At 59.4% G+C, this 461,373-nt stretch carries 398 protein-coding genes, 5 tRNA genes, 10 pseudogenes and 1 riboswitch (1 of these 414 only partly in view); of the genes and pseudogenes, 212 read left to right on the forward strand and 201 right to left on the reverse strand.

Annotation, left to right across the window (positions count from 1 at the left end):
- Window positions 1-412: 412 nt before the first annotated feature.
- A tRNA-Arg gene (locus tag J2X66_RS16745) sits at window positions 413-489 on the reverse strand.
- A gap of 348 nt (window positions 490-837) precedes the next feature.
- On the opposite strand from J2X66_RS16745, the gene gabD reads away from it, so the two are divergent.
- The 3 genes from gabD to J2X66_RS16760 all read left to right on the forward strand — a co-directional run bounded on the left by gabD (window position 838) and on the right by J2X66_RS16760 (window position 5,097).
- The gene (gabD, locus tag J2X66_RS16750; RefSeq protein WP_310266245.1) at window positions 838-2,280 is read left to right on the forward strand and encodes an NADP-dependent succinate-semialdehyde dehydrogenase; all 1,443 of its coding nucleotides are present in this window, start codon (window positions 838-840) and stop codon (window positions 2,278-2,280) included.
- Window positions 2,281-2,463: 183 nt separating this feature from the next.
- A complete protein-coding gene (gabT, locus tag J2X66_RS16755) occupies window positions 2,464-3,741 on the forward strand; it encodes a 4-aminobutyrate--2-oxoglutarate transaminase (RefSeq protein WP_033058568.1) in 1,278 nt (425 codons plus the stop codon).
- Window positions 3,742-3,882: 141 nt separating this feature from the next.
- A complete protein-coding gene (locus tag J2X66_RS16760; protein WP_310266251.1) occupies window positions 3,883-5,097 on the forward strand; it encodes a response regulator in 1,215 nt (404 codons plus the stop codon).
- 32 nt (window positions 5,098-5,129) lie between these two features.
- Here the strand turns inward: J2X66_RS16760 and J2X66_RS16765 are convergent, their stop codons facing one another.
- Together J2X66_RS16765 and desA are read right to left on the reverse strand one after the other, a co-directional pair.
- Window positions 5,130-6,119 (reverse strand): sensor domain-containing diguanylate cyclase, encoded by a 990-nt coding sequence (locus tag J2X66_RS16765; RefSeq protein ID WP_310266253.1) that lies wholly within the window; start codon window positions 6,117-6,119, stop codon window positions 5,130-5,132.
- Window positions 6,120-6,269: 150 nt separating this feature from the next.
- Window positions 6,270-7,454 carry a delta-9 fatty acid desaturase DesA gene (desA, locus tag J2X66_RS16770; protein ID WP_027922276.1) on the reverse strand — a complete coding sequence of 395 codons (1,185 nt, stop codon included), beginning with the start codon at window positions 7,452-7,454 and terminating at the stop codon, window positions 6,270-6,272.
- A gap of 146 nt (window positions 7,455-7,600) precedes the next feature.
- On the opposite strand from desA, the gene dibA reads away from it, so the two are divergent.
- From dibA to J2X66_RS16800, 6 genes are all read left to right on the forward strand, one after another.
- Entirely contained in the window at window positions 7,601-9,520 is a 1,920-nt protein-coding gene (gene dibA / locus J2X66_RS16775; RefSeq protein ID WP_310266256.1) for a phosphodiesterase DibA, read from the forward strand.
- Window positions 9,521-9,688: 168 nt separating this feature from the next.
- A complete protein-coding gene (gene oscA / locus J2X66_RS16780) occupies window positions 9,689-9,871 on the forward strand; it encodes a sulfur starvation response protein OscA (RefSeq protein WP_007941032.1) in 183 nt (60 codons plus the stop codon).
- A 68-nt stretch (window positions 9,872-9,939) separates the two neighbouring features.
- Window positions 9,940-10,953 carry a sulfate ABC transporter substrate-binding protein gene (locus J2X66_RS16785; protein WP_310266284.1) on the forward strand — a complete coding sequence of 338 codons (1,014 nt, stop codon included), beginning with the start codon at window positions 9,940-9,942 and terminating at the stop codon, window positions 10,951-10,953.
- Window positions 10,954-11,022: 69 nt separating this feature from the next.
- Window positions 11,023-11,841 (forward strand): sulfate ABC transporter permease subunit CysT, encoded by an 819-nt coding sequence (gene cysT / locus J2X66_RS16790; RefSeq protein ID WP_027922272.1) that lies wholly within the window; start codon window positions 11,023-11,025, stop codon window positions 11,839-11,841.
- 13 nt (window positions 11,842-11,854) lie between these two features.
- A complete protein-coding gene (cysW, locus tag J2X66_RS16795) occupies window positions 11,855-12,727 on the forward strand; it encodes a sulfate ABC transporter permease subunit CysW (RefSeq protein ID WP_046031356.1) in 873 nt (290 codons plus the stop codon).
- 3 nt (window positions 12,728-12,730) lie between these two features.
- The gene (locus J2X66_RS16800; RefSeq protein ID WP_310266291.1) at window positions 12,731-13,699 is read left to right on the forward strand and encodes a sulfate ABC transporter ATP-binding protein; all 969 of its coding nucleotides are present in this window, start codon (window positions 12,731-12,733) and stop codon (window positions 13,697-13,699) included.
- Between the two features lie 125 nt (window positions 13,700-13,824).
- Here the strand turns inward: J2X66_RS16800 and J2X66_RS16805 are convergent, their stop codons facing one another.
- Window positions 13,825-14,343, reverse strand: a complete 519-nt coding sequence (locus J2X66_RS16805) for an Mpo1-like protein (RefSeq protein WP_310266293.1) — start codon at window positions 14,341-14,343, stop codon at window positions 13,825-13,827.
- Window positions 14,344-14,427: 84 nt separating this feature from the next.
- Here J2X66_RS16805 and J2X66_RS16810 point away from each other — a divergent pair, with 84 nt between their 5' ends.
- On the forward strand, window positions 14,428-15,114 hold the full coding sequence (locus J2X66_RS16810; RefSeq protein WP_027922268.1) for a Crp/Fnr family transcriptional regulator: 687 nt from the start codon (window positions 14,428-14,430) through the stop codon (window positions 15,112-15,114).
- 70 nt (window positions 15,115-15,184) lie between these two features.
- Window positions 15,185-15,550, forward strand: coding sequence for a response regulator (locus tag J2X66_RS16815; RefSeq protein WP_123436353.1), 366 nt, complete (start codon window positions 15,185-15,187; stop codon window positions 15,548-15,550).
- An 83-nt stretch (window positions 15,551-15,633) separates the two neighbouring features.
- Here J2X66_RS16815 and J2X66_RS16820 read toward each other — a convergent pair whose 3' ends face one another.
- Window positions 15,634-16,638: an AraC family transcriptional regulator gene (locus J2X66_RS16820; RefSeq protein WP_310266294.1), complete on the reverse strand. Its 1,005-nt coding sequence runs from the start codon at window positions 16,636-16,638 to the stop codon at window positions 15,634-15,636.
- A 100-nt stretch (window positions 16,639-16,738) separates the two neighbouring features.
- Between J2X66_RS16820 and J2X66_RS16825 the strand changes: the two genes are divergently transcribed.
- The 8 genes and pseudogenes from J2X66_RS16825 (at window position 16,739) to J2X66_RS16860 (ending at window position 26,764) form a co-directional block, all read left to right on the forward strand.
- Window positions 16,739-17,812, forward strand: coding sequence for a fatty acid desaturase (locus tag J2X66_RS16825; RefSeq protein ID WP_310266296.1), 1,074 nt, complete (start codon window positions 16,739-16,741; stop codon window positions 17,810-17,812).
- Between the two features lie 398 nt (window positions 17,813-18,210).
- Window positions 18,211-18,792, forward strand: a complete 582-nt coding sequence (locus J2X66_RS16830; RefSeq protein ID WP_310266297.1) for an alpha/beta hydrolase — start codon at window positions 18,211-18,213, stop codon at window positions 18,790-18,792.
- 74 nt (window positions 18,793-18,866) lie between these two features.
- Window positions 18,867-19,811, forward strand: coding sequence for a sigma 54-interacting transcriptional regulator (locus J2X66_RS16835; RefSeq protein WP_310266298.1), 945 nt, complete (start codon window positions 18,867-18,869; stop codon window positions 19,809-19,811).
- A 146-nt stretch (window positions 19,812-19,957) separates the two neighbouring features.
- Complete coding sequence (locus tag J2X66_RS16840) at window positions 19,958-20,740, forward strand: MetQ/NlpA family ABC transporter substrate-binding protein (protein WP_027922262.1); 783 nt, start codon at window positions 19,958-19,960, stop codon at window positions 20,738-20,740.
- A gap of 443 nt (window positions 20,741-21,183) precedes the next feature.
- Window positions 21,184-21,377 (forward strand): annotated as a pseudogene (locus J2X66_RS16845) (glutamine ABC transporter substrate-binding protein); the annotation flags it as partial.
- Between the two features lie 175 nt (window positions 21,378-21,552).
- Entirely contained in the window at window positions 21,553-22,656 is a 1,104-nt protein-coding gene (locus J2X66_RS16850) for an efflux RND transporter periplasmic adaptor subunit (RefSeq protein WP_310266301.1), read from the forward strand.
- Window positions 22,653-23,717 (forward strand): efflux RND transporter periplasmic adaptor subunit, encoded by a 1,065-nt coding sequence (locus tag J2X66_RS16855; protein WP_310266304.1) that lies wholly within the window; start codon window positions 22,653-22,655, stop codon window positions 23,715-23,717. The genes J2X66_RS16850 and J2X66_RS16855 overlap by 4 nt, the downstream gene beginning before the upstream one ends.
- A complete protein-coding gene (locus J2X66_RS16860; RefSeq protein ID WP_310266306.1) occupies window positions 23,714-26,764 on the forward strand; it encodes an efflux RND transporter permease subunit in 3,051 nt (1,016 codons plus the stop codon). Before J2X66_RS16855 ends, J2X66_RS16860 begins: the two co-directional genes overlap by 4 nt.
- Window positions 26,765-26,811: 47 nt before the next feature.
- Here the strand turns inward: J2X66_RS16860 and J2X66_RS16865 are convergent, their stop codons facing one another.
- The 12 genes from J2X66_RS16865 to J2X66_RS16920 form a co-directional block, all read right to left on the reverse strand.
- Entirely contained in the window at window positions 26,812-27,441 is a 630-nt protein-coding gene (locus J2X66_RS16865) for a class I SAM-dependent methyltransferase (RefSeq protein ID WP_310266310.1), read from the reverse strand.
- Window positions 27,442-27,510: 69 nt separating this feature from the next.
- Window positions 27,511-28,155 carry a methionine ABC transporter permease gene (locus tag J2X66_RS16870; protein WP_027922257.1) on the reverse strand — a complete coding sequence of 215 codons (645 nt, stop codon included), beginning with the start codon at window positions 28,153-28,155 and terminating at the stop codon, window positions 27,511-27,513.
- Window positions 28,145-29,266 (reverse strand): ATP-binding cassette domain-containing protein, encoded by a 1,122-nt coding sequence (locus tag J2X66_RS16875; protein ID WP_310266314.1) that lies wholly within the window; start codon window positions 29,264-29,266, stop codon window positions 28,145-28,147. Before J2X66_RS16875 ends, J2X66_RS16870 begins: the two co-directional genes overlap by 11 nt.
- 2 nt (window positions 29,267-29,268) lie before the next feature.
- Window positions 29,269-30,078, reverse strand: a complete 810-nt coding sequence (locus J2X66_RS16880; RefSeq protein ID WP_310266317.1) for a MetQ/NlpA family ABC transporter substrate-binding protein — start codon at window positions 30,076-30,078, stop codon at window positions 29,269-29,271.
- A gap of 78 nt (window positions 30,079-30,156) precedes the next feature.
- Entirely contained in the window at window positions 30,157-31,515 is a 1,359-nt protein-coding gene (locus tag J2X66_RS16885; protein ID WP_310266320.1) for an LLM class flavin-dependent oxidoreductase, read from the reverse strand.
- Window positions 31,515-32,708 (reverse strand): SfnB family sulfur acquisition oxidoreductase, encoded by a 1,194-nt coding sequence (locus J2X66_RS16890; RefSeq protein WP_310266325.1) that lies wholly within the window; start codon window positions 32,706-32,708, stop codon window positions 31,515-31,517. Before J2X66_RS16890 ends, J2X66_RS16885 begins: the two co-directional genes overlap by 1 nt.
- Before the next feature lie 40 nt (window positions 32,709-32,748).
- Window positions 32,749-33,990, reverse strand: a complete 1,242-nt coding sequence (locus J2X66_RS16895) for an SfnB family sulfur acquisition oxidoreductase (RefSeq protein WP_310266328.1) — start codon at window positions 33,988-33,990, stop codon at window positions 32,749-32,751.
- Between the two features lie 292 nt (window positions 33,991-34,282).
- Window positions 34,283-35,047 carry a hypothetical protein gene (locus tag J2X66_RS16900; RefSeq protein ID WP_310266331.1) on the reverse strand — a complete coding sequence of 255 codons (765 nt, stop codon included), beginning with the start codon at window positions 35,045-35,047 and terminating at the stop codon, window positions 34,283-34,285.
- A 492-nt stretch (window positions 35,048-35,539) separates the two neighbouring features.
- On the reverse strand, window positions 35,540-36,292 hold the full coding sequence (gene tcyN, locus J2X66_RS16905) for an L-cystine ABC transporter ATP-binding protein TcyN (protein ID WP_310266334.1): 753 nt from the start codon (window positions 36,290-36,292) through the stop codon (window positions 35,540-35,542).
- Window positions 36,293-36,296: 4 nt separating this feature from the next.
- Entirely contained in the window at window positions 36,297-36,962 is a 666-nt protein-coding gene (gene tcyL / locus J2X66_RS16910; RefSeq protein ID WP_032833441.1) for a cystine ABC transporter permease, read from the reverse strand.
- Window positions 36,962-37,762 carry a cystine ABC transporter substrate-binding protein gene (gene tcyJ, locus J2X66_RS16915; protein WP_027922248.1) on the reverse strand — a complete coding sequence of 267 codons (801 nt, stop codon included), beginning with the start codon at window positions 37,760-37,762 and terminating at the stop codon, window positions 36,962-36,964. The genes tcyL and tcyJ overlap by 1 nt, the downstream gene beginning before the upstream one ends.
- A 230-nt stretch (window positions 37,763-37,992) precedes the next feature.
- Window positions 37,993-38,985 (reverse strand): D-cysteine desulfhydrase, encoded by a 993-nt coding sequence (locus J2X66_RS16920; protein ID WP_310266338.1) that lies wholly within the window; start codon window positions 38,983-38,985, stop codon window positions 37,993-37,995.
- Between the two features lie 190 nt (window positions 38,986-39,175).
- Between J2X66_RS16920 and epsC the strand changes: the two genes are divergently transcribed.
- Window positions 39,176-40,102 carry a serine O-acetyltransferase EpsC gene (gene epsC / locus J2X66_RS16925; protein ID WP_027922246.1) on the forward strand — a complete coding sequence of 309 codons (927 nt, stop codon included), beginning with the start codon at window positions 39,176-39,178 and terminating at the stop codon, window positions 40,100-40,102.
- A gap of 426 nt (window positions 40,103-40,528) precedes the next feature.
- The gene (betT, locus tag J2X66_RS16930) at window positions 40,529-42,484 is read left to right on the forward strand and encodes a choline transporter BetT (RefSeq protein WP_177327593.1); all 1,956 of its coding nucleotides are present in this window, start codon (window positions 40,529-40,531) and stop codon (window positions 42,482-42,484) included.
- A gap of 16 nt (window positions 42,485-42,500) precedes the next feature.
- Here the strand turns inward: betT and J2X66_RS16935 are convergent, their stop codons facing one another.
- Window positions 42,501-42,761 (reverse strand): hypothetical protein, encoded by a 261-nt coding sequence (locus J2X66_RS16935; protein WP_310266343.1) that lies wholly within the window; start codon window positions 42,759-42,761, stop codon window positions 42,501-42,503.
- A gap of 41 nt (window positions 42,762-42,802) precedes the next feature.
- Complete coding sequence (locus tag J2X66_RS16940) at window positions 42,803-43,537, reverse strand: SDR family oxidoreductase (protein ID WP_310266345.1); 735 nt, start codon at window positions 43,535-43,537, stop codon at window positions 42,803-42,805.
- A 122-nt stretch (window positions 43,538-43,659) separates the two neighbouring features.
- On the opposite strand from J2X66_RS16940, the gene J2X66_RS16945 reads away from it, so the two are divergent.
- On the forward strand, window positions 43,660-44,550 hold the full coding sequence (locus J2X66_RS16945; RefSeq protein WP_310266348.1) for a LysR family transcriptional regulator: 891 nt from the start codon (window positions 43,660-43,662) through the stop codon (window positions 44,548-44,550).
- Between the two features lie 140 nt (window positions 44,551-44,690).
- Window positions 44,691-45,728 (forward strand): L-glyceraldehyde 3-phosphate reductase, encoded by a 1,038-nt coding sequence (gene mgrA / locus J2X66_RS16950; RefSeq protein ID WP_310266351.1) that lies wholly within the window; start codon window positions 44,691-44,693, stop codon window positions 45,726-45,728.
- A gap of 90 nt (window positions 45,729-45,818) precedes the next feature.
- Here the strand turns inward: mgrA and tauD are convergent, their stop codons facing one another.
- The 7 genes from tauD to J2X66_RS16985 form a co-directional block, all read right to left on the reverse strand.
- Entirely contained in the window at window positions 45,819-46,661 is an 843-nt protein-coding gene (gene tauD, locus J2X66_RS16955; RefSeq protein WP_310266353.1) for a taurine dioxygenase, read from the reverse strand.
- Window positions 46,662-46,718: 57 nt separating this feature from the next.
- Window positions 46,719-47,552, reverse strand: coding sequence for a taurine ABC transporter permease TauC (tauC, locus tag J2X66_RS16960; RefSeq protein ID WP_310266355.1), 834 nt, complete (start codon window positions 47,550-47,552; stop codon window positions 46,719-46,721).
- Window positions 47,549-48,343, reverse strand: coding sequence for a taurine ABC transporter ATP-binding subunit (gene tauB / locus J2X66_RS16965; protein WP_310266357.1), 795 nt, complete (start codon window positions 48,341-48,343; stop codon window positions 47,549-47,551). Before tauB ends, tauC begins: the two co-directional genes overlap by 4 nt.
- 16 nt (window positions 48,344-48,359) lie before the next feature.
- A complete protein-coding gene (gene tauA, locus J2X66_RS16970; protein ID WP_310266359.1) occupies window positions 48,360-49,337 on the reverse strand; it encodes a taurine ABC transporter substrate-binding protein in 978 nt (325 codons plus the stop codon).
- 216 nt (window positions 49,338-49,553) lie between these two features.
- Entirely contained in the window at window positions 49,554-51,137 is a 1,584-nt protein-coding gene (gshA, locus tag J2X66_RS16975) for a glutamate--cysteine ligase (protein WP_310266362.1), read from the reverse strand.
- A gap of 208 nt (window positions 51,138-51,345) precedes the next feature.
- On the reverse strand, window positions 51,346-51,729 hold the full coding sequence (locus J2X66_RS16980; RefSeq protein WP_104451219.1) for a PaaI family thioesterase: 384 nt from the start codon (window positions 51,727-51,729) through the stop codon (window positions 51,346-51,348).
- Window positions 51,729-54,053 (reverse strand): Tex family protein, encoded by a 2,325-nt coding sequence (locus J2X66_RS16985; RefSeq protein WP_310266365.1) that lies wholly within the window; start codon window positions 54,051-54,053, stop codon window positions 51,729-51,731. Before J2X66_RS16985 ends, J2X66_RS16980 begins: the two co-directional genes overlap by 1 nt.
- 258 nt (window positions 54,054-54,311) lie before the next feature.
- On the opposite strand from J2X66_RS16985, the gene J2X66_RS16990 reads away from it, so the two are divergent.
- The 3 genes from J2X66_RS16990 (at window position 54,312) to J2X66_RS17000 (ending at window position 56,583) form a co-directional block, all read left to right on the forward strand.
- Entirely contained in the window at window positions 54,312-54,440 is a 129-nt protein-coding gene (locus tag J2X66_RS16990) for a hypothetical protein (protein WP_256218301.1), read from the forward strand.
- Window positions 54,415-55,155 carry a two-component system response regulator OmpR gene (ompR, locus tag J2X66_RS16995; protein ID WP_027922237.1) on the forward strand — a complete coding sequence of 247 codons (741 nt, stop codon included), beginning with the start codon at window positions 54,415-54,417 and terminating at the stop codon, window positions 55,153-55,155. Before J2X66_RS16990 ends, ompR begins: the two co-directional genes overlap by 26 nt.
- Before the next feature lie 114 nt (window positions 55,156-55,269).
- Entirely contained in the window at window positions 55,270-56,583 is a 1,314-nt protein-coding gene (locus J2X66_RS17000) for an ATP-binding protein (protein WP_027922236.1), read from the forward strand.
- Window positions 56,584-56,690: 107 nt separating this feature from the next.
- Here the strand turns inward: J2X66_RS17000 and rimK are convergent, their stop codons facing one another.
- Both rimK and J2X66_RS17010 read right to left on the reverse strand, forming a co-directional pair.
- Window positions 56,691-57,596 carry a 30S ribosomal protein S6--L-glutamate ligase gene (gene rimK / locus J2X66_RS17005; RefSeq protein WP_007949201.1) on the reverse strand — a complete coding sequence of 302 codons (906 nt, stop codon included), beginning with the start codon at window positions 57,594-57,596 and terminating at the stop codon, window positions 56,691-56,693.
- Complete coding sequence (locus tag J2X66_RS17010; RefSeq protein WP_172825959.1) at window positions 57,593-58,054, reverse strand: ATP-dependent zinc protease; 462 nt, start codon at window positions 58,052-58,054, stop codon at window positions 57,593-57,595. The genes rimK and J2X66_RS17010 overlap by 4 nt, the downstream gene beginning before the upstream one ends.
- A gap of 234 nt (window positions 58,055-58,288) precedes the next feature.
- Here J2X66_RS17010 and J2X66_RS17015 point away from each other — a divergent pair, with 234 nt between their 5' ends.
- Window positions 58,289-58,696, forward strand: a complete 408-nt coding sequence (locus J2X66_RS17015) for an RNA-binding S4 domain-containing protein (RefSeq protein ID WP_027922234.1) — start codon at window positions 58,289-58,291, stop codon at window positions 58,694-58,696.
- Window positions 58,697-58,813: 117 nt separating this feature from the next.
- Here J2X66_RS17015 and J2X66_RS17020 read toward each other — a convergent pair.
- A pseudogene (locus J2X66_RS17020) lies at window positions 58,814-59,020 on the reverse strand (phosphoesterase); the annotation flags it as partial.
- Window positions 59,021-59,096: 76 nt separating this feature from the next.
- On the opposite strand from J2X66_RS17020, the gene hslO reads away from it, so the two are divergent.
- Window positions 59,097-59,999 carry an Hsp33 family molecular chaperone HslO gene (hslO, locus tag J2X66_RS17025; protein ID WP_027922233.1) on the forward strand — a complete coding sequence of 301 codons (903 nt, stop codon included), beginning with the start codon at window positions 59,097-59,099 and terminating at the stop codon, window positions 59,997-59,999.
- Between the two features lie 180 nt (window positions 60,000-60,179).
- Window positions 60,180-61,721, forward strand: coding sequence for a phosphoenolpyruvate carboxykinase (locus J2X66_RS17030; RefSeq protein WP_027922232.1), 1,542 nt, complete (start codon window positions 60,180-60,182; stop codon window positions 61,719-61,721).
- Window positions 61,722-61,779: 58 nt separating this feature from the next.
- Here the strand turns inward: J2X66_RS17030 and J2X66_RS17035 are convergent, their stop codons facing one another.
- The 4 genes and pseudogenes from J2X66_RS17035 to J2X66_RS17050 form a co-directional block, all read right to left on the reverse strand.
- Window positions 61,780-62,634: an EamA family transporter gene (locus J2X66_RS17035; RefSeq protein ID WP_310267172.1), complete on the reverse strand. Its 855-nt coding sequence runs from the start codon at window positions 62,632-62,634 to the stop codon at window positions 61,780-61,782.
- A 43-nt stretch (window positions 62,635-62,677) separates the two neighbouring features.
- Window positions 62,678-63,031, reverse strand: coding sequence for a DUF1493 family protein (locus J2X66_RS17040; RefSeq protein WP_310266379.1), 354 nt, complete (start codon window positions 63,029-63,031; stop codon window positions 62,678-62,680).
- Window positions 63,032-63,264: 233 nt separating this feature from the next.
- Window positions 63,265-63,563, reverse strand: a pseudogene (locus J2X66_RS17045) (hypothetical protein).
- Between the two features lie 248 nt (window positions 63,564-63,811).
- Entirely contained in the window at window positions 63,812-64,087 is a 276-nt protein-coding gene (locus J2X66_RS17050) for a hypothetical protein (protein ID WP_310266382.1), read from the reverse strand.
- A 729-nt stretch (window positions 64,088-64,816) separates the two neighbouring features.
- On the opposite strand from J2X66_RS17050, the gene J2X66_RS17055 reads away from it, so the two are divergent.
- From J2X66_RS17055 to J2X66_RS17065, 3 genes are all read left to right on the forward strand, one after another.
- Window positions 64,817-66,751, forward strand: a complete 1,935-nt coding sequence (locus J2X66_RS17055; protein WP_310266383.1) for an ATP-dependent DNA helicase RecQ — start codon at window positions 64,817-64,819, stop codon at window positions 66,749-66,751.
- A gap of 135 nt (window positions 66,752-66,886) precedes the next feature.
- Window positions 66,887-68,113 carry a 3-hydroxyacyl-CoA dehydrogenase NAD-binding domain-containing protein gene (locus J2X66_RS17060; protein WP_310266385.1) on the forward strand — a complete coding sequence of 409 codons (1,227 nt, stop codon included), beginning with the start codon at window positions 66,887-66,889 and terminating at the stop codon, window positions 68,111-68,113.
- 30 nt (window positions 68,114-68,143) lie between these two features.
- The gene (locus J2X66_RS17065) at window positions 68,144-68,563 is read left to right on the forward strand and encodes a thioesterase family protein (protein ID WP_059181821.1); all 420 of its coding nucleotides are present in this window, start codon (window positions 68,144-68,146) and stop codon (window positions 68,561-68,563) included.
- A gap of 70 nt (window positions 68,564-68,633) precedes the next feature.
- On the opposite strand, the gene J2X66_RS17070 is transcribed toward J2X66_RS17065, so the two are convergent.
- From J2X66_RS17070 to J2X66_RS17085, 4 genes are all read right to left on the reverse strand, one after another.
- Window positions 68,634-69,122: a glycine zipper domain-containing protein gene (locus J2X66_RS17070; RefSeq protein ID WP_027922222.1), complete on the reverse strand. Its 489-nt coding sequence runs from the start codon at window positions 69,120-69,122 to the stop codon at window positions 68,634-68,636.
- 256 nt (window positions 69,123-69,378) lie between these two features.
- The gene (locus tag J2X66_RS17075) at window positions 69,379-71,727 is read right to left on the reverse strand and encodes an FdhF/YdeP family oxidoreductase (RefSeq protein WP_310266387.1); all 2,349 of its coding nucleotides are present in this window, start codon (window positions 71,725-71,727) and stop codon (window positions 69,379-69,381) included.
- Window positions 71,724-72,563, reverse strand: a complete 840-nt coding sequence (fdhD, locus tag J2X66_RS17080) for a formate dehydrogenase accessory sulfurtransferase FdhD (RefSeq protein ID WP_027922220.1) — start codon at window positions 72,561-72,563, stop codon at window positions 71,724-71,726. Before fdhD ends, J2X66_RS17075 begins: the two co-directional genes overlap by 4 nt.
- Before the next feature lie 92 nt (window positions 72,564-72,655).
- Window positions 72,656-73,543 carry a LysR family transcriptional regulator gene (locus J2X66_RS17085; protein WP_027922219.1) on the reverse strand — a complete coding sequence of 296 codons (888 nt, stop codon included), beginning with the start codon at window positions 73,541-73,543 and terminating at the stop codon, window positions 72,656-72,658.
- Window positions 73,544-73,680: 137 nt separating this feature from the next.
- Here J2X66_RS17085 and lysM point away from each other — a divergent pair, with 137 nt between their 5' ends.
- Entirely contained in the window at window positions 73,681-74,121 is a 441-nt protein-coding gene (lysM, locus tag J2X66_RS17090) for a peptidoglycan-binding protein LysM (protein ID WP_310266390.1), read from the forward strand.
- A 100-nt stretch (window positions 74,122-74,221) separates the two neighbouring features.
- Here lysM and yrfG read toward each other — a convergent pair whose 3' ends face one another.
- Window positions 74,222-74,884 (reverse strand): GMP/IMP nucleotidase, encoded by a 663-nt coding sequence (yrfG, locus tag J2X66_RS17095; RefSeq protein WP_310266393.1) that lies wholly within the window; start codon window positions 74,882-74,884, stop codon window positions 74,222-74,224.
- A 90-nt stretch (window positions 74,885-74,974) separates the two neighbouring features.
- On the opposite strand from yrfG, the gene nudE reads away from it, so the two are divergent.
- Both nudE and cysQ read left to right on the forward strand, forming a co-directional pair.
- Complete coding sequence (gene nudE, locus J2X66_RS17100) at window positions 74,975-75,541, forward strand: ADP compounds hydrolase NudE (RefSeq protein ID WP_310266396.1); 567 nt, start codon at window positions 74,975-74,977, stop codon at window positions 75,539-75,541.
- Window positions 75,538-76,371 (forward strand): 3'(2'),5'-bisphosphate nucleotidase CysQ, encoded by an 834-nt coding sequence (gene cysQ / locus J2X66_RS17105; protein ID WP_310266399.1) that lies wholly within the window; start codon window positions 75,538-75,540, stop codon window positions 76,369-76,371. The genes nudE and cysQ overlap by 4 nt, the downstream gene beginning before the upstream one ends.
- Before the next feature lie 59 nt (window positions 76,372-76,430).
- Here cysQ and J2X66_RS17110 read toward each other — a convergent pair whose 3' ends face one another.
- The 4 genes from J2X66_RS17110 to rfbC form a co-directional block, all read right to left on the reverse strand.
- Complete coding sequence (locus tag J2X66_RS17110; protein ID WP_310266402.1) at window positions 76,431-76,886, reverse strand: thioesterase domain-containing protein; 456 nt, start codon at window positions 76,884-76,886, stop codon at window positions 76,431-76,433.
- 40 nt (window positions 76,887-76,926) lie between these two features.
- On the reverse strand, window positions 76,927-78,318 hold the full coding sequence (locus J2X66_RS17115) for a sigma-54 dependent transcriptional regulator (RefSeq protein ID WP_310266404.1): 1,392 nt from the start codon (window positions 78,316-78,318) through the stop codon (window positions 76,927-76,929).
- Entirely contained in the window at window positions 78,315-80,123 is a 1,809-nt protein-coding gene (locus J2X66_RS17120; RefSeq protein WP_310266407.1) for an ATP-binding protein, read from the reverse strand. Before J2X66_RS17120 ends, J2X66_RS17115 begins: the two co-directional genes overlap by 4 nt.
- 103 nt (window positions 80,124-80,226) lie before the next feature.
- Entirely contained in the window at window positions 80,227-80,772 is a 546-nt protein-coding gene (gene rfbC / locus J2X66_RS17125) for a dTDP-4-dehydrorhamnose 3,5-epimerase (RefSeq protein ID WP_310266412.1), read from the reverse strand.
- Between the two features lie 196 nt (window positions 80,773-80,968).
- Between rfbC and J2X66_RS17130 the strand changes: the two genes are divergently transcribed.
- The 10 genes from J2X66_RS17130 (at window position 80,969) to J2X66_RS17175 (ending at window position 91,325) form a co-directional block, all read left to right on the forward strand.
- Window positions 80,969-83,881 carry an aminotransferase gene (locus J2X66_RS17130; RefSeq protein WP_310266415.1) on the forward strand — a complete coding sequence of 971 codons (2,913 nt, stop codon included), beginning with the start codon at window positions 80,969-80,971 and terminating at the stop codon, window positions 83,879-83,881.
- A gap of 211 nt (window positions 83,882-84,092) precedes the next feature.
- On the forward strand, window positions 84,093-84,971 hold the full coding sequence (gene aguB / locus J2X66_RS17135) for an N-carbamoylputrescine amidase (RefSeq protein ID WP_310266418.1): 879 nt from the start codon (window positions 84,093-84,095) through the stop codon (window positions 84,969-84,971).
- Window positions 84,972-84,976: 5 nt separating this feature from the next.
- Window positions 84,977-86,083 carry an agmatine deiminase gene (gene aguA / locus J2X66_RS17140; protein ID WP_310266419.1) on the forward strand — a complete coding sequence of 369 codons (1,107 nt, stop codon included), beginning with the start codon at window positions 84,977-84,979 and terminating at the stop codon, window positions 86,081-86,083.
- Window positions 86,084-86,328: 245 nt separating this feature from the next.
- The gene (locus tag J2X66_RS17145; protein ID WP_027922207.1) at window positions 86,329-86,541 is read left to right on the forward strand and encodes a hypothetical protein; all 213 of its coding nucleotides are present in this window, start codon (window positions 86,329-86,331) and stop codon (window positions 86,539-86,541) included.
- Between the two features lie 200 nt (window positions 86,542-86,741).
- Complete coding sequence (locus J2X66_RS17150) at window positions 86,742-87,356, forward strand: DsbA family protein (protein ID WP_310266423.1); 615 nt, start codon at window positions 86,742-86,744, stop codon at window positions 87,354-87,356.
- Window positions 87,357-87,586: 230 nt separating this feature from the next.
- Window positions 87,587-88,873 carry an OprD family porin gene (locus tag J2X66_RS17155; RefSeq protein ID WP_310266425.1) on the forward strand — a complete coding sequence of 429 codons (1,287 nt, stop codon included), beginning with the start codon at window positions 87,587-87,589 and terminating at the stop codon, window positions 88,871-88,873.
- Window positions 88,874-89,103: 230 nt separating this feature from the next.
- Entirely contained in the window at window positions 89,104-89,853 is a 750-nt protein-coding gene (locus tag J2X66_RS17160; RefSeq protein ID WP_310266427.1) for a 2OG-Fe dioxygenase family protein, read from the forward strand.
- Between the two features lie 46 nt (window positions 89,854-89,899).
- The gene (locus J2X66_RS17165) at window positions 89,900-90,313 is read left to right on the forward strand and encodes a GNAT family N-acetyltransferase (protein WP_172825958.1); all 414 of its coding nucleotides are present in this window, start codon (window positions 89,900-89,902) and stop codon (window positions 90,311-90,313) included.
- Window positions 90,310-91,029 (forward strand): AzlC family ABC transporter permease, encoded by a 720-nt coding sequence (locus J2X66_RS17170; protein ID WP_310266429.1) that lies wholly within the window; start codon window positions 90,310-90,312, stop codon window positions 91,027-91,029. Before J2X66_RS17165 ends, J2X66_RS17170 begins: the two co-directional genes overlap by 4 nt.
- Window positions 91,008-91,325 (forward strand): AzlD domain-containing protein, encoded by a 318-nt coding sequence (locus tag J2X66_RS17175; protein WP_081743912.1) that lies wholly within the window; start codon window positions 91,008-91,010, stop codon window positions 91,323-91,325. Before J2X66_RS17170 ends, J2X66_RS17175 begins: the two co-directional genes overlap by 22 nt.
- Here the strand turns inward: J2X66_RS17175 and J2X66_RS17180 are convergent.
- Window positions 91,242-92,168: a LysR family transcriptional regulator gene (locus J2X66_RS17180; protein WP_059181813.1), complete on the reverse strand. Its 927-nt coding sequence runs from the start codon at window positions 92,166-92,168 to the stop codon at window positions 91,242-91,244. The two genes, J2X66_RS17175 and J2X66_RS17180, sit on opposite strands and share 84 nt — an antisense overlap.
- Window positions 92,169-92,688: 520 nt before the next feature.
- Between J2X66_RS17180 and J2X66_RS17185 the strand changes: the two genes are divergently transcribed.
- The gene (locus tag J2X66_RS17185) at window positions 92,689-94,302 is read left to right on the forward strand and encodes a Fic family protein (RefSeq protein ID WP_310266434.1); all 1,614 of its coding nucleotides are present in this window, start codon (window positions 92,689-92,691) and stop codon (window positions 94,300-94,302) included.
- 50 nt (window positions 94,303-94,352) lie between these two features.
- Here the strand turns inward: J2X66_RS17185 and J2X66_RS17190 are convergent, their stop codons facing one another.
- Window positions 94,353-94,646, reverse strand: coding sequence for a DUF3077 domain-containing protein (locus J2X66_RS17190; protein ID WP_310266436.1), 294 nt, complete (start codon window positions 94,644-94,646; stop codon window positions 94,353-94,355).
- A 572-nt stretch (window positions 94,647-95,218) separates the two neighbouring features.
- On the opposite strand from J2X66_RS17190, the pseudogene J2X66_RS17195 reads away from it, so the two are divergent.
- From J2X66_RS17195 to J2X66_RS17215, 5 genes and pseudogenes are all read left to right on the forward strand, one after another.
- Window positions 95,219-95,535 (forward strand): annotated as a pseudogene (locus J2X66_RS17195) (transcriptional regulator).
- A complete protein-coding gene (locus J2X66_RS17200; protein ID WP_170219121.1) occupies window positions 95,525-95,809 on the forward strand; it encodes a DNA-binding transcriptional regulator in 285 nt (94 codons plus the stop codon). The pseudogene J2X66_RS17195 and the gene J2X66_RS17200 overlap by 11 nt, the downstream one beginning before the upstream one ends.
- 314 nt (window positions 95,810-96,123) lie before the next feature.
- Window positions 96,124-96,345 carry a 4-oxalocrotonate tautomerase family protein gene (locus J2X66_RS17205; RefSeq protein ID WP_027922199.1) on the forward strand — a complete coding sequence of 74 codons (222 nt, stop codon included), beginning with the start codon at window positions 96,124-96,126 and terminating at the stop codon, window positions 96,343-96,345.
- Entirely contained in the window at window positions 96,342-96,998 is a 657-nt protein-coding gene (locus J2X66_RS17210) for a DsbA family oxidoreductase (protein WP_310266441.1), read from the forward strand. The genes J2X66_RS17205 and J2X66_RS17210 overlap by 4 nt, the downstream gene beginning before the upstream one ends.
- A gap of 44 nt (window positions 96,999-97,042) precedes the next feature.
- Entirely contained in the window at window positions 97,043-97,753 is a 711-nt protein-coding gene (locus tag J2X66_RS17215; protein WP_027922197.1) for an SDR family NAD(P)-dependent oxidoreductase, read from the forward strand.
- A gap of 108 nt (window positions 97,754-97,861) precedes the next feature.
- On the opposite strand, the gene J2X66_RS17220 is transcribed toward J2X66_RS17215, so the two are convergent.
- Window positions 97,862-98,074 (reverse strand): hypothetical protein, encoded by a 213-nt coding sequence (locus tag J2X66_RS17220; RefSeq protein ID WP_310266443.1) that lies wholly within the window; start codon window positions 98,072-98,074, stop codon window positions 97,862-97,864.
- 646 nt (window positions 98,075-98,720) lie between these two features.
- On the opposite strand from J2X66_RS17220, the gene J2X66_RS17225 reads away from it, so the two are divergent.
- From J2X66_RS17225 to J2X66_RS17240, 4 genes are read left to right on the forward strand one after another with little or no spacing between them, the layout of a single operon-like run.
- Window positions 98,721-99,788, forward strand: coding sequence for an MBL fold metallo-hydrolase (locus tag J2X66_RS17225; protein WP_310266445.1), 1,068 nt, complete (start codon window positions 98,721-98,723; stop codon window positions 99,786-99,788).
- Window positions 99,785-101,113, forward strand: a complete 1,329-nt coding sequence (locus J2X66_RS17230) for an ABC-three component system protein (protein WP_310266448.1) — start codon at window positions 99,785-99,787, stop codon at window positions 101,111-101,113. Before J2X66_RS17225 ends, J2X66_RS17230 begins: the two co-directional genes overlap by 4 nt.
- A 19-nt stretch (window positions 101,114-101,132) precedes the next feature.
- Window positions 101,133-101,651: an ABC-three component system middle component 1 gene (locus J2X66_RS17235; protein ID WP_310266450.1), complete on the forward strand. Its 519-nt coding sequence runs from the start codon at window positions 101,133-101,135 to the stop codon at window positions 101,649-101,651.
- Entirely contained in the window at window positions 101,641-104,778 is a 3,138-nt protein-coding gene (locus tag J2X66_RS17240; RefSeq protein ID WP_310266453.1) for an AAA family ATPase, read from the forward strand. The genes J2X66_RS17235 and J2X66_RS17240 overlap by 11 nt, the downstream gene beginning before the upstream one ends.
- Before the next feature lie 109 nt (window positions 104,779-104,887).
- Here J2X66_RS17240 and J2X66_RS17245 read toward each other — a convergent pair whose 3' ends face one another.
- Together J2X66_RS17245 and J2X66_RS17250 are read right to left on the reverse strand one after the other, a co-directional pair.
- Complete coding sequence (locus J2X66_RS17245) at window positions 104,888-105,217, reverse strand: hypothetical protein (RefSeq protein ID WP_310266456.1); 330 nt, start codon at window positions 105,215-105,217, stop codon at window positions 104,888-104,890.
- Window positions 105,214-106,191, reverse strand: a complete 978-nt coding sequence (locus tag J2X66_RS17250; RefSeq protein WP_310266458.1) for an integrase domain-containing protein — start codon at window positions 106,189-106,191, stop codon at window positions 105,214-105,216. Before J2X66_RS17250 ends, J2X66_RS17245 begins: the two co-directional genes overlap by 4 nt.
- Before the next feature lie 1,127 nt (window positions 106,192-107,318).
- Here J2X66_RS17250 and J2X66_RS17255 point away from each other — a divergent pair.
- The 3 genes from J2X66_RS17255 to J2X66_RS17265 are packed head-to-tail and all read left to right on the forward strand — an operon-like array spanning window position 107,319 to window position 109,757.
- Window positions 107,319-108,797 (forward strand): GNAT family N-acetyltransferase, encoded by a 1,479-nt coding sequence (locus J2X66_RS17255; protein ID WP_310266461.1) that lies wholly within the window; start codon window positions 107,319-107,321, stop codon window positions 108,795-108,797.
- Entirely contained in the window at window positions 108,757-109,224 is a 468-nt protein-coding gene (locus J2X66_RS17260) for an ASCH domain-containing protein (RefSeq protein WP_046034616.1), read from the forward strand. Before J2X66_RS17255 ends, J2X66_RS17260 begins: the two co-directional genes overlap by 41 nt.
- Window positions 109,221-109,757, forward strand: a complete 537-nt coding sequence (locus J2X66_RS17265) for an ATP-binding protein (RefSeq protein ID WP_052251615.1) — start codon at window positions 109,221-109,223, stop codon at window positions 109,755-109,757. The genes J2X66_RS17260 and J2X66_RS17265 overlap by 4 nt, the downstream gene beginning before the upstream one ends.
- 199 nt (window positions 109,758-109,956) lie before the next feature.
- Here the strand turns inward: J2X66_RS17265 and J2X66_RS17270 are convergent, their stop codons facing one another.
- From J2X66_RS17270 to J2X66_RS17305, 8 genes are all read right to left on the reverse strand, one after another.
- Window positions 109,957-111,279: an integrase arm-type DNA-binding domain-containing protein gene (locus J2X66_RS17270; RefSeq protein WP_310266465.1), complete on the reverse strand. Its 1,323-nt coding sequence runs from the start codon at window positions 111,277-111,279 to the stop codon at window positions 109,957-109,959.
- A gap of 171 nt (window positions 111,280-111,450) precedes the next feature.
- Window positions 111,451-111,526 (reverse strand) — tRNA-Thr (locus tag J2X66_RS17275).
- 77 nt (window positions 111,527-111,603) lie between these two features.
- On the reverse strand, window positions 111,604-112,428 hold the full coding sequence (locus tag J2X66_RS17280; protein WP_310266467.1) for an FkbM family methyltransferase: 825 nt from the start codon (window positions 112,426-112,428) through the stop codon (window positions 111,604-111,606).
- 343 nt (window positions 112,429-112,771) lie between these two features.
- Window positions 112,772-114,004 carry a methyltransferase gene (locus J2X66_RS17285; protein WP_310266470.1) on the reverse strand — a complete coding sequence of 411 codons (1,233 nt, stop codon included), beginning with the start codon at window positions 114,002-114,004 and terminating at the stop codon, window positions 112,772-112,774.
- Entirely contained in the window at window positions 113,985-114,674 is a 690-nt protein-coding gene (locus J2X66_RS17290; protein WP_123435418.1) for an ABC transporter permease, read from the reverse strand. Before J2X66_RS17290 ends, J2X66_RS17285 begins: the two co-directional genes overlap by 20 nt.
- Window positions 114,671-115,366, reverse strand: coding sequence for an ABC transporter permease (locus tag J2X66_RS17295; RefSeq protein ID WP_027922191.1), 696 nt, complete (start codon window positions 115,364-115,366; stop codon window positions 114,671-114,673). Before J2X66_RS17295 ends, J2X66_RS17290 begins: the two co-directional genes overlap by 4 nt.
- A gap of 78 nt (window positions 115,367-115,444) precedes the next feature.
- On the reverse strand, window positions 115,445-116,191 hold the full coding sequence (locus tag J2X66_RS17300) for an ABC transporter substrate-binding protein (RefSeq protein WP_140668107.1): 747 nt from the start codon (window positions 116,189-116,191) through the stop codon (window positions 115,445-115,447).
- 13 nt (window positions 116,192-116,204) lie between these two features.
- The gene (locus J2X66_RS17305; RefSeq protein ID WP_027922189.1) at window positions 116,205-116,978 is read right to left on the reverse strand and encodes an ABC transporter ATP-binding protein; all 774 of its coding nucleotides are present in this window, start codon (window positions 116,976-116,978) and stop codon (window positions 116,205-116,207) included.
- 552 nt (window positions 116,979-117,530) lie between these two features.
- On the opposite strand from J2X66_RS17305, the gene gabP reads away from it, so the two are divergent.
- The gene (gene gabP / locus J2X66_RS17310; protein WP_310266476.1) at window positions 117,531-118,922 is read left to right on the forward strand and encodes a GABA permease; all 1,392 of its coding nucleotides are present in this window, start codon (window positions 117,531-117,533) and stop codon (window positions 118,920-118,922) included.
- Between the two features lie 380 nt (window positions 118,923-119,302).
- The gene (locus J2X66_RS17315; RefSeq protein WP_027922187.1) at window positions 119,303-119,629 is read left to right on the forward strand and encodes a hypothetical protein; all 327 of its coding nucleotides are present in this window, start codon (window positions 119,303-119,305) and stop codon (window positions 119,627-119,629) included.
- Window positions 119,630-119,708: 79 nt separating this feature from the next.
- On the opposite strand, the gene J2X66_RS17320 is transcribed toward J2X66_RS17315, so the two are convergent.
- The 4 genes and pseudogenes from J2X66_RS17320 to J2X66_RS17335 all read right to left on the reverse strand — a co-directional run.
- Window positions 119,709-120,161 (reverse strand): hypothetical protein, encoded by a 453-nt coding sequence (locus J2X66_RS17320; protein WP_310266478.1) that lies wholly within the window; start codon window positions 120,159-120,161, stop codon window positions 119,709-119,711.
- 6 nt (window positions 120,162-120,167) lie between these two features.
- A complete protein-coding gene (locus J2X66_RS17325; protein ID WP_310266481.1) occupies window positions 120,168-120,584 on the reverse strand; it encodes a hypothetical protein in 417 nt (138 codons plus the stop codon).
- A gap of 31 nt (window positions 120,585-120,615) precedes the next feature.
- Entirely contained in the window at window positions 120,616-121,590 is a 975-nt protein-coding gene (locus tag J2X66_RS17330; protein ID WP_310266483.1) for an alpha/beta fold hydrolase, read from the reverse strand.
- A 91-nt stretch (window positions 121,591-121,681) separates the two neighbouring features.
- Window positions 121,682-121,843: pseudogene (locus tag J2X66_RS17335) on the reverse strand (DUF1016 domain-containing protein); the annotation flags it as partial.
- Between the two features lie 262 nt (window positions 121,844-122,105).
- Here J2X66_RS17335 and J2X66_RS17340 point away from each other — a divergent pair.
- Window positions 122,106-122,570: a carboxypeptidase regulatory-like domain-containing protein gene (locus tag J2X66_RS17340; RefSeq protein ID WP_310266485.1), complete on the forward strand. Its 465-nt coding sequence runs from the start codon at window positions 122,106-122,108 to the stop codon at window positions 122,568-122,570.
- Between the two features lie 141 nt (window positions 122,571-122,711).
- Here the strand turns inward: J2X66_RS17340 and J2X66_RS17345 are convergent, their stop codons facing one another.
- Both J2X66_RS17345 and J2X66_RS17350 read right to left on the reverse strand, forming a co-directional pair.
- Complete coding sequence (locus tag J2X66_RS17345; RefSeq protein WP_027922180.1) at window positions 122,712-123,173, reverse strand: DUF4234 domain-containing protein; 462 nt, start codon at window positions 123,171-123,173, stop codon at window positions 122,712-122,714.
- A gap of 343 nt (window positions 123,174-123,516) precedes the next feature.
- The gene (locus tag J2X66_RS17350) at window positions 123,517-123,972 is read right to left on the reverse strand and encodes an Hsp20 family protein (protein ID WP_310266488.1); all 456 of its coding nucleotides are present in this window, start codon (window positions 123,970-123,972) and stop codon (window positions 123,517-123,519) included.
- 298 nt (window positions 123,973-124,270) lie between these two features.
- On the opposite strand from J2X66_RS17350, the pseudogene J2X66_RS17355 reads away from it, so the two are divergent.
- Both J2X66_RS17355 and J2X66_RS17360 read left to right on the forward strand, forming a co-directional pair.
- A pseudogene (locus tag J2X66_RS17355) lies at window positions 124,271-124,636 on the forward strand (DUF1214 domain-containing protein); the annotation flags it as partial.
- Window positions 124,637-125,022: 386 nt separating this feature from the next.
- A complete protein-coding gene (locus tag J2X66_RS17360) occupies window positions 125,023-126,498 on the forward strand; it encodes a DUF1254 domain-containing protein (protein WP_310266490.1) in 1,476 nt (491 codons plus the stop codon).
- A gap of 202 nt (window positions 126,499-126,700) precedes the next feature.
- Here J2X66_RS17360 and J2X66_RS17365 read toward each other — a convergent pair whose 3' ends face one another.
- The 6 genes from J2X66_RS17365 to J2X66_RS17390 form a co-directional block, all read right to left on the reverse strand.
- Entirely contained in the window at window positions 126,701-126,967 is a 267-nt protein-coding gene (locus J2X66_RS17365) for an Arm DNA-binding domain-containing protein (RefSeq protein WP_405046786.1), read from the reverse strand.
- 172 nt (window positions 126,968-127,139) lie between these two features.
- Window positions 127,140-127,215 (reverse strand) — tRNA-Phe (locus tag J2X66_RS17370).
- Between the two features lie 103 nt (window positions 127,216-127,318).
- Entirely contained in the window at window positions 127,319-127,591 is a 273-nt protein-coding gene (locus J2X66_RS17375) for an oxidative damage protection protein (protein WP_010464608.1), read from the reverse strand.
- On the reverse strand, window positions 127,588-128,655 hold the full coding sequence (gene mutY / locus J2X66_RS17380) for an A/G-specific adenine glycosylase (protein WP_310266492.1): 1,068 nt from the start codon (window positions 128,653-128,655) through the stop codon (window positions 127,588-127,590). Before mutY ends, J2X66_RS17375 begins: the two co-directional genes overlap by 4 nt.
- Complete coding sequence (locus tag J2X66_RS17385) at window positions 128,652-130,877, reverse strand: AsmA family protein (protein ID WP_310266494.1); 2,226 nt, start codon at window positions 130,875-130,877, stop codon at window positions 128,652-128,654. The genes mutY and J2X66_RS17385 overlap by 4 nt, the downstream gene beginning before the upstream one ends.
- A 79-nt stretch (window positions 130,878-130,956) precedes the next feature.
- Complete coding sequence (locus tag J2X66_RS17390; protein WP_310266497.1) at window positions 130,957-131,361, reverse strand: acetyl-CoA sensor PanZ family protein; 405 nt, start codon at window positions 131,359-131,361, stop codon at window positions 130,957-130,959.
- Window positions 131,362-131,583: 222 nt separating this feature from the next.
- Between J2X66_RS17390 and J2X66_RS17395 the strand changes: the two genes are divergently transcribed.
- The 6 genes from J2X66_RS17395 to hisF all read left to right on the forward strand — a co-directional run bounded on the left by J2X66_RS17395 (window position 131,584) and on the right by hisF (window position 136,569).
- Window positions 131,584-133,248, forward strand: coding sequence for an OFA family MFS transporter (locus J2X66_RS17395; protein WP_310266500.1), 1,665 nt, complete (start codon window positions 131,584-131,586; stop codon window positions 133,246-133,248).
- 271 nt (window positions 133,249-133,519) lie between these two features.
- Window positions 133,520-134,113, forward strand: a complete 594-nt coding sequence (gene hisB / locus J2X66_RS17400; RefSeq protein WP_003218037.1) for an imidazoleglycerol-phosphate dehydratase HisB — start codon at window positions 133,520-133,522, stop codon at window positions 134,111-134,113.
- Window positions 134,113-134,751 carry an imidazole glycerol phosphate synthase subunit HisH gene (hisH, locus tag J2X66_RS17405; RefSeq protein ID WP_310266503.1) on the forward strand — a complete coding sequence of 213 codons (639 nt, stop codon included), beginning with the start codon at window positions 134,113-134,115 and terminating at the stop codon, window positions 134,749-134,751. Before hisB ends, hisH begins: the two co-directional genes overlap by 1 nt.
- Entirely contained in the window at window positions 134,752-135,009 is a 258-nt protein-coding gene (locus tag J2X66_RS17410) for a DUF2164 domain-containing protein (RefSeq protein ID WP_050682512.1), read from the forward strand.
- Between the two features lie 42 nt (window positions 135,010-135,051).
- Window positions 135,052-135,789, forward strand: coding sequence for a 1-(5-phosphoribosyl)-5-[(5-phosphoribosylamino)methylideneamino]imidazole-4-carboxamide isomerase (gene hisA, locus J2X66_RS17415; protein WP_010464588.1), 738 nt, complete (start codon window positions 135,052-135,054; stop codon window positions 135,787-135,789).
- 9 nt (window positions 135,790-135,798) lie between these two features.
- Window positions 135,799-136,569: an imidazole glycerol phosphate synthase subunit HisF gene (hisF, locus tag J2X66_RS17420; RefSeq protein WP_007897430.1), complete on the forward strand. Its 771-nt coding sequence runs from the start codon at window positions 135,799-135,801 to the stop codon at window positions 136,567-136,569.
- A gap of 29 nt (window positions 136,570-136,598) precedes the next feature.
- Here hisF and J2X66_RS17425 read toward each other — a convergent pair whose 3' ends face one another.
- Entirely contained in the window at window positions 136,599-138,128 is a 1,530-nt protein-coding gene (locus tag J2X66_RS17425) for a serine protease (RefSeq protein ID WP_310266508.1), read from the reverse strand.
- Between the two features lie 212 nt (window positions 138,129-138,340).
- On the opposite strand from J2X66_RS17425, the gene J2X66_RS17430 reads away from it, so the two are divergent.
- Window positions 138,341-139,096, forward strand: a complete 756-nt coding sequence (locus J2X66_RS17430) for an ABC transporter substrate-binding protein (protein ID WP_310266510.1) — start codon at window positions 138,341-138,343, stop codon at window positions 139,094-139,096.
- 39 nt (window positions 139,097-139,135) lie between these two features.
- On the opposite strand, the gene J2X66_RS17435 is transcribed toward J2X66_RS17430, so the two are convergent.
- The 4 genes from J2X66_RS17435 to gpmI all read right to left on the reverse strand — a co-directional run bounded on the left by J2X66_RS17435 (window position 139,136) and on the right by gpmI (window position 144,278).
- Window positions 139,136-139,912 (reverse strand): divergent polysaccharide deacetylase family protein, encoded by a 777-nt coding sequence (locus J2X66_RS17435; RefSeq protein ID WP_310266512.1) that lies wholly within the window; start codon window positions 139,910-139,912, stop codon window positions 139,136-139,138.
- Window position 139,913: 1 nt separating this feature from the next.
- The gene (locus J2X66_RS17440) at window positions 139,914-141,233 is read right to left on the reverse strand and encodes a S41 family peptidase (RefSeq protein ID WP_310266514.1); all 1,320 of its coding nucleotides are present in this window, start codon (window positions 141,231-141,233) and stop codon (window positions 139,914-139,916) included.
- 32 nt (window positions 141,234-141,265) lie between these two features.
- Complete coding sequence (locus tag J2X66_RS17445; protein ID WP_310266516.1) at window positions 141,266-142,564, reverse strand: murein hydrolase activator EnvC; 1,299 nt, start codon at window positions 142,562-142,564, stop codon at window positions 141,266-141,268.
- A gap of 184 nt (window positions 142,565-142,748) precedes the next feature.
- Window positions 142,749-144,278, reverse strand: coding sequence for a 2,3-bisphosphoglycerate-independent phosphoglycerate mutase (gpmI, locus tag J2X66_RS17450; protein ID WP_310266518.1), 1,530 nt, complete (start codon window positions 144,276-144,278; stop codon window positions 142,749-142,751).
- Window positions 144,279-144,431: 153 nt separating this feature from the next.
- Here gpmI and J2X66_RS17455 point away from each other — a divergent pair, with 153 nt between their 5' ends.
- From J2X66_RS17455 to secB, 3 genes are read left to right on the forward strand one after another with little or no spacing between them, the layout of a single operon-like run.
- Entirely contained in the window at window positions 144,432-144,845 is a 414-nt protein-coding gene (locus J2X66_RS17455) for a rhodanese-like domain-containing protein (protein ID WP_223518838.1), read from the forward strand.
- A 1-nt stretch (window position 144,846) separates the two neighbouring features.
- The gene (grxC, locus tag J2X66_RS17460) at window positions 144,847-145,101 is read left to right on the forward strand and encodes a glutaredoxin 3 (RefSeq protein WP_008149430.1); all 255 of its coding nucleotides are present in this window, start codon (window positions 144,847-144,849) and stop codon (window positions 145,099-145,101) included.
- Between the two features lie 41 nt (window positions 145,102-145,142).
- A complete protein-coding gene (gene secB / locus J2X66_RS17465) occupies window positions 145,143-145,628 on the forward strand; it encodes a protein-export chaperone SecB (protein ID WP_150702707.1) in 486 nt (161 codons plus the stop codon).
- Between the two features lie 111 nt (window positions 145,629-145,739).
- Here the strand turns inward: secB and J2X66_RS17470 are convergent, their stop codons facing one another.
- Window positions 145,740-146,195, reverse strand: coding sequence for a tRNA (cytidine(34)-2'-O)-methyltransferase (locus J2X66_RS17470; protein ID WP_133837827.1), 456 nt, complete (start codon window positions 146,193-146,195; stop codon window positions 145,740-145,742).
- Between J2X66_RS17470 and J2X66_RS17475 the strand changes: the two genes are divergently transcribed.
- Window positions 146,194-146,634 (forward strand): hypothetical protein, encoded by a 441-nt coding sequence (locus J2X66_RS17475; RefSeq protein ID WP_310266522.1) that lies wholly within the window; start codon window positions 146,194-146,196, stop codon window positions 146,632-146,634. The genes J2X66_RS17470 and J2X66_RS17475 overlap by 2 nt on opposite strands.
- 468 nt (window positions 146,635-147,102) lie before the next feature.
- Here the strand turns inward: J2X66_RS17475 and ntrC are convergent, their stop codons facing one another.
- The 6 genes from ntrC to glnA all read right to left on the reverse strand — a co-directional run bounded on the left by ntrC (window position 147,103) and on the right by glnA (window position 153,014).
- Entirely contained in the window at window positions 147,103-148,539 is a 1,437-nt protein-coding gene (gene ntrC / locus J2X66_RS17480) for a nitrogen regulation protein NR(I) (RefSeq protein ID WP_027922162.1), read from the reverse strand.
- On the reverse strand, window positions 148,536-149,621 hold the full coding sequence (glnL, locus tag J2X66_RS17485; RefSeq protein WP_008024908.1) for a nitrogen regulation protein NR(II): 1,086 nt from the start codon (window positions 149,619-149,621) through the stop codon (window positions 148,536-148,538). The genes ntrC and glnL overlap by 4 nt, the downstream gene beginning before the upstream one ends.
- A gap of 230 nt (window positions 149,622-149,851) precedes the next feature.
- Complete coding sequence (locus J2X66_RS17490; protein ID WP_310266526.1) at window positions 149,852-150,472, reverse strand: DUF4124 domain-containing protein; 621 nt, start codon at window positions 150,470-150,472, stop codon at window positions 149,852-149,854.
- Window positions 150,469-150,978 (reverse strand): DUF4124 domain-containing protein, encoded by a 510-nt coding sequence (locus tag J2X66_RS17495; protein ID WP_310266529.1) that lies wholly within the window; start codon window positions 150,976-150,978, stop codon window positions 150,469-150,471. The genes J2X66_RS17490 and J2X66_RS17495 overlap by 4 nt, the downstream gene beginning before the upstream one ends.
- A 26-nt stretch (window positions 150,979-151,004) precedes the next feature.
- The gene (locus J2X66_RS17500) at window positions 151,005-151,427 is read right to left on the reverse strand and encodes a cupin domain-containing protein (protein WP_310266531.1); all 423 of its coding nucleotides are present in this window, start codon (window positions 151,425-151,427) and stop codon (window positions 151,005-151,007) included.
- Between the two features lie 180 nt (window positions 151,428-151,607).
- Window positions 151,608-153,014 carry a glutamate--ammonia ligase gene (glnA, locus tag J2X66_RS17505; protein WP_027922158.1) on the reverse strand — a complete coding sequence of 469 codons (1,407 nt, stop codon included), beginning with the start codon at window positions 153,012-153,014 and terminating at the stop codon, window positions 151,608-151,610.
- Between the two features lie 330 nt (window positions 153,015-153,344).
- Here glnA and thiI point away from each other — a divergent pair, with 330 nt between their 5' ends.
- Window positions 153,345-154,799 (forward strand): tRNA uracil 4-sulfurtransferase ThiI, encoded by a 1,455-nt coding sequence (thiI, locus tag J2X66_RS17510; RefSeq protein WP_310266533.1) that lies wholly within the window; start codon window positions 153,345-153,347, stop codon window positions 154,797-154,799.
- A 139-nt stretch (window positions 154,800-154,938) separates the two neighbouring features.
- Entirely contained in the window at window positions 154,939-156,759 is a 1,821-nt protein-coding gene (typA, locus tag J2X66_RS17515; RefSeq protein ID WP_310266535.1) for a translational GTPase TypA, read from the forward strand.
- A 98-nt stretch (window positions 156,760-156,857) separates the two neighbouring features.
- Here the strand turns inward: typA and J2X66_RS17520 are convergent, their stop codons facing one another.
- Complete coding sequence (locus J2X66_RS17520; protein WP_310266537.1) at window positions 156,858-157,385, reverse strand: hypothetical protein; 528 nt, start codon at window positions 157,383-157,385, stop codon at window positions 156,858-156,860.
- Between the two features lie 244 nt (window positions 157,386-157,629).
- Window positions 157,630-158,070, reverse strand: a complete 441-nt coding sequence (locus tag J2X66_RS17525) for a YkgJ family cysteine cluster protein (protein ID WP_123435589.1) — start codon at window positions 158,068-158,070, stop codon at window positions 157,630-157,632.
- 260 nt (window positions 158,071-158,330) lie between these two features.
- On the opposite strand from J2X66_RS17525, the gene J2X66_RS17530 reads away from it, so the two are divergent.
- The 5 genes from J2X66_RS17530 to J2X66_RS17550 all read left to right on the forward strand — a co-directional run bounded on the left by J2X66_RS17530 (window position 158,331) and on the right by J2X66_RS17550 (window position 167,733).
- Window positions 158,331-160,781, forward strand: coding sequence for a glycogen/starch/alpha-glucan phosphorylase (locus tag J2X66_RS17530; RefSeq protein WP_310266539.1), 2,451 nt, complete (start codon window positions 158,331-158,333; stop codon window positions 160,779-160,781).
- A 197-nt stretch (window positions 160,782-160,978) separates the two neighbouring features.
- Window positions 160,979-164,557 (forward strand): DUF2339 domain-containing protein, encoded by a 3,579-nt coding sequence (locus J2X66_RS17535; RefSeq protein ID WP_310266541.1) that lies wholly within the window; start codon window positions 160,979-160,981, stop codon window positions 164,555-164,557.
- Complete coding sequence (locus J2X66_RS17540) at window positions 164,554-165,927, forward strand: DUF3999 domain-containing protein (RefSeq protein WP_310266544.1); 1,374 nt, start codon at window positions 164,554-164,556, stop codon at window positions 165,925-165,927. Before J2X66_RS17535 ends, J2X66_RS17540 begins: the two co-directional genes overlap by 4 nt.
- 189 nt (window positions 165,928-166,116) lie before the next feature.
- Window positions 166,117-167,127: a class 1 fructose-bisphosphatase gene (locus tag J2X66_RS17545; RefSeq protein WP_310266546.1), complete on the forward strand. Its 1,011-nt coding sequence runs from the start codon at window positions 166,117-166,119 to the stop codon at window positions 167,125-167,127.
- Window positions 167,128-167,130: 3 nt separating this feature from the next.
- Window positions 167,131-167,733, forward strand: a complete 603-nt coding sequence (locus tag J2X66_RS17550) for a DUF924 family protein (protein WP_310266548.1) — start codon at window positions 167,131-167,133, stop codon at window positions 167,731-167,733.
- A 113-nt stretch (window positions 167,734-167,846) separates the two neighbouring features.
- Here the strand turns inward: J2X66_RS17550 and J2X66_RS30250 are convergent, their stop codons facing one another.
- Window positions 167,847-168,611 (reverse strand): methyl-accepting chemotaxis protein, encoded by a 765-nt coding sequence (locus tag J2X66_RS30250; RefSeq protein ID WP_370694726.1) that lies wholly within the window; start codon window positions 168,609-168,611, stop codon window positions 167,847-167,849.
- 93 nt (window positions 168,612-168,704) lie between these two features.
- Window positions 168,705-169,739, reverse strand: a pseudogene (locus tag J2X66_RS30255) (cache domain-containing protein); the annotation flags it as partial.
- 282 nt (window positions 169,740-170,021) lie between these two features.
- Here J2X66_RS30255 and J2X66_RS17560 point away from each other — a divergent pair.
- Complete coding sequence (locus J2X66_RS17560; protein ID WP_027922147.1) at window positions 170,022-170,276, forward strand: hypothetical protein; 255 nt, start codon at window positions 170,022-170,024, stop codon at window positions 170,274-170,276.
- 31 nt (window positions 170,277-170,307) lie between these two features.
- Entirely contained in the window at window positions 170,308-170,877 is a 570-nt protein-coding gene (locus tag J2X66_RS17565) for a lipocalin family protein (RefSeq protein WP_027922146.1), read from the forward strand.
- Window positions 170,878-170,934: 57 nt separating this feature from the next.
- Here J2X66_RS17565 and J2X66_RS17570 read toward each other — a convergent pair whose 3' ends face one another.
- Window positions 170,935-172,299, reverse strand: coding sequence for a formimidoylglutamate deiminase (locus J2X66_RS17570; RefSeq protein WP_310266551.1), 1,365 nt, complete (start codon window positions 172,297-172,299; stop codon window positions 170,935-170,937).
- Between the two features lie 146 nt (window positions 172,300-172,445).
- On the opposite strand from J2X66_RS17570, the gene hutC reads away from it, so the two are divergent.
- The 12 genes from hutC (at window position 172,446) to hutG (ending at window position 186,906) form a co-directional block, all read left to right on the forward strand.
- Entirely contained in the window at window positions 172,446-173,156 is a 711-nt protein-coding gene (gene hutC / locus J2X66_RS17575) for a histidine utilization repressor (RefSeq protein WP_172825957.1), read from the forward strand.
- Window positions 173,157-173,166: 10 nt separating this feature from the next.
- Window positions 173,167-173,733 carry a HutD family protein gene (locus tag J2X66_RS17580; protein WP_310266552.1) on the forward strand — a complete coding sequence of 189 codons (567 nt, stop codon included), beginning with the start codon at window positions 173,167-173,169 and terminating at the stop codon, window positions 173,731-173,733.
- A gap of 400 nt (window positions 173,734-174,133) precedes the next feature.
- Window positions 174,134-175,822 carry a urocanate hydratase gene (gene hutU, locus J2X66_RS17585; protein ID WP_310266554.1) on the forward strand — a complete coding sequence of 563 codons (1,689 nt, stop codon included), beginning with the start codon at window positions 174,134-174,136 and terminating at the stop codon, window positions 175,820-175,822.
- A gap of 55 nt (window positions 175,823-175,877) precedes the next feature.
- The gene (locus tag J2X66_RS17590) at window positions 175,878-177,347 is read left to right on the forward strand and encodes a cytosine permease (RefSeq protein ID WP_310266556.1); all 1,470 of its coding nucleotides are present in this window, start codon (window positions 175,878-175,880) and stop codon (window positions 177,345-177,347) included.
- 69 nt (window positions 177,348-177,416) lie between these two features.
- On the forward strand, window positions 177,417-178,385 hold the full coding sequence (locus J2X66_RS17595; RefSeq protein ID WP_310266558.1) for an ABC transporter substrate-binding protein: 969 nt from the start codon (window positions 177,417-177,419) through the stop codon (window positions 178,383-178,385).
- A gap of 70 nt (window positions 178,386-178,455) precedes the next feature.
- Window positions 178,456-179,307 (forward strand): proline/glycine betaine ABC transporter permease, encoded by an 852-nt coding sequence (locus J2X66_RS17600; RefSeq protein WP_027922139.1) that lies wholly within the window; start codon window positions 178,456-178,458, stop codon window positions 179,305-179,307.
- Entirely contained in the window at window positions 179,304-180,134 is an 831-nt protein-coding gene (locus J2X66_RS17605; protein ID WP_007948989.1) for a glycine betaine/L-proline ABC transporter ATP-binding protein, read from the forward strand. The genes J2X66_RS17600 and J2X66_RS17605 overlap by 4 nt, the downstream gene beginning before the upstream one ends.
- Window positions 180,135-180,211: 77 nt before the next feature.
- Complete coding sequence (hutH, locus tag J2X66_RS17610; protein ID WP_310266561.1) at window positions 180,212-181,735, forward strand: histidine ammonia-lyase; 1,524 nt, start codon at window positions 180,212-180,214, stop codon at window positions 181,733-181,735.
- A gap of 115 nt (window positions 181,736-181,850) precedes the next feature.
- Window positions 181,851-183,383, forward strand: a complete 1,533-nt coding sequence (hutH, locus tag J2X66_RS17615) for a histidine ammonia-lyase (protein ID WP_310266564.1) — start codon at window positions 181,851-181,853, stop codon at window positions 183,381-183,383.
- Window positions 183,384-183,462: 79 nt separating this feature from the next.
- The gene (locus tag J2X66_RS17620; protein ID WP_129439215.1) at window positions 183,463-184,872 is read left to right on the forward strand and encodes an amino acid permease; all 1,410 of its coding nucleotides are present in this window, start codon (window positions 183,463-183,465) and stop codon (window positions 184,870-184,872) included.
- 17 nt (window positions 184,873-184,889) lie between these two features.
- Complete coding sequence (gene hutI, locus J2X66_RS17625; protein WP_310266567.1) at window positions 184,890-186,095, forward strand: imidazolonepropionase; 1,206 nt, start codon at window positions 184,890-184,892, stop codon at window positions 186,093-186,095.
- Window positions 186,096-186,105: 10 nt separating this feature from the next.
- The gene (hutG, locus tag J2X66_RS17630) at window positions 186,106-186,906 is read left to right on the forward strand and encodes an N-formylglutamate deformylase (RefSeq protein WP_310266569.1); all 801 of its coding nucleotides are present in this window, start codon (window positions 186,106-186,108) and stop codon (window positions 186,904-186,906) included.
- Between the two features lie 91 nt (window positions 186,907-186,997).
- Here hutG and J2X66_RS17635 read toward each other — a convergent pair whose 3' ends face one another.
- Window positions 186,998-187,537, reverse strand: coding sequence for a hypothetical protein (locus J2X66_RS17635; RefSeq protein ID WP_310266572.1), 540 nt, complete (start codon window positions 187,535-187,537; stop codon window positions 186,998-187,000).
- Between the two features lie 325 nt (window positions 187,538-187,862).
- Here J2X66_RS17635 and J2X66_RS17640 point away from each other — a divergent pair, with 325 nt between their 5' ends.
- From J2X66_RS17640 to J2X66_RS17680, 9 genes are all read left to right on the forward strand, one after another.
- Window positions 187,863-188,810 (forward strand): choline ABC transporter substrate-binding protein, encoded by a 948-nt coding sequence (locus tag J2X66_RS17640; protein WP_310266575.1) that lies wholly within the window; start codon window positions 187,863-187,865, stop codon window positions 188,808-188,810.
- A 147-nt stretch (window positions 188,811-188,957) separates the two neighbouring features.
- Window positions 188,958-189,875 (forward strand): alpha/beta hydrolase, encoded by a 918-nt coding sequence (locus tag J2X66_RS17645; RefSeq protein WP_310266578.1) that lies wholly within the window; start codon window positions 188,958-188,960, stop codon window positions 189,873-189,875.
- A gap of 105 nt (window positions 189,876-189,980) precedes the next feature.
- Complete coding sequence (gene pip / locus J2X66_RS17650; protein WP_027922130.1) at window positions 189,981-190,952, forward strand: prolyl aminopeptidase; 972 nt, start codon at window positions 189,981-189,983, stop codon at window positions 190,950-190,952.
- Window positions 190,949-191,386 carry a D-aminoacyl-tRNA deacylase gene (gene dtd / locus J2X66_RS17655; protein ID WP_310266580.1) on the forward strand — a complete coding sequence of 146 codons (438 nt, stop codon included), beginning with the start codon at window positions 190,949-190,951 and terminating at the stop codon, window positions 191,384-191,386. Before pip ends, dtd begins: the two co-directional genes overlap by 4 nt.
- Window positions 191,387-191,707: 321 nt before the next feature.
- Window positions 191,708-193,522, forward strand: a complete 1,815-nt coding sequence (locus tag J2X66_RS17660) for a glucan biosynthesis protein (RefSeq protein ID WP_310267177.1) — start codon at window positions 191,708-191,710, stop codon at window positions 193,520-193,522.
- Entirely contained in the window at window positions 193,515-196,085 is a 2,571-nt protein-coding gene (gene mdoH, locus J2X66_RS17665; protein ID WP_310266583.1) for a glucans biosynthesis glucosyltransferase MdoH, read from the forward strand. Before J2X66_RS17660 ends, mdoH begins: the two co-directional genes overlap by 8 nt.
- Window positions 196,086-196,287: 202 nt before the next feature.
- Complete coding sequence (locus J2X66_RS17670) at window positions 196,288-197,085, forward strand: transporter substrate-binding domain-containing protein (RefSeq protein ID WP_310266586.1); 798 nt, start codon at window positions 196,288-196,290, stop codon at window positions 197,083-197,085.
- 56 nt (window positions 197,086-197,141) lie between these two features.
- Window positions 197,142-198,101 carry an amino acid ABC transporter permease gene (locus tag J2X66_RS17675; protein ID WP_310266587.1) on the forward strand — a complete coding sequence of 320 codons (960 nt, stop codon included), beginning with the start codon at window positions 197,142-197,144 and terminating at the stop codon, window positions 198,099-198,101.
- On the forward strand, window positions 198,094-198,828 hold the full coding sequence (locus J2X66_RS17680; RefSeq protein WP_310266589.1) for an amino acid ABC transporter ATP-binding protein: 735 nt from the start codon (window positions 198,094-198,096) through the stop codon (window positions 198,826-198,828). The genes J2X66_RS17675 and J2X66_RS17680 overlap by 8 nt, the downstream gene beginning before the upstream one ends.
- Before the next feature lie 46 nt (window positions 198,829-198,874).
- On the opposite strand, the gene J2X66_RS30260 is transcribed toward J2X66_RS17680, so the two are convergent.
- From J2X66_RS30260 to ubiE, 11 genes and pseudogenes are all read right to left on the reverse strand, one after another.
- Window positions 198,875-199,747 (reverse strand): methyl-accepting chemotaxis protein, encoded by an 873-nt coding sequence (locus J2X66_RS30260; protein WP_405046788.1) that lies wholly within the window; start codon window positions 199,745-199,747, stop codon window positions 198,875-198,877.
- A pseudogene (locus J2X66_RS30265) lies at window positions 199,733-200,791 on the reverse strand (methyl-accepting chemotaxis protein); the annotation flags it as partial. The gene J2X66_RS30260 and the pseudogene J2X66_RS30265, both read right to left, overlap by 15 nt.
- Window positions 200,792-200,931: 140 nt before the next feature.
- On the reverse strand, window positions 200,932-201,639 hold the full coding sequence (locus J2X66_RS17690; protein ID WP_310266593.1) for a 16S rRNA (uracil(1498)-N(3))-methyltransferase: 708 nt from the start codon (window positions 201,637-201,639) through the stop codon (window positions 200,932-200,934).
- Entirely contained in the window at window positions 201,636-202,430 is a 795-nt protein-coding gene (gene tatC, locus J2X66_RS17695; RefSeq protein ID WP_027922121.1) for a twin-arginine translocase subunit TatC, read from the reverse strand. The genes J2X66_RS17690 and tatC overlap by 4 nt, the downstream gene beginning before the upstream one ends.
- On the reverse strand, window positions 202,427-202,876 hold the full coding sequence (tatB, locus tag J2X66_RS17700) for a Sec-independent protein translocase protein TatB (protein ID WP_310266598.1): 450 nt from the start codon (window positions 202,874-202,876) through the stop codon (window positions 202,427-202,429). Before tatB ends, tatC begins: the two co-directional genes overlap by 4 nt.
- Window positions 202,877-202,886: 10 nt before the next feature.
- Complete coding sequence (locus J2X66_RS17705) at window positions 202,887-203,165, reverse strand: twin-arginine translocase TatA/TatE family subunit (protein ID WP_010464483.1); 279 nt, start codon at window positions 203,163-203,165, stop codon at window positions 202,887-202,889.
- 25 nt (window positions 203,166-203,190) lie between these two features.
- Window positions 203,191-203,523, reverse strand: a complete 333-nt coding sequence (locus J2X66_RS17710; protein ID WP_027922119.1) for a phosphoribosyl-ATP diphosphatase — start codon at window positions 203,521-203,523, stop codon at window positions 203,191-203,193.
- A complete protein-coding gene (gene hisI / locus J2X66_RS17715; protein WP_007989281.1) occupies window positions 203,516-203,917 on the reverse strand; it encodes a phosphoribosyl-AMP cyclohydrolase in 402 nt (133 codons plus the stop codon). Before hisI ends, J2X66_RS17710 begins: the two co-directional genes overlap by 8 nt.
- Before the next feature lie 80 nt (window positions 203,918-203,997).
- Window positions 203,998-205,602, reverse strand: a complete 1,605-nt coding sequence (gene ubiB / locus J2X66_RS17720) for a ubiquinone biosynthesis regulatory protein kinase UbiB (protein ID WP_027922118.1) — start codon at window positions 205,600-205,602, stop codon at window positions 203,998-204,000.
- Window positions 205,599-206,222: an SCP2 domain-containing protein gene (locus J2X66_RS17725; protein WP_310266602.1), complete on the reverse strand. Its 624-nt coding sequence runs from the start codon at window positions 206,220-206,222 to the stop codon at window positions 205,599-205,601. Before J2X66_RS17725 ends, ubiB begins: the two co-directional genes overlap by 4 nt.
- Window positions 206,222-206,992: a bifunctional demethylmenaquinone methyltransferase/2-methoxy-6-polyprenyl-1,4-benzoquinol methylase UbiE gene (gene ubiE / locus J2X66_RS17730; RefSeq protein ID WP_007948968.1), complete on the reverse strand. Its 771-nt coding sequence runs from the start codon at window positions 206,990-206,992 to the stop codon at window positions 206,222-206,224. Before ubiE ends, J2X66_RS17725 begins: the two co-directional genes overlap by 1 nt.
- Before the next feature lie 155 nt (window positions 206,993-207,147).
- On the opposite strand from ubiE, the gene J2X66_RS17735 reads away from it, so the two are divergent.
- The 3 genes from J2X66_RS17735 to J2X66_RS17745 all read left to right on the forward strand — a co-directional run bounded on the left by J2X66_RS17735 (window position 207,148) and on the right by J2X66_RS17745 (window position 208,984).
- Window positions 207,148-207,423: a polyhydroxyalkanoic acid system family protein gene (locus J2X66_RS17735; RefSeq protein WP_310266603.1), complete on the forward strand. Its 276-nt coding sequence runs from the start codon at window positions 207,148-207,150 to the stop codon at window positions 207,421-207,423.
- Between the two features lie 243 nt (window positions 207,424-207,666).
- Window positions 207,667-208,089: a phasin family protein gene (locus J2X66_RS17740; RefSeq protein ID WP_027922115.1), complete on the forward strand. Its 423-nt coding sequence runs from the start codon at window positions 207,667-207,669 to the stop codon at window positions 208,087-208,089.
- A gap of 10 nt (window positions 208,090-208,099) precedes the next feature.
- Complete coding sequence (locus J2X66_RS17745; protein WP_310266606.1) at window positions 208,100-208,984, forward strand: phasin family protein; 885 nt, start codon at window positions 208,100-208,102, stop codon at window positions 208,982-208,984.
- A gap of 88 nt (window positions 208,985-209,072) precedes the next feature.
- On the opposite strand, the gene J2X66_RS17750 is transcribed toward J2X66_RS17745, so the two are convergent.
- From J2X66_RS17750 to argS, 9 genes are all read right to left on the reverse strand, one after another.
- Entirely contained in the window at window positions 209,073-209,693 is a 621-nt protein-coding gene (locus tag J2X66_RS17750; RefSeq protein ID WP_310266608.1) for a TetR/AcrR family transcriptional regulator, read from the reverse strand.
- A 60-nt stretch (window positions 209,694-209,753) separates the two neighbouring features.
- Window positions 209,754-211,436, reverse strand: a complete 1,683-nt coding sequence (phaC, locus tag J2X66_RS17755) for a class II poly(R)-hydroxyalkanoic acid synthase (protein WP_310266610.1) — start codon at window positions 211,434-211,436, stop codon at window positions 209,754-209,756.
- A gap of 110 nt (window positions 211,437-211,546) precedes the next feature.
- Window positions 211,547-212,401, reverse strand: coding sequence for a poly(3-hydroxyalkanoate) depolymerase (gene phaZ, locus J2X66_RS17760; protein ID WP_027922111.1), 855 nt, complete (start codon window positions 212,399-212,401; stop codon window positions 211,547-211,549).
- A gap of 147 nt (window positions 212,402-212,548) precedes the next feature.
- On the reverse strand, window positions 212,549-214,228 hold the full coding sequence (phaC, locus tag J2X66_RS17765; protein WP_027922110.1) for a class II poly(R)-hydroxyalkanoic acid synthase: 1,680 nt from the start codon (window positions 214,226-214,228) through the stop codon (window positions 212,549-212,551).
- A gap of 257 nt (window positions 214,229-214,485) precedes the next feature.
- On the reverse strand, window positions 214,486-214,857 hold the full coding sequence (locus tag J2X66_RS17770; protein ID WP_027922109.1) for a gamma-butyrobetaine hydroxylase-like domain-containing protein: 372 nt from the start codon (window positions 214,855-214,857) through the stop codon (window positions 214,486-214,488).
- Between the two features lie 79 nt (window positions 214,858-214,936).
- Entirely contained in the window at window positions 214,937-216,277 is a 1,341-nt protein-coding gene (gene hslU, locus J2X66_RS17775; protein WP_310266614.1) for an ATP-dependent protease ATPase subunit HslU, read from the reverse strand.
- A 55-nt stretch (window positions 216,278-216,332) separates the two neighbouring features.
- On the reverse strand, window positions 216,333-216,863 hold the full coding sequence (hslV, locus tag J2X66_RS17780; RefSeq protein WP_007899242.1) for an ATP-dependent protease subunit HslV: 531 nt from the start codon (window positions 216,861-216,863) through the stop codon (window positions 216,333-216,335).
- Window positions 216,864-217,012: 149 nt separating this feature from the next.
- Window positions 217,013-217,720, reverse strand: coding sequence for an SPOR domain-containing protein (locus J2X66_RS17785; RefSeq protein WP_027922107.1), 708 nt, complete (start codon window positions 217,718-217,720; stop codon window positions 217,013-217,015).
- 1 nt (window position 217,721) lies between these two features.
- Entirely contained in the window at window positions 217,722-219,458 is a 1,737-nt protein-coding gene (gene argS / locus J2X66_RS17790; RefSeq protein WP_310266618.1) for an arginine--tRNA ligase, read from the reverse strand.
- On the opposite strand from argS, the gene J2X66_RS17795 reads away from it, so the two are divergent.
- Window positions 219,457-219,579 carry a hypothetical protein gene (locus J2X66_RS17795; RefSeq protein ID WP_310266620.1) on the forward strand — a complete coding sequence of 41 codons (123 nt, stop codon included), beginning with the start codon at window positions 219,457-219,459 and terminating at the stop codon, window positions 219,577-219,579. The two genes, argS and J2X66_RS17795, sit on opposite strands and share 2 nt — an antisense overlap.
- A gap of 60 nt (window positions 219,580-219,639) precedes the next feature.
- Here J2X66_RS17795 and J2X66_RS17800 read toward each other — a convergent pair whose 3' ends face one another.
- A complete protein-coding gene (locus tag J2X66_RS17800) occupies window positions 219,640-221,859 on the reverse strand; it encodes a primosomal protein N' (protein ID WP_310266622.1) in 2,220 nt (739 codons plus the stop codon).
- A gap of 203 nt (window positions 221,860-222,062) precedes the next feature.
- Here J2X66_RS17800 and rpmE point away from each other — a divergent pair, with 203 nt between their 5' ends.
- From rpmE to J2X66_RS17815, 3 genes are all read left to right on the forward strand, one after another.
- Window positions 222,063-222,293 (forward strand): 50S ribosomal protein L31, encoded by a 231-nt coding sequence (rpmE, locus tag J2X66_RS17805; RefSeq protein WP_008080648.1) that lies wholly within the window; start codon window positions 222,063-222,065, stop codon window positions 222,291-222,293.
- 14 nt (window positions 222,294-222,307) lie between these two features.
- Window positions 222,308-223,108 (forward strand): thermonuclease family protein, encoded by an 801-nt coding sequence (locus J2X66_RS17810; protein ID WP_310266625.1) that lies wholly within the window; start codon window positions 222,308-222,310, stop codon window positions 223,106-223,108.
- Between the two features lie 182 nt (window positions 223,109-223,290).
- Window positions 223,291-224,559, forward strand: coding sequence for a malic enzyme-like NAD(P)-binding protein (locus J2X66_RS17815; RefSeq protein WP_310266628.1), 1,269 nt, complete (start codon window positions 223,291-223,293; stop codon window positions 224,557-224,559).
- A gap of 239 nt (window positions 224,560-224,798) precedes the next feature.
- Here J2X66_RS17815 and J2X66_RS17820 read toward each other — a convergent pair whose 3' ends face one another.
- A complete protein-coding gene (locus tag J2X66_RS17820) occupies window positions 224,799-227,240 on the reverse strand; it encodes a penicillin-binding protein 1A (protein WP_405046789.1) in 2,442 nt (813 codons plus the stop codon).
- A 219-nt stretch (window positions 227,241-227,459) separates the two neighbouring features.
- Here J2X66_RS17820 and J2X66_RS17825 point away from each other — a divergent pair, with 219 nt between their 5' ends.
- The 11 genes from J2X66_RS17825 to hemE all read left to right on the forward strand — a co-directional run bounded on the left by J2X66_RS17825 (window position 227,460) and on the right by hemE (window position 243,232).
- Window positions 227,460-228,524: a pilus assembly protein PilM gene (locus J2X66_RS17825; protein WP_310266632.1), complete on the forward strand. Its 1,065-nt coding sequence runs from the start codon at window positions 227,460-227,462 to the stop codon at window positions 228,522-228,524.
- Window positions 228,524-229,090 (forward strand): PilN domain-containing protein, encoded by a 567-nt coding sequence (locus J2X66_RS17830; RefSeq protein WP_027922099.1) that lies wholly within the window; start codon window positions 228,524-228,526, stop codon window positions 229,088-229,090. The genes J2X66_RS17825 and J2X66_RS17830 overlap by 1 nt, the downstream gene beginning before the upstream one ends.
- Window positions 229,087-229,704: a type 4a pilus biogenesis protein PilO gene (pilO, locus tag J2X66_RS17835; RefSeq protein WP_310266636.1), complete on the forward strand. Its 618-nt coding sequence runs from the start codon at window positions 229,087-229,089 to the stop codon at window positions 229,702-229,704. The genes J2X66_RS17830 and pilO overlap by 4 nt, the downstream gene beginning before the upstream one ends.
- Window positions 229,701-230,228 carry a pilus assembly protein PilP gene (locus tag J2X66_RS17840; RefSeq protein WP_310266639.1) on the forward strand — a complete coding sequence of 176 codons (528 nt, stop codon included), beginning with the start codon at window positions 229,701-229,703 and terminating at the stop codon, window positions 230,226-230,228. The genes pilO and J2X66_RS17840 overlap by 4 nt, the downstream gene beginning before the upstream one ends.
- A 13-nt stretch (window positions 230,229-230,241) precedes the next feature.
- A complete protein-coding gene (gene pilQ, locus J2X66_RS17845) occupies window positions 230,242-232,308 on the forward strand; it encodes a type IV pilus secretin PilQ (RefSeq protein WP_310266641.1) in 2,067 nt (688 codons plus the stop codon).
- Between the two features lie 4 nt (window positions 232,309-232,312).
- Window positions 232,313-232,831: a shikimate kinase AroK gene (aroK, locus tag J2X66_RS17850; RefSeq protein WP_027922095.1), complete on the forward strand. Its 519-nt coding sequence runs from the start codon at window positions 232,313-232,315 to the stop codon at window positions 232,829-232,831.
- A gap of 150 nt (window positions 232,832-232,981) precedes the next feature.
- Window positions 232,982-234,082: a 3-dehydroquinate synthase gene (gene aroB, locus J2X66_RS17855; RefSeq protein WP_310266643.1), complete on the forward strand. Its 1,101-nt coding sequence runs from the start codon at window positions 232,982-232,984 to the stop codon at window positions 234,080-234,082.
- Window positions 234,083-234,092: 10 nt separating this feature from the next.
- Complete coding sequence (locus tag J2X66_RS17860) at window positions 234,093-235,685, forward strand: AAA family ATPase (protein WP_310266645.1); 1,593 nt, start codon at window positions 234,093-234,095, stop codon at window positions 235,683-235,685.
- A gap of 349 nt (window positions 235,686-236,034) precedes the next feature.
- Window positions 236,035-240,480 (forward strand): glutamate synthase large subunit, encoded by a 4,446-nt coding sequence (gene gltB / locus J2X66_RS17865; RefSeq protein ID WP_310266647.1) that lies wholly within the window; start codon window positions 236,035-236,037, stop codon window positions 240,478-240,480.
- Window positions 240,481-240,513: 33 nt separating this feature from the next.
- A complete protein-coding gene (locus J2X66_RS17870) occupies window positions 240,514-241,932 on the forward strand; it encodes an FAD-dependent oxidoreductase (RefSeq protein ID WP_123435507.1) in 1,419 nt (472 codons plus the stop codon).
- Between the two features lie 232 nt (window positions 241,933-242,164).
- Window positions 242,165-243,232, forward strand: coding sequence for a uroporphyrinogen decarboxylase (gene hemE, locus J2X66_RS17875; protein WP_310266650.1), 1,068 nt, complete (start codon window positions 242,165-242,167; stop codon window positions 243,230-243,232).
- 82 nt (window positions 243,233-243,314) lie between these two features.
- Here the strand turns inward: hemE and J2X66_RS17880 are convergent, their stop codons facing one another.
- Window positions 243,315-244,589, reverse strand: coding sequence for an MFS transporter (locus J2X66_RS17880; protein WP_310266653.1), 1,275 nt, complete (start codon window positions 244,587-244,589; stop codon window positions 243,315-243,317).
- Between the two features lie 119 nt (window positions 244,590-244,708).
- Here J2X66_RS17880 and J2X66_RS17885 point away from each other — a divergent pair, with 119 nt between their 5' ends.
- The gene (locus tag J2X66_RS17885) at window positions 244,709-245,608 is read left to right on the forward strand and encodes a LysR substrate-binding domain-containing protein (RefSeq protein ID WP_310266655.1); all 900 of its coding nucleotides are present in this window, start codon (window positions 244,709-244,711) and stop codon (window positions 245,606-245,608) included.
- A gap of 26 nt (window positions 245,609-245,634) precedes the next feature.
- Here J2X66_RS17885 and J2X66_RS17890 read toward each other — a convergent pair whose 3' ends face one another.
- From J2X66_RS17890 to J2X66_RS17990, 21 genes are read right to left on the reverse strand one after another with little or no spacing between them, the layout of a single operon-like run.
- Window positions 245,635-246,039 carry a hypothetical protein gene (locus J2X66_RS17890; protein WP_310266658.1) on the reverse strand — a complete coding sequence of 135 codons (405 nt, stop codon included), beginning with the start codon at window positions 246,037-246,039 and terminating at the stop codon, window positions 245,635-245,637.
- Window positions 246,008-246,166: a hypothetical protein gene (locus tag J2X66_RS17895; RefSeq protein WP_310266660.1), complete on the reverse strand. Its 159-nt coding sequence runs from the start codon at window positions 246,164-246,166 to the stop codon at window positions 246,008-246,010. Before J2X66_RS17895 ends, J2X66_RS17890 begins: the two co-directional genes overlap by 32 nt.
- Before the next feature lie 25 nt (window positions 246,167-246,191).
- A complete protein-coding gene (locus J2X66_RS17900; protein WP_310266662.1) occupies window positions 246,192-247,418 on the reverse strand; it encodes a beta-ketoacyl-ACP synthase in 1,227 nt (408 codons plus the stop codon).
- Complete coding sequence (gene fabG / locus J2X66_RS17905) at window positions 247,418-248,146, reverse strand: 3-oxoacyl-ACP reductase FabG (protein ID WP_027922085.1); 729 nt, start codon at window positions 248,144-248,146, stop codon at window positions 247,418-247,420. Before fabG ends, J2X66_RS17900 begins: the two co-directional genes overlap by 1 nt.
- On the reverse strand, window positions 248,143-248,604 hold the full coding sequence (locus J2X66_RS17910) for a hotdog family protein (protein WP_027922084.1): 462 nt from the start codon (window positions 248,602-248,604) through the stop codon (window positions 248,143-248,145). Before J2X66_RS17910 ends, fabG begins: the two co-directional genes overlap by 4 nt.
- Window positions 248,601-249,797 carry a beta-ketoacyl-[acyl-carrier-protein] synthase family protein gene (locus tag J2X66_RS17915; protein ID WP_059181769.1) on the reverse strand — a complete coding sequence of 399 codons (1,197 nt, stop codon included), beginning with the start codon at window positions 249,795-249,797 and terminating at the stop codon, window positions 248,601-248,603. The genes J2X66_RS17910 and J2X66_RS17915 overlap by 4 nt, the downstream gene beginning before the upstream one ends.
- The gene (locus J2X66_RS17920; RefSeq protein ID WP_310266667.1) at window positions 249,794-250,276 is read right to left on the reverse strand and encodes a hypothetical protein; all 483 of its coding nucleotides are present in this window, start codon (window positions 250,274-250,276) and stop codon (window positions 249,794-249,796) included. The genes J2X66_RS17915 and J2X66_RS17920 overlap by 4 nt, the downstream gene beginning before the upstream one ends.
- A gap of 49 nt (window positions 250,277-250,325) precedes the next feature.
- Window positions 250,326-251,573 carry an NAD(P)/FAD-dependent oxidoreductase gene (locus tag J2X66_RS17925; protein WP_310266668.1) on the reverse strand — a complete coding sequence of 416 codons (1,248 nt, stop codon included), beginning with the start codon at window positions 251,571-251,573 and terminating at the stop codon, window positions 250,326-250,328.
- Window positions 251,560-252,720 (reverse strand): sodium:proton antiporter, encoded by a 1,161-nt coding sequence (locus J2X66_RS17930; RefSeq protein ID WP_310266670.1) that lies wholly within the window; start codon window positions 252,718-252,720, stop codon window positions 251,560-251,562. Before J2X66_RS17930 ends, J2X66_RS17925 begins: the two co-directional genes overlap by 14 nt.
- Window positions 252,717-255,059: an MMPL family transporter gene (locus J2X66_RS17935; protein WP_310266672.1), complete on the reverse strand. Its 2,343-nt coding sequence runs from the start codon at window positions 255,057-255,059 to the stop codon at window positions 252,717-252,719. Before J2X66_RS17935 ends, J2X66_RS17930 begins: the two co-directional genes overlap by 4 nt.
- Window positions 255,043-255,645 carry an outer membrane lipoprotein carrier protein LolA gene (locus tag J2X66_RS17940; protein ID WP_310266675.1) on the reverse strand — a complete coding sequence of 201 codons (603 nt, stop codon included), beginning with the start codon at window positions 255,643-255,645 and terminating at the stop codon, window positions 255,043-255,045. The genes J2X66_RS17935 and J2X66_RS17940 overlap by 17 nt, the downstream gene beginning before the upstream one ends.
- A complete protein-coding gene (locus J2X66_RS17945) occupies window positions 255,642-256,067 on the reverse strand; it encodes a thioesterase family protein (protein ID WP_027922077.1) in 426 nt (141 codons plus the stop codon). Before J2X66_RS17945 ends, J2X66_RS17940 begins: the two co-directional genes overlap by 4 nt.
- A complete protein-coding gene (locus tag J2X66_RS17950) occupies window positions 256,060-257,604 on the reverse strand; it encodes an aromatic amino acid ammonia-lyase (RefSeq protein WP_310266680.1) in 1,545 nt (514 codons plus the stop codon). Before J2X66_RS17950 ends, J2X66_RS17945 begins: the two co-directional genes overlap by 8 nt.
- Window positions 257,585-258,532, reverse strand: a complete 948-nt coding sequence (locus J2X66_RS17955) for a glycosyl transferase (RefSeq protein ID WP_310266682.1) — start codon at window positions 258,530-258,532, stop codon at window positions 257,585-257,587. Before J2X66_RS17955 ends, J2X66_RS17950 begins: the two co-directional genes overlap by 20 nt.
- Window positions 258,529-259,263: a glycosyltransferase family 2 protein gene (locus J2X66_RS17960; protein WP_310266685.1), complete on the reverse strand. Its 735-nt coding sequence runs from the start codon at window positions 259,261-259,263 to the stop codon at window positions 258,529-258,531. The genes J2X66_RS17955 and J2X66_RS17960 overlap by 4 nt, the downstream gene beginning before the upstream one ends.
- A 41-nt stretch (window positions 259,264-259,304) precedes the next feature.
- Window positions 259,305-260,987 (reverse strand): AMP-binding protein, encoded by a 1,683-nt coding sequence (locus J2X66_RS17965; protein WP_310266687.1) that lies wholly within the window; start codon window positions 260,985-260,987, stop codon window positions 259,305-259,307.
- Window positions 260,984-261,529, reverse strand: a complete 546-nt coding sequence (locus J2X66_RS17970; protein WP_310266689.1) for a hypothetical protein — start codon at window positions 261,527-261,529, stop codon at window positions 260,984-260,986. Before J2X66_RS17970 ends, J2X66_RS17965 begins: the two co-directional genes overlap by 4 nt.
- The gene (locus J2X66_RS17975; protein WP_007947135.1) at window positions 261,526-261,780 is read right to left on the reverse strand and encodes an acyl carrier protein; all 255 of its coding nucleotides are present in this window, start codon (window positions 261,778-261,780) and stop codon (window positions 261,526-261,528) included. Before J2X66_RS17975 ends, J2X66_RS17970 begins: the two co-directional genes overlap by 4 nt.
- A gap of 9 nt (window positions 261,781-261,789) precedes the next feature.
- The gene (locus J2X66_RS17980) at window positions 261,790-262,050 is read right to left on the reverse strand and encodes a phosphopantetheine-binding protein (RefSeq protein WP_027922071.1); all 261 of its coding nucleotides are present in this window, start codon (window positions 262,048-262,050) and stop codon (window positions 261,790-261,792) included.
- A complete protein-coding gene (locus tag J2X66_RS17985) occupies window positions 262,031-262,840 on the reverse strand; it encodes a 1-acyl-sn-glycerol-3-phosphate acyltransferase (protein ID WP_027922070.1) in 810 nt (269 codons plus the stop codon). Before J2X66_RS17985 ends, J2X66_RS17980 begins: the two co-directional genes overlap by 20 nt.
- Complete coding sequence (locus tag J2X66_RS17990) at window positions 262,816-263,541, reverse strand: beta-ketoacyl synthase chain length factor (protein WP_310266695.1); 726 nt, start codon at window positions 263,539-263,541, stop codon at window positions 262,816-262,818. Before J2X66_RS17990 ends, J2X66_RS17985 begins: the two co-directional genes overlap by 25 nt.
- A gap of 354 nt (window positions 263,542-263,895) precedes the next feature.
- Between J2X66_RS17990 and J2X66_RS17995 the strand changes: the two genes are divergently transcribed.
- Window positions 263,896-264,666 carry a ParA family protein gene (locus J2X66_RS17995; RefSeq protein WP_310266697.1) on the forward strand — a complete coding sequence of 257 codons (771 nt, stop codon included), beginning with the start codon at window positions 263,896-263,898 and terminating at the stop codon, window positions 264,664-264,666.
- 131 nt (window positions 264,667-264,797) lie between these two features.
- On the opposite strand, the gene trxC is transcribed toward J2X66_RS17995, so the two are convergent.
- From trxC to J2X66_RS30275, 6 genes and pseudogenes are all read right to left on the reverse strand, one after another.
- Window positions 264,798-265,232 carry a thioredoxin TrxC gene (gene trxC, locus J2X66_RS18000; RefSeq protein WP_310266699.1) on the reverse strand — a complete coding sequence of 145 codons (435 nt, stop codon included), beginning with the start codon at window positions 265,230-265,232 and terminating at the stop codon, window positions 264,798-264,800.
- Window positions 265,233-265,354: 122 nt separating this feature from the next.
- Window positions 265,355-266,818, reverse strand: coding sequence for a protein adenylyltransferase SelO (selO, locus tag J2X66_RS18005; protein WP_310266701.1), 1,464 nt, complete (start codon window positions 266,816-266,818; stop codon window positions 265,355-265,357).
- A 48-nt stretch (window positions 266,819-266,866) separates the two neighbouring features.
- On the reverse strand, window positions 266,867-270,217 hold the full coding sequence (gene mscK, locus J2X66_RS18010; RefSeq protein ID WP_310266702.1) for a mechanosensitive channel MscK: 3,351 nt from the start codon (window positions 270,215-270,217) through the stop codon (window positions 266,867-266,869).
- Between the two features lie 34 nt (window positions 270,218-270,251).
- Window positions 270,252-271,994: a potassium/proton antiporter gene (locus J2X66_RS18015; protein ID WP_123435543.1), complete on the reverse strand. Its 1,743-nt coding sequence runs from the start codon at window positions 271,992-271,994 to the stop codon at window positions 270,252-270,254.
- 178 nt (window positions 271,995-272,172) lie between these two features.
- Window positions 272,173-273,045: a methyl-accepting chemotaxis protein gene (locus J2X66_RS30270; protein ID WP_404942955.1), complete on the reverse strand. Its 873-nt coding sequence runs from the start codon at window positions 273,043-273,045 to the stop codon at window positions 272,173-272,175.
- Window positions 273,028-273,864 (reverse strand): annotated as a pseudogene (locus tag J2X66_RS30275) (MCP four helix bundle domain-containing protein); the annotation flags it as partial. The pseudogene J2X66_RS30275 and the gene J2X66_RS30270, both read right to left, overlap by 18 nt.
- A 210-nt stretch (window positions 273,865-274,074) precedes the next feature.
- On the opposite strand from J2X66_RS30275, the gene J2X66_RS18025 reads away from it, so the two are divergent.
- From J2X66_RS18025 to J2X66_RS30285, 4 genes and pseudogenes are all read left to right on the forward strand, one after another.
- Window positions 274,075-274,305, forward strand: coding sequence for a hypothetical protein (locus J2X66_RS18025; RefSeq protein ID WP_027922060.1), 231 nt, complete (start codon window positions 274,075-274,077; stop codon window positions 274,303-274,305).
- The gene (locus tag J2X66_RS18030; protein ID WP_310266709.1) at window positions 274,302-274,604 is read left to right on the forward strand and encodes a cell division protein ZapA; all 303 of its coding nucleotides are present in this window, start codon (window positions 274,302-274,304) and stop codon (window positions 274,602-274,604) included. Before J2X66_RS18025 ends, J2X66_RS18030 begins: the two co-directional genes overlap by 4 nt.
- A 146-nt stretch (window positions 274,605-274,750) precedes the next feature.
- Window positions 274,751-275,779, forward strand: a pseudogene (locus J2X66_RS30280) (cache domain-containing protein); the annotation flags it as partial.
- A gap of 132 nt (window positions 275,780-275,911) precedes the next feature.
- Complete coding sequence (locus J2X66_RS30285; protein ID WP_405046790.1) at window positions 275,912-276,643, forward strand: methyl-accepting chemotaxis protein; 732 nt, start codon at window positions 275,912-275,914, stop codon at window positions 276,641-276,643.
- Between the two features lie 120 nt (window positions 276,644-276,763).
- Here J2X66_RS30285 and J2X66_RS18040 read toward each other — a convergent pair whose 3' ends face one another.
- Together J2X66_RS18040 and putA are read right to left on the reverse strand one after the other, a co-directional pair.
- Window positions 276,764-278,566 (reverse strand): acyl-CoA dehydrogenase, encoded by a 1,803-nt coding sequence (locus J2X66_RS18040; protein WP_310266714.1) that lies wholly within the window; start codon window positions 278,564-278,566, stop codon window positions 276,764-276,766.
- Between the two features lie 167 nt (window positions 278,567-278,733).
- Window positions 278,734-282,684 (reverse strand): trifunctional transcriptional regulator/proline dehydrogenase/L-glutamate gamma-semialdehyde dehydrogenase, encoded by a 3,951-nt coding sequence (putA, locus tag J2X66_RS18045; RefSeq protein WP_310266716.1) that lies wholly within the window; start codon window positions 282,682-282,684, stop codon window positions 278,734-278,736.
- A gap of 463 nt (window positions 282,685-283,147) precedes the next feature.
- Between putA and putP the strand changes: the two genes are divergently transcribed.
- From putP to J2X66_RS18075, 6 genes are all read left to right on the forward strand, one after another.
- Complete coding sequence (putP, locus tag J2X66_RS18050; protein ID WP_310266718.1) at window positions 283,148-284,632, forward strand: sodium/proline symporter PutP; 1,485 nt, start codon at window positions 283,148-283,150, stop codon at window positions 284,630-284,632.
- Window positions 284,633-284,908: 276 nt separating this feature from the next.
- Window positions 284,909-286,927: a type VI secretion system tip protein VgrG gene (locus J2X66_RS18055; RefSeq protein ID WP_310266720.1), complete on the forward strand. Its 2,019-nt coding sequence runs from the start codon at window positions 284,909-284,911 to the stop codon at window positions 286,925-286,927.
- On the forward strand, window positions 286,917-287,654 hold the full coding sequence (locus J2X66_RS18060) for a DUF4123 domain-containing protein (RefSeq protein WP_310267179.1): 738 nt from the start codon (window positions 286,917-286,919) through the stop codon (window positions 287,652-287,654). The genes J2X66_RS18055 and J2X66_RS18060 overlap by 11 nt, the downstream gene beginning before the upstream one ends.
- Window positions 287,654-292,468, forward strand: coding sequence for an RHS repeat-associated core domain-containing protein (locus J2X66_RS18065; protein ID WP_310266722.1), 4,815 nt, complete (start codon window positions 287,654-287,656; stop codon window positions 292,466-292,468). The genes J2X66_RS18060 and J2X66_RS18065 overlap by 1 nt, the downstream gene beginning before the upstream one ends.
- Window positions 292,468-292,884 (forward strand): hypothetical protein, encoded by a 417-nt coding sequence (locus J2X66_RS18070; protein WP_310266724.1) that lies wholly within the window; start codon window positions 292,468-292,470, stop codon window positions 292,882-292,884. Before J2X66_RS18065 ends, J2X66_RS18070 begins: the two co-directional genes overlap by 1 nt.
- Before the next feature lie 444 nt (window positions 292,885-293,328).
- Window positions 293,329-293,646, forward strand: a complete 318-nt coding sequence (locus tag J2X66_RS18075) for a hypothetical protein (RefSeq protein WP_310266726.1) — start codon at window positions 293,329-293,331, stop codon at window positions 293,644-293,646.
- A gap of 67 nt (window positions 293,647-293,713) precedes the next feature.
- On the opposite strand, the gene J2X66_RS18080 is transcribed toward J2X66_RS18075, so the two are convergent.
- From J2X66_RS18080 to J2X66_RS18090, 3 genes are read right to left on the reverse strand one after another with little or no spacing between them, the layout of a single operon-like run.
- Window positions 293,714-294,130: a T6SS amidase immunity protein Tai4 family protein gene (locus J2X66_RS18080; protein WP_310266728.1), complete on the reverse strand. Its 417-nt coding sequence runs from the start codon at window positions 294,128-294,130 to the stop codon at window positions 293,714-293,716.
- On the reverse strand, window positions 294,127-294,699 hold the full coding sequence (locus J2X66_RS18085) for a type VI secretion system amidase effector protein Tae4 (RefSeq protein WP_310266730.1): 573 nt from the start codon (window positions 294,697-294,699) through the stop codon (window positions 294,127-294,129). Before J2X66_RS18085 ends, J2X66_RS18080 begins: the two co-directional genes overlap by 4 nt.
- Entirely contained in the window at window positions 294,699-295,283 is a 585-nt protein-coding gene (locus J2X66_RS18090; protein ID WP_010464316.1) for a PAAR domain-containing protein, read from the reverse strand. The genes J2X66_RS18085 and J2X66_RS18090 overlap by 1 nt, the downstream gene beginning before the upstream one ends.
- Before the next feature lie 251 nt (window positions 295,284-295,534).
- Between J2X66_RS18090 and J2X66_RS18095 the strand changes: the two genes are divergently transcribed.
- Window positions 295,535-296,374 (forward strand): 23S rRNA (adenine(2030)-N(6))-methyltransferase RlmJ, encoded by an 840-nt coding sequence (locus J2X66_RS18095; RefSeq protein WP_027922048.1) that lies wholly within the window; start codon window positions 295,535-295,537, stop codon window positions 296,372-296,374.
- Window positions 296,375-296,508: 134 nt separating this feature from the next.
- On the opposite strand, the gene msrA is transcribed toward J2X66_RS18095, so the two are convergent.
- The 5 genes from msrA to aceE all read right to left on the reverse strand — a co-directional run bounded on the left by msrA (window position 296,509) and on the right by aceE (window position 306,419).
- On the reverse strand, window positions 296,509-297,156 hold the full coding sequence (gene msrA, locus J2X66_RS18100) for a peptide-methionine (S)-S-oxide reductase MsrA (protein ID WP_310266734.1): 648 nt from the start codon (window positions 297,154-297,156) through the stop codon (window positions 296,509-296,511).
- Between the two features lie 92 nt (window positions 297,157-297,248).
- Window positions 297,249-299,942, reverse strand: coding sequence for an EAL domain-containing protein (locus tag J2X66_RS18105; protein WP_310266736.1), 2,694 nt, complete (start codon window positions 299,940-299,942; stop codon window positions 297,249-297,251).
- Between the two features lie 192 nt (window positions 299,943-300,134).
- Window positions 300,135-301,529 carry an alkaline phosphatase D family protein gene (locus J2X66_RS18110; RefSeq protein WP_310266738.1) on the reverse strand — a complete coding sequence of 465 codons (1,395 nt, stop codon included), beginning with the start codon at window positions 301,527-301,529 and terminating at the stop codon, window positions 300,135-300,137.
- A gap of 271 nt (window positions 301,530-301,800) precedes the next feature.
- Window positions 301,801-303,762: a dihydrolipoyllysine-residue acetyltransferase gene (aceF, locus tag J2X66_RS18115; protein ID WP_310266740.1), complete on the reverse strand. Its 1,962-nt coding sequence runs from the start codon at window positions 303,760-303,762 to the stop codon at window positions 301,801-301,803.
- An 11-nt stretch (window positions 303,763-303,773) separates the two neighbouring features.
- Window positions 303,774-306,419, reverse strand: coding sequence for a pyruvate dehydrogenase (acetyl-transferring), homodimeric type (gene aceE, locus J2X66_RS18120; protein ID WP_310266741.1), 2,646 nt, complete (start codon window positions 306,417-306,419; stop codon window positions 303,774-303,776).
- 383 nt (window positions 306,420-306,802) lie between these two features.
- Here aceE and glnE point away from each other — a divergent pair, with 383 nt between their 5' ends.
- The 15 genes from glnE (at window position 306,803) to J2X66_RS18195 (ending at window position 324,806) form a co-directional block, all read left to right on the forward strand.
- Window positions 306,803-309,742 carry a bifunctional [glutamate--ammonia ligase]-adenylyl-L-tyrosine phosphorylase/[glutamate--ammonia-ligase] adenylyltransferase gene (gene glnE, locus J2X66_RS18125; protein WP_310266743.1) on the forward strand — a complete coding sequence of 980 codons (2,940 nt, stop codon included), beginning with the start codon at window positions 306,803-306,805 and terminating at the stop codon, window positions 309,740-309,742.
- Between the two features lie 128 nt (window positions 309,743-309,870).
- Window positions 309,871-310,905, forward strand: a complete 1,035-nt coding sequence (waaF, locus tag J2X66_RS18130; RefSeq protein ID WP_310266746.1) for a lipopolysaccharide heptosyltransferase II — start codon at window positions 309,871-309,873, stop codon at window positions 310,903-310,905.
- A 1-nt stretch (window position 310,906) separates the two neighbouring features.
- Window positions 310,907-311,968 (forward strand): lipopolysaccharide heptosyltransferase I, encoded by a 1,062-nt coding sequence (waaC, locus tag J2X66_RS18135; RefSeq protein WP_310266748.1) that lies wholly within the window; start codon window positions 310,907-310,909, stop codon window positions 311,966-311,968.
- On the forward strand, window positions 311,968-313,089 hold the full coding sequence (locus J2X66_RS18140; protein ID WP_310266750.1) for a glycosyltransferase family 4 protein: 1,122 nt from the start codon (window positions 311,968-311,970) through the stop codon (window positions 313,087-313,089). Before waaC ends, J2X66_RS18140 begins: the two co-directional genes overlap by 1 nt.
- Window positions 313,089-313,895 carry a lipopolysaccharide core heptose(I) kinase RfaP gene (gene rfaP, locus J2X66_RS18145; protein WP_310266753.1) on the forward strand — a complete coding sequence of 269 codons (807 nt, stop codon included), beginning with the start codon at window positions 313,089-313,091 and terminating at the stop codon, window positions 313,893-313,895. Before J2X66_RS18140 ends, rfaP begins: the two co-directional genes overlap by 1 nt.
- The gene (locus tag J2X66_RS18150) at window positions 313,895-314,629 is read left to right on the forward strand and encodes a lipopolysaccharide kinase InaA family protein (RefSeq protein ID WP_027922037.1); all 735 of its coding nucleotides are present in this window, start codon (window positions 313,895-313,897) and stop codon (window positions 314,627-314,629) included. The genes rfaP and J2X66_RS18150 overlap by 1 nt, the downstream gene beginning before the upstream one ends.
- The gene (locus J2X66_RS18155; RefSeq protein ID WP_310266757.1) at window positions 314,626-315,378 is read left to right on the forward strand and encodes a lipopolysaccharide kinase InaA family protein; all 753 of its coding nucleotides are present in this window, start codon (window positions 314,626-314,628) and stop codon (window positions 315,376-315,378) included. The genes J2X66_RS18150 and J2X66_RS18155 overlap by 4 nt, the downstream gene beginning before the upstream one ends.
- On the forward strand, window positions 315,378-316,829 hold the full coding sequence (locus J2X66_RS18160) for a lipopolysaccharide kinase InaA family protein (RefSeq protein WP_310266759.1): 1,452 nt from the start codon (window positions 315,378-315,380) through the stop codon (window positions 316,827-316,829). Before J2X66_RS18155 ends, J2X66_RS18160 begins: the two co-directional genes overlap by 1 nt.
- A 226-nt stretch (window positions 316,830-317,055) precedes the next feature.
- A complete protein-coding gene (locus J2X66_RS18165; protein WP_310266762.1) occupies window positions 317,056-317,391 on the forward strand; it encodes a YceK/YidQ family lipoprotein in 336 nt (111 codons plus the stop codon).
- 164 nt (window positions 317,392-317,555) lie between these two features.
- A complete protein-coding gene (locus J2X66_RS18170; protein ID WP_310266764.1) occupies window positions 317,556-319,313 on the forward strand; it encodes a carbamoyltransferase in 1,758 nt (585 codons plus the stop codon).
- Window positions 319,297-320,427 carry a glycosyltransferase gene (locus J2X66_RS18175; protein WP_310266767.1) on the forward strand — a complete coding sequence of 377 codons (1,131 nt, stop codon included), beginning with the start codon at window positions 319,297-319,299 and terminating at the stop codon, window positions 320,425-320,427. Before J2X66_RS18170 ends, J2X66_RS18175 begins: the two co-directional genes overlap by 17 nt.
- On the forward strand, window positions 320,427-321,323 hold the full coding sequence (locus J2X66_RS18180) for an antimicrobial resistance protein Mig-14 (RefSeq protein ID WP_310266769.1): 897 nt from the start codon (window positions 320,427-320,429) through the stop codon (window positions 321,321-321,323). Before J2X66_RS18175 ends, J2X66_RS18180 begins: the two co-directional genes overlap by 1 nt.
- Before the next feature lie 8 nt (window positions 321,324-321,331).
- Window positions 321,332-322,774, forward strand: coding sequence for a PIG-L family deacetylase (locus J2X66_RS18185; RefSeq protein WP_310266771.1), 1,443 nt, complete (start codon window positions 321,332-321,334; stop codon window positions 322,772-322,774).
- Window positions 322,771-323,925, forward strand: coding sequence for a glycosyltransferase family 4 protein (locus tag J2X66_RS18190; protein WP_310266773.1), 1,155 nt, complete (start codon window positions 322,771-322,773; stop codon window positions 323,923-323,925). Before J2X66_RS18185 ends, J2X66_RS18190 begins: the two co-directional genes overlap by 4 nt.
- Window positions 323,922-324,806 carry a glycosyltransferase gene (locus J2X66_RS18195; RefSeq protein WP_310266775.1) on the forward strand — a complete coding sequence of 295 codons (885 nt, stop codon included), beginning with the start codon at window positions 323,922-323,924 and terminating at the stop codon, window positions 324,804-324,806. Before J2X66_RS18190 ends, J2X66_RS18195 begins: the two co-directional genes overlap by 4 nt.
- A gap of 61 nt (window positions 324,807-324,867) precedes the next feature.
- On the opposite strand, the gene J2X66_RS18200 is transcribed toward J2X66_RS18195, so the two are convergent.
- The gene (locus tag J2X66_RS18200) at window positions 324,868-326,085 is read right to left on the reverse strand and encodes an acyltransferase (RefSeq protein WP_310266777.1); all 1,218 of its coding nucleotides are present in this window, start codon (window positions 326,083-326,085) and stop codon (window positions 324,868-324,870) included.
- Complete coding sequence (locus J2X66_RS18205) at window positions 326,085-327,947, reverse strand: O-antigen ligase family protein (protein WP_310266780.1); 1,863 nt, start codon at window positions 327,945-327,947, stop codon at window positions 326,085-326,087. Before J2X66_RS18205 ends, J2X66_RS18200 begins: the two co-directional genes overlap by 1 nt.
- A gap of 156 nt (window positions 327,948-328,103) precedes the next feature.
- On the opposite strand from J2X66_RS18205, the gene msbA reads away from it, so the two are divergent.
- The gene (gene msbA, locus J2X66_RS18210; RefSeq protein ID WP_310266783.1) at window positions 328,104-329,906 is read left to right on the forward strand and encodes a lipid A export permease/ATP-binding protein MsbA; all 1,803 of its coding nucleotides are present in this window, start codon (window positions 328,104-328,106) and stop codon (window positions 329,904-329,906) included.
- Window positions 329,907-330,110: 204 nt separating this feature from the next.
- On the forward strand, window positions 330,111-331,532 hold the full coding sequence (hldE, locus tag J2X66_RS18215; RefSeq protein WP_310266786.1) for a bifunctional D-glycero-beta-D-manno-heptose-7-phosphate kinase/D-glycero-beta-D-manno-heptose 1-phosphate adenylyltransferase HldE: 1,422 nt from the start codon (window positions 330,111-330,113) through the stop codon (window positions 331,530-331,532).
- Window positions 331,533-331,609: 77 nt separating this feature from the next.
- Here hldE and J2X66_RS18220 read toward each other — a convergent pair whose 3' ends face one another.
- The 4 genes from J2X66_RS18220 to J2X66_RS18235 form a co-directional block, all read right to left on the reverse strand.
- Window positions 331,610-332,575 carry a metal ABC transporter ATPase gene (locus J2X66_RS18220; protein WP_310266789.1) on the reverse strand — a complete coding sequence of 322 codons (966 nt, stop codon included), beginning with the start codon at window positions 332,573-332,575 and terminating at the stop codon, window positions 331,610-331,612.
- 32 nt (window positions 332,576-332,607) lie between these two features.
- Window positions 332,608-333,420, reverse strand: coding sequence for an aldo/keto reductase (locus J2X66_RS18225; protein WP_310266791.1), 813 nt, complete (start codon window positions 333,418-333,420; stop codon window positions 332,608-332,610).
- A complete protein-coding gene (locus J2X66_RS18230; protein ID WP_310266793.1) occupies window positions 333,417-334,592 on the reverse strand; it encodes an FAD-dependent oxidoreductase in 1,176 nt (391 codons plus the stop codon). Before J2X66_RS18230 ends, J2X66_RS18225 begins: the two co-directional genes overlap by 4 nt.
- Before the next feature lie 199 nt (window positions 334,593-334,791).
- Window positions 334,792-335,124 (reverse strand): multidrug efflux SMR transporter, encoded by a 333-nt coding sequence (locus J2X66_RS18235; protein ID WP_015093202.1) that lies wholly within the window; start codon window positions 335,122-335,124, stop codon window positions 334,792-334,794.
- Between the two features lie 103 nt (window positions 335,125-335,227).
- Here J2X66_RS18235 and J2X66_RS18240 point away from each other — a divergent pair, with 103 nt between their 5' ends.
- Window positions 335,228-336,124, forward strand: coding sequence for a LysR family transcriptional regulator (locus tag J2X66_RS18240; RefSeq protein ID WP_310266795.1), 897 nt, complete (start codon window positions 335,228-335,230; stop codon window positions 336,122-336,124).
- An 11-nt stretch (window positions 336,125-336,135) separates the two neighbouring features.
- On the forward strand, window positions 336,136-337,413 hold the full coding sequence (waaA, locus tag J2X66_RS18245; RefSeq protein WP_310266797.1) for a lipid IV(A) 3-deoxy-D-manno-octulosonic acid transferase: 1,278 nt from the start codon (window positions 336,136-336,138) through the stop codon (window positions 337,411-337,413).
- Between the two features lie 36 nt (window positions 337,414-337,449).
- Here waaA and J2X66_RS18250 read toward each other — a convergent pair whose 3' ends face one another.
- Window positions 337,450-338,892: a TolC family outer membrane protein gene (locus tag J2X66_RS18250; RefSeq protein WP_310266799.1), complete on the reverse strand. Its 1,443-nt coding sequence runs from the start codon at window positions 338,890-338,892 to the stop codon at window positions 337,450-337,452.
- 191 nt (window positions 338,893-339,083) lie between these two features.
- Window positions 339,084-339,189: riboswitch (TPP riboswitch) on the forward strand.
- Between the two features lie 168 nt (window positions 339,190-339,357).
- Here J2X66_RS18250 and thiC point away from each other — a divergent pair.
- Window positions 339,358-341,247 carry a phosphomethylpyrimidine synthase ThiC gene (gene thiC, locus J2X66_RS18255; protein ID WP_007946989.1) on the forward strand — a complete coding sequence of 630 codons (1,890 nt, stop codon included), beginning with the start codon at window positions 339,358-339,360 and terminating at the stop codon, window positions 341,245-341,247.
- 152 nt (window positions 341,248-341,399) lie between these two features.
- Complete coding sequence (gene cytX / locus J2X66_RS18260; protein WP_027922014.1) at window positions 341,400-342,692, forward strand: putative hydroxymethylpyrimidine transporter CytX; 1,293 nt, start codon at window positions 341,400-341,402, stop codon at window positions 342,690-342,692.
- On the opposite strand, the gene J2X66_RS18265 is transcribed toward cytX, so the two are convergent.
- Window positions 342,661-343,407, reverse strand: coding sequence for an RsiV family protein (locus J2X66_RS18265; protein WP_310266802.1), 747 nt, complete (start codon window positions 343,405-343,407; stop codon window positions 342,661-342,663). The two genes, cytX and J2X66_RS18265, sit on opposite strands and share 32 nt — an antisense overlap.
- A 228-nt stretch (window positions 343,408-343,635) precedes the next feature.
- Between J2X66_RS18265 and J2X66_RS18270 the strand changes: the two genes are divergently transcribed.
- The 9 genes from J2X66_RS18270 (at window position 343,636) to J2X66_RS18310 (ending at window position 353,038) form a co-directional block, all read left to right on the forward strand.
- On the forward strand, window positions 343,636-344,253 hold the full coding sequence (locus J2X66_RS18270) for an NUDIX domain-containing protein (RefSeq protein WP_027922012.1): 618 nt from the start codon (window positions 343,636-343,638) through the stop codon (window positions 344,251-344,253).
- Window positions 344,244-344,696, forward strand: a complete 453-nt coding sequence (locus J2X66_RS18275; protein WP_027922011.1) for a DUF1249 domain-containing protein — start codon at window positions 344,244-344,246, stop codon at window positions 344,694-344,696. The genes J2X66_RS18270 and J2X66_RS18275 overlap by 10 nt, the downstream gene beginning before the upstream one ends.
- A gap of 99 nt (window positions 344,697-344,795) precedes the next feature.
- Window positions 344,796-345,611 carry a 3',5'-cyclic-AMP phosphodiesterase gene (gene cpdA, locus J2X66_RS18280; RefSeq protein ID WP_310266804.1) on the forward strand — a complete coding sequence of 272 codons (816 nt, stop codon included), beginning with the start codon at window positions 344,796-344,798 and terminating at the stop codon, window positions 345,609-345,611.
- Between the two features lie 184 nt (window positions 345,612-345,795).
- Complete coding sequence (locus J2X66_RS18285; RefSeq protein ID WP_059181734.1) at window positions 345,796-346,404, forward strand: YqiA/YcfP family alpha/beta fold hydrolase; 609 nt, start codon at window positions 345,796-345,798, stop codon at window positions 346,402-346,404.
- A 54-nt stretch (window positions 346,405-346,458) separates the two neighbouring features.
- The gene (gene parE / locus J2X66_RS18290; protein ID WP_059181733.1) at window positions 346,459-348,363 is read left to right on the forward strand and encodes a DNA topoisomerase IV subunit B; all 1,905 of its coding nucleotides are present in this window, start codon (window positions 346,459-346,461) and stop codon (window positions 348,361-348,363) included.
- Entirely contained in the window at window positions 348,363-349,352 is a 990-nt protein-coding gene (locus J2X66_RS18295; protein ID WP_310266810.1) for an esterase-like activity of phytase family protein, read from the forward strand. Before parE ends, J2X66_RS18295 begins: the two co-directional genes overlap by 1 nt.
- Window positions 349,349-349,873: a TIGR02281 family clan AA aspartic protease gene (locus J2X66_RS18300; protein WP_310266813.1), complete on the forward strand. Its 525-nt coding sequence runs from the start codon at window positions 349,349-349,351 to the stop codon at window positions 349,871-349,873. The genes J2X66_RS18295 and J2X66_RS18300 overlap by 4 nt, the downstream gene beginning before the upstream one ends.
- Window positions 349,874-349,880: 7 nt before the next feature.
- Window positions 349,881-352,148, forward strand: coding sequence for a DNA topoisomerase IV subunit A (parC, locus tag J2X66_RS18305; RefSeq protein WP_027922005.1), 2,268 nt, complete (start codon window positions 349,881-349,883; stop codon window positions 352,146-352,148).
- Between the two features lie 176 nt (window positions 352,149-352,324).
- A complete protein-coding gene (locus J2X66_RS18310; RefSeq protein ID WP_310266815.1) occupies window positions 352,325-353,038 on the forward strand; it encodes an ABC-type transport auxiliary lipoprotein family protein in 714 nt (237 codons plus the stop codon).
- Between the two features lie 241 nt (window positions 353,039-353,279).
- Here the strand turns inward: J2X66_RS18310 and J2X66_RS18315 are convergent, their stop codons facing one another.
- A complete protein-coding gene (locus J2X66_RS18315; protein ID WP_310266817.1) occupies window positions 353,280-354,809 on the reverse strand; it encodes an AhpA/YtjB family protein in 1,530 nt (509 codons plus the stop codon).
- A 135-nt stretch (window positions 354,810-354,944) separates the two neighbouring features.
- On the opposite strand from J2X66_RS18315, the gene serB reads away from it, so the two are divergent.
- Window positions 354,945-356,159, forward strand: a complete 1,215-nt coding sequence (gene serB / locus J2X66_RS18320) for a phosphoserine phosphatase SerB (protein ID WP_027922002.1) — start codon at window positions 354,945-354,947, stop codon at window positions 356,157-356,159.
- A gap of 48 nt (window positions 356,160-356,207) precedes the next feature.
- On the opposite strand, the gene J2X66_RS18325 is transcribed toward serB, so the two are convergent.
- The 4 genes from J2X66_RS18325 to J2X66_RS18340 form a co-directional block, all read right to left on the reverse strand.
- On the reverse strand, window positions 356,208-357,965 hold the full coding sequence (locus J2X66_RS18325) for a molecular chaperone (protein ID WP_310266820.1): 1,758 nt from the start codon (window positions 357,963-357,965) through the stop codon (window positions 356,208-356,210).
- A gap of 142 nt (window positions 357,966-358,107) precedes the next feature.
- Window positions 358,108-358,968, reverse strand: coding sequence for an archaetidylserine decarboxylase (asd, locus tag J2X66_RS18330; protein ID WP_310266821.1), 861 nt, complete (start codon window positions 358,966-358,968; stop codon window positions 358,108-358,110).
- Window positions 358,969-358,984: 16 nt separating this feature from the next.
- Window positions 358,985-359,800: a rhodanese-like domain-containing protein gene (locus J2X66_RS18335; RefSeq protein WP_310266824.1), complete on the reverse strand. Its 816-nt coding sequence runs from the start codon at window positions 359,798-359,800 to the stop codon at window positions 358,985-358,987.
- 42 nt (window positions 359,801-359,842) lie between these two features.
- Window positions 359,843-361,381 carry an HDOD domain-containing protein gene (locus tag J2X66_RS18340; RefSeq protein ID WP_310266826.1) on the reverse strand — a complete coding sequence of 513 codons (1,539 nt, stop codon included), beginning with the start codon at window positions 361,379-361,381 and terminating at the stop codon, window positions 359,843-359,845.
- A 166-nt stretch (window positions 361,382-361,547) separates the two neighbouring features.
- On the opposite strand from J2X66_RS18340, the gene motA reads away from it, so the two are divergent.
- The gene (gene motA, locus J2X66_RS18345; RefSeq protein ID WP_027921997.1) at window positions 361,548-362,399 is read left to right on the forward strand and encodes a flagellar motor stator protein MotA; all 852 of its coding nucleotides are present in this window, start codon (window positions 361,548-361,550) and stop codon (window positions 362,397-362,399) included.
- Between the two features lie 3 nt (window positions 362,400-362,402).
- On the forward strand, window positions 362,403-363,446 hold the full coding sequence (gene motB / locus J2X66_RS18350) for a flagellar motor protein MotB (RefSeq protein ID WP_310266828.1): 1,044 nt from the start codon (window positions 362,403-362,405) through the stop codon (window positions 363,444-363,446).
- 42 nt (window positions 363,447-363,488) lie between these two features.
- Here the strand turns inward: motB and J2X66_RS18355 are convergent, their stop codons facing one another.
- From J2X66_RS18355 to rsgA, 4 genes are all read right to left on the reverse strand, one after another.
- On the reverse strand, window positions 363,489-363,974 hold the full coding sequence (locus J2X66_RS18355) for a toll/interleukin-1 receptor domain-containing protein (RefSeq protein WP_310266831.1): 486 nt from the start codon (window positions 363,972-363,974) through the stop codon (window positions 363,489-363,491).
- Window positions 363,974-364,933 carry a caspase family protein gene (locus J2X66_RS18360; protein WP_310266832.1) on the reverse strand — a complete coding sequence of 320 codons (960 nt, stop codon included), beginning with the start codon at window positions 364,931-364,933 and terminating at the stop codon, window positions 363,974-363,976. Before J2X66_RS18360 ends, J2X66_RS18355 begins: the two co-directional genes overlap by 1 nt.
- A gap of 2 nt (window positions 364,934-364,935) precedes the next feature.
- Window positions 364,936-365,343 carry a TIR domain-containing protein gene (locus tag J2X66_RS18365; protein WP_310266834.1) on the reverse strand — a complete coding sequence of 136 codons (408 nt, stop codon included), beginning with the start codon at window positions 365,341-365,343 and terminating at the stop codon, window positions 364,936-364,938.
- Window positions 365,344-365,555: 212 nt separating this feature from the next.
- On the reverse strand, window positions 365,556-366,587 hold the full coding sequence (gene rsgA, locus J2X66_RS18370; RefSeq protein WP_027921992.1) for a small ribosomal subunit biogenesis GTPase RsgA: 1,032 nt from the start codon (window positions 366,585-366,587) through the stop codon (window positions 365,556-365,558).
- 107 nt (window positions 366,588-366,694) lie between these two features.
- On the opposite strand from rsgA, the gene orn reads away from it, so the two are divergent.
- Window positions 366,695-367,237, forward strand: a complete 543-nt coding sequence (gene orn / locus J2X66_RS18375) for an oligoribonuclease (RefSeq protein ID WP_310266839.1) — start codon at window positions 366,695-366,697, stop codon at window positions 367,235-367,237.
- A 130-nt stretch (window positions 367,238-367,367) separates the two neighbouring features.
- Window positions 367,368-367,979: a trimeric intracellular cation channel family protein gene (locus J2X66_RS18380; RefSeq protein ID WP_027921991.1), complete on the forward strand. Its 612-nt coding sequence runs from the start codon at window positions 367,368-367,370 to the stop codon at window positions 367,977-367,979.
- A 6-nt stretch (window positions 367,980-367,985) separates the two neighbouring features.
- Here the strand turns inward: J2X66_RS18380 and queG are convergent, their stop codons facing one another.
- Window positions 367,986-369,050, reverse strand: a complete 1,065-nt coding sequence (gene queG / locus J2X66_RS18385) for a tRNA epoxyqueuosine(34) reductase QueG (protein WP_027921990.1) — start codon at window positions 369,048-369,050, stop codon at window positions 367,986-367,988.
- 63 nt (window positions 369,051-369,113) lie between these two features.
- Here queG and J2X66_RS18390 point away from each other — a divergent pair, with 63 nt between their 5' ends.
- From J2X66_RS18390 to J2X66_RS18445, 12 genes are all read left to right on the forward strand, one after another.
- Window positions 369,114-370,613 carry an NAD(P)H-hydrate dehydratase gene (locus J2X66_RS18390; RefSeq protein ID WP_310266842.1) on the forward strand — a complete coding sequence of 500 codons (1,500 nt, stop codon included), beginning with the start codon at window positions 369,114-369,116 and terminating at the stop codon, window positions 370,611-370,613.
- Window positions 370,601-371,071 carry a tRNA (adenosine(37)-N6)-threonylcarbamoyltransferase complex ATPase subunit type 1 TsaE gene (gene tsaE / locus J2X66_RS18395; protein WP_310266844.1) on the forward strand — a complete coding sequence of 157 codons (471 nt, stop codon included), beginning with the start codon at window positions 370,601-370,603 and terminating at the stop codon, window positions 371,069-371,071. Before J2X66_RS18390 ends, tsaE begins: the two co-directional genes overlap by 13 nt.
- A gap of 30 nt (window positions 371,072-371,101) precedes the next feature.
- On the forward strand, window positions 371,102-372,514 hold the full coding sequence (locus J2X66_RS18400; protein WP_405046791.1) for an N-acetylmuramoyl-L-alanine amidase: 1,413 nt from the start codon (window positions 371,102-371,104) through the stop codon (window positions 372,512-372,514).
- Entirely contained in the window at window positions 372,511-374,421 is a 1,911-nt protein-coding gene (gene mutL / locus J2X66_RS18405) for a DNA mismatch repair endonuclease MutL (RefSeq protein ID WP_405046787.1), read from the forward strand. The genes J2X66_RS18400 and mutL overlap by 4 nt, the downstream gene beginning before the upstream one ends.
- Window positions 374,421-375,392, forward strand: coding sequence for a tRNA (adenosine(37)-N6)-dimethylallyltransferase MiaA (miaA, locus tag J2X66_RS18410; protein WP_027921985.1), 972 nt, complete (start codon window positions 374,421-374,423; stop codon window positions 375,390-375,392). The genes mutL and miaA overlap by 1 nt, the downstream gene beginning before the upstream one ends.
- A gap of 93 nt (window positions 375,393-375,485) precedes the next feature.
- Entirely contained in the window at window positions 375,486-375,746 is a 261-nt protein-coding gene (hfq, locus tag J2X66_RS18415) for an RNA chaperone Hfq (protein ID WP_007902656.1), read from the forward strand.
- Window positions 375,747-375,758: 12 nt separating this feature from the next.
- On the forward strand, window positions 375,759-377,060 hold the full coding sequence (gene hflX / locus J2X66_RS18420; protein ID WP_027921984.1) for a ribosome rescue GTPase HflX: 1,302 nt from the start codon (window positions 375,759-375,761) through the stop codon (window positions 377,058-377,060).
- 96 nt (window positions 377,061-377,156) lie between these two features.
- Window positions 377,157-378,329: an FtsH protease activity modulator HflK gene (hflK, locus tag J2X66_RS18425; protein ID WP_027921983.1), complete on the forward strand. Its 1,173-nt coding sequence runs from the start codon at window positions 377,157-377,159 to the stop codon at window positions 378,327-378,329.
- Window positions 378,329-379,198 (forward strand): protease modulator HflC, encoded by an 870-nt coding sequence (gene hflC / locus J2X66_RS18430; RefSeq protein WP_027921982.1) that lies wholly within the window; start codon window positions 378,329-378,331, stop codon window positions 379,196-379,198. Before hflK ends, hflC begins: the two co-directional genes overlap by 1 nt.
- Window positions 379,199-379,497: 299 nt before the next feature.
- Window positions 379,498-380,685 (forward strand): ATP phosphoribosyltransferase regulatory subunit, encoded by a 1,188-nt coding sequence (locus J2X66_RS18435; protein WP_310266854.1) that lies wholly within the window; start codon window positions 379,498-379,500, stop codon window positions 380,683-380,685.
- 54 nt (window positions 380,686-380,739) lie between these two features.
- Window positions 380,740-382,029: an adenylosuccinate synthase gene (locus tag J2X66_RS18440; RefSeq protein ID WP_027921980.1), complete on the forward strand. Its 1,290-nt coding sequence runs from the start codon at window positions 380,740-380,742 to the stop codon at window positions 382,027-382,029.
- A 150-nt stretch (window positions 382,030-382,179) separates the two neighbouring features.
- Window positions 382,180-384,114: a methyl-accepting chemotaxis protein gene (locus J2X66_RS18445; RefSeq protein ID WP_310266858.1), complete on the forward strand. Its 1,935-nt coding sequence runs from the start codon at window positions 382,180-382,182 to the stop codon at window positions 384,112-384,114.
- 117 nt (window positions 384,115-384,231) lie between these two features.
- On the opposite strand, the gene J2X66_RS18450 is transcribed toward J2X66_RS18445, so the two are convergent.
- The 4 genes from J2X66_RS18450 to J2X66_RS18465 form a co-directional block, all read right to left on the reverse strand.
- Window positions 384,232-385,797, reverse strand: a complete 1,566-nt coding sequence (locus tag J2X66_RS18450; RefSeq protein ID WP_310266860.1) for an iron ABC transporter permease — start codon at window positions 385,795-385,797, stop codon at window positions 384,232-384,234.
- Window positions 385,797-386,807, reverse strand: a complete 1,011-nt coding sequence (locus tag J2X66_RS18455; RefSeq protein ID WP_310266861.1) for an extracellular solute-binding protein — start codon at window positions 386,805-386,807, stop codon at window positions 385,797-385,799. Before J2X66_RS18455 ends, J2X66_RS18450 begins: the two co-directional genes overlap by 1 nt.
- Window positions 386,808-387,052: 245 nt before the next feature.
- Window positions 387,053-387,139 (reverse strand) — tRNA-Leu (locus tag J2X66_RS18460).
- Window positions 387,140-387,306: 167 nt separating this feature from the next.
- Window positions 387,307-387,393, reverse strand: a tRNA-Leu gene (locus J2X66_RS18465).
- Between the two features lie 226 nt (window positions 387,394-387,619).
- On the opposite strand from J2X66_RS18465, the gene rnr reads away from it, so the two are divergent.
- From rnr to J2X66_RS18520, 11 genes are all read left to right on the forward strand, one after another.
- Window positions 387,620-390,250, forward strand: coding sequence for a ribonuclease R (rnr, locus tag J2X66_RS18470; RefSeq protein WP_310266862.1), 2,631 nt, complete (start codon window positions 387,620-387,622; stop codon window positions 390,248-390,250).
- Complete coding sequence (rlmB, locus tag J2X66_RS18475; RefSeq protein WP_310266863.1) at window positions 390,247-391,014, forward strand: 23S rRNA (guanosine(2251)-2'-O)-methyltransferase RlmB; 768 nt, start codon at window positions 390,247-390,249, stop codon at window positions 391,012-391,014. The genes rnr and rlmB overlap by 4 nt, the downstream gene beginning before the upstream one ends.
- A gap of 314 nt (window positions 391,015-391,328) precedes the next feature.
- A complete protein-coding gene (rpsF, locus tag J2X66_RS18480; protein ID WP_003217491.1) occupies window positions 391,329-391,751 on the forward strand; it encodes a 30S ribosomal protein S6 in 423 nt (140 codons plus the stop codon).
- Window positions 391,752-391,779: 28 nt separating this feature from the next.
- Window positions 391,780-392,010: a 30S ribosomal protein S18 gene (rpsR, locus tag J2X66_RS18485; RefSeq protein ID WP_002551829.1), complete on the forward strand. Its 231-nt coding sequence runs from the start codon at window positions 391,780-391,782 to the stop codon at window positions 392,008-392,010.
- Window positions 392,011-392,046: 36 nt separating this feature from the next.
- The gene (locus J2X66_RS18490; RefSeq protein ID WP_310266864.1) at window positions 392,047-392,940 is read left to right on the forward strand and encodes a hypothetical protein; all 894 of its coding nucleotides are present in this window, start codon (window positions 392,047-392,049) and stop codon (window positions 392,938-392,940) included.
- 19 nt (window positions 392,941-392,959) lie between these two features.
- A complete protein-coding gene (gene rplI, locus J2X66_RS18495) occupies window positions 392,960-393,406 on the forward strand; it encodes a 50S ribosomal protein L9 (RefSeq protein WP_003197251.1) in 447 nt (148 codons plus the stop codon).
- A 122-nt stretch (window positions 393,407-393,528) separates the two neighbouring features.
- Window positions 393,529-394,923, forward strand: a complete 1,395-nt coding sequence (dnaB, locus tag J2X66_RS18500) for a replicative DNA helicase (protein ID WP_007947521.1) — start codon at window positions 393,529-393,531, stop codon at window positions 394,921-394,923.
- Between the two features lie 118 nt (window positions 394,924-395,041).
- Entirely contained in the window at window positions 395,042-397,345 is a 2,304-nt protein-coding gene (locus tag J2X66_RS18505) for a YgiQ family radical SAM protein (RefSeq protein WP_310266865.1), read from the forward strand.
- A gap of 237 nt (window positions 397,346-397,582) precedes the next feature.
- Window positions 397,583-400,858, forward strand: a complete 3,276-nt coding sequence (locus tag J2X66_RS18510) for a transglutaminase family protein (protein WP_310266866.1) — start codon at window positions 397,583-397,585, stop codon at window positions 400,856-400,858.
- An 88-nt stretch (window positions 400,859-400,946) separates the two neighbouring features.
- Window positions 400,947-403,433: a circularly permuted type 2 ATP-grasp protein gene (locus tag J2X66_RS18515; RefSeq protein ID WP_310266867.1), complete on the forward strand. Its 2,487-nt coding sequence runs from the start codon at window positions 400,947-400,949 to the stop codon at window positions 403,431-403,433.
- Window positions 403,433-404,323: a transglutaminase family protein gene (locus tag J2X66_RS18520; RefSeq protein ID WP_310266869.1), complete on the forward strand. Its 891-nt coding sequence runs from the start codon at window positions 403,433-403,435 to the stop codon at window positions 404,321-404,323. Before J2X66_RS18515 ends, J2X66_RS18520 begins: the two co-directional genes overlap by 1 nt.
- A 137-nt stretch (window positions 404,324-404,460) precedes the next feature.
- Here J2X66_RS18520 and J2X66_RS18525 read toward each other — a convergent pair whose 3' ends face one another.
- Window positions 404,461-404,649 carry a hypothetical protein gene (locus tag J2X66_RS18525; protein ID WP_007947526.1) on the reverse strand — a complete coding sequence of 63 codons (189 nt, stop codon included), beginning with the start codon at window positions 404,647-404,649 and terminating at the stop codon, window positions 404,461-404,463.
- Between the two features lie 68 nt (window positions 404,650-404,717).
- On the reverse strand, window positions 404,718-405,305 hold the full coding sequence (locus J2X66_RS18530) for a TIGR00730 family Rossman fold protein (protein ID WP_310266872.1): 588 nt from the start codon (window positions 405,303-405,305) through the stop codon (window positions 404,718-404,720).
- Window positions 405,306-405,649: 344 nt separating this feature from the next.
- On the opposite strand from J2X66_RS18530, the gene azu reads away from it, so the two are divergent.
- Window positions 405,650-406,096, forward strand: a complete 447-nt coding sequence (gene azu, locus J2X66_RS18535) for an azurin (protein WP_310266874.1) — start codon at window positions 405,650-405,652, stop codon at window positions 406,094-406,096.
- Between the two features lie 102 nt (window positions 406,097-406,198).
- Here the strand turns inward: azu and nadE are convergent, their stop codons facing one another.
- The 3 genes from nadE to J2X66_RS18550 all read right to left on the reverse strand — a co-directional run bounded on the left by nadE (window position 406,199) and on the right by J2X66_RS18550 (window position 409,298).
- Window positions 406,199-407,026 carry an ammonia-dependent NAD(+) synthetase gene (nadE, locus tag J2X66_RS18540; RefSeq protein ID WP_310266876.1) on the reverse strand — a complete coding sequence of 276 codons (828 nt, stop codon included), beginning with the start codon at window positions 407,024-407,026 and terminating at the stop codon, window positions 406,199-406,201.
- 4 nt (window positions 407,027-407,030) lie between these two features.
- On the reverse strand, window positions 407,031-408,257 hold the full coding sequence (pncB, locus tag J2X66_RS18545) for a nicotinate phosphoribosyltransferase (RefSeq protein ID WP_027921966.1): 1,227 nt from the start codon (window positions 408,255-408,257) through the stop codon (window positions 407,031-407,033).
- Between the two features lie 129 nt (window positions 408,258-408,386).
- Window positions 408,387-409,298, reverse strand: coding sequence for a LysR family transcriptional regulator (locus J2X66_RS18550; RefSeq protein WP_027921965.1), 912 nt, complete (start codon window positions 409,296-409,298; stop codon window positions 408,387-408,389).
- 175 nt (window positions 409,299-409,473) lie between these two features.
- Here J2X66_RS18550 and J2X66_RS18555 point away from each other — a divergent pair, with 175 nt between their 5' ends.
- The 8 genes from J2X66_RS18555 to J2X66_RS18590 all read left to right on the forward strand — a co-directional run bounded on the left by J2X66_RS18555 (window position 409,474) and on the right by J2X66_RS18590 (window position 419,319).
- Entirely contained in the window at window positions 409,474-410,964 is a 1,491-nt protein-coding gene (locus J2X66_RS18555; protein WP_027921964.1) for an aldehyde dehydrogenase family protein, read from the forward strand.
- A gap of 90 nt (window positions 410,965-411,054) precedes the next feature.
- Window positions 411,055-412,338: an FAD-binding oxidoreductase gene (locus tag J2X66_RS18560; RefSeq protein WP_310266882.1), complete on the forward strand. Its 1,284-nt coding sequence runs from the start codon at window positions 411,055-411,057 to the stop codon at window positions 412,336-412,338.
- Between the two features lie 364 nt (window positions 412,339-412,702).
- Window positions 412,703-413,836 (forward strand): branched-chain amino acid ABC transporter substrate-binding protein, encoded by a 1,134-nt coding sequence (locus J2X66_RS18565; RefSeq protein WP_310266885.1) that lies wholly within the window; start codon window positions 412,703-412,705, stop codon window positions 413,834-413,836.
- Between the two features lie 170 nt (window positions 413,837-414,006).
- On the forward strand, window positions 414,007-414,921 hold the full coding sequence (locus J2X66_RS18570) for an ABC transporter permease subunit (RefSeq protein ID WP_027921961.1): 915 nt from the start codon (window positions 414,007-414,009) through the stop codon (window positions 414,919-414,921).
- Window positions 414,922-414,924: 3 nt separating this feature from the next.
- Window positions 414,925-416,208, forward strand: coding sequence for a high-affinity branched-chain amino acid ABC transporter permease LivM (gene livM, locus J2X66_RS18575; RefSeq protein WP_310266890.1), 1,284 nt, complete (start codon window positions 414,925-414,927; stop codon window positions 416,206-416,208).
- Window positions 416,205-417,080, forward strand: a complete 876-nt coding sequence (locus J2X66_RS18580) for an ATP-binding cassette domain-containing protein (RefSeq protein WP_310266893.1) — start codon at window positions 416,205-416,207, stop codon at window positions 417,078-417,080. Before livM ends, J2X66_RS18580 begins: the two co-directional genes overlap by 4 nt.
- Window positions 417,077-417,793 (forward strand): ABC transporter ATP-binding protein, encoded by a 717-nt coding sequence (locus J2X66_RS18585; RefSeq protein ID WP_027921958.1) that lies wholly within the window; start codon window positions 417,077-417,079, stop codon window positions 417,791-417,793. Before J2X66_RS18580 ends, J2X66_RS18585 begins: the two co-directional genes overlap by 4 nt.
- 758 nt (window positions 417,794-418,551) lie before the next feature.
- Complete coding sequence (locus J2X66_RS18590; protein WP_027921957.1) at window positions 418,552-419,319, forward strand: SDR family oxidoreductase; 768 nt, start codon at window positions 418,552-418,554, stop codon at window positions 419,317-419,319.
- Window positions 419,320-419,345: 26 nt separating this feature from the next.
- Here J2X66_RS18590 and J2X66_RS18595 read toward each other — a convergent pair whose 3' ends face one another.
- The 7 genes from J2X66_RS18595 to J2X66_RS18625 form a co-directional block, all read right to left on the reverse strand.
- Entirely contained in the window at window positions 419,346-420,473 is a 1,128-nt protein-coding gene (locus J2X66_RS18595; protein WP_310266895.1) for an AGE family epimerase/isomerase, read from the reverse strand.
- 159 nt (window positions 420,474-420,632) lie between these two features.
- On the reverse strand, window positions 420,633-421,205 hold the full coding sequence (locus J2X66_RS18600; RefSeq protein WP_310266897.1) for a HupE/UreJ family protein: 573 nt from the start codon (window positions 421,203-421,205) through the stop codon (window positions 420,633-420,635).
- Window positions 421,206-421,234: 29 nt separating this feature from the next.
- Window positions 421,235-421,849, reverse strand: coding sequence for an urease accessory protein UreG (ureG, locus tag J2X66_RS18605; RefSeq protein WP_007947546.1), 615 nt, complete (start codon window positions 421,847-421,849; stop codon window positions 421,235-421,237).
- 23 nt (window positions 421,850-421,872) lie between these two features.
- Window positions 421,873-422,547: an urease accessory protein UreF gene (locus tag J2X66_RS18610; RefSeq protein WP_310266900.1), complete on the reverse strand. Its 675-nt coding sequence runs from the start codon at window positions 422,545-422,547 to the stop codon at window positions 421,873-421,875.
- Window positions 422,544-423,044, reverse strand: coding sequence for an urease accessory protein UreE (gene ureE / locus J2X66_RS18615; protein ID WP_310266903.1), 501 nt, complete (start codon window positions 423,042-423,044; stop codon window positions 422,544-422,546). Before ureE ends, J2X66_RS18610 begins: the two co-directional genes overlap by 4 nt.
- Before the next feature lie 254 nt (window positions 423,045-423,298).
- Window positions 423,299-423,931 (reverse strand): TetR family transcriptional regulator, encoded by a 633-nt coding sequence (locus J2X66_RS18620; RefSeq protein ID WP_027921952.1) that lies wholly within the window; start codon window positions 423,929-423,931, stop codon window positions 423,299-423,301.
- Window positions 423,932-424,089: 158 nt separating this feature from the next.
- A complete protein-coding gene (locus J2X66_RS18625) occupies window positions 424,090-424,560 on the reverse strand; it encodes a hypothetical protein (RefSeq protein WP_310266908.1) in 471 nt (156 codons plus the stop codon).
- A 389-nt stretch (window positions 424,561-424,949) separates the two neighbouring features.
- On the opposite strand from J2X66_RS18625, the gene J2X66_RS18630 reads away from it, so the two are divergent.
- Window positions 424,950-427,025 (forward strand): AsmA family protein, encoded by a 2,076-nt coding sequence (locus J2X66_RS18630; RefSeq protein WP_310266911.1) that lies wholly within the window; start codon window positions 424,950-424,952, stop codon window positions 427,023-427,025.
- A 108-nt stretch (window positions 427,026-427,133) separates the two neighbouring features.
- On the opposite strand, the gene J2X66_RS18635 is transcribed toward J2X66_RS18630, so the two are convergent.
- Together J2X66_RS18635 and J2X66_RS18640 are read right to left on the reverse strand one after the other, a co-directional pair.
- A complete protein-coding gene (locus J2X66_RS18635; protein ID WP_310266913.1) occupies window positions 427,134-427,664 on the reverse strand; it encodes a ferritin-like domain-containing protein in 531 nt (176 codons plus the stop codon).
- Window positions 427,665-427,778: 114 nt separating this feature from the next.
- On the reverse strand, window positions 427,779-428,681 hold the full coding sequence (locus tag J2X66_RS18640) for a LysR substrate-binding domain-containing protein (RefSeq protein WP_310266916.1): 903 nt from the start codon (window positions 428,679-428,681) through the stop codon (window positions 427,779-427,781).
- Between the two features lie 120 nt (window positions 428,682-428,801).
- On the opposite strand from J2X66_RS18640, the gene J2X66_RS18645 reads away from it, so the two are divergent.
- The 3 genes from J2X66_RS18645 to J2X66_RS18655 all read left to right on the forward strand — a co-directional run bounded on the left by J2X66_RS18645 (window position 428,802) and on the right by J2X66_RS18655 (window position 430,756).
- Window positions 428,802-429,440, forward strand: coding sequence for an NAD(P)H-dependent oxidoreductase (locus tag J2X66_RS18645; protein ID WP_310266918.1), 639 nt, complete (start codon window positions 428,802-428,804; stop codon window positions 429,438-429,440).
- Window positions 429,441-429,746 (forward strand): multidrug efflux SMR transporter, encoded by a 306-nt coding sequence (locus J2X66_RS18650; protein WP_007947555.1) that lies wholly within the window; start codon window positions 429,441-429,443, stop codon window positions 429,744-429,746.
- Between the two features lie 119 nt (window positions 429,747-429,865).
- Window positions 429,866-430,756 (forward strand): triacylglycerol lipase, encoded by an 891-nt coding sequence (locus tag J2X66_RS18655; RefSeq protein ID WP_310266921.1) that lies wholly within the window; start codon window positions 429,866-429,868, stop codon window positions 430,754-430,756.
- Between the two features lie 33 nt (window positions 430,757-430,789).
- Here the strand turns inward: J2X66_RS18655 and J2X66_RS18660 are convergent, their stop codons facing one another.
- A complete protein-coding gene (locus J2X66_RS18660) occupies window positions 430,790-431,677 on the reverse strand; it encodes a DMT family transporter (protein WP_310266923.1) in 888 nt (295 codons plus the stop codon).
- Between the two features lie 97 nt (window positions 431,678-431,774).
- On the opposite strand from J2X66_RS18660, the gene J2X66_RS18665 reads away from it, so the two are divergent.
- From J2X66_RS18665 to J2X66_RS18675, 3 genes are all read left to right on the forward strand, one after another.
- Window positions 431,775-432,569 carry a helix-turn-helix transcriptional regulator gene (locus J2X66_RS18665; RefSeq protein ID WP_310266926.1) on the forward strand — a complete coding sequence of 265 codons (795 nt, stop codon included), beginning with the start codon at window positions 431,775-431,777 and terminating at the stop codon, window positions 432,567-432,569.
- A 64-nt stretch (window positions 432,570-432,633) separates the two neighbouring features.
- Window positions 432,634-433,071 carry a PsiF family protein gene (locus J2X66_RS18670; protein WP_310266928.1) on the forward strand — a complete coding sequence of 146 codons (438 nt, stop codon included), beginning with the start codon at window positions 432,634-432,636 and terminating at the stop codon, window positions 433,069-433,071.
- 251 nt (window positions 433,072-433,322) lie between these two features.
- Window positions 433,323-434,336 (forward strand): AI-2E family transporter, encoded by a 1,014-nt coding sequence (locus tag J2X66_RS18675; protein WP_027921942.1) that lies wholly within the window; start codon window positions 433,323-433,325, stop codon window positions 434,334-434,336.
- 56 nt (window positions 434,337-434,392) lie between these two features.
- Here the strand turns inward: J2X66_RS18675 and J2X66_RS18680 are convergent, their stop codons facing one another.
- On the reverse strand, window positions 434,393-435,667 hold the full coding sequence (locus J2X66_RS18680; protein ID WP_310266930.1) for an Hsp70 family protein: 1,275 nt from the start codon (window positions 435,665-435,667) through the stop codon (window positions 434,393-434,395).
- Between the two features lie 293 nt (window positions 435,668-435,960).
- Between J2X66_RS18680 and J2X66_RS18685 the strand changes: the two genes are divergently transcribed.
- A complete protein-coding gene (locus J2X66_RS18685) occupies window positions 435,961-436,908 on the forward strand; it encodes a DnaJ C-terminal domain-containing protein (protein WP_027921940.1) in 948 nt (315 codons plus the stop codon).
- Window positions 436,909-436,931: 23 nt separating this feature from the next.
- The gene (locus tag J2X66_RS18690; protein WP_310266934.1) at window positions 436,932-437,237 is read left to right on the forward strand and encodes a chaperone modulator CbpM; all 306 of its coding nucleotides are present in this window, start codon (window positions 436,932-436,934) and stop codon (window positions 437,235-437,237) included.
- 67 nt (window positions 437,238-437,304) lie between these two features.
- Here the strand turns inward: J2X66_RS18690 and J2X66_RS18695 are convergent, their stop codons facing one another.
- A complete protein-coding gene (locus J2X66_RS18695; protein WP_310266937.1) occupies window positions 437,305-438,432 on the reverse strand; it encodes a HAMP domain-containing sensor histidine kinase in 1,128 nt (375 codons plus the stop codon).
- A 237-nt stretch (window positions 438,433-438,669) separates the two neighbouring features.
- On the opposite strand from J2X66_RS18695, the gene J2X66_RS18700 reads away from it, so the two are divergent.
- On the forward strand, window positions 438,670-443,955 hold the full coding sequence (locus J2X66_RS18700; RefSeq protein WP_310266940.1) for an NEL-type E3 ubiquitin ligase domain-containing protein: 5,286 nt from the start codon (window positions 438,670-438,672) through the stop codon (window positions 443,953-443,955).
- A 62-nt stretch (window positions 443,956-444,017) separates the two neighbouring features.
- Here the strand turns inward: J2X66_RS18700 and ureC are convergent, their stop codons facing one another.
- The 17 genes from ureC to J2X66_RS18785 form a co-directional block, all read right to left on the reverse strand.
- Complete coding sequence (ureC, locus tag J2X66_RS18705; RefSeq protein ID WP_310266942.1) at window positions 444,018-445,718, reverse strand: urease subunit alpha; 1,701 nt, start codon at window positions 445,716-445,718, stop codon at window positions 444,018-444,020.
- Between the two features lie 132 nt (window positions 445,719-445,850).
- A complete protein-coding gene (locus J2X66_RS18710) occupies window positions 445,851-446,159 on the reverse strand; it encodes an urease subunit beta (protein ID WP_310266944.1) in 309 nt (102 codons plus the stop codon).
- Window positions 446,159-446,692 (reverse strand): GNAT family N-acetyltransferase, encoded by a 534-nt coding sequence (locus J2X66_RS18715; RefSeq protein ID WP_310266946.1) that lies wholly within the window; start codon window positions 446,690-446,692, stop codon window positions 446,159-446,161. The genes J2X66_RS18710 and J2X66_RS18715 overlap by 1 nt, the downstream gene beginning before the upstream one ends.
- A gap of 6 nt (window positions 446,693-446,698) precedes the next feature.
- On the reverse strand, window positions 446,699-447,232 hold the full coding sequence (locus J2X66_RS18720) for an N-acetyltransferase family protein (protein ID WP_310266948.1): 534 nt from the start codon (window positions 447,230-447,232) through the stop codon (window positions 446,699-446,701).
- Window positions 447,233-447,241: 9 nt separating this feature from the next.
- Window positions 447,242-447,544 (reverse strand): urease subunit gamma, encoded by a 303-nt coding sequence (locus tag J2X66_RS18725; protein ID WP_007945249.1) that lies wholly within the window; start codon window positions 447,542-447,544, stop codon window positions 447,242-447,244.
- 69 nt (window positions 447,545-447,613) lie between these two features.
- Entirely contained in the window at window positions 447,614-448,453 is an 840-nt protein-coding gene (locus tag J2X66_RS18730) for an urease accessory protein UreD (RefSeq protein ID WP_310266953.1), read from the reverse strand.
- A gap of 29 nt (window positions 448,454-448,482) precedes the next feature.
- Window positions 448,483-449,181, reverse strand: a complete 699-nt coding sequence (urtE, locus tag J2X66_RS18735; protein WP_310266957.1) for an urea ABC transporter ATP-binding subunit UrtE — start codon at window positions 449,179-449,181, stop codon at window positions 448,483-448,485.
- Window positions 449,182-449,209: 28 nt separating this feature from the next.
- Window positions 449,210-450,079, reverse strand: coding sequence for an urea ABC transporter ATP-binding protein UrtD (gene urtD / locus J2X66_RS18740; RefSeq protein WP_310266960.1), 870 nt, complete (start codon window positions 450,077-450,079; stop codon window positions 449,210-449,212).
- The gene (urtC, locus tag J2X66_RS18745; protein WP_310266963.1) at window positions 450,076-451,155 is read right to left on the reverse strand and encodes an urea ABC transporter permease subunit UrtC; all 1,080 of its coding nucleotides are present in this window, start codon (window positions 451,153-451,155) and stop codon (window positions 450,076-450,078) included. Before urtC ends, urtD begins: the two co-directional genes overlap by 4 nt.
- Complete coding sequence (gene urtB, locus J2X66_RS18750; protein ID WP_310266966.1) at window positions 451,155-452,657, reverse strand: urea ABC transporter permease subunit UrtB; 1,503 nt, start codon at window positions 452,655-452,657, stop codon at window positions 451,155-451,157. The genes urtC and urtB overlap by 1 nt, the downstream gene beginning before the upstream one ends.
- Before the next feature lie 143 nt (window positions 452,658-452,800).
- Window positions 452,801-454,066: an urea ABC transporter substrate-binding protein gene (urtA, locus tag J2X66_RS18755; protein ID WP_310266969.1), complete on the reverse strand. Its 1,266-nt coding sequence runs from the start codon at window positions 454,064-454,066 to the stop codon at window positions 452,801-452,803.
- 298 nt (window positions 454,067-454,364) lie between these two features.
- Window positions 454,365-454,736 carry a DUF6124 family protein gene (locus J2X66_RS18760; protein ID WP_310266972.1) on the reverse strand — a complete coding sequence of 124 codons (372 nt, stop codon included), beginning with the start codon at window positions 454,734-454,736 and terminating at the stop codon, window positions 454,365-454,367.
- Between the two features lie 415 nt (window positions 454,737-455,151).
- Window positions 455,152-456,162 carry an iron ABC transporter permease gene (locus tag J2X66_RS18765; protein WP_310266974.1) on the reverse strand — a complete coding sequence of 337 codons (1,011 nt, stop codon included), beginning with the start codon at window positions 456,160-456,162 and terminating at the stop codon, window positions 455,152-455,154.
- Window positions 456,159-457,106 carry an ABC transporter substrate-binding protein gene (locus tag J2X66_RS18770; RefSeq protein ID WP_310266977.1) on the reverse strand — a complete coding sequence of 316 codons (948 nt, stop codon included), beginning with the start codon at window positions 457,104-457,106 and terminating at the stop codon, window positions 456,159-456,161. The genes J2X66_RS18765 and J2X66_RS18770 overlap by 4 nt, the downstream gene beginning before the upstream one ends.
- On the reverse strand, window positions 457,103-457,891 hold the full coding sequence (locus J2X66_RS18775; RefSeq protein WP_310266979.1) for an ABC transporter ATP-binding protein: 789 nt from the start codon (window positions 457,889-457,891) through the stop codon (window positions 457,103-457,105). Before J2X66_RS18775 ends, J2X66_RS18770 begins: the two co-directional genes overlap by 4 nt.
- A 168-nt stretch (window positions 457,892-458,059) precedes the next feature.
- Window positions 458,060-459,442, reverse strand: a complete 1,383-nt coding sequence (locus J2X66_RS18780; protein ID WP_310266982.1) for a PepSY domain-containing protein — start codon at window positions 459,440-459,442, stop codon at window positions 458,060-458,062.
- A gap of 128 nt (window positions 459,443-459,570) precedes the next feature.
- Window positions 459,571-461,373 carry the 3' portion of a TonB-dependent copper receptor gene (locus J2X66_RS18785; RefSeq protein ID WP_310266985.1) on the reverse strand. Its footprint extends 315 nt past the window's final position, so 1,803 of the gene's 2,118 nt are visible here — the last part of the coding sequence; its start codon lies off the right edge, out of view — the gene reads right to left on this strand; the stop codon is at window positions 459,571-459,573.

Below are 461,373 nucleotides of genomic sequence, written 5' to 3' on the forward strand. Positions count from 1 at the left end.
ATGGTAGTGTGGGGTTTCCCCATGTGAGAGTAGGTCATCGTCAAGATTAAATTCCGAAACCCCTATCTGCGTATGCAGGTAGGGGTTTTGTTTTGCCCGCAGGAAAGTTCATACCGTAGTGCTCTATTTCAATTGGGGTGTGAGCCTCATGCTTTAAAGGGAGGTTCTGATGGCGAGCCGCCTGTTCAAGGCTCTGACCATGGCTTCCAAGCCGCGTGGCAGCCCCTGAGACTCGATTCAGGGCTCGCGTGGCGACACACTGCCCCTGACGCTCTCGCAAGCCTCAGATAGCGAGCGGATGCGCAGCCCCTCAGTTCACGCCAAAAACAACGTCATTGTCCGAAGTTGAAAAATCGTCACCCACAAAAAAGCCCCAGACCCTAAGGTCTGAGGCTTTTTCATTTGCAGCGTATGGTGCACCAGGCGGGATTCGAACCCACGACCCCTGCCTTCGGAGGGCAGTACTCTATCCAGCTGAGCTACTGGTGCAAGCGGGCGCCATGATACTCATATGTGCTGCGTGCGTCCATGCTGCTGAATCGCCTGTGTTTTTTGAAAGCGTAACCTGCGTTTGCTACGTTGATCAGAAAAATTAGGCAAATGCGGCGTTTTCGTTCTTTTTTTCGAACAGGCTATTGTCCTTTACCCCCTTTGATCCTAGGATTCGTTTGAGATTTCAAACGCTCTTGTCTGGGTGCTGAACCGCACGGTATCAATCAGTGCGCTATTTATGTGCTTCAGCCCAGTGAATGATTTCCCTGACGGCAGCCTATAGGGCGCCTTTCTACAATCATAATTCGCTCCGCGCTTGCCGCGGTGCTGTTAAGGAAAGCCGACATGCAGCTTAAAGACACCCAGTTGTTCCGCCAGCAAGCCTTTATCGATGGCGCTTGGGTCGACGCGGACAATGGTCAGACGATCAAGGTCAATAACCCGGCAACGGGCGGAATTCTGGGCACCGTGCCGAAAATGGGTGCAGCCGAAACCCGTCGTGCGATCGAAGCCGCTGACAAAGCGCTGCCGGCCTGGCGTGCACTGACCGCCAAGGACCGCGCGAACAAGCTGCGTCGTTGGTTCGAACTGATTATCGAGAACCAGGATGATCTGGCTCGCCTGATGACCCTTGAGCAGGGCAAGCCATTGGCCGAAGCCAAGGGCGAAATAGTTTACGCCGCTTCCTTCATTGAATGGTTCGCTGAAGAAGCCAAGCGCGTCTACGGTGACGTGATTCCGGGCCACCAGCCAGACAAGCGTCTGATCGTGATCAAGCAGCCAATCGGCGTGACCGCTGCAATCACCCCGTGGAACTTCCCGGCCGCGATGATCACCCGTAAAGCCGGCCCGGCACTGGCCGCCGGTTGCACCATGGTGCTCAAGCCTGCTTCGCAAACTCCGTTTTCCGCATTCGCTCTGGCTGAACTGGCCCAGCGTGCCGGCATTCCTGCCGGTGTGTTCAGCGTTGTTTCCGGTAGCGCCGGCGACATCGGCAGCGAGCTGACCAGCAACCCGATCGTTCGCAAACTGTCCTTCACCGGCTCGACCGAAATCGGCCGCCAGCTAATGGCTGAATGCGCCAAGGACATCAAGAAAGTGTCCCTGGAACTGGGCGGCAACGCGCCGTTCATCGTGTTCGACGACGCGGACCTGGATAAGGCCGTCGAAGGCGCGATCATTTCCAAGTACCGCAACAACGGCCAGACCTGCGTCTGCGCCAACCGTCTGTACATTCAGGATTCGGTCTACGACGCGTTCGCCGAGAAGCTGAAAGTGGCCGTGGCCAAACTCAAGATCGGTAACGGTCTGGATGACGGCACCACCACTGGCCCGCTGATCGACGGAAAAGCCGTGGCCAAGGTTCAAGAGCACATTGCTGACGCGATCAGCAAAGGCGCAACCGTTCTGGCCGGTGGCAAGGTCATGGAAGGCAACTTCTTCGAGCCGACCATCCTGACCAACGTGCCGAAAAACGCAGCCGTGGCCAAGGAAGAAACCTTCGGTCCATTGGCGCCATTGTTCCGCTTCAAAGACGAAGCCGACGTGATCGCGATGTCCAACGACACCGAGTTCGGTCTGGCCTCGTACTTCTATGCTCGCGACCTGGGTCGTGTGTTCCGTGTGGCTGAAGCCCTGGAATACGGCATGGTCGGCGTCAACACCGGGTTGATCTCCAACGAAGTCGCGCCGTTCGGCGGCATCAAGGCGTCGGGCCTGGGCCGTGAAGGCTCCAAGTACGGCATCGAAGATTACCTGGAAATCAAATACCTCTGCCTGGGCATCTAAGCCCGGCAGGGCATTGCTTCAAACGCAAAGGGCACGAGAGCGCTGTCCCTTTGCGTGCTTCGAACGGAATATTCTCTGTGGTCGGGAAAGCTGTGGCAGTCGATCATCGCATGCTGCCGTAGTTGCCTCCCCGCCGCATTTTCCTTGAACCACGCCGCCCGATGAGCGGTGAATGAGGACTTTATGAGCAAGACTAACGCATCCCTGATGAAACGCCGCGAAGCCGCTGTACCACGCGGTGTTGGCCAGATTCACCCGATCTTCGCCGAGTCCGCGAAGAACGCCACCGTGACCGACGTTGAAGGTCGCGAGTTCATCGACTTCGCCGGCGGTATCGCCGTGCTGAACACCGGCCACGTGCACCCGAAAATCATCGCCGCCGTGACCGAGCAGCTGAACAAGCTGACCCACACCTGCTTCCAGGTACTGGCTTACGAACCGTACGTAGAAGTGTGCGAAAAAATCAACGCCAAGGTGCCGGGTGATTTCGCCAAGAAAACCCTGCTGGTGACCACCGGCTCCGAAGCCGTGGAAAACTCCATCAAGATCGCCCGTGCCGCCACTGGCCGTGCCGGCGTGATCGCGTTCACCGGCGCTTACCACGGCCGCACCATGATGACCCTGGGCCTGACCGGTAAAGTCGTGCCTTACTCGGCCGGCATGGGCCTGATGCCAGGCGGCATCTTCCGCGCGCTGTACCCGAACGAACTGCACGGTGTGAGCATCGACGATTCGATCGCCAGCATCGAACGCATCTTCAAGAACGACGCCGAGCCGCGTGACATCGCTGCAATCATCATCGAGCCGGTTCAGGGTGAAGGCGGTTTCTACGTCGCGCCTAAAGAGTTCATGAAGCGTCTGCGCGCGCTGTGCGACCAGCACGGCATCCTGCTGATCGCTGACGAAGTACAAACCGGCGCTGGTCGTACCGGCACTTTCTTCGCCATGGAACAGATGGGCGTTGCTGCCGACCTGACCACCTTCGCCAAATCCATCGCTGGCGGCTTCCCGTTGGCCGGTGTGTGCGGCAAGGCCGAATACATGGACGCCATTGCTCCAGGCGGCCTGGGCGGCACTTACGCCGGTAGCCCGATTGCTTGCGCCGCGGCCCTGGCCGTGATGGAAGTGTTCGAAGAAGAGCACCTGCTGGACCGCTGCAAAGCTGTCGGCGAGCGTCTGGTCACTGGCCTGAAAGCCATTCAGGCCAAGTACCCGGTGATCGGCGAAGTCCGTGCCCTGGGCGCGATGATCGCGGTCGAGCTGTTCGTTGATGGCGACAGCCACAAGCCGAACGCTCCAGCGGTAGCCGCTGTTGTGGCCAAGGCTCGCGACAAGGGTCTGATCCTGCTGTCCTGCGGCACTTACGGCAACGTTCTGCGCGTCCTGGTACCGCTGACTTCGCCGGACGAACAACTGGACAAAGGTCTGGCAATCATCGAAGAGTGCTTCTCCGAGCTGTGATCACCCAGTGTGTGACCTGATCCACAAAAAACCCGCTTCGGCGGGTTTTTTTACGCCTCTTGAAACACATTCAGGTCATTTGATTTGTCTCGAGTCGCCAGTGTTGACTATGGTTCTTAGCATTGCGAGGGAGCGTGCTGCATGACTGTCGTTGATTTACCCGCTGCACCGAGGGTTTTGATTGCCGAGGCCGACCCGTGGTCTCGAGACTTGCTCAAGCAGGTGTTGTTGAAAGTGCGCTGCGATGCGCGGGTGGATCTGTGCGCCGATGGCCAACAGGCAATCGACCGGCTGGCGGAAATTCCCTACGACCTGGCAATCGTTGACTGGGAGTTGCCCGGTGTCGATGGCTTGAATGTCTTGCGTAACGTGCGTCAGCGTCGGGGCAATCCACCGCTGCCGTTCATTCTGATGAGTCGCCGAAACGACAGTGGCAGCGTACACGAGGCTTTGCCTTTGGCGCCCACGGCGTACCTGACCAAACCCCTGAACATGGAAAACCTGACCCAACGTCTGCAGGAGTTGTTGCTGAACGCCGGTGAAGAGGTTTCCTGCGAGGTGCCAAAGTTGGCGCCCGGCATGACGCTAGCGGTGTATCTGGAGCGTCGTCGAGAGCTGGCAGACGGTGCGCCGTTGATGACTGACGTACAGAACGCAGTCCAGCGCAGCCTCAATCCCGGTGGACTCGATCTGAAGCGGATGGAAGATGAAATTCGCACTGATCCGCAGATTACCGCTGTGCTGATCGCCGCCGCGAACAGTGCGGCGCATCACCTTGGTGATCCTGTGCAGACCCTGTCCCAAGCGTTGCACCGTTTGGGCGCCGGGCAAAGCATGAATCTCATTCTGGGGTTGGCCCTCAAGCGCAGTGCCCGGCTCGACGATCCGCTACTGGCGGACTATGCCGAGCGTAACTGGGAGTTGTCGCTGCACACCGCCGAGTACGCCCGCACGCTGTCCCGCTTGCTGGATCTGGAACAAGAGCGCTGTTACTGCGCAGGCATGCTGCATCGTCTGGGTGACCTGGCTCTGCTGCGATGTTTGCAAGAGTGGAAGCAGGGCGGAGGTGATCTGGACGAGTGGGAGGACATCGGTGATGCGCTGGCCGAGTTCGGCGCGGCCTACGGCTCGGCGCTGCGCACGCGCTGGCGTCTGCCGCTGGAGCTGCGAGAGCTGATTGCGGCGGTCTATCAGCTCGGTGGCGGGGTTTATTCACGCGAAGCGCTGGTGATGAACATGGCGGCGCAATTGGCGCGCCTGACCGAACATGAGGGCGTGGAAGAATTGGCGAAAAGCCGAACAGCGCGGTTGCTCAAGATTGGGTTGCCGGAACTGATGCGATTACGCAAAAAGTAATCGATACACAATCCCTGGGGGCGTTCGGCGGATTAACCGGAGATGATCCGGTTCTTGCCCTGCCGCTTGGCTTGATACATCGCCGTATCCGCCCTGGCAAACAGGCTGTCGAGGCTTTCGTCCTCGTCGGTGAGGCTGGTCAAACCCTGGCTGACAGTAATGCCAAACGTCTGGTCGTCATGGCTAAAGCTCAATTGTTGAATCTGCCGTTGCAATCTTTCCGCCACTTGCAGGGCCATGTCCGGCGCACAGCCAGGAAACACCGCCGCAAACTCTTCACCACCGATTCGCCCGAACACATCGCCTCGGCGAAGCGCCGCGCGACCGCTCTCTGCGATCTGTTGCAGCACTACGTCACCTTGTGGATGACCGTACGTGTCGTTGATCCCTTTGAAATCATCGATGTCCAGCAGCAGGAACGCCAGCGGTGTGCCTTGTTTGCGTGCCTGCGCAAACTCCTTTTGCGCGCATTCGAAGAAGTGCCGTCGATTGCTGCTTTGAGTCAGCACGTCAGTGGTGGCCAGGCGTTGCAGTTCGGCTTCCATCCGCTTCTTTTCGGTGATGTCTTCGGCAATGCCGACGATGATCACGGGTTGGCCGGGTTCCGCCTGACGATTGATGAAGCATTTGTCGCTGAGCCAACGCACCTGCCCATCGGCATCGATGATGCGGTATTCGCGGTCTTCAACCGCACCTTTGACCAACACGTCGGCCAGGCTGCGCTCTGCATAGTCCAGGTCGTCGGGGTAAATGCTGTCGCGCCATTCGTTGTAGTCGGACAGCAAACTGCCGGCGGAGCGGCCGAAAATTCGCTCATAGGCCGGGCTGACATAAAGCACCTGCCGGGTTTCCCAGTTGAATGCCCACAACACTGCGTTGACACTCACCAGCAGCGAACTGAACAGCTGTTCGCGTTCGCTCAGGCGCGCCACTTCACTTTGGGCATGCATCAGCGCCATCAGGGTTTGAGCTGTGTCGGGCGATTGCGCAAAGGATGAGTCGTGCAGGTTTTTTGGGACCATAGGGACAAATCTCAAAGGGCGTGCGCTGTTCTGGACTCGAAAGCGGCGACAACGAAACCCGCCAGGGGTGGCGAAGTGTCTTTGAGATAGGGGATTTGGAGCTTAGTTCCGAAGGGTGCGCCCGCTGGCGGGGCGCACCGATCAACGGCATCAGACAGCGGCAGGGCGCAGGGAGTAGGTCTTCAACTGGTCGGCGAAGTCACGCAGGGATTGAATCCCGCTGGCCTCAGCTTCATGCACCCAATCCTTGATGGCGGCGAGCATGTCGTGACCATTTGAGCTGGTCTTGACCCAGATCTGCTGCAAGGCCAAGCGTTTTTCGTAAATTACCTTCAGCGCCTGGCTGTGTTCGAGCATGGTCTGGATGCGAACGTGGTGTTTTTCGTCCAGCAAGCTGGTTTCCCGCGAAAGCAGGCGCTTGGCGCGATGGAATTGATGGCGGACCGAGTGATCGACCTTTTCAAGCTCTTGCTTGACCAGAGGCGCGATCACCAATTTTCGGTACTGGGCCATGATCTGGAAGCGGTTGTTGAGGATCGCCATGGCGGTGTCCATGTCCAGGCTGCCTTTGCCTTCAACCCGGTGCGCGATGGGAGCGACCCGCTGGACCTTGGCTAGACGGAAGAAACTGAAGACCTGGATCCAGGCCCAACCGAGGTCGAACTCCCACTTCTTCACCGACAATTTTGCCGAGTTAGGGTAGGTGTGATGGTTGTTATGCAGTTCTTCACCGCCGATCAGGATGCCCCAAGGCACCAGATTGGTGGCGGCATCGCGGCATTCGAAGTTGCGGTAGCCGATGGCATGGCCAAGGCCATTGACCACGCCGGCGGCCCACACCGGGATCCACATCATCTGGATGGCCCAGATGGTGATGCCGATGGTGCCGAACAGCAGCAGGTCGATGACACCCATGATCGCCACACCCAACAGCGGGAATCGGCTGTAGAGATTACGTTCGATCCAGTCTTCGGGGCAGTTCTTGCCGTAGATGCGCAGGGTCTCCGGGTTTTCCGCTTCGGCGCGGTACAACTCGGCACCTTTGCGCAAAACGGTGGAAAGACCTTTGACGACCGGGCTGTGCGGGTCATCGACGGTTTCGCATTTGGCGTGATGCTTGCGGTGGATAGCGGTCCACTCGCGTGTGTTCTGCGCTGTGGTCAACCACAGCCAGAAGCGGAAGAAATGTTTCAGGCCGGCATTGAGCTCAAGCGAGCGATGGGCTGAATAACGATGGAGATAGACTGTGACGCCAACGATCGTGACGTGGGTCATCAGCAGGGTGACTGCCACCAGTGACCAGGGCGACAAGCCGAGTAAACCTTCGTACCACATAGGCTGTAGGGCCCTCGATAAAGAAAAAACAGCCGTTGCATTATCACTAAGCCCACGGATAAAACCAGTCGCCCTTTCAGATAAGAGTGGCTGAATGTGTCCTTGACCTATAATTCCAACCTTTCTGTAGGGACATGGACGCTCTAATGTCTGCCACCTATCGCGACGCCTTGCGGGCAGCGCTGCTTTACCTGTTGCTTTCAGTCGCCTGGATGGCCGTCAGCGGCTATATATTGAACAGTTTCTTCGATAGCTCTGCCGAGCTATTGCGATGGCAACTGATCAACGGTTATTTCTGGGTGGTGCTCAGTACCGGTTTGATCTTCCTTGCCCGGGCCCGACTGTTTAAATGCCTGGGGATCGGCGCCAGGCTGCGCGAGCGGCATGCCGACCGTGAGCGTTTGCGCCAGGCCGCCGCCGTGTTCGATTGCACCCGTGAGGGCGTGTTGGTCACCGATAGCAACGGGCTGATTGTCCATGTGAACCGGGCCTTCATGGCGATCACCGGTTATCAGTGCGATGAGGTGCTGGGCCAGCAACCCAGCCTGTTCAAATCCGGCCATCATCCGCCGGCGTTCTACCAGTCGATGTTCGCGACACTCAACAGCACTGGTGAGTGGAGTGGGGAGATCTGGAATCGCCGTAAAAGCGGTGAAATCTACCCGCAATGGCAAACCATCCGCATCATCCATGACGATCAGGGCCTGCGTAGCCACTACGTGGCGGTGTTTTCCGATATTAGTGCGATCAAAAATTCCGAGCACGAACTCAAGCATCTGGCTCACCACGATCCGCTGACCGATCTGCCCAATCGACTGTTATTCACCGATCGTGTCGAACAGGCGCTGACATCGGCGCAAATCCATAAACGGGGCTGCGCGTTGCTGATGATCGACCTGGATCACTTCAAGATGATTAACGACAGCCTCGGACATACCGTCGGTGATCAACTGCTTAAGGCGGTGGCCGAGCATTTGAATGCCATGTTCGGCCCAGGCATGACCCTGGCGCGTCTGGGTGGTGACGAATTTGCGGTGCTCGCCGAAAGCTGTCCGCAAGTGGCACAAGCCGCGGTGCTGGCTCAGCGAATCATCGATGGCCTGCGGGAGCCGTTCCACATTGAGGGGCATCGACTGTTTATCAATGCCAGTGTCGGCATCAGTCAGTTTCCGAGTGATGCCTTGAGTGCCGAGCAAATGTTGCGCAACGCCGATTCGGCCTTGTTCAAGGCCAAGAGCGCGGGCCGGGATGGCTACGCGCTCTATACCGAAGAGTTGACCGCCCACGCGCAGCAGCGGGTGGAAATTGCCTTTGAACTGCGCCGCGCCCTCCAGCAGCAGGAGTTGCGCGTCTATTACCAACCCGTGCATGACCTCAAAACCAGTCGCCTGATCGGCGTCGAAGCACTGGTGCGTTGGGCGCATCCGCAGCGCGGGCTGGTGTCGCCGGCAGAGTTCATCCCCATTGCCGAGCGTACCGGGCTGATTGCCGAGATTGATGCCTGGGTTATGCAGCAGGCCTGTCAGCAAATGTGCCAGTGGCGAGCGGCGGGTGTGGGGTTGGCGTTTGTGGCGGTAAATGTCTCATCGCGACTGTTTGCCCGGCGCGAGCTGTATCAGCAGGTGGCTCAGGTGCTTGATGCGACGGGGCTTGATCCGGCGCATCTGGAGCTGGAAGTGACCGAAAGTGCAGTGATGGATGATCCGGAGGTAGCGCTGGAGCAGATGCATCGCTTGCGAGAGTTGGGCGTGCGGCTGGCCATCGACGATTTCGGCACGGGTTATTCGTCGCTGCTGCGGCTCAAGCGATTGCCAGTGCAGAAACTCAAGATCGACCAAGGCTTCATCGCCGGGTTGCCATGTGATGAAGACGACGCGGCGATTGTGCGAGTGATCATTGCCTTGGCGCAGAGCATGGGCATGCAAGTGCATGCCGAGGGTATCGAGCAGGTCGAGCAGGCCGGATTCCTGCTCGAGCATGAATGCGATCTGGGGCAAGGCTACTGGTTTGGGCGACCGGTGCCGGCAGAGCAACTGGATTGGATGTGTGCGCCCATTATTCGCTAAGCCCGCGTTCGATCGTTCCCACGTGCTGTGTGGGAACGATCAGTCTTTAAGTTATATAAACATTCTTAAATAGTCTTTTTAAGAATATCTACTCCTCACTACTATTGGTCTCACGCCGCAAGCAGTGCCGCCACTGCCAGGCAACCTCTCAGTTGAAGGAGCAGCATCATGAGCGCATCCCTACGCAGTGTTGATGGCCAAGACGAAGCAACCATTTTGCGTGAGATCCAGAGCGCATTGCGCGATCTGCGCTTTGGGGCTGTGGAGATCACTGTGCATAACGCCCAGGTCGTCCAGATCGAACGCAAAGAAAAATTCCGTTTGCAGAACCCGGGCAACAAACCGAGCTAAGCAACCGGCAATCCGCTTCCCGTCTCCATAAAAAAGCCAACACAAACAGAATTCCAGGAGCTTTCACCATGTCGTCGATTCGTCATTTCGCTTTGGCCGCCCTGGCCAGCGCCCTTTTTGCGGGATCCGCGGTTGCCAAGGATTACGAGCTGCTCAATGTGTCGTACGACCCGACGCGTGAGCTGTACCAGGATTACAACGCCGAGTTCATCAAGTACTGGCAGGCGGATCACGCCGGCGACACTGTAAAAATCCAGCAATCCCATGGTGGTTCGGGCAAGCAGGGCCGCGCGGTGATCGACGGTCTGCGTGCCGACGTCGTGACCCTGGCCCTGGCGGGTGACATCGACGAAATCGCCAAACTCGGCAAGACCCTTCCGATTGACTGGCAGAAGCGTCTGCCAGAAGCGAGCACGCCGTACACTTCGACCATTGTGTTCCTGGTGCGCAAGGGCAACCCGAAAGGCATCAAGGACTGGGGCGATCTGGTCAAGAACGACGTCTCTGTCATCACCCCGAACCCGAAAACCTCCGGCGGCGCCCGCTGGAATTTCCTCGCGGCCTGGGCCTATGGCCTGAAAGCCAACGGCGGTGACGAAACCAAGGCCAAGGACTACATCCAGACCCTGTTCAAACACGTGCCTGTGCTGGACACCGGCGCTCGCGGTTCGACCATTACCTTCGTCAACAACGGTCAGGGCGATGTGTTGCTGGCCTGGGAAAACGAAGCGTTCCTGGCGCTGAAAGAAGACGGCGGCGCCGACAAGTTTGAAATCGTCGTGCCTTCGCTGTCGATCCTCGCCGAGCCTCCGGTGGCCGTGGTCGACAAGAACGCCGAGAAAAAGGGCAACGAGCAGATCGCCGAAGCGTACCTCAAGCACCTGTACAGCCCGGCAGGTCAGGAAATTGCCGCGAAAAACTTCTATCGTCCACGTGACAAGGACGTGGCTGCCAAGTACGCCAAGCAGTTCCCGACCCTGGACCTGGTGACCATCGACAAAGACTTCGGCGGCTGGAAAACCGCGCAACCGAAGTTCTTCAATGACGGCGGCGTGTTCGACCAGATTTATCAGGCGCAGTAGTCTTAAATAGCCATCAACGAGCCCCGATTTAACCGTCGGGGCTTTGCGCGTTCTCAACCAAGGACTTTTATGTCGCGTCGTATCTCCCCCGTCATACCCGGCTTCGGGCTGACGCTGGGCTACACCTTGGTGTACCTCAGCCTGATTGTGCTCATTCCACTGGCGGCGATGTTCGTCCATGCCGCCCAACTCACCTGGGATCAGTTCTGGGCAATTATCTCGGCGCCACGGGTGCTGGCGGCGTTGAAGCTGAGCTTCGGCACCGCGCTCTATGCGGCGATCATCAACGGCGTGATCGGCACGCTGCTCGCCTGGGTACTGGTGCGCTATACCTTCCCCGGTCGCAAAGTCATCGACGCAATGATCGACTTGCCCTTCGCGTTGCCGACTGCGGTAGCCGGTATAGCGCTGACGGCGTTGTACACCCCCACCGGTTTGGTCGGTCAGTTTGCAGCGGACCTGGGTTTCAAGATCGCGTACACCCCCCTCGGCATCACCCTTGCCCTCACTTTTGTGACACTTCCATTCGTAGTACGTACCGTACAGCCAGTATTGGCTGATATTCCGCGCGAAGTGGAAGAAGCGGCGGCGTGTCTCGGGGCAAAACCGTTACAGGTTTTCCGTTACATTCTGGTGCCCGCATTGCTCCCGGCGTGGCTGACGGGGTTCGCTTTGGCCTTTGCCCGCGGGGTCGGCGAGTACGGGTCGGTGATTTTCATCGCCGGCAACATGCCAATGAAAACCGAGATCCTGCCGCTGCTGATCATGGTCAAGCTCGACCAGTACGATTACACCGGCGCCACGTCCATTGGTGTACTGATGCTGGTGGTTTCCTTCGTCCTGTTGCTGCTGATCAACTTGCTGCAACGTCGCATCGAAACCCCATAAGGAGGCGCGAACCATGTCCCAATCGTCTATTGCGGCCGCCTCTTCGGCCAACGCTGCGCGCCGTGGCAGTGCCACTTCGCGAAGAATCCTGATCGGCCTTGGCTGGCTGATTTTTGCGCTGTTTCTACTGTTGCCGCTGTTCATCGTGGTGTCCCAGGGCCTGAAGCTTGGCCTCGGTGCTTTCTTTACCGCGATCTTCGAACCGGATGCACTGTCGGCGCTGAAACTCACGGTGATCGCCGTGCTGATTTCGGTGCCGTTGAACCTGGTGTTCGGCGTCAGCGCCGCGTGGTGCGTGAGCAAGTACTCGTTCCGCGGCAAGAGCATGCTGGTCACGCTGATCGACCTGCCGTTCTCGGTGTCGCCGGTGATCGCCGGTCTGGTCTACGTGCTGATGTTCGGTGCCCAGGGCCTGTTCGGACCTTGGCTGCAGGATCACGACATCCAGATCGTCTTCGCCTTGCCGGGCATCGTGCTGGCGACGATTTTCGTCACGGTGCCGTTCGTGGCGCGTGAGCTGATCCCGCTGATGCAGGAACAGGGCACTCAAGAGGAAGAGGCCGCGCGCCTGCTGGGCGCCAATGGCTGGCAGATGTTCTGGCACGTCACCGTTCCCAATATCAAATGGGGCCTGATCTACGGCGTGGTGCTGTGTACGGCGCGGGCCATGGGTGAGTTCGGTGCGGTGTCGGTGGTTTCCGGGCACATTCGCGGGGTGACCAACACCCTGCCACTGCACGTCGAGATCCTCTACAACGAATACAACCACGTGGCCGCGTTCGCCGTGGCGAGCCTGTTGCTGATCCTGGCGCTCTTCATCCTGCTGCTCAAGCAGTGGAGCGAAAACCGTATTAACCGCCTGCGCGCCAGCGCCGCGGAGGAATAAGTCATGTCGATCGAAGTGCGTAACGTCAGCAAGAATTTTCACGCGTTCAAGGCGCTGGACAACATCAGCCTGGACATTCAAAGCGGCGAACTCGTGGCGCTGCTGGGTCCATCCGGTTGCGGCAAGACCACGCTGTTGCGGATCATCGCCGGTCTCGAAACGCCGGATCAGGGCAGCATCGTGTTCCACGGTGAAGACGTCTCCGGCCATGACGTACGTGATCGCAACGTCGGTTTCGTGTTCCAGCACTACGCGCTGTTCCGCCACATGACCGTGTTCGACAACGTCGCGTTCGGCCTGCGCATGAAGCCGAAAAACCAGCGCCCGAGCGAAAGCCAGATCGCGGTGAAAGTCCACGAGCTGCTGAGCATGGTGCAACTGGATTGGCTGTCGGATCGCTACCCGGAACAACTCTCTGGCGGTCAGCGTCAACGTATTGCCCTGGCTCGCGCCTTGGCGGTTGAACCGAAAGTCCTGCTGCTCGACGAACCCTTCGGCGCCCTCGACGCCAAGGTCCGTAAAGAACTGCGTCGCTGGTTGGCGCGGCTGCACGAAGACATCAACCTGACCTCGGTGTTCGTGACTCACGACCAGGAAGAAGCGATGGAAGTCGCCGACCGGATCGTGGTGATGAACAAGGGGGTGATCGAGCAGATCGGCTCACCGGGTGATGTCTACGAAAACCCGGCCAGCGATTTTGTTTATCACTTCCTCGGTGATTCCAACCGACTGCATTTGGGTGAGGACAACCACGTGCTGTTCCGTCCGCATGAGGTGTCGTTGTCGCGGCATGAACTGGAAGATCACCACGGGGCCGAAGTGCGCGATATCCGTCCGTTGGGCGCGACGACACGGGTGACGTTGAAGGTTGAAGGTCAGAGCGAATTGATCGAGGCGGAAGTGGTGAAAGATCACGACAGCCTGATCGGGCTGGCGAAGGGCGAAACGCTGTTCTTCAAGCCCAAGATCTGACAGAAGCTCGCCAACCTCTAAAGCAAAAGCATCGTCGGAACGCCGCCCGGAGCAAGCCCGCTCCCAACTTGGATCTATGGTGAACATAGAAACCCTGTGGGAGCGAGCTTGCTCGCGATGGCGTCTTACGCCGCAGCGCGATTCGGATTGATTCGCACACCCCCGGCCCGCGCCTCGATCTGCTCTTTCAGGTCATGCCGCAAGCCCAACAAAAACGCCAACTCCGCTGCCACAAACAACGGCCCGACAATCAACCCGGTCACATCATCGACAAACGCCGGCTTACGTCCTTCGTAATGATGCCCGACAAATTGAATCACCCAGCCCACCACAAACATGCCGATACCGCTCGATAGCCAGACCAGCGTGCTTTGCTGTGCCAACAGCTGGCCCGCCCAAACGGACAGCCCCAGCAACACGACCATCAGCACCCCAAGGCGCAACTCCAGGCGCAGGTAAAACCAAGCCGACGCCAACGACACCAGCACCGCCGGCGAAAGCCAGCCTCCGGCCCATTGCGGCCGTGACAGCAGCACCGCAACGGCCACCACAATCAACGGAATACCGATAAAGTGGCTGGCGATGTTGCGCGGATCACGGTGGTAGGCGGCGTATTGACTGAGATGGTCAACGAGGCTTTTCATTGTTATTCCTCCTGTAGGGTGATTGATCATGCCCCGGGTTCACTTTCCGCTCTGTCAGGCAGGCGACAATCTCCAGGAGTTTCCATGGACATGCAGGTTTGGCGCTCGCGCTTGATGAGCGGCCAGTGGTTCAGTCATCTACCTGTTCCCTTTCAGGATAGTCTGCTGGCCGCGGCCCGGCTGCGGCGCCTGTCGTCCGGGCAATTGCTGTTCAAACGCGGCGATCCGCCGTGCGGATTGTATGCGGTGCTTGAAGGCTCGGTGCGCATCGGCGCGGTCAGTGAGCAAGGCAAGGAAGCGCTGCTGAGCCTGGTGGAACCGCCGCACTGGTTTGGTGAAATCTGCCTGTTCGACGGCCAGGCGCGGACCCACGACGCCTTCGCTGTGGGGACGTGCACCCTGTTGCACATCCCGCAAGCGGCACTGCTTAAGTTGCTCGACGAACAACCGGTGTACTGGCGGCAACTGGCGTTGCTGATGAGCCACAAACTGCGCCTGACCTTCATCAACCTTGAACAATTGAGCCTGATGCCTGCCCCGGCACGTCTCGCCCATCGTTTGCTGATGATCGCTGCAGGCTACGGCGAAATCGATCCACCCCGCCGGGTGCTGCAATTGCCACAGGAGCAGTTGGCGTCACTGCTGTCGTTGTCGCGCCAGACCACCAATCAGTTGCTCAAGGATTTGCAGGGCCAGGGAATCCTGAATCTCAAGTACGGCGAGATCGAAATTGTCGATGCCGAGCGGTTGCGGGCACTGGCGATTTTTTAACGCGCGACGTTATTGGTGGGCTTTGCCCGCGAAGGCGCCTAGCCTGTGGCGACGATAATCGAGGTGTGCCATGCGTGTACTGCTAGTGGAAGACGAACCGGAGACCGCCAAACTCCTGGCCAACGGCCTGAACGAGGCGAGCTATTCGGTGGATGTCGCGCTCAACGGCATGGACGGCCGGCGTTTCATCGAGACCGGCGAATACGAGCTGATCATCCTCGACGTCATGCTGCCGGGGCTCAACGGCTGGCAGTTGCAGCAACAGATCCGCAAGCTCGGAGAGACGCCGGTGCTGTTCCTGACCACCAAGGACGGCATCGAGGATCGCCTGCGCGGATTGGAGTTGCATGAGGACGATTATTTGCTCAAGCCGTTTGCGGTGAGCGAGTTGGTGGCGCGGGTGCGCAAGTTGTTGCGACGGGATCGCGGGCGCTGAAGCTTTTTTGTGGTGTCTGATCCGGCCTTATCGCGGGCTTGCTCGCGAAGAGGCCGGGCGAGGCGACCCAATGTCTGGATCAGTCAGCGCAACCCATCCCGAAACTGCCCCGGCGTCATCCCCGTCCAGCGTTTGAACGCGCGGCTGAAGCTGCTGGTATCGGCAAACCCCAGCAAGTAACTGACCTCACTCAACGAGCATTGCGGGTCGCGCAGGTGCAGCAGCGCCAGGTTTTCGCGACTTTCATTGAGCAGCGTATCGAACCGACACCCCTCATCCGCCAAATGCCGTTGCAGGCTGCGCAAGCTCAGGTGCAGGGCCTTGGCGATGTGTTCGGCGCTGGGCTCGCCTTCGGGTAATTGCTCTTCGATGGCGTCGCGGACCTTGCGCTCCCAGGTCAACGGTTTGAGCTGTGCCAAGGCGCGGTTGAGCACGGTTTCGTTGTGTTCAGCCAGTTCCGGGTTGGCGTCATCGAGGTGGCTGTCGAAATCCACCAGGGAAAACTCCACGCGGTCTTCTTCTGCCGAAAAATACACCGGTGAACGGAAGACTTTGTGCCATTGGTGGGCATCGGCGGGTTCCGGGCGGCGCAGGTACACCGCCAGCGGTGCATAGTCCCGACCGAGGCGATTGCGGCAGGTGCGTACGTAAATCGCCGTGAAGGCGTCGATGGCTTCGAACGCAGGTGCCGGGTTGCCCACAGGAATTTTCAGGCGAAAGCGGTAGCGGTCCTCGGTGCGGGTCAGCTCCAGTTCCAGGGCATCGCTGACCACCTGGTGATAACGCACGATGCGTTCGAACACCTCGCGCAAACTGCCGCTGGCCACCAGCGCATAACCGAGCGCATGAAACGTGGTGGGGCTGACGAAACGCGATACGCGCAGGCCGATTGCCGGATCGCCACTGACCTGCACGGCGATTTCCCACAGGCGCGTGGTGCCGGACAACGGGTAACGGGCGTTCGGGTCGTCCATCAATCGCGGGTCGAGCCCCGCCTGCTGGCACAGGGCGGTGCTGTCGAGGCCCAGCGCATCGAGCTGCTTGCGCAGGGCGCGGGTCCAGCTGGCGAGGGAGGTCGGTTCAGTCATGCTGATTGGCGCTTCCGGTCAACAGGTTGGCGTTCATGGCTACCACCTTGTAAACATTCGCAAGGCAGGATGCGAACATCAATAACCAGAGGATGGAAGCATGCACGGTACTTCTGCAAGTCCCCAGCGATTGAATGCAGCGCAGCGATCAGCACATATTCGTGAAGTGGTGCTGGCCAAGGGTGTCGAACTGCGTCAGCGCTACCCGATTCTCAACCATCAGGACGCCCTCGGCGCCGGCATTCTGGCCTTTGCCCTGGCCGGGATGATCGGTTCGGCGGCGCTGTACATGACCGGCCACATGGCCTGGTGGGCGTGCCTGTTGCTCAACGCGTTTTTCGCCTCGTTGACCCACGAACTGGAACACGATCTGATTCACAGCATGTACTTTCGCAAACAGCGCGTGCCGCACAACCTGATGATGGGGCTGGTGTGGCTGGCGCGGCCGAGCACGATCAATCCGTGGATCCGTCGGCATCTGCACCTCAATCACCACAAGGTATCGGGCACTGAAACCGATATGGAAGAACGCGCCATCACCAACGGCGAACCCTGGGGATTTGCGCGGATGCTGATGGTCGGTGACAACATGATGTCGTCCTTCATCCGCATGCTGCGAGCCAAGACCTGGGCGCATAAATTCAGTATTGTCCAGCGCACGCTCAAGGTCTACGCGCCGCTGGCGCTGGTGCATTGGGGCGCGTGGTACGTGTTCCTCGGCTTCCATGCGGCCAATGGCATCGCATCCCTGATGGGCGCGCCAATCGAGTGGTCGGCAACGACGTTGTCAGTGATGCAGGTGATCAACATTGCGGCCGTGGTCATCATCGGCCCGAACGTGTTGCGCACGTTCTGCCTGCACTTCATCAGCTCGAACATGCACTACTACGGTGACATCGAGCCGGGGAACGTGATGAAGCAGTGCCAGGTGTTGAACGCCTGGTGGCTGTGGCCGTTGCAGGCGTTCTGCTTCAACTTCGGCAGCAGCCATGGCATCCATCACTTTGTGGTGAAGGAACCGTTCTACATCCGTCAGATGACCGTGCCGGTGGCGCATAAAGTGATGCGCGAGATGGGTGTGCGGTTCAATGATTTCGGGACGTTTGGGCGGGCGAACCGGTTTGAGCGTAAAGACGCTGCGCAACCTCGGGAGGTGCGTGCTGCTCAGGCGTGAAGGATGAAACCGAAAACTCAAACACGATGTAAGCGATGGCAAAGGCGCCCGTCATCAATTTGACCCAAAGAGGCGATACGTTAAGGCACAAGCAGGCGGTGGGGCCGTCAACGTTTCGCTGATGGCTATATGCGTTTTAGATCTTATAAAGCAATTAAATATTCCTTTATAAGATAATCGTTTTAACCAATCATCGCTTCACAGATTTTGAGTTTCCGGGGCCGTCTCCTTGGCAGGGTGCGGTCCTTTTTTTTGCTCTGAAAAATGCCTTGGCGATGAAACAGTGGGATTTGCTTATTCTATGCGGATCTTAATACATAGCTTCTTATTCCTTAACGAATATAAATCCCCTCCCTATACTCGATCAGGAACAGACACGCAGCAGGAGAGCTCCCCCCATGCGCAACGAATCAATTCGCTACCTGATTGTGCCGGGCTGGCAAGGATCGCCGGAAGATCATTGGCAAAGCCACTGGCAGAACAGCCTGCCGAACAGCGCGCGGGTGGAGCAGGCCGATTGGCTGACGCCGCGTCGGGAAGACTGGGTCGCGGCACTGGCCGAGGCGATTGCCGCCGACAGCACGCCGGTGATCCTGATCGCTCACAGTCTGGGTTGCATCACTGTCGCCCATTGGGCTGCCGCTGCGCCCGTGCAGTTTTTGCGTCAGGTGCGCGGGGCCTTGTTGGTCGCGCCAGCGGATGTCGAGCGCCCGGCGTGTGCGCCGGCGTTGCGTAACTTCGCACCGATTCCCACCGACCTGTTGCCGTTCCCGAGCCAGGTCGTCAGTTCCGACAACGACAGCGCCGTGAGTGCGCCGCGAGCCCTTGAACTGGCGCGCAACTGGGGTGCCGAGGCGGGGATTTTATCGGGGGCCGGGCACATCAATGTGAAGTCCGGTCACCAGCGCTGGGAGCAGGGGTTTGCCTACCTCTATCGCCTGCAGAACCGCATGGAACTTCACGCCCTGCGCCGCGCTTGAACCTTTTCTACTTTGCTTTTGTTTTTTAAAAACAGCGCCCCCCGTCTCCCGGCGGTTTTGGGCGGGAGTCTGCCATGAGCCTTGAACATTTCGGTCAGCCGCTGCTGACCTTTCCCGATGCAGAAAAAAGTCCCCTGAGCATCCGCGCCAAAGCGCTGGTGTTTGTCGATCCGCGCTCGCGCCAGTTGCGCCAGGAACTGGAACAACTGGCACCGCGTTCAATCTCGGTGTTGATTCGCGGTGAAACCGGCAGCGGCAAGGAATTGCTCGCACGGCATATCCATCGTGCCAGTGATCGCGGCGGGTTGTTCGTTTCGGTCAATTGCGGCGCGATCAGCCCGACCTACGCCGATGCTGAATTGTTCGGTTATGCGGCGGGCAGCTTCAGCGGCTCGGCGAGCAGTCGTGCCGGGTGGTTCGGCTCGGCCAACGGCGGCACGCTCTATCTGGACGAGATCGGCGATTTGCCGCTGCCGATCCAGATCAAATTGCTGTCCGCACTTGAGAATCACGAAGTCACCCGGGTGGGTGCACATCAACCGAGCCCGGTAGACGTGCGCCTGGTCGCGGCCACCAGCATTGATCTGGCCCAGGCAGTGGCCGCCGGGAAATTTCATGAGCGGCTTTATCACTACCTCAGTGAAGGGCACCTGGAGCTACCGGCCTTGCGTGACCGGGTGGGCGATATCCTCTCGCTAGCCGAGTATTTCCTCGGCATCTACAGCCAGCGTCTCGACCTGCCCGTCCCGCTGATCAGTGAGACCGCGCAGCAAGTGCTGGAGCGGCACAGTTGGCCGGGCAATACCCGAGAGCTGGAGAACGTCATTCACTTCGCATTGCTGGTGAGCACTGGCGACGAGATTTTGCCCGAGCATCTGAATTTGCTGGAGACGCCGGTATCGCTGGCGCAGATCGAACAGCAGGCGGTTCAACTGATCAAAAACGGCACCGCCACGGAACATTCTGCGCTCAAGCATTTGCTGGAAAGTCTGACGCAGACGCTGGAGCGATCTGTATGAACAAAATGGAATATGAAAGTGAATAAAAGATATTATTCGGGAATAAAAAATATCGGTATTGTCCGCTCCACGCCAGCGATAGCACTTCACTGGCACATTATTTAGCCGTCGTCGACGACGACCGAGATTTTCGATAAGGACACTGCATGAAAAAGGTTCTGTTGTTCACCGCACTGGCGGCTGCCCTGACTGCTGGCCTGGCCCAGGCTGGTGAGAAACTGGTGGTTGCGGCGACCCCGATTCCACACGCCGAGATTCTGGAACTGATCAAGCCAACCCTCGCCAAAGAAGGCGTGGACCTGGAAATCAAAGTTTTCACCGACTACGTTCAGCCAAACGTGCAGGTTGACCAGAAGCGTCTGGACGCCAACTACTTCCAGACCCTGCCTTATCTGAAAAGCTTCAACGAAGGCAAAGGCACTAACCTGGTAACCGTGATCGGCGTACACGTCGAACCGTTCGGCGGCTACTCGAAGAAAGTCAAAACTCTGGCTGAGCTCAAAGATGGCGCGACCATTGCCATTCCGAACGAAGGCAGCAACAGCGGCCGTGCCCTGATCCTGCTGCAGAAGGCTGGCCTGATCGAACTGAAAGACCCGAAAAACGCGTTGGCGACCCCGAAAGACATCGCCAAGAACCCGCACAACTTCAAGTTCAAGGAACTGGAATCGGCCATGCTGCCGCGTGTGCTGGATCAGGTTGACCTGGACATGATCAACACCAACTACGCGCTGGAAGCAGGCCTGAACCCGGCTAAAGACGCGCTGGTGATCGAAGGTGCAGATTCGCCTTACGTGAACTTCCTGGTGGCTCGTCCGGACAACAAGGACAGCGTTGCCATTCAGAAACTGGCCAAGGCTTTGACCAGTCCTGAAGTGAAAGCCTTCATCGAGAAGAAGTACAGCGGCGCGGTTCTGCCGGCGTTCTGATTCGACGCAGCAACAAAACCCTTCAAGGTTTCAAACGCCGACGGCTGATAAAGCGTCGGCGTTTTTATTGGGGGGTATCAGCTGAAGTGGGGGGGCTCTTGTGGCGAGGGGGCAAGTCCCCTCGCCACAAAAATCAAAAGCGAATTCAGGCCCCCCGCACCTTCAACGCCCTGCGCAACGCCATCAATAACTTCACGAAGTCTTGCGGATCCAGTCGCTCTGGCACTTTTACGTCTGCCATTTTCTCTTCCTTGTGAGGGTTCGGCCGAGGGAGTCTGGCCAAAAGCTGTCCGTTCTTGGAGGGGCATTTCGAAAAAAAGATCCCTCCTACAGCGCAAAGGAAAGTAGTCGTCATCCATTGCGACGGCAAATCTGCGACTGGTTTTTTGCGTGATATCTATATGTTTTAACGGTATTTGAATTCTTGCGTTTAAAGTCGGTAGGTGCTGTTCAGTTGGGCCAAACAAAACCTGGGCTACCGTGTGTTGACTCAGGGTGCCGAAGCGCCGATTTCGCCAGCGGCGAAGAAGGGCCATATCGAGCTGCGAAGAAGTACCTGCTCAAGTTGTATGACCACTATGTGCGCAAGGAGCCGAGCGATGACACCAAGCCTGAGAGCGTGATTGTCGAGGGCGGTTTAGAAGTCTCTGATAAGTTCGGCCAATGCCCTCATCAGGCACTCGCAGCCTCTACGACAGGCGTATTCAGCGCCATCCATCACAGTTTTTTTCTTCATAAGCCGGGTGTGCAAGCTTTGAACGCTGTTCTAAGCTCTCTGTCGTATTGCCCATAAAAAAGGCCTAGGAGTTTGCATGGCGGTCACCGGATTGAAAGTCATCATGGCCTTGAGCGTCGTCACTCTGCTGACGGCGTGCGATAAAAAAGAACCCGTCAAGGAATACCTGCCGAGGGTGTTCATACAAGTCGTCAAACCGGCGGATTACGCCGCCGCGGTCACCCTCACCGGCGATATCCAGGCCCGGGTCCAGACCGAGCTGTCGTTTCGCGTGGGCGGCAAGATCATCCAGCGATCGGTAGACGTCGGTGACCGGGTGACGGCCAAACAAGTGCTGGCCCGCCTCGATCCCAAGGATTTGCAGACCAGTGTCGATTCGGCGCAGGCCCAAGTGGTCGCCCAGCAGGCGCTGGTCAAACAGAATGCAGCGGCGTTCGTGCGCCAGGAAAAACTCCTGCCCAAGGGCTACACCAGCCAGAGCGAGTACGACTCGGCGCAGGCAGCGTTGCGCAGCAGTCAGAGCGCCCTGAGCGCGGCCCAGGCGCAATTGGCCAATGCCCGTGATCAACTGAGCTACACCGCACTGATTGCCGATGCGCCGGGCATCATTACCGCGCGTCAGGCCGAAGTCGGCCAGGTGGTGCAGGCGACGATGCCGGTGTTCAGTTTGGCCCGCGACGGCGATCGGGATGCGGTATTCAACGTCTATGAAGCACTGCTGGCCGAGAAGCCGACGGATGACACCATTGTCCTCAGCCTGCTCGACAACCCCGAGATCAAAACCACCGGCAAAGTACGCGAAGTGACCCCGGCAGTGTCCGCCCAGTCCGGCACCGTGCAGGTCAAGGTGGGCCTGGACAGTCTGCCGCCGGGCATGCAGTTGGGGTCGGTGGTGAGCGCCACGGCCAAGGGCGCGGGAAAGTCTTCGGTTGAATTGCCATGGTCGGCGCTGACCAAAAACATCAGTGAACCCGCCGTCTGGCTGATCGACGACAAGGGCCAGGCCCAGCTGCATTCGGTCACGGTAGGCCGCTACCTGACGGGCAAGGTCATCATCAGCAAAGGGCTCACCGGTGGGGAGAAAGTCGTGGTTGCCGGTGGGCAATTGCTGCACCCGGGCATGGACGTCGAGATTGCCGAAAATACTGACAAGGATCTGGGTGGGGGAGCCAAGCCATGAAGCCTTTATGGGCGTTGTTCATCGGGCTGGCGCTGAGCGCCTGCTCCAAAAACGAGCCGCCGCCGGAGCCGATACGTCCGGTGTTGTCGATCAAGGTCCAGGCCCTGAAAGAAGAGGATCTGGGCCGATTTGCCGGCAGTATTCAGGCGCGCTACGAAAGCAATACCGGCTTTCGCGTGGCCGGGCGCATCGCCAGTCGTAATGTCGATGTCGGGACCGAGGTGACCAAGGATACGCTGCTGGCCACCCTTGACCCTTCCGACCAGCAAAACCAATTGCGTTCGGCTCAGGGGGATCTGGCGAAAATCCAGGCGCAGCTGATCAACGCGCAAGCCAACGCGCAGCGTCAGCAGTCGTTGTTTGATCGCGGGGTTGGCGCGCAGGCGCAACTGGACGATGCCCTGACTCAGTTGAAAACCACTCAGGCATCCCTCGATCAGGCCCAGGCAGCGGTCAGCCAGAGCAAGGATCAACTCGGCTACACCGAATTGCGCTCTGACCATAAAGCCGTGGTCACCGCGTGGAACGCCGAGGCCGGTCAGGTGGTCACCGCTGGCCAGCAAGTGGTGACCCTGGCACAACCGGACATCAAGGAAGCGGTGATCGACCTGCCCGACACGCTGGTCGATCAATTGCCTGATGATGTGGTGTTTCAGGTCGCCGCCCAACTCGACCCGAACACCAACACCACCGCGACCATCCGCGAAATCGAACCCCAGGCGCAGAGTGCCACGCGCACCCGTCGCGCGCGTCTGACCCTGGCTGAAACGCCGCCGGGCTTTCGTTTGGGGACTGCGATCAGCGTCACCCTGAGCTCGGCGATCAAGCCGCGCATCGAACTGCCTCTCACGGCGTTGCAGGAGATCGACGGCAAACCCCGTATCTGGGTCCTTGATACACAGAACAAGACCGTGACGCCCAGGGACGTCAAGGTCATCAGCCGCACCGACAGCACCGTGGTGCTGGCCGGTGGCGTCAAAAACGGTGAGCGCGTCATCACGGCCGGCGTAAACAGCCTCAAACCGGGGCAACCAGTGAAATTTGACGAGGACAGTCAATGAAAGGGCCTTTCAACCTCTCCGAATGGGCCCTCAAGCACCAGTCGTTCGTCTGGTACCTGATGTTCGTCGCGTTGCTGATGGGGGTGTTCTCGTATTTCAACCTGGGGCGCGAAGAGGACCCTTCGTTCACCATCAAGACCATGGTGATCCAGAGCAAATGGCCGGGGGCGACCCAGGAGGAAACCCTTAAGCAGATCACCGACCGCATCGAGAAAAAACTCGAAGAACTCGATTCACTCGACTACGTGAAAAGCTACACCCGGCCCGGGGAATCCACGGTCTACGTGTACCTGCGCGACACCACCAGCGCCAAGGACATCCCGGAAATCTGGTACCAGGTGCGCAAGAAGATCAACGATATTCGCGGCCAGTTTCCCCAAGGCATGCAGGGCCCCGGGTTCAACGATGAATTTGGTGATGTGTTCGGTTCGGTCTACGCCTTCACCGCCGATGGCCTGACCATGCGCCAGTTGCGTGACTACGTGGAGCAGGCCCGCGCCGAGATTCGCGACGTGCCGGGGCTGGGCAAGATCGAGATGGTCGGCCAGCAGGACGAAGTGCTGTACCTGAACTTTTCCACGCGCAAACTTGCGGCGCTGGGCATCGATCAACGTCAGGTGGTGCAGAGCCTGCAATCGCAGAACGCCGTGACCCCGGCGGGGGTGATCGAGGCCGGGCCGGAGCGGATTTCGGTACGGACCTCCGGGCAGTTTGCCTCGGAGAAAGACCTCGCCGAGGTCAACCTCAAGCTCAACGACCGTTTCTATCGGTTGGCCGACATTGCCGAAATCAGTCGCGGCTACATCGATCCGGCGTCCCCGGAATTCCGCTTCAACGGCCAACCGGCCATCGGCCTGGCGATTGCCATGCAGAAGGGCGGCAACGTCCAGGCATTCGGCAAGGCTTTGCATGAGCGGATCAACCAACTGACTGCCGACCTGCCGGTGGGTGTCGGCGTGCACAACGTGTCCGATCAGGCGGTGGTGGTGGAAGAAGCCGTAGGCGGTTTCACCAGTGCGCTGTTCGAGGCGGTGATCATCGTGCTGGTGGTCAGCTTCATCAGTCTTGGCGTGCGTGCCGGGCTGGTGGTGGCGTGCTCGATCCCGCTGGTGCTGGCGATGGTGTTTGTGTACATGGAGTACAGCGGCATCACCATGCAGCGGATCTCCCTGGGTGCGCTGATCATTGCCCTCGGCCTGTTGGTGGACGACGCGATGATCACCGTGGAGATGATGGTCACGCGCCTGGAAATGGGCGAGACCAAGGAACAGGCGGCCACGTTCGCCTACACCTCCACCGCCTTCCCGATGCTCACCGGTACGCTGGTGACAGTGGCGGGTTTTGTGCCTATCGGCCTGAACGCCAGTTCTGCCGGTGAATACACCTACACGCTGTTTGCGGTGATTGCCTGCGCCATGTTGGTGTCGTGGGTGGTGGCGGTGCTGTTCGCGCCGGTGATCGGCGTGCACATCCTCAGCACCAACGTAAAACCTCACGAAGGCGAACCCGGTCGCGTCGGCAAAGCCTTCAACGGCGGCTTGCTGTGGTGCCTGCGCAATCGCTGGTGGGCCATTGGCATCACCGTGCTGTGCTTTGCGTTGGCGGTGTTCAGCATGCGTTTCGTGCAGAACCAGTTCTTTCCGTCTTCGGATCGACCGGAAATCCTGGTGGACCTGAACCTGCCGCAAAACGCCTCGATCGACGAAACCCGCAAAGCGGTCGATCGCCTTGAGGCCGAGCTCAAGGACGACCCGGACATCGTGCGCTGGAGCACCTACATCGGTCAGGGTGCGATCCGTTTCTACCTGCCACTCGATCAACAACTGCAAAACCCCTACTACGCGCAGCTGGTGATCGTCAGCAAGGGCAAAACCCGTGAAGCCTTGAGCCAGCGGATTCGCGACATCCTGCGCAAGGATTTTGTCGGCATTGGCGGTTACGTCCAGGCCCTGGAAATGGGCCCGCCGGTAGGCCGTCCGATCCAATACCGGGTCAGCGGCAAAGACATCGACCAGGTTCGTCGTCATGCCATCGACCTGGCCACCGAGCTGGATAAAAACCCGCACATCGGCGAGATCATTTACGACTGGAACGAACCGGGCAAAGTGCTGCGCATCGACATTGCCCAGGACAAGGCACGGCAACTGGGGCTGTCTTCCGAAGACGTGGCCGAGTTGATGAACGGCATCGTCAGTGGCGCGCCTGTGACCCAGGTCGATGATGATATCTACCTGATCAATGTGGTTGGCCGTGCGGTGGATTCCGAACGGGGCACGCCGGAAACGCTGCAGAACCTGCAGATCGTTTCGCCCAATGGCACGTCGATTCCGTTGCTGGCATTTGCGACCGTGCGTTACGAGCTGGAGCAGCCATTGGTGTGGCGTCGCGATCGTCTACCGACGATCACCATCAAGGCTGCGGTGCGTGACGAGATTCAGCCGACGGACCTGGTGCGCCTGCTGAAACCGTCCATCGACGCCTTCGCCGCCACGTTGCCGGCAGGTTACAAGGTCGCCACCGGCGGTACGGTGGAAGAGAGCGGCAAGGCCCAGGGGCCGATTGCCAAGGTCGTGCCATTGATGCTGTTCTTGATGGCGACCTTCTTGATGATCCAGTTGCACAGCGTGCAGAAGTTGTTCCTCGTGGCCAGCGTCGCGCCGTTGGGCCTGATCGGCGTGGTCATCGCGTTGGTGCCAACGGGGACGCCGATGGGCTTTGTGGCGATCCTCGGGATCCTGGCGCTGATCGGTATCATCATTCGTAACTCGGTGATTCTGGTGACCCAGATCGATGAATACGAGAAGAAGGGTTATGCGCCGTGGGACGCGGTGGTCCAGGCCACTGAGCATCGACGCCGGCCGATTCTGCTGACGGCTGCGGCGGCGAGCCTGGGGATGATCCCCATTGCCCGGGAAGTGTTCTGGGGGCCGATGGCGTACGCGATGATTGGCGGGATCATCATCGCGACGTTGCTGACGCTGCTGTTTTTGCCGGCGCTTTACGTGGCCTGGTACAAGATTCGCGAACCGAAGAAAGAGGCGACTTAAAAAATCGAGCGCTTCGCGCTCTATTCGCGAGCAGGCGTCCGAACGGACTATGCAGGCCTGCGCCAAACACTCGCCAACCAAGGCTGCTGCTCCCGCGGCAGCCCCGCTGGCCGGTAGTAATGCTCCAGCTCCACAAACCCCGCCTCGGTCAGCAGTTGCTGCCATGCCGCAAGATCGTGATAAGCCCCGTAACGTGGCCCGTTCCAGCCTTCCTGATTCTCCCCACGTGGATTGGAGCTGAACAACACCCCACCCGGTTTCAACGCCCCACGCAATTCCTTCAACACTCGAGGCAGTTCCTGTCGCGGGATGTGAAACAGCACCGCATTGGCAAAAATCCCGTCGAAGCGCTCGGCTGGTAAATCCAGCTTCAAAAAATCCTGCTGCCAGACTTCGCAACCGCTGTCCTCACGCGCCATCTGCGCAAACTTTTCCGACCCGTCGAGGCCGACGGCCGTATGGCCCATGCGCGTGAACGTTTGCAGATCGCGACCGGGACCGCAGCCGAAATCGAGAATGCTGAACGGCGCTTCGCCCTGAATGTGCCGCAACAGGGCATCGATGTTCTGGCTGACATCGTGATCACGCGTGCCTTCACGGAAACCTTCGGCCACCGAGTTGTAATGGCCCAGGGTGGTGGCGGTGATCTGCTGGAGGTCGTCGGGAGTCTGTTTCATGAGGAGGCTGCGCAGGCAATTGGGGTTTGCCGAATATACGCCATGCTACAAGGTGTATGCCCCTCTCGATTAGCGCTTGTTGAGCCCACGAGCCAACCGATCCCCACCGAGCTGAATGATTGCCACCAACACCACCAGCAACACAATCACCGTCAACATGATCTGGCTGTCAAAACGCTGATACCCATACCGGTACGCAATGTCGCCCAGCCCACCGGCGCCGATCGCCCCGGCCATGGCCGACGAGTTGATCATCGTCACCAGCGTAATCGTGAACCCCCCGACAATCCCCGGCAACGCTTCCGGCAGCAGCACGTGCCAGACGATGTGCCAACGCCGGCAGCCCATCGCTTGCGCGGCTTCGATTAAGCCGAAATCCACCTCGCGCAAGCTGACTTCAGCGATCCGTGCAAAGAACGGCGTTGCAGCGATGGTCAGCGGCACCACAGCCGCCCAGACGCCATACGTGGTGCCGACAATCAGCCGGGTAAACGGAATCAGCGCCACCATCAAAATCAAGAATGGAATCGAGCGGAACAGGTTCACGAACGCCCCCAAGGCGCGGTTCAGTGTCGGTGCTTCGTAGATGCCGCCCTTGGAACTGGTGACCAGAAACACCGCCAGCGGAATACCCACCAACAGCGCGATCAATGACGACACGCCGACCATCAGGAAGGTGTCGATAAAGCCTTGCAACAAGCGATCAAACCACATAACCCAACACCTCCACCTGTTGCGCCCATTGGCTGGCGCGTTGGCACACGTCTTCGGCGTCAAACGGCGAGTCGGTGACCGCCAACAACAACTGCCCCAGCGCATGGCCCTGAATCCGTTCCACGCCACCTTGCAGCAAGCGCACGCGACCACCGAGGGCGCTGAACAAGGCGGCCAGGTCCGGCTCGTCGGTGGCGCTGCCGGTAAACTGCAAACGCAGCACCACCGCCGCCTCCGAGGAGTGCGGCAGCGGGCGCAAACGGCTTTGCAGTTCTTCCGGCAAGGCGTGTTGCAGCGGGGCGAGCAAGGTTTTGCTGACTTCGTGCTGCGGGTTGCCGAAGACTTCCCAGACCGGCCCTTGCTCGACGATTTTGCCGTGTTCAAGCACCACGACGCGGTCGCAAATATCGCGAATCACCGCCATCTCGTGGGTGATCAGGACGATGGTCAGACCCAGGCGCTGGTTGATCTCGCGCAGCAGGCCGAGGATCGATTGGGTGGTCTCCGGGTCCAGCGCTGAAGTGGCTTCGTCACACAGCAGAATCGCCGGCTCATGCACCAACGCGCGGGCGATGCCGACGCGCTGTTTCTGTCCGCCGGACAACTGCGCCGGATACGCGTTGTGCTTGCCTTGCAGGCCCACCAGTTCCAGCAGTTCGCAGACCTTCTGTTCGCGCTTGTCCTTGGACACACCGGCGACTTTCAGCGGCAGTTCGACGTTCTGCCACACCGTTTTGGCCGACATCAGGTTGAAGTGCTGGAAGATCATGCCGATCCGTCGACGCAGCGCCACCAGGCGGTCTTCATCGAACTCGCCGATGTCGACCTGATCGATCAGCACCCGACCGGTACTCGGTTGCTCCAGGCGGTTGATGGTGCGGATCAATGATGATTTACCGGCACCGCTGCGGCCGATGATGCCGAACACTTCGCCATGCTGGATCGTCAGGTCGATGCCCTGCAACGCCGCCACCGGACCTTGCTGGCCGTTGTAGGTTTTGCCCAGGCCAACGAAGCGCACATGAGCCCGATTGAGCTCCGGGAGCAGTTCGGTATGCCGGGCGTTTTTGAGCTCTGGAATCTCCAGTCGCAGTGGAGTGGCGGCTGTCATTCTCAGCTTTCCCAACCGGCTTGGTAGAGCTTGCCGTGGGCCTTGTCCAGGGCTGCACGAACGGCTGGCGAGTGCTGGTAGATGTCGACGAATTTGATCAGGCGCGGGTCGGTTTTGCTCTTCGGCTGGATCACGAACTGGATCACGTATTCCTTGTGGTCGAGGCCGTCGAACAGCAGCGCGGAACCGGCATCGAAGGTCTTCGAAAGACGGATGTAGGCCGGGTAGCCCTGGACCAGATCAGCATCGTCGTAGGCGCGCACCAGTTGTACGGCTTCGACCTGGAGGATTTTGATCTGCTTCGGGTTGGCGATGATGTCGTCTTCGGTGGCTTTGTAGCCGACGCCGGGTTTGAGCGTGATCAGACCAGCCTTGGCCAGCAGTTGCAGGCCGCGTCCGCTGTTGATCGGGTCGTTGGCGATGGCCACGCTGGCGCCTTGCGGAAGTTCGTCGAAGCTTTTGTATTTCTTCGAGTAGAGACCGACGTTGTTGATGATCCCCGGCGCGAACGGCACCAGGTCAAAACCGGACGCGGCCTTGGCGTTTTCCAGGAACGGGATGTGCTGGAAATAGTTCACGTCGATGTCGCCGGCGGCGAGGCTGACGTTCGGGGCGATCCAGTCGCTGAACTCCACCAGTTCGACTTTCAGGCCTTGTTTGGAGGCCTCTTCGACGGCGGCTTCGAGGGGGATGGCGAAGGCGGCGGTGGTGCCGATTTTCAACGGAGCGTCGGCGGCGAATACCGCCGAGCTGAACAGGCCGAGGGCCAGGGCCAGTGCTTTGAGTGGGTGGGTCAGAAATGTTTTTTTCATGTGGAATTTCCAGTCATAAGTTTTTTTGGGAACAACACAGATCAACTGTGGGCGCAGGCAAGCCAGCTCCCACAGGGTTCAATGGCGGTAGGTGGCGCCGGTATGTTGCTCAGGCAAATGCGCCTCACCCTGAAACAGCTTCTCCCGCAAGCTGCCCTGGTCATAAGCAGTCTTGTACGACCCTCGGCGCTGCAACTCCGGAATCACCAGTTCAATGAAATCCACATAGCTTTCCGGTGTGACAATCCGTGTCAGGTTGAAGCCGTCCAGGCCGGTTTCGGCGATCCACGATTCCAGTTCATCCGCCACTTGCTCCGGTGATCCGACTACCGTGATATAGCGGCCACCGAGGGCGTGTTGTTCGAGCAATTTGCGCCGGGTCCAGTCGTTGTTTTGCAGGTTTTTGGTCGCCGACTGGATCGCGTTGCTCTTCACGTACTGGATCGGTTCGTCGATGGCGTATTCGGAAAAATCGATCCCGGTCGATGCCGAAAAATGTGCCACGCCAGCCTCTGCACTCGCGTAGCTCAGGTACTCGGCGTGCTTGGCCCAAGCCTGTTCTTCAGTGGCGCCGACAATCACGTTCAGGCCCATGAACACCTTGATGTCCTCGGGATTGCGCCCGGCCTCGACGGCGCTGGCGCGAACCTTGTCCACCTGGATTTTGGTCGACGGTTTGTTCTGGCCGCTGATGAACACGCACTCGGCATGGCGCCCGGCGAACTGCAAGCCGCGATCCGAACTGCCGGCCTGGAACAACACCGGCGTGCGTTGCGGTGACGGCTCGCACAGGTGATAACCCTCGACCTGATAGAACTCGCCCTTGTGCTCGACCTTGTGCACTTTTTCCGGCTGCGCGTAGATCCGTTGCTCGCGGTCGTTGAGCACCGCGCTGTTTTCCCAACTGCCTTCCCAGAGTTTGTAGAGCACTTCCAGGTACTCGTCGGCCCGGTCGTAACGACGGTCGTGCTCGACCTGTTCGCTCAGGCCCATGGCCTTGGCGGCGCTGTCGAGGTAGCCGGTGACAATGTTCCAGCCGACCCGGCCACGGCTCAGGTGATCGAGCGTCGACATGCGCCGGGCGAACAGGTATGGCGGTTCGTAAGTGAGGTTGGCGGTCAGGCCGAAGCCGAGGTTTTCGGTCACGGCGGCCATGGCCGACACCAGCAACAGCGGGTCGTTGACCGGCAGCTGGATCGACTCTTTGAGCGGCACATCCACCGAGTTCTGGTAGACGTCGTACACGCCGACGATGTCGGCAATGAACAACCCGTCGAACAGCCCGCGCTCCAGCAGTTGTGCCAGTTCGGTCCAGTATTCGAGGGTCTTGTACTGCGTGGAGTTGTCCCGTGGATGGGTCCACAGGCCGTGGTTGATGTGCCCGATGCAGTTCATGTTGAACGCGTTGAGCAGGATTTTCTTTTTGGCGTCGGCCATCAGATGGTCCCTCGTAATGGAGGGTTTTCATCGTTCAGGTAGTAGTTGCCCACCGCGTGATACTTCCAGCGCACCGGGTCATGCAACGTGTGCACGCGCGCGTTGCGCCAGTGCCGGTCCAGCCCGTGTTCGATCAGGGTGGCCTGGCTGCCGGCCAGTTCGAACAGCGTGCTGCCAGCGGCGAGGGAAATCTCGGTGCTGATGGCCCGGGCTTCGGCGACGGCAATCGAGGCGGCGGCGACGGTCTCGGCGTTAGTGTCGGCCTGGGCTTTGTCGAGGAATTCGCCGGAGCGTTCCAGCAGGGCTTCGGTGGCGTGCAGGCGAATGCTCAGGTGGCCGAAACTCTTGATCGTCAGTGGGTCTTCGGTGGCTTTTTCATGGGTGGCGTCGATCCACGGCCGGGTTTTTGTGCGGACAAAATGCAGCGCATCTTCATACGCCGCGCGGGCGATGCCGGTGTCGATGGCGGCGTGGAGGATCTGCGCCAGCGGGCCGACAGTGGTCGGGCGTTCGAACGCGCTTTGGAACGGAATCACGTCTTCGGCCGCCACATACACGTCCTCGAACACCACCGAACCGCTGCCGGTGGTGCGCTGGCCAAAGCCGCTCCAGTCGTCGATGACGGTCAGGCCTTGGCTGTCGTGCGGCACGAATGCCAGTTGCTGTACGCCGTGTTCATCGACCACCGAGGTCGGGATGCGTTGCGCGTAAATCGCGCCGGTTGCGTAGAACTTGCGACCGTTGATGCGATAGCCGTCACCGTCGCGCTTGAGGCTGGTGACGCGGTCGTGAGCGGTTTTGGTGCCGAGTTCGGCGAGCGCATTACCGAAGCGCTGGCCGGCCAAGACTTCGGCGTACAGGCGTTGTTTCTGCGCAGGGCTGCCGTTCACACGCAGCACTTCGAGGGCGTAAAAATGGTTCTGCGGGATTTGCCCGAGCGAGCCGTCAGCCTGGGCAATCAAGGCGATCACTTTGGCCAGCGTCACGTTGGACACCCCGGCGCCGCCGTACTCCTTGGGTACACTGATGCCCCACAGGCCCGAGCGGGAAAACACTTCGAGTTCCGGGGTCGGCAAACGACGCTCGCGGTCGCGCAGCGCGCTGTCGCGTTTGAAGTCGTCGGCCAGGTCGCTGGCGACGACCAGGGCTTGCTCGTCGCTGGTTATGACCGCGACGTGGTGGGAATAAGTCATGTGTTTCTCCAGAGATCTGGTCAAAAAGGGTACGGGGTCGTCAGATCCAGGAATGCCGCGCCGGCAGCGTGCCGTTGAGGCGATAAGTGCCGATGGCGTAATACTTCCAGCGCACCGGGTCGTGCAGCGTGTGCACGCGAGCGTTGCGCCAATGGCGGTCGAGGTTGAATTCGGCGAGGGTGGCGCGGCTGCCGGCCAGTTCGAAAAGTTTTTCGCTGGCCAACAGCGAGATTTCGGTGGTCAGCACTTTGGCTTCGGCCACGGCAATCGAGGCGCGGGCGGCCGACTCGGCTGTGACGGGGGCTGCGTTCACCTGATCGAGTACTTGCCCGGCCTTGCGCAGCAGCGCTTCGGCGGCGTGCAATTCGATTTTCAATTTGCCGATATCGGCAATCACGTAGAGGTCGTCACTGGCCCGTTCAACGTTGGCGTCGATCCATGGGCGCGCGCGGGTTTTCACGAATTCGATGGCGTCGTCGATGGCACCTCGGGCGATCCCTGCGTCGATGGCGGCTTGAATCAGTTGCGACACGGCGCCCTGGAGATTCGGCTTCTCGTTGATCTTCCAGTTGTCCACCACCAGATCGGCGTCGACCCGCACGTTGTTGAGCAAAATGGTGCCGCTGGCGGTGGTGCGTTGACCGAAGCCCGACCAGTCATCCACGATGCGCAGCCCCGGCGTGCCGCGACGGACGAAGGCCAGCACTTGCTTGCCGTCATCGTTCAATGCTTTGACCGCGACCCAGTGGGCGAACAGTGCGCCCGTGGAGTAAAACTTCTGGCCATTGAGGACAAAACCATCACCGTCGGCGGTGATTCGTGCCTTGAGTTCCAGGGTGTTTTTAGTGCCGCGTTCGGGCCCGGCATTACCGATGCGCCAACCGTCGAGCACGCTCTTGAACAGCTGCTTTTTCTGCGCTTCAGTGGCGCTGCCCAGTACCAGGTTGAGAATGCCGAACTGGTTCTGCGGGATCTGTCCCAATGCCGGGTCTGCCGCAGAAATGATCGCGAACACCTCGGCGACGGTGACGAACGAAACCTGTGGACCACCGTACTCACGGGGGATGGCAATGCTGCCTAAACCGCTGCGGGTGAACTGTTCGATTTCCGACCATGGCAACTTGCGCTGGCGGTCGCGTTTGGCCGCATGCAGACGAGCGACTTGCGCCAGTTCATGGGCGGTTTTGAGGGCTTGTGCGTCGTTGCGCAAGACTTGCGCGGGCAACAACAGGGGGGCGATGTCCAGATCACTCTGAACGATTGCATCTGCCAGACTGGACATCAGTGCCGCTCCTTGGCTGCACGCAATGCCCTGGCGATCTGCACTGGGGTGATTGTGTTCCGGACCATACCTACCTCACATCTCATGGGATCGTCGCGCGGTGGCGACGAGTAAAATCAAGAATGTCCGGTGGTCCGGTGTATATACCCTAAACGTGTATAAAAAATTAATAAACTAACTTTTAGGAATATATATAGAAGGGGTGGCGTACACCCATTTGATAAGTGTGCGCATACCCCTGTAGCAGCTGGCGAAGGCTGCAGGATTGAGTTCGCCCAGTGTCAAAGGGGGCTCAGCGTTTACGCGGTTCGGCCGCCATCAACATCTCCTTCTGCCGTACCTTCAGATAGGGATTGGCGCAACCGATGTTCAGCCAGCGAGGTGGTGCCCAACGCGAGTTGTTACCCACGCGGTCGAGGATGCAATAGGTCACTTCCAGCCGCAGGTCTTCGCCGGCTTCGAGAATGATTGCCGGCGGCACCCAGACCTGAATCGGCTGGCCCACCTCGTCGGCCTTGAGCTTGGGCAGGTCCATGCGCACATCGCCCCAGCGCACTGTTATTTCGTCGTCGGCGGCCATGTTCAGGTAGGGCTCGATGGTCAGTGGTACGCCACGCTTGATCTGGTTCGGATTGACCCCTTGGCGGCGAATGGTCTCGGGCAGGCCCACGGGTGCCAGGCTTTGGTTTTCGTCGCCGCACTGGGCCGATAACGGGCCACCAGGGCAGTCCAGTTTGATCTGGACCCGCGTCGCCGGCGACAACGCGGGCCCTTGTCCCACCTGCATGATCTTGTAATGAATGCGTGCGTTACCGTTGGCGATGAAGCTTTCCGGCACGCGCAGGCCAACGACTTCACCGACGTCGTCGGCGCCCAGCACGCGGGAAGCGACGTAGCAGTCGTCCCAGAACAGTTCGATCAGGTCGCCAACGTCCATGCCGGGGTAGGGCGCCACGTCGATCATGAGATGAGCCGCCGAGATCATGTTGACGCCGGCCTTGTGCGATTGCGCCAGGGTCGGGGCCGCAAGTTCGGGTGTGTTCGAAGTGCTTGTCATGGTTTTTCTCCTTGAAACCTTGCAGCGAAGTTCCGTTTCTGAAAGTTCAAAGGCGCGCATTACCCGGCAACAAATCGGCTTATTACTTGAAGGTTTAATAAGGCTGAAGTGCAAAGGTTGGCGCCTGTTGGCGACTAGATAAGAGTGCGCTTGAATAGGTGTCAATAGAGTTGGCTAGTTAAGTGCTGGATCACCTGTTAATCAGAATAATCCTACGTGCTGAAGTTAATAAGCTGCGGCGAGCTGTCGAACATGGCTACGCTTTTAGGCACGACATCACGCCGGCGGTGGCCAAGGGTTGCACGTTGTCGAGAGCTGGGTTCGACAAACTTTAGCCGAGAAAGATCTATTGCAGGACATATATATATGTACCGCACCAGAAGTGGGCTGAGTCATTTAAAGTCGTGGGGTAGAAGTAGGCGGGGAGGAGTTCTGTTGAAGAGTTAGTTGTTACTTCCATCCATGGAAGTTAAAAAATGGCGAGGCGAGATTTCAGTGGGTGTTGTTCAAGAACTTGCTGAGGAACTGTTTTGTCCGTTCTTCTTTCGGGTTGGCAAACAACGCTTTTGCTTCGCCTTGTTCAACGATTACACCCTTGTCGAAAAACACCACGCGATTGGCGACGTCCCGGGCAAAACCCATTTCATGAGTGACAATGACCATGGTGCGCTTCTCCTCGGCGAGGCTGCGGATGGCCGCCAGCACCTCACCGACCAGTTCCGGATCGAGCGCCGAGGTCGGCTCGTCGAACAGGATCACTTCCGGCTCCATCGCCAGCGCCCGGGCAATCGCCACGCGCTGTTGCTGACCACCGGAAAGGCGCCGCGGGTAAGCATCTTCCTTGCCCGCCAGGCCAACCCTGGCCAAGAGCTTTTTGCCCAGGGCAACGGCTTCGGCGTGCGGGATCTTCTTCACGATGATCGGGCCTTCGATGACGTTTTCCAGAGCGGTACGGTGCGGGAACAGGTTGAAGTTCTGAAACACGAAGCCGACGTGTTGGCGCAGGCGTCGTACCAGACCTTGCTGCTGGTTCAGCGGGCGGCTGCCATCGATCTCGATGTCGCCGACCTTGATCCGGCCGCTGCTGGGTTCTTCCAGAAAATTCAGACACCGCAGGAACGTGGTCTTGCCCGAGCCGCTAGGCCCGATGATTGCCACGACCTCGCCTTCCTGCACTTCAAGATCGATGCCGTTGAGCACGACTTGACCCTTGAACTGCTTTGTCAGTTTTTCCACGACAATCATGGGGTCAGGACTCCTGGTCGTGCCGATTGACCCGCGCTTCCAAGGTGTTCTGCAGGTGCGACAGCACCGTGGCCAGAATCCAGTAGATCAGCGCGGCGGCAAGATACATGGTGAAGACTTCGAAAGTCCGGGCGGTAATCAGTTGTGCCTGTCGGAACAGCTCCGGCACCTGAATGGTGGCGGCCAGTGCCGTGTCCTTGACCAGCGAAATGAAGCTGTTGCCCAGCGGCGGCAAGGCCGTGCGCATCGCTTGTGGCAGGATGGCCCGGCGCAGGGTTTGCGCGCGGGTCATGCCGATACTTGCGGCAGCTTCCCACTGGCCGCGCTCAATGGAGCTGATCGCGGCACGGAGGATTTCGCAGGCGTAGGCCGCCATGTTCAGTGAGAAGCCGATCAGGGCGGCCGGCAGCGGATCAAGTTCGATACCCAGTTGCGGCAAGCCGTAATAGATCACGAACAGTTGCACCAGCAACGGCGTGCCGCGAAAGAACGACACGTAGATGCGGGCGATCCAGCTCACCAGCTTGAAACGCGACAGGCGCATCAGCGCCAGGCCGAAACCCATCACCAGGCCGAAGAACATCCCGCCGAGGCTGAGGATTACTGTGAAGTACGCGCCCTTGAGCAGAAAGGGCGCGGAGTCCAGTGCGAGTTGGAAAGCTTCTTCCATTATTTGGTGACGTCAGCTTGGAAGTATTTTTCCGAGATCTTGGCCAGGGTGCCATCGGCACGCAGCTCGTCGAGGGCCTTGTTCACGGCTGCCAGCAGTTCTGGCTCACCTTTGCGCAGGGCAATGCCGGACTCCTGACGGGAGAACGCTTGACCGGCAGCGACTGTTTTCGGTGCTTTCTTGGCGTATTCAAGTGCGGCCAGGCGGTCGATCAGGATGGCATCGGTACGGCCATTGTTCAGGTCGGCAAACTTGGTCGGATCATCGTCGTAGGTGCGCACGTCAGCGCCCGGCACGTTGGCGCGGACCCATTGTTCGTAGTTGGTGCCCAGGCCTACACCGACTTTCTTGCCGGACAGGTCAGCGGCGGTCTTGATGTTCAGCGCGGCTTCCTTGTCCTTCAGCACCAACGCCTGAATCCCGGAGATGGTGTACGGTTCGGAGAAGTCATACTTCTTCTTGCGCTCGTCGGAGATGGTGACCTGATTGACCACTACGTCCAGGCGCTTGGATTCCAGAGCAGCAAGAATACCGTCCCACTTGGTTGGTTGAATCTTGGCTTTGACGCCCAGCTTTTTAGCCAGTGCTTCGGAGAGCTCGACTTCGAAGCCGGCCAGTTTGCCGTCGGCGTCAACGAAACTGAACGGTGGATAAGTGCCTTCCAGACCGACGTTGATCACGCCAGCGTCCTTGATTTTTTGCAGTTGCTCACCGGCAACGGCCTGGCCGAGCAAACCGGCGCTCAGCGCCAGGCCCAGCGAACCAACCAGCAGGTTTCGACGTAGTGCGGAAAAATTCATGACAAGCCCCTGTGTTTTCTTATGGAAGACGCTTTAGGAATGTTGGCAAATCCGGGATTTGGACGACTGCGATATCCTGCCCTAAAGCAGCATATGCGTCTCGCTGCAAATTCGCCTGCGGCGCGACTATATGATGATGTACATAGATTGGAAAATACTAAATATTGTTTTTGTTATTCTTTAAGTGCATATGCAGAAGGTGCCCCACGCAAGAGCGTGGGGACGATCAGTTACAAAAAGTCTTTGTAGGCGAACAACGCCGGTGCCCCACCGGTGTGCAGGAAGATAATCGGCCCCTCATCGAATCGACCGCGTCCGATCCCGTCCAGCAACCCGGCCATGGCCTTTCCGGTATAAACCGGGTCCAGCAGCAAGCCTTCCTGACTCGCCAGCAGCTTCACTGCTGACAGTGTTCCGGCATTCGGCTCGCCATAACGCGGCCCGAAATATTCGTCCCACAGTTCAATTGTGAAACTCGCTGGCAACTGTACGCCGAGCAGTTCGGCCGTACGTTCGGCGAGCCCCTGGACTTTCGGGCGCTGGTCCTCATCACTGCGGGAAACCGTGACGCCAATAACTGGCAAATCCGGCAGCGCTTCACTGAGGGCCAACGCCAGCCCGCTGTGGGTGCCAGCGCTGCCCGAGGCCAGGACCACGGCGGCGAATTTCAGGCCGGTGTCCTTGATCTGCTCGGCCAGCTCCAGCCCGGCGCGCACATAGCCCAGCGCGCCCAAGGCATTGGAACCACCAATCGGCACCAGGTACGGCTTCTTGCCGTTATTGCGCAGGCGATCGGCCAAGGCCTGCAATTGCTCGTCGGCGTTGTCGAGGTTTTCCACCAGCTCGACCTTGGTATCGAACAGGTCCAGCAACAGGCGATTGCCATTGCCGAGATAACTGGCGTCGTCGGTGCCCAAAGGGTTTTCCAGCAGTGCGACGCAGCCCAGGCCCAGTTTGGCGGCAATGGCTGCGGTCTGGCGCACGTGGTTGGACTGCAGCGCACCGGCGGTGATGAGCGTGTCGGCGCCTTGTGCCAGAGCATCGGCGGCGAGGTATTCGAGCTTGCGCAACTTGTTGCCGCCCATGGCCAGTGGCGTCAGGTCATCGCGTTTGACGTACACATCGCGGCCCAGCCAGGTCGACAAGCGTTCAAGTTTTTCCAGGGCAGTGGGGTGGCCGAGTAAATCGAGACGGTTAAAGCGAGCGAGCTGTTGTTTGATCATGGGTCCGTACTGGCGGAGAAAGATGACAGGACTATAGGCACGCCCATTTGCCTGGGCAACCGCCAATCGCTTATAGCCAAAGATTCTGAGCTCTGCACAATTGGTTCTTAATTCGGCCTCAAGACCATGCCGTAAAGTAAACGCCGTCAGCGCGGCCAGACAGTCCGGCCGCCCGTGAGGAGTTTTTACCGTGAGCGAGCGTTCCAGTCATTGGCAACTGCAGACCATCGTCAGCCAACTGCGCACGGCGCGTTCGCAGTGGCGTGCACAAAATGGGCGTGCCAGCACCGAGCAGGGCGGGCGCGAATTGCCGTCGCGAGCGGCCATGGCGGAGATACTTGAAGCGCTCTGCGGGGCGTTGTTCCCGATGCGCCTGGGGCCGGTGGATTTGCGCGAAGAGAGTGAAGACTTCTACGTCGGCCATACCCTCGATGTGGCGCTCAATGCGTTGCTGGCCCAGGCACGACTCGAATTGCACTATGCCGCTCGCCACAGCCAGCAGGCGGAGGCCGACATCGAGGCGAAAACCATTCAGATCATTCAGGACTTCGCGCTCGCCTTGCCGGGACTGCGCAGTTTGCTGGACAGCGATGTGCTGGCGGCCTATCACGGCGACCCGGCGGCGCGCAGCGTCGACGAAGTGCTGCTTTGCTATCCGGGCATTCTGGCGGTGATTCACCATCGCCTGGCGCACCATTTGTACCGCGCCGGGTTGCCGTTGCTGGCGCGGATCAGTTCGGAGATCGCCCACTCGGCCACCGGTATCGACATTCATCCTGGCGCGCAGATTGGTCGCAGCTTCTTCATCGATCACGGGACGGGCGTGGTGATCGGCGAGACCGCGATTATCGGTGAGCGCGTGCGGATTTATCAGGCGGTCACGCTGGGCGCCAAGCGCTTCCCGTCCGATGAAGACGGTCAGTTGCAGAAGGGCCATCCGCGGCATCCGATTGTTGAGGATGATGTGGTGATCTATGCCGGTGCGACGATTCTGGGACGGATCACGATTGGCAAGGGTTCGACCATTGGCGGCAATGTGTGGCTGACCCGCAGCGTGCCGGCGGGGTGCAACCTGACGCAGGCGAATTTGCAGCATGATGATGGGACGCAGAAGTAAGTCGCGAAATCTGCGCTGACTGATCCATCGTCTTCGCGAACAGGCTCGCTCCCACAGGGTTTTTGTGGTGTGCGCAGTAGTGCGGACTTACCCAAATCCACTGTGTGAGCGAGCTTGCTCGCGATGGTTTCATGGGAACCGAGATAATCGCATTCCGCTAAATCTCAACTGAACGAATCCTCAAAAAACCTCCTCTTACCCATCCCTGAGCTAGCGTACGAACAGTACCGCCGAGCCCCGGGATTAGTCCTTAGCCCCCTATCCATGTTTAACTTGAACGTTCATTCAAGTTAAACCGGCGGTTCGCTGCCCGCTCACAACAGGAGGCTTGCCTTTGCTGAGTCCGATTTCTACAGCCACGTTTTACACCCTTGAGGTGCACGTTTCATGAGTGCATCGTCCCTTCCTCCAAGCGGCCTGGTCCGCATGAACCCTCCGGTGTTCTACTTCTCCGCGAGCTTCATTCTGCTCTTTGGCATTGTCGTAATCGCCATGCCTGAACAGGCCGGTGCCTGGCTGCTGGCGGCGCAAAACTGGGCGGCCAATACGGTCGGCTGGTACTACATGCTCGCGATGACCCTGTATCTGGTCTTCGTGGTGGTCACCGCCTTGTCCGGCTACGGCAAGATCAAGCTCGGTGCCGACCACGACGAACCCGAATTCAGTTACCTGTCCTGGGCCGGCATGCTGTTCGCCGCCGGGATCAGCATCACGCTGTTTTTCTTTTGCGTGTCCGAACCGCTGACCCACCTGGCGCAGCCACCTCAAGGCACGGCCGGTACACCGGAGGCTGCGCGTCAGGCGATGCAGATTCTGTTTCTGCACTGGGGCCTGCACGGCTGGGGCGTGTTCGCTTTTGTCGGCATGGCGCTGGCCTACTTCGCCTACCGTCACAACCTGCCGCTGGCTCTGCGTTCGGCGCTGTACCCGCTGATCGGCAAGCGCATCAACGGTCCCATCGGTTACGCGGTGGACGGATTCGGCATCATCGCCACGGTGTTCGGCCTCGGTGCCGACATGGGGTTTGGTGTGCTGCACCTCAACTCCGGCCTGGATTACCTGTTCGGCATCGCCCATACCCAGTGGATTCAGGTCGGCCTGATCACGCTGATGATGGGCGCGGCGATCATCGTCGCAGTGTCTGGCGTCGATAAAGGCGTGCGGGTGATGTCCGACATCAACATGCTGCTGGCCTGCGCGCTGCTGCTGTTTGTGTTGTTCGCCGGCCCGACGCAGCACCTGCTCAACACCCTGATCCAGAATATCGGCGACTACCTCGGCGCCTTGCCGATGAAGAGTTTCGACCTGTACGCCTACGACAAACCCAGCGACTGGCTGGGCGGCTGGACGGTGTTTTACTGGGCCTGGTGGATCGCATGGTCACCGTTCGTGGGCCTGTTTATCGCGCGGATTTCCCGTGGCCGGACCATCCGCGAATTCGTCTTCGGCGTGCTGCTGATCCCGCTCGGTTTTACCCTGGCGTGGATGTCGATCTTCGGCAACAGCGCCATCGATCAAGTGCTCAACCACGGCATGAGCGCGCTCGGTATGTCAGCCATCGACAACCCGTCGATGACCCTTTACCTGCTGCTGGAAACCTACCCATGGAGCAAAACGGTGATCGCCGTGACGGTGTTCATCAGCTTCGTGTTCTTCGTCACCTCGGCTGACTCCGGCACGGTGGTGTTGTCGACGTTGTCCGCCAAGGGCGGCAACCCGGACGAAGACGGGCCGAAATGGCTGCGGGTGTTCTGGGGCGCGATGACCGCACTGGTGACCAGTGCGCTGCTGTTCTCCGGCAGCATCGATGCGTTGAAGTCGGCGGTGGTGCTGACTTCGCTGCCGTTCTCGCTGATCCTGCTGCTGATGATGTGGGGGCTGCACAAGGCGTTCTACCTGGAGTCCCAGAAGCAGATTGCGCAACTGCATTCCCTGGCGCCGGTGGCCGGCTCACGACGCGGTGGCTGGCGTCAGCGCTTGAGTCAGGCGGTGCATTTCCCGTCCCGGGATGAGGTGTATCGTTTTCTCGATACCACGGTGCGCCCGGCGATCGAGGAAGTGTCGGCGGTGTTCGTCGAGAAGGGGCTGAACGTGATCACGCAACCGGACCCGGTCAACGACAGCGTCAGCCTGGAAATCGGTCACGGGGAAGAGCATCCGTTTATTTATCAGGTGCAGATGCGCGGTTACTTCACGCCATCCTTTGCCCGTGGCGGCATGGGCTCCAAGCAGCTCAACAACCGTCGTTACTACCGGGCAGAGGTGCATTTGAGCGAGGGCAGTCAGGATTACGATCTGGTGGGTTACACCAAGGATCAGATCATCAACGACATCCTTGACCAGTACGAACGGCATCTGCAATTTTTGCATTTGGTTCGTTAGTAACGCGGGGCCTGTTTCAGGCCTCGGCGCTCAACACCATGAACAGCACCAGCGCCGCCACCGGCACACTGAACACCACCGTGCCGATCCCCAGCTCCGAGCTCAAGGACTGGCCGGCAGTGACCACGCCGATGGCGCCGTTGATCACGGTCAGCGCCAGCCACAGGACCACAAAGCAGAAGGTCAGGGTCTGGCGGCTGAAGCCGATCTTCTCGCCGATGAACAGCATCATGGCGAGGAGGGCCAGGCCGAAGGTGATGATGATGGCTGTGTGCATGGTGGGTTCACCTGGTCGCTGCGGTGTCAGTTTGAGTTTAGTTAAACCAGCCCGCCATTAGCGCGCAAAACCTGCCCGTTGACCCAGGCCGAATCCGGCCCCACCAGAAACGACACTACCCGAGCAATATCCTCCGGCTGACCCAGGCGCTCCAGCGGAGGCATCTTGGCGAAGTTCTGAATTTGTTCCTCACTCTTGCCGTGCAAAAACAACTCGGTGGCCACCGGCCCCGGCGCCACGGCATTCACGGTGATGTTACGCCCGCGCATTTCCTTGGCAAACACCTGGGTCAACGATTCCACCGCCGCTTTGCTGGCGATGTACACCGCGTAACCCGGCAAGTTAAGGCCGACCGTGCTGCTGGAAAAGTTGACGATCCGCCCGCCGCTGTTCAAACGCGTCGCCGCTTCGCGCAAGGTGTTGAACGTGCCACGGGCGTGGATATTGAAGGTCTGTTCGAACAGCTCATCGGTGTGCTGCGCCAGCGGCAGCACCTTGAGGATGCCGGCGTTGTTCACCAGCACATCGACATTCCCCAGCTGTGTTTCGGTCTCGTCGAACATCCGGCGCACGTCGTCGGCGTTGGCCACGTCTGCCTTGATCGCTATGGCTTGATGGCCGGCCTGACGCAACTCCACCACCAGGGCCGAGGCTTCGGTGGCGCTGCTGGCGTAATTGACGACGACGGCGAACCCGTCGCTGGCCAGTTGCCTGGCGATTACGGCGCCAATGCCGCGCGAGGCGCCAGTGACGATGGCAACTTTCTGAGTAGTCATGGTGTTGATTCCTGATGAGGTAGTGGGCTCGGTGTGAAGCCAGATTCACATGTTTACTCAGGCTGATAAATGCACGAGAGTTGCCTTGACTGTTCAATTATCGCCAACAATCGGGAGCCTGCGTGGATCAAGTCAAAGCGATGAAAGTGTTCGTGCGGATCTACGAACGCAACAGCTTCACCTTGGCGGCCGAAGACCTGAACCTGCCGCGCGCCACGTTGACGCACACCCTCAACCAGTTCGAAGCCTGGCTCGGTACGCGGTTGCTGGAGCGTAGTACGCGCAAAGTGCGCCCGACGCTGGACGGCGAGGCGTATTACCTGCGCTGCGTGCAACTGCTGGCAGAATTGGAAGAAGCTGAGTTGACGTTTCGCGGCTGTGCACCGAAAGGCCGGTTGCGTGTCGACCTGCACGGCACACTGGCGAAAAGTTTTGTGATCCCCGCATTACCGCAGTTCATGGAACGCTACCCGCAGATCGAACTGTCCATCAGCGAATCCGACCGCTTTGTCGACTTGATCGCCGAAGGCGTCGACTGCGTCCTGCGCGCGGGCACGCTGAGTGATTCGGCACTGATCGGAAAACGCATCGCCCACCTGCGCCAGATCACCTGCGCCAGCCCGGCCTATCTGCGCAAATACGGCGAACCGAAAACCCTCGACGACCTCAAGCATCACCGCGCGGTGAACTACGTCTCGCGCACCACGGCAAAACTGTTTCCGTTCGAATTCATGGTCAATGGCGAACTGAAGGAAGTCGCCATCGACGGCGCGCTGTCAGTGTTCGGCGCGGAAATCTACGCCGCCTCGGCGATCGCCGGACTGGGGCTGATCCAGTGCCCGCATTACCGGATGGAAGCGCAGATTGCCCAGGGACTGGTGCAGGAGGTGCTCATCGACGCGCCACCCCCGCCGATGCCGGTATCGGTGCTGTATCCGCATAACCGCCACATGTCGCCACGGGTCCGGGTGTTTGTGGATTGGTTGGGGGAAGTATTTGCGGGAGCCAATTGAGAGCAGAGCGTAGGAACGATCATTTGTGAAACGTTTCAGCATTTTGTCGAGTCCGAGGTTTATCGGCGTTTGTCTGGGCGTATGCTGGGCAACTTGCGACGCAGTCGATACCACATTCAAGACCGACAAGAGAGGATTCGATGACCTACACCGCTGCCGAAAACCGCTACGATTCCATTCCTTACCGCCGCGTGGGTCGCAGCGGTCTGGTGCTGCCGGCGCTGTCCCTGGGCCTGTGGCACAATTTTGGTGACAGCACGCCGATCGCCACCCAGCGCGCGTTGTTGCGCACGGCGTTCGACCTGGGCATCAACCACTTCGACCTCGCCAACAACTATGGCCCGCCGTACGGCAGTGCCGAGATCAACTTCGGTCGTTTGCTGCGTGAAGACTTCAAGCAGTATCGCGACGAGCTGATCATCTCCAGCAAGGCAGGTTGGGACATGTGGCCGGGTCCTTATGGGCAGGGCGGTGGCTCGCGCAAATACGTGCTGGCCAGCCTCGATCAGAGCCTGCAGCGTCTGGGCCTGGATTATGTGGATATTTTCTATTCGCACCGCTTCGACCCGGACACCCCACTGGAAGAAACCGCCAGCGCGCTGGCCACCGCTGTGCAACAGGGCAAGGCGTTGTACATCGGTATCTCGTCGTATTCGGGGGTGAAAACCCGTGAGATGGCGGCACTGTTGAAAGAGTGGAAAGTACCTCTGCTGATTCATCAGCCAGCCTACAACCTGCTCAATCGTTGGATTGAAAAGGACCTGCTGGACGTCACCGATGAACTCGGCACTGGCGTGATTGCTTTCACGCCGTTGGCGCAGGGCCTGCTGACCGATAAATACCTCAACGGCATTCCGCAGGATGCGCGGGTCAATCGTCCGGGCGGTGGTTCGTTGCAGTCCTCGCACCTGTCCGAGGCCAACATTGCGCATGTGCGTGGGCTTAACGAAATTGCCAAGCGCCGTGGGCAGAGCCTGGCGCAACTGGCGTTGGCGTGGACGCTGCGCGATCCTCGGGTGACCTCGGCGCTGATCGGTGCGAGTCGGCCGGAGCAGATTATCGAGAACGTCGGGGCGTTGAAGAATCTGAGCTTTAGCTCGGAGGAACTGGCGGAGATTGACCGGTTTGCCCAGGAAGGCGGGATTAATCTTTGGGAGAAGCCTTCGACGGCTGAGTAAGTGTTCGGCGCCAGGTCTCTGGCGCCTGTTCCGCCACCTTCGCGAGCCTGCTCGCGAAGAGGCCATCAAACCCACCAAGGTCTTCAGGCTTCACCGAAAAAAAGGCACATCCCCCAACACTGTCGCCCGCTGCATCACCCGCCGCGCCGGTCGGTAGTCATCTACGGCGTAATGCTGTGTCACGCGGTTGTCCCAAAACGCCACGTCATCCTTCTGCCAGCGCCAGCGAATGGTAAATTCCGGTCGCGTCGCATGAGCAAACAACAATTTCAAAATCGCTTCGCTCTCGGTTTCCGACAGTTCATTGATCTTCGACGTGAAGCCTTCGTTGACGAACATCGAGCGTCGTCTGCTCACCGGGTGGGTGCGAATCACCGGGTGCGATAACGGCGGATTCTTGCGCCGCGCCTCTTCCCACTGAGCCAACGCTTCAGGCGTATTGCCGTAGCGCTCAAGTGGGAACGAACGAGTGAAATCGTGAGTCGCAGTCAGCCCTTCGAGCAAGGTTTTCATCGGCGCCGACAGCGCTTCATAGGCAGCAATACCGCTGGCCCACAACGTGTCGCCACCAAACTCCGGCAGCAACTTGGCACTGAGCACCGCGCCCATGGCTGGGGTCGGCAGGAAGGTCACGTCGGTGTGCCAGATCGCGTTGTCGCGCACGTCGGTGACGGCGGTGTCGAGGATCAGCACTTCCGGTTGTTCCGGCACATTCGGGTAGATGGGATGGATGTGCAGGTCGCCGAAATGGGCGGCGAATCGCGCTTGCTGTTGCGGGGTGATCGGCTGGTCGCGGAAGAACAGCACTTGATGCTTGAGCAGCGCTTGCTCGATGGCGTTGCGTTGTTCCAGGCTCAACGGCTGGCTGATGTCGACGCCGCTGATCTGTGCGCCAAGGGCGGAGCTTAAAGGAACGATGTTCAGGCTATTCATGGTCTTTCTCTTCAATCCGGGGTGCCGAGCTTTTGGGGTTTTTCACATGATGATTTTTCAGTGAGCCTGGCCGTGCCACGGCACCAGTTTGCGTTGCAGGACGCGCAGGCCCATTTCCATGGCGAAGGCAATCAACGCAATCACCAGAATCCCCAGCACCACCACATCGGTGACCAGGAACTGCGCGGCCGACTGCACCATGAAGCCCAACCCGCTGGTGGCGGCGATCAATTCGGCGGCGACCAGTGTCGACCAGCCCACACCCAAGCCAATGCGCACACCGGTCAAAATGTCCGGCAAGGCACTCGGCAGAATCACATGACGAATCAACTGTGCCCGAGTCGCGCCCAGCGACTGCGCCGCACGTAGTTTGGCCGGGTCAACGGTACGCACCCCGGTAGCGGTGGCGATGGCAATCGGGGCGAAAATCGCCAGGTAGATCAGCAACACTTTCGACAACTCACCAATGCCGCACCAGATCACGATCAGCGGCAAATAAGCCAGCGGAGGAATCGGGCGGTAGAACTCGATCAGCGGATCAAGAATGCCGCGCGCGATACGGTTGTGACCGATGGCGATACCCACCGGCACCGCCGTCAACACGGCAAAGCCCAGACCCAGGCCGATGCGGCTAAGGCTCGCGCCCAAGTGCTGCCACAACGTCGAATCCATATAGCCGGTGGTCACCAGCAGCCAGCCCTTTTGCAGCACGGCGGACGGTGGCGGCAGGAACAGTGGTTCGATCATCCCCGTGGCGGTCACCGCCCACCAGATAGCAACGAGCGCGACCAGTGTCAGTACGCTGATCCAGCGTGTGCTCAAACGGCGACGAACCGGAATCACCGTCGAACCGTGTTTTACCGCAATGGCCGGAATTTGATAGCTGCTCATGCGCGCTCCTGCCGCGTGGCGGCGCTGCGTTGGGAGAACACTTTGGCGAGTACGTGTTCGCGGGTTTCGATAAAGCGTGGGTCGGACTTGATGGCTCGAGCGGATTCACCGGCGGCGTAACGCTGACCGAAATCCAGGCTTAGACGCTCGACGATTTGCCCTGGGTTCGGTGCCAGCAGAATCAGGTCGGTGGCGAGGAACACGGCCTCTTCAATGTCGTGGGTAATCAGGAATACGGGTTTGGCGGTGCGCTGCCAGACTTGCAGCAGCAACTCTTGCATCTGCTCGCGGGTGAACGCATCGAGGGCGCCAAAGGGCTCGTCCATGAGCAAGACACGAGGATCGGCAGCCAATGCGCGAGCGAGGCCGACACGTTGCTTCTGGCCGCCCGAGAGTTGCCAGATGCGACGGTGTTCGAAGCCGGTCAGGTCGACCAGGGCGAGCATTTCCCTGGCACGGATTTCGCGTTTTTCCCGGGAAACACCGGCCAGTTCAAGACCGAAGCCAACGTTGGCCAACACGTCCTGCCAAGGCAGTAATGCGTCGTCCTGAAACACCACGCCGCGTTCGGCGCTCGGGCCTTTGACCGGCACACCATCCAGGGTGATGCGCCCGGCACTCGGTTCGACAAAACCGGCAATCAGATTCAACAGCGAAGTCTTGCCACTGCCGGACGGGCCGAGGGCGACCAGCAATTGCTGGGGCCCAAGACTCAGGGAAATATCCGCCAGTACCGGTTCCGGACTGCCGGGGTACTGTGCGCTGACGCGCTCCAGCTGTAGCAAGGCCATCGCAGTGAACTCCCGATCAGTTGGTGATGAACTTGGCGCTGACGTACGGTGCGTAGTCCGGCAGCACGGCTTCGACCTTGCCTTGCTCCTTGAGGAACGTGGCGGTGTCGGTGATGGCCTTGGTGGTCGGCGCGCCGAGGGTGATCACTTGATCAGCCGCCAGCGGGTAGACGTTGCCTTGCAGCAGCAGCGGAATATCGCTGGCCTTGGCGCCGGAGAGTTTCACCAGTTTGTCGACGTTGGATTGATTGGCGAGCCAGGCTTTCGGGTCTTTGCGGTAATCGGCGTAGGCGTCGAGGGTGACCTTGGCGAACGCGGTGACGATTTCCGGGTGCTTCTCGGCGAAGTCTTTGCGCACGATCCAGGCATCAAACGTCGGCGCGCCGAACTTGGCCAGTTCGCCCGAGGTGATCAGCACTGTGCCGTTTTCCTTGGCCACGCCAAGGGCTGGGTCCCAGACGTAGGTGGCGTCGATGTCACCGCGTTTCCACGCGGCGATGATCGCTGGCGGCGCGAGGTTGAGCACGGTGACTTTCGACGGGTCGATGTTCCAGTGTTTCAGCGCAGCCAACAGGCTGTAGTGACCGGTGGACACGAAGGGCACGGCGATTTTCTTGCCGATCAGGTCTTGTGGCGTCTTGATCCCGGAACCGTCACGCGCGACGAGGGCTTCAGCGGCGCCGATCTGGGTAGCGATGAGAAAGGTTTCGACCGGGACTTTGCGGGTGATCGCAGCGGTCAGGGGGCTGGAACCAAGGTAGCCAATCTGCACGTCGCCGGAGGCAATGGCGGCGATGATGTCGGCGCCGTTGTCGAATTTGCGCCAGTCGATTTTAGCGTTGGTGGCTTTTTCGTAAGCGCCGTCGGCCTGGGCAACTTTCGCCGGGTCCACGGTGGTCTGGTAAGCGACGGTGACGTCAGCCGCCTGGGCAAAGAAACTCGCTGCAGCCAGAGAGGCGGCTGCCAGGAGGCGAAGAGGGAAGTGCAGTTTCATTGGGAAGCTCCTTGTCAGGCGACCGAGAGTCGGCGTGAAAGGAGACTAAATGATCTAAGAATACGAAAATAAATAACTTTTTCGTATTAGCTTATGTGTGGAAAACGCTATGCCTGCCCCTGATCGTTCCCACACTCCGAGTGGGAACGCAGCCCTTGAGACATTCCCATGCAGAGCATGGGAACGATCAATGAGCAGGGGACCTGCCTTGGCTGGTCAGTTACTGATCGCCAGAATACTCGCCTGATACGACCCGACAAACACATCGAAATCGCCGACTTCGTTCTGCTCCAGTTCAACCTGTGCTGCCAGCGACGAACGCGCCAGGCTTTCAAACTTCGCCTGGTCTTCACTACTCAAAGGCTCGCTACGGAAATACTCCGCATGCGCCCGGCTCTGACGCAGTGAGAACTGAGCAAAGCTTTCCTCGTGTTCCGCCATCGCTGCCAGCACTTGGGCAGAAGGCGTCAACGATGGATCCTTGACCTTGGCCAACTGCGTATCCAGCGCCTTGCTATGAGCGTCGCCACCATGGCTTTGATCGAGCATCGCGGCCAACGGAGCAATCTGCTCCAGCAACTCGCTGGCCCATTCCTTGAGGTCCACCGGCTGTCCGTCGCGCTGCAATTGCAGGCCAGGGCGGCGACCTTCCTTGACCACGCTGAGGAAGTTCGAGGTGGCGTTGCTGCAGGAAGTATTGGTCAACAGCGGACTGTCGTTCAGGGCGCAATACAGCAGGAACGCGTCGAGGAAGCGCGACTCGGTGAGGTCGATGCCCATCGGCAGGAACGGGTTGATGTCCAGACAACGCACTTCAACGTACTGAATGCCACGGGCCACCAGCGCCTGAATCGGCCGTTCGCCGGTGTAGGTCACACGTTTCGGGCGGATGTTGGAGTAGTACTCGTTTTCGATCTGCAAAATATTGGTGTTGAGTTGAACCCACTCACCGTCCTGATGCGTGCCGATTTCGACATACGGCGCATACGGCGTGGCGACCGCTTTGCGCAGGCTATCGGTGTAGCTCGACAGGTCGTTGTAGCACGGCGTCAGACCGGCCTGGGCGTTGCTCTGGTAACCCAGGTCGCTCATGCGCAGGCTGGTGGCGTACGGCAAGTACAAGGTGTCCGGGTCCAGTTGTTCCAACTGGTGCGAGCGACCCCGCAGGAAACCGGCGTCCAGCGCAGGCGAGGCGCCGAACAGGTACATCAGCAGCCAGCTGTAGCGGCGGAAGTTACGGATCAGCGCGATGTAGGCCGAGGACTGATAGTCGCGGTCGGTGCCGACAAAGCCTTCCGACGCCTTGAGCAACGGCCAGAGCTTTTCCGGCAGGGAAAAGTTGTAGTGGATCCCGGCGATGCACTGCATGGTCTTGCCGTACCGCAGGGCCAGGCCCTTGCGGTAAACGTACTTGAGCTGACCGATGTTGGACGTGCCGTAATAGGCGATCGGAATGTCTTCCTCGGCCGGCAACGGGCACGGCATCGAGGGGCTCCACAGAAACTCGTTGCCGAGCTTGCTGTAGGCAAAGCGATGGATCTTGTCCAGGCTCGCCAGCGTGTCCGCCGGATCGGGCAGGGCGGGCGTGATGAACTCCAGCAGCGACTCGGAATAGTCGGTGGTGATTTGTTCGTTGGTCAGCGCGGAACCCAATTCTTCCGGGTGCGGCGTTTGCGCCAGGCGACCTTCGCCGGTCACGCGCAGGCATTCACGTTCGATGCCGTGAAGGCACTGTTCGAGCAGAGAGAGGTTAGCGCGCTCGCCGAGCAGGGCCAGGCGGCGGTTGAGAAGTTCGCTCAAGTTGGATTCCTTCACGCGTCAGTCGCCCCAATATGGGGGTGGGCAAGACGGTCTACAAGGGTGAAGTTAAAACTGGCGTTTTCGCCTGGTTTTTTCGAGCCGCACAGGCCTAATGCCGGTCAGTCAGGAATTGCACAAACCCTGTGGGAGCTAGCTCGCTCCCACAGGTTGCATTGCGCCGAAATTAACTCAAATCGATGACATCTAGCTACAGGACAGCGAACGTGCCTTGTGCTTTTGCGACCAGTTTGTCGCCTTGCATCACATCGGCCTCGACCACAAGCGTGCGGCGGCCCGGGTGGATCACCCGCGCTGTGCACATCACTTCACCGTCTGAAACAGCACGGATGTAGTTGATCTTGCATTCGATGGTCGCGCTCTGCTGGTCAAAGCCGTGGGTGCTGGAGCAGGCCAGCCCCATGGCAATGTCCACCAGACTGAACAAAGCCCCGCCGTGCAGCTTGCCGCCGCGATTGCGTAGCTCTGGCTCCAGCGCCAGGGCGACGTGCGCCACCCCGGTTTCCAGGCTGTGCAAGCGACACCCAAGCAACTTGAAAAAAGCGCTTTCGGTCAGCCCGGCAGGGATGTCCATCAGCGTTTCTTCAGCTGCTTGGCGTTGGCGAACAACGAAGCCATCGCGTTGTTGCTCGGGGCTGGTGCAGTGGTTTCCTTGCGCGGTGCGGTGTTCTGGGACTGGCGTGGTGCCGACCCTGGACGTGCACCGCGCGCACCGTCGATCTTCTCGCCCGGGGTGTCGCTCATGCGCATCGACAGGCCCACGCGTTTGCGCGGGATGTCGACTTCCATGACCTTCACCTTCACCACATCACCAGCCTTAACCGCTTCACGTGGATCCTTGATGAACTTCTCCGAAAGCGCAGAAATATGCACCAAACCGTCTTGATGCACGCCAATGTCGACGAACGCGCCAAAGTTGGTCACGTTGGTGACCACGCCTTCGAGGATCATGCCCAGTTCGAGGTCCTTGAGGTCTTCGACGCCTTCCTGGAACTCGGCGGTCTTGAACTCTGGACGCGGGTCACGCCCCGGTTTTTCCAGTTCTTGCAGGATGTCGGTGACCGTTGGCAGACCGAAGGTTTCGTCGGTGTACTTCTTCGGATCAAGACGCTTGAGGAAGCTGGCGTCGCCGATCAGTGAGCGGATGTCGCGGTCGGTTTCAGCGGCAATGCGCTGCACCAGCGGATAGGCTTCCGGGTGAACGGCCGACGAATCCAGCGGGTTGTCGCCGTTCATCACCCGCAGGAAGCCTGCGGCCTGTTCGAAGGTTTTTTCGCCCAAGCGTGCGACTTTCTTCAACGCGGCGCGGGTTTTGAACGCGCCGTGTTCGTCACGGTGGCTGACGATGTTCTGCGCCAGGGTCGCGTTGAGGCCGGAGATACGGGCCAGCAGCGCCACGGAGGCAGTGTTGACGTCGACGCCCACGGCGTTCACGCAGTCCTCGACCACCGCGTCCAGGCCGCGGGCCAGTTTCAGCTGCGACACGTCGTGCTGGTACTGGCCGACGCCGATGGATTTCGGATCGATCTTCACCAGCTCGGCCAGTGGATCCTGCAAGCGACGGGCAATCGACACCGCGCCACGGATCGACACGTCCAGATCCGGGAATTCTTTCGAAGCCAGTTCCGACGCCGAGTAAACCGATGCGCCGGCCTCGGAGACCATGACCTTGGTCATTTTCATCGCCGGGTATTTTTTGATCAGCTCAGCGGCCAGCTTGTCGGTTTCGCGGCTGGCGGTGCCGTTGCCGATGGCGATCAGGTCGACCGAGTGCTTGGCGCACAGGGCGGCCAGAACGGCGAGGGTCTGATCCCACTTGTTGTGTGGCACGTGCGGGTGAACCGTGGCGTGATCCAGCAACTTGCCGGTGGCGTCGACCACGGCGACCTTGCAGCCGGTGCGCAGGCCCGGGTCGAGGCCCAGGGTGGCGCGCGGGCCGGCCGGGGCCGACAGCAGCAAGTCGTGCAGGTTGTGCGCGAACACGTTGATCGCTTCGGTTTCCGCGCCATCGCGCAGTTCACCCAGCAAGTCGGTTTCGAGGTGGGTGTAAAGCTTGACCTTCCAGGTCCAGCGCACCACTTCGCCCAACCATTTGTCGGCGGCGCGATTCTGGTTCTGGATACCGAATTGCTGGCCGATCATGCCTTCGCACGGGTGCATGGTGCCCGGCAGCTCGTCGCCGACTTTCAGCGCCGAACTCAGAATGCCTTCGTTACGGCCACGGAAAATCGCCAGCGCGCGGTGCGACGGCATGCTTTTCAGCGGTTCATCGTGTTCGAAGTAGTCGCGGAACTTGGCGCCTTCCTCTTCCTTGCCGGCAATGACGCGGGCACTGAGAGTGGCTTCCTGCTTCAAGTAGCTGCGCAGTTTGTCCAGCAAACCGGCGTCTTCGGCGAAGCGTTCCATGAGGATGTACTTGGCGCCTTCGAGGGCTGCCTTTACATCGGCCACGCCTTTTTCGGCGTTGATGAAGCGTGCGGCTTCGGTGTCCGGGGTCAGGGTCGGGTCGTTGAACAGACCGTCGGCCAGTTCGCCGAGGCCGGCTTCCAGGGCGATCTGGCCCTTGGTGCGGCGCTTCTGCTTGTACGGCAGGTACAAGTCTTCGAGGCGGGTCTTGGTGTCGGCGAGTTTGATGTCGCGCTCAAGTGCAGGGGTCAGCTTGCCTTGCTCTTCGATGCTGGCGAGGATGCTGATGCGCCGTTCGTCGAGTTCTCGCAGGTAGCGCAGACGCTCTTCCAGATGACGCAACTGGATGTCATCGAGGCTGCCGGTCACTTCTTTCCGGTAACGGGCGATGAAGGGAACGGTAGAGCCTTCATCGAGTAGCGCGACGGCCGCTTCGACCTGTTGTGGGCGTACACCGAGTTCCTCGGCGATGCGGCTGTTGATGCTGTCCATAAAACCACCTGACAAATTGTGAAAGCAGGCTCGCAGGCGCAGAATCAAAGGCTCTGCGAGTCTGGTTGAGCGGCCTGGCCTGCGCCGCTGCCTGGATCAAAGGGCACCCCATTGACCCGTGAAATCGAACAATTACTGCGCACGCCCGGGAAATAAATGGCGCCGCTCTGTCGTACCTGTCTGATGTTGCCTGACACAAAAGGCCGCGCATTATAACCAGCGTTCGGCCGTTCGGGGGCATCGCAGACTGGAGGGACAATGGCCGGTTTGCTGGCGGTGGAGGAAAAATCTGCTAACAATGCACACGGTGCGTATAACGGCAGCTACGCCATAATGCGCGCCGAGCTAAAAGGAGCATCTAATGAGCAGCACTGCAAACATTGCTGAAGGCGAAAAAATTCTTATTGTTGACGACGATCCGGGGCTCAGCAGCCTGCTGGAACGCTTTTTCGTCAGCAAGGGCTACCGCGCCCGCGCCGTACCGAACACCGAGCAAATGGACCGCCTGCTGGCACGCGAAGTGTTCAACCTGGTCGTCCTCGACCTGATGCTGCCCGGCGAAGACGGCTTGACCGCTTGCCGCCGCCTGCGCACGGCGAACAATCAGATCCCGATCATCATGCTGACCGCCAAGGGCGACGAGCTGAGCCGTATCAAGGGCCTGGAACTGGGCGCCGACGATTACCTGGCCAAGCCGTTCAACCCGGACGAGCTGATGGCTCGCGTCAAAGCGGTCCTGCGTCGTCAGTCGACGCCTGTGCCGGGTGCACCGGGCAGCGAAGACGAAAGCGTGACCTTCGGTGATTACGAGTTGTCGCTGGCGACCCGCGAACTCAAGCGCGGTGACGAAGTGCACATGCTCACCACCGGTGAGTTTGCGGTCCTCAAGGCATTGGTCATGAACGCGCGTCAGCCATTGACCCGCGACAAACTGATGAACCTGGCCCGTGGCCGCGAGTGGGATGCCCTGGAGCGTTCCATCGACGTGCAGATTTCCCGTCTGCGCCGGATGATCGAACCCGATCCGTCCAAGCCGCGTTACATCCAGACTGTCTGGGGCGTGGGCTACGTGTTCGTTCCGGATGGCGCCGCCACCAAGTGATCGGCGATTTGTAGGAGCGGGTCTTGCGGACAACGGTCAGATGACTTTGTCCGCAGACTCGCGATCCGCAATATGCGAGCATCGCTCGCTCCTGCAAGTGTGTAGCGGTTATCCATGAAAACCCCCGTTTGGTTCCCCCAGAGTTTCTTCTCCCGCACCCTTTGGCTGGTGCTGATCGTCGTCCTGTTTTCCAAGGCGCTGACCCTGGTCTATCTGTTGATGAACGAAGACGTGCTGGTGGACCGTCAATACAGCCACGGCGTCGCCCTGACGCTGCGCGCCTATTGGGCCGCCGATGAAGAAAACCGCGCGAAAATTGCCGATGCCGCCACCCTGATCCGGGTAGTGGGTGCGGGTGTACCGGAGGGTGAACAGCATTGGCCGTACAGCGAGATTTACCAGCGGCAGATGCAGGCCGAACTGGGTGCCGACACTGAAGTTCGATTGCGCATGCACTCACCACCGGCGCTGTGGGTCCGGGCGCCAAGCCTGGGCGATGGCTGGCTGAAAGTGCCGCTGTATCCCCATCCGTTGCGTGGGCAGAAAATCTGGAACGTGCTCGGCTGGTTCCTCGCTATTGGCTTGCTGTCGACTGCGTCGGCGTGGATTTTCGTCAGTCAGCTCAATCAACCGTTGAAACGTCTGGTGTATGCCGCAAGGCAACTTGGCCAGGGACGCAGCGTGCGTCTGCCGATCAGCGATACGCCCAGTGAAATGACTGAGGTGTACCGCGCCTTTAATCAGATGGCCGAGGATGTCGAGCAGGCCGGGCGTGAGCGCGAATTGATGCTGGCGGGGGTGTCCCACGACTTGCGTACGCCTTTGACCCGATTGCGCCTGTCCCTTGAGTTGATGGGGGATCGCACCGATCTCACCGACGACATGGTGCGTGACATTGAGGACATGGACGCGATTCTCGACCAGTTTCTGGCGTTCATTCGCGATGGCCGTGACGAGTCGGTGGAAGAGGTGGACCTCAGCGACCTGGTTCGTGAAGTCGCTGCGCCGTACAACCAGAGTGAAGAAAAGGTCCGTCTGCGCCTGGAGCCGATTCAGCCGTTTCCATTGCGTCGTGTGTCGATGAAACGCCTGTTGAACAACCTGATCGGCAATGCCCTGCATCACGCGGGCAGTGGCGTCGAGGTGGCGGCCTATGTCTCCGGCGATACCAGCGCACCGTATGTGGTACTGAGTGTCATGGACCGTGGGGCGGGGATTGATCCTTCCGAGCTGGAAGCGATCTTCAATCCGTTCACCCGGGGGGATCGTGCCCGGGGTGGCAAGGGGACTGGATTGGGTTTGGCGATCGTGAAGCGGATCGCTTCGATGCATGGCGGGAATGTAGAGCTGCGCAACCGCTCCGGTGGCGGGCTGGAAGCGCGGGTGCGGTTGCCGCTGGGGTTGATGTTGCCTCGGGATGCGGTCTGACGACAGCTGCGAGCGGCAAGCTGCAAGCCTCAAGTGAAAAGCAAGTCCAGCGTTAAGCCGCTGTCGCTTTTCCCTTGCCGCTTAAAGCTTGCCGCTTAAAGCTGCTTCTATCCCTTGCCTTTGGTGCGCGTCATATTCGGCCCACCATTCTTCTCCAGATGCTCAATGATGATCCCCGCCACATTCTTCCCGGTGGTGGTCTCGATTCCTTCCAGACCCGGTGACGAATTCACTTCCATCACCAGCGGCCCGTGATTCGAACGCAAGATATCCACACCCGCCACCGCCAGGCCCATTACCTTCGCCGCACGCAATGCAGTCATGCGTTCTTCCGGGGTGATCTTGATCAGGCTGGCGCTGCCACCCCGATGCAGGTTTGAGCGAAACTCCCCAGGTTTGGCCTGGCGCTTCATCGCCGCAATCACCTTGTCACCGACCACGAAGCAACGAATGTCCGCGCCGCCGGCTTCCTTGATGTACTCCTGAACCATGATGTTCTGCTTCAGGCCCATGAACGCTTCGATTACCGACTCTGCCGCCGTCGCGGTTTCACACAGCACCACGCCGATGCCTTGGGTGCCTTCCAGCACCTTGATCACCAGCGGGGCGCCGTTGACCATGTCGATCAGGTCGGGAATGTCATCCGGGGAGTGCGCGAACCCGGTTACCGGCAAACCGATGCCGCGACGTGACAGCAATTGCAGCGAGCGCAGTTTGTCCCGCGAGCGGGCAATGGCCACCGATTCATTGAGCGGAAACACGCCCATCATTTCAAATTGACGCAACACCGCGCAGCCATAGAACGTTACCGACGCACCGATCCGGGGAATCACCGCATCGAACCCTTCCAGCGGTTTGCCGCGGTAGTGGATCTGCGGCTTGTGACTGGCAATGTTCATGTAGGCGCGCAGGGTGTCGATCACCACCATTTCGTGGCCACGCTCGGTACCGGCTTCAACCAGACGACGAGTGGAATACAGACGCGGGTTCCGCGACAGCACAGCGATCTTCATGCAACACCTGTGGAGGAGGTAGATACCGGGAACACCGGCTTGTCTTGTACGTACTTGATGCCCGGATTGACCACGAGTTGGCCGTGAATCAGGGCTTTGGAACCGAGTAACAGGCGATAACGCATGGATTTGCGGCAGGCGAGCGTGAACTCAACCTTCCAGACCCGATCACCGAGGGCCAGGGTGGTACTGACCACGTAGCGCTTCTGCGCGTGGCCGTTGGAGCTTTTAATGGTTTTCATCGTCACCAGCGGCGCTTCACAGCGTCGATGACGCAATTGCACCACCGTGCCCAAGTGCGCGGTGAAGCGAACCCACTGCTCGCCATCGCGCTCGAACGGCTCGATGTCGGTGGCATGCAGGCTGGAGGTACTGGCGCCGGTGTCGATTTTTGCCCGCAGGCCCGCGACTCCCAAATCAGGGAGCGCCACCCACTCGCGCAGACCGACAACGGTCAAATGATCAAATGTCTTCAAAGTTGCTCAACCGGTAGAAACCGCACGGCCCGCAAGCGGCCGAATTCGCGGTATTCACGCAGAATAATGGTTAAAAGGCGACAGATATCTACGGCCCGGATTTCCAGCCCTCCGAGGAGGTTCTGGAATGCATGCATTGTAATCCGCGCCGGTGCAATTCTTGGTACGACTGAAACGGTAGTACAGTTCACCAATATTTCAGAATGAGGAAATCCCATGGCACAAAAAAACGAAGAGGACGACAAAGTCCGTCTCGATAAATGGTTGTGGGCCGCGCGTTTCTACAAAACCCGAGCCTTGGCCAAGGCTGCGATTGAAAGCGGTAAGGTGCATTGCCGCGGCGAGCGCTGCAAGCCAGGCAAGGAGCCAAGAGTAGGCGACGAATTTGTGATTCGCGCAGGTTTCGAAGAGCGCACGGTGGTGGTTCAGGCATTGTCGATCGTTCGTCGTGGCGCGCCGGAGGCCCAGACACTGTATGCCGAAACCGAGGCCAGCATCGCCAAGCGCGAAAACGCCGCGGCCCAGCGCAAGGCGGGTGCGTTGGGGATGACCACCGATGGCAAGCCGAGCAAGAAGCAACGCCGGGATCTGTTCAAGTTTCGGGGCAGCAGCAACGACGAGTGAGATATCCAGCCATCGCGGGCAAGCCCGCTCCCACAGGGGTATGCGATCTACTGTGGGAGTGTGGTTTGCCCGCGATCGAGTGTGCAGCACCCGCCTGACGCCACCTTATCCCCAGGGAAGACTTGCAATTGCCCGGTCGAGTAACCATATCGGGTGATTCGCCAACGGAGCATCGAGCGGACCAACAGCCACTCGTCGAAAATCACACACAGCCTCTGACCTGTAGGCCATAACCAGAAGGCCAGCAACGCCAGAGACGCAAAATCGCGAGAGCCCAAACCGGCGGACGTTCCACCTTGCTTGGAACTACCCCGGATTGTTCATAAAATGCCGGCCATGCCGAGCACTCGCGATTTTTGCCCGTTGAACCCCATTGTCACCACTTCAGATACCCAGACCTATGACCGACCTACCGGATAACGACTTCACCCAACGCTTCATCTTCGATGACAGCGACACCCGTGGCGAGCTGGTCTCGTTGGAGCTCAGCTACGCCGAAGTCCTGGCCAAGCACGCCTATCCGGAACCGGTCCAGCAACTGCTCGGCGAACTGATGGCGGCCGCCTCGCTGCTGGTCGGCGCGCTGAAGTTCGATGGCTTGCTGATCCTTCAGGCCCGTTCCGACGGCCCGATCCCGCTGCTGATGATCGAGTGCTCCAGTGAGCGCGATATTCGCGGCCTGGCCCGTTACGAAGCTGACCAGATCGCCCCTGACGCGACGCTTGCCGACCTGATGCCGAACGGCGTCCTGGCGCTGACGGTCGACCCGACCCACGGCCAGCGTTACCAAGGCATCGTCGACCTCGACGGCGAAACCCTGTCCGAGTGCTTCACCAACTATTTCGTCATGTCCCAACAGGTCGGTACGCGCTTCTGGCTGTACGCCGATGGCCGCCGTGCCCGTGGCCTGCTGTTGCAGCAATTGCCCGCAGACCGTTTGAAAGATGAAGAAGAACGCGCCGCCAGCTGGCAGCACATCACCGCGCTGGGTAGCACCCTGACCGCGGATGAACTGCTGAGCCTGGACAACGAAACCGTGCTCCATCGCCTCTATCACGAAGAGCAGGTGCGCCTGTTCGACGTGCAGAAACTACGCTTCCGTTGCAGCTGCTCCCGCGAACGTTCCGCCAATGCCCTGGTCAGTCTGGGGGTGGAGGATGCGCAAAACCTGGTCGTCGAACACGGTGGCAACATCGAAATCGATTGTCAGTTTTGCAATCAGCGCTACCTGTTCGATGCCGCCGATATCGCTCAATTATTCGCCGGAGCGGGCGTCGACACGCCGTCAGATACCCGTCACTAAAACGGTTCAGCGCAGGTAAATTCACTGGTTAGCGCCGGTATTACGCCGTTACGACGGGAGGGCCCTACTCTTTTTGGGCTTTTCTGGCATAATCCGGCCCACTTTTTCTCGCGGTAGTAGTGCACGACTTTCTACTACAAAACGTTTGGAGCACTCGGCCACTGGCCGATGGGGAACCTCATGACGCAAGCCAATAACGCCGTGTACACCGATCTGAGTGTTGATGATCTGGTTAAAGAAGCCCTGAATCGCGGTGAAGGCGAGCTTGCCGATACCGGCGCGCTGGTTGTTCGCACCGGTCACCGTACCGGCCGTTCGCCAGTCGACCGTTTCATCGTTGACGAGCCGACCACTCAGGCTGCTATCGCCTGGGGCCCGATCAACCGCAAGTTCCCGGCCGACAAGTTCGATGCCCTGTGGGACCGTGTCGAGGCGTTCAACAACGCGCAAGAGCATTTCGTTTCCCACGTGCATGTAGGTGCGTCGGCCGATCACTACCTGGCCGTGAAAATGACCACCCAGACTGCCTGGCAGAACCTGTTCGGTCGTTGCCTGTTCATCAACCCGGCCCAGTACAACCCGGCTGGCCGTGATGAGTGGCAGGTGCTCAACGTCGCCAACTTCGAATGCGTGCCTGAGCGTGACGGCACCAACTCCGATGGTTGCGTGATCATCAACTTCGCACAGAAGAAAGTGCTGATCGCCGGCATGCGTTACGCCGGTGAAATGAAGAAAGCCATGTTCTCCGTGCAGAACTTCCTGCTGCCGGCTTCCGACGTACTGCCAATGCACTGCGCCGCCAACATCGGCGAAGCAGGCGACGTGACCCTGTTCTTCGGTCTGTCCGGCACCGGTAAAACCACTCTGTCGGCCGACGAAAGCCGTTACCTGATCGGTGACGACGAGCACGGCTGGGGCGAGGGCGTGGTGTTCAACATCGAAGGCGGTTGCTATGCCAAGTGCATCGACTTGTCCGAGAAGAACGAGCCGGTCATCTGGAAAGCCATCAAGCACGGCGCAGTCCTGGAAAACGTCGTTATCGATGACGCCAAGCACGCCGACTACGCTGACGTCAGCCTGACCCAGAACAGCCGCGCAGCCTATCCGCTGGAGCACGTTGCCAAGCGTTCCGAGAAGAACCTCGGTGGCGAGCCAAACGCTGTGATCTTCCTGACCTGCGACCTGACCGGCGTGCTGCCGCCAGTGTCGATCCTGAGCGAAGAACAAGCGGCCTACCACTTCCTGTCCGGCTACACCGCACTGGTGGGCTCGACCGAAATGGGTTCCGGCAGCGGCATCAAGTCGACCTTCTCCACCTGCTTCGGCGCACCGTTCTTCCCGCGTCCGGCTGGTGAATACGCTGAGCTGCTGATCAAGCGCATCCGCGGTTTCGGCTCCAAGGTTTACCTGGTCAACACCGGCTGGACCGGTGGCGGCTACGGCGTTGGCAAGCGCTTCAACATCCCGACCACCCGTGGCGTGATTGCCGCGATCCAGAGCGGCGCGTTGATCGGTGCTGAAACCGAACACCTCGACACCATCAACCTCGACGTGCCATTGGTTGTACCGGGCGTTGAGACCGGCCTGTTGAACCCGCGTAACACCTGGGCTGACAAGGCTGCTTACGATGAAGCCGCTAAAGCACTGGCCGGTTTGTTTGTCGAGAACTTCAAGAAATTTGAAGTGAGCGACGCGATCAAGGCTGCCGGGCCTAAGTTGTAAGCGTTGGTTTGATGTGAAAAAAGCCGCCCTTTGGGGCGGCTTTTTTTTGGGCGTTGTTTCAGGTTTTCAGATGCAGCACGAACGCGCCAACCAGGACCAACACGACGCCCAGCACCTGCACCTTCATCAGTCTTTCCTTGAAGAACACATAGCCCAGAATGGCGGCAATTCCACCGGACAACGTGCTGATCACCGTCACTACCGAAACCGACCCCGCCACTGCGCCCCAGGCGAAAGAGGAGAACCCGCCGAGGTTCATCAGGCTGGCACCGGTCAATGTCATGCAGTTTTTCAATGGCGGAATTTTCAAGCCGTCCTTGATCTTCAACACCATCAATACCAGCACGACCAACCCCACCAGATAGGCAAGCCAAAGCATCGTCACTGGTCCAAGCACCGGAAGAACGAAATGGCCTTGCAGCCAAAAACTGGTGCCATAAAAAACCGCCGCCAGAAGCGCATAGGCAATCGAGCTACTGGACTGAGTGCTGTGTGGAAGCTTTGAATCGGCGTGGATGCTGGAAAGGATGACCCCGATCACGCAGAGCGCGATGCACAATGACTGGATCAGATTGATCTGTTCACCCGCGGCCCAGGACAGCAGCGTAGTGACTACGCCGTAGGAGGTCACCAGCGGCGCGACGATAGATGCTTTGCCGAGGGCGAATGCCTTGGACAACGCCAAGGCACCGGACACGGTGAGCACGGCGGCGACAATGCCGAACAGCCAGACATCAAGCGATGCCGACAATGATTTGAGAATAAAGGCAGGAAAGGCGATCAACAGCACGCTCATGATGCTGAAACCCAACGCCTGACCGAAATATACCGCGCGTTTAACGCCGACCGCACGGGCGTTCAAACCCACCAGAAAATCCGTACCGCCCCACAGCAAGGCAGCCAGTAAACCCATCAATACGTCCACGCTATGTCCTTATAGGTGTGCGCTGCGGACGTTAGAGGCCTTCCAGCGTCTGAGTGTCCCAGCGTTGGGCCTTGATGGCCTGATAGAGCATTGCGATGGTCAGCGGCAGTTTGTCGCCACGTCCCTTGGCTTTGCGTTTGAGGAACACATCGTAGCCTTCGGGTTGGAAGTAGCGATAGTTGTCATAGTCGATGAAGTCGATCCCGAACTGTTCTTCCAGCGCTTCTATCAAATGCCGCGCATCGGCACCGTCGCAACCCAGGTCGAAGTTGATCGAGGTGGTGAGGCTGATGGTTTTGCGTTCGGGCAGACCGAGTTCTTCGTGCAGCAGCTGCATGAGCAGGTGCATGGTGTGGTCGTCGGGGAAGTTGGGGGCGAGGTTCATTACGCAGATGTCTGGTTGGGCTTACGCGGATCTTATTGGGGGGCTGACTTTGGGGGAAGGGTGGATCTGCTTTTGCCTTCGACAAAGGCATTGGAACGATCCCGGTTTCCCCTGGCTTGCCCTTGTAGTGCATCAATTTGGAATTCGCGGGAAGGCCGACGCTCACCTCTTGAGATTTCGTCCATTGATCGTTCCCACGCAGAGCGTGGGAACGATCTTCATCTCACTCGGCGTCAGGCAGGTTCTTTCCAGCTCATCATGCATTGTGGGCGACTTGCATCAGGTCAAAGCCGTCCTGGGTCGGCAGGTAACGCGCGAGGGTAATGTGGGGAATGTCTTCGACGTCGCCGTGTTTGAAGCAAATGCAGTGCAGGGTTTTCAGGAGGTCGCTGGAGGCTCGGATGCGCTGCATGGCAGCTTCGAAGATGTCCTGGGGGTTGGCCTCTGTGTCGATTATCAGGGGCGGGGAATCGGTGAGGTTGGTTTGCAGTGGGAGATAGCGACCGCTTGTGGACGGGTTCCATGTCTTCATTTTATGTATTCTCAAATGCATTAGATGAAGCCGCTACCATCGTGACCAAGCGATGGAGGCGGACTGTGTTCGGGTTGGTCAACCGTTGGAACCCATAAAGGCCGGCACGCCTGAAGGCGCCCCAAACACAGCCACCATATAGCGTGCACATACTTGCCGAAATAACTATCGATTGGTGGCATTCAGGCCTACCGCGTTATCGTTCATCGCGGGCAAGCCCGGCTCCCACAGGGATTTTCATCCGGGCATTAACCAGAGGTGATTTTCGGCAGGCGCTGGCGGGCGATTTCCAGCAGCTCGTCGCCGTCTTGGGTCAGCAGGTACAACGCATTCACGATGTTGGGGATGTCGCCTGTGTCAGCTTGTTTGAAACACAGGCAATAAAGGGTTTCGAGCAGGCCGCTGGCGGCGTGGATGCGTTGGCGGGCAGCGTCGAGTATTTCGTGAGGATCTGCGGCAGTGTCGATGACCAACACGGGTGTTTCGCTGTAACTGGTTTTGAGTGGGCGATAGCGGTCTTGCATGAGGTCCGTCCTGTTTTCAGCGGCGCGGCAAACTATAGGGGCGTGCATCCAGGCCTCGCAATACCGCGCAAATGGACAGGGTTTGTAGGGGATTTACTGTGGGTGTCGCCTTTTGCCTACGCACGGTCCGAGGTTTTTTTCACCAATACCCTTGGGAGGCGAATTTCCTACGGGATCGTCAGGCGCCGCGCTTCAAGCGCCGGAAGAGAGGGCGTCAGAATCTGTAGGAGGTTTCGAAAACGCCTGTGCAGCGCTTGAGGGGAATCAGCCCGGCTCATGCTGCGTGGGCGAGCAAGAGCCGGGCACTTGACCCGCAGTTGTCAGGAAGTTCGCCAGGCTAATTGGGCCGAACACTCCAGAGTGTCGTACACAGCGAGCAACGGTGGCTCCGTAAGTGGTCCATCGCAGGCACTCAGCAGCAGGGAAGTCAGGATCAGCGCAATGGCAACAATCGATTTTTGGAGCATGGTCATTCCTTATTCAAATGCCGCGCCATCAGGCGTCCTGCCGTGATGTGAAGTGCGCGGACAGCTATTTTGCGAGAAAGACCTTACCGTCAGAGCGAACGGCACGGCGAGGAACAAAGTGTTTCGTTTGTTTCATTCTGTGGCCAAGCCCCATAGGGCGACGCTGTATCATCCCGTATCGTTTTGGTCCCGACCTTTTCTCGACTCGCTGCGTTTGCCGGCTAGGCTTTGGGCTTCGCAGCGGTCAACGGAGTGACAGCTTATGCACAACACCCTGGAACAGGTTTTCGGTTATCCACAGTTTCGTCCCGGTCAGGAGGCGGCTGTCAGCGCGGTGTTGGCCGGGCGCTCGGCGGCGGCGATTTTCCCCACCGGTTCCGGCAAGTCTCTTTGCTATCAGCTGCCGGCCCTGTTGCTGCCGCACCTCACGCTGGTGGTGTCTCCGTTGCTGGCGTTGATGCAGGATCAACTGGCGTTCCTGCAACGCCACGGTGTCGCGGCGGGCAGTATCGATTCGGCGCAGAGTCGCGATGACGCCAGCGAGGTGATGGCTCGGGCCAAGTCAGGCGAGTTGAAAATTTTGATGATCTCGGTGGAGCGCCTGAAGAACGAGCGCTTCCGCAACTTCCTGCAGCAAGTCCCCATCTCGCTGCTGGTGGTGGACGAGGCGCACTGCATTTCGGAGTGGGGCCACAACTTCCGCCCCGACTACCTCAAGCTGCCCGACTACCAGCGTCAGTTCAATATCCCGCAGGCACTGCTGCTGACCGCGACTGCGACGCCCAAGGTAATCGCCGACATGCAGGCCAAATTCGCCATCGCCCCGGACGATGTCGTGACCACGGGGTTCTACCGGTCAAACCTCAATTTGTTAGTCGAGCCCGTACGCGGTCAGGACAAACGCCGACGCCTGGTTGAATGGATGAGCGAACGCCCCCATCAGCCGAGCATCGTCTATGTCACCTTGCAAAAAACCGCTGAGCACATCGCCGAACACTTAGGGCGCAACGGCATTCAGGCTGAGGCCTATCACGCCGGTTTGCCTCACGATCAACGGGAAGCGATCCAGAAACGGTTCATGGCCGGGCAGTCGAATTGCATCGTCGCCACCATTGCGTTTGGCATGGGGATCGATAAAAGCGACATCCGCAGCGTGGTGCATTTCGACCTGCCCAAATCCATTGAAAACTACAGCCAGGAAATCGGCCGCGCGGGGCGTGACGGGCAGCCCTCCGACTGTCTGGTGTTGGCTAACCGTGACAGCCTCAACGTGCTGGAAAATTTCGTCTACGGCGACACGCCAGAGCTGGACGGGATCCGCTGTGTGCTCGATGAAATACTCGCCGCCGCGCCTGAGGGGCAGTGGGAGTTTTTGTTGGGGCCGTTAGCCGATCAAAGCAACATTCGCCAATTGCCGCTCAAGACCTTGCTGGTTCAATTGGAGCTGCGTGGTTTGATTGCCCCGCGTTACGCGTACTACGCTGAATACCGGTTCAAGTATTTGCAAGAACCGGAAGCCTTGCTCGCGCGCTTCGAGGGTGAGCGAAGGGACTTCGTCGCCGCGATTATCCAGACCTCCAGCCGCGCGCGAACCTGGGCAACAGTGAATTTCGACGCGCTGTATGAACAGCATCAGGCGGAGCGCAACCGGGTGGTCAAGGCGCTGGATTATTTCCAGGAGAAGGGGTGGGTCGAGCTTGAAAGCAAGCAGATGACCGAGGTCTACAGCCTGCTGCAAACGAGCTTCGACAGTCAGGCCCTGAGTGCCGAATTGCACGCTTACTTCACCCAACATGAACGTACAGAGATCGCCCGGATTCACGCCATGCTGGATCTGTTTGCCACAGACCACTGCCTGGGTTATCGCCTGGCCGAATATTTCGGCGACGAAAACGCACCTCGGCAATGCGGGCATTGCTCGGTGTGTCACGGGCATGTAGCGAGGTTGCCTGCGCCGCCGGAATTGCCAGCGCTTGTGGATAAAAATTTCGCAGCGTTGTGCGGTGATTTTATCCACAGGCATGAGCAACACACGGGCAACGTCCCTTCGGCTGAACGGGTGACACGTTTCCTGTGCGGGATCAGCGTGCCGCTGTTTACCAAGCTGAAAGCGCGGACTGTCCCAGGGTTTGCGGCGTTGGAAGATTATCCGTATGGCGAAGTGCGTGAATGGGCAGAGCAACATCGCTCAGGCTGAACCGTCTCCTGTGAAAGCAGGTCTGTGGCCACATCCATCCGCTGAATGTTGCTCATCACAGGAATAAATTTCAAAAACCCACGATGCCTGACTATGGTGGGGGCTGTCTTTGGATCGCCAACAAGAGAGCAAATCATGAGCCAGACGCCATTCAATATTCAGCGCGCCGCCGTCATCGGGGCGGGCACCATGGGCCGTGGCATTGTCATGTGTCTGGCCAACGCCGGGGTGCCGGTGCAGTGGGTGGATAACAATCCGCAGATGCTTGAACAGGCGCTGGCGACCGTCGCCGACACCAACGCTCACAATGTGCGACAAGGGCGTATCGATCAGGCCGAGGCCGATGCACGCACTGCGCGTGTGACCGCAGCGGCGGATTACGCAGCGATCCGCGAGGTCGATCTGGTGATCGAGGCGGTGTACGAAAACCTGGAGCTGAAACAGAAAATTTTCCGCGAGTTGGACGGTCTGCTCAAACCCGAAGCGATTCTGGCGAGTAATACATCGGCGCTGGATATCGACGCCATTGCCGCCGCCACTCGCCGTCCGCAGCAAGTGTTGGGCCTGCACTTCTTCAGCCCGGCCCACATCATGAAACTGCTGGAAGTCGTCCGTGGCGCCCAGACTGCACCGGCGGTGCTTGATGCGGCATTGGCGCTAGGCAAGCGCATGGGCAAGGTCAGCGTGGTGGCGGGCAACTGCGACGGTTTCATCGGCAACCGCATGCTCAATACCTATGTGCTCGAAGCACGCAAAATGCTGTTGGAGGGCGCTTATCCGTATCAAGTGGATGCGGCGCTGCAAGGGTTCGGTTTCGCCATGGGGCCGTTTCGCATGTACGACGTGGTGGGCGTCGACCTCGGGTGGCGCGCTCGGGAACTGGCGGGTACAGGCCAGGATGCACCGGAGGTTCAAGTGGACAACCGGTTGTGCGAACTCGGGCGTTTCGGTCAGAAGAGTGGCAACGGTTATTACCACTACGAGCCCGGCAGCCGTCAGGCCGAGCACGATGTGGAAGTCGATGCGCTGGTGCTGCAGGTCAGCGAAGGATTGGGCTTCCAGCGTCGTGAGATCAGCGCTGAGGAGATTTTGGAGCGTTGCTTGCTGGCCCTGGTCAACGAAGGGGCGAAGATCCTTCAGGAAGGCATTGCGCAGTCAGCGCACGATATCGATCTGGTGTACCTCAACGGCTACGGTTTCCCGGCGGCGAAGGGCGGGCCAATGGCCTGGGCGGATCAGCAAGGCCTGGCAGACATCCACCAACGCTTGATGGCCCTGGAAACCCGGCAGGGCGACCACTGGAAGCCGGCACGCCTGATCGGTGAGCTGGCAGCGGTGGGTAAAGGCTTTGCGGATCGGTAGACTTCAGCCACTTCCAGACGAGAGTTGCGCATGAACCAACGCACCGACTACCCGCACTTCCAGCCGATCACCACGCGCTGGCACGACAACGACGCTTACGGTCACGTCAACAACGTCACCTACTACAGCTTCTTCGACACGGCGGTGAACACCTACCTGATCGACGTCGGTGGTCTGGATATCCATGACGGTGAGGTGGTGGGTTTTGTCGTGAGTTCAGCGTGCGATTACTTTGCATCCATCGCCTTTCCGGACCGGATCGAGATCGGCCTGCGGGTCGGCAAGCTCGGCAACAGTTCAGTGCAATACGAATTGGCGGTGTTCAAGCAAGGGGAAGACGAAGCCTGCGCGGCCGGGCGTTTTGTGCATGTGTTTGTCGATCGTGCTTCGACTCAGCCTGTATCGATTCCGTCAGGATTGCGTGAGGCGCTGGAGCGCCTGGTGGTGTAAACCAGGCAAAAAAAAATCGCAGCCCAAGGGCTGCGATTTTTATGTACCGGCCAACGAGGCGATAGAAGCCTCAGTCGCGATAGCGATGGTGATGCTTACGGTGGCCATAGGCATGACCGCGGCCTGGGTGGCCGTCACGGTAGTAGCCACGATCACCATGACCACGATAGGAGCGACTATCGTTGTCGCCCTCATCATCGTATTTGTTGCCCATGTAGTTACCCAGCGCGCCACCGGCACCGCCGCCTGCTGCGGAGCCGATCAGGCTGCCGGTGGTGCCGCCCATGCTGCGGCCGACCACGTTACCGCCTGCTGCGCCCAGCGCACCACCAATGGCGGCTTCGCCACGGCTGTGTTTGTTTGCGCCGACTGCGCTACCGCCCGCGCCGCCCAGGGCCGCGCCGATGGTGGAACCAGTATTGCCGCCCAGCGATTGACCGACGACCGAGCCAAGAACCCCGCCCAATGCGCCGCCCACACCTGCTTCGGTGGTGCCGCCAGCAGAAGCAAGGCCACTGAACAAGCCAAGGGACAACAAGAGAATCGAGGAGAACTTCATGGAGGAACCTCAAGGGGATGACGGCGCGATCCTGAGGCTGTGTCGGGGCGGTGACAATCGAAATCCGACGAGTAACACGACTTCAGCACATTTCTATAAGTTACTGTTTTTTAGACGGAACTTAACGGTTTTTCGCCGGTCTTTAATTACTTCGCACAGGCCATTTCTTTATAGAAACGGCCTTTTTTGTGGGCGATTGGAAAGTGGTTGGTCCGGAAAATCCAGTTAGTTTGATAGCGCTAGATCTGACGAAACGTTAAGCCGACTTGGCCAATATCAATCCAGTCTCACTCGCCATTTCCAACCGGATCGCCACAAACTTCGACGTCGGCGTATGGCTGCCATCCCCGATGCTTTCCAGCGGCACCAGCGGATTCACTTCCGGGTAATAAGCCGCCGCTTGCCCCGCGGGAATATCAAACGCCAACAATGTGAAACCCTTCACGCGGCGCTCACGCCCGTCATCCCAGATCGAAACGATGTCAGTCTTCTGCCCCGGCTTGAAACCCAGGCGAATGATGTCGGCCTCGTTCACAAACAACACATCGCGCTGACCCTTTACGCCACGGTAACGGTCATCAAGACCATAAATCGTGGTGTTGTACTGATCGTGGGAACGCATCGACTGCATGATCAGATCCGGCAACACGCCCGTCGCGCGGGTGCGTTCGTGCACCAGGTCTTTGGGCAAGACATTTGGACGGAAATTCGCGCGCCCCGACGGGGTATTCCACTTGCGTGCACCAGCACTGTTGCCGAGGTAGAAACCGCCCGGATTCTTGATCTTCTCGTTGAAGTCCCGGAAGCCCGGGATCGTGTCGGCAATCAGGTCGCGGATACGGTCGTAATCGGCCACCAGCCAGTTCCAGTCCACCGGTTTGCTGCCCAGCGTGGCGGCGGCGATGCCGGCAATGATCGACGGCTCCGAGCGCATCTGGTTCGACAGCGCCTGCAACTGGCCGTTGGAGGCGTGGACCATGCTGAACGAGTCTTCCACGGTCACCGCTTGCGGGCCTTCGGTCTGGATGTCGATGTCGGTACGGCCCAGGCACGGCAGGATCAGCGCCTCTTTGCCGTGGGCCAAATGGCTGCGGTTAAGCTTGGTGCTGATTTGCACGGTCAGGTCGCAATTGCTCAACGCCTGGAAAGTGCGCGAGCTGTCCGGCGTGGCTTGGGCGAAGTTGCCACCCAGGCCGATGAACACTTTGGAGCGACCGTCGGCCATGGCGTGAATCGCTTCGACGACGTTGTGGCCATTGTCACGCGGCACCTTGAACCGGAAGCGACGCTCCAGCGAATCGAGGAACGCCACCGGCGGACGCTCGTTGATGCCCATGGTCCGGTCGCCCTGCACGTTACTGTGGCCACGCACCGGGCACAGACCGGCGCCCGGTCGGCCGATGTTGCCGCGCAGCAGCATCAGGTTGGCGATTTCCTGGATGGTCGCCACCGAATGGCGGTGCTGGGTGATGCCCATCGCCCAGCACATGATCACGTTCTTGGCCTTGACGTACATACGCGCCGCTTGCTCGATCTCCACCAGAGGCAGGCCGGACTGTTCGACGATCTGCTCCCACGGCGTATCGTCGACGGCAGCCAGGTATTCCAGGACATTGGCGCTGTGTTCGTTGAGGAAGTCGTGGTCGAACACTGCAGGCTCACCGGCCTTCTGCGCATCGCGTTCCCACTGCAGCAGAAACTTCGCCATGCCGCGCATGATTGCCATGTCGCCGCCCAATGCCGGACGGAAGTACGCGGTATTGGTTGGTTTGTCGCCGTTGGTGAGCATTTCGATCGGGTGTTGCGGATGCTGGAAGCGTTCCAGGCCGCGCTCTTTGAGCGGGTTGATACACACCACCTGCGCACCGCGTTTCACCGCTTCGCGCAGTGGTTCGAGCATTCGCGGGTGGTTGGTGCCGGGGTTCTGGCCCCAGACGAAAATTGCATCGGCATGTTCGAAGTCGTCGAAGGTCACGGTGCCTTTGCCGACGCCAACGCTCTGCGCCAATGCCACACCGCTGGCCTCGTGGCACATGTTCGAGCAGTCGGGGAAGTTGTTGGTGCCGTAAGTGCGCACGAACAATTGATAGAGGTACGCCGCTTCGTTGCTCGCCCGGCCCGAGGTGTAGAACTCGGCCTGGTTCGGGCTCGACAGGCCCTGCAAATGCTTGGCGATCAAGGCGAACGCGGCTTCCCAGCTGATCGGCTTGTAACGATCGGTGTCGGCGTCGTAGCACATCGGCTCGGTCAAACGGCCCTGGTACTCGAGCCAGTAATCACTTTGTTCCAGCAACGAACTGACGCTGTGCTTGGCGAAAAACGCACCATCGACACGGCGTTTGGTCGCTTCCCAGTTCACCGCTTTGGCGCCGTTCTCGCAGAACGCCACCATGCCGGCTTCCTTGGAATCGCCCCAGGCGCAACCCGGGCAGTCGAACCCACCGTTCTTGTTGGTCTTGAGCATCATGCGCAGGTTTTTCAGCGCGTTGTCGCTGGTTAACCAGGCCCGGGCAACGCTGGCCAGCGCGCCCCAACCACCGGCCGGACCTTTGTAAGGCTTGTAACGAGGAACAGGTGTCTGGTCGGCTTGACGGTGTTGACTCACGCTTGATTCTCCAAAGCCGGGCTGTAGACCCGTGGCGCATTCTTCTGGGGCAGATGGATGAGGTTGAGGTTGTGACGACGGGCCCATTGCACGGCAAGGCCCGTGGGCGACGACAGGCTGACCAGGGTCTGGATGCCGGCGCGTAATACTTTCTGGATCAATTCGAGGCTGCAGCGGCTGGTGACAATCGCCAGGCCGCCAGTGGTCGGGATTTTCTGGCGGATCAGTCCGCCAATCAGCTTGTCGAGGGCGTTATGGCGGCCGATATCTTCACGGCCCAGTAGCAGTTCGCCCTGACCGTTCATGAACACCGCCGCGTGCACCGCACCGCAGTGCTGACCGAGCGGCTGGAAGGCGCCGATGCGCTGGCGCAGGCCGTCGAGCCATTCGGCGGGCGGCAGTGGCGCGCCCGGCAATACCTTGAGATCGGGCAATGCCTGCTCGACCGCTTCCACGCCACACAGCCCGCAACCGCTGGTGCCGGCCAGTTGTCGACGCTGCTGCTTGAGGTTCCAGAAGGCGCGATTGGCGATGGTCACTTGCGCGTACTGCGCCGACCCCGAGCCGCTGAGTTGCAGGTCATAAATGTCGGTGGCGTCTTCGATGATGCCGCTACCCAGGCTGAAACCGACGATGAAGTCTTCAAGGTCAGTCGGCGTCACCAGCATCACCGCCTGGCTGATGCCGTTGTAGGCGATCGCCAACGCCACTTCCTCGGCGAGCGCGGTGCTGGCTGATTCGGTGTATTGGAGGTCGCTATAGCTGTAGGTCTGGCTTGCGTCTGGCGCGGGCGTTTCTAGGGCTGGCGCCGCGCAGGAAGGGCGCTTGGCGTTCATGGCATCACCGACGGTTGGGTCAGGCTTAAGCCTAGGCGCGTCAATAGGTCGCGTCTAATCGCTATTACTGATCTACCGATAGATGACGTCGATCAAGAGTCGGTCGGTGATTTCTGGTAGATCGCGAAACAGGCTTCCGCCAGGGCCGAACGCGGCGCGCTTCGACGCATGATCAGCCCCAGCCGGGCGAGGGTTTGCGCTTTTTCGATGGGTTGCAGGCGCAAGTGATCGGTGAGGTTTTCCAGGCCACCGTCCAACGGCATCACCGCGCAGCAGAGGCCGCCGTGCACCGCTTGTAACAATTGGTGGACGGCATCGGTTTGCAGCAGGGGTTGGGGTGTGAGGCCGCGGCTGTGGAAGTTGTGGTCGATGGACTGACGAAAGTGCATGCCGCTGGTGAGCATGCCCAGGGGCAACTCGATCAGCGATTCCCATGTGAGCGGCGCTTCGCCGAAACTGAAGAAACGACGATCGTAGAGCAGGCCCATGCGGGTTTCGCTGAAGGCCAGCGAATCGAAACGCTCGCCGTCCAGGCGTTCCAGATAGGACACGCCAAGGTCGAGTCGGTTGTTCGCCAGTTGTTCGAGGATTTGCTCTGAGCTGAGCGCCGAGAGTTCGAAACGCAGGTTCGGGTGTTCGGCATGCAGGCGTTGCATCAGGGGTAGCGGGTCAAAACTCGACAGCGGCACCACACCCAACCGCAACGTGCCGACCAGATTGCCGCGACACGCCGCGGCTTCAGCCTGCAAACCGTCGTAAGCGGCCAAAACCGTGCGCGCCCACGCCAGCACCCGTTCACCTGGTGCCGTGAAACCTTCAAAGCGCTGACCGCGATTGACCAGCGGCAGGTCGAGTTCCTCTTCGAGACTGCGCAGGCGCATGGACAGGGTTGGCTGCGTAATGTGGCAGCGCGCAGCGGCCTGGCCGAAGTGCCGGGTTTCGTCGAGGGCGATGAGGAATTTGAGCTGCTTGATGTCCATCTTCGCTCCAGGGCGCGGTGAAGGAGGGGATTCTAGCGCTTGCGCCGGACCAGCGTCATTGGTCGGGTTGGAACCGGGGATGACAAGCTTGGTCTAGTCTTTTGCGTCTGGAACCTGAAACCCAAGGAGAGTGCACCATGAGTCTTTTGAGCTTTGTGAAAGAAGCAGGCGAAAAACTGCTCGATTTGCTGACCCCCGGCAACGCCAATGCCAGTGAACAATTGAAGGAGCACATCAGCAAGGTCGGCCTGGGTAACCCGAATGTGCAAGCCACGGTGGACGGCGACAAAGTGACCGTGACCGGGGAAGTCGGCAGTCAGGAAGAGAAGGAAAAGATTCTGCTGGCGATGGGCAATATTGCCGGTGTGGGCAGTGTGGATGACCAGATCACAGTGACCGGGCCGGTGGCTGTGGCCGCGCGATTCGTCGTGGTTGAGAAGGGCGATACCTTAAGTGCGATTTCGTTACGCGTTTACCATGACGCCAACAAGTATCAGAAAATCTTTGAGGCCAACAAGCCGATGCTCAAGGATGTGAACAAGATCTATCCGGGGCAGTCATTGCGGATTCCTGAGTAATCCTCAAGACCGTGTGATGGCCATCGCGGGCAAGCCACGCGCCCACAGGTTTTGTATCTTCTGTGGGCGCGTGGCTTGCCCGCGATGCAGTCGATAAGGTCTAAAGCCCTGCAATAAGCTCCCGATAATCCCCCACCGCCGCAAACTCCGCCGTGTCCTTGGGTCCTTTGCGACTGTCCGGCTCACTCACCGCCAACAGGTGCGCTACGCCAAAACGCTGCGCACTGCGCAGGATTGGCAACGTATCGTCGATAAACAGACTGCGCGCCGGGTCAAAACCGATATCGGCCTGCAACGCCTCCCAGAACTGCGGATTCTCCTTCGGGAATCCATAATCATGCGAGCTGATCAAACGCTCGAAATACGGCGCCAGTTCAATCCTTTCCAGCTTCAATGACAGCGAATCGCGGTGCGCATTGGTGATCATCACCACCCGCTTGCCTGCTTGTTTTATCGCCGCCAGAAACGTATCCGCATCCGGGCGCAAGGCGATCAGGTGCGCGGTTTCCAGTTTCAGTTCGCGCACCGGCAGTTTCAATTCGGCGCTCCAGAAATCCAGGCAGTACCACTGCAACTGGCCGGCATTGCGTTCGAACAGCGGCTGCAATTCCATCTCGGCCATGGCCCGGCTCACTCCGTGCAACTCGGCGTAACGCTGGGGCAAGTGCTCCATCCAGAAATGGTTGTCGTAATGCAGGTCCAGCAGCGTGCCGTCCATGTCCAGCAGAACGGTGTCGATGTCGCGCCAGGGCAGCAGGGACATAAAAAACTTCTCCAGCGGTAAAAGAGATATCCGAGGTCAACAATCAGGATAGGCCGGGTATAGTAACGCGTTCACGCCCAGGAGCTTTTCATGCGCCAGAAACCCACCGTACTCGCCCGCGAGATCGTCGCCACGAGCCGTTTATTTTGTGTCGAAGAGCTCAAACTGCGCTTTTCCAATGGCGTGGAACGCACGTACGAGCGTTTGGTCGGCAAGGGCGCGGGTTATGGCGCGGTGATGATCGTGGCGATGCTCGATGCCGATCACGCGGTATTGGTCGAGGAATATTGCGGCGGCACCGATGAATACGAGCTGTCATTGCCCAAAGGCTTGGTCGAGCCGGGTGAAGATGTGCTGGCGGCGGCCGAGCGAGAGCTCAAGGAAGAAGCCGGGTATGGCGCGCGGCAGCTGGAGCATCTGACCGAGTTGTCACTGTCGCCCGGTTATATGAGCCAGAAGATCCAGGTGGTGCTGGCCACCGATCTGTATGAAGAAAGCCTTGAGGGTGACGAACCCGAGCCAATGGGCGTGGAAAGGATCAACTTGCGTGAGTTATCCGCGCTGGCTCAGAACCCGCGTTTCACCGAGGGGCGTGCCTTGGCGGCGCTGTATCTGGCCCGTGACTTACTGACCCAGCGTGGGGAGTTTTTGCCATGAATTCGAATTTCCCGCATCCGTTGATGGCGCCTGTGGTTGAGCTGGCGTTGAAGGCGGGCGAAGTGATTCTGCCGTTCTGGCGCATCGGTACAGCCGTGACGGCCAAGGCTGACGATTCTCCGGTGACCGCTGCCGATCTGGCGGCTCACCATTTGATTTTGGCCGGGTTGACCGCGTTGGACCCCAGCATTCCGGTGCTGTCCGAAGAGGACGCCAACATCCCGCAAAGCGTGCGCGCTGGTTGGCAGCGCTGGTGGCTGGTGGACCCTTTGGACGGCACCAAGGAATTCATTTCCGGCAGCGAGGAGTTCACCGTCAACATTGCGTTGATCGAGCGGGGGCAGGTGGTGTTTGGCGTAGTGTCGATGCCGACCAACGGCCGCTTTTACGTCGGTGGTGCCGGTTTGGGCGCCTGGCGTGGCGACAAGGACTGCTCGCCTTTGCCAATCCAGGTTCGCGAAGTGCCAGCGGCGGGGGAAGCGTTTACCGTGGTCGCCAGCCGCCGGCATTCCAGCCCGGAGCAGGAGCGCTTGCTGTCCGGGTTGAGCGATAGCCTGGGTGAGTTGCAATTGGCCAACATCGGCAGTTCGCTGAAGTTTTGCCTGCTGGCGGAGGGGGCGGCGGATTGCTATCCGCGCCTGGCGCCGACTTCGCAGTGGGACACGGCCGCGGCGCAAGGCGTGCTGGAAGGTGCCGGCGGCGAGGTGCTGGACTTGAGCGGTGCGCCGTTTTGCTATCCGGCGCGGGAATCGTTGCTGAATGCATTCTTTTTGGCGCTGCCGGCGAAAGCTGCGTGGCGCGAAAAGCTGCTGGAACTCGCCCGTAGTTAAGATCGTACGCAAAACCCCTGTGGGAGCTCGCTCCTACAGGGTTTTGTGCTGGCCTCTACTCAGCGGTGGAGGACGTACTGCCCGGTAAACCTCACCGCATCCTCATCGCTGTCGACATTCACGATCCTTGAATGCAGCGTCAACCGCGCCCGTCCATAGCGCTGATACATCGCCAGAAACTTCTTCCACACCGCCGCACTCGGCGCCTGGCAAATTGCCGTCGCGTCCATGGTCACCGGCAGTGGATAGTTGATCTGCCCTTCCTGAATCACGATGTGCCCGTCTTCAATCCCTTCTTCACGCAAGCGCAAATGCAGCCAGCCCCACCCCGCCAACACCGCGCCGCAATACAGACTGCCGCCGAACATGGTGCTTTTGTGGTTGACGTTGGCTTCCAGCGGCAAGTACAGGCGTAGTTGCTGGTCGTGCCAGTCGAGCACTTTGACGCCCATCGCCTGCGTCAGGGGGATGTCGTGATGGAGAATCGATTCCAGGTGACCACTGTCGCGGTTCATGCACAGACCTCTTGTTTGAAAGTGATGATTTAACGTTCGCTCAATCGAGATCGTCGCTCGTCCCGCTGGCGCCACCTGCGAAGTTCAGCCCGTGTTTGCGCAGCTTGTCGTGCAAGGTTTTGCGCGGGATGCCTAGCGCTTCGGCGAGGCTGCGCACGGAGCTGTGAGAGCGCGCCAGTTCGGCGGCGATCAGGCTCTTTTCGAAGTTTTCCACTTGCTCGCTCAAACCGCCGCTGACCCCTTCGACCGGTGTACTGCTTGCGCCATCCGGCGTGTTGTTGTCCAGCGCCAGTTCCAGGCCCAGAGCAAAGCGTTCGGCGGCGTTTTGCAGTTCCCGTACGTTGCCGGGCCAGGTGTGGCGCAGCAACAGGGCGCGTTGCCCCGGTTGCAATTCATGGAGCGGTAAACCGTGACGAGCGCTGGCTTCGTCGGCGAAATGCTGGAACAACATCAACGCATCCTCGCCACGCTCGCGCAGGGGGGGAATGCGTAGCGGTGCGACGTTCAGGCGGTAATACAAGTCAGCGCGGAAACGTCCTTGATCGGCGGACTGGCGCAGGTCTTCCTTGGTCGCGGCGATGATGCGGATGTCCAGCGGGATCAACTGATTGCCGCCCAAACGCTCGACGACGCGCTCTTGCAGCAAACGCAGCAATTTCACCTGCACGTCCAGGCTCATGCTTTCGATTTCATCGAGAAACAGCGTGCCGCCGTTGGCGAATTCAAACTTGCCGATGCGACGTTTTTGCGCCCCGGTGAACGCCCCCGGCTCATGGCCGAACAACTCGCTTTCCACCACCGACTCGGCCAATGCGCCAGCGTTGATCGCCACGAACGGACCGTTACGACGGCTCGACAAATCGTGCAGCGCACGGGCCACGACTTCTTTACCCGCGCCGGTTTCACCGAGGATCAGCACGTCAGCCTTGGTCGCGGCCAGTGCGCCAATCTGCTCGCGCAGGCGCAGCATCGGCGCCGATTGCCCGACCAGTCGGGTGCTCAGTTCGTTGCGATCACTCAGGGCCAGACGCAGGCTGCGGTTATCAAGCACCAACCGGCGCAAGGCCAGGGCGCGGCGCACGCTGTCGAGCAGGGCGTCGCTGGCGAACGGTTTTTCGAGGAAGTCATAAGCCCCGGCGCGCATGGCTTGCACCGCCAGCGGCACATCGCCGTGGCCGGTGATCAGCAGTACCGGCAGCTCCGGGTCCTGGGCATGCAGTTCGGTCAGCAACTCGAGACCGTCCATGCCCGGCATGCGAATGTCGCTGACTACCACGCCCGGCCAGTCGCGCTCCAGTTGCGCGGCCAGCCCTTTGGCTTCGGCCAGCGGCAGGATTTTCAGGCCGGCCAGGTCCAGCGTCTGACTCAAGGCCTGGCGCAGGTGGGGATCGTCGTCGATCAATACGACCTGAATGCGATTGTCGATGGTCATGCACTTCGGTCCTCGGACGGTTGCAGGCTCACGCCCGGTGCGCCAGCGCGCAGCTTCAGGGTAATCAGGGCGCCACCTTCCTTGTGGTTGGCGAACGACAGTTCACCACCGAAGGCACGCATCAGGGTTTCGCAAATCGCCAGTCCCAGCCCAAGCCCTTGTGTGCGGGTCTTGGTGGTGTAGAAGGGTTCGCTGGCGCGCCCCAGGGCTTCCATGCAAAAGCCCGGGCCGTTATCGCGAATGTACAAAGTGACGCCGTCGGCGGTGGATTGGGCACTCAACCAGAGTTTACGCGGCGGACCCTTTTCGGTCAGCGCATCGAGGGCGTTGGCCAACAGGTTGCCGAGCACCTGACGCAGACGGGTTTCCCCGGCCTCGACCCACAGCGTGGCGGCGGGCAAGTCGCGGATCAATTCGACTTCCATGCTGCGTCGGCGCTTGGCCAGCAACGCCAGCGCGTCATCCAGCGCCGGTTGCAGGGCCACGCTTTCCGGCGCGTGGCGATCACGGCGGGCGAAGGCGCGCAGGTGAGCGATGATCGAGGCCATGCGCCCGGTCAATTCGCTGATCAGTCTGAGGTTGCCACGCGCGTCGTCGGTGCGCTGATGATCGAGCAGTACTTCGGCGTTTTCCGCATAGCTGCGAATCGCCGCCAGCGGTTGATTCAGTTCGTGGCTGATGCTCGCCGACATCGTGCCGAGTGCCGACAATTTGCCCGCCTGGACCAGATCATCCTGGGCGCGAACCAGTTCCTGCTGGGCATGCTCGCGCTCCAGTACTTCCTGTTTCAATCGGCGGTTGAGGCCTTCGAGATCGCTGGTGCGCTCGGCGACCCGGCCTTCGAGTTCGCGCCGGGCCTTGGCTTCGAAGGCGATCCTTTCAAGGTAATGGCGCCGGCGCTGCATCATTAGCCCGAGCAGCAACATCACCACCAACAGCGTTGCGCCACCAATGGCGACCACTGTGCGCACCGGGCGGTCGATGAGGGTGCGCGGGGCGAGGATGCTGACGTTCCAGCCGGTTTCTGCGATCTGCTGGGTCTGTGTCAGCCAAGCATTGGGGTTGAGCTTCAACGGCTTCGGATCGCGGGTCGGATACGGTTGGATCGCGGTAATGGCCTGGTTTTCTTCATCGCTCAACGGGCGAGTCGAGCGAAAGCGCCACTCCGGTCGCGACGTGAGAATGACCACGCCGTTGTGGTCGGTCAGCAGCAGTTGTTCCGGGGTTTTGCCCCACAGGCTTTCGGTGTGGTCCAGATCGACTTTGACCACCAGCACGCCGATGACTTTCTCGCCATCGCGTACCGCCGCGGCGAAGAAGTAGCCGCGTTTGGCCGAGGTCGTGCCCAGGCCGAAAAACCGTCCGAGCCGCCCGGCCATGGCTTCGCTGAAATAAGGCCGGAAGGAAAAGTTTCGCCCGACAAAGCTGTCGTGCTTGTCCCAATTGGACGCCGCCAGTGTCTTGCCACGGGTGTCCATCAGGTACATGACTTCGGCCCCCGTCTGGGTGCTGATGTTTTTCAACAAGCGGTTGGCGTTGCCCTGCGTGACGCTATCGTCTGGCGCACCGAGTACGGCGCGCAACGCTGGCAGATCGCCGAGGATCTGCGGCAAGACTTCATAACGGTGCAACGTGCCCAGCAGGTTGGCGACATACAAGTCGAGAGTCTGACGGTTCTGCCCGGCCAATTCGCTGCGGTAATAGCGCTCGGCCAAATGCTCCAGCGGCCACAGCAGCGGCGCCAGGCAAAGCGCCAGCAGGGCGAGGCTGCGCCAGCGGGGTCTGCGAGGGAGGGTCGGAGTCATGAGCATCGGGCGCCTGTGGGTACAGGCGCATTATGCCTAGGCTTGATGGCGCAGTCTGCGCGCCTTGGCCAAGTCGTGGTTGCGACGAAGATGCAGGCAGGTTTCAGGAAAAGACTTCAGCGTCCTTGAAGAACGCGGCTGTCTGGTCTTTGCCGGACAGTTGCGGTGCTTCATCCAGTTGCCAATCGATCGCCAGGTCCTGGTCGTCCCAGCGAATGCTGCGCTCGGCGGAGGGGGTGTAGTAGTCAGTGGTTTTGTAGAGGAATTCGGCGAATTCACTCAGCACCACGAATCCGTGGGCGAAACCTTCCGGGACCCAAAGTTGGCGATGGTTGTCGGCGGACAGACGCACCGCTACCCATTTGCCGAAATGGGGTGAGCTACGACGAATATCCACCGCCACATCCAGCACTTCACCGGCCGTCACGCGGACCAGTTTGCCCTGGGTATTTTGCAGTTGGTAATGCAGGCCGCGCAGTACACCTTTTTGTGAACGGGAATGGTTGTCCTGGACAAACTGTGTGTCCAGCCCCGTTGCTTCTTCGAAGGCCCTGGCATTGAAGCTCTCATAGAAGAAGCCGCGTTCGTCACCAAAAACCTTGGGTTCGATGATCAGAACACCGGGCAGGTCGGTGGTGACTACATTCATGGTGCTTCTCCAGAAATGGCGTTGATGGGGGACATTCTTGCGCAAAGTGCCGAGTGAGGCGAGTACGACTTGATTTTTCCTGGCCCGTTCACTGGTCATGTCGAGTGTCAGGGCCGGTCAGGCGATCAAAAGGGGGTTGCGTATCGCGTCGGGCAGTGGCGATATAAGCGCCTAATAAAATTTCAGAGGTCGTTGTATGCCGCTCGCCACGTTGATTCACCGCGCCAGTTTGCCCAGCCCGCAAGTGTCTGCGCAGCAAGCGTTAGAACTGCTGGAAGGGCATTACGGACTGAGCGGAGTGTTGCAGGCCCTGGGCAGCCAGCAGGATCTCAACTTTCGTGTCGACAGCGACCGGGGGCGTTTCGTCCTGAAAATCTGCCGTGGTGAGTATTCGGCGCTGGAACTGCAAGCCCAGCACGCGGGGCTCAAGCATTTACGGGAGCAGTCCGGCGTGAAGGTGCCGCGAGTGATCCCGGCCAAAAATGGTGCTGATCTGCTCACGCTGGATGTCGCGGGTCAATCGGTGCACGTGCGCCTGCTCGACTACATCGAAGGTCAGTCGCTCACCCATCTGGATCACCTGCCGGGTGCCGTGGTGGCGGGTTTCGGTCAACTGTGCGGCGAAATGGACCTGGCCTTGGCGGCGTTCGACCATCCGGGCCTTGAGCGCACGTTGCAGTGGGACGCCCGTCACGCCAACGCATTGATTGGTCATCTGCTGCCGGTGATCAAGGATGACGCGCAACGCCGGTTGATCGCCGAGGCCGCCGAACGCGCCGAGCGTCATCTGCAACCGCTGGTGGACAAGTTGCCGGTGCAGGCCATTCACATGGACATCACGGACGACAACGTGGTCTGGCAGCGCGATGTGCATCGCCAGTGGCAATTGCAGGGCGTGATCGATTTCGGCGACCTGGTCCGCACCTGGCGCATCACCGATCTTTCGGTGACGTGCGCCGCGCTGCTGCACCACGCCAACGGCGACCCGTTCTACATTTTGCCGGCCATCGAGGCCTATCACGCGGTCAATCCTTTGCAGCGTGAAGAGTTGCTGGCGCTCTGGCCGCTGATCGTCGCGCGTGCGGCGGTGCTGGTGCTCAGTGGCGAGCAGCAAGTGAGCATTGATCCGGGCAACCAGTACAGCCGTGACAACCTGACCCATGAGTGGGAAATTTTCCGCGTGGCCACCTCGGTGCCGCTGGAACTGATGGAAGCGGCGATCCTGGCGTGTGTTGGCCAGAGTCTGCCGAGCATCGGCAGCGAAGGGTTTGCACCGTTGTTGCCAAGCCTGGTGGGGCGCGAGTTTGCGCTGATCGATCTGGGTGTCCTCAGCCCGCATTTCGAGGCGGGCAACTGGGAGCAAGAAGGCATCGATCAGCGACTGCTGACGGAAGCTGCTGCGACCCACGGCCTGGCGGCCAGTCGCTATGGACAATACCGGTTGTCGCGAACCCGGCCAGACACTGCGGACGAGCCGGACACCTGCCCGTTGCACGTCGAATTGCGAGTGCCCCACGGCACGGCAGTCGAATCGCCGTTTGCCGGTGTGGTTCATCAGCCCTCGGCGGGTGTACTGCAACTCGACGGTCCGCAACTGAGCGTACGACTGTGGGGCGTGACCCCGTCGCTGCACGTCGGCGCGGCGCTGGTCAAAGGCCAGGTGCTGGGCGCGGTCAGCGGGCCGTTGATCGTGCAGTTGTGCCGAGGCACGGCGTTCGATGCGCCGCTGTTTTGCACGCCATCGCGTGCCCTGGCCTGGCAAGCCTTGTGCCCGTCGCCAGCGGCATTGCTGGGGCTGGCCTGTGACGCTGAAGAAGAACTGGATTCGCAGACACTGCTGGCACGCCGCAGCGCCAGTTTCGCCCGGACCCAAAAGCACTATTACGTCGACCCGCCGCGCATTGAGCGCGGCTGGCGCAACCACCTCATCGACATGCAGGGCCGCTCCTACCTCGACATGCTCAACAATGTCGCGGTGCTCGGCCATGGTCATCCGCGCATGGCGGCGGTCGCCGGTCGTCAGTGGTCGCTGCTCAACACCAACTCGCGTTTCAACTATGCAGCGGTTGCCGAGTTTTCCGAACGCTTGTTGAAACTGGCGCCGGACTCCATGGACCGGGTATTCCTGGTCAACAGCGGCAGCGAGGCCAATGACCTGGCGATTCGCCTGGCGTGGGCCTACAGCGGCGGGCGCGACATGCTCAGCGTGCTGGAGGCTTATCACGGCTGGACGGTGGGCGCCGATGCGGTGTCGACCTCGATTGCCGACAATCCCAAGGCCTTGAGCAGCCGCCCAGACTGGGTGCATCCCGTCGTTGCGCCGAACACGTATCGCGGAGAATTCCGTGGCCCGGACAGCGCGCCGGACTACGTGCGCAGCGTCGAACACAACCTGGCAAAAGTCGCTGCGCAGGGACGCAAACTGGCCGGTTTCATTTGTGAACCGGTGTACGGCAATGCCGGCGGAATCTCGCTGCCACCGGGCTATTTGCAGCAGGTCTACGCCATGGTCCGCGCCCAGGGCGGTGTCTGCATCGCCGATGAAGTGCAGGTCGGTTACGGGCGCATGGGCCATTTCTTCTGGGGTTTTGAAGAGCAGGGGGTGGTCCCGGACATCATCACCATGGCCAAAGGCATGGGTAACGGTCAGCCGTTGGGCGCAGTGATCACCCGCCGGGAAATTGCCGAAGCGCTGGAGGCCGAAGGTTATTTCTTCTCGTCGGCGGGCGGCAGTCCGGTCAGTTGCCAGATCGGCATGGCGGTGCTGGATGTGATGGAAGAAGAAAAGCTCTGGGAAAACGCTCAGGTGGTGGGCGGGTATTTCAAGGCGCGCCTGGAAGCGCTGATCGATATTCATCCGCTGGTGGGCGCGGTACACGGTTCCGGGTTTTATCTGGGCGTCGAGCTGATCCGCAATCGCGACACGCTGGAACCGGCGACCGAAGAAACCACGGCGCTGTGTGATCGCCTGCGTGAGTTGGGGATTTTCATGCAGCCGACCGGTGATTTCCTTAACGTCCTGAAGATCAAACCGCCGATGGTGACGTCGCGCCAGAGCGTGGATTTCTTCGTCGACATGCTCTCGAAGGTGCTCGCGGAAGGCCTGTAAACCCATAACCCTGCAGGCGTGTTAATTCGATAGATATCGGCTTTTTAGCAAAAAAATATGACAGAAGGTTTGTAGGTGGCTTCTAAAGCCGATATTTATCGGCTATAAAGTCACCGCTGCCTCGCTGTGGACGATCCATGCCCAGCGCTTTCCATTTCTGTCACGGGTCGATGCCACACTCGACCCCAAGCCTTTGCTCAGGAGCCGATTCATGAGCCGTATCGTTACCGTCGCCGCTACCCAGATGGCCTGTTCCTGGGACCTTGAAGCCAACATCGAAACCGCCGAGAAGCTGGTTCGTGAGGCGGCAGCCAAAGGCGCGCAGATCATCCTGATCCAGGAACTGTTCGAAGCCCCGTACTTCTGCCAGAAGCCGAACGCGGATTATCTGCAACTGGCCACAGCTGTTGAAGACAACGTCGCGATCAAGCACTTCCAGAAAATCGCCAAAGAGCTGCAAGTGGTGCTGCCGATCAGCTTCTACGAATTGGCCGGTCGCGCGCGTTTCAACAGCATCGCGATCATCGATGCCGACGGCTCCAACCTCGGGATTTATCGTAAAAGCCACATCCCGGACGGTCCCGGTTACCACGAGAAGTACTACTTCAACCCGGGCGATACCGGTTTCAAGGTGTGGAACACCCGTTACGCGAAAATCGGCGTGGGCATCTGCTGGGACCAGTGGTTCCCGGAGTGCGCCCGCAGCATGGCGTTGCAAGGCGCGGAAATCCTGTTCTACCCGACCGCCATCGGCAGCGAACCGCACGACAAGACCATCTCGTCCCGTGATCACTGGCAGCGCGTGCAACAGGGCCATGCCGGCGCCAACCTGATGCCGCTGATCGCCAGCAACCGCATCGGCAACGAAGAGCAGGACGGCTACGACATTACCTTCTACGGCTCTTCCTTCATCGCCAACCAGTTCGGCGAAAAAGTTCAGGAGCTCAACAAAACCGAAGAAGGTATTCTGGTGCACACTTTCGACCTCGACGAGCTGGAGCACATTCGCAGCGCGTGGGGTTCGTTCCGTGATCGTCGCCCGAACCTGTACGGCGCACTGAAAACTCTCGACGGTTCCCTGGAGTCCTGATTCTCATGACCACTTTGCACACCACGCCTCGCGCCGACGGCTTTTACATGCCGGCCGAATGGGCGCCACACACCCAGACCTGGATGATTTGGCCCGAGCGCCCGGACAACTGGCGCCTGGGTGGCAAACCGGCGCAAGCCGCACACGTGGCGGTGGCCAAAGCCATCGCGCGTTTCGAACCGGTGACCGTCGCGGTTTCCGCAGGCCAGTACGAAAACGCCCGCGCCCGCCTCGATGTGCCGAATATTCGTGTGGTGGAAATGTCCAGCGATGACGCGTGGGTGCGCGACACTGGTCCGACATTCGTCATCAATAACCGTGGCGAAGTCCGTGGTGTGAACTGGGACTTCAACGCGTGGGGCGGTTTCGACGGTGGCCTGTATTCGCCATGGAACCGTGACTCGCAGGTCGGCGGCAAGATCCTAGAGATCGAGCGCAGCCAGCGTTACCGCACCGAGGGCTTCGTGCTCGAAGGTGGTTCGATTCACGTCGATGGCGAAGGCACTCTGATCACCACCGAAGAATGCCTGCTCAACCGCAATCGCAATCCGCACCTTGATCGTGCAGAAATCGAAGCGGTGCTCAGTGCGAATCTGGCTGTGGATAAAATCATCTGGCTGCCGGACGGTTTGTTCAACGACGAAACCGACGGCCATGTGGATAACTTCTGCTGCTACGTGCGCCCGGGTGAAGTATTGCTGGCCTGGACCGATGACCCGCAAGACCCGAACTACCCGCGTTGCCAGGCGGCCATGAAGGTCCTGCAAAGCAGCACCGACGCCAAGGGTTGCCCCTTTACGGTGCACAAGATGCCGATTCCGGGGCCGCTGTATGCGACCGAAGAAGAGTGCGCGGGTGTCGACCCCGTGGACGGTACTCAGGAGCGGAATCCGAGCGTTCGTCTGGCCGGTTCCTACGTGAACTTCCTGATCGTCAACGGCGGCATCATCGCGCCAAGTTTCGATGACCCGCTGGACGAGCCGGCAAAGGAAATTTTGCAGACCCTGTTCCCGCAACACGAAGTGGTGATGGTGCCAGGCCGGGAACTGTTACTGGGAGGCGGTAACATTCACTGCCTTACCCAACAGCAACCCGCGCCGCACAAGGAATGAGTGGGGTTGTAACAGCCTGAGTCGATTGCAGAATCAGCTGAGCAGCGGTTAACCCTCTCCACGCCCTGAAAAGCCCGCAGCCCTTATGGACTGCGGGCTTTTTTGTATCCGCTTGTCGACAGCACAGACACATTGGCACAGCTCTTGTATCTGTCACCGCGTGATACAGGGAGGGGGAGAACTGCGATGTTCTGTCATAAACCTTGGATAAGTTAGCCGCTCACGAACCAGGAGAGAGCGCTGAAATGAACGCCGAAGTGAACGTAGTGAGCGAGCGGGCGTTGCATCCCCTGGCAATTAATAGCGAATCGCTCCAGGTCCTTGCGCAGTGGTTCAAGTCCAATGGAACGCGTCAGATCAGTGAACCTGATCCGCGCCGGATGATGATCGAGCGCTACCCCGCTGGTTTGTTCAGCGAAGCGGAACTGGAAGCGTTGTGGGATGTGATGGAAGGATAAGAAGAATAAACAAAGGATTGATAAAGCGCTGCCAGGATGGCGGCGCTTTTTTATGGGCGATTGTTTTTCAGGCCCCCTACAGATCAGAGATCTGACCGATCCACGAAACAGACTGAAAGCCATTCCAGCGTATTTCCGCAATCACTTGAGGATTAGTCTGCCGGCATTGAATTTTCCTACTTTAATGCCGGAGCCTTCCGATGATCCTTCATTACATTTACGACCCATTGTGCGGCTGGTGCTACGGCGCCAAACCGTTGGTGCAGGCAGCCCAAAGCGTGTTGCCGGTGATCGCCCACGGCGGCGGCATGATGACCGGCGCCAACCGTAAAGTTGTTTCACTACAGTTGCGCAATTACGTAATGCCCCACGACCGACGCATCGCCGAGTACAGCGGTCAGCCCTTTGGTGAGGCGTATTTTGAAGGTCTGCTGCGTGATGAAACGGCGGTGTTCGATTCCGCTCCGCCAATTGCGGCAGTGCTGGCAGCCGAGCAAATTGCCGGGCGCGGGATTGAGTTGTTGGGGCGTTTGCAAACGGCGCATTACGTTGAAGGTCGGCGCCTTGCCGATGAATCGGTGCTGCTTGAATTGGCAACAGCGATCGGCCTGGAACCCCTGGCCTTCGAAGCGGCCTTTCAAAGCGCCAATACCGAACAGCACATCAACGACAGTCGCGCCCTGTTGGCCAAGGTCGGCGGGCAAGGTTTTCCGACGCTGGCGCTTGAGCGAAATGGCCAGTTCACGCTGGTCGATGTCAGCCCGTGGCTCGGTAAGCCCGAGGCTTTTGCGACCTGGCTGGCTCAGCTCGCTTAGACGTTTTTCATCTATCTATAGTCAATTCATCAAATTGACACAGCAATATGGGCGCGACTAGGATCCCGCCCCAACGCCTGTGGCTAACCGCCACGACCCACAAAATAATAAAAGGTCCGCCACGATTTTCTCGTGCGCGGACCTTTTTGTTTTGGGGTGAAAAAAGAGTGCGATAGCGCCGTTTCAGCCGTTCGACACAGCGCGTTTCAACCCGAAATAAGGAAAACAAAATGTTGAACAAGCGAATCAGCCTGATCGCTCTGGGGATGTTGAGTGCTACACAGGCCATGGCTAACGACCAGGCCGAGTCCAAGGGTTTTGTTGAGGACAGCAGCCTCAAAGTGCTGCTGCGCAACGCCTACATCAATCGTGATTACAAAGACGGCAACCCGGATAAATCCGAGTGGGGCCAAGCGGCCATCGGCACGTTCTCGTCCGGCTTCACCCAAGGCACCGTCGGTGTTGGAGTCGACGCTTTCGGTCTGTACGCCCTCAATCTGGAGCGCAGCGAAGACCGTAGCGGCGCGCAAGGCATCGACTTCTTCAAAAAGGGCGACAGTGGCCAGCCGGCTGACGACCTGTCCAAGGGTGGCGCCGCGATCAAGTTCCGCCTGTCCAGCACCACGCTGACCTACGGCGACCAGATGCCGGCCCTGCCGGTGTTGAATTACGACAACTCGCGCCTGCTGCCAGAAAGCTACACCGGCACCTTGATCACGTCCAAAGAGATCAAAGGCCTGCAGCTGGACGCCGGTCGATTCACCGCCGAATCGCGTAAAAGCGCTGAAGGTCGTGACAGCGGTGGCCTGAAGTCGATCAACGTCTTGGGCGGTAGCTACCAGTTCACCGAACAATTCAAAGGCGCGCTGTACGCTTCCGACGTCGAAGACGTGTTGAAGAAGCAATACGTGAATGCCAACTACATTTTCCCGATCGACAAGGATCAGTCCCTGACCCTGGACTTCAACGGCTACCGCACCAAGCTGGACGATGCCTACGTTCGCGAAAACGCTATCACCGGCGACGACAACAAGATCTGGAGCCTGGCAGCGACCTTCGCCACTGGCCCGCACTCGTTCACTCTCGCGCACCAGCGCAGCACGGGCGACAGCAACCTCGGCTACGCCTACGGCGGTTATCAGAAAGACCAAGGGCGGGTGGGCGACGGTGGCAACACCATCTACCTGGCGAACTCCTACTGGTCCGACTTCAACGCCGAAGACGAGCGCAGCTGGCAGTTGGGCTACGGCCTGGACTTCAGCGCGTTCGGCGTTCCGGGTCTGACGTACAACGTTGCGTATGTGCGCGGTGACAACATCACCACGTCCACCAGCGAAGGCGGCACCGAGCGCGAAATCTTCAACCAGTTCAAATACGTCGTGCAAAGCGGCCCGGCCAAAGATCTGAGCGTGAAGCTGCGCAGTTCGGTGCTGCGTGTGTCGCAGAAGTCCAGCGAGTACAACGTCAGCGGTAACGAACTGCGTGTGTTCGTGGATTACCCGATCAACGTCTTCTGATGATCGATCAAGCGTAAAAAAATCGTAAATCCCTCGACTGGCTCGGGGGATTTTTTTGCCTGGTGACGGTTAAAAAGCGCTAAAAACCGCTGTTTTCAGTCGCAAAACGTCAAATTGAAGCAACTTCAAACTCCGTTTCAAGCAACGCTTGATATGCCTGAAATTCTTTCTCATGGACGCAAATCCTGTGCTCTCTAGATTAGGTTGCTAAATGCACGGAGATTTTGAAAATGCTCGTTTTGAACAAAGAAGTGGGCGAATCGCTACGGCGCGACAAATACGTCAACGTCAAAAGTAGTGACTTCAATCTGTTCGGTCACTTCTCCGACTTCATCAGATTGACCAGAAGTTGGGAAAACATGGAGCCCGACAGTTACTACGGTCAGGCCGAGGCGGGCAATCGGTACCGACGCTACAGCGATTTCGAATACAACCCGGTGACCCGCGAACTGACGCAGCTGGAGCACCGCGCCTACGTCCAGTCCAAGGCCAACAACGCCTACGTGGGCGGAATGGTCCGGCACTTCCAGGATTTCTCCGATGAAATTATTCATTCGCCGGTGATGCGCAGCCTGATCGACACGGATTTCGAAGTGTACAAAAACGTTCTGCCGCCGGAACTGCACGACGAAATCTGGCAATGCCAGATTCACCAGATCCGGATCGAGATCAAACCAGGCAAGCAACTGGAGATCACCCCGGAAGGCATTCACTGCGACGGTTACCCGTTCAGCGGCGTGCATTTCTGGGGACGCAATAACGTGGAGGGCGCGGAAAGCCGCTTGTACAGTGCCCATGAACAAGAGCATCTGGCGTCGACGATTTACACGGACATTCTCGACACCACTTACTTCCTGGATCGGGACATGCGCCACTACGTCACGCCGGCGCGCAACACCCATTCCCACGCCATGGCCTATCGGCAAATTCTGGCGATTTCCTTCTCGCGGCCCGGGACCGCTTTCGACATTGTTCGCTGAACAGTACAACGCCGCGATCAGCCTCGCCGAGTGCCCTGCACCGGTGATGTTGAGGCGTACGACAGCCAAGGATGCCCAGCGCCTGGAGCGCTTCTTCCGGCAATTCGAAGAGGTGTCTTTCTGCGAATGGCAGGACGCCAAGTGCCTGCGTGGTGTATTGGTGCAGAAGACCACCACCGCGTTCATCGCGCTGGACACCCGCGGCGAAATCGTCGGCGCGGTGCTCGGCGGCATGCTGGGCAGTCGTGGCACGATCAACCATTTGGCGGTGAGCCCGTTGTATCGCAGCCAAGGCGTGGGTCAACGGCTGGTTGAAGCGGCTTCGGCGGACATGAAACGCGTGGGCGTGCTGCGCATGTTCCTGTTTGTCGACGATGCCAACCTCGCCGGGAAACGTTTTTGGAGTGCCCAGGGTTTTTGCGAACCGCGTGGCGAAAGAACATTTGAGAGGGATCTATGAATGAGACGTCCAGCAGCCGGCCGCTGATGGTCGGGCCACAACAACGTTCGCGCACCTTTGCAGAAGCCAGCCCGGTGGTGGCAGGTTATTTCACGGTGTCGTTCGTGTTCGGCCTGATGGCGGTCAATGCCGGGATGCCCGTGTGGTTGCCAGTCGCGATGTGCCTGTTTGTCTACGCCGGTGCTTCGCAGTTCGCCGCGCTGGCACTGATTACCAGTGGCGCGTCGCTGACCACCATTGTCCTCACCACATTTTTGATCAACGCGCGGCACATGCTGATGTCGGTCTACATGGCCAAGGCGTTACAGGCCATGGGGCTCAGTCGTCTTGAACGCTGGTGTTATGCGGGTGGTTTGACCGATGAGTCGTTCGCCTTCCACAGCGTCAAACTGGGCAAGGGCGCGCCGGTCAATGTGCGCTACCTGATCGGCTTTAATCTGTATTGCCACACCTCGTGGGTGCTCGGCGGTTTGCTCGGGGCGGTTTGCGCGCAGTACGCGGCGCACTTGATCAAGTATCAGCTCGATTACGCGCTGACCGCGATGATGCTCTACGTGCTGGTGTCGCTGTGCAATACGCGTAACAAACTCATCGGCGCACTGGCCGCTGTCGCCTGCATGGGCGCACTGAGCCTGGTCGGCAGCTCGCCATTCAACGTATTCATCGCCACCTTTGTGGGCTGCGGGGTGGGTGTATGCCTGACCAAACGTTCCTGATTCTGGTCGTCGTCCTGATGATGGCCGTGACCTTCCTGCCACGTGCGTTGCCGCTGCAAGTGAACACCGACCATTGGCCGCCCTTCGTCGCCCGTGCGCTGGAATACTTGCCGGTGGCGATCGTCGCTGCCATCAGCGTCACGCCGTTGTTGATCAAGGATCAGCACGTGCAGCTCGATCGCCCGGAATTTTATGCCGCGATTCCGACGTTGTTATGTGCGTACTTCAGCAAAAACCTCTTTCTCTCCGTTGCGGTGGGAACGGCTGCGTACATTGCGCTCGGTTCGTTCATGTAGCGGCAAGTCGACCACATCGTGCAATGCCTGGCCCGACAACTCAGGGTTATTGACCGCCAACCGCACTTCGAGGGCATCCTCGAAGCCAGGAAAAATGGTCAAGCCGTTACGTTGGGCCGCATCGCGAGACACCATGCCGAGGCCATCCATTTGCGTGATCAGCGACAACGTCAGCGTTTCACTGCAGGAGTAGACCATCCGCTTGTTCGACTCGTAATTGCCCAGACCGGCGTCGAGAAAGCGCAAGAAGCTGTGGGAATACGGACAATCGTCAGCCGGACGCACCTGAAACTTGTTGCCAAGCATCACCAGCGGATCATGTTCCTGGCCGCAATGGGCACCGACCACCTGCACCTGAACCTCGGGCAGGATAATGCTTGGTAATCCCGGCTGCTGCGGGCCGATCAACACCGCGAGGTCGAAGTCTTCGTTCTTCAGCTTGCTGAGGTTTTCCATCGACTCGGCGTAGCTGAATTCCAGCTGATAGTCGGGAAACACCTCAATCAGGCGTCCGATCATTCGCCGATTGAAGTCAGACGAAAGCGTCGTGTTCAGCGCCACCCTGAGCGTGCGCTGCCCAGGCTCTTTCAACGCCGCGACTTTTTCTTCGAGTTGCCGCGTGGCCACTAACACCTTGTCCATGAAAGGCGTGAGTTCCGTGCCCTGCGTGGTCAGGGTCAACCCCTTGTTGGAGCGACGAAACAACCGAAAACCAAACTGCTCTTCGACCTTGTTCAACTGTGCAGCCAATGCCTGCACCGTTAAACAGGAATGCTCTGCCGCCGCCGACAATGAGCCGGTCTGCACAATGCGCATCAGGTTGCGTAGGGTTCTGCTATCCATTGGGTAATGCCCTCTAAAGTGGGCTGGCTATTGTTGAGTACCTGGCCGTCGGTTGGGCGATACGTGCTGGCTATAATCCTGCACCTGAACCCGCTTGTCCCGAGTTTAGTAGCGAATTGATGCTGGCGTCCGATGGTTGGAGGGTTGCGCAGGATCGCGGGTTTCTGGGGGAGGGTGGGTGATCGGGGTCAAAGAATGCTCGGACCGGGAGGTTTGTGCATTTTTTTGGGGTGGGAACGGGGTTGTCAGTGCGGGTTTCGTGCTGCTGGGACTTCGAAAGGCGGTCGGCCTCGAAACGTTTTTATGCAAAAGTACGGATTTATGATCGTTTTTGAGCGCCGAAACTCGTTTTTATGCGTTTAGGGTCAGGGCCGGATCAATCTGACGCGTCTGAAATGTTCGTTTTTATGCAAACCCATCAAAAAATAATCGTTTTTATGCAGCAAAACCTGATTTTGATCGTTACTCTCCATTTGTAGGCATTTTTGATTTCAGCCGAGCTGTTCAAAGGAGTGTGACCGTGAGCGAGTTTCCCGTAGACCCCATCGGTGCTGCCTGGCTAGCGACGACATTCGGCGTGCTGCCGATTGCGCGGCTACCCGTGTTGAGTCAGGTGGGTAGCCGGCGGTTAACTCAAGTCGAAGACGGGTTTCGTCTTGAGACGTATACGGAGAATATGCGCCCCGATCCGGACCTCTCATCCCATCTGCAATTTCATCTGCGGCATGAAGTCCCGAACCTTGAATTCTTGAGTCGGCTGTTTACCAAGGTGGGTCCGGCACCGGTGCAAGACTGGTTAAATGTTGAGCCCACTGGCCAATATGCACGCCGGGCAGCGTTCCTGTTTGAGTGGCTCACCGGCGAGCAATTGCAAGCGCCCGAGCCCATAGGCGGTAAGTATGTCGACGCCATCAACGCCGATCTGATGGTGGCGGCGTCACCCGAAGAGGCGGTGAAAGTGCCGCGTTGGCGAGTGACTGACAACTTGCCAGGCACACGCTACTTCTGCCCAGTCGTCGTCAAGACAGGAGCAGTCCAGTCAGCAGCGGACCTCGATGTGCCTCACCTCTTTGGTCAACTGACCGCAGAATTTGGCGAGGCGCTTCTGCTGCGCGCCGCGGCATGGATGACGCTGCGGGAAAGCAAAGCCAGTTTCGCGATTGAAGGGGAGGCGGATCGCTCTACGCGTATCCAGCGATTTGCAGACGTGTTGGCGCGACGAACCGGTCAGGGCGAATTGCCGCTCACCGATGCGGCACTGGCTGAGATGCAGGAAGAGATCCTTGGCGCAGTGACCACCCTGACCCGCCTGGGAATTCGGCAATCGCCGGTGTTTGTTGGAGAGACGGTTCGCTATCTGGAGATCGTCCATTATGTCGCGCCACCGGAAAGTGATCTGGAGCGGATGTTAGAAGGGATTCACGTCTTTCTGAATCGCACTCAAGGGCAATCCCCGGTCATGCGCAGCGCTGTGGCGGCGTTTGCTTTCGTCTATATCCATCCGCTGGCTGATGGCAACGGCCGGGTCCATCGCTTCCTGATCAACGACATTTTGCGTCGTGATGGAGCCATTCCAGATCCGGTGATTCTCCCGATTTCAGCGGTTATCACCGACGACTTGGCCGAGCGGCGCCTGTATGACAGCGTGCTGGATCAGGTTTCAAAACCGCTCATGCAGGGCATACGAGACCAGGTAACGTTCGCCAGTACTCGCACGCAATACCCTGACGGCGTGGTCTCGAACATTGAATTCACGGGGCAGGAACAGGCACGCCCGGTGTGGCGATATCCCAACCTGGGGCCACACGTCGTGTTCATTTCGAACGTCATTCGCCGCACGATCACCGAGCAGATGCGTGAAGAGTCGCGGTATTTACGCAGCCACATCAGGGCCAGACAGGCGATCAAGGAGATCGTTGAAATGCCGGATCCTCAGGCTGATCGACTCTTGCGATCCATGGAGCAGAACGAAGGGAAGCTGAGCAACATCCTGGCAAAGGAAATGCCGGTGCTGACAAGGCCGGACATTTGGGACGCCATTACTGAAGCGGTGGCTCAGTCGATGCGGGGGGAAGAGCCGATCGAGAGTGGCGTGAGTGATCGATATCAGCCTAATCAGCCTGTAGGCAGATGATGGATCTACGCACAAAGCCCCGATTGAATCGGGGCTTTGTGCGGCCTGGATTATGAGGCGACGTTACTGGCGCGGTTGTTACACGGCGCGGCTAGCACCTTCACCACGTCGTCGATGATTGCCTTACTCATGTCCTGCAAATAGTGCGACGCCCATACATGCCGGTCGGTGTCGCGATCCATCGCAGCGTCTGATGCGAGGAGTTTGGCGATGTGGAGCAGGTCGGAAGCGTGGGAAAGGGCCTGGATCACCGGGACGCCGGCGTTGATGCGAAACAGTGCATCGTTGGCGTGGTAGGAGAAAGGGGTAAGGCCGATGGTTTTCAGGTCTTGAGGGTTGGTCATTGGGCACCTCCGGTTTTTGGGCGGTGGTGGGTGATGACAGGCGTAGCAGAGATGGAAGTTTTGAACGGATCAATAGCGTGCATTGCAATACTCCAAAAACAAATTAGAGCTGTCACGTTCGTTCTCAGGCGAATGGGTGGCAGCTATGCGCAGGCTGAGAAACCGGTATGCACGACCCGGCAGACCCGAAGGTCTCCCACGCACAGCCGCCATTGCACGGAAATGCAGGCACAAAAAAACGCCGGCAATCGTGATTTAGGGCGCTGGTGCGCGCGCATATTACCCGGGTTCTCAGGCCCGGTCGCTGAATTGGCAGCGACGGCTTGAAGGTAGCTTGAGAGGGAAGGATGCGCAATCGTGGCTAGGTGGTGGCGTGGGGGAACGTTTTCGTGATTTTTATGGCTGGGTGATTTTCATAACTCCGGCAATCAACTCCAACGGCTCTAGACTTGGGCTGTAGCTAAATTGAATTTTGTTCGATGATGGAGTGGATATGCATAGCACCCAGCGTCAGGTCCGATCAGACAAACGTGCATTGCTCAGCTATACGGCAAAGCCGTATAGTCACGCCCATGTTCACGATTATCGAAACCGAAATTTTCAAGCGTCATGCTGAATCCATCTGGGATGATGGCGAACGTCATGAATTCATCACTTGGCTAGCGGCTAACCCGTTGGCCGGCGATGTGGTTCCTGGCAGCGGCGGTCTACGCAAGTTCGTTGGTCCCGTAGCGGGATGGGCAAACGAGGTGGTACACGTGTCATTTACTACAACACGCTTTCAGAAGGCTCTATCTGGTTGTTGATCGCCTACACCAAGGCGAAATTCGACAATTTACCCGCAGCCTTCCTCAAGCAACTGAAGGAGGAAATCAGCGATGGTCAATGAACTGGAGCAATTCCAGCAGGACTTGCTGGACTCTGTGCGGCAAATGAAAGCCGGCAAAGCGGCTCGCGTGACTGAGGTGCCTCTGTCAGCGGCTGCCGAAGCGCGCGCCAAAGTGGGTGTTTCTCAAAGCGCGTTCGCCAAGCTGATTGGAGTCAGTTTGCGGACGTTGCAGGATTGGGAACAGGGGCGTCGGCAACCGACGGGAGCGGCTCAGACATTGTTGCGTGTTGCGAGCCAGCATCCTGAAGCGTTACGTGATCTGTATGTAGCTTGAGAAAATATAATGATTTTCTGAATTGAGAGTTCTGGCACTCTGAGAGTGCCAGAATTTGCTACCTACCTTTAGCGTTTACGACGAATAAAAATCCGAAACGGCGGGCCGTTAGCTCGCCGAATCACCTTTCCAGTCTTGGTGCGAATCGTTATACGATAAATGACCTCGCAGCCTTCGTCCTGTTGGCTGAATCATTACACCAAGTAACTAATGATGTTCCCGCCCCCACCTTTATCCCCTACAGCTAACTCCCTACATTGAGCTCCAACGCCTACCCATTCATTCCGAAGGGCAGGTCACTTGGAGATTCCCTCATGCCTTTTGTCAGCGTTCGCATTACCCGCGATGGCGTTACCTCAGAGCAGAAAGCTCAGGTGATCGCCGAAATCACAGAAACCCTGGAACGCGTCCTCAAAAAGGATCCGCACCTGACCCACATCGTGATCGAAGAAGTCGACACCGATAACTGGGGCTACGCCGGCATCACCACCACTAAGTACCGCAAGCAACTGGCAGAGGCGGAGGGCAAGTCATGACCGCGTCCGTCTCCATCGACTTCATCTCCGACGTGGTGTGCCCGTGGTGCGCGTTGGGCGCGACGGCACTGGAGCAGGCGATCGAGAACGTGGCTGGTGAAGTTTCGGTGGCGCTGACCTACAAGCCCTTCGAGTTGAACCCGGACATGCCAGCGGTCGGTGAAAAAGCCGTCGAGCATTTGATGCGCAAGTATGGACGCACCGCCGAAGACGTTGCCGCCGGCAAAGCGATGCAGATCGAACGTGGCGCGGCCATCGGTTTCACCTTCGATCTGGAGAAGCGCACGCACTTCTACAACACGTTTGATGCGCACCGATTGCTGTTGTGGGCGTTGCAGGAAGGGCGGCAGATCGAGCTGAAGAAGATCCTGTTGTGCGCTTACTTCACTGACGGCCAGAACCCGAGCAACCGCGAAACCCTGGCTCGTCTGGCCGGGGAAGCGGGACTGGATGTGGCCGCTGCGCAAGAGGTGTTGGCATCCGGAGCGTTTGCGAAAGAAGTGCGCGAACTTGAGGCGTTCTACCGCCAGCACGGGATCAACTCGGTCCCGGCCATGATCCTCAACGGTCGTCACCTGGTGTCCGGTTCGCAGTCGGTCGAGTACTACGAACAAATGCTGAGACAAATGGCCAAGGCTCCCACCGAAGCCTGATTACTTACTTTTTTAAATCATCTTTTAATTAGCAGAGGTTCATCATGAGCAATTCGAAAAAAGTCATCGTCATTACCGGCGCGTCCCAAGGCCTCGGCGCAGGCATGGTCAAAGCCTTCCGCGATCTGGATTACAAAGTTGTCGCCACTTCGCGTTCGATCAAGCCGTCTACCGACCCGGACATCCTCACCGTGGCGGGCGACATCGGCGACCCGGCGGTTGCGCAGCAAGTGATCCGCGAAGCCATCGCCCGTTTTGGCCGCATCGATACTTTGGTTAACAACGCCGGGATCTTCATCGCCAAGCCGTTCACCGCGTACACCGCTGAAGACTACGCCAATGTGTTGTCGGTGAACTTGAATGGCTTCTTCTACATCACCCAGCTCGCGATCAACGAGATGGAAAAACAAGGCAAAGGCCACGTGGTCAACATCACCACCAGTCTGACGGACCACGCGGTTGATGGTGTGCCATCGGTGTTGGCTTCGCTGACCAAAGGTGGCTTGAACGCGGCGACCAAATCCTTGGCGATTGAATACGCCAAGCGTGGGATTCGGGTGAATGCGGTTTCGCCAGGCATCATCAAGACGCCGATGCATGGTGAGGAAACGCATGAAGCGCTGGGGAATCTGCACCCGGTTGGGCATATGGGCGAGATCGGTGACATTGCTCAGGCGGTTGTTTATCTGGATAGCGCCAACTTTGTTACCGGGGAGATTCTGCACGTGGATGGTGGGCAGAGCGCTGGTCACTAAGAGCGGGTTTTTCAAACGCCAGAAACAACAAAGCCCTCGTATTTCTACGAGGGCTTTGTTTTGTGTGGTGCCGGCACCAGATGGAACATTGAATCCGTGCCCTTTTTTCTACAGGCAAGAAAGCTCCACATCTTCGTCGTCAGGGACTTCGTCCGTCACAATCACTCGTGCGTGCGCGCTGTGCTCGTCCTCCATGCGCAACCCGAAGTAGCGGGTATCGTTGGCGTCCCAAAATGCCTCTATCTGTGACATGGGTGCATGTTCAAGCAGCACCTCGGCGCTGTGCTCCAAGATGATCGAGTAACGTCGTTCGGTGTTCATTACAAAGGGGCTCGCAACGGCGGAGAGGGTTGTGCATAAGCACTGCTGTCATTATGCCGTCTCACAGCTTTTCGACCGTAACCGCTCATCGTTTCGGGGAGGGATGTAGATGCGCGGTACCAGAATGGGATGCGGCGATTCGCGATCCTTCAGCGAGAGGGGCGAGCGTAGGACCCATAAACAAAAAAGGCCCACCTTTCGGTGAGCCTTTTTTGATATTGCGTATGGTGCGGCACCAGGAGTCGAATTTCAGCATAACTATCTGAATAAAAGGATTTTTTTTGTTAGTCACAAAAAATCTACCTCATTGAATATCCTTCTATTGGAAAGAAAAGTGCAATGGGAGGGGCCATGGTTAATCTATCTGGTTGGTTGTGCGAGGTTGGCGAACGGATCCGCTGGTTGGGATTGGCGATTTTCCATTAAATTTTATGTAATGAAGACCTTGCAAGTATTTTCTTTGAGCTAAGGTATTGAATTAATCACTTTGTGCAGCTTAAAGAGTCATGGGGACTTCCTTCTTAGAAAATTGTATGCTATCAGTGCGGTAATGGCATTTTGGCGTCATTGTTAAACGTGGTATGTTTGATAGTAAACATACTACGGCATGAAAAAGGGAAGAAATAGAACATGGTGAGTATTTAAAATGTATGTGTGGAATCATACCGACATTAAAGTTTTAAAAGCGCAGCATGGCGACTCTATTTTGATTACAAGTCATGCCGACAATAGAATTATTAACATACTGGTTGATGGCGGGCCGCGCAGTACTTACAGTCAGAAAGTTGGCCCCTTGTTGAAAAAAGGCGAGTTGAAAATCGAAATTGATCGGCTCAGGGGGCGCGGAGAGTATGTAGATCTTCTGGTTTTGACTCATATTGATGATGATCACATTGGTGGGTTATTGGCGGCATACGAAGATCAATGTGGATTAAAGGATATAGTTAGAAAGGTTTGGTTCAACTCTGGTCGCTCTATAGCAAATGGATTCAAATTGGGCGTCACAGAAAATCTGGATGTATCTTTCAATGTATTAACTTCAAATTTAACAGGCGTCACTCAAGGTGTTAGCTTCGAGAACTATATAAAAAATAGTGGAGTGTGGGACGAAGGCTTGTTGATTTCGGGGCATGAAGAAGATTTTTTCGGTATAAAGTTGACAATATTGTCTCCAGGAGTGGCTGAGCTTAAACAGCTACTGAAAAAATGGCAGAAGGAGAAACCCAGCTCGATTACGGCATCGAGGGAAAATGATCATGGTAAATCACTGGAAGAATTGATAGCTGTAGATAAGTTTGCCGAAGATAATAAACCACATAATGGAAGTTCCATTGCGTTTATACTCGAGGTTGGCGATAAAAAAATAATGCTTTTAGGTGACTCTTTTCCAAGCGTAGTTTGTAAAGCGCTCACCAGTCTCGGATATAGCCCTGAAAAAAAAATAAATCTTGAACTGTGTAAATTATCGCACCACGGCAGCAAGGGGAATACCAGCGATGAACTCTTACAGCTCATAGAATGCGATAATTTTGTGGTATCAACGGACAGCTCGCGTCATGGACTACCTGATAAAGTGACAATTGCTAGAGTATTTAACCGCCACCCAAATGCTACTGTATTTTTTAATTACCAAGCAACTATAGGGAAAGTATTTAAAGACGGTATACCTGAGGGGCGATCAGTAAAGTTTATAGAAAAGGATTTTATTTTGTGAATCCTGCACAGCTCAAAAAAATAGAAACTATTAGCGTAGTGGTCTCAAATGGTAGTGGTGTTTTAGTGCAGCCACTTACGGAACAATATAGCTATGTATTCACGGCTAAGCATAATGTATTAACCAATCCTGATGATTTATCAAGTTCCGTTGTAAATGCAAAAGACGTAGAAGTTCGGGATAAGCTTGGTAGGTTAATAGCCGTAAAGGAAATTCTTTGCAGCTCTGTAAAAGATGCAGCTGTACTAGTGGTAGATTATACAGAAATCCCAATTATTTATACGGGAATAGGATTGCCTGCGCATGAGCAGAAGCTTGTTTTGTACGGCTATCCTGGGACTAGGCGTGAAGGCAACTCTATAGAGGCGAGGGTATATTTTGCTTCGGCTCAGCTTGTGAAAGAAGATTATTTCACGGTGAGTACTTTAAGCTTCTCACAGCAAAATGAAATTATCGGAGTTTCTGGGGGAGGACTATTTGATTGTAGCCGAGAAGAAATATTCTTGGTTGGAATCGAATATCAAATGGAGGGGAAGCCGGAAGTAGAGGCTCATGGATGGTTAGATTGCATTCCTGCGACTATTTTCTTAGAGATTGTTGCTAGTAACACCTATAATTCTGTTCCTCTTTTACCTGTATTACCATCTCATTTATTGTGTTTTTCCAGAGTGATTAGTGACTGCTTCCCTCTTGAGGGGTGCACATTTCCTGAAGATATGGTCTTTTTACGTGGATTCCTTCGCCAATTAGGCGTTGATCGCATAATGAGTAAAATATCGTCACCTGTAGTAATCCAAAAGCTATTTGGCGAAAAGTTATTGGTCGATGGAACACCAGTGGAGCATTTGTCAGATTTAAAGCTTTGGTCGTCTTGGATCGAACTTCTGATAGTTTCTCAAATTTTAGATCCAAGCTGTTCCGTAGATGATAATTATCTCGGCGTGCTGCGTAACAAACGCCGTTTTCTTTTTACGCCTTCTCACCAAGATTGGTTGAGAAGTCTGCATGATATATATAAGTCAGATCTAAGTGGCTTGGCAAGGGGAGGCTGTATAGTTATTAGTAGCAATCGTCAGCCGGTAAAATCACCAACGACGGAGCAGTTGAAGCGAGTGGTGCTTGATGTCTCTAAAGCGCCTAATACGGTCTTTAAAATCGACCAAGGGATCGGAAATCCCGCAGAGGCATTTAATTTGTATCATTTGGATTTGTTACATGCGGATTGCATCATTCAAAATGAAACTGAACTGTCTGAATTTGGAAGTTTAGATACTGATATTATAATCTCAAGGTTGGCCGAGATATATGGAAAATTTTTGTCATAGCAGCCAGGACTTAAGCTTCTTGAGTAACGAATTTGAGGAGCTAGACTTCATTCTTTATACTACGGCTGGGTGCAGCCCGATAAGCTGTTTTGTGATTTTTTGCCATACCCAATCCCATTTGGAAAAGAATTATTTGGATGTGGCAAGTCTTGTTCTAGGGCATTACCAAATTAATCTTGATGAGTTCGCAGCGTGGAACATATATGCCGTTTTCGTTTGCTCAGGGTTAATTGATAAAGACGCAAAGTACAGGGTTGAAAATGATAAGTTTGGTATGAGGAAAATTATACTTCATAATCTTTCTCAAGAGTTATTTTTACATCAGCCTGAAAGTAGGCTGAATGATTTGATTCTTGGTGCTGATTTGGTTTTAAGCGATAGAGCGGAGAGCCCTAAGGGCGACGAAAGCTTTTCATTGTTAAGGCAGCGCATAGAGAAATTAGGCGCCATCAAACCAGACAATAAGTCCCAGTCAATTAGTCGCAGGAAAGAGATTGTAGAAGAACTGCTCTCCGAGGTAGATAAATATGAAGTTTAAAAGTGTCCTTATTGAAGGCTTTAGAGCATTCAAAGGTCAGCCGGATGGTTTTTTTGATTTTAAACTAAAAGATGGCAGGCCGGCGAACTTTGTATCTATTTATGCTCCTAATGGATTTGGGAAAAGCTCGTTCTATGATGCAGTAGAATGGGCTATAACAAACAATATCGCTAGATATCTAAAAAGTGAAAATAATACACTTTCAGTTAACTCTAATACGCCTGGTAAAAAACAGTTAATTCTTCGGAACCGAATAATCCCTGCGACTGATCCGGCGAGAGTATCTGTAAATACTACGCATCCTGAATTTTTAGTTTATACGAGGGATGTTCCAGTAGCAAAAACTGGGAGTCGAGACTACCTTTTTGATAAAAATAATACCGATCCTAAAGGGAAGTTTTTTTCGGATGTTTGTTTGGCGCAAGATGCTATTGATAACTTTTTAAAAGAGCAGAGGCCTGACGATAGATACGCAAAGTTTATGGATAGCTATGGTAGTGAGGATGAGCGATACAGAGTAAGTTTGGTTACGTTGATGAAGGAAAATACCAATCGTTGTACTGAACTTGAGGAGAGGAAGGAAACACTAGGTGGTGGTCTTGTAGGTCTAGTTGATGAAAGTATATTTTTGGCATTAAATGAAATTGTCGAACGCTTAAATTTAGATGGCGAGGAGATACAGTTTTTTGATTCTGGCTTTGATAAAACTATATGGGCTAGAGTTAACCTAAATATCAATCAAAGAAACTACGATATAGCAGAGGCGATAACAAAATTAACCGAGCAGCGCCAAAGTGCACTTCTTTGTGTTTCTAAACTAGATTCCTATGTAACTCACACAAAGTTGAGGTGTGAAAGCTCGGATAAAATGATTCGTTTGGAAGTGGAGAAGAAGCGTGCTTTATTTAAGACGTCAACGCAGTCGGAACTAGATGCAAGCAAAAATATTTCTTTCGAGTTAGGCGTAAAGTCAAAGTGGCATTCTGATATTTTAGATTTAAAATCCAATTACGACATTCTCGTTGGTCAGTGGCATGATAACTTATCCATAGTAGAAAAGGCGCAAGCTGAAAATATATTGAAGAATGTTGAAAAAAACAATGTTCAAGAACGGATTGATTTACAAGAAAAAAAATTAGTCTCATTTAAAGGTAACTTAAATTCATATGCGGACTGGATAGAAAAGTCTTCTCAGTTTTTTGATGAGCTTGATATTGGTGTTATTACGCAGCGTGAGAAAAGCGAGCTTCTTCTAGAAAAGAGAGAGCTCCTGCAACGTTCTACCCTTAACCTTCAGCAATTGAAGGAGAAGCAACGGTTACTTGAGGCTGTAACGGTTGACCGTAACTGTTACAGTAGCCCAAGCATTGTTAACATTGTTCTTGACGATGGTGTCTTAAAAAATCTGTCTCAGCTTGTTGAGTCAGTTGAAGCAGAAGAAATCGCTTTAAATGCATTGGTGATACGTCGAGATTTAATTCAATCGGAGAATGATAAGGTACAAGAAGTTTTATCCTTAGCGAAGCAGATTGTGGAATCAACTCACAGTAAACATTGCCCAGTTTGCGAAAGTAGTTTTCCCTCGTTCTCGGATCTTAGCGAAAAAATAAGCAAGAATTCTGGTCTTGAAAGACTTTACAGCGAGTTACTACAAGAAGTAGATTCGAAAAATTCCACATTGGCGGCTCTAGAGCTGGCAGTAGAGAGCGTAGTGTCATCTGTTGCAAAAGCTAAGAGTGATCAATTAGCTAAAGTCGTTGGTGAGATTGTTGTTAAGGACACTGAGGTCCGATCTGCCACTCGAGAGATTGAAGTTTTGTCTCTAGAGTTGAGTCAGTTGGAATCTAGATTAAAAGAAATAAAAGACTATCTATTGAATCTCGATAGGATCAGTTTTTTAGCGCATGTCGAAAAACTCATCGCGGATATTAAAGCACAAGAGAGATCCGAATCAGATGCTTTGCTTTCTAATCGAATTGAACTCGGTAAAATTGCCGCAGACATCGAGAACAAATCGAAATCGATATACACGGCTAATTTCGCAATTAGTGAGCTCGCGGGAGATGCGGGGTACAAAAAAGTAAGAGCTTACATTGCTGAAAACTCCCTTGCTGATGGGGGGCAATTCGGTTTTGCCTCTGAAAATTTGCAACGTTTGAATGGAGAGCTTGTTAGCATAACTGAACGTGTCGCGGCTCTAGAAGCAACTATGGCCGTTTTTGAGAAAGAGGTTGTGGCCGATATTTCAATTCTTGAAGTTCAAGAGAAGGATCTAATAGCTCGAATTGATGGGATTAATGAGCTATGCATGCCTTTTGAACTCGCTATTAGTGACTTGTTTGGGGTTGATATTTCGGAGTTGGGTGGAATAGATCGCTTGCCTGATGTTCTAGAGCATAAGATTTCAGATCTAGCTATTTCGATTCAAGGGCTGGACTGGAAAAAGTCGGAGTTTGGCCTTTTGAGTGCACAGATTAATAGTGCGGCTCCGCTAATCGAACTGATGCAGCACAAGGAGACTTTAGCTGCTTTGAGCGTAGACATTGAACGGCATCGTAAGTTAGGGAAGTCGCTAAAATCAGAACACGACTCTGTTGCTATGGCTCTGAAGTTAAAAGTGGATCAGTTTTTTTATACAGAACTGATCAATGTAATATATTCAAAGATTGACCCTCATCCTGAGTTTAAGAAAGTTTCATTTGCTTGTGATTTTGAAAGTGAGAAGCCTAGGTTAGATATTTTTATCACGGACGAAAGCGATAGCAAGGTATCCCCGAATTTGTACTTTAGCTCTGCGCAGCTTAACATCCTAAGTCTGAGCGTTTTTCTCGCGCGGGCGCTCCATGCAAAAAGTCATGATGGTGTTCCTGTAGATTGTATACTGATAGATGACCCGATTCAGTCTTTGGACTCTATAAATATACTTGCAACTATTGACTTGCTCAGGAGTATCGCGCTTAGCTTCAACAAGCAGATAATTCTCTCAACGCATGATGAGAACTTTCATGAGTTACTTAAGAAAAAAATTCCTACTGCGAAGTATGGTTCGAAATTTATATCGTTTGAGTCTTTTGGTAGAGTTGCCGGTCCGCACGATATAAGTGTCCACGAGTTATACAATTTATAACTTGTGATTGTATTATTTGGGCGCATGCATTGTGATGCGCTGCTTTGATCTTGAAGGTTTTGCCCCTTCGCAATTTAAGGAAGGGGTGAATTCATCTTGCTGTGCATGGTTACTCAGGCTTCTTGTGTGATTTTTTCCGTATTTTGGTTTTGTTTTGCATAAATTCTAAGATTGCATTAGTTGGAATACCTAGGCGTCGTAGAATAAGTCTTGCTGTTAACGAGTAGTAATAAAGTGTCGATTCACTGAGCTCACTCACGTATTGATTTAGGAACCACTCGAGATGCTTGCGCTGCCAGGTCCATGGATTATCTCGGTGCCAACGTTTAGAAATCGCTTCCTGCATAGCCTTTGCTTGACGTAGGTGGCGTTCGCGTGTGACAGGCGACCCAGTCAGGACGCCTGACAGGAACAGCTCCATATCGAATGCCGTGCTCATGCTCGACCACCAATGTAAGCCGATACCACGTCGATACGACCGTGCCCCAGTTCATAGCTGATTTGTGCTCGAGCCTTCTGATCGAGGTGATGATCGAGTTGGTAGCAATTGCCTCCGTTGATGGGGGCGGGATGACGGGTGATTTGCTCAAAGCGTTCGCATGCATAGGCCACCCGCAATTCGTGAAAACCTTTAAGGTTAAGCGTATGGAGGATGTCCCGTGCGGGGCGCACGATTCGCTGTTGGAAATCTAGGTAGCTTTCGTTCGGTGCAAGCAGGTTTCGGCTGCCTTTAGGTGAGACTTCATGGGCGAATGCCAATGCGCTGCAGATACTCTCGTTTACTGTAATCCAGCGAGATGCCGACGCACCTGAGCGGCCGCCTTTGGTACCGTCTTGAATATTGATCCTGCCGTAGTGTTCGGCCTCACGTTTTAAACGCGGTAAGTCGGCCAAAATGGCCTCGCGCAGGCGCATGCCGGTGGCTCGCGCCAACTGAGCGATGGCCGCGGCACGAGGATGCTGTTCGCTGAGCGCCTCGACGATGTGCATCACGTGTTCGCGATCCTGGCCTTGTGGAGCTGTCGTGCGGATGGTGGCGCGCTGCATTTCCAATGTCTTGCTCGGGCTCGGTACTTTCACATACTGATCACCGCGAAGCGCCGCCATGGTTCGGTTGACACTGGACAACCGGTTTTGCGCGGTCGCAACGGCGAGTTCACCCTGTTCGACCAGGTACCGAAGGTGCTTGGCGTAATCCATCAACGTCTGCCGATTTATCTGCCGCGCATCATTGAACCTCGGCCCACCCTCTGACCGACACCAACGCACGAATACCTGCCAACGATCACTGTGTGCCTTCACCGTGCCGTAATGCCCGTCGCCAAACAAATCTTTCAATGCCTGCACCCCGGCATAACTCAACTGCCGACCATACCCAAAATTTCGCCCATCCCGTCTACCGACCAAGGCCATGATCAAACTCCTCTCGAAGCAAAAACTTTTAAAACCCTCCCCCACGTCATCCCGCCACGAATGTTGAGTGTTATCAGGGATCAAGGCCCCTGCGACCTGTGAGGGTTGTCCACTAACGCGGGACTGGCGGCTCTTTACGACCGAGAGCTTGGGCACCTCATGATCTGGCCTCCTGAGCACTTCCGAAGAAGTGGGCGGGTGGAGGTTGCACTGGCTGACGAGACCAGCGCCGCGAGATCCTGAGTCGGGTGAAGGCAGTGATGCGATGACCGGGGCATGCCTGACTGTCAGTCAGGTGCAGTCCATTCCTTGGGCTGCGGCACCATCATCTACATCGCTGTTGCTGGTGACTTCGGTGTTTGTCACGCCGATTGTCACGAGGGGGAATGCCGCAAAGCCTTGTACGAGTTGGGCTGCAGCAGCGGTAGGAGTGCCCGTCTCTTTCCGGAAGAAAGAGACGGGCGCAGGTTGGCGCAGTGAAATGGCCAAGCGGATAGGTTGCTGCAGGGCAGCTATGCAAGGGGATGAGTTGCCGCAGTGGGCACACTGGTAAAAGTAGGCATCCATCACATCGCTGTGACCGTGCGAGCCGCCGGACGCTAATCGCACTTTGGGGGAACCACCACCGTGTGGCGTAGCCTTAAAGGTTCTGGCTACCTGGGTTGCTGTCGACGACAGCGCTTTGCCCGATCTTTTCTACGCCTGTGGATAATTCGGGTCAAGACTCCAATTTTCGGGAGTTCTGCGGCTGTGGATGAAATTATCTACCGGTGGAAATCAGTGGTTTTCCACAGACAGTTGTGTGGGCTTTAGATTTTTTAAGTGAGGTCCATCCAAGCAGGGCGGCTGTGCAGCCCTGTTTGGATGGACCCGCGTGGACAAGCGGATCATCTAGATTTCGAACGCCGCGTTATCCCGCCCCATCTGACCGACTGCTTTTATTTTCTCTATTTAGGGCTCGGCAGCGATGTGCGTTGCGGTTTACCGGCTGTCTGCCTAGACTCCGTGGCTAAATAACATCAGTCCATCAGCAATGTCTTGGGTTGAGTGGCGAGAGTAGTCAACGGGCGTAACCTCGTGTTCGACAGCTAATGTCGTGCATTAGACTGCGCCACCTGGAGGCATCCTTGGCATTGCGTCTTCGTTTCTTGTTAGACACCAACATCCTGATCCCGCTTCAGGACTCCATGGTGGTACTGCAGCCCAGTCTTACAAACTTCGTTAGGTTGTGCAGTGCGCACGGCTACCAACTGCTTTACCACCCTGCGTCAGCCGCGGACATCAGGCGTGACACTGATGAGGCTCGGCGCGAGCGCACCTTGGCCAGGCTCGGTCAGTACACTCAACTGCAGGCTGGGCCGGCTTGTCCATGGAACTCGCCTGAAACTTCGGTAAACGACGCTTGTGACAATGAAATTCTCTACGCGTTAGAGAATGATGCAGCGCACGTTTTGGTGACCGAGGACCAGGGGTTGCACCGTAAGGCGCGGGCACGCGGACTGAGTAGCCGCGTGTACTTCATCCAGACTGCGGACGACTGGCTGCGCCGGCTCCATGAGCCTTGTGAGGTGCGACTCCCCCACATTGAAGACGTTGAAATCCATACGTTGACCCACCAACTGGCTGGGCCATTCTTCGACAGTATCCGTGCGGGCTACGATGGTTTTAACGATTGGTTTCGTCGGAAGGCCATGGAAGGGCGTCGTGCTTGGGTCTATCGCGAAGACGCTCATCAGGCTATAGCGGCTATCTGTATTTACGCTGTTCAGGCCGACCAGGCTGTAACGGACGATGGTGAGGTGCTTGTCGGCAGGGCATTGAAGCTTTGCACGTTCAAGGTCGGCGAAACCGTTCGTGGAAGGAAACTCGGAGAGTTGTTTCTCCGGGCTGCCTTCAAGTACGCGACAAACCACCAATGTGAGTCGATTTTTCTGCACGCTAACAACGTTCAGCAGTCACAACTGATCACATTGATTGAAGACTTCGGTTTTCGCTACGAGGGGCTTTACCAAGGGGACGCAGTTTACGTAAAAGCGCATCCTGTCGCCCCGCCTCCGCTGCAGATGGACCCGTTCCAGTACGTCCAGCGCTATTATCCGCATTACATGGGCGGTGATGATGTCCATAAATTTATAGTGCCAATTCAGCCTCAGTACCATGACATTTTGTTCCCGGACTATCAGCGTCCAGGGCATGCATTGCCTGATAACCATCCGCAAAGGCATGTCAGCAATGCGATCAAACTCGCATACCTTTGTCACACCCCCAGCAAACAGCCGCGTCCAGGCGATGTCGTAATGTTCTATCGCAGTCGCGACATGCGTGCGCTGACGACACTGGGTGTTGTTGAGCGATACGAGTGGTCGGAAGCGGCTGACGATATCGCACAGATTGTGAGCCGTAGAACCGTGTACTCTGATGAACAAATAGAGGAAATGGCCAGGACTGAGACCAAGGTGATGCTATTTCGTCTGATATGTCACTTCGAGCCCCCCCTAGAGTATGCGGACCTTAAGCGCTCGCGGATCGTCAGGGGCCCCATTCAATCGATCACGAAAATATCTGATGAGTCTTTTTCCCGAATCATTCGAGCAACCGAGCGGTAGGGCTGTCCTACTTTCGATAAAGCCAAAATACGCCGACCTGATCCTTGCAGGGACCAAGCGCGTTGAGTTACGTCGAAGCTGGCCGTCCAACGATATTGGCGTCATGGTGTTGTACTCGTCATCACCAAAGCAGAGGCTGGTAGGAGTAGCCTTTATCGATCGAATTGAGGAATGCGACTTTGAGAGTCTGTGGACCTTGGCAGATGCCAACGGGGGCGGCGTGACCTATGACGAACTCAAGGCTTATGTCAAAGGAAAGAAGACTGCGTTCGGTGTGATGATCCAGCGCATAAAGATCGCCGAAGTTCAGGTCGATCCGAAGGATCTTTTCGCGAACTTCACACCACCTCAGTCCTTTCTCTATCTGGGGCCTAACGATTTCCCACGCGTAATGCGCGCCATGTTTCCATCGGAGGGATCTGTATGAACATATTCGTCGCAGGTGTACACGGTGTTGGTAAGACTTTCCTAGCCTCTCAACTTCCTAAGGCCTTAGGTCTAACGCAAACCTCAGCCAGTAAGCTGATCAAGGAGGAGCGCGCGTTACCTGACTGGGGGACGGATAAACGGGTCGGTGATGTGGACGCCAATCAGATAGCACTGGCGAATGCTGTCACTCGCCACAATGAGGCTGGCACTCGGTTACTGCTGGACGGGCATTTTGTGTTGCTGGATGCTCAGGGTGAATTTTCACCTTTGGCTGCGGACGTTTTTAAGGCTCTTCGCCTCGATGGAGTTTTGCTGCTGGAGGCGGACGCTAATACAATTGCGACTCGCATACGAGAACGAGATAGCCGGGAATTGGATATTGACCACACTATCAAGTTCTTAGCCGCGGAGCGCGCTCAGGCGCAGTTAGTGTGCGATGAACTCGGAATACCACTTCACATTCTAGGGGCATGTGGCCCTGATGCCTTCGCCGCAGCGGTAGCAGCAGTAATTTTGAAAGCCGACCAATAAGCAATTCTACCCAAGTGAAAGGCCGGACGACGTGCACGATTCTGCCTATGCTGTGGGGATGCGTACTTTGGCTTCACTTCGACCGGCTAGGGGCGAATGCAGCCAGTCGTCAATGGCCTTGCTATTCAACGTGCATGCAAGCGGTAATCAATACAAGCCCATTTTCCTTGTGCGCAGCTGTGGCCCGGAGGCCGAGCGCTTAGTCTGTTGCGCCACGTTTTGTCCTTAGCCGAGTGACATTTGCGCCGGTCTGGTTCGCAAATTCGTGCGGGGTGACATGCTCCTGCCGATTGACCTCAAGATATCGGCTCCACCAATTCATGATCAGCCTCCTCTCTTCGATGAACTCAGCCTTGTGGATATAGGCCGCTCGGACGTTATTCCTCTCCTTGTGGCTCATCTGCCTTTCAATGGCTGTTTCCGACCACAGCCCTGACTCAATCAGCGCGCTACAGGCCATCGACCGAAACCCATGCCCGCATATTTCGGCTTTGGTGTCGTACCCCATCTTCCTGAGTGCGCTGTTCACCGTGTTTTCAGACATGGGTTTCCAAGGCTTGGCATCGCCTGCAAACACTAGGTCGAATTCGCCGGTGAGGGCGTGGATCTGTTCAAGCAGGGCCACGGCTTGCGGCGATAAGGGTACAAGGTGGATGTCCCCGGCCATCTTCGTACCCCTTGTTGAAAAAGGTACTCCGTCCAACGCGGTTCGAGTGTCCGGTATCTCCCAGGTGCCGCGCTTGAGGTCGAACTCGCTCCAGCGGGCGAAGCGCAGTTCGCTGGAGCGGACGAACACATGCAGCGAGAGCATGACCGTCAGCCGGGTAAGTGCGCGGCCTCTGTAGGTGTCTATACGCTCCTGCAATTCAGGCAGACGCGATAAGGATAAAGCAGGGCGGTGAATCACCCTCGGAGCTTTGATCAAACCTTCAAGGTCGGAGGCAGGGTTTGCCGCGATCTGTCGAGCACGTTTCGCCTCGCGCATGATGCTTTGCAGGTAGTTTTGTACCCTTAAAGCGACGTCAATCGTGCCGCGTTTCTGGATCGCTTCCAGAGGTTGCATCAGGTCATGGGTGTCCAGATCGACAATAGAGCGAGCGCCGATCAGCGGGAAGACATGGGATTTGAGACGGCTCAGGACGGTCTTGGCATGGCCCGGAGCCCATTTGGCAGACATCGCTTTGTGCCAGTCCAGTGCGGCGCTTTCAAAGGTTCGGCCTTTGATTGCGGCCTGCGTCTTGGTTTGGTGTTTGGTCTCTATGGGGTCGATGCCTTTCGCCAGCATCCGCTTGACCTCCAGGCGCTTATTGCGCGCATCGGCGAGGCCGACCACGGGATAGCTGCCGAACGAGGTCAGTCCTTCGCGTCCATCAGGTTTGACATACCTGAGACGCCAGCCTTTGCGGCCATTGGGTTGGACTAGAAGGTAGAGGCCGTCGCCGTCGAAAAGCTTGTAGGCGCGGTCGGTGGGCTTGGCTGAGCGGCAAGCCGAATCAGAGAGTGGAGCAGTGGTGCGCGACATAAGGGTACTCCCCCTTTATCGAATTACCTTACCCCTAACATTACCCCTAAAACGGCTGGAATCCACCAGATTTTGACGTAACCCGACAGAACCCCAAAACGAAAAAACCCGCCAGAAGGCGGGTTTTTCGGGAGTTTCAGAGATTTTGAAAGCCTTCTCTGGAACCTTGTATGGTGCCGGCACCAGGAGTCGAACCCGGGACCTACTGATTACAAGTCAGTTGCTCTACCAACTGAGCTATACCGGCGTGTTGGGCGACGATTATAGCGATTGGGTTGGTTCTGTAAACCCCTGAATTCAGACTATTTTTGCGCAGGCTTCAGGTCAGGCGCGCAGCAGGGTTTTCTTGAGTTTCTGGATGGCTTGCCAGGTGCGGCTGTTTTGCATCGCGCGCAGCTGTGCTTCGGCCTGTTCGGCGCGTTGCAGGGCGGTGGCGAGTTGCTGTTCGACATCGCCGATGGGGTGGCTGAAGTTGTGGCCTTTGCAGAACTGAAATTCATCCAGGTTGCACGGCGGGATGTCGAAGGCGGGTTTGAGGTTCAGGTGTTCTTCGGCGAGGTAGTAGGTGTTGATGCCGTCGAACAGGATGGACTGGTAGCCAGCTCCGGTGACGAGGTTTTCCCAGGTCTGGTCGCGGTCCCACGGGGTTTCGATGAGGATGACCCATGGCCGCCACCGGGTGAAGTCCATGCCGCGCAGCACAGTTTCTTCGTGGCCTTCGACGTCGATTTTCAGGAAGTGGATCGGGCGACCCTGGGCGTGTTCTTCGCAGATGGACGTCAGGGTGCGGGACTGGACGGTTTGGCTGCGCACGTCCATGCCGGCGTCTTTGTGCATTTGCGCCATGGCCGGGTCGACGGTCGAGAGGCCGGTGCCGGCGATGCCGTAGAAGGTCAGACTGTCGGCGCTTTCGCCGGCCACGCATTGCAGGTTGGTGTCTTTGGGACGTTGCTGGCACAGGGATTCGTAGCAGTTGGGCATCGGTTCGACGTTGATGCCGCTCCAGCCGTGGTCGTAGAACGCTTTGGTGACCGAGTCATGGGTCGGATCGTTGGCGCCGACGTCGATATAGAAGCCGTTCTCGACGGTTTTGAGGGCGCGCCACAGGCGTATGTCTTCGAAGTTCTGTGCGTAGGAAATGAACGTCACGGTCGCATCCTGTCGGTCGAATTTTCTTGTTCGTGGTCGCGCTGACGGCGTCCTTGCGTGTTTGTATAACAAGAGTCGGGAGGCGGTGCAATTTTCCCCGCGTGAGGTCCGGGTTTAGGCGCTTATGTCCTTTGCATTGAATGCTTATGCACAACGGCGGCGGTGGCATTCTGCGCTCACCGGTGTTTTTGTGGACCTGTTCTCATTGGTGCGCAAATCCCTGTTTTTCGTGATTTTTTCGTGAGTGTACGAAAAATGAACAGTTGCGTTTCACCTCTGAAACAGCCGTAGATATTGGATCCACGATAATTTCATCAACAGAGTTATCCACAGGCTGTGGCTTTTATGGGCGTTCCGCGAGGAGCAGGAAATTACGCGGCGTCAGCGGGGTTTCGCAGAAGGTCCCGAGGCGAACGGTGTAACCCTGATCGGCAAGGAAAAGAGCGCGATCGAGGACCAGCCAAAGCTCCAACGGACGTCGGAAAAGTCCGCGTACCAGCTCCAGATTGCGCACGTGCGCCAAGCGCTGCCACCCGGCGGCTTCGAGAGCGAACCAATCTTGCGAACCGACTGTGGATAACTCTTTCAATGCGGCCAGATGATGGCAGTACTCGGCGAAGGACTTGTCCAGCCAGGCACTCGGCAGGGAAGGGGTGGGCAGGTAGTCATCGACGCCGCGCAATTGCCGTTGCAGCACGTCGAAACCCAGGCGCCGGGCCATGGAGGTGTCGCGTTGACGTCGTACGCGAGCGCCAGCGGTGACGGTTTCGCTCATGGGCAGGGCGAGATCGTCGAGGGACAGCTGTAGGTCGGATCGCAAACCGACCGAGGAAAGCGGCTGATAGGCCGGAAGATTGATCCGGTTATAACAGCACGGCGCGATGGCCAGTTGTTTGCACCCCGCCGCGCTGGCGAGCTGGATCAACCGCACATGCAAATCACCGCAAGCGTGCAGCGCCACCGGTGTGTGATCAACAGTCAATAAATTCGCGGTGTCAGGCGCGAGCACATCCTGTTCGACGTGCAGCGCCCGCAATTGATGGCGCTGGCTGAGTGCCTGTCCGCTGGCCACCAGGGACGGGTCGTATTCCAGACAGGTCAGTTGTTGCCCGGTATGCAGCAACCGCCGACCCAAGTGGCCCTTGCCCGAACACCAATCCAGCCAATGCTTCGGCGCTGCCGCAAACGACAGGCGACTGGCGAACGCCTCGATTTGTTGCCACTTGCGTCCCGGTACATCGACGTTCAGCCGATGCCCGGCCGCTTGCAGCGAATGCGCCGGTAATTCACCCACAGAACTCAATTCATGGGACAGCGCAGCCAATGAAGCAAATGGCTCCGGCGCATGCAGCAAACAAGGTTGGTTATGCGCAAGTTCTGCGTCGTCCAGCGACCGTTCCCGTAGCCAAAGTGCCAATTCCGGGTAGGACGTTTCCCAAGGCAGATGCAGATGAGTAAACGGACGCGGCTTCCACAGCGCTTGATGCTCGATCAGGAAAGCATCCAGCGCGGTGAAGCGGGCGAGCAGGTCCTCGCCCGTCAGCACGCGGGAGGAATCAACGCCCTTGGCAGGCATCGACGCGCAACCAGCGCTCCAGCAGCTTGAAGCCACGAACCAGTACGTAAGCCATCAACAGATAGAACATGCCCGCGGCGAAGAAAATCTCCACTGGCAGGTAGGTCCGGGCAATGATGGTGCGGGCCATGCCGGTCAGTTCCAGCAAGGTCACGGTACTGGCCAGGGCGCTGGCCTTGAGCATCAGGATCACTTCGTTGCTGTAGGCTGGCAGGCCGATGCGCGCGGCACGCGGCAGGATGATGTAGAACAGCGCTTTGGCGCGGGACATACCCAACGCGCGCGCCGCTTCGATTTCACCGGGCGGAATCGCCTGGATTGCGCCGCGCAGGATCTCGGCGATGTAGGCTGCCGTGTGCAGGGTCATGGTCGCGGTGGCGCACCAGAACGGATCGCGCAGGTAAGGCCACATCGAGCTGTTACGAATCGCATCGAACTGCGCCAGGCCGTAATAGACGAGGAACAGCTGAACCAGCAACGGCGTGCCACGGAAAAAGAAGATGTAGCCGTAGGGAAATGCCCGCACGTACCAGAGCCGCGACGAACGCGCGATGCCCAACGGAATCGCCAGCAGCAGACCGGCGATGACGGCGATGGCCACCAGTTCCAGGGTCAGCGTTGCGCCTTGGGCCAATTTCGGCAGCCACTTGATGATGACTTCCCAGTTCATTGGGTGCTCCTCGCGAAGCCGCGAGCGGCACGTCGTTCCATCAGGTGCATGCCGCTCATGGCGAGCACGGTCAGGCCCAGGTACATGAACGCGGCCACCATATAGAAGGTGAACGGTTGCTTGGACACGGTCACGCCGATTTGCGCGTGGCGCATGATTTCTTCCAGACCGATGACCGATACCAGCGCGGTGTCTTTCATCAGGATCATGAACAGGTTGCCAAGGCCCGGCAGGGCGATGCGCCACATCTGCGGCATGATCAATTTGGTAAAGATGCGGAATTTCGACAGGCCCAACGCCACGCCGGCTTCACGGTGACCTTTGGGAATCGCCAGGATCGCGCCGCGAAACACTTCGGTGGCGTAGGCGCCAAAGCACAGGCCCAGTGCGATCACGCCGGCGGCAAAGGCATTGAGTTCGAGATCGGGATTGCCGAAAAACTCGCCCAGGGCACGCATCAGGTTGACCGTGCCGAAGTAGATCAACAGCACCCAGAGCAATTCCGGGATACCGCGAACCAGTGTCGAATAAGTGCCGCCAAGCCATTGCAGCGGCTTGTACGGGGATGTCTTGGCCAGGGCGCCGAGCAAACCGAGCACCAGCCCCAGACACAAGGCCGAGAGTGCCAGTTTCACAGTCATCAGCGCGCCAGCGGCTAGCGCCGGGCCGAATCCGTAGAGATCGATAGTCATGGGTTTCTTTTCAAATCGCGGCAGGCAATGCCATGGACTGGCGCCGTTAGCGAACGGCGCCGGTCCGGCAGGTCAGAATCAATAGATGCTGAACGGGAAGTACTTGTCGTTGATTTTCTTGTAGGTGCCGTCTTCGACGATTTCCTTCAGGGCGAGGTTCAGTTTCGCGCGAATCGGGTCGCCTTTACGTACTGCGATACCGATCTTGTCGCTTTCTTCTACCGGATCACCTTTGAATTCGTAGGACCGGCCGGCGTCGCTTTTCAGCCATTCGTAGTTGACGTACTTGTCCGCCAGGATGCCGTCCAGACGACCGGAGGTCAGGTCCAGGTAGGCGTTTTCCTGGGTGTCGTAGAGTTTGACTTCGACGCCCTCCATGTTGTCTTCCATCCAGGTGCCGGCGAGGGTCGCACGTTGTGCGCCGATCACTTTGCCTTGCAGGGAAGCCTTGTCGGTTTTGAACTCTTTGTCTTTAGGTGCGATGAACTGCAGCTTGTTCGAGTAGTACGGGTCGGTGAAGTCGACCGCTTGCTTGCGCTCGTCGGTGATCGACATCGAGGAGATCAGGAAGTCGAACTTCTTGGCGTTCAGGGCCGGGATGATGCCGTCCCAGTCGGAGGTCACCACGGTGCACTCGACTTTCATCTTGGCGCACAGGGCGTCGCCGATTTCCTTGTCGAAGCCGACGACATTGCCACTGGCATCTTTATTGTTGAACGGCGGGTAGGCCGCTTCGATGCCCATCTTCAGGGTTTCGGCCATGGCACCGGCGCTGAACGCCAGGGTGACGGCGGCAGCCAGGAAGACTTTTTTGAAGTTCTGCATGCGGGTAGCTCCGTTAGCGGTTGCTGGACATGAATTGTTTGCAGCGTGCCGAAAGCGGGTTGTCGAACACCTGCTGTGGCGATCCTTGTTCTTCTACCAGGCCCTGGTGGAGGAACACCACTTCGCTGGAGACCTGACGGGCAAAGCCCATTTCATGGGTCACGAGCAGCATGGTACGGCCTTCTTCGGCCAGGGCGCGGATGACATTAAGTACTTCCTGGACCATTTCCGGGTCAAGGGCGGAAGTCGGCTCGTCGAACAGGATCACCTTGGGTTGCATCGCCAACGTGCGGGCGATGGCCGCGCGTTGTTGCTGGCCGCCGGACAATTGCGCCGGGTAGGCATGGCGCTTGTCGGCGATACCGACCTTGGCCAGCAGGGCTTCGGCGACTTCGATGGCTTCGGCTTTGCTTTGACCGAGGACGCGACGCGGCGCTTCGATGATGTTGTCGAGCACGCTCATGTGCGGCCAGAGATTAAAGTTTTGAAACACAAAACCAATCTCGCTGCGCAGGCGGTTGATCTGCTTGCCATCGGCAGCGACCAGTTCGCCATTCTTCGCGGCTTTGAGTTTGAGTTCTTCGCCGGCCACCAGGATCTGGCCCTGGTGCGGGTTTTCCAGCAGGTTGATGCAACGCAGGAACGTGGACTTGCCGGAACCGGAAGAACCCAGGATCGAGATCACGTCGCCGTCGCGGGCGGTCAGCGAGATGCCTTTGAGCACCTCAAGCTGTCCGTAGCGTTTGTGCAAGTTGCGGATTTCAAGCGCGGGCGTGGCCTCAGCCATGTGCGTTCCTCATAGTGTTTCGCTCCTGCTGTTGGCGGCCTTCCTGGCGAGGCGGCCAAGCTAGCATAGCGTTTGAATGGCAGCCAACAGCGCTGCGGGCGGTAAACGGACGTGACGTGGCAGGTTGTCGCATCGCTACAGCAGACTGTCGCGCTGCTATCAACCGAACAGCCGTTTGAACCAGTTGCCCGGCGGGTGTCGCGTAAAAAAAGGCGCGATGTTGCCAGCTTTGGCGGGGGGTTGGAAGCGCTAAGCGGCCAAACGTTCCTGATCTGCACTTTTATTGTGCGTCGAACATTTTCCGGGAGTGTTTCCGGTGCGCGGATACGTCCTTGAAAGTGAGTCGCAGGGTAACGCCTTGGCAAAGTGCCATTATTTTCAATAGGTTGCGATGACTGTCCGGTCTGGATGAGATCACCGTGATAGACGGTGTTGAAACATTTTGGCGCAATTATTGCGTACAGAATCCAGAACGCCCCGTTGGTTTCTTTTTACGAGAAAGAAACTGAGGCGGGATGCACGCATTCGCTTTTCCTTACAAAGGTAGTTTCAATGAGCAGTACCCCAAGCTCCAATGGCCTCGAACAGGGGCTCAAACCGCGTCATGTGACCATGCTGTCGATTGCCGGGGTAATCGGCGCCGGCTTGTTCGTAGGCTCGGGTCACGCCATCGCCGCCGCTGGCCCGGCCGTGCTGTTGGCTTACGCTGCCGCCGGTATGCTGGTTGTGCTGGTGATGCGCATGCTCGGCGAAATGGCTGTTGCCTCGCCGGACACCGGTTCCTTCTCGACATATGCCGATCGCGCGATTGGTCACTGGGCCGGTTTCACCATCGGCTGGTTGTACTGGTGGTTCTGGGTCTTGGTGATTCCGCTGGAAGCCAACGCCGCCGCGACCATCCTGCACGCCTGGTTCCCGAACGTGGCGATCTGGGCGTTCACGCTGATCATCACCCTGCTGCTGACCGTGACTAACCTGTTCAGCGTAAAAAACTACGGTGAGTTCGAGTTCTGGTTCGCCCTGATCAAGGTCGTGGCGATCATCGGTTTCATCGCCCTCGGCGTTCTGGCGATCTTCGGCTTCTTGCCGAGCAGCCAGGTCAGCGGCGTTTCGCACCTGTTCGACACCCAGGGCTTCCTGCCAAACGGCATGGGCGCGGTACTGGGCGCGATCCTGACCACCATGTTCTCCTTCATGGGCACCGAGATCGTGACCATCGCGGCCGCTGAATCGAAGAACCCAGGCCAGCAAATCTCCAAGGCCACCAATTCGGTGATCTGGCGGATCGGCTTGTTCTACCTCGTGTCGATTTTCATCGTTGTGGCCCTGGTGCCTTGGAACGACCCGATTCTGGCCAGCGTTGGTTCGTACCAGACTGTGCTGGAGCGCATGGGCATCCCGAATGCCAAGCTGATCGTCGACATCGTGGTGCTGGTTGCTGTGACCAGCTGCCTTAACTCGGCGCTGTACACCGCTTCGCGCATGATGTTCTCCCTGGGCAAGCGCGGTGATGCACCGGCCGTTTCCCAGCGCACCAACAAGAGCGGCACCCCGTACTGGGCCGTCATGCTGTCCACCGGCGCTGCGTTCCTTGCGGTATTCGCCAACTACGTGGCCCCGGCCGCGGTGTTCGAATTCCTGCTGGCCAGCTCCGGCGCCATCGCGTTGCTGGTGTACCTGGTGATCGCCATTTCGCAACTGCGCATGCGCAAACAGCGCATGGCTCGCGGTGAGAAAATCGCCTTCAGCATGTGGCTGTTCCCGGGCCTGACCTACGCGGTGATCATTTTCATCGTGGCGGCCCTGACCATCATGTTGTTCCAGGAAGCGCATCGCGTGGAGATTCTCGCGACCGGCCTGTTGGCGCTATTGGTAGTCGCGGCAGGCGTGCTGGTTGCACGCCGTCGTCACAATGAGAAGCTGAGCGCAGCCTTGGCGCGCTGAGATCTGACTCACGCCAATTGTTGTTGAAGCACCGAAACGACCGCCATCAGAGATGATCGCGGTCGTTTTTTTTGCCTTTCATTCAGATGCTTTATTGGGTGGCAAGCGGATAGACACGATGATGGCTAGATAGTAGCCTTTGCACCGAATGTGTATCCCGCTGTTACGGGATGCGATGGAGTTTCAGGACACGGATTGTTCGACGCCCTCAGCCTTCCCGGCTAAAAGCCCCCCGACCTTTTCTTGCCTGCTCCTTCATCTGCGGTGTGTTCACAGATGCATTTGCGTGTGCCTGCCGTTCAAGCGGTAGATCGGAATCAGCGCTGCATGGAGCTAGCCCGGCCATTCAGCCAACCCATTGGGGCATCAAGGAGACAGGCATGGCGTTTACATCGGTTGTGTTTAAAAACCCGAATACCGGTGCCATGAAAGAAGCGCCAATCGGCTTCTCGTGGACCGTATTTTTCTTTGGCTTTTTCCCGGCCTTGTTCCGTGGTGACTTCAAGTGGGCAGCGATCATGTTCGTCGTGGCCTGCTTCACCTTCAGCCTCAGCAACCTCGTGTTCATGTTCATCTACAACAAGCTGTACGTGAAGGACCTGATCAATGACGGTTACAAGGCTCAGTCCATCGCCAAAGGCGAACTGGGCTATGCCAGTGCCAAGCTTGGCTTTGATATCCCGCGTCTGGAAGGTGTTGCTGCCTGATTGTTGATTTGAAGGCGTGAAAAAAAACGGCCGCTGTCAGTGATGACGAGCGGCCGTTTTTTGTTTCTGCCAATTGCGTTTACTCGCTCTTTTCTTCCTGCGCATCCAGCGTCTGACGATAGCTGTCCAGTGCAGTACCGAAGTCGGTGATGAACTGCGGATCGGTCAGCCAGGCCTGAGCCGTTTCCCGGTCCATGCCATCGGCCCACATGCGGTAGTCGAGCAGCATGTCGGCGGCCAGGTGAGTGGCGGCCATGGCTTCGTTGTCGGCGTTTTCCATGTCCAGCAAGTCTGGATGGTCGCTGATGATGCCGGCGAGGTCCGACAGCAGAACCTGAAGCATGTCGCTGCGGCTGGTGGCTTCGGCGTCGTGCATTTTGCTGAACATCGCCAGGGTGTATTCCGGGATCGGCTCGCCGATTTCGTCCAGGTCATCGTCCAGCGCGGTGGGTTTGCGGCCGTGGATGTTGATTTGCTTGGCTTTGGCCTTTGCGCGCTTGGCGCGTTTTTGTTGCTTGTTCAGGGATGCCATGGGAGCTCAGTTTGCTTTCTGTTGGGTTTGCGCGGCGATGATATCGGACGCTGCGACATAGTCAGCCTGGAAGGCTGGTGATTCGATCCACGCCAGGGCGCCGGCCTCGTCGACTTCGGTCGACCATTGGCGGTACTCGATCAGCGCGGCGAGGATGAAGTCCATCGCGCCTTCTTCGCCTTCCTGTTCATAGACCAATTCCAGCAGCGGGTCTTCCAGGAACGCCACGCACATCGCTTGCTGGCTGGTCTTTTCGGCGTCGATCATTTTCTTGAACAACTCGGTCAGGTCCACCGATTCGAAGTCGATGCGATCATCGTTCGGGTCCAGCTCGACCGGTGCGGCGGCACGCTGGGTGCGGTTCTGCTTGGCCTTGGCTTTGGCGCGGGTGGCGCGTTTGTGCTGCTTGTTGGCGGAGGCCATGGACGTCGTTCCGTAATTTTTTTGAGAGGGCTCAGCTGCGCGGGACTCGCCGCCCGGGTGTGTCGGGGGGGAGTTCAGCGTTTTGCAGCCAAGACAATGCAATGGGCCATAGTGTGGCTTGGTATGCGCTGCGAAAAAAGGCGAAATGTCCGACTTCTTCTTCGCCGATGTCTTGCGGGGTGATTCGCAGATGGGTGCGGGTGCTTTGAGTGAAGTAGCCGAGCAGGCGTTCGATGGCCGAAATCGTACCGTAAGGATCGTCGCTGACACTGATCGCGAGGATGTTTGCGCGGACGCGTTCGAAGGGTAATCGGCCGGTTCCGAGATGCAGGCGCCGACCGCTGGGGCGTGTTTCAAAGCGGTCGGTCGGTGTGCTCCAGTCACGAACCACGCCGGCGGGCGTGTCTTCCAGCCAGCCGAGGCGTTTGCCGGGGAAGTAGCCGTGAAACATCGTCATCAACGGCATCACCATGTGCCATTTGCCGAACATCCGCCAGCGATGGGCGGGCGCATAGTCGCGCCAGTAAGCGAATTGCGCGCCGACTGTCACCATCCGTCGAATGACATGCCCGGACGCTCCCAGGCCCGCCGCACAGCCGCCAAAGCTGTGCCCGACGACATCGATGGGCTGACCGGGGAGTTCACGCTCAGCGCGCTTGAGCATCGCCTCAAAGTCCAGCGCGCCCCAGTCGGTCCATGAGGCGTCGAGGTTTTTCAGCGAGGCAGGGCGTGATTCGCCGATGCCCCGGTAATCGTAGGTGATGACATCGAACCCATTGGCGTAGAGGTAATCGGCAAAACGTGAGTAATGGCGGCAGCGCACAGAGGTGGCGGCGTTGATGATTACGACGGGGCGGGCCGGGTCTTGCTGGGCGTGCTGCCAGGTGAAGCCACCTAGGATGAAGCCGTCTGCGGCGGTCTCCTGGAAGGGGGCGCCGGGTGAGGTGGCAGGCAATGACAGCTCGATTTGAGCAGGCGCCAGTGCGGGCGTGTCCTTGAAATTCATCGGTGACGTACCGTTGCGCGTAGGTGCCAACGATAGTCTTCAAGTTGTTTCGGGACAATGCACTGAAGCCGCAACAAATAGAACCTGCTCAGAACTCGACAATATGCCGCCCAATCTGCCAGCAGGTTTGTACTTGAACCGTATCGACCGCTCGCAGCGCTTTAAGGCATGCCTGTCGGATCAGCTCGCCGAGATTGCCTGCCAGTGAGGCAAGTTGTGAATCTTGAGTGTTTTCGGGTTTGACGAGGCTCATGAAGTCTTCCGCCGCTGGAGAAATCTGGCGAATAGAATGACAACTGAGTATTCGGCGGCGATGCAGGGCACTGCCGGAAAAGCGGAAGGAATTGGCGGATTCGTTTTGCAGGAACAAACCGTCTGCAGTGCGTGTTTGAGGGATACATCGTGTAGTCCTATTCGCAGCGCAATCCAGCACTAATCGATATAAAACTTGAGTATCTCGTTAGATATCTAAAAGAAGTAACGATAGGGTTCTGCAGAACCCGGGAGTCGTCATCATGAAATACGTCCATTCATTGATGCTGCCCATCGCTGCTGTCGGTATGTTGTTGTTTCCTGCCATGGCTCATGCAACGCCTCCAGGACCTGTCGATACGGCCGGTGTGCAGATTCAGCAAGAACAACAGAATGGAATCAGTTACCTGTCAGGAGGCATTGGCCTGGATGAGGCACGCTTTGTTCAACATTCTCATGGGTACAACTTGCACATGAGTTTCTCTGTCGGACCTGCGAACGAATATCTGCCCGACGTGAGTGTGGTCGTGCAGAATGCGCAAGGGCATTCGGTGTTCAGCCTGGATCAGGCCGGTCCCTTGGTGTATGTGCAGCTTCCACCTGGCAAGTACACGGTAGTTACTACACGTAACGGCCAGGAACGGCGCAATACCGTGGATATTGGAAGCGGCCCTGCCCGTGACCTGAACCTTCACTGGGCCGAAGAGCAATACGCCTCCGGCTCATAGACTTCAAATACAGTCACACAAAAAAACCGCAGGAAGCGGTTTTTTTGTGTCGGCAGCAATACCGCGCGCATTCGGGTGTTCAACGGCAAAGGTGATGAGTGACAGTGGCAGTCAGCCGAGACTGCCACCCGTCCAGCTGAATCAGGCTTGCGTTGTCGAGCCGCGCAGGATCAGTTGCTTGCGCTGCTCTTCAGGCAGATCGTTAATGCAGTAGTTGATGTAGAAAACGTTCAGGAAGAACGTGTAGAAAGCGTTCATCCGCAGATCGATTTTGTGTTCGCTAAGAGCGTATTCCGACAAGGCGTTCTTGGCTTTAAACGCCCAGACGATGTACAGCGCGTTGGTCGCAATAATCAAAATGCCGGACAGCGCATCGAACAGTACTTCTCCCGAATTGGATAAAGCGCCACTCCAGCCAAGGCAGACGGCCAGCCAGATGATGTAGGTGTTATCGACCAGTTTGATTTTGGTGGTTTCGCTGATTTTCTGATTGGTTCTGACTAGCCACAGCAACAGGTACAGCCCAACGGTTGCTGCCGACAGCAAAACCATATTCAAGGTTTTAGTGTTGATCTTGTCTTTGAGTTCATTGATGTCAGACATAACTGTTCCATGTTCAGGATTTCGAGAGGAGGGTGTGCTTGCAAGACTGGCTACATATGTCCAGCAGGGGAGGGCAGTGTTTTGCGGGGAGGGGGTGAAAAAGCACGCACTCCATGCGCTGTCTCGATCCTGTGTCGACTGATTCGGATGCGGGGGCATCGGGATCAATGTAGGTCGTCTTCCATGTAACGGAAAAATAATAGCACGGAGCCATCATCGAGCCAGAGCAATAAAATTGGTTTTGTTTTTCGGGGGGATGCACTGCCGGTTTCAGGCCGTTATCAAATCCCAGGCATAAAAAAACCTGAATGAGGCGCTCCGAAGAGCGCCTCGTTTGCTGCTATTAGTTGATTTGCTTCAAATCAGACTTCCCCGAGCCATCAATGTTGATGCGCCGAGGTTTGGCTTCCTCTGGTACAACCCGCAGCAGATCAATGCTTAACAACCCATTGGACAACGATGCATTTTGAACCTCAATGTGATCCGCTAAACGGAAAGACAGTCGAAATGCACGCTGAGCGATTCCCTGATGTAGGTAAATCGTCTCCGTATCACTTTCTCGCTTGCCACCGGCGATGGTCAAAACCTCCTTCTCGACTTGAATGTCCAAATCCTCCTCAGTGAGACCCGCCGCAGCTATGACGATTCGATAATGATCATCACCGTGCTTCTCGACGTTATGAGGAGGGTAGGTAGTCGAAGCCGCCTCGCTGCGTAGCGCGGATTCAAAAAGGTCGTTGAAACGATCAAAGCCTACCGACTGACGGAAGAGAGGGGCCAATGAAACGGTAGTAGCCATTGCTTAAATCTCCTGAGTTTTCTCCAAGTGATTTATGGCGCGACCCGGTTTCGGCATCGCGTACAAAAATATATAGCGATGTGAGAAAAACGATTCAAGAGGAGCAAAAATAATTTTTTATTCTCAAACGGCGAAGGCATCAACGAGGTTATTTATATTGGCAGGCCTGAATTAGGCATCGCAATTCCACCGTGAATGGTCGACCGGCCGCAGTCGACCCTTTCGTTCGTAAGGCAGCGCTGTACTAGTGAAAAAAGAAATATGCGGCCCCTGATTCATGCCTTCCCTTTTTGGAACTGGAGTCTTCCCGGCCACCACCCGTGATGCCGACGGCAAGTTCCTCGACGGCGCTCATACCTACAAGCTCAATTTGCCAGCGAATGTGCCGGCGGCGTTGTTCTGGTCGGTGACGGCCTACGACAACCTCACCGCCTCGGGGCTGGACAACGGCCAGCCGTTCCCGTCGCTCAACCAGAGGGACAAACCGGCGCAGAACAGCGACGGCTCGACCGACCTCTACTTTGGTCCCGAGTCACCGGGTACAGGCAAGAACTGGATTCGTACGGTACCGGGCAAAGGATTCCTGGTGATTGTGCGTTTGTATGGTCCCAAGCAAGCGTTTTTCGACCAGAGGTGGAAGCAGCGTGATTTGATCAGACCGTAACGATGATCTTGCATGGCCCCATTAATAAACGGGGCCATGCAAACAAGTTGGTAGAGATACGCCGAGCAACCCGGTGAGCCTTCAACCCAGTCGGTTGAGCAACAGCAATCGTGCCGCCAGAGCCGTCATTCCCGTTGGCGCAGCTCGATAGCCGGGTAATTGCATTGTCTTGACCACGCACAAATATTCGACCTGAACAGTCATTTGCATCAGACATCCCCAGCACATATTGCGTCCGTTATTGGCTGCCCCCGCCCCGGTAATAGCGGGGTTTTGCTTAATGACCTACGCTCAGATTCGGCAGTAATCCAGCTGGAGTCTCGGCGTGTTCAAATGCTGATCAAGACGTCCAGGGCAGAGAGGATCTTGGTTGGGAGCGACAAAGGATGAAAACGGAATATTCATGTATCAAATGGATCGCCATCGCTGCCGTTTCGGTGGTGCTTGTATCAGGCTGTGCCAGCAAGAACGACCCCGTGGCCCAGGCCGAGAAAGCCGATGCGGCCAAGGGCATCGCCGCGCCCAGCCTCACGGAAACGAAGGCTATCGCCGAGCAAGCCTTCATCTACGGACTGCCGATCGTAATGAACTACGCGATCATGTATGAGTACGCCGTGGACAAAAGCGGCCCGCAGTTCAAGGCCCCCTTCAACCAGATCAAGAACGAACCCCGTGTCTTCACTTACCAGGATACGGCCATCATCACGCCCAACAGCGATACGCCCTATTCGTTCCTCTGGCTGGATCTGCGCGCCGAGCCCATGGTGCTCACGGTACCCGCAGTGGAAAAGAAACGTTATTACTCGGTGCAACTGATCGACGGCAACACCTACAACTACGGCTACATTGGCAGCCGCACCACGGGGAACGGCCCGGGTAACTACATGGTGGTCGGGCCTGACTGGAAGGGCTCCATGCCACCCGGTATTAGCAAAGTCTTCTATTCGACTACGCCCTTTACGGTCGCGGGCTACAGAACCCAGCTCTTCAATCCCAAGGACATGCCGAATGTGGTCAAGGTGCAGTCCGGCTACAAAGTCCAGCCGCTGTCAGCGTTTTTGAAGAAACCGGCACCGCCCGCATCGCCGGTTATCAATTTCCCTCCAAGTACCACTGCCGGGATCAAGGAGAACTTCTTCGAGTATCTTGATGCCGCGCTCCAGTATGTACCGCCAACACCGGAAGACCGGGAAACTCGGGCTCGAATCGCGAAAATCGGCATTGGACCGGGCAAGAGCTTCGAGTTCAAAGACCTCTCGCTTGAACACAAGGCCGCTGTCCTGCTGGGCATGAAGGAAGGTGACGAGAAGGTGGACAAGTGGTTGTCCGGTGGACTCAAGAACGTCAATGGCTGGGGCATCGGTTCGTACTTTGGCGACCGCCATTTCTACAATGGCGACTGGTTGAAGCGCGCCGCCGCGGCCAAAGGTGGTATTTACGGCAACGATGCCGTGGAAGCCACTTACCCCATCACCCGCACAACCGCGACCGGCGAGCCACTCGATGGCAGCAAGCATAACTACACACTCACCTTCCCGGCGGGGCAACTACCTCCAGTGAACGCCTTCTGGTCGGTGACGATGTACGACGGCAAAACACAGCTCCTTATCAAGAACCCGATCGACCGCTATCTACTGAACTCGCCCATGCTGCCCGGCATGAAGAAGAATGCCGACGGATCGCTGACCCTCTACATCCAACGCACTTCGCCTGGCAAGGCGCTGGAAGGCAACTGGCTGCCCGCGCCCGATGGCCCGATTTACCTGGTGATGCGCCTCTATTGGCCCAAGGAGACACCGCCTTCAGTGCTGCCGGCTGGCGAAGGCACGTGGAAGCCAGCAGGCATCGTGGTATCGAAATAGAACCCGCGCCAGCTCACGCAGATCCCCCGGCGTTTGTCGGGGGCGCTCTTTGAAGAACATCGCTTTCGCGGGAGTGGCCACCATGTCCAGATCGGTGGCAGGGTCGTCTCCACGACACCCTTGGCCAACCCGTAACGGAGGATCTGTTGCAGCCACTGGCGAATCTTCCCAGCAGCTCTGCGCTCGTCTGGAGGATTTGCGTTCATGCGAAAGGGTCCTTGCCCTCAGAAATCAGTTGTCGTGCCTCAGATCGCTTTTTGCGAGCTTGCACCAACGTTACTTCCGGGTATGAGCCCAATGCCAATCGATTTTCTTTGCCCAGGTGACGATATTTGAGGCGCCAGAGCTTTGAAGCGGTGGGCATGAGTTCGAGATACAAGCCTTCGCCGTCGGCAAGCTTGTAAGGCTTCTCCCGAGGTTTGGCTGCTTTGAGAGCGGAATCGCTCAGGGGCGTGATTTTCAGGGCCATGGAGCAGCATTTTGGGTGCATGCAGGATCACCGAACTGGCCATGCCCAACTCTGCCCCCAAAACTTTGGGCTGCCTAGGTCAGTTTAGGAAACCATAGACAACAAAAAGCCCGCACTAGGCGGGCTTCTTGTGGGCTTTCGGGTGATTTTGGCACCACCTGAAATTAATTAGTGGTGCCCAGAGACGGAATCGAACCGCCGACACGGGGATTTTCAATCCCCTGCTCTACCGACTGAGCTATCTGGGCAACGGGGCGCATTAAACTGGTTTTTCAGGGGGTCGTCAAGAAAGTTTTCAAAAAAAATTTAATTATTACCGTCGCTTACGATCCGCCCCCCGAGAAATCGGGATTATTCAGCCGGCGGCACATAGCCGTCAGCCTTGGCGTATTCCTCGCCGGAGAAGTACTTGTCCATCTCGCCCTGAAGATATTTGCGGTCTTCGGCGTTCATCATGTTCAGGCGTTTTTCGTTGATCAGCAGGGTCTGGTGCTTTTGCCAGTCGGCCCAGGCCTTGGCTGAGACGTGGTCAAAAATGTCCTGGCCTTTTGCGCCCGGGAAGGGGGCGCGTTCAAGGGCGGGCAATTCTTCTTTGTACTTGCGGCACATGATGGTGCGGGTCATGACGACTCTCCTGCGTTCAATACGGCGGCCGCGCGTTCGAGCAAGGTTTTGACCGGGGCGGCAAGGCCCAGGCGCGGCGGGGTGGCGAGGTTATACCAGAGCCAGTCGGCCTCGGCCACGTGATGGTCGGCCTCCTGGACATGGACCAGCCAGGGTTCGATGGACAATTGGAAATGGCTGAACGTGTGCACCAGGCTCGGTAGCGCCTGTTGGCTGCCCAGTTCCAGCGAGTGTTGCGCGGCCAGATGTTGCAGGTCGTCGAGGTCATCGAGCTCCGGCAAACTCCAGAGACCGCCCCACAGGCCCGTGGAAGGCCGCCGGTAAAGCAGAATCGCGCCTTCACCGTTGGCGAGCATCGGCATCAGCGTGCGCTTCTGTGGCACGGTTTTACGCGGTTTGGGGATGGGGTAGCGGGTTTCGAGGCCGAGCATGTGCGCTTCGCAGCCCTTTTGCAGCGGGCAGAGCAGGCAACTCGGCTTGCTGCGCGTACACAGCGTGGCGCCCAGATCCATCATCGCCTGGGTGTAGGCGTTGACCCGATCATGCGGTGTAAAGCGCTCAGCGTTCGCCCACAGCTGTTTGGCGACCTTCGGCTCCCCCGGATAACCCTCTTGCGCGGTAAAGCGCGCCAGGACGCGTTTGACGTTGCCGTCGAGGATCGGCGCCCGCAGGCCCATGCTCAGGCTGGCGATGGCGCCCGCCGTCGACAGGCCAATGCCCGGCAGCTCAACCAGCTTTTCAACATCACGGGGAAACTCGCCACCGTATTCAGCGACGACAATTTTCGCGGTCTTCTGCAGATTGCGCGCTCGGGTGTAATAACCCAGGCCGGTCCACAGGTGCAGCACTTCATCTTCCGGCGCGGCGGCCAGGGCTTCGACCGTTGGCAACGAAGCCATGAAGCGGTCGAAGTAATTCAGCACGGTGCTGACCTGGGTTTGCTGCAACATGATTTCCGAGACCCACACCCGATACGGGGTGATGCCTTGTTGCCAAGGCAAATCGTGGCGGCCGTGGCGGTCGTACCAATCCAGCACCGCCGTTGAAAACTGCTCGGATCTCATCGCTTGAACAGCCCTTTCAATGCGTTTTTCAGTTCAGGGCTGACTTTGTCGCCGAGCTTCTCGTCGATTTTTTCGCTGATCTTGTCTCCGGCCATTTTGCTCGCGACCTGACCCATGCGTTCGTTATCCAGACGGCAGGCCTTGGCACCAAGTTCCAGTGGACCCCGGCAACGCAGTGGCCACTCGACACCGACAAACTTTTCGCCGACCTGGCAAGCCGGGTCCGGCATGGCGCTGGTGTCGCCTTCGACGATGATGCCCACGCGGTAATCCATGCCCAGCACGCGCAGGTCGACGTCGCCGTCGCCATTCACGGTCATGCCCGGGATACGCACTTTCAGGTCCGGGTTGCTGGCCACGCCGTTACGGAAGGTCAGGTTGCCCTTGAGTTCCTGGAACGGTGTGTCCTTGCCCCGTGGCTCGCCGCTGAGGGTTTTGCGGTTCAGGGTGGCGATGCCTTTGCACAGCTGTTGCTCAAGGTTGGCATTGAGCAGCACGCCGTTGTTGATAACGAAACTGGCGGTGCCGTTGAGGCTGTCGATCAGCGCTTTCTGGCTGTTGCCGCTGGCGGTCAGCGCACTGTTGAGCGTCACCAGGCCTTTGACCGGTGGATTCTTGCCCTGGCTTTCGAGGATTTTTTCCACCGGCACTTTGTTGATGCGCGTCTGCATGTTCAGCGCAGGAACCTGCTGGCGCACATCGAGGGTGCCCTTGGTTTCGAAGTTGCCGTCGTACAGATCGCCGCGCAGGTTCTCCAGGGTCAGCAGGCCGCCCTGGCCGGAAGCCTTGAGCGCCGCGTTGTTGATCGGCAGCTTGTCGAGGGTCAACTGGCCAAAGGTCAGGTCGGCGTCCACATCGAGTTTGCTCAAGCGCTCGACCGGCATCAGGCGTTCGGTGCTCCAGGCTGTCTTGGTCGGCGACTCCGGTAGCGGTGTGCTGCCCGCGCCGGCCATGGCGTCGGCCTCGGTGCTGGCGACTTCAGCCTGACGCACTTGTGTCGCGCTGTTGGCTTCGGCGGATTTGGGTGGCAGATAGCGGTCGACGTTGAACGTGTCGGCCTTGAGGACTGCACGCAGCGATTGCTTGGCGAAGTCTTCGACAGCGATGCGGCCGCTGAAGGTGCTGTCATCGATTTTCAGGTTGATGTTGTCGAACGACACGCTGGTCGGTGTGGCGGCCACACGGCTGACCAGTTCGACTTTGCTCAGGCTGCCTTCGGCCATCGCCGGCAGTTTCTGGCCGATGCTGTCGACAAATTTCGCCAGGTCAAACTGGGCAATCGAAATACCGCCACTGATCTGTGGGGTCTTGTCGAGGTCGTTGACCTTGAGTTCACCCAGTGCGCGCAGTTGGTTGGCGGAGACCTTGATGCCGGTCCATTCGGCGACGTTTGCCGCTTTATCCAGCAGCAATTGCCCTTGCGCCGCGAAGGTCATGGTCTTGCCCCGCAGCGGATCCCCTGCGACTTCGCCGGACAGTTTCATGTCTTCAAACTTGTAGCGCTGCAAGGCGCGTTCGAAACGCAGCTCGCCATTGAGCTCGGTGCGCACTCGCAGAACCGGTTGGTTGGTGCCCAGGAACGCGGTGAGTTTGACGGGAATATTGGTCGAGTCGTGGACCGGGCCGGTGCTGAGCTGAATGCTCTCGGCGCTGAACTGCTTGCCCGTCTGCTCGTCGTTGTACTCAACGCGGGCGTTGTTGACGGTCAGGCTGTCGATGTCCAGGCGAACGGGCTGGGCCGGTTTTTCCACTTGAACGGTGGTTTGCGGTGCCGTTTCGCCAGGAGTGGCCGGTGTCGCGGCCGCAGTGGCTGGCGCCGGGACCTTGCCGACGTCCTGCCAGTTGCCATGCCCGTCCTTGTCGCGGGTCAGGCGCAGGTTCAGGCCTTCGACGCGGACATCGCTCATTTGCACTTCGCGGCGCAGCAGCGGTAGCACGCGCACCGACAGGCCAAGCATTTGCAAGTCGGCAAACGGCTCCGTCGGCTTGACCAGCGTCGCGACACTGGCGTCGTGCAACTCCAGGCCCAGCCACGGGAACAGGCTCCAGCCGATGTCGCCATTGAGCGTCAGCTCAATGTGGGCCTTGTCGCGGGCAATCTGGCGAATCTCGTCTTTATAGTCGTTGGGATCGAAGAGGTGGGTCAGGGCAAAGCCCAGCGCCACAATGATCAGCAACAGCCCGAGAAGTACCAGACCCAGGATTTTGCCGAACGCTTTCATGGGCGAGTCCTTGTAGTTAGTCAAATTCGAAATTCAGCCGGGGAGTATAGCGCTCCAATGCGGACGACCGGTCAGGCGATCACTGCGGCAACATATCCAGCGGCAGTTTCAGCTTGGCCGCCAGCGCCTGGGCTTCGAGATGCCCGGCGGGAGCCAGCAGGCGCAGGGTGGCGCCCGAATCAGAGGCCAATTTCTGCGCTTCGCTCACCAGCCGCTCGGCGACGCCACGGCGTCGGGTAATTTTTCGTACGCAAAGTTGGGACAAATGCCAAACGTCCTGGTGTCGTTGCAAACGCGCTGCGCCCAACAGTCGATCATTGAAGCGTCCGGCGATCAGCGAGCCGTCCCGCAAACAGCTTTCGATCAGCTGAATATCCCCGGAAAACGGGGCGTACAGCCAGTCCGGAGCGTCGCGGTAAATCTTTTGCAGATCCTGCTGATCCTGATAAGTGACCTCGTTCAGCGGTTCGACAATGATCGGCATGGCGTCTCCTTAAAGAGGTACGAGAACAGATGACTTACAAAAGGTGATATCAGTTTGGTTTTTCTGTCACGTGCAAATGGTAACCTTTGCCCGTTCGTCCGTCCCGCTGCGACCCGATGTCGCACAAAAAGGCACTTCACCCAACAAAACGGTCATGCGTGCGCATAAAGGCCGGGGGTGAGGAGTGGCTGGCGAACCCTACTAATAATTGGGGGATACACAATGACTACGAGCCTCGCGGCGGACGGCCTCAACGCCGGCCAGCCTGCGTTCCTGTCCAAGGAGCGCATCATCGCCAAGCCCGGTTTCAACCGCTGGCTGGTACCACCGGCCGCGTTGGCCATCCACCTTTGCATCGGCATGGCCTACGGCTTTTCGGTGTTCTGGTTGCCACTGTCCAAAGCCTTGGGTGTGACCAAACCGGTGGCGTGTGCGCCGGACATGAGCTTTATCTCGCAAGTCTTCTCGTCGCAATGCGACTGGCCGATCTCGATGCTCGGCTGGATCTACACCCTGTTCTTCATCTTCCTCGGCTGCTCGGCAGCGATCTGGGGCGGTTGGCTGGAACACGCCGGGCCGCGCAAGGCGGGCGTTGTATCGGCGCTGTGCTGGTGCGGTGGTCTGCTGATTTCTGCGCTGGGGATCTATACCCACCAGATCTGGTTGATGTGGGTCGGCTCCGGGGTCATTGGCGGTATCGGCCTGGGGCTGGGCTATATCTCACCGGTGTCGACGTTGATCAAGTGGTTTCCGGACAAGCGTGGCATGGCGACCGGCATGGCGATCATGGGTTTCGGTGGTGGCGCGATGGTCGGTGCTCCGCTGGCTGCAGCCCTGATGGGCCATTTCGCTTCGGCAGAAAGCGTGGGCGTATGGCAGAGCTTCCTGGTGATGGCCGCGATCTACTTCGTGTTCATGATCGGTGGCGCACTGTCCTACCGCGTTCCGCCGACTGGCTGGAAACCTGAGGGCTGGACCGCTCCGGCGAAAAAAGCCTCGAATGCGATGATCACTCACCGTCACGTTCACGTGAATGTGGCGTGGAAAACTCCGCAGTTCCGTCTGGTGTGGCTGGTGCTGTGCCTGAACGTATCCGCCGGCATCGGCATTCTTGGTATGGCGTCGCCGCTGTTGCAGGAAGTGTTCGGTGGCAAATTGATCGGTGTTGACCTGCCATTCGGTCAACTGGACGCCGGGCAACTGGCTTCGATTGCGGCGATTGCTGCCGGCTTTACCGGTTTGCTGAGCCTGTTCAACATCGGTGGCCGCTTCTTCTGGGCCTCGTTCTCGGACTACCTGGGTCGCAAAAACACTTATTTCGTGTTCTTCGCCCTGGGCTTTGCGCTGTATGGACTGATTCCGAACCTTGGCCATCTGGGCAGCGTCGCGCTGTTCGTGGCCGCGTTCTGCATCATCCTTTCGATGTACGGCGGTGGTTTTGCGACGGTCCCGGCGTATCTGGCGGACCTGTTCGGCACGCAAATGGTCGGCGCGATCCACGGTCGTCTGCTGACGGCATGGGCAGCGGCGGGCGTGTTGGGTCCGGTGTTGGTCAACTACCTGCGTGAATATCAGCTGAGCATCGGCGTTGAACGCGCCGCCGCTTACGACATCACCTTGTACATCCTCGCCGGTCTGCTGGTGCTGGGCTTCCTGTGCAACTTGCTGGTGCGTCCGGTGGCTGACAAGTACTTCATGACCGACGCTGAACTGGCTGCCGAACAGGCGCTGGGCCACGACAAGGGCACTGACAGCAGCACCGTGCTGGAGTGGAAAGCTGCGCCGGGCACCAAGCCTTTGGCGGTGGCTGCGTGGTTGGTGGTGGGTATTCCGTTGGCGTGGGGTGTTTGGGTGACCTTGCAGAAAACTGCAGTCCTGTTCCACTAAGTTCGCTTACACCTGATCGTTCCCACGCTCTGCGTGGGAATGCCTCCCGTGACACTCTGCGTCACATTCGAAGCGGACGCGGAGCGTCCGGGGCTGTACTCCCACGCAGAGCGTGGGAGCGATCAGCACACTCTCGATGCTTGTATGGACATGTCTATCCCCGACAGCACGGGGTTCTATCCGTCAGCCATATCACGTCTCGTGTTTCTGTTTCGGCCCCGCGCCCCTATAATGGCTGCCTTTTTCGCCCAATGATTTTGCGGAGCTGGTGATGGCCGAACGTAAGGCGTCAGTCGAGCGCGACACTCTGGAAACCCAGATCAAAGCCTCGATCAACCTGGATGGCACCGGAAAGGCCCGATTTGATATCGGTGTTCCTTTTCTTGAGCACATGCTGGACCAGATCGCCCGTCACGGGCTGATCGACCTGGATATTGTCAGCAAGGGCGACCTGCATATCGATGACCACCACACCGTGGAAGACGTCGGTATCACCCTGGGTCAGGCCTTCGCCAAAGCCATCGGCGACAAAAAAGGCATCCGTCGCTACGGCCACGCCTATGTGCCGCTCGATGAAGCGCTGTCGCGCGTGGTGATCGACTTCTCCGGCCGCCCAGGCCTGCAGATGCACGTTCCCTATACCCGCGCTACCGTTGGCGGTTTCGACGTTGATTTGTTCCAGGAATTCTTCCAGGGCTTCGTCAACCACGCCCTCGTCAGCCTGCACATCGACAACCTGCGCGGTACCAACACCCACCACCAGATCGAAACCGTGTTCAAGGCTTTCGGCCGCGCCCTGCGCATGGCCGTTGAGCTCGATGACCGCATGGCCGGTCAGATGCCATCGACCAAAGGCGTTCTGTAATGCAGACGGTCGCGGTTATCGATTACGGCATGGGCAACCTGCACTCGGTGGCCAAGGCCCTCGAGCACGTCGGTGCCGGCAAGGTCCTGATCACCAGCGATGCCGACGTGATTCGCGAAGCTGACCGGGTGGTTTTTCCCGGCGTCGGCGCGATTCGCGATTGCATGGCGGAGATTCGTCGCTTGGGCTTCGATTCGCTGGTGCGTGAAGTCAGCCAGGACCGCCCGTTCCTCGGCATCTGCGTGGGCATGCAAGCCTTGCTCGACAGCAGTGAAGAGAACGACGGCGTCGACTGCATCGGCCTGTTCCCGGGCGCGGTGAAGTTCTTCGGCAAAGACCTGCATGAAGACGGCGAGCACCTGAAAGTCCCGCACATGGGCTGGAACGAAGTGAAGCAGACGGTCACGCATCCGCTGTGGCACAACATTCCGGACCTGGCGCGTTTCTACTTCGTGCACAGCTACTACATCGCCGCCGGTAACGCGCGGCAGGTGGTCGGTGGCGGTCACTACGGTGTCGATTTCGCCGCCGCGCTGGCCGATGGCTCGCGTTTCGCCGTGCAGTTCCACCCGGAGAAGAGCCATACCCATGGCCTGCAATTGCTGCAGAACTTCGCCGCGTGGGATGGTCGCTGGTAAATGGCCGTCAAGAAGAAGCCACCGATCCTGACCCTCACTCCTGAACAGGAGAACGAGGCTAACCAGAAGATCAAACGCTTCATGGAGGATCGCTTCGAACTGGACCTGGGTTCGTTCGAAGCGGCCGAAATCCTTGAGCTGTTTACCCGTGAAATTGCTCCGCACTATTACAACAGGGCGATTTTCGATGTGCAGACGCACCTCAAAGAGAGGTTCGAAAGCATCGAAAGCGACTTGTGGGCGCTCGAGAAAAACTGATTTCCGAGCGAAGCTGAATACTCGAATTTGAAGGTTTGCCAGATGCTGATTATTCCCGCTATCGATCTCAAAGACGGTGCCTGTGTTCGTCTGCGCCAGGGCCGCATGGAAGATTCCACGGTGTTCTCCGATGACCCGGTGAGCATGGCTGCCAAGTGGGTGGAAGGCGGTTGCCGTCGTCTGCATCTGGTCGACCTGAACGGCGCCTTCGAAGGCCAGCCGGTCAACGGCGAAGTGGTCACCGCCATCGCCAAGCGCTACCCGAACCTGCCGATCCAGATCGGCGGCGGTATCCGTTCCCTGGAAACCATCGAGCACTACGTCAAGGCCGGCGTGAGCTACGTGATCATCGGCACCAAAGCCGTGAAAGATCCGGCCTTCGTCGCCGAAGCTTGCCGCGCGTTTCCGGGCAAAGTGATTGTCGGCCTGGACGCCAAAGACGGCTTCGTTGCCACCGACGGCTGGGCTGAAATCAGCACCATTCAGGTGATCGACCTGGCCAAGCAATTCGAAGCCGACGGCGTTTCCGCGATCGTTTATACCGACATCGCCAAAGACGGCATGATGCAGGGCTGTAACGTACCGTTCACCGCCGCGCTGGCCGCTGCCACGCGCATTCCGGTGATTGCGTCCGGTGGTATTCACAACCTCGGCGATATCAAGTCGCTGCTCGACGCCAAGGCGCCCGGCATCATCGGCGCGATCACCGGCCGGGCGATCTACGAAGGCACCCTCGACGTCGCTGAAGCGCAAGCTTTCTGCGATTCGTACAAAGGCTGAGGACTGACCATGGCGCTGGCCAAACGTATCATCCCTTGCCTGGACGTGGACAACGGCCGGGTCGTCAAAGGTGTGAAGTTCGAGAACATCCGCGACGCCGGCGACCCGGTGGAAATCGCCCGTCGTTATGACGAGCAGGGCGCCGACGAGATTACCTTTCTCGACATCACTGCCAGCGTCGATGGCCGCGATACCACACTGCACACCGTCGAGCGCATGGCCAGCCAGGTGTTCATCCCGCTGACCGTGGGCGGTGGCGTGCGTACCGTGCAAGACATCCGCAACCTGCTGAATGCCGGTGCGGACAAGGTCTCGATCAACACCGCTGCGGTATTCAATCCGGAATTTGTGGGCGAGGCGGCGCAACATTTCGGTTCGCAGTGCATCGTGGTTGCCATCGATGCGAAGAAGGTCTCCGGCCCGGGCGAAACCCCTCGCTGGGAAATCTTCACCCACGGTGGCCGCAAGCCTACCGGCCTCGATGCCGTCGAGTGGGCGAAGAAGATGGAAGGCCTGGGTGCCGGTGAAATCCTGCTGACCAGCATGGATCAGGACGGCATGAAAAACGGCTTCGATCTGGGCGTGACTCGCGCTATCAGCGATGCGCTGGGCATTCCGGTGATCGCTTCTGGCGGTGTCGGCAACCTGCAGCACTTGGCCGACGGCATCCTCGAAGGCCACGCCAGCGCGGTATTGGCGGCGAGTATTTTCCACTTCGGCGAATACACCGTTCAGGAAGCCAAGGCCTACATGGCGCACCGCGGGATCGTGATGCGATAACACGTCCGGAAAAAACCTCCGGGCCGATGTCAGTTGGCAACTTCAGCCGTGGGAGTTGCCGCTTCGTGAGTGTCTGTCGCATAGCCCAACAAGTCGACCCTCGGCGCTGACGCCTGCCCCGACTTGTCATAGGCAATAGAACAGAGCTTGCCCGGAAGCTTGTCGCTTGGCACGAAAAAATCCATCTCCACGTTGTTCCTGTATTTGTCAGGTTGACTGCAGTCCGTCGTTGCGGCGGGACCATATTTTATCGAATAGGTCCTGTGCGGCTCTTCTGCTTTCGCCAGGGTCACAAAAACTTCGGTGACGATCGACAGATCAGGCGGGGTGGTTGGCTTGTTGTCCAGGATCTCGACTGGCAAAGACAGTGCATTTTTCAGAAGCCCCGATTCGGGTTTTTGCGTCGCAGAATCTAATCCGAGAATGCACAGAAAATAGTGTCCGGGTTCACTCCCTATTTCTGAATTGATAAAGGCATTCTCTGAGCCCTCAACATCGCTGTAGTGATGAGGGCTCTCGCACTCCATTGCCTTGCGCACGGTTTTATGGCGATAGAAGTCGGTGCTTATAGAGAATCGATAGTTCCAGGTCGGAATGGCAATTGAGCCGTCATCCTGATGTTTGACCCGTTGGTAACTTTCCAGCGTGATAGCGTCAGTGTCGATGGTGAACGCCGGGAAGAGTTGGCAGGACGACGGCGGATTTTTTGCGATCCGACCTTCCAAGAAGCATCCGTTGAGAAATGCCGTCGGATTGCCGTATACATTTCCCGGTATTGCCTGATAAGCCTCTCCAGCGGGTGTGCAAGGAGCATGCTCGCGGCATGGAACAAGGCCTTCATCAAAATTTCCTGTCCCGATCACTCCAATGATCTCATTGGAGGAGCGATCCAGTAGCGGGCTTCCTGATCCGCCTCCCCGGATGTCCTGACAGCGTGTCATGAACGTGTTGCGCCATACCCAGGCGCCTTCAACTATTTCCCGCGCCGGTTGCAGATCACAGGCCGACATCCGCAACGTGGTTTGATCAAAGCCTTTTGGCGCCCCGACGATCAATACGTCGGTCCCGTCCGCTGGTGTTTCACGCGCCAGGGTTAATGGCTGTACGCCATTATCGATGAGCTCCTGAAGGCTGACATCCAGTTCGACTATGGCCATATCAACGCCTTGAATGCTCCGCCATGTCGTCGTCTTCAGCGGATAGGTCTTGAACGCGGTGCTGTCAGTGAAATAGTTGAATGTGAGGCTGCCGGTAACCGGTCTGTCTGTGACGATGTTGCCATTGGTCAATTCGATGCAGTGGCCCGCAGTGAGCACGTAAGCAGGCGTTCCAGGCTGCTCGAGTTCATCGCGTGTATCCAGGAGGGTCGCGGTACAGTTTCCTGAGCCGGTGGTCAGGCGCCCGATGCCTTGCCAGTGGTCGCGAGAACCGTCAGTGTTTTCAAGGACTACGGAAGGCGTCAGATTCAGCAGGCCTTCGCCATAATCGCGGCCGTCTGCAAAGCTCGGAGTGCACAGTGAGCACACAGCGCTGGCAAGAAGTAAGGGGATCGAATTCATAGAGCGTTGTCTCTGATTAATATAAAAAACGGCCTGTTGCCGGTGTTGGCAATTAATCAGTTGTGGCGGGTTGGAGTGCGGTAACTATCTACCGCACTGACGGTGACGCCCATTATTTTAACGATCTGCATAAGGCTGTTATCAAAAGGCCAGTAGACAGTGTGGCGAGCTCAAGGCACTCTTGGGCACGCCATGGATTTCGGTAGCCAGACATGCTTAAACGCCTTCTTCTTATCCTCGCCAGCGCTTCTCTATTGCTCATCAATGGGGTACGCGCCGAAGAAAGTCCCGACACCGACCTGGTGTTGCTGACGGAAAATTTCCCGCCGTACAACATGGCGAAGAATGGCAAAAACTTCGCTCAGGACGAGAACATCAATGGCATCGCCGTGGACATCGTCCGCGAGATGTTCAAACGTGCCGACATCACTTACAGCCTGACCCTGCGTTTCCCCTGGGAGCGCATCTACAAACTTGCCCTCGAGAAACCCGGTTATGGCGTGTTCGTGATGGCGCGTTTGCCCGACCGCGAGAAGCTCTTCAAATGGGTTGGCCCGATTGGTCCGGATGACTGGATCATGCTGGCCAGGGCTGACAGCAAGATCAGCCTTGAAACGCTGGATGACGCGCGCAAATACAAGATTGGCGCGTACAAAGGTGATGCGATTGCCGAGACGCTGGGCAAGCAGGGGATGAATCCGATCGTTGTGCTGCGCGACCAGGACAACGCGAAGAAGCTGGTCAATGGCCAGATTGATCTGTGGGCCACGGGCGACCCGGCCGGGCGTTATCTGGCGCGGCAGGAAGGCGTGAATGGTCTGAAAACGGTACTGCGTTTCAACAGCGCCGAACTGTATCTGGCATTGAACAAAGACGTGCCGGACGAAATGGTCGCCAAGCTTCAGGCCGCGCTGGATCAACTGCGCAAGGAAGGCAAGGTGGACGAGATCATGGCGCGGTATCTCTAAGACCCAGTGATCAAAGTGTGGGAGCGGCGGTGCGACGGATTACCGGTAGACGCCATCCTTGCCATGGGCGGCCGTCGCGCGGTTACCCCGCACGCTGATCATCTGCTTGATATCAATCCACTCAATCCCCTGTGCCTTCAGCTTCGGCAGCTCGCGTTCCAGTACTGCCAGTGTCTGCGGATACGGATGCCCGATCATCACCGCCGAACCCTGCTTGTGCGCCAGGCTGACCGCTGTCTGTAGCTGCGTGAAGATTGCCGCCTCGGTGCGCTCATCATCCAGAAACACATCCCGCGAAACACTCGCCAACCCGATCTTCTGCGCCTCGGCGGCGGCAACGGTTTGCGCGCTGGTACGGCTGTCGACGAAGAATTTGTGCCGTTGTTGCAAGTCCGCCATCAACCAGACCATGGCCGGTTGCTGTGCGGTCATGCGGCTGCCCATGTGATTGTTGATGCCCGCGGTGTAGGGCACGACCTTGAATGCCGCGCTCAGGCGTTTCTCAAGTTCTTCGATAGGCAGGTCGGGGTGCCAGGCGAAAGGTCCCGTGGCCGGGTCCATCGGCATGTGCAGGATGACGATCTTGCCGGCGCGATGGGCTTCGCGGGCGAACTCGGTGGCGTGGGGCGTATCGGGCATGATCGCCGTGGTCACCGGGCCGGGCAGGGCCAGCACGCGGCGATCCCGGGGCAGGTTCTGCCCCAGGTCATCGATGATCAGGCTGAGATAAGCTTTTTGAGGGGGCGTCTCGACGGGGGCTGCGTGAGCAACACCCGTCAGGCAGAGCAATAAACCCAGGATAAACCGCTTGAACATCTCAGCGGCCGGACGTGATGCTCAACCCTTTGAGCAGGCTCAAGGCCTGGGCCAGCTGGTAATCATCATCCTGCGGCATGGCCTTGGCTTTGCCGCTGGAACTGGTCGGCTTGTCGGCGCCGCCGTTGCCATTGCCCAAATGGCCTTGCAGGTCGGCTTCCTTGAAGTACTCGCCGTCCTGCTCGTTGGTGATCTTGGCCTTGCGCACTTCGATGTCCGGAACAATGCCCTGGGCCTGAATCGAGCGGCCGTTCGGCGTGAAATACAACGCCGTCGTGATCTTCAGCGCGCGATCGTTGTTCAGCGGCAGTACGGTTTGCACCGAGCCCTTGCCGAAACTGGTGGTGCCCATCAGCACAGCGCGTTTCTGATCCTGCAAGGCACCGGCGACAATTTCGGACGCCGAGGCACTGCCGCCGTTGATCAGCACGACCATTGGCACGGCTTCGCTTTCGTCCTTGCCAGTCGCGGAGAAGCGCAGCTCGGAGTTGGCGATACGGCCCTTGGTGTAGACGATCAGGCCCTTCTTGATGAAGTGGTCGACCACTTCCACCGCGGCCTGCAGCACGCCGCCAGGGTTGTTACGCAGGTCGAGGATGATGCCGTTGAGCTTCTTGCCGTTTTCCTTGCGCAGCTTGGCGAGGGCCTGGGAGACCTCTTCGCCGGTCTTGACCTGGAATTGCGTGATGCGGATGTAGCCGTATCCGGATTCCAGCAATTGCGACTTCACGCTCTTCACTTGAATGATGGCGCGGGCCAGGGTGACGTCGAACGGCGTGCCGCCATCGCGCACCAGGGTCAGGGTGATTTTCTGGCCGATCTTGCCGCGCATCTTGTCCACGGCTTCGGTCATGCTCTGGCCGCGAGTCGGCTGGCCGTTGATCTTGACGATGAAGTCGCCGGCTTGAATACCTGCCTTGGAGGCGGGGGTGTCATCGATCGGCGAAACCACCTTGATGAAACCGTCTTCGGCGCCGACTTCGATGCCCAGGCCGCCGAATTCACCGCTGGTGCTTTCTTGCAGTTCGGCGAAATCTTCCGGACCCAGGTAGGCGGAGTGCGGATCGAGGTTGCTGAGCATGCCTTTGATGGCGTTTTCCAGCAGGGTCTTGTCGTCCACCGGCTCGACATAAGCGGCTTTGATCCGGTCCATGACCTCGGCAAAAGTGCGCAATTCTTCCAGCGGCAACGGCGCCTTGGTCGTCGCGGCAGTGCCCGCAGGCGCGACTGCCGGGGCCGGTTGAGCGGCGAACGCCAGAGGCGCGCCGATCACCAGGGCGATCGTCAGGGCCAGCGAGGTAAGGCGGGACAAATGCAGCATGTCTAACGAACTCCTGAAATTAGGTAGCGTGCTTATCCTTGCGCGCGACACCATTGCGCCGGATCACTCGGGTGACCCTGCTGACGAATTGCGAAATACAGCGCTGGTGTGTCCTGCCCGCCGCTGTTACCGACAGTGGAGATGGACTCACCGGCTTTTACCACGTCACCCGCAGACTTGAGCAGCGTCTGGTTGTGACCATAAAGACTCAAAAAACCGTTGCCGTGGTCGAGAATCACCAGCAGCCCGGCGCCACGCAACCAGTCTGCAAATACCACGCGACCGCCATGCACGGCATGCACCTGGCTACCGGCGGAGGCGCTGATCATCACGCCGTCCCACTTGGTGCGGGCATCGTCGCCACGGGATTCGCCGAAGCGTGCCAACAGTCGACCATCAACCGGCCAGGGAAGTTTTCCCCGGGTTGACGCGAAAGGGCCGCCAAAGGTCTCGCCGGAACTTGAAACCAGGGCGCCGGGTGTCGATTTAACCGGTTTGCGTGGGGCGTCGGTGGTCTCTGCGTCTGCAGCCGCCTGAGCCTCACGTAAACGCTTTTTTTCGGCTTCCTGCTGGGCGATCAGCGCTTTTTGCCGCGCTTCTTCTGCCTCTCGGGCCTGGCGAGCCAAGGTTTCTTCAATGGTTTTAAGGACTTTAGACAGGTCTGCCTGATCCTGCTCGCGGGATGCCAGTTTCTGGTCGCGGGCCTTCACGTCGTCGTTGAGCTTGGCCAGGACTTGTTGGCGTTCCTTGCGGACTTTATCGAGCTCATCACGCTGGGTGTCGAGGCTGCTCTTCTGCACCAGTAACTGCGCCTGTTGGGCGTCGATGTCTTTTTCGACATTGGTCAGTTGGCGCAGGGTTTCGTTGAAATTCTTCAGCTGCTCCAGGCGGGCCTGGCTCAGGTAGTCGTAATAGGTGAGGGTGCGGGCGAATTTTTCCGGGTTCTGCTGATTGAGCAGCAGCTTCAAATACTCCTGACGGCCGTTCTGATAGGCCGCCCGGGCCTGAATGGCGATCAGTCGTTGTTGTTCAGTGCGCGCGCTCTGGAGTTTTTTTTTCTCTGCATCGAGTCGCTGCAGCTCGGATTCGCTTTTCTTCAGCTCTTTTTGCAGGGCATCGACCTGCTTCTCGAGCTTGCCCATTTCGGTCTCGGTGCCTTTGAGCTCTTTCTGCACACCGGATTTTTCTTCCTGGAGCTTGCCCAGCAGCTTTTTCAGCTCGGCAATGTCCTGACGCGTGGCGTCCAACTGTTGTTGGGTTTGCTCGCGCTCGTCAGCAAAAGCCGGTTGGAGCAGGCAAGTCAGTGCAAGGGCTATCAGGACGCGGAGCATAGAGGCGGGCGACACCAGGGAAAGGGACGGCCTAGTATGCCCGCCAAGCGTGGCAAAAAAAATGCCCAATTGGGACTGTGTGATAACTGGACAAAAAAACACCACAAAACCAATGTGGGAGCGGCGATGCGACGATTCGACTTGCTCGCCCCTACAGGGTTTCGGTGGTGTTCGAGCGAGCGGGTTACACCAGAATCGATGTCCCGGTCATTTCCGCCGGTTTTTCCAGGCCCATCAGCATCAGCATGGTCGGCGCCACATCCGCCAGCACGCCGCCTTCACGGACCTTGAGGTCACGCTTGCCGACATAAATGAACGGGACGGGCTCGGTGGTGTGCGCGGTGTGCGCCTGGCCGGTGGCTTCATCGGCCATCTGCTCGACGTTGCCGTGGTCGGCCGTGATCAACGCTTCGCCACCGACCTTTTCCAGGGCTTCGACGATGCGGCCGACGCACTTGTCCAGGCATTCAACGGCTTTTACCGCGGCATTAAACACGCCGCTGTGGCCGACCATGTCGCCGTTGGCGTAGTTGACCACGATCACGTCGTAACGCTGGTGTTCAATGGCATCGACGATGCGGTCGGTGACTTCCGGGGCGCTCATCTCCGGCTGCAAGTCATAGGTAGCGACTTTCGGCGACGGGATCAGGATGCGTTCTTCGCCCGGGAACGGTTCTTCACGACCGCCGGAGAAGAAGAAGGTCACGTGGGCATATTTCTCGGTTTCGGCGATGCGCAGTTGCGTCTTGCCGTTTTTCGCCAGGTAGTCACCGAGCACGTTTTCCAGGCTGCCGGCGGCGAAGGCCGATGGCGCGGGAATGCTGGCGGCGTATTGGGTCAGCATGACGAAACCGGCCAGTTTCGGTTGGCGCGCACGTTCGAATTCCTTGAAATCATCTTCGACGAACACGCGGGTCAGCTCACGGGCGCGGTCGGCGCGGAAGTTCATGAAGACCACGGCGTCGCCGTCTTCGACTTTCACCGGCTCGCCGATGGAGGTGGCTTTGACGAATTCGTCGCTCTCGCCACGCTCATAGGCCGCTTGCAGCCCTTCCTGTGCGGTGGCGGCGTTGAATTCGCCGTTGCCGTCGACAATCAGGTTGTAGGCCTGGGATACGCGGTCCCAACGGTTGTCACGGTCCATGGCGAAATAACGGCCGATGATGCTGGCGATCCGGCCTTTGCCCAACGCCTGGAAAGTCGCGTCGAGCAGTTCGATGGACGACTGGGCGCTTTTCGGCGGTGTATCGCGGCCATCAAGGAAGGCGTGCAGGTAGATTTTTTCAGCACCACGCTTGAACGCCAGTTCAGCCATGGCGATCAGGTGGTCCTGGTGGCTATGAACGCCGCCATCGGACAACAGGCCCATGAAATGCACAGCTTTGCCGGCGGCAACGGCTTTATCCACCGCGGCGCAGATGGTCGGGTTCTCGAAAAACTCGCCATCACGGATCGATTTGGTCACGCGAGTAAAGTCTTGATAAACCACGCGACCGGCGCCCAGGTTCATGTGGCCGACTTCGGAGTTGCCCATCTGGCCATCCGGCAGGCCGACATCCATGCCACTGCCGGAGATCAGGCCATTCGGTACGGTGGCCCACAAACGGTCCAGTACGGGCTTCTTCGCCGCAAAGATAGCATTGGACTCAGGGCTCTCACTGTGACCGAAGCCGTCGAGAATAATCAGGACCAAAGGTTTAGGCGTGGTAGTCATGGATTCCACTCGTGGCTGAGTTAATAGAGGGCGATGGAAAAGGGAGTGGCAGTTTAAAGGCAAGTTCAATCCACGTCACCGCCGGACGGGGTTTGGCCCACCATAGTGGCTGTGTATACTGGCCGACATTTTAACGCCCTGGAACCTCCTTCGATGGTTGCTCACCTGATTGAATTTGCCACTAACCACTACATTCTTGTCGGTATCTTCGTCGTACTGCTGGCGGCGCTGATTGCCTATCAAATGCAAGGCGGCGGCCGTAGTCTGAGTACCGGTGAATTGACCGGGCTGGTCAACAAGGACGCCGGCGTCGTGATCGACATCCGTTCGACCAAGGACTTCGCCGCCGGTCACATCGTTGGCGCGTTGAACATTCCTCACGACAAACTGACCGCGCGCATCGGCGAACTGGAAAAGCACAAGGCCAAGACCATCATTCTGGTCGACGCCCTGGGCCAGACCGCCGGTACCCATGCCCGCGAACTGATGAAATCCGGCTTCACCGCCGCCAAGCTCTCCGGTGGTATTTCCAGCTGGAAGGGCGACAACCTGCCGTTGGTGAAGTGATATGAGCAACGTCGTCGTCTATTCCAGCGATTACTGCCCCTACTGCTCGCGAGCCAAGTACCTGCTCGAGAACAAAGGCGTGGCCTTCGAAGAGATCAAGGTCGATGGCAAGCCGCAGGTGCGCGCCGCCATGGCTCAGAAAGCTGGACGTACGTCCGTGCCGCAGATCTGGATCGGCAGCACCCACGTGGGTGGTTGTGATGATTTGTTTGCCCTTGAGCGCGCCGGTAAGCTCGACGCCATGCTCAAGGCCTGAATACCTTCCCTATAAGACCCCAAGATCAGAAAGGATCTGAGATGACTGACCAACAGAACACTGCAGCTAGCGAAGAAGAAACCGCACCGCAATTCTCCTTGCAGCGCATCTACGTACGTGACTTGTCCTTTGAAGCCCCGAAAAGCCCGGCGATTTTCCGCCAGCAGTGGGAGCCGAGCGTCGGTCTGGATCTGAACACCCGTCAAAAGGCTCTGGAAAGCGATTTCCACGAAGTTGTGCTGACCTTGTCCGTGACCGTGAAGAATGGTGACGAAGTGGCATTCATCGCTGAAGTGCAACAGGCCGGGATCTTCCTGATCAAGAACCTGGACGACGCTTCGATGAGCCACACCCTTGGCGCGTTCTGCCCGAACATCCTGTTCCCGTACGCTCGCGAAACCCTGGACAGCCTGGTCACCCGTGGTTCGTTCCCGGCCCTGATGCTGGCACCGGTGAACTTCGACGCGCTGTACGCACAAGAACTGCAACGCATGCAGGCGGCTGGCGAGACTCCGACCGTTCAATAAGCGGCGTTGCTGAAAATCGCGGGCGAGCCCGCTCCCACAGGATTGTGCAAAACCTGTGGGAGCGGGCTTGCCCGCGATTTTTTCTGTCAGGCAAAAATGATGGTCGGATTATTACTTGAACCCGAGCTGGCGCCAGCCTTCATACACGGCGACGGCCACGGTGTTCGACAGGTTCAGGCTGCGACAGCCTTCACGCATTGGCAAGCGCAGGCGTTGTTCGCCGGGCAGGGCGTCGAGCACGTCAGCCGGCAAGCCTCGGCTTTCCGGGCCGAACAGGAAGGCATCACCCTCGGCAAAGCTGGCATCGTGGAACGGTCGCGAACCCTTGGTGGTGAAGGCGAACAACCGTGGATGGCCAAGGCTCTCCAGGCAGCTGGCGAGGTCGGCGTGGCGTTGCAGGGTGGCGTACTCGTGGTAGTCGAGGCCGGCCCGGCGCAGGCGCTTGTCGTCCATCTCGAAGCCCAGCGGCTCAATCAAATGCAGGTGGCAGCCACTGTTGGCGCACAGCCTGATAACGTTGCCGGTATTCGGCGGAATTTCTGGTTGAAAAAGGATGACGTGAAACATGCACGGCTCCGAAGATAAAGATGACGGGCATTCTACGCCGCCAAAGGACCCCCGTTCGAAACTATTCCCGCGCGTGCTCGGTTCGTTGGCGATTGTCGGGATGATGGTGGGGCTGATGATTGGTCGCCTGACCGCGCCAGACCCGACGGTCTTGCAGCAAGTTGAGGTCACCAGCGACGGCTTGGTCGTGTGGTTCAACAACGAACCCAAAAGCCACGGCGAGTTTGTCGACGGTAGCCTCGCGCTGCTGTTCGAGGCTGAAGGCAAGGCGCAGAAAGGTCAGCTCAGACTCGACGATAAAAACGTCAACTGGCGAGTTCTCTTGAGTGATGGGGGGGTGTTGCTGTCGGTGGTGGCGGCTCGTCCACTGCAAGGCGAGTGGACCGGAAGCGAGGTCAATGACCGCTGGCGGCTGGAGATCCATCTCCGGGAGCAATAAAAGAGGGAATCCCCGGCCTGCCTGTACCAAGGTTCCCAAAACGGCGGGGCTCACGGATTGCGTTGTGAGCCCGGTGTAAAGAAGGAACCCCTGACCTGCCTGTATCAAGGGCCCCAAAACGGCGTGGGCTCGTCGCTTGTGCGGTGTGAGCCCGATGTAAAGAGGGGAATCCCCGGCCTGCCTGTACCAAGGTCCCCGAAACCGGGTAGTGAACTGAATCACTGAATGGACTATTGCAGGGGGCGTGCCAGTTTTTAACAAGTTGAAACAGAAAGCCGCGCTGAAACGTCGAAAGCCCCGTATTCCGGGACTTTCGTGTTTTTTCGATAGGGGTTCGATTGCGAAAAGTGATGGGGAGCGGGATCAGTGTTTGTGCGCGATTGCGGTTCACGGTGCATTGCGGCGGTGCACAGAGTTCGAAATGTTGATCGTTCCCACGCTCTGCGTGGGAACGATCAGGTGAAGGGTTTAGCCTTCATCCCCCTCATCATCATCCCCGCCATCCACCTTCATCCCCAACTCCTTGATCTTGCGCGTCAGGGTATTACGCCCCCAACCCAACAAGACCGCAGCATCGCGGCGGCGGCCGGCGGTGTGTTTGAGGGCGGTCTCGATCATGATCCGTTCGAAAGCCGGCACGGCGGTGTCCAGCAGGCTCGACTGACCACGCGCCAACGCCTGATCGGCCCATTGGCGCAGCGCTTGTTCCCAGTTGGTCACCGGCGCCGAATCCTGTGGCAGGCTCAGCAGTTCAGGCGGCAGGTCGCTGATGTGCACTTCGCGACCCGATGCCATCACCGTGATCCAGCGGCACGTGTTCTCCAGCTGACGGACGTTGCCTCCCCACGGCAAGTTCTTCAGGTATTCCTCGGTTTCGCTTTTCAGCAGCTTCGGCTCGACCGCCAGTTCTTGCGCGGCGCGACTGAGGAAGTGCTTGGCGAGTGTCGGGATGTCTTCGCGACGGTCCGACAGGCGCGGAATGTGGATGCGGATTACGTTGAGGCGGTGGAACAAGTCCTCACGGAATTTCCCGGCGTGCACCAGGGTTTCCAGGTTCTGGTGAGTGGCGGCGATGATTCGTACATCGACCTTCACCGGCACATGACCACCAACGCGGTAGAACTCGCCGTCGGCCAATACCCGTAGCAAACGGGTCTGGGTGTCGGCTGGCATGTCGCCGATTTCATCAAGGAACAGCGTGCCGCCATCCGCCTGTTCAAATCGACCGCGACGCAGGTTGGCCGCGCCGGTGAACGCGCCTTTTTCGTGGCCGAACAACTCGGACTCCATCAAGTCCTTTGGAATTGCCGCCATGTTCAACGCGATGAACGGCGAGGCCGCCCGTGGGCTGTGGCGGTGCAGGGCGTGAGCCACCAGTTCTTTACCGGTCCCGGATTCGCCGTTGATCAGCACCGTGATGTTGGAGTGGCTCAAGCGCCCGATGGCGCGAAACACTTCCTGCATCGCCGGTGCTTCGCCGATGATTTCCGGTGTGCGGGTCAGGGCGACCGGGACTTCCAGGCCTTGCTGTTCCTGTGCATGCTGGTTAGCGCGCTTGACCAGGGAGACGGCTTCGTCGACATCGAAAGGCTTGGGCAGGTACTCAAACGCGCCACCCTGATAGGACGCGACAGCGCTGTCCAGATCGGAGTGAGCGGTCATGATGATGACTGGCAGCCGTGGGTGTTGTTCGCGAATCCGTGCGAGGAGGTCCAGGCCACTGGCGCCCGGCATGCGGATGTCGGAGATGATCACGTCCGGTTGCTGGCGCGCTAGGCGGCTCATCACGCCATCGGCGCTGTCGAAGCTTTGCGTGGTCATGCCTTCCTGCTGCAAGGCTTTTTCCAGGACCCAACGGATAGAACGGTCGTCATCGACGATCCACACGGTTTCACTACGGCTCATGTCGATGTGGCTCCTTGTTCCAGTGGCAGAAAGATCGAGAAAGTGGTGTGGCCTGGGTGGCTGTCACATTCGATCAGGCCCTGGTGCTGGCTGATGATGTTCTGGGTAATGGCCAGGCCCAGCCCGGTACCGTCCGGGCGACCGCTGACCATGGGAAAGAAGATGGTTTCCTGAAGTTCCGCAGGAATGCCCGGACCGTTGTCGATGATTTCGATCTTGGTCACAAGGCGATGGCGCACGTGGCCGATGGTGAACTGGCGCATGGCACGGGTGCGCAGGCTGATGCGGCCCAGGCGCAATTCGTTCTGGCTGCTGATGGCCTGCATCGCGTTGCGCACGATGTTCAGCACCGCCTGAATCATTTGTTCGCGGTCGATCAGCACGTCCGGAATGCTCGGGTCGTAATCGCGCACCAAGGTGATGCAGCCTTGGCTTTCCGCTTCCACCAGATGGCAGACGCGCTCCAGCACTTCGTGGACGTTGCACATGGCCAGTGACGGCAATTTGTTCGAGCCGAGCATGCGGTCGACGAGGTTTCGCAGGCGGTCGGCTTCTTCAATGATCACGTTGGTGTAATCGCGCAGGCTTTCTTCCGGCAGTTCGCGGGCGAGCAATTGTGCGGCGCCGCGAATCCCGCCCAGCGGATTCTTGATTTCATGAGCGAGGCCGCGCACCAGCATCTTGCTGGTTTCCTGCTTCGACAACTGCGCCTCTTCCTTGGTGATCCGCAGCAGGCGGTCACGGGGGTGGACTTCCAGCAACAGCATGGTGGCGCCGTTGGCCAAGATCGGCGTGACTGCGTAATCGACGGTCAGAGTCTGGCCGGTGAGGGCCGTGAGCATCGCTTCGCGTTTGGTGAACGGGTGCGCCTGTTCGACCGCCTGGCGCAGGGAATTCAGCGCTTCAGTAGATTCGGTGAACAATTCGCTGATGAACTGCCCATGACTACGCTGGCCGCTGATGGCCAGCAGCATCTCCGCCGCCGGGTTCATGTACTCAAGGCGCAATTCGGCGTCGAGCAGGATGGTGGCGGTGGTCAGGTTGTCGAGTAGCAAGCGGTGTAGTGCGTCGCTAATGGTCATCAGGACCTCTTTTGGAGCGGAGCGTGCGCAAGAAACAAGCGCTGATGCGGGGAAAATGCAAAAACCAAACCAAGGCTCCGAAAAGAAGCAATTAAGGCCTGAAACGGGCGTTTGACGCTCGTTTGCGTGGCGTTCTGCCAGCTTTCTCGGGTACTTTCGAACCAAAATGGGTTGCGATGTGGGTACGGTGCAACCTATCGCACCAATATAGTGCGCAAAGCTGAACGACGTTAGAACAAACGCAAGAAGGGGTTTTTTTCTTCTTTCGGTTTGTCTTCGAGGGGGCATTCCGGTCGTTGGCCGTAGTCGACGAGGGTGCAGGGTTTGACCCGGCGTTGTTGCGCGAGTGACGTGCGCAGCATATGGAAGGGCTGATTGGCGGTACGTTCGACCGTACGGCCTTGTTCGTCGACGATTTCCACCGACAGGTTGTGGCTGCCGCGATCGATATTGGTCAGGGGAAATACAGGACTCAGGCCAGGTTCGGCGGTGGGTTGGCCGTCGAGTAGCAGGCGGTAGCGATGACCCGGTTGCAGGCCGGGTTCATTGGTGACGCTGACGATAATTTCGCCGGCGTTGCTGCGGATTGTTGCGTCCGGCTCCGGCACCAGTATGCGCAGCAAGTCGTAATGAAACAGCGGCTGCTCTTCGGGCGGGTTCGCGGCAATCAGCGGTTTCACAGTGGCGGGCTGGGCAGCCATGCGATTGCTGGTCGCCAGCGGCACGCGTTTGGCGTTGCCGTGTTGCGGCTGGTCGGTGAATGCGCGATTGCCCTGGGCATCGACATATGTGAAGACCTCGGCTGACACCGGGAGCGTGATCAAACAGGCGATCAGCAGCGAAAGCCTCATGGTTTATGCACACGTTGCACGGTGAACGTCACGGTCGGACTTTGCTGAAGGGCATCCTCGCCATCAACCACCTGTACCGCCAGGCTGTGCTCGCCGCGGTCGATGTTCACCAGTTGCAGGATCGGCACATTGCTTGATTGTCCATACGGTTGTCCATCCAGCAGCAATCTCAGCAAGTGCGGCGCTTTCAGGCGCGGTTTGATCAGGACGCTGACGGTGAAAGTGCCATTGTTGGCACGCAGGGCCTCTTCGGTGGGCAGGCCGGTCAGTTGCAGTACCTCATAGGCGCTGTGTGGCTGCTGATTGTTAACGGTGTCGGTAGGCGGTGCGGAAAGAGGCTGGCGCTCAATATTATTGAGAGGCGGCAGTTCTACCGGTTGGGCCGTGACGCCATCGGGCGGTTGATTGCTGTAGGCGGTGTTGCCGTCGGCGTCGGTGTATTTGTAGATTTGGGCCATCACGGGAAAAACGAAGGACAGCAGCAAAAGCATTAAGAGTGGCTGCATTCAGACTCCCTGTGAGCAGCAAGGATTTACTCCGACAGTGGAATACCCTCGCTGCCAGCATAGAACACAATCAACTCTACCGGTTCATCACCGGTGACCCCGCGATGGGCGATATCGACCATTTCCGCCACGGCTTCACCTTGTTTGACGCGTCTGGTCTGGCCGTTGTCCTTGTTCTCGATCATCAGCTCGCCGGAGAGGACATAGCCCGTATTTGGCATGGCATGGGTGTGCCAAGGCAGTTGGGTGTTGGCTGGTATCTTGAGTCTGAGCACTGTCAGCTCGGGTGCCGCACCCGGGTAGCGAACGTAAGGTGTGTCGTCCCACGATCGGCTGCTTTTGAGCAGGACTTCTCGTTCGATTTGTGTGGGGGTGGTGGTTGTGGTGCAGCTTTGAAGGGCGAGGGCGAAGAGAGCGACCACTGATGTCTTTAGCGTAACGGTATTCATCGATCCATCCTTTGAGTTCGAGCAGAGGACAGGCTACGAGTCATTAAGGGTGGTTGATGCCGGACTATGCTGCGTGCACCCGAGGAGATGGCGGATTTCATTGTGGGAAACTGCCCCAACAAAAAAAGGCCTCCCGAAGGAGGCCTTTTTTGTCACGCTGCGTGCCGCAGCGCTACCGGATCAGCAGCTGTAGTACAGCTCATATTCCAGTGGGTGTACGAAGGTGCGGACCTTGATTTCTTCTTCGCTTTTCAGAGCGATGTAAGCGTCGATGAAGTCGTCGGAGAACACGCCGCCTTTGGTCAGGAACGCACGACCTTTGTCCAGCTCTTCCAGGGCTTCTTTCAGGCTGCCGCAAACTTGTGGGATCTCTTTCGCCTCTTCAGGCGGCAAGTCGTACAGGTTTTTGTCAGCAGCATCGCCAGGGTGGATCTTGTTCTGGATGCCGTCCAGGCCAGCCATCAACAGTGCAGCGAAGCCCAGGTATGGGTTGGCTGCTGGATCCGGGAAGCGGGCTTCGATACGGCGAGCGCGAGGGCTGGACACGTAAGGAATACGGATCGAGGCGGAACGGTTGCGAGCCGAGTAGGCCAACATTACCGGTGCTTCGAAACCTGGGACCAGACGCTTGTAGGAGTTGGTCGACGGGTTGGTGAAGCCGTTCAGTGCCTTACCGTGCTTGATGATACCGCCGATGAAGTACAGGGCGGTGTCGGACAGGCCGGCATAGCCTTCGCCAGCGAAGGTGTTCTTGCCATCTTTGGCGATGGACAGGTGAACGTGCATACCCGAACCGTTGTCGCCGTACAGAGGCTTAGGCATGAAGGTCGCGGTGCGGCCGTATGCATCAGCAACGTTGTGTACGCAGTACTTCAGGGTTTGAACTTCGTCAGCCTTGGCCACCAGCGTGTTGAACTTCACGCCGATTTCGTTCTGGCCAGCAGTCGCCACTTCGTGGTGGTGAACTTCGATGACCAGGCCCATTTCTTCCATGGCGTTGCACATGGAGGTACGGATTTCGTGGTCGTGGTCGAATGGCGGAACAGGGAAGTAGCCGCCTTTGACGCCAGGACGGTGGCCACGGTTGCCGCCTTCCACGTCCTGGTCGGACATCCACGAACCTTGTTCGGAGAAGATTTTGAACATCGAGCCGGAGATGTCGGACTTGAACTTCACTTCGTCGAAGATGAAGAACTCAGGCTCTGGACCCACAAATACGGTGTCACCGATACCGGTCGACTTCAGGTATTCCTCGGCACGCTTGGCGATCGCACGTGGGTCGCGGTCGTAGCCTTGCATGGTCGAAGGCTCGATCACGTCGCAAACCAGGATCAGGGTCGGCTCTTCGGTGAACGGGTCGAGTACGGCAGTGCTGTCGTCCGGCATCAGGATCATGTCGGAGGCTTCGATGCCTTTCCAGCCAGCAATGGAGGAGCCGTCGAACATTTTGCCTTCTTCGAAGAAAGCGTCATCCAGCGCGTCGCGAGCCGGCATGGTCACGTGGTGCTGAGTGCCTTTGGTGTCCGTGAAGCGCAGATCAATCCACTTGACGTCATGATCTTTGATGAGTTGAACCGACTTCGACATAGTGTCCTCCGGGTGGCTTCGGGCTTAGTAGTGGATGCCCTTAGAATGTGGGTGATGCCGGCGCGAATACTCTGCCAAGGCAACCTGCCTCACAAGGGAGCAAATTGCATGCCAGTGCCCCACCATGGGTTTTTTGCCCCAAATTCACGCTTATAAAGGTACAAAGCGGAGCAGTGCTGGAAATAGCGCCCCGTAATGTAGCGTTAATTCCAGCAAATGACCTGTTTTGGTGCGCACAAAACCTTCTGCACATTAACTGGTTAAACCTTGAGCAATTTCCGCTATAATCCGCGCCCCCCTTTTTCGGCTGGCCCAGCGCGCGCTGTTTTCATGAAACTAATCGTAAAAGTCTTCCCCGAGATCACCATCAAGAGCCGCCCGGTACGGATGCGTTTCATCCGCCAATTGGCTAAAAACATCCGCACCGTGCTCCGCGACCTGGACCCGGCCGTGGTGGTGAACGGTGTGTGGGACAATCTCGAGCTGGAAACCCGCGTCAGCGAGCCCAAAGCCCTGAAGGAGATGACCGAGCGCCTGAGCTGCATGCCGGGCATCGCGCATTTCCTGCAGGTCGATGAATACCCGTTGGGCGATTTCGACGACATCGTCGCCAAGTGCAAGCAGCACTTCGGAGAGTCCCTGGCCGGCAAGATCTTCTCGGTGCGCTGCAAGCGTGCCGGCAAGCACGAATTCAGTTCGATGGATGTCGAAAAATACGTCGGCAGCCAACTGCGTCGTCAGTGCGGCGCCGCCGGAATCTCGCTGAAAGAGCCGGAAATCGAAGTTCGCATCGAAATTCGCGACAAACGGTTGTTTGTGATTCACGGCCAGCACAACAGCATCGGCGGTTATCCGCTGGGTGCACTGGAACAGACGCTTGTGCTGATGTCCGGTGGCTTTGACTCCACCGTGGCGGCGTACCAGATCATGCGTCGTGGCCTGATGAGCCATTTCTGCTTCTTCAATCTGGGCGGAAGGGCCCATGAACTGGGCGTCATGGAAGTCGCGCACTTCATCTGGAAGAAGTACGGAAGCTCCCAACGCGTGTTATTTGTCAGTGTGCCGTTCGAGGAAGTTCTGGGAGAAATTCTCGGGAAAGTCGATAACAGTCATATGGGTGTAGTTTTGAAGCGTATGATGTTGCGCGCTGCTTCCCGTATTGCTGATCGGCTGGACATTGAAGCGCTGGTCACCGGTGAAGCGATTTCCCAGGTGTCGAGCCAGACGTTGCCGAACCTGTCCGTGATCGACTGCGTGACTGACAAGCTGGTCTTGCGTCCGCTGATCGCCAGTCACAAGCAGGACATCATCGACCTGGCCAACGAAATCGGGACTGCCGACTTCGCCAAGCACATGCCGGAATACTGCGGGGTCATCTCGGTGAACCCAAAGACCCACGCCAAGCGTCCGCGCGTGGAGCATGAAGAGAAAGAATTCGACATGGCGGTCCTTGAGCGTGCGCTCGAGAACGCCAAACTGGTCCCGATCGATCGCGTAATCGACGAATTGGGCCAGGACTTGCAGATTGAAGAAGTCAGCGAAGCGCTGGCGGGGCAAATCATCATCGACATCCGTCACCCGGATGCCGCTGAAGATGATCCGCTGGCCCTGGCTGGTATCGAGGTACAAGCGATGCCCTTCTATGCATTGAACGCTCGTTTCAAGGAACTGGACCCTACTCGCCAGTACCTGCTGTATTGCGACAAAGGCGTGATGAGTCGCCTGCATGCCCACCATTTGCTCAGTGAGGGGCATGCCAATGTGCGCGTTTATCGACCGAGCTAAGAGCCCGGGGCTGTATGCCTGTGGCCTGCGTCACCGGCCCCCCGACTCTGCCGTCAAGCTGTAACGGCAAGGCCTGACTCTACTGTTAATCGCTGCCAAGACTTGTCAGCACACCGAATCCTCTGATCGAGATACACAAGTGATCGAAAATCTACGCAACATCGCCATCATTGCTCACGTTGACCATGGTAAAACCACCCTGGTAGACAAACTCTTGCGTCAATCCGGCACCCTGGAGCGCAACGAGCTCAACGACGAGCGCGTGATGGACTCCAACGACCAGGAGAAAGAGCGCGGTATTACCATTCTGGCGAAAAACACCGCCATCAACTGGAACGGCTACCACATCAACATCGTGGACACCCCGGGCCACGCCGACTTCGGCGGCGAAGTTGAACGCGTAATGTCGATGGTTGACTCCGTTCTTCTGCTGGTTGACGCTCAAGACGGCCCTATGCCGCAAACCCGTTTCGTGACCAAGAAGGCTTTCGAAGCCGGCCTGCGTCCAATCGTGGTCATCAACAAGGTTGACCGTCCAGGCGCGCGTCCGGACTGGGTTCTGGACCAGATCTTCGACCTGTTCGACAACCTCGGTGCTACCGAAGAACAGCTGGACTTCAAGGTCGTCTACGCCTCGGCCCTGAACGGCATTGCCGGTCTGGAACACACCGACATGGCTGAAGACATGACCCCGCTGTACCAGTCGATCGTCGACAACGTACCTGCGCCGAAAGTCGACCGTGATGGTCCGTTCCAGATGCAAATCTCCGCTCTGGACTACAACAGCTTCCTGGGTGTTATCGGCGTTGGCCGTATCGCTCGTGGCCGCATCAAGCCGAACACTCCGGTTGTCGCTATCGACGCCGACGGCAAGAAGCGTAACGGTCGTATCCTGAAGCTGATGGGTCACCACGGTCTGCACCGTATCGACGTTGACGAAGCAGCTGCCGGCGACATCGTCTGCATCAGCGGTTTCGACCAGCTGTTCATCTCCGACACTCTGTGCGACCCACTGAACGTCGAAGCGATGAAGCCGCTGACCGTTGACGAACCAACCGTTTCCATGACCTTCCAGGTAAACGACTCGCCTTTCTGCGGTAAAGAAGGCAAGTTCGTGACTTCCCGTAACATCAAGGAACGTCTGGACAAAGAACTGCTCTACAACGTTGCCCTGCGCGTTGAAGAAGGCGACACCGCCGACAAGTTCAAAGTCTCCGGCCGTGGTGAGCTGCACCTCTCGGTACTGATCGAAACCATGCGTCGCGAAGGCTTCGAAATGGGTGTTGGTCGTCCGGAAGTGATCATCCGCATGGTTGACGGCGTCAAGCACGAACCGTACGAAAACGTGACCATCGACCTGCCGGAAGAATCGCAAGGTTCGATCATGGAACAGATCGGTATCCGTAAAGGCGACCTGACCAACATGGTTCCGGATGGCAAGGGCCGTGTGCGCCTTGAGTACAACATCCCGGCTCGTGGCTTGATCGGTTTCCGTAACGAGTTCCTGACCCTGACCTCCGGTGCAGGCATCCTGACCTCGATCTTCGACCGTTACGACGTGATGAAGTCCGGCGACATGTCCGGCCGTCAGAACGGCGTGCTGGTGTCGGTTGCTACCGGTAAGGCGCTGACTTACTCGCTGGAAACCTTGCAAGCTCGCGGCAAACTGTTCCTGGGTCACGGTGAAGACGTGTACGAAGGTCAAATCGTCGGCATCAACAGCCGCGACAACGACCTGGGCGTCAACCCAACCAAAGGCAAGAAGCTCGACAACATGCGTGCTTCGGGTAAAGACGAAACCATCGCTCTGGTTCCGCCTATCCGCTTCACTCTGGAGCAGGCTCTGGAATTCGTTCAAGAAGACGAATTGTGCGAAGTCACTCCTAAGTCCATCCGTCTTCGTAAGAAGATCCTGGGCGAAAGCGAGCGTACCCGCGCTGCCAAGAAAGCGGGTAACTGAGTTTCGACTTAGTTAACGCTTAAAAAAACGCCCCCGACCGCAAGGTCGGGGGCGTTTTTGTTTGTGCGTAGTTGAAGGCCGCAGGGGTGGTTTCGGGGTCAGGCATCGAACCATTGAAAGGCGAGAAAGGTTTCCGCAATTTTACGCATCAGCACTTTGTCGGCTTTATTGGCTATACCGTCTCCGTTCACATCGCTGTTGGTGAATGAGTCCAGCTTGCCATCATTGTCACCATCATAGGCCGAGGCAAATCTCATCCGGATGGGAAGGCAAGGTGTGCCGTTGTCTTCACTGAACTGAAGTGTGACGACATTGGGCGAACCATCCTCGTGATAGTTTTTCGCATCAATTTTGAGATAACGCTCCCAGTTATCTCCTGTATTGAACCAGTTCAGTTGTAGAAAAGCCTCGGCGAAGGCTTTTAGCTGAAGCTGGTCCTGGAAGTTCTGCTCTCCGTCGCTGTTGATATCACCGGCAAAGCCAAACTCGATATTGCCGTCTGCGGACATATCGACCGCAAAGGCTTCGTGGACCAGGTTGGCTGATCCATTGTGAAAGTGCAGCAGCACGGCATCAGCTTTTCCGTTACCACTACGATCCTGGGCCGTCACTTTTAAATAGCGCATGAGCATCTTATCTAGGGGAAAGATGCTCCACATTAATATTTATAGTTAAGGTTTTCTGTCGGATGAGTAGCCGGGGATCTGTAGGAGTAAGCCCTACATGCGCGGGGTTTTATCACTCGGCCATGTCGTAACGAGAGTGGAATTCAAGACGCCTTTGCACCTGAGCCCAGTGCTCTTGGAATGCTTGCTTTTGTGGGAGTGAGCCTGCTCGCGATGGGGGCGGCTCAGGTAGCGATATGGCGGATCAGAACTTATCGAGCGGCCGACGACTTTCGCTGGTCTCGCGCACCACTTCTTTCGGCTTGTACGCGCAATACCCAGGCCGTGGCCCGATTTTCGGGTGATTGCGGCAGGTATCCGGGCGCTTTTCATAAATAGTGCACAGACGGCTCTTACGATCCAGGTACAGGCAATCGTTGTTGCTCATGCGCTGGAGGGTGAAGATCTCGGTCTTCTGGCTGTAGCGTTCGACGATTCCTTCCTTCTGCAGGCGCTTGGCGATGTTCTTCGCCGGCTCGCCGCGTTCGAACTCGTCGACGATGCCGATACGGATCAGATCCTTGATCTTGACCTCGACCGGCAGCGTGCAGCAGCTGGACACGCAGGAACCGCACATCGGCGCAGAGTACTTGGCCCAGGTATCGAGGCGATCGATCTCAGCGGCGGCGATCAGGTTGGGCTTCATCATCGGTTGTTACCAGCTACGTGCATCAGGGCGCGCGATCATACCGGGACTGGTGGATTTTTGAACAACCTTTCGCCAGATTTTTTCTGTATCACCCAAAAAGCACCGTTAATCCGGCACGGCCCCTGCATTGATTCAGGCACACGACAAGGTAATGCCGACCTATCTCGCACTATCAGGAAAAACTGCCGAACCAGAGCCCTCACCGTCTGTCAGACCGTCTAGGCTCAACAACTCCACGCTCGCTCGAGGTCCTATCGATGACTCAAGAACCACTTGTTCGCGAAGCAGAGGTGGCCGCATTCCGCGACGCCGTCTTGACCAAACTCACCTACGCGGTGGGTAAAGACCCGGATCACGCCTTCGACCACGATTGGTTCGAAGCCATCGCCCTGGCGGCGCGGGATCACATGGTCGAGCACTGGATGGACCACACCCGGCAGATCTACCGCAAAGGACAGAAACGGGTTTATTACCTCTCCCTCGAATTTCTTATCGGCCGGCTGCTCTACGACAGCCTGAGCAACCTGGGCTTGCTCGACGTCGCCCGTGAAGCGCTGACCGAACTCGGTGTCGACCTTGAACGCATCCGCCTGCTGGAACCCGACGCGGCGCTGGGCAACGGTGGCCTCGGTCGTCTGGCCGCCTGCTTCATGGAAAGCATGTCGACCCTGGGCATCGCCGGCCACGGCTACGGCATTCGTTATGAACACGGTTTGTTCCGCCAGGCCATCGTTGACGGCTGGCAGCAGGAGCAGACCGAACACTGGCTGGATTTCGGCAACCCTTGGGAATTCGAGCGAGCGGAAGTCGTTTACCCAATCGGCTTCGGCGGCGGCGTCGAAACCGTCACCGATGAAAACGGCAAGACCAAGCAAGTCTGGACCCCGGTTGAAACCGTGCGGGCGATTGCTTATGACACGCCGGTGGTCGGCTGGCGCGGGGCGAGCGTCAATACGCTACGTCTGTGGCGCGCCCGCGCGATGGAAGATTTGCACCTGGAACGCTTCAACGCCGGTGACCACTTGGGCGCCGTGGCAGAAGTCGCCCGGGCCGAAAGTATTTCCCGCGTGCTTTATCCCGCGGACAGCACTGAAGCCGGGCAGGAACTGCGCCTGCGCCAGGAATATTTCTTCGTCGCTGCCTCATTGCAGGATTTGCTGCGACGTCACCGCAACATGCACACCTCGGTCCTGACCCTGGGCGACCACGCGGCGATCCAGCTCAACGACACGCACCCCTCGATTGCCGTGGCCGAATTGATGCGCCAACTGGTCGATGTCTACGACGTCGCCTGGGATGCGGCATGGCAAGTCACCGTGGACACGCTGTCGTACACCAACCACACGCTGTTGCCGGAAGCGCTGGAAACCTGGCCGGTCGGCTTGATGGAGCGGATGTTGCCGCGGCACATGCAGATCATTTACCTGATCAACGCCCAGCACATCGATTCGCTGCGGGCCAAAGGCATTCACGACTTCGACGTGTTGCGCGCGGTATCGCTGATCGAAGAAGACAACGGCCGTCGTGTGCGCATGGGCAACCTCGCGTTCCTGGGTTCGCACAGCGTCAACGGCGTGTCCGGGCTGCACACGCAGCTGATGCGCAAAACCGTGTTCTCCGAACTGCACAAGCTCTACCCGGACCGGATCAACAACAAGACCAACGGCATCACCTTCCGCCGCTGGCTCTACCAGGCCAACCCCGAACTGACGTCGATGATGGTCGATGCCCTCGGGCCGGATTTGCTGGATAACCCCGAAGAGCGCTTGCTCGATCTGGAACCGTTCGCCGAGAAATCCGCGTTCCGAAAAGCCTTCGCCGATCAGCGTCTGCACAGCAAAAAAGCCCTGGCGTACCTGATTCACGAGCGGCTGGGCGTGGCGGTCAACCCGGCGGCGATGTTCGACGTGCAGGTCAAACGGATCCACGAGTACAAACGCCAGTTGCTCAACCTGATGCACACCGTGGCGTTGTATCAGGCGATTCGGGCCGAACCGGAAGTCGACTGGGTGCCGCGCGTGAAGATCTTCGCCGGCAAGGCCGCCGCCAGTTATCACCAGGCCAAGCTGATCATCAAATTGACCAACGACATTGCCCGGGTGGTGAACAACGACCCGACTGTGCGCGGTTTGCTCAAAGTGGTGTTCCTGCCCAACTACAACGTCAGCCTGGCGGAGAGCATTATTCCGGCGGCGGATTTGTCGGAGCAGATTTCCACCGCAGGCTTCGAGGCCTCCGGCACCAGTAACATGAAGTTCGGCCTCAACGGCGCCCTGACCATCGGCACCCTCGATGGCGCCAACGTAGAAATGTGCGAGCGCATCGGCGCCGAGCACATGTTCATCTTCGGCCTCAGTGCGCAGCAGGTTGAAGCGCGCAAACAGAACCATGAGTTCAACGCGACGCCGGACATCGCAGCGTCCCATCGGCTGAGCGACGTGCTGCAAGCGATTCGTGGCGGGGTGTTCTCGCCGGATGATCCGTCCCGTTACACCGGGTTGATCGATTCGCTGGTGGATTACGACCGCTTCCTGGTCTGTGCCGACTTCGACTCTTATTGGGACGCGCAGATGCGCGTTGAAGCCCATTGGCACGACTCCAAGGAATGGTGGCGTTCGGCGGTGTTGAACACCTCGCGGATGGGCTGGTTCTCCTCGGACCGGACCATTCGCGAGTACGCGACGGACATCTGGAAGGCACTGGAGTAACTTTTCGCAATAATTGCGTGCAAGGCCCGACGGTTGTTGGGCCTGGCCGATATACTAAGCAACAGTTTCAGTGAGCGCTGCGCGCTCAATCGCGGGCAAGCCACGCTCCCACAGGATTTGCATGTGGGAGCGTGGCTTGCCCGCGATGACATCAGTGCAGACGCCACAAGGCAATGAGCCGCTTAGGGATATCGACCATGCAATGGATTTTCATGCTGATTGGGCTGGTGCTCGGCTGGATACTCGATGAGTCATTCAGTGATGCGCTGTTGGGCGCGTTGCTCGGCCTGGGTATTGGCCAAGCCGTTCACATCGCCCGTTTGGGTTCAAAAGCGGCCGAGCAGCACCTTCTGCTGGAGCAGACGCAAGTTGCGCTGAATGCCGTGCAGCAACGTCTGGCCTTGCTCGAAGTGTCCAGCGTCAAGGCGTCTGAATCTGGTGAACCGATCGCCAGCGAGTCCGTTGCACCTCCTGCATTTACCCTCGACGAAATCCCTGTCGAAACCCCGGAACTGATCTGGGACCTCCCTGCCGAACTCGAACCGATCACCACTGCGGCGACTGAATCCAGTCAGCCACTGCCGGCCGATGTCTGGAAACCCGAGCCGGTTGCCCGCGAACCTGCCATCCCGCGAGGCCCCAACTTCATTGATCGCGCCATCAGCGGTGCCCGCGCCTGGCTATTCGGTGGCAACACCGTACTGCGGGTCGGTGTGGTGCTGTTGTTCCTCGGTCTGGCCTTTCTGCTGCGTTACGCGACCGAAGGCATGGTGGTGCCGATTGAGTTGCGATACGCGGGGGTTGCGGCGGCTGCGTTGGGGCTGCTGGGTCTGGGCTGGTGGCTGCGTCATCGCAACACCCATTACGCATTGATGCTGCAAGGCACCGGCATTGCCGTGCTGTACCTGACGGTGTTCGCCGCCATGCGTTTGCATCCACTGCTTGACCCGACCGCGGCGCTTGGCTTGCTGGTGGCGGTGACGGTGTTCTCGGCCATTCTGGCGATCACCCAGGACTCCCTGGCGTTGGCCTGCGTCGCCGCGCTGGGCGGTTTTGCCGCGCCGATTCTCACGTCCACTGGCGCCGGCAATCACGTCGCGTTGTTTAGCTACTTTGCGTTGCTCAACGCCGGCATCCTCGCCATCGCCTGGTTCAAGGCCTGGCGATTGCTCAACTTGATTGGCTTCGTCGGCACCTTCGGTATCGGTTTCGCCTGGGGCCTGCGTTCCTACACGCCAGAGTTGCTGTGGAGCACCGAGCCGTTCCTGATCCTGTTTTTCCTGATGTACCTGGCTATCGGCCTGCTGTTCGCTCGGCGCAAGTTACTGGAAATGAGCGATGCGCCCGAGGACGACAGCCGCGAGGCGCTGCTGCGCTGGTCGGCGCGTAAAGGTGATTACGTCGACGGCACGATGCTGTTTGGCCCGCCGCTGGTGGGCTTCGGCTTGCAGTTCGCGCTGGTCCAGCACCTTGAGTTTGCCGCCGCGTTCAGCGCATTGGCGCTGGGCATGATTTACATGGGGCTGGCCCGATTGCTGATGGGCGGCCGCGCGTTGTTGCTGGCAGAAACCTGTCTGGCACTGGGTGTAATTTTCGCCAGTCTGGCGATTCCATTGGGGCTGGATGCGCGCTGGACGTCCGCGGCCTGGGCCGTCGAAGGTGCCGGGATTTTCTGGCTCGGCTTGCGTCAGCAACGCCCGTTGGCCAGGGCCTTTGCCTTGCTGCTGCAACTGGGCTCGGCGCTGGCATTTCTCAGCGAGTTGCGGATCGGCGAAAGCAGCCTGCTCGATGGCTCACTGTTGGGCGCGTTGATGCTCGGCATAGCGTTGCTGTTCAGCTTTTATCAATTGCGCCAAGCCTCGCCGGAGCACACGGCGCAATGGGAACGCAAAGGGCTGCCGGTGCTGGCTTGCCTCGGCCTGACGTTCCTTTATCTGCTGGCGCCGTTGTTTTTCTTTACCCACGGTACGGCGATCAGTTGGGCGCTGGCCGGGCTGGTGACGTTGTTTGTCGGTCTGCGCCTGCAATCGCGCACGTTCCTGTTCACCGCGTTTGCTGTGCAATTACTCGGCGGCGCGTTGTTCCTGCTGCGTCTGCAAGGTGCTGGCGGTGAATCGGCGGCGGTGTTCAGTGCCGGCTGGAGCGGTTTGCTCAGTGCCTCGCTGATCGGCCTGGCGTTGATCGCCGGCATGCTGCTGGCGGCCCGTGATGAGATGGTGCGCAGCGACGTGCGACTGTTGCGTGGCTTATCGGTGGTGTTGCTGGCCGGCCTGGTGCTGATCAATCTGGCGGTGCTGTTCGTGCTGCCGTGGCAGACCGCGAGTGCGGTATGGGCGGCCAGTGGTTTGTTCATCATCTGGTTGAGCCTGTATCTCAAGCAGCGCGTGAGTTTTGTCTTCGGTTTGCTGTTGCAGGTGATTGGCGGCGCGGCGTTCCTGTTTGCCGGACCCGACCTGCTCGGACCGTTGGTCAGCGAAGGACTGAAGCCGCTGGCGCACAGCGGTTTCTGGACGCCGTTGGTACTGGGCTTGGCGGCGCTGGTCGGGGCCTGGCGATTGCAGCTGGGCAACCATGCTTCGGCGTTCGATGTGTTGAGTTTGCAGCGTTTGTCTGAAGTGCTGCTGGTGTGGGGCGCGGGTTGGTGGGCGCTGGCGTGGGTCAGTGAAGTGTTGCGCTTTGCGCCAGTGAGTTTGCAAGCGACGTTGTTGCTGGCGGTGGCGTCCCTTAGCGTGGCGCTGTGGACGCTGTTGGCACTGCGCTTGAAATGGTCTTCGCTGGGTTTGCTCTGCACCTTGCTGATACCAGCGGCCGGCGTGGTGATGCTCACGGGGTGGCATTCGCGTTATCACCCGGCGGCCAGTTTTGGCTGGTTGGCCTGGGCGGCGGTGTTCGTCGTGCATTTCGTCTCGCTGAAGCGACTGGCGCCGACATTGCTGGTACGCGCGGTCAGCACCGCGCATGTGCTTGGCTGCTGGTTGTTGATCGGTGTGCTGGCGCTGGAACTGCGTTACGGCTTGCTGTTGTTGTCCGAGCAGTACAACGCCTGGCGCTGGTTGGGGTGGGCGATTCTGCCGAGTCTGTACCTGGTGCTGATGGCGGCGCCGCGCACTTGGCCGTGGCCGGTGTCGGCGTATCCCCGCGAGTACCGACTGTATGCGGCGGCACCGCTGGCGCTGCTGATGCTCGGCTGGTTCTGGCTGGCGAACGCGGCCAGCGACGGCACCGCTGAACCGCTGCCGTATATGCCGCTGATCAACCCGCTGGAATTAGGCCTGTTATTTGCGCTGTTCGGCGTCTACGTCTGGTCGCGCAGCGCGATGACGCCGCTGGCGATCCGCAAGGATTACGCCGAACACGCCACGCAATTGATCGCCGGGGTTTCGCTGTTCGTGTTCTTCACCGCGTTGGTGATGCGCACCGCGCACCATTGGGGCGGTGTGCCGTTCGAAGTCGATGCCTTGCTGGAGTCGATGCTGGTGCAGGCCGGCCTGTCCATCGTCTGGACCCTGATGGCGCTGAGCCTGATGATCGGCGGCCATTTGCGCCATCGTCGCGAGGTCTGGCTGATTGGTGCGGCGTTGATTGGCGTGGTAGTGGCCAAGCTGTTCTTTGTGGAATTGAGTAACCGCGGCGGGCTCGCGCGGATCGTGTCGTTTATTGGCGTGGGTGTGCTGCTGCTGGTGGTGGGCTATTTCGCGCCGCTGCCGCCCAAGCGTGCCGAGGCTGTGCCGGAGTCTGAAAAACCGGCCCCGGAAACCGAAGGAGTGTCATCTTGAGTCAGAAGCTGAACCTGGGCTGGTTGGGCGCGGTGGCGCTGGGTGTATCGCTATCAGTCGGTGCCCAGGAGCAACCGGCGGACTTCACCACTCAAGTGCCGTTGTCCGTGAGCGGCGAAGGCCCGTGGTATCGCCTCGAATTGCCGTTGAGCGTGCAGTTGAATGCGCGGCAAACCGACCTGAGTGATGTGCGTGTGTTCAACGCCGCCGGTCAGGTTCAGGCGTATGCCCTGGCGCGGGAATCGGCCCAGACCCGCAAAGATCGCACACTGACCGACGTGAAGTGGTTCCCGCTGTACAACTCGGCGGATTCCACCGAGCACGCGCCCAGCGTGCGGGTGCAATCGAGTGCCAACGGCACCCTGGTCGAAGTGCAGCCGTCCAGTCAGTTGGAGGCGGGCGAAGAAGTCTTGCGCGGCTGGTTGCTCGACGCCAGCGGTATCAAGGCGCCGTTGCAGCAATTGGTTCTCGACTGGACCAGCGAGCGCGACGGCTTCCAGCGCTTTTCCATCGAGGCCAGTGACGACTTGCAGCATTGGCAATCGTGGGGCGAAGGGCAGGTGGCGCGGCTGACGTTTGCCGACGAACGGGTCGAGCAGCATGAAGTCGGGCTGCCGGGGCAATCGGCGCGCTATCTGCGCCTGCTGTGGAGCTCACCGCAATCGGCGCCAGCGCTGACCTCGGCGCAGCTGGAAAGCGCCAGCACCCGCAGCCTGCCGCTGCCGTTGGTCTGGTCTCAAGCGTTGGCCGGCAGCAGCGCGAAGGCCGGTGAATACACCTGGCAATTGCCGATGGGGCTGAATGTCGAACGGGTGCAGGTCGAGCTGAGTCAGCCCAACAGTCTGGCGCCGGTGATGTTGTCGGGTCGCCGCGAGAGCAGTTTACCGTGGCAGCCGCTGGGCAGCGGTTTGCTGTATCGCCTGACCCAGAATGGCCAGGACGTGGTGCAAAACGAATTGCAGTTGTCGGGGCAAACCGTGCAGCAGTTGAAACTGGTGGTGGATGAGCGTGGCGGCGGCCTGGGTGCTGAAGCGCCGACGCTGAAGTTCGCTGTGCGTTCGACGCAACTGGTGTTCCTGGCACGCGGCCCCGGGCCTTACACGCTGGCGCTGGGGAGTGCGACGGTGAAAGCGGCGAGCTTGCCGTTGTCGACGCTGATTCCGGATTACAGCGCGCAGAAACTGGCGACATTAGGCAAGGCAACCGTGGACGGCGGGGCAGTGGTGGCGTCGACTTCGGCGGTGACCACGACGTCAACGGCGGGCACGAGCTGGAAAAAGCTCGGGTTGTGGGCGGTGTTGTTGCTGAGTGTGCTGTTCCTGGCAGCGATGGCGTTCAGCTTGCTGCGCAAGCCCCCTGTCAAACCCTGAAGGCGATCTTCAAAACATCAAATACCTTGAAACGGCCACCTGCCGCCGGTCTACATCCGGCCCGTTTCGAACTACGCTCATCCCGGTGCATGAACTCTCTTGGGCGTATCACGTCTGATAGGAGGAAATGCGCCTCGACTCGCGTTAAACTGCGCGGGTTTTTAGCCCCCCATTCCACCGGAGCCTTCCATGTCCCGCGTTACCCTGAGTCGCTATTTGATTGAGCAGACCCGCAGCAACAACACCCCTGCCGATCTGCGTTTCCTGATCGAAGTGGTGGCGCGTGCTTGCAAAGAGATCAACCACGCCGTGTCCAAAGGCGCATTGGGTGGTGTTCTGGGCAGCATGGGCACTGAAAACGTCCAAGGTGAAGTGCAGAAGAAACTCGACGTGATCTCCAACGAGATCCTGCTCGAAGCCAACGAATGGGGCGGTCACCTGGCCGGCATGGCGTCCGAAGAAATGGACAATGCCTACCAGATCCCGGGCAAATACCCGAAAGGCGCCTACCTGTTGGTATTCGACCCGCTGGACGGTTCGTCGAATATCGACATCAACGCACCGGTCGGTACGATCTTCTCGGTGCTGCGTTGCCCGAACGAATACCTGAGCCAGAACGAGCCTTTGAACGAGAAGGCCTTCCTGCAGCCAGGCACCGAGCAAGTGGCTGCCGGTTACGCGATCTACGGTCCACAGACCATGTTGATCCTGACCCTGGGTGATGGCGTCAAAGGCTTCACCCTGGACCGTGAAATGGGCAGCTTCGTGCTGACCCACGAAGACATCAAGATCCCGACCTCCACTCAGGAATTCGCGATCAACGCCTCCAACCAGCGTCACTGGGAAGCCCCGGTGCAACGTTACGTCAGCGAATTGCTGGCTGGCGAAGAAGGCCCGCTGAAAAAGAACTACAACATGCGTTGGGTCGCCGCGATGGTCGCGGACGTGCACCGCATCCTGACCCGTGGTGGTCTGTTCATGTACCCGCGCGACAGCCGCGAGCCGTCCAAGCCGGGCAAGCTGCGCCTGATGTACGAAGCCAACCCGATGTCGTTCCTGGTTGAACAGGCCGGCGGCGCTTCCACCGATGGCCATCAGCGCATCCTCGACATCAAGCCGGACGGCCTGCACCAGCGTGTCGCGGTGTTCCTCGGTTCGAAAGAAGAAGTCGAACGCGTCACGGCTTACCACAAGGCGTAAACCATGACCGCGCCCTGGCAGCCGTTGCTCGATTGGTGGTTCGGAACATTCGAATCCCCCAGCGAAATAGCGGCTGACAAGGGCAAGTTATGGTTCGGCAAGCGCGACAGCCAGGACCTCGAAGCGCAAACGCGTTTCGGGGACTGGGTCGAGCAGGCACTGGCCGGCGGATTGACTGACTGGGCGCAACGCCCCGAAGGTTGGCTGGCCCTGGTGCTGCTGCTCGATCAACTCCCGCGAATGATCTTTCGCGACACTCCCAAATCCTTTTCCGGCGATCTCAGGGCTCAGGCGCTGGTGGTGCAAGGCATTGCTGCGGATTTTGATCGGCAATTGAAGCCAATGCAGCGGGTGTTTATTTACCTGGTGCTGGAGCATTGCGAGCAACTGGCGGTGCAGGATGAGGCGGTTTCACGCTACATCGATCTGGTTACGCAGCAGCCGGAAGCGGATCGAGCGCTGTTTACCGATTACCTGGATTACGCCAAGAAGCATCAGAAGGTGATTGCCCGGTTTGGACGGTTTCCGCATCGCAATTCGGTGTTGGGGCGGGCGTCTACGGCTGAGGAGTTGGCGTTTCTTTCTAAACCGGGGTCTCGGTTCTAGTTTTTTGTTGTTGCCAATGCCGCCTTCGCGAGCAGGCTCCCACAGGGGATTTGTGATCGACACAAATCAAGTATGGGAGTGAGCCTGCTCGCGATGAGGTCTTAAAAAGCGACTTAGATCCGGAAGCTGCCCACCAACTGCTTCAACCGCGCCGCCTGCTGCTCAAGATCTGCACACGCGCGCAAGGTCGACTGCAAGTTCTCCACCCCTTCCTGGTTCAAGGTGTTGATCTCGGTAATGTCGACGTTGATCGACTCCACCACCGCAGTCTGTTCTTCCGTCGCCGTCGCCACCGACTGGTTCATCCCGTCGATTTCACCAATGCGCTGCGTCACGCTGCCCAGGCGTTCACCGGCCTGGTTGGCGATGCCGACGCTGCTTTCGCTCTGACGCTGGCTGTCGGTCATGGTACTGACCGCCTCACGGGCGCCGACTTGCAGCTCCTCGATCATCTTCTGCACTTGCTGCGCCGAATCCTGAGTGCGGTGGGCGAGGTTGCGCACCTCGTCCGCCACCACGGCAAAGCCACGACCGGCTTCACCCGCACGGGCGGCTTCGATGGCCGCGTTCAGGGCCAGCAAGTTGGTCTGCTGGGAGATGCTGGTGATCACTTCCAGAATTTGCCCGATGTTCACGGTGTTGCTGTTGAGTGTTTCGATGTTGCCGCACGAATCGCTGATCTTCGCCGACAGCTGCTGCATCGCAGCGATGGTTTTATCCACCACTTGCTGACCGTCCTCGGCGAGGGCGCGGGCGTCGCTCGAATGCTGCGAGGCGAGGGCGGCGTTCTGGGCGATTTCCTGGGCGGCGGCCCCCAGTTCGTTGATCGCGGCGGCCACGCTGCTGGTGCGCGAGGCTTGCTGGTCGGAGTTGAACATCGACGAGTTCGACGCCGCAACCACACGCAAGGCGACTTCGTTGACCTGGCCGGTGGCCGAGGACACTTCGCGAATCGAGGTATGAATACGCTCTACAAAACGGTTGAACGAGGTGCCCAGTGCACCGAATTCGTCCTGGCCGTGGATGGTCAGGCGTTTGGTCAGGTCACCTTCGCCTTCGGCGATGTCATGCATCGCGCGGCCCATGGTCAGCAGCGGCTGCATCAGGAAGCTGATCAGCATGCCCAGCAACGCGATGATGATCACCACGGCGATGACCATGGCGATGATCGCCGAGGTGCGGAATTCGCTGAGCATCGAGAACGCGGTGTCCTGATCCAGCACCAGCGCCACGTACCAGTCCGCCGACGGCACGCCGTTGACGTGGGTGAAGGAGATGAACTGGGTCTTGCCGTCGAACTCGACTTCTTTCATGCCCGGGCTGACTTTCGGCGCGCCGTTCGGGTAGGCATCGGCCAGTCCTTTGAGCACCAGTTTGCTGTCCGGGTGGATCAGGATCTTGCCGTCGGCGCTGACGATAAACGCATGGCCGTGACCGCCGAAGTTCAGCGAGTTGATGATTGCGCTGACGCTGGACAGGTCGATGTCCGCACCGGCGACACCGATCATCTGGCCCTGATTCTTCACGGGCGTGGCGACGGTGATCACCAATTTGCCCGAGGACGCAGCGATGTACGGTTCGGTAACGATGGTCTGTTGCGCGCTGTTGGCCGCCTTGTACCAGCCGCGAGCGCGAGGATCGTAGTCGGCGGCGCGATTGCCGGCCGGGACCGAAAACATCACACCGTCAGTGCCACCGAAATAGCTCAGCTGGAAGTTGCTGGTGTAAGCCGGCAGGTCGATGGCGCGTTTCAGGCTGGCGGGTGCGCTGCCATCCATGGCGATCTGCTGGGACAACGATTGCAGCAACTGAATGCGGCTTTCCAGCCAGGTCTGGATGTTGCTGGTGGTCAGGCTGCCGAGTTCCTGCATCGAGGATTCGGTACTGCTGCGCAGGGTCTGGCGCTGGCGGTAGTCGTTGAACAGGATGAAACAAGCGAATGCAACGGCCACCACGAGGGCGGCAGCCAACAAGATCTTGTGGCTGAACTTCATGTTTCTGGTCATTAAATGAGCTACCGCGGAGGGGCTGATCAACTGGGGGCGTCAATTTGCCACAGTCAGGGCTGTGGGATCCCTCTATGTCGACTGGCCAGCGCCAAAGATTAGGCGTCTTTTTGCAAAAATCGACGAAATACCCATTGGCGTAAGAAAGTGGCTGATTTTTCGAAAAAAGGCAGACGAGTGGCCTGATAAATAGCGTGGCGGTCGGGGAACCAGATGGGGCTTTTCTCTTCTAAGCTTCTGCTTGGCAGCCATGCCATTCCCCTTCGCTCCAGGAGTTTCACCATGTCGCTGCGATCTATCGCCTTGCTCTCGTTCTGCGTGTTGTTGGCCGCCTGCAGCAAGGTCAATCAGGAAAACTACTCGAAATTGTCGACCGGCATGCCTAAGGCCGAGGTCGAAACGTTGTTGGGTCAACCTGCTGATTGCTCGGGCGCGCTCGGTATGTCCAGTTGCACTTGGGGCGACAAAAACAGCTTCATCAGCGTGCAGTACGCCGGTGACAAAGTATTGATGTTTTCCGGCCAAGGCCTGAAGTAAACCGGGGCGTTGCGCCCACGGGAGAAAAACAATGAAGCGGTTCCTGTTCGTACTTTTTGCCGGCCTGGTATTGGCTGGCTGCGCCACTTCTGGCCATGATTCGTTGGCGCCAAAAACGGTCAACAGCGTCAACCTCAAGCGTTACCAGGGAACCTGGTACGAGTTGGCTCGCCTGCCGATGTATTTCCAGCGCGACTGCGCGCAGTCCGAAGCACATTACAGCCTCAAGCCTGACGGCAACATGGCGGTGTTGAACCGCTGCCTGACACCGCAGTGGCAGTGGGAAGAGGTCAAGGGCACGGCTTATCCACAGGTGTCGGGTAAATTCGACAAACTGTGGGTCGAGTTCGATACCTGGTTTTCTCGTCTGCTGCCTGGTACGGCGAAGGGCGAATACTGGGTGTTGTACGTCAGCGATGACTACAAGACAGCCATTGTGGGCGACCCGAGTCGCAAGTACCTGTGGCTGCTGTCGCGGACGCCGACGGTCAATGGCGTAGTTCGAGAGGAATTGCTGAGCAAGGCGCGTCAGCAGGGTTACGACACCACGCGGCTGATCTGGCGTGCGACGGATACGCAGATGGCCAAGACCTCGAACTAACTGTTTGCCGAATCCCAATGTGGGAGCGAGCCTGCTCGCTCCCACAGTTGTTTGGGGTTAGCCCAGGAGATCGCGCAGGACCTGGGTGAACGCACGATTGCTTTCTTCTTCACCCGCATGACGCCCGTCACGCACGACCCACTGGCCATTGACCAGCACATCACGCACCTGACGATCACCACCGGCAAACAACCAGCGATTCAAAATCCCGTCGCCACTGGCCGTCGCCAGGTACGGATCGTTGCCGTCCAGTACCAGCCAATCCGCACGCTTACCGACTTCCAGTGCGCCAATCGGCTGACCCAACGCCTGAGCGCCGCCATCCAATGCCGCGTCGTACAGTGTGCGACCCACCATCGGCTGCTCCGCGCCATACAAACGATTACGCCGCTGATCACGCAGACGCTGGCCGTATTCCAGCCAGCGCAATTCTTCCACCACGCTCAACGACACATGACTGTCGGAACCGATGCCCATGCGTCCGCCCTGAGCGAGGAAATCCACCGCCGGGAAAATCCCGTCTCCAAGGTTGGCTTCGGTGGTCAGGCACAAACCGGCAATGGCGCGACTCTTGGCCATCAGTGTGACTTCTTCCGCGTTGGCGTGGGTGGCGTGAACCAGGCACCAGCGCTGATCGACCTCGGTGTTTTCGTACAGCCATTGCAGCGGGCGACGACCGCTCCAGGTCAGGCAATCGTCGACTTCCTTCTGCTGTTCGGCAATGTGAATGTGCACCGGGCATTGCTTGTCGCTGGCGGCCAGCACTTCGCTGATCTGCTGCGGGGTTACTGCGCGTAGCGAATGGAAGCACAAGCCCAGCGACTGCGCCGGTTGCTGCGCCAGGATCGGCTGCAAACGCGACTGAAGTTTCAGGTAGTTCTCGGTGCTGTTGATAAAGCGGCGTTGGCCTTCGTTGGGTGTCTGGCCACCGAAACCGGAATGGCTGTAGAGCACCGGCAGCAGGGTCAGACCGATACCGGCGGAGCTGGCGGCCTGGCTGATGCGCAGCGCCAGTTCGGCCGGGTCGGCGTAAGGCTGGCCATTGGAGTCGTGGTGCACGTAATGAAATTCCGCGACCGAGGTGTAACCGGCCTTGAGCATTTCGATGTAGAGCTGACGGGCGATGACGCCGAGTTGATCCGGGCTGATTTTTCCGACGAGGCGATACATCAAATCGCGCCAGGTCCAGAAACTGTCGTTCGGATTGCCCGCCACTTCCGCCAAACCGGCCATCGCTCGCTGGAAGGCATGGGAGTGCAGATTCGGCATCCCCGGCAGCAGCGGACCGCTTAGCCGTTCGGCGCCATCTGCATGGGAATCGGCCTGGATATGGGTCAATACGCCCTCGGCGTTGACCTCAAGACGTACATTGTTGGCCCATCCACTAGGCAGCAGCGCGCGTTCGGCAAAGAAGGCGGACATGGTTCAGCACCCCATCGTGTGTTATTTGTATATACATATACAGACGTTTGCCTGCTCGGTAAACTCCGGCAAGCTAGCAACTCTTCTCAAACGAACAAGGATTAACCGTGCCGACTCCGCCCCCAGTGTCACCGTTGGCCGCGAACATGGGCGACAGTCCGGCGCCCTTGTACGCCCGCGTCAAACAGATGATTACCCAGCAAATCGACAGTGGAAACTGGCCGCCGCACTACCGCGTTCCGTCGGAAAGCGAGCTGGTCAGCCAGCTCGGCTTCAGCCGCATGACCATCAACCGTGCCCTGCGCGAGATGACCGCCGACGGTCTGTTGGTGCGCATGCAAGGCGTCGGAACGTTCGTCGCCGAGCCGAAAAGTCAGTCCGCGCTGTTTGAAGTGCACAACATCGCCGACGAGATCGCCTCCCGTGGCCATCGCCATACCTGCAAGGTGATCACCCTTGAAGAAGAGGCCGCCGGCTCCGAGCGCGCTTTGGCGCTGGATATGCGCGAAGGGCAGAAGGTTTTCCATTCGCTGATCGTGCATTTCGAAAACGATATCCCGGTGCAAATCGAAGACCGTTTCGTCAACGCGCTGGTCGCGCCGGAGTACCTCAAGCAGGATTTCACCCTGCAAACGCCTTACGCCTACTTGAACCAGGTCGCACCGCTGACCGAAGGCGAGCACGTGGTCGAGGCGATTTTGGCCGAGGCGTCCGAGTGCAAATTGCTGCAGATTGAAAAGGGCGAGCCGTGCTTGCTGATTCGTCGCCGCACCTGGTCCGGCCGTCAGCCAGTGACCGCCGCCCGTTTGATCCACCCCGGTTCCCGTCATCGTCTGGAAGGTCGGTTTCATAAATAGAGAGCCATAAATGAAATCCAAGGTTTTACGCGCCAAAGATTACCCACGCATGCCATGGAAAAACGGCGGCGGCAGCACTGAAGAAATCACCCGCGATGCAGGCGTTGGCCTTGAGGGTTTCGGCTGGCGCCTGTCGATTGCCGACATAAGCGAGTCGGGGGGCTTCTCGACATTCACCGGTTACGAGCGAGTCATCACTGTGCTGCAAGGTGACGGCATGACCTTGCGGGTGGATGGCCAGGACACGCAGCCGTTGTTACCGCTGCACCCGTTTGCCTTCAACGGTGAGAGCGAGGTGTCATGCACACTGCTCGGCGGGCCGATCCGTGACTTCAACCTGATTTATGCGCCACAACGTTACTGCGCGCGGTTGCAGTGGCTGGCGGGTGAGCAGCGGTTTTTCAGCTCGGCGGGTACGGTGCTGGTGTTCAGTATTGCCGAGAATTTAGAAGTGAATGCCGGTAACAGCGTTTCGCAAATGGGGCGCCATGATTGCCTGCAACTGGACGGTAACACTGGGTTGTTGGAAGTCTCCAGCAATGGCCCATGCTGCGTGATCGAGCTGACGGCTCACTAATTCAACACCTCCACTGATCATTCCCACGCTCCTGCATGGGAACGATCATCATCCTGTTCCCCAGCGCGCACCAACTTGTTACCGAACGCCCCAGCGTGGCGCAAAACCGCGCTCAAGTAACAGCCGTCGCCCTTCCGCAACAATCCCCCCAAAAATTTCATCTCTAGCAGAACCCTTGATCTACAAGCGTTCCAGCCCATCCAAAAACTTTCTTGAACACCCATCCAACAAGTTGGCCGCTTGATTGCATATGCTTGTATGTACAAGTAAAGACGTATGCGTATGAGTCGACCGAGACTCTCCGCAGCGTCCACTGATTCGCTTGTGGCGCAACGATGCGCACAGGCTGGCTTGCCCACCGCCAGGGTTGGTTTGAATTGATCGCTGAGGAGTCTTTTTCGTGACTGACAATACCCAGAAACCTACTAAATACCGCGATGTTGAAATCCGTGCTGCCCGCGGTAACAAGCTGACCGCCAAGAGCTGGCTGACCGAAGCACCGCTGCGCATGCTGATGAACAACCTCGACCCGGAAGTCGCCGAGAACCCTAAAGAACTGGTGGTTTACGGCGGTATCGGTCGTGCGGCACGTAACTGGGAATGCTACGACAAGATCGTCGAAAGCCTGACCAACCTGAACGACGACGAGACCCTGCTGGTGCAATCCGGCAAGCCGGTCGGCGTGTTCAAGACTCACACCAACGCACCGCGCGTGCTGATCGCCAACTCCAACCTGGTACCACACTGGGCGAGCTGGGAACACTTCAATGAACTGGACGCCAAAGGCCTGGCCATGTACGGCCAGATGACCGCTGGCAGCTGGATCTATATCGGCAGCCAGGGCATCGTTCAAGGCACCTACGAAACTTTCGTCGAGGCCGGTCGCCAACACTACAACGATGATCTGAAAGGTCGTTGGGTCCTGACCGCAGGCCTCGGTGGCATGGGCGGCGCTCAACCTCTGGCTGCGACCCTGGCTGGCGCTTGCTCGCTGAACATCGAATGCCAGCAGGTCAGCATCGATTTCCGTTTGAACAGCCGCTACGTCGACGAGCAGGCCAAAGACCTCGACGACGCGCTGGCTCGCATCGCCAAATACACCAAAGAAGGCAAGGCGATTTCCATCGCGCTGCTGGGTAACGCCGCTGAAATCCTGCCGGAACTGGTTCGTCGTGGCGTACGCCCGGACATGGTCACCGACCAGACCAGCGCCCACGACCCGCTCAACGGTTACCTGCCAGCCGGCTGGACCTGGGAAGAGTACCGCGCTCGCGCCAAGACCGAGCCCGCCGCTGTTGTAAAAGCCGCCAAGCAATCGATGGCCGTGCACGTTAAAGCGATGCTGGATTTCCAGAAAATGGGCATCCCGACCTTCGACTACGGCAACAACATCCGTCAGATGGCCCAGGAAGAAGGCGTGGAAAACGCATTCGACTTCCCAGGCTTCGTACCGGCCTACATCCGTCCTCTGTTCTGTCGCGGCATCGGTCCATTCCGTTGGGCGGCACTGTCGGGCAACGCTGAAGACATCTACAAGACTGACGCCAAGGTCAAAGAGCTGATCCCGGACGACGCTCACCTGCACAACTGGCTGGACATGGCGCGCGAGCGCATCAGCTTCCAGGGTCTGCCGGCACGTATCTGCTGGGTTGGCCTGGGTCTGCGCGCCAAGCTCGGCCTGGCCTTCAACGAAATGGTGCGCAGCGGTGAATTGTCCGCGCCGATCGTGATCGGTCGCGACCACCTGGACTCCGGTTCGGTCGCCAGCCCGAACCGCGAAACCGAATCGATGCAGGACGGTTCCGATGCTGTATCCGACTGGCCACTGCTCAACGCTCTGCTCAACACCGCGAGCGGCGCGACCTGGGTGTCCCTGCACCACGGCGGCGGCGTCGGCATGGGCTTCTCCCAGCACTCGGGCATGGTGATTGTCTGCGACGGTACTGACGAAGCGGCCGAGCGTATCGCCCGCGTGCTGCACAACGACCCGGCGACTGGCGTTATGCGTCACGCCGATGCGGGTTACCAGATCGCAATCGACTGCGCCAAGGAACAAGGCCTGAACCTGCCGATGATTACCGGCAAGTAATGCTCGGCTCCTTCAGGTCGGAATAAATCCAATAACAATCCACAGAGGTTGAACCATGGCTGTCAGCGAACGTGCAGGCAACAAACCGTTGATCGAGAAGCGCTCGATCGACTACATCCCGGAAGCGGAAAGACACGGTCGTCTATTTAGCCAGTTCACCCTGTGGATGGGTGCCAACCTGCAAATCACCGCGATTGTCACCGGGGCCCTGGCCGTAGTGTTGGGCGGTGATGTGTTCTGGTCGTTGATCGGCCTGTTGATGGGTCAACTGCTCGGTGGCGGGGTCATGGCGTTGCATGCGGCGCAAGGGCCCAAGCTTGGCCTGCCGCAGATGATTTCCAGCCGGGTCCAGTTCGGCGTGTATGGCGCGGCCATCCCGATCGTGCTGGTCTGCCTGATGTACCTGGGCTTCACCGCAACGGGCACCGTTCTGTCCGGTCAGGCGCTGGGCCAGCTGTTTGGCGTCAGCGACACCGTCGGTATTCTCCTTTTCGCCAGTGTCATCGTGCTGGTCACGGTGCTCGGATATCGGGTGATCCATTGGATCGGCCGTGTGGCCAGTGTCATTGGCGTGATTGCCTTTGTTTATCTGTTCAGCCGTCTGATGAGCCAGGTTGATGTGGGCGCACTGTTGCAAATCCGCCACTTCAGCTGGAGCAGTTTTTTGCTCGCGGTATCGCTCGCGGCCTCTTGGCAGATCGCTTTCGGCCCTTATGTGGCTGACTACTCTCGCTACCTGCCGAGCAAGATTTCTTCGGTGAAAACCTTTTTCGCCGCAGGCGCAGGTTCGGTCATTGGTGCGCAGGTCGCGATGGTCCTCGGTGTGTTCGCTGCTGCATCGGCCAACGGCCAATTCGCTGGGCATGAAGTCGCCTACATCGTTGGTCTGGGCGGTACCGGTGCCACCGCTGCGCTGCTGTATTTCAGCATCGCGTTCGGCAAGGTCACCATCTCCACGCTGAACTCCTACGGCAGCTTCATGTGCATTGCGACCATCATCAGCGGTTTCCGTGGTGACCTGAAAGTATCGCGCCTGCAGCGTCTGGTCTTCGTGCTGGTCATCGTCGGTGCTGCGACCCTGATGGCGTTGCTCGGCCAGCACTCGTTCCTCGGTGCGTTCAAGTCCTTCATCCTGTTCCTGCTGGCGTTCTTCACGCCATGGAGCGCGATCAACCTGGTGGATTACTACTGCATCACCCGCGAGCGCTATGACGTGCCAGCGCTGGCCGATCCTAACGGTCGCTACGGCCGTTGGAACGCCCTCGGTATCAGCGTCTATGTCTTCGGTGTGCTGGTGCAGCTGCCGTTCATCTCCACCAAGTTCTATACCGGTCCGCTGGTGGCGGCCCTGGGTGATGTGGATATCTCCTGGATCATCGGTCTGGTGATTCCCGCGGCCCTGTATTACGTGTGTGCGAAAAAATGGCACGGCACCGTGCCCGATCAACTGATTCTGCCGATCGAGCAGGACAGTGTTGTACAACCTAAAAAAAACGGGACCGGTCGCGTTGCGACGCAGGCCTGATTGGACGTGGACAGGGCTGGATGCCTCTTGACTGCCGTAAGCCAATTCATGATTAGGAGCGTCACAACAATGAAATCGAACAAGACCCTGCTGACCACATTACTTTCCATGGGCCTGCTGGCCAGTGCTGGCGCCACTCAGGCGGCGGGTTGGTGCGAGTCGGGCAAACCGGTGAAATTTGCCGGCCTGAACTGGGAAAGCGCCATGCTGCTGACCGACGTGATGCAAGTCGTGTTGGAGAAGGGCTACGACTGCAAGACCGACAGCCTGCCGGGCAACTCCATCACCATGGAAAACGCCTTGAGCAGCAACGACATCCAAGTGTTCGCCGAAGAGTGGGTCGGCCGCAGCGAAGTCTGGAACAAGGCCGAGAAGGCCGGAAAAGTCGTCGGTGTCGGCGCACCTGTGGTCGGCGCAATCGAAGGCTGGTACGTGCCGCGTTACGTCATCGAAGGCGATGCCAAGCGCAAGCTGGAAGCCAAGGCTCCCGAGCTGAAAAACATTGCCGACCTGGGCAAATACTCGGCGATTTTCAAGGACGCTGAAGAACCCTCCAAGGGCCGTTTCTACAACTGCCCGGCCGGCTGGACCTGCGAGCTGGACAACAGCGAAATGCTGAAGAGCTACGGCCTGGAAAGCACCTACACCAACTTCCGCCCAGGCACCGGCCCGGCGCTGGATGCGGCCGTGCTGTCGAGCTACAAGCGTGGCGAGCCGATCCTGTTCTACTACTGGTCGCCAACCCCGCTGATGGGCCAGATCGACGCGGTGAAACTCGAAGAGAAACCAGGCGTGAACAAGACCGTGGATATCAAGGTCGGCCTGTCCAAGACTTTCCACGAACAGGCCCCGGAACTGGTGGCCGTGCTGGAAAAGGTCAACGTGCCAATCGACATCCTCAACCAGAACCTTGGGCGCATGACCAAAGAGCGGATCGAGTCGCCAAAACTGGCGAAGATCTTCTTGAAGGAACATCCTGAAGTCTGGCACGCGTGGGTGAGCGAAGACGCAGCCAAGAAAATCGACGCGGCCTTGTAGGTTGAGCCTCTCCGACTGCCGGTAGCGGCAGTCGGACGCTTGATCGCAACCCCTTGATTGAGAGTCTCCTATGTTTCCCGAAAGCTTTACCTTTTCCATCGCCGACTGGGTCAACGGTTGGGTCGATTCGCTGGTCACCAACTACGGCGACGTGTTCCGGCAGATCTCGGACACGCTGCTGTGGGCCATCGTCAACCTTGAAGGCCTGCTGCGTGCGGCGCCTTGGTGGTTGATGCTCGCCATCGTCGCGGGCATTGCCTGGCATGCCACGCGCAAAGTCGTGACCACCGCTGTGATTGTCGGCTTGTTGTTCCTGGTGGGGGCGGTCGGCCTCTGGGACAAGCTGATGCAAACGCTGGCGCTGATGATGGTGGCGACGATCATTTCGGTGCTGATCGGCATTCCGCTGGGCATTCTCTCGGCGCGTAGCAATCGCCTGCGTTCGGTGCTGATGCCGTTGCTCGACATCATGCAAACCATGCCGAGCTTCGTGTACCTGATCCCGGTGCTGATGCTGTTCGGTCTGGGCAAGGTCCCGGCGATTTTCGCCACCGTGATCTACGCCGCACCCCCGCTGATTCGTTTGACCGACCTGGGTATTCGCCAGGTCGACGGCGAAGTGATGGAAGCGATCAACGCCTTCGGTGCCAACCGCTGGCAGCAACTGTTTGGCGTGCAACTGCCGCTGGCCCTGCCGAGCATCATGGCCGGGATTAACCAAACCACCATGATGGCCCTGTCGATGGTCGTGATTGCCTCGATGATCGGTGCCCGTGGCTTGGGCGAAGACGTACTGGTGGGGATTCAGACTCTCAACGTTGGACGTGGTCTTGAGGCGGGTCTGGCGATCGTGATTCTGGCAGTGGTTATCGACCGTATTACTCAGGCGTATGGTCGGGCACGGCATGAGGTGAGCAAATGAACAACGCGACCGTGAGCAAGATCGAAGTCAAAAACGTCTTCAAGATTTTCGGCAACCGCTCCAAGGATGCGCTGGCGATGATTGGCCAGGGCAAGACCAAAGACCAGGTGCTGTCCGAAACCGGCTGCGTGGTCGGCGTGAACGATTTGTCCCTGAGCATCGGCACCGGCGAGATCTTCGTGATCATGGGCTTGTCGGGTTCGGGTAAATCGACCCTGGTGCGCCACTTCAACCGCCTGATCGACCCGACCAGCGGCGCGATCCTGGTGGACGGCGTGGACATCCTGCAATACGACATGGAAGCCCTGCGCGAATTTCGCCGGCACAAGATCAGCATGGTGTTCCAGAGCTTCGGCCTGCTGCCGCACAAGACCGTGGTGGATAACGTCGCCTACGGCCTGAAGGTGCGCGGCGAGAGCAAGCAAATGTGCTCCGAGCGCGCGCTGCACTGGATCAACACCGTAGGCCTCAAGGGCTACGAAAACAAATACCCGCATCAGCTCTCGGGCGGCATGCGTCAGCGTGTGGGCCTGGCCCGCGCCTTGGCCGCGGACACCGACATCATCCTGATGGACGAAGCGTTCAGTGCCCTCGACCCGTTGATCCGCGCCGAGATGCAGGACCAGTTGCTGGAACTGCAAAAGACCCTGCACAAGACCATCGTCTTCATCACCCACGACCTCGACGAGGCCGTGCGTATCGGCAACCGCATTGCGATTCTCAAGGATGGCCGCCTGATTCAGGTGGGTACGCCAAGAGAGATCCTGCATTCGCCGGCGGATGAGTATGTGGACCGGTTCGTCCAGCGTCGGGCGGCGGTGGTTTAAGAGATTTGCGGTGTCTGTGCCCGCGATGAGGGCAGTAACTCTGCATCAATATTCAGGTTGTACGCACGAGGTTCATGATGTCCCAGGCTGAAAAAATCGTTATCGCCGACGCCCCGTTGCGTTGGCAGGATGTGGTCGCCGTCGCTCGCCATGGCGCACAGCTTGAGCTGTCACCACAGGTCTGGGCGCGGATCGACAATGCTCAGGCGATCGTCCAGCGCATCGTCGTCAGCGGCGAGCGCGCCTATGGCGTCAACACCGGCCTCGGCGCGCTGTGCAATGTCTCGCTCAAAGACGAACAGCTCAGCCAACTGTCGCGCAACACCTTGCTTAGTCACGCCTGTGGCGTCGGCGCACCTTTGGCCGACGAACAGACCCGCGCAATCATCTGCGCCGCCGTTCGCAACTACAGCCATGGCAAATCCGGCATTCATCGCCGGGTGGTCGAAGCCCTGTTGGCGCTGCTCAATCGCGGCATCACCCCGCAAGTGCCGTCCCAGGGTTCGGTGGGTTACCTGACCCACATGGCCCACATCAGCATCGCGCTACTGGGTGTCGGCAATGTCAGCTATCGCGGGCAGATCGTTTCCGCGCAGCAAGCCCTGGCCGAAGAAGGTCTGCAACCGGTTCAACTGGGCGCCAAAGATGGTCTGTGCCTGGTGAACGGCACGCCGTGCATGTCCGGCCTCAGCTGCCTGGCACTCGCCGACGCCACGCGTCTGCTGCAATGGGCTGACGTGATCGGAGCCATGAGCTTCGAAGCCCAGCGCGGTCAGATCGCCGCGTTCGATGCTGAAATTATTGCCCTCAAACCGCATCCAGGCATGCAGCAAGTCGGCATCAACCTGCGTGCGTTGCTCGATGGCAGTGAAGTGATCGCCAGCAGCAAAGGCATTCGTACTCAGGATGCGCTGAGCATCCGTTCGATCCCGCAAGTTCACGGTGCCGCTCGCGATCAGCTTGAACACGCGAAAAAGCAGATCGAAACCGAACTCAACTCGGTCACCGATAACCCGATGTTGTTGGGCACACCGGACAACTTCCGCGTGATGTCCCAAGCTAACCCGCACGGTCAATCGGTCGCGCTGGCCGCTGACTTGTTGGCCATCGCCATGGCTGAAATCGGCTCTATCGCCGAACGTCGTCTGGACCGCTTGATCAACCCGCATGTCAGCGGTTTGCCGGCATTCCTGGTGGCCAATCCGGGGGTTAACTCCGGAATGATGATCGTCCAGTACGTCGCCGCTTCGCTGTGTGCGGAAAACCGCCAGTTGGCGCAACCGGCGGTACTCGACAACTACGTCACCTCGGGCCTGCAGGAAGACCATCTGAGCATGGGCACCAACGCCGCGCTGAAGCTGCATCGTGCCCTGGAAAACTGCACCCAGATCCTCGCCATCGAGTACCTGCTGGCGTCTCAGGCGTTTGAGTTCTTGAAAGAGCAACGCTTCGGCGCCGGCACCGATGCCGCCTGGCATCTGCTGCGCGAGCGAGTCCCGGCCTACGACCAGGACCGCTGGCTGGCACCGGACATCGCCAGTGCCGCCGCCGTTTTGAAAGACCCGATTTTGCTGCACAAAGTGTTACCGAACCTGAACTGATTTCCACCACACCAGCGTGCCAAGGCGCGGCTCCCCAGAAGGCGAGACGCGACGGACAACGGACATCTCCGGAGCGTCTGGTGAGTTAATAAAAGACTCTCAAAAGGAGAATGAAATGACTGCGTTAAACCTTATTCCCGGCCAACTGAGCCTTGCCCAACTGCGTGATGTTTATCAGCAGCCGGTCAAAATCACCCTGGACAACAGTGCCTCGGCCCAGATTGAAGCCAGCGTCGCCTGCGTGGAACAGATCCTTGCCGAGAACCGCACCGCTTATGGCATCAACACCGGTTTCGGCCTGCTGGCTTCGACCCGTATCGCCAGCGAAGACCTGGAAAACCTCCAGCGCTCGCTGGTGTTGTCCCACGCCGCCGGTGTCGGCGAGCCGATCAGCGACGCGCTGGTACGCCTGGTCATGGTGCTCAAGGTCAACAGCCTGAGCCGTGGTTTCTCCGGGATTCGTCGCGTGGTCATCGACGCGCTGATCGCCCTGATCAACGCCGAGGTTTACCCGCACATTCCATTGAAAGGTTCGGTCGGTGCCTCCGGTGACCTGGCGCCTCTGGCGCACATGTCGCTGGTGCTGCTGGGCGAAGGCAAGGCGCGCTACAAGGGCGAATGGATGGAAGCCACCGAAGCGCTGAAAATCGCCGGTCTGACCCCGCTGACCCTCGCTGCGAAAGAAGGCCTGGCGCTGCTCAACGGCACTCAGGTGTCGACCGCTTATGCCTTGCGTGGTCTGTTCGAAGGCGAAGACCTGTTCGCGGGTGCGGTTGCGCTGGGTGCGCTGACCGTTGAAGCGGTATTGGGCTCGCGCTCGCCGTTCGATGCACGTATCCACGCTGCCCGTGGCCAGAAAGGCCAGATCGACGCCGCTGCCGCTTACCGTGATCTGCTGGGCGAGCGCAGCGAAGTGTCCGACTCGCACGAGAACTGCGAAAAGGTCCAGGACCCGTACTCCCTGCGCTGCCAGCCACAAGTCATGGGCGCCTGCCTGACCCAGTTCCGCCAGGCCGCTGAAGTGTTGGCCGTCGAAGCCAACGCCGTGTCGGATAACCCGCTGGTGTTCGCGGCTGAAGGCGACGTGATTTCCGGCGGTAACTTCCACGCCGAACCGGTGGCCATGGCCGCCGACAACATGGCGCTGGCCATCGCGGAAATCGGCTCCCTGAGCGAACGCCGCATCTCGCTGATGATGGACAAACACATGTCGCAACTGCCGCCGTTTCTGGTGGCCAATGGCGGCGTGAACTCCGGCTTCATGATCGCTCAGGTGACTGCGGCGGCACTGGCCAGCGAGAACAAGGCCCTGGCGCATCCGCATTCGGTGGACAGCCTGCCGACTTCCGCGAACCAGGAAGACCACGTTTCCATGGCGCCGGCTGCCGGTAAACGCCTGTGGGAAATGGCCGAAAACACTCGCGGCGTCCTCGCGGTGGAATGGTTGGCGGCGGCTCAGGGTCTGGACCTGCGTGAAGGTCTGAAGACCTCTGCGAAGCTGGAAAAGGCTCGTGCCATCCTGCGTGCCGAAGTGCCGTTCTATGAGAAAGACCGTTTCTTCGCACCGGACATCAATGCGGCGAGCGAGTTGTTGGCGACGCGTTGCTTGAATGAGCTGGTTATAGCGAAGTTGCTGCCTAGTCTGTAACGGCTCCTTCTCTGATGATCGTTCCCACGCAGAGCGTGGGAACGATCATGTCGCCAATAAGAATAATTAAGGACGAGAAATGCAACAGCCAGCAAAAGGCTTGAAACGCGGGCTCTCTGCCCGACATATTCGCTTCATGGCACTGGGGTCGGCGATCGGCACCGGGCTGTTTTACGGTTCTGCCTCGGCCATTCAAATGGCCGGGCCAGCGGTACTGCTCGCATACCTGATTGGTGGCGCGGCGGTGTTCATGGTCATGCGCGCCCTCGGCGAGATGGCGGTGCACAATCCGGTGGCCGGCTCTTTTGGCCACTACGCCAGCACGTATCTTGGGCCGATGGCGGGCTTCATCCTCGGTTGGACCTACGCGTTTGAAATGGTCATCGTCGGCATGGCCGACGTCACCGCATTCGGTATTTACATGGGCTTCTGGTTTCCGGAAGTCGCCCGCTGGATCTGGGTACTGGGCATCGTTTCGGTGGTCGGCGGCCTGAACCTGTGCAACGTCAAAGTCTTCGGTGAAATGGAGTTCTGGCTGTCGCTGCTCAAGGTCGCGGCCATCGTCGCGATGATCCTCGGTGGCTTCGGCATCATGTTGTTCGGCATCAGCACGGCGCCGGGCGCCCAGGCGACCGACATCAGCAATCTCTGGAGCCACGGCGGATTCATGCCCAATGGCGTGGGCGGCCTGATCGCTTCGTTTGCGGTGGTGATGTTTGCGTTTGGCGGCATCGAAATCATCGGTGTGACAGCGGGCGAAGCCAAAGACCCGCAGCACGTGCTGCCCCGGGCGATCAATGCCGTGCCGTTGCGTATCCTGCTGTTCTACGTGCTGACGATGTTCGTACTGATGTCGATCTTTCCATGGCAGCAGATCGGCAGCCAGGGCAGCCCGTTCGTGCAGATTTTCGACAACCTGGGGATCAGCTCGGCGGCGACCATCCTTAATATCGTGGTGATCTCGGCGGCAGTATCGGCGATCAACAGTGACATCTTCGGCGCTGGCCGCATGATGTACGGTCTGGCCCAGCAAGGGCATGCGCCCAAGGGCTTTGCCCGCTTGTCGCGCAATGGCGTGCCATGGATGACGGTAGTGGTGATGAGTGTCGCGTTGCTGCTGGGCGTGCTGCTGAATTACCTGATTCCGGAAAATGTATTTCTGTTGATCGCCTCCATCGCAACCTTCGCCACTGTATGGGTCTGGTTGATGATTCTGTTCACCCAAGTGGCCATGCGTCGCTCCATGAGTGCCGAGCAGGTCGCCCAACTGAAATTCCCGGTGCCGTTCTGGCCCTATGCGCCGATGGCGGCGATTGCCTTCATGCTGTTCATCTTTGGCGTGCTGGGCTATTTCCCGGACACCCAGGCGGCTCTGATCGTCGGCGTGGTCTGGATTGTATTGCTGGTGCTGGCCTACCTGACGTGGGTAAAACCGGCGGCAGGGAAGGCAGTACCGGTAGAGCGGGAACCTTCTTTTTCTCATCGATAACCTAACGGAGGCCACGGATGAAAACTCTCTGGCAACACTGCCACGTCGCAACGATGGCGCAAGGCGCCTACTCGATCATCGAGGATGCGGCCATCGTGACGTCAGGAGCGCACATTGAGTGGATCGGCCCACGCGCTGAACTGCCGGCGGGCGAGTACCCGGCAGTCAATGATCTTAAAGGGGCCTGGGTGACGCCGGGCCTGATCGACTGCCACACCCATACAGTGTTCGGCGGTAACCGCAGCGGTGAATTCGAACAGCGTCTGCAAGGCGTCAGCTATGCAGAAATCGCAGCGGCCGGTGGTGGCATCGCCAGCACCGTGCGCGCCACTCGCGCGGCCACTGAAGATGAACTGTTCGCCAGCGCCGCCAAGCGTCTGAAGAGCCTGATGCGCGACGGCGTGACCACGGTCGAAATGAAATCCGGCTACGGCCTGGACCTGGCCAGCGAACGCAAGATCCTGCGGGTCATCCGCCGTCTCGGCGCCGAGCTCCCGGTCAGCGTGCGCAGCACGTGCCTGGCCGCTCACGCCTTGCCGCCGGAATACGCGGATCGTGCCGACGAGTACATCGATCACATCTGCGCCGAGATGCTCCCGGCCCTGGCTGCCGAAGGGCTGGTGGATGCCGTGGACGCCTTCTGCGAATACCTGGCTTTCTCGCCAGCGCAGGTCGAGCGCGTGTTCGTCACCGCACAGGAACTCGGTTTGCCGGTGAAGCTGCACGCCGAACAACTGTCGTCGTTGCACGGTTCGAGTCTTGCGGCGCGCTATCACGCACTGTCGGCGGATCACCTGGAGTTCATGACCGAGGACGACGCCATCGCCATGGCCAAGTCCGGAACCGTCGCCGTGCTGCTGCCGGGCGCGTTCTACTTCCTGCGGGAAACCCAGTTGCCGCCCATGGAAGCCCTGCGCAAGCACGGGGTGAAAATCGCCATCGCCAGCGACCTCAACCCCGGCACCTCGCCGGCGCTGTCGTTGCGCTTGATGCTGAACATGGCCTGCACCTGTTTCCGCATGACCCCGGAAGAAGCACTGGCAGGCGCGACGATTCATGCCGCCACCGCGCTGGGCATGGCCGACACCCACGGTTCGCTGCAAGCCGGCAAGGTTGCGGATTTTGTCGCCTGGCAAATCGATCGTCCGGCCGACCTGTCGTACTGGTTGGGCGGTGATCTGGAAAAACGCGTCGTGCGTCACGGCGTCGAGACAAGCGTTTAGGAGAGCAGTTGTGGATAAGGTTCTGAGCTTCAAACAAGGCCGCGTGCCGCTGCTGATCAGCATGCCTCACGCGGGCCTGCGCCTGACCCAGGCGGTCGAAGCCGGGTTGATCCCCGACGCCCGCAGCCTGCCGGACACCGACTGGCACATTCCGCAGCTTTACGCGTTTGCCGCAGAGTTGGGCGCAAGCACGTTGGCGGCCGAGTATTCGCGATTCGTGATCGACCTGAACCGGCCATCCGACGACAAGCCTTTGTATGTCGGCGCGACCACCGGCCTGTACCCGGCGACGCTGTTCGATGGCATTCCATTGTTCCGCGAAGGGTTGGAGCCTTCGAAAGAAGAGCGTGCCACCTATCTGGAACAGATCTGGACGCCATATCACACGACTTTGCAGAACGAGCTGGCGCGACTGAAAGCCGAGTTCGGTTATGCGTTGCTGTTCGACGCGCACTCCATCCGCTCGATCATCCCGCACCTGTTCGACGGCAAACTGCCGGACTTCAACCTCGGCACTTTCAATGGCGCCAGTTGCGATCCGCAGTTGGCCACTCAGCTGGAAGCAATCTGCGCGCGTCACGCCGACTACGGCCATGTGCTGAACGGTCGTTTCAAGGGCGGCCACATCACCCGCCATTACGGCAACCCGGCCGAGAACATCCATGCGGTGCAACTGGAGTTGGGCCAGTGCACGTACATGGAAGAGTTCGAGCCGTTCCGCTATCGCCCGGATCTGGCCGAGCCGACGCAAGTGGTGCTCAAGGAATTGCTGCAAGGCCTGCTGGCCTGGGGCGAAAACCACTACGGCTGACTGATCGATCATTCCCGCGCAGAGTGAGGGGATGATTAAGGTTGGGGGCGATTCTTGATGGTGGAAAATCGCCCTCTGTATTGAACTGGAATTAAATAGAATGTTGGCCTCTGTTTAATAAATTGAAGTTTCCATTCATTATTCGGATATCTGTAGTGGGGCCTGGATTGTCGTGGTCCATTACCAGAAGATTGAAAGTGCCTTTGATCCGTGTTCGCTGTTGATCCCATTCGTAACTTGTCCAACCTTCGATGCCCAGGTAGTTATCGGTCGTATCTATCAGATTGTCTTTGTCAGGGTTTCTGTCGACTATCTTGAATAGGTTTCCACTGTGTTTGATCACGTTGGGTGGGAGGCGTGCGGAGACCAGCGCTTCGTTTGTTCCCTTGAGCTCTTCTCCAATATATAAGTGAATTGCGATAACCTCTTTGATGCCTGCTAAGCCAGCTTTTGGGGGGGAATCTTTAAAAATATCGTGGAAGGCCTGTAGCTCCCAGCATTTACTTCCAGAAGCATCAATGCTCTCTTTTATGTTTATCTTGTTTGCCTTGAATGCAAAATTTCCAGCTGGGAATTTTATGGTGGCAGTAAATTCTTCATTAAGTATTTGTGAAGTGGAAGGTGTGCTCATAATAAATTTCCTGGATTGAAATATTATATTCGAGGAGGGTGTAATTACGGCTTCCTTGTCGATTTAATATTTCTTCAGGTTTCTTGTCTGCTGGTACTTCTGACAGTTTTTATGTTGTTTGGCTATATTGTTTACCTGCATACACTCTCTGGCGTTTTATTTGAGTGTGCGCGCAGAGCCTCGGAACGATCTCGCGAGACAGTCGCCACCGTGCAAATCTCGGTCGCCACAGTTCGCTTTTACCCTCTCGCTGCTGCGTAATGTGCTGAGCACGGTGCACGAAGACACCGGCCCTCAGAATAATCTGCCGCACGAGGCTCTCCCGATGAAAAGACTGTTCACCCGCTGTCTCTCAACCCTCTGCGGCACGGTTCTTTTGAGTACCAGCGTCCTGGCCAGTGACGATGCTTCCTGCAAAGCCGTGCGCATGGGCGTGGTCAACTGGACCGACGTCATCGCCACCAGCGGCATGGCCGATGTGCTGCTCAATGGCCTGGGCTACGAAAGCAAGCAAACCAGCGCCGTGCAGCAAATCATCTTCGCCGGCATCCGCGACAAGCGGCTCGACATCTTCCTCGGTTACTGGAAACCGGCGATGGACAAAAACATCGCGCCGTTCGTGGCCGCCAATCAAGTGAAGGTTATGGACAAACCGAGCCTGGCCGATGCCCAGGCGACGCTCGCGGTGCCGGATTACGTGGCCGCCGCCGGACTGAAAACCTTCGCCGATATCGCAAAATTCAAGGACCAGCTCGGTGGCAAGATTTATGGCATCGAGCCGGGTAGCGGCGCCAACACCACAATCAAAACCATGATCGAGACCAATCACTTTGGCTTGAAGGATTTCAAGCTGATCGAGTCTGGTGAGGCGGGCATGCTTGCCGCCGTGCAACGCGCGGTGAATCGCAAGGAGTTCGTGGTGTTCGTCGGCTGGAAGCCGCACCCGATGAACATCAACATGAAGATTGCCTACCTGACCGGCAGTGAAGACGTGTATGGGCCGAACGAAGGCGCGGCCACCGTTTCCACCGTCACCGCGCCGGATTACGCCCAGCGTTGCCCGAACGTCAATCGTCTACTGGAAAACCTGACGTTTACCGCGTCCCAGGAAAGCCAGTTGATGGTGCCGATCATGGAGCGCAAGACGCCGCAGGATGTGGCCAGGCAATGGTTGCGTGATCACCCGGAAGATTTGCAGCGCTGGCTGGCGGGCGTGTCCAGTTTTGATGGCAAGGACGGCGTCGCAACCGTACAGGCCACTTTGAAAAACTGAGTTCAGATGCACGACTTGTGTGCGAGCCTGCTCGCGAAGGCGGAGGGTCAGACAATAGTTGTGTCGACTGACACGCCCTCATCGCGAGCAGGCTCGCTCCCACAGGGTTGCACTCCACAAATACCTGAACGGACTGGCACCCGGCTTATGACTTCCTACCCGCTTTCCGAACAGATGACGGCCTTCGTAGAGAAGACCGTCAGCTTCAACAGCACCGACACCAGCCTCGCCGGTTTGCGCCTGGCCTACAGCGAGATGTGCCGGGCGTTTACCCCGCCGCGTCCTGAAGGGCTCTATGTCGTCGATTTCGCATTGGCCGGTGTGGCCGTCAGGTCGTATCAGCCACACGCCTCCCCATCGTCCGATACGTGCCCGTGCATCGTGTATCTGCACGGTGGCGGATGGGTGGTCGGCGATCTGGATTCCCACGACTTCATCTGCGCCGAGCTCGCCTCGACACTCGGCGTGTTGGTGATTGCCGTCGATTACCGTCTTGCGCCGGAACATCCATATCCGGCGGGGTTCGATGATTGCCTCAAGGTCTGGCGCGCGTTGCGTACCGGGCCGTTCCGGCTGGATCCAGCGCGGACGCTGGTGATGGGGGACAGTGCTGGCGGCAATCTGGCCGCGGCGTTGTGCCTGGCGTTACGCGATGCCCACGAACCACTGCCCGCTGCACAGGTCCTGATCTATCCGGGCCTGGGCGGCGATCAGCAATCGCCATCGCGCAGCGAATGCATCGACGCGCCGTTACTCAGCAGCAGCGATGTCGATTGCTATCACGCCTTGTACTTGCGCGGCAGCCGACAGCCGGGCGCTTATGCCATGCCATTGCTCGCCGGGCATTTCGGAGGACTGCCGCCGGCCTTGATTGCCGTCGCGCAATTCGATCCTCTGCGCGATGACGGTGTGGTCTACGCCGAACAACTGGAAGCCGCTGGCGTGGACACCACGTTGTACTATGGCGAAGGGCTGGTTCACGGCTGTTTGCGCGCGCGTGGCCAGGCCGCCGAAGTCGATGCACTCTATCAAACGCTGCTCGGGTTTTTGGCTGACAGACTCTGACGCAGCAAGGGGCATGCTCATTGACGTAATTCGGGTTTATGATGCCGGACGGCAGAATAATAGAAGTCCCCCCAGGGATGACCTCGACCCCTTACGGAGCGCGCAATGCAGACTTTGTACCCACAGATCAAACCCCACGCCCGGCACGATCTGGCCGTCGATGACACCCATACGCTCTACGTCGACGAAAGCGGTTCACCGGAAGGTTTGCCGGTGGTGTTCATCCACGGCGGCCCCGGCGCCGGGTGTGATGCCCAGAGCCGTCGGTATTTCGATCCAAACCTGTATCGCATTGTCACCTTTGACCAGCGTGGTTGCGGTCGCTCCACCCCCCACGCCAGCCTTGAAAACAACACCACCTGGGATCTGGTCGCCGACCTTGAGCGAATTCGCAAGCATCTGGGCATCGACAAATGGGTGCTGTTCGGCGGCTCCTGGGGTTCGACCCTGGCGCTTGCGTACGCCCAAACCCACCCGGAGCGTGTCCACGGCCTTATCCTGCGCGGGATCTTTCTCTGCCGTCCGCAGGAAATCGAGTGGTTCTACCAGGCAGGCGCCAGCCGTCTGTTCCCCGATTACTGGCAGGACTACATTGCGCCGATCCCGCTGGACGAGCGCGACGACTTGCTCAGCGCTTTCCACAAGCGCCTGATCGGCAACGACCAGATTGCCCAGATGCATGCGGCCAAGGCCTGGTCCACGTGGGAAGGGCGGACCGCAACGTTGCGTCCGAACCCGCTGGTGGTCGATCGCTTTTCGGAACCTCAGCGCGCGTTGTCGATTGCGCGCATCGAATGTCACTACTTCACCAACAATGCCTTCCTTGAGCCCAACCAGTTGATTCGTGACATGGGCAAGATTGCCCATTTGCCCGGGGTGATCATTCACGGTCGCTACGATGTGATTTGCCCGCTGGATAACGCCTGGGAATTGCACCAGAACTGGCCGAACAGTGAGCTGCAGATCATCCGTGACGCCGGCCATGCAGCGGCCGAGCCGGGCATTACTGATGCGCTGGTGCGGGCCGCCGGTCAGATGGCGCGCCGCTTGCTCGACCTGCCACCTGAAGAAGCATGAAGGGCCTGCTGCAACGCGTGCGGGGTGCGCGAGTCGAGGTAGCGGGAGAGGTGGTTGGGGCGGTCGACCATGGATTGCTGGTACTGGTTGCCGTCGAGCCCGAGGACACCCGGGCCAGCGCCGACAAACTTCTCAATAAGCTGCTTAACTATCGGGTATTCAGCGACGCCGAGGGCAAGATGAATCTGTCCTTGGCGGATGTCGGTGGCGGGTTGCTGCTGGTCTCACAGTTCACCCTGGCCGCCGACACCAAAAGCGGGCTGCGCCCGAGTTTTTCGACCGCGGCCCCTCCCGCGTTGGGTGAAGAGCTTTTCGACTATCTATTAGGTAAAGCGAAACAGGTGCATGGCACTGTGGCATCAGGTAGATTCGGCGCGGATATGCAGGTGCACCTGGTCAACGATGGCCCGGTAACCTTCCTGTTACAGACCTGAAAGCGCTTGAAACAACTTTTTAAGGGCTTTTCGACTGAAAACAGGCGTTTTTCGCGAGAAATACTTTGTTGCGCCTGATGCGTTGTAACGCGGCCTACTAGATAATCGCGCGCTACGGGGATCGGCGTTCGTTGGTCCATTTTGACTTAGGTAGAGACTTGTCCTGGACCGTTTGGGGAATCATTTAGCCCCATCGGAGTCGGAACAATGCTCGCCAACTTGGCAAGAGTGGTTTGCAAGGTCGGTTTTTTCATGCCGTTGACCGTGCAAACCCTTCAACTGGCCGTTGGTTTTTTGATCTGTTTTCGGCGAGGGTTGCTCGTGATTGTTAGTCCCTGTAATGCACCAAAATTGACTGCCAAACGGTTTCGAAGCGCTCTGGTAGCGGGCTCTGCACTGCTCTGCCTGTTCAGCGCCGGCCAGCTTTGGGCATTCAATCTGGAGGATGTGTCGGTCAAGGCAAAAGAGCTGGCCGCGCAAAAATACGAAGCTCCGCGCAGTAACCTGCCAGCCGAGTTCCGCGAGATGAAATTCGCGGACTATCAGAAAATTCGTTTCCTGACCGAGAAGGCTGAGTGGGCGGATCAGAAAACCCCGTTCAAGCTGTCGTTCTATCACCAGGGTATGCATTTCGATACACCGGTGAAAATCAACGAAATCACGGCTAACTCCGTCGAAGAAATCAAATATGACCCGAGTCGTTTCGATTTCGGCGATGTGAAGTTCGATCCTAAGGCCACCGAACAACTGGGTTATGCCGGTTTCCGGGTGCTGTACCCGATCAACAAGGCTGACAAGCAAGACGAAATCATGACCATGCTCGGCGCCAGCTACTTCCGCGTCGTCGGCAAGGGCCACGTTTATGGTTTGTCTGCCCGGGGCATGGCGATTGATACCGCATTGCCATCCGGCGAAGAATTCCCGCGTTTCACCGAGTTCTGGATTCAACAGCCGAAGCCGGGTGACAAGCACCTGGTGATTTTCGCCTTGCTGGATTCGCCGCGTGCGACGGGTGCCTATCGCCTGACCCTGCGTCCGGGCAGCGACACCATTGTCGACGTCAAGGCGCAGATGTTCCTGCGCGACAAGGTCGGCAAGCTGGGTATTGCTCCATTGACCAGCATGTACCTGTTCGGCGCCAACCAGCCTTCGAAAGTGCTGAACTACCGTCGTGAGCTGCACGATTCCAGCGGCCTGGCGATCCATGCCGGCAACGGCGAGTGGATCTGGCGTCCGTTGAACAACCCGAAACACCTGTCGGTGAGCAACTTCTCGGTCGAGAACCCGCGTGGTTTCGGTCTGCTGCAACGTGGCCGCGACTTTAGCCACTATGAAGACCTCGACGATCGCTACGACAAGCGCCCAAGCGCCTGGATCGAGCCGAAGGGTGACTGGGGCAAGGGTACCGTGGATCTGGTCGAGATTCCGACCGCCGATGAAACCAACGATAATATCGTGGCTTTCTGGAACCCGGAAAAACTGCCAGAGCCTGGCCAGCCGCTCGATGTTGCCTATCGCATGCACTGGACCATGGACGAAGCCTCCATCCACGCGCCTGACAGTGCCTGGGTCAAACAGACGCTGCGCTCCACCGGTGACGTTAAACAGTCCAACCTGATCCGTCAGCCGGACGGTAGCGTTGCTTATCTGGTGGACTTTGAAGGCCCGTCGCTGGCGGCATTGCCACCGGATGCGGACGTTCGCAGCCAGGTCAGCGTGGGCGACAACGCCGAACTGGTCGAGAACAGCGTGCGTTACAACCCTGAAACCAAGGGCTGGCGCCTGACGCTGCGCATGAAGATCAAGGATGCGAGCAAAGCCACCGAAATGCGCGCGGCCCTGGTTCAGAACATCGTGCCGGCAGACCTGGCCAAGACGTCGGTTCCAGCCTCGAATTCGTCTGTCGCCAAAGCCGACAAGGTTGCCGCCAAGCAACAGGAAAAAGCCGACAAGGAAGCCAAGCAAACAGAGGCCAAGCAGGCCGATGCCAAGCCGGTTGCAGATGCCAAGGACAAGGCTAATAAAGACGCCAAGCAGCCAGTCGCTGCCGACGCGGCCCCAGCCACACCGGAATCGGCATCGACTGAAGAAGTCCTGACCGAGACCTGGAGCTATCAGTTGTCTGCCGATGAGTAATTCTCAAGTACAGCCAGAGACGCTTGCCGAGTATCTGGCGCATCTACCGATGACCGACGAGCAGCGCGCGGAACTCGCGGGCTGCCAGTCCTTCAGCGAGCTGCACCAGCGTCTGTCGTCGAAGACGTTCGACGCTCCGACCGAGGCTGCCCAAGCCTCGGTGGGCCGTCGTTTGACCTTGAACACTGCTGAAGAACTGGAAGACGCGGAAATGCTGGTGGTCGACGCCATCGGTCGGGTTTGCCTCAAGGCGACCCCGCCGATTCGTCGGACCAAGGTCGTGCCGGAGCCGTGGCGCACCAACATTCTGGTCCGTGGCTGGCGTCGCCTGACCGGTCGCACCAATCCGCCGGCTCCGCCGAAAGATGAACGTGTGTTGCCAGCAGCTCGCTGGCGCACGGTCGGTTCGATCCGTCGCTACATTCTGCTGGTATTGATGCTCGGTCAGACCATCGTCGCCGGCTGGTACATGAAAGGCATCATGCCGTACCAGGGCTGGTCATTTGTCGACCTCAACGAAGTGCTGCATCAACCGCTGCTGCAAACCGCCACACAAGTGCTGCCATACGCATTGCAAACCAGCATCCTGATCCTGTTCGGGATTTTGTTCTGCTGGGTGTCGGCCGGTTTCTGGACCGCGCTGATGGGCTTCCTCGAGTTGCTCACCGGGCACGATAAATACCGCATCTCCGGTAAAAGTGCCGGTAATGAGCCGATTCCAAAGGACGCGCGCACCGCACTGGTGATGCCGATCTGCAACGAAGACGTGCCGCGTGTATTTGCCGGTCTGCGGGCGACGTTTGAATCGGTAGCGGCCACGGGTGACCTGGATCGCTTCGACTTCTTCGTCCTCAGCGACAGTAACGATGCCGACATCTGCGTTGCCGAGCAGCAAGCCTGGCTGGACGTCTGCCGCGAAGCCGGTGGCTTCGGCAAGATCTTCTATCGCCGCCGTCGCCGTCGCGTGAAACGTAAAAGCGGTAACCTCGACGACTTCTGCCGTCGTTGGGGCGGTGACTACAAATACATGGTCGTGCTCGACGCGGACTCCGTGATGAGCGGTGAATGCCTGACCAGCCTGGTGCGCTTGATGGAAGCCACGCCGGACGCCGGGATCATCCAGACCGCGCCGCGTGCGTCGGGCATGGACACCCTGTATGCACGCATGCAGCAGTTTGCGACTCGCGTGTACGGTCCTTTGTTTACCGCCGGTCTGCACTTCTGGCAGTTGGGTGAATCCCACTACTGGGGCCACAACGCTATTATCCGCATGAAGCCGTTCATCGAGCACTGCGCCCTGGCGCCGTTGCCGGGTAAAGGCGCGTTCGCCGGTGCGATCCTGTCCCACGACTTCGTGGAAGCCGCGCTGATGCGCCGTGCCGGCTGGGGCGTGTGGATTGCCTACGATTTGCCGGGCAGCTACGAAGAACTGCCGCCGAACCTGCTGGACGAACTCAAGCGTGACCGTCGCTGGTGCCACGGTAACCTGATGAACTTCCGCCTGTTCCTGGTCAAGGGCATGCACCCGGTTCACCGGGCGGTGTTCCTGACCGGCGTGATGTCTTACCTGTCAGCGCCGTTGTGGTTCTTCTTCCTCGTGCTGTCAACGGCGCTGCTGGCGGTCAACACGCTGATGGAACCGCAATACTTCATGGAGCCGCGACAGCTGTATCCGCTGTGGCCGCAATGGCATCCGGACAAGGCTGTGGCGCTGTTCTCCACAACCATCGTGCTGCTGTTCCTGCCGAAGCTGTTGAGCATCCTCCTGATCTGGGCCAAAGGTGCGAAAGAGTTCGGTGGCAAGTTCAAGGTGACGATGTCGATGCTGCTGGAGGTACTGTTCTCCATGCTGCTGGCGCCGGTGCGGATGATTTTCCACACCCGTTTCGTACTGGCCGCGTTCCTCGGCTGGGCCGCGACCTGGAACTCGCCACAACGTGACGACGATTCCACGCCATGGAGCGAGGCGGTCAAGCGCCACGGTCCGCAGACCTTGCTGGGCTTCTTCTGGGCCTTGCTGGTGATCTGGCTGAACCCGAGCTTCCTGTGGTGGCTGGTGCCGATTGTCGGTTCGTTGATGCTGTCGATTCCGGTGTCGGTGATTTCCAGTCGTGTCGGTCTGGGCCTGAAGTCCCGTGACGAGAGCCTGTTCCTGATCCCTGAGGAATACAATCCGCCACAGGCGTTGCTGGCCACAGACCAGTACACCCACGAAAACCGTTATCACGCACTGAACGATGGCTTCCTCCGGTCGGTGGTTGACCCGCAGCAGAACGCCCTGGCGTGCGCGCTGGCGACCTCGCGTCACGGTCAGGCCGAGCCAATCGAATGGCTGCGGGTAGAGCGGGTTCGTCACGCCTTGAAAGTCGGGCCGCACGGCTTGAACAACAATGAGCGTGTGCAATTGCTGAGTGACCCGGTGGCATTGGGTCGTCTGCATCAGCAGATCTGGAGTGAAGGCCACCCCGAATGGCTGCAAGCCTGGCGTCAATCGGTGAAAGCCGATCCCCACGCGCCGTTGCTGCCGCTCAAGCCGCTGAGCGCACAGCCTCAGTTGGCGTAATAAAAAACCCCGCGAAAGCGGGGTTTTTTTTGCGCAGTGTCAGGCAACAAATTCCGCTTAACCCTTGTGCAAACGGGCGAGTAGTTTAGGATCCGTCCCCGAATTGGTGCGCCTGGATAATTTTTGTCCGTATGGGTGTGTTTCCCGAGGGAAACCGCCGTTTTTGCGCGCCTCACACCGCAATGGTTTTGGGGACATGATGATGAAGAAGTATCTCTCGATGCTGCTGGTCGGCGTCACGGCATTGGTTGCAGTCAGCGCGGCGCAGGCCGGTGCCATCGATGACGCGGTCAAGCGCGGCACGCTGAAAGTCGGCATGGACCCGACCTACATGCCGTTCGAGATGACCAACAAGCGCGGCGAGATCATCGGTTTCGAAGTCGACATCCTCAAAGCCATGTCCAAAGCCATGGGCGTCAAGCTGGAGCTGGTGTCCACCGGCTACGACGGCATCATCCCGGCCCTGATGACCGACAAGTTCGACATGATCGGCAGCGGGATGACCCTGACCCAGGAACGCAACCTGCGCCTGAACTTCAGCGAACCGTTTATCGTCGTCGGTCAGACCCTGCTGATCCGCAAAGAGCTGGAGGGCACCATCAAGTCCTATAAGGACTTGAACACCGCCGACTACCGCATCACCTCCAAGCTCGGCACCACCGGCGAGATGGTCGCCAAGAAGCTGATCTCCAAAGCCAAGTACCACGGCTATGACAATGAACAGGAAGCGGTGCTGGACGTGGTCAATGGCAAGGCTGATGCCTTCATCTACGACGCGCCGTACAACGTGGTGGCGGTCAACAAGGTTGGCGCCGGCAAACTGGTGTTCCTCGACAAGCCGTTCACCTACGAGCCGCTGGCTTTCGGCTTGAAGAAGGGTGACTACGACAGCATCAACTTCATCAACAACTTCCTGCACCAGATCCACGAAGACGGCACCTACGATCGCATCCATGACAAGTGGTTCAAAGACACCGCTTGGCTCAAGGACATGGAGTAAGCGCCGGTCAGACTGACCGCGTCGCCTCAAAGGCAATACAAACTGCGGAACCCGTAATGAAACAAAAAAAATCCCAATGGCCCTGGCACGTTTTAACCGTGCTGGTGCTGATCGGCCTGGCCGGCGCGTTGTATTACGCCACCTCGCTGATGTCTTATGAATGGCGCTGGAACCGCGTGCCGCAATACTTTGCCTACCACGCCGAAGAATCCCAGCGCGCCGCCGACATCTCCACCGTCAGCGAACTGGTGCGCAAGGGCGATAAAGCCGAAGTCACCCTGCGCAACGACGCGGGTGATGAGCAACGTTTGACCGTCGACGACAACAGCCTGCAAGTCGCCCAAGGCGATGAGGTGGCCGAAGGCGATGTGATCGGCGTGACACGCCATTGGGCCGCCGGTCCACTGCTTTGGGGGCTGTGGACCACGTTGTGGTTGTCCGTTGTGTCTGGCGTACTCGGTCTGTTGATCGGTCTTGTCACCGGTTTGTGCCGACTGTCGAGCAATCCGACCCTGCGCGACCTCTCGACCATTTACGTCGAACTGGTCCGTGGCACACCGCTACTGGTACAGATCTTCATTTTCTATTTCTTCATCGGCACCGTGATGAACCTGTCCCGGGAATTCGCCGGGATCGCGGCGTTGTCGCTGTTCACGGGCGCCTACGTCGCGGAAATCATTCGTTCCGGCGTGCAGTCCATCGCCCGCGGCCAGAACGAAGCCGCGCGTTCGTTGGGGCTGAGCGCTGGCCAGTCGATGCGCCACGTGGTGATGCCGCAAGCCTTGAAGCGGGTATTGCCGCCCTTGGCCGGGCAATTCATCAGCCTGGTCAAGGACACGTCGCTGGTTTCGGTCATCGCAATTACCGAGCTGTTGAAAAGCGGTCGTGAAGTCATCACCACCTCGTTCTCGCCATTCGAAATCCTGTTCTGCGTGGCCGGGTTGTACCTGTTGATCAACCTGCCGCTGTCGAAAATCGCCAGCCGGCTTGAGCGGAGGCTCGCGCAAAGTGATTGAAGTTCGCGATCTGGTAAAAGTCTTCGATACCCGCGGCCAGGTGGTTCGCGCGGTGGATAACGTCACCACGCACGTGGCCAAGGGTGAAGTGCTGGTGGTGATCGGCCCGTCCGGCTCCGGTAAATCGACCTTTCTGCGCTGCCTTAACGGCCTGGAAGCATTCGACTCGGGTTCGGTAAGCATTGACGGTCTGGAACTGGCCGACCCGAAAACCGACGTCAACGCCTACCGGCGCGAAGTCGGCATGGTGTTTCAGCACTTCAACCTGTTCCCGCATATGACCGTACTGGAAAACCTCTGCCTGGCGCAGAAAGTCGTGCGCAAACGCGGCAAGAAAGAGCGCGAGGCCAAGGCCCTGGTGTTGCTGGAAAAGGTCGGCATTGCACAGAAAGCCCACGAGTTTCCGTCGCGTCTGTCCGGCGGCCAGCAACAGCGCGTGGCGATTGCCCGGGCGTTGGCCATGGAGCCGAAGGTCATGTTGTTCGATGAGCCGACCTCGGCGCTGGACCCGGAAATGGTCGGCGAAGTGCTGGACGTGATGAAAACCCTGGCCGTGGAAGGTATGACCATGGTTTGCGTCACCCATGAAATGGGCTTTGCGCGGGAAGTGGCGGATCGGGTGTTGTTCTTCGATCACGGCAAATTGCTGGAAGATGCTTCACCGGCGCAGTTCTTTGATGCACCGAAGGATCCGCGGGCTCAGGCGTTTTTGCGTCAGGTTCTCTAGTCGACCGTTCCCACGCTCTGCGTGGGAACGATCAGTCCGCATCACCTCAAACCTTGAACCTGCCCACCAGCATCTGCAGATGCGTCCCCAGCCGCGCCAGCTCAATGCTGGACGCCGCTGTCTCTTCACTGGCTGCCGAGGTCTGCTCGGACACGTCACGCACGTTCAGCACGCTACGGTTGATCTCCTCGGCCACTGCCGTTTGCTGCTCGGCAGCGGCGGCGATCTGCTGATTCATCGACTGAATCGCCGACACGGTGCGGGTGATGCTTTCCAGTGAGCCCCCGGCGCGGCGGGTCAGTTCGACGCTGCTGTCGGTCAGAACGCGGCTGTTGTCCATGATCGTGGCGACTTGCTGGGTGCCGTTTTGCAAGCCGACGATCAGCTCTTCGATTTCTTCGGTGGACTTCTGGGTGCGTTGCGCCAGGCTGCGAACTTCATCGGCCACCACCGCAAAACCGCGTCCGGCTTCACCGGCACGGGCGGCTTCGATGGCGGCGTTAAGGGCCAGCAGGTTGGTTTGTTGGGCCACGGATTTGATGACGTCGAGCACGCTGCCGATCTTGTCGCTTTCGCGTTTGAGATCGCCCATCGCGGCGGTGGAATTGCCTACTTCGAGGGCGAGGCGTTCGATCTGGGCGATGGCTTCGCTGACCACTTTGTCACCTTCGCGGGCTTGCTGATCGGCGGCGACGGCGGCTTCGGAAGCTTCTTCGGCATTGCGTGCGACTTCTTGCACGGTCGCTGTCATTTCGTTCATTGCGGTCGCTACCTGATCGGTCTCGACTTTCTGGCTGTTGACCCCGGCACTGGTCTGCTCGGTGACCGCCGACAACTCTTCGGCGGCGCTGGCGATTTGTGTCACGCCGTCGCTGATGCCGCCGATCAGTTCCCGCAGGCCCAGGGTCATGCTCTGCATGGCGCGCTGAAGCTGGCCGAGCTCGTCGCGACGCTTGGAGGTCAGGTTGTGAGTCAGGTCGCCGGCGGCCACACGTTCAGCCATTTTCAGGGTCTGGTTCAGCGGGATGACGATCTGGCGGGTGATTGCCCAGGCCGCGACCATGCCGAAGGCCAAGGCCAGGGCGGTGGCCATCAGCAGCATGTTCTTGGCGTGAGCCGCATCGGTATCGCGGACGATGGTTTGCGACACGGTGAGTCTTTTGCTGACGTCGAGCAGGATATCGCCTTGCTCGGCCATGCGCACGAGTGCGGCAGCACTGGCGACCTGGGAGTCACGGTACTGGCTGACGGCGGCACGGTAGGCCTTGAGCGAGTCGCTGGCCTGTTGCAGGTTGGCGGTGTGCTCTTCCGGCAGTTTGGACGGCAGGCTTTCGAGGTCATTCAGGGCGTTGTCGATGGCGTCCAGTGCAGGCTGTTCGGCTTCGGGTTTGGCGCTGTAGGTGTAGCCGCGAACCTGGAAGCGCGCTTGCTGAATCAATTTGCTCAAATCGATCACGTTATTGAACTGGGCGACGTTGTCGCCTTGCAGCAGGGATTTCTCGACTTCGGCGACGCGGGCGACGGCGTTGTCGGCGGTGGCCCCGAGTTTGCTGCGCGCGTCTTCGCGGTTGGCACCGGCCTGGATCATCGCGCTGAACGCTTGTTTGTACTGGCTGACGGCGGCCAATTGCTGGTCAACCATTGCCGCGTCGGCCGGTTGCTCAATCAGTTTGCGGGCGGTTTGCAGGCCCGCATCGAGTTGCGCCAGCTTGTCGTTGACCGCCCCGGGGCCTTGTTCGCCGCGGCGCATTTCATAGTCCAGACGGGCCAGGCGCAGGTCTTTGGTCAGGTCATTGAGGCTGGCGATGAACCCGAGCTTGTCGCCACGGCTCGTCACGTCGCTCAGACCAGTCCAGCCGGTGAAGGTGATCAACAGGGTAAGCAACAGCACCAGACCGAAACCGATTCCCAGTTTGCGATTGACGCGGATGTTCCCCAGATTCTCGGCTAGCCATTGGTACATGCTACAACTCCCTGGACCACTGATTGGTTTTGTGGGAACTGTATCGGCAGGCAGGACCGGTTCTGTAGGGCGAATGAAAGACTTGCGACGATCACCGTCCCTGTAGCAGCAGGCTTCGCCAGCTGATACAGGGGACCGTATTAGAACAGGCGGGCGAGCAGGGCGGTGACGGCGGTCTCGACGCGCAGGATGCGCTCGCCGAGTTGTACCGGTTGCAGGCCGGATTTGCCCAGCAGGTCGATTTCGTAAGGGATCCAGCCACCTTCGGGGCCGATGGCCAGGGTCACCGGTTCGTCGAGGCCGCGGGGGCAAGGCGGGTAGTTTCCGGGATGTCCGACCAGGCCGAGGGTGCCCTCGGTGATCGCCGGCAGACGGTCCTCAACGAAGGGCTTGAAGCGCTTCTCGATAACGATCTCAGGCAGCACACTGTCCCGGGCCTGTTCGAGGCCGAGGATCAATTGTTCGCGAATCGCTTCGGGTTCCAGGAACGGGGTTTGCCAGAAGCTCTTCTCGACGCGATAGCTGTTCACCAGCACGACGCGCGGCACACCCATGGCGGCCACGGTCTGAAACACCCTGCGCAGCATTTTCGGGCGCGGCAGGGCCAACACCAGGGTCAACGGCAGCTTGTTCGGGGGCGGTTGGTCGAGGGTGACGCGCAATTCGGCTTCAGCGGCGTCCAGGCGCAACACCTCGGCCGCGCCCATCAACCCGCCGATCCGACCGACACGCATGCTGTCACCGACTTCGCAGCGGTGAACTTCCTGCATGTGAGTCAACCGGCGATCGCGCAGGATCACCCGGTCGGCCGCAATGAAATCGGCTTCTTCGAGCAGCAGCAGGTTCACGGTTGGGTCGCTGGCGGCTGGTCGTTGTGATCGTCAACCGGTTGGTCGTCCGGATGCTCGCCACGTTTGCTGATCAGGCTGCCAAACAGGATGCCGATCTCGAACAGCAGCCACATTGGTACCGCCAACAGCGTCTGCGAGAAGATGTCCGGCGGCGTAAGGATCATGCCGACCACGAAGCAGCCGATGACCACGTACGGGCGGATTTTCTTCAGGTATTTGACGTCGACCACGCCAATCCACACCAGCAGTACCACGGCCACCGGGATTTCAAACGCCACGCCGAAGGCGAAGAACAGCGTCATGACGAAATCGAGGTAGCTGGTGATGTCGGTCATCATTTCCACGCCGGCCGGGGTGGCGGCGGCAAAGAACTTGAAGATCAACGGGAACACCAGGTAATAGGCGAACGCCATGCCGGTGTAGAACAGCACGATGCTGGACATCAGCAGCGGCACTGCGATGCGCTTTTCATGCTTGTACAGGCCTGGCGCGATGAAGCCCCAGATCTGGTGCAGGATCACCGGGATCGCCAGGAACAGCGAGACCATCATGGTCAGCTTCAACGGCGTCAGGAACGGCGACGACACGTCGGTGGCAATCATCGTCGCGCCGGCGGGCAGGTACGCGCGCAGCGGCGTGGAGACGAAGGTGTAGATCTGCTGGGTGAAGGCAAACAACCCGGCGAAGATGATGAATATCGCCGCTACACAGCGCAGCAGTCGGGTGCGCAACTCGGTGAGGTGCGAAACCAGCGGCATGTGCTGGTCGTTTTCGGGGAGATCGCTCATGGGGCTCGCGGCGGCAGTGTTGGGTCATGAGGGGCCGGCGCTGTCGGCGCGGCGGCAGGAGCAACCGGTGGTACTGATACAACGGACTCAGGTTGGGCAGTCGCTACAACAGGCGCTGGCGCAGGCGTTGGTTCAGTGACTGCGACAGGCGCGTGAATCGTCTGTTCCCCCACATGCTCCACCGGCGTCGGTTCCTGCTGGGTCGGCGAGAAAATCTTCCGCGCCTCCTGCTCCAGCGACAGAATGTGCTCGTTGTGCAGCTGCCGACGAATCTCGTCGGCACCGATTTCACGTTCAACTTCCTGTTTGATCGCGTTGAAGCTGCGCTTCAAGCGCCCGACCCACAGGCCGGCGGTGCGCGCAGCACCCGGCAAGCGCTCGGGCCCCAGCACCAGCAGGGCCACGAGGCCGACGAGCAGCAGTTCAGAGAAGCTGATACCAAACATTAGTCAGTGCTCACACGTCTTTGCGGATCGGCTCTTCGACTTTTTGTGCCTGCACGTCGATGGTGTGCGGCTGGTTCACCGATTGCGTGGTCTGCGGCTGAACAGGTGGAACCGGTTGCGCCGGGGTCACGGTCGGATCGGCCGGTTTTTCGTCGTCGTTCATGGCTTTCTTGAAGCCCTTGATCGACTCGCCCACGTCCGTACCGAGGTTTTTCAGTTTCTTGGTGCCGAATACCAGTACGACAACAACCAGGATGACGATCCAGTGTTTCCAGTCAAAAATGCCCATGTTGCTGCTCCTCTCTAATAATTGTTCAGGCGGACGGGCGCGAGGCTTTCTCGGCGTGTCCGGACAGACCGAAGCGACGGTCCAGTTCATCAAGTACAGCCTGTGGATGCTGCCCCAGTTGGGCGAGCATGACCATGCTGTGGAACCACAAATCGGCGGTCTCGTAGATCACATCGCTGCAGTCACCGCTGATGGCGGCATCCTTGGCGGCAATGATGGTTTCGACCGACTCTTCGCCGACTTTTTCCAGAATCTTGTTCAAGCCCTTGTGGTACAGGCTGGCGACATACGAGCTGTCGGCGGCGGCGCCTTTGCGCTCTTCCAGCACTGCGGCCAGGCGGGTCAGAGTGTCACTCATGTTTGTGTCCTGCGGAATAGATGGCGTGCGGATCTTTCAGGACCGGGTCGACGGTTGTCCAGTCGCCGTTCTCATAGACGCGGTAGAAGCAGCTTTGGCGGCCGGTATGACAGGCGATATCGCCGATCTGCTCGACCATCAGGATGATCACATCGGCGTCGCAATCCAGGCGCATCTCATGCAGGGTTTGCACGTGGCCGGACTCTTCGCCCTTGCGCCACAGCTTGCCACGGGAACGCGACCAGTAAATGGCACGGTTCTCGGCAGCGGTCAGTTCCAACGCTTCACGGTTCATCCAGGCCATCATCAGGACGCGCCCGGTCTTGTGATCCTGGGCAATCGCCGGCACCAGGCCATCAGCGTCCCACTTGATCTCGTCCAGCCAGTTTTTCATCTTCGACTCCGACAGCGGGCTTCGCACTTCATTAGCCTGGCCCAACGTTCAAACAGTGTGCCAGTGGATCACACAACTGGCTATCGGCGAACGACCAGATACAAACCAACGGCCACCATGATTCCCCCGGGCCAATGACCCAGTTCGTTCAGTGGTCCACCGGCCAGCAGAATAACGCCACCCGCCAGGTGTGCGCAGCCGAGCAGGCGCAAGAACCAGTCATCCTTGCGTTTATGCCACGGTGGTGGCGGGTCGTAGGCGTGGGGTTGGGACATGCGTTCGAGCAGGTCGCGGGCCATGTTGGCCAGGTGCGGCAGCTGTTCGAACTGGCTCTGCACGTTGCCGAGCAAGGCTTTGGGACTGACGCGCTCGCGCATCCAGCGTTCAAGGAACGGCTGCGCGGTGTTCCACAAGTCCAGGTCCGGGTACAGCTGACGGCCCAGGCCTTCGATGTTCAACAGGGTTTTTTGCAACAGCACGAGCTGCGGCTGAACTTCCATGTTGAAGCGTCGAGCGGTCTGGAACAGGCGCATCAGTACCTGGCCGAAGGAAATATCTTTTAACGGTTTTTCAAAGATCGGCTCGCACACGGTGCGAATCGCTGCTTCGAATTCGTTGAGTTTGGTTTCCGCCGGCACCCAGCCCGAATCGATGTGCAATTGCGCCACACGACGGTAGTCACGCTTGAAGAAGGCGAACAGGTTTCGGGCCAGGTAGTCCTGGTCTTCCGGGGTCAGGCTGCCGACAATACCGCAGTCGATCGCAATGTACTGCGGGCTCCACGGGTTGACGGTGCTGACGAAGATATTGCCAGGGTGCATGTCGGCGTGAAAAAAACTGTCGCGGAACACCTGGGTGAAGAAGATCTCCACGCCACGTTCGGCGAGCATTTTCATGTCGGTGCGCTGGTCGGCCAGGGTGGTCAGGTCGGTGACCTGTATGCCGTAGATGCGCTCCATCACCAACACTTTTGGCCGGCACCAGTCCCAATAGACTTGTGGCACGTAGAGCAGCGGCGAGCCTTCGAAGTTGCGCTTCAGTTGGCTTGCGTTGGCCGCTTCGCGCAGCAGGTCGAGTTCGTCGTAGATGGTTTTTTCGTAGTCGCTGACCACGTCCACCGGGTGCAGCAGGCGCGCGTCGGCCGAGAGCTTTTCGGCGGCGCGGGCGAGGATGAACAGCCACGCCAGATCCTGGGCGATGATCGGCTTGAGGCCTGGGCGGATCACCTTGACCACCACTTCTTCGCCGGTTTTCAACTGCGCAGCATGCACCTGCGCCACCGAGGCGGACGCCAGCGGCTCGACGTCGAAACGGCTAAACACTTCGCTGATTTTTTTGCCGAGCTGCTCTTCGATCAGCTTGACCGACACTTGCGAGTCGAACGGCGGCACACGGTCCTGCAGTTTCATCAGCTCGTCGGCGATGTCTTCCGGCAACAGGTCGCGGCGGGTGGACAGGATCTGCCCGAACTTGATGAAAATCGGCCCCAGGTCCTGCAACGCCAGGCGCAATCGCGCGCCACGGCTCAGGTCCAGCGTCTTGCGCGGGAACCAGCGCCACGGCAAGGCGTAACGCAATGCCAACAGAAACCACGGCAGAGGCAGGGCAAACAGCAGGTCATCGAGGCGGTAACGAATCACAACGCGCTGGATGCGCAACAAACGGCGGACGGCAAGCAGCTTCATGCGTTATCGCTTGGGTCGAGGGATCGGGAAAGGCGCTCGAAACGCGCCTCGAGACGTTCCAGGTCGAGTTTGATCTGGTCCAGTTCACTGAAACGGGCTTCGGCTTCGCGCTGACCGACGAGGGTGCGCGATTCTTCAGCCAGGTATTCGCCGAGGTTCTGCCCCAGGCTGGTGAACCCTTGCTGATACCAGCGAGCGCGACTGCGCAGGTGACCACCAACCAGTTGCGTGGCCACCGGTCCCAGCCAGCGCGAGAGTTCGTACTCCCAGTCCAGTTCGAGGTCCTGAAGGATCGCCGCCAGTTCCAGCAGCACGCCGCTGTCACCGTCGAGTTCGACTTCAGGGCCATGCAGGACCGAGGTCTTGTCCTTGCTCATCGCCAGTTTCAACAAGCTTGAGGCCGGTGCACGCAAGGTGCAGTCGGCGCCGGTTTCCCACTGGGAAGCGAGCATCAGGCCTTCATCGCTGGGCAGGATGAACAGCTGCAACGCCGGGCTGCGGCAGTCGACGGCAATCACCCGGCCGCTCAAATGCGCGAGCCGCGGCAGCGCCGTGCTGTCGAGACGCAGCACCCGGTTCAGGCCGAGCTCAACGCTGGCGAGCAGGCCGGCCAGCAACATCAGGGCTTGATGCCGCGGTGCAGGGCGACGATGCCTGCGGTCATGTTGTGGTAGGTCACGCGGTCGAAACCGGCCTCGACCATCATCGACTTCAGGGTTTCCTGATTCGGGTGCATGCGGATCGATTCGGCCAGGTAGCGATAGCTTTCCGAGTCGTTGGTGATCAGCTTGCCCATCAGTGGCATGAACGCGAACGAGTAGGCGTCGTAGGCCTTGGACATCAGCGCGTTGGTCGGCTTGGAGAACTCCAGCACCAACAGGCGACCGCCAGGCTTGAGTACACGCAGCATCGAACGCAGGGCGTCTTCCTTGTGTGTCACGTTGCGCAGGCCGAAGGCGATGGTCACGCAGTCGAAATGGTTGTCCGGGAACGGCAGCTTTTCAGCGTCGGCCTGAACGAATTCGACGTTGCCGGCCACACCGAGGTCCAGCAGGCGGTCACGACCGACCTTGAGCATGGATTCGTTGATGTCGGCCAACACCACCTGGCCGGTCGGGCCGACGAGGTGCGAAAATTTCTTGGTCAGGTCGCCCGTACCGCCGGCGATGTCCAGCACGCGATTGCCGGTGCGCACGCCCGAAAGCTCGATTGCGAAACGCTTCCACAAACGGTGCATGCCGCCCGACAGGAGGTCGTTCATCAAGTCGTACTTGGCGGCTACCGAGTGGAACACCTCAGCGACTTTTTCCGCTTTTTGGCTTTCCGGAACGTTTTTGAAACCGAAGTGCGTGGTGGGTTCGGCATCGCTGCCTTTGCGCTGATCAGTCATATCGCTGTCACCAGAAGAGAATGCGGGACATTCTAATCCCCAAGGCATGCTTTGTCTTGGCAAGGCTGAAGGTAAGATGGGCAACCACCGGGACGTTTTGACGCAGTCATGGTCAAGATGCTTCAGGAAAGTATCCATAACGCAGGAGTCATTCGATGGCCCGTATTAGTGTTGAGCGTGCCCACGGCCTGGGCAAGGAAGCGGCCCGCGAGAAGGCCGACAAACTGGCACAGAAACTGTCCGAGCAATACGGCCTGGAGCCGCAGTGGTCCGGTGACACGCTGAATCTCAAGCGCTCCGGAGTGAAAGGCGCGGTGCATGTCAGCGCGGATTCGATCCGCGTCGATGTGGAGCTGGGCCTGATGATGTCGGCCATGAGCGGCATGATCAAATCGGAAATCGAGAAAGCACTGGATAAAGCGTTGGTCTGATTTCTGGTTGAATCAGATCCCCTGTGGGAGCGAGCCTGCTCGCGAAAGCGGTTAGTCAGTCGACGACGATGTTGATTGTTCTGACGCCTTCGCGAGCAGGCTCGCTCTCACATTTTTATTGCGGTGTCTCAGAAGGTTTATGTCAGTTGTTAGGGTGCCGTTTCTAATTTTTCTCCCTACTTTGTGCCTGAGCCCGACACTTGTCCGGGCAGTTCCTCAAACCTTCTGCGCGTGAGGTGCACCATGGCCAAAGTTATTTTGAAGAAAAAAATCGACGCATCGACCACCGCTCTGGGCGACGTCAAATCCTATGCCCGCAAGATCTGGCTGGCTGGCCTGGGTGCCTACGCCAAGGTCGGGCAAGAGGGTAGCGAGTACTTTCAAGAGTTGATCAAGGCTGGTCAAACTGTTGAAAAGAAAGGCAAAAAAGTAGTGGCTGAAAAGCTTGAAGCCGCTAACGCCGAGATCGTTGAAGCCAAGAGTGAAGTGAGTACTTTTAAAGGCAAGGTCGAAGTTCAACTCGACAAGGTCGAGAAGGCTTTTGACTCGCGTGTCGCAAGTGCCTTGAATCGTATCGGCATTCCGTCTAAACATGACGTTGAGACACTCTCTGCTAAGCTCGATGAGCTGACGGCATTGCTCGAACGCGTCGCGCGTAAATCTTAAGGAGAACGGGATGGCTGTTAAAAAGAACACCGAAAAAGAAGGCAGCTCGTGGATCGGGAAAGTCGAAGACTACTCCCGCAAAATCTGGCTGGCTGGTTTAGGCGTGTACTCGAAGATCGACACTGACGGCAGCAAGCTCTTCGATACATTGGTCAAAGACGGCGAGAAAGCCGAGAAGCTCACCAAGAACGCTGTTGGCAAGAAAGTCGACGCCGCCAAGGATTCTGCTTCGTCGGCCAAGTCGCGCATCACTGGCGTTAAAGATCGTGCACTGGGCAAGTGGGATGAGCTGGAAGGGGCTTTCGACAAGCGCCTGAACAGTGCCATTTCGCGCCTCGGTGTCCCGAGCCGCAACGAAGTGAAAGCACTGCACAGCAAGGTCGATACCCTGACCAAGCAAATCGAAAAACTCACCGGTGCCAAGGTTTCGCCTGTTGCGGCGAAAACCGCAGCGGCCAAGCCAGCGGTTAAAACCGCTGCCAAGCCACTGGCTAAAGCCGCCGCTAAACCTGCTGCCAAACCTGCTGCGAAAGCAGCGGCCAAGCCTGCTGCCAAAACTGCCGCAGCAAAACCTGCAGCGGCCAAGCCAGCGGCTAAACCGGTTGCCGCCAAAGCAGCCGCCAAGCCAGCAGCTAAACCAGCCGCCAAGCCAGCTGCCAAAACCGCAGCTGCCAAACCGGCCGCCAAGCCAGCAGCAAAACCTGCTGCAGCGAAGAAGCCTGCGGTGAAAAAACCGGCAGCGCCGAAAGCCGCCGCACCAAAACCAGCAGTGGCTGCTGTGGCCAAACCGGCAACGCCGGCCGCCCCGGTCAGCGCATCGAACTCTGCTACCGCGCCGACCCCTGCTGTGACCCCGACTGTAGCGCCAGCAACGACGCCAACCAGTCAGTCCTGATTTTCAGGGCTCAAAAAAACGCCCGGCCTGCCAAGGTCGGGCGTTTTTGTTTGTGCATGGTTCATGAATAGCTCGGCTCCTACGGTGGTTAGTCGTGTTCTTCCAGGTATTGGAGCGCCATCTGCTCCGTCGCCACCTTGATCGGCGGCAGTAAGTGCGGCGCCACCAGCATCATGATCTGGTACACCACCAGCCTCACCTCACCCTCACGATCAAGAATCCGCTGGTAGTCCAGCGAGAACAGCAGCGTCATGGTGATCTGCTCCACCAACTGCCCCAACGCCTGCGTATCACTGACCAATTGCCCCTGCGCCTTCAACTGCGCGAGCAATGACGCCAGGGTGCGCTTCAGCGCATTGAGCAGGTTGCGTATGCCCTTGGCCAGTTTTGGCAGGCGTCCGGCGAGGTTCGACAGGTCCTGGAACAGAAACCGGTAATGGGACAGCCGTTCGACGATCAGGTGCAGGAACAGCCAGTAATCGTCCGGTGCCAGTTCCACATCGGCAGGAGGGTCGAGCAGCGGCGCCAGTTCAGCCTGGAAGCGCTCGAATAACCCGAGAATCAGCGGCTCCTTGCCGTGAAAGTGGTAGTAGAGGTTGCCCGGGCTGATGCCCATCTCGTTGGCAACTTCCATGGTGGAGACGTTAGGTTCGCCTTTCTGATTGAACAACTGCAAAGCACATTCGAGAATCCGGTCGCGGGTTTTCATCCAGTCTTCTTAATGGTCGAGTCAGTGCCACGGCCGGCGTCGGCCGTGGTGGGTTGAACGTCAGCGCACACGCACGTAAGTACCGGGTGCTGCCTCCTGCGGTGGATAGTTCTGATTGCCGAGGGCCATGTGGGTTTCTTTCAGCGCGCCGGAACGTTGCTGAATCCACTCCAGCCATTGCGTCCACCAGCTGCCGTCGACCTGCTTGGCGTCGTAATACCAGGCGCGTGGGTCGCTGCTCAGTTTTGCGCCTTCGACGTAGTTGGCTTTCGGGTTGCTCGGCGGGTTGAGAATGCTCTGCACGTGACCGCTGTTGGACAGCACGAAGCGTCGCTCGCCACCCAGCAGCAGTGTCGAGCGGTACACCGCGTCCCACGGCGTGATGTGGTCGTTGATGCCTGCAACGCTGAAATTGTCGACGGTGACTTTCTGCAAGTCGATAGGCGTGCCGCACACTTCAAGGCCGCCCGGGTGGCTCAGCGGGTTGTGTTTGAAGAAGTCCAGCAGATCGCCATGAAAGGCGGCCGGCAGCCGCGTGTTGTCGTTGTTCCAGTAGAGGATGTCGAACGCGGGTGGTTCTTTGCCGAGCAGGTAGTTATTGACGAAATAACTCCAGATCAAGTCGTTGGGGCGCATCCAGGCGAACACCTTGGCCATGTCGCGACCATCCAGCACACCTTTCTGATACGACTTGCGCTTGGCCGCCTCAAGGGTTTGTTCGTCGGCAAACAGCGTCGCCGGGGAGTCCATCTGGCTGTCGAGCAGGCTCACCAGGTAGGTCGCGCTCGATACCCGTCGAAGCTGTCGTTTGGCCTGCAAGTGACCTTGCAGGGCGGCGATGGTCAGCCCGCCAGCGCAGGCGCCCATCAGGTTCACCTCGCGCGCGCCGGTGATCGCCCGGCAGACATTCATCGCTTCTTCCACGGCTTCAACGTAGGTCGACAGCCCCCATTCGCGATGACGCACATCGGGATTGCGCCAACTGATCATGAAGGTCTGCAGGCCGTTCTTGAGGGCAAACTGGACGAAGCTGTTATGCGGGCTCAGGTCGAAAATGTAGTATTTGTTGATCTGCGGCGGCACCACCAGCAGCGGTTTTGAATACTGTTTTTCGCTCATCGGCTTGTACTGGATCAGCTCCAGCAGCTCGTTGCGAAACACCACCGAACCGGTCGTGGTGGCGACGGTTTTACCCACTTCGAACGCTTGCTTGGTGACTTGCCGGGGCAGGCCGTCGTTGTGCAGGAAGTCGTCCACCAGATGGCTGATACCGCGCACCAGACTGTTGCCGCCGGAATTGAAGATTTCCTTGATCGCCAGCGGATTTAGCAGGGTATTGGACGGCGATACGGCGTCATTGAGCAAGGCAAACGCAAAGTGCGCGCGGGCGCGATCGTCGGGGGACATGGCGCTGTCGTCGATCCAGCTTTTGACCTGTTTCTGCCAGCTCAGGTAGGCCTGCAGGCTGCGACGATAAAACGGGTTGAGACTCCACGCCGGGTCGGTGAACCGACTGTCCTGCGGGTTGGTCGCATGCAAGGTTTCACCCAATAAGACACGGCCCAACTGACCGCCCAGTTTCAAGGCGTGTCGGGCGCTGTGCACCGGGTTGCGCAAACCGTGGGCTGCCACGCTGCGCAGGGTCGAAATCAGATCCCGGCCACGCAGGCCGGTAATCGCACTCTGTGCGTTGATGAACGCGGCGGGAGTGGGTAAAGCGTCTCTCGCTGGTTTCTCGCGCATGTCTCAACACTCCTTCGTTTCAAGCCAAAAACAAACTCACTGAACCAGATCACCATAGACGCTGTTGTGGGTTGCTGCGCGGCGCGGCGTCCTGCCGGCCGATAAAGCGACTAACTGCCCAGCGGCGTCGGGTGCGGGTGCATCACGGCGCGCTGACGTTCTTCCTCGAGGAATTTCATGATGATCGGTGCCACCGCTTCGGCGCGCGTGATCAGGAACAGATGCCCGTCATCGATGATGTGCAGCTGGGCGTTGGGAATTCGCCAGGCCAGCAGGCGCATGTTGACCAGCGGGATCAGTGGATCGTCGTCACCGGCCAGTACCAGCGTCGGTTGGTTGATTTTGTGCAGCCAGTGAATACTGGTCCAGCCGAGGCCGGCAAACAGTTGCCAGTAATAACCGAGCTTGCCTGCCGAACGGACTTTCGCCGCGTGACTGGCCGCCAGGGTGGGGTCGCGACGGAACGCGCCGCCATAGATCATCGGAGCGATGCGTATTACGTGTGACGGCTGGATGTAGCGCCGTGGGCTGGCCATCATCCACAGCACTTTCGGTTTGCCCGGCACCATCACTGCACCGGCGGCCGTGGCTGCCAATACGAGTTTCTTGCAGCGCTCGGGGTAGTCATACGCGAACTGCTGGGCGAGGGCGCCACCCCAGGACACGCCGATCACGTTGACTTGTCCGTAGTCGAGATAATCGAGCATCCGCGCCGTGAGCTTCGCCAGGCCCGGAAAGCGGTACGGCCGATTTGGCGTCGACGAGCCGCCGACACCGGGCACATCGAACGCAATGACTTCCAGGTCCGGGTCCAGTGCCGCGACGAACGGAAACACCAGCTCCAGATTGGCGCCGATGCCGTTGAAAATGAGCAAGGGCGTCAAGTGAGGCTTGCCGGGGCGTACTGCCGTGCGGAGGGTCTGGCCATCCAGGTCGACGGTACGGAATATAAACGGTTGCGGCATGCTTCAGGCCCTGTGGGTTAATTCATCCCCGATCCCCTGTAGGAGCCGAGCTTGCTCGCGATAGCGATGAGGCCGACGCAGTTACATTGACTGTGCCGCCGCCTTCGCGAGCAAGCTCGACTCCTGCAGGAGGGTGGGGTGTGTCAGTTACCGCTCATGCACATAAGTACCCGGTGCTGCTTCGCCGGCGGTGAAGGTTTTATTGCCATAAACCGTTGGCGCCTTCTTCAGTTTGCCCGAACGTTCGGCCAGCCATGTCTGCCAGTGCAGCCACCAGGAATCGGTGTGCTTGGTGGAGTTTTCTTGCCAATCTTCAGCCTTGGCCGGCATTTCACTGCTGGTCATGTAGCGCGATTTCGGGTTGCCCGGCGGGTTCAGAATGCTCTGGATATGTCCGCTGCTCGACAGCACGAATTCGACCTTGCCGCCAAACAGTTGCGCCGACTTGTAGCAGGACTTCCACGGGGTGATGTGGTCGGTGGTGCCGGCCAGGCTGTAAATATCTGCGGTGACTTGTTTCAGGTCGATTGGCGTACCGCACACTTCCAGTGCATCGGGGCGGATCAGTGGATTACTTTTGAACATCTCGATCAGGTCGCCGTGGAACGCGGCGGGCAACCGAGTGGTGTCATTGTTCCAGAACAGGATGTCGAACACCGGCGGTTCGTTACCCAGCAGGTAGTTGTTGACCCAGTAGTTCCAGATCAAATCGTTGGGGCGCATCCAGGCGAAGACTTTCGCCATGTCTCGGCCTTCCAGCACACCGGCCTGATAGGACTGGCGCTTGGCGGATTCCAGGGTTTGCTCGTCGACGAACAGGGCGACGTCACTGTCCAGGGTGGTGTCCAGCACGCTGACCAGCAGTGTCAGGGCGTTGACCTTTTTCTCGCCGAGAGCCGCGTAATGGCCCAGCAGCGCGGTGCAGGTGATGCCGCCGGAGCAGGCGCCGAGCATGTTGATGTCTTTGCTGCCAGTGATGGCGCTGACCACATCGACCGCTTCCTTGAGCGCTTCAATGTAGGTCGACAGGCCCCACTCGCGCTGTTCCTTGGTCGGGTTGCGCCAGCTGACGATAAAGGTCTGCACATTGCTGCGCAGGCAGTAGCGCGCCAGGCTCTTTTCCGGGCTCAAGTCGAATACGTAAAATTTGTTGATCTGTGGCGGCACCACCAGCAGGGGGCGCTCCAAGACTTGTTCGGTGGTCGGCTTGTACTGAATCAGTTCCAGCACGTCGTTGCGGAACACGACAGCGCCTTCGGTCACGCCCAGGCTCTTGCCGACTTCGAATGCGCCCATGTTGACCTGGCTCGGCATGCCGCCGTTGTGCACCATGTCCTTGGCCAGATGCGAAAGGCCATCGAGCAGGCTTTTGCCGCCGGTTTCGAAGAAGCGCTTGACTGCCGCCGGGTTGGCCGCCGTATTGGTCGGGGCCATGGCTTCGGTCATGAGGTTGATCACGAAATGTCCGCGCGCGACATCCTTGGGCGCCAGGTTACTCTCGTCGATCCAGTCGTGGAGCTCCTTGCGCCACGCCAGGTAAGTTTGCAGATAACGTTTATAGAGCGGGTTCTGACTCCACGCCGGATCAGCGAAGCGACGGTCTTCGGGGGTCGGAAGCAGTTCGGATTTGCCAAACAACACGTTCTTCAGTTCAAGGCCGAAATGGGCAACATGCTTGGCACTGTGGACCGGTTGTTTGATGGCCTGCCTGAGCACCATGCGAGCAGAAGCCAGTAGATCTTTACCACGCAGCCCAACGACAGGATTCAGCCCTAAAGTGTTTTCCGAGGCTTGATATTTCAAGTCATCGTTATTCTTGTTACTCATCTACGACGCTCCATTGTCCTGAGACGAGTACCTGAGCCTGACTGGGTAGTCACACAGCCAATGCCAGGTACTACTGCTCGGGTGACCGTTAATACTGCATCGCTGCTTTTTAGTTCAGAGAGCCTGCAGGGAACTTGCCAGATCCATTGGTTACCCGAGTTTAATTTTTTTCGCAAGCGGGCCAATCATTGGCCCTGAGGCGGAGCATTCAAACAGATGAAATTAGAAAATGCCCTCTAAAGAGCAAGAGGCCTGACTTAGAGCATCAGTTTGACGACGGATTCGTTCGGGTCGCGGGTTTTTCCAGCGGCTTTGAGCTCGGCAAGATAGTCGTCCCAAAGTGCGTCATAACGTCGCGCCAGCTCGTAGAGGTATTCCCAGGTGAACAGGCCGCTGTCGTGGCCGTCGTCGAAGGTCAACTTCAGTGCGTACTGACCGGCCGGTTCTACCTTGGTCAGGCCGACGTTTTTCTTGCCAAATTGCAGAATGGGTTTGCCGTGGCCCTGGACCTCGGCGGAGGGAGAGTGCACGCGCAGGAACTCGGCGGGCAGGTGATATTCCTCGCCGGACGCGTATTTCAGCGACAGGGTTTTCGAGGCTTTGTGCAGTTTGATGTCGGTGGGGAGCATAGGAAGAGCCTCGGGCGGAAAGCTACAAGCTGCAAGCTTAACTCGATAAGCTTGACGCTTGTAGCTTGCAACTTGAGGCTTACAGAATGTAGCGGGACAGGTCTTCGTTCTGCGCCAATTCGCCCAAGTGGCTGTTGACGTAGTCGGCGTCGATCATGATCACCTTGCCGTCATGGGCGCTGGCCAGGTCACCGGCGCTGAACGACACCTCTTCAAGCAGGCGCTCGAGCAAGGTGTGCAGTCGACGGGCACCGATGTTCTCGGTCTTCTCGTTGACCTGCCAGGCAATTTCGGCAATGCGCTTGATGCCGTCCGGCTGGAACTCGATGCCCAGGCCTTCGGTTTTCAGCAGTGCGCAATATTGCTCGGTCAGCGAGGCATGTGGCTCGCTGAGAATGCGCTCGAAGTCTTCCGGCGTCAGCGCCTTGAGCTCGACACGAATCGGCAGGCGGCCTTGCAGTTCCGGCACCAGGTCGCTCGGCTTGCTCAGGTGGAATGCACCGGAGGCGATGAACAGGATGTGGTCGGTCTTGACCATACCCAACTTGGTGTTGACGGTGCAGCCTTCGATCAGCGGCAGCAAGTCACGCTGCACGCCTTCACGGGACACGTCGACGCCGCCCGAGTTGCCACGCTTGGCGACCTTGTCGATTTCGTCGATGAACACGATACCGTGCTGCTCGACCGCTTCCAGCGCCTTGGCCTTCAACTCTTCTTCGTTGACCAGGCGACCGGCTTCCTCGTCACGCACCAGTTTCAGCGCTTCCTTGACCTTGAGCTTGCGGCTTTTCTTTTTGCCCTTGCCCATGTTGGCAAACAGGTTCTGCAACTGGTTGGTCATCTCTTCCATGCCCGGTGGCGCGGAGATGTCGACGCCGGCCACGTCGGCGACTTCGATTTCGATCTCCTTGTCATCCAGCTGACCTTCACGCAGGCGTTTGCGGAACAGCTGACGGGTGTTGGAATCGGTGGCCGATCCGGCGTCTTCGTTGCTGAAACCCATGCGAGCCGGTGGCAGCAGGGCGTCGAGGATACGGTCTTCGGCAGCGTCTTCGGCGCGATGGCGAACCTTGGTCATTTCCTGTTCGCGCAGCAGCTTGATCGCCGCATCTGCCAGGTCACGAATGATCGATTCAACGTCGCGGCCTACGTAGCCGACTTCGGTGAACTTGGTCGCTTCGACTTTGATGAACGGCGCGTTGGCGAGTTTGGCCAGGCGGCGAGCGATCTCGGTTTTACCGACACCGGTCGGGCCGATCATCAGGATGTTCTTGGGGGTTACTTCAACGCGCAGCTCTTCAGGCAGCTGCATCCGGCGCCAGCGGTTACGCAGCGCGATGGCGACGGCGCGCTTGGCATCGTCCTGGCCGATGATATGGCGATTGAGTTCGTGGACGATTTCACGGGGAGTCATGGACATAGTAATTGGCGGTCCTCAGGTAAAAGTGAGCCGTGGCGTGGTGGCCAAAACAGGCTTACTCAGCGAGGTCCTGCTCCTCAATGGTGAAGGTGTGGTTGGTGAATACACAGATGTCGCCGGCGATGCCGAGGGCGGTTTCGACGATTTCCCGGGCCGACAGATCGGTCTTCTTCAGCAGTGCGCTGGCAGCGGCCTGGGCGTAGCCGCCGCCGGAACCCATGGCGATCAGGCCTTCTTCAGGCTCAACCACATCGCCATTGCCGGTGATGATCAGGGAGGCGTCTTTGTTGGCGACTGCGAGCATGGCTTCGAGGCGGCTGAGGGAGCGGTCGGTGCGCCATTCTTTGGCGAGCTCGACGGCCGCGCGAACCAAGTGACCTTGGTGTTTCTCAAGCTGGCCTTCGAAACGTTCGAAGAGGGTGAAGGCGTCAGCGGTAGCCCCGGCAAAACCGGCGATAACCTGGCCGTGGTACAGGCGGCGAACTTTTTTCGCATTGCCTTTCATCACGGTATTGCCGAGAGAAACCTGGCCGTCGCCGCCCATGACGACTTTGCCGTGGCGGCGAACTGAAACGATGGTGGTCAAGGGAGAGTCTCCACGCAGCGGGGCGAAAATGCCTTATGCCAACTCATATGGGGGTGGTGGAGCGTTTTTCAACTGCGGGATGGCAGAGGGGACGAGTGGTGTCGCTGGTGATCGTTCCCACGCAGAGCGTGGGAACGATCAGTGGCAGGTCAGCGGCTTTGGCGTTGTTGTAACAACAGGTTGCTAAAGCCTGCGCCGGCCAGTTGTTTCTGTGCCGTGGTCAGTTGTTCGCGATTGCTGAACGGCCCGACCAGCACTCGATACCAGGTTTCGTCCTTCACCGTGCCTGACTCAACCGCCACGGCCTGCCCCAGCAGAATGATCTGTGCGCGAACCTTGTCCGCATCAGTCTCTTTGCGGAACGAACCGGCCTGCAGGAAGAACTTGGTCACTGGCGCCGCTTTGGAGACGGGGGGGGCGGGTGGCGGCGTAATCCCGGCCAGAGCGGCCTGAGCCCGCGCCGTGTCGATCTTCGCCGCTTCGGCCGGTGTTACTGGCGTGGTCGGAATGGCTGGCACTTGTGGCGTTGGCAGAGTCTTCTCCGGCACGGCATCCGGTGGCACGATTACTTCCGATTCCGGCAGCAAGGTGTAGAAGTCGTACTTCGGCTTCACCGGTTGCGTCGGGCTCGGCGGGGTCTTGTTGGCCTCGGCGATCTTGGCTTTCTGTTGCTGTTCCACCTTCTCGCGCTTGACCGTGTCGCTGCCCTTGCCGGGCTCCAGTTTCATCAGGAAGACGATGAACGCGCCCACCGTCAGGCCGATGGCCATCCACAGCCAGCCCGGGATCGGTTGTTTTGCAGGAGCTTGGTAACGGCTGGCGCCACGTTTGGGTGCAGGTTTTTTCTTGGCAGCCAACTTACATACGCTCCAGAGTTTCCAGACCCAAGAGTTCCAGGCCTTGCTTGAGAGTGCGGCCGGTCAGCGCGGCGAGGCGCAGACGACTTTGCATTTGCGCCGGGGTGTCGGCGCTGAGGATCGGGCAGTTCTCGTAGAAACTGGAGAACAGGCCGGCCACATCGTACAGGTAGGTGCAGAGGATGTGCGGCGTGCCTTTGTCGGACACGTTGTTGAGGATTTCACCGAACTGCGCCAGTTTGGCAGCCAACTCGTGTTCGTGCGCCGCTTCCAGGACGATCTGGCCTTCGACTTCGGTGAAGTCCTTGCCCAGTTTGCGGAACACACCGGCAACGCGGGTGTAGGCATACAGCAAGTACGGCGCGGTGTTGCCTTCGAAGTTCAGCATCAGGTCGAAGTTGAAGCTGTAGTCGCTGGTGCGGTGCTTGGACAGGTCGGCGTATTTCACCGCGCCAATGCCCACCACCTTGGCGATATTGCGCAACTCGGCTTCGGCCAGCTCCGGATTCTTTTCCTTCACCAGGGTGTAGGCACGTTCCTGGGCTTCGGTCAGCAAGTCAATCAGCTTCACGGTGCCGCCGTCACGGGTCTTGAACGGACGGCCATCGGCGCCGTTCATGGTGCCGAAGCCCATGTGTTCCATTTCCATCGGGTGCGTCACGAAGCCGGCCTTGCGCGCCACGGCGAACACTTGCTGGAAGTGCAGGGCCTGACGCTGGTCGACGAAGTACAGCGCGCGATCAGCCTTGAGCTTGCCGCTGCGGTAACGCACGGCCGCCAGGTCGGTGGTGGCATAGAGGTAGCCGCCGTCTGCCTTGACGATGATCACCGGCAGCGGGTCGCCGTCGGCATTCTTGAACTCGTCGAGGAACACGCACTGGGCGCCATTGCTTTCGACCAGCATGCCGGCGGCCTTGAGGTCGTTGACCACGTTGATCAGGTCGTCGTTGTAGGCACTTTCGCCCATCACGTCAGCCATGGTCAGTTTGACGTTCAGCAGTTCGTAGATTTTCTGGCAGTGCGACAGCGAGATGTCTTTGAACTTGGTCCACAGCGCCAGGCAGTCCGGGTCGCCGGCTTGCAGCTTGACCACCAGACCACGGGCACGATCGGCAAATTCTTCGGATTCGTCGAAGCGTTGTTTGGCCGCACGGTAGAAGTTTTCCAGGTCCGACAGCTCGTCGCTGGTGATCGGGTTTTCCTGCAGGTACGCCATCAACATGCCGAACTGGGTGCCCCAGTCGCCCACGTGGTTCTGACGGATCACGTCGTCGCCGAGGAACTCCAGAACGCGCGCCACGCCGTCACCGATGATGGTCGAGCGCAAATGGCCGACGTGCATTTCTTTGGCGAGGTTCGGTGCCGACAGGTCGACGACAGTGCGTTGCGCCGGGCCGGCCTTGCGCACGCCGATGTGTGCGTCGGCCAGTGCGGCGTCGAGGCGAGTGGCCAGGGCGTCGGTGTTCTGGAAGAAGTTCAGGAAGCCTGGGCCGGCGATTTCGGTTTTGCTGACGTTTTCATCAGCCGGTAGCGCAGCGATGATTTTCTCGGCCAGATCGCGTGGCTTCATGCCGGCCGGTTTGGCCAGCATCATGGCGATGTTGCTGGCGAAGTCGCCGTTCTTTTTATCGCGGGAATTTTCCACCTGGATCGCCGGCGACAGGCCTTCAGGCAACACACCTTCGTTGACGAGTTGGGTGATGGCTTGTTGGATCAGCTGGCGAATGGTGTCTTTCATGGTGGTCTCTTTCGACCGCAAGCGCGGTGCGCGCTTCGATGCGCTGGTGGAAAAACTGGGCATTATCCGTTGCGAAGACGAGCTTGCCAACTATAGCGGGCAGGATATGGATATGTGGTGACAAATAGTCAGCCTTCGTCGGAACGCCGCCCGGAGCCTGCTCGCGAAGGCGATCTCTAATTCAATACAAATCCACGGGATCGACATCAAGGGACCAGCGCACCGCCCGCCCACTTGGCATCTGCTCCAGCTCCAGCAACCAGCTGCTCAACAATCGATGCAGCGGCGCCCGGGCCGTGGCCTGCAACAACAACTGTGCGCGATAGCGCCCGGCACGGCGTTCCATCGGCGCCGGTACTGGGCCCAACAACTCGATCCCGCCCAGATTCTGCTCGGCCAGCAAACGTTCAGCCTCGCTGCACGCCTCATCAAGAAAACCTTCAGCCTGCCCCGGTTTGTGCGCTTCGGCCCGCAGCAGCGCCAAATGCGCAAACGGTGGCAGTCCAGCGGAGCGACGTTCGCTCAACGCCTGCTCGGCAAACGCGAAATACCCTTGCTCGGTCAATTGCACCAGTAGCGGATGGTCGGCCAGGTGCGTCTGGATAATCACTCTGCCCGGCTCTTCCGCCCGTCCGGCGCGGCCGGCCACCTGAACGATCAACTGCGCCATGCGCTCGCTGGCGCGGAAGTCGCCCGAAAACAGGCCGCCGTCGGCGTCGAGAATCGACACCAGCGTCACCCGCGGAAAGTGATGCCCTTTGGCAAGCATTTGCGTGCCGACCAATATGCACGGCTGGCCTTTCTGAATGGTGGCGAACAGCTGATTCATCGCGTCCTTGCGCGATGTGCTGTCACGGTCGACCCGCAACACCGGGACGTCCGGGAACAGAATCGCCAGCCGTTCCTCGGCGCGCTCGGTGCCAGCACCCACGGGGCGCAAATCGACTTTGCTGCATTTCGGGCAACGCCGCGGCACGCGCTCGACGTAACCGCAATGGTGGCAGCGCAGTTCGCCGGAGCGTTGGTGCACGGTCATCCGCGCATCACAGCGCTGGCATTCGGACATCCAGCCGCAGTCGTGACACAACAGCGTCGGCGCAAAACCGCGACGGTTGAGGAACACCAACACTTGCTGGCCGGCGGCCAGGGTCTGGCCGATGGCCTGCTGCATCGGCCCGGAAATGCCGCTGTCCAGCGGGCGACTTTTTACATCCAGGCGCAGGAAGCGCGGTTGCTTGGCGCCGCCCGCCCGCTCGTTCAGCCGTAGGAGGCCGTAACGGCCGGTGTAGGCGTTGTGCAGGCTTTCCAGTGAAGGTGTGGCGGAGCCGAGGACAATCGGGATGTTTTCCTGGCGGGCGCGGACCAGTGCCAGGTCGCGGGCGTGGTAACGCAAGCCTTCCTGCTGTTTATAGGAACCGTCGTGCTCTTCATCGATGATGATCAGGCCGGGGTTCTTCATCGGCGTGAACAGCGCCGAGCGGGTGCCGATAATGATGTCGGCGTCGCCATCCCGCGCGGCGAGCCAGGCTTCGAGGCGTTCGCGGTCGTTGACTGCCGAGTGAATCAGCGCGATGCGCGCATTGAAGCGCTGCTCGAAACGCGCCAGGGTCTGCGGGCCGAGGTTGATCTCCGGGATCAGCACCAGCGCCTGCTTGCCGGCTTCGAGGGTTTCGCGGATCAGCTGTAGATAGACTTCGGTCTTGCCGCTGCCGGTGACGCCGGCCAGCAGAAACGCATGATAGCTGTCGAACCCGGCGCGAATCGCTTCATAGGCGGCGCGTTGTTCCGGGTTGAGTGGTAGCTCCGGCTGCGCCAGCCAGTGTTCATGACGTGCGCCGGGGGCGTGTTTGCGGATTTCGACCTGGACCAGATCTTTGGCCAGCAACAAATCCAGGCTGTCCTTGCTCAGCATCAGTTTGCTCAGCAACTGATGCGCCACGCCGTGGGGATGCTGGGCCAGTGTCGCCAGGGCTTCGCGTTGGCGGGGCGCGCGGGCGATGCGCGGATCATCAAGGCTGGCGCCCGGCGCGGCGGACCAGAAGCGTTCCTGGCGCGCTTCGGCCAGTTCGCCCTGACGCAGCAACACCGGCAGCGCCCAACTCAAGGTGTCGCCAAGGCTGTGCTGATAATACTGGGACGTCCACAGGCACAGCTTGAACAACGCGGGGGGCAGTGGCGGTGTGGCGTCGAGCAGGGCAATCGCCGGTTTGAGCTTTTCCACCGGCACTTCGCTGGTGTCGGTAATCTCCACCAGAATCCCGATCATTTCCCGCCGACCGAACGGCACCCGCAGGCGCATGCCCGGTTGCAACTGGGCGCGCAGGACTCCGGCCGGGGCACGGTAATCGAACAGACGGCGCAGCGGCGAAGGCAGGGCGAGGCGCAAAATGGCGTCGGGCACGCGGGGGGATCTCGATCAGCAGGCAGTAAAAAGGAGCAGGCTCACCCCCACAGGGGACGGCGCTTTGGGTCGGGAGCCTAGCAGACGGTCGGTCTCAGCGACAGCTTGCGTGATTGCAAAGGTCTGGTAGAATCCGCGGCCTAATTATGTGCGGTATTCAACAATAGTGTTGAGTGGCGGCACACTAGCCTGAGGAATACACCATGAAAGCCGATATCCATCCAGCGTACGAAACCATCGAAGTAACTTGCAGCTGCGGCAACAAGTTCGAAACTCGTTCGAACCTGTGCAAGCCACTGGGTACTGACGTATGCAACGAGTGCCACCCGTTCTACACCGGTAAGCAGAAGACTCTGGATACTGGCGGTCGTGTACAGCGCTTTGCAGACCGTTTTGGCGCTTTCGGCAAGAAAGCTCCAGCTGCTGCAGAGTAAGGTTGAAGGGCCCGATGGGCTTTTCCTTGCTGTTGAAAAAGGCGTCCCTCGCGGGCGCCTTTTTTGTGTCTGCGATTTGGCTGTCCGGCGCCCAGGCCTTCTGTCCGGTGCCAAGTGGCCTTGCACCCGTCGTGGTGCAGCGTGTGGTGGATGGCGACACCTTGCGCCTGAGCGATGGCCGCAGTGTACGCATGATCGGCTTGAATACGCCTGAGCTGGGCAAGCAGGGCCGTTCCGACGAGCCGTTTGCCGTGGTTGCGCGCAAACGCCTGCAAGCGCTGGTCGCAGCCAGCGACGGACGCGTGAGCTTGCTGCCTGGAAAAGAGAGCAAAGACCATTACGGACGCACACTGGCTCATGTCTACAGCGCTGATGGCGCCAACCTTGAAGCGCAGATGCTCGCAGAAGGGCTCGGTTTCCAAGTGGCAGTCGCGCCGAATGTCGATTTGGTCGGCTGCCAGCAAGCCGCCGAACGCAGTGCCCGTCAGGCCGGCCTTGGCTTGTGGCGGCAATCACCTGTACTGAAAGCAGAGCAGATCAACGCTTCCGGTTTCGCCGTGCTCAGTGGGCGTGTCAGCAAGGTTCAGCGCAATCGCGGTGGGATTTGGATCGAGTTGCAGGATTCAGTTGTATTGCGTGTTGCACCCAATCTACTCGGGCAGTTCGATGTCCCGGCGCTGGAAAACCTGGAAGGCAAGCAGATCGAGGTGCGTGGCTGGGTAGTGGACCGTTCCCGTCGCGGCGGGTTGAAATCCGGACAGGCGCGCTGGCTTCTACCGCTCACCGATCCGTCGATGCTGAAAATCGCACGCTAAGAAAAAATTGTAGACATTTTTACTGTCGATTGTGAACAGTCTATCCCTTGTGTTCCGCGGCTCTTGGCCCAAAGTCTTAGGGCAGGGCGCTTGACAGGGGTGACCGGTCAGTCTTGTGGGGATTTTGCGAGGCGCGTATCCTCGCTGACCAGTCTGTCCAACAGTAAAAGCGGAATGCCCCCATGTCTGATTTGAAAACTGCCGCTCTCGAATATCATGCCCATCCTCGTCCAGGTAAGCTGAGCGTCGAGCTCACCAAGGCCACCGCTACCGCCCGCGACCTGTCGCTGGCCTACAGCCCCGGCGTAGCCGAACCAGTACGCGAAATCGCCCGCGATCCTGAACTGGCCTACAAATACACCGGCAAAGGCAACCTGGTTGCAGTCATTTCCGATGGCACCGCGATTCTCGGCCTGGGTAACCTCGGCCCATTGGCCTCCAAGCCTGTGATGGAAGGTAAAGGCGTGCTGTTCAAGCGATTCGCCGGCATTGACGTTTTCGACATCGAAGTCGACTCCGAAAGCCCGCAAGCCTTCATCGACACCGTCAAGCGCATCTCCATCACCTTCGGTGGCATCAACCTGGAAGACATCAAGGCGCCAGAGTGCTTTGAAATCGAACGCGCCCTGATCGAGCAGTGCGACATTCCAGTGTTCCACGATGACCAGCACGGCACCGCGATCGTTACCGCGGCCGGCATGATCAACGCCCTGGAAATCGCTGGCAAAACCCTCGCTGATGCCAAGATCGTCTGCCTGGGCGCCGGCGCGGCCGCCATCTCCTGCATGAAATTGCTGGTGAGCATGGGCGCCAACATCGAAAACATCTTCATGGTTGACCGTACCGGCGTGATCCACTCCGGCCGTGACGACCTGAACCAGTACAAGGCTGTCTTCGCTCACGCGACTGATAAGCGCACCCTGGCAGACGCACTGCAAGGCGCGGACGTGTTCGTTGGCCTGTCCGGCCCGAACCTGCTGAGCGCTGAAGGCCTGCTGTCGATGGCGCCTAACCCGATCGTGTTCGCGTGCTCCAACCCGGATCCGGAAATCTCCCCGGAACTGGCTCACGCCACTCGTGACGACGTAATCATGGCCACCGGCCGTTCGGACTACCCGAACCAGGTCAACAACGTTCTGGGCTTCCCGTTCATCTTCCGTGGTGCCCTGGACGTTCGCGCCAAGCGTATCAACGAAGAAATGAAAGTGGCCGCGGCCAACGCCCTGCGTGAACTGGCCAAGCTGCCGGTTCCTCAGGAAGTGTGCGACGCCTACGGCGGCATCAAACTGGAATTCGGCCGTGAGTACATCATTCCGAAACCAATGGATGCCCGTCTGATTACCCTGATTTCTGATGCTGTGGCCAAAGCCGCCATCGAGACTGGCGTAGCGACCCTGCCGTATCCGAAGAACTACCCGCTGAAAAGCGTGGATGACGTGTTCAACGGCTAAGCCGTTGTAGCGCTTCAACCAAAAAGCCCCGGTTCGTATGAGTCGGGGCTTTTTCATGTCTGGCAGGTGATCGTTCCCACGCTCCGCGTGGGAATGCCTCTTCGGACGCTCTGCGTTCGGCTCTGGATGGGACGCGGAGCGTCCCGGGCTGCATTCCCACGCAGAGCGTGGGAACGATCAGTGCAACAAAAAGCCCCGCTCTTCTCTCGAAGGCGGGGCTTTTGCGTTGCGCTACCCGATCAGAACAAGTCGATCGGTGCCGCTTCATCCGCTGGCAGCGGGCTGCCCGGCGCTGTGCCGTTGCCCAACTCATTCACCGACGGTGGCGTGTCTTCGGCCTTGAACAGTTCGAAGTATGCGCCTGGCGTGCCTGGGCTGGCGGCACGACCGCTGACCGGGTCGACCCGCAGGCTCAGGATGCCTTCCGGCTCGGGCTGTGTATGCGGCGGCTTGTCTTTGAGGGCGGCGCCCATGTAGCTCATCCAGATCGGCAGTGCGACGGTGCCGCCGAACTCCTTGCGGCCAAGGCTTTCAGGCTGGTCGAAACCGGTCCAGACCGTGGTCACGTAATCGGCGTTATAGCCGGAGAACCACGCATCCTTGGATTCGTTGGTCGTACCGGTCTTGCCCGCAATGTCGCCACGTCCCAAGGCCAGCGCGCGACGGCCGGTACCGAGTTTGATCACGTCCTCCAGCATGCTGTTGAGGATGTAAGTCGTGCGGCCATCGACGATGCGTTCGGCTACAGCCGGTGTTTGCGGCGCAGTGCCTGGTGCGGCTGGCGCCTCGCCCGGTGTCGCGTTGACTGTAAAGGTCTGCGCGACCGGCGCAGCAATGCCGCTGGTCGCTGCATCGCCCTGAGGAACGCTCGGAGGGTTGGCGACGAACAGCGTGTCACCGTTGCGGCTTTCGATCTTGTCGATGATGTACGGGGTGATCTTGAAGCCACCGTTGGCGAAGGTGCTCCAGCCAGTGGCGATCTCCATCGGCGTCAGGGTTGCAGTGCCCAGCGCCAGCGACAGGTTCGGCGGCAGGTCCTGCTTGTTGAAGCCAAAGCGGGTGATGTAGTCGATGGTCTTGCCAACGCCCATCGCTTGCAGCAAGCGGATCGACACCAGGTTACGCGACTTGTACAGCGCTTCACGCAGTCGGATGGGGCCGAGGAAGGTGTTGGTGTCGTTCTTCGGACGCCAGACCTTGTCCAGGTATTCGTCGACAAACACAATCGGCGCGTCGTTCACCAGGCTGGAGGCGGTGTAGCCGTTATCCAGCGCCGCACTATAGACGAACGGTTTGAAGCTCGAGCCTGGCTGGCGCTTAGCCTGCAAGGCACGGTTGTAGTTGCTCTGCTCGAAGGCAAAACCGCCGACCAGCGACCGAATGGCGCCGTTCTGCGGATCAAGAGACACCAGCGCGCCCTGCGCCTGCGGGATCTGGCTGAATTTCAGCGAGTTGTCCGGCTGACGCTGCACGCGAATCAAATCACCGACCTGTGCCACATCCGACGGCTGCTTGGGATTGGCGCCCATGCTGTTGGTGTTCAGGAACGGACGCGCCCATTTCATGCTGTCCCAGCCGACGTGTTCGTCACCGGTGCGGGTCATCACTTGCAGGCCGTTTTTGTCGACTTGAGTGACGATGGCGGGTTCGAGGCTGCTGATAGTGCGTTGCTTGGTCAGCTCGGTTGCCCAGGCTTCACGGGTCTTGCCCGGCAGGCGCGACTCGGGGCCGCGATAACCATGGCGCTGGTCATACGTCATCAAGCCTTCATGAACCGCGGTGTTGGCCATTTCCTGCAGATTGCTCGGCACGGTCGTGGTTACGCGGAAACCTTCGGTGTAAGCGTCGCTGCCATAACGGCCAACCATTTCAGCGCGAGCCATTTCGGCGATGTACGGTGCGTTCACTTCCGGCGTCGGCACGTGATAACTGGCGTTCAGCGGCTCGTTGATCGCCGTGGTGTAGTCGGCTTCGGTGATTTTCCCGAGCTTGTACATACGCCCCAGAATCCAGTCGCGGCGCTCTTTGCTGCGGGCCGGGTTGGCCAGCGGGTTGAAGCGCGACGGGGCTTTTGGCAGGCCCGCGATCATCGCCATCTGGGCGAGGCTGACGTCGCGAATCGATTTGCCGTAGTAAACCTGCGCGGCGGCTTCGATGCCGTAGGCGCGGTTGCCCAGGTAGATCTTGTTGACGTACAGCTCAAGGATCTCGTCCTTGGTCAGCTGCCGTTCAATCTGCAGGGCCAGGAGGATTTCGGTGGTTTTGCGCGAGAAGCTGCGTTCGCTGGTCAGGAAGAAGTTCTTCGCGACCTGCATGGTGATGGTGCTGCCGCCGGACTGAATGTGTCCGCTCTTGACCAGTTGGGTCGCGGCACGCATCAGGCTGCTAGGGTCGACGCCATAGTGGTTGGCGAAATTGTCGTCTTCAGCACTTAGTAACGCATTAATGAAATTGGGGGGAATGTCGGCGAAACGGATCGGAGTACGGCGCATTTCGCCAAATTCTGCGATCAATTTGTTATCGCTGCTGTAGACCCGCAAAGGAATCTGCAACTGGATGCTTCTCAGCGCCTCCACGGATGGCAATCCGGGACTAAGGTAAAGGAAGGCGCCACTCAGACCCAGAAGCAGTCCGCAGAAAACGGCGACGATGGACCAACCGAAAAATTTCAGCAGACGAATCAAGGCTTTTGGACATCCAGGGCAAAGAATGAATGAGGCATCAGGGTTCGGATAAACAGGGAACAACCCGCGCTTGAAGTAAAAACCGGAAAAAAACGCTGGGCATTATAAGCATTTTTCCGCGGGGAGCGTCATTGGCGCTTCTGTCAAGACGGGAGGTAATGAACGCAACGGATATTACAGAGTCCGTAAGACACGGATAGTCATAGGGAATGGGCAGTGCTAGGACTCTTCAATAAAAAAGCCAACTCGCTGTTGGGGATCGACATCAGTTCCACGTCGGTAAAGCTTCTGGAACTGAGTCGTCAGGGGGACCGTTATCGGGTCGAGGCATACGCGGTAGAGCCGTTGCCGGCCAATGCGGTAGTCGAAAAAAACATCGCTGAGCTCGAGGGTGTCGGGCAGGCGCTCTCTCGTGTGCTGCTCAAGGCCAGAACCAGCCTCAAGAGCGTAGCGGTGGCAGTGGCCGGCTCGGCGGTGATCACCAAGACCATCGAGATGGACGGCGGTCTTTCCGACGACGAGATGGAAAACCAACTCAAGATCGAGGCCGATCAATACATCCCCTATCCGTTGGATGAAGTTGCCATCGACTTCGAAGTCCAGGGCGTGTCCGCACGTAACCCGGAGCGGGTCAATGTGCTGCTGGCCGCCTGTCGCAAGGAAAACGTCGAAGTCCGTGAAGCGGCCCTGGCCTTGGCCGGCCTGACCGCGCGCGTGGTCGATGTCGAGGCTTACGCGCTGGAGCGATCATTCGGCTTGCTCTCGACACAACTGGCCGCCTCCCAGGAGCGCCTGACGGTTGCGGTGGTGGACATTGGCGCGACCATGACCACCCTCAGCGTGCTGCACAACGGCAAGATCATTTATACCCGCGAGCAATTGTTCGGGGGGCGGCAGCTGACCGAGGAAATTCAGCGACGGTATGGCCTGACGGTCGAGCAGGCCGGGCTGGCGAAGAAGCAGGGCGGATTGCCAGACGACTACGTCAGCGAAGTCTTGCAGCCGTTTCGCGAGGCGCTGGTACAGCAGGTTTCGCGCTCGTTGCAGTTCTTCTTTGCCTCTGGCCAGTACAACGCGGTCGATCACATACTGCTGGCCGGTGGCACGGCGTCGGTGTCGGGGCTGGACCGGTTGATCGAACAGCGCCTGGATACGCCGACTCAGGTGGCCAACCCGTTCGCCAACATGGCCTTGAGCAGCAAGGTCAACGCCAGCGCGCTGGCTAGCGATGCACCAGCCTTGATGATCGCGTGCGGGCTCGCCCTCAGGAGTTTCGACTGATGGCGCGGATCAATCTTTTACCTTGGCGCGAAGAGCTGCGGGAAGAACGCCGCAAACGCTTTTTGCTGACGTTGGTCGGCGTGCTGCTGTGTTCCGTGGGGGGCGTACTGGTCGCGGACCAGTTCATCAGTGGAGCCATTGATCGGCAGGCTGCCCGTAACGCCTACATCGGCAAGCAGATCGCAGTGGTCGACGAGCGGATCGCACAGATCAGTGATCTGAAAGCCCGACGCCAGCAACTGGTCGAACGCATGCGCATTATCCAGGACCTGCAAGGAAACCGGCCGATCAGCGGCCGGATCTTCGATCAATTGGCGCGCACGCTGCCGGACGGTGTGTATTTCACTGAAGTGAAAATGGTCGGCAAAACCCTGTCCATCACCGGCGCGGCGGAGTCGAACAATCGCGTGTCAGACCTGATGCGCAACCTGGATGCGTCCGACTGGTTCGATGCCCCCAGTCTTACCGAGGTCAAGGCGACGACCGCCGGTCAGCTGGATCAGGCCAATGTCTTTCAGCTGACCGTTCGCCAGACCCAGCCCGCTGCCGTGGAGGAGGATAAATGAGTCCGTCTCAATGGCTGGAAGGGTTGCGCAATGTTGATCTCAACGATCTGGACACCAGCAACATGGGTTCCTGGCCGCCAGCGATCAAGGCCGTGGTGGCTGTTTTGCTCATGCTGTTGGTGTTGGCGCTGGGGTACACCTTTTACCTCAGTGATCTCGAAGACCAGCTCAACCTGACGCGCGAGGAAGAGTCGACCCTCAAGGAACAGTTCGCGACCAAGGCCCACATGGCGGCGAATCTGGAGCTGTACACCCAGCAAATGAAGGAGATGGAAACGTCCTTTGGCATGCTGCTGCGGCAATTGCCCAGCGACACCGAGGTTCCCGGCCTGCTGGAGGACATCACCCGCACGGGGCTGGGCAGCGGACTGGAGTTTGAAGAGATCAAACTGCTGCCGGAAGTCACCCAGCCGTTCTACATCGAACTGCCGATCCAGATCACGGTGACTGGTGCCTATCACGACCTGGCGACCTTCGTCAGTGGCGTGGCCGGGCTGCCTCGGATCGTGACACTGCATGATTTCGACATCGCGCCGGCCAGCCCTGAAGGTGGTCCGAAGTTGCGCATGAGCATCCTTGCCAAGACCTATCGCTACAACGGGGCGCAGAAATGAGTCCGCTTCGTTGTGTATCGATGGTGGTGGTGTTCGCCAGCCTGGCCGCGTGTGGCAGCGATAACGACCTCGGCGACCTGGATGCCTACATGAACGAAGTGCGCCTGCGGGCTCCGGGCAAAATTGAACCAACGCCGACGTTTCGGTCTTACCCAACGTTCACCTACAACGCCGCCAACTTGCGCAGCCCGTTTTCCCGGCAGGTCAGAGTGGACCTGGCAGGCCAGAAACGCGGCTCGCGCAACGTCAAACCCGACCCCAATCGGATCAAGCAGTACCTCGAAGGATTCAACATCGAGCAGTTTGAAATGGTCGGCACGATCTCCAATGCCTCTGGCTCCTTTGCACTGTTGCGCGGGGCGGGCGGGGTGCATCGGCTGAAAGTCGGTGATTACCTGGGGCGTAACGATGGGCGGATCGTCGCCATCAGCGGCTCACAAGTCGATGTGGTCGAAATCGTTCCCGATGGCGAGGGTGCCTGGCTGGAGCGACCACGGACCCTTCCTTTGAAAGAGCACTCATAGTGGAACTCGAATAATGAACAGGACTTTCTCAACCCTCGGCATTTCGCTATGGATAGCGTTGGTGTCTCCGATGGTGCTGGCGACCAACCTCAAAGCGCTGGATGTTGCCGCGCTACCGGGTGATCGCGTCGAGTTGAAGCTGTCTTTCGATGGGCCGCCACCGGTGCCCGACGGTTACACGACCGAACAGCCGGCGCGGATTGCACTGGACCTGCCCGGTGTGGTCAGTCAGTTGAAGAGCAAGACTCGCGATCTCGGTGGCGGCAATGCCCGCAGTGCCACGGTGGTCGAGGCCAACGACCGCACACGATTGATCATTAACCTGACGCAGTTGACGCCGTATAACGCGAGGGTCGAAGGCAACAACCTGTTGGTGGTGGTCGGGCAGGGGGCCAACAGCAAGGCATCGAAACCGGCGCCTCGCGCCGCGGTAGCAACACCGGCGCCGGCTAAAACCTACGCCGCTTCGAGCAAAACCATTCGCGGCGTCGACTTCCAGCGCGGCACCCAGGGCGAAGGCAATGTGGTCATCGACCTGTCGGATCCGTCCATCGCACCAGACATCCAGGAACACGAAGGCAAGATCATCCTCGGTTTTGCCAGGACACAATTGCCCGAAAAGTTGCGTGTGCGCCTCGACGTCAAGGATTTCGCCACTCCGGTGCAATTCGTCAACGCCGTCGCCACTGGCGACCGGGCCACGATCACCATCGAGCCTGGCGGCGCGTTCGACTATTCGACCTATCAGACCGACAACAAGCTGACCGTCAGCATCCGGCCGATGACGGTCGACGATCTGCAAAAGCGCAACGCAGAGCGTTTCGCCTACACCGGCGAAAAACTCTCGCTGAACTTCCAGGACATCGACGTGCGCTCGGTGCTGCAACTGATCGCCGATTTCACCAACCTCAATCTGGTGGCCAGCGACACCGTGCAGGGCGGCATCACGTTGCGGTTGCAAAACGTGCCGTGGGATCAGGCGCTGGACCTGGTGCTGAAAACCAAGGGCCTGGACAAGCGCAAGATCGGTAACGTGCTGTTAGTGGCGCCGGCGGATGAAATCGCCGCCCGGGAACGCCAGGAACTGGAATCACAGAAGCAGATCTCCGAACTGGCGCCGCTGCGCCGCGAGCTGTTGCAGGTCAACTACGCCAAGGCGGCGGACATTGCCAAGTTGTTCACTTCAGTGACCAGTGCCGAGGCGAAAGCCGACGAGCGGGGGTCGATCACAGTTGATGAGCGCACCAACAACATCATTGCTTACCAGCCCCAGGACCGTCTCGATGAGCTTCGCCGCATCGTCACGCAACTGGACATCCCGGTTCGCCAGGTGATGATCGAAGCGCGAATCGTCGAAGCCAACGTCGATTACGACAAAAGCCTCGGCGTGCGCTGGGGTGGTTCGGTGCGGAACAGGGGCAACTGGAATACGTCCGGGGCCAGCGATGGGAGGACCATCGGCACGCCGGAAAGTACCAGTACCAACTCGTCGTTTGTCGACATGGGTGCAGCAGGCAGCACCTCGGGCATCGGCATCGCCTTCATCACCGACAACGTGTTGCTGGACCTGGAGCTGACGGCGATGGAGAAAACCGGCAACGGCGAAATCGTCTCGCAGCCCAAGGTGGTCACGTCCGACAAGGAAACCGCAAAAATCCTCAAGGGCACGGAGATTCCCTATCAGGAAGCCAGCTCCAGTGGCGCAACTTCGGTGTCTTTCAAGGAGGCCTCGCTGTCGCTGGAAGTAACGCCGCAGATCACCCCGGATAATCGGATCATCATGGAGGTCAAGGTCACCAAGGACGAACCGGACTACCTGAACAAGGTGCAGGATGTGCCGCCGATCAAGAAAAACGAGGTCAATGCCAAGGTCCTGGTCAACGATGGCGAGACCATCGTCATTGGCGGGGTTTTCTCAAATACTCAAAGCAAGGTTGTAGATAAGGTGCCATTTCTCGGCGATGTGCCGTATCTTGGCCGCCTTTTCCGGCGTGACGTGGTTTCGGAGAAAAAATCCGAGCTGCTGGTATTTCTCACTCCGCGTATCATGAACAACCAGGCGATTGCTGTGAGTCATTGATTCTGTGCGAAATTTGATCCTTGTTGGACCGATGGGCGCTGGTAAAAGCACCATCGGCCGGTTGCTGGCCAAAGAGCTGCGCCTGCCGTTCAAAGATTCCGATAAGGAAATTGAATTGCGCACGGGCGCCAATATCCCGTGGATTTTCGATAAAGAAGGCGAACCGGGCTTTCGTGACCGCGAGCAGGCAATGATTGCCGAGCTGTGCGGCTGCGATGGCGTGGTATTGGCAACCGGTGGCGGTGCAGTCATGCGTGAAGCCAATCGTCGGGCGCTGCATGCCGGTGGTCGGGTGGTCTACTTGCATGCTTCTGTCGAGCAGCAAGTCGGCCGAACTGCCCGTGACCGCAATCGCCCCCTGTTGCGTACCGCTGATCCGGCCAAGACCCTGCGGGATCTCCTGGCAATCCGCGATCCGCTGTATCGGGAAATCGCCGACCTGGTGGTTGAAACCGATGAGCGGCCGCCGCGAATGGTGGTGCTCGACATCCTCGAACGCTTGCAGCAGCTACCGCCCCGTTAATGCGCAGCGCGAAATGCGCTATCCTCGGCGTCCTGTCATGACCGCTCCAGGTTATGGCAGATGGCTACCGAACGGCGTCACACCAGCGGGTGCCGTGGACATTCGATAACTCAAGGCAGGACGCCTGATTCATCTTCACTGTGGGGACACATGCAGACACTCAAGGTCGATCTAGGCGAGCGCAGCTACCCGATTCACATTGGCGAAGGTTTGTTGGATCAGCCTGAGCTGCTGGCCCCGCATATTCGCGGACGGCAAGTAGCGATCATCTCCAACGAGACCGTTGCACCGCTCTACCTCGAACGTCTGACCCGCAGCCTGGCGCAGTTCTCGGTGATTTCCGTTGTCCTGCCTGACGGCGAGGCCTTCAAGACCTGGGAAACCCTGCAACTGATTTTCGACGGCCTGCTGACCGCACGGCACGACCGCCGCACCACCGTGATTGCCCTCGGTGGCGGCGTGATCGGTGACATGGCCGGGTTTGCTGCCGCCTGTTACCAGCGCGGCGTTGATTTCATTCAAGTGCCGACCACGTTGCTGTCGCAAGTTGACTCTTCGGTGGGCGGCAAGACCGGTATCAACCATCCGCTGGGCAAGAACATGGTCGGCGCGTTCTATCAGCCGAACGTGGTGCTGATCGATACAGCGACCCTCAATACCCTGCCGGCCCGCGAACTGTCCGCTGGCCTGGCTGAAGTCATCAAGTACGGACTGATCTGCGACGAGCCGTTCCTGACCTGGCTCGAAGAAAACGTTGATCGCCTGCGTGCCCTGGATCAGGTCGCCCTGACCTATGCCATCGAACGCTCCTGCGCCGCCAAGGCTGCAGTGGTCGGCGCCGACGAAAAAGAGACCGGTGTTCGCGCCACATTGAACCTCGGTCATACGTTTGGCCACGCCATCGAAACCCACATGGGCTATGGTGTCTGGCTTCACGGTGAGGCCGTCGCTACTGGCACCGTGATGGCTTTGGAGATGTCGGCGCGACTGGGCTGGATCAGCGAGCAAGAACGTGATCGCGGTATTCGCCTGTTCCAGCGTGCCGGCCTGCCGGTCATCCCGCCAGCAGAGATGACCGAAGCCGATTTCCTTGAACACATGGCAATTGACAAGAAAGTGATCGACGGTCGTTTGCGCCTGGTGCTGCTGCGCCACATGGGCGAAGCGGTGGTGACCGACGATTATCCGAAAGAGATTTTACAGGCCACGCTGGGAGCGGATTACCGCGCCCTGGCTCAGCTGAAAGGTTAATAAGATCCCGATGACTAGTTTGCATGCCGACGAGGCTTTCCTCGGCCATTACCAGTTGAGTCATGACCCTTTTGCTCCACGGGTACCTGGCTTCAAATTTTTCCCGGCCCAGCGCAAACCGGTGCTGGGGCAACTGCATCACCTGGCGCGTTATAGCCAGCTGCTGCTGGTGGTCACGGGCCCGCAAGGCAGTGGCAAGACCCTGTTGCGCCAGGCTCTGGTAGCCAGCACCAACAAGCAGTCGGTGCAGAGCGTGGTGGTTTCCGCTCGCGGGGCCGGCGATTCGGCCGGCATCTTGCGCCAGGTCGCTCAATCGCTGAACGTCGAACAGGCCGAGATCGGCGCGATTCTGGCGCAAGTGGTGCAACTCGCGTTGACCGGTCAGGAAGTCTATTTGCTGGTGGATGACGCCGAGCAGCTCGACGAGTCCGCGCTGGAAGCCCTCATGGCTCTGGCGGCCGGCGCACCGGAAGGTCGCCCGCACGTGTTCCTGTTTGGCGAGTCGTCGCTGATCGCTCAGCTTGAGGCGCTGAGCCTTGAGGAAGAGCGCTTCCACGTCATCGAGCTGCAGCCTTACACCGAAGAAGAAACCCGCGAATATCTGGATCAGCGCCTCGAAGGTGCCGGTCGGGGTATCGAACTTTTCACCGCGGATCAGATCTCTGATATTCACGAAAGCTCCGACGGTTGGCCTGGCAACATCAATCAGGTCGCCCGCGATGCAATGATCGAAGCCATGATTGCCAGCCGCTCAGCGGTGAAGCGTCCAAGTATGGGGTTTAACATGCCGAAGAAACACGTATTGGCGATTTCCGCCGTAGTCGTGGTCGCGGTAGCCGCCGCCTGGTTGATGCCGGGCCGCAGCAAAGCGCCGACCACCGGCGCACCTGCCAACGAACAGGCACAACTGCCGCTTGGCCAGGGTTCGCCACAGCCTAACGGCGGTGCACCATCCGTCGAATTCGCCGGTAACTCGCAGCCGATGCCATTGCCGCTGGTCGGCAACTCGCAACCGGTCATGCGCGGTCCATTGGCCGAAGCAGCCGGTGGCATCACCGAAGGCGACGATGGCGTACCGGTTGAGGGTTCCAGCGCGACTCCGCCAACCGTGACCACTGTCGCACCGCCAGCAGGCATTCAGCCAGGCCCTGCGCCGACGCCGGCCGCTAAACCGGTACCAGCGCCGACTCAGGTCGCCACCGCCAAGCCAGCCCCGGCTGCGCCTGCCGTGAAACCGGCTCCCGCGCCAGCCAAGCCAGCCGCTGTGGCTGCCGCCAAGCCTGCCGAGAAGCCAGCCCCTGCCGCCAAGGCCGCGGGTGGCACCTGGTACGCCGGTCAGCCGACCAGCAACTACGTGGTGCAGATTCTCGGCACCAGCTCCGAAACGACTGCGCAAAACTTCGTGAAAGAGCAGGGCGGCGAGTACCGTTATTTCAAGAAAGTCCTCAACGGCAAGCCGCTTTACGTCATCACCTACGGTAACTTCGCCAACCGCGATGCAGCCGTTACCGCCATCAAGGCCTTGCCAGCGAAGGTTCAGGCTGGTAAACCTTGGCCTCGCACTGTCGCCAGCGTCCAACAGGAACTGGCTACAACTCGCTGAAGATTCGGCGGCCTTACCCAGGCCGCCTCTCCCGGCACCTCAAAATTTCTACAAGTGCATGCCGCCTCTACAGGCCGCGTGCCTTGTGGTGTCTGCGTCACAGTAGTCTTTGAGTCGTGCGGTCAAAATTAAAAAAGTTTTGACTAGCACAGCAGATCGCTTTAAACCTTTCACAAATGCGACATAGATTTGCGACAGTTCGTCGTCAAATTTGTGAGCGTAAGTGTCGGTGTGTACAATGACCTCCCTTTTGCTCCCGCAAAGCTGACGAACGTTCGGCGTGGATGGCAAGTGGTTGAATTGAAAAGAAATTTGCCTCGATAAGAGGCAGCCTGGTGAGAAAGTGTCTATGAAAGCAGGTCTGTACCAACCAGATGAATTCAAGGATAACTGCGGTTTCGGCCTCATAGCCCATATGCAGGGCGAGCCCAGTCATACCCTTTTGCAAACGGCCATTGAGGCCCTGACCTGCATGACCCACCGCGGTGGGATCAACGCCGACGGCAAGACCGGTGACGGTTGCGGTCTGCTGATTCAAAAGCCGGACGTGTTCCTGCGTGCCATCGCCCAGGAAACCTTCGGCGTCACACTGCCCAAGCAATATGCTGTGGGCATGGTCTTCTTCAACCAGGACCCGGTAAAAGCCGAAGCCGCTCGCGAGAACATGAACCGCGAGATCCTTGCGGCCGGCCTGACCCTCGTCGGCTGGCGCAAAGTGCCGATCGACACCAGCGTCCTCGGCCGCCTGGCCCTTGAGCGCCTGCCGCAGATCGAACAAGTGTTCATCGGCGGTGAAGGCCTGAGCGATCAGGACATGGCCGTCAAACTGTTCACGTCCCGTCGTCGCTCGTCGGTGGCCAACGCCGCCGATACCGACCACTACGTCTGCAGCTTTTCGCACAAGACCATTATTTATAAAGGCCTGATGATGCCGGCGGACTTGACCGCCTTCTATCCAGACCTCAGCGATGAGCGCCTGCAGACGTCGATTTGCGTGTTCCACCAGCGCTTCTCCACCAACACCCTGCCGAAATGGCCGCTGGCTCAACCGTTCCGCTTCCTGGCGCACAACGGCGAGATCAACACCATCACCGGCAACCGCAACTGGGCCGTAGCCCGTCGCACCAAGTTCACCAACGATCTGATGGACCTGGAAGAGCTCGGCCCGCTGGTCAACCGCGTCGGTTCCGACTCCTCCAGCATGGACAACATGCTCGAACTGATGGTCACCGGTGGCATCGACCTGTTCCGTGGCGTGCGGATGATCATTCCGCCTGCGTGGCAGAACGTCGAAACCATGGACCCGGATCTGCGTGCGTTCTACGAATACAACTCCATGCACATGGAACCGTGGGACGGCCCGGCCGGCGTGGTCATGACCGACGGTCGCTACGCGGTGTGCCTGCTCGACCGTAACGGTCTGCGTCCGGCGCGTTGGGTCACCACCAAGAACGGTTTCATCACCCTGGCGTCCGAAATCGGTGTCTGGAACTACCAGCCTGAAGACGTGATCGCCAAGGGCCGCGTTGGCCCGGGCCAGATCTTTGCCGTGGACACCGAGACCGGTCAGATCCTCGACACCGATGCCATCGATAACCGCCTCAAGTCCCGTCATCCGTACAAGCAATGGCTGCGCAAGAATGCCCTGCGCATCCAGGCGACCATGGAAGACAACGACCACGGTTCGGCCTTCTACGACGTCGATCAGCTCAAGCAGTACATGAAGATGTACCAGGTCACTTTCGAAGAACGTGATCAGGTGCTGCGTCCGCTCGGCGAGCAAGGCTACGAAGCCGTCGGCTCGATGGGCGACGATACCCCGATGGCCGTGCTGTCCCAGCGCGTGCGCACGCCGTACGACTATTTCCGCCAGCAGTTCGCGCAGGTCACCAACCCGCCGATCGACCCGCTGCGCGAAGCCATCGTCATGTCGCTGGAGATCTGCCTCGGTGCCGAGCGCAACATCTTCCAGGAGTCGCCGGAACACGCCTCGCGTGTGATCCTCAGCTCGCCGGTCATTTCCCCGGCCAAGTGGCGTTCGCTGATGAACCTCGATCGTCCGGGCTTCGAGCGCGCGATCATCGACCTCAACTACGACGAAAGCGTCGGCCTCGAAGCGGCGATCCGTAACGTTGCCGATCAGGCTGAAGAAGCCGTGCGCGCCGGTCGTACTCAGGTTGTACTGAGTGACCGTCACATTGCCCCGGGCAAGTTGCCGATCCACGCTTCCCTGGCCACCGGCGCGGTGCACCACCGCCTGACCGAAAAAGGCCTGCGTTGCGACTCCAACATCCTCGTGGAAACCGCGACCGCTCGCGATCCGCATCACTTCGCCGTGTTGATCGGTTTTGGTGCCTCGGCGGTCTATCCGTTCCTGGCCTACGAAGTGCTGGGCGACCTGATCCGTACCGGTGAAGTGCTGGGCGACCTCTATGAGGTGTTCAAGAACTACCGCAAAGGCATCACCAAAGGTCTGTTGAAGATCCTGTCGAAGATGGGCATCTCGACCATCACGTCGTACCGCGGTGCGCAATTGTTCGAAGCCATCGGCCTGTCTGAAGAAGTCTGCGACCTGAGCTTCCGTGGCGTACCGAGCCGCATCAAAGGTGCGCGTTTCATCGACATCGAAGCCGAGCAGAAAGCCCTGGCGGCCGAAGCCTGGAGCCCGCGCAAGCCAATCCAGCAGGGCGGTTTGCTGAAGTTCGTCCACGGTGGCGAATATCACGCGTACAACCCGGACGTGGTCAACACCCTGCAAGCCGCTGTGCAGCAGGGCGACTACAGCAAGTTCAAGGAATACACGGCGCTGGTGGACAACCGTCCGGTGTCGATGATTCGCGATTTGTTCAAGGTCAAAACCCTGGACACGCCGCTGGACATCAGCGAGATCGAACCGCTGGAATCGGTGCTCAAGCGCTTCGACTCCGCCGGTATCTCGTTGGGCGCCCTGTCGCCGGAAGCCCACGAAGCCCTGGCCGAAGCCATGAACCGTCTCGGTGCGCGTTCCAACTCCGGCGAAGGCGGCGAAGACCCGGCGCGTTACGGCACCATCAAAAGCTCGAAAATCAAGCAGGTTGCGACTGGCCGCTTTGGTGTGACCCCGGAATACCTGGTCAACGCTGAAGTACTGCAGATCAAAGTCGCTCAGGGCGCCAAGCCCGGCGAAGGTGGTCAGTTGCCGGGTGGCAAGGTCAACGGTCTGATCGCCAAGCTGCGTTACGCAGTGCCGGGCGTGACCCTGATCTCGCCTCCACCGCACCACGACATCTATTCGATCGAAGACTTGTCGCAGCTGATTTTCGACCTGAAACAAGTCAACCCGAAGGCCCTGGTCTCGGTGAAGCTGGTTGCAGAAGCGGGCGTCGGCACCATCGCCGCCGGTGTGGCCAAGGCCTATGCGGACTTGATCACCATTTCCGGCTACGACGGTGGTACCGGTGCATCGCCGCTGACCTCGATCAAATACGCGGGCGCTCCGTGGGAACTCGGCCTGGCCGAAACCCACCAGACCCTGCGCGGCAACGACCTGCGCGGCAAAGTCCGGGTACAAACCGACGGCGGCCTGAAAACCGGCCTCGACGTGATCAAGGCTGCGATCCTTGGCGCTGAAAGCTTCGGCTTCGGCACCGCGCCAATGATCGCGCTGGGCTGCAAATACCTGCGTATCTGCCACCTGAACAACTGCGCCACCGGCGTCGCGACTCAGAACGAGAAGCTGCGCAAGGATCACTACATCGGCACCGTCGACATGGTGGTGAATTTCTTCACCTACGTCGCCGAAGAAACCCGTGAGTGGCTGGCCAAGCTGGGCGTGCGCTCCCTCGAAGAGCTGATCGGCCGTACCGATCTGCTGGAAGTCCTCGAAGGCCAGACCGCCAAGCAGCAACACCTGGACCTGACGCCGTTGCTCGGCAGCGATCACATCCCGGCAGACAAACCTCAGTTCTGCCAGGTCGACCGCAACCCGCCGTTCGACAAAGGCCTGCTGGCCGAGAAAATGGTCGACATGGCCACCTCGGCCATCAACGACATGAGCGGCGCCGATTTCGCCCTGGATATCTGCAACTGCGACCGTTCGATCGGCGCACGGATCTCAGGTGAAATCGCGCGCAAGCACGGCAACCAAGGCATGGCGAACGCGCCGATCACCTTCCGCTTCAAAGGGACGGCCGGTCAGAGCTTCGGCGTGTGGAACGCCGGCGGCCTGAACATGTACCTGGAAGGCGATGCCAACGACTACGTCGGCAAAGGCATGACCGGCGGCAAGCTGGTCATCGTTCCGCCAAAGGGCAGCGTCTACAAGACTCAGGACAGTGCCATCATCGGCAACACCTGCCTGTACGGCGCCACTGGGGGCAAGTTGTTCGCCGCCGGCACCGCGGGCGAGCGTTTCGCCGTGCGTAACTCCGGTGCTCACACCGTGGTGGAAGGCACGGGCGATCACTGCTGCGAGTACATGACCGGTGGTTTCGTCTGCGTATTGGGCAAGACCGGTTACAACTTCGGCTCAGGCATGACCGGCGGTTTCGCCTACGTGCTCGACCAGGACAACACCTTTGTTGACCGGGTCAACCACGAACTGGTGGAAATCCAGCGGATCAGCGGTGAGGCGATGGAAGCCTATCGCAGCCACTTGCAACGCGTGCTGAACGAATACGTCGAGGAAACCGACAGCGAATGGGGTCGTAACCTTGCTGAAAACCTCGATGACTATCTGCGCCGTTTCTGGCTGGTCAAGCCCAAGGCTGCCAACCTGAAATCGTTGCTTTCCAGCACCCGTGCCAACCCGCAGTGATATGCGCCTGAAGAGTTTGATGAGGTTTTAACAATGGCTGAACGTCTGAATAACGACTTCCAGTTCATCGATGTCGGGCGCAAAGATCCGAAGAAGAAACTGTTGCGTCAACGCAAGAAAGAGTTCGTGGAGATCTACGAACCCTTCAAACCCCAGCATTCGGCCGATCAGGCCCACCGCTGCCTGGGTTGCGGTAACCCGTATTGCGAATGGAAGTGCCCGGTGCACAACTTCATTCCCAACTGGCTGAAGCTGGTGGCCGAGGGCAACATCCTCCAGGCCGCCGAGCTGTCGCACCAGACCAACACCCTGCCGGAAGTCTGCGGCCGCGTGTGCCCGCAGGATCGTCTGTGCGAGGGTGCCTGCACCCTCAACGACGGTTTCGGCGCGGTCACCATCGGTTCGGTGGAGAAGTACATCACCGACACTGCGTTCGCCATGGGCTGGCGTCCGGACATGTCCAAGGTCAAGCCAACCGGCAAGCGCGTCGCAATCATCGGTGCAGGCCCTGCGGGCCTGGGGTGTGCCGACGTGCTGGTACGTGGCGGCGTGACTCCGGTGGTGTTCGACAAGAACCCGGAAATCGGTGGCTTGCTGACCTTTGGCATCCCCGAGTTCAAGCTGGAAAAGACCGTGCTGAGCAATCGTCGCGAAGTCTTCACCGGCATGGGCATCGAGTTCCGCCTGAACACCGAAGTGGGTAAGGACGTGACCGTCGAGCAGCTGCTCGAAGAATACGATGCCGTGTTCATGGGCATGGGCACCTACACCTACATGAAGGGCGGCTTTGCCGGTGAGGACCTGCCGGGCGTGCACGACGCGCTCGACTTCCTGATCGCCAACGTCAACCGCAACCTGGGCTTTGAAAAGTCGCCGGAAGATTTCGTCGACATGAAAGGCAAGAAGGTCGTGGTACTCGGCGGTGGCGACACGGCGATGGACTGCAACCGTACGTCGATCCGTCAGGGCGCCAAGTCGGTGACCTGTGCGTACCGTCGTGATGAAGCGAACATGCCGGGCTCGCGTAAAGAAGTGAAAAACGCCAAGGAAGAAGGGGTGAAATTCCTCTACAACCGCCAGCCGATCGCCATCGTCGGTGAAGACCGTGTCGAAGGCGTGAAAGTGGTCGAGACCCGTCTCGGCGCACCGGACGCCCGTGGCCGTCGCAGCCCTGAGCCGATCCCGGGGTCCGAAGAGATCATCCCGGCCGACGCCGTGGTCATCGCTTTCGGTTTCCGCCCAAGCCCGGCGCCGTGGTTCGAACAGTTCGACATCCAGACCGACAGTCAGGGCCGCGTTGTGGCGCCGGAACAAGGCAAGTTCAAGCACCAGACCAGCAACCCGAAAATCTTCGCCGGTGGCGACATGGTTCGCGGTTCTGACCTGGTGGTGACGGCGATCTTCGAAGGCCGCAATGCCGCCGAAGGGATCCTGGATTACCTGGGCGTTTAACCCCTCCGCTGATCGTTCCCACGCTCTGCGTGGGAATGCAGCAAGGGACGCTCCGCGTCCCAAAAGGCGTGACGCCGAGCGTCACAGGAGGCGTTACCACGCAGAGCGTGGGAACGATCTTTTGTTGCCGAAACCGCGACAAATTGACCCGATAGACAAAAGGCTGACCTGCAACCGTGCCTTTTGCGTCGCGCTCTGAGAAAATGCCCGCACTTTTTTTCCGGATGCCGACATGACTGCCCTGAAGAACGACCGTTTCCTTCGCGCCCTGCTCAAGCAACCCGTAGACGTCACCCCTGTGTGGATGATGCGTCAGGCCGGTCGCTACCTACCTGAATACCGCGCCAGCCGTGCGAAGGCCGGTGACTTCATGAGCCTGTGCATGAACCCGGAGTTCGCTTGCGAAGTCACGATGCAACCGCTCGACCGCTATCCGCAACTGGACGCGGCGATCCTGTTCTCCGACATCCTGACCATCCCGGATGCCATGGGCCAGGGCCTGTACTTCGAAACCGGCGAAGGCCCGCGCTTCAAAAAAGTCGTCAGCACCCTGGCCGACATCGAAGCCCTGCCGATTCCTGATCCGCACAAAGACCTCGGCTATGTCATGGACGCGGTCAGCACCATCCGCCGCGAACTGAACGGTCGCGTGCCGTTGATCGGCTTTGCCGGCAGCCCATGGACCCTGGCCACCTACATGGTCGAAGGCGGCTCGTCGAAAGACTATCGCAAGACCAAAACCATGCTCTACGACAACCCGCAAGCCTTGCACCTGCTGCTGGACAAGCTCGCGCAGACGGTCACCAGCTACCTCAACGGCCAGATCATGGCCGGCGCGCAAGCGGTGCAGATCTTCGACAGCTGGGGTGGCAGCCTCTCGGCAGCGGCGTACCAGGAGTTCTCCCTGGCCTACATGAAGAAAATCGTCAGCGGCCTGATCCGCGAACACGAAGGCCGTAAAGTTCCGGTCATCCTGTTCACCAAGAACGGCGGCCTGTGGCTGGAAAGCATCGCCGACGCTGGCGCTGATGCCTTGGGCCTGGACTGGACCTGCGACATCGGCAGCGCCCGTGATCGCGTCGGCAACAAAGTCGCGCTGCAAGGCAACATGGACCCGACCGTGCTGTACGCCAAACCGGAAGCCATTCGCACCGAAGTCGGCCGTATCCTCGCCAGCTACGGCAAGGGCAGCGGCCACGTGTTCAACCTCGGCCATGGCATCACGCCGGAAGTTGATCCTGAACACGCGGGTGCGTTCTTGCGCGCGGTGCATGAGTTGTCGGCGCAGTATCACGAGTGATCGTCGTCCGATAATGAAAACGCCCGGCTAATGCCGGGCGTTTTTGTGTGCACGATCCAATGTCGGGCGCGGATCAAATGCGTCAGGCTTTGACTCCGCCCAATGGCGGCAACTTCGCCAGCTTCAACGCCACCAGCAACGCAATCACCAGCAATGCGCCAATAAACAACCCGATTCCGTTCCACCCGCCCAAGTGCCAGAACACCCCGCCCGCCGTCCCGGCGATGCTCGACCCAGCGTAATAGCTGAACAGATACAGCGATGACGCCTGCCCCTTGGCCTTGATCGCCCGGCGGCCAATCCAGCTACTGGCCACGGAGTGCGCGGCAAAGAAGCCAAAGGTAAAGATCAGCATGCCAATGATCACCACCGGCAGCGGCGTAAACATCGTCAGGGCCAGGCCGGCGAGCATCAGCACAATCGTCGCCCAGAGCACTTTGCGGCGACCCAGCTTGTCAGCCAGCGAACCGATCTTCGCCGAGCTGTAGATCCCCGAGAGGTACACCACCGAGAGCAGTCCGACGAAGGCTTGTTCCATGTGATACGGCTCGGCCAGCAAGCGGTAGCCGATGTAGTTGAACAGCGTGACGAACGCGCCCATCAACACAAAGGCTTCAATGAACAACAACGGTAAACCGGCATCGCGAAAGTGCATGGTGAAGCCGTCGAGCAAGCTGCGCGGGTGCAGCGAGCGGGCGCGGAAGTTACGCGACTCGGGAAGGATTTTCCAGAACACCGCTGCCGCGATCAGGGCCAGGCCGCCGATCACCAGCATCGCCGTGTGCCAGCTGACGAAGTCGATCAACACGCCGGTGATCAAGCGCCCGCTCATCCCGCCAATTGCGTTGCCGCCGATGTACAAGCCCATCGCCAGACCGATGTGCTGTGGGTGGATTTCTTCGCTCAGGTACGTCATGGCGACCGCTGCCAGGCCGCTCAATGACAAACCGATCAGTGCGCGCATCACCAGCACGCCGTGCCAGCTCGGCATCATCGCGCTGGCCATGGTGCACAACGCGGCGGCGAACAATGCGGCGACCATCACCGGTTTGCGACCGACACGGTCGGAGATCGGGCCGGTGATCAGCAGGCCAATGGCGAGCATGCCGGTCGCGACCGACAGGATCAGGCTGCTCTGCGCCGCGTTGATCGAGTACTCGTGGGACAGCAGCGGCATCATCGGTTGTACGCAGTAGAGCAAGGCGAAGGTCGCGAAGCCGCCGGAGAACAGCGCCAGCACGGTGCGCATGAACATCGGCGTACCTTTTTCAATGTAAATCTCCTTCAGCTCGGCGACGACATCGTCCGCCGCGGCGGGCGGAACTTCATGGGCGAGTGGAGCGAGAGCAGTTTTCACGTTGGACCTCGGAGGGACGCAGCCGGGCAGGCAATGAAAAAATCATATAGCTGCCTAATGATTCAATCCAATATATTGTTCGACCTGTTTGAGAGCTTTTACGACCTAATGGGGTTTTCATGGAATTGCGTCACCTGCGCTACTTCATCGCCGTCGCTGAAGAACTGCACTTCGGCCGCGCCGCTCAGGTGCTGGGCATCTCTCAGCCGCCGCTGAGCCAACAGATTCAGGCACTGGAAGCCGAGGTTGGCGCACGCTTGTTCGAGCGAACCAATCGTCGGGTCGAGCTCAGCGAAGCCGGTCGGTTGTTTCTGCAAGAGGCGCGGCTGGCGCTGGCGCAAGTCGACAAAGCCGCCGACGTGGCGCGACGTGCGCAACTGGGTGAGCTCGGTGAACTGAAGATCGGCTTCACGTCCTCGGCACCGTTCAACTCGACCATTCCACAGGCGATTTTTTCGTTTCGCCAGCGCTTCCCGGCGGTGCACCTTAATTTGCGGGAGATGAGCAGCACCCAGGTCGCCGATGCGCTCGTCGACGAGTCGATCGAGGTCGGCATCATGCGGCCGTTGGGGTTGCCGGACTCCCTCAGCGTCGTGGAACTGATGCGCGAGCCACTGGTGGCGGTGCTCAGCTCCAAGCACCCCTTGGTCAATGGCAGCGAAGATGGATTGTTTCTGTCAGCACTGGCCCTTGAGCCTTTCGTGTTTTTCCCCCGCAGCTACGGCAGCGGTCTCTACGCCCAATTGCTCAGCCTGGCCCGCGATTCCGGTTTCAGTCCGCACTTTGCGCAGGAAGCGGGTGAGGCGATGACCATTATTGGCTTGGTGGCGGCGGGGTTGGGCGTGTCGGTGCTGCCGGCGTCGTATCAGCGGATGCGCATCGATGGCGTGGTGTATCGACCGTTACTGGATCCGGCGGCGGTGTCGGCGGTGTGGCTGGTGCAGCGCAAGGATCAGAAGTCGCCGATGGCCAAGGCGTTTGTTGAGTTGTTGACCAGAAAGGTTGAGTTCATAACTTAAGAAAACTTTGCTGACGCTCCATCAAATCAAAGAACCCTTGGGTGGCTGGTTACTTTGTTCGCGAGATAAATTTTTTTGTAAAACTTTACGGTGGCGCGTTTTACGCCTTCACGGAAGTTCTGGAAGGTGGGTTCGTAGGCGTTTTGCAAGGCGACAAGCTGGTCGCGGTCCGGGTCGGTGGCCAGTTGCTGGATCACGTCGTCACGCAGGTAGGTGATCCAGCGGTTGTAGGTGCCGTGGATCTGGCCGTCGTTGTAGTTCAGGCCCCGGCTGTCGCGGTAGTCGATTTCAAACGAGGTCGATGTGTAGGGAATGTCGATTTCGGCGTGGTGTTCGCCGCGCACGGTGATAGCCGCTTTGATCAGGCCGGGGCGCGCCGATTGCACGGTCCATTCGCGTTCAATCAGCGAGGTGACGATGGCGCGGCTCATCCAGTCGCTGGTAAAGCCCTTGTCGGCGGGGAAGCCTTTCCTTCGCGGTGTACACCAGGTTACCGGTGCAGCCGCTCAGCGCAGCGGCCACTGTGAACAACGCGCCGATGCGCTGATGCAGAGTCATTCCTTTTACTCCAGACGTGGTTCAGTCAGCGCCAGCGACGAAAGATCAACGACGTGTTGACGCCACCAAACGCGAAATTGTTGTTCATCACGTATTCATTGCTCATCTGCCGGAACTCGCCGCGCAGGTAATCCAGCTTGCCGCAATGCGGATCGACCTCGTCGAGGTTCAAGGTGTGTGCGTACAGGTCGCGGTTCATCATTTCGATGCTGAACCAGGATTCCAGTGCACCGCAGGCGCCCAGGGTGTGACCGAGGAAGCTTTTCTGCGAACTGATCGGCATGTGTTCGCCGAACAACGCGCTGGTGGCCAGTGTTTCGGCAATGTCGCCCTGTTCTGTTGCGGTGCCGTGGCCGTTCACGTAGCCGATGTCCGACGGCTGAAGCCCGGCGTCTTCCAGCGCAAGCTCCATGGCCCGGCGCATGGTCAGTTGCTCGGGACGTGTGGTGTGCTGGCCGTCGGCGTTGCTGCCGAAGCCGACGAGTTCGGCGTGGATGCGCGCGCCGCGAGCCAGTGCGTGTTCCAGCTCTTCAAGCACCAGCATGCCGCCGCCTTCACCGATCACCAGACCGTCGCGGCCCTTGTCATAAGGACGAGGGGTGGATTGCGGGGCGTCGTTTTTCAGGCTGGTGGCGTACAACGCGTCGAAGACCATGGCTTCGGTCGGGCACAGCTCTTCGGCGCCGCCCGCCAACATCAGCGGCAGGCGGCCGAACTTGATCGACTCATAGGCGTAACCGATGCCCTGGCTACCGCTGGTACAGGCACTCGACGTCGGGATCAAACGGCCGGTGAGGCCGAAGAAGATGCTGATATTTGCAGCCGTGGTGTGCGGCATCATCCGCACGTAGGAGTTGGCGTTCAGGCCTTCGGCCACCGAGTTGAGCAGCATGTTGCCGAATGCCTTGATCTCGTCGGTGCTGCCGGTGGATGAGCCGCACGCGACGCCCATGCGACCGTCCTTGATCGACTCGTCACCCAGCAGTCCGGCATCGGCCAGCGCTTGCTCGGCCGCGCCCACCGCAAGCCGCGACACCCGGCCCATGCTGCGCAATTGCTTGCGCGTCCAGTGGCTCGGGATCTTGAAGTCATCGATCGGGCCGGCCAGGCGCGTGTTGAGTTCGGTAAAGCGATCCCACTCGTCCATGCGCCGAATGCCGCTGCGGTTGGCCGCAAAGTGCCTTGCGATGGTGTCCCAGTCGCTGCCCAGTGAAGTGATGCCGGCCATGCCGGTGACGACAACGCGCTTCATCAGCACAGGCCTCCATTGACGGCCAGAACCTGCCGGGTGATGTACGACGCTTCCGCCGACATCAGGAAATTCACCGCGCCGGCCACCTCTTCCGGGGTGCCCATGCGTTGTGCGGGGATCATTTTCATCAGTTCTTCCACGGGCACGTTTTCGTCGAGCATGGCGGTGTCAATCAGGCCGGGCGCGACACAGTTGACGGTGATTTTACGCTTGCCCAATTCAATCGCCAGCGCCTTGGCTGCACCGATGAGGCCGGCCTTGGAGGCGCTGTAGTTGACCTGACCACGGTTGCCGATCAACCCCGACACCGAAGTGATACAGACAATTCGGCCGGCGGCGCGACGACGGATCATCGGCATCATCACCGGGTGCAGCACGTTGTAGAAACCGTCGAGGTTGGTGCGCATCACCACGTCCCAATCATCCTCGCTCAGCGCCGGAAAAGCACCGTCGCGGGTCAGGCCGGCGTTGAGCACCACGCCGTAATAGGCGCCGTGGGCTTCGACGTCGGCTTCGAGAATGGCTTTGCAGCTGGCACGGTCGGAAACGTCGAACTGCAGGACGCGTGCATGGCGGCCCAAGGCTTCGATTTCGCCTTTTACCGCGATGGCGTCCGCGAGGCCGCTGCGGCAATGCAGCACGATGTCGTGCCCGGCCTGAGCCAGGCGCAAGGCGATGGCACGGCCGATGCCACGGCTGGAACCGGTGACCAGTACAGGTTCAGTCATGACTGGACTCCTTCGGGTTCATGTAAATATTGAGCGGCCTGAGGCGGACGAAACACGTTCAGGCGCGCGCTGGCGTGGATGCCCGGGGCGTTGATATGGCATTCGAACACGCCCATGCCATTGTCGTCTTCCAGCGAGCGCAGGCCGTGGATGGTCAGTTCCGTACCCGCCGGAAAGTGCTCGACGTTGCACTCGAATTTACGGCTGCCCAGCAGAAAGCCCAGCGCCACCGCATCACCGCGCTGGCGCGCATGGCAACCGGCGTAGGCGGCAACACTCTGGGCCATTATCTCGATGCCGACCCAGGCCGGCAGGCTGCCGTCGGGACGGTTGAACAGGCCGCCGGGTCTGACGGTGAGGCGGGTGTGAATCTGCTCGTCATCGAACGCCAGGATCTGCTCGATGAGGATCATGTCGCCAGCGTGGGGCAGCAACTCGGCGAGCGGCCAGTCAATCATGGTGCATCTCCGATAATCAGGCTGACGTTGTTGCCACCGAAGGCAAAGGAATTGCTCATCAAATAGCGAGGTGCAATGGACGTCAGGCGATCGGCCGGGGTCACCCAATGCAGCGCGGGCAGGAGCGGGTCGGGCTGGCCGTCCCAGAGATGAGGCGCCAGGGCGTGGTCGCGGTTGTCCGGGCTCAGGCTCAGCCAGCAGAACGCGGCTTCCAGCGCACCGGCAGCGCCGAGGGTGTGACCGGTCATCGGCTTGGTCGATGAGCAGGGTACGCCTTGCGGGAACAGCGTCGCCACGGCGAGGCTTTCCATGGCGTCGTTATGCTGGGTCGCGGTGCCGTGCAGGTTCAGGTAATGGATCTGCTGCGGCTGCAGGTTTGCCCGGTTCAGGGCTTTGCTCATGGCTTGCAGTGCACCACGACCGGTCGGTTCCGGCGCGGAAATATGGTGCGCATCGGAGCTGGCGCCGCTGCCGAGTAAGGCAATGGCCTGGCCATCTCCTGCATTTTTGCTCATCAGAAACAACACGGCCGCTTCGCCGATGTTGATGCCGTTGCGGTTGACTGAAAACGGATTGCAGCGTTGTCCGGACACCGCTTCCAGGGCCGAGAAGCCGTTGAGGGTCAGTTTGCACAAGCTGTCGACGCCGCCGCACAACACCGCGTCGCACAGGCCCAGGTCCAGCAGGCGCTGGGCACTCATCAGCGCCCGGGCGCTGGAGGTGCAGGCGGTGGAAATCACATAGGCCGGACCGCTCAATTGCAGCCAGTCGGCGAGGAAGCTGGCCGGCGCGCCGAGTTCCTGTTGCTGATAGTCGTACTCGGCAGGGAATTGATGTTCACGGATGTAATGGGCCAACCCACGGCTGGCCTCATCGATACCCGAAGTGCTGGTGCCCAGAATCACGCCGATCCGATCACGGCCGTAGGTCTGGATCGCCTGATCAATCTCGTCGCGAATTTGCAGTGCGGCGTCCATCAGCAATTGGTTGTTGCGAGTGTCTTGCACTTTCAACTCAAGCGGAATCGACGGCAGTTCGCCGCTCACTGCCGCAACCGGCAAGGCGCGCTCTGGCACCCAGCCGGTTTCGACGCGCAGGCCCGAGCAATCGCCGGCAAACAGATTGGCGGCAACCTCGTGTTTGCCACGACCCAATGCGCAGATCACCCCGAGGGCATTCAAGTAGGCTGTCATGGTGCTTCCCCGCTCAGCGGCGTGACTTCATACCGGGGCCCCTTGGGCAGGTTCAATTCAAAGGTCATGGGTTGTGAATATAAGACGTCCCAGTGTGTTGGCAGCGAGCGTTGCCTGCCGTGCTGCCACGCAGTGGGGTAATTACCCGACAGTTCATCCTTGGGGGTCAGGGCAAACAGCAGCGCGGCGAACAGCTCCCGGGCTTCCGGGTTGGGCGGCAACAGACCATCGGCGTGCCACTTGCCATCGATCAGTTTCTGCCGCGCTTGTGGAATGCCCAGCAAATCCATCATCGACCAGCGAAGCCCCGCCTCTTCGTGCTGGATCACCAATACCCAGTCCTGTCGTTGCGCGGCTTCAAGGCGCTGGATGTGCAGTTGCAGCGGCAACGACAGCTTCGGGATGTGCTCGGGCAGCGGTGCCTGGCTGGCGCAAGCGCTCAGCAACAGCAGGCAGCCCAGGAGCAGAAAACGGATCATCAGGCATTACCTTCAAGGGAGTTGCACCGCAAACAGGCGGTCCTGTCATTCATGTGACATCTCTGGCGCAGAGTTCTGACAACATGCGCAGCCGACGCTTGGGTTCACTGACGAACGGGTTGCGTTCGTCCCAGGCATAACCGGCGAGAATGGCGCTGATCATGCGGCGGATATCCGGTGAGCCGCCGGTGTGGAAGATCACATCCTGGAAGGTCCCGGCGTACCAGCCCTCGACGTAGCAACGGAAGGTGTCGACGCCACGCTTGAGCGGTTCGGCGAACTCGCTCTGCCAGTCCACGCTGTGCCCTTGCAGTTGGCGATGCAACACGCCCGCGGCCATGCTCGCCGAGCGCATGGCGATGGTCACACCGGAGGAGAACACCGGGTCGAGGAACTCCGCGGCGTTGCCGAGCAGCGCAAAGCCGGGGCCGTGCAAGGTTTTGACATTGGCCGAGTAGCCGCCGATGGTGCGTGCGGGTGTGTCCCACACGGCATTTTTCAGTACGCCAGCCAGGCTCGGGGTTTCGGCAATGAAACCGCGCAGGCACTCGTCCAGATTCTCCATGCGACCTTCGAAATGTTCAGCGGCCGCGACCACGCCCACCGAGCATCGACCGTTGCTGAACGGGATGGTCCAGAACCAGATGTCGCGATGGATGGGGTGGGTCGTAATCAGGATCTTTTCCCGCTCGAAAGACGGGCTGTCGATATGGTCTTCGATATGGGTAAACACGGCCTGGCGCACCGGGAAGTTCGACGGCGCTTCAAGGTCCAGCAGACGTGGCAGCACACGACCATAGCCGCTGGCGTCGAGCACGAAATCCGCTTCGACGCGGTACTGGCTGCCGTCTTCGCGCAGCACCTCGAGCTGCGGCTTCGGCAAGTCGAAATCGACGCTGACGATGGTTTCGCCGTAACGCACTTCTACGCCTTGCAGCGCAGCCTGATCGGCCAGCAGCTTGTCGAAATCGGCGCGTTGCACCTGGAATGTGGTCGGTTTGCCATGGCTGAACGTGTCGCCAAAATCGAAGGCGCTGTACTGCTCGCCCCAGGCGAACGCGGCGCCGTTTTTTAGCTGGAAACCTGCATCGTTCACGGCTTCGAGCATGCCGGCCTCTTCAACGAAATCCAGGCAATGCGATAACAGGCTCTCGCCGATGGAGAACCGTGGGAAGTGCTGGCGCTCGATCATCAGCACATCATGACCGTTGCGCTTGAGCAGCGCGGCAGCGATGGCGCCCGAGGGCCCCGCGCCGATGACGACGACCTGGCGACGTTGCATTTCAACTGTTGGCACGGGGGCTCCTTGCCGGGGCGGCGATGTTCAAAGGGGGGCTGTGCATGCCGGCCAGTGCCGGCAGCAGCGTTGCGATCAGGCCCATCACCATCAGCGCAAAGTACAGCGCCGGGCTGATGAGTTGTTGTTGCAGCAGCAGGTTGAGAAAAACGATCTCGCTCAAGCCACGAATGTTCAGCAGCAAGCTTTCCCGCCAGCGACTGGCGCCTTCAAAGGAGGCGCCGGCCCAGCCGAGACCCAGCCAGTTGCCCAGCAGTTTGCTGGCAATCGGCAACAGCAGCAATGCGGCCAGTTGTAGCCAGCTCAGGCTGGTCATGGCGGCGTGAACGTTGATCTGCACAATGCCGAACGTGAGGATCAGCGGAATGGCGATCCAGGTTTGCAGACGGGTCATCCACACTGCGGACATTGGCCACACCAGCGGTACTTTCAGCGCGGCCATGCACAGCAGATAACCGATGCCGAAAATCAGCGCATTGAGCTTGAAGTGCTCGGCGACCACCAGCAGCGCGAAAAAACAGCCACTGTGCAGCAACGGCTGACGCAGACCGAGCACACGCAGCAGCACCGGCAGGCAGGCACCAGCCAGCGGCAGGAGCAAACTGCTCAGGTGCAGGCTGCCTTGAGCGAAGCCGAACAGCGTCCAGCACGCCAGGTCGATGAGGATCGCGGTCTGCACCAGGCGCCGGGTGGCGTCGGGCGGGTAGTTGATGTGGCGCAGGTACAAATACAGCACCGGAATCGCGGTGATGGCGAACACCAGGCCCACCGCCAATGAACTGATCCACGATTGCGCGGGCAGCAACCACACCGCCGTCGCCAACCCCCCCGCGAACGGAACGCAAAAACTCGGCAGGGCGATTTTCAGGCTCTGGCGATCCAGCCGCAGATCGATCACGTCACTCAGGATGTGCCCCAGCAGCAGGGCAAAGCTCAGGCTATAGAGGTTTTTCAGCCATGTCGGCGAGATCAGTTCAGCGCCGCTGAGCTGCCAACCGGGTTCGATCCAGAGGTACATCAGCAGCGGCAGGCCGAAGGTCGCCAGCAGCAACTGGCTGACGATGGGAATCAGGCCGAAATGACGACCGACACGGGTGGCCACGCCGAACAGCGCGAGGGCCATCAGCCAGAACAGGGCGATCATCATGCGGCTGACTCCGCGACCGCAGCCGTGTGCAGATGTCGTCCCGCCCATGGCGCCAGGATGAAACTGAAAGCCAGCCCCAGGCTCACTGACAATCCAAAGTTGCTCACGGCCGGGGTACTTGATACGGCGAGCAGACCGAACGACAGCCAAGTGGTCAGCGCCGCCAGCAAGGTACCGAGCAGGCTCACAGCGGCGCCGCCGACCTGCTCGCGCATGAGGATCGCGTAATCGACACTGATCGCCGTCACCAGCAGCAGGCCGAACAGGCTGAACAGCGTCAACGGTTGCCCCAGCCAGCCGAGACTGGCCAGGCTGCACAGCGCGGCGAGCAGAGGCAGGGCGACGATGCGCAAGGCACCGCCGAGACCGAATGGCAGTATCAACACCAGCACGATCAGCGCGCAGGAGGCGAGTTTGAGCTCCGCTGCGCTGATCTGTGTCGCGGCGAAAACGCTGTTCAATTCACCGAGACGGTCGACCAGTTTGACGCCGGGCAAATCCAGCGCTTGAACGCGTAACAGGGTCGGGTCGTTCAGGCCTTGCAGGCTGACCATCGCCGCCACGCCACCGTCACCGGTCGGCCCCAGCCACAGTGGGCGATAAGGTTCAGCCAGCGGCCCGAGCAGTGCGGCATCGATGTCTTCGGTGGGCAACGCCTGCAGTTTCGTCAGCTCGGCGTGCAGCGCTTCTGCCGGTACACCGACGTCGAGCAGTGGCTGCCAGAACTGAGGCAATTTGCTCAGTGCTTCCCGCACGTGCTGCTGCTCGCTGGGCTGGCTGACCAGTTGATTCAGCGACAAGTAGCCCTGGAGTTTGTCCAGGTTCACCAACTGATCCAGTCGGTCGCTCAATGCGGTCTGACGCTCCAGTAACTCCTGTTGATTGGTGCCGCGCACCAGGAAGAACTGGCTGGTCGGTTGAAAACCGGTGATGCGCGCAATGGTCTTGGCTTCGTCAGTCAATTGCTGCGGTGCGCCGATCCATTGGCGGATGTCGTTTTTGCTGTCGAGTTGCAGCAGACCGCCCACGCAGAAAGCAATCAGTATGGCCAGCAATACCGGCGTGCTGGCCTGTTTGAGCAGCGCGTCACGCAGGCTCAGCAAACATTCGCAGAGGCGCAGTGGCCATTGTGCTGGACGGATATCGGCGCCCTTGAGCAGTGCCGGCAACAGACAAACGGCGGACAGATAGGCACCCAGCAAACCGGCGGCGGAGAACACGGCTATCTGGGTCAGGGCCGGGAACGGTGTCCACGCAAGCGCCAGGTAACCGATGCAGCTGGTGATCAGGCTCAGCGTCAGGCCCGGCAGCGTCAGGCGCAACGCGGGCCAGCTGTGCCAGGGTTTCAGGCTCCAGCTTTTCGACAGGTAATGCAGCGGGTAATCGACGGCCACACCGATCAGGCTGGAGCCGAGCACCAGCGTCATCACATGCATGTGGCCGAACAGCGCCACGCAGGCCACCGCGCCAAACAGCATGCCCACCAGCACCGGAATGAACGCGAGCAATACCCGCCAACGCCGGAAGGCCAGCAACAGCAACGCCAGAATCCCCAGTGTGGCGCCGCCGCCGACCCACGTGATCTCGCGAGTCGCTTGTTGCTGACCACTCGCGGCGTAGAGTAATCCGCTGGCTGCCAGCAGTTGCACGTCAGACTGCGCCGCTTGTTCGCGGCTGTGTTTCAGCAAATCGGCCACTTGCAGCGGCAGGCTCATGTCGAAGGCGTTTCCGGTGGTTTTTGCCCGCAGCATCACCCAGCTCTTGCCGTCGGCATCGGCGATCAACGCGCCGCTGCCAATGTCCAGTTGCACGGTGCCGTGTTGCGGCTGGCTGTTCTGGATACGCCCGGTCAGGCCCAACCAGTCATCCTGGCTCGGCACCAGACTGAAGCCGGTGAACGGGTCGAACAGCGCCTGAACCCGTTGCTGGATGAACACGTCGGGATGCTCGACCAGTTGCTGTCGATCCGCCTCGGACAGCATTGCCAATCGGCCTTGCAGCAGTTGCGTGCGCAGTGCGGGCAAGTCGGCTTGTAACGTCCACTGCACCTTCTCGAACAGACCGCTGGCCTGCCATTGCTCGCCGAGCTTCTGCGCCATGGCGATGGCGTGCTCGCGATCCTTGTGGCCGACCAACACCAGCATTTCGCGGTTCAGCGGTTCCTGCATACGTTGTTCGGCGCGCAGTTCCAGCGCATCCGGCGCCGTGCCCGGCACCAGTTCCATCAGGTTGGCCGACAGCGGCGCGCCGTCGCGCCATTGCCAACCGGCGAGCGCGAGCACTGCCAGCAGCAGGATCAGGAATAGCCATGGCAGCCTGCGTTCACTCGGCAAAGTCATGTTGCTCCGCAGTGCTCAAGGGGTGGGCGCTGGTGCTGTCCTGCATGCGCAACAGGGTGCTGTCGCCTTGGGTTTCCAGCAGTTCGATGGTGCTCACCAATTCACTGCCGGTGATGTTGATCTGCTTGAACACTTGCTTGAGCAGCAGCGAGCGCGGGATCAACGTCAGCTTCCAGTTCTGCGCGTCGCCGCTCAATGACAGCTCGAAGTCACGCTGCAACCCGCTGCTGTCGCCTTGCAGTACGGCGAGGAACAAGCGGTTCTGCTCGGCGCCGGCGCTCTTGCCTGGCAGCATTTGCCAACCGTTGGCGTCGCGTCGGGCGATGCCGTTGGCGGTGATGCGGTAATCCTGTTGCAGCGGGGTTTTCAGCAGCCACAGCAGGCCATGATTTTTTGCGAGAACGAACGTGCCCTTGCTGGTCAGCGGTTGGGGCAGGGCGCGCAGGTGTTTTTCCTGGATGAAGTTACCGTGGATGACATCGGGTTTGGCCAACTGATCACTCAGTTGTTGCAGATCAAAGGCGTTGGCGAGCGATGACAAGCCGAGCAGTACCAGCGCACCGAAATATTTGAAGATCGGGTTCATGCCAGCGTCCTTTCGACAGCGTCGGTAAAGACCTTCGGTGAGGCCAGCTGCATTTCGCGGCTGGCCATGTCGACGGCGACCTGCACGGAGCTGGCGCGGGTCAGGCGTTCGCCGGTTTCCAGGTCACTGATCAGGTAATTGATCTTCAACCGGTTCTCCCACTCCACCAGATTTGCCCGCACGTTCAGCTTCTGCCCGAACACTGCGCCGCGCACGTAGCGCAGTTGCAAGTCGATGACCGGCCAGGCGTAACCCGACTCGGACATCGCCGTGTAGTTATGGCCGATCTTGTCCAGCAGCGCGCAACGGGCGACTTCCAGATACTTGACGTAATGGCCATGCCAGACCACGTGCATGGTGTCGACGTCAAAGAACGGCACCTGGATTTCCGTATCGGTGTGAAGCACTCCCTTGCTACGCATGCAGCCTCCAGTGTTGCTCGGCAATTCGTTTCAGGCACAGACGCAATTCGCCTTCCAGGGCACGATCTTCGATGACCGGCGGGAAGTCCTTGGCCAGTTCCTCGTGCATGGCGGCCAGGGCTGGCGGCAATGGGCGAGCATCCTCGGCCTTGCTGCGCAGCCACACGCCCTGATTGGCTGCGAGCAAAGTCGCGGCGGCGACCTGTTCGGTCAGCTCCAGCACACGAATCGCATCGCGGGCGGCAATGGTGCCCATGCTCACTTTGTCCTGGTTGTGGCACTCGGTAGAGCGCGAGAAAACGCTGGCCGGCATGGTGTTTTTCAGTGCTTCGGCGGTCCAGGCGCTGGTGCCGATCTGCACGGCCTTGAAGCCGTGGTTGAGCATCGCCCGGTCAGCGCTGGCGCCGGACAGATTGCTCGGCAAGCCATGGTTGTAACGCTCGTCCACCAGCAACGCGAGTTGCCGATCCAGCAAGTCGGCCACGTTGGCCACCAGGTTTTTCAGGCTGTCCATGGCGAACGCGATGTGCCCGCCGTAGAAATGCCCACCGTGCAAAACGCGCTCGGCTTCAGCGTCGATGATCGGATTGTCGTTGGCGCTGTTGAGTTCAATTTCGATGAACGAGCGCAACCAGTTCAGGCTGTCGGCCAATACACCGAGGACATGGGGCGCGCAACGCAGGGAATAACGGTCTTGCAGGCGGTGAAGCGGCGCGGTCGGCGCGTCGATCGCCAGATCCTTGCGCAGCCACGCGGCAACTAGCATCTGCCCCGGGTGCGGTTTGGCGGCGAACAGTCGCTCGTCGAAGTGTTCCGGGTTGCCCTGCAACGCCACCACGTTCAGTGCGGTGATGCGGGTGGCCAGTTGCAGCAGGTAATCGGCGCGGGCGAAGGCCAGGCAGGCAAGGCCGGTCATCACGGCGGTGCCGTTCATCAACGCCAGTGCCTCTTTCGGTCGCAGTACCAACGGCTGCCAGCCCAGTTCACGATGCACGTCGGCGGCTTGGCGGCGTTCACCTCGGAACATCACTTCGCGTTCACCGGACAGGGTCGCAGCAACGTAGGACAACGGCGTCAGATCACCGCTGGCGCCCACCGAACCTTCTTCCGGGATCAGCGGCAGGATGTCGTGTTCGAGAAACGCTTGCAGGCGTTCCAGCAGTTCCACGCGCACTCCGGACACGCCGTGGCACAGCGACTGCAAACGCGCAGCGAGCACCGCACGGGTGGCTTGTTCGTCGAGCAGTTTGCCCAGGCCACAGCCGTGAAAGGTATACAGATGACGGGGCAGGGCCTCGACGTGGTGAAGCGGCACCGCGACCACGCAGGAGTCGCCATAACCGGTGGTCACGCCATAGATCACGCCTTCCTTGTCCAACAGGGAATCGAGGAATCGCGCGCCCTTGGCGATACGCTCGCGGTACGCGGGATCGCCCTGCAACTGCGTCGGCACCTGACGGTTGGCCAGGGCCAGCACGTCTTCGATGCGCAAAGGGAGTTCGCCGAAGGTTACCGGCTCATGCGTTGGCGTCGTCATCGGTCTTCCAGAAAGGGTAAAAGTTGAACCATTGTTGGGGCGCTTCGAGGCAATAGTGACCCAGGCGCTCGGCGTAGCGGGACGCCCACTGATGAATGACCTGTTCGCGATCGCTGCGTTTCCACACCACGGCCTCGGCAAACGGTTCGAGGGTCACGCGGTATTGGCCCGATGGTTTTTTCAGGCACATCAGCAGATTGATCGGGCATTTCAGCAAACCGGCGAGCAGCCACGGCCCCTGAGGGAACGCCGCCGGGTGGCCGAGAAAATCCACGGTCACACTGCGTCCGCCGTGCAGCGGCACGCGGTCGCCGGCAATCGCCAGCCATTCGCCGCGTTCAAGGCGCTCATGCAATTGCAGCATGATCACCGGGTCCAGCTCGCTGACCTGGATCAACCGCAGATTGGTTGCACCGGCCTCGCCGAGTAAACGGTTGAACTGCTCGGCGTGTTTGGTGTGGACCAGCACGTTCATCGTGACTTTTTCACCGATTTCGGCGAGTGCGCGGCAGACCTCGAGATTGCCCAGGTGTGCGCCCACCAGCATCTGCCCACGGGTGCCGCGCAGTTGATTGCGCAGCAGCGCCGGATCGATGATTTCGATCTGGTCGATGCTCAGCTTGCCGTTCCACACGTCGAGCTTGTCGAGCATGGAGTCGGCGAATGCCATGAACTGGCCGAACACGCGCCAATGGGTGGGGCGCAGTTCCGCGCGACCGCTCCAGTCGACGAGACGTTGCTGGTACTGCCAGGCGCTGTGGCGCGCGCTGCGTCCGAACAGGAAAAAGTACAGGACGATGCCGTACAAAATCGGGCTCAACAGCCGCCGGCCCAGCACTTTGGCGCCGAACGCGGTGAGCTTCATCAGCCAGAAGCTGCCTCGCTCCTGGCGATCGGCCCAGTGCTTTTTATCTACGTCACTGCTCATGCCCGCCACCGTCGCCAGAGGATCATCGGTGCCCGCAGCAACATGCCGAAAAACAGCCGTGTGTGCATGCTGGAAATCAGCACATTGTCGTGGAACAGGCGGAAATGCGAGACACCGTCCAGCGGGTAGTGAACCCGGGTCGGCAGCCATTGCATCGGCAGGTTGCGCCAGGCCAGGCGCACGAGAATGTCGGAATCAAAGTCCATGCGTTTGCCGATCTTCGCCGAGTCGATCAGCGCCAGCGTCGGCGGTAATGGATAGACGCGAAAGCCGCACATGGAGTCGCGAATCTGCAAGGACAACGTGTTGATCCACACCATGACGTGCGTCAGGTAGCGGGCGTACAAACGACCTTTGGGCACGCTGGCGTCGTATTGCGGGTAACCGCAGATCACCGCGCCGGGGTGGGCGCGTGATTGCTCAATGAAGAGCGGCACGTCTTGCAGGTCGTGCTGTCCGTCGGCATCGACTTGCAACGCGTGGCTGAAACCCAGGCGTGAGGCTTCGCGCAGGCCGGTCATGACGGCGCCGCCCTTGCCCTGATTGGCAGTAAGGCGGATCAGGTTGACCATCTCGCGTTGGGCCAATCGGTCGAGCACTCTGGCGCAGGCTTGATCGCTGGCATCGTCCACCAGAATGCACGGCAGGCCATTGGCGATCAGCGCATCGACCACGGTGGTGATTGCGTTTTCGTGGTTATAGACCGGGATCACGGCGCAGGGACTATGCACGATCTGAAACCTCTCGCCACAACAAGCGCTGACACCACAGGTTATGCATTACTTGCCGCCTCCAGCAAAATCCGCCCACTTGAGCAGGTGGCGGTTTCATTTCGATAGGCGAAATACAATTTGCTGCGCTCCGGGTCAAAGCGCAGGTGCAGCTGGATTTCGTCACCGGGGCGCACCAGTTGCTGGAATTTCAGCACTTCCATGCCCGCGAATTTTGCCGGCAGGTCCATCAATTGCTGGCCGAGGCTCATCGCCCATTCCACCTGCACCACGCCGGGCAGTACCGGGGTTTGCGGGAAGTGGCCGCTGAAGTAAGCGAGGTCCGGCGGGACCGCCAGCTGAAGGCTCCACTCGCCGTCGAATTCGACCTGTTCGAGCACTTCCGGCGCTTTGACGCGGGGCGCCAGCAGCAAAGCTTCGACATCGGCCTGAGGCAGTTTGCCCTGAGCGTTCAGAGGCATTTGCCGCAGCAATCGCCAGCGTCGTGGCAGGGCGAGGGTTTCGCAGTGCTGGGTCAGGTGCTGACGCAGTTCCTGCGTGAGGGCGCGTCGACCCTGATTGCGCAAGGCATGCAGGCCTGATTCGGTTAACACCAACAGCGCACCCAGCGAGGCGCGGTTTTCCTGGACCACACCGAGGCGCGCTTCCGCGACCCAGTTGTGGTTCATCAGGGCCTTTTCCAGCATAGGCAGCGAGATACGTTTTTCTTCCAGTTTGACGATCCGGTCCAGCCGCCCGAGCAATTCAAAACGGCCGTTGGCCGTAATGCGTGCGGCGTCAGCGGTGTGTTCGGTGTGGCCCTTAGGCAAATAGGGCGATTGGATCAGCAGCGCGCCATCACTGTCCTGGCTCAGTTCGACATCCGCAAATGGCTGCCAGAGATCCTCCCCCTGACGCCAGGCGATGCCGCCGGTTTCCGAGCTGCCGAGGATTTCCGTTGGCCATTGTTGCAGACGCTGGTGCAGGCGCTGCGCGGCCTCGGCGGGCAATGCACCACCCGAGGAAAACACTCGTCGCACGGCGCTCAAGGCAGGCCAGTCGAGGTTGTCTCCCATGCGTTTGAGCAGCGCCGGGCTGGCGACCCAGGCAAAGGCCGGGTGTTCACGGCTGGCGCGCTGCAAGTCTTCGGGAAACGCCAGCTGCTTGCGTACAAATGTCCGCCCGGCGCACAACGGCCACAGCACCCGGAACAGCAAGCCATAGATGTGTTGAGTAGCGACGCTGCCGATGATGCACGCCTCGCCCAGGTCTGCGCCCCAGAGTTGTTCCAGCGCCTGAACTTCATTGGCCAGTTGGCGCAGGGTTTTGTCGATGCGTTTGGGCTCGCCACTGGAGCCGGAAGTGCAAAGGCTCAGCTGGCAGGTGTCCAAGTCCAGTGCGGCACCCGCGAGAGGCGGGTGACGGTAATCGCTCAGGTGCGCGTCATCGGCCAGATCGGTCAGCCACAGATCGACTTCGCCGGACCAGCGCTGGCGCGTCTGCGGTTGCAGGTCGGCGGGCAGCAGCACGCTGACCCCGGCACGCCAGGCGCCGAGCAGGGCAATGGCCAGGTCGGCGGCGTCTTCCAGGTGCACGGCAATGCGCTGCACACCTTGGGCTTGCAGGCCGGCTGCCAAACGCAGGGCCTGTTCGCACAGTTGAGCATGATTCAACGCCGGTTCGGCCGTGACGGCACGCTCCGGTTGAGCCTTGAGCAATAGCTGCTCAAGCTTTATCCAATTCATGAGTGGCCTCGAACCCGTTGTCGTATCAGCCATTCAATGGCAAACAGCAGGCCCATCAATCCGTAGGAAATCAGACCGGTGTACAACATCCACCAGCTCAGCGGCGCCCAAAGGGTCAGGGCGGCGGCGAGCAAGCCGTTAAAGATGAAAAACACACACCAGGCAATCGTCACCTGACGCGTATAAATAATGGCCTTGGCCGGCAGGTGCGGTTCACGCAGACGCGCCAGGCGTTCGACCATCGGCGGGCCGAATTTTAGGCTCAGGCCAAACAGCCCGAGCATGAATGCGCTGATCAACACCGGGTACCAGCGCAGCAACTGCGGGCTGTCGAACAGTGCCAGCAACAGGCAAAAAGCGATGGCGATGGTCGCCATCCACAGGCTGCCGGGACGCCGCGCACCGAGCAACGCCCGAGCCAGCCACAGGCTGCCCAAGAGCAGGCCGAACTGCCACGGAGCAAAATGTTCCATGCCGAAATACACCGCAAAGGGGTACAACAGGCCCGCGAGCAGCAGGCCAAGGCCGATCAGTCGGCTCATGCTGCCGGTTGAACCAGGCGATACACCGCCTCGACCACGTCGCTGACAGTGCGCACCGATTTGAATTCTTCGGCGGCGATTTTCTTGCCAGTCTGACGCTTGATGTGATCGATCAGGTCGACGGCGTCGATGCTGTCGATTTCCAGATCCTGATACAGGTTCGATTCGAGGCTCACGCGTGCCGGGTCCAGCTCGAAGAGTTCGACCAGGGCATCGCGCAGGGTGTTGAAAATGTCGTCACGAGTTTGCATGGTCCGGTCTCAAGCTGCCTGTTTTGCAGTGACGAACGCCGCAAGGCTCGCCACGTTGGTGAAGTGATTACGGGTGTCCTTGGCGTCGGCGTCGATTTTGATGCCGTATTTTTTCTGAATCGCCAGGCCGAGCTCGAGAGCGTCCACCGAATCCAGGCCCAGGCCTTCGCCAAACAATGTCTGTTCGTTGTCAATGTCGTCGGCGCTGATGTCTTCGAGGCCGAGGGCGTCGATGATCAGATCTTTAATTTCACGGTGTAGATCGCTCATCTTCGGCGAGCTCCTTAATAAAGTAAGTATGCAAATATTCGTTGAGCTTGCGCGAAGCCTGTGGGGGCGGGCCTAGCGTTGCGAAAGACTGTGGGTCTATATCGGCCCCAACACGAAAACTGAAGTGCACGCGGCGTTTCGGGATCCGATACCAGGGCTCGGCCTTGGTCAATGTTGTCGGGCTGACCTTGATAATCACCGGGGTGAGGATTTTCGCACCGCGCAGAGCGATCGCCGCGCCCCCCCGATGAAAGGCTGGCGCCTCGCCAGGCTGGGTGCGCGTGCCTTCGGGAAAAATGATCAAGGTCTGACCGTCTTTCAACGCATCGGCAGCCGCGTCCAGCATGTCCATGCTGCCGTCGTTGCTGATGTATTCGGTACGGCGTAGCGGGGCGCGGGTAAAGGGGTTGTCCCAGAGGCTTTGTTTCACCACGCAATTGGCATGAGGCACCAGGCCAATCAGAAACACGACATCAATCAGCGAGGGGTGATTGGCCAGGATCATTTGCCCGGGACGACCGAGTTTTTCCGCGCCCTGAATGTCGTAGGTCAGGACACCGGTACGGGCCATGAACCGGACAAAAAACCAGAAGCAACGACTGACGGTTTTTCGTGCGCGCAGACGGTGGGTTCTGGCATCCCCGGGCAGGCAACCCAGCAGCGGGAAAACCACCAGCCGCAGGCACAGGCCGCCCAACCCGAACAGGGTGAAGCTTGCGGCAGTGGCCAGCAGGCGCCAGTAATAGGCGTCGCGGTTTTTTCCGGTTACGGGGTGCGATGCCAGGTCCATACACGATTCTTCCAGGCATGTTGGCAAGTGGTTTGCTGGCCGAGCAGGGTACGTAACAGATTCAGGGCATGGGGCCAGTGGGCTTTGGACAAGCTTTGCGTCGAGCTGTTCAAGGACAACTGCCAGTCGGTACCGGGGGTCAGCAACAAAGCCACGGCATAGGGAAACGGCACATCGTCGATCCAGGTCTCGTAGGCGTCGGGCGGTTGTTCTTCGGCGACAATCAGCAGGACAGCAGGCGAGCCTTCGTCCAGCATCGCCGCGGCCTCTAGCATGCCGTGTTCAAGCCCGTCACCGGCAGCGGCGAGCGCCGTCATTTCGCTGGTTTCGCCACGCATGATCGACCATAGACCAATAACGGCGTTGTGGACGGACAAGCTGAATTGAGTGGGTGACAACGGTTGGTCGGCCGCCAGATCCCTGAGGATTTCGAACGTGCGCGGCGTTTCGCCGTGGCGGGAAATAAAGACCAACGGTAGGTCAGTGCGACCCTCGGCCAAGGGCCAGCCGACACTGAAGGCCATTCGCGCCAAACGGCTGAGTCGTCGGCGCTGCATGGCGGGCAGAAACGACACGTCGGGAGCGGCATCGCTGCTCGCAAGCACGACCGGTTGTCGGCTCCATGCCTGCCAGTCGTCCACGCTTTCGAGCCCGGGAGCCCATGCGCGCCATTGGGCGATGTTGAAGTTGATCACAGACATACATCCCGCCCCTGCAGGGCTAACGTGACGCGGGAGTCGCAAAAACAGCGACAGACCTTACGTGGCGCGTAACGCCGAGTGGCGCGCATTATCCGGGTGCTACGGGTGCGTAGCAAATGCTGGTTACATTTTGCGCAAGGAAATGTACCGTCCGGTCCACGAAAAGCTATCGGTTGGCCCTTATCTACATCGGAATGCGCGCGTCTGTCGGCCAGTTACCCGAATCAGTGAATGAGATTGCCTCCTATCAATGGGGAAACAGGACATGACCGTGTAGTCCTTGTCCCAAGGAGGTAGCTAAGCGATGCCGTGGACTACTACACTCGGTCATTCTTTGATACACGGAGGTCTGACATGCGGCGCGTGGTATTTAATCAAAAAGGTGGCGTGGGCAAATCCAGTATTGCCTGCAATCTGGCGGCGGTCAGCGCCAGCGAGGGCTATCGCACCCTATTGGTGGATCTCGATGCCCAGGCCAACTCCACTCAATACCTGACGGGCCTCACCGGCAATGACATCCCGATGGGCATCGCCGATTTCTTCAAGCAAACCCTTTCCTCCGGCCCGTTCTCGAAGAAGAACCAGGTCGACATCTACGAAACGCCCTTCGACAACCTGCATGTGATCACTGCCACGGCTGAACTGGCGGATTTGCAACCCAAACTTGAGGCCAAACACAAGATCAACAAGCTGCGTAAGCTGCTTGACGAGTTGGGGGAAGATTACGACCGGATTTACCTGGATACACCGCCCGCGCTGAACTTCTACGCGGTATCGGCGTTGATTGCTGCGGATCGCGTGCTGATCCCCTTCGACTGCGACAGCTTCTCGCGTCAGGCGTTGTACGGGCTGCTGGGTGAAATCGAGGAATTGAAGGAAGACCACAACGAAGGCCTGGAAGTCGAAGGCATTGTGGTCAACCAGTTCCAGGCTCGCGCCAGCCTGCCCCAACAGATCCTCGACGAGTTGATCGCAGAAGGGTTGCCGGTGTTGCCGGTGTACCTGGCCAGTTCTGTGCGTATGCGCGAATCTCACCAGGCGAACACGCCGCTGATCCACCTCGACCCACGGCACAAGCTGACCCAGCAATTCGTCGAACTGCACAACCTGCTGGAAAATGCCTGATCCCTGAAAACACCACCGAACCCATGTAGGAGTGAGTCTGCTCGCGATAGCGTTGTAACAGTCAAAATTGATGCCGACTGACAATCCACTATCGCGAGCAGGCTCACTCCTAGATTTGATTGGCGGTGGTTTTAGATCCCTTGGCTACGCAGCCAACTCATCAACTGCGGCAGCGGAAACGCCCCGCTCTGGCGCGCCACTTCCCGGCCGTTCTTGAACAGAATCAGACTCGGAATCGAGCGAATCCCCAACTGCGCCGACAACTGCTGGTTCGCCTCGCTGTCCAGTTTCGCCAACCGGCACTTGCCCGCCAACTGAGCGGCCGCCTGCTCGAACACCGGCGCAAACGACTTGCACGGCCCGCACCAATCGGCCCACACATCCACCAGCAACGGCAGATCGCCTTTGATCTGGCTGGCGTAATCGCCTTGCTTCAATTCGAACGGCTTGCTCAGCAAGACCTCGGCCTTGCAGCGCCCGCATTTTGGATGGTCGCTGAGGCGCTCGGGGGGGATGCGGTTGAGGCCGTTGCAGTGGGGGCAGGGGATGAGGAGAGGGTCGGTCATGGTCGGCTCTTCGAAAATTAGCAATCAGTGCCAGGGATCTGGAGGCAAAGATCCCGATTATCAATAGGTCGAGGCCTATGGCCGTGAGCACCGATCAATGCCAATCCGAAATTTCGGTGGGCTCAAGACGAACAACTAATCTCCAAATGCTTGCCCCACTCCGGCGGCCGCTCGGCGTAACTCTCCATCCCCGGCTGTTCCTCGAACGGATTGCTCAGCACTGCGTGCAGCCGTCGAACCTCTGAATAGTCGCCGCTCTCAGCCGCATCGATAGCCTTCTGCGCCAGGTAATTACGCAGGATGTACAGCGGATTGACCGCGTGCATCCTTTTGCGTCGCTGTTCCTGGTCAACCACGCCTTCGCGAGCCACCCGGGCAACGTAGAGCTCGCCCCAGGCATCGAAACCCTTGATGTCGACGAAGTCATCGCGCAAGCGGGAAACGGCCAGCTCCGGGGCGTCCTCACCCAATCGACGGAAGAACAGGCTGTAATCGACGCCACTGTTCTGCATCAATTGCAGCAGGTGTTCCAGCAGTTTCTGGTCATCGTCTTCCGCGGTGGTGAAGCCGAGGCGGCGGCGCATCAGGTCCAGGTAGTGGGCTTGGTACAGCGGCAGGTACAGCCCGAGGGTTTCGCGCAGGGCTTCGACACTGATGAACGGCGTCAGGGCCTGGGCCAGGGCGCTGAGGTTCCATTGGCCGATCGGCACCTGGTTGCTGAAGGAGTACCGGCCCTGATCGTCGGAGTGGTTGCAGATGAAGTGGGCATCGAAGTCGTCGAGGAAGGCAAATGGGCCGTAGTCGAAGGTGATGCCGAGGATCGACATGTTGTCGGTGTTCATCACTCCGTGGCAGAAGCCATAGGCCTGCCACTTGGCAATCAGCTCGGCGTTACGCTCGACGATTTCGCGGAACATCGCCAGATACGGTTCCGGTTGTTCCAGGCACTCGGGAAAATGCATGGCCAGCACGTGCTCGCCGAGTTCTTTCTGCTTCTCGGGGCGTTTGGTGTAGTAGAAATACTCGAAATGCCCGAAACGCACGTGACTCGGCGCCACACGCAGGACCATCGCCGCGCGTTCCTGTTTCTCGCGCCAGACCGGCGTATCGGAGCCAATCACGCACAGCGCGCGGGTGGTCGGAATGTTCAGGGCATACAGCGCCTCAGAGGCGAGAAACTCGCGGATCGAGGAGCGCAACACCGCGCGGCCATCGCCCATGCGTGAAAAAGGCGTCTGGCCGGCGCCCTTGAGGTGCAAGTCCCAGTGTTCACCGGCCTGGTTGTAGACCTCGCCCAGCAACAAGCCGCGTCCATCACCCAGTTGCGGGTTGTAGGAGCCGAACTGATGCCCGGAATAGACCATCGCCCTCGGTACCGCGTCGGCCCAGAGCTTATGGCCGCTGAACAGCTCGGCGAACTCCGGGGTTTCAGCAACGGCCGGATCCAGGTCCAGCAATGCCATGGCCGCAGGGCTGGCCACCACCAGGCGCGGGTTATCGATGGGCTCGGGCAGCACATGGACGGAAAACGTATCGCCCAGGCGGGCAAAACGATTATCGAAGGTCAGTTCGTCGAGGGCTTTCACCGGCCATCTCCAGCAGAATGTCCTGGCATTCTGCTGGGGATAGGGCGGTTAGTCGAGCTTGGCAGGTGGCGGCTCTTGCAGGGGTTTGCCATCGGCCATCGGCACGATGGTTTTACTTTCCGGCTCGATCGGCACCATTTTGTATTCCTGACCCTGAAGGTTCTTGAGGTAGACCTCCATCTGCCGGAACGAGATGTTGATGTGCTGCTTCTTGAACTCGCGGTTGATGAAGCGGTTGACCTCATCGAGCACCGGGTTGCGGTCACCGAGGTCGCGCACGTGCATGCGCAACTCGTGGTCGAGGGTGCTTTCGCCGAAGTTCAGGAAGTACACGTGCGGTTCCGGGTCCTTCAGCACGCGCGGGTTATCGCGGGCCGCCTTGAGCAGCAGCTCTTTCACCAGGTCCAGGTCCGAGCCGTAATCGACGCCGAGCTTGAGGGTCACCCGGGTGATGGTGTCGGTGAGGGACCAGTTGATCAGTTGCCCGGTGATGAACGTCTTGTTCGGGACAATGATGTCCTTGCGGTCAAAGTCGGTGATGGTCGTGGCGCGGATGCGGATCTTGCTCACCGTACCCGACAGGTTGCCGATGGTGATGGTGTCGCCGATCCGTACCGGGCGCTCGAACAGAATCATGATGCCGGAGATGAAGTTCGCAAAGATCTCCTGCATCCCGAAACCGAGACCGACCGACAGCGCGGCTACCAGCCATTGCAACTTGTCCCAGCTCACGCCGAGGGTCGACAGGGTCGAGACAAAACCGACGCCGGCGATCACGTAGGACAGCAGCGTGGTCGTGGCGTAGGCGCTGCCCTGCGCCAGGTTGAGCTTGGACAGCACCAACACTTCCAGCAGACCCGGCAAGTTGCGGGCGAGGGCGAAAGTGATGCCGATGATGATCAGCGCGCCGAGCATGTCGCCGATGCTGATCGGCACCATGCTCATGGTGGCGCCCGTGCCGCTGGTGTATTCGTAGAGGGTGATGTTGTCCAGGTATGAGAACACCGAAATCAGGTCGGACCAGGCCCAGTACAGCGCGGCCATGAAGCCGCCGAGCAGCGCCAGGCGAATCAGTCGCAAGGACTGTTCGTTGACCTTCTCGATGTCCAGCGTCGGTTCCTCGATGACAGCTTCGCCATCACCTGCCTCTTTCGCAGCCTGACGTTTGGCCAGGGCTCGCTGGTACGCCAGGCGGCGCGCCGCCACGCTGAGGCCGCGGACAAAGGTGGCTTCGATCACCAGCCAGAACATCAGCAGGTAAAGGGTGTTGATCAGTCGATCACTGAGCTTGAGCGCCGTGTAGTAGTAGCCGAAGCACACGGCCACGAACAGCGCGATTGGCAGGGCGGTAAACAGGATCCCTACGATTTTGCGGAACAGCGAAGTGTTCTCGTGCGTCGGGCTGCGCATCAGCAAGCGGCTGAGCAGCCAGGCCATCAAGGCATAGCAGGTCAACACCACCGGCATGCCCAGCACGTCATCGGCGAGCGTTGCCGGTTGCAGTTCGGCGACCGCCACTACCGCCACCAGCGCCATGACCACCAGACCGAGTCGACGGACCCAGCCTTGAAGGAATTCGACCTGAGGCTTTTCCCAACGGAAATGCAGTTCCGCCACGCCACCCGGCGCAAGGATCCGATAGGCGGTGTAGAACACCAGCCACGCCTGGGCCATTTGCAGCAGCGCGGCACCCATGTTGGCGTTTTGCCCGCGGGCGTCGATCTGCAAGGCGAGGCCGCACAAGGCCAGGCCGAGCGCGACCGGCATCGCCAGCAATATATTGATCAGAATGGCCTGAGGCGTGTGCCACTGGCTGTCGCGCTTGAAGTGGCCGATGTCCTTGTGGACCTTGTTCAGTCGGGCATACAGGCTTTTGCGGCGCCACAGCAGGGCGCCGATCAGCAGCACCAGCGGCAGAAACAGCAGCGGACGTTGAATCAGGCCATCGCTCAACTCACTCAGGCTGGAAAACCACGGCAAGGTGGTGACCTGGCGCTGCAAGCGTTCCGGCACGGCGCGAATCCATTCCAGGTCCAGAGGCTTATTGCTGGGGATCCAGAACATTTGCTCGTCTAGGGTCGCGCGCAGGCTTTGCGCGGTGCTCAGCAGTTGTTTCTGATTGAGTTGCAGGGTGATGGATTCGTTGAGCACGGCGCTCAATTCGCGGTTCAGTCGCTCCAGCAGGTCGGCGCGGGTCGTGGCCAGTTCCAGCAGGCTCTTGCGCAGTTGCGGGGTGACTTGATCCGGCGGCTGGGTCGACAGCAGATTATCGACGTAAGTGGCCGGATTGCTCAGCAGTTCGCGTTGCTGGCTGACTTCAAACTGATAGAGACGAATGTCGGCGATCTGGTCGGCCAGGTCGCGGTCGAGCCTCAAGCGCGGCAGGGACTGCTTCTGTTTGTAGAGAATCTTGGAGAGCAGCAGGCTGCCCTTGAGCACGTTGATTTGCTCGTCCAGCGCTGAATCGCTCTGGGTGACGTTGTCCAGTTGCTGCTTGGTCTGCAGGTTTTGCTGGGTGACTTCGTTGAGGCGGTCGGTGCTTTTGAGCAGGTAGTCGGACAGCTTCAGGTTGGCCGCGCTTTCGGTGGCCAACAGGGCGCTGCCACCGGATTTCTGCGCCTCGATGGACTGCTGGGTCACCGTTTCCTGGGACTGCGCCAGGCGTTTCTGGTTGATCAGGGTTTGCAGCTCCTGGATCTCCTGATCCAGACGATCGGATTTTTCCGAGAGCAAATCGTGCTGGCCGCTGCCCAGGTCCTGCAACTGACTATTGCCGGCCAGTTCCTGACGGCGCAGCGGGATCAGTGCATTCAAGGCGGCGAGTTCAGCATTGAGCAAGTCGCGCTGTTCACCACTCAAGGTTTTGCCGGCATCTTTGCCGGTCTTGAGGATGTTGTTGATTTGTTGAATGCGCGTCTGGCTAGCCGAAATTTCCGCCTGGGCGCGTTCCGGGCGAGTCTGGGCGGTAATCACCAGACTGTTGGCGTCGGCCAGGGCTTTTTGCAGATCGCTTTGCTGAGTCGAGCGCTCGGTGAGCATTTGCTCGAGCTGCGGGATCGACAGGTTGGCGTAGCGCTGCCCGACCGGCTGCGCCTTGGTCGCCTTGAGGCGCGCCAGTTCACGCTGGTTCTCGATGTTCTGCTTGGGCGCGGTGGCCAGTTGCTGTTTGAGGTCGGCGAGTTTCTGCTCGTAGTCACGCGCGTTGTTGAGCTGGGTCAGCGTGTTCTGCAGGATGGCTTGCAGCGCTTTCTGGTCGGCTTCCGGCAGCTTGCGGTCGGCGATCTTGTCCAGGCTTGCCTGCACGGCTTCGCTGGACGGCGGTTCGGCCGCTTGCAGCGTGCCGATGGAGAGGCTCAAGCCCAGCAGGGCCATGACGAAAAAGGTGCGCAGGGTTGACATAGAGACCGATCGAAAACGAGACGAAGAGTGGAGTTTAGAGGAACAAGCCCGGACCCGGGCGACTTCCTTCGGGGAATCTGACGCCCACTTTGCCGATCTTGTTCCCCTCCATGACCGCCACGGTCCAAATGGTGTTGTTCCACTCCACCTGGTCGCCGACCACGGGTGCACCCCCGACTTTCTGGGCGATGAAGTGGCCGAGCGCCATGTCCGGATCGATGCCTTCGACTTTCAACCCGTACAGCGAAGCAACCGCGCCCAGCTGGGCGTCTCCTTCGAGTACGAAGTCGCCGAAGAAGCGCAAATCCAGACCCCGTTGCGGTGCCTGGCTGAAGAGTTTTCCGAGCGCCGGCAGGTTGTGTTCATGGCCGATAACACACAGCAAATCATCGACTTCCAGCACCGTACTACCCGACGGATGGAGCAATTGCTGGCCACGAAACAGGGCTGCGATGCGCGTACCTTCAGGCATTTTCAGCTCGCGGAGGGGCGAGCCAATGCACCATTTCTCGGCACCGAGGCGATAAATGAACAGTTCCCACTCACTGGTGACATGCACTTCCAGTGCAGACCGCGAGATCGGCGCGGGCTCCGGCGGCACCGTCACTTTCAGCAGTTTGGCCACCCACGGCAGGCTTGTGCCCTGCACCAGCAGCGACACCAGCACAATAAAGAAGGCGAGATTGAAATAGAGCTGGGCGTGGGGCAAACCGGCCATCAGCGGGAACACCGCCAAAATGATCGGGACCGCGCCGCGCAGGCCGACCCAGGAAATGAACGCTTTTTCGCGGCCATGGAATGCCTTGAACGGCAGCAATCCAGCCACCACCGACAGCGGCCGCGCGACCAGAATCATCCACAGCGCCAAGCCCAGAGCGGGCAGGGCGATCGGCAGCAAGTCATGCGGGGTAACCAGCAGACCCAGCACCAGGAACATCCCGATCTGCGCCAGCCAGGCCATGCCGTCGAGCATGTGCAGAATGCCGTGACGGCTACGCACCGGCCGGTTGCCGATGACCAGACCGCACAGGTACACCGCGAGGAAGCCGCTGCCGTGCAGGGCGTTGGTCAGGGCAAACACCACCAGACCGCCGGCAATCACCAGAATCGGGTAGAGGCCGTTGGCCAGGTTGATCCGGTTGACCAGTTGCAGCATCAGCCAGCCGCCGCTGAGGCCAACGACGGCGCCGATACCGAACTCACGCACGAAGTGCCCGAGCAAGCTCCAGTGCAGGCCGGTCTCGCCGCTGGCGAGCATGTCGATCAAGGTGACGGTGAGGAACACCGCCATCGGGTCGTTGCTGCCGGATTCGATTTCGAGGCTGGCGGTGACCCGTTCGTTCAGGCCTTTGCCACCCAGCAGCGAGAACACTGCCGCGGCGTCGGTCGAGCCGACAATCGCGCCGATCAACAGGCCCTGAATAATGCTCAGGTTGAACAGCCAGGCGGCGACCATGCCGGTCAACGCCGTGGTAATTAACACCCCGACCGTGGCCAGCGACAGCGCCGGCCAGAGCGCAACGCGAAAACTCGCGACCCGGGTGCGCAAACCACCGTCGAGCAGGATCACCGCCAGCGCGAGGTTGCCGACCAGATAAGCTGTGGGGTAGTTATCGAAAATAATGCCGCCACCGTCGACGCCGGCAGCCATGCCCACGGCCAGGATAATCACCAGAATCGGGATACCGAGGCGGGACGAAAGTGAGCTCACCAGAATGCTCGCACCTACCAGCAACGCGCCGATCAGAAACAGGCTGTTGATGGTGATTGCATTCAAAGGCAGTACTCCAGAAAACGAAAGGCGGGCACAAACTGACCATGCAGTCTGCGTGCCAGCGATTCTAACCTGTTGAAATGTGATGCTGTCAAAAAGGTTTTTGCATTGATGCACCGCGATGGCAATACCAGCCCTGTAGCAGCTGGCGCCAGCTGCTACAGGGGCGGTGTGATGGCTGTCAGAGGCTAAACCGCCCAACCATGTTGTTCAGGTCCAGCGCCAATCGAGACAGTTCATTGCTCGCTGCACTGGTCTGATTCGCCCCGGTCGCCGATTGCACCGACAAATCACGAATGTTCACCAGGTTGCGATCCACTTCGCGGGCCACTTGCGCCTGCTCTTCAGCGGCGCTGGCGATGACCAGGTTGCGTTCGTTGATCTCGACGATGGCGCTGTTGATGGTGTCCAGCGACAAGCCGGCGCCACGAGCAATGTTCAGCGTCGACTCGGCGCGCTCGGTGCTGTTGCGCATCGAATCCACGGCGTGCTCGGTGCCACTCTGGATGCTGCCGATCATGCGTTCGATCTCGCTGGTCGACTGCTGAGTGCGATGCGCCAGGGCACGAACCTCATCCGCCACCACCGCAAAACCGCGACCGGCCTCACCGGCGCGAGCCGCTTCGATGGCCGCGTTCAGGGCCAGCAGGTTGGTCTGGTCGGCCAGACCGCGAATCACGTCCAGCACTTTGCCGATATCGCGGGATTCGTTGGCCAGGTCGCCGATCAGCGTCGCGGTGCTCTGCACATCGGCGCTCATGCGCTCGATGGCGCTGACGGTTTCCTGCACCAGATCACGGCCATCACCGGCCGATGTCGTGGCATTTTTCGAGGCTTCGGAAGTGCTCACGGCGTTACGTGCGACTTCTTCCACGGCGCTGGTCATTTCATTGACCGCAGTGGCCGCCTGTTCGATTTCATTGTTCTGCTGAGTCAGGCCGCGAGCGCTTTCGTCGGTGACGCTGTTGAGCTCTTCAGCGGCGGACGCCAGTTGCGTGGCCGAGCCGGAAATCCGTTGCAGGGTGTCGCGCAACTTGTCCTGCATCTTCGACATCGCCAACAGCAAGCGACCCGCTTCGTCTTCACCATCGACGGTGATCGGACGCGTCAGGTTGCCTTCGGCAATTTCCTCGGCAGCGCTCAGTGCGTTGGCGATCGGCTTGGTGATGCTGTTGGTCAGCAGCCAGGCGAACAATAGGGTCAGGCCGGTGGCGATGACCAGCAGGGTGATCACCAGGTTGAATGCCGAGGAATACTGATCGGCTGCCTGTTGATTGGTGTCGACGGTCTGCTGTGTGTTGATCTCCAGCAAACGGTTGAGCACGGTATTGACCGCTTCGGAGTTGGTCAGCAAGTCGGTGTTGAGCAACGTGCGCAGTTCATCGACCTGATTGTTGCGTGACAGGCTCTTCATGCGGTCTTCGATCTGGCGGTACTGACCCAGTAACTGCACGTATTGATCATAAGCCGCACGTTCCTGCGGGCTGCTGATCAGTTTTTCGTAGGTCGTCTGGGCGCTGCGGATCTGCTGATTGCGGGTTTCCAGCAGGTCCATGGTTTTCTGCTGCACGTCCGGCTCGCGGTTGACCAGCAAGCGGTATGACAACACGCGCAAGCGCAGGGTCAGTTGAGTGAATTCGTCGAGGCTCTTGATGCTCGGCACGCTGCTCAAGGTAATGTCCTCGGCGGCTCCGCGAATCTTGCTCATCTGGTTCAAGGCGAACACGCCCAGGATCAGCATCAAGCTGCCAATCAGGGCAAAACCGAGGAACGCCCGTGGAGCGATATTCATATTACGAAGGGACATGGTGTTTACCGAAGTGAGCGCACCCGTGCGGCGCTGAAGCTGACGTATGAGTGACTTATCGGTCATGCGACTAAAGTCTTGAGTCCCTGCGCGTTTTTGTCGCACAACGGCCTTCTGCGACGAAGTGCAGGAACCCGATCCGCCAATCACAGTCTTTAATGCTCGCGAGAAAGGTCGCCTGCCAGGAAAATCAAGGCCTTGGGCCCCAATAACCCTGGCATCCGTGGTGACTTTTCTTTATCGTACGCGCCCTTTGAAAATGCTCGGAAAATCAAAATGTTGGAAGCATCCCTAAGCCAATTGGAACAGCTGGTAAATGACCTGGTGCAACAGAACCAGGCACTGCTGGGCACTAACCAGACCCTGAGTGCAGAACTGGCTCAGGCCAAGGATGAAAACGAAAGCCTGCAACTGAGCCTGATGGAGCAGGAAGAGAAACAAGGCGCCACCGCCGCACGCATCCAGGCCTTGGTTGAGCGCGTCAGCGCCGGTCCGGTCAGCGCATGAATCACGGCGCCGCAGGGGTAAAAGTCGTCTCGATCCTGGGGGAGGACTATTCGATCAAGGCGCCGGCCGGGGAAGAGCAAACCCTGCTGGACGCCGCGATGATGTTGAAAGCTGCTTTGGCCGACACCAAACGGAAGTACCCGACCCTGATCGGTGATCGCCTGCTGGTACTGGCCGCGATGAATCTGTGCTCGCAGCAAATCGAATTGAAAAAGCAGCACAAGCAGGAACTCGACCGTTACCAAGAGCAAGTCAGCGCCACGGTTGAAGTGATCTCCAAGACGATCAATCAGGCCTGATCGGCTTTGCGCACAACCAAAGAATAAATTGTCGATAAGTGTTGTATACAATCGGCACGGCTGTTGCAGTGTTTCAGCCTCTTATTCTTTGGGGGTGCACCATGCAGTTCTGGCGACGCAGTATTCAATGGCAGTTAATCCTGAGCATGGGCACCGCCCTGCTGGTCAGTATCCTGATCGTAGTGGGTATTTATACCCTCGTGGTTAACCGTCTCGCCCAGAGCTATCTGGTCGAACAGGCCTTGCCGTCGAGCATCGAAGCGATGCGCAACGACATCGAACGAATCCTCGTTCAACCCCTCACCGCCGCCAAGGACATCGCCAGCAATAGCATGGTGCGGGACTGGTTGGCCGCGGGTGAAGACAGCGGGCGGACGGCTGAATTCGCGCAATACCTGGAAGGCATTCGCGCCGAGCACAAAGCTTTCACCGCGCTGATTATCGGCACCGCTTCAAATCACTATTTGACCGAAAAAGGTCTGGACCGGACCCTCAGCCGTTCCAATCCCAAAGACGCCTGGTTTTATTCATTCCTCGACAGCAATCAGCCGCGCACCCTCAATATCGACAATGACACCGCAACCGGAGAATTGGCGCTGTTCATCGACCTCAAGGTTCAGGCCGCCGGTAAAGTCGTGGGCGTTGCGGGCCTGGGGCTGAGCATGAAAGAGCTGTCAGAGCTGATCCACAACTTCAGCTTCGGGGCGCGCGGCAAGGTCTATCTCGTGCGTTCCGACGGTTTGATCCAGGTGCATCCCGAGGCGCAATTCAGCGGTAAACGCACCTTGGCCGAGCAAATTGGTGCCCCGGCAGCGCAAGCAGTCATGGGTCAAAAAACTGCCACGAACAGTAGCTTTACAAGAGATGGCGAAGACTTCCTAGCGTTGAGCCTGCCGCTGCGGGACCTGGGCTGGACGCTGGTGGCCGAAGTGCCGCAATCGCAGATCTACGCCGAAGCCCGCCGCGCCATGTGGATGAGCAGCGGCATCGGCCTGGCCGTGGCGCTGGTGTGCCTGTTGCTGGTGGTGTTGCTGGCCCGTGGTTTGGTGCGCCCGATCCGTCAGGTAACAGCGGCATTGGTGGCCATTGGTAGCGGCGGTGGAGATTTGACCCATCGGTTAGATTCCAGTCGTGCCGATGAACTGGGTGACCTGGCGCGCGGCTTCAATCGGTTCCTCGACAGCCAGCGTGAAATGATCGGCGAAGTGCTGACCACGAGCGAACGCTTGCGCACCGCCGTCGGCCAAGTGGCGAAGGTGGTGGACAACACCGCTCAGCGCTCTGGTCGGCAGCAGGAAATGACCGACATGGTCGCCACTGCCGTTCATGAGATGGGTTTGACCGTGCAGGAAATCGCCCAGAACGCCGGCAACGCGGCGGTTGCTTCGCAAAATGCTCGCGATGAGGCGATGCAGGCGCGGGAAGTGGTCGGCGGATCGATTCGACATATAGAAAGCATGTCGGATGAAATCGGCCTTGCGGCGACGGCGGTGGGCGAGCTGGCTCATCAGGTCGCCTCTATCGATCAGGTGTTGGCGGTGATTCGCGGGATTTCCGAGCAGACCAATTTGCTGGCGCTCAACGCCGCCATCGAAGCGGCGCGAGCCGGGGACATGGGCCGTGGATTCGCGGTAGTCGCGGATGAAGTGCGTACGTTGGCGCGACGCACGCAGTCGTCGACCGATGAGATTCAGCAGATGATCGGCAGCCTCAAGCAGGGTGCGGAGAATGCGGTGTCGTCGATGCACAGCGGACAAGCGGCGACGGGCACCGGTGTTGAATCGAGCCAGCGCACCGGGGCGTCGTTGACGGCGATTACCGGGCAGGTGGAGCGGATCAGCGACATGAATCATCAGGTGGCGACGGCGACGGAAGAGCAGTCGGCGGTGACCGAGGAGATCAATCGCAACGTGCAGGGGATTTCGGATTTGGCGCGGGCTACGGCTGGTGAAGTCAGGGCTTGTCGCGAAGACTGTCAGACATTGCAGCGGTTGGCGGATGATTTGGCGCGGCAGATGGGCAGTTTCAAACTCACCTGACCGATCGTTCCCATGCTCCGCGTGGGAATGCCTCAATGGACGCTCTGCGTCCGCTTCTGGGGCGCGGAGCGTCCCGGGCTGCATTCCCACGCAAAGCGTGGGAACGATCAGTGTTAGGTGTCAAAACCACTCATCCTGCATGGTCAGGCACACATCATCCCGCGCCTCAAGAATCGCCAATTCATGGTGGCAACCCGGCACTTCCCACGTCAGGAAATACCGCGCCGCCTGCAGCTTGCCCTTATAGAAGCTCACATCCGCCGCATGACCCTTGGCCAGCCCTTCCTCGGCCCGGATCGCCTGTTCCAGCCAGCGCCAGCCAATCACCATGTGCCCGAACACTTTCAGGTACAGCGCCGAATTCGCCAGGCTGCTGTTGACCTTGCCCAGACCCAGGTCCGTGAGCAAACCGATGGTCACCGTTTGCAGGCGAGCCACCAGTTTTTCCAGCGGTTCACGCAGTGCCGTCAGCGATTCGTATGCCTGAGCGCGCTCGGCCGTATCGGCGATCAGCCGGATCAATTGCTTGAGCCCGGCACCACCGTTCTGCGCCAGTTTGCGCCCCAGTAAATCCAGTGACTGAATGCCGTGAGTACCCTCATGAATCGGGTTCAGGCGGTTATCGCGGTAGTACTGCTCAACCGGATATTCGCGGGTATAGCCGTGGCCGCCCAGAATCTGGATCGCCAGTTCGTTGGCCTTCAGGCAAAACTCCGACGGCCAGGATTTGACGATCGGCGTCAGCAGATCCAATAGTTCATGGGCCTGTTTGCGCTGGTCCTCGGTCTCCAGCGTCGTGGTGTCATCGAACAGCCGCGCTGCATACAACCCAAGGTCGAACGAGCCTTCGACGTAGGCCTTCTGAGTCAGCAACATGCGTTTGACGTCAGCGTGCTGAATGATCGCCACCGGTGCGGTGTTCGGATCCTTGCTGTCCGGCACCCGACCCTGCGGACGCTCACGGGCGTACTCCAGCGAATACAGATAACCGGCGTAACCGAGCATCACCGCGCCCATGCCGACGCCGATCCGCGCCTCGTTCATCATCTGGAACATGTAGCTCAAACCGTGGTGCGGCTTGCCCACCAGATACCCGACACACTCCCCGTTATCGCCGAAGTTCAGCGCGGTGGAGGTGGTGCCGCGCCAGCCCATCTTGTGGAACAGCCCGGCCAGCAGCACGTCATTGCGCTTGCCGAGGCTGCCGTCATCGTTGACCAGAAACTTGGGCACGATAAACAGCGAAATACCCTTCACTCCGGCCGGTGCGTCCGGCAATTTGGCCAGCACCATGTGCACGATGTTTTCCGACAGCGGATGGTCGCCGCCCGAGATGAAAATCTTGTTGCCCTTGAGGCGATAGGTGCCGTCAGACGCAGGCTCGGCGCGTGTACGAATATCCGACAGCGAGGAACCGGCGTGCGGCTCGGTCAGGGCCATGGTGCCGAAGAAGCGACCGTCGATCATCGGTTGCAGGAAGCGCTGCTTCTGTTCATCGGTGCCGAAGCTTTCGATCAGGTTGGCCGCGCCCATGGTCAGAAACGGATAGGACGTCGATGCCGCGTTGGCCGATTGAAAGTGCGCAAAGCAAGCCTGCGATAGCAGCGTAGGAAGTTGCATGCCGCCGGCGTCGAAACTGCGCGCCGCGTTGAGGAAACCGGCTTCGAGGAAGGCATCCACCGCCGGTTTCACTTCCGGAATCAGAATCGCCTGACCGTTTTCGTAGCGCGGCTCGTTTTCGTCGTTCTTGCGGTTATGCGGCGCGAAGAATTTCTCGGCGATGTTGCGAGCGGTGCCAATAGCCGCATCGAAGGTTTCGCGATTGTGTTCGGCAAAACGCTCACGCTGAGTCAGGCCCTCGGCATCGAGGACTTCATACAGCTCGAAAGCCAGATTGCGGGAACTGAGCAACGTCTCGGACATAGCGGCCTACCTTTTTTGGGGATGGGCCGAGTCTAGGCGTGGGAATAAAGGCTGAACAGGATGATTGATGATCGTGATGGAGAGACAGAACGAGAGGGAAGGATAAAGCTGAGGAGGGCGGACATGATCGTTCCCACGCAGAGCGTGGGAACGATCACAAGGAGGGTTTAACCGATCGTCATCAGACTGGCATTGCCTCCAGCAGCAGCTGTGTTAACGCTCAAAGCCCGCTCGATCACCAGACGCTCCAGCGCAATGTTGGTCTCGCCTTGCGACAAACCATGAACACCGACAATGGCGCCCGCACGCTTGGCCACTTGCTGGCACACCGCACGCAACTGGTCGGAATGGCCATGATGCAGAACCGCATCAAACACCACTTCATCCTTGTTCCAGTCGGACACCAGCTTGATGCGTGCCTGAACTTCCTTCGGCAGACGTGCGAACAACGCCTTGCTCACGTCAGATTCCGGCCACACCGCCGAACCACCGACAGCCAACACCGCTGCCAGTTGAGTCAACAGATCGCCTTCAACCTCGGCCAGACACAGCACGTGCTCACGCGGCAGGATGGCGTAGCTGTTGCGCTCGCCGGTCGGGCCGGCCAGTACGCGGGTGATCCCGCTTTGCGATTGCGCCGTGAACTGCACGCACAGGGCGCTCAGGTCGGCAAACTTGTTACTGTCAGCCCAGGCTTTCAGGGCAGTCAGCGGCTTGCTCATGGCATCACGCAGGCGAACGTCCGGCGCAGCGATGGCGTCACCACGAGCGAAGGATTGTTCGATCGCATCGGTAGGACGTGTCGACAGCAGGCGATACAGGTACAGCGGACCACCCGCCTTCGGACCCGTCCCCGACAAGCCTTCGCCACCGAACGGCTGCACGCCGACTACAGCACCCACAATGTTGCGGTTCACGTAGACGTTGCCGGCGTTGACGTTGTCGATCACCTTGGCGATGGTCTCGTCAATCCGGGTGTGAACACCCAGCGTCAGGCCGTAGCCGGAAGCGTTGATCTGACCAATCAGTTGATCGATGTCTTTGCGCTTGTAGCGAACCACGTGCAGCACCGGACCGAAGATCTCCCGTTGCAGCTCGTCGAAGCTTTCCAGTTCGATCAGGGTCGGCATCACGAAGGTGCCGCGTTTGACTTCTTCGCTGTTGGCGATAGCCACCTGGTACACGTTGCGACCTTTGTCGCGCATGGCCTGGATGTGCTTCTCGATGCCAGCCTTGGCTTCGGCGTCGATCACCGGGCCGATGTCTACGGACAGGCGCTCAGGGTTGCCGAGGCGGCATTCAGCCATGGCGCCCTTGAGCATTTCGATCACGCGGTCAGCGGAATCTTCCTGCAGGCACAGCACGCGCAGGGCCGAGCAACGTTGGCCGGCGCTGTCGAAGGCCGACGACACGACGTCGATCACGACTTGTTCGGTCAGTGCCGAAGAGTCGACGATCATCGCGTTCTGACCACCGGTTTCGGCGATCAGCGGGATCGGACGGCCCTGGGCATCCAGGCGACCGGCGATGTTGCGTTGCAGCAAACGAGCGACTTCGGTGGATCCGGTGAACATCACGCCTTTAACGCGCTCGTCACCGACCAGCCCGGCACCCACGGTTTCGCCACGGCCCGGCAGCAGTTGCAGCACGCCTTCCGGAATCCCGGCTTCGAGCAGCAGACGCACGGCTTGAGCGGCGACCAGCGGGGTTTGTTCCGCAGGCTTGGCCAAAACCGGGTTACCGGCCGCCAGTGCTGCCGCGACTTGGCCACTGAAGATCGCCAGCGGGAAGTTCCACGGGCTGATGCACACCACCGGACCCAGCGGGCGGTGGGCGTCGTTGGTGAAATCGTTGCGTGCCTGCACTGCGTAATAACGCAGGAAGTCCACGGCTTCACGCACTTCGGCGATGGCGTTGGCGAAGGTCTTGCCGGCTTCACGAGCCAACAGGCCCATCAGCGGCTGGATCTCGCCTTCCATCAAATCGGCGGCACGTTCCAGGATAGCGGCGCGTTCGGCGGGCGGGGTGGCCTGCCAGATCGGCGCAGCGTTCAGGGCGCACTGGATCGCGTTGTCGACGTCTTCGACGGTAGCTTCTTGCACATGGCCAACCACGTCACGCAGATCGGACGGGTTCAAGACCGGCACAGGGGTTTCAGTGCTGGAGGCGCAGCCGAGCATCGGCGCGGCTTTCCAGTGGTTGTGAGCGGTGGCCAGCAGGGCGCAGGACAACGAAGCCAGACGATGTTCGTTGGCCATGTCGATGCCGCTGGAGTTGGCGCGCTCGGCACCATAAAGATCACGCGGCAGCGGGATACGCGGGTGCGGCAGGCCGAAGCCGCCTTCCAGCGTCGCCATCTGCTCGATGCTGGCCACTGGATCGGCCACCAGCTCCTGGATCGAAATCGATTGGTCGGCGATGCGGTTGACGAACGAAGTGTTCGCGCCGTTTTCCAGCAGGCGACGTACCAGGTAAGCCAACAGCGTTTCGTGCGTACCGACCGGAGCGTACACGCGGCACGGACGGTTCAGCTTTCCTTCGGAAACTTTGCCTACAACCTGTTCGTACAGGGGTTCACCCATGCCGTGCAGGCACTGGAACTCGTACTGACCCGGGTAATAGTTCTGACCGGCAATGTGGTAAATGGCCGACAGGGTGTGGGCGTTGTGCGTGGCGAATTGCGGGTAGATGACTTCCGGTACCGACAGCAGTTTGCGGGCGCAGGCGATGTAGGAAACGTCGGTGTACACCTTGCGGGTGTAGACCGGATAGCCTTCCAGGCCTTCGACCTGGGCGCGCTTGATTTCGCTGTCCCAGTACGCGCCTTTCACCAGGCGGATCATCAAGCGATGACGGCTGCGACGAGCCAGGTCGATCACGTAGTCGATGACGTACGGGCAACGCTTCTGATACGCCTGGATCACGAAACCGATGCCGTTCCAGCCGGTCAGTTGCGGTTCGAAGCACAGGCGCTCCAGCAGATCCAGCGACAGCTCGAGGCGGTCGGCTTCTTCGGCGTCGATGTTCAGACCGATGTCGTACTGCTTGGCCAGCAAGGTCAGCGACAGCAGGCGCGGGTACAACTCGTCCATCACACGCTCGTACTGGGCGCGGCTGTAACGCGGGTGCAGTGCCGACAGTTTGATGGAAATGCCCGGGCCTTCATAAATCCCACGACCGTGGGACGCTTTGCCGATGGAGTGAATGGCTTGTTCGTACGAGGCCAGGTACTTCTGCGCATCGTGCTCGGTGAGTGCCGCTTCACCCAGCATGTCGTAGGAATAACGGAAACCCTTGGCTTCGAACTTGCTCGCATTGGCCAGGGCTTCGGCGATGGTTTCACCGGTGACGAACTGCTCGCCCATCAGGCGCATGGCCATGTCGACACCCTTGCGAATCATCGGCTCGCCGCTCTTGCCGATGATGCGGCTCAGGGACGACGTCAAACCTGCTTCGTTATGCGTGGCGACCAGTTTGCCGGTCAGCAGCAGGCCCCAAGTGGCAGCGTTGACGAACAGCGACGGGCTGTTGCCCAAGTGCGGGTGCCAGTTACCGGTGCTGATCTTGTCGCGAATCAGTGCGTCGCGGGTGCCTTTGTCCGGGATGCGCAGCAGCGCTTCAGCCAGACACATCAGCGCTACGCCTTCCTGGGATGACAGGGAAAATTCCTGCAACAGGCCTTGAACAATCCCGGCACGGCCACCGGCACTTTTCTGATTGCGCAGCTTCTCGGCAATCGAGGAGGCCAGTTTGTTGGTGGCTTCAGCCATCGCTGCCGGCAGACGCGCCTGCTCGATCAGCATCGGCACCACTTCCGGCTCAGGGCGACGGTAAGCGGCGGTGATAGACGCGCGCAGCACCGATTGCGGCAGGATGCTTTCGGCGAATTCGAGGAAGCACTGGTGAGCGTGATCCAGAGGCGCATCGACGGTATCGTCGGAATCCTTGGTCAAACCGCTCAACTCAGTCAGGGTTGCACCACCCTCGAGTTTTTCCAGGTAATTGAAAATTGCCTGCTTGATCAGCCAGTGCGGCGTGCGATCAATCGAGGTCGCGGCCGCCTTGAGGCGCTCGCGGGTCGGGTCGTCAAGTTTGACCCCAAGGGTGGTGGTAGCCATATTTTTATCCTCATGTTTGCCACGACCGCGTGGCATCAGCTGGCCGCAAGATTAGCTGGGCAACCTGTGAGGTGCAACCGGGTGCAACCCTTTTTTTGTCGGAATAATAAGCAGCTCGTCAGGAAATAAATTCCGGTACGAACGTACCGCTTCTGCTTGGTGCTTTTACTTCTAGAAACATCGCGTGACTGCGCTAAAAGGGAGCAAAAAGCGCTCGGTTTGACGGAAAACAGTTTGGGTGCAACTAATTCTCACGAAATGGGTTGCACCTTATTTGGATTGTTGAATAGGATTCGCGCCCCAAGGTGCAACCGGATGAAAAATCGGTGCGCCGGCTGATGGCTTTCCTGGGGAAACATCAGTCTTAAATGCGCGGGCTTTGAAATCGTCTGAACAAACGTTGTTGTTTGTCGGCGGTTTCACACGTTGGCGCTACATAAAAACAAAGCCAGGGCATCACAGAATGAGCGTAAGTAATCCAACCCTGATCACGTTCGTGATCTACATCGCAGCAATGGTGCTGATCGGCTTGATGGCCTATCGCTCCACCAACAACCTTTCTGACTACATTCTGGGCGGTCGCAGCCTGGGCAGCGTCGTCACGGCCTTGTCCGCCGGCGCCTCCGACATGAGTGGCTGGTTGTTGATGGGCCTGCCGGGCGCCATCTACATGTCTGGCCTGTCCGAAAGCTGGATCGCCATTGGTCTGATCATCGGTGCTTACCTGAACTGGCTGTTCGTCGCTGGCCGTCTGCGCGTGCAGACCGAGCACAACGGCGATGCCCTGACCCTGCCGGATTACTTCGCCAGCCGTTTCGAAGACAAAAGCGGCCTGCTGCGGATCATTTCTGCGGTAGTGATCCTGGTGTTCTTCACCATTTACTGCGCTTCCGGCATCGTCGCCGGCGCCCGTCTGTTTGAAAGCACCTTCGGCATGTCCTACGAGACCGCGCTGTGGGCCGGTGCTGCGGCGACGATTGCCTACACCTTCGTCGGTGGTTTCCTGGCAGTGAGCTGGACAGATACCGTGCAAGCCACGCTGATGATCTTCGCGCTGTTGCTGACGCCAATCATCGTGCTGCTCGCCACCGGCGGCATCGACACCACGTTCCTGGCCATCGAAGCACAGGACCCAAGCAACTTCGACATGCTGAAAAACACCACCTTCATCGGAATCATCTCGCTGATGGGCTGGGGGCTGGGCTACTTCGGCCAGCCGCATATCCTCGCGCGTTTCATGGCGGCGGATTCGGTCAAGTCGATCGCCAACGCCCGTCGCATTTCCATGACCTGGATGATCCTGTGCCTGGGCGGCACCGTCGCTGTAGGTTTCTTCGGTATCGCTTACTTCTCGGCTAACCCTGCCGTAGCGATGCCGGTCACCGAGAACCACGAGCGTGTGTTCATTGAACTGGCAAAAATCCTCTTCAACCCATGGGTTGCCGGTGTGTTGCTGTCGGCCATCCTGGCTGCCGTGATGAGCACCCTGAGCTGCCAATTGCTGGTGTGCTCCAGTGCCCTGACCGAAGACTTCTACAAAACCTTCCTGCGTAAATCCGCTTCCCAGGTTGAACTGGTCTGGGTCGGTCGCGCCATGGTGCTGCTGGTTTCCCTGATCGCTATCGCGCTGGCGGCTAACCCGAACAACCGGGTACTGGGTCTGGTCAGCTACGCCTGGGCAGGTTTCGGTGCTGCGTTCGGTCCGGTTGTGCTGATCTCCGTGATCTGGAAAGACATGACCCGCAACGGCGCACTGGCCGGCATCCTGGTCGGCGCGATCACCGTGATCGTGTGGAAACACTTCGAACTGCTGGGCCTGTACGAAATCATTCCTGGTTTCATCTTCGCCAGCCTGGCGATCTACATCGTCAGCAAGCTGGGTTCGCCGACTCACGGCATGCTCCAGCGTTTTGCTGCGGCCGAGGCAGATTTCCGTCTGAACAAATGATGGGGATGAGCTGATGCTCTGACCTTTCACCGAACATGAAAACGGCCCGCTTTCTTTTGGAAGCGGGTCGTTTTTTTTGGGGGCCTACAAAAATCTCGAATCCCTATTTATCCCCTGTAGGAGTGGGTTTGAGGGAGATGTCTGTAGCAAAACACACTCATTTCTGAGGGAAAAATCTCTAAAAAAGTAGGACGAATCTGATTTTTCTGTCCCTCCCTCAACGGCCCTTGTTGCTCATGCAGAATCGCCCGCCTTCATTCTGCAGAGACACATCGGATGTTCGCTCCTGCCAATCAACCGCGTTTTACGTTGACCATCGACGGCGTCCAGAATGAGCTCAAGGTACTTGAGTTCACGGGCACGGAAGCCATTAGCCAACCCTACCGTTTTGACCTCGAGCTGGTCAGCGAACGACCGGACATCGAGCTTGAAAGCCTGCTGCATCGTCAGGCGTTTCTAAGTTTTGATGCACAAGGTTCCGGCATTCACGGTCAGATTTTTCGGGTCGGGCAAAGCGATTCCGGGAAGCGTCTGACGGGCTATCAGGTCAGCCTCGTACCACAACTGGCCTACCTGGGTCAGCGCATCAACCAGCGAATCTTCCAGCACAAAAGTGTGCCAACGATCATCGCGCAGGTTTTCAAGGACCACGGTATCCAGCGCGATGCGTTCGAGTTTCGTCTCGGCAGCGACTACTCGCCTCGCGAATACTGTGTGCAATACGCCGAAAGCGATCTCGCGTTCATTCAGCGCCTGTGTGCCGAGATCGGCATTCACTACCACTTCCAGCACGGTCCCGACGGTCATCTGCTGGTGTTCGGCGATGACCAGACGGTGTTCCCTCGTCTGCCCGAGCCGACGCTGTACTTGCCGGGCAGCGGCATGGCGGCGCAGGCACCGGCCATTAAGCGCTTCAACGTACGTTTGGAAACCCGCACCACCGCAGTCGCCCGTCGCGATTACGACTTTCAAAAACCACGCCTGCAACTCGAAACCCGTCTCGACAGCGAACAGCGTCCGGTGCTGGAGGATTACCACTTCCCGGGTCAATTCATTGATCGCGAACATGGCAAGCAACTGACCCAACGCACACTCGAGCGCCACAACGCAGACTTCCGTCAGGCTGAAGGTAAAGGCGACGATTCGGCGCTGGTGTGCGGACATTTCCTGCGCCTCGCCGAGCATCCGCACCAGGCATGGAATGACTTGTGGCTGATCACCGCAATCGAACACCGTGGCCGACAGCCGCAGGTGCTGGAAGAGTCAGCCACCAGCGACGACTCGGATGATTTCCAGGGCTATCGCAATACGTTTCTGGCAACGCCGTGGGACGTTTCCTTTCGTCCGCCACTGGGGCCGGACAAACCGCGCATGCTCGGCTATCAACCTGCCGTGGTCACCGGTCCGGTCGACAGCGAAATCCATTGCGACGAGTTCGGCCGGGTCAAGGTTCAACTCGCCTGGGACCGCGACGGACAACTCAATGAGCATTCCAGTTGCTGGCTGCGGGTGGCCACTGGCTGGGCCCACGACCGTTACGGCAGTGTGCTGATTCCACGAGTCGGCATGGAAGTGCTGGTCGGATTCATCGACGCCGATGCCGACAAACCGCTGGTGATGGGTTGCCTGCCGAATGCGGCAACACCGGTGCCGCTTGATCTGCCCGCCGACAAGACCCGCAGCATTTTTCGCAGCCAGAGCAGTCCCGGTGGCGGCGGTTACAACGAATTGCGCATCGAGGATCGCAAGGGCGCCGAGGAAATCTACTTGCGCGCCCAGCGAAACTGGACTCAGCACGTGTTGAACGATCAGCAGGTGCAGGTCGATAACGCCCGCAGCATTGTCGTCACCGGCATGGCTCGTCATGAGTTGAAGGCTGACGAGCGGCGCATTACTCATGGCCAACGCCAGACCGAAGTGAAGCTCGATGATCACTTGGTGGTGGACGGCGACCGGCACATTCGTGTGACCAGTCAGGCGCTGAATGCCAGTCAGCAATTCCATGTCAGCGCCGGCCAGCAAGTGGTCATCGATGGTGGCGCCAGCGCGACGATTCAGGCCGGCGGGCAGTGGATCAACATCGGCCCCGGCGGGATTTTCAGCAGTGTGCCGATTCAGGTGGGCGGCGCATTGATGCCGGCCATGGCGGCGACACCTGCCTCGCCAGACACACCATTGAAACTCGCCGCCGCCCCGGCCGCATTGCTGAGTGCCGCGCAGATCCTCAGCCTGAAAAGCGATGCGCCGTTCTGTGAGGAATGCGAGCGCTGCAAGGACGGTGTCTGTGCAGCCTGATTGCCTGTCGCCTTATGAATGGCTGGAACAGCATCCGCTGAAACCGTCGGAACAAGTATTCGCGATTTTCAGTAATGCCAGCGCAGCTGAGCCGTTCAAAGCGTGGCAACGCTCGATTTCCGCTCAGGCACCGAGCCCGGTCTGGGCTGACACCGCTTATGCCGAGTGGGAACCCGTCATGCCCTATGTCGGAATCGTCGCTGCGGGCGGTGAGTTTCTGGAGTGGGTTGCCAGCACCGAGTCTCGGGATTGGGGTTGGCTGGCGGTTTCTTCTGCCTCTCAAGACGTGCTGGTTGAGCACCTGCGCAGCCTCACTCAAGTTCTTTTTCCTAATGGAAACGCGGTGTTTTTTCGGTTCTGGGATGGGCGCTATTTGCTGCCGATTCTTCAGTCTGCCGAGGTTGAGGCCGCGCAGTTAATGCCTGTGATCGACCGTTGTTTGATCAATGGGCAGTCGCTCGATATCGGCGGTAGTGCGCTTAAAACTTCCAGGATTTTTCCGTGGTGGGAAGTTTCTGCATCGCTGCTCAAACACCTCGCCAACGAGTCCTCGACGACCCGCATCAACAACTTGTTGATGTGGTTGAGCGAGGACCGACCTGATCTTTTTGAGGCATTTTCGCCGAGCGTATTGCGACACAAAGTCGCGCTCTTCTTGCAGACGCCGGACCTGCCTCAGGCACCGAAATCAGCCTTGGTGGATTACCTGATAACGGAGCTGGACTGATGGATCAGATCGTACGGATCGAGCAGGAGTTCGACGGGTTTAAAGACACGCTGGTTTTGTATCGCCAGCAACTTGGCGAATTCTTGAGCTGGAATGCGGACAAGGTCAGCCGGGCGATGGACATGCCTTCGCTGTTGGACATGGAGCGGCAGATAAAACTTGGCGATACGACTACAGCAGTGAGTAGTCGCGACGATGATTTTTTCTCGGGTTTGGCGCGGTGTCCTGCGAGCGGAATTCTGGAGATCGAGAGCAAGTTTGAATCGGTTTATGACATTCCGTTGGGGAATATTTCGGTTGATGTGATTGCGAGCGATGGCGGAGAGAGCAAGTCGGTCAAGCTCGATGAGTACGGTAAAGGGCAGTTCGTAGGGATACCGGGCAAGTTCTACCGGGTTCATGTTCAGAGTGAAGTTACGCCAGCTCAAATTGAGGATCTGTTCTCCTCTTACGATGGCCTGACCAAAGAACTGGAAAGTTGGCTGCGCAAAGAGTGGGAAGGCTTCAAACCACAATGGTCGCATTCGACTTTTGCCGCCGCAGGTAACGGACTGCTGGCGGGAAGTTGGGCGGCGGTCATGGGAGTTTGGGACGGTCTAAATCTCGTCTTTGACATCCTTCAAAATCCTGGCGCTCACCTTGAACGACTAGGCAGCAGTGCGCAGCAACTTATCGAGCTAGCGAAGAAATCCCCCGCCGCGATGGAAAAAGCCTTGTTGCTTGCTAGTGATGAGGCGGCGCTTTGCCTGCTGTTTCGTGCCGCGAGTCTTTGGTTTTCGGCGTTACCGCCAAGTGAAGTTGTGGGTACCACAGCAGGGGCGGTCAGCAATGCCATTGTCTCGGTGCTGATCGATGTTTTGATTGCTTCGGCGCTGGTTTTTACGGGTGTCGGCATGCCCGTAGCCGTGGCCTATTTGAAGCTTCGTGGAATCAAGTACGGGATGGTGTTGGCCAATCTCGCGATACGTTTCGTCGAGGCCACTTTCAATATCCTCAACACCTTCATGAAGTACGTCGACCAATACAAATCGGTCGCCGCGCGCGGTGTGGCTGCGGGTCTCAAAAAGGGTCGCATGCAACTGCGTTGGGATGCCAAGCGCAACACCACCCTCAAGCAAACCGAACACCACGACAACGCCCCGGATCAAGCGAAAAACCCCAACGGCGACCCCGCCGATTCCGCCGACAAAACCGCCACCAACAAATGCCCGGTGTCGATGGTCACCGGCGAAGAACTGCTGACCCTCACCGACGGTACGCTCGACGGACTCCTGCCGTTCGACTTCACCCGGCTCTACCGCACCAGCGCCGCCGACATCGATTGCGGCCTCGGTTTCGGCTGGAGTCATTCGTTGTCCCATCGATTGGAAATCGACGGCGACAGCGTCGTCTGGATCGATCACGAAAACCGTCGCATCACCTTCCCGCTGCCGAACAGCGTGCGCCCGGAAATACACAACAGCCTCTCGCGCGCCGCGATTTTTCTGGGTGATCAGCCTGAAGAACTGATCCTCGCCCAAGCCGGCGATGAAGCGCGTTTCTATCACTTTCAGAATGGTTTTCTGACAGCGATCAGCGACGGATACGACAACCGTCTACGCATCACCCGTGACCGCCAGGACCGCCAGGACCGCATCAAACGCCTCGACAACGGCGCCGGCCGCGCCTTGCTGTTGCGCTATGAACGCGGCCATCTGATCGCAGTCGACTACCAGATTTTTGTCCCGGCCCAGACGCTCGATAAACCCTGGAAGACCGAGCAGACGCTGGTCAGTTATCGCTACGACGAGCGCGATCAACTCATCGAAGCCAGCAACGCCGCCGGCGAAAGCGAACGCTACGACTACGACGACCAGCACGTGATTCTGCAGCGGCAACTGGCCGGTGGGGCGAGTTTCTTCTGGGAGTGGGAACGGTCCGGCAAGGCGGCGCGATGTATCCGTCACTGGGCGTCGTTTTCACAGATGGACGCGCGGTATGTCTGGGATGACGACGGCAGCGTCACGGTCCACAACATCGATGGTAGCGAAGAGGTTTATGTCCACGATGATCGTGCACGGCTGGTGCGCCAGGTCGACCTGGGCGGCGGTGAACAGCTCAAGGCCTACGACGACCAGGGCCGGTTGATTGCCGAGCAGGATCCGCTCGGCGCGGTGACCGAGTACCGCTACGACGAAGTCGGACGGCTGGTGGCGCTTATTCCGCCAGAAGACGAGCCAACGTCCTACGAGTACCGCAACGGTTTCCTGCACGCACGCTATCGCGGTAAAGCGGTGTGGAAGTATCAGCGCAATGCCCAGGGCGATGTCACCGAATCGACCGATCCTGACGGGCAGGTCACCCATTACCACTACGACGACAACGGTCAGCTGCTGTCGATCCGCTACCCGGATACCAGTCGTCATGTGTTTGTCTGGAATGGCTTGGGCCAGTTGGTGGAGGAAACGCTGCCGGACGGCGGTCAGCGGCGCTTTTCCTACGATGCGCTGGGCCGGCAGCTTACCCGTCAGGACGAACATGGCGCGGTCACCCAGTCGCAATGGGATGCTGTTGGCCGACTGATCCAGACGAGTCTTCCTACCGGCGCGAGTCGTGCCTTCAGCTACAACGCCTACGGCAAGATCACTGCCGAACGTGATGAGCTGGGCCGCATCACGCGCTACGAATACCTCGACGACCTGCACCTGGTCAGCCGCCGCATCCATGCCGACGGCACCGAGCTGAAGTATCGCTACGACAATGCGCAGTTGTTGCTCACAGAAATCGAAAACGAATCCGGCGAAAAATACCGGCTGGACTACACACCTGGCGGATTGATCCGACAGGAAACCGGATTTGATGGGCAGCGCACGGCATACGTTTACGACCTCAACGGCCATCTGCTGGAGAAAACCGAATTCGGTGATGACGGCTCGCAGCTGATCACCGGGTACGAGCGGGATGCGGAAGGGCGGCTATTAGTCAAAACCCTGCCCGACGGCATCAAGGTCCAATACCGCTATGACAGCCTCGGCCGATTGGTCAGCGTCGACGACGGCCACGACCACCCGCTGGAATTCGAGTACGACCAACAGGATCGCCTGATCACCGAGCATCAAGGCTGGGGCACTTTGCGTTATGCCTATGACGCCTGCGGCCAGCTCAACCATCTGCGTCTGCCGGACGGCAGCAAACTCGACTACCACCACGCCAAGGGCGGCGCACTGACCGCCATCGACCTCAATGGCGCGCGGCTCACCAGCCACCAGTTCGTGTTCGGCCGCGAACAGCAACGTCAGCAAGGCCTACTGCTCAGCGACTATGCCTACGACGAACAGGGTCGTCTGAAGGCTCACGCTGTCAGTCAGCAACACCGGGCGCTGTATCGCCGCGACTATGCCTACAGCGCCAACGGCAATCTCGACAGCATCGCCGACACCCGTCACGGCCAACGCAACTACCAATACGACCCGCTCAACCGCCTGACCCGCGTCCGCCACTTGCGCGAGCAGCCGCCGGAAAGCTTCGCTCACGACCCGGCAGGCAACCTGCTGATGCAGGACCGCCCCGGTATCGCGAAGGTTGTTGGTAACCACCTGCTCATGCAAGGCGACCGCCATTACGACTACGACGCCTTCGGCAACCTGATCCGCGAACGCCGCGGCGCCGGACAAAAACTCGTCACCGACTACCGCTACGACTGCCAGCACCGGCTCATCGGCGTCACGACACCGGACGGCCGCACCACCAGTTACCGCTACGACGCCTTCGGCCGCCGCATCAGCAAAACCGTCGACGGCAAAACCACCGAGTTTTTCTGGCAAGGCGATAACCTCGTCGCCGAAAGCAGCCACGAACACTACCGCAGCTACGTCTACGAACCCGGCAGCTTCCGCCCACTGGCCATGCTCGACGGCAAAGGCCCGCGCAAAGCCTGCCCGTTCTACTACCAACTCGACCACCTCGGCACGCCGCAAGAACTCACCGACTACAGCGGCGATATCGTCTGGTCAGCGAAGTACAACGCCTACGGCAGAGTCACTCACCAGACGTTCGGCGGCGGCGAGCAACTTGAACAACCGTTACGGTTTCAGGGCCAATACTTCGACGCCGAGAGCGGCCTGCACTACAACAGGCATCGGTACTATGATCCAGAGATCGGCCGCTACCTGACGCCGGACCCCATCAAGTTGGCGGGTGGGCTGAACCCGTATCAATACACGCCGAATCCGACGGGGTGGGTTGATCCGTTGGGGTTGAGTGGGAACTGCCCGCCGCCGAATAAGCCAGGGTGTGGGGCGCCGGATGATACGACTGGCGTTAGGGTTGATGAGGGTGAGCCGGCGCTACCGAAGCTGACGGGTGATCAGCGGAGGGCGCGGATTGATGAGTTGGCTGAGGCGAATGCGAAGCGCCGTGTTGAAGAAATGGAAGCAAAATACGATATGCACACAGTCAAAAAACACAGCTCAGAAATATCTGACCAAGCGCTCAAACAACGAGCAGTTAATGGGGCCGATCCTCATACCGGTGAGGTTCCGAAAGGCGCTAAAGGGAACTCGAGCTCTCAATTCAGAAACTGGCGTATGCATTTGGGGGCGTTGAATAAAGCTATGACAAGGGAATCGTTAGGTTTGAGTCCGCATACTGGGAAGGACCACAATCAGTATCCGATTGTAAGGATGGAACTACCTGGGGCCGGGCGTGGTTATAAGCCAAACAAGAAAGACGTTAGTAACCCAAGACTAAATGAAGATCTGAATTGGTTTGAAGTTAAGTTCGATAAGGATAATGTGCTGCGGCCTTTTACTGCTTATCCTTCGGGGAGAAAATGATGTTGCGAGATCCATTTTTAAATGAAGAGTTTCAACCAGATTTGATGTGGTTTATTGGCGTTTTTGATGTTTATGATCGCGAGGAAACTCGGGGTGCGGAACTGGAAGTATTTAATCCTAATGACCGCTTTGACAGAACGGAGCTGATCAAAAGATACAGCTTGAATCTAGGTTATTTGTCCTATAGACATAAGCTCGTGCTGATTGATTTTTTAGCGGAAAAGCTAAGCGATGCGTCTTATGATTTTCAGAGTTTGTTTGATATAGATGAAGAAGATGCGGGTAGTTGGCCGCGTGGTGAGTGGTATGCATTGGAGGATCCCCGTGGATTTCTTCAAGATGTCTATACGTTGGCTCAGGAGGCATGGAAGGAAGATCTTCTTTTGGCGAGTCTTGAAGATCGGGACAGTTGGTGATGGATAAGGTGGTGCCTGTCAGTCTGGACTCCCCACGCGTCGGCATTCTCAATACCGATCGCCAGCACTACGGAATGTTTAAGTCTTGTTTAAAGACCTCGTAATTATTACGAAATTTCCGGGCAGGCTCATCGGAAGTTTCCTTCAAGTTGTGGCGGCTTCCATGAACTGGTGGGCAATGAGTTGCAGGGATAGTCTTTGGCTGTCACCGCGTAAGTGGTGGCAGGGTGTAGGAGCCCTCTCTCATGATGCAACAGCTCTGTCGTTTGATTGCGGCACTTAACTCGTGTCCATATGATCCTTCGCGGCGGCTGTGTGCGGGACACGCTTCGGCGTGACCGAGGTTCATGAGTGCTCGGTACTCCTACTCCCGCGCATGGCTGCCACCCAAACCTGTAGGAGGGTGCGTTTGGCAGCTCATTTTCATACTCATGGAATTTACAAATGACAACGCTAACGCCAGATCCACCCTACGAAAAACCAATCCCCCACCCCAAAAGCCGCTTCATGGCCCTCACCAGCAACTGCACTGACATGCCCACGCTGTTCGTCGATACCCACGCGCCGCTCGATGTTTTATACGACGCTGCCAACTACCGAATTCGCGCCGTCACGCAGGTGCTGGAGAACATGTCGATGCGCGGTTCGGTTGAGTGTGAGTCGTTCATTCTTAGTGATTTTGCGTTGCTGTGCGCCATTCCGTTGCGGGATGGGTGTGATGTGCTGGATGTGATTGGGCGGCGGTTGCGGGCTCTGCCGTAGCATCTGAATGAAGAGTGATCCTTCCTGTTTGATTGCAGGAAGGATCGTCCTTACTCATTTTGATGATCTACTTTGGCAGGTATTGATCCTGAGACTGAATGAATGCATCGAACTCCCTAGAGTTGTAAACTTCTAGGCAACCATAAAAAACCATTTTTTTATCAGAATGCTTGCTTAGGGACGAGGTCTTTGCATAGGCATTACGCATGTACTTCTCGGTTTCTGCGTAAGGGTCGTGTGTGACCTCGAGGGTGTCCTCGTTTTGAATGATTAGATGCTGACCTTTGCCCATCGACGAGTAGGCGCCAATCGCAAGTCCAATGTCAGATTTAATGTCTGACTCGTCCTTGAACTGGCTGGAAATACAGTTGGCCAGTCCATAATCTTTAAGCGTTTCTCGCGCCTTATCGATATTGATTTCAGTAGATAAGGCTTGCCCTGAAACGAGTAGCAGTGACAGCACAATTAGCCGCGAGTTTGTCATCCCTTCAACTCCCAGAAGTTTATTTTTTCCAGCTTTACCCTCGGATTGTCATAGGTATGGCTGTCTTGCCTGTGGTAGTCACTGTCGTCACCGGTCACGCTCCCGTTCCAAAGGGTTGCGTGGCCAGATGCGTCGCTCCATCCGGTGATTTCCATGACGATGACGCCTTTTTTTCCATTTATAAAATTTGAATTGGTTTGCGTCAGCGTATGGTCGGGCTCGCCCCAGTTATGTCTTAGAAAAGCGAGGAAATCTACCACCTTCATTATGTAGGGAAGCTGGTCCGCTCCACTCAGTCGATAGATGGGCTGGTTTTGTATGATCGTGCCTTTGGGGATTTTATATCCGCCGTAATTAAAAGCTCTGCTTATCCTCAGTGCGCAGGCATTCGCATAAGCATCAGGTTTTTCCGCTCTTGCCGCTTCGACTCCGCCTCCGACAAGTCCGTAAACCTCGACTGAGCCTTTATTACCTACTTCTGCATATGCGTTCCATAGCGTGCTGAAACGAGGCCTTTTAACTGAGATGCTGGAAGACACTCCGCCGGCGTTGATAACCACTTGAGCCATTATGCTTCCCCTTCCATGTCAATGATTTCGCTTGCGAATGCATTTGGGATGATGGCTACGCCCTTGACCCCGACTATCCCTGTCAGCGCTTTTTCGGTGGGGCCGCTAATGTTGACGGTAACCGTCTCGCCGGGCAAATAACCCGAGGTTGTCACATGAATATTCAAGTCGGTGTAAAACCGGGAAACTGACTTAACAGGAATCTGCTCATCGCCATAGGACAAAGAAATATCGGTGATGGACTTGGGACGATTGAGCACGGCAGTGATGCCTGAAAAATCTGCTTTGTTGTGCTCTGCTCCACCATATACAGATGACTGAGCGGACATCACCTTGTTGGATTGTGGAGGGCAGCCGCAGGCAACGTAGTCACCTTCCAGGGCAACCAATCCGGCCGGTAACGTGATGGTTCTGGGCCCGACCGCGATGATGGGGCCTTTTCCTTTGCTGCAGGCTGGGCAACTTGCCAAGTGTCCAATGGAAGAGGTACTTACAGCGCTATCGATGTTAATACCGACATTCCCTTCCAGTACGGAGCCGCCTGTTGAAGTAGGCGCACCGATACCAATCATTTTCCGTCCCATGTAAATCTCCATTTTTACGGGCGTCAGGTCGGTCCGATCTTCGCACTCATGTGTAAGCTCCACGATGGCAGGTCTTTGGCAAAGTGTGACTTGATGTTGCCCGCCACATGAGCAAGATCAGAACATCGCAACCTTTGGGGCTTCGACGCGCAGGGATGATTGCGATTGCAGGACCAAACGCCCGCTCGGCTGCGAAGCCCTGACGTTCGGCGCCGTACAAGGTAAACTTCCCGGCCTTCGCAGGAGCAATCATGAATTATCGTCACGCCTTCCATGCCGGCAATCACGCCGATGTGTTCAAACACCTGACCTTGACCCGCCTCATCGCCTTGATGTCGCGCAAGGAGCAGCCGTTTGCCTATCTCGATACTCACGCCGGCATTGGTCTGTATGACCTGCAGGGTGATCAGGCGAGCCGTACCGGTGAGTACCTGGAAGGTATTGCACGTCTGTGGGATCAGCCGGATCTGCCGGCGCTGACCGCCGATTACATGAACGTGCTGCACGACATGAACCCGGATGGCCAGTTGCGCTATTACCCGGGGTCGCCGGAGCTGGCGCGGCGTCTGACGCGGCCGCAGGATCGGGTGATGCTCAACGAGAAGCACCCTGAAGACGGTTTGCTGCTCAAGGACAACATGGCCGGTGATCGTCGGGTGAAGGTGCATCTGGGCGAAGGCTGGCATGTGCCGCGCGCGATGTTGCCGGTGCAGGAGAAGCGGGCGGTGATGTTGATTGATCCGCCGTTTGAACAGCTCGATGAGATGCAGCGCTGTGCGGCGTCGCTGAAAGAGGCGGTGGGCCGGATGCGCCAGACCGTGGCGGCGATCTGGTACCCGGTGAAGGATCAGCGCCTGTTGCGCCGCTTTTATCAGGACCTGGCGGGCTCGGGCGCGCCGAAGTTGTTGCGTGTGGAATTGTTGGTGCATCCGCTGGATACGCCGAACAGTCTGAACGGGTCCGGGTTGGCGATTGCGAATCCGCCGTGGGGCCTGGAAGAGGAATTGCGTGAGTTGCTGCCGTGGTTGTCCAAGAAGTTGGGGCAAACCCAGGGTGGATGGCAGATGGATTGGTTGATTGCTGAGAGTTGATCGCCGATTGATCGTTCCCACGCTCTGCGTGGGAATGCAGCCTGGGACGCTCTGCGTCATGCCCTTCAAGAGCGGACGCGGAGCGTCCATTGAGGCATTCCCACGCAGAGCGTGGGAACGATCAGGTCAACAGATCAGATCGGGCAGGTCACGCCTGTGCCGCCAATCCCGCAATAGCCTTCCGGGTTCTTGGCCAGGTACTGCTGGTGATACGCCTCGGCGAAGTAGACTGTCGGGGCTTGGTCGATTTCAGTGGTGATTTCGCCTTTACCAGCCTTGGTCAGTTCGGCCTGGAACACTGCTTTGCTGTGTTCGGCGGCGGCCAATTGAGCCGGGCTGGTGGCGTAGATCACCGAGCGGTACTGGGTGCCGATGTCGTTGCCTTGGCGCATGCCCTGAGTCGGGTTGTGCAGTTCCCAGAACATTTTCAGCAGTTCGTCGTAGCTGACTTTTTCCGGCTCGTAGACCACGAGCACCACTTCGCTGTGGCCGGTCAGGCCTGAGCAGACTTCTTCATAGGTCGGGTTCGGCGTGAAACCGCCGGCGTAACCCACGACGGTGCTGACCACGCCTTCACGCTGCCAGAAGCGACGTTCTGCGCCCCAGAAGCAACCCAGGCCGAAGATGGCAAAGTCGACGTTGGTGACGAACGGGCCGAGGAGCGGGGAGTCGTGGACGAAGTGTTTTTCCGGCAGGTTCATCGGGGTTTCACGGCCGGGTAGAGCTTGTTCTTTGGTAGGGAGCACGTTTTTGTTCACCAGGATTTCCGAGCGCAAGACCATGATCAGTCCTCTCAGTCAGGTTGGGATGTTGGAATCAGACCGCCAGTGTGCCCAAACCCTTCCCGTTACGCACTACCCCTGTAGGAGTGGGGTCAGACGAGAGGGCCGCGCGGGTAGCGCTTGAGCTTTTCGATCAGCTCGGCGCCGGGGATCGGCCGGTCGAACAAGTAGCCCTGACCGACGTCGCAGCGGTGGCGGCGCAGGAACGCAAGCTGCTCGGCGGTCTCGATGCCTTCCGCCACGACCTTGAGTTTCAGGTTGTGGGCCATGGCGATCACCGCGGAGGTGATTTCCATGTCGTCCTGGTTGTCCGGGATTTCGTGGATGAAGCTGCGATCGATCTTGATGATGTCGATCGGGAATTTTTTCAGGTAGCTGAGCGACGAGTAACCGGTGCCGAAGTCGTCCATGGCCAGGGTCAGGCCCAGGCGCTTGAGCTGGTCGAGCTGCAAGTGGGTGTCTTCGGTGGCTTCCAGCAGCAGGCCTTCGGTCAGTTCCAGCTCCAGCAGGTTCGCCGGCAGCGCTTCTTCCTTGAGGATGTTGGCAATCGATGACACCAGGTCCGGGTCGGAAAACTGCTTGGGCGACAGGTTGATCGCCACTTGAAGATTGCCCAGGCCGGCGGCGCTCAGTTCTTTACTCATGCGGCAGGCCTGACGCGCGATCCATTTGCCGATCGGGATGATCAGGCCGGTTTCTTCAGCGACGCTGATGAACTGGTCCGGGCGAATCATGCCTTTGTCCGGGTGGTTCCAGCGCAGCAGCGCTTCCATGCCCAGCAGGCGGCCGCTGCGCAGGCAGAGCTTGGGTTGGTAGAACACGTCCAGCTCGTTCTGGGTCAGGGCGCGGCGCAGGTTGTTCTCGACGAACAGTTTGTAACTGGCCTCGGCATTCAGCGCTTCAGTGAACACCTGGACCTGATGCTTGCCGTTGGCCTTGGCCTTGTGCAACGCCAGGCCGGCGTTGCGCATCAGGGTTTGCGGGTCGCGACCGTGCAGCGGCGCGCATGCCAGGCCCACGGAGCCGGTGACGCTGATCAACTGGTTGTCGACGAACATCGGCTTGTCGAGGGTCATCAACAACTGATGGGCGACTTGTTGGCCGGTGTGCAGGTCGGTGTTGTCCAGCAGCACGGCGAATTCGTTACTGGCGAAACGCGCCAGGCTGCCGCTCGGGCTCAGGCTGTTGCGCAGGCGTCGGGCCAGGCTGATCAGCAGTTTGTCGCCGGTCTGGTGACCGAGGCTGTCGTTGATCCGCTTGAAGTTGTCGATGTCCACCAGCAGCAGGCAGATCGGCGTATCGGTGTCACGGGCGAAGCGTTCGTCGAGGTTGCGGATGAACGCCGGGCGGTTGCCGAGGTTGGTCAGGTTGTCGGTGTAGGCCAGGCGCTCGATGCGCTGCTGGGCGAGTTTGGTCTGGGTGATGTCTTCGTAGATGCCGATGTAATGCGTCAGCTCACGGTTGTCGCCGTAGACCTTGGAGATCGACAGCTGCCCCCAGTACGGTTCGAGGTTTTTGCGTCGGCTCTTGAACTCGCCCTGCCAGCTGTTGCTCTTGGCCAGCGCCGAGGGCGCGTCGAACAGCAATTCGCTGAGGTTCTCCAGCGCCGGCAGTTCCGACAGCCGCTGGCCGTGGACTTCTTCGGTGCTGTACTGGGTGATCGCGGTGAAGCTCGGGTTGACGTATTCCACCACGCCGTCGCAATTGACCAGCAAAAAGGCGTTGGCGCTTTGCTCGACCGCACGCTGGAACAGGTGCAGGGCGCTGGTGGCGGTGCGACGGTTGTGATTGTTAATGACCTGGGCGAATTGATCCGCCAGCTCACCGGCGAACGCAATTTCGTCCGACTGCCAGGCGCGGGTCGCCCCCGTTTGTTCCAGGCACAGCACGCCGACCACTTGGCCGTCGACGCGGATACTGGCGTCGAGCATCGCGTTCACATCGCGCGGGCGCAGGCTCTCGGCCATGTCCCGGGTGCGCGGGTCACGCATGGCGTTGTGAGCATCGATGGCGCGGCTGCTGTGCAAGGCTTCGAGGTAATCGGGGAACCCACTGACGTCGATCGGTTCCGGCAGCAGGTATTCACTGCTGGCACGGTGATAGGCCGATATCGGCACCAGCATCGAGCCTTCGAGGTTCCACAGGCTGGCACAGTCGATTTCGTAGATGTCGCAGGCGCTGCGTGTGATCAGCTCGGCGGCTTCCTGCAGGGAATTGTTGGTGCTGTAGCGCTGGCGAGTCAGCAACAGGATCAGGTCCTGCTGGGCGCGCACCCGGTCCAGATGCTGCAATTGTTCCTGCTGGGCGCGCTGGTTGAGCTCGAGGGCGATTTGCAGCCGCGAGTTCTGGGTTTCCAGATCCTGCGAGGGCTGAAGCTGAAAGCCCTCGAACAGGTCATCGACCACCAGCAGATAGCCGCGCAACAGGTGCCGATTGTGCTGTTTATAGGCTTCGCCCACTTCCAGCAGATTCAAGGCGCCTGAGGCAGTGTGCAAGGTGTAGCGGATCTGGTAGTTCGGACTGTCGGTGAGTTGCTGCTGGACCGCGTCATGCAGCTGATAGCGCGCTTCGGGCTCCATCAGGCTGGCGTAGGGGGAGTCGACCAGCGCACACAGGTCGACGGCCGGCAGGCCGAAATGGCGTTCGCAATTAGGATCGAGAAACAGCAGCGCCCAGCTAGGTTCATTCAGCCGTTCGAAACGCAGCATGCCGAGCCGCGAGGGCACAGGCAACTGCGTCACTACCTCGGCCACCATACGGCTGGCGGCATCGGGTTGGCTTTTCATTGAGGGAAACTCGCTTCGAATGTGCTGATCGCGCCGGGCTCTCGCCCTCTTAACTGTTGTCTGAAGCAAGGTTGCATCATTGCGGCCCCGACTGACAAGAGACATGAAGGCCAAGTGCTATAAGAATATGTCGGCAGGCGCGACGTTTTCTCCAGCGCGGGCTCAAAACTAATGCATTTGGCCTTCATGACCTTAGTGCAGTGGGATGTTTACCGTTTGTAATCGTTTGCCGTCCCGGTCGTGGTAATTGACCTGAATCTGCTCGCCATCAACGATCAGATGGGCGAAGTTGTCCTCGCTGACGACTTGGCTGGTCAGTTCATGCCGATAGTCCCCCGCCGCCGTTTGCGCCAGCGGCTGATCCAGAATGAAGGTGGAGGCCTTGGCGTACGGCAGCAGCTTGCTGTTGCACAGCGGCGAAGAGACGATGGTGTGCACCTCGAAGTCCGGGCTTGCGCTGTGGCTCAAGCGACTGGTCAGGGAGCCGTGGACATCGCCCGAGACGAAGATGACGTTCTTGATGCGGTGCGTGCGAATCGTCTCCAGTAATCGCAGGCGTTGCTCTGGAAAGGCTTTCCAGGCGTCATCGCCATGGCGTTTGCGGTCGGGGTAGAACATCACGCTAGTGACCACGAATTTGACCCGGGCCGGGCTGTGGATCAGCCATTTGAGCAGTGTTTGTTCCTGTTCTTCATCGAGGATACGGCGATCATCGGCGGACAGGTTGCGGCGAGTACGGCTGTCGGTGACAAACCATTCAATGTCGCCGTCGGTGAATTGATACCAATAACGTTCGAGTTTTCTGTTTATCTGTCCGTTGGCTAGAAGTTCATGTGCCGGACTGTGGCTGGCTTGATAGAGCTCATAAGCCGCGATGGCGTTTTTATATAAGTAAGCATCGCCCTTGCTTTTGTTGGCAGGCCAGTTGTCTTCTATTTCATGGTCGTCGAGGATCATGTAGGTCGGCAAATTAGACATTAATCTGGATATGTTCGGTTGGGAAAAAGCTGCACGATACTTATTGAGTATTTCCTTGTATTCGCGGTCGGGAGCAACGAGGTTCAAGTCATCGACATAAATTTGGTCGCCGGTCATCAGCATCGCGCTGACAGGCGGGTCAACCTGCTGGGCCAAATCGGCAATCGAGGCAAAAATCCGGTCACCCCGTTTCGGCGCCGATGCAATGCCTGCCGTCATGCGTAAATAGCGGCATGAGCCGACCATGTAAGCTCGTGGCGTGGTGGTCTTGCTGGAGCGGGTGCGGAACCGGTAAACCTCCCGTGGCCATTGCAGTGGCAGTTCCTGGACCGTTTCCACGGTATGCACCGGGCTCATCGGGCTGAACCAGCCGGCCTGATATTCGTACTCGGTGTCGCTGGCCAGCTGATTGAGCGCAATCACATCGGCCATGTCGCGCAAGAGCGTCAACTTAACAAATTCGCCTCGGGACCAATGGGCTTCGCCTTGGCGGCGATAACGAACTCCTGCAAATACCAAGGCATTACCTTGAAGTTCTCCGCGCATAAAAATGCGCGCGTGATTAGTTGTAGTGTGGCCCATAATCGGGCCGACAGTCGGTTTGAACATGTTCGATTCCATTCGAAGTAATTTCTAACGAAGCAAGAAGTAGCTGATGTGGTTTTATTAAGTTTCAGTCCAACTAAGACTAGTTGCTGTTCCGAAGAAAATATCGGGAGGAAGTGGACTTGAGTTGTGGGCAATGTAAGCCACCACTGTAGGAATAAGCTTTATTCAAGGCAAAAAAAGCCCCGCCAAATTGGCGGGGTTGAGGTACGAGCGTGGCGCTCGGAAAACATGGAACGCGAGCGGCCCTCCGGTGAGGGAGGGCCGGTCGGTGTTACAGCAGGATGGTGCGGATGTCCGCCAGCAGGCTGCTCAGACGCTGGGTGAAGCGTGCAGCAGCGGCGCCGTTGATCACGCGGTGATCGTAGGACAGCGACAGTGGCAGCATCAGTTTCGGCTGGAAGGCTTTGCCGTCCCAGACTGGCTGGATGGTTGCCTTGGAAACACCGAGGATCGCCACTTCCGGCGCGTTGACGATCGGCGTGAAGCCGGTGCCGCCAATGTGGCCGAGGCTGGAAATGGTGAAGCAGGCGCCTTGCATGTCGTCAGCGGTGAGCTTTTTGTCGCGGGCTTTGGCGGCCAGCGCAGCAGCTTCGGCTGCCAGTTGCAACAGACTCTTCTGATCGACGTTCTTGATGACCGGTACCAGCAGGCCTTCAGGGGTGTCGACGGCGAAGCCGATGTTCACGTACTTCTTGCGGATGATCGCTTTGCCGCTTGGTGCCAGCGAACTGTTGAAGTCCGGCAGTTCCTTGAGCAGGTGCGCGCAGGATTTGAGCAGCAGCGGCAGGATGGTCAGCTTGACGCCAGCCTTCTCTGCAACGGCTTTCTGAGCGATACGGAACGCTTCCAGGTCGGTGATATCAGCCGAATCGAACTGAGTCACGTGCGGAATGTTCAGCCAGCTGCGGTGCAGGCTCGACGCGCCGATTTGCATCAGGCGGGTCATCGGCACTTCTTCGGTTTCACCGAAGCGGCTGAAGTCCACGACCGGAATTGGCGGGATGCCCGCGCCGCCGGTTGCGCCAGCAGCGGCGGCCGGTGCTTCCTTGGCCTTCTGCATCATCGCCTTGACGTAAACCTGCACGTCTTCCTTGAGGATGCGACCGTGCGGGCCACTGGCACCGACGGCGTTCAGCTCGACGCCGAACTCACGAGCCAGTTGACGCACGGCCGGGCCGGCGTGAACTTTCGCGCCAGGCTTGGCTGGAGCCGCAACCGGGGCAGCAGCCGGTGCGGCGGCGGCAGGTGCAGCAGCGGCTTGGGCCGGAGCACTCGGTGCAGCAGCCGGAGCCGGGGCAGCAGCAGGCGCAGCACCTTTGACTTTGAGCTTGAGGATCAGGTCGCCGGTACCGACTTCGTCATCGAGCTTGATGGAAACGCTTTCCACCACGCCAGCGGCAGGCGATGGGATTTCCATGCTTGCCTTGTCGGATTCCAGGGTGATCAGCGACTGGTCGGCTTCAACGGTGTCGCCGGCCTTGACCAGGACTTCGATGATCTTTGCCTTGCCCGCCGAACCGATGTCCGGAACGTGGATGTCCTGAACGCTGTCGGCCACTGGAGCAGCCGGAGCTGCAGCGGCTGGCGCAGGAGCAGTGGCGGCCGGTGCAGCCGCCTGAGCTGGGGCGCCAGCAGGGGCCGCAGCACCTGCCACTTCCAGATCCAGAATCAGGTCGCCGGTGCCGACTTCGTCGTTGAGCTTGACGCTGATGGCCTTGATCACGCCAGCGGCGGGCGATGGGATTTCCATGCTCGCCTTGTCGGATTCCAGGGTGATCAGCGACTGATCAGCCTGGACGGTGTCGCCGACCTTGACCTGGATCTCGATGATCTGGGCCTTGCCCGCCGAACCGATGTCCGGCACGTGCACTTTCTGAATCGAAGCGGCAGCCGGGGCAGCCGGGGCAGCAGCAGGCGCGGCGGCTGCAGGAGCAGCAGCCGGTTTGGCTTCAGCTTTTGCAGCTGGCGCAGCGGCAGCCGCCGGAGCCGCAGCAGCGGCACCTTCGACTTCCAGTTCGAGCAGTTCGTCGCCTTCTTTCAGGCGATCGCCCAGCTTCACTTTAATGCTTTTGACGATGCCGGCTTTAGGCGCAGGAATTTCCATGCTCGCCTTGTCCGACTCCAGCGTCAGGATGCTCTGGTCGGCTTCGACACGGTCACCGACCTTCACAAACAGTTCAATTACTTCACCTTCACCGCTGCCGATGTCAGGTACGCGAATGAGTTCGCTCACAGAATCTCTCCTCAGCAGTCCAGTGGGTTGAGTTTTTCCGGGTTGATACCGAACTTGGTGATGGCTTCAGCCACAACCTTAGGTTCGATGTCACCACGGTCAGCCAATGCTTCCAGGGCTGCCAACACCACGAAATGACGGTCGACTTCGAAGAAATGACGCAGTTTCTTGCGGCTGTCGCTGCGGCCGAAACCGTCGGTGCCCAGGACTTTGAATTCCTTGGACGGGACCCATTGACGAATTTGCTCAGCGAACAACTTCATGTAGTCGGTAGAGGCGATGACCGGGCCTTTACGGCCGTTCAGGCACTCTTCGACATAGCTCAGCTTAGGCTTCTGGCCCGGGTGCAGACGGTTGCTGCGCTCGACGGCCAGGCCGTCGCGACGCAGTTCGTTGAAGCTGGTAACGCTCCATACGTCAGCGCCGACGTTGAACTCTTCACGCAGAATCTTCGCCGCTTCACGGACTTCACGCAGGATGGTGCCTGAGCCCATCAGCTGAACGTGGTGCGCCGCTTCGCGGGTGTCTTCTTCAAGCAGGTACATGCCCTTCTTGATGCCTTCCTCGGCACCGGCCGGCATGGCTGGCTGCTGGTAGGACTCGTTCATCACGGTGATGTAGTAGAAGACGTCCTGTTGCTCTTCGGTCATCTTCTTCATGCCGTCCTGAATGATCACCGCCAGCTCGTAGCCGTAGGTCGGATCATAGGTGCGGCAGTTCGGGATGGTGGCAGCCAGGATGTGGCTGTGACCATCTTCGTGTTGCAGGCCTTCGCCGTTCAGTGTTGTCCGGCCGGCGGTGCCGCCAATCAGGAAGCCACGGGTACGGCTGTCGCCAGCGGCCCAGGCGAGGTCGCCGATACGCTGGAAGCCGAACATCGAGTAGAAGATGTAGAACGGCAGCATTGGCTGGTTGTGGCTGGAGTACGAAGTACCGGCAGCGATGAAGGAGCTCATGGCGCCTGCTTCGTTGATGCCTTCTTCGAGGATCTGGCCCTTCTTGTCTTCCTTGTAGAACATCACCTGGTCTTTATCGACTGGCTCGTAGAGCTGGCCGACGGAGGAGTAGATGCCCAACTGACGGAACATGCCTTCCATACCGAAGGTACGGGCTTCGTCCGGGATGATCGGAACGATGCGCGAGCCGATTTCCTTGTCCTTGACCAGTTGCGCGAGGATCCGCACGAACGCCATGGTGGTGGAAATCTCACGGTCGCCCGAGCCATCAAGGATGGCCTTGAGGGTATCGAGTGGCGGCGTTGGCACGCTGAAGCTCTGCGCGCGGCGCTGTGGTACGAAACCGCCCAGTGCAGTGCGGCGCTCGCTCAGGTAGCGGGCTTCGGCGCTGTTTGGCTCTGGCTTGAAGAACGGCAGGTTTTCCAGCTCTTCATCCTTGACCGGGATGTCGAAACGATCGCGGAACAGCTTCAGGCTTTCAACATCAACCTTCTTGGTGTTGTGCGCGGTGTTCTTCGCTTCGCCGGCACCGGTGCCATAACCCTTGATGGTCTTGGCCAGGATAACGGTTGGTTGTTCTTTGTGGTTGACCGCTTCGTGGTACGCCGCGTAGACCTTGTACGGGTCGTGGCCGCCACGGTTGAGTTTCCAGATCTCGTCGTCGGACAGATCAGCAACCATCGCCTTGAGTTCTGGCGAGTTGAAGAAGTGTTCACGCACGAACGCGCCGTCTTTGGCTTTGTAGTTCTGGTACTCGCCGTCGATGACTTCGTCCATGCGACGTTGCAGGATACCGTCGACGTCCTTGGCCAGCAGTGGGTCCCAGAAACGGCCCCAGATGACTTTGGTCACGTTCCACTGAGCACCGCGGAAAACGCCTTCGAGTTCCTGGATGATCTTGCCGTTGCCGCGAACCGGGCCGTCGAGGCGCTGCAGGTTGCAGTTGATGACGAAGATCAGGTTGTCGAGCTTCTCGCGGCCAGCCAGCGAGATCGCGCCCAGGGATTCCGGCTCGTCACACTCGCCGTCGCCCAGGAAGCACCAGACCTTCTGCTTGCCTTCAGGGATGAAGCCGCGGGCTTCCAGGTACTTCATGAAGCGTGCCTGGTAGATCGCCTGGATCGGGCCCAGACCCATGGATACAGTCGGGAACTGCCAGAAATCAGGCATCAGCCACGGGTGCGGGTAGGACGACAGGCCTTGACCATCGACTTCCTGACGGAAGTTGTTCATCTGGTCTTCGGTGATGCGGCCTTCCATGAACGCACGGGCGTAAACGCCTGGCGAGGTGTGACCCTGGAAGTAGATCAGGTCGCCGCCGTGTTCGTCGGTCGGGGCCTGGAAGAAATAGTTGAAGCCGATGTCGTACAAGGTTGCGCTGGAGGCGAAGCTGGAGATGTGACCGCCCAGGTCAGAATCTTTCAGGTTCGTACGCATCACCATGGCCATCGCGTTCCAGCGAACCAACGAGCGAATGCGGCGTTCCATGAACAGGTCGCCAGGCATGCGTGCTTCGTGGGTAACGGGAATGGTGTTGCGGTATGGCGTGGTGATGGCGTAAGGCAGTTGCGAACCGCTGCGGGTCGCCAATTCGCCCATACGGGTCATCAGATAGTGAGCGCGGTCTTCGCCTTCTTTGTCGAGAACCGATTCCAGGGCGTCCAGCCATTCCTGGGTTTCGACGGGATCGAGGTCTTGCATGGCTTGCTCCAGGGCGGAAAGGCTTCCAGAATCGGTTGCCTGAGTTTGCGACTGGCCTTGTGGGCAGACGATATAAATTCTTGGATTGCCGAGAGGTTGTTCCGGCGGCGTGTAGTTTTACTACAAATCTTCGGGCATTTCAGCCTTTCGAATGTATATACGAGTAGTAAAACTACAGATGAATGGCTTGTGGCCTCCGGCTGCGTTGTGAGAATAATCGTTAAGGTTGGTCTTTTACCAACCACAAAAGGTGAAAGCTTGATGTTCACTGCCAAAAATAAAGAATTTTCAGCTATTTCTAACTTTTGTTCGACAGTCCTCCACGTAGTGCAATATGAAAAATCACTACATGCAACCCGTTCTACGCCGATCAAGGATAGACCATGAGCCTTCCCGCGCTTGCCGAACTGCCCGCCATTCTCCAGCCGTTTGTCACCCGTGCCGAGCAGTCGTTCCGTACCGCCGTTGCGGCACTTGAAGATGACCATGGCCTGTCGACCTGGACACCTGAACGCTGGGCGCAATTCGCCCGTGTCGCGGCGGCCAGCGACTTTGTGATTGAACAGAGTGTGCGTGACCCTTTGATGTTGCTGGCCCTGGTGCAGTCCCGCGAACTGGACCGCAGCTTCGCGCCCGGCGAGCTGTGCGCGCAAATTGGGGCGGCGGTGAATGCAGCGCAAACCGAAGACGAGCTCGGCCGCGTCCTGCGTCGCCAGCGCACCCGTCATCAAGTGCGGATCATCTGGCGTGACCTGACCCGTCAGGCCGATCTGGTCCAGACCTGCCGCGACCTCTCGGACATGGCCGATGCGAGCATCGATCAGGCCTATCAGTGGTTATATTCGCGTCATTGCCAGCAATTCGGCGTGCCGACCGGCCGCCGCAGTGGCGAGCCGCAGCAGATGGTCATCCTCGGCATGGGCAAGCTCGGCGCCGTGGAGCTCAATCTCTCGTCGGACATCGACCTGATCTTCGCCTACCCCGAGGGCGGCGAAACCGTCGGGGTGAAACGCTCACTGGATAACCAGGAATTCTTCATCCGTCTTGGCCAGCGTCTGATCAAGGCGCTGGACCCGATGACCGTCGACGGCTTCGTGTTTCGCGTTGACATGCGCTTGCGGCCATACGGCTCGGCCGGTGCATTGGTCTTGAGCTTCAATGCGCTGGAGCAGTATTACCAGGATCAGGGCCGCGACTGGGAACGCTACGCGATGATCAAGTCGCGGGTGGTGGCCGGCGATCAAGTGGCCGGCGCGCAATTGCAGGACATGCTGCGCCCGTTCGTTTACCGGCGTTACCTGGATTTCTCGGCCATCGAAGCGCTGCGCACCATGAAGCAGCTGATCCAGCAGGAAGTGCGGCGCAAGGGCATGGCCGACAACATCAAGCTCGGTTCCGGCGGCATCCGCGAAGTCGAATTTATCGCCCAGGCCTTTCAGCTGATTCACGGCGGCCGCGACCTGAGCCTGCAACAACGCCCTCTATTAAAAGTACTGAGCACGCTGGAAGGTCAGGGTTACCTGCCGCCGGCGGTGATCAGTGAGTTGCGCGAAGGCTACGAATTCCTGCGTTACACCGAACACGCGATCCAGGCGATCGCCGACCGCCAGACCCAGATGCTGCCGGACGGCGCGCAGGATCAGGCGCGCATTGCCTTTATGTTGGGCTTCGCCGACTGGGATGCTTTCCACGAGCAACTGATGTATTGGCGTGGTCGCGTGGCCTGGCACTTCGCTCAGGTGATTGCCGATCCTGATGAAGAGGAAGGCACTGAAAGCGAAGTGGTGGTCGGCGGCGAATGGCTGCCGCTGTGGGAAGAGGCTCAGGACGAAGAGGCGGCTTGCCGGCAGTTGGAAGAGGGCGGTTTCAAGGACGCCACCAATGCCCTGAAAGCCTTGGCCGGTTTGCGCGGCAGCCCGCAATTGCGAGCGATGCAGCGCTTGGGCCGAGAACGCCTTGATGCCTTTATTCCCCGTTTGCTGGCTCAGGCCGTCGAACATGCCAATCCGGATCTGGTGCTGGAGCGCGTGTTGCCGCTGGTGGAAGCCGTGGCCCGTCGTTCGGCGTATCTGGTGTTGCTGACTGAAAACCCCGGTGCGCTGCGCCGCTTGCTGACCTTGTGCGCTGCGAGCCCGTGGATCGCTGAACAGATCACCCGTTTCCCGCTGCTGCTCGACGAATTGCTCAACGAAGGCCGGCTATTCAAGCCGCCGCTGGCGCCGGAACTGGCCGCCGAGTTGCGCGAGCGCCTGACGCGGATTCCCGAGGACGACCTCGAACAGCAAATGGAAGCCCTGCGCCATTTCAAACTGGCGCATCGCTTGCGCGTCGCCGCCTCGGAAATTGCCGGCAGCCTGCCGTTGATGAAAGTCAGCGATTACCTGACCTGGCTCGCTGAAGCGATCCTCGAACAAGTGCTGGCCCTGGCCTGGCGCCAGACCGTGGCCAAGTACGGCACGCCGCTGCGCACCGACGGCACGTTGTGCGATCCCGGCTTCATCATTGTCGGTTATGGGAAAGTCGGCGGACTGGAATTGGGGCATGGTTCGGACCTCGACCTGGTGTTCATCCACGACGGCGATCCGCAAGCAGAAACCGACGGGCCTAAACCGATTGATGGTGCGCAATTTTTCACCCGGTTGGGGCAGCGGATCATTCACTTGCTGACGGCGCAGACCAACTCCGGCCAGCTGTATGAAGTGGACATGCGCCTGCGACCGTCCGGTGCATCGGGGTTGTTGGTCAGTTCGCTGGGGGCGTTTGCCCGCTATCAGGAAAATGAAGCCTGGACCTGGGAGCATCAGGCGTTGGTGCGCGCGCGGGTTCTGGTGGGCAGTCAGGATGTCGGCCAGGCATTCGAGAAAGTGCGCGCGGCGATATTGGGCAAGGCGCGGGACCTGTCGACCTTGCGTCAGGAGGTCAGCGAGATGCGCGCCAAGATGCGCGACAACCTTGGCAGCAAGAGCACCGCGGCCGGCACCGGGGCAAATGCCTTCGAGGCCACGGCGCCGTTCGATCTCAAGCAGGACGCCGGAGGTATCGTCGATATTGAATTTATGGTGCAATACGCGGCCCTGGCGTGGTCCGAAACACACCCGCCATTGCTGCGCTGGACCGACAACATCCGCATTCTGGAAGAGCTGGAACACGAAGGGCTGATGCCCGTCGAAGACGCCAACTTGTTGCGCGAGGCCTATAAAGCCTACCGCTCCGCCGCTCACCGGCAGGCCTTGCAGAAGGACGCCGGGGTGATACCAGGCGATCAGTTCGCAGATGAACGGAGACAGGTAGTGCGGATCTGGCGCGATCTGGGGTTAAGCTGAAACCGGATAGTTGTAACACTGGATACCCAATGTGGGAGCGGGCTTGCTCGCACAGTAGATCTGCAGTGTTTTGTAGAATTCTCGAGGCGGGGAGGCGTAGGCCTCCCCGGTTTGTTTTTGGAAACCACATGAAAATTCTGATCGTTGGGCCCAGTTGGGTCGGTGACATGGTGATGGCGCAGACACTGTTTCAGTGCCTCAAGCAACGCCACCCGCAATGCGAAATCGACGTCCTGGCCCCCGAGTGGAGCCGGCCGATCCTGGAGCGCATGCCCGAAGTCCGGCAGGCCTTGAGCTTTCCGCTCGGCCACGGTGCCTTGGAGCTGGCGACCCGTCGGCGCATCGGAAAATCCCTGGCCGGCCAATACGACCAGGCGATTTTGCTGCCCAATTCGCTGAAGTCGGCGCTGGTGCCGTTCTTCGCCGGCATCCCGAAACGCACCGGCTGGCGTGGCGAATTCCGCTACGGCCTGCTCAATGACGTGCGCACGCTGGATAAAGAACGTTATCCGTTGATGATTGAGCGCTTCATGGCCCTGGCGTTTGAGCCCGGCGCCGAACTGCCGACCCCTTATCCTCGCCCGAGCTTGCAGATCGACCCGGTCACCCGCGAAGCGACGCTGGCCAAATTCGACCTGACCCTCGACCGTCCGGTGCTGGTCCTGTGCCCCGGCGCCGAGTTCGGCGAGGCCAAGCGCTGGCCGTCCGAGCATTACGCCAAGGTCGCCGAAGCGAAGATTCGCGAAGGCTGGCAAGTCTGGCTGTTCGGTTCGAAAAACGATCACGCAGTGGGCGAAGATATCCGTGCGCGGCTGATTCCCGGCCTGCGTGAAGAGGCGGTCAACCTCAGCGGCGGCACCTCGCTGGCGGAAGCCATCGACCTGATGTCCTGCGCCGACGCGGTGGTGTCCAACGACTCCGGCCTGATGCACGTCGCCGCCGCGCTGAACCGCCCGCTGGTGGCCGTCTATGGCTCGACATCGCCGGGTTTTACCCCGCCGCTGGCCGAGCACGTCGAAGTGGTACGCCTGGGCATCGAATGCAGTCCGTGCTTCGATCGCACGTGCCGTTTCGGTCATTACAACTGCTTGCGCCAGCTGATGCCGCAAGCCGTGAACGAAGCCTTGCAGCGGTTGCAGGGCACTGTGGTCGAGGTCAAATAGTTTGCGGGTTCTGCTGATCAAGACTTCTTCGCTGGGCGACGTGATTCACGCGTTGCCGGCGCTGACCGACGCGGCGCGGGCGATCCCCGGCATCACGTTCGACTGGGTGGTGGAAGAAGGCTTTGCCGAGATTCCGACCTGGCATCCAGCCGTGGGCAAGGTGATCCCGGTGGCGATCCGTCGCTGGCGCAAGAACCTCTGGCAAACCATCAAGAGCGGCGAATGGAAGCGCTTCAAGCAAGCCGTTCGTGCCGAAAAATATGATTTGGTGATCGACGCCCAGGGCCTGCTGAAAAGCGCCTGGCTGACACGCTACGTCAAGGCGCCGGTCGCCGGGCTGGACAAGGATTCGGCGCGCGAGCCGGTGGCTGCACGCTTCTACTCCCGTCGTCTGGCGGTGGGTCGTGGACAGCACGCGGTGGAGCGGGTGCGTCAATTGTTCGCCCTGGCGTTGGGCTACGACTTGCCCAAAGGCTTGGGCGATTACGGCCTGAACGTCGAGCGCCTGGTCGAACTGCCGCGCAAGAATCCGTATGTGCTGTTCCTGCATGGCACCACGTGGGACACCAAGCACTGGCCGGAAGCCTACTGGCGTGAGCTGGCCGAACGCGTTGGTTATCTGGGCGTAGGCGTGAAGCTGCCGTGGGGCAACCCGATCGAGAAAGCCCGGGCCGAGCGCATCGCCGCCGGGTTCCGCCATGTCGAAGTGCTGCCCAAACTGAACCTGGCCGGTGTCGGTAAAGTGCTGGCCGGCGCGCAGGCCTGTGTCGCCGTGGACACCGGCCTTGGTCATCTGGCCGCCGCGCTCGACGTCCCGACCCTGTCGCTGTTCGGTCCGACCAACCCGGGCCTGACCGGTGCCTACGGTAAAGCGCAGATTCACATCGCCAGCGACTTCCCCTGCGCCCCGTGCCTGCAAAAGAAATGCACGTATCAACCGACGGAACAGGATGCCCGTCAGTTCAACCTGAAACGCGAGTGGCCGCTGTGCTTCACGCGTCTGAATCCCGAGCGTGTCGCGACCCGACTGAGCACGTTGTTACTGGCTGAGGAGCTGCGCTGATGCAATTGGCATTCGTCTTGTACAAGTATTTTCCGTTCGGAGGGCTGCAGCGTGACTTCATGCGCATCGCTCTTGAGTGTCAGCAGCGTGGCCATCAGATCCGTGTCTACACGCTGATCTGGGAAGGCGACGTACCGCCGGGTTTCGAAGTGCTGGTGGCGCCGGTCAAGGCGCTGTTCAATCATCGCCGTAACGAAAAACTCAGCGAGTGGATGGAAGCGGACCTGGCCAAACGCCCCGTGGACCGCTTGATCGGTTTCAACAAGATGCCGGGCCTGGACGTTTACTACGCCGCCGACGGCTGTTTCGAAGACAAGGCGCAGAACCTGCGGCACTCGTTGTACCGGCGTTGGGGTCGTTACCGACACTTTGCCGAATATGAGCGCGCGGTGTTCGCCAAGGACGCCAAGACCGAAGTACTGATGATTTCCGAAGTGCAGCAGCCGCTGTTCATCAAGCATTACGACACGCCGCTGGAGCGTTTTCACCTGCTGCCACCGGGGATTTCCCAGGACCGTCGCGCGCCGCCCAATGCGGCCGAAATTCGTGCCGGGTTCCGGGCCGAGTTCAACCTCAAGGACGATGAACTGCTGCTGGTGCAAATCGGCTCCGGGTTCAAGACCAAGGGCGTGGATCGCAGCCTCAAGGCGCTGGCCGCATTGCCCGCCGATCTGAAGAAGCGCACCCGGCTGTTTGTAATTGGCCAGGATGACCCCAAATTATTCCAGATGCAGAGCACTGCTTTGGGGCTGGGCGACAACGTGACGTTCCTCAAGGGGCGCAGCGATATCCCGCGTTTCCTGCTCGGTGCCGACCTGTTGATCCACCCGGCGTACAACGAAAATACCGGGACCGTGTTGCTCGAAGCCTTGGTAGCCGGGTTGCCGGTGCTGGTGAGCGCGGTCTGTGGTTATGCCCATTACATTGCCGAGGCCGATGCCGGCCTGGTGCTGGACGAACCCTTCGAGCAGGCCCAGCTGACGCAGTACCTGACGGGCATGTTGAACGACGCTCAAGCACGGGCGGCCTGGAGCCGCAACGGTCTGGCCTTTGCCGAGACGGCCGACCTCTACAGCATGCCGCAACACGCGGCCGATGTGATTCTGGCGGAGCACGCTTAATGAAGTTGATGCTGGCTGAACCGTTCAAGAGCCTTTGGGCCGGACGCGATGCGTTCACCGAAGTCGAAGGCCTCGAGGGCGAGGTTTACCGTGAGCTGGAAGCGCGCCGGACGTTGCGCACTGAAGTGAACGGCAACGGTTTTTTCGTGAAGATCCACCGCGGCATTGGCTGGGGCGAGATCTTCAAGAACCTGCTGACGGCCAAGCTGCCGGTCCTCGGCGCGGGGCAGGAATGGAAAGCCATTCAGCGCCTGCAAGAAGTCGGTGTGCCGACCATGACCGCCGTGGCTTACGGCGAGAAGGGCAGCAACCCGGCGGATCAACACTCGTTCATCGTTACCGAAGAACTGGCGCCGACCGTCAGTCTCGAAGATTTCAGTATCGACTGGATCAAGCATCCACCCGAGCCGACACTCAAGCGTGCACTGATCGCCGAAGTCGCGCGCATGACCGGCATGATGCACCGCGCCGGGGTCAACCATCGCGACTGCTACATCTGCCACTTCCTGCTGCACACCGATAAACCGGTGACGGCTGAGGATTTCAAACTCTCGGTGATCGACCTGCACCGTGCCCAGACCCGCCCGGCGATCACGCAGCGCTGGCGCAACAAGGATCTGGCGGCACTGTACTTTTCGGCCCTGGACATTGGCCTGACCCGGCGTGACAAATTGCGTTTCCTCAAGGGCTACTTCCAACAGCCGCTGCGCCAGATTCTGGCCGAGGAAGCGTCATTGCTCGCCTGGCTTGAGGGCAAGGCCAATAAACTCTATGACCGTAAACAGCGATATGGGGATGCGCTCTGATGGCGGGTTGGAAACTGGAGCCCGCTTACAGCGATCTGGCAGAAGATTTTGGCAGCCTTGAAGCGGTGTTCGCGCTGCAAGGTGAACGGCTGACTCGCGACCTGTTGTCCGAGGTCATTCGCGTCAATCGCAACGGTATTAATTACTACGTCAAACGCTACGTCGGTGCCGGCAAAGGCCTGCGCCGTTACCTGGGCAAACCCCGGGTGAAAGCCGAATGGCAGAACCTCAAGCGCTTCGCCAAGTGGGGTATTCCTACCGCCGAAGTGGTGGCCTGGGGCCTGGAACGACGCGGCGCGGCATACGATCGTGGGGCGATGATCACCCGCGAGTTGCCCAACACCGAAGACTTGTCGGCCCTCGCTGATCGGCGTGATCCCAAGTTGGCAGACCGCGCCTGGGTCGATGCGATCAGTCGGCAGTTGGCCGGTTACACCCGGACCATGCACGACAATCGCTTTACCCATAACGATTTGAAGTGGCGCAACCTGCTGGTCGATGATCAAGCCCGCCTGTTCCTGATCGATTGCCCCAATGGCGATTTCTGGCACGGCTTCTGGCTTAAATACCGCATCACCAAAGACTTGGCCTGCCTCGACAAGGTGGCCAAATACCACCTGTCGGCGACCCAGCGCCTGCGCTTTTATCTGCAATACCGCCAGCGTGACCGGCTGAATGCCGCCGACAAGAAACGCATCCGGCACGTGGTGAGATTTTTCGAGGGACGCGAATGACTGATTTTCTGGCCGCTGAAGACCGTGCGCTGCTTGAGCGCCATGGCCTCGGCACGTTCGATGCGCTTTGGGCCAAACAGCTCGAGGCCGTGGATGAGCCCAATACTGCGGGTGGTGGCTGGAGCAGTGTGTTTCGGCTGGATCTGGAGGGTCGTGGTTTTTATCTCAAGCGCCAGAGCAACTACCTGACGCGTACCTTCCACGCACCTTTCGGCGAGCCGAGCTTTGCCCGCGAATTTCGCAACATCAGCCGCTATGAAAAACTCGGTATTCCGGCGCTGAAGGCGGTGTTTTTTGGTGAGCGTAAAATCAACGGTGAAGTCCGCGCGGTGCTGCTGACTCGCGCGCTGGACGGCTGGGATGACCTGGATTCGCTGTTGCAGCGTTGGTCGGACCTGAGCGAGGCGCAACACTCGGCCATCCTCAAAGCCTGTGGCGAACTGGCGCGGCGCCTGCACGGCGTGCGTCAGGTTCATGGTTGTTTCTACCCCAAGCATATTTTTCTTCAGGCGACCGGCGACGGCTATCTGGCTCAGTTGATCGACCTGGAAAAGACCCGGCCGCTGTTGTTCGGTCAACGTGACCGGGTCAAGGATCTGGAGCCGTTGCTGCGTCGCGCGCCGGAGTGGACCGACGCACAGTTGCGCGAATTGTTGGCGGTCTATGTCGATCAGCCCCGGGACAGTTCGCTGGTAGACAGTTGGGTGTCACGCCTGACTGCGCGGCGCAGTCGCAAGGAGACTCGCTGATGCGCTTGTCCGAACTGAAAAACGCCGGCCGCACCCCGAGCCTGCCCATGAGCATTCCTCTTGCCGATGCCGCAGGCCCCGCCGATTTGCAATTGTTGAGCCTGCTGCGGGTCTTGCCGGGGCAGCGTTATGTGGGTGCCGGTGTCTGGCGTGGCCGTCCGGTGCTGGCCAAATTATTGGTCGGCAGCAAAGCGGCGCGGCATTTTCAGCGTGAACTGGCCGGCGTGCGTTTGCTGGCCGAACAAGGCCTGACCACACCGCAACTACTGGCGGATGGGCTAAAGGAAGGCGAGGGTGGCTGGCTGCTGTTCGATTTCCTCGAAGGCGCCGAGAGCCTGGGAGAGACCTGGAAAAAAGTCGAACACTTGCCCGTGTTGGCTGACATGCAGGGGGCCGTGATTGCCGAGGCATTGGGCGCTATCGGTCAAATGCATCGCAAGGGACTCTGGCAGGAAGACCTGCATCTGGACAACCTTTTGCGTCAGCGCGGCCGCTTGTATTTGATCGATGGTGGCGGTGTCTGTGCGGAAACGCCGGGCCAACCACTGTCGCGCAACAAAGTCCTGGAAAACCTCGGCGTATTTTTTGCGCAGTTGCCCAAGACGCTGGAGCCGTTCATCGAAGAACTGCTGGTGTATTACCTGTTGAGCAACGGCGAACACGCCTTGCCCATGGAAGCCTTGCAGAAGCAGATCGATAAGGTTCGCGCCTGGCGCTTGAAGGACTTTCTGATCAAGGTCGGGCGCGAATGCACGCTGTTCAGCGTCCAGCGCGGGGCGTTCGGTCTGCGTGCGATTCGTCGCGAGGAAGAGGCAGCGATGCTGCCGGTACTTGAGCAGGCCGATGCCTTGCTTGATCAGGGCCATTTGTACAAGACCGGTGGCGCGGCGAGTGTAGGAAAAGTCGAGGTCGATGGTCGGACGCTGGTAATCAAGCGCTACAACATCAAAGGCTTTGCCCATTGGCTCAAACGCTTCTGGCGTCCGAGCCGTGCGTGGCATTCGTGGCGTGAAGGCAATCGCCTGGCATTCCTCGGCATTGCCACGCCCAAACCGTTGGCGCTGCTGGAGACGCGGTTTCTCTGGTTGCGCAGTCGGGCCTATCTGGTGACTGAGTATTTGCCGGGGGCGGACATCATCGAGCGTTTTGCGCCTTATGTTGAAAGCGGCAACGCACCTGAAGCAGAACTGCTGGCGCTGGACCACTTGTTCGCCGAGCTGATCGGCGCGCGCATCAGCCATGGCGACTTCAAGGGGCACAACCTGTTCTGGCAGGAAGATCGCTGGGCGCTGATTGACCTGGATTCGATGTGTCAGCATGGCTCGGTGGGCAGCTTTGCCCCGGCCTATGCGCGGGATCGGGCGCGGTTTATGCGTAACTGGCCTGAGAGCAGCGCGCTGTATCAGGTCATTGATCAGCGTCTTCCCAAGGGTATCTCCGGCGCAGCCTGAATCGCCATCGCGAGCAGGCTCGCTCCCACGGGGGTTGTGTGTACAACGCAAATTCCGTGTAGGCGTGAGCCTGCTCCGGGCGGCGTTCCGACGATGGGGCCCGAACCGCCGCCCGAGATCTAGAGGACGAGTTCTAATGAATTGTCCTACATGATCTACAGACCCCATGAACTGTGCCCTGAATAGCCACGATGCTAATTTGCCTGACGTTCACGGAGGGCAAATCTTGACCATAAAAATGGCTGTTATGTTGGGTACTTTCTCGCTCGCACTGACCGGCTGCGGAACCACGATGACGGTGTTGCAAGTTGATGAGGACGCAGCCCGCAGTCTCAGGAAACAAAAAACCTACTGTCAGTCCATTCCCCGCATTTACAGCGGTCTGGCTTATGATTTTTGTGTATTGAATGCCCCGCCGGATCCCACCGGCTTCCTCGTGCCGTTCGTGCTGCTGGACCTGGGTCTGTCGGGTGTCTTCGATACCGTGTCCTTGCCGTATACGATCTACCGCCAGGCTACAGATGGTAATCTCAGCATTTACTGGCGCCCGGGCCGAGGTTAAGCGGGGCGCCATGCTTTCCTCCCTTGTAGGACAATAACCGCTGGGTCATTCCCGCCATGTTTACGCTATAATCCCGCCCTTTAGCTGTCTCTCGCCGCTTGCGAGGGCACATTAATTTTTGAGGCGCTTGTCGCCTGCATGCAGACTAAAGAGGCTAGACCCCTGTGGCATTGACGATTCTTGGCCTGTCCGGCGCCCTTAGCCATGATCCTTCCGCAGCCTTGTACATCGACGGCAAGCTGGTCGCGGCGGCTGAAGAAGAGCGCTTTGTGCGCGATAAACATGCAAAGAACCGCATGCCCTACGAGTCGGCGAAGTTCTGCCTGGAACAGGCGGGCATCAAGCCATCCGACGTTGATGTGGTGGCGATTCCATTCGCACCGATCAGTATTTTCGGCAAGGCGCGCTGGCAGTACGCCAAGCGTTACTGGTACGCCCCGGACCGCGCGCTTGACGCGATCCTGATGGGCAACCGTCGCTACAAGCGTTATCGCAACAAGATTGTCTGGTGCCTCGAGCAACTGGGCTTCGATCCGAAGAAAATCAAGATCGAGCCGGTCGAGCACCACCTGGCCCACGCCTCCAGTGCCTACCACTGCTCCGGTTTCAAAGAGAAAACCGCGATCCTGGGGATCGACGGCAAGGGTGAGTACGCCACGACCTTCTTCGGTTACGGCGAGAACGGCAAGATCCACAAGATCAAGGAATTCTTCGATCCGGACTCCCTCGGTGGCCTGTATGGCGCGATCACCGAGTTCCTCGGTTTCGATATGCTCGACGGCGAGTTCAAGGTCATGGGCATGGCGCCGTACGGCGACGCCAGCAAATACGATTTCTCGCGCCTGGCTTCGTTCGAAAACGGCGAACTGGTGATCAACACCGACTACGCCAACGTCATCGGCCTGCGTCGCTACAAAGAGAAGGGCAAAGGCTACTACTTCTCGCCGAAGCTGATCGAGTGGCTGGGACCGAAGCGCGAAGGCGACATCGCCGACGAGCCGTACATCCACTATGCCGCGAGCATTCAAGCGCTGTTCGAAAAAATCTCGCTGCAGATGATCGACTACTACCTGGGCGACGTGCTCAAGGAAACCGGCAAGCTGGCCTACGCCGGTGGCTGTGCGTTGAACGTCAAGCTCAACCAGAAAATCATCGCTCGCGATGACGTCAAAGAGCTGTTCGTACAGCCTGCATCCGGTGATGCCGGTACGGCGGTCGGTGCGGCGGCTTATGTGTCTAACGCCCGTGGTGTGCCGGTCGAGAAGATGGAACACGTCTACCTCGGCCCGTCGTACACCAACGAAGACGTGCTCGCTGCCTGTGCCCGTCACCCGAGCAAACCGGTCTGGCGCAAGCTCGCCAACATGCCGGAAAACATCGCCAAAATCATGGTCGACGGCAACCCGGTCGCCTGGTTCCAGGGGCGCATGGAGTTCGGTCCGCGTGCCTTGGGCGGTCGTTCGATCATCGGTTGCCCGAGCGCCGTTGGCGTCGCTGACCGTATCAACCACCAGATCAAGTTCCGCGAGCGCTGGAGGCCTTTCTGCCCGTCGATGCTCGACACCGTGGCCCCGCAGATGATCAAGATCGATCACCCGGCGCCGTTCATGACCTTCACCTTTGAAGTGGCTGAAGAGTGGAAGACCCGCGTGCCGGAAGTCGTCCATGAAGACGGTACGTCCCGGGCCCAGGTGCTCAAGCGCGAGTACAACCCGCGCTACTACGACATGATGAAAGCGCTGGAGGTGCTGACCGGCAACGGCGTGTCGCTGAACACCTCGCTCAACCGTCGCGGCGAACCGATGATCTGCTCGCCGACCGATGCCCTGAACATGTTCTTCGGCTCTGACCTGCAGTATCTGATCATGGAAGACATCCTGGTGGTTAAAGAGGGCGCTGACGCATATGACTCGCTCGGCTGAACGCCATGTGTTGCAGTTCTGTCACGGCTATGACGGCCCGTTTCTGGACTGCGCTCGGCAGTACGCCAGCCTGTTCGCGGGGACCGGCTATCGAGTGACCACGGTCTTTCTGACCGGGGCCGCCGACAGTGAAGTCGCTGCGGGCTGCGCTTCCGATGAAGTGCTGTTCATGGAATACAGCTCCAAGGCCATTCGTGGCCTGAAGCTGGGCGCCATCGGCGATCTGCGCAAGATCGCCGCTTCGCGCAATTTCAGTTTCTGCATTGCCCACCGCTTCAAGCCGATCTACATCGCGTTGCTTGGGACTTCGCTGCCGGTCATCGGTGTGCATCACGGGTATGGCGATTACAAGCGCGGCACTCGCAAGCTGTTCGCTCATATCTTCCGCAAGCGCCTCAGCCTGCTCGGAATCTCCGACTCGGTGCGTGACGACATGCGCAGTTGCCTGCCGAAATGGCCGGCCGGGCGAATTCAGACGCTCTATAACCGGATCGATGTCCCGGCGTTACAGACCAGCCAGGTGTCGGTTCGCGAGGCTCGGGAAACCTTGGGCCTGGCGGCGGATGCCTGGATTGTCGGTAACGTCGGACGACTGCATCCGGACAAGGACCAGAATACGCTGCTGCACGGTTTTGCCTTGGCATTACCGCAGTTGCCGGCCAACAGCCAACTGGTGATTCTGGGTAAAGGTCGACTGGAACAGGACCTCAAGGAACTGGCCCGGGAACTGGGTATAGGCGATCGGGTGCTGTTCCTCGGTCAAGTACCGGATGCCCGTCGCTACTTCCGCGCCTTCGATGTGTTTGCCCTGAGCTCCGATCACGAACCGTTCGGCATGGTGCTGCTCGAAGCCATGGCCGCTGGCGTGCCGTTGCTCGCGACCGCGTGCGGGGGTGCGAGGGAAGTCGTTGAAGGGGTCGGCATCCTGTTCCCGTTGGGCGATGCCGAGCGCTTGGCTCAAGGGCTGCACCATCTGGCCGCGATGGACGAGCAGCAACGTCACCAGTGTGCCGAGTTGATGCTCGACCGCTTGCGTGAGCGATTCTCCGACCGCGCCGTGCGCGAGGCTTTCTGGCATATGCCACACGTTACAGAACTGGCACCGAGGGGCTGATGCTCAACCGATTTCAAGGCTGGCGCGAACGTGGCTGGACGGTGATCGACGCCCCGACTTATGCACAGGCGTGGCAGCGTTTTGGCGGTAGCGTCGCGACGCATCCCATGGTGGTTGAGCGCCTGGCGCAGTTGGCCGACATCCCGGTGCGCTACCTGGCCTGGGAACAGAACGGTGAAGTGAAAGCCGCCATCCCGACCTGGGGGCGCGACCTGGCGCTGTCCAAAGACGTGCTCAAGCGCTGTGGCAAAAAAGGCCTGTTCGACCTCGGCAATGCCGAGGTGATCCTGCCGGCGGCTGCCGATGCACACGCACCGCTGCGCCATCGCGGGCGTTATCTGTCGGCCCTGAACGAAGGCCGTTTCAGCGATCTCAAGCTACAGGCCGAACAACTGGCCATGGCGCGCACGCCCGAAGAGCTGTCGAAAAAATTCCGCTACAACCAGCGCCGTGAACTACGCCTGCTGGAAGAAGCCGGTGGCGTTGTGCGACCGGTCTCCGAGTTTTCCAGTGCCGAGCTGGCCGCGATTTATTGCGACCTGTTCCAGCGCCGCTGGGGCTTCCCGGCTACCGGCGCAGAGCGCATGGGCGAGGTGATCGAGCTGCTGCGCGACTTGCTGATCGGCTCGGTGATTTTCCTCAACGATGCACCGATAGCGATTCAACTGGTGTACCGCGTCGAAGCGCCGGAATGGATCAGCGTCGAGTACATCAATGGTGGCGTCGATCCTGAAACCCGCGAGTTCAGCCCTGGCAGCGTACTGAGTTTCCTCAATACGCAAAGCGCCTGGGAACACGCTCGCGCCCTCGACAAGCCTTTGCGGTTTTCCTTCGGCCGCGCCGACCGGGAATACAAAGACCGCTGGTGCAATCCTGTGCCGGTTTTTACTGTGTGAGTGAACCCATGAGCCGCAAACAGCAACTGCTCAGGCGCCATCGGCGTAACAAACGCATCAGCCTGCTGATCGCGCTGGTGCTGTTGATTGTCCTTGGTGTGCTGGTGGCCTGGTGGCTGCCGTTGGTGCTTGCCGTGCTGGGCTGGATTGCCCATGAGGCCTGGTTCGCCGATCACCTGTTTTACTCCCCCAAAGACGATTACCAATACAGCTTCCCGCCGTACACCCCGCAACCCAAGGTGCACCGGGACGGCGAGCGTTTGCGGCTGGATGAAGGTGTGATGCTGGTCGACGACGCCACATTGGTGTTGGCGCTGCGGGTCAAAAGCAGCTGGCTGGGTCGCTTTATTGACCCAGTAGTGGAGTTGTCGGGGGGCGATAACCCGGACCGTCAAACCTTTGAACGTGGGGTCAACGGTCTGCGCTACCTGAACCTCAGCGGTCAGGCGCAAGTGCTGTCGCGCGGTGAGTTGCGCCTGCGTGGACGCTTCTGCCACCTGCTTGGCGAGCCGGTGTTGTGGGCGTTGGAACAACCGGATTTCCGCCGTCAGCGGGTGATGGTGATCGCGCCCCACGCCGACGACGCCGAGCTGGCCGCCTATGGTTTGTACAGCCAGGCCGATGAAGCCTGGATCGTCACCCTGACCGCCGGTGAAATCGAAGCCGAGCATTATCAGCAGATCGGTCTGGACAAGGTCGAGGCCGCGCGCCTCAAGGGTCGTTTGCGGGCTTGGGACAGCATCGCGGTGCCGCGCTGGGCTGGCGTGCCGCAAGCGCATTGCGTGCAGCTGGGTTATTTCTGTCTGCAACTGGCGGCGATGCAGGCCACGCCGACACAACCGATCGCTTCGCGGGAAGCGGACCTGAGCGACACGCGGCTGTTTCGCCAGTTGAACCCGTTTGCCCTGCCGGGCGATGCCGACGGGGCTCCGACCTGGAACAACCTGTTGGCCGATCTGCGTGAATTGCTGTTGCGCGCGCGTCCTGAAGTGATCGTGCTGCCGCACCCGACCCTCGATCCGCACCCCGATCATATCTGTGCGCAACAAGCGGTCCTCGAAGCCTTGAAAGGCCTGGAATGGCAGCCGACCACACTGCTTGGTTACGCCAACCATCTGCACGACAACGACCGCTGGCCAATGGGCGACGCTGGTCATGGCGTCGCGTTGCCGCCAGCCTTCGACCCGGCCATGCCGATGCAACCCTGCTGCCTGCCATTGTCGCTGGCGCTTCAGCGCGATAAGGCCATGGCGCTGGGCATGATGCATGACTTGCAACCGCCGATGCCGTTCAAGCGTCGTCTGCGCCGATTGATCCAGCGGCTGTTGGCCAGGCGCAAGCCACCGGCCTACGGCGAGAACGAATTCTTTCGCAAGGCGGTTCGACGTCACGAGCTCTTGTGGATACTCAAGCACACACCAATAAACGCTTCTCAGCGGGGAGAGTTATGAGCCAGCGGCTAAAGGTTCTGCAATTGCAGCCTGACTACAACGTCAAAGCCCATGATTTTGCCGACCTCGCAGAGCAGATCGTCAAGGCCTTGCCGAGCGAGCGCTATGAAGTGACAGCGGCGTTCCTGCGCGGCAAGCCGGGGCCAGGCGAGGCGATAAGCCGGGCCGACCGTTCGGTGTATTTCGAGTTTTCCGACAAGTCCCTCAAGGGCATGCGCTTGCGGGCGATGTGGACGCTGTACAAGTTCTGCCGCGCGGAAAAGTTCGACGTGGTGATCTGTAACCGCTTCAAGCCCGTGAACATGATGCTCACCCTTAACCGCTGGTTGAAGGTGCCGCTGTGCATTGGCATTTCCCACGGTTTCGGCGAGTACGACCGGTTTTACCGGCGCCGCCAGACCCAGCGCCTGATTGATCGTCACTGGCGTTTTGTCGGTGTGTCCCCAGCGGTCAAGCAGTACCTGCTGGACTGCGATTGCGGTTTCACCGACCAGAACACCTACGCGATCACCAATGCCATCGACATCGAGCAGGCCGAAGGTTTGCAGCACAGCCGCGAGCGCGCCCGCGAAATGCTCGGCATCGATCCGTCGGTGCGCCTGATTGGTGCATTGGGGCGTCTGGTGCCGGTAAAGGGCCACACCTATCTGTTGCAGGCGTTTGCCGCGCTCAAGGACAAATACCCGAACACTCAATTGGCGATCATCGGTGCCGGTCGTGAAGAGTCGCGCCTGAAGGCCGAGATCGAACGCCTGGGCCTGTCCGGGCGCGCGCACCTGCTGGGTTTCAAGGAAATCGCCTTGCAGTACATCCGCGCTTTCGACATCTGGACCATGCCGTCCCTGGCGGAAGGCCTGGGGTTGGCGCTGCTCGAAGGTATGAGCGGGCATCTGCCGGTCATCGCCTCCAACGTGCCGGCCATGCTGCCGCTGATTGAAGGGGCAGGCGGGCTGGCAATTACCCCCAAGGATGTGCCGAGCCTGGTCGCGGCGCTGGATACCTACCTCGGGTTGTCGGATGACGAGCTCAAGGCCAAGGGCGAGCAAGCCTACCGTTATCTGCAGGAACAACATGACATCGAGGTGTTCCGCCAGGAGTACCTGAACCTGATCGACTCCGGCTTGGATCAAGCCCGCAAGGAGCAGCCATGAGTACCACGCAACCTCTCGTCACGGTCATCATCGCGTCGTACAACCACGGCCCCTATATTGAGCAAAGCATTCTCAGCGTCCTCAATCAGACCTACAAAAACATCGAACTGCTGGTGGTTGACGACGGCTCCAAAGACGACAGCGTCGAACGCATCAGCGCGCTGCAGGCGCAATACGGATTCGATTTTCGGGCTCAACAGAATCAGGGCCTGACGAACACGCTCAACGCTGCCATCGCGCGCTCAAACGGCAGTTTGATAGCGCCATTCGGCTCCGACGACATCATGCTGCCGGAACGCATCGCTATTCAGGTTGAGTACATGGATGGCAAGCCCGAGGTGGGTATCTGCGCCGGCAACATCGAGCTGATCGACGCCGACGGCAATCTGTACCCGGAAAAGCGTCAGCGCCGTGATGTGCCGTTTCGCCGTCTGGACTTCGATGACATGTTCCTGGAGCGTAAACCGTATCCGCCCGCGCCGACCCTAATGATCCGTCGGGAAGCGCTGGACAAGGTCGGCGGGTTCGATCCGAACATTCGCCTGGAAGATTTGGCGATCGAGTTGAAAGTGACCCATGCCGGTTACTTTATCGACGGCCTGAATGTGCTGATGGCGCGCTATCGAAAGCATGCCACCAACTCCTACAAGAACCATCGCTTCATGATCGACAACATCCTGCGTACCTACGCCTTATTCAGCGATCATCCGCTGTACGACGAGGTTCGCTACAAGTTTCTCAGCTCGATGTTTCTCAAGACCGCCAACCGCGATCGCAAGTTGGCCCGCGAACTGCTGGCGCAGATCCCGTTGAAGGCCTGGAACAAGAAGACCTGGCGCGGTCTGGGGCGGCTGTACTTTTCACCGCTGGAAAAAGACTGACCCCGCATTGATGCACACGTTGCAGCTGGCTTCGCCAGCTGCAACAAGGATGTGCGTTGCTTCAGCGAGCGATTTTCTCAGCCAAAGCCTTGTCGGCTTTTTTGCGTTGACGCAGCCACTGCAACACTTTCCTGCCGGCCGTGATGCCCGGCTTCTCGATGTACAGGAACGTCAGGCTGCTGATGATGATCAACAGGCAACTGCAGACAGCCAGCATCGGCAGGAAGGTCCAGATATCGCGAATGTCCAGATCAAGCACCATCGGCAGGCGCTGGATCAACACCCACAGCACGAAGCCGTGCAGCAAATAGGTGCTGTAGCTGATTTCGCCGAGCCAGCGGATGCTGCGCGGTTTCAGGGCGCCGAACAGCGTGTTGCCGGACGCCACGATCACGAAGAACAACGACATGAGCAGCATTGGCCTCACGCTGAAGGCACGGTTGAATGCCGTGAAGGCAATCGCCAATGCCAGCAGCGCGATAATCCCCGCCATTCGCGTCTGACCCCAGGCCACCAGTTGCGGCCGACGAATCCAGTACGCAGCGCCGATACCGCCGAGAAAACTCGCCAGGAAGTGTTTTTTCAGTGAGTGCTCCAGGCCGATCACTTTGTACAGCGCGTAGATACCGATCAGGCACAACACTACTTGCAGCCAACTGCCCCGGTAGATAAACACCATGCCGGCAAGGGGCAATGCCATATAGAAAAACACTTCGTAGCCCAGGGTCCAGGTGACATTGGAGATCAGCATGCCGGTTTGGTGGTATTGGTTGACGTCCGGGCGGTCGAAGGTCAGCCAGGCCAGGACCTGGCCGAAAAAGCGCATGCCGGAGTCCTTGAGCTCCCAGTTCTGCAGGTAGAACACCGTGATAAACACGATCAGCATCAGTGGCAAGTACAGCGGGTAGAGGCGAAAAAACCGCGATATGGCGAAGGCCAGCCAGTCGTGCTGGCGCCCTTGGGTGAGCAGTCGGTTCCAGAACAGGAAACCGGTGATCATGAAAAACAGTGCGACACTGCCTTGTCCGAGCTGTGAGTAGAGATTGCTCGGCGGAAAATCAATCACACCCGTGCGCAGGAAGATCAAGGTAATGATGGAGTGGTGCACGAACACGCCGAACGCCAGATAGCCGCGCAGTCCATCAATGCTGGCATAACGGCTTTCACCGGAATGCTCGATGTGACGGGAAATTTTCGGGACGGCACGCACTAACAAGGCGGCGGTCACGATGGCCAGCAGATAGGCTGCCAGCGCAATGAGTGGGTTGGTTTCAGTCATCAATGCGCCCGGACCGGGGTACTCCCGGCCAGCACTTGCCGGTGCAGGTTCTCGACAGCGGACTTGGGTGCCGTCATGGCGTAGCCCTGAAGCAGCGCCTCGAAGTGCTCTTCAAACAGCCAGCGCCGGTCCACGGTGTAGCGCTGCATGTGGCGCAGATTGCGCTGACGCAGGGCCAGGCTCAAGGACGAAGGGTAAATGCGCAGGTCGGCCACATCGATCAAGCCAAACTCGCCATCCTCGAGCACCAGCACATTGCCCAAGTGCAGTGAGCGGAAATAAACGCCTTGTTCATGCAGTTGGGCCATGAACTTGCCGAAACGCTCCACCAGCGCTTGACGCACCGCCGGCGCGGTAATGCCTTGCAGGACCTGGCGCAGCGTATTGCCGGGCAGCGGCGAATAGTGCACGGCACTGCTGCCGTCCGCGAGGCGATAAACGTCGAGAATAGGCGGGGCAGGAATCCCGAGATTGCGCAGTTGTACGCTGTTGACGGCAAAGCGTTCGGAGTAGGGGTTGAAACTGCCCGAGGTGTACCAGCGGCGGCGACGGAACAACTTGAGGAAACTGCCGTCGAGCAGGCGCAGGACTTTGGGGCCCAGGCCATCTTCTTCGATCACCTGCGCATTGGCAGTCAGTTGTTGCTGGACGATCGGCGTCAGTGTCTTGATGGGCATCACCAGCAAGCGTCTGGCGCGCAGGTTAATGCTGAGCGCGACGATCAAAGCCAGCGGGATCCACAGCAGGAACCAATGCTCCTTGGGTCGGGAGATGATGCCGCCACCCTCGGTCAGGCCTGCGCCAATTCCGAATATCAGCCAGGTCGAGGCCATGATAAACAGCGGTTGCAGACGATTGCGCCAACTGCTGAACAGTCCCCAGAACTGGGAAAACAACCAAGGCAGCAAACCCACAATGCCGACGTAATAGAGCACGCCGAGGACAAAACTGTGGGGCTCCTGATAGTTGACGCCAACGCCAGGGTCGATGGCCAGATTGGCACTATAGCCATGACCGATCCAGGGGTGGTCGGCAATTTTCTGCAAGGCCAGTTGCCAGATTTCGAGGCGGTAGGAGTCGCCTCGCTCGATGATCATTCTTGAAAACAGTAGATAAACTGTGGCTCCGCTGGCAACCAGTGCGCCGAGCATAACGACGGAGCGACGGTTCCAGCAAATGAAGCCCAACCAGAGCGCCGCCATCGTCAGTGCCACCAGAGGTGTCCGGGAACCGGTGCCGATCACGGCGGCGAACATGATTGCCAGCGCCGGGAGGCTCAGCCAGAGCATCCGGCGGCGCTTGCAGATCATGCTCATACTCATCCAGTAGGCTGCGTAAAAGCCGTACATGTGAGAGCTCAGCAGCGGATTGTCGAACGCGCCGCCACCGATCAACCGCAGACCTGGCTGGTACGCGTGGGCGAACAGGAACAGATCGTGGGTGGTACCGATCAGTCCGACTATTGCCGCGGTGAATAGCAAAGGCTGGATGATTTCGCTGCGATAGCGCACCAGAAAATAGCAACCGACAAACAACAGCAAGGTATGCAGCGGTGGTTTGAGCTGGCCGACGAAGCTCTCCTTGCCCGGCCCCCAGGATAAACTCAACAGCGCCCAGGCCGCGAACACCAGCACGGCGACGAACACCGGCTCGCGAACCAGCTCTTTGAATTCCCGCGGACGCAGGCACAGGGCGATCAACGCTGGAATGCTGAACAAGCCATAAAAAAGCTTGTGGTGCAAACTTCGGCCCGGCAGGAAGAACAGGGCACACAGGAGCAAGAGATAGCCGAGTGGAAGAATCCAGAGGCAAATGAGATCGAAAACTCGATTTGACGCACTATTGAAACCGCTGAGTTGCATGCTGAGAGATTCAATCCTGAAGTTGATCGGCCATTTCGGGGTGATGGCTATTTGATGCTTGATTCGACGTCTAACAATAACAGCCTTTATGCGATTGCCAGAACCCTGAAGAAGCTGTGCTAAAGTCAGCGTCCTTTTTATCGACAAACGCGTGATATGACCGACTCCAGTCTCTCCGCAAGCCCATCGAGCTTGAAAATCTACTTCCGCCTGCTTGGCTATGTCCGGCCATACATCAGTCTGTTTCTGATCAGCATCGTCGGCTTTCTGATTTTCGCTTCGACCCAGCCAATGCTCGGCTATATCCTCAAGTACTTTGTCGATGGCCTGTCCAATCCTGAGGCAGCGCTCTTCCCGACGGTGCCTTACCTGCGCGACCTGCAACTGCTGCAGGCGGTGCCGCTGCTGATCATCCTGATCGCCGCGTGGCAAGGGCTGGGATCTTATCTGGGTAACTACTTTCTAGCCAAAGTTTCCCTGGGTCTAGTCCATGATCTGCGAGTACAGCTGTTCAATAACCTGTTGGTTCTGCCCAACCGGTATTTCGACAAGCATAACTCGGGTCATCTGATTTCGCGTATCACCTTCAACGTGACGATGGTCACCGGGGCGGCCACAGATGCGATCAAGGTCGTAATCCGTGAGGGCATGACGGTGATCTTCCTGTTTGCCTCGCTGCTGTTCATGAACTGGCGCCTGACGCTGGTCATGGTCGCCATCCTGCCGTTGATCGCCTTCATGGTGCGCACCGCGAGCAAGAAATTCCGCAAGCAAAGCAAGAAAATCCAGTTGGCCATGGGTGACGTGACGCACGTGGCTTCGGAAACCATTCAGGGCTATCGCGTGGTGCGCAGCTTCGGTGGCGAAGTCTACGAAGAAAAACGCTTCTTCGACGCCAGCCAGGGCAATACCGACAAGCAACTGCGCATGACCCGCACCGGTGCCATCTATACGCCGCTGCTGCAATTGGTGATTTACACCGCCATGGCGGTGCTGATGTTCCTGGTGCTGTACCTGCGCGGCGATGCTTCGGCCGGTGACATGGTTGCCTACATCACCCTGGCCGGCCTGTTGCCCAAGCCGATTCGCCAGCTGTCCGAAGTCAGCTCGACCATCCAGAAAGGCGTGGCCGGTGCCGAGAGCATTTTCGAACAACTGGACGTTGCGCCTGAAGTCGATACCGGCACTGTCGAGCGCGATGTTGTCTCCGGTCGTCTGGACGTACGCAACCTGAGCTTCACCTACCCGGACACCGATCGCCAGGTGCTCAATGACATCACGTTCTCGGTCGAACCGGGGCAAATGGTGGCACTGGTCGGACGCTCAGGCAGTGGCAAGTCGACCCTGGCCAACCTGATTCCGCGCTTCTATCACCACGACAAGGGCGAGATCCTGATCGACGGTGTTGAGGTGGAGCAGTACAAGCTGCTGAACCTGCGCAAGCATATTGCCCAGGTGACCCAGCATGTGACGTTGTTCAGCGACACCGTGGCCAACAACATTGCCTATGGCGATCTCGCCGGCGCGCCGCGTGAGGACATCGAGAAAGCGGCGCGAGACGCTTACGCCATGGATTTCATCGCGCAGTTGCCCGAAGGCCTGGACACCCAGGTCGGCGAGAACGGCGTGCTGCTGTCCGGCGGTCAGCGTCAGCGTCTGGCGATTGCGCGAGCCCTGTTGAAGAACGCGCCGTTGCTGATTCTCGACGAGGCCACCTCGGCGCTCGACACTGAATCCGAGCGCCACATTCAGGCGGCACTGGATCACGTGATGAAAGGCCGCACGACGCTGGTGATCGCTCATCGACTGTCGACCATCGAAAAGGCCGACCTGATCCTGGTGATGGATCAGGGCCGCATCGTCGAGCGCGGCACCCATGCCGAGCTCTTGGCGCACAACGGTTACTACGCCCGCCTGAACGCCATGGGCCTCGACGCCCCGGCTGAAGACATCGCCTGACTGTCGCTCGCCGGGCGCGCAAAGCGCCCGGCGATTTGTATCCAGGCTTTCACCCTTCTTGACCAAACCTGTCTGTTATAAATATTTCTGCTCAATAACTGAACAGATTTGCCCGCAAAATCATCCCGTTGCAACCGTCGCGCAAGCCCGCGCCAACCCTGTGGTAATATCGCGCCCCTGTTCATTTTGTATGTGGGTTGCTCCATGAAGTTGTCCATGCCGCGATTCGATCAAGCCCCTGTCTTGGTGGTCGGCGATGTCATGCTCGACCGTTACTGGCATGGTGGTACCTCACGGATTTCCCCTGAGGCGCCGGTGCCGGTGGTCAAGGTCGAGCAAATCGAGGACCGCCCGGGCGGTGCCGCCAACGTTGCGTTGAACATTGCCGCGCTCGGTGCTCCTGCCTCGCTGGTCGGTGTGACCGGCGACGACGAAGCGGCCGACAGCCTGGCCAATAGCCTCCAGGGCGCAGGCGTCCGGGCTATTTTCCAGCGCATTGCGCACCAGCCGACCATCGTCAAGCTGCGGGTCATGAGTCGTCACCAGCAATTGCTGCGTATCGACTTCGAAGAACCCTTCGCCACCGACGCGTTGGCGCTTGGCGAGCAAGTCGATGAACTGCTCGAAGGCATCAAGGTGCTGGTGCTGTCCGACTACGGCAAAGGCGCCCTGAAAAACCATCAGGTGCTGATCCAGGCCGCCCGTGCCCGCGGCATTCCGGTGTTGGCGGATCCCAAGGGCAAGGATTTCTCGATCTACCGTGGCGCCAGCCTGATCACCCCGAACCTCAGCGAGTTCGAAACCATCGTCGGTGGTTGCGCCGATGAGCATGAGCTGGTGAGCAAAGGCGCGCAGTTGATGCACGACCTCGACCTCGGCGCCTTGCTGGTGACCCGCGGCGAACACGGCATGACCTTGCTGCGTCCGGATCATCCGGCGCTGCACTTGCCGGCCCGTGCCCGTGAAGTGTTCGACGTGACCGGTGCCGGCGATACGGTGATTTCTACCCTGGCAGCGGCGATTGCCGCTGGCGAAGAATTACCGCATGCGGTGGCCCTGGCCAACCTGGCGGCGGGTATCGTGGTCGGAAAACTCGGTACGGCAGCCATCAGCGCCCCGGAACTGCGTCGCGCCATCCAGCGTGAAGAAGGCTCCGAGCGCGGTGTGTTGGGCCTTGAGCAACTGTTGCTGGCCGTCGCCGATGCGCGAGCGCACAAAGAGAAGATCGTTTTCACCAATGGTTGCTTCGACATCCTGCATGCCGGCCACGTGACCTACCTCGAGCAGGCACGGGCTCAGGGCGATCGTTTGATCGTTGCGGTCAATGACGATGCTTCGGTCAGCCGCCTGAAAGGGCCGGGTCGTCCGATCAACAGCGTCGACCGTCGCATGGCGGTACTGGCCGGTTTGGGCGCGGTGGATTGGGTGATCAGCTTCCCTGAAGGCACCCCGGAAAACCTGCTGCGCGAGGTCAAGCCGGACGTGTTGGTGAAGGGGGGGGATTACGGGATCGATCAAGTGGTCGGCGCAGACATCGTGACGGCTTATGGCGGGACGGTGAAAGTGCTGGGACTGGTAGCGAACAGCTCTACAACGGCGATTGTCGATAAGATTCGTAATAACTGATTATGGCGAGGGCTTGTTCCGACAGGCCCCCTCGCCACAGTTAACCCCCTCAGCCACAGGAATCAGTGGGGTTCCTTCTATCGTGCCGCCTTGCGCGGCACGATTTTCTTCAGTAATTGCTTCGCCTTCCCGCGTAATCGCGCCAGACCCGAATCCTTCCCCGGCGGGCTCAACCCCTGCTGGCGCACCCAATCCTTCCAACGAATCCGCTCATCACGCACCACCCAGCCTTCCTGTTGGGCAAAGCTCTCAGCCAGGAACAACCCGCGCGTACTTGCCGGGTAGAGCTGGTCCTTCTTCAAGGTATACAGCTCGGCCATCGGCTGGCCGTCTTGCAAGGGCATCAGGTACAAGTCCGGGCGCTTGCGGTCGAGGCGGGCGACCAGTTGATCGCCTTCCAGTCGTTCATCGACATGAAACAGACTCAGGGATTTGGCTTCCTTGGGCACGTCGAGGCGCAAGTCATAGATCAGTTGCAACGACGCAGTGGGCAAATGCACGTAAGCCCGTGGCCGTTCGATCAGTTGCAGGTTGGCGCAACGCACCGGCCGCGCCGAACCGGACAATGGCGTCAGGCGAAACGGTAGCGCCTCGCGGTAGTGCAGGGCACTGGCATAGGGCGCTGGCAACCACGTGTCATTAAAACGCCCGCCGAGCCACCCTTCCGGGGTTTCCAGAAGGCATTCTTCGGCAATTTCCTGGATCGCCGTGTGCAGCGGCAAGTTCAGCTCGTGGGCCGGCACGTAGCCGGAGATCAGCTTGAGCACCACGTCGCCACGGTCTTGCCGACGCTGGCGCACCAACACCCAGTAATCGCGATTCTGCCAATGCAGGGTCAGGCGCACCGAGACCCCAAGGTTGGCCAGTTCCAGCGCAAACCGCTCGGTGCTGGCCACCGTCACAGGGCGGCGACGTTGCAGGGTCTGGGAGAAATTGAGCGGCATCCCGACGCTCTGATAGCTCAAGCCTTCGGGAGTCGCTTCGACGTACAACGGCAGGGTCTTGAAGTTGCTCGGGTTCTTTCTAATGAGCGTACGCGGCATGTCGGCTCCTGCTTAAGGCCGCGTGGGCGGCATCAGTTTCTACGGAGGACCTGGGCAACGGTCGCAACGTTGTGGGCGAGGTGCAGCGGATTAATGGTCCCGACAATAGCACTGGCCACGCCCGGATGTTCAAACAACAGCTCGAAGCTGGCGCGCACCGGGTCCACGCCTGGACTCAGGCACACATGACCGCTGGCGAGGGCTTTTTTGACCAGAATGGCTTTGCCGTGAGCAGCAGCATAGTCAATGACAGGCTTCTCGTTCTGCTCGTTCAGATTGTAGGTGACCATGGCGCAATCACCTTGCTCCAGAGCCTTCAAACCACCTTCGACGGTTTTCCCGGAAAAACCGAAGCCGCGAATCTTGCCTTCAGCCTTGAGCGCGGCGAGGGTCGCGTAGACCTCGCTGTCATTGAGGATTGCCAAATCGTTGCCGTCGGAATGCACCAGCACCATGTCGATAAAATCCGTTTCCAGACGTTGCAGGCTGCGCTCCACTGAAAGTCGGGTGTGGGCGGCACTGAAATCATGGCTCGACTGGCCATTGGAGAATTCTTCACCGACCTTGCTGACAATCACCCAGTCCTGACGCTGGCCGCGCAATAGCGGGCCGAGGCGTTCTTCGCTGCGGCCATAGGCCGGGGCGGTGTCGATCAGGTTGATGCCCATGTCGCGGGCGAGTTTGAGCAACCGGCGTGCATCATCGTCGTCGGGAATCTGGAAACCGTTGGGATACTTCACACCCTGGTCACGGCCGAGTTTGACTGTGCCCAGGCCCAGCGGCGACACCAACAGGCCGGTGCTGCCCAGTGGGCGGTGCAGATCGTGCAGGGTCGGTTGGCTCATGGCAGCAGTTGCTCCCAGGCCGGCACGCCCATTGGCGGTTTCGGTAGTTCCGGCAGTGGCGCAGGATGGCTCGGCTGGATGCCGTCACGCGTCAGGCTGGCGATGACCCGGTCGGCAAAGTCTGGCGCCAGCGCCAGCTTGGTCGGCCAGCCCACCAGCAGGCGACCTTGTTCGGCGAGGAAGGCGTTGTCCGGACGGGTGAGCCCCGATTGCAGCGGCTCGGCGCGGTCCACGCGCAAGGTGGCCCATTGCGCGGTGCTCAGGTCGATCCATGGCAGCAACTGCCCGAGCTCTTGCTGGGCCGTGGCGATTTGCTCGGCAGGTTCGCGGGCAACGCCCTCGGCCTCGGCAATGTCGCCCCCCATGTACCAGACCCACTGACCGTCGGCCGCCGGGTGAGTGGTCACGGTCAGGCGCGGTTTGGTGCCACCGCCCAGGCAATGGGCGTACAGCGGTTTGAGGCCCGGGCCTTTGGCGATGATCATGTGCAACGGCCGACGCTGCATGGCGGGCTGGCTCAACCCCAGCGCTTCGAGCAATGCCGCGGTGCCGGCACCGGCGCTGAGGACGATGCGCTGGGCACGAATCTCGCGTTCGTCGACCTTCAGGCCGACCAGCACGTTGCCTTCCAGCAGCGGCTCGATCTTCTGCCCTGCGAGCAGGCCCTCACCGGCCAGATCGGCCAGGCGCTGGATCAGGCTTGGCACGTCGACCACCAATTCCGCCAGTCGATAAACCTTGCCCTTGAAGCGTTTGTCTTGCAGGGCCGGCGGCAGTTGGTCGCCCTTGACCTGATCGACACGGCCGCGCACGGCCTTGCTCGCGAAGAAACTGGTGAGGTTGCCGGCGAGCGTGCCGGGGGACCAGAGATAGTGCGCTTCGGACAACAGGCGCACGCCGGACAGGTCCAGTTCGCCATCGCCTGCCAGCGCTTCACGCCAGCGGCGCGGCATGTCGGCAATCGCTTCCGATGCCCCGGTCAGGGCACCGTGCAACGCGTACTTGGCGCCGCCGTGAATGATGCCCTGGGATTTCACACTCTGGCCGCCGCCAAGGCTGGCGCTTTCCACCAGTACGGTCGAAAAACCCTGGCGGCGCAGGCGCGCATTCAGCCAGAGGCCGGCGACACCAGCGCCGACAATCAGAACGTCGGTGGAAATAACGGATGGCATGCGGCGACCTCAGTGTTCAAGACGAGGGCGCAGTATACAGACTCGACGAAAAGGGGATTTGTCGGTGATCAATTGGATAAACGCAAAAACTGTAGGAGTGAGCCTGCTCGCGAATGCGGTGTGTCTGCTTGCATAGATGTCGACTGGTATGACGCTATCGCGAGCAGGCTCACTCCTACACAGGAGGGTGTTTCAGGGTTTAGTGCCCGGCGGTTTTGGAGAAGAGCTGGATGACAACGACGCCGAGCACAATCAACGCCATCCCCAGCATCGCCGGCACATCCAGTTTCTGCCCATAGATAAACAGCGCCGCAACGCTGACCATCACGATGCCCATGCCGGCCCACACCGCATAAGCGACGCCGACCGGCACGCTGCGCACTACCAGCGTCAGCATCCAGAAGGCAATGCCGTAACCGACGATCACCAGAACCAACGGCAGCGGCGTGCTGAAACCTTTGACGGCTTTCATCGAAACAGTTGCGATCACTTCGGCGCAGATGGCGATGGCCAGGTAGTAGTAAGCGGTCATGGGTGCATCCTCGTGTGAAGTGTTGCTTTCTGAGGTCGGCATTTTAGAGACTCTCCAGATGCGGTAAAGTCATTACCTATCTGCCAAAAAGATGGGTTGGCCTATGCAATGGAATCTTGAGCAACTGCGATTGTTTGTCAGCGTAGCGGAGCATCGCTCGTTTTCTGCGGTGGCACGCGATCAGCGCAAGGCGCAGTCAGCGGTCAGCAGTGCGATTGCACTGCTCGAAGAAGATTTGGGCGTGAGTCTGTTCGATCGCAGTAGCGGCCGTCAGCCGAAACTCACCGAGGCCGGCAATGCTTTGCTGGAAGAGGCGAGAGAAGTGTTGCGCCAGTGCGAGCGCCTCAACGGCCGCGCGTTGGCCATGATGCGCGGCGAGGAAGCTCGATTGCGTGTGGCTCAGGATGAGGCCATGCCCTATCAGCCGATCATTGAAAGCTTCGAAGCCCTGGCTGAAAAATTTCCCAGCCTCGAAGTGCAGCTGACCAGCGCCGCCCAGGGTGATGTCGCGCGCAAACTGGTGGAGCGCCGGGCCGATCTGGGGCTGCTGTTTTATCACGACCAGATTCCCGAGGCCCTTGAGCGGCGAGTGGTGGGCAGCGTCGAGATGCTCACGGTGTGCGGCGTCGGGCATCCACTGGCGAAGCAGGCTCACGTCGATTGTCAGGCGCTGGCGCAGCATCGGCAGTTGCTGATGTCGACCCAGTCCAGCGTTTACCCCGGCAGCGAGCCCGCCAGCCCGCAAGTCTGGCGGGCCGACAGCTTCTATGTGATGGCCGAATGGCTGGTGCGCGGCCTCGGTTGGGCCTGGTTGCCCCGGCACGTGGTGCAATACCCGGCGTACCAGGGCCTGATGGTCGAACTGGACAGCGAATGGACGCCGCCTGCGCTGGTGGTGGAGTTGGTGTGGCGTCGCGATGAACCGCCGGGCCCGGCGGCTCGTTGGCTGGCGGAACGTTTTGCCGTGCACTTGCAGGCGATCGGCGAGAAAAGCCGATAAACTCCGCCGCCATGAATAGAACTCTCTATACCGCGCTGTTTTACCTGGGGCTGCCACTGGTAGCAATTCGGCTGTGGCTGCGGGCGCGTAAGGCGCCGGCGTATGCCAAACGCATTGGCGAGCGTTTCTCCCTCTCACTGCCGGTAATGAAGCCGGGAGGTATCTGGGTGCACGCGGTGTCGGTGGGCGAAAGCATTGCGGCGGCGCCGATGATCCGCGCCTTGCTGCAACGTTATCCACATTTGCCGATCACCGTGACCTGCATGACCCCGACCGGGTCCGAGCGCATCCAGGCGTTGTTCACCAATGAACCGCGCATTCAGCACTGCTATCTGCCTTACGATTTGCCCTGCGCCGCTGCGCGTTTTCTCGACCGGGTCCGGCCAACGCTGGCGGTGATCATGGAAACCGAACTCTGGCCCAACCACATTCACCAATGCGCCAAGCGCGGAATTCCCGTGGCACTGGCCAATGCGCGACTGTCCGAACGCTCGGCCAAGGGTTATGGCCGTTTCCGCAAACTGACCCAGCCGATGCTCGCCGAGATGAGCCTGTTTGCTGTCCAGACCGAGGCAGAGGCCCAACGCTTTCGTGACTTGGGTGCCCGTCCTGAAACCGTGGAAGTCACCGGTTCAATCAAGTTCGACCTGACCATCGACCCGCAATTGCTGCAACGCGCCGCCGAGCTGCGCACGCAATGGCAGACGCTTGAACGACCTGTGTGGATCGCCGCCAGTACCCATGAAGGCGAAGACGAAGTGGTCCTGGCGGCCCATCGTCAGTTACTGGCCAATCATCCCGATGCGTTGCTGATTCTGGTGCCGCGCCATCCGGAGCGTTTCAACACGGTGTTCGAGCTGTGTCAGCAGCAGGGTTTCGCCACGCTGCGTCGTTCCACAAGCGAGCCGGTGACCTCGGCCACGTCGGTGCTGGTGGGTGACACCATGGGCGAGTTGCTGTTTCTCTACGCCTTGGCAGATACCGCTTTCGTAGGGGGTAGCCTGGTGCCGAACGGCGGGCATAACCTGCTGGAACCGGCCGCGCTGGCCATGCCGGTACTGAGCGGCCCGCACCTGTTCAACTTTCTCGAAATCGCCGCGCAGTTGCGCAGTGCCGGGGCATTGCAGGAAGTGGAAGATGCCGAAGGCCTGGCGCTGGCGGTGCAGCGGCTGTTCGAATTGCCGCGCGATGCACAGCGAATGGCCGAGGGGGGGCTGAAGGTGATGCGTAGCAATCAAGGGGCGTTGCAGCGGTTGCTGGGTGGGTTGGGACGTTTGATCGGCGGCTAATGTGTCGCGAGGGGGCATGCCCCCTCGCCGCAAGCATTACTGGGTGGGTGGTCTTGACTTGAGTTGCTGTTCCGCCGCCTTGGCCAAATCGGGTGGCAGGAAGTCCTTGTCGGGGTTGTAGTCGGCCTTGAGGAAGCGCTTCAAGTCTTCGAGATCTCCCGGGTTCAACGTGCCGGCCTGTTGTTTCAATTTCAGGTTGTCGAGGATGTAGTCGTAGCGGGTGTTGTTGTAGTCGCGCACCGAGTTGTACAGGGAGCGCTGCGCATCCAGCACATCGACGATGTTGCGTGTCCCCACCTGATAACCGATTTCGGTCGCTTCCACCGCACTCTGGTTGGAGATGATCGACTGCTTGCGCGCTTGCACCTGTTCGACATCGGTGTTCACCGCGCGATGCAGGTCGCGGGTGTTTTCGACGATTTGTCGACGCAGGGATTCGCGTTGTTGTTCGGTCTGATCCAGCTGTGCATAGGATTGACGCACCTGCGAGGTGGTCAGGCCGCCGCTGTAGATCGGGATGTTCAGCTGCAGGCCCACCGTCGTTTGCTCGACGTTGCCACTGTACGGTTGACCAAAGGCGCTCGGGTTGCTGAAGCCCAGTGCGTCGTTGTCGCCTTTTTCGTATTTCGCCACCGCGTCCAGAGTCGGCAAGTGACCGGACTTACGCTGCTTGAGGGTTTCTTCGGCGGCACTGACCGCATAGTTGCTGGCCAGCAGATTCAGGTTCTGCCGGGCCGCCGTATCGACCCAGGCTTTGGCATCGTTCGGTGTCGGAGCCAGGATCGGCAATTGATGGCTGACGCCCCAGATTGATTTGTACTGCCGGTTGGTCAGGGTGATCAGCGCTTCAAACGCGTCATCGACCTGGCGTTGCGCAACGATCCGGTTGGCGCGTGCGGTGTCGTAGCTGGCTTGTGAGTTGAGCACGTCGGTCTTGTCCGACAGGCCGACGTCGAAACGCTCGTTGGCCTGGTCTAGCTGGCGTTTGAATGCGGCTTCTTCAGCCTTGGTCGACGCCAGGTTGTCCTGAGTGCGCAGCACGTTGAAGTAGCTTTGAGCCGATTGCAGGATCAGGTTTTGCTCGGTGGCCGAGAGTTGCAGGGCCGCCTGTTCGTTGACGTCCTTGGCGGCCTGGAACTGGAACCAGCGATCAGCACGGAACAGCGGCTGCGCCAGGGTGGCCTGATACGAATTTGCACTGCGATTGGCCGTCGCCGAAGGCTGGTCGATCGCGGTGCGCACGTTGGCCACTTCGGCCCCGCCCGACAGGTTGGGCAGCAGGCCGGCGCGGGCCTGAGGCACGACTTCTTTCTGCGCGCCATACTGCGCGATGGCCGCCGCGAGGTCGGCGTTGTTGGCCTTTGCTTCCTGGTAAACGCTGACCAGGTCGTTCTTGGTCGATAAGGGCGCTTCTGCTGCCCAGCCCGTTCCATAAGACGCACAAGACACGGCAAGGGCCAGTGAAAGTTTGCGCAGCATAGGCGTTCCCTAGAATTAATATTACACAAGTAATTTGAGCGCCAAGGTAAGGCGCAGCACGTACCACGTCAATGCATGGCTTGGCGTAGCGAGTGTAGTTGTGCAATCGGGCGGCAACAATCCTGAATCTGCCATTCATCGAGGTGTTTGCGCGGTGTTGGCGTTCTTTGACAGTTGTGTCTAGACTGGCCGGGTTCTTGTCGGGGTGCCTTGCTATGAGGCTGAGATCGAATAATTTCGGATCCCGTTGAACCTGATCAGGTTAGCGCCTGCGTAGGGAACAAGATTTCTCGTCACCCGGCGAGTCCTCTTGTGCTTCGTCCGGGATGTTGTTCGACAATCGAACACCCCTCGAGCACTGAGCACAGCACCAACAGCTTTGTTATTGCTGATTGGTCGCGTCCATTCGTTACAGGTTCGCTCCGACAAAATTCCACTGCCTGGATGCTGTCTGGAGAGCCCGTGATGACGATAAAACCAAAAAATACGATGAACCTGAGTGATTCGGCCCAAGTCGATCAACAGTCGGTTCAACCGTTTACCCGCTCGCAAAAAATCTATGTCCAGGGCTCGCGCCCCGACATCCTCGTGCCCATGCGCGAAATCAGCCTGGATGTAACGCCGACCGACTTTGGCGGCGAGATCAATGCCCCGGTGGTGGTGTACGACACCTCGGGTCCGTACACCGACCCCAATGTCATCATCGACGTGCGCAAAGGCCTGGCCGATGTGCGTTCTGCGTGGATCGAGTCCCGTGGCGATACTGAACGCCTGCCGGGCCTGAGTTCCAATTTCGGCCAGGAACGCCTCGCCGATGCCGAGCTGACCAAACTGCGCTTCGCCCATGTCAACAACCCGCGCCGCGCCAAGGCCGGGGCCAACGTCAGCCAGATGCACTATGCCCGCCAAGGCATCATCACCGCCGAGATGGAATACGTCGCCATCCGCGAAAACATGAAGCTGGAAGTGGCCCGCGCCGCCGGCCTGCTGGACCAGCAACACGCCGGCCACAGCTTCGGCGCCAGCGTGCCGAAAATCATCACCCCCGAATTCGTCCGTGACGAAATCGCCCGTGGTCGCGCGATCATTCCGGCCAACATCAACCACACCGAACTGGAACCGATGATCATCGGCCGTAACTTCCTGGTGAAGATCAACGGCAACATCGGCAACAGCGCACTGGGTTCGTCCATCGAAGAAGAAGTGGCGAAACTGACCTGGGGCATTCGCTGGGGTTCGGACACGGTCATGGACTTGTCCACGGGCAAACACATTCACGAAACCCGTGAGTGGATCATCCGCAACTCGCCGGTGCCGATCGGTACGGTGCCGATTTATCAGGCCCTGGAAAAAGTCGGCGGCGCCGCCGAAGACCTGACCTGGGAGTTGTTCCGCGACACGCTGATCGAACAGGCTGAGCAGGGCGTCGACTACTTCACCATCCACGCTGGCGTGTTGCTGCGCTACGTGCCGCTGACCGCCAAACGCGTGACCGGTATCGTTTCCCGTGGCGGTTCGATCATGGCCAAGTGGTGCCTGGCGCACCACAAGGAAAACTTCCTCTACACCCATTTCGAAGACATCTGCGAAATCATGAAGGCCTACGATGTCAGCTTCTCGCTGGGCGATGGCCTGCGTCCGGGCTCGATTGCCGACGCCAATGACGCCGCACAATTCGGTGAGCTGGAAACCCTCGGCGAGCTGACCAAGATCGCCTGGAAGCACGACGTGCAGTGCATGATCGAAGGCCCGGGCCATGTGCCGATGCAGTTGATCAAAGAGAACATGGACAAGCAACTCGAGTGCTGTGACGAGGCGCCGTTCTACACCCTCGGCCCACTGACCACCGACATCGCACCGGGTTATGACCACATCACCTCCGGCATCGGTGCGGCGATGATCGGCTGGTTTGGTTGCGCGATGCTCTGCTACGTGACGCCGAAGGAACACCTGGGTCTGCCGAACAAGGATGACGTGAAGACCGGGATCATCACCTACAAGATCGCCGCGCATGCCGCCGATCTGGCGAAGGGGCATCCGGGCGCGCAGATTCGCGACAATGCCTTGAGCAAGGCACGGTTCGAATTCCGTTGGGAAGACCAGTTCAACCTGGGTCTGGATCCGGACACCGCGCGTTCGTATCACGACGAAACCCTGCCGAAGGATTCGGCCAAGGTCGCGCACTTCTGCTCCATGTGCGGGCCGAAATTCTGCTCGATGAAGATCACCCAGGAAGTCCGTGAGTACGCGGCCAACCAGCGGATCGAAACCGTGGATGCCGAGGTCGCCCAGGGATTGGCGGAACAGGCTGAACGGTTCAAGCAGGAAGGCAGCCAGCTGTACAAGAAGGTTTGATCTGACCTGAATAAGGTGGGGCCTGTACAGGCCCCATCGCCAGCAGACTGGCTCCCACAGTGGTTTTGTGGTGTTAACACGTCCCCTGTGGGAGCCAGCCTGCTGGCGATAGCGATCTACACAACAACAAATGTCCCTCTGAGATAACACCCTTGAGCATTCAACCGAGTACGTATTCCCCCGGCATCGCCGTGCCAACCGACAAACGCGTCTTCGGCGGTCGTGATCTGTTTTCCCTGTGGTTCTCCCTCGGCATCGGCCTGATGGTGCTGCAGACCGGCGCCTTGCTTGCGCCAGGCCTGGGCCTGTCCGGCTCCCTGCTGGCGATCTTCCTCGGCACCCTGGTCGGCGTTCTGCTGCTGGCCGCCGTCGGCGTGATCGGCAGTGACACCGGCCTGTCGTCGATGGCCGCGCTCAAACTCAGCCTCGGCAAACGTGGCGCCAGCCTGCCGGCCGTGTTGAACCTGCTGCAACTGATCGGTTGGGGCTCGTTCGAAATCATCGTCATGCGTGATGCCGCCAGCCTGCTCGGCGCGCGGGCGTTCAGCGAAGGCAGCCTGCTGTCGAATCCGCTGCTCTGGACCATTGTCTTTGGTGGTCTGGCGACCTTGCTGGCCGTCAGCGGTCCTCTGACATTCGTGCGGCAGATCCTGCGCAAGTGGGGCATCTGGCTGTTGCTGGCCGCGTGCATCTGGCTGACCTGGAACCTGTTCGCCAAAGCCGATCTGGCTGCCTTGTGGGCGCAGGCCGGTGATGGTTCGATGCCGTTCGCCGTCGGCTTCGACATTGCTATCGCGATGCCGCTGTCGTGGCTGCCGCTGATTGCCGACTACTCGCGTTTCGGCAAGCGTGCGAAAAACGTCTTCGGCGGCACCGCGCTGGGCTTCTTTATCGGTAATTTCTGGCTGATGAGCTTGGGCGTGGCCTACACCCTGGCGTTCGCACCGAGCGGTGAAGTGAATGCCTTGTTGCTGGCGCTAGCGGGTGCAGGCCTGGGCATTCCGCTGTTGCTGATCCTGTTGGACGAGTCGGAAAACGCCTTCGCCGACATTCACTCGGCGGCCGTTTCCAGCGGGATTCTGTTGCGCTTGAAAGTCGAGCATCTGGCGTTGGCCATCGGCGTGATTTGCACGCTGATCGCTTGCCTGGCGCCATTGGCCCAGTACCAGAACTTCCTGCTGTTGATCGGTTCGGTGTTTGCGCCGCTGTTCGGCGTGGTGCTGGTGGATCACTTCATTCTGCGCAAGCGTTCGGCTCAGGTGGCGTCAGCCGCATTGCGCTGGCCGGCGTTGCTCGCCTGGTTGGGCGGGGTGAGCACCTATCACTTGCTGGCCAATCTGTATCCGGACATCGGCGCAACCCTGCCGTCGTTGATTCTGGCAGGGCTGCTGCAGCTGGTGCTGGGCCGGGCTTTCAGTTACGGCCGGGAAACAGCTCGGGCTTGATGATGCCATTCAGGCGAGGGTAGGGGATCTTCAGTTCGACATGGCCCAGCGCGTATGGCGCGATGGTGCTGGTTTCGTACTTGAGGATCACCCCACCGTAGGTCAGCGCCACGTTCTGGGTTTTCTGGAACGGCCAGCTCTTCACGAACTCCGGTTCCTGATCGAGCTTGGTGCTGATCAGCCAGCTGTTGTGCGCCACTTGCGCCGCCTTCCAGAACGCTTCTTCCTGACCCGGCACCAACATGTCCGACAGCGTCAGCACTTTGTGCTGCTGGCGTGAATAGTTGATAAAGCTGCGGCCCGGTGTGCCATGAGCGCCGCCGGTGTCCAGGTAGCTGGAAAATTCGACGATCACCAAGCCGTCATGCTGCTCACGTACCTTGGCTTGCAGGTAACTGCTGTAGCGCGGCCCGGCGGTGCGCAAAAACTCATCGCGATAGGCCGTCAGCGTCGGCGCCACCGGGGCGTCCGGTGTGGTGCGGGTCATTTGCAGCAGGCGTTTTTCGACGATGCCGTCCAGCTGCGGTTCGGCGGGGAAGCGCAATGTATCGATGTTCACCAGCGGACAATCGGGTGTGCTGCAACCCGGTTTCAGGGTTTCGGTAGCGTCGCGGGTAGTTTCCAGCGGCGCCCGGTAGTTGGGCTGAAACAGACTCTGGCAGGCGCCCAGCGTCAGGGCGATTGCGGCCACGGAGGCGATTTTAAAAAGCGACATGGGCGTCCTTTGTAAAACAGGGAAAGGCAAAAAGTTATCCGCTTCGACTCTCAACGAAGCAGTCAGTTCGCCACTAAGCTAATTAGAGTTGGTTTCGCCCTCACCGTCTATCCCGCTGACGGGAAAGGGGCTGCATCAAATGTCGCAGGCGCGTTAGGATGGCGCGAAGTCGAGGTTGCAGGTAACAAAAAGGAGCCTCGTAACGGATTTGCAGTAAAGAGGATTGTCATGACTGATTTTGCCAACGCCATTCCGACCACCGTTGATATCGTTCGGCGCGAAATGTGCTACGAGGGCTTTTACAAGCTCCACCGTGTGCACTTGCGCCACGAGTTGTTCGCGGGTGGCATGAGTCGTGAAATCAATCGTGAAGTGTTCGTGCGCCACGACGCCGTGTGTGTGTTGCCTTACGATCCGCAGCGTGACGAAGTGGTGCTGATCGAGCAGTTTCGCGTCGGCGCCATGGGCAAGACCGACAACCCTTGGCTGATCGAGCTGGTCGCTGGTCTGATCGACAAGGAAGAAGTGCCGGAAGAAGTTGCTCACCGCGAAGGGCAGGAGGAAGCTGGACTTGTGTTCGGGGCGCTCTGGCCGATGATCAAATATTTCCCGTCGCCGGGCGGCAGCAATGAGTTCGTGCACCTGTTCCTGGGGCGTTGCGATTCTACCGGGGTTGGCGGCCTGCATGGGCTGGAGGAAGAAGCTGAAGATATCCGCGTCACGGTCTGGGCGTTAGAAGATGCCTTGCAAGCCGTGCGCGACGGACGAATTGCCAACGCGGCCAGCATCATTGCCTTGCAATGGTTAGCTTTAAACCGCGCTGAAGTGAGGGGGTTATGGTCGTAAACAAGCTGCGCGATCGCTATCGTGTCGACCTTGCGGGGCTGCAAGCTTCCTGCGAGGCGAACTACGCGCGCTTGATGCGACTGCTGCCGGACATGCGCGACGAGCCGGCGGCGCGACGCATTGCCGTGACGCATGGCGAGCAGATGCTCGGCGTGCTGGCGCTGGAAGTGTTGCAGGTCTGTCCGTACACCACGACCCTGCAAGTGCGCCAGGAGCACAGCCTGCCGTGGCTGCCGATTCCGCAGCTGGAAGTGCAGGTCTACCACGACGCCTGCATGGCCGAAGTGGTCAGCGCTGAACATGCGCGGCGATTTCGTGGCATCTATCCTTATCCCAACGCCTCGATGCACCAGCCGGACGAAAAGGCTCAGCTGAATATGTTTCTGGGTGAGTGGCTGAGCCATTGCCTGGCGTGCGGCCACGAGTACGCCGTTGTGCGGTAGTTGTGAACTGCGTCAGGTTCACAGGTTTCCCCTTTTGAGCGTCCCCCAGCATAATTGCGGCACCTATCCACCCCCGTGATTCTGCCCTGGGAGAACGCCTTGCCGAGCGTATCCACATTGACCACCGCCGATCCGGCGTTGCTGGTGCAACTCTCCGACAGCCACCTGTTCGCCGAAGCGGACGGGACGTTGCTGGGTATGAACACGCGGGACAGCCTGCAAAAAGTCATCGAACTGGTGCAGCTTCAGCAGCCGAATATCGATCTGATCATTGCCAGTGGCGACCTGTCTCAGGACGGGACGCTGGAGTCCTACCAACAGTTTCGCGACCTGACCGGGCAACTCGATACGCCGGCGCGCTGGATTCCCGGCAATCACGATGAGCCACAGATCATGGCCGAGGCCGCGGTGCAGAGCGCATTGCTGGAACCGGTGGTGGATGTCGGCAACTGGCGAGTCACCTTGCTTGATTCCGCCGTGCCGGGTTCGGTGCCGGGGTACTTGCAGGATGAGCAGTTGCAGCTGTTGGTTCGATCGCTGAGCGAGGCGCCGGAGCGGCATCATCTAGTATGTTTTCACCATCACCCGGTGTCGATTGGCTGTGCCTGGATGGAGCCGATCGGCTTGCGCAATCCTGAGGCGCTGTTTGCAGTGCTGGATCGTTTTCCGCAGGTGCGGGCGGTTTTGTGGGGGCATGTGCATCAGGAGATTGATCAACTGCGTAATGGCGTTCGTTTGATCGCCTCGCCGTCGACCTGCATTCAGTTCGAGCCGGGCAGCGATGATTTCAAAGTCGGGGAGCAGGCGCCGGGGTATCGCTGGTTGCGGTTGTTGCCGGATGGGCAGATTGAAACCGGGGTGGAACGAGTCACCGGGTTTGATTTTGAGGTTGATTACGGCTCTAACGGCTATTGAGTATTCAGTAAGACCGGGGGCGGCCATCGTGAGCAGGCTCAGTCCTGCATTGGAATGCATACCCCTGTAGGCGTGAGCCTGCTCGCGATGGCGCCCTCAAAGGCACCACGAATTCCAAGGATATCCCCGATCCCCCCGACTCCCTGTAAACTGCGCCTCTTTACCCGACGCACAGGGAGCTCAAATGTCAGGTTCGATCCTTTATATCCACGGTTTCAACAGCGCGCCTTCGTCGAAAAAGGCTACGCAGTTGATGCAGGTGATGGACCGACTCGGCCTGAGCGATCAACTGCGCGTTCCGGCTTTGCATCACCACCCGCGCGAGGCCATCGGTCAGCTGGAGCAGGCGATTGAAGCGCTGGGGCGGCCACTGCTGGTCGGCAGCTCACTCGGCGGCTACTATGCGACTCACTTGGCCGAGCGTCATGGCCTCAAGGCTTTGCTGATCAACCCGGCCGTCAGTCCGCACCGGATGTTCGACGGGTACCTGGGAACGCAGAAAAACCTGTATACCGATGAAGCCTGGGAATTGACCCACGACCACGTGACAGCTTTGGCCGAACTGGAAGTGCCGGCGCCCCGGGACCCGCAGCGGTATCAGGTGTGGTTGCAGACCGGTGACGAAACGCTGGACTATCGCCTCGCCCAGCAGTATTACCGGGCCTGTGCCTTGCGCATCCAGGCCGGTGGCGACCATGGTTTCCAGGGTTTCGCTGCGCAATTGCCGGCGATGCTGAGTTTTGCCGGCATCGGCGCAGATTTGTATCAGGCGATCGACTTCACTGCACTGTGAACCCTCGCCCCTTATTAAACGAACACTCTTTTTACAGGCGGACGACGAGACCCCATGGCCACTCCCAGCGCTAGCTCTTATAACGCAGACGCCATCGAAGTCCTCTCGGGCCTCGACCCGGTGCGTAAACGCCCCGGCATGTACACCGACACCAGTCGGCCGAACCACCTCGCCCAGGAAGTCATCGACAACAGCGTCGACGAAGCCTTGGCCGGGCATGCGACTTCGGTGCAGGTCATCCTGCACGCCGATCACTCCCTGGAAGTCAGCGATGACGGCCGTGGCATGCCGGTGGACATTCACCCGGAAGAGGGCGTGTCCGGGGTCGAACTGATCCTCACCAAGCTCCATGCGGGCGGCAAGTTTTCCAACAAGAACTACCAGTTCTCCGGCGGTCTGCACGGGGTGGGTATTTCCGTGGTCAACGCCTTGTCGACCGAAGTCCGGGTGCGCGTCAAGCGTGACGGCAACGAATACCAGATGACGTTCGCCGACGGTTACAAGAAAACCGAACTGGAAGTGGTCGGCACCGTCGGCAAGCGCAACACCGGCACCAGCGTGTTCTTTGCGCCGGACCCGAAGTACTTCGATTCGCCGAAATTCTCCATCAGCCGCCTCAAGCACGTGCTCAAGGCCAAGGCCGTTCTCTGCCCGGGGCTGCTGGTCAGTTTTGAAGACAAAGCCACCGGCGAGAAAGTCGAGTGGCATTACGAAGACGGCCTGCGTTCCTATCTGGTCGACGCCGTCAGCGAATTCGAACGCCTGCCGGACGAGCCGTTCTGCGGCAGCCTGGCCGGTAATAAAGAAGCGGTCGACTGGGCGCTGTTGTGGCTGCCGGAAGGGGGCGACGCGGTTCAGGAAAGCTACGTCAACCTGATCCCGACGGCCCAGGGTGGTACACACGTCAACGGTTTGCGTCAGGGTTTGCTCGATGCGATGCGCGAATTCTGTGAGTTCCGCAGCCTGCTGCCACGCGGCGTGAAGCTGGCGCCGGAAGACGTCTGGGAACGCATCGCCTTCGTCCTGTCGATGAAAATGCAGGAGCCGCAATTCTCCGGCCAGACCAAAGAGCGTTTGTCGTCGCGTGAAGCGGCGGCGTTTGTTTCCGGTGTGGTCAAGGACGCGTTCAGCCTGTGGCTCAACGCCAACCCGGAAACCGGCATGCTCCTGGCGGAATTGGCGATCAACAACGCCGGCCGCCGCCTCAAGGCGAGCAAGAAGGTCGAGCGCAAGCGCATCACCGCAGGGCCGGCGCTGCCGGGCAAACTCGCCGATTGCGCCGGGCAGGACCCGATGCGTTCCGAGCTGTTCCTGGTGGAAGGTGATTCCGCCGGCGGTTCCGCCAAGCAAGCACGGGACAAAGAGTTTCAAGCGATCCTGCCGTTGCGCGGCAAGATTCTGAACACCTGGGAAGTCGACGGCAGCGAAGTGCTGGCCAGCCAGGAAGTGCACAACATCGCCGTGGCCATCGGTGTCGATCCGGGTGCGGCGGACATGAGCCAGCTGCGTTACGGCAAGATCTGCATCCTCGCCGACGCCGACTCCGACGGTCTGCACATTGCCACGCTGCTGTGCGCGTTGTTCGTCCAGCACTTCCGCCCGTTGGTGGATGCCGGTCACGTCTACGTCGCGATGCCGCCGCTGTACCGCATCGACTTGGGCAAGGAGATTTACTACGCCCTGGACGAAGCCGAGCGCGATGGCATTCTCGATCGTCTGGTCGCCGAGAAGAAACGCGGCAAGCCGCAGGTCACCCGATTCAAAGGCCTGGGTGAAATGAACCCGCCGCAGCTGCGCGAAACCACCATGGACCCGAACACCCGGCGTCTGGTGCAGTTAACCCTGGACGATTTCGCTGCGACCTCGGAAATGATGGACATGCTGCTGGCGAAGAAACGTGCCGGTGACCGCAAGTCCTGGCTGGAATCCAAGGGCAACCTGGCCGAGGTTCTTGGTTGATGCGGCTTGGCTTTGCCCTGGCGTGTGCGTTACTTCTGACCCCGGTTCTGGCCGTTGCTGAACCGGCACCAGAATTGCGTGTGGTCTCCGAGCATCCCGTCGATGGCATGCGCGGCGGCAACCTGTCTGGGCTTGCCCAGTGCGGCAACGATCTGTGGACAGTTTCTGACCGTGACGACGACCAGATCTATCGTCTCGATACCAGCGAAACCGTCTGGCAGGCCGAAACCCTGCACATTGATGCACCGCCGGTGCCGGACAGCGGCTTGCCCTGGGGCTTGAAGTCCCGCGTTTGGGGTGCCTCGTTCGTGCGCGGCGGCGATCTGGATTTCGAAGGTATTACCTGCGACAGCGCCGGCAATCGCTACCTTGTCAGTGAAGGCCATGCAGCGGTGTTGCAAGTGCCACTGACGGGGCCGGCATCCTGGTTGAAAATCACGCCGATGATGGTTCGTGAAGCACGCGCCCGAGGATTGCTCCAGCACTTCAATGCCATCTTCGAAGGCATCGCGATCAACCCTGCCGGCGATCAAATGTGGCTCGCGGCCGAGCGTCAAAGCCGCGGCTTGTTGACGATCAAGCGCAAACAGACCGTATGGGATTGCGACGGTGGCTGTGTGCTGCTGAGCGAAGCGGGCATGGAAATGCAGCCGCGGCAGTTCCCCCACGCCAGACCGGTCAACCGCGACTTCTCCGACGTGTCTTTGTTCGAAGGCAAGTTGTTTACCCTTGAACGCAATGCCTATCAGATCTGTCGCCGCGACGCGCAGACGGCCAAAGTCGAACGCTGCTGGTCGTATGCGGCCGAGTTGTTGCAGGATAATCGCCGTTATTCGCAGAACTATGGTCTGGAAGAGGCATTGATCATTGACGCTGACGGTGCCTGGATTGGCGTCGACAACAATTTCGGGCCCCGTACCGATGGTGAAGTTCGCCCGGTCGTCTGGCGCTTCGCCGCGCCTGAAGGTGGCTGGAGCGCCAAGCCGTGAGTCAACAACCGCCGGGCAAGCGCGCCGGTCGTGTGTTGATGGTACTGGCCTGGTGCGCCGCGCTGTTCCTGGCTACGCGGTTTTTCGGCCAGTGGGAGGAGCGGCAGCAAAACCCGAATGGGGTGGTCAGTTCCGAGCAGGGCGACGGGTTTGTCGAAGTGAAACTGGTCAGCAATGGCCAGGGGCATTTTGTCGCCAGCGGCGCGATCAACGGCCACCCGGTGGATTTCATGCTCGATACCGGGGCGACGGATGTGTCGATTCCGGCCAGTGTGGCCGAGGGATTGAAGCTTGAACAAGGCTTTGGGGTGACCCTGAGCACGGCCAACGGTCTGAGCGAGGGCTATCGAACCCGCATCGACCGGCTGCAACTGGGCGACATTGTGTTGCGTGATGTTCGCGCGCTGGTGGCCCCTGGCCTGGAAGGTAAGCAGGTGCTGCTCGGCATGAGCGCACTGAACAAACTTGAATTTACCCAGCGCGGTGGCACCATGCTGCTGCGCCAGACAACGAACCGATGAGGCCCGCATGAGCGACTCCCTTGATCTCAGCCTGGACGGTGTAGAACGCCGGTCACTGGCTGACTTCACCGAAAATGCCTACCTCAACTACTCCATGTACGTGATCATGGACCGTGCCTTGCCGCATATCGGCGACGGCCTGAAACCGGTACAGCGACGCATCATCTACGCGATGAGCGAGTTGGGGCTGGACGCCGATTCCAAGCACAAGAAATCGGCGCGTACCGTCGGTGACGTGCTCGGCAAGTTCCACCCGCACGGCGACTCGGCCTGCTACGAAGCCATGGTCCTGATGGCCCAGCCGTTCAGCTACCGCTACACGCTGGTCGACGGTCAGGGTAACTGGGGTGCGCCGGACGATCCCAAGTCCTTCGCCGCCATGCGTTACACCGAAGCGCGGTTGTCGCGTTACTCCGAAGTGCTGCTCAGCGAATTGGGTCAGGGCACAGCGGACTGGGGCCCGAACTTCGACGGCACCCTCGACGAACCGCTGGTGTTGCCGGCACGTTTGCCCAACATTCTGCTCAACGGCACCACCGGCATCGCCGTGGGCATGGCCACCGACGTGCCGCCGCACAACCTGCGCGAAGTCGCGACGGCGTGTGTGCGTTTGCTCGATGAGCCCAAAGCCACGGTCGAACAGCTCTGTGAACACATCCAGGGCCCGGATTACCCGACCGAAGCGGAAATCATCACCCCGCGCGCCGACCTGCTGAAAATGTACGAGACCGGCAAAGGCTCGGTGCGTATGCGCGCCGTGTACCACATCGAAGACGGCGACATCATCGTCACCGCGCTGCCGCACCAGGTCTCCGGTGCCAAGGTGCTGGAACAGATCGCCGCGATGATGCAGGCCAAGCCGTCCAAGGCCCCGCAGATCGCTGACCTGCGCGACGAGTCCGACCACGAAAACCCGTGCCGCATCGTGATCATTCCCGGCGCGCGCAAAAACTTTGACCACGATGCACTGATGACGCACCTGTTCGCCAGCACCGAGCTGGAGTCGAGCTACCGCGTCAACATCAACATCATTGGCCTGGACGGCAAGCCACAGCTGAAAAACCTGCGGGCGCTGCTGGTCGAGTGGCTGGAATTCCGGGTGCAGACCGTGCGTCGCCGCCTGCAATTCCGCCTCGATAAGGTCGAGCGTCGCCTGCACCTGTTGGACGGTTTGTTGATTGCCTACCTCAACCTGGATGAAGTGATTCACATCATCCGAACCGAGGAGCATCCAAAAGCCGCCCTGATCGCGCGTTTCGCCCTGAGCGAAATTCAGGCCGATTACATCCTCGACACCCGTTTGCGTCAGTTGGCGCGACTGGAAGAGATGAAGCTGCGTGCCGAGCAAGATGAGCTGCTCAAGGAACAAGCCAAGCTGCAAGCGCTGCTGAGCAGCGAAGCCAAGCTGAAAAAACTGGTGCGTACCGAGCTGATCAAGGACGCCGAAACCTATGGCGACGACCGTCGTTCGCCGATTGTCGAGCGCGCCGAGGCCAAGGCCCTGACCGAGCACGACCTGCTGCCGAACGAGAAAGTGACGGTCGTGCTGTCGGAAAAAGGCTGGGTCCGTTCGGCCAAAGGTCACGAAATCGACGCCACCGGGCTTTCCTACAAGGCCGGGGACGGCTTCAAGGCCCTGGCGGCCGGGCGCTCCAACCAGTTTGCGGTGTTTATCGACTCCACCGGGCGCAGTTACTCGGTGGCGGCGCACACGTTGCCATCGGCCCGTGGTCAGGGCGAACCGCTGACCGGTCGTCTGACGCCGCCGCCAGGCGCGAGCTTCGAATGCGTGCTGATGCCGGAAGACGATTCGCTGTACGTGATCGCGTCCGACGCCGGGTATGGCTTCGTGGTCAAAGGTGAAGACTTCCAGGCCAAGAACAAGGCCGGCAAGGCGTTACTGAGCCTGCCGAGCAATTCGAAAGTCATTCTTCCGCGCCCGGTCGCCGATCGTGAGAGCAACTGGCTGGCCTCGGTCACGACCGAAGGTCGCCTGCTGATCTTCAAGATCAGCGACCTGCCACAATTAGGTAAGGGCAAAGGCAACAAGATCATCGGCATCACCGGTGAACGTGTGGCCAATCGCGAAGAATATGTCACGGACATCGCCGTGCTGCCGGAGGGTGCCACTTTGGTGTTGCAGGCCGGGAAACGTACCTTGTCACTGAAAGCAGACGACCTCGAACACTACAAAGGTGAGCGTGGTCGTCGTGGTAACAAATTGCCACGTGGCTTCCAGCGGGTTGATGCGCTGCTCGTCGAAAACCTCAATTAAGCGTCCTAGAGCGCTCGATCTACGATTTAACGCGTAGATCGACGCATTGGCGCTGGAGTCGGAACGCATATTCACGGATGATATGGCCTTTCAAGCGCCGGCGTGGCCGAGCGTTCTTCATATTTATTGAGTATTTTCACTGTGGTCAGCCTTGTGGCGGCCACCTGGATGGGACGATGACTGCTCTGCGCCTTCCTTTTATTTTGATGCTCGCTGGCGTTTTAGGCCTGGCGGGTTGCAGCGTTCACCAGCCGGTGTCGTTGTATCAACTGGACAGCGGAAGTCCGGTTGCGCCTGCGCAAAGCGCGGGCATGGCCGTATTGTTGGGCCCGGTAACCGTCGCTGATTACCTGCAACGTGAAACCCTGTTGCAGCGTCAGCCCGATGGCAGCCTTCAGGCGTCGACCGACGGTCGTTGGGCCGGGAGCTTGTCTTCGGACATCGATCAGTTGTTGCTGCGTCAGGTAGCCGGTCGCCTGGACAGTCAGCGTGTTGTGCTGGCGCCAGCGACCCTTGGTTTCACGCCGGATGTTCAGGTGCTGCTGACGATTACTCGGCTGGACTCCGGTGAGTCGCAACCGGCAATCCTCGATGCGCAATGGCGTTTGATTGATCGTCGTGGCCAGGTTCGCGATAACCGCATCATTCATTTGCAGGAACAGCACGCGGGCGGCACAGCGGCGCAGGTTCAGGCTCAGGGTGTGTTGTTGCAGCGTCTGGCAGAGCAACTGTCGGTGGCGTTGAAGCCATTGGCTAACCAGCCACCGATTGCTGAAGCGCCAAAGAAACCGGCGGCCAAGCAAGTGGCGCCGGCGACAGAGCAAGAGAAACAACCTAAGATCCCGATGGCGTCACCGATCCGGACGGATATGGAAGTGTTCAGGTTCTAAGCCTGGACTGATCCAAAGCAAAGCCCGCCTGGTGCGGGCTTTGTTGTTTCTGCGGAGTGGAAGGTCTATGGCGCTGCTGGCGGCCTCATCGCGGGCAAGCCTCGCTCCTACAGGAATACCTTGATCTCTGGTTTGCACGGGACCGTAGGAGCGAGTTTGCTCGCGATGAGGCCAGAACAGGCAACAAAAAACCCGCAGACAATCACTCATCTGCGGGCTTCTTTACAGCGGGGGCTAGTGCTTACGCCCGACGCTCATGCATCCGCGCCAACTGTCGCTCCAGCATCGACGGATAAGGCTCCATCAGCCGCTCCACACAGCAAGCGCCCTCAGGGCTGGCAATCGGACGAATCCGTGCGCGCTGGCGGATCAGCGCATCGTCACTGATCTTGCGTTCCACCAGCAGCAGGTTGCGGCTGTGTTGCGACAGGGCCAGGGCGTCCTGGGCGGACTCGGTCAGCAGCAAGTCGATCTGACTCATGCCGAACAACTCCTCACCCAGCGTCAGACCCAGCTGCAATTGCAGGGTGATGCCGCTGTCCGCGACTTCAATCTGCAACTGATGGCCCAGCGCTCGCAGCAGCTCACCGCAGCAGATGGCGTTGGTCAGGTAATCGTCGCCGCTGTCTTCGGTGTGGAACAGCATCAGCGTGCTGCCATCGTTCAGGGTATGCAGTTCGCTCTGGTAGAGCGAAGCGGCCTGATCGAGGCAGTCGCGATAGCGTTTCAGCAATTCTTCCAGGCGTGTGCGAGGCAGGCGACGCAGTTGATCCTGGGCGCCCAGTTGCACGGCCAGGACCGCACTGTGTTGCGGCACGTTCGAGATCACCGGTTTTGCGGCCGGTTTCGGCGCGCTGTCGACCGACTCGTCACGCAGATCGGCAAACGCATCGTCGTCATCGTCTTCAGCGGTGCTGACAATGTGCCGTGGCGCCGGTTTGAGGGCTGCCACAGGCTTGGTTTCGTCAAAACTCGGGTCACGCAGGTTGCGCACTTCGAAGGTCGGTTCGTTATCGTCCGCGTCTTCGTAATCGCCCTCGTCGTACTCGGGTTCTGGCGCTGGCTCGGGTTCGGCCGGCTCTGGTGCGAAATTGGCGTGCAGCTGACGGGCAAGGTCGCCGATTTCATCCTGGCGCTCGGTGGCCGGGGTGTATTCGTCGATATTGCGCAGCCACACGCGCAATTGCAGAAGCGGCGTGGAGATGTGCCGACCCAGGCGCAGGCTCAAGGCCAGGGACAGGGCCAGCAGAATCGCACTCAAAATGCCCATGCTTTGCAGGCTGATGGTCATCGGCTGCTGGAACTGATCCATGTCCAGGCTGATGCGCAGTTGCCCGGCGGTCACGTCCTGGAACGTGATCTTGCTCTGGTACATGCCCTCGGCTTCGCCCAACAGGCTGTGCTTGGGGCGCTGACCGGCTTCGGCGAGGATACGGTTATCCACGCTATAAATGGCGGCGTGGGCCACCAGTTTATTCTTGGTCAGATTGTTGAGCAGCACGTTGAGGCTGAGGATGTCGTTGGACACCAGCAGCTCCGTGGCGGACGTGGCGGTCTGCGTGGTCAGGCTTTCGCCCAGCGCATCGGCCTGCTCGTGCATGGCCTGCTTGAACTGCAAACCCATCACGCAGGCGTAGATCACCAGGGCCAGAGCGACCAGGATCACGTTATGGCTGGCGATGCGCAATGCAATCGGTACACGGCGATGGCGCAGTGCCCGGAAGATCAGCAGAAAGAAGTTATCGGTTTTTACTGGCGTGGGCCGGTTCACTTGAGCTCGGCTCTTTTGTCCGTGAAGTTGACGCGCAGTATAGCGACAGGCCCTAGACCGGCAAAGCGCTCACGGTGCCCGATGGTCACTGAAAGTGGGTAGAATGCGGTTTTTTTCCACTTGCGGGGGTGCGCCTTGCGCGAAATCGTCCTGATAAACATCACGGGAGTCGACCGTCCGGGTCTGACTGCGGCCATTACCGGCGTTCTGGCCCAGGGTGGTGTGAACATTCTCGACATCGGTCAGGCGGTGATCCACGACACCCTGTCGTTCGGCATCCTGGTTGAAATTCCGGATACCGAGCAAGGCAAGTCGGTGCTCAAGGACATCCTGTTCAAGGGCTACGAGCTCGATCAACAGGTGCGTTTCACACCGGTGTCCGAAGAGGATTACCAGCAGTGGGTCGGCAATCAGGGTAAAAAGCGCCACATCGTGACGCTATTGACCCGCAAAGTGACTGCCGGGCAATTGCAGGCCGTGAGCTCGATCACCGCCAAATATGGCCTGAACATCGATCACATCGATCGCTTGTCCGGGCGCATGCCGCTGGACACCCCGGCCGACAAGGGCAAGGGCTGCATCGAGTTTTCCGTGCGTGGCGAAGCGGCCGATCCGCAGGCGCTGCGGGCCGAGTTCCTCAGTGTTGCGCAGGAACTGAACGTCGACATCGCCTTCCAGGAAGATTCGCTGTTCCGTCGTAACCGTCGTCTGGCGGTGTTCGACATGGACTCGACCCTGATCGAAGCCGAAGTCATCGACGAACTGGCCAAGGCCGCCGGCGTAGGCGATCAGGTGTCTGAAATCACCGAGCGGGCGATGGCCGGCGAGCTGGATTTTCGCGCAAGCTTCAAAGAGCGCCTGGCGCTGCTCAAAGGCCTGGACGTCAGCGTGCTGGATTCGATTGGCGCGTCCCTGCGCCTGACCGAAGGTGCCGAAACCCTGTTCGCCGAGCTCAAGCGCCTGGGCTACAAGACCGCCATTCTGTCAGGTGGCTTTACCTACTTTGCCAAGCAATTGCAGGCCAAGTTGGGCATTGACTATGTGTTTGCCAACGAACTGGAAGTGGTCGACGGCAAGGTGACCGGTGTGGCGGTCGAGCCGATTGTCGATGCGCAGCGCAAAGCGGATCTGCTGCGTGAGCTGGCGCATAAGGAAGGTTTGCGTCTGGAGCAGACCATCGCGGTCGGCGACGGCGCCAACGATCTGCCGATGCTGGCGATTGCCGGATTGGGCGTGGCGTTCCGGGCCAAGCCGTTGGTGAAACAGTCGGCGAAGCAGGCGATTTCTACGCTTGGGCTGGATGGCGTGCTGTACCTGTTGGGTTTCCGGGATCGTGACGGGCAGCTCTGAGGTCTTCACGGTCTGAACCGGCCTCCATCGCGGTCTTTCAGGCCACACTTACAGCGAAGGCCACAACGAATCAAACATCTCCTCAACGCCGCTCCCCGCGGCGTTGTCGTTTCTGCCCGCTTCCAGCGACCGATAAGCAAACTGATTAAAACTGTTGGTGCTCGCCACTCGCCGATCCAGCCCGGCCCGGCGTTCCTGGCCGTTGGTGTTGATCAGCACCTTGCTGCCTTCCTGAAACGGCAAGCGCGGAGCGAGCACGGTGGCGGGCAGGTCGATGGCACTGATCTGCGGTAGCAACAATCCGCGCAAGTACTGGCTGTGGTCATCCCGGTTGCGCACCAATTGCAGACCGCACGGCTCGGCGAAGGGCGCGACCAGCTCGATGCCCATCTGCGTACCGCCGCCGCGCACTTGGCGAATCCAGCGCACGACCGCAACGCTCCAGCCTTTATTGACTGAATCCTCAATCCCGACCATTTCCCCGGCCTGTAGCTCGGCGGGAACCGCGTTGGGCCAAGCCAGGCAATAACCGCCGGGGCTGTGATTGATGACGGGCAGGGCATAGGTCGGAAAATGCCGGTTGCTGTCGGCCTCTTTGCTGTCGTCGTTTTGCAGTTGCGGGTATTCAATTTCTTCGTAGGGCAATAAGGCGTCGGCAGTGCCCTGTGACGCGGCATCGAACGCCTGATGCCAGGGGTCACTGCCCCGACTGGCCGCCGGCATTGCCGAAAACTGCGCGGGCCGGTGGCCAGGGTTTTTCAACAGGTCGCTGAATGAGCGCTGCCCGCCGAGATAGAAGTGCAGTGCGCTCATCCCCACGCACAGGGTCAACGTACCTTGACCGGCCGTTCGCTGAAAACTGCGCTCGGCCGCTTGGCCCCAGGCGGCGTGCAGGTGCTGCAGCGTGTCCACGCTAAGCCCCGTGGGTACGGGCAAGGCGTCTTTATTGCCTTGCAAGTGCGTTTCGATGGCGTCGACCAGTGGCTGCGGATCAAACCCCAGTAAACGGGCCTGCTGCTCGGCCCGAAACTTGGCGCGATAACGCGGGCCAGTGTCGAGGTCCGGCGCGACGGCGAACAATCCATCAGCTGGTAGTTTGACCCAATGACTCCAGGCTTCCAGCGCTTCGGCGAGGCGGGCGATCGGGTTCTGGCGCAATTGATTGCAGCGAGACGCACCCAGCAGCAGGGCGACGGCGTAAGTCTGTTCGATGCTCAGGGAGTGCGTCTGGCTGGCCAGTTCATCGCGCAGGCTCAGGTGTTGCAACCGATGTTCGCAGCCGATCCGGTACAACTGATGCAATTCCAGCCACACACCGTCCGGCACCGGGCAGTAGAGCTGAGTGGCGCGGATCAACTGACCGTTCAGGCAATGGAGTGCCCGTTGCAACGCTTGCGCCAGCAGTGGCGCACGGTCTTTGCTGAAACGAGGCGTGATTCGGATGACGATCTGTTTGTAGCCAATCGCCAATTGACCTTGCAGGGCCTGGCAGAGGTTGGCGATCTTGCGCGAACGCTCGTCGAGAACAATCGCCTGGTGCAGGAAATGCCGCTCCAGGTGTCTGCAGACGTAATACACCTCGGGCCTGAGCAGTTCGAGCATGGGCAGGCGATTGGCGCTTGGGGTCAGCAGTTGGTTGAGTTCGCCCAGGGCTTGATAGAGCTGGCGGGCGGTTTCGCCGATGTTGGCTTTGGGCAGGGCGGCGATCCAGCGCTTGAGGTCGCGTGGGGTGGCTTCGCAGAACGTCAGGCGCAATTGCCCGGGGAGCGGGGCGCTAAGCAGCAGGTGGGGACTGGTCTCATTCATGCCGTGGAAAAACTCCAGCCGGTCAATGGGCAGTGAATGACCTGACTGTAGCAGCTATGTCCATCAGCGCGGGACAACCAGAGCGGTCCCCACCGAAAGGTATCCGCCCTGTCGAAGTCGCTCGAAAGGGCGGATCAGCGGATCAGGCCTTTGGCAAACCCATGCCCTGGCCCATCTGCACCGGCGAGCCGGCCGTCAGTTCTTCGGCCCATTTGACCTGGTCTGGCCCGAACAGCACAACAGCGGTCGAACCCAGTTTGAAGCGACCCAGTTCCGCACCTTTCTCCAGATGGATCGGTGCGCGCGCGGCTTCGTCGTAGCGGAAGGTTTTCAGCTCGCGTTTCGGCGGCGTGACCAGCCCGGCCCAGACGGTTTCGATCGACGCAACGATCATCGCGCCCACCAGCACCACGGCCATCGGCCCGCGCTCGGTGTCGAAAATGCACGCCACACGCTCGTTGCGGGCAAACAGCTCCGGCACGTTTTCGGCAGTGGTCTGGTTGACCGAGAAAATCCGGCCCGGGATGTAGACCATCTCGCGCAAGGTGCCGGCCAGCGGCATGTGCACGCGGTGGTAGTCCTTCGGCGACAGGTAGATAGTCGCGAAATCACCGCCCATGAACGGCGCGGCGTTGGCCGCGTCACCGCCCAGCAACTCCAGCACGCTGAAGCTGTGGCCCTTGGCCTGGAACACGCGACCGTGTTCGATCGGACCGAGCTGGCTGACTGCGCCATCGGCCGGGCTGAGGATCGCCCCCGGGGTTTCGTCCAGCGGACGAGCGCCGTCCTTCAAGGCGCGGGTGAAGAACGCGTTGAAGTGTTCGTAGGCAGTCAGGTCTTCGACCAGCGCCTGGGACATGTCCACCTGATAACGCTTGGCGAACCAGGCGGTAAAGGCGTTCTTGAACCAGCGCACGCGGCATTCGGCAATGCAGCCGGCCAGTCGCGAGAGCAAGTGATGGGGCAGCAGGTATTGGCTGAGGATAAACAGACGCTTGTTCATTAACTGTCCTTAAACCTTAAATCTCTACGGGGGTGTCGGGGTGGTTGCCCCATTCGCCCCAGGAACCGGCGTAGCCTTTGACCCGCGGATAACCGAGGGATTTGGCCACCAGATAAGTGAAGCCAGAACGGTGGTGAGTCTGGCAGTGGGTAATGACTTCTTTGTCTTTGCTGATCCCTAGCTGTTCGAGGATCTGCGGCATGTCTGTGCGGATGCGCAGGTTGCGCGCCTTATCCATGCCGGCAGTCCACTCGAAATTGACGGCGCCCGGAATGTGCCCGGCCTTGGCCGCCAGCACTTTCTCGCCGGAGTACTCCAGCGGCCCGCGCGCGTCCCAGATCGCCAGGTCGGCGGCGCCGAGACGGCTTTGCAGGTACTCGCGGGTCGCGGTGGGTTCGTCGTGCAGGGTCAATTTCACCGGGCCGCCAACGGCGGCCGGAATCTGGATCGACATCGGCATGCCTTCTGCCAGCCAGGCCGTCAGACCGCCGTCGACGTAGTGATATTTACGGTGACCGATGACGTCCAGCAGCCAGATAAAACGCCCGGCCCAACCGCCGCCTTCGTCGTCATACACTACGTACACCGCATCGGGGTTGTGGCCCAACTCGCCGAACAGCGCTTCAAGTGCCGCTTGCGGCGGCATCAGCCCCGGTGCCGGCGCCTGACCGAGTTGCGTGCGTTTCGGATCGACAAAACGCGCACCGGGAATATGCCCTTCGGCATAGCGGGCACTGCTGGTCAGGTCCACCAGAATCAGATTGCGGGCCTCGAGGCGAGGGAGCAAGTCGCTCGGCTCGATCACCAGCGGCAAGCCAGAGAAGTCAGACATGTGAGGTCTCCAGGGCACAAAAGGGAGGATTGTAGCGCAGCGTCATTGGCCGCGGTGGCTAAAGGTGTTCAAGGCTTTCTCAATGCACTGCGCGGTTTTGCCGAAGGCTTGCACGGTGATTTCCGAGAACGGCCCGCCGCCCTGATCCGCCACTACCACCATGATCACCCGACCATTGTTGACCAGTGAGCGCAGGATCAAGTGTTCGCCACGGAACTGCGCGCGCAGGTTGCCAGGCAACAGCGCCGAGAACTGCGTGGTGTTGGCCGGTGTCAGGCGCACTTGGGCCTGTTGCGAGAGCAAACGTTGCAGCACGGAGCTTTGGCTCACCGCGAAATTCAGCCCGACCGCTTCTGCTGGCAAACCGGCGGTCTGATGCACCCGCAGATTGGCGTGCGTGCGATCAGCCATCAAGATCATGACGCGACGCATGCCGCACGCGACCAGAGCGTCCCGGGCGGAGGTGGTCAAGTGCATCGCGTTGGTGAAGGGGCTTGGCTCCACCAGCAACTCGGCGCATTGGCTGCGCCACTTCACCAGGTCTTCGGTGGTCGGCGCCGGGGCCGGCAGCAAGGCGGCGTGGACCCGGTGCATGCCCCACGGCCAGAGCAGCGAAACAGCGGGGTGCCAGAGGTCCGGCATGGCATGCAGTCGGGCGCTGTTGGCGGCCTGTTGGTGCAATTGCTGCTGCACCTCGGCCATGGGTATTTGCAGGTAAAGGCTGGTCAGGTATTGCCAGCGCTCGCTGTGCGGACTGTCCCACGCCTGTTGGGCCGACAGCGCCAGACCGTTGGCCAGCAACACGGTATTGGCCGGCTGATTGAGCCAGCGGCGCAGGGTCGGATCATCATCGAGGCGGTTTTGCTGGCGCAAGGGATGATCACTGTCGCGGGCAATGCGCAGCACTTTGACCAGTTCTCGCTGTTCGGTCAGCAGCAAGCGATAACCCTGTTCTACCCAGATCGGCAGGCGCCAGATGGTCACCAGGGCCTGGCAAATATCCAGCAGGCGCACGCCGAACAACTGTTTTTCGACCTTGCGCGCCGACTCGCCTTTATGGATGACCCGCAGTTCCCATTCCTCGAGCAATTGCGGATAGGTCAACGCCATCGGCCACAGCGGCGAGAGCAACAGCAGACTGCCCCAATGTATGTCCTGCCACAGCCGCGCCAGGCGACTGGCAAAAAAACCATTGGCCTGTTGCGTCGCGTGTTGGCTGATCAATTGCAACTGGCGCAAGGCAAGCGGGATTTGCATTTGGGGTTCGGCGGGGAGGCGGGCGAGCAGTTCTTCGGTGCGTTTCAAGCCGAGGCGATTGATCGCCACTTCCAGGTTTTCCGCAGGCTCGGTCATGCTGCCGTGGGTATGACGGTTGGCTTCACGAATGATGCTCAAGGCCAGGGCCGGGCTGTCTTGCATCAGTTCGGCGATATCACGCAGCGAGCTGCGGTTATCGGCGATAGCCCTGCAGACACGGTCATGGCTGTCTTGCGGAACCGGCAGGCGCACGCCATCGAGAAGCTTGACCCAGCCTTCTAGAGTGGTCGGTTTTTGAGTGGGAATGTTCGTCTGGTTAGCCATGGTTGGACGCAATCTTCGTCTGCATTACCTATGCCCGGAGTAGGCTAAATTAGCTTTTCGCTTGAACGGGCTATAGTCTGGCGCAGTTTTGCCGATAAGGAGAAGAAGAGATTTTTCGACCTCCGAATATGACCTTGAACCCGACTCAGTAAGTGCTCTCCTACCTATGGCTAAAATTCTCGGCATCATTGTCGTATTCGCGAGCGTGCTCGGCGGGTACGTGCTCTCCCACGGCAAGATTGCTGCCCTTATCCAGCCTTTCGAGGTGATGATTATCGGTGGTGCAGCCTTTGGCGCATTCCTGCAAGCCAACCCTGGCCACATGGTCAAAAACGTTCTGAAGAAAGCCTTCGGGATGTTCAGCTCGCGCTTCAACCACACCTTTTACCTTGAAGTGCTGGGGCTGATTTACGAGATCCTCAACAAGAGCCGCCGCGAAGGCATGATGGCCATCGAAGGCGACATCGAAGATGCTGCCGCGAGCCCGATTTTCGCCAAGTACCCGGCGGTGCTCAAAGATGACCGCATGACCGCGTACATCTGCGATTACCTGCGCATCATGTCCTCCGGCAACATGGCTCCCCATGAGCTGGAAGGCCTGTTCGACATGGAACTGACCAGCCTCAAGGAAGACCTCGATCACCCGTCCCACGCGGTGAACGGCATCGCTGACGCCATGCCGGGCTTCGGTATCGTCGCGGCGGTACTGGGTATCGTGGTGACCATGGCCTCCCTGGGTGAAAGTGATCAGAAAATGATTGGCGTGCACGTAGGTGCGGCATTGGTCGGTACCTTCTTCGGTATTCTCGCGGCGTACGGTTTCTTTGGCCCGCTGGCCCATGCCCTGGCCCACGATGCCAAGGAAGAACTGAACGTCTACGAGGCCATCAAGGCTTCGCTGGTGGCTTCGGCGTCCGGCATGCCGCCATCGCTGGCCGTGGAATTCGGTCGCAAGGTTCTGTACCCGGCGCACCGTCCTAGCTTCGCTGAGCTGGAACAAGCGGTTCGCGGTCGCTAAATCATGGAAAATAACCAGCCGATAATTATCAAACGCGTCAAAAAGTACGCGGGCGGGCATCACGGGGGCTCCTGGAAAATCGCCTTCGCGGATTTCGCGACGGCGATGATGGCGTTCTTCCTGGTGCTGTGGTTGCTGTCCACCGCCACCCCGGAACAGAAGATCGCCATCGCCGGTTACTTCAAAGACCCGGTCGGCTTTACCGAAAGTGGCACGCCGTTCATTATCGATCTGGGCGGCTCCCCGACTCTGGCGCCGGAGAAAACCCTCAACCCTGAGGTGAAGTCCCAGCCGCAGCCAGACCGGGTCACCGTCGACACCGAACAGGTTGAAGGCATGGCCGAGCAGGTCGAGAAGGAACGCCTGGAACTGTTGCTGCAAGAATTGCAGAACAAGGTTGACGAAAATCCGCAGCTGCAGAAATTCAAGGACCAGATTCTCTTCGAGATCACCCAGGACGGTTTGCGCATCCAGATCATGGACGCCGAAAACCGCCCGATGTTCGACTCCGGCAGTGCGCGTCTGAAACCGTACTTCGAAGACATCCTGCTGGCCATGGCCGACACCATCAAAGCGGTGCCGAACAAGATCAGCATCAGCGGCCACACCGATGCCAAGCCGTATTCGGGCACCGGCGATTTCGGCAACTGGGAGCTCTCGGCCAACCGTGCCAACGCCGCTCGCCGTGCGTTGGTCGCCGGCAGCTATCCGGATCAACAGGTCGCGCGGGTGGTCGGTTATGCCTCCTCGGCACTGTTCGACCGCGAGAACCCGTTCAATCCGGTCAACCGCCGCATCGACATTGTGGTGCTGACCAAGAAAGCGCAAAAGGCTATCGAAGGTTCGCAAGGTGCAGAGCCCGCGCCAGAGCCGGCGCCAGCCCCCGCGGCACAAGGGCAGGGCGGCCCGGGCGAAGTGCCGGCCAAGCCAGTCGATCCGAACGCCTTGCCGGCGGACAAAGAACCGCTGCCGGCCCATGAGCTTCGCGAGCGCCTGAACATCTTCGAAAACCCGGCACCGAAACCGGCTGAACCGCCGAAGCAGTGACCGACAAAAAAGCCGACAGCAATGTCGGCTTTTTTGTGTCTGTCAGAAACCCCGTCGAATCCGGTTCTTGAGCTGGTCGTGGAACAACTCGGCATCACGCCGGTAAGTGCCGCGAACGGATTCGCTGAACGACTCCAGCCCTATTGAGCGTTTGGTGATGACCTCCTCGCGATAGGCATCGATAAAGAAGTTGATATCGTTCTCACCGCTCAACTTCGGCCATTTATCGAGGTACAACGGCAGTGCGCTGGGGCCGATCTTGTACGAGCAGATCCGGCGGTTGCTGATGGTCGCTTCGCCAATTTCGAACGGCACCCACCACGACTGCGCGGTCTGCTCCGAAACCACCGCCATCAAGTGCGTGCATTCGGTGATGTTGCGGGTGATGACGGTGGTGATGTCTTCGGTGGTTTGCGATTCCGCGTCCAGCACATCGAGGTAGGTCTTGATGTTGGCCTGCGTCAGGCGCGTATTGATGGCCATCGCGTGGGCGCGGTCAGTGTGGCGGTAGCTGATAAACACAGGCATCAGAAATGTCCTTTGATCGCGAGGTCGCGGTAGTAAACGCCGAGGGCGGTCAGGCGGCAGCCGGTGGAGTGCAGGGCGGCGTAGTACATGTGCTCGGCGTCTACCGGTTCGATCAGGCTGTGGCGGTTGCACTTTTGCAGTTGCTTGAAGATGTCGCCGTTGTCGGGATCGAACGTGGCCTCGGTGGGTTCGTAGCTGGGGTCCAGGGGGAACACATAGCTCGGTTCCGGGAACCAGTCCTTGAGCTTACGCAAGGTTTCCTCGGCAATCAGCGGCGTCACTTCCCGCAGCGGGACAAATTGCGAAACGTTGGTCTTGAACACTGGCCGTTGCTCCCATGCCCCAAGCGCGTTATCGACGAACGAATACACGCTGCCGGGGGTGACCTTGCCCAGCACATTGGCGGCCCCGCCGTGCAGCGCTTGCAGCAGGAGGTCGGTAAACACGCCGTGGCCGCGACCTTCGAGCGCCACCTGGTCTTTCTTGCAGGCAGTGAGAATGGTCAGGCCTTCGCTGATCACGCTGCTGCCACCGCGCAACCCGCGCATGGCCGCCGCCGCGCCGGCCTGGCAGCAGTCGAGGATGATGATTTTGTTCTTGATGTGGGTGGCGTTTTCCGCCCAGTTGAGGATGTCGCTGATGCGGATGCCTTCGACGCCCTGGCCGAAATCCTGAGGGATCAGCAGGCCTTCGTCGATGCTGGTATCAAATTGGCCGTGACCGGCGAAGTACAGCAGCGCCACGTCGCAATCGCCGGAAAACAGACTCTGGATCTGCTGCTTCAGGTTCGTGTGAGTGAGGTTTTCCTCCGCCGAAGTCAGGACCTTGCTGCTGAAGTTCGGACGCCCGTTGGCGTGGCGCTCCAGCACCGAGGCCATGGCCATCGCGTCGTTGTTGCAGCCACTCAAGGGCGACACATAGCTGTAGTGGTTGATGCCGATGAACAGTCCCTTGCGCATGCTTACACCGCCGTGTGCAGGCGAATGGCGTTGACGATGCTGTTGGTGTTCCACGCACATTCGGCGTGCGCGGCATCACGCACCACCGTGGAAATCCGCTCTGCCCCAAACGGCTTGACCGCAATGATCACCTTGCCCATCCGCTTGGCGATCTCGATTTCCTTGTTGATCCACTTGCTGTAGGTCGAATACATCCCCGCCATGATCAGCACCGCCGAGCAGGGACGGATTTTGTTTTCGATGGCGGTTTCCAGTTGCTTGTCGGTCTGCGCGTCGACGATCGGGTTGTCCGTCGGCACTGAAAAATTTTTGAAGGTGAAGCCGGGTTTGGCGTTGAGCAGGCGCACGAGATTATCGTGGGCGTGGGGGTAGTTCCACGAATGGCTGATGAACAAATGATAGGTTTGCATGGTTGTCCCTCGGTATCGCCGGAATGCGAAGAGGGCTTGAATGTATGCACTTGAATGGGCGCAACAAGGCCTGCGCGGTTAAAGAGACGGGTCCTTCAAGTGGGTGCGCAAAAGTCTTACAGAGGTGTCTGACGTTTAATCGGCGGGGAAAGGTGTAGGTCGCAACAAGCGGCCCACCGTCCCGTCAGTGACGGAGCGGTGGGCGCGTCTGTTTAGTAGCTGGTTTCAGGCAGGCTGGCGATGATCGAGCGGTAGCTGTTCATCCGTTGCTGCTGCACGCGGCCTTCTTCGAGGGCCTTGAGCAGGGCGCAACCCGGTTCGCGGTCGTGCTTGCAGTCGCGGAAGCGGCAGGTGCCAATCAGGTCGTTGAACTCGATGAACCCGGCTTCGACGTCGGCACGGCTGACGTGGCCCAGGCCGAATTCACGAATACCCGGGGAGTCGATCAACTCGCCGCCACCGGGGAAGTGGAACAGCCGCGCGGTGGTCGTGGTGTGAGTGCCCTGGCCGGACAGCTCGGACAATGGGCCGACGCGGGCTTCGACTTCCGGCAGCAGGCTGTTGACCAGCGACGACTTGCCGACGCCGGACTGGCCGACGAACACGCTGATGCGCCCGTCCAGTTGTTCCTGCAGTTGCTCCATGCCATTACCGTGATGCGCCGAGACTTCCAGCACCGGGTAACCGAGCGTGCGGTAGACCGCCAGCAAGGCATTCAGGGCTGGGGCGTTCTGCTCGTCGATCAGGTCGAATTTGTTGAGCAACAGCAGTGGCCGGATACCGGCGTGCTCGGCAGCGACCAGGTAGCGGTCGATCAGGTTGGCGTGAGGCTCGGGCAGCGGGGCGAAGACGATGACGATCATGTCGACGTTGGCGGCCACAGGCTTGAGCTGGCCACGGCTGTCCGGGCGGCAGAGTTCGGTTTTACGTGGCAATTGCGCCACGATCACGCCGATGCCCTGGTTGCCGGCACGCCAGACCACCTGATCGCCAGTCACCAGCGCCGGGAGGTTGGCGCGCAAGTGACAACGGAACACTTCACCGGCCAGTTCGCCCTCGAGGGCTTCGACTTCGACCTGTACGCCAAAGTGCGCGATCACCAGCCCGGTCTGTTCCGGGCCCAGATCGCCACCCTCAAGTGCCTCGACAGCCGAGGACTCGCGTTTGGCGGCGCGGGCAGCGCGTTCGCCCTGAATCTTTTCGATGCGCCAGTTTTGACGACGATTGAGTTGGCGTTTGGCCATGGGTGTTCCGTATCAAGAATGCAGCGATTAGGTAAAACGGCCGCGAGTTTAGCACGCCCCGCCAGTTGCCTAGGCTAAACTGCGCAGCATTGCCTAGGAGCCGACACATGCAAAACTCGCAGAATCTGATCTGGATCGACCTGGAAATGACCGGTCTGAACCCTGATACCGACGTCATCATCGAAATGGCCACCATCGTCACCGACAGTGACTTGAACACCTTGGCCGAAGGCCCGGTGATCGCCATCCACCACAGCGACGAGATCCTCGCCGGCATGGACGAGTGGAACACCCGTCAACACGGCGGCTCGGGCCTGACCCAGCGCGTTCGCGACAGCCGCATCAGCATGGCCGAAGCCGAAGCCGAGACCATCGCCTTCCTGGAGAAATGGGTGCCCAAGGGCAAGTCGCCGATCTGTGGCAACAGCATCTGCCAGGACCGTCGCTTCCTTTATACGCACATGAAATCCCTGGAAAGCTACTTCCACTACCGCAACCTCGACGTGTCGACCCTCAAAGAGTTGGCCGCACGCTGGGCGCCGGACGTACGCGACAGTTTCAAAAAAGGTAGCACTCATTTGGCGCTGGACGACATCCGCGAGTCGATTGCCGAGCTGCAGCACTACCGCAAGCATTTCATCAAGTTCTGATTCGGCGGCATCTGTGCTCGCGATGGCGTCCTTACAGTCACCATTGATGATTGGCTAGATTCTCTGATGCCCTCTTTTGGGGCTTCGGTGAAGTGCGTAGACTGCGCGCCTTTCTGCAAGGACCGCCGCCATGTTGCTGATGCTCTACCTGATCGCCATCACCGCCGAAGCCATGACCGGCGCGCTGTCTGCCGGCCGTCGCGGCATGGACTGGTTTGGCGTGGTGCTGATCGCGTGCATCACGGCGTTGGGGGGTGGCTCGGTGCGCGACGTCCTGCTCGGCCACTACCCGCTGACCTGGGTCAAACACCCGGAATACCTGGTGCTGACCTCGGTCGCCGCCATGGTGACCGTCTTCACCGCGCGCTGGATGCGCCACCTGCGCTCACTGTTCCTGGTCCTCGACGCTGTGGGCCTGGTGGCGTTCACCCTGATCGGCTGCATGACCGCTTTGGAAATGGGGCACGGCATGTTGGTGGCATCGGTCAGCGGCGTGATCACCGGTGTATTCGGCGGCATCCTGCGCGACATCTTCTGCAACGACATCCCGCTGATCTTTCGCCGAGAGCTTTACGCCAGCGTCTCGTTCGCGGCAGCGTGGTGCTACATGCTCTGCATCTACCTGCAATTACCCGGTGAGCAAGCGATTCTGATCACGCTGTTTGGTGGCTTCCTCCTGCGATTGCTGGCGATTCGTTTCCACTGGGAAATGCCGAAGTTCGTTTACAACGACGAGGCTTAAGACCTGCTACAGGAGTCCGTGCTGTTTCAGGGCCCATTCGACATGTTCACGCACCAACTCCGACGGGTAATCCCTGCGAGCCTTCAACGCTTCCAGCACCGGGATGCTCGACGGCGCATTGCCCAGCCCCACCGCCAGGTTACGCAACCAACGCTCATAACCCGCCCGGCGTAATGGCGAGCCTTCAGTGCTGCTGAGGAATTTATCCTCGTCCCACATGAACAACTCGGCCAATTCCGCATTGTCCAGGTTGTGCCTTGGCTTGAAGTCGCTTTCGCCGGACGGACGGGCGAAGCGGTTCCACGGGCAGACGATCTGGCAGTCATCGCAACCGAACACGCGGTTGCCGATCAGTGGCCGCAGATCTTCCGGGATTGCGCTTTTCAGTTCGATGGTCAGGTACGAAATACAGCGCCGTGCGTCCAGTACGTAAGGGCCGACGAAGGCGTTGGTCGGGCAGATGTCGAGGCACGCGGTGCAGCGGCCGCAATGTTCGGTGGTGTGGGGCGGGTCGACCGGCAGCGGCAGGTCGACAAACAACTCGCTGAGAAAGAAGTAGCTGCCGGCCTTGCGATTCAGGACCAAGGTGTTTTTGCCGATCCAGCCTAAACCGGCCTGCTCGGCGATGGCTTTTTCCAGCACCGGGGCGCTGTCGACGAAGGCGCGGAAACCAAACGGGCCGATCTGTGCCTGAATTTTGTCGGCCAGTTGTTGCACGCGTTTACGAATTAATTTGTGGTAATCGCGGCCCAGGGCATAACGCGATACGTAGGCTTTTTCCGGTTGGGCCAGCATTTGCGCCATTTGGGTGTCGCCGGGCAGGTAGTCCATGCGCAGGGAAACCACGCGCAAGGTGCCGGGCACCAGCTCTTCCGGATGGGAGCGTTTGCTGCCGTGGGCGCCCATGTAGTCCATTTCGCCGTGGTAGCCGGCGGCGAGCCAGCGCTCCAGGTGCTGCTCATGCTCGGCCAGGTCCAGGCCGCTGATGCCGACTTGCTGAAAGCCCAGCTCGCGGCCCCAGTCCTTGATGGATTGGGCGAGGGCGGGCAGGTCTGTGGTAATTGCGGGCATGAGGCGAGAGAAACCGGAGCTGAGGTGCGTATAATTCTGCCAGACATCGGAGCCCGAAGACGCATGCCGCACACTAAAGATGTTTTACCCGACGCGCTGTATAGCGCTGCGCAGGTCCGTGGGCTCGATGCGAGCCTGATCGCGGCCGGCACGTCGGGCTTCGAGTTGATGCAGCGCGCGGCGCGGGCGACCTGGCGGGCGCTGGTCCGGCAATGGCCGTCGGCGAATGAATTAACGGTGCTGGCCGGTCACGGCAATAACGCGGGCGACGGTTATCTGGTGGCAGTGCTGGCCAGCCGTGCGGGTTGGTCGGTTCGCGTGTTGGCGGTGGGCGATCCCCAACGTTTGCAGGGGGATGCAGCGTTGGCGTATGCCGAGGCGGTGTCGGAAAAAGTACTGATCGAACCCTGGTCTGCACAATCCGGATTGCGCGGCGTCGTGCTCGATGCTTTGCTCGGCACCGGTCTGACGGGGGAAGTGCGTGCGCCTTACGCTGACGCTATCGCGACGATCAATGCCAGCGGGCTGCCGGTCGTGGCTGTGGATATCCCTTCAGGGCTGTGCGCCAATACCGGTCGGATCCTCGGTCTGGCGGTGCATGCCGACCTGACAGTGACCTTCATCGGTTTGAAACTGGGGCTGTTCACCGGGGATGCAGGAGATGTGGTGGGGGCACTGGTTTTCAATGAATTACACGCCGACCCGCAGCTCGTCGAGGCCGTGGCGATCAGCGCTCGGCGCCTGACGGCCGGCAACTTGCCGCGTCCTGCATCGCGAGCGCCGACGTCGCACAAAGGCAAATTCGGCCATGTGCTGCTGATCGGTGGTGATCTCGGTTTTGGCGGTGCGATCCTGCTGAGCGCGCAAAGCGCCCTGCGCAGCGGCGCCGGCATGGTCTCCGTGGCAACCCGCAGTGAGCATGTACCGGCCGCGCTGGCGAGAATTCCCGAAGCCATGGTGCTGGGCACTTCGTCGGCCAACCAGTTGATGGATTTGCTGCAAAAGGTTTCCGTATTGGTGGTTGGCCCTGGCTTGGGGCAGGCGTCGTGGGGGCGCAGTTTGCTGTCAGCGGCCGCCAATGCACCGTTGCCGCAAGTCTGGGACGCCGATGCGTTGAACCTGCTGGCCGAAGAATGTGTGAGTTTGCCCAAGGATTGCGTGATCACGCCACATCCGGGCGAAGCGGCGCGGTTGCTCGGGATCAGCACCGCCCAAGTGCAGGCTGATCGCCCGGCGGCGGCGCATGCATTGAGCAAAAAATATACAGCGGTCGTGGTGTTAAAAGGCGCTGGCAGCCTGATCGCCAGTCCCGATGGGCGCCTCGCCGTGTGTCATCAAGGTCATCCGGCCATGGCGACTGCGGGCTTGGGGGATGTGCTGGCCGGGCTGGTCGGCGCATTGCTGGCTCAAGGGATGCAGGCGTTCGACGCCGCGTGCCTGGCGGTCTGGCTGCACGCCAATGCGGGTGAGCTACAAGGTAAAAATGGCCGCGGGCTGGCGGCCAGTGATCTGATTCCGGCCATTCGTCAGTTGTTGGAGGAGCAAGCACCGTGTCTGAAGTAACCCTGTACCTGGCTGATGAAGAGGCGATGACGGCCTTTGGCACACGCATCGCAAAAACCACCGAAGGGCACGGTCTGATTTTTCTGGAAGGGGACCTGGGGGCGGGTAAAACCACGTTGTCGCGGGGTATCATCCGCGGCCTTGGGCATGAAGGCGCCGTCAAAAGTCCGACCTTCACCCTGGTCGAGCCCTATGAGATCGGCGACATCCGCGCTTTCCATTTCGACTTGTACCGTTTGGTCGATCCGGAAGAGCTGGAGTACCTCGGCATTCGCGACTATTTCGACGACGATGCGCTGTGCCTGATCGAATGGCCCGATAAAGGTGCAGGCTTTTTGCCAAAGCCTGACCTGACCATTACCATTAGCCCGCAAGACAGCGGGCGTTCGCTGAAAATTTTATCCCGGGGCTCGCGCGGCGAGGCTTGGTGTGCCGCTTTGGCATTGGAATCCAATTAAATGATGGGGTCAGGTATGCGCTTTCGCGCGATGGTAGCTGCCGTAGGGTTGTTGTTTTTGGCGGTGACCGTCGACGCTGTGGCCGACGCAAAGGTCAACAGTGTTCGCCTGTGGCGGGCGCCGGACAACACACGGCTGGTGTTCGACCTGACCGGGCCGGTGCAACACAGCGTGTTCACCCTTACCGCTCCGGATCGGCTGGTGATCGACATCAATGGTGCAACACTCGGCGCGCCGTTGAACGTCAACACTTCCAATACCCCTATCACTGCCATGCGCTCGGCTCAACGCACGCCGACCGATCTGCGGGTGGTGATCGACCTGAAAAAGGCCGTGACCCCGAAAAGTTTCTCCCTGGCGCCAAACGCCCAGTACGGCAACCGGCTGGTGGTCGATCTGTTTGATAACGCTGCCGATGCCGCGCCGTCGCCAGCCCCGACTCCGACACCGACTCCTTCGGTCGCCACGATGCCGGCAGTGCCCGTCACGCCGGTTGAGCCTGCGATCAAACTTCCTCCTGCACCTGCTGGCAAACGCGACATCCTCGTGGTGATCGACGCCGGCCACGGCGGTGAAGACCCGGGTGCTTCAGGCTCCCGCGGTCAGAAGGAAAAAGACGTGGTATTGGCCATCGCCCGTGAACTGCAGCGTCAGGTCAATGGCATGAAAGGCTTCCGCGCCGAACTGACCCGTACGGGCGACTACTTCATTCCGCTGCGCGGCCGAACCGAAATCGCCCGTAAGAAAGGCGCCGACCTGTTCGTTTCGATCCACGCCGACGCCGCGCCGTCGGCCGCTGCCTTCGGTGCGTCGGTGTTCGCCCTGTCTGATCGCGGCGCGACTTCGGAAACGGCCCGCTGGCTGGCGGACAGTGAAAACCGCTCTGACCTGATCGGTGGTGCTGGCAACGTCAGCCTTGATGACAAGGACCGCATGCTCGCGGGCGTGCTGCTTGACCTGTCGATGACCGCGTCGCTGACGTCCAGCCTGAACGTTGGCCAGAAAGTCCTGAGCAACATCGGACGGGTTACGCCACTGCACAAGCAGCGTGTGGAACAAGCCGGGTTCATGGTGCTGAAGTCGCCAGATATCCCGTCGATCCTGGTGGAAACCGGGTTCATCTCCAACTCTAACGAAGCGTCCAAACTGGCCTCCTCGAATCACCAGCAGGCGCTGGCGCGTTCGATCAGCAGCGGCGTGCGGCAGTTCTTCCAGCAAAACCCGCCACCGGGCACTTACATTGCCTGGCTGCGTGACTCCGGAAAAATCGTTCAAGGCCCGCGTGATCACCGGGTCAGCCCGGGTGAGACCCTGGCGATGATTGCCGTGCGCTATCAGGTGTCGCCTGCCACGCTGCGCAGCGTCAACAAGCTGCCCAGTGATGAGCTGAAGGTCGGTCAGCACCTGACCATTCCAGGCACCGAGTTGGCGGCCAAAGAATGAATCAGGTCGTGATCAACAGCGCTCGCATCGAGCTGCTCAGCCCGCGACTGGCGAACCAGATTGCCGCCGGCGAGGTGGTCGAGCGCCCGGCTTCGGTGATCAAGGAGCTGCTGGAAAACAGCCTCGATTCCGGCGCCAAGCGCATCGATGTCGATGTCGAGCAGGGCGGCGTCAAGCTATTGCGCGTGCGCGACGATGGCAGCGGCATTTCTGCCGATGACCTGCCGTTGGCGCTGGCGCGACACGCCACCAGCAAGATCCGCAATCTGGAAGACCTCGAACAGGTCATGAGCCTCGGGTTTCGCGGTGAAGCACTGGCATCGATCAGCTCCGTGGCGCGCCTGACGCTGACGTCCCGCACCCGCGATGCCGATCAGGCCTGGCAGGTCGAAACCGAAGGCCGGGACATGGCGCCGCGCGTGCAGCCGGCCGCCCATCCGGTGGGCACCTCGGTGGAAGTGCGGGACTTGTTCTTCAACACCCCGGCGCGTCGCAAGTTTCTCAAGACTGAAAAAACCGAATTCGATCACCTGCAAGAAGTGATCAAGCGCCTGGCGCTGGCACGCTTCGATGTCGCGTTCCACCTGCGCCATAACGGCAAGACCATCCTCAGCCTGCACGAAGCCCATGACGACGCGGCCCGCGCCCGGCGTGTGGCGGCGATTTGCGGTTCGGGGTTCCTCGAGCAGGCGCTGCCGATCGAAATCGAGCGCAATGGCCTGCATTTATGGGGCTGGGTCGGCTTGCCGACGTTCAACCGCAGCCAGGCAGACTTGCAGTATTTCTTCGTGAATGGCCGCGCAGTGCGCGACAAACTGGTGGCCCACGCGGTGCGCCAGGCCTATCGCGATGTGCTGTTCAATGGCCGGCATCCGACGTTCGTGCTGTTTTTCGAAGTGGATCCGGCGGGTGTCGACGTCAACGTGCACCCGACCAAGCACGAAGTTCGCTTCCGTGACGGGCGCATGGTTCACGATTTCCTTTACGGCACCTTGCACCGCGCCTTGGGCGATGTGCGTCCCGAGGATCATCTGGCCGCACCGGTGGCGACGGCTGTCGTGCGTCCAACCGGGCTCGATGCCGGCGAATTCGGCCCGCAGGGCGAAATGCGTCTGGCGGCCAATGCGCTGCTGGAGCAACCCCAGGCGCAACCGTCGTTCAATACCCCGGCCGGGTCGGGCGCTGGCGCCGGTTATCAATATCAATACACGCCACGGCCACAATCCGGCGTACCGGTTGCTGAAACCCAGGCGGCGTACCGTGAATTCTTTGCGCCATTGCCCGAGGCCAACGCGGTCGCGCTGCCAGCCGGGCAGGACGATATTCCGCCGCTGGGTTACGCCCTGGCGCAGCTCAAAGGCATCTACATCCTGGCGGAAAATGCCCAAGGGCTGGTGCTGGTGGACATGCACGCGGCTCACGAGCGGATCATGTACGAGCGCCTGAAAATCGCCATGGCCAGCGAAGGCCTGAGCGGCCAGCCGCTGCTGGTACCGGAATCCCTGGCTGTCAGTCAGCGTGAAGCCGATTGCGCCGAAGAACACGCGGCGTTGTTCCAGCGTCTGGGTTTTGAATTGCAACGTCTGGGACCTGAATCCCTGGCCATTCGGCAAATCCCGGCGTTGCTCAAGCAGGCGCAAGCCAATCGACTGGTCAGTGATGTCTTGGCGGACCTGATGGAATACGGCACCAGCGACCGGATTCAGGCGCATCTGAATGAGTTGCTCGGGACCATGGCTTGCCACGGCGCGGTTCGTGCGAATCGGCGCCTGGCGATCCCGGAAATGAACGGTCTGCTGCGCGACATGGAAAACACCGAGCGCAGCGGTCAATGCAACCATGGCCGACCGACCTGGACCCAATTGGGCCTGGACGATCTGGACAAACTGTTCTTGCGCGGTCGTTGATGAGCCAGCTTCCTCCAGCGATTTTCCTGATGGGCCCGACCGCTGCGGGCAAGACCGACCTGGCCATCGAACTGACCAAGGTTCTGCCGTGCGAGCTGATCAGTGTCGATTCGGCGCTGGTCTATCGGGGTATGGACATCGGCACCGCCAAGCCTTCGAAAGAAATCCTGGCCGAATTCCCGCACCGTTTGATCGACATTCTCGACCCGGCCGAGAGCTATTCGGCCGCCGATTTTCGTCGTGATGCCCTGGCGGCGATGGCCGAGATCACCGCGCGGGGAAAAATCCCGCTGCTGGTGGGCGGCACAATGCTCTATTACAAGGCTTTGGTCGAAGGTCTGGCGGACATGCCAGCGGCGGATCCCGATGTTCGGGCGCAGATCGAGGAAGAGGCTGCACGCCTTGGCTGGCAAGCGCTGCACGAACAATTGGCGTTAATTGACCCTGAGTCTGCCGCGCGTATTCATCCAAACGATCCGCAGCGACTCAGTCGGGCGCTGGAAGTTTATCGCGTCAGCGGTCAGAGCATGACCGAGCTGCGGCTGAAACAATCTGTGCAAAGTACCGAAGCAGCCGCTTCGGGACTGCAACAATTGCCCTATACTGTCGCGAACTTGGCCATTGCTCCTGCCAATCGCCAGGTACTGCACGAGCGAATTAAACAAAGATTCACGAATATGTTGGAACAGGGATTCATTGACGAGGTCGTAGCCCTGCGTAAGCGAAGTGACCTGCATTCCGGGTTGCCGTCTATACGTGCGGTAGGCTACCGACAAGTTTGGGATTACCTGGATGGCAAGCTGACGCAAGCCGAGATGCAGGAGCGTGGAATCATTGCCACGCGCCAATTGGCAAAGCGTCAGTTCACCTGGCTGCGCAGTTGGGCTGATTTACACTGGCTGGACAGTCTCGATTGCGACAATCTGCCGCGCGCCTTGAAATACTTGGGGACCATCTCCATATTGAGCTGAGTCCTTGCAATTGCCGTCTATCCTTGGGGGTGTGGCGGCTAAAGCCATCTGTTTACCTATTTTTTATTTTGAATCCTTAAAGGAGTGCGGCACATGTCAAAAGGGCATTCGCTACAAGACCCTTACTTGAATACTTTACGTAAAGAGAAAGTTGGGGTGTCTATCTACCTGGTCAACGGGATCAAACTGCAAGGCACGATCGAGTCTTTCGACCAGTTCGTTATCCTGCTGAAAAACACCGTTAGCCAAATGGTTTACAAACACGCTATCTCGACAGTGGTGCCGGTTCGTCCAATTCGTCTGCCAAGCGCAACCGAATCCGAAGCAGGTGACGCTGAGCCAGGTAACGCCTGATAGGAGTCTCCTTTGTTCTTTGAGCGCCACGGTGGTGGTGAGCGAGTCATCCTCGTTCACTTGGATGGACAGGACCCTGAGGCGCGCGAAGATCCGCAGGAGTTTCAGGAACTGGCTAATTCGGCGGGCGCCGAGACCGTTGCGTTTTTTAACGTGCCGCGTCATCGGCCAACCGCCAAATTCCTCATTGGCAGTGGCAAGGTCGAGGAGCTGCGCGACCTGGTCAAGGCCGAAGAGGCTGATCTGGTGATCTTCAATCACATCCTCACGCCCAGTCAGGAACGTAACCTCGAACGTGTTTTCGAGTGTCGCGTGATCGACCGCACCGGTCTGATTCTCGATATTTTCGCCCAACGCGCGCGTACCCATGAAGGCAAGCTCCAGGTAGAACTGGCTCAGCTTGACCACATGAGCACCCGCCTGGTTCGTGGCTGGACTCACCTTGAACGCCAAGGTGGCGGTATCGGCATGCGCGGCCCGGGTGAAACCCAACTCGAAACCGACCGCCGTTTGCTGCGGGTTCGCCTGCGACAGATCAAGGGCCGGCTGGAGAAAGTGCGCAGCCAGCGCGAACAGTCGCGACGTGGTCGTATGCGTGCGGATATCCCTACCGTTTCGCTGGTGGGGTATACCAACGCCGGTAAATCCACGCTCTTCAATAACGTGACGAAATCCGACGTTTACGCGGCTGACCAATTGTTCGCCACGCTGGACCCGACCCTGCGCCGTCTCGATCTGGACGACCTGGGGCCGATTGTCCTGGCGGACACTGTAGGGTTCATTCGCCACTTGCCCCACAAGCTGGTCGAGGCATTTCGGTCTACTCTCGAAGAGTCGAGCAATTCCGACCTGTTGTTGCACGTGATCGATGCGGCCGAGCCGGATCGCATGTTGCAGATCGAGCAGGTGATGGTGGTGCTGGGCGAGATTGGTGCCCAGGACTTGCCGATACTCGAGGTGTATAACAAACTCGATTTGCTTGAAGGCGTTGAGCCACAAATCCAGCGCGACGAAAGCGGTAAACCCTTGCGGGTCTGGCTGTCGGCGCGTGATGGCACGGGGCTGGAATTGCTTGAGCAAGCCATTGCCGAGTTGCTTGGCAGTGATTTGTTTATCGGTACCTTGCGCTTGCCGCAACGCTTCGCTCGACTGCGTGCGCAGTTTTTCGAACTTGGCGCGGTGCAGAAAGAAGAACACGACGAAGAAGGCACCAGCTTGCTGGCCGTTCGCTTGCCACGGATCGAGTTGAATCGATTGGTGAGTCGCGAAGGTTTGCAGCCAAATGACTTCATCGAGCAACACACTTTGCAATAAAAGCCTGAGAAAGCGGTTGTGTCGTGGTGACAGGCATTCTGTAGCATTGGTCGGCGCGCCGTGGGTGCGTCTTTGCTTTATCAGATGGAGAGCGCTATGGCTTGGAATGAGCCGGGTGGCAACTCGAATAATCAGGATCCTTGGGGTGGCAAGCGCCGCAATAACGGCGACCGCAAGGGACCACCGGATCTCGACGAGGCCTTCCGAAAGCTGCAGGAAAGCCTGAACGGGTTGTTCGGTGGTGGTAAGAAACGTGGTGATGACGGCGGTGGTTCGGGCAAGAGCGGCGGCTTCGGTGGCATTCTTGGCATCGGCCTTGTCGTGCTGGCGGCCGTTTGGCTGTATAGCGCGGTCTACGTTGTCGACGAGCAGGAGCAAGCCGTGGTGCTGCGCTTCGGCAAGTACTACGAAACCGTCGGCCCGGGCCTGAACATCTATTTCCCGCCGATCGACCGCAAGTACCTGGAAAACGTCACGCGTGAGCGTGCCTACACCAAGCAGGGTCAAATGCTGACTGAAGACGAAAACATCGTCGAAGTGCCACTGACCGTGCAGTACAAGATCAGCAACCTGCAGGACTTCGTGCTGAACGTTGATCAGCCGGAAATCAGCCTGCAGCACGCGACCGAAAGTGCCTTGCGCCATGTGGTGGGTTCCACTGCGATGGACCAGGTGCTGACCGAAGGTCGTGAGTTGATGGCCAGCGAAATCAAGGAGCGTCTGCAACGCTTCATGGATACCTATCGCACCGGCATCACCATTACACAGGTCAACGTACAGAGCGCAGCCGCACCGCGTGAAGTACAGGAAGCTTTCGATGACGTGATCCGCGCCCGTGAAGACGAGCAGCGTTCGCGTAACCAGGCTGAAACCTATGCCAACGGCGTCGTGCCGGAAGCCCGTGGTCAGGCCCAGCGCATCATCGAAGATGCCAACGGCTACCGTGACGAGACGGTCTCGCGCGCCAAGGGTGAGGCCGATCGCTTCACCAAACTGGTGGCCGAGTATCGCAAGGCTCCTGAAGTCACCCGCGAGCGTCTGTACCTGGACACCATGCAGGAAGTCTTCAGCAACACCAGCAAGGTTCTCGTGACCGGCAACAAGAATGGCCAGAGCAATCTGCTGTACTTGCCGCTGGACAAGATGGTCGAAAGTGGTCGCAACACCAGCGCTCCGGTGACCAGTGCAGCAACCACCAGCAATGAAGCGAATGCGCGTGCAGCAGCTGATCTGCAGCAACAGCAAGCACGTACCAGGGAGAGTCGCTGATGAGCAATAAATCGCTGATCGCCCTTATTGTCGGCGTCGTCGTGGCGATCGCTGCCTGGAACTGCTTCTACATCGTGGCTCAGACCGAGCGTGCGGTGTTGCTGCAGTTCGGTCGTGTGGTCCAGGCCGATGTTCAGCCGGGCCTGCATGTGAAAGTGCCTTACGTTAACCAGGTGCGTAAATTCGACGCACGCCTGATGACGCTGGATGCACCGACGCAACGCTTCCTGACGCTGGAAAAGAAAGCCGTCATGGTGGATGCCTACGCCAAGTGGCGGGTGAAAGATGCCGAGCGCTTCTACACCGCGACATCTGGCCTCAAGCAAATTGCCGACGAACGTCTTTCCCGTCGTCTGGAGTCGGGCCTGCGTGACCAGTTTGGTAAGCGCACGCTGCACGAAGTGGTGTCCGGTGAGCGCGATGCGCTGATGACCGACATCACGGCTTCGCTGAACAAGATGGCCGAAAAAGAGCTGGGTATCGAAGTGGTCGATGTTCGGGTCAAGGCTATCGATCTGCCCAAAGAAGTGAATCGCAGTGTGTTCGAGCGCATGAGCTCCGAGCGTGAGCGTGAAGCTCGCGAGCACCGCGCCAAGGGTAACGAGCTGGCCGAAGGTATTCGTGCCGACGCCGATCGTCAGCGCCGCGTGTTGCTGGCTGAAGCCTATCGTGAATCTGAAGAGGTTCGTGGTGACGGTGATGCCCAGGCCTCTGCGATCTACTCCAAGGCCTACGGCCAGGATCAGGAGTTCTATGGTTTCTACCGTAGCCTGCGTGCCTACCGTGAAAGCTTCGCGAACAAATCCGACGTCATGGTCCTGGACCCAAGCAGCGACTTCTTCCGTTACCTGGAAAAAGCCAAGCCTTGATACTGCGTTGACCTGAATCATCCCCCGCCTGGCGGCTAAAGCCTCGGGCGGGGTGATCCTTTGGGAAAACGTGTGTATGATGCGGCAGCCGGGAAATTCCCGGCTTTTTTGCGTCTGCATGTTTGATTGCTGTTTTTATGCAGGCTCAACAGGTTTTTCGAGGAAAGTGGTTGGCGAAGCCGGTTTGAGGCTTTTCGCCATGTCGTTCATGCGCGTGGTTTGCGTACGAGCCGACCATTTTCTGCTTCACTCAAGGCTCGCCCGAGGGCTTGCCGCCCGGATCATAGGGGAATGGCGTAATGGCAACGGTAGACCGCTGGCTGCTGCCAGATGGCATCGAAGAAGTACTGCCACCAGAAGCGGCGCGCATTGAAGTTGCGCGTCGTCAGGTGTTGGATCTGTTCCAGAGCTGGGGTTACGAGTTTGTCGTGACTCCCCATATCGAGTACCTGGAATCCCTGCTGACCGGCGCGGGCTCTGACCTCGACCTGCGTACCTTCAAGGTCATCGACCCGCAATCGGGCCGGCAGATGGGTTTCCGCGCCGACATCACGCCGCAAGTGGCGCGCATTGATGCGCACACCCTTCGTCGTGAAGGCCCGAGCCGTCTGTGCTATGCCGGTAGCGTGCTGCACGCTCAGCCTCGCGCCTTGTCGTCCTCGCGCAGCCCGATCCAGTTGGGTGCCGAGTTGTACGGCGATGCCAGCCCGAGCAGCGACGTGGAAGTCATCAGCCTGATGTTGGCTATGCTGCAACTGGCCGATGTGCCGGATGTGCACATGGACCTCGGTCATGTCGGCATCTACCGTGGCTTGGCCCGCGCTGCCGGTTTGTCCGGTGAAGTCGAGCAACAACTGTTCGACGCGTTGCAACGCAAGGCCATCGACGAGGTCATTACCTTGACCGAAGGCCTGCCTGCCGATTTGTCCGGCATGCTGCGCGCGTTGGTTGATTTGTGTGGTGGCCGTGAAGTGTTGAGCGCTGCCCGCGAGCGTCTGGCGAGTGCGCCGGCGCCGGTACTGGCGGCTCTGGACGACTTGCTGGCAATTGCCGAACGTCTGTCCGTGCGTTTCCCGGAGCTGCCGCTGTACTTCGATCTTGGCGAGTTGCGCGGTTACCACTACCACACCGGTGTGGTGTTCGCGGTGTTCGTACCGGGCGTTGGCCAGTCCATTGCCCAGGGCGGTCGTTACGACGACATCGGCGCCGACTTCGGTCGAGCGCGTCCGGCTACCGGCTTCTCCACCGATTTGAAAACCCTGGTGACCCTGGGGCGTGCTGAGATCGAGCTACCGTCTGGCGGTATCTGGATGCCTGACAGTACGGATGCGGCACTCTGGCAGCAGGTTTGCCAGTTGCGCAGTGAGGGTCAGCGTGTCGTTCAGGCATTGCCTGGACAACCTTTGGCCGCCGCCCGTGAAGCGGACTGCGACCGGCAATTGATTCAGCAGAACGGGCTTTGGCAAGTATTGCCGCTGGCTTCTTGAGTTTTCCCGCCGGCGGCTGCCGGCACCAAGTTTGCGCGAATGAGGACAAGTGTTATGGGTAAGAATGTCGTAGTCCTGGGCACCCAATGGGGTGATGAGGGCAAAGGCAAGATCGTTGATCTGCTGACCGAACATGCTGCCGCCGTAGTGCGCTACCAGGGTGGCCACAACGCTGGTCACACGCTGGTGATCGACGGCGAGAAAACCGTCTTGCACCTGATCCCGTCTGGCGTGTTGCGCGAAGGCGTGCAATGCCTGATCGGTAACGGCGTGGTGGTTGCACCTGACGCCCTGCTGCGCGAGATCACCAAGCTGGAAGAGAAAGGCGTACCGGTGCGCGAGCGCCTGCGTATCAGCCCGTCCTGCCCGCTGATCCTGTCCTTCCACGTGGCGCTGGACCAGGCCCGTGAAAAGGCCCGTGGCGAGCTGAAGATCGGTACCACCGGTCGCGGCATCGGCCCGGCGTACGAAGACAAGGTTGCACGTCGTGGCCTGCGCGTTGGCGACCTGCTCAACATGCCGCGCTTCGAAGACAAGTTGCGTGAACTGGTGGATTACCACAACTTCATGTTGGTGGGTTACTACAAAGAACCTGCCATCGAGTTCGAAAAGACGCTGGCCGAGTGCAAGGAATACGCAGAGCTGCTCAAGCCGTTGATGCTGGACGTGACGGCCGAGTTGCACGACCTGCGCCGCGCTGGCAAAGACATCATGTTCGAAGGCGCCCAGGGTTCGTTGCTCGACATCGACCACGGCACCTACCCGTACGTGACCAGCTCCAACACCACCGCCGGTGGCGTGGCGACCGGTTCGGGCGTTGGCCCGATGTTCCTGGATTACATCCTGGGCATCACCAAGGCTTACACCACTCGCGTAGGTTCGGGTCCATTCCCGACTGAGCTGTTTGATGAAGTGGGTGCTCACCTGGCCAAGCAAGGTCACGAGTTCGGTGCTACCACCGGCCGTGCCCGTCGTTGCGGCTGGTTCGACGCCGTTATCCTGCGTCGCGCAATCGATGTGAACAGCATCTCGGGCATCTGCCTGACCAAGCTGGACGTGCTCGACGGCCTGGAAACCATCAACATCTGCGTCGGCTACAAAGATGCGCAGGGCAACGCCGTTGCCCCGACTGACGCTGACAGCTACGTAGGCCTTCAGCCTGTGTACGAAGAAGTGCCGGGCTGGACCGAGTCGACCGTGGGTGCCAAAACCCTGGAAGAGCTGCCAGCTAACGCTCGTGCCTACATCAAGCGCGTTGAAGAGTTGATCGGCGCGCCGATCGACATTATTTCGACGGGCCCGGACCGCAACGAAACCATCGTTCTGCGTCATCCGTTTGCTTGATAAGTCATTGAAGTAAAACACAAAGGGTCCTTAATAGGGCCCTTTGTCGTTTATGCCTCTTGGACGGCATGACCTTTGCTGTGATGTTGAATAAAAGCATCGCTTCCAGCGCGCCATCAATTTAATGGCGCCAAAGCAGAGGGATTTTAAGTGTCGGCAGTTCTCTCATTGTTACAAAGCCGTTTGTTGCGGCCCGTGTTCGTTACCCTCGGTATCGCCCTTTTGGTGCAAGTGCTGGTGGCTGTTGCTCTGACCCGGAGCACAGTGACTGCATTGGAAGCCGATCTGGGTGTGCGCCTGGGGGCCGACAGTCAAAAACTCTCTGGCGAACTTGAGCAGGCAGGGCGTGAAGTCACGTCGAGCCTCGACAACCTCTCGACCAGCACGCGTCAGCGCCTCACGGCGGGTTTGTCCTCGCGTTTGAAGGATGAGCAGGCTCAGTTGCGTGCGACGCTGGAAAAGGACCTGAAGGACTCCGCCAATGATATGGCGCAGCTCTTGGCCTCGGTCGCACCCCGCGCGATGTGGGACAGTGACGTTCCAACCTTGTCCGAATTCGCCCGTCGGGCCCAGCGCAATCCCAATGTGTTGTTCGTGGTGTATGACGATGCAACCGGGCAGCACCTGACGCGCTACCTCAATCGTGAAAACCCGATCAACAAGGCTCTCCTTGAAAAAGGCCAGGGCGAGCGAGCGCTCGACAAGGTGCTGGATGCGGCGAAGAACGATCCTTCGGTTTATTACCTCGAAGCCTCGATCAATCCCAATGGTGTGGAAATCGGCAAGGTAATAATGGGGGTCTCCACCGCGTCAGTGGAAACCGACCTCGCGGCTCTGGACAAGCGCTTCTCGGCGTTGATTGCCAGCAGCGATCAACTGGTGGGCGACAGCCTCAAAGGCGCGGCCGCCGACAGTGCTGCGGCGATGGGTGCACGTTTGCAGTCGGCGCAGTCCACGGCGTCTGAAATGAAAGCCAACACCACCGGCACCGTACAGGAAGCAGCAGCGACCTTGCGCTGGCGCATTGGTCTGGGTCTGGCGCTGGTCGGTTGCGGCGTGCTGCTGTTGCTGGCCGTGGTGCTGGGGCGTCGCGTAGTCAATCGCTTGAAGATGCTGATCGGCGCCATGGATGATCTGGCGGCTGGCGAGGGTGACCTGACCAAGCGTGTGCAGATCAACAGCAAGGACGAAATCGGCGACATGGCGTCGGCGGTCAATCGCTTTGTGGATAAGTTGCAGCCGATCGTGCGTGAAGCCGGCGATGTGGCCCAGCGTACCGGCGTGGAAATCGGTGCCATGACCCTGCGTAATGCCGGAGCTGACAAGGCCGCCGGAATGCAGCGCGATGAAGTGGCTGAGAGCCTGCGAGCGTTGTCACAAATGGCCGATGAAGCCCAATCTGAAAGTCATGCCATGCAGGCAGCTTTGCAGCAGGTGGTGGACATTCGTTCGGCTACGGATGAAAACACCCGGACCTCGGCGAAAGTCGGCAGCTTGATCGAAGCGCTGGCCGGGCAGGTCGACACCGGGGCGAAAGTCATCGAGCGGCTGGCGCAGCAGAGTGAGCAGATCGAAGTGGTGCTGACGGTGATTCACGGGATCGCGGAGCAAACCAATTTGCTGGCACTGAACGCGGCCATCGAAGCGGCGCGTGCGGGCGAGACCGGTCGCGGATTTGCCGTGGTCGCTGACGAAGTTCGGGCACTGGCGAGCAAGACTCAGAGTTCGACCGGCGACATTCAGGCGCACATCGTTGCCTTGCAGCAAGGTGCGCGCGAAGCGGTGGCGGCAATTGGTCAAGCCGGGCGTCAGGCCAGTGAAGGTTTGCTGGTGCTGCGCGACAGTGCGCGGTTGCAGCAGTCGGTGCAGGAGTCGGTCGAACAGGTGCATGCGGCGATTGGACTGGCGACTCAGGCAGCGGCGCATCAGGCGCAAGGTGCGCAGGCGGTGCGGGGGCGGGTTGAAACTATTCATGCGCAGGCTGAGAAAGCGGCTCAGGCAGTGGTGGAGACCACGGCCAGCGGCAAGGTGCTGGATGGGCTGGCGGCGCAGTTGAAGGCGAGTCTGGGGCAGTTCAGGGCATAACCGGTTGTCCGGACTGGCCCCTTCGCGAGCAGGCTCGCTCCCGCATTTGATCTCTGGTGTTCACGCAGTGTGAGTAGTAGATCCCGTGTGGGGGCGAGCCTGCTCGCGTAGGCGTTCTCAGCGGCTCAGATACATCCGAGTCGTGAGTAGATAAACCGGCACCCCCGACACCACTATCAACAACGCCGCATAAGGTGCCGCTGCCGCAAACTCCACATTCGCGGTGTGCGCCCACACCTCTGTTGCCAAGGTATTGAGCCCGGTCGGACTTAACAGCAATGTCGCCGTCAGCTCTTTCATCGCATCCAGAAACACCAGCGCAAACGCCGCCCCCAGCGCCGGGAAAATAATCGGCAGTGTGATCCGGCAAAACGCACTGAACGACGTAGCCCCGAGCGTGCGCGCTGCCTCTTCCAGTTGTGGTGCAGCCTTGTTCAGAGCCGTTCGAATCGGCGCCTGAGCCAGCGGCAAAAACAACAACGCATAAGCGATCAGCAGCAAGGCAGACGTCTGGTACAGCGCCGGCACATAGTGCAGGGCGAAATACACCAGCGTTAGTGCAATCACCAGGCCTGGTAACGCATGCAGCAGATACGGCAGGCGCTCGGCCCAGATCGCCAATGGGCCTTTGTAGCGCACCACCAGCAAGCCCACCGGCACGGCCAGCACCAGGCAAAGCGCTGCGCCACCGAGGGAGAGTGCCAGCGATGAGAGCAGCGCTTCGCCAATGGCGGCGATCGGAAATGCGGCTGAGGAACCGACCGCCAGCCAATACCCCAGCATCCCCAGCGGAATGCCACTGCCGATGATCGCCAGTGCCAGGCAGTAAAGCTGTCCGACTCCAGCCCAAGGCCCCAATCGAACCTGTTCCGCCTGCCGCGCCGCACCCTGGCCGGTACGAACATGTCGGCCCTTGCCGCGAACCCGCAGCTCCAGCCATAGCAACGCCAGACACAGCGCCAGCAACACCGCTGACAGCATCGCCGCATTGGCATTGCTGAATTCCAGTTCGAACTGCTGATAAATCGCCGTGGTAAAGGTTTGCAAGCCGATGATCGATAGCGCGCCGAACTCCACCAGCATGTGCAGTGCGATCAGCAGTGAGCCCGCGAGTAACGACGGCCAGAGCAGCGGCAACGTGATTCTGAAAAACACGCCCCAGCGATTCTGTCCGAGTGTCCGGGCAGATTCTTCAAGAGCGGGGTCAAGATTGCGCAAGGTCGCCGCGACCGGCAGAAAGATCAGCGGGTACTTGGACAGTGTCATCACTAAAATTGCCCCGCCCAAACCTTCAAAGTGAGCGCTCAGCGAAACCCAGGTAAAACTGCTGACAAACGCCGGTACAGCGAAAGGCAAACAGAGGATAACGCCCCACAATCGCCGCCCGGGCAGATTGCTGCGTTCCAGCAGCCAGGCCAGTGACAGGCCGATGACGGCGCAGGCTAGCGTTACCCCGGCCATCAGCGCCAGCGTATTGCGCAGCAGCCCAAACACATAAGGTCGCCACAGCAGGTGCAATGCCTCGGCCCAGCCGGCTTGCCAGGCTTTTAGGCCGACATACACCAGCGGCAACAGACTGAGCACGACCAGCAACAGAACTGGCAGCAGTAGCCCGATCGACGGCCGTTGGCGCCGAGGCACATACACCCCGCGTGAGGCGGAGGAGGCTGGCGAAGCGCTCATCAGTTCAAGCCAACGTCGCGTTCCAGGTCCAGGGCTTGTTCGGCGTTACCCAGATCGGCCGGTGTGACATCGGGTGCTTGCAGTTCGCTGAACGGCTTGAGGCCACGATCCGATTCCATGCCTTTGTGCAGCGGGTATTCGGCCGTGGTTTGAGTGATCACGCGCTGGCCTTCCTCGCTCGCCATGTAGGCCAGAAATGCCTGGGCTTCTTTGGGGTGTTTGCTGGATTTGAGCACGGCTGCGCTGGAGACGGTGATCAGCCCGCCGACGTCGCCTCCGGTGAAGTAGTGCAGTTTAGAGTCCAGTTGGCCTTTCTCGCGTTGCAGGGCGAACCAGTAATAGTTGTTGACCAGAACCGTGGCGACCTCACCATTTTCCACAGCCTTCAGGGCGACCATGTTGTTGCTGTAAGTCTTGCCGAACGCGCGCAGGCCGGTCAGCCATTCTTCGGCTGCGTCCATGCCGTGCATTTTGATGATCGCGACCGCTTGTTCCTGGAAGGCGCCACTGGTGGGCACGAAGCCGACCTTGCCTTGCCATTTTGGATTGGAGAACTCCATCACCGATTTCGGCAGGTCCTTCTCCTCGATCAGCTTGGGATTGAATGCCACCACCCGGACCCGAGCGGTAACGCCGCTCCAGGTACCGTTGCCTGCAACATAATCCTTGGGCAAAACCGCCAGCGTGGTGGCGTCGGTCTTGGCAAGGAAACCTTGCTCGCCGAGTTTGTTCAGTGGCGGCGACTCTTCGGTGTAGATCACGTCGGCGGGGGAGCGATCGCCTTCTTCCATGATCTGGCTGGCGAGCTGGTTGCTGCTGCCTTTGCGCACGTTGACGTGGATGCCGGTCTTGGCCTCAAAGGCTTTGGCGATAGCATCGCCGACTTCCTTGTGTTGACCGTTATAGAGCGTCAGGGAAACCGTATCGGCCGCCTGGGTGAGGGGAGTGGCGAGTACCAGGCCGAGCAGGGTGAAGGTCAGGCCGCGGCGCAGGGTATTTCGAAACATCATTCGCAGGGTTCCTCACTGTCGCATTGCAAAAACTTGCAACAATGATAAACGATATTGTTTCTCAAGTGCGCCTTGCTGGGTCGGGAAGTGCCAGCTAGAGCGGCGGACCCAACATCTGTAGCAACCTGCGGCTACAGGTCATGTGTTGTGTGAGGGGGGGGGGGCAGGTTTTCCGATGCCAGAAACGCAAAAACCCGCTTTCGCGGGTTTTTGTGAAATTCAAGGTCGTAACCTTGAATTTGAATTGGTGCCCAGAAGAAGACTCGAACTTCCACGACCTTGCGGTCACCAGCACCTGAAGCTGGCGTGTCTACCAATTTCACCATCTGGGCATTTATCTTCAGCGTTGCCGCTGTTGATGTGGCGCACTATACGGAGAGCGTTTTGATCTGTAAACCCCTGATTTAGATTTAATAAATCAGAAGCTTGGAATGCAAAAAACCCGCTTTCGCGGGTTTTTGTGTGAGCCTGGAAATTGATCTAATCTCAAGCTCGAAATTGGTGCCCAGAAGAAGACTCGAACTTCCACGACCTTGCGGTCACCAGCACCTGAAGCTGGCGTGTCTACCAATTTCACCATCTGGGCAGTATCGGCAGCGCGTCTGCGTCGTCGATGGCGCGCACTATACGGAGCGTCTTTTTAACTGTAAACCCCCGGCATCAAAAAAACCTGGGAAATTTCGCCAGTGGTCTTTAAATCAGCGTTGCGATGTCGATAAAGGGCTTTAGAAGGGCTGTCATAGCTTGAAATTTCCCGTTTCATTACGCCTATGCCAAACTAACCCGCATATAGACAAGGTGAAAACTCTCTAATGGCCGATTGGCAGTCCCTCGATCCCGAGGCCGCTCGTGAAGCGGAAAAATACGAAAACCCTATTCCTAGCCGCGAACTGATCCTTCAGCACCTTGCTGATCGAGGTTCGCCTGCTAACCGCGAGCAGTTGGTCGAAGAGTTTGGTCTGACCACGGAAGACCAGATCGAAGCCCTGCGTCGCCGCCTGCGCGCCATGGAGCGCGACGCTCAACTCATCTATACCCGTCGCGGCACTTATGCGCCGGTGGACAAGCTCGACCTGATCCTTGGCCGCATCAGCGGTCACCGTGACGGCTTCGGCTTCCTGGTTCCGGACGACGGCAGTGACGACCTGTTCATGAGCCCGGCGCAAATGCGCCTGGTCTTCGACGGCGACCGTGCCCTGGCCCGCGTTTCCGGCCTCGACCGTCGCGGTCGCCGTGAAGGCATGATTGTCGAAGTGGTTTCCCGTGCTCACGAAACCATCGTCGGTCGTTACTTCGAAGAAGGCGGCATTGGCTTCGTCGTTGCGGATAACCCGAAGATCCAGCAAGAAGTGCTGGTCACGCCGGGCCGCAACGCCAACGCCCAGATCGGTCAGTTCGTCGAAGTGAAGATCACTCACTGGCCGACACCACGCTTCCAGCCGCAAGGCGACGTGGTCGAAGTCGTGGGCAACTACATGGCGCCGGGCATGGAAATCGATGTCGCCCTGCGCACCTACGACATTCCTCACGTCTGGCCTGAAGCGGTCTTGAAAGAAGCCGCCAAGCTCAAGCCGGAAGTCGAAGAGAAAGACAAAGAGAAGCGCATCGACCTGCGCCATCTGCCGTTCGTAACTATCGACGGTGAAGATGCACGCGACTTCGATGACGCGGTTTACTGCGAATCCAAGCCGGGCAAGCTGCGCCTGTTCTCCGGTGGCTGGAAGTTGTACGTGGCGATTGCCGACGTTTCCAGCTACGTGAAGATCGGTTCGGCCCTGGACAACGAATCCCAGGTTCGCGGCAACTCGGTGTACTTCCCCGAGCGCGTCGTGCCGATGCTGCCTGAGCAGCTGTCCAACGGCCTGTGCTCGCTGAACCCGCACGTCGACCGTTTGGCCATGGTTTGCGAGATGACCATCTCCAAGTCCGGCGAAATGACTGACTATTGCTTCTATGAAGCAGTGATTCACTCCCATGCCCGCCTGACCTACAACAAGGTCAGCGCGATGCTGGAAACGCCGAAACTCACCGAGGCGCGTCAGCTTCGCGGCGAGTACAACGACGTTCTGCCGCACCTCAAGCAGCTTTATGCGCTGTACAAAGTGCTGCTGGCCGCTCGTCACGTGCGTGGCGCGATCGATTTCGAAACGCAGGAAACCCGGATCATCTTCGGGACCGAGCGCAAGATTGCCGAGATCCGTCCGACCGTTCGTAACGATGCTCACAAGCTGATCGAGGAATGTATGCTGGCGGCCAACGTGGCCACCGCTGAATTCTTGAAAAAGCACGAAATACCTGCGCTGTACCGCGTTCACGACGGTCCGCCACCGGAGCGTCTGGAAAAACTGCGTGCCTTCCTCGGCGAGCTCGGCCTGTCCCTGCACAAAGGCAAGGACGGTCCGTCGCCGAAGGACTACCAGGCCTTGCTGGCAAGCATCAAGGACCGTCCGGATTTCCATCTGATCCAGACCGTGATGCTGCGTTCGTTGAGTCAGGCGGTGTACAGCGCTGATAACCAGGGCCACTTTGGCCTGAATTACGAAGCCTATACCCACTTCACCTCGCCGATCCGCCGCTACCCGGACTTGCTCACGCACCGGGCGATCCGCAGCGTGATCCATTCCAAGCAGAACACCCCGCACGTTCGCCGTGCTGGCGCGATGACCATTCCGAAAGCGCGGATTTATCCATACGACGAAGCTGCACTGGAGCAACTCGGCGAGCAGTGCTCGATGAGCGAACGCCGTGCCGACGAAGCGACCCGCGATGTGGTGAACTGGCTCAAGTGCGAGTTCATGAAAGACCGCGTAGGCGAATCGTTCCCGGGTGTGATCACCGCCGTGACCGGTTTTGGCCTGTTCGTCGAACTGACCGATATCTACGTCGAAGGCCTGGTGCACGTCACTGCGCTGCCGGGGGATTACTACCACTTCGATCCGGTTCACCATCGTTTGGCGGGTGAACGTACCGGTCGCAGCTTCCGCTTGGGCGACACCGTTGAAGTGCGCGTCATGCGTGTTGACCTCGACGAGCGCAAGATCGACTTCGAGATGGCTGAAAAAACCATCAGCGCGCCGATTGGCCGCAAGAAGCGCGGAACCGAAACAACCGCTCCGGCAACTAAAACCGCCGCAGAACCAGCGCTGGCAAAAACCGGTCGTCGTCCTGCCAAGGAAAAGGCTGTTGAAGCCTATCGCCCAAGCGATGCCGCGGCGAAAAACGCCGAACTGCGTAAAAGCCGTGAAATGAAACAGGCGTTGCTGTCTGAAGCGAAAAGCGGCGGTAAAGCGGCGTCTGGGGGAAAGACCGGGCGGTCGGCGCCTGACAAGGCCCCCGGCGGCAAGCCAGCAAAACCGAGCAAACACCGTAAAGGCCCGCCAAAAGCGGGTGCTGCTCCAGCCGGAAGAAGCGGCGGGGCGCGTAAACCTAAGGCCAAGCCATGAGTAATCTGGAAAAAATATACGGCGTACACGCGGTAGAGGCGTTGCTGCGCCACCACCCGAAACGTGTCAAGCAGATCTGGCTGGCGGAAGGTCGTAGTGATCCGCGCGTGCAAACGCTGATCCAGCTCGCAGCCGAAAACCGCGTTGCGGTCGGTAATGCCGAGCGTCGCGAGCTGGATGCGTGGGTTGAGGGCGTGCACCAGGGCGTGGTGGCGGACGTGAGTCCGAGCCAGGTCTGGGGTGAGGCAATGCTCGACGAGTTGCTGGACCGTACCGAAGGCGCACCCCTGTTGCTGGTGCTCGACGGCGTGACCGACCCGCACAACCTCGGCGCCTGCCTGCGTTCGGCCGATGCGGCCGGCGCACTGGCAGTGATCGTGCCCAAGGACAAATCAGCGACGCTGACCCCGACGGTGCGTAAAGTGGCTTGTGGCGCGGCGGAAGTGATTCCGTTGGTCGCCGTGACCAACCTGGCGCGCACCCTGGAAAAGCTCAAGCAGCGTGGTTTGTGGGTTGTCGGTACGGCGGGTGAGGCAGAACAGAGCCTGTATCAGCAAGACATGACCGGCCCGACCATCCTGATCATGGGTGCAGAAGGCAGTGGCATGCGTCGCCTGACTCGCGATCTTTGCGATTATCTGGTGCATCTGCCGATGACTGGCAGCGTCAGCAGTCTGAACGTTTCCGTGGCGACCGGCGTCTGCCTGTTCGAGGCCCAGCGCCAGCGCAGCGTAAAGGCCGCCGGAACCTCCAAGAAGTCCTGATCCAGTTGTAATCCCTGTGGGAGCGAGCCTGCTCGCGATAGTGATGTAACATTCAGCATAAATATTGGATGTTATGCCTCCATCGCGAGCAGGCTCGCTCCTACAGTGGTTTGTGGTGAGGCAAAATTCGGTGTGCGAACGAACTGTTCAAATAATCACCAATTGCCTTGCACCTCTCCTGTCCCTTCTCTACAATTGCGCCCCTTGCTGTGACGGCAGGCACGCATGTGTCTATCGCAAGCAAGTCCATAAGTGTCATTCACTCCTTGTCTGACCGCTTTTGAGCGGCAGGCTACAACCCGTAAGGAGCATTCATGCGTCATTACGAAATCATCTTTTTGGTCCACCCGGATCAAAGCGAGCAAGTCGGCGGCATGGTAGAGCGTTACACCAAGCTGATCGAAGAAGACGGCGGCAAAATCCACCGTCTGGAAGATTGGGGCCGTCGTCAACTGGCCTACGCAATCAACAATGTTCACAAGGCTCACTACGTGATGCTGAACGTTGAATGCACTGGCAAGGCCCTGGCCGAGCTGGAAGACAACTTCCGCTACAACGATGCAGTGATCCGTAACCTGGTCATCCGTCGCGAAGAAGCCGTTACCGGCCAATCCGAGATGCTCAAGGCTGAAGAAAACCGCAGTGAGCGCCGTGAGCGTCGCGACCGTCCTGAGCACGAAGGCGCTGAAAGCGCTGATAGTGATGACAGCGACAACAGCGATAACGCTGACGAGTAATCCACGGACCTTTTGAGGAGCCTATTACATGGCACGTTTCTTCCGTCGTCGTAAATTCTGCCGCTTCACCGCTGAAGACGTGAAAGAGATCGATTACAAAGATCTCAACACTCTGAAAGCTTATGTATCCGAGACCGGCAAAATCGTTCCAAGCCGTATCACCGGTACCAAAGCACGTTATCAGCGTCAGCTGGCCACCGCTATCAAGCGCGCCCGCTTCCTGGCCCTGCTGGCCTACACCGACAGCCACGGCCGCTGAGACCGGGCAGTCGACACGTAGCAAAGGATTGAATGCATGCGCGCCATAGCTGAGTTCATCATGCGCGGCCGCATGCAGGCCACTCTCGTAGTGGCTGGATGCGTAACATTGCCGTTGTTGTATTGGTTGGGTGCTGCCGCGGGATGCCTTGTGCTCTTGCGGCGCGGATTGAAGGACGCCCTTGGCGTTCTTGCCCTGGGAATGCTGCCAGCGTTGATCTGGTGGCTGTACTCGGATGACCCTCGGGCACTTCTGGTGCTGTTGGGTTCTTCGAGCCTTGCGTTGGTTTTGCGCGCAAGCGAATCCTGGGCCCGCGTGCTGCTGGTCAGCATAGCGATGGGCGTGGTGTTTTCAGTGGTGCTGGGGGCGACGTTTGGTCCCCAAATCGAGATGCTGGCGCAGGCTTTGATAAAAGTCATGCCGTCGCTACTCGGTGATGTCTACGAGAAGTTGTCGGTAGACGAGCAAGCGCATTTTGCGTCCCTGATTGCACCGGTCCTGACCGGCCTGATTGCGGCCTTGTTGCAAATCGTCAGTGTGCTGAGCCTGCTTGTCGGGCGCTACTGGCAGGCGTTGTTGTACAACCCGGGTGGTTTTGGTCGCGAGTTTCGCGCCATCCGATTCCCGCTGGGGCTGGCGATGTTACTGCTGGCGTTCATGCTTCTGGGGCCGAACATCGGTCCGCAGATGGCCATGTTGACGCCGTTGTGCAGTGTACCGCTGGTATTCGCCGGGCTGGCCCTGATTCACGGGCTGGTGGCGCAAAAGCGACTGGCCAGGTTCTGGCTGGTGGGGTTGTACGTCACGCTGTTGCTGTTCATGCAACTGATCTATCCGTTGCTGGTGGTCTTGGCCATCGTCGACAGCCTGATTGATTTTCGCGGTCGTTCGGCACCGAAAGATGCCGATAACGCGAACGGTGAAGGTTAAAAGTTAAGAGGATTTTCACATGCAACTGATCCTTCTGGAAAAAGTCACCAACCTGGGCAACCTGGGTGACAAAGTGAACGTTAAGGCTGGTTACGGTCGTAACTACCTGCTGCCTTACGGCAAAGCTACCGCTGCGACCGCTGCCAACCTGGCCGCGTTCGAAGAGCGTCGCGCTGAGCTGGAAAAAGCCGCAGCAGACCGTAAAACTTCGGCTGAAAGCCGTGCCGCCCAACTGGCTGAGCTGGAAGTGACTATCACTGCCACCGCCGGTGACGAAGGCAAGCTGTTCGGTTCGATCGGCACCCACGACATCGCTGATGCACTGACCGCCTCTGGCGTTGAAGTTGCAAAAAGCGAAGTTCGTCTGCCGAACGGCACCATCCGCAACGTAGGCGAATTCGACGTAGCCGTGCACCTGCACGCTGAAGTTGAAGCCACCGTACGCGTTGTCGTGGTAGCAGCTTAAGTAGTACTTGTCGGCTGGCACCCTAGGGTGCTTGCCGGTAACATCGGGCACGATCCTGTTTACAGGTCGTGCCCTTTGTCTTTCTGCAGTTCCTGATTTTCACACACTCAATTCAAGTGGCCATGAACGATATCTCCGCACCCGAGCAATACGATCTGCAAACCGCTTCCCTGAAGGTGCCGCCGCACTCCATCGAGGCCGAACAGGCCGTGCTCGGTGGTTTGATGCTGGACAACAACGCCTGGGAACGCGTGCTCGATCAAGTGTCGGATGGCGATTTCTATCGACATGACCACCGCCTGATCTTCCGTGCGATCGCCAAGCTCGCCGACCAGAACTCCCCGATCGACGTCGTGACCCTTGCCGAGCAATTGGACAAGGAAGGTCAGACCTCGCAAGTCGGCGGTCTCGGTTACCTTGGCGAACTGGCGAAAAACACGCCGTCCGTCGCCAACATCAAGGCTTACGCACAGATCGTTCGTGCGCGGGCGACATTGCGCCAGTTGATTGGTATCGCTACCGAGATTGCCGACAGTGCCTTCAATCCGGAAGGCCGCACGGCTGAAGAGATTCTCGACGAAGCTGAACGGCAGATCTTCCAGATCGCTGAGGCCCGGCCCAAAACGGGCGGCCCGGTGAGCGTGAATGACCTGCTGACCAAGGCCATCGACCGCATCGACACCCTGTTCAACACCGACAACGCCATCACCGGCCTGTCCACCGGCTACACCGACCTCGACGAGAAGACCAGCGGCCTGCAGCCGTCCGACCTGATCATCGTCGCCGGCCGTCCATCCATGGGTAAAACCACCTTTGCGATGAACCTGGTGGAAAACGCCGTGTTGCGCAGCGACAAGTGCGTCCTGGTCTACTCGCTCGAGATGCCAGGCGAATCGCTGATCATGCGTATGTTGTCGTCCCTGGGCCGTATCGACCAGACCAAGGTCCGTGCCGGTCGCCTGGACGACGACGATTGGCCGCGCCTGACCTCGGCGGTCAACCTGCTCAACGACCGCAAGCTGTTCATCGACGATACGGCCGGTATCAGCCCGTCGGAGATGCGTGCGCGGACCCGTCGATTGGTGCGTGAGCACGGCGACGTTGCCCTGATCATGATCGACTACCTGCAATTGATGCAGATTCCAGGTTCCGGCGGCGACAACCGGACCAACGAGATTTCCGAAATCTCCCGTTCCTTGAAAGCCCTGGCCAAGGAATTCAATTGCCCGGTGGTGGCGTTGTCCCAGCTCAACCGTTCCCTGGAGCAACGACCGAACAAGCGCCCGATCAACTCCGACCTCCGGGAATCCGGAGCGATCGAGCAGGATGCTGACGTGATCATGTTCGTGTACCGGGATGAGGTTTATCACCCGGAAACCGAGCACAAAGGCATCGCCGAAATCATCATCGGCAAGCAGCGTAACGGACCAATCGGCACGTCACGACTGGCGTTCATCGGCAAGTACACCCGCTTCGAAAACCTGGCGCCGGGCAGCTACAACTTCGACGACGAATAATTTCCGTCGTCTGCTCGCGATAGGGTCACCGCTATTTCCGACCATAGCCGTCGGAATTGGTTATTTTTTGTGCTATATTCCGCGCCCGCGATTTTTCATCTCAACACCGGTCATCGTCATGCAAACAGCCAAGCCGTTATTTGACTATCCCAAGTACTGGGCCGAATGTTTCGGTCCAGCGCCATTCCTGCCGATGAGCAGGGAGGAGATGGATCAGCTTGGCTGGGATTCCTGCGACATCATCATCGTCACCGGTGATGCGTACGTTGACCATCCGTCGTTCGGCATGGCGATCATCGGCCGGCTGCTGGAGTCGCAAGGCTTCCGCGTCGGGATCATTGCCCAACCGAACTGGCAGTCCAAAGACGACTTCATGAAGCTCGGCGAGCCGAACCTGTTCTTCGGTGTCGCGGCCGGCAACATGGACTCGATGATCAACCGCTACACCGCCGACAAGAAAATCCGTTCCGATGACGCCTACACCCCCGGTGGCCTGGCGGGCAAGCGGCCGGACCGTGCGAGCCTGGTTTACAGCCAGCGCTGCAAGGAAGCCTACAATCACGTGCCGATCGTGCTCGGTGGCATCGAAGCGTCCCTGCGCCGCATCGCTCACTACGATTACTGGCAGGACCGGGTGCGCAACTCGATCTTGATCGACGCCTGCGCCGACATCCTGCTTTACGGCAACGCCGAGCGTGCGATTGTCGAAGTCGCCCAGCGTCTGTCCTACGGTCACAAGATCGAAGACATCACCGACGTGCGCGGTACCGCATTCATTCGTCGCGACACTCCGAAAGACTGGTACGAAGTCGATTCCACGCGCATCGACCGTCCGGGCAAGATCGACAAGATCATCAACCCGTACGTGAACACCCAGGACACCCAAGCCTGCGCCATCGAGCAGGAAAAAGGTCCGGTTGAAGACCCGAGTGAAGCCAAGGTCGTGCAGATCCTGGCCAGCCCGAAGATGACTCGCGACAAGACCGTGATTCGTCTGCCTTCGGTTGAGAAAGTCCGCGGTGACGCGGTTCTGTATGCTCACGCCAACCGCGTGCTTCACCTTGAAACCAACCCGGGCAACGCCCGTGCGCTGGTGCAGAAACACGGCGAAGTCGATGTCTGGTTCAACCCGCCTCCAATTCCAATGACCACCGAAGAAATGGACTACGTGTTCGGCATGCCCTATGCGCGCATCCCGCACCCGGCGTACGGCAAGGAAAAGATTCCGGCCTACGACATGATCCGCTTCTCGGTGAACATCATGCGCGGCTGCTTTGGCGGCTGCACCTTCTGCTCGATCACCGAGCACGAAGGCCGGATCATCCAGAACCGCTCCGAAGAGTCGATCATTCGCGAAATCGAAGAGATCCGCGACAAGGTGCCGGGTTTCACCGGCGTCATTTCCGACCTCGGCGGCCCGACCGCGAACATGTACCGCATCGCCTGCAAGAGCCCGGAAATCGAATCCGCGTGCCGCAAGCCTTCGTGCGTGTTCCCGGGCATCTGCCCGAACCTGAACACCGACCATTCGTCGTTGATTCAGCTGTACCGCAGCGCCCGTGCTCTGCCGGGTGTGAAGAAGATTCTGATTGCTTCCGGCTTGCGCTACGACCTCGCGGTCGAGTCGCCGGAATACGTCAAGGAGCTGGTGACCCACCACGTCGGAGGTTACCTCAAGATCGCCCCGGAACACACCGAGGAAGGTCCGCTCAACCAGATGATGAAACCGGGCATCGGCAGCTATGACAAGTTCAAGCGCATGTTCGAGAAGTACTCCAAGGAAGCCGGGAAAGAGCAGTACCTGATTCCGTACTTCATCGCCGCCCACCCGGGCACCACCGACGAAGACATGATGAACCTGGCCCTGTGGCTCAAGGGCAACGGGTTCCGCGCCGACCAGGTGCAGGCGTTCTACCCGTCACCGATGGCCACCGCCACCGCGATGTACCACTCGGGCAAGAACCCGCTGCGTAAGGTCACTTACAAGAGCGATGCCGTGACCATCGTCAAGAGCGAAGAGCAGCGTCGCCTGCACAAGGCGTTCTTGCGTTATCACGACCCGAAAGGCTGGCCAATGCTGCGTGAAGCGCTGACCCGCATGGGCCGCGCCGACCTGATCGGTCCGGGCAAGAACCAGTTGATCCCGCTGCATCAGCCGGCGACCGACAGCTACCAAAGCGCCCGTCGCAAAAACTCGACACCGGCTGGCAGTCACAAGGTTGCCGGGGAAAAGACCACCAAGATCCTGACCCAGCACACCGGCCTGCCACCGCGTGCCAGCGATGGCGGCAACCCGTGGGACAAGCGTGAGCAGGCCAAGGCGGCGGCGTTCGCCCGCAACCAGCAGGCGGCCAAGGAGCGCAAGGACGCGGCGAAAGGCAAGGGTCCTAAGCCTGCCCGCAAGCCGGTTGTACCGCGCTAAGCCTCGCTTGAGCTGAACAGAACGCCAACCTGATCATTCCCACGCGGAGCGTGGGAACGATCACGCCCCGAACCCTATATCCGCAACATTTGCGTGCAACTGCCCCCAACCAATTTCCCGCATCGCCCGATTTTGGTGCTGTACTGCCTCAAGCAAATGGAGAAAGCGCCAGCGGTGCCGCGATGGCATAAGTCTTGCGCGCTTTCGATAACGCTTAGGGCTCGCAGGAGGCACGCCGTGTCGATTCATGTCGCATTGCACCACGTCACGCATTACCGCTACGACCGCGCTGTCGAACTCGGTCCGCAGATCGTTCGCCTGCGCCCGGCCGCCCACAGTCGCACGCGGATACTGTCCTATGCGTTGAAAGTCTCGCCCGAGCAACACTTCATCAACTGGCAACAAGATCCGCAGGGCAATTACCTGGCGCGGCTGGTGTTTCCGGAGAAAACCGATGAACTGCGGATCGAAGTCGATCTGATCGCGGAAATGGCGGTCTTCAATCCCTTCGACTTCTTCCTCGAGCCCTACGCGGAAAAAATCCCGTTTGCCTACGCCACCGACGAGCGCAAGGAACTGGCGCCGTACCTGGAAACCCTGCCCCTGACGCCGAAGTTCAAGGCCTATCTGGACGGCATCGACCGCACGCCGCTGCCCAGCGTGGATTTCCTCGTCGCGCTCAACCAGCGCTTGAGCGAAGACATCGGTTACCTGATCCGCATGGAGCCGGGCGTGCAGACGCCCGAACACACCTTGGAACACGCGTCCGGTTCCTGCCGCGACTCGGCGTGGTTGCTGGTGCAACTGCTGCGTAATCTTGGGCTGGCCGCGCGCTTCGTTTCCGGTTACCTGATTCAATTGACCGCCGACGTCAAAAGCCTCGACGGTCCATCCGGCACGGACGTGGACTTCACCGACCTGCACGCCTGGTGCGAAGTCTATTTGCCCGGCGCCGGCTGGATCGGCCTGGACGCGACCTCAGGGCTGTTTGCCGGCGAAGGCCACATTCCGTTGGCGTGCAGCCCCGATCCGGGCTCTGCGGCGCCGATCAGTGGCCTGGTGGAACCGTGCGAGTGCGAGTTCACCCACGAAATGTCCGTGGAGCGGATTTGGGAGGCCCCGCGCGTCACCAGGCCCTACACCGACGATCAATGGCTGGCGATCCAGGCGCTGGGCCGGCAGATCGATGCCGACCTGCTGGAAGACGATGTGCGCCTGACCATGGGCGGCGAGCCGACTTTTGTGTCCATCGACGACCCGGACGGCGCCGAATGGAACACTGCCGCGCTCGGGCCGGACAAGCGTCGATTGTCCGCCGAACTGTTCCAGCGCATGCGCAAACACTACGCGCCCAAAGGCCTCGTACATTTCGGCCAGGGCAAGTGGTACCCCGGTGAGCAGCTGCCACGTTGGTCGTTGAATTGCTATTGGCGCCGCGATGGCGTGCCGATCTGGCACAACAGCGGGCTGATCGCCGATGAGCAGGAAGACTACGGCGCTGATGGCGCACTGGCTGGTCGGTTTCTGGCGAGCGTCGCCGAACGGCTGAAGCTTCCGACACGCTTCGTGTTCCCGGCCTACGAAGACAATTTCTATTACCTCTGGCGCGAAGGCACATTGCCGCAGAACGTCAGCGCCGAAGACTCACGTCTGGAAGAGCCGCTGGAGCGTGCACGTCTGCGTAAAGTCTTCAGCCAGGGGCTGGATAAAGTCATTGGTCAGGTCCTGCCGCTGGCGCGCACCGCCAAGGGTGATCAATGGCAAAGCGGTCGCTGGTATCTGCGTGACGAGCATTGCCGGCTGGTGCCGGGGGATTCTGCGCTGGGTTATCGCTTGCCGCTCGGCTCGCAGCCTTGGGTGAAAGCGGCCGAGTATCCGTTCATTCATCCCAACGACCCGAATCAGGAGTTCCCCGCGCTTCCTGACACCATGGCGTTGAACAGTCCAGGCGCGCCGGCCGAAGCGGTTGAGTGCGAGCCGAAAATCGACGAGTCTGCCGACTGGCTGACACGCACGGCGTTCTGCGCTGAAGCCCGGGAAGGGCGGTTGTACCTGTTCATGCCGCCGCTGGAGCGGGTCGAGGATTATCTGGAACTGGTCACCGCCATCGAGGCCACTGCCGAAGAGCTGCATTGCCCGGTGTTGCTGGAAGGCTATGAACCGCCCAGCGATCCGCGCCTGAGCAACTTTCGTATCACTCCGGATCCGGGCGTGATCGAAGTCAACGTGCAGCCATCCGCGACCTGGGACGAGTTGGTTGAGCGCACCGAGTTTCTCTACGAAGAAGCGCGCCAGACCCGACTGACCACCGAAAAATTCATGATTGACGGGCGGCACACAGGCACGGGGGGCGGTAACCATTTTGTGCTCGGCGGCGCGACCCCGGCCGACTCGCCGTTTCTGCGTCGTCCCGACTTGCTGCGCAGCTTGATCAGCTACTGGCATAACCATCCGTCGCTGTCCTACCTGTTTTCCGGGCTGTTCATCGGCCCGACGTCCCAGGCACCGCGCGTCGATGAAGCGCGCAACGATGCGCTGTATGAACTGGAAATCGCCTTCGCCCAGATGCCTGAACCGGGCGAGGAATGTGCGCCATGGCTTGTGGACCGGCTGCTGCGCAACCTGTTGATCGACGTGACCGGCAACACCCATCGCGCCGAGTTTTGCATCGACAAACTCTATTCGCCGGACGGTGCGACCGGACGCCTCGGCTTGCTGGAGTTGCGTGCCTTTGAAATGCCGCCGCACGCGCGCATGAGTCTGGCTCAGCAATTGTTGCTGCGAGCGTTGGTCGCGCGGTTCTGGCGTGAGCCTTATGCGCCGCCGAAGCTCGCGCGCTGGGGCACGGAGCTGCACGACCGGTTCTTGTTGCCGCACTTTGTCGAACAGGATTTCGCTGACGTCATTGTCGATCTCAATGCGGCCGGGTATCCGGTGCGGGCCGAGTGGTTCGCCGCGCATCTGGAGTTCCGTTTTCCCAAGGTCGGTGATTACGCGGTCAGCGGCATTGAACTGCAATTGCGTCAGGCACTGGAACCGTGGCATGTGTTGGGCGAGGAGGGCGCGGTCGGCGGCACGGTGCGGTATGTGGATTCATCGCTGGAGCGTTTGCAGGTCAAGCTCACCGGCCTGCCACCGCAACGTTATCTGCTGACCTGCAATGGTATTCCGGTGCCGTTGCAACCCACCGGACGGGTTGGGGAGTTTGTTGCCGGCGTGCGTTTTCGCGCCTGGCAACCGGCCAACTGTTTGCAACCGACCATCCCGGTCCACGCGCCATTGGTGTTCGACTTGCTCGACACCTGGATGCAGCGTTCGCTAGGCGGCTGCCAATACCACGTGGCCCATCCGGGTGGGCGCAACTACGACAGCCTGCCGGTGAACGCCAATGAGGCCGAGAGCCGGCGAATGGCGCGATTTTTCCGTATAGGGCACACGCCGGGAAAACTGCCCGTACCGACTGTGGAAATCAACGACGAGCTGCCGATGACGCTCGATTTACGACGTTTCTAAGTCGTACGCGACGCTCGGATTTTTCGTCTATCCGGGCGTCATGAGCGTGCGTTAGTCTGACTGTTCTTTGCTGTCTGCCGAGCTTTCCATGCCTGACCTGCTTGACCGCTACCCGCTGACGGCGGGCACTTATCACGAACTGCTCGACGACAGCGGCGCCGTACGCCCGCACTGGCGTCGGCTGATCGACCAATTGCAACGCAGCTCGCCTGCGCAATTGGTGCAGCGTCAGGCCTTGCTGACCCGGCAGATTCAGGAAAACGGCGTGACCTACAACGTCTACGCCGATCCCAAGGGCGCGGATCGGCCGTGGGAACTGGATCTGTTGCCCCATGTGATTGCCGCGGATGAGTGGGCGCAGTTATCGGCAGGGATCGCTCAACGGGCGCGGCTGTTGAATGCGGTGCTGGCGGACCTGTACGGCCCGCAACGCTTGATCGCCGAAGGTTTGTTACCGGCAGAACTGGTGTTCGGACACAACAACTTCCTTTGGCCCTGTCAGGGCATTTCCCCGCCGGATGGGGCTTTTCTGCATTTGTATGCCGTCGACCTGGCGCGCACACCCGATGGCCGCTGGTGGGTCACCGCAGACCGGACTCAAGCGCCGTCCGGTGCCGGTTACGCCCTGGAAAACCGCACCATCGTCTCCCGAGCCTTTCCCGAGCTGTATCGCGATTTGAAAGTGCAGCATCTGGCCGGGTTCTTCCGCACGCTTCAGGAAACCCTGGCTCGGCAGGCCCCGCGCGATGATGAAGCTCCGCTGATCGTGTTGCTGACCCCGGGACGCTTCAACGAAAGCTATTTCGAACACCTGTATCTGGCGCGTCAGCTCGGTTACCCATTGGTGGAGGGCGGCGACCTCACGGTGCGCGATGCCACGGTCTACCTGAAAACCCTGAGCGGCCTGCGTCGGGTTCACGCAATCATGCGCCGGCTCGACGATGATTTCTGCGACCCGCTGGAGCTGCGCACCGATTCCGCGCTGGGCGTGCCGGGGTTGCTCGAAGCCGTGCGGCAAGGGCGGGTGTTGGTGGCGAATGCCCTCGGCAGCGGCGTGCTGGAGTCGCCGGGGTTATTGGGCTTTCTGCCGAAGATCAATCAGTTCCTGTTCGGCGAAGAACTGATCCTGCCGTCCATCGCAACCTGGTGGTGCGGCGAGGCGCCCGTGCTGGCTCAAGCGTTGGAAAAACTGCCGGAATTATTGATCAAACCGGCGTTCCCGTCTCAAAGCTTCGCACCTGTGTTTGGCCGTGATCTGAGTGAAAAAAAGCGCCAGGCCTTGGCCGAGCGCATGCAGGCGCGGCCTTATGCCTATGTGGCGCAAGAAATGGCCCAGTTGTCCCAGGCGCCGATCTGGCAGGCCGAAGACGGTCAATTGCAACCGCGTGCCATCGGCATGCGGGTCTACGCCGTGGCCAGCCATGACGGCTACCGGGTTTTACCCGGCGGTCTGACCCGCGTGGCGGCCGAGGCGGACGCCGAAGTGGTGTCGATGCAGCGCGGCGGTGCGAGCAAGGACACGTGGGTACTAGGGGATCGTCCGCCCAGCGGCGAGCAATGGAAAACCCAGCGCACGATCGGTGTGCATGACCTGGTTCGGCGAGACCCTTATCTGCCCTCGCGGGTGGTGGAAAACCTGTTTTGGTTCGGCCGCTATTGCGAACGTTGTGATGACAGTGCGCGACTGCTGCGGATCGTGCTGGCGCGCTACGTCGACAGCGATGATCCGCAGGCCTTGCAGGCGGCGGTCGATCTCGGTGAACGGCTGAATCTTTTGCCCGATGAAGGTGAGTTGCCGGAGCGTTTGTTGGCCGCCTTACTCGGTGACGATTGGCCATTCAGCTTGCGTTCCAATCTGCAACGCTTGCAGTGGGCGGCCTCGCAAGTGCGCGGCAAACTCTCGCGGGAAAACTGGCAGGCGCTGGTGGAATTGCAGCGCGAAGCCATGGAACTGGAAACGGAAGAACCGGATTTCGGTGAGTTGCTGGATTTTCTCAACCGTCTGGTGATGTCGCTGGCAGCGCTGTCAGGTTTCGCCCTGGACGACATGACCCGCGACGAAGGCTGGCGCTTCCTGATCATCGGCCGGCGGATCGAGCGCCTGCAATTTCTCAGCGCCAGCCTGGCGGCGTTTCTGCGCGGTGCCGGGGCTTTTGATCAGGCTGGGCTGGAGTGGCTGCTGGAGTTGGGCAACAGCAGCATCACCTACCGTTCGCGGTATCTGGCGGTGGCGCAATTGCTGCCGGTGCTCGACCTGTTGCTGCTCGATGAGCAGAACCCCCACGCAGTGCTGTTCCAGTTGAAGCTGGTGACGCGAACCCTGAAGCGCTTGAATGACGACTTTGGCGCGCCACGCGAAGCTGGTTTGCCGCTGTTGGTGGAGCGGCTGGCGCAGTTCGATCTGGGTTGCCTGGAAAACGCCTTGTTTGGCGAAGCCAGCGTTCGCGCCGCACTCGATGGGCTGGCCGATTTACTGCAAGAGATTGCCGACGCCAGTGGCCAAGTGTCGGATCGCCTGGCGCTGCGCCATTTCGCCCATGTCGATGATGTCAGCCAGCGTACGGTGTCCGTCTGATGAGTGCTCACTACCAGATTTTCCACGACACCCATTATCACTATGACAGCCCGGTCTCTTTGGCCCAGCAGCTCGCGCATCTCTGGCCGCGGCCCTGTGCCTGGCAGCGCTGCAGCGCCCGACAACTACAGATCAGTCCCGACCCGACCACGCGCAGGGATGAGCTGGATGTGTTTGGCAATCCGCTCACCCGATTGGCCTTCGAGCGTCCGCACGATGAATTGCTGGTCAATGCCAGCCTGAGCGTCGAGGTCCTGCCCCGGCCCGCGCTGGACTTCAATCAGTCGCCGCCCTGGGAGGACACCAGCAATGCGTTGACCTACAGCAGCCAGCCGCTGTCCCCCGACATACTCGAAGCCTGCCGGTATCGGTTCGAATCGCCTTACGTGCATTTGAAGCGCAATTTCGTCGAGTTCTCCGAGAGCTGTTTTCCCGCGGGGCGACCGTTGCTGTGGGGCGTTCAGGCACTGATGGAGAAAATCTTCAGCGAGTTCACCTTCGACGCCGAAGCGACCCAAGTGGCGACGCCGTTGGTGGAAGTGCTGGAGCGCCGACGCGGGGTCTGCCAGGACTTCGCCCACCTGATGCTCGCGTGCGTGCGCTCTCGTGGTCTGGCGGCGCGCTATATCAGCGGTTACCTGCTGACTCAGCCACCGCCGGGGCAGCCGCGATTGATCGGCGCGGACGCGTCCCACGCCTGGGTCTCGGTGTTTTGCCCGGTGCTGGGCTGGGTCGATTTCGACCCGACCAACAATGTTCAGCCGGCACTTGAGCACATCACCCTGGCCTGGGGCCGGGATTTTTCCGATGTTTCGCCATTGCGCGGGGTGATTCTGGGGGGCGGCAATCACGACCCGGAAGTCCGCGTCACCGTAATGCCAATGGATTAACACAGATCCCCTGTAGGAGTGTGTGCGTTCTATGGATTGGGGTACTTCAGAGGGGGACTGTGAGGGTCAGCAAAAACAACTGCTGACCCCGGACACAGATCCGGTGGGCCTGATCAGATCATCCGGCCCTGAGGGTCTCAGGCGTCGGGCGCCTGATCTTTCGGTGCTTCAGTTTCGTCTGTAGCCACTTCGCCTTCGGCATCCGGGTTCAGTGCTGCTGCTTCTTCTTCAGCTGTAGCTTTCTTGCGCTGAAGCTTTTCCTCTTTCTTCTGCTCCTTGGCCAAGTCTCTCTGACGTTTGGCGAAGGAATAATTAGGTTTAGCCATGGGCGATCCTCTGGGGTCGAAGGTGAGGTTGAGCGGCGCATATTCTGCCCTGTATCGGTGCCGAGCCGTTAGCTGGGTTTTTGATCGGTCCATTTTGGCAGGACCGACGGTTGCCAGGCGTCCAGGGCATTGAGCAGGGTTTGCGGTGATTCGCTCACTTGCAGCATGTCACGGTGCGGTGCGCGAACGAAGCCTTCGCCGACGATATGATCAAGAAAACCGGTCAATTTGCTGTAGAAACCGTTCACTTCCAGCAGGCCGAGCGGCTTGCCGTGATAGCCGAGCTGGCCCCAGGTCCAGACTTCGAACAGTTCTTCCAGCGTGCCGAGGCCGCCGGGCAGCGCGATAAACGCGTCGCTGAGTTCGGCCATCCGCGCCTTGCGCGCATGCATGCCGTCCACCACTTCCAGGCGCGTCAGGCCGCTGTGGCCGATTTCCTTGTCCTTGAGGCTTTGCGGGATGATCCCGATCACTTCACCGCCGGCCGCCAGTGCCGCGTCGGCCACAATCCCCATCAGGCCGACGGCGCCGCCGCCATAGACCAGGGTCAACTTGCGCTCGGCCAGTGCTCGCCCGAGGGCGACAGCCGCTTCACGATAAGCCGGACTGGTGCCGGTGCTGGCACCGCAAAATACACAAACGGACGCTAAAGACATGCCTTACTCCACGGTCAGGATGGCCATAGAGTAAAGGCAGGCGGGCGGCGCTCCAAGGTCTAAACTTCGCGTTCAGGTGTTTCGTAGGTGCCGCTGGCGCCACTGGCATAAGCGGCGAGCAAACTGCGCAACAGGCTGTTAAAGGACATGACAGGCGCTCCAGGTGAAGAATGATGGCCTGATGATAGGGCCGGGCCAGACGCCTGGCTGGTAGATTGTTTCGATAGGTGTCATAGCGCTAAAGTTGTATACAATTTTTGATTCAGGTCATAGGAACTTGCGAAGTTTTCAGGCAGTCTTCTGTCCATTAGCACTTTTCGTTAACCCTGCCTTGGAGATTCACCATGTTTGCCAAACTTGTTGCGGTATCCCTGCTGACACTGGCCAGCAGTCAATTGATGGCTGCCGAGTGCAAGGTCACCGTCGACTCCACGGACCAGATGTCCTTCGATACCAAGGACATCAGCATCGACAAGAGCTGCAAGACCTTCACCGTGGAGCTGAAACACTCTGGCAGCCTGCCGAAGAACGTCATGGGCCATAACTGGGTGCTGAGTAAAACAGCTGACATGCAGCCGATCGCCACCGACGGCATGGCGGCAGGCATCGACAAGAACTACCTGAAAGAAGGTGACGAGCGCATCATTGCCCACACCAAAATCATCGGTGCTGGCGAAACGGATTCGGTGACCTTTGATGTGTCGAAGCTGGCGACTGGCGAAAGCTACGGCTTCTTCTGCTCCTTCCCTGGCCACATCTCGATGATGAAAGGTACGGTTACTCTGAAGTAATCGAATCGAGCTCATAAAAAAAGCGTCCGCTTGGGACGCTTTTTTTGTGCCTGACGTTTGACCGAGCGATCGTTCATCGCGGGCAAGCGAACGCCATGTGAATCAAGGTGCAAACGGCATCACCCGCTTGTGATGAGTTTTCTTGTAAGTCTCACAAATGATCTTGAACGCTTCCTCACGCACCGGCTCACCGTGCAGAAACGCATCAATCTCGGCATAGGTCACGCCATGGGACGCTTCATCCGGCTTACCCGGCGACAGGTCTTCCAGATCCGCCGTAGGGATTTTCTCCACAAGCGATTCCGGTGCACCAAAGCTGCGAGCAATATCGCGAACCTGATTCTTCACCAGCCCACTCAACGGTGCCAGGTCGCAGGCGCCGTCACCGAACTTGGTGAAGAAACCCATCACCGCTTCCGCCGCATGGTCGGTGCCGATCACCAGGCCATGGGCCGCGCCGGCGATGGTGTACTGAGCGACCATGCGCATGCGCGCCTTGGTGTTGCCGAGCACGAAATCCACCGAGACCGCGTGCTTGCCTTCGAAGGCTGCGACTTCATTGGCCAGGGATTTGACCGCCGGGCCGATGTTCACCGTGTGGCGCTCGTCCGGGGCGATGAAATCCACCGAGGCCTGGGCGTCGTGTTCATCGAACTGAATCTCGTACGGCAACCGCACGGCGATGAATTTGTAACTCTTGTCGCCGGTGCGCTGGCGCAGTTCGCGCATCGCGCGTTGGGCCAGCAGGCCGGCGGTCAGGGAGTCGACACCTCCGCTGATGCCCAGCACCAGGGTCTTGAGCCCGGAATTGACCAGGCAATCCTGAATGAAACTCACCCGCCGGGCGACTTCTGCCTCAAGGGCGGCCTCGTCGGCGAACGGTGGTTGAACCTTGAGCTGCTCAGCAATCTCACGCTGTACGGCTTGCATGAATTCACTCCTTGCTAGATGTGCTTGAAAGGGCGGCAGGTACTTTGAAAACGTGTCGCAAATAGGCGACGAAATTCGGGTCTTTGCAGTGAGTCTTGCCAGGCTCATCAGAAATCTTTGCCACGGGCTGGCCGTTGCAGGCCGTCATTTTAAGCACGATGCTCATCGGTTCGACACCTGGAATATCACAGGTCAGGTGAGTGCCGATGCCAAAGCTGACATTGATCCGACCCCGCAGCGCGCGGAATATCTCCAGCGACTTGGGCAACGTCAGGCTGTCGGAGAATGTCAGCGTCTTGCTCATCGGGTCGATGCCGAGCTTGTGATAATGAGCGATGGCTTTTTCCGCCCATGCCACCGGATCACCCGAATCGTGGCGAAGGCCGTCGAAAAGCTTGGCGAAGAACAGATCGAAATCACCCAGGAACGCATCCATGGTGATGCAGTCAGTCAGGGCAATCCCCAGCAGGCCACGGTACTCGCGCACCCAGCAGTCGAGTGCGGCAATTTGACTGTCGATCAGCCGCGGGCCCAGTTGCTGGTGGGCCATGATCCATTCGTGGGCCATGGTGCCCAACGGTTTCATGTCCAGTTCCCGGGACAGGTGCACGTTGCTGGTGCCGACGAAACGCCCGGGGAAGTCGTGCTTGAGCACGTTCACCACTTCTTCTTGCACTCGGTACGAAAAGCGCCGGCGCGTGCCGAAATCGGCGACCTGCAACTCGGACAATTCGTCGCTGCTGGCGTTGGCGGTCAGCCAGTCGAACTTGCGGTACAGCTGTTCGCGCGCCTGCTCCAGGACGATTTCCCGGTAGCGATAGCGGTTGCGCACTTCACTGACAATCGCCAGCAGCGGCACTTCGAACAGAATCACATGCAGCCACGGCCCGCGCAGGCGGATGAACAACTCGCCGTTTTCGATGCCGGTGTGGATGTAACGCAGGTTGAAGCGGAACAAGCCGAGAAACCGCAGGAAATCCGGCTTCAGAAAACTGATGCGCTCCAGAAAACCCAATTGATCAGGGCTCAGGCTCAACTCGGCCAGACGCTCGATCTGGAAACGGATCTCGGCCAGGTACGGGCGCAGATCCTCACTGTTGCGGCAACGAAACTCCCATTCGACTTCGACGTTCGGGTAGTTGTGCAGCACCGCCTGCATCATCGTCAGTTTGTAGAAGTCGGTGTCGAGCAGGTTCTGCACGATGCGATCGCCAAACACGCTCTCGCTCATAACGGGGTTCTCCGCATGGAATGGGGGTAGTGGCGCATATCGGTGGTAAAAATTGCCAGCGATTTTTTGGACAACAGCAGATCCCTGTGGGAGCGAGCAAGCTCGCTCCCACAGGGATTGAGTGAAACTTTAGATTTGTGCTCCATCCGGGCTATCTATCTGCTCCAGCATCCACTTCACAAAATCCCGCACCTTGGGCACTTCCGCCGAATGCTCGGGATACGCCAGGTAATAGGCATCGGTGCTCGGCATCGCGTGTTTCCAGGGGATGACCAGTTTGCCGTCGGCCAATTCCTCTTCCACCAGAAACCTTGGCAACAGCGCCACGCCGCAGCCGACCTGGGCGGCGCGAATGCACATGTAGAAGGTTTCAAACCGCGGGCCATGGTAGCTGTGTTCGGTGTGATAGCCCTGACTGTCGAACCAGTCGTGCCAGGCCTGCGGGCGAGAAGCGTTTTGCAGCAGGACCAGGTCGGTGAGCTGAGTCGGGTCGGTGAACGGCTTGTCGGGGAGGCTGCCCGGTGCGCAAACCGGCACCAGTTCTTCGCCGAACAGCTTCAGGCATTCGGTGCCGGGCCGTGAGCCCTGGCCGAAGTAGAACGCCAGATCGCTGCGACCTTGCAGTAAATCGTCGGCTTCCTGCTCGCTGCACAGGTCCAGATGGATCGAGGGATGGCGCAGGCGCCAACCTTTCAGGCGCGGCACCAACCAGCGCGCACCGAACGTTGGCGGAGTCGAGACGCGCAAGACTTCGGTTTCCCCGCCGTAGGAACGCAGGTAATGGGTCGACATCTCGACCTGGGTGAGGATTTTTCTGACTTCCACCAGGTACAAATCACCGGCCGGAGTCATTTGCAGGCGTCGGCGCACGCGGCGGAACAACAAGTGCTGCAACAATTCTTCAAGTTGCGCGACCTGTTTACTGACCGCGCTCTGGGTCAGGTTCAGCTCTTCGGCGGCCCGGGTGAAGCTCAAGTGCCGGGTCACAGCCTCGAAACACTGCAGTGCTGTGATCGACGGCAGGTAGCGTTTATTCAGCATGGGTAGTCCTTTTTCTTGTTTCTTTCTTACCAGCAATTCGCAGCATGAATAAACGGAATGATATCTCTCTTAAAGGTCGTTTGTTGGGTAACCTCCGGGGCGCTAAAACTACAGGTCTGATCAGCCGTGATTATTCCGGCTGCACCCTTTGTGTTTTTCGCTTGAGGAGTGACCCATGGTTGCCGCATTGCTTGATCGTCTTGGTGTAAACCCGGCCCTGTACCAGAACGGCAAAGTGCCGGTGCATTCGCCGATCGATGGCAGCCGGATTGCTGCCGTGAACTGGGAAGGCGCTGCTGAAGTCGAGCAGCACATCAGTCGTGCCGATCATGCGTTCGAATTGTGGCGTAAGGTCCCGGCACCGCGCCGTGGCGAACTGGTGCGCCAATTGGGCGACATCCTGCGCGAATACAAGGCTGATCTTGGCGAACTGGTCTCCTGGGAAGCTGGCAAGATCACTCAGGAAGGCCTGGGCGAAGTTCAGGAAATGATCGACATCTGCGATTTCGCCGTCGGTCTGTCCCGTCAGTTGTACGGTCTGACCATTGCGTCCGAGCGTCCTGGCCACCACATGCGTGAAACCTGGCACCCGCTGGGCGTTGTCGGCGTCATCAGTGCGTTCAACTTCCCGGTTGCGGTCTGGGCCTGGAACACCACGCTGGCGCTGGTCTGCGGCAACCCGGTGATCTGGAAACCGTCCGAGAAAACCCCGCTGACCGCGCTGGCCTGCCAGGCGCTGTTCGATCGCGTCCTGAAAAACTTCAGCGATGCACCACCGCACCTGAGCCAAGTGATCATCGGCGGCCGCGACGCTGGCGAAGCGCTGGTCGATGACCCGCGTGTCGCACTGATCAGCGCCACCGGCAGCACCCGCATGGGCCGCGAAGTGGCACCGAAAATCGCCGCGCGTTTTGCTCGCAGCATTCTGGAACTGGGTGGCAACAACGCCATGATCCTCGGCCCAAGTGCCGACCTGGACATGGCCGTTCGCGCCATCCTGTTCAGCGCCGTCGGCACTGCCGGCCAGCGCTGCACCACCCTGCGTCGCCTGATTGCACACGAATCGGTGAAGGAAGAAATCGTCACCCGCCTGAAAGCCGCGTATTCCAAAGTGCGCATCGGCCATCCGCTGGAAGGCAACCTGATCGGTCCGCTGATCGACAAACAAAGTTTTGAAAACATGCAGGACGCGCTGGAGCAGGCGTTGAGCGAAGGCGGCCGGGTATTCGGCGGCAAGCGCCAGCTGGAAGACAAATTCCCTGACGCCTACTACGTCGCGCCGGCCATTGTTGAAATGCCAGAGCAGAGCCCTGTGGTCTGCCACGAAACCTTCGCACCGATTCTGTACGTGATCGGCTACAAGGATTTCGACGAAGCCCTGCGCCTGAACAACGCCGTGCCACAAGGCCTGTCCTCGTGCATCTTCACCACCGACGTACGTGAAGCCGAGCAGTTCATGTCGGCGGTCGGCAGCGACTGCGGCATCGCCAACGTCAACATCGGCCCGAGCGGCGCAGAAATCGGCGGCGCGTTTGGTGGCGAAAAAGAAACCGGCGGTGGCCGTGAATCGGGCTCCGATGCATGGCGCGGCTACATGCGTCGCCAGACCAACACCGTGAACTACTCGCTGGAATTGCCGTTGGCTCAGGGCATTACATTCGATTAAGCAGCGGGCAAGCTACAAGCTACCAGCTGCAAGCAAACTGGCTTGCGGCTTGTAGCTTGCGACTTGTAGCTGCTCCGACAGGAGCTTGCAATGCCGTTACGCGAAGAGTGTCTGTGGGAAAAACTGACGCCGCAAAGGCCTGACAACGCGGCGCTCAAGGGTGAAGTGACAGTCGATGTCTGCGTCATCGGCGCCGGGTTCACCGGGCTGTCGGCGGCGGTGCATCTGCTGGAACAAGGTAAATCGGTGTGTGTGCTGGAAGCTCATCGCGCCGGCCATGGCGGTTCGGGGCGCAACGTCGGCCTGGTCAACGCCGGCATGTGGATTCCACCGGACGACATCGAGGCCGGATTCGGCGAAGCGGTGGGCAGTCAGCTCAACCGCATGCTCGGCGCGGCACCGTCCCTGGTGTTCAGCCTTGTGGATAAATACAACATCGATTGCCAGTTACGCCGCGAAGGCACGCTGCACATGGCGCACAACGCCCGTGGCGAGGCGGATTTGCGCAGTCGTGAAGAACAATGGAAACGTCGCGGAGCGCCGGTTGAACTGTTGACCGGCCAGGCCTGCGAGCAGGCGACGGGCACCAGGAAAATCGCCGCTGCCTTGCTTGATCGACGTGCCGGCACCCTCAATCCGATGGCTTACACCACCGGGCTGGCCAAAGCGGCCATCAGCCTCGGCGGTCAGCTGTTCGATCATTCCCCGGTGACCCGACTCGAACGCCAGGGTCAGCGCTGGTCGGTGCAAACCGCTCAGGGTTCGGTCATGGCCGAGAAAGTCGTGATCGCTTCCAACGCTTACACCGAAGGTGACTGGACAGAGTTGCGGCGCAATTTCTTCCCCGGTTACTACTACCAAGTGGCTTCGGTCCCGCTGACCGAAGACGCCGCGCAACAGATTCTGCCCGGCGGCCAGGGTTCCTGGGACACCCGTCAGGTGCTCAGCAGCATTCGTCGCGACAAGGACGGGCGTCTGTTGCTCGGAAGTCTCGGTAATGGCAATCAAAAGCCGGCCTGGTTCCTCAAAGCCTGGGCGGATCGTGTTCAACAGCACTATTTTCCCTACCTCAAACCGGTGGAGTGGGAATGCACCTGGACCGGTTGCATCGCATTCACCCCCGACCATTTGATGCGTCTGTTCGAACCGGCGCCCGGTTTAGTGGCAGTCACCGGTTACAACGGCCGGGGCGTGACCACGGGGACCGTCGTCGGCAAAGCCTTTGCCGATTATTTGTGTAACGGAAATCCTCAAGCGCTACCGATTCCGTTCGCACCGATGCAGCCCCTGGCGGGAGTAGGGTTGCGCAGTTGTCTGTACGAGGCTGGATTCTCGCTGTATCACGCAGGCCAGTGCTTGCGGATCGTCATCTGATTGTTGAAATTTGTTGCTGGAAGCGGCGCTTTTCGGCGCAGCGACTAGCCTGTAATGGTGCGGGTTGTAGCAGTCCCGCACCAGCAGTGTGCACTTCGGTGACGCACGTTGTTACAGGCTGGTTGCACGTCGTTTAACGCCGCGGTTGCAATGATGGCGCATGCGGGTTGCGCCTTTAAAAATAAATGGTTTCACCTTCCGCGGTTTAGACGGTTGCACGCCCAATGAAAATGGGAACAAAACAGTCGTAAAAACAATAATGCAGCGACTTTTTTCAGAATAAAAAACCGATGGCACGGCCCTTGCTCTGAGCAATCAGTGAAATCGCAGTGCCAACTAAAAAAAAACCTTGGAGCACCACCTCATGTCCCAGACGTTTTACAAGAAAGGCTTTCTGGCCCTCGCAGTGGCAGCTGCGTTGGGTGTTTCTGCGTTTGCACAGGCTGATGTGAAAATCGGTGTGGCGGGCCCGATGACAGGCGCCAACGCGGCATTTGGCGAGCAATACATGAAGGGTGCACAGGCTGCAGCCGACGCGGTCAACGCGGCGGGCGGCGTTAACGGGGAAAAAATCGTACTGGTGAAGGGCGATGACGCCTGCGAACCGAAACAGGCTGTGACGGTCGCCAAGGACCTGACCAACCAGAAAGTGGCTGGCGTGGTCGGTCACTTCTGCTCCTCGTCGACCATCCCGGCCTCCGAGATCTACGACGAAGCGGGCATCATTGCAATTACCCCAGGTTCCACCAACCCGGCTGTTACCGAACGCGGCCTGAGCGCCATGTTCCGTATGTGCGGGCGTGACGACCAGCAAGGTATCGTGGCCGGCGACTACATCGTCGACGTGCTCAAGGGCAAAAAAGTTGCCGTGCTGCACGACAAGGACACCTACGGCCAGGGCCTGGCTGATGCCACCAAGGCTCAGCTGGAAAAACGCGGTGTGAAACCGGTTCTGTATGAAGGCCTGACTCGCGGCGAGAAAGACTTCAGCGCCGTGGTTACCAAGATCCGTGCGGCCGGTGCCGACGTGGTCTACTTCGGTGGCCTGCACCCAGAGGCGGGTCCACTGGTTAAACAGCTGCGTACCGAAGGCCTGAAAGACGTGAAATTCATGTCCGATGACGGCATCGTGACCGACGAACTGGTAACCACTGCTGGCGGCCCGCAATACGTCGACGGCGTGCTGATGACCTTTGGCGCCGACCCACGCCTGCTGCCAGACAGCAAGACCGTGGTGGATGAATTCCGCAAAAAAGGCACCGAGCCTGAAGGCTACACCCTCTACGCCTACGCTTCGGTCCAGGCCCTGGCCGCTGCCTTCAATGGCGCCAAGTCCAACAAGGGCGAAGACGCTGCTGCCTGGCTGAAGAAAAACCCGGTCAAAACCGTCATGGGCGAGAAGACCTGGGACGCCAAGGGCGACCTGAAAGTCTCCGACTACGTGGTTTACCAGTGGGACAAGGACGGCAAATACCACCAGCTGGAAAAACAGAAGTGATATGACCTGCTGATTGCCCGGCGCCTTGTGCGCCGTGCAATCAAAGAACATGTCCGTGCAGTACCTGTCTTTTCTCGTAGAGCTGCACACAACCGGTTCGCGTCGGCGGCTGAACCCCGGTCCGTCGCACCCGGCTTCTGTGCAGTCTCTCAAATGCGTGAGATTGCGTTATGGATGGTATTTTCCTGCAGCAACTGGTCAACGGCCTGACCCTCGGGTCGGTCTATGGCCTGATCGCCATCGGCTACACAATGGTCTATGGCATCATTGGCATGATCAACTTCGCCCACGGCGAGGTTTACATGATTTCTGCTTACCTGGCGGCAATCAGTCTGGCTCTGCTGGCTTACTTCGGTATTGAATCCTTCCCTCTGCTGATGCTCGGCACACTGGTCTTCACCATCGTTGTCACGGCGGTGTATGGCTGGGTCATCGAGCGCGTCGCCTACAAACCGCTGCGAAACTCGACCCGACTGGCACCGCTGATCAGCGCCATCGGTATTTCCCTGATCCTGCAAAACTATGCACAGATCGCCCAAGGTGCACGCCAGCAAGGTGTTCCGACGCTGCTGACCGGTGCATGGCGCGTTGAAGTCGGCACTGGCTTCGTCCAGCTGACCTATACCAAGATCTTCATTCTGGTCGCCGCGTTTGTCGGGATGGGCCTGCTGACCTACGTCATCAAGTACACCAAGCTCGGCCGCATGTGCCGCGCGACCCAGCAAGACCGCAAGATGGCCTCGATCCTGGGGATCAACACCGACCGCGTGATTTCCTACGTGTTCATCATCGGTGCAGCGATGGCGGCCCTGGCCGGCGTACTGATCACCATGAACTACGGCACGTTTGACTTCTACGCAGGTTTCGTCATCGGCATCAAAGCGTTCACCGCAGCGGTTCTCGGCGGGATCGGCTCGTTGCCGGGTGCGATGCTCGGCGGGATCATTCTCGGGATCTCCGAGTCGCTGTTCTCTGGTCTGGTCAACTCGGACTACAAAGACGTTTTCAGCTTCTCGCTGCTCGTTCTCGTTCTGGTCTTTCGGCCTCAAGGCCTGCTCGGCCGTCCTCTTGTGTCGAAGGTGTAAGCGATGTCTTCAACCACTAAAAAAACCATTGATCTCAAAAGAAGCCTGGTTGACGCGATACTTGCCGGCCTTGTAGCGCTCATCGTGTTTGGTCCGATTGTCGGCATCGTCCTCGACGGCTATGGCTTCAATCTGCAACCGACACGTGTGGCGTGGATTGTCGCCATCGTCATGGCGGGCCGTTTTGCCCTGAGCCTGTTCCTGCAAACACCCAAGGGTCTGAGAATTCTCGAAGGGTTTGAAACCACCGGCTCCGGGGTTCATGTACTGCCGCCCGATTACAAGTCCCGGTTGCGCTGGATCATCCCGCTGATGATCGTCATTGCCGTGGTGTTTCCATTTTTCTCCAACTCCTACCTGCTGGGCGTGGTCATCCTCGGGTTGATCTACGTGCTGCTCGGTCTGGGACTGAACATCGTGGTCGGCCTGGCCGGCCTGCTCGACCTGGGTTACGTGGCGTTCTATGCCATCGGCGCCTATGGCCTGGCGCTCGGTTACCAATACCTCGGCCTGGGCTTCTGGACGGTGCTGCCGCTGGCGGCGATCACTGCCGGGCTTGCCGGTTGCATCCTCGGCTTCCCGGTGTTGCGTCTGCACGGTGACTACCTGGCCATCGTGACACTGGGTTTTGGTGAAATCATCCGTTTGATCCTCAACAACTGGTTGTCGCTGACCGGTGGCCCGAACGGCATGCCGGCACCGCTGCCAACGTTCTTCGGCCTGGAGTTCGGCAAGCGGGCGAAAGACGGTGGCATACCGTTCCACGAGTTCTTCGGCATCGCCTACAACCCCGACGTGAAGTACTACTTTATCTACGCGGTGTTGTTCATGGTGGTGCTGGCGGTGTTGTACATCAAACACCGCTTGACCCGTATGCCGGTCGGCCGCGCCTGGGAAGCCTTGCGTGAAGATGAAATCGCCTGCCGCTCCATGGGCCTGAACCACGTGCTGGTGAAGCTCTCGGCGTTCACCATCGGCGCATCGACGGCAGGTCTGGCAGGGGTGTTCTTCGCCACCTACCAGGGTTTCGTCAACCCGACCTCGTTTACCTTCTTTGAATCGGCCCTGATCCTCGCCATCGTGGTACTCGGCGGCATGGGCTCGACCATCGGGGTGGTGATTGCAGCCTTCGTGCTGACCGTCGCCCCGGAACTGCTGCGTGGCTTCGCGGAATACCGCGTGCTGCTGTTCGGCATCCTGATGGTGTTGATGATGATCTGGCGACCGCGCGGCCTGATTCGGATCAGCCGTACCGGTGTGACCCCGCGTAAAGGAGTAGCGCCATGAGCGAAGTCGTACTCTCGGTCGAGAAGCTGATGATGCACTTTGGCGGCATCAAGGCGTTGAATGATGTCAGCCTGCAGGTCAAACGCAACTCGATCTTCGCCCTGATCGGCCCCAACGGCGCCGGCAAGACCACGGTGTTCAACTGCCTGACCGGGTTCTACAAAGCCTCCGGCGGCAAGATCGAACTGAACGTGCGCGGCGAGCATACCAATGTCATCCAATTGCTGGGCGAAGCGTTCAAACCAACCGATTTCGTCTCGCCTAAATCCTTCGCCAGTCGTCTGTACTACAAGATGTTTGGCGGCACCCACCTGGTGAACCGGGCCGGGCTAGCGCGGACCTTCCAGAACATTCGCCTGTTCAAGGAAATGTCGGTGCTGGAAAACCTGCTGGTGGCCCAACACATGTGGGTCAACCGCAGCATGCTGGCCGGCATCCTCAACACCAAGGGCTACCGCAAGGCTGAAAGTGATGCGCTGGACCATGCTTTCTACTGGCTGGAAGTGGTGGACCTGGTGGATTGCGCCAATCGCCTCGCCGGCGAATTGTCCTATGGCCAACAGCGCCGCCTGGAAATCGCCCGGGCCATGTGCACCCGTCCGCAGATCATCTGCCTCGACGAACCGGCCGCCGGCCTCAACCCTCAGGAAACCGAAGCGCTGAGCGCGATGATCCGTTTGTTGCGTGACGAGCACGATCTGACCGTGGTGCTGATCGAACACGACATGGGCATGGTGATGAGTATTTCCGACCACATCGTGGTGCTGGACCACGGCATCGTCATCGCTGAGGGCGGCCCCGACGCGATCCGCAACGACCCGAAAGTGATTGCGGCCTACCTGGGCGCTGATGAAGAGGAAGTGGTGTTATGAGTCAACCGATCCTCGAACTCAAGGAACTGGACGTGTTTTACGGGCCGATCCAGGCCCTGAAGAAAGTCTCGTTGCACATCAATGAGGGTGAAACAGTCAGCCTGATCGGCTCCAACGGTGCCGGCAAGTCGACCCTGCTGATGTCGATTTTCGGCCAGCCGCGCGCGGCAGACGGGCAGATCATCTATCAGGGCGTGGACATCACTCACAAGTCGTCCCACTACATCGCGTCCAACGGCATCGCGCAATCGCCGGAAGGGCGACGTGTGTTCCCCGACATGACTGTCGAGGAAAACCTGCTGATGGGCACCATCCCTATCGGTGACAAGTACGCCAAGGAAGACATGCAACGCATGTTCGAGTTGTTCCCAAGGCTTGAAGAACGGCGCAACCAGCGGGCGATGACCATGTCCGGCGGCGAACAGCAAATGCTCGCCATCGCTCGTGCGTTGATGAGCCGGCCAAAACTGCTGTTGCTCGACGAGCCAAGCCTGGGATTGGCGCCGATTGTGGTGAAGCAGATCTTCGCGACCTTGCGTGAGCTGGCCAAAACCGGCATGACCATCTTCCTGGTCGAGCAGAACGCTAACCACGCGCTCAAGTTGTCGGACCGGGCGTATGTGATGGTCAACGGCGAGATCCGCCTCACGGGCACCGGCAAGGAGCTGCTGGTGAACGAGGAAGTGCGTAACGCTTATCTCGGCGGTCATTGATTCGCTGCTGAAATGCCCGCAGCCCCGACGAGCAATCGCCGGGGCTTTTTTACGTCCCCAATTCACCGCATTTCCTCCTGCAGGTCACAAAACAGTGCTTTCGGGAAATTGTGGAAAACAATATTCATAAGCTCTGAAAGCGCGACATAAAGCCGCTGCAAATAGTTGTTTTGTCACGGTTTTGACTTGTCCCCGTTTGCTGTGGAGCTGGCTGTGAATAACGTGGGAGTAGCTGGCTGGGCGCCTTTAAATACGTGGCTTGCAGCGCTGTGGTTGTTTTTTGATCAGGCGTTTTCGCGTGAGCAGGAACCGTTGTTGTCAACCTTTTTATTGGAAGCAAAAGCGAGGTGAAACGGGCGGGGCAAGCCTGTGGATAAGTCTGTGATTAAACTCTGGAAAGACTCGGCTGAGGGCCGTAGTTACTGGCTTGGCGCCATCGCTGCTCTGCAGGACAAATCGTGCAAAATGCCCTGCGCTACACCGCGATCATTCGAGGGTCAAGCGAAAAACTTTCAAAACTCCCCGCAAAGCCTTGTGCACAGCGGCTTCCAGCTTTTCCACTTGCCCCCGGAAACTGTGGACCGGCCTGTGGATAACATGCGCGTACATGGCTGCAAGCCTCGTGGCGTAAGGCGTTCGCCGGGTTGGTTGTTTTTCGTACAGATTTGCGGTGGTTGCCGCTGTGGGCAAGGCCGGGCATGCTGCCAGCTGATTTTCTATTCCAAGGGCTGCCCATCAGCCGAAGCAAGGAGAACACGATGTCCAACACCCTGTTTATTACCGGCGCGACCTCCGGTTTTGGTGAAGCCTGTGCCCGCCGTTTTGCCGAGGCGGGCTGGAAACTGGTGCTGACAGGCCGTCGTGAAGAACGCCTGAATGCCCTGTGCGCCGAGTTGTCAAAACAGACCGAAGTGCATGGCCTGGTGCTCGACGTGCGTGATCGCAAAGCCATGGAGGAGGCGATTGCCAACCTTCCGCCATCCTTCGCCAAGCTGCGCGGGCTGATCAACAACGCCGGCCTGGCGCTCGGTGTCGACCCGGCACCCAAGTGCGATCTCGACGATTGGGACACCATGGTCGACACCAACATCAAAGGCCTGATGTACAGCACCCGTCTGCTGCTGCCGCGCCTGATTGCCCATGGCCGTGGCGCCGGCATCGTTAACCTTGGCTCCATCGCTGGCAACTATCCGTATCCGGGTAGCCATGTGTATGGCGCGAGCAAGGCGTTCGTTAAGCAGTTCTCGTTGAACCTGCGTTGCGACCTGCAGGGAACTGGCGTGCGCGTCAGCAACATTGAGCCGGGTCTGTGTGAGAGCGAGTTCTCGCTGGTGCGTTTTGCCGGTGATCAGGAGCGCTACAATGCGACGTATGCGGGTGCCGAGCCGATCCAGCCGCAGGATATCGCCGAGACTATTTTCTGGGTGATGAATGCACCGGCGCACATCAACATCAACAGCCTGGAGTTGATGCCGGTGAGCCAGACCTGGGCTGGTTTTTCGATCGAGCGTAATGCCAAGGCGTAAGACCGCGTAACGGCCATCGCGGGCAGTTAGTCGAGAAACTCGACCAGCCCGCGATAGCAGGTCGCCAAGTGATAAGGCGTCGTCGACGGCATGTCCTTGCGGCTCACTTCACCATTCTCGTCGCGACACTCGTACCAACCGCCCGCATGCAGGAAACGCTGTTGCAGCGCCTGCAATTGACGCAGAACAGAGGCCTCGCTCTCGGGCCGCAAGGTCAGGGCGCGCAGGTATTCAGCCTGGGCCCAGATGCGCTGGGTGGCATCCTTTGCAGAGCCATTCAGGTCGAGCATCGCCACCACGGCGCCTGTCTTCGGATCAACACCCCTTTGCTCGGTCAGCGTAAATGCACGATCAAGCGAAGCATGTAATGCCGAACCCCGCAGCAACGGCGAAGACTCCAGCAGGAAATACCACTCGAATTGATGCCCCGGTTCAAACCAGTTATCCACAGCACCCAACGGCTTCTCCATCAACACGCACTGTTGCGGGTCGATGAAGCGCTTCTGCATGGCTGTGCATAAGTCGACGAGCACCCGCTGCACGCAAGCGTCTTCACGCACCGACAGGGTGGCGAGGAAGGCTTCGGCCAAGTGCATCAGAGGATTTTGCAGCGGCCCGGACTCAAGCGAGGACCAGTCATTATCGAGGTTGGCTTCGTACAGACCGTCGCCTGTCGCGAAACGCTGAGCGATCACTTCCAGCGCTGCGTTGAGCACCGATTCCACCAGCGGCTCGCGAACCTTGTGCCAGTAATGGGCGCAAGCGAACAGGATGAACGCGTGGGTGTAGAGGTCTTTGCGCTGATCGAGTGGCGCGCCTTGCGGGTCGATGCTGTAGAACCAGCCGCCGTGCTCGGCATCGTGGAAGTGCTGCTGCAGGGAGCGAAACAGCGCGGCGGCACGCGCTTCGGCGGACGGCACCTGGCCGATCAGGCTTGAGAAAAGATACAGCTGTCGCGCGCACGCCATGGCCCGGTAGCGTTGAGGTGGCAATGGTCGATGTTCCGCATCCAGTGCTTCGTACGGCAGCGCCATGTCGGCATTCCAGCCGGGGCCTTGCCAGAGCGGCACGATCACATCCTGGAAGTGCTGTTGCACCGAGGCGAACAGGGTGGTCAATTCAGGCTGGGAGGCGGAGCGGGAAACAGGCGGCATTGGCTGGCGTCGTCACGGCAGGGTTGATTGCGCGACATGTTAGCAGGCCTGAGAGATCCGGTGTCTGTCAGGCCGCCATCGCGAGCAAGCTCGGCTCCCACAGGAGTACTGTGGGAGCCGAGCTTGCTCGCGATGAGGCCATTACAGGCGATAAAGAAATCAGCCTGCGAGCAACCACGCGCCAGTCGCTGCGGACGCTGCGCCCGCCAATCGAACCAGCGGAGCCGCCGCTTGCGGCAACACCCGAACGACCGCATAACCCAACCCATGCAACGCCGCCGTCGCCGCCACAAAACCGGCTGCATACGCCCAAGGACTCGACATGTCCGGCAATTCCAGCCCATGCGCCACACCATGGAACAGCGCAAACAACGCCGTCGCCGTCACCGCCACGCCTAACGGTGGACGCACTGCCAACGCCACCGCCAGGCCCAGTGCCAGCACCGACGCCGCAATCCCGCCTTCCAGCGCCGGCAGGTTCAGCCCTTCAAAACCTAGCAGCCCGCCAATCAGCAGGGTGCCAACAAACGTACACGGCAGCGCCCAGCGCGCCGCGCCTTTTTGCTGCGCCGCCCACAAGCCGACAGCCACCATCGCCAACAAGTGATCGAGGCCGCCAATCGGGTGGCTGATGCCGGCGATCAGGCCGTTGTCGCCATGTCCCGGATGGGCGAAGGCGATGGCCGGGGTCAGCAGCAGGGCCACGGCGCCCAGAATACGTTTCAATGTCATGGATAAGCTTCCTTGTTGATAAGTCGTGGTCAGGCCGCAGTCAGCAGGCCTTGGCGTTCGATGAAGGCGATGATCTCTTCAAGGCCCAGACCGGTTTTCTGGTTGCTGAAGACAAACGGTTTGCCGTTGCGCATGCGCTTGGTGTCGCTGTCCATCATCTCCAGCGACGCACCCACCAATGGCGCGAGGTCGACTTTGTTGATCACCAGCAGATCGGATTTGCAGATCCCCGGGCCGCCCTTGCGCGGCAACTTGTCGCCGGCGGAAACGTCGATCACGTAGATGGTCAGGTCGGACAGTTCTGGGCTGAACGTTGCCGACAGATTGTCGCCACCGGACTCAACCAGAATCAGGTCCAGCCCCGGAAAGCGGCGGTTCAGTTGATCCACGGCTTCGAGGTTGATCGAGGCGTCTTCGCGGATCGCCGTGTGCGGGCAGCCGCCGGTTTCCACACCGATGATCCGCTCCGGTGCCAAGGCTTCGTTGCGCACCAGAAAGTCGGCGTCTTCGCGGGTGTAGATGTCATTGGTGACGACGGCCAGGTTGTAGCGCTCGCGCAGGGCCAGGCACAGGGCCAGGGTCAACGCGGTTTTACCGGAACCGACCGGGCCGCCGATGCCGACACGCAGGGGTTGTGTGTTCATGTGGTTCTCCAACTTAAAAGGCCCTAGGAACGGAACAGACGGCTGTACTGGCGCTCATGGGCCATGCACGCCAGGGACAGGCCAAACGCGGCGCTGCCATAGTGTTCGGGGTTGATTCGGGTGGCGTCCTGCTGGGCTTGTTGCAGCAGCGGCAGCAGTTCGCTGGTCAGGCGTTGCGCGGCTTGCTGGCCCAGCGGCAGGGTTTTCATCAGCACCGCCAACTGGTTTTCCAGCCAGCTCCAGAGCCACGCGGCCAGCGCATCCTGCGGACTGATCGCCCAGGCCCGGGCGGCCAGCGCCCAGCCGAGGGCCAGGTGCGGTTCGGGGCGTTGTTCGAGGAAGGCGCGGGCGGGTGCGTCGAGTTCCGGTAAACCGCTGAGCAGTTGTTGCAAGGAGTAGCCCATCTGCCGGCTCTCTTGATGCAATTCTCGGGTTTCCCGACTGGCCCTGTGTTCTTCGCAGCGTTGTTGCAATTCGGCCCAGTTTTCCTCCGCAGCGGCCACGCAATGGGCGAGCAACAGCGGCGCTTCGAACCGCGCCAGGTTCAGCAACAATTGATCGCTGATCCAGCGTCGCGCGCCGTCTGCATCGCTCACGCGGCCGTTATCCACCGCCATTTCCAGACCTTGGGAATAGCTGTAGCCGCCAATCGGCAACTGCGGACTGGCCAGGCGCAGCAGCGCCCAGGCCGGGTTCATAAGCGGACGCCGAACTGGTGCAGTTTCGGTGGGTAGTTGAAGTCTTCGTCGCCATGCCGCGAATGATGATGACCGCCGCCATAGGCGCCGTGTTCCGGCTGGAACGGCGCTTCGATGTTTTCGACCTTGGCCTCCAGCTGTTCGAGCATGGCTTTGAGCACGTAATCGTCAAGCAGGCGCAGCCAGCCATCACCGATCTGCAGGGCGACATGGCGGTTGCCGAGGTGATAGGCGGCACGGGTCAATTCAAAAGCGTTGGCGCAGGTAACGTGCAGCAGTTGTTCGGGGCGGGCGCAGACACGCACGATGCGCCCGTCTTCGGCTTGCAGGCACTCGCCGTCATACAGGGGCGGCTGACCGCGCTCCAGAAACAACCCGACGTCTTCACCTTCGGCACTGAAACAGCGCAAACGGCTTTTACTCCGGGCTTCGAAGGTCAGGTGCAATTCAGCGGCCCAGACGGGGCGAGGTTCGATTCTGCGATGAATCACCAGCATCGGTAGGCTTCCAGCAATGGGCAATGCTCAGGCTAGAGCAAGGGGCTTGCCAATCGGGATATACGTAGGAAATACCTGTCGGAGCGTAGTGGGTGTTTCTGGATGTTGCAGGATTATGGGTCAAATTGGTGCATTGAGAGTTTTCACGCACCAATGTAGGAGTGAGCCTGCTCGCGATAGCGGTGTTTCAGTCACAACAGCTGTTGACTGTGTCTACGCCATCGCGAGCAGGCTCGCCCACATGAGATACGGGATTATTCCGTGCTGCCGAGGCCTTGCCAGTGTTTCAGGCCGATGAAGATGAAGCGCAGTTGCTGCGTGATTTTCGCTTGCGGCGTCAGATGCTCCGGTAGCGCTTCGGCGGGCGGATCAATGATGTCCGGCAGTGTCGCGAACACGCTTTTTACAATCAGGTCCGCCATCACGCTCAACCCGGCAATGTCCAGATGCTGCAGCTTTGGCATCAACGACAAGTCGGCCGCCAGATCCGAGCTGATGTCTTCGCGCAACCGCCCGATCGCCAACCGCACAGGCAGCGATCCGCCGTATTGCTCACGGGCAAGAAACAGAAATTGCGAACGATTGGCACTGACCACGTCGAGAAAGATCCGCACCGACGCATCGATAATGCCGCCCATGACGAATTCGTTATGGCGCACCAGGCGAATGGTTTCACGGAAGGTCTGGCCGACTTCGCTGACCAGCACCAGGCCGAGTTCATCCATATCGGCGAAATGCCGGTAGAAACCGGTGGGCACGATGCCAGCGGTTTTCGCCACTTCGCGCAGGCTGAGACTGCCGAATCCTCGGCCGCACTCCATCAGGTGACGGGCAGCGTCCATCAGGGCGTTGCGGGTTTGTTGTTTCTGTTCGGCGCGGGGCAGCATCGCAAGGGTGTTTTCTGGACAGGACAGCGGCGCACTCTAGCAAATCGGCTTCGCTGGCGTCGAACGACTATCGGGGGCAGGCGGGGGGAAACGCGGCTTCTTTATAAGTCAAAAGCCCAATCCGGGGATTGGGCTTTTTTTCAGGGCGGCCATGAGGCTTAGCTCAGAGCACTGTTGCGTTCGATCACACGGTCACCACCACCTTCAGCCAGGGCTTGGCCTTGTGGGGTACGGTCGGAACCGTCAGCAGCCAGGGTTTGGCCTTGTGGAGTACGGTCGGAACCGTCAGCAGCCAGGGTTTGGCCTTGTGGAGTACGGTCGGAACCGTCAGCAGCCAGGGTCTGACCTTGTGGAGTGCGATCGGAACCGTCAGCAGCCAGGGTTTGACCTTGTGGAGTGCGATCCGAGCCATCTTGAGTGATCAGGCCTTTTTCTTTCAGGCGATCGTTACCGCCTTCGGCAAGGGTCTGGCCTTGAGGAGTGCGGTCGGAACCATCAGCGGCGACGGTTTGGCTGAACACCGAGCGGCTGTCTTTGACTTGCGGAGTGGCCTGATCAGCGGCTGGCAGAGCGAAAGCGGTGCTGGCTAGCATCGAGAGGGTCAGGCTAAGCAGAAGTTGGCGTTTCATGATGGGTTGCTCCTTGGGAGGGCGATAAAGTGGGTACGAGGGCAATGCTACTCTCGATAAGTCGATATGAAAGTTCATAAACGCAATGGTAATAATCAACAGAATTGATTGTTCTGCTGGAGCGCTCTAGAACGGGCCTTTCCGGCGGGTGTTTTTGCACTGGAGTGGGAAGTTTCGACTCACTCGCGCCGCACAATAGTGCGGGTGGCGGTAACACCGTTTGGAGCGCGCAGAGTGATGGCGGGGGATTATTTGAACGTTAATAGGCTTTTCGGTTAAACCTGCGCGGCTTTTCCCAGTCCTAGCTGTCATGGCAGGCCGGTTCTGGCCTAACGTTTCATACGTGCGTCGCAGTCAGGGCGCTCAGTCGTATTCAGGAGTTCTGTGCAATGACGCGCACCCCCAAGATTTTTGCCTGGGTCTTTGCCAGTCTGGTTGTACTGCTGGCGATACTCGTGCTGATGATCGTGTTCTTCGATTGGAACCGGATCAAACCCACGATCAACAGCAAAGTCTCCGAAGAGTTGCACCGAGCGTTTGCTATTAATGGCAACCTCGCGGTGGTCTGGCAGCGCGAGCCTGACGAGGGTAGCTGGCGGGCCTGGGTGCCGTGGCCGCATGTGGTAGCCGAAGACTTGAGCCTCGGCAACCCGGACTGGTCGAAACAACCGCAGTTGGTCACCCTCAAGCGCGTTGAATTGCGTATTTCGCCGCTGGCCCTGCTGGCGCAGCGAGTGGTGATCCCGCGCATCGACCTGACTGAGCCGAACGCGCAGCTCCAGCGTTTGGCCGACGGCCGCGCCAACTGGACGTTCAAATTCGACCCGAAAGACCCCAACGCCGAACCGTCGAACTGGGTGGTCGATATCGGCGCCATTGGCTTCGACAAGGGCCACCTCACCCTTGACGACCAGAACCTGAAGACGCAGCTCGATGTGCTCATCGATCCGCTGGGCAAGCCAATTCCGTTCAGCGACATTGTCGGTGACAAGGCCGCGAAAGCCGCCCTTGAGAAGGGTACTGCTCCCCAGGACTATGCCTTCGCCCTCAAGGTCAAAGGCCAATACCACGCGCAGAAACTCGAAGGCTCCGGCAAGATCGGCGGCTTGCTGGCGTTGCAGGACGCGGCCAAGCCGTTCCCGTTGCAGGCGCAGGTGAAGATTGCCGATACCAGCGTCGAACTGGCCGGCACCCTGACCGATCCGCTGAACCTCGGCGCGCTGGACCTGCGATTGAAACTGGCCGGCACCAGCCTTGGCAATCTGTATCCGTTGACCGGTGTGACACTGCCGGATACGCCGCCGTACGCCACCGACGGGCACTTGATTGCCAAACTGCATGAACCCAATGGCGCGGTGTTCCGCTATGAAGACTTCAACGGCAAGATCGGCGAGAGTGACATTCATGGCAGCCTGGCGTACGTCGCCAGTCAGCCAAGGCCGAAGCTCAGTGGTTCATTGCTCTCCAACCAACTGCTGTTTGCTGACCTCGCACCGCTGATCGGCGCCGACTCCAATGCCAAGCAAAAGGCCCGTGGCGCTGACAGCCAGCAGCCTACGGATAAAGTATTGCCGGTCGAAGCGTTCAAGACCGAGCGCTGGCGCGACATGGACGCTGACGTCGAATTCACCGGCAAGCGCATCGTCCACAGCGAAAAATTGCCGTTCACCGACCTCTATACACACCTGGTGCTGACCGACGGCCAGCTCAGTCTCGAACCCCTGCGTTTTGGCGTGGCGGGCGGCAATCTGGAAGCGCAGATTCGCTTGAATGGCCGGACCGAACCGCTGGAGGGGCAGGCCAAGCTCACCGCGCGCAAGTTCAAGCTCAAGCAACTGTTCCCGACCTTCGAACCGATGAAAACCAGTTTCGGCGAGCTCAATGGCGATGCTGACCTCTCGGGGCGCGGCAACTCGGTGGCCCAGCTGCTGGGCAGCGCCAACGGCACTCTGAAATTGCTGATCAATGACGGCGCGATCAGCCGCGAGCTGATGGAGCTGGCCGGGCTCAATGTCGGTAACTACGTGGTCGGCAAAATCTTCGGCGACAAGGAAGTGAAGATCAATTGCGCGGCGGCCGACTTCGACATCAAGACCGGGCTGGCGACCACGCGTCTGTTCGTCTTCGATACGGAGAACGCGATCATCTACATCGATGGCACCGCGAACATGGCGACCGAACAACTGGACCTCACCATTACGCCGGAGTCGAAGGGCTGGCGCTTGATTTCACTGCGCTCGCCGCTGTACGTACGGGGCAAGTTCATCAAGCCGGATGCCGGGGTGAAAGCGGTGCCGCTGATGCTGCGCGGGGCGGGAATGGTGGCGTTGGGCGTGATTGCCGCGCCGGCGGCCGGGTTGTTGGCGCTGGTGGCGCCCAGTGGTGGTGAGCCGAACCAGTGTGCGCCGTTGCTGGAGCAGATGAAGGCGGGCAAGGCGCCTGTGACCGTCAAGCCAACAAAGTAATGGGTTGTTCATGATGGCCTCTTCGCGAGCAGGCTCGCTCCCACAATGGTCCGATGTTCTCAGGGCAAATGTGAGAGCGAGCCTGCTCGCGAAGGCGGTCTGTCAGCGCTACAGGTCTTTCAGAATGTCTGCCATGTCATCCGCATGCTCTTCTTCCTGAGCCAGGATGTCCTCAAAGATCCTCCGCGTAGTCGGGTCTTTCTCGCCAATGTACTGAATGATCTCGCGATAGCTGTCGATGGCAATACGCTCGGCAACGAGGTCCTCGTAGACCATCTCCTTGAGGTTGTTCCCCGCCACATACTGGGCATGGGAATTCTTCGACAACAGATCCGGGTTGAACTCCGGTTCACCGCCCAGCTGCACGATGCGCTCGGCCAGGCGGTCGGCGTGTTCGGCTTCCTGGGTCGCGTGTTCGAGAAACTCATCGGCCGCCACATGGGCTTTCAAGCCGTTGGCCATGAAGTAGTGACGCTTGTAGCGCAACACGCAGACCAGTTCAGTGGCCAGCGAGACGTTGAGCAGGCGCAGGACTTCATCACGGTCAGCGCTGTAGCTTTCAGTGACCGCGCCATTCTCGACATTCTGGCGAGCCCGTTCACGAAGGGTGGTTACATCAGACAAATGCATGTCACTCATCTCGTTCTCCTGGAGGCTAATCCGGTTTGCGTCACCCTCTAAAGAAGTGATCGCTACGAAAGTTGTGAGTCATGCGCGCGCCGAAAAGTTTGATGTGATTTGTAATCGGCGGCCTCACGCCAATGTATGCCCGGACAGCAACGCCTCCTCGCGCAACCACGCAAAAAATGCCCGGACCGGCGGATGTCGCTCGCGCCCCGGCACACACAGCGCGCTATAGCCGGCGCCATCGACCTGAATCTCGCCGCGATACGCCACCAGCAACCCGCTGGCCACGCTTTCCGACACCAGAATATTGCTCGCCAGCACCAGGCCTTGCCCGGCAATCGCTGCTTGCAGGGCGTAATGCTCTTCGTCGTATTCACGGATCGCCGGTTTGCGGGCCCACCATGACTCGCCCGACCGCGCGCACCACGCCTCCCAGCCATGGGCGTACAGCTTGGAGTTGTGCCAGTGCACGCTGATCAGCGTCGGCGTGCGAGTGGCGGCCAACGCGACCTGCTCGGGCGAGCCGTAGACACCGAAGGACTCATCGAACAAACACAACCCATAGAGGTTGGGGTAGGTGTCGAGGCTGTAGCGCAGCACCAGATCGACGCTGGCGTCCTGATGCAGATCGATGACTTCGCAGTGGGTGTCCAGGCGCAGACTGATGCCGGGATGGCGCGCATAAAAGCGCCCGAGGCGCGGCACCAGCCACAACGCCGCGAAGGCTGCCGTGGTGGAAACCGTCAGGGTCGTGCCGTTGCGTTGCGGGCGCAAGGTATCGACGCTTTGCGCCACGTCCAGAAAGGCACCGTGCAGGCTGCGGAACAGCCGTTCACCGCCGTCGGTCAAGCGCACTTGCCGTGGCAGTCGCTCGAACAGTGGCACGCCGAGCCAGGTTTCCAAGGAGCGAATCTGATGAGACACCGCGGTCGGCGTTACCGAGAGTTCTTCGGCCGCCGCCTTGAAGCTCAGCAAGCGGGAAGCGGATTCAAAGGCGCGCAGGGCGGTCAGTGGCAACGAGGCGAACATTCAAGACTCCATGGATGAAATGAATTCATCCTGACTGATTTCTGCTCATTTGAAGCGGTTGGCGGTGAGCTTCAAGCTGCAATCCACACGCCGTTCGAGTGTAATCCCAAGGAGATTCAGATGAGTAAAATTCTTGCCGTTCACGCCAGCCCCCGTGGCGACCGCTCTCACTCCCGCCGTTTGGCGGAAGTGTTTCTTTCGGCCTGGCAGGCGCGCCATCCACACGCTCAGTTGACCCGCCGCGAAGTTGGCCGGGCGCTGATCCCACCGGTCAATGAAGCCTTTATAGCCGCCGCGTTTTACCCGGAACCGGATGCGCGACCGCTGTCGATGCAGGCTGATCTGGCCTTCAGCGACGAATTGGTGGGCGAGTTGCTCGGCCACGATCTGCTGGTGATTTCCACGCCGATGCACAACTTCAGCGTGCCCAGCGGCCTCAAGGCCTGGATCGATCAGGTTGTGCGGCTCGGCCTGACGTTCAACCACAGCCTGGACAACGGCGTGGCCCAATACGAGCCGCTGGTACGGGGCAAAAAAGCCTTGATCGTCACCAGTCGTGGCGGTTTCGGCTTCGGCCCGGGCGGTGAGCTGGAAGCCATGAACCACGCTGATCCGTTGCTGCGCACGGCACTGGGATTCATCGGCATTACCGACATCACCGTGGTCGCCGCCGAGGGCGAAGAGTCCGAAGAGCGCACCTTCCGGATCTCCGCCGCCGAGGCCGAACAGCGCCTGTTGGCGCTGGCCCGGGAGTTTTAGATGGCCTGGTTGTTTCTGCTGATCGCCGCCGGGTTCGAAGTCACCTTCGCCATGGGCATGAAGTACGCCGAAGGCTTCACCCGGCTCTGGCCGTCGCTGATCACGGTCGTGGCCGCCGTGGGCGGGATTTACTTCCTGACCCTGGCCATGCGCGAGTTGCCGGTGAGCATCGCGTATCCGATCTGGACCGCCATCGGTTCACTGGGCACGGTATTCCTGGGATTTGCGTTGCTGGGTGAAAGCCTGACCGCGATCAAACTGGTGTCGGTCGGGCTCATCGTGGCGGGTGTGGTTGGGTTGAAGTAGCGCTCACGTGGGCCGGTTGTCATAGACTGGTCGTCGAGTTGTCATCTTCGGTGACGATGCTTGGCTGACGTCTTGCATCGCGCCTTGCTTTATCTAATCGACCACACGGACGTTCGCCCATGTCACAAGGTTCCGCCACGCGCTTCCCGTTGGTGCTGGTCCCGGGAATGCTCGGGTTTATCCGGCTGGTGCTCTACCCCTACTGGTACGGCATCGTCGCGGCGTTGCGCCAGGGTGGGGCGACGGTGTTCGCGGTACAGGTTTCACCGCTCAACTCCAGTGAAGTGCGCGGCGAACAGCTGCTGGCGCGGATCGAGGAAATCCTGCACGAGACCGGGGCCGAGAAGGTCAACCTGTTCGGTCACAGCCAGGGCTCGCTGACGGCCCGATACGCTGCCGCCAAACGCCCGGACCTTGTGGCGTCGGTGACCTCGGTGGCCGGGCCGAATCACGGTTCGGAACTGGCCGATTACCTGCACAAACACTACCCGCATGACAGCGCCAGGGGCCGGTTGCTGACCTTTCTATTGCGGATGATTGCCGCGTTGATGAGCCTGCTCGAAACCGGTTATCGCGGGCCGAAGCTGCCGGTGGATATCCATGCCTCCCATCATTCACTCACCACCGAAGGTGTGGCGCTGTTCAATCAGCGTTATCCACAGGGCTTGCCTGAAACCTGGGGCGGGCACGGGCCGGAGGAGGTCAATGGCGTGCGTTATTACTCCTGGTCCGGGAAGTTGCAGCCTGGCGTTACGGATCGCGGGCGCAACCTGTTGGACGGGACTCATCGCAGTTGCCGGTTGTTTGCCAAAACCTTTGTGAACGAGGCCGGGCATTGCGACGGGATGGTCGGGCGTTACAGCTCGCACCTGGGGACGGTGATTGGCGATGAATATCCGCTGGATCATTTCGACATCGTCAATCAGTCGCTGGGGTTGGTGGGGAAGGGGGCCGAGCCGATCCGGTTGTTTGTCGAGCATGCCGCCCGGCTCAAAGCGGCAGGCGTCTAGACCGAGTCGCCTTTTTTGCGAGCAGGCTTCAGTTCAGGCAACCCGAACTTTGCGGCCAATCACCGTGGTCCAACGCTCAGAAAGCACCACCCCACCCAGCGTCAACAGCCCGCCCACCAGGTGGTACATCGCCAACTGCTCATGCAGCACCATCGCCGCAATCAGCGCGGTCATCACCGGCAGCAAGTTGAAAAACAGTGTGGTCCGGCTCGGTCCCAACCGCACCACCGCCTGCATCCACGCCAGCGGTGCCAACATTGAAGCCAGCAGGCAGGCATAAAGCACCAGCGGAATATTCTGCAGCGTCGGCCCGACCTTCGGTGAAGCCGCAAACAGTGGAAACAGCACCACCACCGCCACCCATACCTGCAAATACAACAACACCAGCGGCGGCAAACGCAGCTGCCATTTTTTCAGCAAGGTGCTGTAAATCGCATAGGCCAGCGTGGCGATCAACATCATCGCGTCGCCCAGGTTCACGCCATGTTCCAACAGCGCGCCGAGGCTGCCGGACGACACCACCACCAACACACCGGCAAACGACAGCACTGCACCGGCCAATGCGCCGACGGTCAGGCGCTGCCCGAGGCTGATAATCGCCATGGCCAGCGACATCAGCGGCATCAGCGACAGGATGATCCCCATGTTGGTGGCCGAGGTCAGGGCGGCGGCGAAGTAGGCCAGGCTCTGATAGACCGCCATGCCCAGCACACCGAGAACGAAAATCTTGCCCAGGTTCGGACGAATCTGCGGCCAATGCGCGATCACCGGTTTGAGCATGAACGGCGTGAACAGCATTGCGGCCAGCAGCCAGCGGTAGAAACCGATCTCGGCGGGGAAGATCGCCCCGGCCGACATTTTGGTGATCACGGTGTTGCCAGCCCAAATGAAAATGGCCAGCAGGGGATAAGCGTATTGCATCGGAAAAAACCAGAACGTTAATGAGGGGCAATTATCCCCTTGTCTGGATACAAGCCTATACTTCGATCCAGACAATCGGCCCTTGATGACGGACAGCATGACCAGTAAACACATCGACCTGCTGGAGTTCAGCGAACTGCCGGCTCCGATTTATTTCCGCTACGCCGACTTCAACACTCACGAATACGCCTCGGCTCACCGCCACCCTTGGGGCACGCTCGAATATTCGGCCAATGGCGTGTTGCACATGGAAATCGGCAACAGTCGCTTTATGTCGCCGCCGCAATACGCGGTGTGGGTGCCGCCCGAGACCGAGCACAGCTTCTATAGCAACCAGCCGATCAACTATCGTGCGGTGTGCCTGGCGCCGTCGCTGTGCCGCGAGTTGCCGCAACAGGCCTGTACGCTGGCAATCAGCGATATTCTCAAGGCGATCCTCAAGGACTTCGCGGCGCGGGATGTGAAAATTCCCGAGTACGAGGCGGACGTTCGCCTAGGCCAGGTGTTGGTGGATCAACTGCAATTGGCGCCGGTGCATGAATGCTATCTGCCTTACGCCAGCAGTCCGGGGTTGCTCGGGATACTCGAAGCCTTGCAAGCCGAACCGGGCGATAACCGGCCCTTGGCCGACTGGGCTGCGCAGATCCATGTCAGCGAACGCACCCTGGCACGGCAGTTCGTTCGCGAACTGGGCATGAGCTTCGGTGAATGGCGCCAGCGCTTGCGCTTCCTCGCGGCGATCGAGGCGCTGGACAGCCAGCGCAGTGTTCAAGACATCGCCTTCGACATGGGTTACAGCACCGGCTCGGCTTTTATCGCAATGTTTCAGCGTCAGGCCGGGTGTACGCCGGAGCAGTATCGACGCAGTCACCTGGAGAACAGGAAGGTGTAACAGGGGTTGTCTACACTCCAGCATGAGGCCGTGCCCATCGGTGCGGCAACAAGGAGAAAACTCCATGAAGATGTTGCGTGCCCCTTTGTTGATGATCGGTTTGCTGCTCTGCTCCCAAGGCTTTGCGGCCACTGCCCAGCAGGACAAGATGACGACCTGCAATGCCGATGCGACGGCCAAAAGCCTCAAGGGCGATGAGCGCAATTCGTTCATGAGCAACTGCCTCAAGGCAGCGCCGGCCGCCGCTGAAGTCAAGGCCATGACCCCGCAGCAGGAGAAGATGAAAACCTGCAACGCCGACGCCACCACCAAGGCGTTGAAAGGTGATGAGCGCAAGGCGTTCATGAGTAACTGCCTAAAAGCCGAGCCGGCCGCCACTGACGTGAAAGCCATGACCCCTCAGCAAGAGAAGATGAAAGCCTGCAACGCCGATGCGGCCACCAAGGCACTGAAGGGCGATGAGCGCAAGGCGTTCATGAGTGATTGCCTGAAGAAAAAATAAGTTCTGATCCAGAATATGTGGGGGCGCAGAGGGCCTCTTAGTCGGAACGCCGCCCGCAGACAAGCTCGCTCCCACAATAGATCTATGTTCGCAGGACCCATGGGAGCGAGCCAGTTCACGAAGAGGCCCGTCGGCGCGCTGCAAAAAAATCACCAGAGCCCCGACCAAAGTCGATCGACACAATCCCTAGTGCTGCCACCGGAACGCTGGCAGACTGCCAATCCTTTTTACGCCGTTCGTTTTGAGGCTGTATGCCAACGTTTTCTCAACGCCACGTTTTGCTGCTGATCAGTTGGGTCATCATTTTTGGTGGGTTGCTGCTGGTGATCCCGCTGCGCTTGCTGCCTAGCCTGTTGGCCGGCCTGCTGGTGTTCGAACTGGTCAATATGCTCACGCCGCAATTGCAGCGGCTGATCGAAGGGCGGCGTGCGCGCTGGCTGGCGGTGGCGCTGCTCGGGACCCTGGTGGTGAGTGTGCTGGCGCTGATCTTTGCCGGCGCCTTCAGTTTCCTGCTGCACGAGGCGGAAAACCCCGGCGCGTCCCTCGATAAATTCATGCACGTGGTTGAACGCGCGCGCGGACAATTGCCGCCGTTCATCGACGCCTATCTGCCCGCCAGCGCCGGTGAATTTCGCGTGGCCATCGGCGAATGGATCAGCAAGCACTTGAGCGATTTGCAACTGGTCGGCAAGGATGCGGCGCACATGTTCGTGACGCTGCTGATCGGTATGGTGCTAGGAGCGATCATTGCCTTGCAGCGCGTGCCGGACCTGACCAAACGCAAGCCGCTGGCCGCTGCGTTGTTTGATCGTCTGCATTTGCTGGTCCAGGCATTTCGTAACATCGTGTTTGCGCAGATCAAGATTTCCCTGCTCAACACCTTCTTCACCGGGATCTTCCTGGCGGTGATCCTGCCGATGTTCGGCATCAAGCTGCCGTTGACCAAAACCCTGATCGTGCTGACCTTCCTGCTCGGCTTGCTGCCGGTAATCGGCAACCTGATGTCAAACACGCTGATCACCATTGTCGGTTTGTCACTGTCGATCTGGGTCGCGGTGGCGGCGCTGGGTTATCTGATTTTTATCCACAAGCTCGAGTACTTCCTCAATGCGCGGATTGTCGGCGGGCAGATCAGTGCCAAGTCGTGGGAGTTGCTGCTGGCAATGCTGGTGTTCGAAGCTGCGTTCGGCCTGCCTGGGGTGGTGGCGGGGCCGATTTATTACGCGTACCTGAAGAGCGAGTTGAGGCAGGTGGGGATGGTCTAAGCGACTGTTGATCTACTGTGGCGAGGGGGCAAGCCCCCTCGCCACAGGGTTTCGGATCAGTCCATCGTGCCGTAACGCTTCGACGCTTCAATCGCCAACCCGCTACCAATGCTGCCGAAGATGTTCCCTTCCACATGCCGCGCCTTCGGCAACATCGCCGAAACACTGTTGCGCAGCGCCGGAATCCCACTCGAACCACCGGTGAAGAACACCGTATCCACCTGATCAACCCGCACGTTGGCGTCGTTGAGCATCTGGGTCACGCTGTTGCGCACGCGCTCCAGCAACGCTTCGATGGCGGATTCGAACAGGGCGCGGCTCAGTTCCACACTCAGCCCCGGCTCGATCCGGTCCAGCGGCACATGGCGGCTGTCGGCATGGGTCAACTGGATCTTGGTTTCTTCCACTTCCATGGCCAGCCAGTGCCCGGCGCGCTGGTCGATCAGCTTGAACAGGCGATCGATGCCGCCGGTGTCTTCGATGTCGTAGCGCATGCTGCCCAGGGCCAGGGTCGACTTTTGCGAGTACACCGAGTTGATGGTGTGCCAGGTCGCCAGGTTCATGTGGTGGCTGGTCGGCATGTAGGCCCCGCTCTTCATGCGGCTGCCGTAGCCGAACAGCGGCATCAGGCCTTGCAGGCTCAGCTGCTTGTCGAAATCGGTCCCACCGATGTGCACGCCGCCGGTGGCGAGGATGTCATCGTGACGGTTGTCGTGGGTACGGCGTTCAGGCGACAGGCGCACCAGCGAGAAGTCGGAGGTACCACCGCCGATGTCGACGATCAGCACCAGCTCTTCTTTTTCGATGGTCGACTCATAGTCGAACGCCGCGGCAATCGGTTCGTACTGGAACGAGACATCCTTGAAGCCAATGGCACGGGCCACGTCGACCAAGGTGTTTTCGGCTTCCTGGTCGGCCATTTCATCGTCATCGACGAAAAACACCGGGCGACCCAGCACCACTTCCTCGAACTCCCGACCAGCGGCGGTTTCGGCGCGCTTCTTCAACTGGCCGATAAACAGCCCGAGCAGGTCCTTGAACGGCATCGCCGTGCCGAGAACGCTGGTGTCGTGCTTGATCAGCTTGGAGCCCAGCAGGCTCTTGAGCGAGCGCATCAGTCGGCCTTCATAGCCTTCCAGGTACTCGTGCAGCGCCAGACGGCCATACACCGGGCGGCGTTCTTCCATGTTGAAGAAGACCACCGAGGGCAGGGTGATCTTGTCGTCCTCCAGCGCGATCAGCGTTTCCATGCCGGGGCGCAGCCAGCCGACGGTGGAGTTGGACGTGCCGAAGTCGATACCACAGGCACGGGCTGGAGATGCGTTTTTCATGACTTTCAGGTTCCGGTTAAAAAACGGCCGCGCAGTGTATGTCAGTGCGACGAATATTCGAAGGCCGACTATCCGCTATTTCGCAGGCATTAGCGCTTGAAACACTCAGCTTTGCCCCAAACTTGCTGGCATGGGCCTGGTAGCCAACCGGCGGTCGCAAGAACCGCCGCCCGCTGCCGATAAACTTCTGACGCGCCGCCCGGTCACAAAGTTGAGATCGGTCAATCCAAATGCTGCAAACAGGAGCATGCTGTGCGTGGCTGCGCGAATTGATAACGGATGGTGATCCTTAGATGGACTTCAAAGACTATTACAAGATTCTCGGTGTGGAACCGACCGCTGACGACAAGGCAATCAAGGCTGCCTATCGCAAGCTGGCGCGCAAATATCACCCTGATGTCAGCAAGGAAAAGGACGCCGAGGCGAAATTCAAGGACGCCTCGGAAGCCTATGAAGCGCTGAAAAGCGCCGACAAACGCGCCGAATACGACGACTTGCGCAAATACGGCCAGCACGGCCAGCCGTTCCAGGGCCCGCCAGGTTGGCAGGGGCGTGGTGCCGGTGGTTTCGGTGGTGGTCAGGACACGGGCGATTTTTCGGACTTCTTCAGTTCGATCTTCGGTAACCGTGGGCCTGGTTTTGGCGGTGGAGAGTCGCGTCGCAGTGCGGGACGTCGAGGGCAAGACGTGGAAATGGAACTCGCAATTTTTCTGGAAGAAAGCCTCTCGAACGAATCGAAGAAGGTCACCTTCCAAGTGCCGCAGTACAACGCGGCCGGCCAGCATGTCAGCAACACCACCAAAAGCCTGAACGTAAAGATCCCGGCCGGCGTGACCGACGGCGAACGCATTCGCCTCAAGGGCCAAGGGGCCCCGGGGATTGGTGGCGGCGCCAATGGCGACCTGTTCCTGATCATCCGCTTTGCGCCGCACCCTAAATTCGACGTCGAAGGCGAGAACCTGATCATCACGTTGCCACTGGCACCGTGGGAACTGGCGCTGGGTACCGAAGTGGCGGTGCCGACCCTGACCGGCAAGATCAACCTCAAGGTCCCGGCCGGCAGCCAGAACGGCCAGCGCATGCGTGCCAAGGGCCACGGCCTGCTGAACAAGGCGGGCGAACGTGGCTTCCTGTTCGTGCAATTGAAGGCGGTCATGCCAAAAACCTCGAACGATGAGGTCAAGGCGTTGTGGCAGGAACTGGCGAAAAAAGCCGAGTTCAACCCAAGAGAAAACTTCTGATCCAAGAGACGGAGTAGCCCATCATGAGCAACCCCCTGATCGTTCACCTGGACCTGGCAGAATTCTGTGAGGCGACCGACCTGTCGGCCGTCTACGTGATCGAAATCGTCGAACACGGCATCCTCGAACCTCAGGGCAAGCAGCCCAAGGATTGGCGTTTCAACGATTACGAGTTGTCACTGGCCAAGCGCGCCGCCAAGTTGCGGCGCGACCTGGAGCTGGAGTGGGAAGGCGTTGCCTTGGCGCTGGATCTGTTGGAAGAGGTTCAGCAGTTGCGGGCCGAGAACCGGATGTTGAAGCAACGGTTGGGGCGTTTGGTGGTCGAGTAGGTCTCGATTGCCTGTCAATCCGCTTTCGCGAACAGGCTCGTGAAGAACGATAACGCGGTATCCCTGCCTATCCGTTCCGGGGCAACACCACCGTAAACAGTGTCCCGTCAGTCTCGTTCGAACTGACCTCTATCGTCCCGCCATGGGCATTCACCACTTCCTTGACGATAAACAACCCCAGGCCAAGGCTGGTCGTTGGCTGACCCAGTTCTTCGTCGGCACTGCGCACCAGTGGGTCGAAGATGGTGCCAATGGCCTCCTCGGGAATCGGCACGCCAAAGTTGTGCACCGTCAGGCGAACCGCCTGAGGCTCACCGCTCACGGTGACGGTTACATCACGTGTGTTCAATCCGTGCTGCAAGGCATTGCCGATCAGGTTCTGCATCAGTTGAGCGATCCGCCCGGCATCCCAGACGCCTTGGGTGTTCCCCACGACTTTTACCGTCGGATCGCACTCCGGGTTACCGGCGCAGGCCTGGGCAATCGCCGCGTCCGCGGCATCGGCCAGGTCCATGGGCGCGGGCTCGATAGGCAGGCTCTTGCCCAAACGGCTGCGCACCAGCTCCAGCAAATCGCTGACCATCACCGCCATGTGCCGTGCGCCACGCTTTATGTTGTTCGCGCAGGCGAGTGCATCGCCTTCCAGCGCCACTTTTCGCATCAGCAATTCAGTGGACATGCTCACCGCTTGCAGCGGCGCGCGCAGGTCATGCCCGAGAATCGCCAGGAAGATGTCCCGTGAGTGATTGACCTGATCGGCATAGGCCGCAGTGGACTCGGCGAGGGCTTCGTCGACGGCTTCGTTGAAACGGATCATGTCCTGGAAGTAGGTCAGGTCCGGTGATTCCAGGGTATCGACCCACAAACGGATCACACAGGCGCGCAGATGCCGGAATTCCGAGGTCATCTGCACCAGGTCAAATCCTACGGTATGCCGCAGTTCGCCGTGACTGGCACCGGCCTCGTCCAGGCTCGGGGTTTTTTCCGGGCCTTCGCCCTTGGCCTTGGCCATTTGTTCGCTGGTGGTTTGCGCGGTGGTCATGTCACGCGCGGCGGCCAGCAAAATGACCTTGGCGTGATCGCGCAGGGCGACCCTGTCCATGTGCTCGGCCGCCGGGGTAATGGTGCTGGCGAACTGCTCCCATTCATCGACGATACGGTCCACGTGTTGCCTGATGAATTCGGGTAGGCGCATGTCCGGTTTCCTGATGGGAAGTCTGGCGCATCTTAGCCTCTTTGCTGCTCGCTAAAAACTACCATTACGCGGGGGGGCATTTTTGTACGGGCTTCGGGTGGTAATTGCCTGTTTTTTAGATTCTTAAATCAAATGCGACGTTGATGTATTCGTGATTTCAGCGATGTTTTTTGAGCTTTTGTTTTCGTCGCCAGCCAATAATCTGATGGTTCAATTCATCGCATAAGGATTTGCTAAATGAGTGAACGTTCGGACAGCCCGGGTCGGCCAGTCATTGCCGGGCAGGCAAGAGAGGTGAATAACAATGTGTATCGTGATTATCTGCTGGGCAAACTGCCCGCGCCGGTCAAAGACGCACCCGCCTCACGCCTGGTTGCCTTTGCCCATTCGAAACCGGAGTTTCCTGAGTGGTATTTGAATTCAAGCGCCATTGATCGCCAGTACCTCAAGGAGTTGATCGACGAGCACTGGCGCCTTCAGGGGCCATTGGACGAGACGCTGAAGAATGTGCAGCAGGACATTCTTGCCTTCGCAGAACCCTTGCTGGTCCAGGCATTGAAAGAGCATTTGAACCTGGAACTGGACGTCAACGCGACGCTGATAAGGCTGTACGTCCCCGCCAATCTGGCCATTGGCATCGATATCCATGCCAGTCGGCTCAGGCAATCGTCATTGCTGGAAGCGGCCCTGCACAATTTCGAGGCCCCCGAAACGCAGGAGGGCGCGTTTCGCGACGGCTCGGGCATCTTCATCAGGGACGACGAAAACGAACTTCAGCGGCATACGCTGACGGTCGAAAGATTTGCCGCCCTGTGCCGCACGCTCGATATCGGCGCGCACTATCAGCGTCACATCAAGGCATTGCTAATGCCCGAAGAGGTGACGGCCAGAGCGACCGTAGTGCAGCAATGCACGGCCAGTGAAAAAGCCGCGTTTCACGAATCGGCGCTGATCGCGTATCTGAAGAAAGACATCACGTCCTATGGCTACGGAAAACTTCGGCAGATTCGTGACAACGAACAAGGCATTTTGATGGGCCGTCGGCCCCTGCAATGCCACCGGTTGTCGATCATGGGGTTCAGGCTGTCCGGCATCGTGTTGTTCAGTGCAGTGGCGGATCCTTCAAAAATCAAACGGGTTTACGACGCGCTGATTCCACAGCATCAACGAACGATGCTGGAATGGTCGCGACGTCTGACACTGCTCCCGGGGCAGGAGTTTGAACAGTTCAAGCTGCTCCAGGCGTTTTTCGCCAATGGCCCCGCGGGTCTCGTTGAGGCCATGTTGCAACGGGACGACGCTTATCAACAAAGTCGTCTGGAGGGGACGCTGATTGCGTATGTTCCCGATGATCCCGACCACCCCTTCAAGGAATACGAGTCCTTCACTGACTTCATGAGGGAACTGACGAGCCAGTTGCGCTCGCCGGGTTATCAACAGTTTTTCAGCCGTTTCGTTGCGCAAAAAGACCAGGGCAAGTTTTTTGCCCGGGTTCGTGAGCGCCTCTCGACCTTCACCTGGAAACAGCGCGAGCCGCTGGACATGGGGCCGTGGTGGCGGGAGACCGCCGTTGAAAATCCCAACGCAGAGCCTGTCACCCATCTCATTTCAGGCGATCTCTGGGCGCAAACAGGTCTTTGGCGCAGGCAGAAAGCGATTGCCGATGCGCGGCAAATCGCCGTGCCGACCGGCGATGAAGATGCCACCACCCGCTGGTATCGCCTGACCAGTTATCTGAACATCGGCTGGAACGTGTTCAACTTCGGCGCCATGCTGGTGCCCTGCCTGGGCGAAGCGATGCTGGCCGTGATGGTCGGGCAGATGGCCTTCGAAACCCTGGAAGGCATTGAAGACTGGAGCAAGGGGGACAAGGAAGACGCGGCGTCCCATCTCACCGGCGTCATGATCAATTTCGCCCAGTTGGCCATTATGGGCGCCGGGCATGTCTTGCCGGCCGGTGCGGCGGCGACGGTCAAACCATCGGCGTTTATCAACCGGTTGAAAAAGATTGATCTGGCCGACGGCCAGACGCGCCTCTGGAAGCCGGACCTTTCCCCCTATGCCCATGACATGGTGTTGCCCGCCGAGGCGAAGCCAAGCGAGCAGGGCCTGTATCGGCACAGCGAAAAGGACTTCCTCAAGCATGAAAACCAACACTTCGAAGTCATCAACGATTCACGCACAGGCCAACCACGCTTGCAACATCCGGCCCGGCCACAGGCTTATCAGCCGACTCTGGAGCACAACGGTTGCGGCGCATGGAAAACCGAACTGGACCGTCCCATCGAGTGGGACAAAACCACCCTCATGCAGCGCCTGGGCCCCACGGTCGAGGGCTTTTCTAATACCACCCTGGAGCATATTCGTCTCGTCAGCGGCATGGAGGAGGACGAATTGCGTCGGTTGCATGTCGTCGGCGATCCGCCGCCCGCGTTGCTGACCGACACGATCGAACGCTTCCAGGCCTGGGCCGAGGTGCAAAAACTGCCCGGGCAGATAAGGCTCAATGAGGTTCCGCAAGCGTTCGTCGAGCAGGTGCCCCGGTTGCTGGTTGAATTGCCGAGGTGGCCCGAGCAAAAAAGCATCGAGCTGTTTGACGGCCCCGGGTACGGCGGGCGCTCGATCAAGTTTGGCAATGTCGATGCGCTGCCGGCCGACACGCTGAAGATAAGTCGTGCCGAGGTTCGTTCAGGGAAACTGCCGGAGCTTGCCGTGAAGTTTGCAAGCGAGACCGACATCCACGCGCTGCTCGGACAGGGCATTTCAACGGACGAGCAAGTCCGCATCGATGCCTTGAAAAACCTGCTGGCCGGGCGAGCAGGCAGTCGCCACGGACCTCTGTTTGACGCGTTGAATCGTCGTTTGCAGCTGACCGACAACCCGCAAGTGCGGGTGCTTCAGGACGCGTTCAATGGGCTCCCCACAGCGGTAGCCCGGGAGTTGCTGGCCGACATCGAACCGCAAGACCTGCCCGGCATCACCGAGCCGTCGCGTATCCCCTTGCAACTCATGGAGCGGGTGAGAATGGCCTTGCAGGCGATACGAACCGCGCGCGCTTATGAAGGGCTCTTCCTCGATGCGCCCTACGGAGTGGACACCGAGCGGCTGGCGTTGCACTCGATGCAAGCGCTACCCGGCTGGCCCGAAAACGTTCGGATCGAAATCCGTGAAAGTTCATCTGACGGACCATTACGCGATAGCATCGGCCCGGCGGATGCCGCCCACCGCAAAATCCTGGTCAGCGAGGGCGGCCAGTACCAGGCACGCGATACCGATGATCTGCATTTGCACGGGGCCGATGATCTTTATGCCTCGGTGTTGCATGCCCTGCCTGACGTCGAACGAAACGCGCTGGGGTATCACATCAATCAAGGCGCCACGCTCAAGTTCGCCATACAAAAAGCGCCGTTGCCACGGGATACGTTCAGCGCGCTGCTCGCGCAGAACCCTGTGCGCAAACCGGCGTATGACCCTGCCACAATGTGCCTGCGTGGCGGCATGCGTGGGGTTGCTCATGGGCTGCGTCGGGTCAACGAGCCAGTGACACCCCAAGAGCGAGTGCGTGTCGTCCGTCCCGGATGGACGGAGGCCGAAGCCTTGGCCTATCTGCAGGTGAGTGGCAGTGAACTCAGTCCAGCGCAGAGGGCGAGCGCACTCGAAGCGGAATTCGATCGGCTCAATGCCAGCTTTCAACGCTGGTTGAAGTCGCCGACCCACGCGTACAGCTTCACCCCTGCCGGCGTCGCCGAATGGCAATCCAGAAACGCCTTGTACAAAGCGGTCAGGGAATGCTGGCAGCACACCGGGTTGCGCCATGTGGATTCATTCGGTCATTTGCAGGGCATGGTGCTCGACCTGGAAAACATGCCGCTTGGGCGGCATCTGCGCACCCTGCCTGCCCTGGAAGGCAATTTCGATCACGTCACGCACCTCAATCTGACCCTGACCGAATTGACCGATGCACACAGTGCCTTCCTCGATCATTTTCCCCGCCTGCGTTCGCTCAACGTCAACGGCAATGCGCTCTCCGCTGTTCCCGGTGCCATCCGCCGCATGCGCGCGCTGACGGAGCTCAACATGCGAGGTAACCGTATTGTCCTGGACGCACAAGGCGTTGCGGACCTGCGTCACCTGACACGCCTTGAGGTCCTGGACCTGTTTGGCAATCCGTTGGGGCAAGCCCCGGACATTGGCAGCATGAGAAGGTTGCACACGCTGATCCTGGCGGACACCGGGATTCATGGCTGGCCGCAGGGGTTGTTCGCACAACCGCGGTTCCGGCATTTTTTCCTGGATATGCAGCGCAACGAAATCACCCGGATTCCGGTGGTGCCCCCTGGCTCCGTGCAGGCGGAATTGCTGGCGCGCACGGTATTGAGCCGCGATCCGCAGTGGTTGGCCGAGGCCAATCTGCAGACGCTCAGGGACTACATCGAATCCGTCGGCATGGACCCGGATCGTCCGTATCCACCTCGCGGTGTGCGTGACAGTCTCGACTGGGAGGCGGGCATGACACGGCCGGAATGGGTGGCGAAACAGGAGGTCTGGAACAGCGTCGAAGATGAGCACGGATCGGTCGGTTTTTTCAACGAGATCCGCAAACTCACCGAGTCGGGGCACTTCAAGCACGACACCGGATTTCGGGTCGACATGACCGCCAAGGTCTGGCGCATGCTCGAAGCGATGTCGAAAAACACCGAGCTTCGGCAAAAGCTTTTCACCATGACCACCGTGCCCACGGCGTGCGTCGATGCCGGCGCGCAGCTGTTCAATGCCATGGGGCTGGAGGTGCTGATTCATGAGGCGTATGAACTGGCCAATCCCTCGCTGGTGGAGGGTGAGCTGGTCACGCTGGCGCGAGGCAAGTCACGTCTGGATGAACTGAGCAGGATTGCCCGCAAAACGATCTCTGAGCGCGAGGCGATGGGTGAGGCGTTCAGGCGCGTAAATGCCGCGGGGGAGGTGACAGGCACGATTGATGAGGTTGAAGTTCACTTGGCGTTCATGACCGATCTTGCCGAAAGGCTGGACCTGCCCTGGCAGTCCAGAAACATGCAATTCAGAGGGATCGCGGGCGTCACCTCGGTGATGATCGACGATGCGTATGTGCGTGTGCTGGACCTTGAGGAAGGGGCGCTGCTCGGTGATTTGCTTGTCGATCAGCCGTTCTGGGCAGCCTACGTCGAGGGGGTCAACCGACGTGTTTTCAAAGGGTTCAGGCGCCGGATCGATGCCACAACAGACTTCTACATGGCATTGGACCAGCGTGCGAATGACACAACGCTTTCCCTTGAGCAAAAGGCTCGGTTGAAGGAAGAGCTCAGGGTGCTTGGCGCTGAACTGGGCAAACCGGAAAGCGATTTTGCGCCGGGCCGAGTCATGACCGACGCAGACTATGCCGCTGAGCTGAATGCGATCGATGAAGACAAAAAGGTGTTGCTCAAAACCTTCACGCAGCAGGCGATCGACCGAGCAAAACTGCAACGGGTAGAGGTCCCGTTTGTCGTGCAGCCGGATGTTTGATTGCTGCTTTCCCGGGGAACGGGTACGCCAGGTCCCCGGGAGTGGTCAGACCGATCGAACGATCAAAACAGGAAATATCGCTGGGCCATCGGCAGCACATCCGCGGGCTCACACCAGAGCAGCACGCCGTCGGCTTTGACTTGATAGGTCTGCGGGTCGACATCGATCGTCGGCAGGTAATCGTTGTGAATCAAGTCGGTTTTCTGCACCTCGCGGCACCCTTTGACCACGGCGATTTTTTTCTTCAAACCCAACGCCTCAGGCAGGCCTGCTTCCTGCGCGGCCTGGCTGATAAAGGTCAGGCTGGTGGCGTGCAGCGAGCCGCCGTAGCTGGCAAACATTGGGCGGTAATGCACCGGTTGCGGCGTCGGAATTGACGCATTGGCGTCGCCCATCAGGCTGGCCGCAATCGCCCCACCCTTGAGGATCAAGGTCGGCTTGACGCCAAAAAACGCCGGCCGCCACAGCACCAGATCCGCCCATTTTCCCACTTCGACCGAACCGACTTCATGGCTGATGCCGTGGGTGATCGCGGGATTGATCGTGTACTTGGCGATGTAGCGTTTGGCGCGGAAGTTGTCGTTGCCTTCGCCGTCACCGGGCAGCGGCCCACGCTGCTTTTTCATCTTGTCGGCGGTTTGCCAGGTGCGCGTGATGACTTCACCAACGCGGCCCATGGCCTGGCTGTCGGAGCTGATCATCGAGAACGCGCCGAGGTCGTGGAGGATGTCTTCGGCCGCGATGGTTTCACGGCGGATGCGGCTTTCGGCGAAGGCCACGTCTTCGGCAATGCTCGGGTCCAGGTGATGGCAGACCATCAACATGTCGAGGTGTTCGTCGATGGTGTTGCGGGTGAACGGCCGGGTCGGGTTGGTCGAACTCGGCAGCACGTTGGCAAAGCCGCAGGCCTTGATAATGTCCGGCGCATGACCGCCGCCCGCGCCTTCGGTGTGGTAGGTGTGGATCGTGCGGCCCTTGAACGCGGCGAGGGTGGTTTCGACGAAGCCGGATTCGTTGAGGGTGTCGGTATGGATCGCCACCTGCACGTCGTACTGGTCGGCGACGCTCAGGCAGTTGTCGATGCTCGCCGGGGTGGTGCCCCAGTCTTCGTGCAACTTGAGGCCGATGGCGCCGGCCTTGACCTGTTCGATCAAGGGTTCCGGCAGGCTGGCGTTGCCCTTGCCGGTGAGGCCGATGTTCATCGGGAACGCGTCGGCGGCCTGGAGCATGCGCGCCAAATGCCACGGTCCGGAGGTGCAGGTGGTCGCATTGGTGCCGGTGGCCGGGCCAGTGCCGCCGCCGATCATGGTGGTGACGCCGCTCATCAATGCTTCTTCGATCTGCTGCGGGCAAATGAAGTGAATGTGGGTGTCGATGCCGCCGGCGGTGAGAATCATGCCTTCACCGGCGATGACTTCGGTGCTGGCGCCGATGGCGATGGTCACGTTCGGCTGCACGTCCGGGTTGCCGGCCTTGCCGATGCCCGCGACGCGGCCGTCCTTGAGGCCGACATCGGCTTTCACGATGCCCCAGTGATCGATGATCAGCGCGTTGGTGATGACGGTGTCGACGACTTCTGCGGCTAATAGTTGGCTCTGGCCCTGGCCATCGCGGATGACTTTTCCGCCGCCGAATTTCACTTCTTCGCCGTAGGTGGTGAAGTCTTTTTCGACTTCGATCCACAGTTCGGTGTCGGCCAGGCGAACCTTGTCGCCGACAGTGGGGCCGAACATGTCGGCGTAGGCCTGACGGGAAATCTTCATCACAATTCCTTACACAGATTTGATCGTTCCCACACTCTGCGTGGGAATGCCGCCATGGACGCTCTGCGTCCGCCGTTATGTGACGCGGAGCGTCACGGGATGCATTCCCACGCGGAGCGTGGGAACGATCAGTCAGTCGAGATCACCCATGATCCGGCCGGCAAACCCGAACACCCGGCGATGCCCGGCCAAATCGACCAGATCGACCTCGCGGCTCTGTCCCGGCTCAAAGCGCACGGCAGTGCCGGCCGGAATGTTCAGGCGCATGCCGCGGCTGGCGGCGCGGTCAAAGGTCAGGGCGTCGTTGGTTTCGAAAAAGTGGTAATGCGAGCCGACCTGGATCGGCCGGTCGCCGCTGTTGGCTACCTTCAGGCTGACGGTGCGGCGGCCAACGTTGAGTTCGATGTCGCCGGGCTGGATCTGGTATTCACCGGGAATCATCAATGGGCTCCTTGCAGAATCTTGTAGTAGAGCGCGGTCGGTTTGTAGCGCCCGCTCGGGTCGCAGGCGTAGTCGGGGATTTCGCCCGCGCGGGTGTAACCCAGCGCCTTGTAGAAATCCTCGGCGGGGGAGCCGGCTTCGGTGTCGAGGTAGAGCATGCCGCGCTTGTGCTGGAGCGCGGCCTGTTCCAGCGCGCTCATCAACTGTTGGCCCAGACCGCGACGACGGGCGTGTTCACGCACCAGCAGCTTTTGCACTTCGGCGCGGTTCAGGCCGTTGGCTTTCTGGCACAGGGTCAGTTGCACACTGGCTTCCACTTGTTCGTCGCGAACCACCACCCACAGCAGCACGTTGCCTTTGTTCAGGTTTGCCTGGACTTCATCGAAATAGGCGCGGGCCTGAGTCGCATCCAGATCGGCCATGAAGCCGACACTGGCGCCATAACCCACGGCGTCGAGCAGCAGATCAATCAAACCCTGGCGGTAGTGCGCAAAGCTTTCAACATTGACGCGTCGCAGTTGGGCGGCGTTCATCGGGCGTTACTCCTTGCTGGCGACAGGCGGCTCCGCGCCGGGATTGAGGGTCAGTTGCATGAAGGTCAGGTCCAGCCAGCGGCCGAACTTGGTGCCCACTTGGGGCATTTGCCCGGTGGTGATGAACCCGGCGCGGTCATGCAGACGGATGGAAGCGGCGTTGCCGCTTTCGATGGCAGCGACCATCACATGCTTGTCGCAACCTTTGGCGCGTTCGATCAGCACCGTCATCAGTTTCGAGCCGAGGCCGTTACCGCGCTGATCGCTGCGCACATACACCGAGTGCTCGACGGTGTGGCGGAAACCATCGAAAGGCCGCCAGTCACCAAATGAAGCGTAGCCCAGCACGCTGTTGTCACCGTCGACAATCACCAGAATCGGATAACCCTGGGCTTGCCGGGCGCTGAACCAGGCCTGGCGATTGCCCAGATCGACGGCCTGTTCGTTCCAGATCGCCGTGGTGTTGAGCACCGCGTCGTTGTAGATATCGCGGATCGCCGGCAGGTCGGCATGCACCGCGTCACGGATGTGGTAAGTCATGGCGGCTCCTCAGGCGATGGGTTGGTGGACGGTGACCAGCTTGGTGCCGTCGGGGAACGTCGCTTCAACCTGGATCTCCGGGATCATTTCTGGAATCCCTTCCATGACTTGTTCGCGGGTCAGCAGCGTGGTGCCGAAGTGCATCAAGTCGGCCACGGTCTGGCCGTCACGCGCGCCTTCGAGCAGGGCGGCGGAGATGTAGGCCATGGCTTCCGGGTAATTGAGTTTCACGCCGCGCGCCAAACGCCGCTCGGCCACGAGGCCGGCGGTGAAGATCAGCAGCTTGTCTTTTTCGCGTGGTGTCAGGTCCATTGTTGGAATCCATCTGGGCAGATAAAAAATTTCAGATCTGTAAACACCAATCCCCTGTGGGATCGTGTTTCAGGTGCTCCATATTCTCGGTGGGACCGCTTCCCGCCCAAGCAGCGCAGGCCTGAGCAATCGCCACAATTCAATCAACCAGCCGCGCGCCAACAGCGCTTCGCTGGCCAGGCACCGGGCCACCAACAGCCCCGGCAACTGGGTCAAATCCCCGCGCACGGCATTGGGCAGCGACCGACAGGTTTCCAGCCGTTCACTGTCGATCTCCCCGGTGACCAGCAACGTCGCAAACACCGGTTGCCCGTCCAGCCCAATCGGTGAATCCAGTAACCCGTCATTCCCGACAATGCGCTGGCGTTCGTGCCAGAGCAACTGGCCGTCGCGGCGAATGTCCAGCCGCGCCTGGAAATGCCCCAGGTCAAAGCGCTCGCCACTGGCCGGGCGACCCAGCGCCACGACGTCCCAGTAGAACAGCCGCGCGTCGCCTTCCAGCTCGATCGAGGTGCTCAATTGCGCCTGAGCATCGCTGAAGATAATCGTCTCCTGCGGCAACCACTCCAGCGTTCCGCCAGCCGCGACTTTCAGATCCAGTTGCTGATAGGCCGGTCCTGCCGCGCGATACCACTTGGCCGCGCCGGGGCTGGTGATTTGCGCCCAGGCATTCGCGCCGACACTGGCCGAAATGTCCAGCCGATCACCCCCTGCAATCCCGCCCGGCGGGTGCACGATGATGTGCTGGCAGACCTCGGGGCCTTCGGCATACAGATGCTTTTGCACCCGCAGCGGGCCTTTGTGGCGGCGCTGGACCGGGCGCGTGCTGTCGCCGAAACGGGCGTAGCCCAGCTCCAGCTCGGCGTGCCAGCTCGGGGTAAACAGGACAGTAGGAAGAGGTACATTCATATTTTTAATTATCGTTAGGACGCTACAGATTAGATCGTTACCAGCCCGCGCACACCTTCGGCGTCCATATTTTCCCCGCGTCCTTGCTGCACGATCTCACCCCGGGACATCACCAGGTATTGATCGGCCAGTTCGGCGGCGAAATCGTAGAACTGCTCCACCAGCAGAATCGCCATGTCGCCCCGGGCCGCAAGCTTCTTGATCACCGCACCGATCTCCTTGATCACCGACGGCTGGATGCCTTCAGTGGGTTCGTCGAGGATCAACAGGCGAGGACGGCTGGCCAGCGCCCGGCCGATCGCCAATTGCTGTTGTTGACCGCCGGACAGGTCACCGCCGCGCCGTTGCTTCATTTGCAGCAGCACCGGGAACAGCTCGTAAATGAACGCCGGGACTTCCTTGGCTTCGCTGCCGGGGAAACGAGACAGCCCCATCAGCAGGTTTTCTTCGACGGTCAGACGACCGAAAATCTCGCGGCCCTGCGGCACGTAAGCGATCCCGGCATGCACGCGCTGGTGTGGCTTGAACGTGGTGATCGGTTTGCCTTCCCAGTTCACCGCGCCTTCCTTGGCCGGGAGCAAACCCATCAGGCATTTGAGCAGGGTGGTCTTGCCGACGCCGTTGCGCCCGAGCAGGCAGGTGACTTCGCCGACTTTCACGTCAAACGTCAGGCCGCGCAGGATGTGACTACCGCCGTAATACTGGTGCAGCTTGTCGACTTGCAGCATTCTCAAATTCTCCTACAGCGGCGAGATTTCAGCGACCGAGGTACACCTCAATCACCCGCTCATTTTCTTGCACCTGTTCCAGCGACCCTTGCGCCAGCACGCTGCCCTGGTGCAACACGGTGACGTGGTCGGCAATCGAACCCACAAACCCCATGTCGTGTTCCACCACCATCAACGAATGCTTGCCCGCCAGGGTCTTGAACAGTTGCGCGGTAAATTCGGTTTCAGCGTCAGTCATGCCCGCCACCGGCTCGTCGAGCAGCAGCAGTTGCGGGTCTTGCATCAGCAGCATGCCGATCTCCAGAAACTGCTTCTGACCGTGGGACAACAACCCCGCCGGCCGATTGACCGACGTGGTCAGGCGAATGGTTTCCAGCACGTCAGTGATGCGATCTTTCTGCTCACCTGTAAGGCGCGCACGCAGGCTGGCCCACACTGATTTGTCGGTTTTCTGCGCCAGCTCCAGGTTCTCGAACACGCTCAGCGCTTCGAACACCGTCGGCTTCTGAAACTTGCGACCGATACCGGCCTGGGCGATCTGCACTTCGCTCATTTGCGTCAGGTCCAGGGTTTCACCGAACCAGGCCTTGCCGTGACTCGGCCGGGTCTTGCCGGTGATCACGTCCATCAGCGTGGTCTTGCCCGCGCCATTGGGACCGATGATGCAGCGCAGTTCGCCGACGCCGATGTACAGGTTCAGATTGTTCAGCGCCTTGAAGCCGTCGAAGCTGACGCTGATGTCTTCCAGGGTCAGAATCGTGCCGTGGCGGGTGTCGAGGCCGGGACTGACGCGTTGACCATGGCTGATGGCTTCGCGGCTGGTGCCAGCGTCCTTGTTCGGTTCCACGGGGAAAAAGGCCGGTTCGAGCATGAACTCAGCCGTTGCTGTGACTCTCATTGTTCACCCCTTTTTTTCAGCAGGCCGATCACGCCTTTAGGCAGGTACAAGGTCACGACGATGAACAGGGCACCGAGGAAGAACAGCCAGTACTCCGGGAACGCCACGGTGAACCAGCTCTTCATGCCGTTGACCACACCGGCACCCAACAGCGGACCGATCAAGGTTCCGCGACCACCGAGGGCCACCCAGACCGCCGCTTCAATCGAGTTGGTCGGCGACATTTCACTCGGGTTGATGATCCCGACCTGCGGCACGTACAACGCCCCGGCCAGACCGCACAACACCGCACTCAACACCCAGACAAACAGCTTGAAACCGCGTGGGTCGTAACCGCAGAACATCAGGCGGTTTTCCGCATCGCGCAGTGCGGTCAATACTCGGCCGAACTTGCTCTGCGCCAGGCGCCAGCCGATGAACAGGCTTGCCACCAGCAACACCACGGTGGCGAAAAACAGCACCGCGCGAGTGCCCGGTTCGGTGATGCCGAAGCCGAGAATGGTGCGGAAATTGGTGAAGCCGTTGTTGCCGCCAAACCCGGTTTCGTTGCGGAAGAACAGGAGCATCCCGGCGAAGGTCAGGGCCTGGGTCATGATCGAGAAATACACGCCCTTGATCCGCGAGCGGAAGGCGAAGAAACCGAACACCAGCGCCAGCAATCCCGGCGCCAATACCACCAGGCACATGGCCCAGAGGAAGCTGCTGGTGCCGGTCCAGTACCACGGCAACTCGGTCCACGACAAAAAGGTCATGAACGCTGGCAAGCCATCGCCCGAGGCCTGGCGCATCAGGTACATGCCCATCGCGTAACCGCCGAGGGCGAAAAACAGACCATGGCCGAGGGACAGTAAACCTGCGTATCCCCAGACCAGATCCAGCGCGAGGGCGACGATGGCGTAGCAAAGAATCTTGCCCACCAGCGTCAGGGTGTAGGCCGACACGTGAAACACACTGATCGGCGATAACAGCGACAGCAGCGGCAACGCCAGCAGCAGCGCGAGAATCACCGCGCCGACCGCGAGAGTGATTTTGGGACCGGCCTTTTGTGTGGCCGTGAGCAATAGGGGCTGGTTCATCAGTCGATCACCCGTCCTTTCAGTGCGAAGAGGCCTTGCGGACGCTTCTGGATGAACAGAATGATCAGCGCGAGGATCAGGATCTTGCCGAGCACGGCGCCGATCTGCGGTTCGAGAATCTTGTTGGCGATGCCGAGGCCGAACGCGGCCAGGACGCTACCGGCCAACTGGCCGACACCGCCGAGCACCACCACCAGGAACGAGTCGATGATGTAGCTCTGGCCGAGGTCCGGGCCGACGTTGCCGATCTGGCTCAGCGCCACGCCCCCGAGGCCGGCGATGCCCGAGCCGAGGCCGAAGGCGAGCATGTCCACGCGCCCGGTCGGCACACCGCAGCACGCGGCCATGTTGCGGTTCTGGGTGACGGCGCGCACGTTCAGGCCCAGTCGCGTCTTGTTCAGCAACAGCCAGGTCAGCACCACCACAAACAGGGCGAAGGCGATGATCACGATGCGGTTGTAGGGCAGCACAAGGTTGGGCAGCACTTGAATCCCGCCGGACAGCCAGGCCGGATTCGCGACCTCGACGTTCTGTGCGCCGAATACCAATCGGACAAGCTGAATCAGCATCAGGCTGATGCCCCAGGTCGCCAACAGGGTTTCCAGCGGACGGCCGTAGAGGTGACGAATCACCGTGCGCTCCAGCGCCATGCCGATGGCGGCGGTGACGAAAAACGCCACCGGCAAGGCGATCAGCGGATAGAACTCGATGGCTTGCGGAGCGAAGCGCTGAAACATCAACTGCACCACATAGGTCGAGTAAGCGCCGAGCATCAGCATCTCGCCGTGGGCCATATTGATCACGCCGAGCAGGCCGAAGGTGATCGCCAGGCCCAATGCCGCGAGCAGCAAAATCGAACCCAATGACATGCCGCTGAACGCCTGTCCGAGCAGCTCGCCGATCAGCAGTTTGCGTTTGACTTGCGCGAGGCTGGTTTCGGCCGCCGTGCGCACACTGGCGTCGGCTTCGACACCCGGTTCGAGCAGGCTTTCGAGGCGAGTGCGCGCCAGCGGGTCGCCGGTTTCGCCGAGCAAGCGCACGGCGGCGAGGCGCACGGCCGGGTCGGTATCCACCAGTTGCAGATTGGCCAGGGCCAGGCTCAGGGCGGCGTGAACGCTTTCGTCTTTTTCGCCGGCCAGTTGCCGGTCGAGGAATGTCAGTTGCGCCGGTTTCGCGCTTTTCTGCAATTGCTGCGCGGCGGCCAGACGGGTTTTTGGGTCAGCGGCGAGCAGTTGATGGCTGGCCAGTGCGGTGTCGATCAGACCTCGCAGGCGATTGTTCAGGCGCAGGGTTTTGGCTTGGCCGTCGACGGTCAATTCGCCTTGTTGCAGGGCATTGATCAATTCGATGCGCGCCGGCTCGGGCTGCGCGGCCCAGGCTTCCAGCAGTTTGGCTTGCTGCACGGGATTGGCGGCGACGAAGTCTTCGGCGTCGCCGGCAAAAGCGGCCATCGGTAAAAGCAAGGCGACGGCGAGGAATAGACGGTAAAGGACAGTTGGCATGTCATTGGCCTTGCGTATTGATCGTTCCCACGCTCTGCGTGGGAATGCCTCACCGGACGCTCCGCGTCCGCTTTTGGGACGCAGAGCGTCCATGGCTGCATTCCCACGCAGAGCGTGGGAACGATCAGGCTGTGCGGGGTGGCTTAGTTGCTCTTCACCGCATAATCCGGCTTCTTGTCGTTGCCCGAGATGAACGGGCTCCACGGCTGGGCGCGGATCGGTCCTTCGGTCTGCCACACCACGTTGAACTGACCATCAGCCTGGATCTCGCCGATCATCACCGGTTTGTGCAGGTGGTGGTTGGTCTTGTCCATGGTCAGGGTGTAGCCGGACGGCGCGGCAAAGGTCTGGCCGGCGAGGGCTTCGCGGACTTTGTCGACGTCGGTGGACTTGGCTTTTTCCGCCGCTTGCGCCCACATGTGAATGCCGACGTAAGTAGCTTCCATCGGGTCGTTGGTCACCGCTTTGTCGGCGCCCGGCAGGTTGTGTTTCTTGGCGTAGGCTTTCCAGTCTGCGACGAACTTCGCGTTCTGCGGGTTCTCGACCGACTCGAAGTAGTTCCACGCCGCGAGGTTGCCCACCAACGGTTTGGTGTCGATGCCGCGCAGTTCTTCTTCGCCGACGGAGAACGCCACGACCGGAACGTCGGTGGCTTTCAAGCCCTGGTTGGCCAGCTCTTTATAAAACGGCACGTTGGAGTCGCCATTGACGGTCGAGATGACGGCTGTCTTGCCGCCGGCGGAGAATTTTTTGATGTTGGCAACGATGGTCTGGTAATCGGCGTGGCCGAACGGGGTGTAGACCTCTTCGATATCCTTGTCCGCCACGTCTTTGGAATGCAGGAACGAGCGCAGGATTTTGTTGGTGGTGCGCGGGTAGACGTAGTCGGTGCCGAGCAGGAAGTAACGCTTGGCGCTGCCACCTTCTTCGCTCATCAGGTATTCAACGGCGGGGATCGCCTGCTGGTTCGGCGCGGCGCCGGTGTAGAACACGTTCGGCGACATCTCTTCGCCTTCGTACTGCACCGGGTAGAACAGCAAGCCGTTGAGCTCTTCGAACACCGGCAACACCGATTTACGCGACACCGATGTCCAGCAGCCGAACACCACGGCAACCTTGTCCTGAGTCAGCAACTGCCGGCCCTTTTCGGCGAACAGCGGCCAGTTCGACGCCGGGTCCACCACCACCGGTTCCAGCATCTTGCCGTTCACGCCGCCCTTGGCGTTGATCTCGTCGATGGTCATCAACGCCATGTCTTTGAGCGACGTTTCGGAGATCGCCATGGTGCCGGACAACGAATGCAGAATCCCGACCTTGATGGTCTCGGCGGCCTGGACCGTCCAGGTCATGCCCATCGCGGCAATGCTTGCCGAGAGTGTGAAAGCCTTGATCAAGCTACGACGCTTCATTGTGCGATCTCCATGAACTTATGAATTTTTTTGGTTGGCAGATGCGGACTACTGAAGGGTGTTTTGCAAAGGCTGTGCCCGGTCGACAAAAGGCAGGGAAATGTCGTTTTAGAGCGCTCGCGCGCGGTGGCGGCGCACCACGAAGGGACGAGGGCGGGGCGGTGGTGCGACGAGGTGCGCCACATTGGGGCGCAGACCTTGGAGGCAACACCGATCAAATGTGGGAGCTGAGTTCGTGGACTACAAAAAAACTGTGGAAGCAAGCAGGCTCACTCCCACATTGTTTTTTGCGGTGTTTCTAAGTGGGAACGACGTTATCCACGGCGCGGTTCACCGCCAGTTCCGCGAGCATGATGATCTGCTGGATGGCCATCGCCTTGTGGCGTTGCGGGCCGATCAGGTCGGCGGCGAAATCGCTGGCCAGGACGCTGGCGGAGGCCAGGGATTCACAGGCATGGACCAGCAGGCTTTCGCTGTCGTTGTTTGGCGCGATCATGTACATGGTGCTGGGGCGGCGGGGTTTTTCGGTGTATTGGGCCGGGGGATCGAGGTAGTAGTCGAGGGCGCGCTTGATGGCTTCGCGGTCTCGGAGCAGGTCTTCGTCGCGAGATATTTCGGGATCGGGCGTGGTGGTGTCGATGGGTGGATCTGGAACAATCTTTTTGCTCATTTGGGGTTATCTCATTTGGGGCCACCACCTATCGTTCTCACACGATAAGGGGGTGGCAGCTATGTGCGGAGTGAGAAACCGGTAACCCCGAACCCGGCCGGACCGAAGTCCGCCCGCACACAGCCGCCATAGAGCATTGCAGGCAGCGGATAAGCCGGCGGCAATTATGGTGGTACTGATGTTGGATTAACAGGGGCTGCCGGGTTCTCACACCCAATCACTGATGTGCAGTGACAGCCCCAGACTAGACAGCCCACGTCCGACGAACAACCTGAAAAAGTCGTGGGAAACGTCCGGTCTTTTGGCGTCCGCATAAACACAAATAAACATCCCCAGAATCACAGTCCCCTGTAGGAGTGAGCCTGCTCGCGATAGCGGTATAACAGACAAAGTAATGCTGAATGTGCCGGAGGGATCAGCGCCGGCGCATGAGGCCGATGAAAAACAACCCACCGATGGCCGCCGTGGCAACGCCAATGGGCAGGTCTTCCGGGGCGATCAGCGTGCGTGCGGCGACGTCGACCCAGACGAGGAACAGGCTGCCGAGCAACACGCACGCCGGCAGCAATCGCCGATGTTCCGCCCCGACCAGCCGCCGCGCAATGTGCGGCACCATCAGCCCGACAAAACCGATGGACCCGCTGATCGAGACCAGCACCCCGGTCATCAGCGACGCAATTAAAAACACCCGCAACCGCACACTGCGCGCATTCAGCCCGAGGGTCACCGCCGTCTGCTCGCCGGCCATCAACGCATTCAAAGGCCGGGCCATGCCCAGCAGCAATACCAACCCCAGCAACACGCTGGCAGCCGGCACCGCGAGCAATTCCCAGCGCGCCAGCCCGAGCCCGCCGAGCATCCAGAACATCACCGCCGAACTGGCGCGGTGATCGCCAAGAAACAGCAACAGATTGGCCGTCGCCATCATCACGAACGACACCGACACACCGCACAGCAGCAGCCGATCACTGTCCAGCCGACCATGACGATGGGCGATCACCAGCACAATCAACATGCTCAGCAGCGCACCGATAAACGCCGCAATCGGTAAGGTCAGCACCCCGACAATCTCACCGACATGCAGCACCACAATCACCGCGCCGAGGGTCGCGCCGGACGTGACCCCAAGCAAGTGCGGATCAGCCAACGGATTGCGCGTCACCGCTTGCAGCACCGCGCCGATCAACGCCAGCCCGGCGCCGACCAGCGCGCCAAGCAACATGCGCGGCACGCGGATCAGCCACACGATGTGTTCCTGCCCGGCGGTCCAGTTCACCTCACCGAGCCCCAACACCTTGTGCAGCAAAATCCGCCACACCACATCCACCGGCACCCGCGCCGGGCCGAAACCCAGCGACACCACGCACGACACCAGCAACATCGCGCCGAGGGCCAGCAGCAATAACGCGTAACGACGCTTGATCATTCGCCGTGGAACCCTTTGGCCAGGGTTTCTACCGCCAACACGTTGTCGATGCCGGGCGTGGCCTGCACGTAGGGAATGACGATAAAGCGCTGGTTCTTGATCGCGTCCACCGATTGCAGTGCCTTGTTGCTGAGCAGGAATTGCTCTTTCTGTGCAGCGGTCACTTCGCCGTAGTCGACGATGACGATCACCTGCGGGTTGCGTTCGACCACGCTCTCCCAGTTGACCCGGGTCCAGCTCGCGTCGACGTCATCGAGAATGTTGCGCCCGCCCGCCGCATCGATCAGCGCTTGCGGCATGCCGAGGCGGCCGGAGGTCATGGCGCGGTCTTCACCGCTGTCGTAAAGGAACACGCGCGGCTTGTCCGCCGGCAGGTCCTGGCGCACCTCGTCGACTTGCGCCTGCATCTGCGCGATCAAGGTGTTGGCGCGGTCCTGCACGTCGAAGATTTTGCCGAGGTTGCGCAGGTCGTTGTAGGTGTCTTCGAGGCTGGCGGCCGGGCGCTTCATCACGAAGGCGCAGGACTCGGTCAGCTCATAGACATTGATGCCCAACGGTTGCAGGGTTTGCGGCGTCAGGTCGCCACCCACGCGCATGCCGTAATCCCAGCCGGCGAAGAAGAAATCGACGTTGGCGTTGAGCAGGGTTTCCACCGACGGGTACTTCGCGGCGAGCTCCGGCAAGCCGTCGAGGATGCTCTGCATCTCGGGCGTCACCGACTTCCAGCCGCTCACGCCGCTGTAGCCGGCCATGCTCGGTTTGAGGCCGAGGGCGAGCATCATCTGGGTCATGTTGATGTCATGGCTGACCGCGTGTTTCGGCGCTTGCTTGAAGGTCACTTCGCGGTTGCAGCTGTGCACGGTCAGCGGGTAATGCGTGGCCTCGGCCAAGGCCTGGGCACTGCCCAGCAGAAGGGCGGCGCACAGCAGGGGACGCAACGTCATGGTTGGGTAATCCAGGTGATTCGTGGGTAGCCGTGCAGAGGATGGTCGTCGATCAAGGCTTCGACGCCGAAAACGTTGCGCAGCAGTGGGGCGGTCAGGACTTCTTTGGGGGGGCCGCTGGCGACGATGCGGCCGTGGTTGATCACGTACAACCGATCACAGAAAGCGGCGGCGAGGTTGAGGTCGTGGATGCTGGCGAGGGTGCCGATCTGCAGGCGTTTGACCAGTTGCAGCAGTTCCAGCTGATAGCGCGGGTCGAGGTGGTTGGTCGGCTCGTCGAGGATCAGCAGTTGCGGTTGCTGCGCCAGGGCGCGGGCGAGAATCACTCGCTGCTTTTCACCGCCCGAGAGGGTGGCGAACGCGTGGTCTTCGAAGCCGCTGAGGCCGACGGATTCCAGCGCCTGGGTTGCGAGGTTTCGGTCTTCAAGTGTGTCGCCATCGAACAGGCCTTTGTGCGGCGTGCGGCCCATGGCGACCACTGCTTCAACGGTCAGGCCGAAGGCGTCGGGGAATTCCTGCAAGACCACGGCAATGCGTTGCGCGCACCAACGGGAGGATTGCTTCCAGACGTTGTGGTGATCGAGTTGGACCTCGCCGCTTTCGGGTTTGCTGAAGCGCCAGGCACAGCGCAACAGGCTGGTCTTGCCGCTGCCGTTGGGGCCGATCAACCCGACGAACTCGCCGGCGGCCACATGCAGCGAGGCATCACGCAGCTGGAACTGGTGATGACAATGGCCGTGGCCCAGGGGTGTCCAGGCGAGGTGTTTGAGGTTCAGCGAGGTCATGCGTTTGCTCTTAGATGTTCCGTCATGCTGATGGCCTCTTCGCGGGCTTGGTCGCGAAGGGGCCTTAGGATCAGAACGCTATCCTGCGTTACACAGTAACACTAAAAATCACCGCGAGATAAGCGCGGGAAGTCTACAGGCCTCTCTAACCCGCGCATCTCGCCTGTTTCATGATGAAGAAGAGGCCGATTCAGTTTGTCGGCTGAAACGCGACAACAGCACGCGATCCAGCACCCAGACCACCACCAGCGAAGCCCCCACCAACGGAAACATCACCGCCAGGGCGAACATGATGACCATCGCGGTTTTCCATTTCGGCAGGTCGTGGCGCAGCGGCGGCACGCCGAACTTGCCTTGCGGACGACGCTTCCACCAGATCACCACGCCGCTGATGGCGCTGAGCAGGATCATCAGGCAAATCAGCAGCACGATGATCTGGTTGACCACACCGAACATCTTGCCTTCGTGCAGCATCACGCCGATTTCGGTGGCGCGGGCGACGGGGCCGTATTGTTCATAACGCACGTCGGCGAGGACATCGCCGGTGTATTGATCGACATGCAGCGTGGCGTCGTTGCGCGGGTCGTCGGCGAACACGGCAATGGTAAACACGCCGGTGGCGGTTTTCGGGAAGGTGATGCTGTAACCCGGCCCGACCTTGCGTTGCACGGCGATGTTTTGCACGTCTTGCAGGCTGATGGTCGGGGCGGCTGGGCCGGCTTGCGCGCCACCGTGGGCCATGTGTTCAGCATGGTCGCCGCCGGACATTGGCATCGGCGTGTTTTCCATTGCCCAAGGCACGGTCTGGCGGGTGGCGGTGTTGAGGCTGCGCGCTTCGACATCGGACGTGGGCACGTTGTCCCACATGGCGGCCGGGAACACGTTCCACACGCCAGCGTATTGCTGGCCCCAGAACCCGGTCCAGGTCATGCCGCTGAGCAGCATCACCAGCAGCAACGACGCGCCCCAGAACCCGGTGACCGCGTGCAGGTCACGCCACAACACGCGACCGCGACTGCTCAGGCGTGGCCACAAAATGCCGGCCGCCTGGCCACGCGGCCACCACAGGAACACCCCGGACACCACCAGCACGATGCCCCAACCGGCGGCCATTTCGATCAGTCGATCACCGACGGTGCCGATCATCAGCTCGCCGTGAATCGCCCGCGCTATGGCTTGCAGGTTTTTCTTGGCGTCTTGCTCGCCGAGGATGTCGCCGTGGTACGGATCAATGAACACGTTGAGTTCGGTGCCGCCGTTGATCACGACGAATTGCGCGCTGCGCTCGGTGTTGACCGGCGGCAGGTACTGTTTGATCGTGGCTTGTGGATAGGCCTCTTTCACGCGTTTGAGCAGGTCGTCGGCGGACACCGTGTGGTGGCCGGCCGGGACGGTCATCAGGCTGCCGTACATCAACGGATCGAGTTGCGGTTTGAACAGATAAAGGGTGCCGGTCAGGGCCAGCATCACCATAAAAGGCGCCACGAACAGACCGGCATAGAAATGCCAGCGCCAGGCCAGGTTGTAGAAATTCACTTTGGGCTGTTTCATCACGTGTGCTCCGCTTTGGCATGGATCTTTTAGTTGTTTGTTGGCGGTTGTTGCGCCACCGATCGCGAGCAAGCTCGCTCCCACAGGTTTCACACTGTCCATGTGGGAGCGGGCTTGCCCGCGATGCTTTAGAAACTCATGTCCACTTTGGTCCAGAGCGTTCGCCCCGGTTCTTTAATGGCCTGCGGGTCATTGGCCGGGTAGCCGAAACCGGCGTTGCCGGCCAGGTTCAAGTGCTCGGCGTAGGCCTTGCCGAACAGGTTGTCGACGCCGGTGCTGACCCTCCAGTGCTTGTCGATCCGGTAGGCACCGTTGAGCGAGAACACGCCGAAGCCCGGGGTCTTGTCGAAGTCTTTGCCGACGACGTTGCCCTTGTTCTGATCGATGCGGTTTTGCGCCGCGACCACCCGCCACAAAGCGCCGGCGCTCCAGTTGTCTTCGCTGTAGGTCAGGCCGAAACGCGCATCCAGTGGCGGCATTTGCGGCAGGGCGTTGCCGTCGCTGCTGTTCTTGCCCCAGGCGTAGGCCAGGGTCGCGTCGGCCTTCCAGTTGGAGGTCAACCGGTAAGCCGCACCGAGTTCGCCGCCCATGATTCGCGCATCGATGTTTTGCGCCTGGGAGGTGGTGCCCATCGGGGTCGGGAGGTAGTTGAACAGGATGTAGTCGTGGACTTTGCCGACGTAACCCGAGGCCCAGGCGTCGAGGTTTTCGGTTTTGTATTGCAGGCCGAAGTCGATCTGGGTGGTTTTCTCGGGCTTGATCGAATCGAAGGCATTCACCGAACCGGCGGGGCCGAGCTTGGGTGAAAACAGCTCCCAGTAATCCGGGAAACGCTCGGTGTGGCCGATGCCGGCGTAGAGGGTGGTCGGGCTGTCGGCCAGGTCATGTTCATAGCGGACGAAGCCACTTGGCAGGGTGTCGGCGCGGGTGTCGTCGGCGGTCGGGTTGGGGCGGGTCATCATCCCCGAACCGATGGTTTGCCGGTAATCCTTGGCCGAGGCGCGGTCCAGGCGCGCGCCGGTAATCAGCCGGTCGCGGTCGGCGGCGTACCAGGTCAGTTCGCTGAAGACTCCGTAATTGTGGAAGTCAGCGTCTTCGGTATAGGGCAGGTCTTTGTAAGTGTCGACGCCCATGCCGCCGCGCTGGCGGTGTTCGCTGGTTTGCACATCGAGGCCGCTGATCAATTGCACATCGGCCCAGCGCCAGGTGCCTTTGATCCTTGCGCCGAGGGTGCGGCGGTCGACGTTCGAGGCCATCGGGCCGGACATCATCCCGGTGCCGGAGGGCGTGCGCAGGGTGTAGTTGTCCATCACGTGGTCGGCGTAGTTGTAGTAGATCTGCGCTTCGACCTTGTCCAGCACGTCGCCGATGTTCGACTTTTCGAAACGCAGGCCCAGGCTTTCGCGCTTGAACTGCGAACCGTCCATGCCGCGCCCGGCGTAGCGCGCTTCACCGTCGCCCTTGCCGGCAGTCAGTTCCAGCAGAGTGTCGGCGTCCGGGGTCCAGCCGAGCATGACGTCGCCGTTCCACTTGTCGTAGCGTGAGGGCACGGTGTCGTTGTTGCCATCGCGATAATCGTCGGCGTGCGCGGTGTTGCCGATCACTCGCACATAGCCCAATGGCCCACCGGCAGCGGCGTCCACCACTTTGTCGAAACGGCCGTTGGAGCCGCCCAAGACGCTGGCGTTCACCCGCGTACCGAGTTCGCCGAAGTTTTCCGGTTCGCGGTCGAAGAGGATGGTCCCGGCGGATGCGCCCGGTCCCCAAAGCACGGTTTGCGGACCTTTGATCACGGTGAGTGTGTCGTAGGTTTCCGGCGAGAGGTACGAAGTTGGCGCGTCCATCCGGCCGGGGCAGGCGCCCAGCAATTGGCCGCCGTTGGTGAGGATGTTCATCCGCGAGCCGAACATGCCGCGCAGCACCGGGTCGCC

Source organism: Pseudomonas sp. 3296 (genome assembly GCF_031456615.1).
GTDB lineage: Bacteria > Pseudomonadota > Gammaproteobacteria > Pseudomonadales > Pseudomonadaceae > Aquipseudomonas > Aquipseudomonas mucoides.

Coding starts and splice junctions, on each gene's coding strand:
- gabD (WP_310266245.1), top strand. CDS start 838: ATGCAGCTTAAAGACACCCAGTTGTTCCGCCAGCAAGCCTTTATCGAT.
- gabT (WP_033058568.1), top strand. CDS start 2,464: ATGAGCAAGACTAACGCATCCCTGATGAAACGCCGCGAAGCCGCTGTA.
- J2X66_RS16760 (WP_310266251.1), top strand. CDS start 3,883: ATGACTGTCGTTGATTTACCCGCTGCACCGAGGGTTTTGATTGCCGAG.
- J2X66_RS16765 (WP_310266253.1), bottom strand. CDS start 6,119: ATGGTCCCAAAAAACCTGCACGACTCATCCTTTGCGCAATCGCCCGAC.
- desA (WP_027922276.1), bottom strand. CDS start 7,454: ATGTGGTACGAAGGTTTACTCGGCTTGTCGCCCTGGTCACTGGTGGCA.
- dibA (WP_310266256.1), top strand. CDS start 7,601: ATGTCTGCCACCTATCGCGACGCCTTGCGGGCAGCGCTGCTTTACCTG.
- oscA (WP_007941032.1), top strand. CDS start 9,689: ATGAGCGCATCCCTACGCAGTGTTGATGGCCAAGACGAAGCAACCATT.
- J2X66_RS16785 (WP_310266284.1), top strand. CDS start 9,940: ATGTCGTCGATTCGTCATTTCGCTTTGGCCGCCCTGGCCAGCGCCCTT.
- cysT (WP_027922272.1), top strand. CDS start 11,023: ATGTCGCGTCGTATCTCCCCCGTCATACCCGGCTTCGGGCTGACGCTG.
- cysW (WP_046031356.1), top strand. CDS start 11,855: ATGTCCCAATCGTCTATTGCGGCCGCCTCTTCGGCCAACGCTGCGCGC.
- J2X66_RS16800 (WP_310266291.1), top strand. CDS start 12,731: ATGTCGATCGAAGTGCGTAACGTCAGCAAGAATTTTCACGCGTTCAAG.
- J2X66_RS16805 (WP_310266293.1), bottom strand. CDS start 14,343: ATGAAAAGCCTCGTTGACCATCTCAGTCAATACGCCGCCTACCACCGT.
- J2X66_RS16810 (WP_027922268.1), top strand. CDS start 14,428: ATGGACATGCAGGTTTGGCGCTCGCGCTTGATGAGCGGCCAGTGGTTC.
- J2X66_RS16815 (WP_123436353.1), top strand. CDS start 15,185: ATGCGTGTACTGCTAGTGGAAGACGAACCGGAGACCGCCAAACTCCTG.
- J2X66_RS16820 (WP_310266294.1), bottom strand. CDS start 16,638: ATGACTGAACCGACCTCCCTCGCCAGCTGGACCCGCGCCCTGCGCAAG.
- J2X66_RS16825 (WP_310266296.1), top strand. CDS start 16,739: ATGCACGGTACTTCTGCAAGTCCCCAGCGATTGAATGCAGCGCAGCGA.
- J2X66_RS16830 (WP_310266297.1), top strand. CDS start 18,211: ATGCGCAACGAATCAATTCGCTACCTGATTGTGCCGGGCTGGCAAGGA.
- J2X66_RS16835 (WP_310266298.1), top strand. CDS start 18,867: ATGAGCCTTGAACATTTCGGTCAGCCGCTGCTGACCTTTCCCGATGCA.
- J2X66_RS16840 (WP_027922262.1), top strand. CDS start 19,958: ATGAAAAAGGTTCTGTTGTTCACCGCACTGGCGGCTGCCCTGACTGCT.
- J2X66_RS16850 (WP_310266301.1), top strand. CDS start 21,553: ATGGCGGTCACCGGATTGAAAGTCATCATGGCCTTGAGCGTCGTCACT.
- J2X66_RS16855 (WP_310266304.1), top strand. CDS start 22,653: ATGAAGCCTTTATGGGCGTTGTTCATCGGGCTGGCGCTGAGCGCCTGC.
- J2X66_RS16860 (WP_310266306.1), top strand. CDS start 23,714: ATGAAAGGGCCTTTCAACCTCTCCGAATGGGCCCTCAAGCACCAGTCG.
- J2X66_RS16865 (WP_310266310.1), bottom strand. CDS start 27,441: ATGAAACAGACTCCCGACGACCTCCAGCAGATCACCGCCACCACCCTG.
- J2X66_RS16870 (WP_027922257.1), bottom strand. CDS start 28,155: ATGTGGTTTGATCGCTTGTTGCAAGGCTTTATCGACACCTTCCTGATG.
- J2X66_RS16875 (WP_310266314.1), bottom strand. CDS start 29,266: ATGACAGCCGCCACTCCACTGCGACTGGAGATTCCAGAGCTCAAAAAC.
- J2X66_RS16880 (WP_310266317.1), bottom strand. CDS start 30,078: ATGAAAAAAACATTTCTGACCCACCCACTCAAAGCACTGGCCCTGGCC.
- J2X66_RS16885 (WP_310266320.1), bottom strand. CDS start 31,515: ATGGCCGACGCCAAAAAGAAAATCCTGCTCAACGCGTTCAACATGAAC.
- J2X66_RS16890 (WP_310266325.1), bottom strand. CDS start 32,708: ATGACTTATTCCCACCACGTCGCGGTCATAACCAGCGACGAGCAAGCC.
- J2X66_RS16895 (WP_310266328.1), bottom strand. CDS start 33,990: ATGTCCAGTCTGGCAGATGCAATCGTTCAGAGTGATCTGGACATCGCC.
- J2X66_RS16900 (WP_310266331.1), bottom strand. CDS start 35,047: ATGACAAGCACTTCGAACACACCCGAACTTGCGGCCCCGACCCTGGCG.
- tcyN (WP_310266334.1), bottom strand. CDS start 36,292: ATGATTGTCGTGGAAAAACTGACAAAGCAGTTCAAGGGTCAAGTCGTG.
- tcyL (WP_032833441.1), bottom strand. CDS start 36,962: ATGGAAGAAGCTTTCCAACTCGCACTGGACTCCGCGCCCTTTCTGCTC.
- tcyJ (WP_027922248.1), bottom strand. CDS start 37,762: ATGAATTTTTCCGCACTACGTCGAAACCTGCTGGTTGGTTCGCTGGGC.
- J2X66_RS16920 (WP_310266338.1), bottom strand. CDS start 38,985: ATGATCAAACAACAGCTCGCTCGCTTTAACCGTCTCGATTTACTCGGC.
- betT (WP_177327593.1), top strand. CDS start 40,529: ATGAACCCTCCGGTGTTCTACTTCTCCGCGAGCTTCATTCTGCTCTTT.
- J2X66_RS16935 (WP_310266343.1), bottom strand. CDS start 42,761: ATGCACACAGCCATCATCATCACCTTCGGCCTGGCCCTCCTCGCCATG.
- J2X66_RS16940 (WP_310266345.1), bottom strand. CDS start 43,537: ATGACTACTCAGAAAGTTGCCATCGTCACTGGCGCCTCGCGCGGCATT.
- mgrA (WP_310266351.1), top strand. CDS start 44,691: ATGACCTACACCGCTGCCGAAAACCGCTACGATTCCATTCCTTACCGC.
- tauD (WP_310266353.1), bottom strand. CDS start 46,661: ATGAATAGCCTGAACATCGTTCCTTTAAGCTCCGCCCTTGGCGCACAG.
- tauC (WP_310266355.1), bottom strand. CDS start 47,552: ATGAGCAGCTATCAAATTCCGGCCATTGCGGTAAAACACGGTTCGACG.
- tauB (WP_310266357.1), bottom strand. CDS start 48,343: ATGGCCTTGCTACAGCTGGAGCGCGTCAGCGCACAGTACCCCGGCAGT.
- tauA (WP_310266359.1), bottom strand. CDS start 49,337: ATGAAACTGCACTTCCCTCTTCGCCTCCTGGCAGCCGCCTCTCTGGCT.
- J2X66_RS16980 (WP_104451219.1), bottom strand. CDS start 51,729: ATGGACATCCCTGCCGGGCTGACCGAAAGCGCTTTTTTCAAGTTGCTT.
- J2X66_RS16985 (WP_310266365.1), bottom strand. CDS start 54,053: ATGGACAGCATCAACAGCCGCATCGCCGAGGAACTCGGTGTACGCCCA.
- J2X66_RS16990 (WP_256218301.1), top strand. CDS start 54,312: ATGGCCGGTTTGCTGGCGGTGGAGGAAAAATCTGCTAACAATGCACAC.
- ompR (WP_027922237.1), top strand. CDS start 54,415: ATGAGCAGCACTGCAAACATTGCTGAAGGCGAAAAAATTCTTATTGTT.
- J2X66_RS17000 (WP_027922236.1), top strand. CDS start 55,270: ATGAAAACCCCCGTTTGGTTCCCCCAGAGTTTCTTCTCCCGCACCCTT.
- rimK (WP_007949201.1), bottom strand. CDS start 57,596: ATGAAGATCGCTGTGCTGTCGCGGAACCCGCGTCTGTATTCCACTCGT.
- J2X66_RS17015 (WP_027922234.1), top strand. CDS start 58,289: ATGGCACAAAAAAACGAAGAGGACGACAAAGTCCGTCTCGATAAATGG.
- hslO (WP_027922233.1), top strand. CDS start 59,097: ATGACCGACCTACCGGATAACGACTTCACCCAACGCTTCATCTTCGAT.
- J2X66_RS17030 (WP_027922232.1), top strand. CDS start 60,180: ATGACGCAAGCCAATAACGCCGTGTACACCGATCTGAGTGTTGATGAT.
- J2X66_RS17035 (WP_310267172.1), bottom strand. CDS start 62,634: ATGGGTTTACTGGCTGCCTTGCTGTGGGGCGGTACGGATTTTCTGGTG.
- J2X66_RS17040 (WP_310266379.1), bottom strand. CDS start 63,031: ATGAACCTCGCCCCCAACTTCCCCGACGACCACACCATGCACCTGCTC.
- J2X66_RS17050 (WP_310266382.1), bottom strand. CDS start 64,087: ATGCAAGACCGCTATCGCCCACTCAAAACCAGTTACAGCGAAACACCC.
- J2X66_RS17055 (WP_310266383.1), top strand. CDS start 64,817: ATGCACAACACCCTGGAACAGGTTTTCGGTTATCCACAGTTTCGTCCC.
- J2X66_RS17060 (WP_310266385.1), top strand. CDS start 66,887: ATGAGCCAGACGCCATTCAATATTCAGCGCGCCGCCGTCATCGGGGCG.
- J2X66_RS17065 (WP_059181821.1), top strand. CDS start 68,144: ATGAACCAACGCACCGACTACCCGCACTTCCAGCCGATCACCACGCGC.
- J2X66_RS17070 (WP_027922222.1), bottom strand. CDS start 69,122: ATGAAGTTCTCCTCGATTCTCTTGTTGTCCCTTGGCTTGTTCAGTGGC.
- fdhD (WP_027922220.1), bottom strand. CDS start 72,563: ATGAACGCCAAGCGCCCTTCCTGCGCGGCGCCAGCCCTAGAAACGCCC.
- J2X66_RS17085 (WP_027922219.1), bottom strand. CDS start 73,543: ATGGACATCAAGCAGCTCAAATTCCTCATCGCCCTCGACGAAACCCGG.
- lysM (WP_310266390.1), top strand. CDS start 73,681: ATGAGTCTTTTGAGCTTTGTGAAAGAAGCAGGCGAAAAACTGCTCGAT.
- yrfG (WP_310266393.1), bottom strand. CDS start 74,884: ATGTCCCTGCTGCCCTGGCGCGACATCGACACCGTTCTGCTGGACATG.
- nudE (WP_310266396.1), top strand. CDS start 74,975: ATGCGCCAGAAACCCACCGTACTCGCCCGCGAGATCGTCGCCACGAGC.
- cysQ (WP_310266399.1), top strand. CDS start 75,538: ATGAATTCGAATTTCCCGCATCCGTTGATGGCGCCTGTGGTTGAGCTG.
- J2X66_RS17110 (WP_310266402.1), bottom strand. CDS start 76,886: ATGAACCGCGACAGTGGTCACCTGGAATCGATTCTCCATCACGACATC.
- J2X66_RS17115 (WP_310266404.1), bottom strand. CDS start 78,318: ATGACCATCGACAATCGCATTCAGGTCGTATTGATCGACGACGATCCC.
- J2X66_RS17120 (WP_310266407.1), bottom strand. CDS start 80,123: ATGACTCCGACCCTCCCTCGCAGACCCCGCTGGCGCAGCCTCGCCCTG.
- rfbC (WP_310266412.1), bottom strand. CDS start 80,772: ATGAATGTAGTCACCACCGACCTGCCCGGTGTTCTGATCATCGAACCC.
- J2X66_RS17130 (WP_310266415.1), top strand. CDS start 80,969: ATGCCGCTCGCCACGTTGATTCACCGCGCCAGTTTGCCCAGCCCGCAA.
- aguB (WP_310266418.1), top strand. CDS start 84,093: ATGAGCCGTATCGTTACCGTCGCCGCTACCCAGATGGCCTGTTCCTGG.
- aguA (WP_310266419.1), top strand. CDS start 84,977: ATGACCACTTTGCACACCACGCCTCGCGCCGACGGCTTTTACATGCCG.
- J2X66_RS17145 (WP_027922207.1), top strand. CDS start 86,329: ATGAACGCCGAAGTGAACGTAGTGAGCGAGCGGGCGTTGCATCCCCTG.
- J2X66_RS17150 (WP_310266423.1), top strand. CDS start 86,742: ATGATCCTTCATTACATTTACGACCCATTGTGCGGCTGGTGCTACGGC.
- J2X66_RS17155 (WP_310266425.1), top strand. CDS start 87,587: ATGTTGAACAAGCGAATCAGCCTGATCGCTCTGGGGATGTTGAGTGCT.
- J2X66_RS17160 (WP_310266427.1), top strand. CDS start 89,104: ATGCTCGTTTTGAACAAAGAAGTGGGCGAATCGCTACGGCGCGACAAA.
- J2X66_RS17165 (WP_172825958.1), top strand. CDS start 89,900: ATGTTGAGGCGTACGACAGCCAAGGATGCCCAGCGCCTGGAGCGCTTC.
- J2X66_RS17170 (WP_310266429.1), top strand. CDS start 90,310: ATGAATGAGACGTCCAGCAGCCGGCCGCTGATGGTCGGGCCACAACAA.
- J2X66_RS17175 (WP_081743912.1), top strand. CDS start 91,008: ATGCCTGACCAAACGTTCCTGATTCTGGTCGTCGTCCTGATGATGGCC.
- J2X66_RS17180 (WP_059181813.1), bottom strand. CDS start 92,168: ATGGATAGCAGAACCCTACGCAACCTGATGCGCATTGTGCAGACCGGC.
- J2X66_RS17190 (WP_310266436.1), bottom strand. CDS start 94,646: ATGACCAACCCTCAAGACCTGAAAACCATCGGCCTTACCCCTTTCTCC.
- J2X66_RS17200 (WP_170219121.1), top strand. CDS start 95,525: ATGGTCAATGAACTGGAGCAATTCCAGCAGGACTTGCTGGACTCTGTG.
- J2X66_RS17205 (WP_027922199.1), top strand. CDS start 96,124: ATGCCTTTTGTCAGCGTTCGCATTACCCGCGATGGCGTTACCTCAGAG.
- J2X66_RS17210 (WP_310266441.1), top strand. CDS start 96,342: ATGACCGCGTCCGTCTCCATCGACTTCATCTCCGACGTGGTGTGCCCG.
- J2X66_RS17215 (WP_027922197.1), top strand. CDS start 97,043: ATGAGCAATTCGAAAAAAGTCATCGTCATTACCGGCGCGTCCCAAGGC.
- J2X66_RS17220 (WP_310266443.1), bottom strand. CDS start 98,074: ATGAACACCGAACGACGTTACTCGATCATCTTGGAGCACAGCGCCGAG.
- J2X66_RS17225 (WP_310266445.1), top strand. CDS start 98,721: ATGTATGTGTGGAATCATACCGACATTAAAGTTTTAAAAGCGCAGCAT.
- J2X66_RS17240 (WP_310266453.1), top strand. CDS start 101,641: ATGAAGTTTAAAAGTGTCCTTATTGAAGGCTTTAGAGCATTCAAAGGT.
- J2X66_RS17245 (WP_310266456.1), bottom strand. CDS start 105,217: ATGAGCACGGCATTCGATATGGAGCTGTTCCTGTCAGGCGTCCTGACT.
- J2X66_RS17250 (WP_310266458.1), bottom strand. CDS start 106,191: ATGGCCTTGGTCGGTAGACGGGATGGGCGAAATTTTGGGTATGGTCGG.
- J2X66_RS17260 (WP_046034616.1), top strand. CDS start 108,757: ATGAGTCTTTTTCCCGAATCATTCGAGCAACCGAGCGGTAGGGCTGTC.
- J2X66_RS17265 (WP_052251615.1), top strand. CDS start 109,221: ATGAACATATTCGTCGCAGGTGTACACGGTGTTGGTAAGACTTTCCTA.
- J2X66_RS17270 (WP_310266465.1), bottom strand. CDS start 111,279: ATGTCGCGCACCACTGCTCCACTCTCTGATTCGGCTTGCCGCTCAGCC.
- J2X66_RS17285 (WP_310266470.1), bottom strand. CDS start 114,004: ATGCCTGCCAAGGGCGTTGATTCCTCCCGCGTGCTGACGGGCGAGGAC.
- J2X66_RS17290 (WP_123435418.1), bottom strand. CDS start 114,674: ATGAACTGGGAAGTCATCATCAAGTGGCTGCCGAAATTGGCCCAAGGC.
- J2X66_RS17295 (WP_027922191.1), bottom strand. CDS start 115,366: ATGACTATCGATCTCTACGGATTCGGCCCGGCGCTAGCCGCTGGCGCG.
- J2X66_RS17300 (WP_140668107.1), bottom strand. CDS start 116,191: ATGCAGAACTTCAAAAAAGTCTTCCTGGCTGCCGCCGTCACCCTGGCG.
- J2X66_RS17305 (WP_027922189.1), bottom strand. CDS start 116,978: ATGGCTGAGGCCACGCCCGCGCTTGAAATCCGCAACTTGCACAAACGC.
- gabP (WP_310266476.1), top strand. CDS start 117,531: ATGAGCAGTACCCCAAGCTCCAATGGCCTCGAACAGGGGCTCAAACCG.
- J2X66_RS17315 (WP_027922187.1), top strand. CDS start 119,303: ATGGCGTTTACATCGGTTGTGTTTAAAAACCCGAATACCGGTGCCATG.
- J2X66_RS17320 (WP_310266478.1), bottom strand. CDS start 120,161: ATGGCATCCCTGAACAAGCAACAAAAACGCGCCAAGCGCGCAAAGGCC.
- J2X66_RS17325 (WP_310266481.1), bottom strand. CDS start 120,584: ATGGCCTCCGCCAACAAGCAGCACAAACGCGCCACCCGCGCCAAAGCC.
- J2X66_RS17330 (WP_310266483.1), bottom strand. CDS start 121,590: ATGAATTTCAAGGACACGCCCGCACTGGCGCCTGCTCAAATCGAGCTG.
- J2X66_RS17340 (WP_310266485.1), top strand. CDS start 122,106: ATGAAATACGTCCATTCATTGATGCTGCCCATCGCTGCTGTCGGTATG.
- J2X66_RS17345 (WP_027922180.1), bottom strand. CDS start 123,173: ATGTCTGACATCAATGAACTCAAAGACAAGATCAACACTAAAACCTTG.
- J2X66_RS17350 (WP_310266488.1), bottom strand. CDS start 123,972: ATGGCTACTACCGTTTCATTGGCCCCTCTCTTCCGTCAGTCGGTAGGC.
- J2X66_RS17360 (WP_310266490.1), top strand. CDS start 125,023: ATGAAAACGGAATATTCATGTATCAAATGGATCGCCATCGCTGCCGTT.
- J2X66_RS17365 (WP_405046786.1), bottom strand. CDS start 126,967: ATGGCCCTGAAAATCACGCCCCTGAGCGATTCCGCTCTCAAAGCAGCC.
- J2X66_RS17375 (WP_010464608.1), bottom strand. CDS start 127,591: ATGACCCGCACCATCATGTGCCGCAAGTACAAAGAAGAATTGCCCGCC.
- mutY (WP_310266492.1), bottom strand. CDS start 128,655: ATGAGATCCGAGCAGTTTTCAACGGCGGTGCTGGATTGGTACGACCGC.
- J2X66_RS17385 (WP_310266494.1), bottom strand. CDS start 130,877: ATGAAAGCGTTCGGCAAAATCCTGGGTCTGGTACTTCTCGGGCTGTTG.
- J2X66_RS17390 (WP_310266497.1), bottom strand. CDS start 131,361: ATGCCGATCATTGTCGAACCGCTGAACGAGGTCACTTATCAGGATCAG.
- J2X66_RS17395 (WP_310266500.1), top strand. CDS start 131,584: ATGACTACGAGCCTCGCGGCGGACGGCCTCAACGCCGGCCAGCCTGCG.
- hisB (WP_003218037.1), top strand. CDS start 133,520: ATGGCCGAACGTAAGGCGTCAGTCGAGCGCGACACTCTGGAAACCCAG.
- hisH (WP_310266503.1), top strand. CDS start 134,113: ATGCAGACGGTCGCGGTTATCGATTACGGCATGGGCAACCTGCACTCG.
- J2X66_RS17410 (WP_050682512.1), top strand. CDS start 134,752: ATGGCCGTCAAGAAGAAGCCACCGATCCTGACCCTCACTCCTGAACAG.
- hisA (WP_010464588.1), top strand. CDS start 135,052: ATGCTGATTATTCCCGCTATCGATCTCAAAGACGGTGCCTGTGTTCGT.
- hisF (WP_007897430.1), top strand. CDS start 135,799: ATGGCGCTGGCCAAACGTATCATCCCTTGCCTGGACGTGGACAACGGC.
- J2X66_RS17425 (WP_310266508.1), bottom strand. CDS start 138,128: ATGAATTCGATCCCCTTACTTCTTGCCAGCGCTGTGTGCTCACTGTGC.
- J2X66_RS17430 (WP_310266510.1), top strand. CDS start 138,341: ATGCTTAAACGCCTTCTTCTTATCCTCGCCAGCGCTTCTCTATTGCTC.
- J2X66_RS17435 (WP_310266512.1), bottom strand. CDS start 139,912: ATGTTCAAGCGGTTTATCCTGGGTTTATTGCTCTGCCTGACGGGTGTT.
- J2X66_RS17440 (WP_310266514.1), bottom strand. CDS start 141,233: ATGCTGCATTTGTCCCGCCTTACCTCGCTGGCCCTGACGATCGCCCTG.
- J2X66_RS17445 (WP_310266516.1), bottom strand. CDS start 142,564: ATGCTCCGCGTCCTGATAGCCCTTGCACTGACTTGCCTGCTCCAACCG.
- gpmI (WP_310266518.1), bottom strand. CDS start 144,278: ATGACTACCACGCCTAAACCTTTGGTCCTGATTATTCTCGACGGCTTC.
- J2X66_RS17455 (WP_223518838.1), top strand. CDS start 144,432: ATGGTTGCTCACCTGATTGAATTTGCCACTAACCACTACATTCTTGTC.
- grxC (WP_008149430.1), top strand. CDS start 144,847: ATGAGCAACGTCGTCGTCTATTCCAGCGATTACTGCCCCTACTGCTCG.
- secB (WP_150702707.1), top strand. CDS start 145,143: ATGACTGACCAACAGAACACTGCAGCTAGCGAAGAAGAAACCGCACCG.
- J2X66_RS17475 (WP_310266522.1), top strand. CDS start 146,194: ATGCACGGCTCCGAAGATAAAGATGACGGGCATTCTACGCCGCCAAAG.
- J2X66_RS17470 (WP_133837827.1), bottom strand. CDS start 146,195: ATGTTTCACGTCATCCTTTTTCAACCAGAAATTCCGCCGAATACCGGC.
- ntrC (WP_027922162.1), bottom strand. CDS start 148,539: ATGAGCCGTAGTGAAACCGTGTGGATCGTCGATGACGACCGTTCTATC.
- glnL (WP_008024908.1), bottom strand. CDS start 149,621: ATGACCATTAGCGACGCACTACACCGCTTGCTACTCGACAACCTGACC.
- J2X66_RS17490 (WP_310266526.1), bottom strand. CDS start 150,472: ATGAGGCTTTCGCTGCTGATCGCCTGTTTGATCACGCTCCCGGTGTCA.
- J2X66_RS17495 (WP_310266529.1), bottom strand. CDS start 150,978: ATGCAGCCACTCTTAATGCTTTTGCTGCTGTCCTTCGTTTTTCCCGTG.
- J2X66_RS17500 (WP_310266531.1), bottom strand. CDS start 151,427: ATGAATACCGTTACGCTAAAGACATCAGTGGTCGCTCTCTTCGCCCTC.
- glnA (WP_027922158.1), bottom strand. CDS start 153,014: ATGTCGAAGTCGGTTCAACTCATCAAAGATCATGACGTCAAGTGGATT.
- thiI (WP_310266533.1), top strand. CDS start 153,345: ATGAAACTAATCGTAAAAGTCTTCCCCGAGATCACCATCAAGAGCCGC.
- J2X66_RS17520 (WP_310266537.1), bottom strand. CDS start 157,385: ATGCGCTATTTAAAAGTGACGGCCCAGGATCGTAGTGGTAACGGAAAA.
- J2X66_RS17525 (WP_123435589.1), bottom strand. CDS start 158,070: ATGAAGCCCAACCTGATCGCCGCCGCTGAGATCGATCGCCTCGATACC.
- J2X66_RS17530 (WP_310266539.1), top strand. CDS start 158,331: ATGACTCAAGAACCACTTGTTCGCGAAGCAGAGGTGGCCGCATTCCGC.
- J2X66_RS17535 (WP_310266541.1), top strand. CDS start 160,979: ATGCAATGGATTTTCATGCTGATTGGGCTGGTGCTCGGCTGGATACTC.
- J2X66_RS17545 (WP_310266546.1), top strand. CDS start 166,117: ATGTCCCGCGTTACCCTGAGTCGCTATTTGATTGAGCAGACCCGCAGC.
- J2X66_RS17550 (WP_310266548.1), top strand. CDS start 167,131: ATGACCGCGCCCTGGCAGCCGTTGCTCGATTGGTGGTTCGGAACATTC.
- J2X66_RS30250 (WP_370694726.1), bottom strand. CDS start 168,611: ATGTTCAACTCCGACCAGCAAGCCTCGCGCACCAGCAGCGTGGCCGCC.
- J2X66_RS17560 (WP_027922147.1), top strand. CDS start 170,022: ATGTCGCTGCGATCTATCGCCTTGCTCTCGTTCTGCGTGTTGTTGGCC.
- J2X66_RS17565 (WP_027922146.1), top strand. CDS start 170,308: ATGAAGCGGTTCCTGTTCGTACTTTTTGCCGGCCTGGTATTGGCTGGC.
- J2X66_RS17570 (WP_310266551.1), bottom strand. CDS start 172,299: ATGTCCGCCTTCTTTGCCGAACGCGCGCTGCTGCCTAGTGGATGGGCC.
- hutC (WP_172825957.1), top strand. CDS start 172,446: ATGGGCGACAGTCCGGCGCCCTTGTACGCCCGCGTCAAACAGATGATT.
- J2X66_RS17580 (WP_310266552.1), top strand. CDS start 173,167: ATGAAATCCAAGGTTTTACGCGCCAAAGATTACCCACGCATGCCATGG.
- J2X66_RS17590 (WP_310266556.1), top strand. CDS start 175,878: ATGGCTGTCAGCGAACGTGCAGGCAACAAACCGTTGATCGAGAAGCGC.
- J2X66_RS17595 (WP_310266558.1), top strand. CDS start 177,417: ATGAAATCGAACAAGACCCTGCTGACCACATTACTTTCCATGGGCCTG.
- J2X66_RS17600 (WP_027922139.1), top strand. CDS start 178,456: ATGTTTCCCGAAAGCTTTACCTTTTCCATCGCCGACTGGGTCAACGGT.
- J2X66_RS17605 (WP_007948989.1), top strand. CDS start 179,304: ATGAACAACGCGACCGTGAGCAAGATCGAAGTCAAAAACGTCTTCAAG.
- hutH (WP_310266561.1), top strand. CDS start 180,212: ATGTCCCAGGCTGAAAAAATCGTTATCGCCGACGCCCCGTTGCGTTGG.
- hutH (WP_310266564.1), top strand. CDS start 181,851: ATGACTGCGTTAAACCTTATTCCCGGCCAACTGAGCCTTGCCCAACTG.
- J2X66_RS17620 (WP_129439215.1), top strand. CDS start 183,463: ATGCAACAGCCAGCAAAAGGCTTGAAACGCGGGCTCTCTGCCCGACAT.
- hutI (WP_310266567.1), top strand. CDS start 184,890: ATGAAAACTCTCTGGCAACACTGCCACGTCGCAACGATGGCGCAAGGC.
- J2X66_RS17635 (WP_310266572.1), bottom strand. CDS start 187,537: ATGAGCACACCTTCCACTTCACAAATACTTAATGAAGAATTTACTGCC.
- J2X66_RS17640 (WP_310266575.1), top strand. CDS start 187,863: ATGAAAAGACTGTTCACCCGCTGTCTCTCAACCCTCTGCGGCACGGTT.
- J2X66_RS17645 (WP_310266578.1), top strand. CDS start 188,958: ATGACTTCCTACCCGCTTTCCGAACAGATGACGGCCTTCGTAGAGAAG.
- pip (WP_027922130.1), top strand. CDS start 189,981: ATGCAGACTTTGTACCCACAGATCAAACCCCACGCCCGGCACGATCTG.
- dtd (WP_310266580.1), top strand. CDS start 190,949: ATGAAGGGCCTGCTGCAACGCGTGCGGGGTGCGCGAGTCGAGGTAGCG.
- mdoH (WP_310266583.1), top strand. CDS start 193,515: ATGAGTAATTCTCAAGTACAGCCAGAGACGCTTGCCGAGTATCTGGCG.
- J2X66_RS17670 (WP_310266586.1), top strand. CDS start 196,288: ATGAAGAAGTATCTCTCGATGCTGCTGGTCGGCGTCACGGCATTGGTT.
- J2X66_RS17675 (WP_310266587.1), top strand. CDS start 197,142: ATGAAACAAAAAAAATCCCAATGGCCCTGGCACGTTTTAACCGTGCTG.
- J2X66_RS30260 (WP_405046788.1), bottom strand. CDS start 199,747: ATGCAGAGCATGACCCTGGGCCTGCGGGAACTGATCGGCGGCATCAGC.
- tatC (WP_027922121.1), bottom strand. CDS start 202,430: ATGAGCGATCTCCCCGAAAACGACCAGCACATGCCGCTGGTTTCGCAC.
- tatB (WP_310266598.1), bottom strand. CDS start 202,876: ATGTTTGGTATCAGCTTCTCTGAACTGCTGCTCGTCGGCCTCGTGGCC.
- J2X66_RS17705 (WP_010464483.1), bottom strand. CDS start 203,165: ATGGGCATTTTTGACTGGAAACACTGGATCGTCATCCTGGTTGTTGTC.
- J2X66_RS17710 (WP_027922119.1), bottom strand. CDS start 203,523: ATGAGTGACACTCTGACCCGCCTGGCCGCAGTGCTGGAAGAGCGCAAA.
- hisI (WP_007989281.1), bottom strand. CDS start 203,917: ATGAAAAACTGGCTGGACGAGATCAAGTGGGACGCTGATGGCCTGGTG.
- ubiB (WP_027922118.1), bottom strand. CDS start 205,602: ATGAAGCTGCTTGCCGTCCGCCGTTTGTTGCGCATCCAGCGCGTTGTG.
- J2X66_RS17725 (WP_310266602.1), bottom strand. CDS start 206,222: ATGTTGCTGGCCGGCCTGCTCGCCAGCGTTGAGCTCGGCCTGAACCGG.
- ubiE (WP_007948968.1), bottom strand. CDS start 206,992: ATGACTGATCAGCGCAAAGGCAGCGATGCCGAACCCACCACGCACTTC.
- J2X66_RS17735 (WP_310266603.1), top strand. CDS start 207,148: ATGGCCCGTATTAGTGTTGAGCGTGCCCACGGCCTGGGCAAGGAAGCG.
- J2X66_RS17740 (WP_027922115.1), top strand. CDS start 207,667: ATGGCCAAAGTTATTTTGAAGAAAAAAATCGACGCATCGACCACCGCT.
- J2X66_RS17745 (WP_310266606.1), top strand. CDS start 208,100: ATGGCTGTTAAAAAGAACACCGAAAAAGAAGGCAGCTCGTGGATCGGG.
- J2X66_RS17750 (WP_310266608.1), bottom strand. CDS start 209,693: ATGAAAACCCGCGACCGGATTCTCGAATGTGCTTTGCAGTTGTTCAAT.
- phaC (WP_310266610.1), bottom strand. CDS start 211,436: ATGCGCGAGAAACCAGCGAGAGACGCTTTACCCACTCCCGCCGCGTTC.
- phaZ (WP_027922111.1), bottom strand. CDS start 212,401: ATGCCGCAACCGTTTATATTCCGTACCGTCGACCTGGATGGCCAGACC.
- phaC (WP_027922110.1), bottom strand. CDS start 214,228: ATGAGTAACAAGAATAACGATGACTTGAAATATCAAGCCTCGGAAAAC.
- J2X66_RS17770 (WP_027922109.1), bottom strand. CDS start 214,857: ATGCTCCCCACCGACATCAAACTGCACAAAGCCTCGAAAACCCTGTCG.
- hslU (WP_310266614.1), bottom strand. CDS start 216,277: ATGTCCATGACTCCCCGTGAAATCGTCCACGAACTCAATCGCCATATC.
- J2X66_RS17795 (WP_310266620.1), top strand. CDS start 219,457: ATGGTGGTCTCTTTCGACCGCAAGCGCGGTGCGCGCTTCGATGCGCTG.
- argS (WP_310266618.1), bottom strand. CDS start 219,458: ATGAAAGACACCATTCGCCAGCTGATCCAACAAGCCATCACCCAACTC.
- rpmE (WP_008080648.1), top strand. CDS start 222,063: ATGAAAGCCGATATCCATCCAGCGTACGAAACCATCGAAGTAACTTGC.
- J2X66_RS17810 (WP_310266625.1), top strand. CDS start 222,308: ATGGGCTTTTCCTTGCTGTTGAAAAAGGCGTCCCTCGCGGGCGCCTTT.
- J2X66_RS17815 (WP_310266628.1), top strand. CDS start 223,291: ATGTCTGATTTGAAAACTGCCGCTCTCGAATATCATGCCCATCCTCGT.
- J2X66_RS17830 (WP_027922099.1), top strand. CDS start 228,524: ATGGCGCGGATCAATCTTTTACCTTGGCGCGAAGAGCTGCGGGAAGAA.
- pilO (WP_310266636.1), top strand. CDS start 229,087: ATGAGTCCGTCTCAATGGCTGGAAGGGTTGCGCAATGTTGATCTCAAC.
- J2X66_RS17840 (WP_310266639.1), top strand. CDS start 229,701: ATGAGTCCGCTTCGTTGTGTATCGATGGTGGTGGTGTTCGCCAGCCTG.
- pilQ (WP_310266641.1), top strand. CDS start 230,242: ATGAACAGGACTTTCTCAACCCTCGGCATTTCGCTATGGATAGCGTTG.
- aroB (WP_310266643.1), top strand. CDS start 232,982: ATGCAGACACTCAAGGTCGATCTAGGCGAGCGCAGCTACCCGATTCAC.
- J2X66_RS17860 (WP_310266645.1), top strand. CDS start 234,093: ATGACTAGTTTGCATGCCGACGAGGCTTTCCTCGGCCATTACCAGTTG.
- gltB (WP_310266647.1), top strand. CDS start 236,035: ATGAAAGCAGGTCTGTACCAACCAGATGAATTCAAGGATAACTGCGGT.
- J2X66_RS17870 (WP_123435507.1), top strand. CDS start 240,514: ATGGCTGAACGTCTGAATAACGACTTCCAGTTCATCGATGTCGGGCGC.
- hemE (WP_310266650.1), top strand. CDS start 242,165: ATGACTGCCCTGAAGAACGACCGTTTCCTTCGCGCCCTGCTCAAGCAA.
- J2X66_RS17885 (WP_310266655.1), top strand. CDS start 244,709: ATGGAATTGCGTCACCTGCGCTACTTCATCGCCGTCGCTGAAGAACTG.
- J2X66_RS17890 (WP_310266658.1), bottom strand. CDS start 246,039: ATGAGCCGCGCCATCGTCACCTCGCTGATTGAACGCGAATGGACCGTG.
- J2X66_RS17895 (WP_310266660.1), bottom strand. CDS start 246,166: ATGACTCTGCATCAGCGCATCGGCGCGTTGTTCACAGTGGCCGCTGCG.
- J2X66_RS17900 (WP_310266662.1), bottom strand. CDS start 247,418: ATGAAGCGCGTTGTCGTCACCGGCATGGCCGGCATCACTTCACTGGGC.
- fabG (WP_027922085.1), bottom strand. CDS start 248,146: ATGACTGAACCTGTACTGGTCACCGGTTCCAGCCGTGGCATCGGCCGT.
- J2X66_RS17910 (WP_027922084.1), bottom strand. CDS start 248,604: ATGATTGACTGGCCGCTCGCCGAGTTGCTGCCCCACGCTGGCGACATG.
- J2X66_RS17915 (WP_059181769.1), bottom strand. CDS start 249,797: ATGACAGCCTACTTGAATGCCCTCGGGGTGATCTGCGCATTGGGTCGT.
- J2X66_RS17920 (WP_310266667.1), bottom strand. CDS start 250,276: ATGATCCGTTTTCTGCTCCTGGGCTGCCTGCTGTTGCTGAGCGCTTGC.
- J2X66_RS17930 (WP_310266670.1), bottom strand. CDS start 252,720: ATGATGATCGCCCTGTTCTGGCTGATGGCCCTCGCGCTGTTCGGCGTG.
- J2X66_RS17935 (WP_310266672.1), bottom strand. CDS start 255,059: ATGACTTTGCCGAGTGAACGCAGGCTGCCATGGCTATTCCTGATCCTG.
- J2X66_RS17940 (WP_310266675.1), bottom strand. CDS start 255,645: ATGAACCCGATCTTCAAATATTTCGGTGCGCTGGTACTGCTCGGCTTG.
- J2X66_RS17945 (WP_027922077.1), bottom strand. CDS start 256,067: ATGCGTAGCAAGGGAGTGCTTCACACCGATACGGAAATCCAGGTGCCG.
- J2X66_RS17950 (WP_310266680.1), bottom strand. CDS start 257,604: ATGACGACGCCAACGCATGAGCCGGTAACCTTCGGCGAACTCCCTTTG.
- J2X66_RS17955 (WP_310266682.1), bottom strand. CDS start 258,532: ATGAGCAGTGACGTAGATAAAAAGCACTGGGCCGATCGCCAGGAGCGA.
- J2X66_RS17965 (WP_310266687.1), bottom strand. CDS start 260,987: ATGAATTGGATAAAGCTTGAGCAGCTATTGCTCAAGGCTCAACCGGAG.
- J2X66_RS17970 (WP_310266689.1), bottom strand. CDS start 261,529: ATGAGCCGACTGATCGGCCTTGGCCTGCTGCTCGCGGGCCTGTTGTAC.
- J2X66_RS17975 (WP_007947135.1), bottom strand. CDS start 261,780: ATGCAAACTCGTGACGACATTTTCAACACCCTGCGCGATGCCCTGGTC.
- J2X66_RS17980 (WP_027922071.1), bottom strand. CDS start 262,050: ATGAGCGATCTACACCGTGAAATTAAAGATCTGATCATCGACGCCCTC.
- J2X66_RS17985 (WP_027922070.1), bottom strand. CDS start 262,840: ATGGACCTGGCATCGCACCCCGTAACCGGAAAAAACCGCGACGCCTAT.
- J2X66_RS17990 (WP_310266695.1), bottom strand. CDS start 263,541: ATGTCTGTGATCAACTTCAACATCGCCCAATGGCGCGCATGGGCTCCC.
- J2X66_RS17995 (WP_310266697.1), top strand. CDS start 263,896: ATGCGGCGCGTGGTATTTAATCAAAAAGGTGGCGTGGGCAAATCCAGT.
- trxC (WP_310266699.1), bottom strand. CDS start 265,232: ATGACCGACCCTCTCCTCATCCCCTGCCCCCACTGCAACGGCCTCAAC.
- mscK (WP_310266702.1), bottom strand. CDS start 270,217: ATGTCAACCCTGCGCACCTTTTTCGTCATGGCCCTGCTGGGCTTGAGC.
- J2X66_RS30270 (WP_404942955.1), bottom strand. CDS start 273,045: ATGTCGAAGATGCAGGACAAGTTGCGCGACACCCTGCAACGGATTTCC.
- J2X66_RS18025 (WP_027922060.1), top strand. CDS start 274,075: ATGTTGGAAGCATCCCTAAGCCAATTGGAACAGCTGGTAAATGACCTG.
- J2X66_RS18030 (WP_310266709.1), top strand. CDS start 274,302: ATGAATCACGGCGCCGCAGGGGTAAAAGTCGTCTCGATCCTGGGGGAG.
- J2X66_RS30285 (WP_405046790.1), top strand. CDS start 275,912: ATGGTCGCCACTGCCGTTCATGAGATGGGTTTGACCGTGCAGGAAATC.
- J2X66_RS18040 (WP_310266714.1), bottom strand. CDS start 278,566: ATGTCCGAGACGTTGCTCAGTTCCCGCAATCTGGCTTTCGAGCTGTAT.
- putA (WP_310266716.1), bottom strand. CDS start 282,684: ATGGCTACCACCACCCTTGGGGTCAAACTTGACGACCCGACCCGCGAG.
- putP (WP_310266718.1), top strand. CDS start 283,148: ATGAGCGTAAGTAATCCAACCCTGATCACGTTCGTGATCTACATCGCA.
- J2X66_RS18055 (WP_310266720.1), top strand. CDS start 284,909: ATGTTCGCTCCTGCCAATCAACCGCGTTTTACGTTGACCATCGACGGC.
- J2X66_RS18065 (WP_310266722.1), top strand. CDS start 287,654: ATGGATCAGATCGTACGGATCGAGCAGGAGTTCGACGGGTTTAAAGAC.
- J2X66_RS18070 (WP_310266724.1), top strand. CDS start 292,468: ATGTTGCGAGATCCATTTTTAAATGAAGAGTTTCAACCAGATTTGATG.
- J2X66_RS18075 (WP_310266726.1), top strand. CDS start 293,329: ATGACAACGCTAACGCCAGATCCACCCTACGAAAAACCAATCCCCCAC.
- J2X66_RS18080 (WP_310266728.1), bottom strand. CDS start 294,130: ATGACAAACTCGCGGCTAATTGTGCTGTCACTGCTACTCGTTTCAGGG.
- J2X66_RS18085 (WP_310266730.1), bottom strand. CDS start 294,699: ATGGCTCAAGTGGTTATCAACGCCGGCGGAGTGTCTTCCAGCATCTCA.
- J2X66_RS18090 (WP_010464316.1), bottom strand. CDS start 295,283: ATGGGACGGAAAATGATTGGTATCGGTGCGCCTACTTCAACAGGCGGC.
- J2X66_RS18095 (WP_027922048.1), top strand. CDS start 295,535: ATGAATTATCGTCACGCCTTCCATGCCGGCAATCACGCCGATGTGTTC.
- msrA (WP_310266734.1), bottom strand. CDS start 297,156: ATGGTCTTGCGCTCGGAAATCCTGGTGAACAAAAACGTGCTCCCTACC.
- J2X66_RS18105 (WP_310266736.1), bottom strand. CDS start 299,942: ATGAAAAGCCAACCCGATGCCGCCAGCCGTATGGTGGCCGAGGTAGTG.
- J2X66_RS18110 (WP_310266738.1), bottom strand. CDS start 301,529: ATGTTCAAACCGACTGTCGGCCCGATTATGGGCCACACTACAACTAAT.
- aceE (WP_310266741.1), bottom strand. CDS start 306,419: ATGCAAGACCTCGATCCCGTCGAAACCCAGGAATGGCTGGACGCCCTG.
- glnE (WP_310266743.1), top strand. CDS start 306,803: ATGAGCCTTCCCGCGCTTGCCGAACTGCCCGCCATTCTCCAGCCGTTT.
- waaF (WP_310266746.1), top strand. CDS start 309,871: ATGAAAATTCTGATCGTTGGGCCCAGTTGGGTCGGTGACATGGTGATG.
- J2X66_RS18140 (WP_310266750.1), top strand. CDS start 311,968: ATGCAATTGGCATTCGTCTTGTACAAGTATTTTCCGTTCGGAGGGCTG.
- rfaP (WP_310266753.1), top strand. CDS start 313,089: ATGAAGTTGATGCTGGCTGAACCGTTCAAGAGCCTTTGGGCCGGACGC.
- J2X66_RS18150 (WP_027922037.1), top strand. CDS start 313,895: ATGGCGGGTTGGAAACTGGAGCCCGCTTACAGCGATCTGGCAGAAGAT.
- J2X66_RS18155 (WP_310266757.1), top strand. CDS start 314,626: ATGACTGATTTTCTGGCCGCTGAAGACCGTGCGCTGCTTGAGCGCCAT.
- J2X66_RS18160 (WP_310266759.1), top strand. CDS start 315,378: ATGCGCTTGTCCGAACTGAAAAACGCCGGCCGCACCCCGAGCCTGCCC.
- J2X66_RS18175 (WP_310266767.1), top strand. CDS start 319,297: ATGACTCGCTCGGCTGAACGCCATGTGTTGCAGTTCTGTCACGGCTAT.
- J2X66_RS18180 (WP_310266769.1), top strand. CDS start 320,427: ATGCTCAACCGATTTCAAGGCTGGCGCGAACGTGGCTGGACGGTGATC.
- J2X66_RS18185 (WP_310266771.1), top strand. CDS start 321,332: ATGAGCCGCAAACAGCAACTGCTCAGGCGCCATCGGCGTAACAAACGC.
- J2X66_RS18190 (WP_310266773.1), top strand. CDS start 322,771: ATGAGCCAGCGGCTAAAGGTTCTGCAATTGCAGCCTGACTACAACGTC.
- J2X66_RS18195 (WP_310266775.1), top strand. CDS start 323,922: ATGAGTACCACGCAACCTCTCGTCACGGTCATCATCGCGTCGTACAAC.
- J2X66_RS18200 (WP_310266777.1), bottom strand. CDS start 326,085: ATGACTGAAACCAACCCACTCATTGCGCTGGCAGCCTATCTGCTGGCC.
- J2X66_RS18205 (WP_310266780.1), bottom strand. CDS start 327,947: ATGCAACTCAGCGGTTTCAATAGTGCGTCAAATCGAGTTTTCGATCTC.
- msbA (WP_310266783.1), top strand. CDS start 328,104: ATGACCGACTCCAGTCTCTCCGCAAGCCCATCGAGCTTGAAAATCTAC.
- hldE (WP_310266786.1), top strand. CDS start 330,111: ATGAAGTTGTCCATGCCGCGATTCGATCAAGCCCCTGTCTTGGTGGTC.
- J2X66_RS18220 (WP_310266789.1), bottom strand. CDS start 332,575: ATGCCGCGTACGCTCATTAGAAAGAACCCGAGCAACTTCAAGACCCTG.
- J2X66_RS18225 (WP_310266791.1), bottom strand. CDS start 333,420: ATGAGCCAACCGACCCTGCACGATCTGCACCGCCCACTGGGCAGCACC.
- J2X66_RS18230 (WP_310266793.1), bottom strand. CDS start 334,592: ATGCCATCCGTTATTTCCACCGACGTTCTGATTGTCGGCGCTGGTGTC.
- J2X66_RS18235 (WP_015093202.1), bottom strand. CDS start 335,124: ATGACCGCTTACTACTACCTGGCCATCGCCATCTGCGCCGAAGTGATC.
- J2X66_RS18240 (WP_310266795.1), top strand. CDS start 335,228: ATGCAATGGAATCTTGAGCAACTGCGATTGTTTGTCAGCGTAGCGGAG.
- waaA (WP_310266797.1), top strand. CDS start 336,136: ATGAATAGAACTCTCTATACCGCGCTGTTTTACCTGGGGCTGCCACTG.
- J2X66_RS18250 (WP_310266799.1), bottom strand. CDS start 338,892: ATGCTGCGCAAACTTTCACTGGCCCTTGCCGTGTCTTGTGCGTCTTAT.
- thiC (WP_007946989.1), top strand. CDS start 339,358: ATGACGATAAAACCAAAAAATACGATGAACCTGAGTGATTCGGCCCAA.
- J2X66_RS18265 (WP_310266802.1), bottom strand. CDS start 343,407: ATGTCGCTTTTTAAAATCGCCTCCGTGGCCGCAATCGCCCTGACGCTG.
- J2X66_RS18270 (WP_027922012.1), top strand. CDS start 343,636: ATGACTGATTTTGCCAACGCCATTCCGACCACCGTTGATATCGTTCGG.
- J2X66_RS18275 (WP_027922011.1), top strand. CDS start 344,244: ATGGTCGTAAACAAGCTGCGCGATCGCTATCGTGTCGACCTTGCGGGG.
- J2X66_RS18285 (WP_059181734.1), top strand. CDS start 345,796: ATGTCAGGTTCGATCCTTTATATCCACGGTTTCAACAGCGCGCCTTCG.
- parE (WP_059181733.1), top strand. CDS start 346,459: ATGGCCACTCCCAGCGCTAGCTCTTATAACGCAGACGCCATCGAAGTC.
- J2X66_RS18295 (WP_310266810.1), top strand. CDS start 348,363: ATGCGGCTTGGCTTTGCCCTGGCGTGTGCGTTACTTCTGACCCCGGTT.
- parC (WP_027922005.1), top strand. CDS start 349,881: ATGAGCGACTCCCTTGATCTCAGCCTGGACGGTGTAGAACGCCGGTCA.
- J2X66_RS18310 (WP_310266815.1), top strand. CDS start 352,325: ATGACTGCTCTGCGCCTTCCTTTTATTTTGATGCTCGCTGGCGTTTTA.
- J2X66_RS18325 (WP_310266820.1), bottom strand. CDS start 357,965: ATGAATGAGACCAGTCCCCACCTGCTGCTTAGCGCCCCGCTCCCCGGG.
- asd (WP_310266821.1), bottom strand. CDS start 358,968: ATGAACAAGCGTCTGTTTATCCTCAGCCAATACCTGCTGCCCCATCAC.
- J2X66_RS18335 (WP_310266824.1), bottom strand. CDS start 359,800: ATGTCTGACTTCTCTGGCTTGCCGCTGGTGATCGAGCCGAGCGACTTG.
- J2X66_RS18340 (WP_310266826.1), bottom strand. CDS start 361,381: ATGGCTAACCAGACGAACATTCCCACTCAAAAACCGACCACTCTAGAA.
- motA (WP_027921997.1), top strand. CDS start 361,548: ATGGCTAAAATTCTCGGCATCATTGTCGTATTCGCGAGCGTGCTCGGC.
- motB (WP_310266828.1), top strand. CDS start 362,403: ATGGAAAATAACCAGCCGATAATTATCAAACGCGTCAAAAAGTACGCG.
- J2X66_RS18355 (WP_310266831.1), bottom strand. CDS start 363,974: ATGCCTGTGTTTATCAGCTACCGCCACACTGACCGCGCCCACGCGATG.
- J2X66_RS18360 (WP_310266832.1), bottom strand. CDS start 364,933: ATGCGCAAGGGACTGTTCATCGGCATCAACCACTACAGCTATGTGTCG.
- J2X66_RS18365 (WP_310266834.1), bottom strand. CDS start 365,343: ATGCAAACCTATCATTTGTTCATCAGCCATTCGTGGAACTACCCCCAC.
- rsgA (WP_027921992.1), bottom strand. CDS start 366,587: ATGGCCAAACGCCAACTCAATCGTCGTCAAAACTGGCGCATCGAAAAG.
- orn (WP_310266839.1), top strand. CDS start 366,695: ATGCAAAACTCGCAGAATCTGATCTGGATCGACCTGGAAATGACCGGT.
- J2X66_RS18380 (WP_027921991.1), top strand. CDS start 367,368: ATGTTGCTGATGCTCTACCTGATCGCCATCACCGCCGAAGCCATGACC.
- queG (WP_027921990.1), bottom strand. CDS start 369,050: ATGCCCGCAATTACCACAGACCTGCCCGCCCTCGCCCAATCCATCAAG.
- J2X66_RS18390 (WP_310266842.1), top strand. CDS start 369,114: ATGCCGCACACTAAAGATGTTTTACCCGACGCGCTGTATAGCGCTGCG.
- J2X66_RS18400 (WP_405046791.1), top strand. CDS start 371,102: ATGGTAGCTGCCGTAGGGTTGTTGTTTTTGGCGGTGACCGTCGACGCT.
- mutL (WP_405046787.1), top strand. CDS start 372,511: ATGAATCAGGTCGTGATCAACAGCGCTCGCATCGAGCTGCTCAGCCCG.
- miaA (WP_027921985.1), top strand. CDS start 374,421: ATGAGCCAGCTTCCTCCAGCGATTTTCCTGATGGGCCCGACCGCTGCG.
- hfq (WP_007902656.1), top strand. CDS start 375,486: ATGTCAAAAGGGCATTCGCTACAAGACCCTTACTTGAATACTTTACGT.
- hflK (WP_027921983.1), top strand. CDS start 377,157: ATGGCTTGGAATGAGCCGGGTGGCAACTCGAATAATCAGGATCCTTGG.
- hflC (WP_027921982.1), top strand. CDS start 378,329: ATGAGCAATAAATCGCTGATCGCCCTTATTGTCGGCGTCGTCGTGGCG.
- J2X66_RS18435 (WP_310266854.1), top strand. CDS start 379,498: ATGGCAACGGTAGACCGCTGGCTGCTGCCAGATGGCATCGAAGAAGTA.
- J2X66_RS18440 (WP_027921980.1), top strand. CDS start 380,740: ATGGGTAAGAATGTCGTAGTCCTGGGCACCCAATGGGGTGATGAGGGC.
- J2X66_RS18450 (WP_310266860.1), bottom strand. CDS start 385,797: ATGAGCGCTTCGCCAGCCTCCTCCGCCTCACGCGGGGTGTATGTGCCT.
- J2X66_RS18455 (WP_310266861.1), bottom strand. CDS start 386,807: ATGATGTTTCGAAATACCCTGCGCCGCGGCCTGACCTTCACCCTGCTC.
- rnr (WP_310266862.1), top strand. CDS start 387,620: ATGGCCGATTGGCAGTCCCTCGATCCCGAGGCCGCTCGTGAAGCGGAA.
- rlmB (WP_310266863.1), top strand. CDS start 390,247: ATGAGTAATCTGGAAAAAATATACGGCGTACACGCGGTAGAGGCGTTG.
- rpsF (WP_003217491.1), top strand. CDS start 391,329: ATGCGTCATTACGAAATCATCTTTTTGGTCCACCCGGATCAAAGCGAG.
- rpsR (WP_002551829.1), top strand. CDS start 391,780: ATGGCACGTTTCTTCCGTCGTCGTAAATTCTGCCGCTTCACCGCTGAA.
- J2X66_RS18490 (WP_310266864.1), top strand. CDS start 392,047: ATGCGCGCCATAGCTGAGTTCATCATGCGCGGCCGCATGCAGGCCACT.
- rplI (WP_003197251.1), top strand. CDS start 392,960: ATGCAACTGATCCTTCTGGAAAAAGTCACCAACCTGGGCAACCTGGGT.
- dnaB (WP_007947521.1), top strand. CDS start 393,529: ATGAACGATATCTCCGCACCCGAGCAATACGATCTGCAAACCGCTTCC.
- J2X66_RS18505 (WP_310266865.1), top strand. CDS start 395,042: ATGCAAACAGCCAAGCCGTTATTTGACTATCCCAAGTACTGGGCCGAA.
- J2X66_RS18515 (WP_310266867.1), top strand. CDS start 400,947: ATGCCTGACCTGCTTGACCGCTACCCGCTGACGGCGGGCACTTATCAC.
- J2X66_RS18520 (WP_310266869.1), top strand. CDS start 403,433: ATGAGTGCTCACTACCAGATTTTCCACGACACCCATTATCACTATGAC.
- J2X66_RS18525 (WP_007947526.1), bottom strand. CDS start 404,649: ATGGCTAAACCTAATTATTCCTTCGCCAAACGTCAGAGAGACTTGGCC.
- J2X66_RS18530 (WP_310266872.1), bottom strand. CDS start 405,305: ATGTCTTTAGCGTCCGTTTGTGTATTTTGCGGTGCCAGCACCGGCACC.
- azu (WP_310266874.1), top strand. CDS start 405,650: ATGTTTGCCAAACTTGTTGCGGTATCCCTGCTGACACTGGCCAGCAGT.
- nadE (WP_310266876.1), bottom strand. CDS start 407,026: ATGCAAGCCGTACAGCGTGAGATTGCTGAGCAGCTCAAGGTTCAACCA.
- pncB (WP_027921966.1), bottom strand. CDS start 408,257: ATGAGCGAGAGCGTGTTTGGCGATCGCATCGTGCAGAACCTGCTCGAC.
- J2X66_RS18550 (WP_027921965.1), bottom strand. CDS start 409,298: ATGCTGAATAAACGCTACCTGCCGTCGATCACAGCACTGCAGTGTTTC.
- J2X66_RS18555 (WP_027921964.1), top strand. CDS start 409,474: ATGGTTGCCGCATTGCTTGATCGTCTTGGTGTAAACCCGGCCCTGTAC.
- J2X66_RS18560 (WP_310266882.1), top strand. CDS start 411,055: ATGCCGTTACGCGAAGAGTGTCTGTGGGAAAAACTGACGCCGCAAAGG.
- J2X66_RS18565 (WP_310266885.1), top strand. CDS start 412,703: ATGTCCCAGACGTTTTACAAGAAAGGCTTTCTGGCCCTCGCAGTGGCA.
- J2X66_RS18570 (WP_027921961.1), top strand. CDS start 414,007: ATGGATGGTATTTTCCTGCAGCAACTGGTCAACGGCCTGACCCTCGGG.
- livM (WP_310266890.1), top strand. CDS start 414,925: ATGTCTTCAACCACTAAAAAAACCATTGATCTCAAAAGAAGCCTGGTT.
- J2X66_RS18580 (WP_310266893.1), top strand. CDS start 416,205: ATGAGCGAAGTCGTACTCTCGGTCGAGAAGCTGATGATGCACTTTGGC.
- J2X66_RS18585 (WP_027921958.1), top strand. CDS start 417,077: ATGAGTCAACCGATCCTCGAACTCAAGGAACTGGACGTGTTTTACGGG.
- J2X66_RS18590 (WP_027921957.1), top strand. CDS start 418,552: ATGTCCAACACCCTGTTTATTACCGGCGCGACCTCCGGTTTTGGTGAA.
- J2X66_RS18595 (WP_310266895.1), bottom strand. CDS start 420,473: ATGCCGCCTGTTTCCCGCTCCGCCTCCCAGCCTGAATTGACCACCCTG.
- J2X66_RS18600 (WP_310266897.1), bottom strand. CDS start 421,205: ATGACATTGAAACGTATTCTGGGCGCCGTGGCCCTGCTGCTGACCCCG.
- ureG (WP_007947546.1), bottom strand. CDS start 421,849: ATGAACACACAACCCCTGCGTGTCGGCATCGGCGGCCCGGTCGGTTCC.
- J2X66_RS18610 (WP_310266900.1), bottom strand. CDS start 422,547: ATGAACCCGGCCTGGGCGCTGCTGCGCCTGGCCAGTCCGCAGTTGCCG.
- ureE (WP_310266903.1), bottom strand. CDS start 423,044: ATGCTGGTGATTCATCGCAGAATCGAACCTCGCCCCGTCTGGGCCGCT.
- J2X66_RS18620 (WP_027921952.1), bottom strand. CDS start 423,931: ATGCTGCCCCGCGCCGAACAGAAACAACAAACCCGCAACGCCCTGATG.
- J2X66_RS18625 (WP_310266908.1), bottom strand. CDS start 424,560: ATGAAACGCCAACTTCTGCTTAGCCTGACCCTCTCGATGCTAGCCAGC.
- J2X66_RS18630 (WP_310266911.1), top strand. CDS start 424,950: ATGACGCGCACCCCCAAGATTTTTGCCTGGGTCTTTGCCAGTCTGGTT.
- J2X66_RS18635 (WP_310266913.1), bottom strand. CDS start 427,664: ATGAGTGACATGCATTTGTCTGATGTAACCACCCTTCGTGAACGGGCT.
- J2X66_RS18640 (WP_310266916.1), bottom strand. CDS start 428,681: ATGTTCGCCTCGTTGCCACTGACCGCCCTGCGCGCCTTTGAATCCGCT.
- J2X66_RS18645 (WP_310266918.1), top strand. CDS start 428,802: ATGAGTAAAATTCTTGCCGTTCACGCCAGCCCCCGTGGCGACCGCTCT.
- J2X66_RS18650 (WP_007947555.1), top strand. CDS start 429,441: ATGGCCTGGTTGTTTCTGCTGATCGCCGCCGGGTTCGAAGTCACCTTC.
- J2X66_RS18655 (WP_310266921.1), top strand. CDS start 429,866: ATGTCACAAGGTTCCGCCACGCGCTTCCCGTTGGTGCTGGTCCCGGGA.
- J2X66_RS18660 (WP_310266923.1), bottom strand. CDS start 431,677: ATGCAATACGCTTATCCCCTGCTGGCCATTTTCATTTGGGCTGGCAAC.
- J2X66_RS18665 (WP_310266926.1), top strand. CDS start 431,775: ATGACCAGTAAACACATCGACCTGCTGGAGTTCAGCGAACTGCCGGCT.
- J2X66_RS18670 (WP_310266928.1), top strand. CDS start 432,634: ATGAAGATGTTGCGTGCCCCTTTGTTGATGATCGGTTTGCTGCTCTGC.
- J2X66_RS18675 (WP_027921942.1), top strand. CDS start 433,323: ATGCCAACGTTTTCTCAACGCCACGTTTTGCTGCTGATCAGTTGGGTC.
- J2X66_RS18680 (WP_310266930.1), bottom strand. CDS start 435,667: ATGAAAAACGCATCTCCAGCCCGTGCCTGTGGTATCGACTTCGGCACG.
- J2X66_RS18685 (WP_027921940.1), top strand. CDS start 435,961: ATGGACTTCAAAGACTATTACAAGATTCTCGGTGTGGAACCGACCGCT.
- J2X66_RS18690 (WP_310266934.1), top strand. CDS start 436,932: ATGAGCAACCCCCTGATCGTTCACCTGGACCTGGCAGAATTCTGTGAG.
- J2X66_RS18695 (WP_310266937.1), bottom strand. CDS start 438,432: ATGCGCCTACCCGAATTCATCAGGCAACACGTGGACCGTATCGTCGAT.
- J2X66_RS18700 (WP_310266940.1), top strand. CDS start 438,670: ATGAGTGAACGTTCGGACAGCCCGGGTCGGCCAGTCATTGCCGGGCAG.
- ureC (WP_310266942.1), bottom strand. CDS start 445,718: ATGAAGATTTCCCGTCAGGCCTACGCCGACATGTTCGGCCCCACTGTC.
- J2X66_RS18710 (WP_310266944.1), bottom strand. CDS start 446,159: ATGATTCCCGGTGAATACCAGATCCAGCCCGGCGACATCGAACTCAAC.
- J2X66_RS18715 (WP_310266946.1), bottom strand. CDS start 446,692: ATGAACGCCGCCCAACTGCGACGCGTCAATGTTGAAAGCTTTGCGCAC.
- J2X66_RS18720 (WP_310266948.1), bottom strand. CDS start 447,232: ATGACTTACCACATCCGTGACGCGGTGCATGCCGACCTGCCGGCGATC.
- J2X66_RS18725 (WP_007945249.1), bottom strand. CDS start 447,544: ATGGACCTGACACCACGCGAAAAAGACAAGCTGCTGATCTTCACCGCC.
- J2X66_RS18730 (WP_310266953.1), bottom strand. CDS start 448,453: ATGAATGTACCTCTTCCTACTGTCCTGTTTACCCCGAGCTGGCACGCC.
- urtE (WP_310266957.1), bottom strand. CDS start 449,181: ATGCTGCAAGTCGACAAGCTGCACCAGTATTACGGCGGTAGTCACATC.
- urtD (WP_310266960.1), bottom strand. CDS start 450,079: ATGAGAGTCACAGCAACGGCTGAGTTCATGCTCGAACCGGCCTTTTTC.
- urtC (WP_310266963.1), bottom strand. CDS start 451,155: ATGAACCAGCCCCTATTGCTCACGGCCACACAAAAGGCCGGTCCCAAA.
- urtB (WP_310266966.1), bottom strand. CDS start 452,657: ATGCCAACTGTCCTTTACCGTCTATTCCTCGCCGTCGCCTTGCTTTTA.
- urtA (WP_310266969.1), bottom strand. CDS start 454,066: ATGAAGCGTCGTAGCTTGATCAAGGCTTTCACACTCTCGGCAAGCATT.
- J2X66_RS18760 (WP_310266972.1), bottom strand. CDS start 454,736: ATGAGCAAAAAGATTGTTCCAGATCCACCCATCGACACCACCACGCCC.
- J2X66_RS18765 (WP_310266974.1), bottom strand. CDS start 456,162: ATGATCAAGCGTCGTTACGCGTTATTGCTGCTGGCCCTCGGCGCGATG.
- J2X66_RS18770 (WP_310266977.1), bottom strand. CDS start 457,106: ATGACGTTGCGTCCCCTGCTGTGCGCCGCCCTTCTGCTGGGCAGTGCC.
- J2X66_RS18775 (WP_310266979.1), bottom strand. CDS start 457,891: ATGACCTCGCTGAACCTCAAACACCTCGCCTGGACACCCCTGGGCCAC.
- J2X66_RS18780 (WP_310266982.1), bottom strand. CDS start 459,442: ATGAAACAGCCCAAAGTGAATTTCTACAACCTGGCCTGGCGCTGGCAT.